Consider the following 454,753-nt stretch of genomic DNA (forward strand, 5'->3'; position numbering starts at 1 on the left):
TTGAACGATCGTTCAGGCCCTCGTATGCTCCCCCCATGGCATCAGTAACGACCGCCGATGTACGCCGTGTCGGCACCGGATACCACAAGGACCCAGGACGATCGATGTCACTGCGGGCGGAGGCGTACACCGACCCGAGGTGGCTCGACGTCGACGTCCAGGCGGTCTTCGCCCGCACCTGGCAGTGGGTCTGCCACGTGGAGCGGCTCTCGTCGCCCGGCAGCTACGTGTCGGCCACCGTGGCCGGCATGCCGATCGCGATCGTGCGCGATCGCGACGGAGCGCTGCGCGCGTTCTACAACGTCTGCAAGCACCGCGCCCACGAGCTGCTCACGGGCTCCGGCACCACGCGCGCCATCGTCTGCCCCTACCACGCCTGGACCTACGGCCTGGACGGGCGGCTCAAGGCGGCCCGTCGCGCCGACAGGATGGCGACCTTCGACAAGAACGAGATCTGTCTCGACCAGGTGCCGGTGGAGGAGTTCGGCGGCTTCGTCTACGTGAACCTGGATCCGTCCGCCGCTCCCCTGGCCGAGCAGGCCGCGGACCTGGCGGCCGACATCGCCAGATGGGCCCCCGACGTGGCCGGCCTGACCCATGCCAAGCGGTTGACCTACGACATCGCGTCCAACTGGAAGAACGTCATCGACAACTTCCTGGAGTGCTACCACTGTCACGTCGCGCACAAGGAGTTCGTCGACCTCGTCGACATGGACACCTACGAGGTGAAGACCCACGGCATCTGGTCGAGCCACTTCGCCGAGGCCGGCAAGCAGGAGAACGCCGCGTACGACGTCGCGGGCGCGTCGGTCACACAGCACGCGGTGTGGTGGCTGTGGCCCAACACCTGTCTGCTGCGCTACCCCGGCCGCGGCAACTTCATGGTCCTGCAAGCGATTCCGGCCGGTCCCGGCCGGACCCTGGAGACGTGGGACTTCTACTTCGAGACGGCCGAGCTCATGGACGCCGAGGTGGAGGCGGTGCGATACATCGACGAGGTGCTGCAGCAGCAGGACATCTCCATCGTGGAGAGCGTCCAGCGGGGCATGAACACTCCGGCCTTCGACCAGGGCCGCATCGTCTACGACCCGGCCGGCTCGGGCCTGTCCGAGCACGGTGTGCACCACTTCCACGGCCTCGTCCTCGACGCCTACCGGTCATGGGTGGAAGGCGCCGCCGACGGCTTTACGCTGTAGATTCGCAAGGGCGCCGGGCGTCCCCGCCACCTCCGCACATGGACAGCTCGTTCAGCCCCTCGGGAGGACCCGGGCGTTGAGGTCCTGCCAGACCTTGTCGACCTCGGCGTCCAGGTCGCCCAGGGAACCCTCGTTGCCGATCACGATGTCGGCGATCCTCAACCGCTCCTCGCGGGAGGCCTGGGCGGCGATCCGGGCGCGGGCGTCCGCCTCCCGCATGCCGCGAAGCCGCAGCAGACGCTCCAGCCGCACCTCGTCCGGCGTGTCCACGACGATGACCACGTCATACCGGGCGGCCAGGTTGTTCTCGGCCAGCAGCGGCACGTCGTAGACGACGACCGCGTCGTCCGGGGCCTCACGCTGGAGTTGCTCGCTGCGCTCGCCCACCTTCGGGTGGACGATCCCGTTGAGGACCTTCAGCTTCTCGGCGTCTGCGAACACGATCGCGCCGAGCCGTTCCCGGTCGAGCGTGCCGTCGGGGCGGAGCACGCCCTCTCCGAACGCCTCGACGATCTCCGCGAGCCCGGGGGTGCCCGGCTCCACGACCTCTCTGGCGATCTTGTCCGCGTCGACGACGACGGCGCCGCGGGCCGCGAGCCGGCGCGACACCTCGCTCTTGCCCGAACCTATTCCGCCCGTGAGCCCAACCTTCAGCACGTCCCGCAGCCTACCGGGCGGTTCACCGCGCCCGGCCGGCGGCGCCGATCAGCCGGCCGCGCCGCGAGCGCGGCGGAACCATCGGTCCACATGACGACACCCAGCACGGGGTGCCAGCTCGCCTGAACCACTCAGGACGTGCTCGCCTCGGGCTCGCGGCGCAGGTGGACCAGCATCAGATGGTCCTGCACCCTTTCCCGCTGGGTCTCCCGGTAGCCGAGGCGGCGGTAGAGCCGCAGGTTCCCCTCCGACAGGTGCCCCGTGAACAGGTCGAACGCCGCCGCCTCGGGCACGGCCTCGTGTATCGCGGCCAGCAGCGCGCTGCCGATCCCCCGCCCCTGCCGATCGGGCGCGACCACGAGACGGCCCACCAGGCAGGTCGAGCCGGACATCTGGCCGCGGACCGCGCCGACCAGCCGACCGCCGTCCGTCGCCTTCAGCACGACCGCTGTCTCGATCACCGTACGCACCTGGTCGAGCGACTCGACGAGCGGCGCGATGAACGGGTCGCCGTAGAGCTGCGCCTCGGTCACGTACGCGGCCCGCTGCAGGGTGAGGATCTCTCCCGCTTCCGCGGGCAGGGCCCTCGTGATCTCCACCACGGGGCCAGCCTATCGGCACCGCCGACGGAGAACGGCGATCGCGGGCGGCCCGCGCCCTCGACCACACTCACCGGAGAAAGGCGCTCGCCCGCGAAGGCCCCCGAGCGCGAGGAACCGCGACAGGGACACGAGGGACCGCGGAAAAGGGAAAGGCCCCGCCGGAGCGGGGCCTTTCGTGGTGCTGTGGAGGGCTCGGCTGAACCTCCGGTCCGGAGACCGGGTGTCAGCTCTGGCCGCCCGCCAGCTTCTCGCGCAGGGCGGCGAGGGCCTCGTCGGAGGCGAGAGCGCCACCGCCGCCGCCACCGCTGCTGCTGCTGGACTGCGAGGTGCTGGTCTCGCCGCTGTAGGTCGACGGAGCGGCCTCGCTGGCCGCCGCCTCCTCCTGACGAGCCTTCTCGATCTGCGAGCGGTGCGCGTCGAAGCGGGCCTGCGCCTCGGCGTACTGCCGCTCCCACTCCTCACGCTGCTTGTCGAAGCCCTCGAGCCACTCGCCGGTCTCGGCGTCGAAGCCCTCGGGGTAGATGTAGTTGCCCTGGTCGTCGTAGGTCGCCGCCATGCCGTACAGCGTGGGGTCGAACTCGACCTCGGCGCCGGCGCCCTCGTTGGCCTGCTTGAGGGACAGCGAGATGCGGCGGCGGTCCAGGTCGATGTCGATGATCTTCACGAAGATCTCGTCGCCGACCTGCACGACCTGCTCCGGGATCTCCACGTGGCGCTCGGCCAGCTCGGAGATGTGGACCAGACCCTCGATGCCCTCCTCGACCCGGACGAACGCACCGAACGGCACCAGCTTGGTGACGCGGCCGGGCACGACCTGGCCGATCTGGTGGGTCCGGGCGAACTGCTGCCACGGGTCCTCCTGCGTCGCCTTGAGCGACAGCGAGACCCGCTCGCGCTCCATGTCGACGTCGAGAACCTCGACCGTGACCTCCTGGCCCACCTCGACGACCTCAGACGGGTGGTCGATGTGCTTCCAGGACAGCTCGGACACGTGCACCAGGCCGTCGACGCCGCCGAGGTCCACGAACGCACCGAAGTTGACGATCGAGGACACGACGCCCTTGCGGACCTGACCCTTCTGAAGGGTGTTGAGGAACGTCTGGCGAACCTCGGACTGCGTCTGCTCCAGCCAGGCACGGCGGGACAGGACCACGTTGTTGCGGTTCTTGTCCAGCTCGATGATCTTGGCCTCGAGCTCGCGCCCGACGTACGGCTGCAGGTCGCGGACGCGGCGCATCTCGACCAGGGAGGCGGGAAGGAAGCCGCGCAGCCCGATGTCGAGGATCAGGCCGCCCTTGACGACCTCGATGACCGTGCCGGTGACGATGCCGTCCTCGTCCTTGATCTTCTCGATCGTGCCCCAGGCGCGCTCGTACTGGGCGCGCTTCTTGGACAGGATGAGGCGGCCTTCCTTGTCCTCCTTCTGGAGAACCAGGGCCTCGACGTGCTCGCCGACCTCGACGACTTCGGCCGGGTCGACATCGTGCTTGATCGAGAGCTCGCGCGACGGGATAACGCCCTCGGTCTTGTAGCCAATGTCGAGCAAGACCTCGTCTCGATCGACCTTGACGACGGTGCCTTCAACGATGTCTCCGTCGTTGAAGTACTTGATGGTCTCGTCGATCGCGGCGAGGAAGGCCTCCTCGGAACCGATGTCGTTGACCGCTACCTGCGGGGTGCTCGAGGTGGCCTCAGTGCTGCTCGTCATGTGTGGAATTGCTCCGAACCGGACAGATGTCGTTGTGACAGGAGCGCGGCGGGCCGTTTTCGTTCACTGGATGATGCTGCTTCCTGGTAGCCACCAGATGACCGAGCGCGAGCCCGCTCCGTCCGTGACGCGCGCGAGCCCACAGCGCAGCGATCAGCATATGAGACGGAGCGAGCTGGGTCAATCCGAGGCAACCAGACGAACCCCTAGTACGCGATCACCGACTTCGCGCGGGCGGGTGAGAGCGTTGCCCGGAGTTTGCGTGGCACCGACACCCGGGCCGGATCCCCATCCGACGTATAGCGCTCTCGTGGATGTTTGTCGAGCCAGTCGAGCCAGTAGGTCGTACACCAGCGCCGGCATTCGCCGGATTTTCCGTTGGACTGGATCCTCGGGATCGCGTAACGCGGGAAACTTTTCGCGTAGGGCGAAACCGTGGGCTGCGCCCCGGCCAGGAAGACGGCGTCGAAGTGGTAGCGGGTGCCGTCCCACGTGCCGTCGTGCGCCCTGCTCAGCTTCCTCGGCTGCGACCCGTACGGCAGCGCGAAGGTCGTCGAGGGCGGCGCGCCGGCCTTCTTCAGAAGCCGCTCCTGCCGGACGATCTGCTCGCTGACCCGCTTGTCGGAGAGCCGGCGGAGATCGGGATGGGAGTAGGTGTGGTTGGCCACCTCGAAGCCGTGGTCGACCAGCCACTTCACCGCCTGCTTCTGCCGCTCCCGGTCGCGCAGGCCGAAGGGGGCCCGGCTGACCCAGAAGGTGGCGGTGGGCCGGAAGCTCGGGTATTTCGCCGCGACCTCGTAGATGATGCCGACGGCCGTGTCGTTCTTCGGCCTGCCGCTCTGGTCCATCGCGAAGTGGCCGGGATGACCATCGTCGAAGGTCAGGACGACCGGATGCGCCCCCGGCGGGATGTCGATCTTCCCGGCGACCAGTTCGGCCGCGGTGATCGGCACGTAGCCGTCCTTGGCCAGGCGCTCCAGTTCCTTGCGCAGCTGGGCGGGGGTCCGGTCGATCGACGCCAGCCGCTTGGGCAGGATGCGGTGATACATGATCACGGGCACCAGGCCGGCCTCGTTCGCCTTGACCTTCCTGGCCGACGCGGCGGTCGCCTTCGGCGGGGCCGCGCTGCGCGTGGGCGACGGCGAGCGCGGCTGCGCCCGCACCGGTGACCGTTCCTCGCCCGTGGACCGGGGCAGCAGCACGAGCGCGACCAGACCGATCACGACAACGACGACGTTGGCGACTGCGGTCATTCGGGCAAGGTTGCGCACAGTTATTTGACCTTACTGCCCGACGTGTCCCGTATTCATATGTGTTGCAATTTTCCTGTGGACTCGAGCCTGCGTGCCTGCGGACGGCACGGGCACGTCACATACGCCCCGGACGAGGAGGCGCTGCGGAGCCGCCTGCGCGCCGAGACCGCGCTGGGCGAGGCATGGCGCTGCCTGCGCTGCGGCGACTTCACCGTGGGCCCGCCGCGCGGGGCCGGACCGGCCGGCGCCGCGCCCGTCGTGCTGCGGGGCCGGGCGCTGCGGGACGCCGCCGTACTACGGCTGATCGCCGTCTTCCGCTGGGCCAAGGTCGTGCTCCTGATCGCCGGAGCGTACGGCGTGTGGCGGTTCCGGGCCCACCACGACGCCGTACGGCGGGCGTTCGACCAAGACCTCCCGCTGGTCCAGCCGCTGGCCCACAAGCTCGGGTGGCACCTCGACCAGTCGGGTGCGGTGCACACGCTGCGGACCGCGCTGACCGCGCGGACGACGACCCTCACCTGGATCTTCCTCGCCCTGCTCGCCCTCGCGGCGCTGCTGCTGACCGAGGGGATCGGCCTGTGGCTGCTGAGGCGATGGGGCGAGTACTTCTCGGTGATCGTCACCTCGGTGTTCATCCCGGTGGAGATCTACGAGATCGCCGAGAAGGTGAGCCCGTTCCGGATCGTGATCCTTGTGATCAACATCGCGGCCGTGCTGTACATCGCGCTCAGCAAGCGCCTGTTCGGACTTCGCGGCGGCCGGGCGGCGTACGAGTCGGAGCGGCACGAGGCGAGCCTGCTGGAGGTCGAGCAGGCGGGCCTGACCATGGCCAGACGGGACCACGGGCCCACCCGCCCGACCGGCCACCCCTGACCCGCCGCCCGGCACGGTGTAGTGAGCCCGGTGCGACGAGCCCGGTGGGGTGCCCGATCTGATGAGCCCGGTGTGGTGCCCGGTGGATCCCGGAACGGGCCGTGGTCAGTGGCCGGCGTCCTCCCAGTTGGTCCCCACGCCCACGCTGACCTCCAGCGGCACGCTCAGGTCGTAGGCCCGGCACATCTGGGTGCGCACGACGTCGGTCAGCTCCTCCAGCTCGCCCGGCGCGACCTCGAACACCAGCTCGTCGTGGACCTGGAGCAGCATGCGGGAGCGCATGCCCTCGATCGCCTTCTGCACGTTCAGCATGGCGACCTTGATGATGTCGGCGGCCGAGCCCTGGATGGGCGCGTTGAGCGCCATCCGCTCGGCCATCTCCCGGCGCTGCCGGTTGTCGCTGGTCAGGTCGGGCAGGTAGCGGCGGCGGCCGAGGATGGTCTCGGTGTAGCCGTCCTTGCGGGCCAGGGCGACGATCGACTCCAGGTAGTCGCGGACGCCGCCGAACTCCTCGAAGTACTCCTCCTTGAGGGCCCTGGCCTCCGCGACGGGGATGTTGAGCTGCCCCGACAGGCCGAAGTCGGACAGGCCGTAGGCGAGGCCGTAGTTCATGGCCTTGATGCGGGCGCGCAGGTCGGCGTCCACCTGCTCGGCAGGCAGGTCGAAGACACGGGACGCGGTGGCCTGGTGGAAGTCGTGCCCCGACTCGAAGGCCGCGATCAGCGACTCGTCCCGGGACAGATGGGCCATGATCCGCAGCTCGATCTGGCTGTAGTCGGCCGTCAGCAGCGTGTCGTAGCCCTCCCCCACCACGAAGCCCTTGCGGATGCGCCGGCCCTCGACCGTGCGGATCGGGATGTTCTGCAGGTTGGGCTTCTCGCTCGACAGCCGCCCGGTGGCCGCCACGATTTGGTTGAACGTGGTGTGGATCCGCCCGTCGTCGGCGATCTCCTTGATCAGGCCCTCGACCGTGGTGCGCAGCTTGGTCTGGTCGCGGTGCCGCAGCAGGATCACCGGCAGCTCGTTGTCGGTCTGCTGGGCCAGCCAGGCGAGCGCGTCGGCGTCGGTCGTGTAGCCCGTCTTGATCTTCTTGGTCTTGGGCAGGCCGAGCTTGCCGAACAGGATCTCCTGCAACTGCTTGGGCGAGCCGAGGTTGAACTGCTCCCCCACCGCCTGGTGGGCGGCCTCGACCGCCTGCTTGACGGCCGCGCCGAACTCGGCCTCCAGCGCCGCCAGGTACTGCCGGTCGGCGGCGATGCCGTCCCGCTCCATCTCGGCCAGCACGCGCACCAGCGGAAGCTCGACGTCGGTCACCAGCCGCGTGCCGCCGCGCTTGGACAGGTGCTCTTCCAGCGCGTCGGCAAGGTCGCGCACGGCCTGGGCCCGCAGGGCCAGGTCCCGGGCCGCGCCCTCGTCGGCGTCCTCGAACAGGGAGGTCTGCCCGCCGGGCGTGGACTCCGCCCGCAGCTCGCGGTGGAGGTAGCGCAGGACCAGGTCGTCGAGCGGGAACGACCGCTGCCCCGGCATCGCGAGATACGCGGCGAGCGCCGTGTCGCAGGTGAGGCCGCGCAGGTCGTGCCCGTGCGCCCACAGCGCGAGCAGCGGCCCCTTGGCGTCGTGCACGGCCTTCGGCCGGTTCTCGTCGGCCAGCCAGGCGTGCAGCGCCGCCTCGTCCTCCTGGGTGAGGCGCGTGGGGTCGAGGTGGGCGGCGCCGCCCGGCGAGGCGATCGCGAGGCCCTCGAACCGCCCGGTGCCGCTGCCGTAGGCGCCCTGGAAGGCCAGCCCGGCGCGGCCCTCGGGGAGGGCGGCCAGCCAGCCGGCCACCTGGCCCGGCTCGAGCACGGTCACTTCCAGCTCGAAGCCCTCGCCCGCCTCCGGTTCCGTGGTGCCGAGGGTCTTGAACAGGCGCTCGCGCAACTCCCCGCGGATCTGCAGCGCGTCGAGGAGCTTGTTGACCTCCTCGCGGTCCCACAGGCCCATGGTCAGCGCGGACACCTCGGCGTCGACCGGGGCGTCGCGCTTCAGCTCGGTGAGCATCCGGTTGTGGATCACCTGGCCGAGGTGCTCGCGGAGCTTGTCGCCGACCTTGCCCTTCACCTCGTCGGCCCGCCGGACCAGCTCGTCCAGCGAGCCGTACTCGGAGATCCACTTGGTGGCGGTCTTCTCCCCCACGCTCGGGATGCTCGGCAGGTTGTCACTCGGGTCGCCGCGCAGGGCCGCGAAGTCCGGATACTGCGCCGGGGTGAGGCCGTACTTCTCCACCACGGCCTCGGGGGTGAAGCGGGTCATGTCGCTGATGCCGCGCCTGGTCATCAGCACCGTGACCCTGTCGTTGACGAGCTGGAGCGCGTCGCGGTCGCCGGTCACGATGAGCACGTTCATGTCCTCGCCGGACGCCTGCGTCGCCAGCGTCGCGATCAGGTCGTCCGCCTCGAAGCCGGCCACGGACATGCGGGGGATCCGCAACGCGTCGAGCAGCTCGAAGATGAGCTGCACCTGGCCGCGGAAGTCCTCGGGGGTCTCCGCCCTGTTGGCCTTGTAACCGTCGTACGCCTCGTGCCTGAAGGTCGGCTCACTCCGGTCGAAGCAGACCGCCACGTGGCTCGGCTGCTCGTCGCGCAGGATGTTGGCCAGCATCGAGGTGAAGCCGTACACCGCCTCGGTGTGCTGACCGTCGGTGGTCATGAGATTCGCGTCCTTCAACGCGTAGAACGCGCGATAAGCAAGAGAATGCCCGTCCAGGAGCAGCAGACACGGACGGGTGGGGGTCGCTTCACTCTTCGGCACACCCGCAGCCTAGTCTCCCTGTACGACAGAAAACCCGTGCTCTTGCCACAGGAGGCGTCCCCTTGACCTTGACGGATCCCGAGGAGTTGGCGGCGTGGATGAACGCGTCCGGGGAGGACCGTCTGCACCGGCGGATGGGCATCGAGATCCTTGAGGCGAGCGCCGAGCGGGTGGTCGGCCGCATGCCCGTCGCGGGCAACGTCCAGCCCTACGGCCTGCTGCACGGCGGCGCGTCCTGCGTGCTGGCCGAGACCCTCGGCTCGACCGGCGCCGCCCTGCACGCCGGCCCGGGCAGGATCGCCGTCGGCATCGAGATCAGCGCCACCCACCATCGCTCGGCCACCTCGGGGCACGTCACCGCCGTCGCCACCCGTGTGCACGGCGGGCGCACGCTCGCGACGTACGCCATCGAGATCACCGACGACGAGGGCCGGGCGGTCTGCACGGCCCGTCTGACCTGCATGCTCAGGGACGCTCGCTGAGGCCTCCCGGCTCGCGGGCCGCGCTCGCCGGCGAGCCGGCCGGGCAAGCACCACGAAACCCTCTTATGACGCATTGGGCCTGATAACGGACCGGCTTGCGACTCTCTTTGCACGGGAGTCGCTCCGGTCGCTACCGTTGTGGCTCCAGAGCCCGTGGGAGACCGAGTAGACAACGTGCGGAGCCGGGGAAGCTGTGTACGGTCCCAAAGGTCCTCCCACGGGCTCATGCTCTTTCACAGCACCGACCCCGCGGTTGACTCCTTACACGTCCTGACCTGCGAACCCTTTCTCACGTCAGTGACACACCATGGTCACCAATTGGTGACGAACGACCCCGAAACGGGCGTCTCAGGCTTATGCTCCGGCCACAACATCGCAGCAACCTGCCGATGTTGCGCGTCCGCAGTGGGGGGCACGACCCCGCCATGACCTGAATACAGAGGGAGCACCATTGCGCAGAGCCGTGATCGCGTTCACGGCCTTCCTGGGTGGACTCGTCTTTCTACTCTCCTCCCCCGCCTGGGCGGACGGGGAGGCGCTGAAGGGCACACTCCAAAACCAAGGCCAGCCGGTGAACGGCGTGAAGATCAGCGTGGCAGGCGAAGACGGCAACCCCGTCGGGGACGCCACCACGGGTGCGGACGGCAAGTGGGAGGTGCCGGTCCCCAAGGCGGGCAAGTACAAGGTCACGCTTGACCAGTCGACGCTCCCCAAGGACGTCGGGCTGAAGTTCCAGAACCGGGCCACCCTGGACGTGCAGGTCTACGAGGGCAGCGAACGCAACGTCCTGTTCGCTCTCGCGCCCGCCGGCAAGCAGGGCGAAGGCGCCGCGCAGACGTCGGACTCCTCCTCCTTCTGGGACCGCGTCGCCCAGCTCACCTTCGAGGGCTTCAACCTCGGGCTCATCATCGCCCTCGCGGCCATGGGCCTGTCGCTGGTGTTCGGCACCACCGGGCTCACCAACTTCGCCCACGGCGAGTTGCTCACATTCGGCGCCATGTGCGCCTACTTCTTCAATGTGGTCCTAGGACTCCCGCTCATCTGGGCCGCGGTGATCTCGGTCGTGATCGGCGGGGCCTTCGGGTACACCCAGGACCGGTTCTTCTGGGGCGTGCTGCGCAGACGAGGCAGCAGCCTGGTCGCCATGATGATCATCTCGATCGGTCTGGCCCTGTTCCTGCGCTACGTCTTCCTCTTCTTCTTCGGCGGCGAGGGCGCCCCGTTCGCGGACTACAACGCCCAGCCCGGCATCCAGGTCGGCCCGATCTCCGCCGCGCCGAAGAACTTCATCGCGATGGGCATCGAGCTCGCCGTGCTCATCGTCGTCGGGCTCGCACTGCTCAAGACCCGGGTCGGCAAGGCGGCCAGGGCCGTCGCCGACAACCCCGCCCTCGCCGCCTCCTCGGGCATCAACGTCGACGGGGTCATCCGGATCATCTGGACCGTCGGCGGCGCCGTCGCGTCGCTCGCGGGCGTCATGCTCGGCCTGTCGCAGAACGTCAGCTACCAGATGGGCTTCCAGATCCTGCTGCTCGTCTTCGCGGGCGTCACCCTCGGCGGCCTCGGCACCGCGTTCGGCGCCCTGGTCGGCTCCATCGTCGTGGGCCTGTTCATCCAGCTGTCCACCGTCGTGGTGCCGACCGAGCTGAAGACGGTCGGCGCGCTGCTGGTGCTCATCCTCGTCATGCTCTTCCGGCCGCAGGGCATTCTCGGCCGGCGCGAGCGCATCGGCTGATCGGAGACCACACGTGGACTGGAACACCATTTTCGTGACCACGGTCAAGGCCTCGATCGGCCTGGAGACCGTCGTCTACGCGCTCGCCGCGATCGGCATCAACATCCAGTTCGGCTACGCCGGGCTGCTCAACTTCGGCCAGGCGGCCTTCCTCGGCGTCGCCGCGTACGGCATGGCCGTCACCGTGGCCACCTTCCACCTGCCGTTCTGGCTCGGCATCCTGATCGGCCTGGCGGCCACGATCGTGCTGGCCTTCCTGCTCGGCATCCCCACCCTGCGACTGCGCGCCGACTATCTCGCCATCGTCACCATCGCGGCGGCCGAGATCGTCCGGCTCGTCTTCAGATCGGTCAAGTTCAGCAGCGTCTTCGGCGGCTCGGACGGCCGGCAGAACTTCTCCGGCGACTTCTTCGCGATGAACCCCTACTCCCCCGGCACCTACGGCATCGGCCCGATCAGCTTCAACGAGCGGGTGACGTGGGTGCTGACCGTCGGCTGGGTGCTCATCGCGATCACCTGCGGACTGGTCTACCTGCTCATGAAGAGCCCGTGGGGCCGCGTGCTCAAGGCCATCCGCGAGGACGAGGACGCGGTGCGCAGCCTCGGCAAGAACGTCTTCTCCTACAAGATGCAGGCGCTCGTGCTCGGCGGCGTGGTCGGCTGCCTCGGCGGCTTCCTGTTCGCGCTCGGCCAGGCGTCGGTGCAGCCCGACCTGTTCAGCACGGAGTTCACCTTCTACGCGTACACGATCGTGATCCTCGGCGGCGCGGCCCGCGTCTTCAGCCCCGTCGTCGGCGCCGCGCTCTTCTGGGTGCTGCTGGTCTTCGTGGGGAACACGCTCAGCGAGGCCGTGAGCGCCGGACTGCTCCCCTCGTTGTTCACCGTGAACAACATCGGCGCGGTCCGCTTCATGCTGGTCGGCCTCGGCCTGATGCTCCTGCTCATCTTCCGGCCTCAGGGCATCTTCGGCGACAAGAGGGAGATCGCGCTCGATGCACGCTGACACCACCCCGGCCAGGAAGGCGGCGGCACTGGCCGCCTTCGCGGGCCTCGACCGCGAGCCCGGCGTGGCCAAGCCCGACCCCATCCTCGTCGTCGACAAGGTCGTACGCCGGTTCGGCGGCCTCACCGCCGTCGACGTCGATCACGTGGAGGTCCAGCGCGGGTCGATCACCGCGCTCATCGGCCCGAACGGCGCCGGCAAGACCACGTTCTTCAACCAGCTCACCGGCTTCGACAGCGCCGACGAGGGGTCCTGGGCCTTCAACGGCAAGCAGCTCAAGGGCGTGCCCGCCCACCGGGTGGCCCGCGCCGGCATGGTCCGCACGTTCCAGCTCACCAAGGCCCTGTCGAAGCTCACGGTGATGGAGAACATGCGGCTCGGCGCGCAGAACCAGCGCGGCGAGAACTTCTTCCGCGCGCTGATCCCCGGCAGCTGGCGCCGCCAGGAGGACGAGATCACCGAACGCGCCGAGGAGCTCCTCGAGCGCTTCAAGCTCGACGCCAAGCGCGACGACTTCGCCGGCTCGCTGTCCGGCGGCCAGCGCAAGCTGCTGGAGATGGCGCGGGCCCTGATGGTCGGTCCCGAGCTGGTCATGCTCGACGAGCCCATGGCGGGCGTGAACCCGGCCCTGACCCAGTCGCTCCTCGGTCATGTGAAGGACCTGCGCGAGGAGGGCATGACCGTGCTCTTCGTGGAGCACGACATGGACATGGTCCGCGACATCAGCGACTGGGTGATCGTGATGGCCCAGGGCAACGTGATCGCGGAGGGGCCGCCGGACACCATCATGTCGGACCCGCGCGTGATCGACGCCTACCTGGGCGCCCACCACGACGCGCCCATGTCCGCCGAGGAGTTCGAGGAGCAGCTGCAGGAGGCCGAGGCCGAGCTGGAGTCCGAGATCGAGGAGAAGGCATGACCGCCCCCACGCCGGAAGACCACGCAGAGCCGGACCGCGCCTCCACACCGGACGCGGCCGCCGAACCGGGCCGCACCGGCACGCCGGACGACGTCGCCGCGACGGGCGGCGCCGGCGTGGCCGAGCCGGACGCGGCGGCCGACGAGGACGACGCCACGGCCGGCTCGCGGGCGGCCGTCGTCGACCGCTCCGACCACCTCGCCGGAGCCGAGAACGCGCTGCTGCGGGCCGACGAGCTGTACGCCGGCTACATCCCCGGCGTCAACATCCTCAACGGCGCCGATCTGTACGTGAAGAAGGGCGAGCTGATCGGCATCATCGGCCCGAACGGCGCCGGCAAGTCGACCCTGCTGAAGACCCTGTTCGGGCTCGTGCCGGTGCGCACCGGCTCGGTCACCCTGAACGGCGAGGACATCACCAACCTCAAGGCCCACTCGCTGGTGGCCCGCGGGGTCGGCTACGTCCCGCAGACGAACAACGTCTTCCCCAGCCTCACCATCGAGGAGAACCTGGAGATGGGCGCCTTCCAGGTGCCCGGCAAGTTCAAGGAGCGGTTCGAGTTCGTCTGCGAGATCTTCCCCGCCCTCCGGGAGCGCCGCAAGCAGCGCGCCGGCTCGCTGTCGGGCGGTGAGCGGCAGATGGTCGCCATGGGCCGGGCGCTCATGACCGAGCCGTCGGTCCTGCTCCTTGACGAGCCGTCCGCGGGCCTATCGCCCAAACTGCAGGACCTGGTCTTCATCCAGGCCCAGCAGATCAACAAGGCCGGCGTGACCGTGATCATGGTGGAGCAGAACGCGCGCCGCTGTCTGCAGATCTGCCACCGGGGCTACGTGCTCGACCAGGGCCGCAACGCCTACATGGCCAGCGGCAGCGATCTGATCAACGACCCGAAGGTCATCCAGCTCTACCTGGGCACGCTCGCCCGGGCCTGAGCCGCTCTCGCGAGGGCCCCGGCGGAGGATCCGCCGGGGCCCTCGTCGTACGTCTGTGACCTGATTTCCATCTGATCGGCAACCGCCGGGCTGACAATGAGCCGTATGACCCGAACCCCCCTCCGCACGGCACTGGTCGTCTCGGCGCTCGCGGTGGGCCTGTCCGCCTGCCAGTCGCCGTCCCCGCGGCCCTCAGCCTCGCCGCCCGCCGTGTCGTCCGGAACCACCGCGTCCGGAACCACCGCGTCCGGAACCACCGCGTCCGGAACCACCAGCGGTGCGGTCTACGTCACCGGCGCGAAGGCCGGAGACGACCCCTGCGCCCGCGTGGTGTCCGCCATCGGCTACCTGGGGCTGTCACTGCTGCCCGCCGGGCAGGAGGAGGCCCAGCACTGGGACGGGGACGTACGCGGCCGTTTCGGCTATCTGCGCGGCGCGCTGGCGATGTACGGCCCCCACCTGCCGGCCTCGGCCCCCGTCGCGACCGTCGACGGCCTCGCCGAGACCCTGTCCCGGGCCGACACGGCCGGCTCCCGGCGCACGGACCTGCTGCGCCGGTATCGCAAGGCGTCCGCCGCCGTCCTCAGCGCCTGCGGCCGTTCCTGACCCGCCCGGGGGACGTACGCGGCCGTTCCCGGCCCGGCGCGGTGAGTACGCCCGGGACGTCCCTCCACGGCGGCGGAAGGTCCCGGGGACGCGGAAGGGCCCGCTCCATGGGAGCGGGCCCTTCGTGCTCGCGATCAGCCGGCGATCTTGCCGGTGTTGAAGGCGACGTTCTTGTTGGTGTTGTCGGCGCCGTACTCGTAGATGCCGATCGTCGCCTCGGCCGGGTCACCGGCCTCGTTGAACTCGATCGGGCCCGAGGCGCCGTCGAAGTCGATGTCCTTGCCCGCCGTCAGCAGGTCGTTGCAGGACTTGAAGTCCTTGCACTTCTCCCCGCCCGTGGAGACCTCCGACAGATGGGCCGCGATGTCCTTGGGCGCGTCGCTCTTGGCCGCGATCGCCGCGAGCGCGGTCAGGATGGTCGCGTCGTACGACTCGGGACCGTAGTTGTAGTCCTTCAGGTTCGGGTCGATCGTCCCCAGCTTGGCCTTGAAGTCGTCGGAGACCTGGGCGCCCGGCTGGGTGCCCTTGGCGCCGTCGAGCGTGCCCTTGGGGAAGCCGTCCTTGCCCGTGCCGTAGTTGGACAGGTTGCCGTCGACGAAGTAGTACTTCACCTTCTTGGCGGTCAGGCCCTGCTTGACGAGCTCAGGAATGATCTTCTTGGTCTCGTCGAAGCCGATCAGCGCGACGGCCTTCGGGTTGGCTTCCTTGATCTTGGCGACGTCCGCCGAGTAGTCGGCCGCCTTCGGGTCGTAGATGACCTTCTCCACGACCTGGCCGCCGCCGCCCTCGACCGCCTTCTGCACGTTGTCCGCGAGGCCGGTGCCGTACGCGTCCTGGAGGGCCAGGATGCCGACCGTGTCGTTGCCGTCGGCGAGGATGAGGTCGCCCAGGACACGGCCCTGCAGCACGTCCGGCGGAGCCGTACGGAAGTACAGGCCCTTGTCGTTGTAGGTGGTGAACTGGTCGGAGGTGTTCGCCGGCGAGATCTGGACAACACCGGCGCCCGTGATCTTGTCGATCACCGACAGCGACACCGAGGACGAGGCGGCACCGATGACCACGTCGGCCTTCTGCTGCAGCAACTTGTCGACAGACTGGGACGCAATGTTGGTCGACGTGTCACCCGAGTCGGTGTCGATCTGAACCACCGGCTTGCCGAGGACGCCGCCGGCGTCATTGATCTCCTTCACCGCCAGCCCGACACCCGCGAACTCCGGCGGACCGAGGAAGGCGAGCGAACCGGTCTGCGGCAGCAACGTGCCGACGGTGAGAACGCCATCGCCCTGGGCGGTGGCGGCAGCGGGAGCAGAGGACTCGGCCGCCGGCGCCGAGGAAGCCGGCGCGGCACTGTCCTCACCACCGCCACAGGCCGTCAGCGCGAGGCTGGCGGCCGCGGCGACGGCCAGCGCCCGTCCGAGGGGGGCAATGCGGATCATGAAGCATCTCCTTCATCCAGGCCCGGGAATCGTCAGCGCTGCCGACTGGTCCCGATCGAATGGCTGAAAGGTACATAGGCCGGGCATGGCCCGACCAGGGATGCATCAGAACTGTCCGCACTTGGATGCGGAGTCGTAATAACTCCTCAACTTAGCGGGACGGCCCCTGACCAGGAGTCTTCTCCCCCGCGATCAGCAGGGGGGCGGTCAGGCGGGCGGCTGGGCCTCGCCGCCGTTCTCGTTCACCACGATCTGGGCCACCTGGCGCATGCTCATGCGCCGGTCCATGGACGCCTTCTGAATCCACCGGAAGGCCTGCGGCTCCGTCCACCCGTGCTGGGCCATGAGCAGGCCTTTCGCGCGCTCCACGAGCTTCCTGGTCTCCAGCCGCTCCGACAGCGTGGAGACCTCCTTCTCCAGCGCGGCGATCTCCTCGTGCCGGCTGACCGCCATCTCGATGGCCGGAACCAGGTCGCCCTTGGTGAACGGCTTGACCAGGTAGGCCATCGCGCCCGCGTCCCTGGCCCGCTCGACCAGGTCGCGTTGCGAGAACGCGGTGAGGATGAGGCACGGCGCGATGCGTTCGGAGACGATCCGCTCGGCCGCGGAGATCCCGTCGAGCACCGGCATCTTGACATCCAGGATCACCAGGTCGGGCCGGAGCTCCATGGCGAGTTTGACCGCCGTCTCACCATCGCCGGCCTCGCCGACCACGGCGTAACCGTCCTCCTCGAGCATCTCCTTCAGGTCGAGGCGAATCAACGCCTCGTCTTCCGCGATCACCACTCGCCGCTGCGTACTCACGCACAAGAGGTTACCGACGTCCGCTACATTAGGACCACGGCAGGGGACGCCCTAAGCGATCTCGAAGCAAGATCGATTGCTGTATGGTATCCATTGCCGAAACCGGACAAATCCGGAAATAGCCCCGATAGACCAATCGGCAGAGTCGATGGCCTCAAAATCCATTCAGTGTGGGTTCGAATCCCACTCGGGGCACTTGCGCCAAAAGTGGCCCCCTGAGAAGCCGTCAGGACGACGAGGGGGCGTGGTTACACGCCAGCGGCATACGGTGACATGCGGTGACGTACTGTGACCGCCGGGCCCCGCTGGGGCCACGGAAGTGAGGCCAGAGCAGCGGCTCGTCCGTCGATCTCCTCCACCGCGCTCGCAGGCCTCGCTCGACTCGACCGGCCCCGAACGCCAAGAGAGCCACAGCGGGCCAGACGATACATGTAACCGACATATCACCCTGAGTGTGCGCGAGATCAGGTGTCGGGGAGGAGACGGACGGCGTCGAGGGCGAGGGAGAGCTCGACGACGTCCAGGGGACGGGCCGGCGACCGGCCGGTGAGCTGCTCGATGCGGCGCACCCGGTTGAAGACGGTGTTGCGGTGGCAGTAGAGCTCCGCCGCCGCCCGGGCCGCGGACCCCTCGCAGCGCAGCCACGCCTCCAGCGTCGCGAGCAGCACACCGCCGTCGGGTGAGGCGATGACCGGGCCGAGAACGCCGTCCGCGAGGCGCCCGGCCAGCTCCGGCTGGCAGACCACCAGGGCCGCGGGCAGCCGCCGGTCGAGCCGCGCGATCTCCGGCGCGGTCCCCGAACAGGTGCGCATGGCCACCTCCGCCAGGCGGCGGGCCGTGCCGAGGCCGGCGAGGCTGTCCACCACCGGGCTGACGCCGGCGCTCGCGCAGACGACCGGGGTGAGCGCGGCGACCAGGTCGTCCAGCTCCCGGTCGCCGAGGTGCACCACCGCCATCTCCAGGTCCGGGCGCATGCGCCACAGGAAGCGCAGCCCGCCGATCTCGTCGGGGCGGTGCACGCGGTCGGGCTGCGCGGGCAGCCGCGTTGTGACGACCGCATAGCGACCGTGCTCCGGCAGGCCGAGGGCGTCGGCGGCCACCCCGGCCACGGCGGAGTCGGCGCGCCCCTCCAGGAGGGCGTCGAGCATGGCGTTGACGCGCTGGTTGGTCCGGCCGAGCAGCTCGTTCTCCCGGCGGCGGTAGGCGTCGGCCGCCGCCACGGCCTGGCGGTCGATGGCGTGCCACACGTGGGTGGCGCTGCGCAGCAGGGCGGGCAGCCGCTCCTGACCCTGGTCGCCGATGATGTCGATGACGCCGTTCCAGGTGACCTGCGCGGCCAGGCGGTAGCTGCGCATGAGCGAGTCCAGCGGGAGCCCGAACTCGGCCCGCCTGCGCCCGACCGTCTGGGCGTACGCGACGTCGCGCCGCTCGTGCCGCGGCTGCAGGATCGCGGTGATGCCGATGCGCAGCCCCTCGTGCGTGCTCTTCCAGTGGTCCTCGAAGGGGACCGTCATGCGGTAGGCCTCGTCGCTTTCCCTGCCGCGCCTCACCAGCTCGTCGGCGAGCTCGGGGAGCCGTTCCAGCAGGCCTGCGGCGGAGGTCCGCAGCAGTTCCCGGACTTCGCATTCCGTCCTGGACCTCATGTCCCGAATGTGCCAGCCGGCGGCGTCCGGAACAAGGTTCGGTTTTCGTTTCGTGATGCGGGATTGTGCTGGAGCACAGGGCACCGCCGGCGGGCATGGGCTGGGGTCCCGACTTGACTCCCGGCGCTGGACGCCCCTCGACCACGGTGGGTTGGGTGTGCCTTCATCGAAGTCACAGGAGGCGCGGATGTCTGGTGAGGCGGGTCCGGGGATCGGCGGCCCGGAGACGGTGGGGCCGGGGACCGCGGCTCCGGGGACCGTCGACCCGGGGATCGCGGCTCCCGGGACTGTGGATCAGAGGAGTGAGGGCCTCGACATCAGGGGCCTGGAGGTGCGGTACGGACCCGTGCGCGCCCTGCGGGGCGTCCACCTGGCCGTGCCCCGGGGCGCGGTGGCGGCGGTGCTCGGCGCGAACGGCGCGGGCAAGACGACGCTGCTGCGCGCCGTGTCGGGGACACTGCGGTTCCACCGGGGCGCGATCACGTCGGGAACGGTCGCCTTCGGCGGATCCCGCCTCGACGGAGTGCCGGCCGCGGCCGTCGTACGACGCGGCGTGGTCCAGGTGCCGGAGGGACGGCGGGTGTTCGCCCGGATGACGGTGGCCGAGAACCTCCGCGCCGGAGCGCTGAGCGTGCCGGGCAGGCGCGCCGCGGCGGCCCGTGAGCGGGTGCTGGAGCTCTTCCCGATGCTGGCCGAGCGGGCCCACCAGCGGGCGGGACTGCTGTCCGGCGGCGAGCAGCAGATGCTGGCGATCGGCCGGGCGCTCATGGCCGGGCCCTCGCTGCTGCTGCTCGACGAGCCCACGCTCGGGCTCGCGCCGCTGATGGCGGCCCGGATCGCCGACACCGTGCGCCAGATCAACGCCCAGGGGACGTCGGTGCTGCTCGTGGAGCAGAACGCCGCGATGGCGCTCGCGCTGGCCGAGCGGGCGTACGTGCTTGAGGTGGGCGAGGTGACGCTGTCGGGACCGGCGGCGGACCTCGCGGCCAGCGACGAGGTGCGCCGCCGTTACCTCGGCGTCGGCATGCCCGAAACAGACCGACCGGTCGGTACCGACCCCGGCCCAGCTCACGAGAGGCCCGAGAGGACCAGGTTGGCGAAATGGACGGCATGACCCTCCGCCGCGGCGAACCGCACGCACACCCGTCGAGGCGTCCGCGCGCGCCCAGGAGAAACCAACCGGTCGGTTCGGCCGGCGGCGACGGCCCGCCGGAACTCGTGGTCAGCGAGGTGACGGTCCGCTTCGCCGGGCTCACCGCGCTCGACGCGGTGAGCTTCACCGTGGCCCCCGGCAGCGTGCACGCGCTGATCGGCCCGAACGGCGCGGGCAAGTCCACCTGCTTCAACGTGCTGTCGGGCGTCTACCGCGCCACCTCCGGCAGCGTCCGCTTCGGCGGCGCCGAGCTGACCTCGCTGCGCCCGCACCGGGTGGCGGCGCTGGGCGTGGCGCGGACGTTCCAGAACATCGCCCTGTCGCCGCACCTGACGGTCCGCGACAACCTCATGCTCGGCCGGCACCGCCTGACCCGTGCCGGCTTCGTCTCGGCCGGCCTGCGGCTGCCCTCGGCCAGGCGCGAGGCCGTACGGCACGGCGCGCGCGTGGCGGAGATCGCCGAGTTCGCCGGCGTCGGCGACGCGCTGACCATCGCGGTGGGGCTGCTGCCGTACGGCGTGCAGAAGCGGGTGGAGCTGGCCCGGGCGCTGTGCATGGAGCCGCGGCTGCTCCTGCTGGACGAGCCGGTGGCGGGGATGAACGGCGGCGAGCGGCGGGAGATGGCCGGCCTCATCGGGTCGGTGCGCGAGAGCCTCGGCATCTCGATCCTGCTGGTCGAGCACGACATGGGCGTGGTCATGCGGATCGCCGACGCGGTGACCGTGCTCGACTTCGGCAGGCGGATCGCGGACGGGCCGCCCGAGGTGGTCCAGCGCGACCCCGAGGTGATCCGCGCCTATCTGGGCGACTACGGAGAGGGCGACTCCGGTGGGCCCTCCGCCGGGCGGGGGCAGGCGTGATGGCGGTCTTCCTGGAGTTGCTCGTCAACGGGATCTCGGTCGGGGCCGTGTACGCGCTGATCGCGCTCGGCTTCGTGGTGATCTTCAAGGCGACCGAGGTGGTCAACTTCACCCACGCGTCGCTGCTGCTGGCCGGCGGCTACGCGATCGCCCGGCTGCACCCGCTGATCGGGTTCTGGGCGGCGGTGGCGGCCGGGATCGCGGCGGCGGCGCTGGTCGGCGCGCTGGTGGAGTTCCTGATCCTGCGCCGGGCGCACGTCGGCTCGCGCGGCGTGCTGGCCATCGTCACGATCGGCGTGGACATCCTGCTCACCACCGAGCTCACCCGCCGGATCGGCACCGAGGTGCTCGCCCTCGGCGACCCCTGGGGCGACCGGGTGCTGCGTATCGGCCCGGTCACGGTCGCCGAGACCCGCGTCGTGGCCCTCGCGGTCGCCGCCGCGCTGATCGTGGCGTTCCTGCTCGCGTTCAAGTTCACCGGCTGGGGTGTGGCGATGCGCGCCACGGCCGAGGACGCGGAGACCGCCGCGCTGATGGGCGTGCGGCTCGGCCGGGTCTCGCTCAGCGCGTGGGCCGTCGCCGGGGCGCTGGCCGCGGTCGCGGCGATGTTCCTGTGCGTCTTCCCGACGCCGGGCCTGGACAGGGGGACGGCGGCGGCGGCGATGAAGGCGTTCCCCGCCGCCATCCTCGGCGGGCTCGACTCGACCACGGGCGCGCTGGCCGGCGGGCTGATCGTGGGCGTCACCGAGACGCTGATGAGCGGCTACCAGAGCGAGCTCGCCTTCCTGGGCCGCGGCATCGGCGACGCGGCGCCGTTCCTCGTGATGATCGTGATCCTGCTGCTGCGGCCCTCCGGGCTGTTCGGCACGAAGGAGCCGGCCCGTGTCTGAGCCCACGCCCACAGCCGTAGCGCGGACCCTGCGGGCCGCGCTGTACGTCGCGGTGCTCGCGGCGGCCGTCGCCGTGCCCTTCTACCTGGAGGGGTTCTGGCTGCAAGCGGGGCTGTTCGCGATGTCGGCGGCGATCGGCGCGATCGGGATCAACCTGCTGACCGGGGCGACCGGGCAGCTGTCCCTCGGGCATGCCTTCTTCCTCGCGGTCGGGGCGTACTCCTACGTCTTCCTGTCGTCCGACCTGGGGCTGCCGACGCCGCTCGCGGCCGTGGCGGCGGTGATCGTCGCGGGGGTGTCCGGCGGTCTGTTCAGCCCGATCGCGGGCCGCCTCAAGGGCGCCTACCTGGGCATCGCCACGCTCGCCCTGATCTTCGTCGGCCAGCACATCCTGTTCAACGCCGAACCGGTGACCGGCGGCTTCAACGGACGGCCGGTGCCGCCGATGGAGCTGTTCGGTCTCGTCTTCGCCGACACCCCTGAGCTGGTGGTGCTGAACGTGCCGTTCGGCTCGCTCGAACGGCTGTGGTTCCTCGGGATCGCGCTGCTCGCGGGCGCGGCGGCGTTCGCCAGGGGCGTGCTGCGCGGCCGTCCCGGCCTGGCGATGAACACGATCAGGGACCACGAGATCGCCGCGGGGGTCATGGGCGTCCCGGTGGCCCGATACCGCGCGGGCGTGTTCGTCCTGTCGTCCATGTACGGCGGGCTCGCCGGGGTGCTGGTCGCCCTGGTCTTCCAGCAGGTCGTGCCGGACTACTTCGGCATGCTGCTGTCGCTCGACTACCTCGCGATGATCACGATCGGCGGCCTGGGATCGGTCGCAGGCGCGGTCGTCGGCGCCGCGTTCGTCTCCCTGCTCCCCCAGCTGCTCACGCGCTACAGCGACGCCCTGCCGCTGGTGGCCGAGCCGGGGTCCGGCGGGGTCTCCCCCGCCGAGGCCGCGCGGATTCTCTACGGCGCCGCCGTCGTCGCGGTGGTGCTGTTCCTGCCCGGCGGTCTGGCCGGGCTCGCCATGCGGCTCGGCCGCGTTCGATCCAAGGAGCTCAGATGGGCAAAATCGGCACCCGTACCGGCGTCGCGGCGTTAGCCCTGCTGTCCCTGGCCGTTGCCTCATGCGCGAGCGGCAAGGCCACGGGCGGTGACGCAGGCGCCGGCGCGGCGGCCGGCGGCGACGGGGTCACGACCGGCCCCGGTGTCACCGCCACCACGATCACCGTGAGCGCGCTCACCGACCTGACCGGCCCCTACGCGTCGTTCGGCAAGAGCCAGACGCAGGCGCAGCAGCTCTACTTCGACCAGGTCAACGCCGGCGGCGGGGTCTGCGGCCGCACCTACGAGCTGGTCGTGCGCGACCACGGCTACGACACGCAGAAGGCGGTGGCCGCCTACACCGAGGTCGCGTCCAAGTCCGCGGCGATCGTGCAGTTCATCGGTTCCCCGATGATCACCGCGCTGAAGCAGCGCATCGACGGCGACAAGCTGCTCACGATCCCGATGGCGTGGGCGACCACGCTGCTCGGCAGCCGGGCCATCCAGGTGACCGGCACGACGTACGACGTGGACATGATCAACGCCGTTGAGTTCCTCACCAAGGAGAAGGGGATCAGGTCCGGCGACAAGATCGGGCACCTGTACTTCGAGGGCGACTACGGCGAGAGCTCGCTCGACGGCTCGAAGTACGCCGCGGGCAAGCTCGGCCTGCGGATCGTCGAGCAGAAGATCAAGGCGACCGACCAGGACATGAGCGCCCAGGTGGCGGCGTTCAAGGCGGCCGGGGTGAAGGCCGTGCTCGTCTCGGTGGGGCCGCGGCAGACGGCCTCGCTGGTCGGCGTGTCCCTGGCCAAGGGCATGGACGTGCCGTTCGTCGGCAGCAACTCGGCCTACGCTCCGCAGCTCCTCGCGACCCCGGCCGGGCCGGCGCTGCTGAAGGACTTCTACTACGTGTCCGCGGGGACGCCGGTCAGCGCGCGGAACCCGGGGATGCAGCGGCTGGTGGCCGACTACCAGGCGAAGTATCCCGGCGAGACGCTCGACAGCGGCATCCCGACCGGCTGGAGCGCGGCGATGATCGTGGACGAGGCGATGAAGAAGGCGTGCGCGGCCAAGGACCTCACCCGGGAGGGCGTCCTGAACGCGCACCGCTCGCAGTCGAGCTTCGGCGGCGACCTCGGCACTCCGATGGACTTCACGTTCTTCGACAAGCCCGCCTCCCGGTCGTCGTACGTGCTCAAGCCCGACAAGGCGGCGCTCGGCGGCGCTGTGGTCTTCAGGGAGGCGGCGGTCTCCGAGCTGGCGAAGGACTACCCGGTGCCGGTGGGCTGAGCGCGACGGCCGCCGTGTCCGCGCCGTGATCACTCGCTAGTATCCCCATGCCGAACAATCGTCTGGAGAATCGATGCGACGCACCATCTACGGCGAGGACCACGGGGCCTTCCGCGACCGCGCCCGGCGGTTCGTGACGCCGTTCGCGGTCGAGGAGGGCGTGCCCGGCTTCCACCGGGGGCGCGAGATGCGCGAGACCGCCGGCCGGGACCTCGGACGGTGAGCGGTCCCGCCAACGACCGGGCGGCGTATCCCCACTGGCGGGACGTGCCCACCCGGTGGAAGGACAACGACGTCTACGGGCACGTCAACAACGTCGTGCACTACTCGCTGATGGACACCGTGATCAACACCTGGCTGATCGAGGAGGCCGGGCTGGACGTCCACGAGGGCCGGGTGATCGGGCTGTGCGTGGAGTCGCGCTGCTCCTACCGGGCCTCGGTGTCCTTCCCGCAGGTGATCAGCGTGGGCCTGCGGATCGGACACCTCGGCCGCTCCAGCGTCCGCTACGAGCTCGCGCTGTTCGCCGGCGACACGCTGGTCGCCGAGGGCGACTTCACGCACGTCTTCGTGGACCGGCACACCCGCCGCCCCGTGGAGATCGGCCCGCCCCTGCGTCCCGCGATGGAACGCCTCCTCTCCCCACCCCCCGTGTAGCGGTTTCAGCGACCGTGGACGTTGACGGCCACGCCGCTCAGATGGCCCCCCTCGGCGATGTCCAGAAGCGCGGTCGCCACGTCCGCCCGGGTCAGGCCGCGCGGCTTGGCCAGCAGCTCGCGACGGATCACGACCGCCCCTACGGCGGGCCGGTCGGTGAGCCGGGTCAGCCGGACGATGGTCCAGTCCAGGTCGCTGGCGTTCACGGCCTGCTCCAGGTCGCGAGCGTCGGCGTAGGGGGTGGCCAGCAGGCGGCGCAGCAGCCAGATGAGCAGGAACGGCTTGCGGGCGACGATCGGATAGGGGGTGGTGACGATCAGCCGCTCGACCCCGGAATCGGTCATGGCCTGGATGATGGTGCGGGTGGCCTCGGCCGCGCGGTGCGGGTCGTCGCGGTCGCCGCCGTTGATGATGGAGATCACCGCGTCCGCGCCTTCCACGGCCGTGCGCATCTTGTCCAGGTCGCGGCCGTCGCCTTCGACGACGGCATGCGGCCGCGCCTCCAGGGCGGCGGCGTTGCGGGTGAAGGCGGTGACCCGGTGGTCGCGGCGCAGCGCCTCGGCCAGGACGTAGCGTCCGGTGCGGCCGGTGGAGCCGACGAGAGTGAGGTTCACGGCGTCACCGTCCGGGTGACCGACTCGACGCGCCGCGCCGGTCCGCCGGGCGCGGACCGCGCCACCCCGCACACGACGCTCATCGTGAGCATGCCCTCGGGTTCTGGGGTGTCCACCCCGCCGGGCTCCGGAGGTCCGGCGGCACGGTGACCAGGACGGCGACGGAACATGAGTGTTCTCCTTAGCGGCTGGAAGGCCGGTTGACGACGGCGATGGTGATGATCAGGATGAAAGCGGCCAGCGCGGTCAGGGTGCGCAGGTCGTGGAACAGCTCCCACCGCCGGAAGACCTCGGCGTAGCCGTCCGGGACCGGACCGGCGGCCCACTCGCGGAAACGCGCATGCAGCGGGACGTTGCCGAACACGGTGACGAGCAGCGAGGTCAGCGCCAGCGCACCGGCGCCGAGCGCCAGCCCGCGCGCCCGGCCGCGGCCGGCGATCGCCAGACCGAAGGTCGTGAGGATGGCCAGCGCCATCGCGCTCTGCATGACCGGCTCGTTGACCTTCATCATCGTGGTGTGGAAGGTCAGCCGCACATCCAGCGGAACGGCCCCGAACGTGGGGATCACGTTGGCCGCGCCGTACGCGAACGCGCCCGCGAGCAGGCCGGTGGCCAGCAACGCCGCCCCGTGGATATACCTGAATGGGGTTCCCATGAACGGCTATCGTCGTCCAGCCGGAGTTCGGCGGCGTCCCACCCACGGAGTCATCTGCCGCTACCCCACCGGGATCACCCCGCCCGCCCGGGGCTAGGACGCCGGGAGTAGTCCGCGACGGCGGGCGTCAGGCGAGGCTGTCGAGCCAGGCGCGGTGGAGGCGGGCGAACCGGCCGGCGCCGGCGACCAAGCGCTCCGGCGGGCCGTCCTCCACGATCCGGCCGTGCTCCATGACGAGCACCCGGTCGGCGATCTCCACGGTGGACAGGCGGTGAGCGATGATCAGTGCGGTCCGGTCGGCGAGGATCGTCCGCAGCGCCCGCTGCACGAGACGCTCGCTGGGCACGTCGAGGCTGGAGGTGGCCTCGTCCAGGATCAGCACGGCGGGGTCGGCGAGGAACGCCCGGGCGAACGCGACGAGCTGCCGCTGCCCCGCCGACATGCGGCCGCCGCGCTTGCCGACCTGGGTGTCGTACCCGTCGGGGAGCGCGGAGACGAACGTGTGGGCGCCGATGGCCTCGGCGGCCCGCTCGATCTCCGAATCCGGCGCGCCGGGCCGCCCGAACCGCACGTTGTCCGCGACCGTCCCGCTGAAAAGGTAGTTCTCCTGGGTGACCATCACCACGTGGCGGCGCAGGGTGTCCTCGTCCAGGTCGCGCAGGTCCACGCCGTCGAGGAGCACCCGCCCGGCGACCGGGTCGTGGAACCGGGCGATGAGCTTGGCCAGCGTCGTCTTGCCCGCGCCCGTGGTGCCGACGACGGCCACGGTCTGCCCGGCGGGGATCACCAGATCGAGCAGCGGCAGCACCGGCGGGCCGTCGGAATAGGCGAACCGGACGGCCTCGAAGCGCAGCGCCCCGGCGGCGCGCGGCAGCGGCGCCGGGCTGCGGGGCTCGGCCACCGAGGGCCGCTCCTCCAGCACGCCCGACAGCTTCTCCAGCGCCGCCCCCGCCGACTGCAGGGCGTTGTAGAACTGGCTGATCTCCTGCATCGGCTCGTAGAACTGGCGCAGGTAGAGCAGGAAGGCGGCGAGCACGCCGACCGTGACGGTGCCGCGCAGCGCGAGCAGGCCGCCGTACAGCAGGACGGCGGCGACGGTGACGTTGCCGATCAGCTTGATCCCGGGCATGAACACGGCGACCAGGCGCATGCCCCGCGTGTTGGCGGCGCGGTAGTCCGCGTTCAGCCGCTCGAAGATCTCCTGGTTGCGCGGCTCCCGCCGGAACGCCTGCACCGCGCGGACCCCGGTCATCGACTCCACGAAGTGGACGATGACCAGCGCGACCGCCTCCCGCGTACGGCGGTAGGTGACGCTCGACTGACGGCGGAACCACCGGGTGAACAGCAGCAGGACCGGCAGCGGCAGCAGCGCCACCAGGCCGAGGCGCACGTCGAGCACGAGCAGCATGACCGCGGTGCCGCAGAGCGTGAGCACGGCCGTGACCAGGCCGTCGAAACCGGAGTCGAGCAGCTCCGCGATGGCGTCCACGTCGGAGGTGAGCCGGGAGATGACCCGCCCGGAGGTGTACTTCTCGTGGAACGACAGCGACAGGCGCTGGAAGTGGCCGAAGACCCGGCGGCGCAGCTCCAGCAGGATGTCCTGGCCGATCCGGCCCGACATCTGCAGGAACGCCTGCCGGGTGAGCGCCTGGGTGAGCGTGGCGGCCACGACCGCGCCCACGATCGCGAGCAGCGTGCCCGCGCCCTGCCCGCGCAGCATGGGCGGAATGCCGTCGTCGATGCCCGTCTTCACCAGGTACGGCAGGGCCAGCCCGGCGGCGTTGGACACCACGATGACCGCCGTGAGCACACCGATCGCCCGGCGGTGCGGGCGCAGCAGGTCGCCGAGCAGGCGACGCGACCGGGTGCGCAGCAGCAGGGAGACGCGCTCGGAGATCTCGTCGCGGTTCTCGGCGCCGACGCCGCGCCACACTTCCGTGTTCCCCGCGTCGCCTCCCGCGTCGCCTCCCGCGTCGCTGCCGGTCCCTTGAGTCATCGCATCGAGCCTTCGGGGTCGAGGTCGGCGTCCTGGGCGAGCAGTTCGCGATACTCCGGCACGGCCGACAGCAGGTCGCCGTGGCGGCCCACGTGGGTGACGGTGCCGTCGCGCAGCAGCGCCACCCGGTCGGCGAGCAGCACGGTCGAGGCGCGGTGCGCCACGACGATGCCGGTCGCCTCGGCGAGCACCCGCCGCAGCGCCTCCTCGACCAGCGCCTCGGTCTCCACGTCGAGCGCCGACAGGGTGTCGTCGAGGACGAGCACCCGCGGCCTGCCGATGACCGCCCTGGCCAGCGCGAGCCGCTGCCGCTGACCGCCCGACAGCGACATCCCCTGCTCTCCGATGCGGGTGTCGAGCCCCCACGGCAGGTCGTAGGCGAAGGTCGCCTGCGCGATCTCCAGGGCCTGCCTGATCTCCCCCTCGGTGGCGTGTCCGTGGCCGAGCGTCACGTTCTCGCGGACGCTCATCGAAAACAGCGTCGGCTCCTCGAACGCCGTGGCGACCACCGAGCGCAGCGAGGTCAGCGACAGGTCCCGCACGTCGTGCCCGTCCACGGTGACGCGGCCCGAGGTGACGTCGAGCAGGCGGGGCACGAGCGCGGTGAGCGTCGTCTTGCCCGACCCCGTGGCCCCCACGAGGGCGAGGGTCTCCCCCGGCCGCACCTCCAGCCACACGTCGCGCAGCACCGGCCGGTCGGCGCCGGGGAAGCGGAACCCGACGCCTTCGAAGCGTACGTGGCCGCGCGGGCGCTCGATGGCGGCCGGGCCGCCGCTGATCGCGGGCACCGTGTCGAGCACCTCGACGACCCGGTCGGCCGAGGTCATGGCCTCCTGGCCCATGGCGAGGATGTAGCCGAGCGAGGCGACCGGCCAGACGAGCTGGAGGACCAGCGTGGTGAAGGCGACCAGGGTGCCGAGCGTCAGCGCGCCGGCGCCGACCGCGATCGCGCCGAGCAGCAGGACCAGGGCGAGGGTGACGTTCGGCACGACTTCGAGGAAGGTGAAGAACCGGGAGGACAGCCGCACCTTGGCCAGCGAGGTGCGGCGGATCTCGCGGGCGGCGGCGGCGAAGTTCGCGAAGACGTGCTCGCGCCGCCCGAACGCCTTGACCGTGCGGATTCCCACGGCCGACTCCTCGACCAGTGTGGCGAGGTCGCCCTGCTGGTCCTGCACCTGCCGGGAGATGACGATGTAGCGCCGTTCGAAGCGCAGCGCCAGCACCACGACCGGGACGGCGGAGACGGCGACGAGCAGGCCGAGCGGCCAGTACATCCGCAGGAGCACCACGGTGACCGCGGTGAGCTGCAGGATGTTCATGATCAGGAACAGGACGCCGAAGCCGAGGAACCGGCGGATCGACGACAGGTCGGTCGTCGCCCTGGACAGCAGCTGGCCGGACTGCCATCCGTCGTGGAAGCTCATCGGCAGCCGCTGGAGATGCCGGTAGAGGTCGTCGCGGATCGCGGTCTCGAGGCCGAGGACCGGCCCCGCCTGGGACCAGCGGCGGACGAACGTGAGGACCGCCTCGGCGACGCCGAGGCCGAGGGCCAGCAGCCCGAGGGGAACCAGCCCGCCGAGGTCACCGTGGGCCACCGGGCCGTCGATGATCTCCTTGCTCACCAGCGGGATCACCGTGGCCGCGGCGATCCCGAACAGCGCGGCGAGCCAGGACACCACCAGGCTGGACACGTACGGGCGCAGGTAGGACCGCAACCGCCACAGCGAGCGCCACGACGACCGGCGGACAGCGTCGTCACCCGCGTCGGGCCCGGGTGCCTGAGGGGAGTCCAGTGCCTGAGGGGAGTCCATCAATGGGCGCAGCGCTCCTCCGGCATCTGACAGGAAAGGTCGACTCGCTCCTGCCATGCTCCGTCGAAGGGCGCCGCGCCTTCAAGGGGTTTTCTCCCGCCGCCGGGTGCCCCAGGCCGTGTGGCCCGGGGGGAACCGGCCGCCGGGATCAGGTCGACGGGTGGGCGACCGCCGAGCCGATCGTGTGGACGCGCAGGGCGTTGGTGGAGCCGTGGTTGCCGGGCGGCGAGCCGGCGACGACGACGACCTTGTCACCCTTCTCGCAGATGCCGAGCGACAGCAGCGAGGCCTCCACCTGGCGCACCATGTCGTCGGTGTGATGCACGAACGGCACCTCGAACGTCTCCACGCCCCAGGTCAGCGCGAGCTGGCCGCGCACCTGCGGGTTGGAGGTGAACGCCAGCAGCGGGATCGACGAGCGGTAGCGGGCCAGGCGCCGGGCGGTCTCGCCGGACATCGTGAACGCCACCAGGGCCTTGGCCCCGACGATCGCGCCGACCTCGGCCGCGGCGCGGGCGATGGCGCCGCCGGTCGTCTCGGGCAGGCGATCCAGCGTGTGGGTGGCCTGCAGCGTGGTGCCCTCGGCGGCGACCGCGATGCGGGCCATCGTGGAGACCGACTCGATCGGGTAGGTGCCGACCGAGGTCTCGCCGGACAGCATCACCGCGTCCGCGCCGTCCATCACCGCGTAGGCGACGTCGGACGCCTCGGCGCGGGTGGGCCGGGGGGCGCTCATCATCGAGTCGAGCATCTGGGTGGCCACGATGACCGGGTGGGCCTTCTCCCGGCACAGCTCGATGATGCGGCGCTGGACGATCGGCACCTGCTCCAGCGGAAGCTCGACGCCGAGGTCGCCGCGGGCGACCATGACGCCGTCGAAGGCGTCCACGATCTCCTCGAGGCAGTCGACGGCCTGCGGCTTCTCGATCTTGGCGAGGATCGGGAGCCGGACGCCCTCCTCCTCCATGATCGTGTGGATGAGCGCGGCGTCGTCCGGCGACCGGACGAACGACAGGGCGATCATGTCGAAGCCGGTGCGCAGCGCCCAGCGCAGGTCCTCCTCGTCCTTGTCCGTGAGCGCCGGAGCGCTGACGGCGACGCCGGGGAGGTTGAGGCCCTTGTTGTCGGAGATCATGCCGCCGACGACGACACGGGTGACGACGCGCGGCCCCTCGACCGCGGTCACCTCGAGGTTCAGCCGGCCGTCGTCCACGAGGATCGTGTCGCCGGGCTTCACGTCGCCCGGCAGGCCCGGGTACGTCGTGGACACGAGGTCGCGGTCGCCGGGGACGTCCTCAGTCGTGATCGTGAAGACGTCGCCGAAGCCGAGCCGTACGGGGCCGGAGGCGAAACGCCCGACGCGGATCTTGGGGCCCTGGAGGTCGGCGAGGACGCCGACGGCGCAGCCCAGCTCGTCGGCAGCGGCTCTGACCCGGTCGAACACCTCCTTGTGCAACTCGTGGCTGCCATGCGAGAGGTTGAAGCGGGCGACATTCATGCCCGCCTGGATGAGCTCGCGTAGGCGCTCCGGTGAGGAGGTGGCGGGCCCGAGGGTACAGACGATCTTTGCTCGACGACTCACAGCACTACCCTAATTGGTACAGACCACTTGCAATGACGGCGCACACAGCTGTCGACAAATGTTCAGACACTTCACGCGATCACCCGCGTGCCCTAGCCTAGGCAGCCATGGGACGTACCCGGACCTGGGGGGTAATAACGGCGCTGTTCACCCTGGCCGCGTGCGGAGGCCAGGGTACCGAATCGGGCGCACCCCCTGCGGGCGTTTCGGTGTCGCTGAACCAGTGGCGCAGCGACGAGACGGCCCATGAGCTGGAGGTGTCCGTGCGCAACGACACCGGCACGCAGGTTCGTTTCCTGGACGTCCAGCTCGTGACCGGCTCGTTCGCGACGCTCCCGCCGACCCGCATGAACACCACCCTCGGCCGGACGCCGCGCACGGACCTGCGGATCCCGTACGGCGAGGCGCGCTGCGACCCGGCGACGATCCCGCCGGTCAAACCGGCCACGGTGGTGGCGCACATCCAGGTCGGCGACGGGACGCCGCGCAAGGTGGTGTTCCCGGTCCACCACCCCGATCCCACGCTGGACGGGCTGGTGAAGGCCGAGTGCGGGGCCTACATCCTGCGCCGGTCGGTGGACGTGACGTTCGGCGGCACCTGGACCCGCGTGGGCCGGACCCTCCAGGGGAACCTCGTCGTCACCAGGAAGGGCGGAGCGGAGCCGATCACCATCGACGACCTCGGCGCCACCACGCACTACACGATGCTCCCCCGCTCCCGGCACCCGCGCGGCGGCGAGCGCGGGCCGGTGGCCGTGCTCGCGGCGGACGCCACGCGGCTGGAGATCCCGGTGGAGGTCACCCCCATGCGCTGCGACTGGCACGCCTTCGCGGAGGCCAAGAAGGCCTACCTGTTCCCGATCTACGGCACCGTGGGCGGCGGCGAGAAGCGTTACCTCATCGCAACGCCCCCGGCTCCGGTGCAGCAGGCGTTCCTGTCGTACGCGCAGGACGTGTGCGGCGTCGGCGGATCCTGATCGCGAGACCGGCCCAGGAGACGAGCACGACGGCGATCACCGCACACCGCACGTGCCAGACGTACGCCTCCGGATAGACGACGCCCTCGATGTAGGTGTCGATGAAGCCGCCGGGCAGCAGGCCGCGCTCCCCCGCCCCGGCCCGCCCCCAGTTCTCCAGCGCGGTCAGCGGGCACTCCACGAGCCCGGCGAGCTGCACCAGCCCCCAGGCGCACAGCGCGAGGTGCGGCCAGATCAGCCGGGGCCGCCGCCAGGCGAGGAAGCCGCCCAGGGCGATGTAGGCGATGACGAGGAAATGCGCCGCCATGGTGGCCTGCCAGACGAGTCGGTAGATCATCGTTCTGCCCTCCTCCGCGAAGGAGGGTAGGCCGCCGCGGCCCGCCGGGCATCCGGCGGACTACTCAGGCGCGTACTCAGGTAGGGACGAGCCCCAAGGCCGCCCGGGCAGGCCCAGGGCAGCCCCAGGAAGCGGCCCAGGAGAGAAGCACAGGGCAAGGCCCGGGCGGACCCGGGAAGAGCGCCCCGGAAGGCTCAGGGCGCGGCGGTGGCGGCCCGGGCGGCGTCGACCAGGCCGTGGCCGAAGAAGCCGTTCTTGGCCGTGGGCCCCTCGCAGACCTGGCTCTCGCCCGTGCCGTACCGGTAGGTGCGGGGCGCCGGGCAGCCCTTCGGCGTCGCCGTCGCGTACAGCAGGCGCTCCACCTGCGCGGGGTCCATCTGGAGCCCGCCCTTGCCCGGCTTGCCGAACCGGCCGATGATCAGCGCCGCCACCCCGGTGACGTGCGGCGCGGCCATTGAGGTGCCCTCCATGTACTGGTAGTAGGCGCACGTGCCGTGGTGACAGTCGCGGATCACCGAGGACGTCTTCGGCTTGCCCGCGGCGTCGATGAGGCCCTTGGCGCGCATGACGTTCTCGGGAGCGGCGGCCAGGATCTCCCGGCTCGTGCCCTTGAGGTCGGTGCCCCCGTCGAACATGTCGCCACCCGGCGCGGCGATGTCGGTCTGCTCGACGCCGTAGTCGGAGTACGACGCCTTGCGCCCGCCGGGGCCGACGGAGGACACCGAGATGACGCCGTCCAGCTCGGCCGGGACGTTGAGGCAGGTGTTGTCGACGGACCGCTTCTTCTCCACGCCCTTCGGGAAGTCGGGGCTGGAGGAGTCGGTCTTCACCTTGCCGAGGTCGAGGCCCTCGTTCCCGATCGCGCTGACGAGCGTGACGCCGTGCGCGCGGGCGTACTTGACCGCGCGGCGCATGCCCTCCAGGATCGCCCGCTGCTCCAGCTGCTCCCTGTTCGTGTCGCTCGGGTTGCTCGCGCAGTTGAACGTCCAGGGGTCCACGTAGAAGCTCATGTTGACCACGACGACGCCGACGTCGGCGGCGTATTCCAGGGCGTCCATGGTGGGCTTGAGGAAGAAGAAGCCCGAGTCGGTGCCGGCGCGGAGGTTGACCAGCGACACGTCGGGGGCCACCCCGCTGACGCCGATGCCGTTGATCGGCGAGCCGATGGTGCTCGCGACGTGGGTGCCGTGGCCGTCGTCGTCCACGTCGGCCGGGTCCTTGCAGCCCTTGTGCTCGCAGGGCCCGTCGAGCGCCTTACCGTTGTCGTCGGTCGGCTGGTCCACGACGAAGTTGCGGCTGAGCGCCCGGTTGAAGTTGGGCGCGATGTCGGGATGCCTGCCGTCGACGCCCGTGTCGATGACGCCCACCAGCACCTTGTGGCTGCCCCGGGCCTTGGCGTACGACCCGGCCGGGGTGGCGCCGATCATCTTCATGTCCCACTGGCGGCCGGAGAGCGGGTCGCCGCCCTGTGCTGACCTGACATGCGTCGCGGCCGACCGGGCGTGCTCGGCGGCCCCGACGTGCTCGGCCGACCGGACGCCGGAGGGCGCGGGCACGTCGGCGATCTTGCCGATGGGACGGTCGAGTGTCACGCCGATCACGGAGGGGTCGGCGCCGATCCTCTCGGGGTCGGACGCCCGCACGATGAGGTAGCCGAGCTTGTCGTCCCGCCCTTGGACCGTTCCTCCGGCCGCCTCGGCCGCCCGCTGCGCGGCGGCCGAGCCGCCGTCCTTGTAGAAGACCAGGTAGTTCTGCGCGGGCTCGGGCGCGGCCGCCGCCCCCGGCGGTGCCGCGGCCCCCAGCCCGCCGAGCAGCGTGATGGACATGATGGCCCCGGCGAGCCGCCCCCGTGCGTACAACGATCCTCCTCGATGGCGGGCCCCTGGTGCCGGGGCCCTCGTCCGGGCTCAGCATCCTCCCGGCAGCCGTATGCGCTCGCAACCCGGCCACCGAAATGGCATATGCCCGCTTTATCCCCTTGAGAGTGCCTGGCACGACCCAATCCCGGCGGCCGTGGTCCGGTCCCCTGGGACCACGGCCGCCGACATCCCTCAGACGAGAGGCCGCGCCGTCGGCGGAATGGGAACGGGCAGGACGGTCCGCCCGCTCAGGTGGCGGTCCACGGCCGCCGCCGCCGACCGGCCCTCGGCGATCGCCCACACGATCAGCGACTGGCCGCGGCCCATGTCACCGGCCGCGAACACGCCCTCGACCGACGTCTCGTACGACGCGTTCCTGGCCACGTTGCCCCGGGCGTCGAAGAACGACTCCGGGTCGCCGGACAGCGCCGCGAGGTCGTTCAGCAGCGGGCCCTTCTCCGGGCCGAGGAAGCCCATGGCGAGCGTCACCAGCTCGGCCGGGATCTCCCGCTCGGTGCCGGGGATCGGCGCGAACCCCGCCGCCGGGCCCTGGACCTCGACCAGGCGAAGCGCCCGCACGTTGCCCTCGTCGTCGCCGGCGAACCCGGTGGTGGACACCGCGTACACCCGGTCGCCCGCCCCGGCCTCCAGCTCCTCGTGCGCGCTCTCCATCTTGAACAGCATCGGGTAGGTCGGCCACGGCTGGCTGCCCGGACGGTCCACCGGCGGCCTTGGCATGATCTCCAGCTGGGTGACCGACAGGGCGCCCTGGCGGATCGCCGTGCCGATGCAGTCGGCGCCGGTGTCGCCGCCGCCGATCACGACGACGTGCTTGCCCTCGGCCGAGATCGGCGACTCGGCGTAGTCACCCTCCTGGGCCTTGTTCGAGGGCGGGAGATACTCCATCGCCTGGTAGACGCCCTTGAGCTCGCGGCCGGGCACCGGCAGGTCACGCCAGGCCGTGGCGCCGCCCGCCAGCACGACGGCGTCGAACTCCTCGCGGAGCCGGTCCACGGTGACGTCGACGCCGACGTCGACGCCGGTGCGGAACTCGGTGCCCTCGGCCTCCATCTGGGCGAGGCGGCGGTCGACGTGCCGCTTCTCCATCTTGAACTCGGGAATGCCGTAGCGGAGCAGCCCGCCGATCCGGTCGGCCCGCTCGAACACGACGACGTCGTGCCCGGCGCGGGTGAGCTGCTGCGCGGCGGCGAGGCCGGCCGGGCCCGAGCCGACGACCGCGACCTTCCTGCCCGTCTTGGCGGCGGGCGGCTGCGGCGTGACCCAGCCCTCGGCGAAGGCGCGGTCCACGATCTCGACCTCGACCCGCTTGATCGCGACCGGGTCGGAGTTGATGCCGAGGACGCACGCCGACTCGCACGGCGCGGGGCACAGGCGGCCGGTGAACTCGGGGAAGTTGTTGGTCGCGTGCAGCCGCTCGATCGCCTCACGCCAGTCGTCGCGGTAGACGAGGTCGTTCCACTCGGGGATGAGGTTCCCGAGCGGGCAGCCGTTGTGGCAGAACGGGATGCCGCAGTCCATGCAGCGGGCCGCCTGCTTGGCGAGCGCGGGCCGGGGGAAGTCCTCGTAGACCTCGCGCCAGTCGCGGATGCGGACGTCGACCGGGCGGCGCGCCGGCAGCTCGCGCCCGTGTGTCAGGAACCCCTTCGGGTCAGCCAACGGTGTTACCCCCCTCTATCCCTGCAGGGAAACGGTCACGGAAACGGTCGCGGTGATTCGCATCGGCGTCACCCGTGGGCGGCGGACATGACCGCCTCGTCGATGTCGCGGCCTTCGGCCTCGGCGGCGGCCCGCGCCCGCAGGACCCGCTTGTAGTCGGACGGCATGACCTTCCCGAACCGGCCGAGCGCGGCGTCCCAGTCGGCGAGCAGCGCCTTGGCCACCGTGGATCCGGTCTCCGCGAAGTGCTTGTCGACGATCTCCCGCAGGAACTCGGCGTCGTCGTCGTCCAGCGCCTCCAGCTCGACCATCTCGCGGTTGACCCGCTCGGGCCGCAGGTCGAGCACGTACGCGACGCCGCCCGACATACCGGCCGCGAAGTTGCGGCCGGTCGGCCCAAGGACGACGACCCGGCCGCCGGTCATGTACTCGCAGCCGTGGTCGCCGACGCCTTCCACGACGGCGGTCGCGCCGGAGTTGCGCACGCAGAACCGCTCGCCCACGACACCGCGGACGAAGACCTCGCCGGACGTCGCGCCGTACAGGCCGACGTTGCCGGAGATGACCTGCGTCTCGGCCTCGAACGGCGCATCGGGGTGCGGGCGGACGATGACGCGGCCCCCCGACAGGCCCTTGCCGAGGTAGTCGTTGGCGTCGCCGGTCAGCCGCAGCGTGATGCCGCGCGGCACGAACGCGCCGAACGAGTTGCCCGCCGAGCCGGTGAACGACACGTCGATCGTGTTGTCCGGCAGGCCGGCCCCGCCGTACCGCTTGGTCACCTCGTGGCCGAGCATCGTGCCGACCGTGCGGTTGACGTTGCGGATGGGCAGCTCCAGCGTGACCGGGTCGCCGAAGTTCAGCGCGCCCTCGGCGAGCTGGATCAGCGTGTTGTCCAGCGCCTTGTCGAGCCCGTGGTCCTGGTCGACGACCTTGCGCCGCGGGGTGCCCTCGGGCAGCTCGGGCTGGTGCAGGATCGGCGACAGGTCGAGGCCGGAGGCCTTCCAGTGGTCGACCGCCCGGGTGGTGTCGAGCAGGTCGGCCCGCCCGATGACCTCGTCGAGCGAGCGGTAGCCGAGCTCGGCGAGGTACTCCCGCACCTCCTGGGCGATGAACTCGAAGAAGTTCACCACGAACTCGGGCTTGCCGCTGAACCGCTTGCGCAGCTCGGGGTTCTGGGTGGCCACGCCCACCGGGCAGGTGTCGAGGTGGCAGACCCGCATCATGACGCAGCCGGAGACGACCAGCGGAGCGGTGGCGAAGCCGTACTCCTCGGCGCCGAGCAGCGCCGCGATGACCACGTCGCGACCGGTCTTGAGCTGGCCGTCGGCCTGGACGACGATGCGGTCGCGCAGTCCGTTGAGCAGCAGCGTCTGCTGGGTCTCGGCCAGACCGAGCTCCCAGGGCGCGCCCGCGTGCTTGACCGAGGTCAGCGGGGAGGCGCCGGTGCCGCCGTCGTGGCCGGAGATCAGCACGACGTCGGCGTGGGCCTTGCTGACGCCCGCCGCCACGGTCCCGACCCCGACCTCGGCCACCAGCTTCACGTGGACGCGGGCGCGCGGGTTGGAGTTCTTCAGGTCGTGGATGAGCTGAGCCAGGTCCTCGATCGAGTAGATGTCGTGGTGCGGCGGCGGGGAGATGAGGCCGACGCCGGGCGTGGAGTGCCGGGTCCTGGCGATCCACGGGTACACCTTGTGGCCGGGAAGCTGGCCGCCCTCGCCGGGCTTGGCGCCCTGCGCCATCTTGATCTGCAGGTCGTCGGCGTTGACGAGGTATTCGCTGGTCACGCCGAAGCGGCCGGAGGCCACCTGCTTGATCGCGCTGCGCCGCTCGGGGTCGTACAGCCGCTCGGGGTCCTCGCCGCCCTCACCGGTGTTCGACTTGGCGCCGAGCCGGTTCATCGCGATGGCCAGCGTCTCGTGCGCCTCCATGGAGATGGAGCCGTACGACATGGCGCCGGTGGAGAACCGCTTGACGATCGACTCGACCGGCTCGACCTCGTCGATCGGCACGGGCGCGCCGGCGGGACGCAGCCGGAACAGGCCGCGCAGCGTCATGAGCTTCTCGGACTGCCCGTCCACCAGGGACGTGTACTCCTTGAAGATCTCGTAGCGCCGGGTGCGGGTGGAGTGCTGCAGCTTGAAGACGGTGGTCGGGTTGAACAGGTGCGGCTCGCCCTCGCGGCGCCACTGGTACTCGCCGCCGACCTCCAGCCGCCGGTGCGGGTTCTCCGCACGGGGGTAGGCCCGCGCGTGCCGCTCCAGCGCCTCCTCGGCCAGCACGTCGAAGCCGACGCCGCCGAGCCGGGAGGTGGTGCCGGCGAAGCACTGCTCGATGACCTCGGCGCCGAGGCCGAGGGCCTCGAAGATCTGCGCGCCGGTGTAGGAGGCGACCGTGGACACGCCCATCTTGGACATGACCTTCACCACGCCCTTGCCGTACGCCTTGATCAGGTTGCGCACGGCCTTGCGCGGGTCCAGTTCGAGGATGCCGAGTTCCCCGCACATGTCCTCGACCGTCTCCAGCGCGAGGTACGGGTTGATCGCGCTGGCGCCGTAGCCGATGAGCAGGGCCATGTGGTGGCACTCGCGGGCCTCGCCGGTCTCGATCACGAGGCCGACCCGGGTGCGGGACTTCTCCCGGATGAGGTGGTGGTGCACGGCGCCGGTGAGCAGCAGCGACGGGATCGGCGCCTTCTCGCGGGAGGACCCGCGGTCGGACAGCACGATGATCCGCGCGCCGTCCTCGATGGCCCGGGAGACCTCCAGGCGGATCTCCTCCAGCCGCCGCACCAGCGCCTCGCCGCCGCCGGCCGCGTCGAACAGGCCGGACACGACGTGCGGCTGGAAGCCGGGCAGCGCGCCCTCGTCGTTGATGTGGACGATCTTGGCGAGCTCGTCGTTGTCGATCACCGGGTAGGGCAGCACGAGCCGGCGGCACGAGGCCGGGCCGGGGTCGAGCAGGTTGCCCTCCGGGCCGATCGTCGACTGCAGCGAGGTGACGAGCTCCTCGCGGATGGCGTCCAGCGGCGGGTTGGTGACCTGCGCGAACAGCTGGCTGAAGTAGTCGAACAGCAGCCTCGGCTTCTCGCTCAGCACGGCCACCGGGGTGTCGGTGCCCATCGAGCCGATCGGCTCGGCGCCGTTCTTGGCCATCGGCGTGAGGATGACCCGCAGCTCCTCCTCGGTGTAGCCGAAGGTCTGCTGCCGCTTGACCAGCGCCTCGTGGGTGGGGTGCTCGTGCTCGCGCTCGGGCAGCTCCTCGAAGCGGACCAGGCCCGCGTGCAGCCACTCGCCGTACGGCTGGGAGGCGGCGAGCTCGGCCTTGATCTCGTCGTCCTCGATGATCCGGCCGCGCGCGGTGTCCACCAGGAACATGCGGCCCGGCTGCAGGCGGCCCTTGCGGACGATCTTCTCCTGCGGGATGTCGCACAGCACGCCCGCCTCGGAGGCGAGCACGACCAGGCCGTCGTCGGTGACCCAGAACCGGCCCGGGCGCAGGCCGTTGCGGTCGAGGACCGCGCCGACCAGCGTGCCGTCGGAGAAGGTGATGGACGCGGGGCCGTCCCACGCCTCCATGAGGGTGGAGTGGAACTCGTAGAAGGCCCGGCGGGCCGGGTCCATCTCGGTGTGGTTCTCCCACGCCTCCGGGATCATCATCAGCACGGCGTGCGGCAGCGACCGGCCGCCGAGGTGCAGCAGCTCCAGCGTCTCGTCGAACGAGGCGGTGTCGGAGCCGTCGGGGTCGCAGATCGGGAACAGTCGCCGCAGGTCGCCCGGGATCAGGCCGGTGGCGAGCATGGCCTCGCGGGCGCGCATCCAGTTGCGGTTGCCGCGCACGGTGTTGATCTCACCGTTGTGGGCGATGTACCGGTACGGGTGGGCCAGCGGCCAGGAGGGGAAGGTGTTGGTCGAGAAGCGCGAGTGGACCAGCGCGATGGCACTGACGTAGCGCTCGTCGGACAGGTCGGCGAAGAACGGCTCGACCTGCAGCGAGGTGAGCATGCCCTTGTAGACGATGGTCCGCGAGGACAGCGAGGAGAAGTAGACGTCCGCCTCGTGCTCGGCCCGCTTGCGGAAGGCGAACACGATGCGGTCGAGGTCGACGCCGCTCTCGCCGCCGGGCGAGGTCACGAACAGCTGCGCGAAGTGCGGCATGACCGCGCGCGCGGTGGCGCCGGGCAGTTCGCGGTCCACCGGCAGGCCGCGCCAGCCGAGGATGGTCACGCCCTCCTCGGCGGCGATCTGCTCGATGAGGCCGATCGTGGTCTGCCTGGCCTGCTCGTCCAGCGGCAGGAACGCGGTGCCCGCGGCGTACGCGCCCTCGGGCGGCAGCGGGCTGTGCCATCCCAAATCGGCCACGACCTCGCGGAAGAACGCGTCGGGGATCTGGGTGAGGATGCCCGCTCCGTCGCCGGTGTCCGGCTCGCTGCCGCTCGCACCCCGGTGATCGAGGTTGCGGAGCGCGGTCAGTGCCTTGGCGACGATGTCGTAGCTGCGGCGACCGGCGACATCGGCCACCATGGCTACGCCACAGGCGTCGTGCTCGAATCCGGGGTCGTAGAGTCCCTGGGGCTCGGGGAGACCTCCGGGAAGGCCAAGGCGGGCAGCAGGCATGTAGTCACTCCCGTCGTCAACGTCTGCGTGGAACAGAGGGACGACGCTGGCCCTGCTGCGGTTGTAGTGCTTAGAGATTACAACACGCTGCCGGAATAGTGCCCCCCAGGTCCGCTTCGCGAACCTTCACAGGTCAGCGCCGTGGATATGGTTTGCGCATGAGTGGTCATGAGGCGATCGACGAACTGCTGGCGGAGGCCGGCGTGGACGGCCTGCGCCTGCGCGGAGCGCTGGCGCTCCTGTCCGGCGGCCGCTGGTGGACCCTGGGCGACCTGGTCAGGGAGACCGCGACGTCGCGGCGGACGATCGAGTCGCTGCTGCGTGTGCTCCCCCTTGAGCACAGCGGCGACCGTGTCCGTATTCCCAGTGATCAGGTCAACCGCTACAACGTCAGTATTGTTACGGATATTTCCGGTCTTGGGAATCCGGTCGCCGGAATGGTCGCGGAGCACTCCGCGACGCTCGAACGCCTGGAGACGCTGATCGCCGGGGCCCCCCGGGGACGGCACGCGCTCGACCACGTCTCCGCGACCGCCGAGACCGTGCTGCGCCGCGCCCTCCTGCTGGGGCGGCGGTTCTGGCTGCCCGGCGCCCGCCTGCTGTGCGTCGGCGACCACGACCTGACCTCGCTCGCCGTGCGGATGATCCATCCCGAGGCCGAGGTCGCCGTGGCCGACGTCGACGACCGCATCCTCGAGTACATCGACGCCCAGGACCTGGGGGTGCGCACCCGCTGGACCGACCTGCGCCTCGGCCTGCCCCCGTCGCTGCGCGGCTGGGCCGACCTCGCGATCACCGACCCGCCGTACACGCCCGAGGGGATCGGGCTGTTCGCCGCCCGCGCCGCCGAGGGCCTGCGCGACCGCGACCGGGGACGGATCCTCGTGGCGTACGGCGCCTCGGAGCGCACCCCGATGCTCGCGCTGAAGGTACAAAAAGCCCTCTTCGACCTCAACTTGCTAAACGAGGCGATATTTCCGCACTTCAACCGGTATCACGGGGCGGAGGCGATCGGCAGCGCGGCGGACCTGTACGTCCTGCGGCCCACCACGAAGACGTGGCCGGCGATCGCCGCCCGGCTCGACCGCCTCGCCACGGCCATATACACCCAGGGCCCCCAGGCGGTCGAGTCAGCCCCGGCGGCGCCGCCGGACGAGGCGGCCGTGACCGCGTTCGGACCGGACCTGCTCGCCGGAGACTGGCCGCGCGGCCTGCTGCCGCAGGTGCCGCGCACCCGGCTCGCCACCCTGCTGGCCAAGCCGTACGCCGCCGACCCCGAAAGGGTGGCGATCGCCCTGCCGGCGGGGCTGGAGGCCGCGCTGCCCCGCCTGCTGCTCGCGACGCGCGCCCGGCATGTACGCGTGCTCACCGCGGGCCCGGTGGCGGACACGGTCGCCGACCTGCCCGAGCTCGCCGACCTGCTCGCCCCCGTCTATCGCCTGACCGCCGCGCCTCCGGAAGCGGGCCACGCCCTCGACGCCGTACGGCTCTCGCCCCCGGACGGCGGACCGGACCGGGTGGTGCGCAGGATCATGGACAGCGCCCACGGCAAGGTCGCCAACACCTGGCGCGAGGCGCTCACCGAGCCCGGGGCGACAGGATCGGCAGGGGCGGCAGGGCTCACCAAGCGGCAGGCCAGGGCCGCCGTCGAGGAGGCCGCGCCCTGGGCCCTCGACGCCACCCTGCTGGAGCTCCCCCTCCACCGCCTCGCCTGGATGAGGGCGCGAATCGACGCTCCCAGCCCGGCCTGACGACACCGGGCCGGGCGGATCGCGCCGAATGCGTCGCGCTGGTCCCACAGTGCCGACCTACCCGCGCCGGTCCTACCGCGCCAATCTGCCGCACCGCCCCCACAGCGCCCACCTGCCGCGCTGGTCCTACCGCGCGGGGCTGCCGTGTGGGGCTGCCGCGCCGGGCTATCGCGCGGCGGGGACGGACGGCTCCACGGACGTGCTCGCGCCGGGCGCGGACACGGCAGGAGAGGCGCCCGGCTCGGAGGGGGGCTCCTCGGTGGGCTGGGCGGTGTCGGCGGGGCCCGGCGGCTGCGCGGGGTCCGACGGCACCCCGGTCACCTTGACCACGCGGCGGAACAATGCCTTCTCGGCCTCCCGCGCGGCCAGGCCGAGCATGATGAAGTCGTCCTTCTCCCCCGGCTCCGCCCCGTCGGCACGGCCGATCCAGGTCACCCCGAGGTAGTGCCCCAGGACGTAGGCGTTCGCCTCGCTGTAGGCGCCGAACTTCGCCCGCGACGACTCCAGCGGCTGCACCCAGGCGCCCCGGTAGAGCGACTCCATCGACTTCGCCAGCGACTGGGCCGCCGTGGCGTCCGTGAGGTTGAACAGGGTGTACTGCGTGACGTACATCCCGTCGGCGGTGGCGTACAGGCCGCGGACGGCCTGACCGCATCCGGCCTCGGCCAGGGCCTCGCTGAGGTCGGCGCCCCACACGGCGCCCGCGCAGGCCTGGTCCAGACGGCTGGCCAGTCTGCGCAGCGTGACCTTCCCGGCCGTGAACGTCCGCGCGCCGAACACCTCCTGGACGGTCAGCGGCGCGGTGTCGGCCTTCCTGTCGGCGATCGGGGCCAGTTCCTTGAGGGACGGCCAGGACTGGAAGGACGCGGGCAGGCCCTCCCCCGGCACCTCGCCCGACCCCTGCGCCGACTGCGACTGCCCGCCCCCGATCGCGTTGACCACCAGCGTCAGCACCAGGGCGATCGCCAGCACTCCCCCAGCGGTGACCGACCACACGACCACACGCTGCTGCCGGTCGTCCAGCCCCAGATCGGCGAGGGCGGCCCCGGTCCGCCCCTCGGCCTGCGCGGACGAGCGGCGCTTACGCTTGGTCATAGACCGCCGGTTCCAATCAGCGAGCCCAGGCCCCAGGTCAGCGCCGCCGCCACGGCCCCCACCAGGAGCTGGCGCAGGCCGCTGAACCACCAACTGCGGGCCGTCACCCGGGAGACCACGGCGCCCGCGGCGAACAACGCCACCATCGACACCGCGGCGGAGATCCACAGCCCCCGCACGCCCAGCAGGTAGGGCAGGAGCGGGACCAGCGCGCCGAGGCTGAACGACAGAAACGACGACACGGCGGCCAGCACGGGCGAGGGCAGGTCGTCGGGGTCCACGCCCAGCTCGGCCCGCGTGTGGACCGCCAGGGCCTCATCCGGGTTCCGGGAGATCTGCCGGGCGACCTCTCTGGCGGTCTCCGGGTCCACACCCCGTTGCTCGTACATCCGGGCGAGCTCGGCCTCCTCGGCCTCGGGGTGCCGCTCCAGCTCCCGGCGCTCGACGGCGATCTCCGCCTGGGCGAGCTCGCGCTGGCTGGCGACCGACACGTACTCGCCGCCCGCCATGGAGAACGCTCCGGCGGCCAGGCCGGCGATGCCGGCGAGGGCGACGATCCTGGTCTCCGCGGTGCCGCCGGCGACACCCGCGATCAGCGCGAAGTTGGAGACCAGCCCGTCCATCGCGCCGAAGACCGCGGGGCGTAACCAGCCGCCGGTGACGTCCCGGTGCTCGTGGTGAATCTCGGCCCGCGCCCCCGTCGTGGCCCCCGTCATCGCTGGCCGGCCTCTGGTTCCACCGCCGCGCCGTCGCTCGCCGCGCCCGCTCTCGCGGTCGCCGCCGGTGTGCCGGAACCCGGCTCGCCGTCCGGTGGGGGCGGATCGCCGGCGCCGCCTGGCGTCTCCCGGTCCTCCCGCTCGTCGTCGCGCAGGAGTTCCGGCTCGTCGGCCTGGTCCCGCCCGTGGCCGGGGTCGGCCTGGTCCCCCCCATGGGCGAGGTCGCCGTTGTCCGCGCCGGTGTCGCCGGCCTGCACGCCCAGCGGCTCCTCGCCCTTGCGGTTGCGGGCCAGCCACAGGTACGCCAGGGCGCACAGGAAGATGACGACCGAGGTCCACTGGTTCAGCCGCAGGCCGAGAATGTGGTGGGCGGGGTCCACCCGCAGCCCCTCGATCCAGAACCGGCCGAGCGTGTAGCCCGCGACGTACAGCGCGAACACCCGGCCGTGCCGCAGGCTGAACCGGCGGGCGGCCAGGATCAGCACACCGGCGAGCGCGAGGTCCCACAGCGACTCGTACAGGAACGCCGGGTGGTAGGTGGTCGCGCCGGGGATGGTTCCCGGGCGGCCCGGCTCGATCTCCAGGCCCCACGGGAGGCTCGTGGGGCCGCCGAACAGCTCCTGGTTGAAGTAGTTCCCCCACCGGCCGATGGCCTGGGCCACGGCGACGCCGGGGGCGAGGGTGTCGGCGATGGCGGTGAAGGAGATGCCGCGCCGGCGGCAGGCGATCCAGACGCCGAGCGCGCCGAGGGCGATCGCGCCCCAGATGCCGAGGCCGCCCTCCCAGATGAACAACGCGTCGATCGGCCGCTTGGGCGCATCCGAGCCGAAGTAGATCTGCCAGTCGGTGATGACGTGATAAAGGCGTCCGCCGACAAGGCCGAACGGCACGGCCCAGACCGCGAGGTCGGTGATCGTCCCGGGGGCGCCGCCACGGGCGCGCCAGCGGCGTTCGCCGATCCAGACGGCGACGATGACGCCGAGCACGATGCACAACGCATACGCGCGGATCGGGATCGGTCCGAGATTCCAGACCCCCTGTGACGGGCTGGGAATCGAGGCGAGGAGGGGCATGTAACGTGACGTTACCGCAAGAGAGGGCGGGCCCGGAGCGAGGTGCGGGCAACCGTCCCGCGACCTGCGCCGACCACTCGCCGCACCGCGCTCAGGGCCCGGCGGCGGGTGCCCCGCGGAGGGCGGCCAGGCGCGCGGCGAGGTCCCCCAGGCCCGGATGTTCGCAGCGTCAGAGCTGCTCGCGCACGCCCGCCTCGCGCGCCGGCCCCTTCGTCCGGTCGCGCAGGTCGCCCCGGCCCGCCGTACGGGCCCGGCCGAGGCGGGCCACGGGGAGGAGCGCGCGCCCGTGCGCGTCCTCCAGCTCGAACGCCAGGGCGGCGTAGTAGGCGACGACCGCGAGCACCAGACCGGCGACGCCCGCCGTGGTCCTCCATTCCGCGGACGCGGTGAGCTCGTAGACGCCGGTGATCGCGAACCTGGCGGCGGACATCCCCATCACGGCGGCGGCCACCAGCTTGGGCAGGCCCGCGAGGGCCGGGACGAGCATCGCCTTGGGCAGGCCCGCGAGGGCCGGGACGAGCATCGCCGCGGCGGCCGTGAGCAGGACGACGCCCAGCGCCGCGCTGGTGGTTCCGGGAGCGGAGATGAGCGTGACGCCGCCGATCACCGCCCACGTGCCGGAAAGGACGCCCATCGCGGCCCCGGCCACCGAATCGCGGGGGCTCATCGCCCCGGCGGCACCGGCATCGGCCGCCGCCCGGTTACGAGCGGTTGTCCGGCTCTTGGGTGCGGCTGTCGAACTCGGTGTGGCCGTTCGGGCACTTAGGGATCGTGTCGCCCTCGCGGACGGGCACCTTCTCCCCGCAGACGGCGCAGTGGAAGACGCCGGTCTTGCGGGCCTTCTCACCGGTGTGGGCGGGCACGGCGCCTCCTCGCTCAGCTCATCGCGGCGGAACCGCTCGTGGCGGGCGCGGGCGGGACGCTGGTCGGACCGGCCCCTCCTTCACCCTGTGCGGAGCTCGTGACATCGCGCTCGATACCCCCGTCACAGGAGAACCACGCGGCCCTTGCCCGATTCTTGGCCGGCGCGGGACGGGCGCAGGCCGGGCGCGGGACGGCCCACCGGGGGGCCGTCCCGCGGGAGGTCACTTGCCGGCCTTCTCCACCGCGTCGCGCAGCGAGCTCGGCGCGAAGGCGACATTGGTGTCGAGTTCCTTGCCGTCGAGCTTGACGGTCGGCGTGCCGCTCAGCTTCTGCGCGCTCATGGTCTGCGCGGAGAACTGCTGGTGCGCGGCGACGTTGCGCTGCTGCCGTACGCAGTTGTCGAAGTCCTCGGCGGTGACGCCGGCCTGCTTGCCCCACTTGATCAGCTCGTCGGCGCTGAACCCGGACACGGTCTCGCTCGGCTGGTTCTTGTAGAGCGCGTCATGGAACGCCAGCCACTGCCGGCCGTCGGTGATGCAGCGGGCGGCGGAGGCCGCGCGCAGGGAGTTGCCCTTGGTCGGCTCCTCCGTGAAGATCGTGATCGGGTGATACACGACCTTGGCCTTGCCCTCGGCGGCCAGGTTCTTCAGCGTCGAGCCGCTGGTCTCCTCGAACTGCTTGCACGCGGGGCACTGGAAGTCCTCGAACACGTCGACCACGGGCTTGGTCACGCCGGAATTGGCCATCACGACCGTTCCGTCCTTCTCCACGGTGACGGGAGCGGCGTTCCCCGAGGCCTCCTCCGCGCTTCCCTGCCGCACCGACCACACCGTGAAGGCGACGGCGATCACAGCGATCACAGCGATGGTGACGATCATCGTGATGCGCTTGCGCTGCTCCTGCTTGCGCAAGGTCTCCCGCTGGGCCGCGATCCGGGCCCTGGCCGCCTCACTCGTCCGCTTGCTCACGAAGCTTCCCCCCTGGCTGTCTTCTCGGCGACGTTCCGCGGTCGTCCGCGGTCACGCACCGTCGTCCTCCCCGCCGTCCGAGTCGTCCTCGTCCGCCGTTTCCCGCTCCCCCGTGAAGCCCAGCGCGGAGTCCAGCGACAGGCGGCCCGCCGGTCTGACCGCTATCCACGCCGCGCAGACCAGCAGCCCGAGGTCGCGCATCAGCTCCCAGAAGTAATTGGGGTCCTGTCCCGCGGCGAGGGTGCCGTCACCGCCGAAGCAGCCGCAGTCGATGCGCAGTCCCCTGGCCCAGGCGGACGCGATGCCGATGACGAACGCCACCATCAGCACCCCGCCGACGATCGCCACCGCCCGCGTGAACAGGCCGACGAGCAGCAACAGGCCCGTGATGATCTCCAGGACGGGCAGGCCGTACCCCACCACCTGCGCGACGGAGTCCGGCAGGAGCTGGTAGGCCCGCACCGCCTGCACCGACAACGCGGGCGCTCCGATCTTGAGCGCCCCAGCGACGATCAGTACAGCGGCGAGCACGACCCGTGCGGCGGTCGTGACCCAGGAGAGCACGGGTTTCGCGGGCTGTAACCGTTCGGACACCGAGGCGCCGGATGCCAACTGAACCATGAGTCTCCTCGCCCGGTAGGCAACACCGACTGAACAGTACCGGGACTCAACCTCACCATGTGCTGGATAAGAGCATGGTAAGCCGCCTCATCTCGCCTGCTCACGGCGCATGTACGGGAAGGAAACCCCAGGGCGCCTCAGCGTCGGACACCCCGGGCTAGTTCGGACGCGAGCTCACGTACCGCCGCGAGACCGGACTTCTCGTCGGGAGCGTCGAGCAGGCGCCGGATGAAGGCGGACCCGACGATGACGCCGTCGGCGTACGCCGCGACCTCGGCGGCCTGAGCGCCGTTCCCGACGCCGAGCCCGACGCAGACGGGCAGCGACGTGTTCGCCTTGGTCCGCTTGACCAGACCCTCCGCCGCCGCGCCGACGGTCTCCCTGGCGCCGGTCACGCCCATCAGCGAGGCCGCGTAGACGAAGCCCGTGCAGCAGGCGGCGACCCGGGCGATCCGCTCGTCCGGCGAGCTGGGCGCGACGAGGAAGACCGTGTCGATGCCGGCCTCCTTGCTCGCGGCGAGCCAGGGCTCGGACTCCTCGGGCGTCAGGTCCGGCGTGATGGTCCCGACGCCGCCCGCCGAGGCGAGGTCGCGGGCGAATCGCTCGGCGCCGTAGCGGTCGATCGGGTTCCAGTACGTCATGACCAGCGTCGCGGCCCCCGACTTCGCCACGCCCTCGACGGTGCGCAGCACGTCGGCGATGCGGGTGCCGTTGATCAGCGACCGGTGCACGGCGTCCTGGATGGTCGGGCCGTCCATGAGCGGATCGGAGTACGGCAGGCCGATCTCGATCACGTCGCAGCCGGCCTCGACCATCGCGGTCGCCGCGGCGACCGCGCCGTCCTTGGTCGGGAACCCGGCCGGGAGGTAGCCGACCAGCGCGGCCCTGTCCTCGGCGCGGGCCTTGTCGAACACCGCGTGGAGTGTCGTCATCGGGATGCCCTATCGATGCTGATCAGAGGTTGAAGTACTTCATGGCGGTGCCCATGTCCTTGTCACCGCGGCCCGACAGATTCACCAGGATGACGGCGTCCGGGCCGAGCTCGCGGCCCAGCCGCAGCGCGCCCGCGAGCGCGTGCGAGGACTCGATGGCCGGGATGATGCCCTCGGTGCGGGCGAGCAGGGCGAAGGCCTGCATGGCCTCCTCGTCGGTCACGCCCTCGTAGGTGGCCCGGCCGGTGTCCTTCAGCCACGCGTGCTCCGGGCCCACGCCGGGGTAGTCGAGGCCGGCCGAGATCGAGTGCGACTCGATCGTCTGGCCCTCCTCGTCCTGCAGGACGTAGGTGCGCGAGCCGTGCAGCACGCCGACGCTGCCCTCGGTCAGGGTCAGCGCGTGCTCGCCGGATTCCAAGCCCCGGCCGCCGGCCTCGTAGCCGTACAGCCGGACGCCCTCGTCCTCGATGAAGGCGTGGAAGACGCCGATGGCGTTCGAGCCGCCGCCGACGGCGGCGCAGACCGCGTCCGGCAGCTTGCCGGTGAGCTCCAGCATCTGACGGCGGGCCTCGACGCCGATGATCCGGGCGAAGTCCCGCACGATCTCCGGGAACGGGTGCGGACCGGCGACGGTGCCGAACAGGTAGTGGGTGTGGTCGACGTTGGTGACCCAGTCGCGGAACGCCTCGTTGATGGCGTCCTTGAGGGTCTGGCTGCCGTTGGTGACCGGCACGACCGTCGCGCCGAGGAGCTTCATCCTGGCGACGTTGAGCGCCTGGCGCTCACAGTCGACCGCGCCCATGTAGATGACGCACTCCAGGCCCATGAGCGCCGCGGCGGTGGCGGTGGCGACGCCGTGCTGGCCCGCGCCGGTCTCCGCGATGACGCGCCGCTTGCCCAGCCGCTTGGTCAGCAGCGCCTGGCCGAGCACGTTGTTGATCTTGTGCGCGCCCGTGTGGGTCAGGTCCTCGCGCTTGAGCACGATCCGCGCGCCGCCCGCGTGCTCGGCGAAGCGCGGCACCTCGGTCAGCGTCGTGGGACGGCCTGCGTAGGTGCGCAACAGATGGTCGAACTCGCGCAGGAAGTCCAGGTCGGTCTTGGCCTTCTCGTACTCCGCGGCGACCTCGTCGAGGGCCGGGATGAGCGCCTCCGGCACGTATCTGCCGCCGAACCTGCCGAACTTGCCGTGGACGTCCGGGTCGTTTCCGTGGACCCCGTTGCCGGCCAGGTCGGCGGAGGTGAGGATGGTCCCCTCCGTCGCGGTCACGCGGCCTCCTTCCGCTGCGCTGTCGTTCACGAGTGCCTCTCGGAGCCGGTGTCCTGCCGGGAGGCCGGGTGGGCGCCCGCGGTCACGAGATCGTTGACCGCCGCCTTGGGGTCCCTGCCGGTGACCAGGCTCTCGCCCACCAGCACGGCGTCCGCCCCCGCCCGCGCGTACGCGAGCAGGTCGTGGGGGCCGCGCACTCCGGACTCGGCCACCTTGATGACGCCGTCCGGCACCTTGGGCGCGAGCGTGGCGAACACCTCGCGGTCCACCTCAAGCGTCTTGAGGTCGCGGGCGTTCACCCCGATGATCTTCGCTCCGGCGTCGACCGCGCGGACCAGTTCCTCCTCGGTGTGCACCTCGACGAGCGGGGCGAGCCCGATCGACTCGGCCCGCTCGATCAGCGAGACGAGCGCCTCCTGGTCGAGGGCGGCCACGATGAGCAGGGCGAGGTCCGCACCGTGCGCCCTGGCCTCCCACAGCTGGTAGGAGGTGACGATGAAATCCTTGCGCAGGACGGGGATGTCCACGACCGCGCGCACGGCCGCGAGGTCGGCGAGCGTCCCGCCGAACCTGCGCTGCTCCGTCAGCACGCTGATGACGTGGGCGCCGCCCTCCTCGTAGTCCGCCGCGAGGGCGGCGGGGTCGGCGATGGCGGCGAGCGCGCCCTTGGAGGGGCTCGACCGCTTCACCTCCGCGATGACCGACACCCGGTCGCCGCCGAGCGCGGCGTAGGCGTCCCGGGGCTCGGGTGCACGGGCGGCGAGCCGCTTGAGCTCCTCGATCGGCACGTTGCGCTGCCGCTCCTCGAGGTCCTCCCGCACGCCCAGGATGATGTCCTCAAGAACACTCACGCGTCCTCCTCGCCTTCGGCTCGGAGCTCGCGCGATTTACCTGTCCGCTCGCTCACGCGTAAGGGTCCCTCCGGTCGGCTGCTCTGCGTGTCCTGCCCTGCGATGGTATCGGCCCGTCTCGCGTCGATCCGCCACCGGGTCGATTCACGGTGCGAGGAATTGCCCGAGAGGCGTATTACGCACCACCGTGAAGACGGCCGCGACGACGAGGAGTCCCCACAGGTATGCGGGGCGCGCGATGTCCGGGCGCGTGGGCCGTCCCTGCCATGATCGTAACGCCCAGCGCGCCCACAACGTGATAACGACAGGAACGCAGAAGACAAAGAGCAGGTTCATCCGCGCCGCCCCGGCGAGGTCGGCGTGGGCGAGGTCGTGCACGGCGCGCAGCGCCCCGCACCCGGGGCAGTACAGGCCGCTCAGGTAATAGAGGGGGCAGACGGGGTAGTGACCCGGCTCGTGCGGGTCGACCACCGCCAGGAAGGTCACCGCCGCGGTCAGAGCGGCCGCGGCGCCGAACGGCGCGCGCAGCGACCACACCCGGTCCCACCCGCGCCGTCCGGTCACTTCCATGGAGGTCAGCCTAACGCGGGGCGCGCACGACCACCGTGCCGACGATCTTGTCGGCGAAGGTCTGCCGCTTGGCGTCCCAGAGCGGCCACAGGTAGCCGACGTAGCAGGGCAGGCCGTCCACGATGTGGCAGATGCCCCGGACGACGGCCATGCCGAAGCCGATGTACTCGCCGGTCTGCTCCTTGACCGTCTGGATGCCGACGACCTTCTTGCCCACCGTCTGGCCGGTCGTGCCCTCCTTGTGCTTCAGCCACAGGGCGAGGCCGATGCACACGACGAGCGCCACGAGGGAGAGCAACAGGCCGATGCCGAAGCCGGAGCCGACCTGGCCGGTCTCCTCGTCCACCGAGCTCGCGCTCAGGGCGCTGCCGATGATGCTCAGAATCCAGGTGGGGACGCCGACGATGAGGCCGTCGATCAGCGTGGCGCCGACGCGCAGGCCCCAGTGCGCGAACTCGGGAGCCGGGTATCCGCCGTACTGATTGCCGTACTGGCCGCCGTACTGATTGCCGTACTGGCCGCCGTACTGGTCACCGGCGTGCGGGGCCGGGTAGGAGCCCTGCGGCGGCGGATAACCGCCGCCCTGCGGGTAGCCCCCCTGGGGAGGCGGCGGGTAGCCGCCCTGAGGCGGGGGATATCCGCCCTGAGGTGGGGGGTAGCCACCCTGAGGCGGGGGGTAGCCGCCCTGAGGGCCGGGCTGGTTCTGGGGGTTACCACCCGGGTTGTAGCCCGGATCGTTGCCGTACGTCATGTGGTGCTCCTGCGTGAGTGGGGAAAAGGAGTCTCAGATCTTCTTCAGCGCGATGAGACCGGAGACGACCCCGAGGATCCGCGGAGCACCGTATGGGGACGGGCCGGGGACGCCGGGGAGGAGCGACGCGACGACCATGCCGTTTCCGCCGGCGCCGGTGGGTGACCGGTGCCGGTGCGGACCGGCCGGAGCGGGTGGCGATGGCCGCCGGAGGCCGGAGGCCGGTCACTCCGGCCGGACGGGTGGCCGTGGCCGCCCGTGCCGCCCGGCCGACTCCCGTGGCTCATTCGGTCTCCTGCGCGGTGATCAGATGTCGGCGCGAAGCCTATCGGCAGCAGGGCGGCCAGTCCGGGCCATAATCCGCTTTGTGGATGATTTGTAATCTGAGCCGGGAACGGTCCAACTCGCACGGGAGGACTCCCCCGCCGGCGCACCGTTACGCGGTGAGTCCTCTACGCGGTGTGTCCTCTACGCGGTGGGTCCTCTACGCGGTGGGGTCCTCGCCCTCGTCGATCGCGTCCCACATCGCCCTGTCGGCGTCCTTCACCCGGGTGGCGCCGCTCGTGCCCGCGCGCCCGGCCCCCCGCTCGTACCTGCTCGACATGCCGGGCCAGCGCACGCTCAGGGCCGCCGCCGCCACGCCCGCCCCGGCGAGGACGAGCCCGCCCACGGCGGCCAGCACCGGCCAGACCCAGGCGCGCGACTCCACCGAGATGTGACCGGAGGACGTCACCGCGGTCGTCATGTGCCGCGCGGCCACGGAGGCGATCGTCGCGCCCCGCGTGCCGTCCCACGCCCCGGCCGCCACCGCCGCGCCGAGGAGGGCGACCACCACGCTCGTCACCCGCCGCGCGACCGCCCTGGTCGCCAGCACGGCCAGCACCGCGGCGAGCGCGGCCAGCGCCGCGGGAGTGAGCCATGCGACCAGGTCGTTGCCGGTGAGGGAGCCGCCGCCCGCTCCCGCAGGACCTTCCGCCGTGCCGAGCGTGACCCACACGCGGCCCGCGGCCAGCAGCGCGAGGCCGCCTCCCACGGCGCAGGCCGCCAGCCAGGCGAGCAGCGTGCGCCGGGCCGTACGCGCCTGGTCGCGGGCGGGCGCCGGAGCGGTCACGGCGTGCCGATCACGTCGAGGACGTCGGCGTCGAAGCAGGTGCGGTCGCCGGTGTGGCAGGCCGCCCCCACCTGCTCGACCTTGAGCAGGATCGTGTCGCCGTCGCAGTCGAGCGCCACGTGCCTGACCCACTGCACGTGGCCGGAGGTGTCGCCCTTCACCCAGTACTCCCCGCGACTGCGGGACCAGTAGGTCGCCCGGCCGCTGGTGAGCGTGCGGTGCAGCGCCTCGTCGTCCATCCAGGCGAGCATGAGCACCTCGCCGGTGTCGTGCTGCTGGACGATCGCGGGCACCAGGCCGTCCGGCGTGCGCTTCAGCCGGTCGGCGATCTTGGGGTCGAGGGCCATGAGGCCAATTGTGCCGCAGGCCCCGGCCGCCACCGCCGCCGCTACCCCGTCTCCCCGCTGCGCACCCAGCCTCCCCGCCGCCGCTCCCCTGCCTCCCCCGCCGCCGTTATGGGGGCCCGCCCGGCCGGCGTGGTCACCAGCGACGGCGGCAGGTCGCCCACCCGGCGCACGGCGTGCTCCCGCCGGCGACGTCGCTGACGTCCAACGTCGGTGACATTCAACGTCAGTGACGTCCGACGTCAGTGACGTTCGATATCAGTGACGTTTAATGTCACCGACCGGAGGTTCAGCGGGCGGTGGTGGCGGTGGTCCAGGACGCGTAGAGGTCGGCGTACACGCCGGGCTGCTCGACCAGGACGGCGTGCGGGCCGCGCTGGACGATCCGGCCGTGCTCGAACACCACGACCTCGTCGGCCGCCTGGGCGGTGGACAGGCGGTGGGCGATCGAGATGGCCGTACGACCGCGGGTGACTCCGTCGAGGGCGCGGGCGAGGCGCACCTCGGTGGCGGGGTCGACGGCGGAGGTGGCCTCGTCGAGCAGCAGCAGGTCGGGGTCGGCGAGGTACGCGCGGGCGAGCGCGACGAGCTGCCGCTCCCCGGCCGACAGGGACTCGCCCCGCTGTCCGACCGGGGTGTCCAGCCCGGCGGGCAGGCCGTCGAGCCAGTCGGCCAGGCCGAGCTCGGTCAGCGCCCGGGTGATCTCCTCCCGGGTCGCCGCGGGCCGTCCGAAGCGGATGTTGTCCTCAAGCGTCGAGTCGAACAGGAACCCGTCCTGCGGCACCATGACGATCCGCTCCCTGAGCGAGGAGAAGCCGACCGTGCGCAGGTCGATCCCGTCCACGAGGATCCGGCCGGAGGTCGGGTCCATGAGCCGGGTGAGCAGCTTGGCGAAGGTCGTCTTGCCCGAGCCGGTCTCCCCCACCACCGCGACCCGGGTGCGCGGCGGGATCTCGGCCGACACGTCGTGGAGGACGGGCGGGCCGCCGGGGTAGGCGAAGCCCACGCCGTCGAAGCGGACCGAGATGGGGCCGCGCGGCAGCACGGCGCCGTTCTCCGGGTCGGCCACGTCGGCCGGGGTGTCGAGCACGCCCAGGATCCGCCGCCATCCGGCGATGGCGTTCTGCGCATCGTTCAGCACCTCGGTCGCGGTCTGCAGCGGGCTGATGAACAGCGTGATCAGGAACAGGAACGCGATGAGCCGCCCCGCCGTGATCGAGCCGGACACGCCCAGCCCGACCCCGGCCACGACCACCAGCGCGACCGTGATCGAGGCGATCAGCTCGGTGGCCGGGAACGTGAACCCGACGATCTTCTGCGCCCGGGTCTGCGCCGCGCGCATCCCGTCCACCGCCGTGTCGATCCGCTCGGCCGTGCGGTCCTCCGAGCCGTACGCCCGGATCACCGCGCTGCCGACGACCGACTCGCTGACGGCGGCGAGGACGTCACCGGCCCGCTCGCGCACCCGGGTGTACGCCTTGGCCACCAGCCGCTGGAACCGGGGCAGGGCCAGCACCAGCGGCAGGAAACAGGCCCACACGATCAGCGTGAGCTGCCAGGAGTAGACGGCCATGAGCACGGTCGCCACCACCAGCTGACCGGCGGACACGATGACCATGAGCCCGCCCCACTGCATGAACGTGCTGATCTGGTCGACGTCGCCGGTCACCCGGGAGACCAGGCCGCCGCGCCGCTCGGTGTTCTGCGTCAGCACCGACAGGTCGTGCACGTGGCGGAAGCCCTTGCCGCGCAGGGCCGCCAGGCCCGACTCGGTGGAGCGGTACAGCCGGACGTTCATCAGGTAGCCGCACAGCGCGGTCAGCACGACGGCGAGCGCGCACAGGGCCACGGCGTTCCGGATGAACGGCAGGTCGGGCTCGCCCGGGCCCAGGCCGCGGTCGATCACCTGTTGCACGGCGATCGGCACGACGACCTTGCCCAGTGTCGCCAGCACGGCCAGCACGAGCGTCCCGGCGAGCCCGCGGCGGAACTCCGGCGACAGCCGCAGGCCCTGCCTGAGCGTCTCCAGGGCGCCCCGGTCGGCCGACCGCAGGGACGAGGTCTCCCCTGCGGCCGTGTCGGTCACGGCGGTCACCGCGTCACACTCCTCGTCAAGGGCTTCGGGCCGTGCGTCATGCGACGACCTCCTCATCGGTGTCGAGCGCGGCCCGCTCGGCCTCCTCGCGCTCGTAGGCGGTGACGAGGTCGCGGTAGCCCGGGCAGCGGACCAGCAGCTCCTCGTGCGTGCCGTGGTCGGCGATCACGCCCTGCTCCAGGTAGACGACCTCGTCGGCCAGCGCGATCGTCGCCATCCGGTAGGCGACCACGATCACCGTGGCCTCGGCGGCGCCGTCGCGCAGGCCGTAAAGGATGCGCTTTTCGACCTGCGGGTCGACGCTGGATGTGGCGTCGTCGAGGATGAGCAGCCGGGGCTCGCGCACGACCGCGCGGGCCAGCGCGAGACGCTGGCGCTGGCCTCCCGACAGCGTGGCGCCGCGCTCGCCGATCTGGGTGTCCAGGCCGGACGGCAGCGCGCTGACGAAGCCGTCGGCCTGCGCGAGCCGCAGCGCGGCCCAGACCCGCTCGTCCGGGACCTGCCCGCCGAGCGCGATGTTGCCCCGCACGGTGTCGTCGAACAGGAACGTCTGCTGCGGGACGAGCGCCACCGCGGCGCTCACCTCGCCCTTGGCGACCTCGCGCAGGTCGACGCCGTCGACGCGCACGACGCCCTCGCCGGGGTCGATCAGGCGCGCGAGCAGCTGGGTGAGCGTCGACTTGCCCGCCCCGGTCGGCCCGACGAGCGCGATCGTGCGGCCCGGCGCGACGGCGAGGCCCACGTCCTTCAGCACCGGGCTTCCCGGCACGTACGCGTAGGAGACGCCCTCGGCCTCCACCCGGGCAGGCCCGGGGGCGTCCAGGCGGGCGGTGCCGTACTCCATGGAGCCGGTGGCGTCGAGGACGTCCCTGATCCGCGTCCAGCCGACGACGCTGCGCGGCAGCTCGGCCAGCACCCAGCCGAGCGCCCGCACGGGGAAGGCGAGAAGGGTGAACAGGTAGGCGACCTGGATCAGGTCGCCGGCGGCGACGCCGCCCGACTCCAGCCGCAGCGACCCGACGAGCAGCACGGCGAGCACGCCCAGTGTGGGCAGCGCCTCAAGCAGGGGGTCGAACAGCCCGCGGACGCGGCCGACGGCGACGTTCGCGTCCCGCAGCGCGTCGGCCTTCGCCTGGAACCGCGCGGTCTCCGCGTCCTCCCGGCCGAGGGTCTTGACGACGAGCGCGCCGTCGAAGCTCTCGTGCGCGACCTCGCTCACCTCGGCCCGCAGCTGCTGGGCCCGCATCGCGAGGGGTGAGAGCCTGCGCTGGTAGACCAGGTTGAGCACGGCCACGGCCGGAAAGATCAGGAAACCGACGACGGCGAGCACCGGGTCGACCAGCACGATCGCCACGGCGGCCGTCACGAGCATCACGACCACGCCCACCGCCATCGGCAGCGGGGCGAGCGGCCCCCAGGCCGCCTCGACGTCGGAGTTGGCGTTGGACAGCAGCTGCCCGGTCGGGTGGCGGTGGTGCCAGGCGAGGGGCAGCCGCAGATACTGCCGGGTGACGGCGCGGCGGGAATGGGCCTGCATGCGGTACTGGTGGATCCCGGCCATGATGCGCCGCCCCATGATCCCCGCGGCCTTGAGCACCGCCACGCCCACGATCAGCAGGGCCGCCACGGTCAGCGCGCCGGTGCTCGCCGCGCCGTCCGCGAACGCGGGCAGCACCGCGTTGTCGGTCGCCCAGCCGAGCGCCCAGGAGGCGGCGACGGTCATCCCGCCGTAAAGGGCGCTGGCGAGGACCGCGCCGGTGAAGATCCTCGGCTCGGTTCTGATCGACACGCCGATGACCTTGAGACCCTGGAGCATGACTGAGCTGCCGGGCCGCGCGGGGGACTCCTTCGTCGGCACGCGGTGCGTTCCTTCCGATCGGGGGACCAGCTGGGGCCGCTCCCTGCGAGCGCCCCGGAGGGGGACGTTACTCACTCGGGGACGCCACCGGATCGGTCACCGGACCGACGCCACCCAAGCCCTTGGTCCTAGTTACTCCCTATCATTCTGATCAACCTGTTTATTCCTCGGTGATGCGCGACCGCCGGTCCGGCCGGGATCACGGACGCATAGGCTGATCAGGTGACACACGCCCAGACGGAGCGCGCGGCGCTCTGCGACCTGCTCGACCGCCTCGGCCCCGGGGCGCCCACGCTGTGCGAGGGGTGGTCGACGGAGGATCTCGCCGCCCATCTCGTCCTGCGGGAGCGCAGGCTCGACGCCGCGCCCGGCATCGCGCTGCCTTTCCTGGCGGGCTACACCGCCTCCGTGCAGGACCGCATCACGCGGAGCCACCCCTATCCCGAGCTGGTCGGGCTCGTCCGTCACGGGCCCCCGCGCTGGACGCCGTACGGACTGGTCCCCCGCCTGGACCAGATCGTCAACACGATAGAGCTCTTCGTCCACCACGAGGACGTGCGCCGGGCGCAGGCCGGCTGGGAGCCCCGAGTCATCCCGCGGGACCTGCAGGAGGCGTTCTGGAACCGGCTGCGCGGCGGCGCCCGGCTCTTCCTGCGCAAGGCTCCGGTGGGGGTCGTGCTCCGCCGTCCGGACGGGGCCAAGGCCGCCGGGCGGATGGCGGAGCCCGCCGTGGTGGTCACCGGTGAACCGTCGGAGCTGCTGATGTTCGCGTTCGGACGACAGGAGCACGCCCGGGTGACGTACGACGGAGACGCCGCGGCGGTCGCCCGGCTCCAAGAGGCCCGATTGGGGCCATGAGAACGAAGTCGTGAGAGTTGTCCGGAATCCTCCACGTAAAGGCCGTGCAATGGGGCAGCATGAGACCGGAGCACGATGTGTAGGAGCGTTTGGGAGCCCGGATGAACCTCAAAAAGGTCCTGACCTACCTGGCCATCGCGTTCGTGATCTTTTATTTGTTCACGCAGCCCGCGAACGCCGCCGACGCGGTCAAGAACCTGTTCGGGGGCATCGGCACGGGAGCCGAACGCCTGTCCGCGTTCTTCACCTCGCTCGTTTCGGGCTGAGCCCGGCCCATTGCGGGCCGGACCTCGGCCGTTCCCGGCCGAGCCCTGCCCATCCGGGCTGAGCCCTGTTCATCCGAGCCGCATCCTGCCCATTCACGCCAGATCCTGCCCATTTCGGGCTGAACCCGCCGTATTCGGGCTTCGCCGCGTTCTTTCCGGCCTTGGCTTCCGGCCTCGGCCGCGCCCTTTCCGGCCGTGAACCGCGGCGTCCCGGCAGGCCCGCCCGGACTCGCCGGCGCGGCGCGAGAAGCCCGCCCATCCCGCCGTCTCACGATGAGGGCGGAACGGCCTCATGTCCTCTCGGCTAGTTATGATCAACACTGCCGCCGGGTACAAACAACCGGGATACCGATTGCAGGAGGCCCCCCGATGAAGGTGAAGAAGGTTCTTACGTACGCGGCCATCGCGTTCGTGGTCTTCTACCTCTACAGCCAGCCGCACGCGGCGGCAGGCGCCGTGCGAGGCGTTTTCGACACCGTCAACACCGGAGCCAGCCGACTGGCGACCTTCTTCACCTCGGTCCTGAGTTGAGGCCGCGGACCGCCCGGCCCCGCTCTCCCTCAGGCAACCCCGACCACGACGACCCCAGGCGGCGACCGACGACCGTCGGACCGCGCTGACAGTCAGAGCCACGGCTCTGCGCACAGGCCGGCAGGGCATCCGCCCTTGCTCCGCCGGCCTCTCCTTTCGCATCCCTACGCGACCGGCGACCGCCGCACCCCCCACGGCCGGCACCTCTGCCCCCGCATCCCGTTCCCACACCCGGGTGCCCCCGGGGCTCCGGTGGCGAGAGCGGGCGCGCGGCGACCCCGCTACCCGCGCTGCCGGTGCTCCGTGAGCTCGTACTCCACGAACGCCCCGATCATCGCCCGCCAGACGGCCTCGGCGACCTCCGGAGACAACCCCTCGCGCTCCGCGCGCTCCCGCGCCGCGGTCACGACCCGCTCCACCCGGTCCGGAGCCCGCACGGCCTGCTCATCCGTCTTGAAAGCGGCCGCGGCGCGCACGAGACGCTGGCGCTCGGCCAGCAGCGTCGTCAGGCGGGCGTCGAGCTCGTCGATCCGGCGGCGGACGTCGTCGAGCGAGGTGGGGCCGGACACATGTTCCTCCGCGTGGCGAGACGATGATCACCGGCCACTCTAGGGCTCGTGGGGGGAGATTCCGTACATCCGCTCCCCCGGGCCCTCGCGGCCCTGGCCCTCGCGGCCCTGGCCCTCGCGCCCCTGGCAGACGCTCGCGATAAAAGGCCCCACAACGGCCTATGCCGGTTTTCGCCCACTATCGCCCTATTTGGGGTGATTGGTATGGACGGTTGTGTGATGTCCGGCCGACCATTGAGGAGCGCGGACTCCGAGCGCCGCACTATCCATTGACGGACAGGAGACAGCTATGCGTGCCAAGCGTTTCCCGAGCCTGCTGGGCCTGGCGTTCCTCGCCGCCGTCGGCCTCGCGGCGGCCCAGCCGGCCCACGACGCCTCCGCGGCCACGACCTGCTGGGGCGACAACGGGTGTGGCCACGGCGGCTTCCAGGGACAGTGGCAGTACCAGTCGATGGCGTCCTCCTCGCTCGGCACCGGCCCGGACGCCTACCCCACGGCGATCGTCGACATCGACTGAGGACCCACCGGCCGGGGGCCGGATCCCGGCCCCCGGCGGGCGCTCAGCGGACCGGGTGACCGGCCGCGCGCAGCGTGTCCTTGACCTCGTGGATCTTGAGCTGGCCGAAGTGGAAGACCGAGGCGGCCAGCACGGCGTCCGCCCCGGCGTCCACCGCGGGCGGGAAGTCCTCCAGGCGCCCGGCGCCGCCGGAGGCGATCAGCGGAACGCTCACCGCCGCCCGTACGGCCCGCAGCATCTCCAGGTCGTATCCCGACTTGGTGCCGTCGCCGTCCATCGAGTTGAGCAGGATCTCCCCGACGCCGAGCTCCTGCCCGCGCCGGGCCCACTCCACCGCGTCGATGCCGGTCCCCCGGCGCCCGCCGTGAGTCGTCACCTCGAACCCGGAGGGCGTGGGCGGCCCGTCGACCACCCGGCGCGCGTCCACCGACAGCACGATGCACTGCGACCCGAACCGGCGCGAGGTCTCGGTCAGCAGTTCCGGCCGGGCGATGGCCGCGGTGTTGATGCCGACCTTGTCGGCGCCGGCGCGCAGCAGCCGGTCCACGTCGTCGGCCGACCGCACGCCTCCGCCGACCGTCAGCGGGATGAACACCTGCTCGGCCGTACGGCGCACCACGTCGAGCATGGTCTCGCGCTCGCCCGAGGAGGCGGTGATGTCGAGGAAGGTCAGCTCGTCGGCCCCCTCGGCGTCGTAACGCGCGGCCAGCTCGACGGGGTCGCCCGCGTCCCTGAGGTTCTCGAAGTTGACCCCCTTGACGACCCGGCCGGCGTCCACGTCAAGGCAGGGGATCACCCGCACCGCCACCGTCATCGCTCAGCCCTCGTCGTCGCCACGTTCCGCCGCCCGGTAGGCCTCGACCTCGACCTCGACCAGCATGCGCTCGTCGACCAGCCCGGTGATCTGCACGCTCGTGCAGGCGGGCCGCACGTCGCCGAAGATCTCACCGTGGGCTCTGCCGACCGCGTCGAAGTCGGCGGCGTTCACCACGTACAGGCGGGTCCGAACCACGTCGGCCCGGGTGATCCCGGCCTTCTCGACGGCGTCCAGCGCGATGGAGAAGGCGGTGAGCGTCTGCTGGTAGGCGTCGCCCACATGCTGGACCTCACCGCCCACGGTGGCGGTGCAGCCGGACACGAGCACGTGCGGCCCGGCTACGACCGCGCGGGCGTAGCCGTAACGGTCTTCCCAGGGGCCGCCGGAGGAGATCCGCCCTTCGGGCATCGGAGTGCTCATGCCACCGTCACCGCCGCGAGCGCCTCTTCCAGCGTGAACGCCTGGGCGTACAGCGCCTTGCCCACGATGGCGCCCTCGACGCCGTCCGGCACGAGCGTGGCGATCGCCCGCAGGTCGTCCAGTGAGGACACCCCGCCGCTGGCGACGACCGGGCGGTCGGTCCGCGCGCAGACCTCGCGCAGCAGGTCGAGATTGGGACCGCGAAGCGTGCCGTCCTTGGTGACGTCGGTGACGACGTAGCGCGGGCAGCCCTGCGACTCCAGCCGGTCGAGCACCTCCCACAGGTCGCCGCCCTCCTGGGTCCAGCCGCGGGCGGCCAGCGTCGTGCCGCGCACGTCGAGCCCCACCGCGATGCGATCTCCGTGCTCGGCGATCGCCTTGGCGCACCACTCCGGGTTCTCCAGCGCGGCGGTGCCGATGTTGACCCGGCGGCAGCCGGTGCTCAGCGCGGCCTCAAGCGAGGCGTCGTCGCGGATCCCACCGGACAGCTCCACGTTCACGTCGAGCGCGCCGACGACGGAGGCGAGCAGCTCGCGGTTGTTCCCCCGGCCGAACGCCGCGTCGAGGTCGACCAGGTGGACCCACTCCGCGCCCGCCTTCTGCCAGGCCAGGGCGGCGGCGAGCGGATCCCCGTACGAGGTCTCCGTCCCCGCCTCACCCTGCACGAGGCGGACGGCTTGGCCGTCGGCGACGTCGACGGCTGGGAGCAATACGAGCGACATTTGGTCATGACCTCCGGTCGAAAACGATGGTGACGAGCACCGGGAGAAGCAGGATCGAACCGAGGAACACGCCCAGGCGGGCCATCCACGAGTCGAGCAGAATCCAGGCGAGCGCCTGGACGAGGAACCACAGCACGACGGCGACGGCGTTCTCCGTGCGGCGGCGGCGGGCGAGATACCCCCGCTGCCGGGCCACCCGCACCGGCCTCGCCGGCCGCGGCAGCACCGCGGCCACGGCTCCGGTGACGGGCCCGACGAGCCGTGCGCGCATCTCGCGCCGCCTGGCGGCCCTCGCGTCGCGCTCGGCCCGGGCCGCCGCGAGGCGTTCGCGCTCGGCTTCGCGCTCCGCCCTCCGGCGGGCCCGTTCCTTGCTCATCGGGCCTCCCGCTCAGGTCCGGTCACGGCCTGGACGGCCGCAGGCGCCGCGGCCCCGATCGGGGGAACACCGTGTCCACGACCGGGAACACCGCGCCCTCGGAGAGGGACGCGTGCCCGTGGGTGGAAGCCGTCGCGTGCCGCAGGTTCCCAGTGTCGCACCGCTGCCTCGAGATTTCGCGTGCCGGACACGCTCACAACGTGCTCAGCCAGTTGGACAGCAGCACGGCCCCGGCGTCCCCGGACTTCTCGGGGTGGAACTGGGTGGCCATGAGAGGACCGTTCTCGACGGCGGCCACGAAGGGCGCGCCGTGCTCCGCCCAGGTCACCAGCGGCCGGCGGAAGCCGTCGCCGGCCTCCAGCCGCCAATCGCGCACGCCGTAGGAGTGGACGAAATAGAAGCGCGTCCCCTCCTCCAGGCCGCGGAACAGCACGCCGCCCTCGGGCGCGGTCACGGTGTTCCACCCCATGTGGGGCAGCACGGGCGCGTCGAGCCGCTCGACCACGCCGGGCCACTCGCCGCAGCCCTCGGTGTGGACGCCGTGCTCGACGCCCTTCTCGAACAGGATCTGCATGCCGACGCAGATCCCCAGCACCGGGCGCCCGCCGGCCAGGCGGCGGCCGACGATCTGGTCGCCGCGCACCGCCTTCAGCCCCTCCATGCACGCGGCGAACGCCCCGACGCCGGGGACGACGAGCCCGTCCGCGCCGAGGGCCGCGTCGAAGTCGGCGGTGACGGTGACGTCCGCCCCCACCCGGGCCAGCGCCCGCTCGGCCGAGCGGAGGTTGCCCGAGCCGTAGTCGAGCACGACCACGCGCTTGCTCATTGCCACCACATCACTCCCGCGGTGATCGCCGCGGCGGCCCCGACGCCGGCGAGCGCCGCCAGTAGCTTGAGGCCCTGCCGGATGCCCGAGATGACCCCGCCGATCAGGAAGAGGCCGATAAAGATCATCCCGCCGGACGCCAAAGTCATCAGAGCACTCCCTTGGTGCTGGGCACGCCGGTCGCCCGGGGGTCCCGCTCCGACGCCGCGCGCAGCGCCCGCGCGAGCGCCTTGAACTGCGCCTCCACGATGTGGTGGGCGTTGCGCCCGTACGGCACGTGCACGTGGAGGCAGACCGCCGCCTGCGCGACGAACGACTCCAGGATGTGCCGGGTCATGGTGGTGTCGTAGTCGGGCCCGATCATCGGGGCCATGCCCTCGGGCTCGGTGTGGACGAGGTACGGCCGGCCGGACAGGTCCACCGTGACCTGCGCGAGCGCCTCGTCCAGGGGGCAGGAGGCGCTGCCGAACCGCCGGATGCCCGACTTGTCGCCCAGGGCCTCGCGGAACGCCGCGCCGAGCGCGATCGAGGTGTCCTCGATCGTGTGGTGGGCGTCGATGTGCAGGTCCCCCTCGGTTTTCACGGTCAGGTCGAACAGGCCGTGCTTGCCGAGCTGGGCGAGCATGTGGTCGTAGAATCCGACGCCGGTGGACACCTCGACGATCCCGGTGCCGTCGAGGCCCACCTCGACCAGCACCGATGTCTCCTTCGTCGTGCGCTCGACGCGGCCGCGGCGCTCGTTGAGCTCGGTCATGCGAGGACCCCTTCCAGCGCGGCGCGGAACGCCGCCATCTCTTCCGGCGTGCCGATCGACACGCGCAGCCAGCCGGCGGGGCCGGTCTCCCGGATCAGCACCCCGCGATCGAGCAGTCCCTCCCACACGGACCGCCGGTCCGCGAACGTACCGAACAGCACGAAGTTGGCGTCGGAGTCGGCGGCTACCAGGCCATGCCCCCGCAGCCAGTCCACGGTGGCGTCCCGCTCGGCCCGCAGCGCGTCCACCGCGCCCAGCAGTTCCTCGCGGTGCGCCAGCGCCACCCGGGCCGCCGCCTGCGTCAGCGTGGACAGGTGGTAGGGCAGGCGGACCAGCAGCATGGCGTCGACCACCGCCGGGTCGGCGGCGAGGTAGCCGAGCCGGGTGCCGGCCATCGCGAACGCCTTGGACATGGTGCGCGTCACGATCAGCCGGGGGTTGCCGGGCAGCAGCGTCAGCGCCGACGACGTGCCCGCGCGGGCGAACTCGGCGTACGCCTCGTCCACCACGACCATGCCGGGCGCGGCGGCGAGGATCCGCTCGATGACCTCCAGCGGCAGGGCCGTGCCGGTCGGGTTGTTCGGCGAGGTCAGGAACACCACGTCGGGGCGGTGTTCCTCGATCGCGGCCACGGCCGCGCCGGGGTCGATCGCGAAGTCCTCCCCCCGCAGGCCCTCGATCCATCGGGTGTTCGTGCCGCCCGTGATGATCGGATGCATGGAGTACGACGGCTCGAACCCGATGGCCGAGCGGCCGGGGCCGCCGAACGCCTGGAGGATCTGCTGGATGATCTCGTTGGAGCCGTTGGCCGCCCACAGCTGGCGTGCCGTCAGCCCGTGGCCGAGGTAGTCGGCGAGATCCTTGCGCAGCTCGACGGCGTCCCTGTCGGGGTAGCGGTTCAGCGTCGCCGCGCCCTGCCGCACGGCGCGGGCGAGATCGTCGATCAGCGCGGCCGACGGGGGGTAGGGGTTCTCGTTGGTGTTGAGCTGCACCGGTACGTCGAGCTGCGGCGCGCCGTAGGGCTGTTTGCCGCGCAGGTCGTCGCGGATCGGCAGGTCGTCGAGCGTCGTCATGCGGGCACTTCCCAGTCGAAGCGGGCGCGGATCGCGGCGCCGTGGGCGGGCAGGTCCTCGGCGTCGGCGAGCGCGCACACGTGCGGTGCGGCCCCGGCCAGCGCCTCGCGGCTGTAGTCCACCACGTGGATGCCGCGCAGGAACGTCTGCACCGACAGTCCCGAGGAGTGGCAGGCGCAGCCGCCGGTCGGCAGCACGTGGTTGGAGCCCGCCATGTAGTCGCCGAGCGACACCGGCGCGTACGGCCCGACGAAGATCGCACCGGCGTTGCGCACCCGGGCGGCGACCGCGCGGGCGTCGGCCGTCTGGATCTCCAGGTGCTCGGCGGCGTAGGCGTCCACGACCTTCAGCCCGTCCTCGACGTCCGAGACGAGCACGATGCCCGACTGACGGCCGGCGAGCGCCTCGGTGATCCGCTCGCCGTGCCGGGTCGCGGCCACCTGGCCGGGCAGTTCCTTCTCCACCGCGTCGGCCAGCTCCACGCTCGTGGTGACCAGCACGGAGGCGGCGATGACGTCGTGCTCGGCCTGGCTGATCAGGTCGGCCGCGACGTGCACGGGGTCGGCGGTCTCGTCGGCGAGGACCGCGATCTCGGTGGGCCCGGCCTCGGAGTCGATGCCGATGCGGCCCTTGAGCAGGCGCTTGGCCGCGGCCACCCAGATGTTGCCGGGGCCGGTCACCATCGTGGCCGGGGGACACTCCTCGGTGCCGTAGGCGAACATCGCCACGGCCTGGGCGCCGCCCACGGCGTACACCTCGTCGACGCCGAGCAGCGCGCAGGCCGCGAGGATGGTGGGGTGCGGCAGGCCGCCGAACTCCTTCTGCGGAGGCGAGGAGACGGCCAGCGAGGGCACGCCCGCCTCCTGGGCGGGCACCACGTTCATGACCACGCTGGAGGGATAGACGGCCCGGCCGCCGGGGACGTACAGCCCCACGCGGTCGACCGGCACCCAGCGCTCGGTGACCGTGCCGCCCGGCACGACCTGCGTCGTGGTGTCGGTGCGCCGCTGGTCGCGGTGGACCAGCCGGGCGCGGCGGATCGACTCCTCCAGCGCCGCGCGCACTGCCGGGTCCAGCTCCTCCAGGGCGCGGGTGAGGGCCTGCGCGGGCACCCGGGCGGACTCCAGCTCGACGCCGTCGAATCTCGCGGTCAGCTCCCGTACGGCTGCCGCGCCACGATGGCGTACGTCCTCACAGATGGGCCGCACCTTCTCCAGGGCGGCCTCGACGTCGAGTTCGGCGCGGGGCAGCACGTCGCGCAGGTCGGCGGGAAGGGACCCGCGCAGGTCGATACGGGAAATCACCGTCCCAGTCTACGGACGGCCGGGGACGGATCAGCGGGTGTCCAGCATTCGGGACGGGCGTTTCACCGGTACGCACACCACTCCGGAGCTGGGGTTCTTCGCCGACGTCCGTTTTCCGGGCCGGTTCCTTGACAGGTTTCCGGGCATCGATCCACACTCTCGGGCAACATCAGTCACATTCGGTCAAGGCGGATCTCTTGCTTCCGGCACAGCGCCACCAGCGGATCATCGAGGCCCTCGGGCGGAAGGGGACCGTACGCACCGAGGACCTCGCCGCGCTGCTCGGCGTCTCCCACGAGACCGTCCGGCGCGACCTGGCGCTCCTGGAGCGCCGGGCGCTGCTCGTCCGCGTGCACGGCGGGGCGACCCCGGCGCCGTCCGGCACCGGCGAGGAGCGGTCCTACCTGGAGCGCTCGACCAGCCAGTCGGAGGCGAAGGCCGTGATCGGCGAGCTCGCGGCGCGGCTCCTGCGGCCGGGCCAGACCGTGATCGTCGACGCCGGCACCACCGCCGTCCACGTCGCCAGGGCCGTCCCCCCGTCCTTCCGGGGGGTGGTCGCCACCTGCTCGCTGCTGGTGGCGGCCGAGCTCGCGGGCCGTCCCGGCGTGGAGGTGCTGGTGGCGGGCGGGCGCGTCCGGCAGGGCGACCTCGCCGTCTCCAACGCCCAGACGCTGGGGTTCTTCCAGGACCTGCGCGCCGACGTGGCGTTCCTCGGCTCGGGCGGGGTGGACGCCGAAGCGGGGCTCACCGACTACTTCCTGGACGAGGTCGCGACCAAGCGCGTGATCCTCGCCGGCACCGCCCGGACGTACGTGCTCGCCGACAGCTCGAAGCACGGCAGGGTCGCCGCCCACCGGGTGTGCGCCCTGGACGGCCTGTCCGGCCTCATCACCGACGAGGAACCCCCTCCCGCGCTCGCGTCCGCGCTGGTCAGGGCGAGTGCCGAGGTGATCGGCCCGTAGGGCGGCCCGGCGGTCCGATCACCGTCTCACCGGGCCGAGGCCGCCGCCGCCGAACCCGGCACTCCCCCCACCGCCGCGGACGGCACTGCGCCCGCCACCGGCCCCGGCACTGCGCCCGCCGCCGCGGACGGCGCGGCGATCGGGGGCGCGACCAGCGGGAGCGTCCTGGCCAGCACCAGGGCGAATCCGAGCTGGAACGTCGCCTCGCCGTGGATGAGCAGCCCCTCGGCCTGGAGCACGTACACCGCGGCGAGGACGCCGCCGCCGAGCTGCAGCAGGAGGAACACGACGCCGGCCGCGTCACCGTGAGCCCACGCGACGAGCCGTCCGGCCAGCAGGAGCTGGAGCGCGAACAGGGCCGCGCCCAGCCCCCGATGCGCCCAGTCGACCATCCCGCCCAGGGTGTACGGCGTCAGGATGATCCCGGCCAGCAGCGCGACGAACGAGTCGGCCATCCACCGCAGATGGGCCGGGGACGGGGTGCGGGCCGCCGCGTCGCGCAGCGCCCGGTGGGTGAACAGCGCGGCCCCGGCCAGGCCCGCGGCGTACGGCAGCGCGGTCTGCCAGTGGGCCCCGTAGTAACTCATGCCGTGGTTGGCCCCCAGGCCCTCCGGCCGGAGAGTGAGACACACCCCCAGTCCGCCGAACAGGAATGCCTGTCCCTTCGCGACACCACCTGCGAGATCCCCGACCGTCCCCATCTGCCGCCCCTCCGCACTCGGCCCCTCCCCATCGACAAAGGCCGTCTAAAGATTGTCCCCTTTAGATCGTTTTGCCGTACGCCGGGTGGGCATGAGAGCCCGTTTGCCCGCAGCTGGGCGGGACAATGGCCGCATGGAGATCTGGATCAACCCGGCCTGCTCGAAGTGCCGGTCGGCCCTGTCGCTGCTCGACGCCGAGGGCGCGGGGTACACGGTCCGCCACTACCTGGAGGACCCGCCGGGCGCGGAGGAGCTCTCCGAGGTGCTGCGCCGCCTCGGGCTGGAGCCCTGGGACGTCGCCCGCCTCGGCGAGCCCGTCGCGGCCGAGCTGGGCATGGAGTCGTGGCCGCGTGACCGGCCGTCCCGTGAACGCTGGATCGAGGCCATGGCCGCCCACCCGATCCTGATCCAGCGGCCGATCATCACCGCGGACGACGGCACCGCCGTGGTGGCCCGCTCCCCCGAGGCCGTGCGCTCCGTCCTGCCCGCGGCGCCCCCCGGCGTGCGGCGAGAGTCACACTAGGCTTGCCGTCGTGAGCAAGACCAAGAGCAAGGGCGGCCAGGGCACTCCGGCGACGGTCGCCCTCACGCAGGCGAAGGCGGAGTTCACCCTGCACCCCTACGACCACGACCCGAACGCCCAGGCGTACGGTGAGGAGGCGGCGGACGCGCTCGGCCTGCCGTACGAGCGGATCTTCAAGACGCTGGTGGCGGAGACCGAGGCGGGGCTGGCGGTCGCGGTCGTGCCGGTGGCGGGCAAGCTCGACCTCAAGGCGTTCGCGGCGGCGCTGAAGGGCAAGCGGGCGGCGATGGCCGACGCGGCCAAGGTGGAGCGGGTCACCGGCTACGTGGTCGGCGGCATCAGCCCCATCGGGCAGCGCAAGCGGCTGCCGACCGTGGTGGACGAGTCCGCGCTCGGCTTCGAGACGATCTACTTCTCCGCCGGGCGGCGCGGCCTGCAGATCGAGACGGCGCCGGGCAACCTCATCCGGATCGTCCAGGCCGTGACCGCCCCCATCGCGAAGCTCTGAGCCTGTCTACTGTTGCCGTCGCCCGTACGGCCCACCGGCCACAAGACTGGCCGGGAACCGCACCGAACGGGGGAAACGTGAACGAGCTGGTCGACCTCACCGCGACGGAGATGGTCGCGCTGCTGCGGGCGGGCGAGGTGAGCGCGGTCGAACTGACCGAGGCGTGCCTGCGGCGCGTCGAGGAGACGAACCCGCGGGTCAACGCCGTCGTGACGCTGACCGCCGAGCGGGCGCTCGACCAGGCCGCACGCGCCGACGAGGACCTGCGGCGCGGCCTGGTGCGCGGCCCGCTGCACGGCATCCCGGTCGCGCACAAGGACCTCGCCGACACCGCGGGCGTGCGGACCACGTACGGCTCGCCGGCCTTCGCGGAGCACGTCCCCACCGAGGATGACCCGCTCGTGCGGCGCATCCGGGAGGCGGGCGGGATCGCGCTCGGCAAGACGAACACCCCGGAGTTCGGCACCGGCTCGCACACGGTCAACGAGGTGTTCGGGGCGACCCGCAACCCCTACGACCTGTCCAAGAGCGCGGGCGGCAGCAGCGGCGGCGCGGCGGCGGCGCTGGCGTGCCGGATGGTGCCGCTCGCCGACGGTTCCGACATGGGCGGGTCGCTGCGCAACCCGGCGTCGTTCTGCAACGTGGCGGGCCTGCGGCCGACCCCGGGACGGGTGCCGGCGAAGTCGGCGACGGCGGCCTGGTTCACGCTCAGCGTGCCGGGGCCGATGGCCCGCACGGCCGGCGACCTCGCGCTGTTCATGTCGGCCGTCGCCGGGTTCGACCCGGTCTCGCCCTTCTCGATCCGCGAGGACGGCTCGGCGTTCGCGGCGTCCCCCGACATGGACCTCGCCGGAGTCCGCGTCGCCTTCAGCCCCGACCTCGGCGGCCTTCCGGTCGACCCCCGCACGGCCACGACGACGGCGCGGGCGGCCGAGACGCTGGCCGCGCTGGGAGCCGAGGTCGAGCGGGTGGACCTGGACCTGTCCGACGCTGAAGAGGCGTTCCGCGTCTACCGGTCGTGGTACTACGCGCTCACCTTCGGCGACCTCCCCGAGGTGGGGCCCAACGTGGGCTGGAACGTGGCGCAGGGGCGGAAGGTCACCGGAGCCGATCTCGCCAGGGCCGAGCGGCTGCGCACCGGCCTGTTCCACCGCATGCGGGAGTTCTTCGGCCGCTACGACTTCCTGGTGGCGCCCGTCAGCCAGGTGCCGCCGTTCCCCGTCGAGCAGCCGTACGTCACGGAGGTGGCCGGGGTGGAGATGCCCGACTACCTGGCCTGGATGCGGTCGTGCTACTGGATCAGCGTGCTGCACGCGCCCGCGATGTCGGTGCCGTGCGGTTTCACGTCCGACGGTCTCCCGGTCGGCCTGCAGATCGTGGGCAGGCCGTGGGCCGACATGGACGTCCTGCGCCTCGGACACGCCTTCGAGCGGGCGACCGGCTTCTGGCGGACCGAGCCGGGCCTCGGCACGGCGTAGGCAGGGCTTAGACGGCCGAGTCCGGCGGCACGGTGTAGGCGGCAGGGCTTGCGGCAGGGCTTGCGGCGGGGCTTGCGGCAGGGCTCAGCGGCTTCTCTCGTTGTAGCTCACGGCGAACTCGACGACCCAGAACACCGCGGTGGCCACGAGCGGCCAGGCGAACAGCACGCCGTGCGCGGTCAGGTCCAGCGACGTCGTGGTGGTGTAGCCGCGCGGTCCCGCCGCCTGGACCCCGCCCTCGGCCGTGCCGCCGACCAGCATGGCGACGTATCCGGCGAGCAGCCCGCCGGCGGCGAGCCCCACGAGGACCTCGATCGCCCTGCCCCGCGACAGCACGTACCCCGCGATCCCGCAGACCAGGCCGAAAGCGGCGGTGACGACGGCGAACCAGCCGTCGGCCTCGATGAGCGACTGCGTCTCGGGATCGGCCAGGTGCGGCGTCCCGTCGACCAGCACGTACTGCGCGGTGGGGGCGAGCGCCGACCACACGTATCCGGCGACCACCCCGAGGACGGCGAGCACGAGGACGGTAAGGCCGGTCGTCGCCAGATTGCCCCTCAGATGCCGCACCGTCCCGATAGTACCCACGTGGTGATCGGTGCCGATCCCGTTACTCTTGCTGAAGCCGGGTTCAGGGGATGCACGGCGTCAGTGTGGGCCAAGGAGGCCGAGTGAGCGAAGAGGTATGGCAGATCGACCCGTCCGGCCCGTTGCGGGGGGACGTGGAGGTCCGTGGATCGAAGAACGCGGTCTCCAAGCACATGGTGGCGGCGATGCTCGGCACGGGTCCGAGCACGCTGCACAACGCCCCCGAGGTCGGCGAGGTGGGGCTCACCGCGGCCATGCTCGAAGCCCTCGGCATCCATGTGGAGATCACCCCGGGTGAGATCACCATCGAGCGGGGCAGCGAGATCCGGCCGCGGGTGCCGGAGGAGTACACCGGGCTCAACCGCATCCCGATCCTGATGCTCGGCCCGCTGCTGCACCTGGCGGGCGAGGCGTTCGTCCCCCTCGTCGGCGGCGACCCGATCGGCAGGCGGCCGGTCAACTTCCACGTCGAGGCGCTGCGGTCGATGGGCGCGGAGATCGAGGTGGGCGACAACGGCATCACGGCCAAGGCGGCCCGGCTGCGCGGCAGCCGCATCACGCTCCCCTATCCCAGCGTGGGCGCCACTGAGACGATCCTGATGACGGCGGTGCTGGCGGAGGGCAAGACCGTCATCAAGGGCGCGGCGATGGAGCCCGAGGTGGTGGAGCTGGCGCTGTTCCTCCAGCGCATGGGCGCCATGATCGAGCTGAGCCCCGACCGCCGCATCGTCATCGAGGGCGTCGAGCGGCTGCACGGCGCCTCCACCTGGCTGGCCGGCGACCGCATCGAGGCGTTCTCCTACCTCGTGGCGGGTCTGGTGACCGGCGGCGAGGTGCGCGTGCACGGCTGCCACCAGGACCGGCTCGTCACCGCCATCACCACGCTGGCGAGGATGGGCGCCCGGTTCGAGATAACCGACGAGTGGCTGTGCGCCTCCGCGCCGGACGGCCTGCGCGCCGCGGCGGTGCAGACCGACACCCACCCCGGCTTCATGACGGACTGGCAGACGCCGCTGATGGTGCTGTTCACTCGCGCCGAGGGCATGTCGGTGCTGCACGAGACGGTGTTCGAGAACCGGCTCGTGTACGTGCCCGCGCTGCAGAAGATGGGGTGTGAAATCGAGGTGTTCGCCCAGTGCCTGGGCGGACCCGCCTGCCGCTACCACGACACCAACGCCAAGCACTCGGCGGTCGTACGCGGAATCTCCAACCTGCGCGGGGCCGACGTCACGCTCCCCGACATCCGCGCCGGGTTCTCCGCGGTGCTCGCCGCCGCCGTGGCCGAGGGCACCTCGACCCTGCGGGGCGTCAACCACATCGAACGCGGCTACCACAGACCGTTCGAACAGTTCACCTCCCTCGGGTTGAAGATAAACAGACTCACGTAAAGCTTTGTGGCCCCTGGGTTTGGAGAAACGCCAGAGGTCGCACTGATATCCCGTGACCTCTCGTCTTGCCGGCCAGGCCGGTCTCGGGCGCGCCGTCCTCGCCCTGGGCATGTGCGGCGCGGCCGGGGGCGCCCTGGTCGCCGGGCTGGTGCTGCCCTTCGCGGGCGGGGCCGGTCTGGCGGCCAGGAGCGCCGCGTCCGTCCTCACCGACCTGCCCGTGCCCCTGCGCGAGGAGCCGCTGCCCGAGGTGACACGGCTGCTCGATCGCGACGGGCACCAGATCGCCCAGTTCTACTACCAGAACCGGCAGTCGGTGCCGCTGGGCGCGGTCGCCCCGGTCATGCGCCAGGCCATCGTGGCCATCGAGGACGCGCGGTTCTACGAGCACGGCGGCCTGGACCTCAAGGGCACGCTGCGCGCCTTCGTCACCAACACCCGGGCCGGCGGGATCCGGCAGGGCGGCTCGTCCATCAGCCAGCAGCTCGTCAAGAACATCATGCTGAGTCAGGCCGAGTCGGAGCAGGAGCGCGCGCAGGCCCTCGTCCGCTCGTTCCGCCGCAAACTGGACGAGCTGCGGTACGCGCTGGCGCTGGAACGTAAATACACCAAGGATCAGATCCTCGAGCGCTACCTCAACATCGCCTACTTCGGCGCGGGGGCGTTCGGCGTCCAGGCGGCGGCCAAACGGTTCTTCGGCGTCGACGCCGCCGACCTCACGCTCACGCAGGCCGCGACGCTCGCCGGCGCCGTGCGCACGCCGTACGACACCGACCCCACGCTGGGCGACGAGCACCGTGACCGGCTGCGGGCGCGGCGCGACCTGGTCCTGGGCCGGATGGCCGAGCTCGGGGTGATCGGCAAGGACGCGGCGCGCACCGCCGCGGCCGATCCGCTGGCGCTGCACCTGCGCCCCGAGCCCGGCGGCTGCGCGGGCAGCGCCCACCCCTTCTTCTGCGTGTACGTGGAGCGCGAGGTGCTCACCAACCCCGCGTTCGGATACACCAGGGCCGACCGCGAGCGGCGCCTCCAGCGGGGCGGGCTGACCATCTGGACGACCATCGACCCGGTCGCGCAGCGGGCCGCGGAGCGTGCCATCGCCTCGCGGGTCAGCCCCCGCGACAACCAGGTGGCGTCGGAGACGATGATCGAGCCGGGCACCGGGCGCATCCGCGCGATGGCCGTGAGCAAGCGCTATGGGCGCAACCCGCACGACCGCGACCTCGGGCCCGCCACCACCTACAACCTGGCCGCCGACATGGCGCACGGCGGCGGGCTCGGCCTGCAGGCGGGGTCCACGTTCAAGGTGTTCACCCTGGCCACCGCGCTGAAGCAGGGGATGCGGTTCGGCGACGGCTTCACGATCCCCGGCGCGTACGTCCCGTCGTACGGCTATCGCGACTGCTCGGGCAAGTCCGTCAACGATCCGAACACGGTCATCCACAACGCGGGCGGCGAGGGCGGCGGCGGGCCGTTGAGCCTGGAGATGGGCACCTGGCAGTCGGTGAACATCTTCTACATGCGACTGGAGCGCGAGGTCGGCCTGTGCGACGTCGTGCAGACGGCCAAGTCACTCGGCATCAGGCGGGCGGACGGCACGTCGCTCCACGAGGTGCCGACGTTCACGCTGGGCGCCAACGAGATGGACCCGACGACCGTGGCGGCGGCGTACGCGGCGTTCGCCGCCCGGGGGCGCTACTGCCGGCCGATGGCCGTCACCGCCGTCGTGGAGCGCGACGGCACCCGCACCGAGACACCGCCCGCCTGCGTGACCGCGCTCGAACCCGCGGTCGCCGACGCGGTGAGCCATGTGCTCACGGGAGTCTTCACCAAGGGCACGATGCGCGGCCAGTCCATCGGCCGGCCCGTCGCGGGCAAGACGGGCACGAACAACGGCTACACCTCGGCCTGGTTCGCCGGATACACGCCCGCCCTCGCCGCCGCCGTCAGCGTGGGCGACATCCGCGGCTCCTACCGCTATCCGCTCACCGGCGTCACCATCGGCGGCCGCTACTACGGAGCGGTGCAGGGCGCCTCGCTGCCCGGCCCCATCTGGGTGGACTCGATGCACGCGGCCCTGCGGGACACCCCGGCGTACGGCTTCGTCCCACCGGATATGGCCCGGTTCGGCGGCGGCTTCACGCCCGGCCTGAAGGAAGCGCTGGAGAAGCAGCGCGAGAAGGAGAAGAAGAAGCGGGAGGCCGAGCGCGAGAAGCACGACGACGACGGCGACGGCGCCTCGGCGTCCGACGAGGACGCGACGGACGGCGCGGCGAGCGGCGGCGAGCATGCGTCCAGCAGCACCGGGACCACCCCCCTGGCCAGGGGCGCCGGGGGCGCCGGGACCGCCCCCACCGCCCTCCGGGCCGCTCCCGCCGCGCCCGCCGCCCCGGCGAGCCGCTCCACCGTGGTTCGCTCCACCGTGGTCCGCCCCGCCCGCGACTCGCCGATCGCCGCCGCAGCCCGCTCGGCGGCCCGTGGCTCCTCGCCCCGTGCGCCACTCCGCAGAGGGCCCGGCGGCGTGCCGGCGACGACCGGCAGGACGGGCTGGGCGAGCCTCGCCCGCCACCGCGCCGCTCCTCCGGCGGCGCCGCCCGCCGTCCGACGCGCCGAAGCCCCACGCGCCGGAACCCGCCGTGACACGGCCCGTGACACGGCCCGATCCGGCACGGCGGAGCGCGGGACCCGGAAACACGCGATCGCCGACCACGCGACAGCCGACGCGACGGCAGAACGCCGCGCGGCGGTCCCGCACCGCACGCCCCGGGGCCGGCACAGCGCGGTGCGCCACGAGGGCACGAACCCGCCGGCGACCCACAGCGCGAACCGCAGCGCGCCCCACAACGCGAAGCACAGCGCTGTTCACGACGCGAACCGCAGCGCGCCCCACAACGCGAAGCAGAGCGCGAGCCACACGGCGAAGCCTCCGGCGCGAAGCTCGGCACCCCGCCGAGCCGGATCACCGGCTCGACGCCACCACCCCGCCCACCCCGTGCGGCGCCGCGCCTGAGCGAGTGGATGCCGCGGCCGCCGTGCGCGGTGCCGTGGCCGCCGTGCGCGGTGCCGCGGCCGCCATACGCAGTGCCGTGACCGCACGGCGCCGCAGGAGGATCGACGAGGCGTGCCGCCGGGCGGCCGGCCTCGTCACTTCGTCGACCGGGCGGCCGGTCAACCGGCCAGGCAGGCCGGGCCGAGGAGCCGCTTGAGGTCGCCCGTCAGGGCGGGCGACGGGCTCACGCGGAGCCGGTCGTCCAGCCGCATGACCGTCGTGCGCGGCCCGTTGTGCACCTGGAGGTGGCCTCCGTGGTCCCGGGGTAGGTGGTCAGCACCTCCTTGAACCGGCCGACGACGGGCGGCGTACAGCGGTTGATCGGCATGCTCACCACCAGCGGCCCGCCCTACTCGGCCGTGAGGTCCGGCGCGGCCACCTCCATCGCGATGATCTTCGCGACGTCCTCCCGCTTGTCGATCCTGCCCTTGACGAAGACGATCGCGTCCTCGGCGAGCACGGTCGCGCAGAGCTGGTAGGCCGACGGGAAGATCATGACCTCGATGGAGCCCTCCAGGTCCTCCAGCATGGTGAGGACCCAGGTGTCGCCCTTCTTGGTCACCTTCCGCTGCAGGCCCGACAGGATGCCGCCGACCGTCACGACCTGCCCGTCGGAGCGGCTGTCGTCCTGCAGCGCGGCGATCGAGCAGTCGGCGCCGGCCGACAGGATGTGCTCGACGCCGAACAGCGGGTGGTCGGAGACGTACAGGCCGAGCATCTCCCGCTCGAACTGCAGCAGCGTGGTCTTGTCCCACTCCCCCGGCGGGATCTGCACGTCGAAGGTCTGGTCCTCGCCGCCGTCGATCGCGCCGAACAGCGAGTCCTGGCCGATCGCCTCGTTCTTCTTGATGTCGGTGATCGCGTCGACGGCCTGCTCGTGCACCATCAGCAGGCCCTTGCGCACGTGCCCGCAGGAGTCGAACGCACCCGACTTGATCAGCGACTCGATGACGCGCTTGTTGCAGACGACCGCGGGGACCTTGCGCAGGAAGTCCTTGAAGTCGGTGAATCTGCCCTTCTCCCCGCGCGCCGCGATGATCCCGTCCACGACGTTCGCGCCGACGTTGCGGATGGCCGACAGGCCGAACCGGATGTCGGTGCCGCGCCGGGTGAAGTCGAAGTCGGAGTCGTTGACGTCCGGCGGGAGCACCTTGATGCCCATGCGGCGGCACTCGTTGAGGTAGAGCGCCGACTTGTCCTTGTCGTCCTTGACGCTGGTCAGCAGCGCCGCCATGTACTCGGCCGGGTAGTTGGCCTTGAGATAGGCGGTCCAGTAGGACACCAGGCCGTAGCCGGCGGTGTGCGCCTTGTTGAAGGCGTAGTCGGAGAACGGGAGAAGGATGTCCCACAGGGCCCTGATGGCCGCCGCGGAGAACCGGTTCTCCTTCATGCCCTTCTCGAAGAACTCGAACTGCTTGTCCAGCTCGGACTTCTTCTTCTTGCCCATCGCGCGGCGGAGCAGGTCGGCGCCGCCGAGCGTGTAGTTGGCCACCTTCTGCGCGATGGCCATGACCTGCTCCTGATAGACGATCAGGCCGTAGGTCGTGTTGAGGATCTCCGTGAGCGGCTCCTCCAGCTCGGGATGGATCGGGATGATCTCCTGCTGGCCGTTCTTGCGCAGCGCGTAGTTGGTGTGCGAGTTGGCGCCCATCGGGCCGGGCCGGTAGAGCGCGAGGGCCGCGGAGATGTCCTCGAAGTTGTCGGGCTTCATCAGCCGCAGCAGCGTGCGCATGCCGCCGCCGTCCAGCTGGAAGATGCCGAGCGTGTCGCCCTTGGCCAGCAGCTCGTACGTCCTGGTGTCGTCGAGCGGGAGCTCCGGCAGCTCGATCATGTTCCCGGTGTTGCCCTCGATCATCTTCAGGCAGTCGTCGATGATCGTGAGGTTGCGCAGGCCCAGGAAGTCCATCTTCAGCAGGCCCAGCGTCTCGCAGGTCGGGTAGTCGAACTGCGTGATGATCGCGCCGTCGGAGTCACGGCGCATGATCGGGATGTGGTCGGTCAGCGGCTCGGCCGACATGACGACGCCCGCGGCGTGCACGCCGGTCTGCCGGATCAGGCCCTCCAGCCCGCGCCCGAGGTCGATCGTCGCCCTGACGTCGGCGTCCTCGTCGTACAGCTTGCGCAGCTCACCCGCCTCCTTGTAGCGCGGGTGGCCGGAGTCGAAGATGCCCGACAGCGGGATGTCCTTGCCCATCACCGCCGGGGGGAAGGCCTTGGAGATGCGGTCGCCCAGCGCGTACGGGTAGCCGAGGACGCGGCCGGCGTCCTTCACGGCCGCCTTCGCCTTGATGGTGCCGAACGTGGCGATCATGGCGACCTTGTCGGCGCCCCACTTCTCGGTCACGTAGCGGATCACGTCGGCGCGCCGGCGCTCGTCGAAGTCGATGTCGATGTCGGGCATCGAGACGCGCTCGGGATTCAGGAATCGCTCGAAGATCAGGCCGTGCGGGATCGGGTCGAGGTCGGTGATGCCCAGCGAGTACGCGACCAGCGAGCCGGCGGCCGAACCACGGCCGGGACCGACCCGGATGCCGTTGTTCTTCGCCCACATGATGAAGTCGGCGACCACGAGGAAGTAGCTCGGGAAGCCCATCTGGAGGATGACGCCGATCTCGTTCTCGACCCAGGTGCGGTGCTCCTCGTCCACGCCGCCGGGAAAGCGGCGCCCCATGCCCTCCCAGACCTGCTGCCGGAAGTACTCCTCCTCCGTCTGTCCCTCGGGGATCGGGTAGGCCGGCATCAGGTTGCGGTAGGGGAAGAAGCCCTCGGGCTCGACCTTCTCGGCCACCAGCAGCGTGTTGCGGCACCCCTCCTGCCAGACGCCGGAGGAGTCGACCGCCCGCATCTCGTCGGCCGTCTTGACGTAGTAGCCGCTGCCGTCGAACCGGAACCGGTCGGGGTCGCTGAGCTGCTTGCCGGTCTGGATGCACAGGAGGGCGTCGTGGCCGGCCGCGTCCGACTCGTAGGTGTAGTGGGAGTCGTTGGTGACGACCGGCGGGATGTCCAGCTCGCGGCTGATCCGGACCAGGCCGTCGCGGACCCGCCGCTCGATGTCGAGCCCGTGGTCCATGATCTCCAGGAAGTAGTTGTCCTTCCCGAAGATCTCCTGGAACTTCGCGGCGGCCTTCAGCGCCTCGTCGTACTGGCCGAGCCGCAGGCGGGTCTGCACCTCGCCGGAGGGGCAGCCGGTGGTGGCCATCAGGCCCTCGGCGTGCTCGGCGAGGATGTCGGCGTCCATCCGGGCCCACTTGCGGACGAAGCCCTCGGTGTAGGCGCGCGAGCTGAGCTTCATCAGGTTCTGCAGGCCGGTCTTGTTCCGCGCCCAGATGGTCATGTGGGTGTAGTAGCCGCCGGTCGAGACGTCGTCGCTCTTCTGGTGCGGCTCGCCCCACAGCACCGGCTTCTTGTGCATGCGCGACTCGGGCGCGACATAGGCCTCGATGCCGAGGATGGGCTTCACCCCGGCGGCGGTCGCCTGCGTGTAGAAGTCGTAGGCGCCGTGCATGTTGCCGTGGTCGGTGATCGCGATCGCGGGCATCTCCAGCTCGCCCACGAGTTTGAACATCTGCTTCAGCCGCGCCGCTCCGTCGAGCATCGAGTACTCGGTGTGGACGTGCAGATGCACAAACGGATCACCCATGCGACCCCCATCGTCACCGGACCGCGGACCAGTGCCTACGCCGTGATCGCGAGCCGGTGGGACTCAGGTGAAACAAATTCTATCCCCGCTCCTCGCCGTCCCGCCGCTCCTCCGACAGGCGCAATCCGGCCTCGATCACAGCGTTCATGATCGGGGCGAGCAGCCCGGCGCCGAGGCTGGGAGCACGGCGGGCCATGGCCGCGACGAGGCGGCGCTCGCGGTCCATGTCCCGCCCCCGGAACCCGCCGACGGGCTTGAGCCGCTGGATCCGCCCGGCCAGCGCGGCACGGTGTTCGAGGAGCGTGGCGAGGGCCGCGTCCACGCGGTCGATCGCGCCCCGGGCCGCGTCGAGGGTCTCGGGATCGTCCGGCCGTACGAGCGCCGCCATGACGGTCGCCGCCTCGTGCGCCGCCGCGAGGGCTCGCTCGGGCGCGCCCGGGTCGATCAGCAGGCCGTCCGCCCCCGCCGCCACCGCCGCGTCCGCGAGCCCGCCGTCGCCGCCCAGTCCGGCCAGCACGGGGCGGCCGGCGCGCTCCCGGGCGGCGCGCATGAGCCCGAGGTCGGGCGCGGCGTCCTGCGGTTCGCCGCGGCCGCCGCTCTCGCAGAGCACGACCGCCTCGTTGCCCTCGGCCGCGCAGTCGTCCACCGCGGCCAGCCACTCCTCCAGCGTCACCGGCCGCCCATGCCGGGAGCTTCCCCGCTGGAGGACCACGGGAAGCCCGAGCCGGGCCGCGGCGCGGACGAGATCGGGGTCGGCCGCCCAGGCCGCCCCGACCACCACTCCGTCGGCGTGCCGGGCCACGGCGGACAGGTCGGCGACCGTGGCGGGCTCCACCAGCAGCGGGCCCGCCCACCGCGCTCTGGCCTCGGCGACCGCGCCGTCCGCGCACGAATCGCCCGCGCACGACCTGTCCGCGCCCGACTCGCCCGCGCACGACCCGTCCTTCGAGGAGTCTCCCGGCCTGTCCTGCACGGTCTCCGCTCCGTCGACGGGAAGGCCGCCGTCGCCGCGCAGGCGCAGCCAGCGGGCGTCCCGGCCCCCGATCACCACAACCGGGCGCCCGTCGCCGATCACGAGGTCGCCGATCCGTACGGCGTCGCGGTCGAGTTGGGCTGCCTTCGACATGTGGGCTCCTCCGTGCGCCGGCCCCGCGGAACCGGCCGTCTGCCATGGGGATTCGCTGAGATCAGACCTCCGAGAGAACGAAAAAGGCAGAGACGCTGGCGTCCCTGCCTCAAGCCGGTCCCGGATGGTCGCTAGCTCACGTCACGCGACCGGCCCTCCCGGAACCGGCCTCGTAAACGAGCTGTACCTACCCATAACAAGGACCTTAGCAGCGAGCGGCCACGACTCGAACCGATTTGTCTCGGATTTCGGGATCGTCAGTCATGTACGCGGTTGATCCCTTTGCCATCCGTGGGACGATTCATTGGTCCAGGAAGGGGTTCGAGTGTCGCGTGCGGAAGGCCGGCTCGTCGGAGGCCGGTACCAGTTGGTTGAGCCGATCGGCCGCGGAGGCATGGGCGTCGTCTGGCGCGCCCACGACCAGTTGCTGGACCGCGAGGTCGCGGTCAAGGAGGTCCGCTACGACAGCGCCATGGGCGACGAGCTCAGCGACCTCAATCGCCGGACCATGCGCGAGGCCAGGGCCGCGGGCCGCCTCACGCACCCGAACGTGGTGGTCGTCCACGATGTGATCGAAGAGGACGACCGCCCCTGGATCATCATGCAGTTGGTGACGTCCCGCTCGCTCGGGCAGGTGATCAGGGAGGACGGCCCGCTGCCCGCCCAGCGCACCGTCGAGATCGGCCTGCAGATCCTGGACGCGCTGCGCGCCGCCCATCGCCAGGGCGTGCTGCACCGCGACGTCAAGCCCGAGAACGTGCTGCTCACCGATGACAGCCGGGTGGTCCTGACCGACTTCGGCATCGCCAGGCTCGAAGCCGACTCCACCATGACCCGCACCGGCCTCGTCGGCACCCCCGCCTTCATCGCCCCCGAACGGCTCCGCGGCGAGGCCGCGCAGCGCGAATCGGACCTGTGGTCGCTCGGCGCCACGCTCTACACGGCGGCGGAGGGCAAGCCCCCGCACGACCGGGGCATGGCGATGGCCACCATGCACGCCGTGCTGAACGACGCCCCGGCCCCGCCGCGACGCGCGGGCGCGCTGGGCCCCGTGCTCCTGCGGATGCTCGCGAAGGAGCCCGCCGACCGGCCCGGCTACGACGAGCTGACCCGGCTGCTCAAGCGCGCCTCACGGGAGCTGTCCTCGCCAGCGCCGGCACCCGGCGCCGCGCCCGCCGAGCCAGCTTCGTCGCGCCCCGAGAGGCCGGAGGCCGCGAAGCCCAAAACGCCCGCCTCACGGGGCGCGGCGCCGTACCCGCCGGTGTCTCCCCCGCCCGGGTCTTCCCCGCCCGGATCCTCCGCCCGGCGGGACGATCGTCACGAGCAGGGCGACGAGGCGGCGGGGGCGGACCATGCGCCCGCCTCCGGCAGGGGAGCGGCGGCCGGGCGCGGTGCGACCGGGACCGCAAGCGAGGCAGCGGGCCCCGGCGAGATCACCTCGCCCCTCCCGGTCATACGCGACGACGGGCCGCCGGAGCAGGGGGACGGCCCGGCTCAGGAGAAGGCGGGGAAGGCGCCGGACGCTGTTCCTGGCGCTGTGCCGGAGACCATGCCGGAAGGCATGCCGGAAACCGGAGCGCAGGCCGCCCCGCCCGCCCGTACGAAGCCCTCGACCGGCGTCCCCGCCGAGGAGAGGCCCGGGAGGCAAGCCGGTCCGGAAGCGGACGCCGGCGACGGCACCGTCAAGGTCAGCCCCGCTATGGGCTCCGGCGCGACCTCCGGCGCGGAGGACCGCAAGGCGCCGGAGGGCTCGGCCGCCTCAGGCACGGCGAAGGGTCCCGGCACCTCCTCCGGCGAGCGCTCGCCCACGACGCCCCAGTCTTCGGCATCGCAGACTTCGGCATCACAGTCGTCGGCGCCCCAGTCGTCGGCATCGCCGTCCTCGGCGGCCTTCGGCGCGAGCGCGACAGCGAAGGGCGCCGCGGGAGGGGCCACCGGATCCAAGGGCACGACGGGGCCGGCCTCGTCCGCCTCCTCCGGGGCCACCGGCTCCGGCGCGGCGGGCGGGAGCGACAGCCGTACGGACCGGGCCGGCGAGCGTGCCGGAGCGGCCCGCGCCGGGACCTCGCGGCCCTTCTCGAACGGCGGGTCCACGCCGGGCGGGGGCGACGAGCGGCGCGCCGCCATGGAGGACCGGGCGCAGGACGGGTCGGGCGCGGCCGGGATCGCCGGAGCCGGCAGCCCGATGGCCGGGCTGCGGCAGGCGCCCGCCACGGTGCCCGCGCAGGGCGGGGCGGCCTGGCACCCGGTGTCCACCAGCCCGGTCCCGCAGCGGTCGTCGAACGGCATGCTGAAGGTCGCGCTGATCCTCATTCCCGCCCTGCTGATCATCGCGGGTGTGGCGGGCTACCTCGGCCTGATGGCAGGCGAGGGCGACCAGGGGGGCGACCCCGCCTCCGGGTCGGACGCGGCCCCCGCCGCGACGGGGAAGACCGCCGACAAGCCCTCCGACGCCGCGTCCTCCGCCGCACCGTCCTCCGCCGGGCCGTCCGCCTCGGACGAGGCGACGTCCCCGTCCCCCGAGCCGTCCCCGAGTGCCACGACCTCCGAGCCCGCCGGCGTTCCCGAGGGCTGGCACAAGTACAAGCACTCGAGCGGGTTCTCGCTCGCGCTGCCGAAGGGGTGGCACGTCGACGGCAGGGGCAACGGCGAAGTCCGCTTCCGCGGGGACTCGCACACCTATCTTGAGGTCCACCACACCACGAGCCCCGAGTCGGACGCGTTGAAGGTCTGGCGGCGCGATGTGCCCGGGATGAGCCGGAACTTCCCCGGCTACAAGCTGGTCGAGATCAGAGACGTCAAGGGGTACTGGAAGACCGCGGCCGACTGGGAGTTCACCTTCGGCGACAGCCGCTACCGGTCCCGCGTGATCGACCGCGGCTTCGTCACCGACAAGCACAACGGCTACGCGCTGCTGTACAAGACCCAGGACAAGGACTGGAAGAAGAAGAAGGAGCTCTTCGAGACCATCGCCGCCACCTTCAAACCGGCGAAGTAGTGACCGGCGGGCGTGTCACGCCGGTGACTGCGGGCACCCATACGCGGGTGCCCGCAGTCACGGCACGGCGGCGACGCGATGCGGGTCAGGGCTGGCCGACGTAGTCGACCAGGACGGTCGCCTGGCGGGCGGTCCAACTGTCGGCCACGGGCGTGAACGTCACCTTCCCTGAGCCGTAGCACGGCAGTGTCGCGGTGACCGGGATCTCGGCCTTGACCCCGTAGTAGCGCAGCACGAGCGCCCTCGCGACGGTCGACGGGTCGCCCAGGTCCACCGCGATCGGCCCGCCGCCGCTGCCGGTGTAGCCGATGCTCGCCGACGACGACGAGATCGCGACGGGCCGCACCTCCACCGTCTGCCCGGGGAACGGATGACCGGTCTGTCCCGGGAACACCGGCCCGTAGCACGCCATCTTGATGATCGTGTGGCCGGTCTGGCCGTTGACGAAACCGTAGAAGTACTGGTGGGGGCCGATGGGAGCGGGGTCGACGACCTCGGCCGAGGCGGGGAGCGCGGTGGCCGCCACGAGGACGGCGGCGGCCAGGGGGGCGAGGCGCGCTGCGGCGGTGCGGAACACGGAACCTCCGGCTGACGGGGGGGGCGGGGGCGGGGGCGACCCGGACGGTAGGCCGGTCCCTCCTGCCGGTCAACGTTCGCCCTCCCCCGCTCTGCTCGGTGCTCGGGAGACGCGGCGGAACGGGTGAAAGGTTCACCCCGTGAGCAGCGCCCCCGCGACCCGGCCCGCCCCTGCCCGCCGTGGCGGACGGGCTCAGCCGGTCTGGCGGGCCTGTTCCAGGTAGGCCACCAGGCCCGCCATCCGCTCGACCGGCCAGGGCAGGCTCCCTCCGATCTCCGCGCTGTTGTCCTGCCACATCCTGCGGGCCGCCGCCCTGGTCCGTTCGCCGTCCGCTCCGTCGGGGTGGAACCCGCCCGCCAGCGCGTCCCAGCGGCGTACCAGGTCCCGGGCGCGCTCGTCCTCCGCGGGCACGCCGCTCTCCACGAGCCGCAGGCCCTCCTCGACGAGCCCCGCCCACTCGTGCTTGGCCGCTTCGACGCCCTCGCCGCCCAGCGCGTTCCTGCGCTCGGCCAGCCGCTCGCGCTGCTCTTCGGTGAAATAGGTCTCGAACACCGACATCAACTCCAATGTGGTCATCAACCGGTCCGGATCGGGGCCGGACGAGTCGCCGGCCTGCCGGAGCAGCCCGCGGATCCGCCGGCGCAGCGTCCCGATGAGCTCGGCGTGCTCGTCGAGCCTGCGCAACTGCGCCGTCAGCAGCTCGCGCATCGACTCGGGGTCGTCCGCGGCGCCGTCGAGAACACCCGCGATCTCCTCCAGCGACAGGCCGAGCGCCCGAAGCGCGCGGACCCGGTACAACCGCCGCAGGTCACGCTCGGTGTATCGGCGGTGCCCGGCGGGCGTACGCTCGCTCGCGCTCAGCAGACCGATCTCGTCGTAGTGGTGCAGCGCGCGCACCGTCATCCCGGCCGCCCGCGCCAGTTCGCCGATCGACCATCGCCGTCCGGCGTCGTCTGCCCCGATCATGCCCGAAACGCTACGACCTCCCCCGGCGTGAGGTTCAAGCCCCCGCGAGGGCGGAAGCCCTCCTGACTACACTGCGGCTGCGACAATCCCCGGTCACGACCCCGCCGACGGCTGGTCACCGGCTCTCACCTCCGCACACACGAAGGGCACGCACCATGGCCGACCACGACACCGTCACACTCGACGACCCGGTCGGTGAGTCGCTCCGCGGTCACCACGCCCACCTGGCCCGCCGGCTCGGCCGGGCGGCCAACTACACGCCGGAGGTCGCGACCTTCTCCGCGGTGCCCGCCGACCCCGGCCCGGCCGAGTGGGCCGACCTCGCGCGCCTGCTCGGTCGCGGCGCGTTCGCCGATCTGTTCAGCTGCCCGGCCACCCCGCCCGCGGGCTGGGAGCCGGTCTTCGCTCTCGACGGCTTCCAGATGATCTGGCCCGCGGGCGCCCACCCGGGTCGCGCCGATGCCGAGTCCGGCTCACGGACGGTCGAGCTGGGCGTCGACGACGTGCCCGAGATGCTCGACCTCACCGCGCGGACCCGGCCGGGGCCGTTCTGGCCCCGTACGCATGAGCTCGGCACCTATCTGGGTGTCCGTGAGAACGGCGCGCTGGTCGCCATGGCGGGCGAACGGCTCCGCCCGCCCGGGTGGACCGAGATCAGCGCCGTCTGCGTCGCCCCGGAGGCCCGCGGCCGAGGTCATGCCTCGCGCCTGGTGCGCGCCCTGGTCACCCGGATCACGGCTCGGGACGAGCGCCCGTTCCTCCACGTGGCCGAGGCCAACGTCGACGCGCTCGCGCTCTACGAGCGGCTCGGCTTCGTGATCCGCACGCGCGTGACGTTCCGCGGGTTCCGTACGCCGTGACGGACCCGTCACGACAGGCCGCCGTCCGGAGTGTCACCACACGACGGCATCGCGGCGGGTGAAGCGCCACAGTCCGTCGCGCCCTGTCCACCGGCGCGTCGAGCGGCGGATAGACGCGGGCATGACCATGGTCATGGTTCCTGTGGGCGATTGCATCCGATCCGAAACGCTCTAGGGTCGGGACCATGGCGCGCTTCGACTGGCTTCGCGACGCCGACCGGCCGTTCCTGTTCAACCTCGTGTTCTGGACGGTGACGGCCCTGCTGGCCACCGGCCTCGCGCAGGCGGCCGTGATCGGCGCCGCCCCGCTGCAGTGCGCGCTCTTCGGCGCCAACCTGGTGCTGGTCGTGGCGCTCTGGCCGGCGCTGCCCTGGAGCCGGGCGCGGGGCCGCCTCTGGGTGGGGCCGCTGTTCCTGGTGGCGACGCTCATGATGGGGGTCACCGGTGCGGCCGTCTACCACATGCCCCTGATCCTCGTCGCGGTGGCCAACCTGGCCTTCCTCCATGGCATTCGCGTCGCGACGGCCGCCCTGTCCTGCGTCACCGTCATATGCGCCGTGATGCCGCCGCTCCTGGGCTCGACGATCGCCGACGGCATCGTCCAGGCCACCGCGATGGCGGTGTTCTCCGCGTTCGTCCTGGGCATGGCGGCCTCCACGCTGGAGGCGCGGCGCAGACGTGAGGAGGCCCAGGGCCTGCTGGAGCGGATCAGGGAGCTGGCCGTCGCCGAGGAGCGGGCCCGGATGGCGGCGGAGATGCACGACTCCGTCGGCCACCATCTGACCGTCATCAAGATGGGCCTGGAGAACGCCGAGCGGTTCCGCCGGCGCCGCCCCGACGCCGCCTGGTCGGAGGTCCGCCAGGCCAAGGAGCTCACCGTGGAGGCGCTGGCCGACGCGCGGCGCTGGGTGCGCGCGCTGCGGCCGCTCGCGCTGGACGGCCGCGTCGGCAGCGCCGCGCTCGAACGGCTCGCGGCGTCGTTCGACGGCACCGGCATCACCGTGAGCTTCGAGGTGCGGGGCGAGGAGCGGCATCTGAAGGCCGACACCGAGCTCGTCCTCTACCGGGTGCTGCAGGAGGGGCTCACCAACGCGCTGCGGCACGCGAAGGCCGAGCACGTGCACGGCACGCTCACGTTCGGCGACGACCAGGTGGCGCTCGTGGTCAGAGACGACGGAACGGGCAGGGACGACCGGGCCCGCGGCGGCTTCGGGCTGACGTCGCTGGCGGATCGGGCCAGGGCGCTCGGCGGCACGCTGGCCGGCGGCAACAGGCCGGGCGGCGGGTTCGAGTTGCGCGCCGAGCTGCCGCTGGGGGCGCGGGCATGACGCCGGTCAGGGTGGTGCTGGTGGACGACCAGGCGCTGCTGCGCCAGGGGCTGCGCAAGCTGCTGGAGGTCGAGGACGGCATCGAGGTCGTCGGCGAGGCGGCCGACGGCCACGAGGCGCTGCGGGTGATCGGCGAGTGCCGTCCGCATGTGGCGCTCGTGGACATGCGCATGCCGGGCATGAACGGCGTGGAGCTGATCGTCCGGCTGGCCGACGAGCATCCGGAGGTGGCGGTCGTCGTGCTCAGCACGTTCGACGAGGACGAGTTCATCTTCGGCGCGCTGTGCGGCGGCGCGACCGGCTACCTGCTGAAGGACTGCTCGCCGGAGGACCTGGTCGCGGCCGTGCACCGGGCGAACCGCGGGGAGACCGTGCTGGGCAGCCCCGTCGCGGCCCGCCTGGTCGCCGAGCTGCGGCACCTGCCGGTGAGCCCGGTCGCCTTCCGCGGGCAGGAGTCGCTGTCGGCCCGCGAGGTGGAGGTGGCGCGGATGGTCGCCGCCGGTGCCGCCAACAGGGAGATCGCGGCGCGCCTGTTCATCACCGAGGGCACGGTCAAGAACCACGTGTCCAGCGTGCTGCGCAAGCTGGGCCTGCGCGACCGCATCCAGCTCACGCTGCATCTGCGTCCCTGAACCGCGTCCCCGCCCGCGTCTTCCGGAAACCGGCGGCCCCCGCGAGCGGGAGCCGCCGGAACGGGTTTACCAGGAGGCCGGCTTGCCCTTCTGGAACAGCCACACGTCGAAGAACGCCTTGAGGTCCATGCCCGAGACCTTCTCCGCCGCCCGGATGAAGTCGGCGGTGCTCGCGTTGCCGTACCGGTGCGTCGTCGCCCAGTCCTTGATCAGCGTGAAGAAGGCGGCGTCGCCGATCTTGCCGCGCAGCGCGTGCAGCGTCATCGCGCCGCGGTTGTACGGCACGTTGCCGAACATGTCCTCGGGGCCGGGGTCGGCCGTGACGACCTGCCAGAACGACGAGGTCGCCGCCCGGCCGTAGTTGCTGGAGCTGTCGAACGTCTGCTGCGCGGTGGCGCCGCCGGTGTGCTCGGTCCACAGCCAGGTCGCGTACGTCGCGAAGCCCTCGTTCAGCCAGATGTCGGACCACTTGCCGACGCTCACGCTGTCGCCGTACCACTGGTGCGCGAGCTCGTGCGCCATCGTGCCGACGCTGGGCGCGCTGGAGAAGATCGGCTTGGTCTGGCTCTCCAGGGCGTAGCCGACGTCGGGCGCGCGGTCGATGATGGCGCCCGTCTGGTTGAAGGGGTACGGCCCGAAGATCGAGGAGAAGTAGTCGACGATGTCGGGGATCTTGGCGACGGCCGCGGCCGACTGGGTCACCAGGCGGGGGTCCACCGCCGTGTAGACGGGGATGCCGCCGGGCGTGGTCGTCTCGTCGACGACGAAGTTGCCCAGGGTCACCGTGGCGAGGTAGGTCGCCATCGGCTCGGCCGAGTCCCAGACGAACGTGGTCTTGCCGTTCGCGGTCGTCTTGGACGCCAGGCGGCCGTTGCCGACCACCGTGACGCCCTCGGGGACCGTCGCACGGAAGGTGAACGTCGCCTTGTCCGCGGGGCTGTCGTTGGCCGGCAGCCACGCCGGGGCGCCCTGCGGCTCGCCCGGCACGAAGGCGCCGTCGTCCGTCGGCACCCAGCCCTCGATCGAGCCGTCGGGGTCGGTGACGACCGGCGGCGTCCCGGCGTACGTCACCGTGACCGTGAAGGTCTCCCCGGTCTTGAGCTTCGGCCGCGGGGTGACGACGAGCTCCTGCCCGTCCCGCCGGTAGGAGGCCGGGTGCTTGCCCACCGTCAGCGACGTGATCTGCGGGCCGCGGAAGTCCAGGTCGAACTGGTCGAGGTCCTGGGTGGCGACCGCGGTGATCACCGTCGTGGCGTCCATGACCTTGGTGGCGGGGTCGTAGGTGAACGTGACGTCGTAGTGCCGCACGTCGTAGCCGCCGTTGCCCTGGTCGGGGAAGTACGGGTCGCCGAGCGAGGGGGCGCCCGCGGAGTAGCGCGGCGCACCGGGGTTTCCGGGAGCCGCGAGAGCCGTGGTCGCCTGGGTCGCGGTGAGCAGCGCGGCCGCGAGGGCGGCGCCGCCGAACCGCGCCGCCCGGCGCGAACGAGACGATGTCATGAGTGTCCTTTCAGGGACCGAGCGGCCGGGGGCCGGCCGCTCGGTCCGGTTTCCTGCGTGGGATCAGGCGACGACGGAGCGGAGCGGGATGCCCGCCGCTCCGAGGTCGCGGACCAGGTCGCGGACGAACGGGTGCTCGTCGGCGGGCAGTCCGTCGGGGTTCGGGATCGTGACGTAGGACGAGCCGTCCGCGGACGCGGTCAGCGCCGTGTCCGTGTAACGCTCGACCACCGCCTGGGTCCGCGCGAGGTCGGCGTCGGCCACCTGGATGACGATCGGCCGCCACTCCCCGCCGAGGTTCGGCGGCTCCTGCGCCGTCGCGGCGGCGCTGCGCAGCGCGTCCGGGGCCGCGGCGGTCCGCTGCTTGGCCTGCGGCTGCGGCGCGCCCGCCGGGTACAGCAGCGCGTTGGCGAGGAGGTGGATGCCGTTCTCGTTGTACGCCCGGAACAGCGGGTTGTAGGCGAACAGCACGGCGTGTCCCGCGCCGGTCGGCTCGTCGACGAGAGAGGTCGTGCCCTTGAGCGCCTCGGCGCCCACGGTGTAGCCGTTCGACCAGAACGTGTCATCCGAGGGGTAGGTGAGCACGTTCGCCCCGGTCTGGCTGGGGTTGAGGATCGGGTCGCCGTTGTTGAACTGGAAGTCCTCCGCCGGTCGGCCGAGCGACACCGGGCTGTCCTGGGCCACGTCCACCCGGAAGTGCGAGCCGATGACCTGGTAGCCGGTCGGCTTGGCCTTCTCGGTCGTGGAGGTGAGGCCGGCGGCCCTGGCGACCCGGGTGCCCTCGTTGCGCAGCCCGACGTACGTGCCGCCCGCGGCCACCCACTGCCTGAGGTTGGCCAGGCCCTGCGCGGTCAGCCCGCCGTTGGCGCTGCTGCCGTCCGGGACGAGCAGGACGGACCGCTCGGTGAAGGCCGGGGTGTTGTCGTTGACGTCGGCCGTGGTCACCGGCGTGAGCCCGAGGCCCCATCGGTCGCCGAGCACGTAGCGGGCCTCGCCGTAGGAGCCGGAGGTGGTGGAGACGCCGGTGCCGGCGAAAAGGCCGACGTCGGGCGTGCGCAGCGCGGCTCCGGAGGCCGGGGCAGCGCCGCCCTCGACCGTCACGCCCAGCGAGCGGGCGAGCTTGTCCAGCTCGCCGCGGTTCATCGCGGTGGCGGCCAGGCTGACGACCCCGGAACGCGCGTCACGCGTGAGCGGCACGCCCGCGCCGAGCAGCCGGAAGGTCAGCTCGGACGCGGCGGCCGAGTCCATCGGGTAGGAGTACGACCCGCCCCGGGGCGCGGCGGCGGCCACCCCGCCGTCGACGTCCTTGACGAGGTCGGCCTTCGGCGACAGCTTGTCACCGGTGGAGATGGTGTCGACGCCCGCGAGCAGCGGGTTGCTCCACGAGGAGACGTCGTAGAAGTAGGGGAACGGGACGTACGGGTCCTCGCCCATGACGGCCTGGATCCAGTGCTTCTGCGGCTGGTCCATCGGGATCCAGTAGGCCCCCTCGGGGACCGTCACGTCACTGGCCGTCCGGCCGCCGAAGACCCGCGCGGAGGGCACCTTCACCGGCTTTTTCACCCGGTAGACCTCGACGTCCATGCGGCGCAGCCGCTCGACCAGCCGGCGCACGTCGCCGAGCTGCCGGTCGGGCAGCAGGAAGTACGACCGGATCGCGATGTCGGGCACCGGGAAGCGGACGGTGTTCGCCGGCTGGACGACCTCGTTCGGCTCCAGGGCGCCGGCGGCCCCCTCGGCGAGCGCGGTCTGCCAAATCGAGTAGTAGCCGTTCAGGACCTCGCGCCTGTTGTCGGCGGCCCAGCCGGTCGTCGCCCACTGGGTGTTGAACTGCTGCTGCACCCGGTCCTCGACCGCCGACGAGCTGCCCTTCTCGAACGTCATGCCGGCGGCGCCGAAGCCCGCGGCCGGGACGCTGTCGCCGTAGCCCATGTAGAACAGGTCGTACGTCGCGTAGTTGAAGTAGCACTCGGTGGTGACCGCGTCGCCGCAGGCGCCGTTGTAGCCGAAGCCCGCCGCGTTCGCCGCACCGATCCGGTTGATCCAGTTCACCGGCTGGTCGGCGATCTCGTGGTGGATCGGGTCGGCGTTGGGCGGGAAGAAGTACTGCCGCCCGCCCATCTCGTGCGCGTCGACGAAGACCTGCGGCGGATACCGGCGCAGCATTTCGAGCTTGCCGTCGGTCTCCGGCTGGGTGCGGGCGAACCAGTCCCGGTTGAGGTCGAAGCCGTACTCGTTCGTCCTGCGGCTCGCGTCGCGGCCGTCCGGGTTCTGGGTCGGCATGATGACCGTGACCAGGTTGTCGTTGCGCTTCGCGACGTCGCAGGACAGGCCGCTCGCCAGCTCGTACAGGGTCTTGAGCGCGGCGTCGGCGCCGCTCTTCTCGCCACCGTGCACGTTGCCGGCGATCCAGACGACGGCGGGCGAGTCCTCGGCGATGCGCGCCGCCTTGTCGGCCCGCAGCGACCTCGGGTCACGCAGCGAGCGGATCTGGTCCGCGATCTTCTTGAGCTGACCGGGGACCATGTTGTGGGAGTCGGACACGATGGCGTACGGCAGGTCCTGGCCGGTCACGCTGTGCGCCACGGTGCCCGTGACCACGCGGTCCGAGGCCCCTCCCACGGCTTCGACGTACTTGCCGATCTCTTCGGTCGTGAGCACCCGGGGCTGTCCCTTGCCCAGCGGGAAGCCGAAGAACTGCTCAGGGGCCGGCACCGCGCCCAGGTGGGCGGCCGGGTCGGTGTCGCACCGTCCGGGTGCCTTGTGCGGGTCGACCGGGCCGGCCTGCGCGGGGGACGCGGGCGTCAGGGTGAGCGCCGCCGACACCAGTAGCGCGGCGCCGAGCGCCATGCCGTAGGGGGATCTTCCGCACAACGTGGTGCGTAACCGCATCTCGCCTCCAGGCGGGGGGACGGGGTGACGTCTCGGGGAGAGCACCCGTCCGGGAAACGACAAAGTCCCTACGGACAGTATTAGAAGTGAATAAATCGGACAAGCTGCGGCGAAACATAACCATACGTGAATGGAAACTGTGAGCAATGACGTTTCCGCAAGTGAATGCGGCAGCGGCCGACCGAATCACCCTTCCATAACGTCCGATAACAACTGCGCATCGAGTTCGCCCGCCACGGAGGCGGTCACCGTCCGCCGTCACGGCCTGCGAGTTTCACCGCCGGCGCACGGTGTCGTGAGATCGAAGACAGACGGCCGCGTACCGGCCTGTGGGACCATTCATGGGGTTTCGAGGAGGACAGGGTGGACGAGGAGCGTCGGGTCGCGGGCAGGTACCACCTGCTTGAACCGATCGGCCGCGGAGGCATGGGCGTGGTCTGGCGTGCCCACGACGACCTGCTCGACCGCACCGTGGCCGTGAAAGAGGTGCTCTACCACCCCACCTCCGAAGAGGACAGCGAGACGTTCACCCGGCGCACCATCCGCGAGGCCCGGGCGGCGGGCCGCATCGACCACCCGAACGTCGTCGTCGTCCACGACGTGATCGAGGAGGACGGCCGCCCCTGGATCGTGATGCAACTCGTGCAGTCGCGGTCGCTGGGCGAGGTGCTGCGCGACCAGGGCGCCCTCCCGCCCGGCCGGGTCGCCGCGATCGGGTTACAGGTGCTCGACGCGCTGTGCACCGCGCATGCCGCGGGAGTGCTGCACCGGGACGTCAAACCGGAGAACGTGCTGCTCAGTGGGGAGACCCGGGTGGTGCTGACCGACTTCGGCATCGCGACGATGCCGGAGGAGACCGGGCTGACCATGACCGGCGGCATCACCGGCACCCCCGCGTTCATACCGCCCGAGCGGCTGAACGGTGACCCCGCGACCCCCGAGTCCGACCTGTGGTCCCTCGGCGCGACGCTGTACGCGGCGGTCGAGGGCAGGACCCCCTTCGAGCGCAACTCCCCCGTGGCCACGATGGCGGCCATCCTGCACGACGACCCCGCCCCGCCCCGGCGGGCGGGCGCCCTGACGCCGGTGCTCGAAGGCCTGCTGCGCAAGGACCCGGCCCGGCGCATCGGCGCGGCCGAGGCCGCCGCCCTGCTCAACGCCGCCGTCGCGGCCACCCCGAATCCTCTGGCGAACCGGCCCGACCCCGGCCCCTGGAGCGGCTCCCCGTCCGGGCCGCCCCAGCCGGGGCAGCCCGGCCCCTGGAGCCAGAGCCCGGCCGGCGGCTCGCAGCCGTACGGCGGCTCACAGTCGTACGACGGCTCGCAGTCGTACGGCGGCTCGCACCAGGCCGGCGGCCCACAGCAGTCCGGCGGCCCGCAGCAGTCCGGCGGCTCCGCCTCCTGGCCGGGGGCCACCGGCCACCCGGGACCGACGGGCCCCGGCGGCACGGGCATGGCGGGCTACCCCACGAGTCCGAGTGGTCCGGCCCCCGCGGGCCACACAAGCCACCCAGCGGGCCCCATCGCCGGCCACACAAGCCACATGGGCCAGATGGGTCACCTGGGGCACATGGGGCACAGCGGCAACGCGGGCCCCGGCGGGCCCGCCGTCCCGCCGGGAGGCCACCCCGGCGCGTATCCCGCACCGGGTGCGCGCCCTCCGGGGCACGGCTCCGCTGCCAAGGTGACCCTGTTCGTCCTGTTACCGCTGCTGCTCGTGATCGTCGTCGCCGGCGGTTGGTACGGCTACAACTCGCTGGCCGGCGGCGGGACCCTCGCCGAGGACCCCGTACCCGCGAGAACCGATCCCACCTTGGGCTCCGATCACACGTCGGGGGACACCGAGCCGAGCGCCTCCGGCGAGCCGTCCGCGCTCCCATCCGAGCCGACGCAGCAGCCGACGGAGGATCCCACGGAGAAGCCGACGGAGGAGCCCTCGGAGGAGCCCTCGGAGGAGCCGTCGCCGCAGTCCCCCACGCCGACGGCGGCCACGGTGCCCAAGGGGTGGAAGACCCACCACGACCCGCTCGGCTTCGCGATCGCCCTGCCCTCCCGCTGGGTCCCGTTCCACAGGGAGGCCACCCGGGTGCGCTTCCACGACCCCGGCGGGCGGGACTACCTGCAGGTCGACTTCACCCCCTGGGAGACCACGGACCCGGTGGCCGCCCTGCGCACGGTCGAGGTGACCTCGACCAAGAAGGGCTACCTGCGCGGCTACGAGCGCATCGGACTGACGGCCAGGAAATACCTCGGTGTTCCCGCCGCGGACTGGGAGTTCACCCACACGACCGACGCCGGCAAGGTGCGGGTGCTCGACCGCGCCTTCAGGCTCGACGACGGCCGCTGCGTCGCTCTCTACTGGCAGGTCGCCGACTCCCGGTGGACCTCCGGTTTGTCGTATTTCAACGCCTTCGCGCGTACCTTCCAGCCTTGATAACAATTTGATGAAGATCCGCAGGTCGGGAAGGATTTCGCCCCAGAACAGTAACGATGTCGCATGCGTTCGCCCACGAGGGGTAGCGCGACAATCATGGCTGAAGCGCAGACCTCCGAACGTGTCGTGGCAGGACGCTATCGCCTGATCAAGCCGCTGGGACGGGGCGGCATGGGCACCGTGTGGCGCGCCGTCGACCAGGTGCTCGAACGAGAGGTCGCCGTCAAGGAGCTGCTCGCGTCGAACGAGCTCACCGGTCCGGAGCGGGAGGTCTTCACCATCAGGACCTTCCGCGAGGCCAGGGCCGCCGGGCGGTTGAGCCATCCGAGCGTGGCGGCGGTGTACGACGCCTTCGAGGAGAACGGCTACCCCTGGATCGTCCTCGAACTGATCCCGTCCCGGACGCTGGGATCGGTCATCCGCGAGGAGGGCCCCCTGCCGCCGCGGCGGGTGGCGGAGATCGGATCCCAGGTGCTGGCCGCGCTACGCGTCGCCCACGCGAACGGGGTGCTGCATCGGGACGTGAAACCCGACAACGTGCTGCTCGCCGACGACGGCCGGGTCGTGCTGACGGACTTCGGCATCGCCGCGATGGAGGACGACTCGCCGGTCACCCGCACCGGCATGCTGATCGGCACCCCGGCGTTCATCGCACCGGAGCGGGCGGCGGGACAGCAGGCGCAGCGGGCGTCGGACCTGTGGTCGCTCGGAGTGACGCTGTTCCTGGCCGTCGAGGGGCGCTCGCCGTTCCACCGCGGTCACGCGCTGGCGACACTGGCCGCGGTCATGTACGAGGAGGCCGGCCCCCTGCACAATGCCGGGCCGCTGGCACCGGTGATCGAGGGTCTGCTCATCAAGGACCCGGCCCGCAGGATGACCGCGGACTACGCGGCCCAGCACCTGCACGCCGTGGCCAGCGGGCAGGTGACCGATTCGGTCGTGCCGCGCCCGCGGCAGCCGCCCCGGCTCGCCCGGCTGATGCCCATCTTCGACACCGCGCCTTCGGAGCCCGTGTCCACGTCCGCGCCCGTGCCCATGCCCTTCGGCGAGGGCACCCCGACGCCGGTCCGGGTGCCCGCGCCCGTACCGGTGGGCGGACGCCGCAGGCCCTGGGCCCTGGCGGCGGGTTCCGGGGCGCTCGTCGCGTTCGTCGGGCTGGTGGCCGGCGCCGTCGCGTTCACCACCGCCAGGCTTCCGGCCGACCCGAGGGGGACCGCCGTGGTGAGCACGCCCACGGTGACGGTCTTCGCGACGAAGACCGCCGAACCCCGGGCCACCGAGCCCAGGACCGCCGAGGCCGGCAAGCGGACCGAGAGCCGCGACGTGAGCAGGACGGCCACCCAGCCGGTGACGAACACCGGGAGCGGCGCCGCGGGCGGGCACCGTATGGAGGAACGCGGCAGGCCGACGGACAGGTCCGCCGGAAGGTCACCCGGCAAGCCCGGCGGGGGAAAACCCAAGGGCAAGCCCACCGGGGCCGCATCCAAGGGGGCGGGCAAGCCCAAGGGGTCTCCCCCCGGAAAGCAGACAGGCAAGGGGAAGCCCTCCGCGCCCAAGCCCGGGGCCGGCGGCGGAAGCGCCGAGCCGCCCCAGGGCAAGGGTGGGGGCCAGGGAAAAGGCGAGGGCCAGGAGGCCACCACGGACGACCTCGGTGACATTCCCGACGGCTACACCCAGCCGGAGAACGACTGGGATGCCTGACCGCGCCATCACCGCCTGACCACGCCATCAGCACCTGGCCGCGCCACCACTGCCCGACCGCACTATCACTGCCTGACCACGCCGTCACGGCCTGACCGCGCCATCAGCAAGCACCGCAGGACCGCCGCAGGACGGACGCAGCACGGGCGCCGGATGGGATGAATGCCCGGAGCGCGCGTCAGCCCTCGTCCGCGAGGATCTCCAGCGCGTTGGCCAGGTCTGCGGGGTAGTCGCTGGTGAAGGTCATCCACTCCCCCGTCGCCGGGTGTTCGAACGACAGCGAGGCCGCGTGCAGCCACTGCCGGCCCACTCCGAGGCGGGCCGCGAGGGTGGGGTCGGCGCCGTACAGCAGATCGCCCACGCACGGGTGCCTGAGCGCGGCCATGTGGACCCGAATCTGGTGGGTCCTGCCGGTCTCCAGCTTGATGTCGAGCAGCGACGCCGCCCGGAACGCCTCGATCGTGTCGTAGTGCGTGACCGAGTCCTTGCCGCCTGCCACCACGGCGAAGCGCCCGTCACCCGCCGGATGCCGGTCGATCGGGGCGTCCACGGTGCCCCGCAGCGGGTCCATGTGCCCCTGCACGAGCGCGCGGTAGCGCTTGTCGACCGTGCGTTCCTTGAACGCCCGCTTGAGGTGCGAGTAGGCCCGCTCGCTCTTGGCGACGACCATGACGCCGGTGGTGTTGGCGTCGAGCCGGTGCACGATGCCCTGCCGCTCGGCCGCGCCGCTGGTGGACACCCGGTGCCCGCCGCCGAGCAGGCCGCCGATCACGGTGGGGCCGGTCCATCCGACGGTCGGGTGCGCCGCCACGCCGATCGGCTTGCTCACCACGACGACGTCGTCGTCCTCGTACAGGATCGCCATGCCCGGCACGGGCTCGGCCACGGGCATCGGCGCGGCGGGCGGCGGCGGAATCGTGACGTCCAGCCACGCCCCGGCGTGGACGCGGTCGGACTTCGCCGGGACCCCGCCGTCGACCAGCACGTCCCCGGAGGCGATCAGTTCGGCCGCGCGGGTGCGGGAGAAGCCGAAAAGCCGGGCCAGGGCGGCGTCGAGGCGCTCGCCCTCCAGGCCGTCCGGCACGGGCAGGCTGCGCTGGTCACCCATCGGCCCGCTCCCCCGCCCGTTCGCCGGCCTGCTTGCCCGACTCGCCCTCCGCGTGGTCGTGCGCGTGCTCCTGCGCACTGTCCTGCGTGTGGTCCTGCGCCTTGTCCTGCGTGTGGTCCTCGACGGACCCGTCCATCTGGCGGGTGCCGTCGATCTGGTAGCCGCGCCAGGCGAGGAACACGGCGAGCACGCCACCGCACACGATCCCCGAGTCGGCGACGTTGAACACCGGGAACCGGGTGACCGGGAACACCTGGATGAAGTCGACCACGTGCCCCTGGAACGGGGCCGGCCACCGGAAGATGCGGTCGGTCAGGTTGCCGACCGCCCCGCCCAGCAGCAGGCCCAGCGTGATCGCCCAGGGCAGGCTGCGCAGCTTCCGCGCCGTACGCACGATCGCGACGACGACGGCCAGCGCGATCACCGTGAACACGATCGTCATGCCGGTGCCGATGCTGAAGGCGGCCCCGGCGTTGCGGATCACCGTCAGCACCAGCGCGCCGGGCACGACGGTGACAGGCCCCTCGTGCTCCAGGAACTCCACGACGAGGAACTTCGCGACCTGGTCGAGCGCGTACACCACCGCGGCCACGGCGACGAGGAGAGCGATCCTCCGCGCCCGGTCGGGCCGCGCGGGTTCACCGCTCAGCGGCGCTCCTCCCGCTGCTTGCACGCTACGCACAGCGTCGCCCTCGGGAATGCCCGCAGGCGCTCCTTGCCGATCGGCTTGTGGCACGATTCGCACTCTCCGTAAGTCCCTGCCTCGACGCGGGCGATCGCCCGCTCGTTCTGCGCGAGCAGGTCGCGCGCATTCAGGGTAAGGGCGATCTCGCGCTCACGCTCATACGTCTTGGCTCCGGCGTCCGCCGGATCGTCCCCCGCGCCCTGGCTCACGTCTCCGGAGGCGAGCTGTTCCTCCGCCCGGGCGATGTCGGCGCGCAACTCCTCGATCTCGTGCCGCAGCCGCTCACGGACTTCGGCGAGCTCCTCTTCGGACCAGACGTCGTCACCGATGGCGGTTTTCGCCGTGCGCGTCGTCATTGCGGGCCTCCCCTTCGCCCAGAACCCTTCGGCCCCGTGGCACCCTTCGAGTGGTGCGATTCGAGCCCGTCCGGGCAGAATAAGTCGCCGATAACGGATCGGCAACGGACTCGCTGAGGCTTTTACCCCACCCGTAACCGGGTGGCGCCTTCGCGCAGCTCCTCCTCGTCGCCCTCTATTTCGATCGTTTTGTCGGTGGGTGGTACCACCCGGACCCACGCCCCGGGTCCCGGGGCGGCGGCCCACGCGGGGGCCGCCTCCGTCGCCGTTTCGCCGGCCACGGCGCCCACCCGCACACCCCCACAACAATCGCGGAGCCTGCGCGTGTTCCTCCCACGTATTCCCGCGACGAGCCGGGTCTCACCCGGGACGTCACCCGCATATCGGGAAGCCCTTCCGGCCGGGTTGCGTTATCGTCATAGTCTGCAAGGTGTTGATGGGGACGAGTACCTCCACATCCGCCCGCTCAGCGACCCGGGGACGGTGCGAGCCCGGGGCGGGCCGTGAAGGGAAGATCACCCCGGAGCCGCCGGAAGAAAGGCCGTCCCGGCCGAGTAGAACCGGCAGCGGAAAGCGAAACGAGAGGGCGTCCGGCACCGGCCGGGCGTCAAGAAGGGTGGTACCGCGGAGCCGTCCGGCGGCTTCGTCCCTTCACGCCATGTCAGCAGGCTGTCACAGCCACCGCGTGGAGGTCCCGCCCGACGATGTCTTCCCACTATTTCCGCTCACTTCCCGCGCAGGTCGACCTGCCGGCCCTCGAGCACGAGGTCCTCGAACGCTGGCGGGACGGGAAGGTCTTCGAGCGCTCGCTGCAGCAGAACGCCGACGGCCCCTCCTGGGTGTTCTTCGAGGGCCCGCCCACGGCGAACGGCATGCCCGGTGTGCACCATGTCGAGGCCCGCGTCTTCAAGGACATCTTCCCCCGCTACAAGTCCATGCGCGGCTACCACGTGCCCCGCAAGGCCGGCTGGGACTGCCACGGCCTGCCCGTCGAGGTCGCCGTCGAGCAGGAACTCGGCCTGTCCGGCAAGCCCGAGATCGAGTCGTACGGCATCGCCGAGTTCAACGCGCGCTGCCGCGAGTCGGTGCTGCGGAACGTCGACGCGTTCGAGGAGATGACCGAGCGGATGGGCTACTGGGTCGACATGTCCCAGGCCTACCGCACCATGGACCCCCAGTACGTCGAGGCCGTCTGGTGGTCGCTCAAGGTCGTCTGGGACAAGGACCTGCTGTTCCGCGACCACCGGATCACGCCGTACTGCCCCCGCTGCGGCACCGGCCTGTCGGACCATGAGCTCGGCCAGCCCGGCGGCTACGAGACCGTCTCCAGCCCGTCGGTGTACGTGCGGATGCCCGTCGTCTCCGGCCCGCTGGCCGAGATGGGCGCCTCGCTGCTGATCTGGACCACCACGCCCTGGACCCTGGTGTCCAACACCGCGGTCGCCGTGCACCCCGACGTGACGTACGTCGCGGCCCGGCGCGGCGACGAGGTGCTGGTGGTGGCCGAGCCGCTGCTGCGGCGGGTCCTCGGCGAGGACGCCGAGGTGCTGGCCACCTACCAGGGCTCCGAGCTGGAGCACACCGTCTACCGGCGCCCCTTCGACCTGGTGGACATCGAGGGCGCCCACTACGTCGTGCTCGGCACGTACGTCACGGTCGAGGACGGCACCGGCCTGGTCCACCAGGCCCCCGCCTTCGGCGCCGACGACATGACCGTCTGCAAGCGCTACGGCCTGCCGGTGGTGAACCCGATCGGCCCGGACGGGCGCTTCCTGCCGGACGTGCCGTTCGTGGGCGGTCTGTTCTTCAAGGACGCCGACGAGCCGCTGACGGAGAACCTGCGCGAGCGCGGGCTGCTGTTCCGTGGCGAGCACTTCGAGCACAGCTACCCGCACTGCTGGCGCTGCCACACCCCGCTGCTCTACTACGCGCTCCCGTCCTGGTACATCAGGACCACCGCGATCAAGGACCGGCTCCTCGCCGAGAACGAGCGCACCAACTGGTTCCCCGAGACGATCAAGCACGGCCGGTACGGCGAGTGGCTGCGGGGCAACGTCGACTGGGCGCTGTCGCGGTCCCGCTACTGGGGCACGCCGCTGCCGCTGTGGGTCTGCTCGGAGAACGAGGACCACGTCACCTGCGTCGGCTCGCTGAAGGAGCTGGGTGAGCTGGCGGGCCACGATCTGACCGGCCTCGACCCGCACCGCCCGTTCGTCGACGATGTCACCTTCCCCTGCCCCACGTGTCAGGCCGAGGCGCGCCGGGTGCCCGACGTGATCGACGTCTGGTACGACTCGGGCGCCATGCCGTTCGCCCAGTGGGGCGCGCCGCTGGTGAACAAGGACGTCTTCGAGAGCTCCTACCCCGGCCAGTTCATCTGCGAGGCGATCGACCAGACCCGCGGCTGGTTCTACTCGATGATGACCGTCGGCACGCTGGTGTTCGACCGGTCGTCGTACGAGAACGTGCTCTGCCTCGGCCTGATCCTCGCCGAGGACGGCCGCAAGATGAGCAAGCACCTGGGCAACGTGCTGCGCCCGATGCCGCTCATGGACCAGCACGGCGCCGACGCCCTGCGCTGGTACATGGCCACCTCCGGGTCCCCCTGGGCGCCCCGGCGGATCGGGCACACCGCGCTGGAGGAGATCGTCCGCAAGGTCCTGCTGACCTACTGGAACACCACGTCGTTCTTCGCGCTCTACGCCAACGCCGAGTCGTGGTCGCCGGCCCGGATGGCCGACGCCCCGGCGTACGCGGAGCGGCCGCTGATCGACCGGTGGGCGCTGGCGGAGCTGCACCGCACGGTGGCCGAGGTCACCGCGTCGTTGGAGGAGTTCGACACGACCCGGGCCGGGCGACGGCTCACCGAGTTCCTGGACGACCTGTCCAACTGGTACGTCCGCCGCTCGCGCCGCCGCTTCTGGTCCGGTGAGGCGTCGGCCTTCGCGACGCTGTACGAGTGCCTGGAGACCGTCACCCGGCTCATGGCCCCGCTCGTGCCGTTCGTCACCGACTACCTCTGGGACGTGCTGCGCGACCCGGACGCCCCGGCCTCGGTGCACCTGGCCACGTGGCCGGAGGTGAACGCGGCGCTGCTCGACCCCGAGCTGTCGGAGCGGATGGCGCTGGTGCGCCGGCTCGTGGAGCTGGGCAGGTCGGCGCGTGCCTCGTCGTCGGTCAAGACCCGCCAGCCGCTCGGCCGGGCCCTGGTCGGCGCCCCCGGCTGGGCCTCGCTCCCCGGCGAGCTGCGCGACCTGATCGCCGACGAGCTCAACGTCCAGCGGCTGGAGGACCTGTCCGGTTTCTCCGCCGACCTGGTGACGTTCACGGTCAAGCCCAACTTCCGCAGCCTCGGCAAGCGGTTCGGCTCGCAGACCAAGCTCGTCGCCGCGGCCGTGTCCGGCGCCGCCCCGGCGGAGCTGGCCCGCGCCCTGCGCTCGGGCGGGCCCGCGACCGTCGAGGCCGGAGAACTGGGCACGGTGGAGCTGGGCGCGGACGACGTGATCGTGACCGAGCAGCCGAAGTCGGGCTGGGCCGTGGAGACCGGCGCGGTGGACACCGGCACGGGCGAGACCGTGGCGCTGGACCTGGCGATCACCGACGAACTGCGCCGGGCCGGCCTGGTCCGCGACGTGATCCGGCTCGTCCAGGAGGCCCGCAAGTCCACCGGCCTGTCCATCACCGACCGCATCCACCTGTGGTGGTCGGCCGGCGGTGAGCTGGCAGCGGCGCTGCGCGAGGGCGGCGACGCCGTCGCCGACGAGGTGCTGGCGGTGAGCCTGGCCGAGGGCGTTCCTGACGAGGACCTGCCGGTCCACGAGGATGCCGACCTGGGCCTGTCCTTCCGCCTCCGCAAGGCCTGATCCCGCGACTGACGGGGCCGGTCACCGACCGGCCCCGTCAGCGTTCCACCGGCGTTCGTTCCACCGGCGTTCCATCAGCGTTCGGCGTTCGATCGGGGACGGCCACGGCCGCGCCGTGCCGCGCCGGGGTTGGCGTCCGGAACCGCCTCGGAGACGACAGCAGTGTCGCCCCGCACCGCACACCGCGCCGCACTGGCCGGCTACCCGGCCCTCACGCCGCAGAGCGCGTCAACGGTCGTTCTGGCAGACCGAGCAAGGGGTGAGGTTCGCCTCGTCGGCCTCGGCCCGTGTCATGGTCTCGATGCCCGAGTCGCCCATTCCGCTGATCAGGGGGCAACCGGCCTCGTGGTAGCGCCGGGTGCCGATCATGACCCGCACCGGCGCGTCCCCGTCCGCGGACGGCTGAGCCGCGCCGGCGGTGCGATCCTCACCGGTCTCGCTTCCCGACCCGCCGCGGTCCTCGCCTGTCCTGCCCGGATTGTCCGGGCTGCCGGAACCGGACGTGGCCGCCTTTGCGGCGCGGGTCGGCGCGGCGCCGTCACCCATGCCGGCGCCGTCCTCACGGGCGGAGCCGGTCTTCTCAGCGCTCTTCTTGGCGCTCTTCTCAGCACCGGTCTTCTCGGTGCCAGCCTTGCCAGTACCGACCGTGCCAGTACCGGCCTTGTCAGTGCCGTTCCCGGAGCCGGTCTTCTCCGCGACGCCCTTGTTCGCGGTGGTCTTGTTCGCGGTGCTCTCGGCGGCGGAGGCCGAGCCGGAGGTGGAGCCGGCCGAGGCCGCGGATCCGGCGCGCCCGGATCCGGGGGTCTCTGCCGGCTCCACCGGCTTTCCGGGCCCCGCACGCCGGGGCGTGGGGGCGTCCTCCGGGCGGGACGCCGCCTTCGCGTCCGCCGCGCCGGAGGCGCTCTGGTCGTCACCGGGCTGCTCGTCGTCCGCCCGGGAAGCGGTGGCCTTCGGCAGCGAGGCCGCACGCGAGCCGGGAGCCTGGTCCACGGCCGTGGATCCATCGGGCTCGCCGTCCCCCGGCGACGAAGTTTCCTTCCCTGCCTCCCCGGTCGCCTTGGACCGGGCGGGGTCCCACGGCAGGGGAACCCTGCCGGGCACGAACCAGTCGTGCTCCGCGGTGTCGGTCAGCGAGTCGTCCGTCTCGTCGTCCGCCTGGTCCGACGCCGATCCTGCCGCCGGCGGAGACCAGGCCGGTGCGGACCATGACGTGGCGGAAGGCCAGGACGGCGCGGAGGATCCGGACGACGATCCCGAAGACGCGGCGGAAGGCGAGGACGGCGGCGTGGAGGACGGCGAGGTGGAGGACGGCGAGGTGGAGGCGGACCGCGGCACCGCCGTCCCGGCGCCGGACTCCGGCGACGTGCCCCGGCCGAACCAGTTCACCGGCGTGTGCCCGTCGCCCTCGGTCCCGGCATCGGCCTCGGAAGCCGTGTCGCGCGCCGGACCGTCGTGCTCATCGACCTCGCCCGCGTCGGCGGTCTTCCCTGACGTCTTTCCGGACGCCTTCTCCGCCGTCTCACCGGGCTTTTCGCGCGCTACGTCGTCGGACGGCCTGCCGCCGGGGGGCGTGGGCGGGGCGGTCGTGGAAGGGCCCGACGCGGGCGGAGCGGCGGCCGGCGACGCACCGGCGGCGCCCCCCGCGGTGGCGTCCGACGCACCGGGATCTGGCGCACCGGAATCTGACGCACCGGGATCTGAGGCACCGGGAGCGGACGACTGGGGGCCGGACAGTTCGGAGACGGACGACTCGGGCAGGCGCGGCCCCGGGACGCCGGGCTGAGGGAACCGCGCGACGGGCGGCTCTCGATCAGCGGGCGTGGAACGGGACGGTTCCCGGCCGGTCGTGCCGGAGGTTCCGGCCGAAGGCGTGGTGGTCGTCGGAGCTTCCGCGCGCATGCTCTCGTCGCGGGCCGTGTCGTCGCGGGCTGCGTCACCGCGGTGAGGGGTCTTGTCCGGCTCCGCCGTACGGGCGGAGTTCTCGGGGAGACAGGTGGTGCACGGGGTGAAGCCCTCCTCGCGGGCCTCCTCGTGCGTGAGCTCCTCGGTTTCACGCCCGACGAGCTGGCGGCAGGTGGCCAGGTGGAAGCGCTTACGCCCGGGGATCACGAGAACGATCGCGTCGGGGGCGAGGCCGCGGCCGGAACCGGCCGGCGACCGCGTGATCGGTCCCGTCCGCTGGGGCGGGAAGGTCTGTGGGGGCAATGCCCCGTGATGCGTGACCGGCGGTGCCGCCACCATGGGCGTCGCCACCGGATGCGCCGGTGCCCCGACGAGGGCTCCGCCGTACGCCCCGCTCACGGCACCGACGTGCGCGAGCTGGGGCACGGACGAACCCTGGGGGGTGGGAGCGGTTCCTTCGGCGGCACGCCCACCGGCGGGGAACAGCTCATGGCGCCTCAGCAGTGCCCCGATCAGCAGACAGACCGCCGACAGCACGCTGACGACGATCGACCACATCACGAGAGGGGGCGTTCCCAGCACGACGCCCGCGATGAGCAGGACGATTGCAGCGAGGACCAGTGCGGCACTGATGAGGATCACGGGGGGTTCTCCGAGCTATCGGGTCCCTGTGAGGACCCGCCACTTCTTACCGGCGGTCGTTGTGGGGGCCGTCGGGTCCGGGGAAGGCGCCGGAGTGCTGCGAGGGCTCCTGACCGAACGGGTTGGGGGCGGCGCCCATCTGCTGGGGGCCGGGTGCGACGGCGTGGGCCATGGCCGGGGCGGCGCCCACGATCGGGAACCCTCCACTGCCCTCACCCGCGACGTTCAGCTCGGCGAGCTGGTTCTCCAGGTACAGCTTGAGACGGCTGCGGTACTCGCGCTCGAAGCTGCGCAGCTCTTCGACCTTGCGCTCCAGCTCGTCACGGGTCTGCACGAGGGTGCCCATGGCCTGGCGGTGCCGCTCCTGGGCGTCGCGCTCCAGCGTCTCCGCGCGCGCGCGAGCGTCGCCGATGATCTGCTCGGCCTGGCGGCGGGCCTTGCCGAGGATGTCGTCGGCCTCACGCCGGGCGCGGGTCACGGTCTCGTCCGCCTCGCGACGGGCGTCGGCGATCGCCTGGTCGGCCGTCTGCTGGGCGAGGGCGAGCACGCGGGCCGCGGTGTCCATGTTGTCCTCGGCGGGCGGCAGACCCATGCCGACGGGCACCGGCTCGGGGCGGGCCGGCTCCGGAGGTTTGATCGGCTCCGGCTGGGGGGCCATCATCTCGGGCTTAGGCTCTGCCACGGGAGCGGGCGCCATCTGCATGGAGCCGGGCATGCCCATGCCCCCGGGAACCTTGCCCCTGAGGCACTCGGCCAGCTTCGCGCGGAGTTCCTCGTTCTCCTGGATGAGGCGGTCCAGTTCGGCCTCGACCTCGTCGAGGAACGCGTCGACCTCCTCCTCGTCGTACCCCGGCCTCAGCCGGGTGGTACTGAACTGCTTGTTCCGCACATCAGCGGGCGTCAACGGCATTTGGGTCTCCTTGGCGCGCTTGGAGTCTGTCCGGTCGGACGGTACCCGATCAACGAAGCGCGTTCACGACTTGGATCAAGACCAAAACCACAATGAACAGCACTGTGAAGCTCAGGTCAAAGGCCACCGTACCCAACCTGAGGGGCGGAATGAAACGGCGGAGGAACTTGAGAGGCGGGTCGGTCACTGTGTAAACAACCTCCGCCAGCACCAGGACGACCCCGGTGGGCCGCCAGGCGCGGGCGAACGCCTGCACCGTATCTATGATCATTCTGCCGATCAGCAGAACCAGGAAGAGGGTCAGGGCGATGACCAAGATCTCACTAATGATCCCCACGGTCGAGCCCCGCCTCCCCTCGGTCCAGCCGCCCTCGGGCCGCACGGGCACCGCTCAGCCGGTCACTGTTCATGTATGGAACTCTAGCTCTGGTTGAAGAAGCCGCGTTCCGCGATTCTGGCCTTGTCCTCGGCGGTCACCTCAACGTTGGCGGGGGACAACAGGAACACCTTGTTGGTAACACGTTCGATGCTGCCGTGTAGGCCAAAGACGAGACCTGCCGCGAAATCGACAAGGCGCTTGGCGTCGCTGTCGACCATCTCTGTCAGATTCATGATGACGGGCGTGCCCTCGCGGAAGTGCTCGCCGATCGTCCGCGCCTCGTTGTACGTGCGGGGATGCAGGGTGGTGATACGCGCCAGATCGGTGGTGCGGCGCTCCAGCACGGTTGTGGGGGGACGCGGAGCGGGGACGGCGGCCTCGGTGTCGTCCTCGCGCTCAAGGGGCCCGGCATGCGTGCCCGAGGGGCCGGCGAAGCCGCGCCGCGGCGACTCGTACTCCTCGTCGCCGTACTCCTCGTCGGTGCCGTATTCTGCCGCATACCTGTCTTCGTAGCGGTCGTCCTCCACGAGACCGAGGTAGACCGCCATCTTGCGCATCGCGCCGGCCATCGCTCGTCGTCCTCCGCTTTACTGGTGCCTTCAAGGTCCCTTCGGAAGGCCAGGGCGGTAGCCGTACCCCCCTTGGAGCTCACCGCTGATCGACCTCTACCTGTGCGCGGACACCACGGTCCACTTGGGGGACATTACCTGACGAAGGGCTTTCTGCGGCCGAGCAACGCCGTACCGACTCGCAGGTGTGTCGCGCCGTTCGCCACAGCCTGGGGGATATCTCCGCTCATCCCGGCCGATATCACATCGGCCGCGGGGTGTTCCTCGCGGACCCGCTCGGCGACGGTCCGCAGGCGGGCGAACGCGGCCGCCGGATCCTCCCCCTGCGGGGCGACCGCCATGACCCCCCGCAGGCGCAGCCCCTCCGCCTTCGCGACGAGCCCCGCGAGCGCCGGCACCTCCTGCGGCGCGGCGCCGCCCCGCCCGGCCTCGCCCTCGCCCTCGCCCGGCGCGGCGTCGAGGGCGACCTGGATGAGGCAGTCCACCTCACGCCCCACGCGTACGGCCTCGCGGCTGAGCACGTCCACCAGACGGGGACGGTCCACCGAGTGGACCATGTGGGCGTAGGAGGCGACCGAGCGGACCTTGTTCGTCTGTAACTGGCCGATGAAGTGCCAGGTGAGGCCGAGACCGGCGCACTCGGCCGCCTTGGCCGCCGCCTCCTGGTCGCGGTTCTCGCCGACGTGCGACACGCCCAGCTCCGCGAGCAGCCGCACGTCGGAGGCCGGATAGGTCTTCGTCACCGCGATCAGAGTGATCTCCGACCGCGACCGGCCCGCGTCCCGGCAGGCGTCGCCGACGCGCCGCTCCACCTCGGCCAGCGCCGCGGCCAGCTCCTCGCGCCGGTCACCCACGGACCGTTCCCCCGGCCGTACGGATGCCCAGCGTCACTTGAGGAAGTCCGGCACGTCGAGCTCCTCTTCCTGCTCCTCGAACACCACCGGACGCCGGGGACCCGGCTGAACGGCCCTGGAGGTGATCGGGGTCGGCGGCTCGGGAGCCGGGCGCGGGATCGGCAGCGGCCCGGTGGCGCCCTGGTCGCGCCCGCCGTCCGCCGCCGTGTCACGCGGGAACGACGTGACCGCCTCGGCCTGCTGGGCCTCCGGCGCGGACGCGGCCTGCGACGTCGCCTGCTGGACCGGCTGACTCACGGGCTGGGCCGGCGGCGGCACGGGGTTGGCCGTGAACGCGTTCACCGGGAACTGGGTCGCCGGCGGAGTCGCGGGCTGCGCCACGCCGCTCGCCGGACGCACCGGCTGCGCGGGCTCCGGACGCGGCTCGGGCTTGGCCGGGGCGGGCGCGGGACGGGCCGCGGGCGCGGCCGGCGCCGGACGGGCCTGCTGGGGCCGCGACAGCGGCGCGGCCGCCGGCTTGACCGGCTCGGGCTCGTCGAACCCTGCCGCGATGACCGTCACCCGCACCTCGTCGCCGAGCGCGTCGTCGATGACCGTGCCGAAGATGATGTTGGCGTCGGGCGCGGCGGCGTTGCTGACGAGCTGGGCCGCCTCGTTGATCTCGAACAGGCCCAGGTCGGAGCCGCCCGCGATGGACAGCAGCACGCCGTGGGCGCCGTCGATGCTCGCCTCCAGCAGCGGGCTGGAGACCGCCATCTCGGCGGCGGCGACCGACCGGTCGTCGCCCCTGGCGTGGCCGATGCCCATGAGGGCCGAGCCCGCGCCGGACATGACGGACTTCACGTCGGCGAAGTCCAGGTTGATCAGACCGGGTGTGGTGATGAGGTCGGTGATGCCCTGCACACCGGACAGCAGCACCTGGTCGGCGGCCTTGAACGCGTCGAGCACGCTCACCTGGCGGTCGGAGATCGACAGCAGCCGGTCGTTCGGAATGACGATCAGCGTGTCGACCTCCTCGCGGAGGGTCTCGATGCCGGCCTCGGCCTGCATGGCCCGGCGCTTGCCCTCGAAGCTGAAGGGCCGGGTGACCACTCCTATCGTCAGCGCGCCGAGCGAGCGGGCGATGCCGGCCACGACCGGCGCGCCGCCGGTCCCGGTGCCGCCGCCCTCGCCCGCGGTCACGAAGACCATGTCGGCGCCCTTGATGACCTCTTCGATCTCCTCCCGGTGGTCCTCGGCGGCCCTGCGGCCCACCTCCGGGTTGGCGCCCGCGCCGAGGCCTCGGGTGAGCTCGCGCCCCACGTCGAGCTTGACGTCGGCGTCACTCATCAGCAGCGCCTGGGCGTCAGTGTTTATGGCGATGAACTCGACGCCCTTGAGTCCCTCCTCGATCATCCGGTTCACGGCGTTCACTCCGCCGCCGCCGATGCCGACGACCTTGATGACCGCGAGGTAGTTCTGCGGTGCTGCCACGACGAGGGGCCTTTCCGCTCGTTTGCGTTTCCTGCGGGCAGGGCCCGCCGTCTTCTGAACTCTCACCCTCAAGTTGAGATTTAGAGTTATGTCAACCTGAAGATTGATACGGACAGTAGGGTTGTGCGTCCCCCAGGGTCAACTAACCGCGCCGCAAGGCCGTCCGGCGTGTCGCGCACTGTCCTATTCGCATGCCGCCGTGCTGACAGGCGGTCCCGGATCACGCGCCCACGGTCCGTGAGAAATCTCACCTGACCGTCACCACCTGCGGCGAGCTGACATCGTAGCTGGTTCCCGGCTTGGCGAGGGCGGCGAGCAGGACTCGTCCCTTCTGCGCCGAGCGCCCCGCGTCTCCCCATACGACCGTACGGCCGTCGGTGAGTTTGAGCGTGATCGACCTGGGCGAGGGGACGCGCAGCTCCTGCAAGCGCTGCAGGACGGTGTCCGGCAGCGCCCGCAGCACGGTGAGCCCGGCCCTGGTGGCGGAGTCGTCCACAGCGGCCCGCTGCACGCGCAGCACCGGCAGCCGGGGCGGAGCCACGGTCACCTCCTGCAGGACGACGCCGTAGCGGTCGATCACCGCCGTCGTCACCCCCAGGGGCACGGCGGCGGCGGGGACGCGCTCGACCACGCTGATGCGCAGCGTTCCCGGCCAGCCGCGGTCGGCGGTGACCGACTCGACCGCGCGCATCGCCCGCAGCCGCCCTTCGACCCCGGCGAGGTCGACAGTGGCGAGCGGCGTGCCGGTGCGCACCCCCGCGGCCTGCCGCAACTGCTCGGCGGGGATCCGGTTGTTGCCGGTGATCTCGACCTCCCGCACGCCGAGGACGGGCGAGAAGAACACGACCCACGTGGCGACGCCCACCACCCCGCCGGTCAGCAGGGTGGCGAGGGCCGAACGGCGGACGGCGCGCCTCACCGGTTCCCCACGCTCCGGATCGCGGCCCGGACGACGGCCCGCGTCACCGGGCGGACAGCTCCGCGACGATCTTCGGGCCGAGCTCCGTCACGTCTCCCGCGCCCATGGTCAGCACGATGTCCCCGGGGCGGGCCCGGTCGGCGACGAGCGCCGGCACGGCCTGCCGGTCGGGCGCGTAGACGACCCGCTCGACGGGAAGCGGGATCTTCCCCGCGACCAGCGCGCCGGAGACCCCCGGCTCGGGGTCCTCGCGCGCGCCGTACACGTCCAGCACGACCACTTCGTCGGCGAGGCCGAGCGCCGCGCCGAACTCGTCGGCGAAGAACCGGGTGCGCGAGTAGAGATGCGGCTGGAAGACCGCGATGACCCGGCCGTCGCCGGTCACGACGTCACGGGCGGCACGCAGGTCGGCGGTCAGCTCGGTCGGGTGGTGGGCGTAGCTGTCGAAGACCGTCACGCCCGCGGCCTCGCCCTTGGACTCGAACCGCCGCTTGGCCCCGGTGAAGGCGGCCAGGCCTCCCTTGACGTCGTCGAAGCGGAGGCCGAGGTGGAGCGCCACCGCGATCACCGCGGTGGCGTTGAGCGCGTTGTGCCGGCCCGGCACGGCGAGGCGCACCTCGCCGTGTCCCGCTCCCCCGGGCACGGCGGGGCCGAGGTCCACGCCGAACTCCACGCCGAGGCCGCGCGGCACCACGTCGGTCGTGCGCAGGTCGGCGCCGGCGCTCTCGCCGTACGTGACGACGGTGAGGCCGCGCTCGCGCGCGATGGGCACGAGGGCGGCGGCGCCCGGGTCGTCGGCGCACACCACGAGCAGCGACCCGATCCGCTCGACGAACCGGGCGAAGCTGTCGTGGACGGCCTGGGGGTCGCCGTAGTTGTCGAGGTGGTCGGCCTCGACGTTGGTCACCACGGCGATGCGCGGCGCGAGCATGAGGAACGAGCCGTCGCTCTCGTCGGCCTCCGCGACGAACACCTCGCCCGCGCCGTCGTCGGCGCCGAGCCCGGTCGTCACGAGCTGCCCGCCGACGCAGTACGACGGGTCCTCGCCGCACTTCTGCAACGCCACGGTCAGCATCGAGGTGGTCGTGGTCTTGCCGTGCGTGCCGGCGACGGCGATGCCGTTGCGGCCGGTCATGACCGAGGCCAGCGCGGCGGCCCGCGGGATCACCCGCAGGTTCTGCCGCAACGCCTCCCCCAGCTCGGGGTTGGAGTCGCGGATGGCGGTGGACACCACGACCGTGTCCACGTCCTTGACGTGGGACGCGGCGTGGCCGACGTGGATGACGGCGCCCAGCTCGCGCAGCTCGGCCAGCAGTTCGGACGGCCGCGCGTCGCTGCCCGACACCGGCACGCCGCGCTTGAGCAGGATCCGGGCGATGCCGGACATCCCGGCGCCGCCGATGCCGATGAAGTGCACCCGCCCCAGGTCGGCCGCCGGGACGGGATCCACGAGCTTGACGAGACTCATCGGTGGGCGATCTCCAGCACCTTGCGGGCGAGCGTCATGTCGGCGTCCTTGCGGCCCATCCGCGATGCGGCCTCGGACATCGCGACCACGCGCTCGGGGTCGTTCAGGATCGGCAGCAGCGTCTGGACGATCCAGGCGGCCGACAGGTTCGCGTCGTCGACCATCAGGCCGCCCCCGGCCCGCACGATGGGCTCGGCGTTGAGGCGCTGCTCGCCGTTGCCGTGCGGCAGCGGCACGAACGCCGCGGGCAGCCCCACGGCGGTGAGCTCGGCGCAGGTCATGGCGCCCGCGCGGGACAGCACGAGGTCGGCGGCGGCGTAGGCGAGGTCCATCCGGTCGACGTACGGCAGGACGACGTACTGCGGGTCGCCCGGCGGAAGCTCCGCCTCGACGGTGTTCTTGGGCCCGATCACGTGCAGCACCTGGACGCCCGCCGCCCGCAGGTAGGGCGCGGCCTCCAGCGCCGCCTGGTTGATCGAGCGCGCGCCCTGGGAGCCGCCGAACACGAGCAGCGTCACCCGGTCGGACTCCAGCCCGAAGTACGACCGCGCCTTGTCTCCCATCGACAGGCGGTCCATCGTGCTGATCTCGCGGCGCAGCGGGATGCCGATGTACTCGGCGTTCTGGAGCACGGCGTCCGGGTGGCCGGTGAAGACGTGCTCGGTGAGGCGGGCGCCGAGCCGGTTGGCCAGGCCGGGCCGGGGGTTGGCCTCGTGGACCACGATCGGCACGCCGCGCCGCCGGGCGCCAAGGTAGCCGGGCGTGGCGACGTATCCGCCGAAGCCGACCAGGACGTCCGCGCCGACCTTGTCGAGGATGCCCGCGGCGCTGCCGATGGACCCGGCGAGGCGGCCGGGCACGGTGAGGAGCTGGGGACTGAGCGAGCGGGGCAGCGGCACGGCGGGCACGAGTTCGAGCTCGTAACCCCGGGCGGGCACCAGGCGGGTCTCCAGGCCGCGCTCGGTGCCGAGGCAGGTGATGCCGATCCTCGGGTCGAGCCGGCGAAGCGCGTCGGCCAGCGCGAGCGCCGGCTCGATATGGCCGGCCGTCCCGCCGCCGGCGAGGACCACCCTCATGTCACTCCCTGCTTTCGCGGATGTCTTCGCGGATGTTCTCGCGGACGTCTTCCCGGATGTTCTCGCGAATGTTCCCGCGTCCGCTCCCTGTCGTTCCTCTTCGTGCCGCCCGCGGCCGTGCCGACTGCTGACGGGCCGGCGTCCGCGAGGTCGCGGGCCGCCGCCCGGCGCGGCCGCTCAGGCCAAGCCAGCTTAGAGCCCGCGCGGCCGGTCCCGGGCCACGGGCGGCCAGCGCCTCGGGCGCTCCGGGCTCCTGTTTGGCGAACGACACCAGCATGCCGAGCGCGGCTAGCGTCGGGAGCAGCGCCGATCCGCCGTACGACACCAGGGGCAGCGGGATGCCGGTGACCGGGAAGACCCCGATGACCGCGCCGATGTTGACGACGGCCTGCCCGGCGATCCAGGCGGTGACCGCGGCGGCCGACAGCCGGATGAAGGGGTCCTTCGTCCGGATGGCGATCCGCAGCCCGGCGTACCCGAGCAGGCCGAACAGCGCGACCACCACGAGCGTCCCCATCAGCCCGAGCTCCTCGCCCAGAATGGAGAAGATGAAGTCGCTCTCCGCGTGTGGAACATAGTTCCACTTCTGCCGGCCCGCGCCGAGCCCGAGGCCGAACCAGCCGCCCGAACCGATGGCCATCAGTCCCTGAGCGGACTGGAACCCCTCCTTCTGCGCGGTCTCCCACACGTGCATGAAGCCGGTGAGGCGGCCGAGCCGGTACGGCTCGACGACGATCATAGTGGCGGTCGCGAGCACGAGCAGTGCGAGGATCCCGCCGAACAGCCGCACCGGCGCGCCGACCACCCACAGCAGCGCCAGGAAGATCATCATGAGCACCAGCGTCGTGCCGAGGTCGCGCCCGAGCATGACCAGGACGGCCAGCAGGGCCACGCCCGGCATCAGCGGGATCAGCAGCTGGCGCCACTCGATGCGGCCGACGCGCGCCCGCGTCGCGAGCAGGTCGGCACCCCACAGCACCAGGGCCAGCTTCGCCGGCTCCGACGGCTGGACCGAGAACGGGCCGACGACGATCCACCGCTGGGCGCCCAGCAGTTCCTGGCCGAGGAAGATGACCATCAGCAGGCCGAGGATCGACAGGCCCATCAGCGGATAGCCGGCCAGGCGGAAGAACCGCTGCGGCAACCGGGAGCAGACCCACATCAGCGGAAGCCCGATCGCGACCGACGTGACCTGCTTGAGGAACCAGTAGAACGGGTCGCCGGTCCGCTGCAGCGCCTCGATGCTCGACGCCGACAGCACCATCATCAGCCCGAGCGCCAGCAGCAGCGCGCTGCAGCCGAGCACCAGGTGATAGGAGGTCAGCGGGCGGCCGAGCAGCTCGCGCAGCGCGGCGAGCTGGGCGGCGGCCCAGCCGACGGGCTCGGGCCCCTGACGCTCCGCCTTCCGCGCGGTCGCGGCGCCGGCGGTCGCCGAGCCGGTCACGGGGCCGGTCACGGGGCCCGTCACCGGGCCGCCAGCCGCCGCACGGCTCGGGCGAAGGCCTCCCCACGCGCTCCGTAACTGGCGAACATGTCCAGCGACGCTCCGGCGGGGGCGAGCAGCACGGTGTCACCCGGGGTGGCGAGCCGGGCGGCTTCGGCGACGACACGGTCCATGACCCCAGTGTCTTGCCCCGGCACGTCCACCACGGGGACATTCGCGGCGTGTCGCGCCAATGCGCGGCGGATCACATCCCGATCGGTCCCCAGCAGCACCGCCCCGCGAAGCCGGGGCGCGGCCTGCCGTACGAGGTCGTCGATCTCGGCGCCCTTGAGCTGGCCGCCCGCGATCCACACGATCGACTCGTAGGCGGCGAGGGACGCGGCGGCCGCGTGCGGGTTGGTGGCCTTGGAGTCGTCCACGTAGTCGACCTCGCCGACCCGGGCCACGTGGGCGATCCGGTGCGGGTCGGGCGTGAACTCCCGCAGGCCGCGCCGCACGGCCTCGGGCGGCACGCCGTACGCGCGGGCCAAGGCGGCCGCGGCGAGCGCGTTGGCGACGTTGTGCGGCGCGAACGGCCGCACGTCGGCGAGGCAGGCCAGCTCCTCCGCCGAGGTCGCCGGGTCGGCCACGAAGGCCCGGTCGACCAGCAGGTCCTCCACGACTCCCAGCTGCCCGGGCCGGGGCACGGCGAGCGTGAAGCCCACCCGCGAGGCGTACGGCTCGGCCAGGCGGGACGAGGACGCGTCGTCGGCGTTGTAGACCACGGTCCCCGCTCCCGCGAAGATGCGCGCCTTGGCCGCGGCGTACTCCTCCATGGAGCCGTGCCAGTCGATGTGGTCGGGCGCCACGTTGAGCACGGCCGCCACGCGCGGGGCGAGGGTCGAGGACCAGTGGAGCTGGAAGCTCGACAGCTCCACGGCCAGCACGTCGTACGGCCCGTCGACGGCCTCCACGATGGGGACGCCGACGTTGCCCACGGCCACGGCCTTGTGCCCGGCGGCCGACAGCATGGACGTGAGCATGCGGACGGCGGTGGTCTTGCCGTTGGTGCCGGTCAGCGCCAGCCAGGGGGCGGCGGGCTCCTGCCGCAGCCGCCAGGCCAGCTCGACCTCCCCGATGACCTCGACGCCCGCGTCCGCGGCGGCGACGAGCAGCGGGTGGGTGGGCCGCCAGCCCGGCGAGGTGACCAGGAGCGAGGTCCCGGCGGGCAGGGCGGGCTCGCCGAAGCGCACCTCCACGCCCAGCTCGGCGAGCTCGGCGGCCGTCGCGCGCTGCCGCTCGCCGTCCGCGGACTCCAGCACGGTCACGCGCTCGCCGCGCGCCGCCAGGGCCCGCGCCGCGGCGGCGCCCGACACGCCGAGGCCGGCGACGACGACGTTCACTACTTCGGCATCCATTCGAGGTAGAACAGCCCGAGACCGGCGGCGACGCACAGGGCCGCGATCAGCCAGAAGCGCACCACGATCGTCGTCTCGGCCCAGCCCGACAGCTCGAAGTGGTGCTGCAGCGGCGCCATCCGGAAGACGCGTTTGCGGGTCAGCTTGAAGGACCCGACCTGGATGATCACCGACATCGTGATGATCGCGAACAGGCCGCCCAGGATGACGAGCAGGAGCTGGGTCCGGGTGGTGAAGGCCAGGCCGGCGATCACGCCGCCGAGGGCCAGCGAGCCGGTGTCACCCATGAAGATCTTGGCGGGCGGGGCGTTCCACCACAGGAAGCCCAGACAGGCGCCGAGGACCGCCGCCGCGACCACCGCCAGGTCGAGCGGATCTCGCACCCAGTAGCAGTTGGGGCCGAAGCCGACCGTCGTACAGCTGTTGCGCAGCTGCCAGTTGCCGATCAGCACGTACGCCGTGAGGACCATGCAGGTGGCGCCGGAGGCGAGGCCGTCGAGGCCGTCGGTCAGGTTCACCGCGTTCGAGAAGCCCACGATGAAGAACACGACCCAGATCATGAACCCGATCAGGCCGATCGACGGCCCGATGTCCCGCAGGAACGACACGCGCGTCTCCGCGGGGGTCACCGCGTAGGCGTTGGGGAAGCGCAGGACGAGCACCGCGAAGATCGCCCCGATGACGAGCTGCCCGCCCGCCTTGGCGCCGCTGCGCAGGCCCAGGCTCCGCTGCTTGTAGATCTTGATGAAGTCGTCGAGGAAGCCGACAGCGCCGAGGCCGGTCATCAGGAACAACACCAGCAGTCCCGATGCCGTCGGGGGGTCGCTGACGGCCGAGAAGACGGTCGCCCCGTGGGCCGCGAAGTAGCCGATCAGCGCCGCGATGACGATCACCGTGCCGCCCATCGTGGGAGTGCCCTTCTTGTCGTAGTGTCCCGACGGGCCCTCCTCCCGGATGTTCTGGCCGTAGCCCCTGCGGGCGAACAGCCGGATGGCCAGCGGCGTGCCGACCATGGAGAGAATCAGCGAGATCGCCCCCGCGATGAGGATGTTCCTCACCGGGCGTCACCTCCGAGGATCGCCTCGGCGACCCGCTCGAGCGCGGCCGCACGCGGCCCCTTCACCAGCACCACGTCGCCCGGCGCGAGCCGGTCCGACAACTCCCGCGCCGCCGCCGAGGCGTCCGGCACGTGGATCGCGCCTGGCGCGCCCCGCAGCACCGGCTCGGGGTCCTCCCCCACGACGACGACCGCCTCCAGGCCCGCGCCCGCGGCCAGCCGCCCGAGATCCTCGTTGAGCGCCGGGCCGTCCTCGCCGAGTTCGCGCAGCGCGGCGATCACGGCGAACCGCCGCCGCCCCTCTCCCATCACCGCCAGGCTGCCGAAGGCGGCCCGCATGGAGTCGGGGTTGGCGTTGTAGGCGTCGTTGATCACGGTCACGCCGTCGGCCCGCTCGGTGACCTCCATCCGCCAGCGGCTGCGCGGCTCGGCCGCCGACAGCTCCTCGGCGATGTCGCTCACCGGCAGCCCCAGCTCGTGCGCGGCCGCCGCGGCGGCCAGGGCGTTCTCCACCGTGTGCGCGCCGTACAGGCGCAGCCGGACCGGAGCGGCGCCGGACGGCGTGCGCAGCGTGAACGAGGCGCGGCCGGTCGCGTCGAGCGTTTCGTCCTCCGCCCGCACATGCGCCTCCGGCGAGCGCCCGAAGTAGGTCACCCGCGCGCTCGTACGGCCGGCCATCGCGCGCACCAGCGGGTCGTCGGCGTTGAGCACCGCGACTCCGCCGGCGGGCAGCGCCTCGACGAGCTCGCCCTTGGCCTGCGCGATCGCCTCCTTGCCGCCGAACTCCCCGAGGTGCGCGGTGCCGACGTTGAGCACCACGCCGATGCTGGGCGGGGCGATCCTCGCGAGGTAGGCGATGTGGCCGATGCTGCGCGCGCTCAGCTCCAGGACCAGGAACCGGGTGGCCTCGTCGGCCTTGAGCACGGTCAGCGGGTGGCCGATCTCGTTGTTGTACGAGCCGACGGGGGCGACCGTGGGGCCGAGCCGGGCGGCGAGACCGGCCAGCAGGTCCTTGGTCGTGGTCTTGCCGGCTGAGCCGGTCACCCCGACGACGGTCGTGCCGGGCAGCTCCGACAGCACGGCGGTGGCGAGCGAGGCCAGGGCCGCGAGCGGGTCGCCCACGATCACGGCCGGCGCGTCGACGGGCCGGGTGGCGAGCACGGCGGCGGCGCCGGCGTCGCGGGCCTGCCGGGCGAAGTCGTGCCCGTCGGCCCGTTCACCCTTGATCGCCACGAACAGCGAGCCCGGTCCGGCCGCCCGTGAGTCGATCACGACGGGCCCCCGGACCACGGCCGCGGGGTCCGCCGCTCCGTTCAGCGCTCCGGACGTGATCTCGGCGACCCGGGCCAGCGGCAACGGGATCATGGTGTCTTTCCTGCTCTCTTTCGCGTCGCTAACTCAGCCGCCGGGGCACGGCCCGGCATCGGCTCACGCATCGGCGTCTCGCGCCGCCCGCCGCGCCCGGCTCCGCTCGGCGACGGCGGCGGCGGCCACCTCACGGTCGTCGAAGGGAATGACCTCGGCCCCGACATACTGCCCCTGCTCGTGTCCCTTGCCGGCCACAACTACCACATCTCCGGGCACCGCACCGCCGACGGCCAGGCGGATGGCGTCCGCCCGGTCCGGCTCCACGACCACGTGGGCCCGTTCCTTGATGGGTACCCGCAGTGCGCCCTCCAGCATCGCGGCGAGGATCGCGAGCGGATCCTCCGTACGGGGATTGTCGCTGGTGAACACGGCCAGGTCGGCGAGACGGACGGCGGCCTCGCCCATCATCGGGCGCTTGCCGCGGTCGCGGTCGCCGCCGCAGCCCAGCACGATCACCAGGCGGCCTCCCGGCCCGTCGTCCAGCACGGCGCGCAGCGAGCGCAGGACCGACTCCACCGCGCCCGGCTTGTGCGCGTAGTCCACGATCACCTGGACGTCGTCCGCGCCCGGCACCCGCTCCATCCGGCCCGGCACGCCGCCGAACTCGCTCACGCCGGTCACCGCGGCCTGCAGCGGGACCCCGGCCTCCACCAGCGCCACCAGCGCGCCGAGCGTGTTGTCCACGTTGAACGGGCCGGGCAGGGCCACCGACACCTCGGCCTCGACCCCGCCGGGACCGACCAGGCGGAACGTGCTGCCGGCGGAGCCGAGGCGCACGTTCTCGGCGCGCCAGTCGGCCTCCGGCGCCCCCGCGGCGGAGAACGTCGTGATCGGGATCTTGGCCGTGGCGGCCAGCTCCCGTCCGTGGGCGTCGTCGATGTTCACCACGCCCACCCGGCTGAACTCGGGGGTGAACAGCCGGGCCTTGGCCGCGAAGTAGTCGTCCAGGTCGCGGTGGAAGTCCAGGTGGTCCTGCGAGAGGTTGGTGAAGATCGACACGTCGTAGAACAGGCCGTCCACGCGGCCGAGCGCCAGGGCGTGGCTGGAGACCTCCATCGCCGCCGCGCTCACGCCCCGCTCGCGCATCAGCGCGAACAGCCCCTGCAGGTCGGTCGCCTCCGGAGTGGTGAGCTCGGGGGTGAACCGCGCGTCGCCCGCGCGGATCTCCACGCCGCCGACCAGGCCGGTACGGCGGCCCGCCGCACGCAGGCCCGCCTCCAGCAGGAACGTCGAGGTGGACTTGCCGCTGGTGCCGGTGACGCCGATGAGCGTGATGCCGGCCGCCGGCCTGCCGTACACCCAGGCGGCGACCTGTCCGAGCACCGCCCTCGGGTCGGGCACGACGAGCACCGGCAGCCCGGTGGCGACGGCCTGGTCGCGGCCGTCGGCGTCGGTCAGGATCGCCGTCGCGCCCGACGCCAGGGCGTCGGCGGCGAACTCCGCGCCGTGCCGGGCCTTGCCGGGCGCGGCCACGTACAGGTCGCCGCGCCGCACCCGGCGCGAGTCGAGGGTGATGCCGGTGACGGTGCCGCGTACCGCCCGCGCTCCGGGGGACGGGACGGCCGACGAGGTGCCGAGCAGGGACGCCAGCGCGGACAGCGGGCGAGCCTGGACGGCCTCGGGACGCATGGACGACGGGGAACGCACGGCGAGAGCGTACCCCTCTCCGCCGCTCGCCCCGGCCACTCCTGCTCCGGTCACTCCGCCGTCACTCCGAGGGGCGAAGGACCATCGCGGGCGCCTTCGTGCCGGTCGGCGGGATCTTCCTGCTCTTCAACGCGAAAGTCATGACGTCCTTGAACACCGGGGCGGCGACGGAGCCGCCGTAGTGGTCCTTCTTCGGGTCCTGTATCACTGCCAGGGCCATCAACCGGGGCTGGTCCGCGGGGGTGAAGCCGACGAACGTGGCGGTGTACCCGCAGTATCCCGCGCACTTCTCGTCGTACCGCATGGCGGTGCCGGTCTTGCCCGCGACGCGGTAGCCCTCGATCGAGGCCTCCTCTCCCGTGCCCTCGTGGCCCACCACGGCCTCCAGCATCAGCGCGATCTTGTCGGCGGTGGTCTGGCTGATCACCCTCGTGGCCTTGGCCGCGGGGCTGGGGACGAACGCGCCGTGCTCGTCGGTGGTGCCCGCCACGATCGAGGGGGTCATCCGCACTCCGCCGTTGGCGATCGTCTGGTAGACGCTGGCCATCTGCAGCGCGGTGACCGAGATGCCCTGGCCGTAGGCGATCGTACAGCGCTGGCTGCCCGACCATGTCTGCCATTGCGGCAGCAGGCCCGCCTGCTCGCCGGGGATCCCCGACCCGATGCGCGCGCCGAATCCGAAGGACCGGAACATGTCGTAAAGCTGCTGACTGGAGATCTTGTCGGATACCATGATCGTGCCGACGTTGCTCGACTCGGCGAGGATCCCGGTGAACGTCAGCGGCTCGGGCTTGTGCGGGTGGGCGTCCTTGAGTTGCTGGTCGGCGCACTGGATGTGGTCGGGCACGCGGAGCACGGTGTCGGGGGTGACGACGCCCGCCTCCATCGCCGCCGCGGCCGTGATCACCTTGTTGGTGCTGCCCGGCTCGAACACCTCGGACGCCGCGCGGTTGGCGCGGTCGTCGGCCGGGGCCGACTGCCAGTCGTTGAGGTTGGCCTGGGGCGCGTTCGCCATGGCGTAGATCTGCCCGGTCCGCACGTCCATGACGATCACGCTGCCGCTGCGCGCTCCCGTCGCCCGGACCTGCCGGTCCAGCGCCTGCTCCGCGGCCCACTGGATGTCCCTGTCGAGGGTGAGGCGCACATTCCGCCCGGGCACCGGCGCCTCGCGCTGGCTGCGCGTCATCGGGATGCGCTGCCGGTTCGCGCCGAGCTCCACGCTCTGCTTGCCGTCCTTGCCCGCCAGGATGTCGTCGTAGGCGCTCTCCAGGCCCTCCAGGCCCCTGCCGTCGACGCCGACGAAGCCGAGCAGGCCGCCCGCGAGCGAACCCCCGGGATAGAGGCGGCGGTAGGTCTCCTTCATTCCCACACCCTTGAGCTCGAAGCCCATGATCCGCTTGGCCCGCGGCGGCTCGATGTCGCGGGCCAGCGGGATGTACCGCTGGGTGGTCTTGGCCAGCGCGGCGGCGATCTCCTCCTTGGGCTTGTTCAGCTCACGCGCCAGCGTGGTGGCGACCAGGTCGCGCTTGTCCGGATCGACGTCCTTGGGGTCGACGTATATCTCCCTGGCCTCGACCGTCACCGCGAGGTCGTGTCCCCCGGCGTCGGTGATCGAGCCGCGCCGCGCCGGCAGCGTCTCGGGCCGCACGCGCTGCTCGGCGGCCCTCGCCTGGAGGACCTTGGAGTCGAAGCCCTGGAGCTGGACCAGCCGGCCGGCGAACAGCGACAGCACGATCGCCATCACCACCAGCGCCGCCCTCAGCCGCCGGGCGGGGTTGCCCAGCCGGAGCACGGCGGGCGGGCGCGGCGGACCCGGAGGACGTGGCGGCGCCGCAGAACGCTGGGGTCCCTGCGGGCGCTGGGGTCCCTGCGGACGCTGGGGGCGCGGCGGGGCGCCACCGGGGCGGGGACGGCCCGCTCCGGCCCCGCCTGTCCCGCCGGGCGCTCCCGGCGCGGACGGCCGCGGAGCGCCGGTCCTGCCCGGGGCCCCCGCCTTCGCCGAAGCGCCGTCTCCGGACATCCCCGACGTTCCCGTGACACCGGGTCTGCCGGGAGCGCCGGACTTCCCTGGGGTGCCGGGCTTTCCGGGGGCACCGGACTTTCCAGGAGCACCGGGCTTCCCGGAGGCACTCGACTTCCCGGAGGTGCCGGGCTTTCCGGGAGCACCGGATTTCCCGGAGGCACCGGGCTTCCCCGAAGCGCCGGGACGCGGATCGCCGGCGGCCGCGGCGCGTGGGCGGCCGGGAGCACCGGACGCGGCTCCCCGAGCGCCGTGACCCGGCGCGCCGCCACGCGGACGGCCGGAGCTCTCCGGCGCACCCGCCCGCGGCTGCCCGGGTCCCGCGCCACGCGGACGCCCCTCACCCGGGGCCGGATGCTGCGCGCCGGCGCGGCGCGGGCCGCCGCCGGGCACGCCGGACTCGCCACTTCGCGGCGCGCGAGAGGGCGGGACGGATCCGCCTGGCGCGGCCCGGCGCCTCCCGGACGACTCGCCGGTGCGGCCGTTGCGGGAGTCGTCGCGCTCGCCCGCGGCGTCGCGCGCACCGTCCGCCCGGCCGCCGCCCTGCTTGCCTCCGCCTTCCGGGGATCCGCCTTCCGGGGATCCACCGGTCCTGCCCCGCCGTGCCGTGCCGCCTGTCATGCCGCCGGTCGGCCCGCCCGTCGCGTCGTCGCGTCCGGGGTCGGCAGGCCGGCCGGGACGGCCCGGCCTCGACGGCCCGTCCTGACGGGACGGCCGCCCCGGGGAGCCGGGGCTCCTCCTGTCACCGCCCGGGCCCTGGCCACCGCCTCGCCCGCTGGGACCCCCGCGGCCGGGACCCGGGTTCCGGCCGCTGTCTCTCACCGGTCCGTGCCCTCCTTCTGGGCCTGCTCCTGCGCCGCCTCACCGCCGCCGGCGTCGATGAACTGCGGCGCGGACTTGTCGCGCTCGAGGCCCTGCGCCGCGGCCTGATCGCCCAGCGGGCCCGGCTGCGTCCACTGGCGGAGCTGGTTCTCCTGCTCCGCGGCCTGCTCGTGCAGCTCGTCGATGCTCGACTGCAGGTCGCTCAGCCTGAACGAATCCTGAGAGAGGACCACGTTCAGCAGCAGGAGGGTCACCAGGCCACCGCACATGAGGCCCACGACGAGCAGCACGAAGGGCGCACGTGGCGGCCGCCGGAACGCCCGCCGCGCCATTGTGGCACGTGGGGTCGCCGCCGGCCGGGTTTCCGGGGCGCCGTGTCCGGCGCGCCGCGAAGGAGCGGGCGCGACCTCGGTGAGGCCCCTGGCCTCACGGGACGGCGCGGGACGGGCGACCGTGCGAGATCCGGCCGTGCGAGATCCGGCCGCGCGGGATCCGGCCGTGCCGGAAGTGGTCGTGCCGGAAGTCGCGGGGGCGGCCTCACGGCGGAGCCGGCCGTCCACGCCACCGGGCCGGGAAGCCTGGGCCGCCTCGCGGCGACGGCCCTCCGCGCCGCGGGGAGCCGGGACGGCCTCGCGCGTGCGGGCGTCGGCTGCCGTGGGCGCGCCGGGGCGGACGCGGCGCTTGTCCGGAGCGGCGACGGCCTCGCCCGCCGGCGCGGCGGTCCGGTCCGGCGTGCGGGGCGGCGCGGCCGTGCGCCCGGCCGCCCTCCTGCTCTCCTGCTCTGTCCTCATCCCTCGCGGATCCTCTCTGCCGCCCGCAAGCGGGCCGAGGCCGCCCGCGGGTTGCGGGCCACCTCTTCGTCGTCCGGGAGCTCCGCTCCCCTCGTCAGAAGGCGGAACCGGGGCTGGTGAGCCTCCAGGGGGATCGGCAGCCCGGGAGGGCCGGTGTCCCTGGTTCGCGCCACGAGGACCTGCTTGGTGAGCCGGTCCTCCAGGGAGTGGTAGGCGAGCACGACCACGCGCCCGCCCAGCGCCAGCGCGTCGAGCGCGGCGGGGAGCGCGAGCTCGAGCGCCGACAGCTCTCCGTTCACCTCGATGCGCAGCGCCTGGAACGTTCTCTTCGCCGGGTTGCCCCCGGTCCGCCTCGTGGCGGCGGGTATCGCCGCGCGTACCAGGTCGGCAAGCCGTTTCGTGCTGGTGATGGGGTCCTTGGCGCGCTCCTTGACGATGAGGTTCGCGACGCGCGACGCGAAGCGCTCCTCGCCGTAGACGCGCAGGATGCGGATGAGGTCCGCGGCCGAGTAGGTGTTCACCACACGCTCGGCGGTCAGCTCCTGCTCGCGGTCCATCCGCATGTCGAGGGGGGCGTCGTAGGAATAGGCGAAGCCGCGCTCGGCCTCGTCGAGCTGAGGGGAGGACACGCCGAGGTCGAACAGTGCGGCGTCCACGCGGGGCCGTCCGGCGTCACGGAGCACGTCGGCCAGTTCGTCGGAGACCGCGCGCACCAGGGTGATCCGGTCCGCGTACGGCGCGAGCCGGGCGGTGGAACGCTCGATGGCGGTGGGGTCGCGGTCAATGCCGATGAGATGGAGAGAGGGGTGGGCCGCCAGAAGCGCCTCGGCGTGCCCGCCGAGACCGAGGTTGGCGTCCACGGCCACCGGCTCCGGTCCGGACAACGCCGGAGCGAGCAACTCCAGCACGCGATCGAGCATGACCGGAACGTGACCACCCGGCTGACCGGGCTCGTACGACAACGCTTCCAACCCCCATTTACGCCGCATTACTCGCGGATTCGCGGCTGTGCCGCCGGTGACTACCCAACGGACCCCCACCCATGCCGGTTCCCGGGGAACCGACCCGTCCGGCCAGGTCCCCATCCGCGTCACCGGCCGTGGCGTCTGACACCGGGGAAGGTGCATCAGCTGTCACACGGGAGCGGGTGGAGACCTCGCCGAACGTCACCGACGGGTCAATTGATCAGAAAAGGACCGTTCTACAGAATCCCGGGCAGCACCTCCTCCGACAGATCGGAGAATGCCTGCTCCTGGGCCTCCAGGTAGGTGTCCCATGCCTGGGCGTCCCAGATCTCCAGCCGCATGTTGGCGCCGATCACGACGCAGTCACGTTCCAGCCCGGCGTACCGCCGCAGCGTCTGGGGAATCGTGATGCGCCCCTGCTTGTCCGGCACCTCGTCGGACGCGCTGGCGAAGAAGACACGGCTGTAGTCGCGGACCGCCTTCGCCGTCACGGGAGCGGTACGCAGGGCCTCGGTGATGCGCTGGAACTCCTCTACGGGGAAGACGTAGAGGCAGCGCTCCTGGCCTTTGGTGATCACCAGACCCTCCGCCAGCTCCTCGCGATACTTCGCCGGCAGGAACAGCCGTCCTTTGTCGTCGAGGCGCGGGTGGTGGGTGCCGAGGAACACCGGACCCACCTCCTGTGCCTTGCGGAGCGCTCAGCGCTATAGCCCCTGCCCTCCACTGCGCACCACCATACTCCACTTCTCCCCACCGTCAACTGATTCTGAGGGTGTCCGCATTCAAAATCGGCGGCGTTTTCGCAGGTGAAATGGGGTGGGTCGGAGTGGGGCGCCACGGGCCCCCCGGCCCGCGCACGGGCGTGTCGGCTCGCCGGAAACCCCGGCGCGTACGGCGTTCCCGGCGGCGGGCGGAGCCCGGTGGAGGAAAGCGGTGGGGGGAAGTGGAGTGCGCCGGGGGCGCCGCGGCTTCATGTGTCACGGGATTCGGACGAACGCGGCACGCGACCGTGAAGAGACACCACAACACTGTGGGCAGTTCACCCGGATTTCCGGACAAAGTCGCCCTAGAACCAGAGGGGACATAAGGTCAGTACGCAGAATGGAAAAGGAACGTTTAGCACCCCATTCTCGGGGACGCACCCTCATGGAGGCCTGGTGGCAGTAACTCCCGACGTCACCGATGCTTCAGCCCGGCTCGAGGATCTGATCGACACCGCCCACCGGATCCGCAACTCGATCGAATCAGTGATCGAGGGCAAGAGCGACGTCGTCCGCCTTACTCTCACCGTGCTCCTGGCGGAGGGCCACCTGCTGATCGAGGACGTGCCCGGCGTGGGCAAGACGATGCTCGCCAAGGCCCTGGCGCGCTCGCTCGACTGCCCGGTCAAGCGCGTCCAGTTCACCCCCGACCTGCTACCGAGCGACATCACCGGAGTCAGCGCGTACAACCAGCAGACGCGGGAGTTCGAGTTCAAGCCCGGACCGGTCTTCGCCAACATCGTCGTCGGAGACGAGATCAACCGCGCCTCCCCCAAGACGCAGTCCGCCCTCCTGGAGTGCATGGAGGAGCACCAGGTCACGGTCGACGGCGTGACCTACGTCCTGGAGTCGCCGTTCATGGTCATCGCGACGCAGAACCCGATCGAGATGGAGGGCACCTACCCCCTCCCCGAGGCGCAGCGCGACCGCTTCACCGCCAAGATCGCGATGGGGTATCCGGAGCCGGCCGCCGAGCTGGAGATGCTCGACGTGCACGGCGCCTCCCAGCCGCTGGACAAGATGGAGCCGGTCGCGACCACGGCCGAGGTGGCCGCGCTGATCCAGGCCGTCCGCGCCGTCTACGTCTCCCAGCCGGTCAAGCGCTACGCCGTCGACATGGTGGCCGCCACCCGGCACTCCCCCGATTTGCGGCTCGGCGCCTCCCCGCGGGCCACCCTTCATCTGGTGCGAGCCGCGCGGGCGCACGCCGCGCTGTCCGGCCGCGACTACGTGATCCCGGACGACCTGCAGGAACTGGCCGTCCCCGTGCTGGCGCACCGCCTGCTGCCGAGCCTGGAGGCGCAGGGTCAGCGCCGCCACCCGGAAGAGCTCGTCGGCGAGCTGGTGCGGCGCGTCCCCGTCCCCGACGCCAGTTAGCGGACGCGAGTGGATCCGGGCGCACGCCCGGCGATGTGACAGTGAGCAAGTGACGGAGGGCCCATGACCGGGCTGAAGGCTCTGACCCCGCGAGGACGCTCGTTCCTCGCTTCCGGCGTGGCGGCCCTGCTGTGCGCCCTCGTCCTCGGGGAGCACGACCTGCTGCGCGTGGCCGTGCTGATCATCGCGATGCCGTTGATCGCGTCGATGGTCGTGACGCGCACGCGATACCGTCTGGCCTCCACCCGGCGGCTCGGCCCGGCCCGGGTGCAGGCCGGCGAGGAGAGCACGGTCACCCTGCGGCTGGAGAACGTCACCCGGCTGCCCACCGGGCTGCTGCTGGTGGAGGACACCCTGCAGTACGCGCTGGGCACGCGGCCGAGGTTCGTCCTCGACCGGATGGAGTCGCGCGGCGTCCGGGAGATCGACTACAAGGTGAGCTCGGACCTGCGGGGACGCTTCCCGGTCGGGCCGCTCTCGGTGCGGATCGCCGACCCGTTCGGGCTGGTCGAGCTCACCCGCTCGTTCACCGTCACCGACACTCTGGTGGTCACCCCCGAGGTGGTGCCGCTGCCGCCGGTGCGCCTGTCGGGCGAGCACAGCGGCGGCGGCGACAGTCGTACGCGGTCGGTCGCGGCGGCGGGCGACGACGACGTGGCGCCCCGCGAGTATCGCCAGGGCGACGACCTGCGCCGGGTCCACTGGCGCTCGACCGCGCGGCGCGGCGAGCTGATGGTGCGGCGCGAGGAACAGGAGTTGCAGAGCCGGGGCGCGCTGCTGCTCGACACCCGCAGGCACGCCCACCGGGGTGAGGGGCCGCGCTCGTCGTTCGAGGTCGCGGTCTCGGCCGCCGCGTCCATCGGCGTGCACCTGTCCGCGGAGGGGCTCGCCCTGCGCCTGGTCACCGACCAGGGCGCGCGGCACGTGGTGGACAGCGGTCAGTCGTGGTCGCTGCTCGACACGCTCGCCGTCATCCGGCAGAGCACGGCGCGCTCGCTGGAGCACGGCGTCGCCGCGCTGCGCCAGGGCGGCGGGGACGGGCTGATCATCGCGGTCCTCGGGGCGCTCGACCTCGAGGAGGCCCAGGCGCTCGCCCAGCTCAGGCGTCCGGGCGTGACCGCGGTCGCGGTCCTGCTCGACCTCGCGTCCTGGGACCGGGCTTCCGGGGACCGCGCTTCCGGGGACCGCGCTTCCGGGAACGGGGCCTCCTGGGACGCCGTCGCGGACGACGGCGCGCGGGCCGCGCGCTCGGTCCTGACCGGCGCCGGGTGGCGGGTGCTCGGCCTGCCCGCCGGCGCCTCGCTCGCCGGCGTGTGGCCGGAGGCCGGAAACAAGAGGAGCGCGGCCTGAGCCGGCCGCTCCGGCGTGACGGAGGATGAAGCAATGAAACTGCCGGTTGCGGCGGGGCTGGCCACGGCGGCCGTCACGGTCACGCTCTACCCCCTCTTCGAGGGCGGCACCTGGTTCTGGTCCTGCTTGGGGGCGATCCTCGTCACCACCGCGGCCGGGGCGCTCGCCTCCCACCTGGGCGCCCGTCCGTGGGTGGCGCCCACCGTGACGCCGGTCGCGGTCCTGCTCTACCTGACGCTCGTCTTCACTCCCGACGAGGCGTGGCTGCGGATCGTCCCCACCAAGGACTCCCTCGCCCTGCTGGCCGAGCTGATCGGCTCCGGGTTCGACGACATCCAGCGCTATGCCGCCCCCGTGCCGGACGATCCCGGCATCACGCTGCTCACCACGGCGGGCGTGGCGCTGATCGCCCTGTTCGTGGACGTCTTCGCGGTGCGGCTGCGCCGGGCGGCGCTGGCCGGGCTGCCGCTGCTCGCCCTGTTCACCGTGCCCGCGGCGGTGCTCACGGAGCCGATCGGGTGGATCGCGTTCGTCGTCGCGGCCTTCGGCTACATCGGCCTGCTCGTGACCGACGGGCGGGAGCGCCTGAGCGGCTGGGGCCGAGCCGTCGTGGTGCGCCGTTCCTCCGGCTCCGCGCGCGGCGCCGCTCCCGACACCGAGCGGCTCGCCCTGTCCGGCAAGCGCATCGGCGTGACGGCGATCGCCCTGGCGGTCCTGGTGCCTGCGGTGCTGCCGGCGCTCTCCCCCGATCCGCTGTTCGGCTTCGGCGTCGGCAACGGCCTCGGAGGAGGCGGCGGCAACATCGGCATCCCCGACGCCATCGCCAAGCTCGGCGGCCAGCTCAGGCAGCAGCGCAACGCGACCGTGCTCACCTACACCAGCAGCGACGACGTGCCGCGCTATCTGCGGATCTACTCTCTCGACATCTTCGACGGGGCGAAGTGGACGCTGTCCCCGCTGCGGGGGCTCTCGGAGGACCGCGTGTCGGAGGGGCCGCTGCCGCCCGTCCCCGGGCTTCGTCCCGGGATAACGGTGAAGCGCGCCGAGATGCGGGTCACGATGAGCGACGACCTCGACAAGCTCAACTTCCTGCCGCTGCCGTACCCGGCCCGGCAGGTCGAGGCGGACGGCGACTGGCGCGCGGACCGGTCCTCGCTCATGGTCTTCTCCACCGAGGACGAGGCGTCCGGGCTGGATTATCGGGTGGTGACCGAAGAGCCCGAGCCCACCATGACCGAGTTGCGCACGGCGGTGACCCTCCCGGAAAGCGACCGCTATCTGCAGCTGCCCGACGGGCTCGACCCCCGGGTGGCCGACCTCGCGCGCCGGGTCACCGCCGACGCCGCCACGCCGTACGAGGCCGCGGTCGAGCTGCAGGAGTGGTTCACCCGGGGCGACCGGTTCACCTACGACGTGCGCGCGTCCGGATCGGGCGCGCAGGCGCTGTCCCGCTTCCTGCTGCGCGACCGCACCGGCTACTGCGAGCAGTTCGCCGGGGCGATGGCCGTGATGGCGCGTCTGCTCAACATCCCGGCGCGGGTGTCGATCGGTTACACGGGCGGCACCAAGATCGACAACGTGTGGACGGTGCGCACCCACGACGCCCACGCGTGGCCGGAGCTGTTCTTCGACGGGATCGGCTGGCTGCGGTTCGAGCCCACCCCCGCCGGGGCCGGCGGGCAGGGCACGGCCCGGGTGCCGCTGTACTCGCTGCCGGTCACGCCGACCGACGGTCCCACGACGGGCCCGTCCGACGGGCCGTCGGCGGACGAGAAGGACGACAGCGGCCAGAGCGCCGGGCCGGCCCGGCCGAACCCGCGCCAGCTCGACCGCGACCTCGACGGCACGGCCATCGCGGCCGACTCCGGCACGCCCACGGCCGTCAAGATCGGTATCGGCGTCGCCGCCGCGCTCGCGCTGCTGTTGCTGCCGGCCGCCGCGCGGCTCGTGGTGCGCCGCCGGCGCCTTCGCCGGATGACGCGGACGGCGGCCGGAGGTCACGCGGCCTGGGCCGAACTGCGTGACATGCTCACGGACCTGGGAATGGCCGGGGAGCCGAGCGAGACGCCGCGCGCGCTCGGCCGCCGGATCGGCGAGCGCTACACGCTCGGACCACAGGCCGCCGAGTCGCTCACCCGCGTCGTCACGTCCGAGGAGCGGCTCAGGTACGCTCCCACGCCTTCGGCGTCGGGGCCCGTCGCCGCGGACCTGAGCCGGATCAGGCGCGATCTGGCGTCGCGGGCCTCACGGTGGCGGCGCCTGGGGGCCGTGCTCGCCCCGATGTCCGTCCTGCTGCGGGTGCGGGCGGCCGGCGAGGGCGCTCTCGACGTGTTCGACCGGCTGGAGGGACTGCGCCTGCGGCGGCCGGGCGCGACGCGGGCGGCCGCCATGCCGGGACGCCCCGGCGGCGCGCGGGCCGGGGCCGGGGAGTCCGCGAGGGAGCGGACCCTCACCGGCTCCCGCCGCTGATCGGCCGGCTCCCGCCGCAGACGAATCGGTGGGCCCGCGACATGGGCCCACCGGCGTTGCCTCGGATGGGGGGCGGTGATTCAGATGGGGATCAGTGCTCGTCGTGGCGGCGGCGCCAGCGCTCTTCCATTCGCTCCATGAAGCTCTGACGCTGGGGGCGGCGGCCGCGCTCACGGGACGGCGGGGAGTCACCGAACCCGTTCATGCGCTTCCAGCTCGACAGGCCCCACAGGCAGGTGGCCAGCATGACCACGAAGCCGGCGGCACCGAGCCAGATCTGGGCCGCGACGACGCCGACCATCAGCAGGACCACGCCGAGTGCGAAGCCTATGGAGGCCTTCACCAGGCGGCGCTTGTAGTGGCTGCGCGGATCGCTGATCCGTACGGTGTTCGCCCACTTCGGGTCCTCGGCATAGAGGGCCTGCTCGATCTGGTCGAGCAAGCGCTGCTCGTGCTCAGATAGCGGCACGGCGCCTCCCAAGGACGGCCCCATTCAGGGGAAGACGGCAACGGACGACACGGGGTGTCCGAACCTCGCGGTCGGTTATCCCCAGAATACGAGGCCTCAGACGTAGGCGAAAGAAAACGTCCAACGCGGTCCAAACCGGAGGTGACGTCATGGACCTATTGGACCAAACGGACGACGAACAAGCGATGCCGGCTTCACCGCGTCCGGACCGAAGCGGCGGGCCGCCCGGTCCATGGCCTGTTCGGCCTCCCGCCAGCCGGTCTCCCGCTCCCCCAGCCCCAGCTGACGCGTCGCGGCGGCGGCCGGGATCAGGTTTTCCATGCGCACGCCGACCAGCCGCAACCGCACCCGCTCCAGCCCGGCGGCCTCGTAGAGCTCGCATGATGTGTCGAAAATCTCCTTCGCGACGTCGGTCGCCTCGCGCAGCGTACGCGACCGGGTGATGGTCGTGAAGTCGGATCGGCGGAGTTTGACGCTGACCGTGCGGCCGACGTGCCCGCCGGCCCGCAGGCGCGCGGCGACGCGCTCCGACAGCCGCAGCAGTTCACGTCTGATCGTTGCGGGGTCGTCGACGTCGTGCGGGAACGTCTCCTCGTTGCCGATGCTCTTGTCGGGCGCGTGCGGCACCACCCGGCGCTCGTCGCGCCCCCAGGCCAGGGCCGCCAGGTGCGCGCCGACGGCGCCGAACTCGCGCTGGAGGGTCGCCGCCGGCACCTGGGCCAGGTCACCCACGGTGCGGATGCCGAGCCGTACGAGGGCCTGCTCGGTGCGCTCTCCCACCCCCCACAGGGCGGCGACGGGCAGCGGGTGCAGGAACTCCACCACCCGGTCGGCCGGGACCACGAGCAGGCCGTCGGGCTTGCACTGGCGCGAGGCGAGCTTGGCCACGAACTTCGTGCTCGCCACCCCCACCGAGCAGGTGATGCCGTGCCGCTCGGCGACCTGGGCGCGGATCATCCGGGCGATGGCCGCCGGGCTGCCGAGCCTGCGGCGGGCCCCGCCGACGTCGAGGAACGCCTCGTCGGAGGCGATCGGCTCCACTTCGGGGGTGACCGCCTTGAAGATCTCCATGACGCCGCGGGACACCTCGGCGTACATGGCGTGGCGGGGCGGGATGACCGTGGCCTGCGGGCAGATGCGCCGGGCTCGGGTCATCGGCATCGCCGAATGGACCCCGAACCTGCGGGCCTCGTAGGTGGCGCTCAGCACGACCCCGCGCACGCCGGTGGCGCCGACGATGACCGGGGTGCCCCGCAGCTCCGGGCGGTCGAGCAGCTCGACGCTGGCGTAGAAGGCGTCCATGTCCACATGCAGGATGGGGCAGCCGCTGTCGTCGACCGGACCGTCCGGCGGTGGCGACGGATCCCGAGGCAGCAGCTGGTTCCGGGACATGAGGTCACCCTACCCGACCACCGTGCTACCCGAACGTTTTTTCTACTGGCGGTAGGCGATGACGTGGATCTGGGTGGCGACGTCGCGGAGCACGGGATGGGTCGCCGCCGCCCGCTCCAGCGCGACGAGGCCCTCGGGGTCGCTGTCGGCCAGCATGCCCGGGACGAGGTCGGCGAAGATCCGCACGCCGTGCACCTCGCCGACGGTGAACCCGGCGCCGGCCAGCAGCGCGCCCAGCGTCTCCCGGGAGAAGCGGCGCGGCGTGGGGTCGCGGTCGCCCCAGCGGCCCGCCGGGTCCGACAGCACCCGGCGCGCCTCGTCGAAGTTGCCGGCCAGCGAGCGGTGGACGGCCGCGGCGACCGAGTTGGCGGCCAGCACGCTCACCACGCCACCCTGCCGCAGGATGCCGCCGACCGCGCCGAGCGCGCCCGCCGGGTCCTCGACGTACTCCAGCACGCTGTGGCACAGCACCAGGTCGGCGCTGCCGGGATCCAGCAGGTCGCCGAGGTCGGCGGCGTCGCCCTGCAGGCCCTTCACGCCGACGCCCGTCTCGGCGGCGCGGCGCTCCAGCGCGGCCAGCGAATCAGGGGTCGGGTCGACCACGGTCACGGCGTGTCCGAGGGTGGCCAGCGGCACGGCGAAGCCGCCCGTGCCGCCGCCCGCGTCCACGATGTCGAGCGTGTCGCGCCCGGTGGCGGCCGTCCGCTCGGCCAGGAGCGCGCGCAGCGCCTCCCAGACGACGGCGCGGCGTGTGGCGTCACGCACTTGCGGCCTCCCTGTCGGCCTCTCGAACGAACTGTCGACCTCTCGGAACCGCCGGCCTCTCGGCACTGGCAAGGGCCGGCGTCGAGGACCGAGGGCCCTGGGGTCAGAGCGAAAGCGAGGGCTTGAGCTGCTTGAAGCGAGCCAGCAGCCCGTTGACGAACTGCGGCGACTCGTCGGTCGACAGCTCCGCCACCAGGTGCACCCACTCGCTGATGACCACGCCCTCCGGGACCTCCTCCGACCACAGCATCTCGTAGGTGCCGCCGCGCAGGGCGTTGCGGTCCACGGCAGGCATGCGCTCCAGAGTCCAGCCCTCGGCGTACGTCGAGATCAGCTCGTCGATGCGGTCCAGGTGCCGGACCACGCCCTCGATGAGGAAGGAGGTGTACTCGTTGACCGGCGGGTCCGCCCGCTCCACCCGCTCGGCGAGCACGTTGAGCGGGCTCAACTGCCGGGCCTCGGCCTCGAAGAGGACGTCCAGCGCGCGGCGGCGGGCCTTCCCCCGGGCCGACACGTCAGGCCCGACCGAGGTACTCGCCGGTGCGAGTGTCGACCTTGACCTTCTCACCGGTCGTGATGAAGAGCGGAACCTTGATCTCGGCGCCGGTCTCCAGGGTGGCGGGCTTGGTGCCGCCGGTGGAGCGGTCGCCCTGCAGGCCCGGGTCGGTGTGCGAGATCGTCAGCTCGGCGGCCGCCGGGAGGTCGACGTACAGCGGGTTGCCCTCGTTGAAGGCGATGGTCGCGGTCGTGTTCTCCAGCATGTAGTTGGCGGCGGTGCCCACCACCTCGCGCGGGATGTTGACCATGTCGTAGGTCTCGGTGTCCATGAAGACGAAGTCGTCGCCGTCGAGGTAGGAGTACTGCATGTCCCGCTTGTCGACGTTCGCCACTTCGACCTTCACGCCGGCGTTGAAGGTCTTGTCGACGACCTTGCCGGACATGATGTTCTTGAGCTTGGTGCGGACGAACGCACCGCCCTTACCCGGCTTGACGTGCTGGAACTCGACAACGGTCCACAGCTCCCCGCCGTCGAGCTTGAGCACGAGTCCGTTCTTCAGGTCGTTCGTCGTCGCCACGTAGAGTCTCCCGCGTGCGGCTGCCCTACAGGACGAGCAGCTCCTTGGTCGTCAGTGTGAGAAGCTCCGGCCCGTCACCACGCGTCACCAGCGTGTCCTCGATGCGCACACCGCCCCTGCCCGGAAGATAAACCCCCGGCTCGACGGTGATCGGAACTCGATCCTCTAGTCTACCGGTCTTGCCAGGGCCCAGGAACGGCAGCTCGTGGATCTCCAGGCCGACTCCATGGCCCAGCCCGTGGCCGAACCGCTCGGCGTGACCCGCCTCCGCGATCACGTCGCGCGCCGCGGCGTCCACCTCGTGCGCCGTCGCCCCCGCCCGTACGGCGTGGCGGCCGGCCCGCTGGGCCTGCCGTACGAGGTCGTAGAGGTCGCGCTGCCACGTCGCGGGCGGGCCCACCGCGACCGTGCGGGTCATGTCGGCGTGGTAGCCGTCGTAGCGGGCGCCGAAGTCCATGGTCACCAGGTCGCCCCGCTCGACCGGCCGGTCCGAGGGCGAGTGGTGCGGGATCGAGCCGTTGGGGCCGCTCGCCACGATGGAGTCGAAGGCCGGCTTGTCGGCACCGAGCTCGACCATGGCGGCCTCCAGCCACCGGGCGATCTCCCGCTCGGTGACGCCGGGGGCGACGCGCTCCACGACCAGGGAGAACGCCTTGTCGGTGATCGCGCAGGCGCGCCGCAGCGCCGCGATCTCCCCCTCGTCCTTCACGGCCCTGACGGCCTCCACGAGACCGCCGACGGGCACGAGGCCCGCATGCTCGGCGGCCAGCCGCTGGAACAGCCCCACCGGCATGTGGTCGGCCTCCACCGCGACCCGCGCCGCGCCCTGCCCCCGCTTGAGCAGGGCTCCCGCCACGTCGCGGTCCTCGATCACCTCGACGCCCGAGCACACCGCCCGAGCCGTCTCCAGGTAGCGCGAGTCGGTGGCGAGCGCGGCCTCGCCCGTCGCGGTGACGAGCACGGCGGCGTTGGAGCTCGCCAGGCCGGTCAGGTAGCGGACGTTGACCGGCCAGGTCACGAGGACGGCCGCCGCCTCGTGTTCGCGCAGCGCCTCGGCCAGCCGCGCGCGGCGGGATGTGTGCGTCACGCCCGGGACTCTACGCCCACGCGGCGCGGGGCCGGACGGTCCCCCGCGCCGCCGGACGGCTCAGGAGGCCAGGTCGCGGATCTTCTCGATGAGCTTGACGCGCTCCTCGTGGGTGCGGCCCATGGGGACGACGTTGAGCGTGGTGACGCCGGCCTCGCGCAGCGCGGCGAGCCGCTCCCTGACGTGCCCCTCCGAACCGACCAGGGACATGCGCTCCAGCAGCTCCATCGGCACCAGCGCCTCGGCCTCCTTCTTCCTGCCCTCCAGGTAGAGGTCCTGGATCCGCTCGGCCTCCTTCTCGTAGCCGTAGCGGCGGGCCAGGTCGTTGTAGAAGTTCTTCCCCTTGGCGCCCATGCCGCCGATGTAGAGGGCGGCCATGGAACGGCCCAGCTCCAGCATGTCGCCGGTGTCGTCGCCGATCGCCAGCATGGCCTGGGCGATCACGTCCAGCTCGCCGAGCGCGGGGTCGCGGCGCTCCCGCCCGGCGGCGAGCGAGGCGCCCCACACGTCGCCGGCCTTCTCGGGCACGAAGAAGATGGGCTCCCAGCCCTCGGCCAGCTCGGCGGCCAGCTGCACGTTCTTGGGCCCGATGGCCGCGATCACGATCGGGACGCGTTCGCGCACCGGGTGGTTGATCAGCTTGAGCGGCTTGCCGAGGCCGGTGCCGCCCTCCAGGGGCAGCGTGTAGTGCCTGCCCGCGTACTGCAGCCGCTCGCGCCGCCATACCTTGCGGCAGATCTCGATGACCTCGCGGGTGCGGCCGAGCGGCGCGGTGTACGGCACGCCGTGGAAGCCCTCGATGACCTGCGGGCCCGAGGAGCCGATGCCGAGCGTGAACCGCCCGTCGGAGACGTAGTCGAGGCCGGCGGCCGTCATGGCCAGCAGAGCCGGTGTGCGCGAGTAGATCGGCAGGATGCCCGAGGCGATCTGCAGCCGCTCGGTCCTCGCCGCGATGTATCCGAGCTGGCTGACGGCGTCGAAGCTGTACGCCTCGGCCACGAACACGATGTCGAGCCCGGCCTTCTCGTAGTCGGCCAGCTCGGCGACGGTCTCTTTGAAGCCCCCCGAGTAGTTGAGGGCCATCCCGATCCGCATCCGCTTCGTCCTTCCACGCGTGAACCCGCCAGTAACCGAATGATGTTCCGTATTCGGGTCCCAAGGCTAGTGCCGTGACCGACAAGATGTGCTCGGACGGATCGGTGTCCGGAGCGCCGCATCAGGCGAACCGGGCATGCCCGCCGTCAGGGTCTGCGTCCGACGCCTCCGAGCACCGGCAGGAAGCCGCCACGCAGCGGCAGCGCGTCGAGCTCGGGACGCCACTCGTTCAGCGGGACCGCTCCGGGGTCGACCATGTCGAACCCGTCGAAGAACCCGGCGATCCGCGCCGCCGGCCTGGCCTCGAAGGGCGCGTTGGCCCTGCCGTACACGCCGCCCGCCGCGGCCATCGCCTCCGGGACGGGGTCGGAGCAGGCGTGCGAGATGACGAGGTGACTCCCGGAAGGGAGCAGTTCGCGGTAGGCCGCGACGATCCCCTCCGGGTCCTCCTCGTCCGGCACGAAGTGGAGGCAGGCCACCATCAGCAGCGCGACGGGCCGCTCGAAGCTGAGACCGCTCTCCGACGCCGCGGCGAGGATCTCCTCGGGCCTGCGCAGGTCGCCCAGCAGAAAGCGCACACGCGGATCGCCTTCCAGCAGCGCCCGCGCGTGCGCCGCCACCACCGCGTCGTTGTCCACGTACGTCACGAGCGCGTCGGGGGCCTCCTTCATCGCGATCTCGTGGACGTTGCCCTGCGTCGGCAGCCCGGCGCCGAGGTCGAGGAACTGCCGGATGCCGCACTCGCCCGCCAGGTAGCGCACGGCCCGGCCGAGGAACGCGCGGTTCTCAAGCACGGCCTCCCGTACGTGCCCATCGGACAGCTCGATGATCCGCTCGGCCGCCGCCCGGTCGGCCGGGAAGTGGTTCTTGCCGCCCAGGTAGTAGTCGTACATGCGGGCGACGTTGGGTTGAGTGACGTCGAACCCGCCGGGCGCCTGCTTCGTCATGACACGCTCCGCTCGGCCGGACTGTTTTTCCGATCATTGTGACGGAGCTCACCAAGAGCGGCGAATCGGGCGAATTATCACTTATGGAGTCGGCGCAGGTCAGCGGGGGTGTCGATGTCCGCGGGGTCGCCCACGTCGTCGCAGGGCACGGCCGTGACCAGTTCGGGGTGCGCGCGCAGGAAGGGCCGCGCCCCCACGTCGCCCTCGGCGAGCGCGGCCACCTCCGCCAGGTGCTCGCGGGCGATGAGCACCGGATTGCGCGGCGTCCCGCCGTACGCCGCGACGGCGACGCGGGCGCCGGCCTCGAACGCCGCGATCAGCCGGCGCACCGCCTGGGGCCGCACCAGCGGCTGGTCGGCCAGCGCGATCACCAGCGCGGGGGCGGAAGGAGGAAGCGCGCGCAGCCCGGCCCGCAGCGACGACCCCATGCCGGCCGCCCAGCCGGGATTGCGCACGACGACCGCGCCGGCGACCGGCACGTCGGCCGCCCCGACCACGATCAGCACCGGCCGGCATCCGCCCTCGGCGAGCAGCCGCACCCCGCGGTCGGCCAGCCGCTCTCCCTCGAACTCCACCAGCGCCTTCGGCCCGCCGAACCGGCTGCCGCCACCGGCGGCCAGCAGCAGCCCGGCGACCGCCGCACCGCTCACCGCGACTCGCCGTGGATGCGGCCCGACGTCTCGGTGAGCGACCTGCCGCTGCCGCCCCAGCGCAGCTGGATCAGCTCGGCCGCGATCGACACGGCCGTCTCCTCCGGCGTGCGCGCCCCGAGGTCGAGCCCGATCGGCGACCTCAGCCGGGCCAGCTCGTCCTCGGTCAGGCCGGCCTCGCGCAGCCGCGCCAGCCGGTCCGCGTGCGTGCGCCGCGACCCCATCGCCCCGACGTACGCCGCGGGGGTGCGCAGGGCCGCCTCCAGCAGCGGCACGTCGAACTTCGGGTCGTGGGTGAGCACGCAGATCACGGTGCGCTCGTCGACCTCGGCGGTGGCCAGATAATCGTGCGGCCAGGCCACCACGACCTCGTCGGCCTCCGGGAACCGCTTAGCCGTGGCGAAGACCGGCCGCGCGTCGCACACCACCACGTGGTAGCCGAGGAAGCGGCCGATCCGCGCGACGGCCGCGGCGAAGTCGATCGCGCCGAAGACCAGCATGCGCGGCGGCGGCGCGAACGACCGCACGAACACCCCAAGGTCGTCCAGCCGCCGCTCGCCCTCGGGGCCGTAGCGCCGCACGCCGGTCAGGCCCTGCGCGAGCATGCCGCGCACGTCGTCGTCCACCGCGTCGTCGAGCCGGGCCGAGCCGAGCGAGCCCGCCGCCCGGTCCGGCCAGACCAGGCGGCGGGCCCCCACACGACCGGGGCCGGCGACGATCGTGGCCACCGCGACCGGCCGTCGCGCGGCCACGTCCGCGGCGAGCTCCCCCAGCTCCGGATAGTCCTCCTTCGAGACCGGCTCCACGAACACGTCGATGATCCCGCCGCAGGTCAGGCCGACCGCGAAGGCGTCGTCGCCGCTCACGCCGTACCGCTGCAGCACCGGCGTCCCGGTGGCGACGACCTGCGCGGCGAGCTCGTAGACCGCTCCCTCGACGCAGCCGCCCGACACGCTGCCGGCCACCTCGCCGTCGAGGACGGCCATGGCCGCCCCCGGCGGGCGCGGCGCGCTGCGGAAGGTGCCGACGACGGTGGCGAGGCCGAACCGCCGCCCCTGCCCCCACCAGCGCATCACCTGGTCCAGCACGTCACGCATCGGCCCCTCCCCTCCTCACAGCCCGCGCCGGCCGGTCGCCGGCCAGCAGCGCGGCCAGGTCCTCGTACGCGGCCAGGCTGTGCCCGGCGACGAAGTCCGTGACGTACGGCAGCGCCGCGCGGATGCCCGCGGTGAGCGGCCGGTACGCCGGGTCGCCCTTGTGCGGGTTGACCCACACGACGCGGTGGGCCACCCGGGACAGCCGGGCCATCTGCGCGCCCAGCAGGTCGGCCGGGCCCCGTTCCCACCCGTCGGAGGCGATCACGACGATCGCGCCCCGGGGGTCGGGCAGGCGCAGCAGCGCCCGCACCTCCTCCCCCAGCCGGGTGCCGCCGCTCCAGTCCGGGATCGCCGCCGAGCACTCGTCCATCGCGAGGCCGGGGTCGCGGTGGCGCAGCCCGGCCGTGATCCTGGTGAGCCGGGTCCCCACGCTGAACACCTCGGTCGCCCCCGGCTCCGCGCGCACCAGCGCGTGGGCGAAGCGCAGCAGCGTGTCGGCGTAGGCGGCCATCGAGCCGCTGACGTCCACGAGCAGGACGACCCGCCGCGGGCGCTGCCTGCGCACGCGCCGGCGCAGCCGGGCCGGTTCCCCGCCGTGCCGCAGGATCTCCCTGACCGTGCGGCGCGCGTCGGTCGCGCCGCCGTGACGCGACGGGCGGTGACGCCGCGACCTGCGCGGCTGCCGCGCGCCGCGCAGCAACGCGAGCAGGCGGTGCGCCTCCCGCCGCTCGGCCTCGCTCATCCGCGCCACGTCCCGGTGCCGCAGCACCTCGATCTCGCTCGCCGTGGCCGGGGGCGCGCCCGGCTCGCCCGTCGTCTCCCGCTCCCCACCGGCGCCGGGCGCCGCCACCGGACGGGTCACGGACACGGTCGTCACGCGCACACGGCGCGGCGCGGGGGAGCCGGCGGAGAAGTAGGCCGCGAAGCAGCGGTCGTAGCGCGGCAGGTCGTCGGGCCCGGCGCACAGGGTGAGACGCCCCGCCCAGTAGACGTTCCGCCCGTCGGCCGCGTCGAGGTGGCCGAGCGCCGCGAGGAAGCTCTGGGTGCGATGGTGGTCGGCCGCGACCCCCGCCGCCCGCAGCGTCCGGGCGAACCCGGTCAGCACCGCGACGGGCTCGGGACCGGGCGGCGCGAGCAGGCCCGGACGGCGTCCGCTCCCGTCCCGGTCAGCCACGGCCGCCGTCCGGCGTGAGCAGCCTCCGGGCCCGGACGGTCTCCTGGTCCTCCCGGTGCTTGAGCACCGCGCCCAGCGTGGCGGCGGCCAGGGCCGGATCGAGCTCCACCGCGCCGAGCGTGAGCAGTGCCTCGGCCCAGTCGAGGGTCTCCGCGATGCCCGGCGGCTTGACCAGGCCGGCCTCGCGCATCCGGCCCGCCGTCCGCGCCACGTCGGCCGCGAGCCGCTCCGCGCACGCGGGCAGGCGCCGCCGCAGGATCGCCACCTCCCGGTCGAACCCCGGGTGCTCCAGCCAGTGGTACAGGCAGCGCCGTTTGAGCGCGTCGTGCACCTCGCGGGTCCGGTTGGAGGTCAGGACGACGACCGGCGGAGTCGCCGCGCTGATCGTCCCGATCTCCGGCACCGTGATCGTGAAGTCGGACAGCACTTCAAGCAGGAACGCCTCGAACTCGTCGTCGGCCCGGTCGATCTCGTCCACGAGCAGCACGCCGGGCTGCGTCTCCAGGGCCCGCAGCAGCGGCCTGGCGATGAGGAACCGCCGGTCGTAGATCTCGCCCTCGAGCGCGGCGACGTCGGCCCTGCCGGCCGCCTCGGCCGCCTTGAGGTGCAGGAGCTGACGCGGGAAGTCCCAGTCGTACAGCGCCTGCGCCGCGTCGAGCCCCTCGTGGCACTGCAGCCTGATCAGCGGCGCGCCCAAAATCGCCGCCAGCGTCTTGGCCAGCTCGGTCTTGCCGACGCCCGCCTCGCCTTCCAGGAACAGCGGCCGGCCCATCTTCAGGGCGAGATAGGCTGCGGTCGTCACACCCTCGTCGGCCAGGTAGTCGTGGTGGTCGAGCAGCTCCGCCAGCCTCGCCGGCGCGTCGATGTCAGAGACCGTGGTCGTCCGCCGCAGCACACGGACAGGGTACGTGGCGACTGTTCCGCAAGGCTCTGGCCGAATCCACCAAAGCCGGGCGTGTCACAGGGGGCCGCGTCGCCACGATCGCACAGATCCGCCCGGGTTCTACTCCCCGTTCCCGCCCAGCACGGCGTCCAGCAGGCCGGGGAAGCGGTCGTCCAGGTCCTCCCTGCGCAGGCTCACGTACCGCTGCCGGCCCTGCGGGACGTTGCGGACGACACCGGCCTCGCGGAGGGTCCTCAGGTGGTGCGACAGCGTCGACTTCGGCACCTCTCCCCCGGTGGGCTGGCACGCCGCCACCTCCAGCGGGCCCTGCGCGAGCCGCCGTACGAGCGCCAGCCGCGAGGGGTCGCTGAGCGCGAACAGCACGTCGGTCAGCACCAGGGTCGCGGCGTCGGGGTGCGGTAGGTCCCGGGCTCCAGGCATAGTTCCATAATAGTTGAACGATCAGGCACCCCGCGCTGATCGCGGCCCTGTCCGTGGGCGGGCTCTTTAGGATTCGGCACCATGACCGACGATCGGAGCCTGCCCCGGCCCGGCTGCCTCACCGGCTCGCCGGCCGGCCTGGCCCTCGCCGCCGAGCTGGAGGCCCGCTGGGCGCAACCGCACCGGCGCTACCACACCACGGCCCATCTGCGGGCGGTCCTGGCCGCGATCGAGCCGCTCGCCGCCCAGGCCGCCGACGCCGACGCCGTACGGCTGGCCGCGTGGTTCCACGACGCCGTCTACGACGGACGGCCGGGAGGGGACGAGGAACGCAGCGCCCAGCTCGCGCAGTCCCGGCTGCCCGCCTGCGGCCTGCCCGCGGAGCGGGTGCGCGAGGTGGCCCGGCTCGTGCGGGTCACGGCGGGGCACTCCTACGAGCCCGGCGACATGAACGCGGCCGTCCTGTGCGACGCCGATCTGGCGATCCTCGCGGCGCCGCCCGGCGCCTACGAGGCGTACAGAAGGGCCGTGCGCGAGGAGTACCGGCACGTGCCGGACGCGGCTTTCAGGGCCGGACGGGCCGGGGTGCTGCGCGGGTTCCTCGGCAAGGCCCGCCTGTTCGGCACCCCCGTGGGCCGGGACCTGTGGGAGCGGCGGGCACGCGAGAACATCGCCGCCGAGCTCGCCGGCCTCTGAGACGCCGGGCGCCTTTACAACGTAGATTCCGACCGGGTCTTCCGCCGGCGCAGGCCCGCGTCCGTCAGCCGGCGCACCAGCTCCCGGCTGCCGACGGGCTCGGCGCCGAGGACCACGGCCCGGTCGTAGACCGTCTCCGGCACGTCGTAGTGGTCCCGGTCGAAGGCCCGTACGGGCACGCCGAGCAGGCGGGCGAACGCGTGCAGCTCCTCCAGCGAGGAGTCGCTGACCAGGTGGGACCACAGCAGGCCGCGAGGCCCCGGCCAGTTCGGCCGGTCGATCAGCACCGCCATGCACCCCTCCCCGTTCGACGCGAGCTTAGCCGGGGCCTGTCGGGCGGCCGGGAGGGACCTCACCTCCCGGCGACGCGTACCGGCGATCAGAGCCAGCCCGGCAGCGGGGGCCCGGCGACCACGCTGGGACGCCCCAGCAGGTAGGCCGTGACCTCCGCCAGCTCCCCGTGAACGCGACGCCCCTCCTCCTCAGGTCCGGGCATACGGCCGATTTCACGACCTTCGTTTCTCGCCCTGCCATCAGGCGAATGCGACCGGCGGAAACCGGGCCGGTCACACTCGAGCGCCGGACGGCCGAGGAGAGGCGGTGGGTCACGCAAGGGCCACCGCGTGAACCGGCTCCCCGTTCCGCGGCGATCTACGCCCGCATCCACTCCTTAGCATTTCCCCTTTATCCGCGTGCACTTGGGACAGCATTTGAACTTACGGTGGTTCGTGCATCGGTAGGTGCACCGGGGCGGCTTCGGCTTCACATAGGAATTGCCGGGATCCGCCTGTGTGACGGCCGCGCCACTGACGCTCGCCGGCGCCGACGCCGACGCCGCGGCCGGCCAGAGCGCGATTGCGCCGAGGAGCGCCGAGCCGGCGATCATGCTGAGTCGTCCACCTCGCATGGCCGTTCTCCCTGTCGATCAAGCCGCGGTGCGGCGAATTGTGTCACTTCTCGCTCATTGTCCGAATTTCTGGCGGGAGGCGTCCAGCCCAGCACCCGCCACGCGGATGATCCAGGGAAAATCCGATGCGATTCCCGATCCGGCGATTGGCATGGATCGATGAATGACGGACCGGGCCGGCTCCCGAATGGTCCCGCCTCCGGTTTCCGCTGACGCGGGATCTACGTCCGCACGAGGCGCCGGATCTCTACGGGCCGCATTTTCCGGCGAATTCACAGCGCCTTGCGTGCTTTCGCCATGCCAATCGTGCGGCGGCCCCAAAATGTCCCTCCGGGCACGGCATGGAAATCGCCCCGACCCGGCAAAAGCCCGCATAGACGCCACCCGGACGGCAACCGTCGTCCAGGACGCCCTCACGGAGGAGGGCCGGCACGGCCCCGCGACATCCGCGACCCCGTGAGCGTCGCGGCGATGGGCGCCGATCACCCACCCGCGACGGCCCTGATTCGCCACGCCACCCGGCGCGCGGGCCGGTGCGCGAGACGGTGCACGGGCCGGGTGCGCCGCCGCTCAACCGCAAGGTCCACACGATCCACTGGTTCACAGGGGGAAACGATGGCTGGACGAACTGTTCGATCCCTGACCGCGCTCGCGGCGGCAGCCGTGCTGACGATGGCGCTGCTCGTCGGCTGCGGCGGCACGACCACCGCCCCGGCCTCCGGGAACGCCGCCGCGGCCGGCCCGGCGGCGCACGTCACGCCGACCGCGGCCGACAGCGAGTACAGCTCGCCGTGCCCGACCGGCGGCAACGCCAAGAAATTCGCCAAGACCCGGTTCGCGCTGCACGCGGGTCTCGCGCTCGGCGCCTTCCACCGCTACGTCTACAAGCCGCTGCGCAGCGGCGGCTTCAAGGCCGGAGCCGACAAACGCAAGCGCACGATCGCCAAGGCAGTGATCGCCGGCGCCTTCGCCCTGCACCAGCTGAAGGTCGCCAGGGGCTTCGCCGCGGCCAATCCGACGTTGTGCAAGGCCGTCGAGGGCGTGAGCAACCAGTTCTCCACACTGACCGGCAAGCTGCGCAACGGCACCGTCACGGCGGCCGACGTCGACGCCGGCAAGAGTTCGATGGACGGCCTGCAGCGCGACGCCGCGAAGACCGGCTACAAGTTCGAGGAGCAGAACGTCTCCATCCCGGGCGTGAGCTGACCGCCGCGTAAGACGGCCGCGGGCCCGGCCGGCGTCCCGCGCACCGGCCGGGCCACCGGTCACCCCTGACCCGCCGCCCGGCGAGCCGGCCCCGTACGACGAGCCCGCCCCGTAAACCTATTGACTTGGTAGGAAATACAGGTAACCCTGGTGGCGAATCCTTCGTCATCGACTGCGAGGTGTGTCCATGTCCGTCGTCGAACTCCGTAGCGAGTTGAGAGGCGAGTTAGGAGGCGAGTTGGGAGGCGCGCTCCGGGCGGATCCCCGGCCGCGTCCCCGGCCGCAGCTCCGCTCCGCCGGGGCCCGCGGCCCGCGGAGGGGGTGGCACCGGTGGGTCAGCCCGCTCGCCGTCGTGCTGCTGTGGCAGCTCGCCAGCGCGCTCGGGCTGCTGCCCGCCCGGCTGCTCGCCGCCCCGTCGCAGATCGCCGTGACCGCGCTCGACCTGGTGCGCTCGGGAACGCTGCCCACGGCGATCGCGGTGTCCCTCGAACGGGTGCTCCTCGGCTTCGCCGCCGGAGCGGTCGCGGGCGTCGGCCTCGCGCTGGTCGCCGGGCTGAGCCGGCCCGGCGAGAACGCCGTCGACCCGCTCATGCAGATGCTCAGGGCACTGCCCTTCTTCGGGCTGATCCCGCTGTTCATCCTCTGGTTCGGCATCGGGGAGACGCCCAAGGTGCTGCTGGTGGCGCTCGCCGTCTCCTTCCCGCTCTATCTCAACACGTTCGCGGGCATCCGCGGCGTGGACGGCAAGCTCGCCGAGGTCGCCCGGACGCTCAGGCTCGGGCGGACCGCGCTCGTGCGGCACATCGTGCTGCCCGGCGCGCTCCCCCAGACGCTCGTCGGGCTGCGGCAGAGCCTCGGGGTGGCCTGGCTGGCGCTGATCGTGGCCGAGCAGGTCAACGCCGACGCCGGCCTCGGCTACATGATCAACGATGCGCGGGAGTTCCTGCGCACCGACGTGATCGTGGTCGGCCTGCTCGTCTACAGCGCGCTCGGCCTGCTCACCGACGCCCTGGTCCGGCTCCTGGAAAGGAGGGCGCTGGTATGGCGGCGCGAGTTCCTGTCCCGGTGAGCGTCCCCGTGGATGTCCCCGTGGATGTCCCGGTGGGCGCGCACGCCCCGGGCGCCGTACCGCCGGCGGAGGCCGCACTGGCCACCGTGCGCGGGCTCACCCGGCGCTTCGGCGACCGTACGGTGCTCGACGGCCTCGACCTGACGATCTCGCGCGGCGAGTTCGTCGCGCTCCTCGGCCGCAGCGGCTCGGGCAAGTCCACGCTGCTGCGCGCGCTCGCCGGCCTGGACGAGGAGGTCGAGGGCGGCCTGGAGGTGGACGGCTCGGTGGCCGTGGCCTTCCAGGAGCCCCGGCTGGTGCCGTGGAAGCGGGTGCGCGACAACCTCACGCTCGGCCTGGCCGCACCCGACCCGGCCGGCCGGGCGGACGCGGCGCTGGCCGAGGTGGGCCTGGCCGACCGGGCGCGGGCCTGGCCGCTGACGCTGTCCGGCGGCGAGGCGCAGCGGGCGAGCCTGGCCCGCGCGCTCGTCCGCGACCCGGGACTGCTGCTGCTCGACGAGCCGTTCAGCGCGCTCGACGCGCTGACCCGGATCACCGTGCACCGCCTGGTGCTCGACCTGTGGGCGGCGCACGGCCCGGCCGTGCTGCTGGTGACCCACGACGTGGACGAGGCGCTGCTGCTGGCCGACCGGATCCTGGTGCTCGACGGCGGACGCGTCGCACACGAGTGGACCGTCACCGCGCCGCGCCCCCGGCACCGCGACCACCCCGACCTGCTCACCCTGCGCGCGGCCCTGCTGTCCGCGCTGGGCGTCACCCCGGAAGGACCCGCATGACCAGGAGAGCGCTCGTCGCGCTGCTGATCGCCCTGGCGTCCGCCGCCACGGCCTGCGCCGGGACGGGACAGGGCGCGTCCGGGGGGAAGGACGGACAGGCCACGGACCGCGTCACTCTCCGGGTCGGCGACCAGAAGGCCGGGTCGCAGGCTTTACTCAAGGCCGCCGGGCTGCTCGACGGCACCTCCTACGCGATCACGTGGTCGCAGTTCACCTCCGGGCCGCCGCTGCTGGAGGCGGTCAACGCGGGCGCGGTCGACATCGGCGGCGTGGGCAACACCCCGCCCGTCTTCGCCGCCGCGTCCGGCTCGAAGATCAAGATCGTGGCGGCGTACCGGCAGAGCGCCAAGGGATCGGCGATCCTCGTCCCCGGCGGGTCCGCGATCACCTCGCCCGCCCAGCTCAAGGGTAAGAAGATCGCGGTCGCCAAGGGCAGCTCGGCCCACTACCACCTGCTGGCGGTCCTGAAGAAGGAGGGCCTGACCTTCAAGGACATCCAGCCGCAGTATCTCCAGCCCGCCGACGCCCTGGCGGCGTTCTCGTCCGGCACCGTCGACGCCTGGGCCATCTGGGACCCCTTCACCTCCCAGGCCGAGATCCAGCACAAGGCCCGGCTCTTGGTCGACGGCGCGGGCCTCGTCAACGGCCTGGGCTTCCAGGTCGCCGCTCCCGCCGCGCTCGACGACGCGGGCAGGCGAAGCGCGATCGGCGACTTCCTCACCCGGCTGGGAAAGGCGCGCAACTGGGCCGCCACCCACCTGGACGAGTGGGCGCAGGTGTGGGCGCAGGAGACCGGCCTGCCGATCGAGGTGGCGGACGCGGCCGTGGCCAACGCCGTCGCCACCCCCGTCGTGATCGACGAGTCGGTCGTCTCCTCGGAACAGGAGATCGCCGACGCGTTCACCGCCGAGGGCCTCGTGCCGGGCACCATCACGTTCTCCCAGTTCGTGGACGACCGCTTCAACGACGTCGTCAGGAAGGCGCAGCAATGAAATTCCACTGGTTCCTGCCCACCTCGGGCGACGGCAGAGCGATAACCGGCGGCGGGCACGGCCTGCGCCGCGCGCACGGGCAGTCTCCGGCCACCGCGTTCCGGCCGCCCACGATCGACTACCTCGCCCAGGTGGCCCGCGCGGCCGAGCAGGTGGGGTTCGAGGCCGTGCTCACCCCCACGGGCACCTACTGCGAGGACGCCTGGCTCGTCACCGCCGCGCTGACCCAGGTGACGACCCGGCTGAAGTTCCTGGTCGCGTTCCGTCCCGGGGTGCTGTCCCCCACGCTCGCGGCGCAGATGGCCGCCACCTACCAGCGGATCTCCGGCGGCCGGCTGCTGCTGAACGTGGTGACCGGCGGGGAGGCGGCCGAGCAGCGGCGGTTCGGCGACCACCTGGGCAAGGACGAGCGGTACGCGCGGACCGCCGAGTTCCTGTCGATCGTGCGCGGCGCGTGGGACGGGCCGTTCGACTTCACCGGCGCCTACTACGACGTCGAGGGGGCGACGGTCGCCGAGCGGCCCGACCCCGTGCCCGAGCTGTACTTCGGCGGCTCCTCGGCCGCCGCGGGCCCGGTCGCCGCCCGGCACGTGGACGTCTATCTCACCTGGGGCGAGCCGCCGTCCCAGGTCGCGGCCAAGCTCGACTGGATGCGGGAGCTGGCCGCCGCCGAGGGCCGCACGCTGCGCTTCGGCATCCGCCTGCACGTGATCACGAGGGACACCTCCAAGGAGGCGTGGGCGGAGGCCGGGCGGCTGCTCGACCAGATCTCCCCCGAGGACATCGCGTCGGCGCGGGCCGTCCTGGCCCGCAGCGAGTCGGTGGGGCAGCAGCGGATGCTCGCGCTCCACGAGGGCTTCCACGGGAGCCGCAACGGGAACCTCAACGGCGGCCGCAACGGCGGCAGAGTCAGGGACCTGGAGATCCACCCCGGGCTGTGGGCGGGGGTCGGCCTGGTGAGGGGCGGCGCGGGCACCGCGCTCGTCGGCAGCCACGCGGAGGTCGCCGACCTCGTCGAGGAGTACGCCTCACTCGGCGTGGAGGAGTTCGTCCTGTCCGGATACCCGCACCTGGAGGAGGCCTTCTGGTTCGGTGAGGGCGTGCTGCCCGAGCTGCGCCGGCGGGGCCTGCTCGGCGCCGGCGATCCGGTACGGCTGAGCGCCTGACGGCGCACCGGGGCGCCCACGCGCACCGCGTCGGTGCCGCGTCGGTGCCGCGTCGGTGCCGCGTCGGTGCCATCTCGGAGCCGCATCGGTGCCATCTCGGTGCCGTGCCGCCCTGGCCACCCGTGCCGCCCCGGCCGCCCCCGCCGCGTCACAGGCGGTCGGGGGCCTCGCCGTGCTCGCGGATGAGGGCGGTGAGCTGGGCCACCGCCCGTCGCGATCGTTCCCGCTCGGTGCTCTGGATACCCATCGCGCCCAGGCTGAGCCCGTTGGCGAGGTCCAGCTTGGGCCAGGGGTCGCCCTCCACCATGGTGACGTCCAGCACCTCGGCCCACTCGAAGCGGTGGACCCGCAGGGGGTTCACGACCGTGACCCCCTGCTCGTCCGCCCGCACCCGCAGGCGGCCGAGCAGGTGCAGCACGCACGCCACCGCCAGGCCGAAGGCGACCATGCCCAGCCGGTCGGGGAGCTTGAACTGCTCCGGCAGGCCGACGGCCAGCAGGACCGAGCCGATCACCATCACCGCCGCCATGCCGTACGCCATGATCGTCGTGACGCGGGGACGCCAGGTGACCGGCAGCGGAGGCGTGTTCTCAGGCATGACGGCCCCCGCGAGTGGACACGGCGCGGCGGCGTACGGCGTGCCCGGCCCGCGAGGCCGCGGGCGGATACTGCGAGATCACCAATCAAGTCTTCCCGGCTCGGCGCTGCGGATGCGAGGACTGCGTGTGCGTGGGCCGCGGATGCGAGGACCGTGGCTACCAGGGCCGTGGCTACCAGGACCTTGGCTACCAGGGCCGTGGCTACGTGGGCCGCGGATGCGAGGGCTGCGGCTAGGAGGATCGGGCGAGGCCGGCCGGCGAGGCGAGGCCGCGAAGGAGGAGGGCGGTCTCCAGGGCGGCGATCGTCGCCTCATACCCCTTGTCCTCCTTGCTGCCCGGCACGCCGGACCGCTCGACCGCTTGATCAAGGGTGTCACAGGTGAGCACCCCGTTGCCCACCGGGGTCGACTCGTCGAGCGCGACCCTGGTCAGACCGGCGGTCACCGAGTCGCAGACGTAGTCGAAGTGGGCCGTGTCCCCCCGGATCACCACGCCGAGCGCGACGACGGCGTCGTAGCGCCGGGCCAGAGCCTGCGCGACCACCGGGATCTCCAGCGACCCGGCCACTCGGGCCGTGACCACGGCCGCGCCGCTGTCCCGCGCGGCCCGCTCCGCCCTCACGAGCAACTGGTCGGTGATCTCCTCGTGCCACCGGGCGGCGACGATGCCGACGGTCAGCCCGCCCGCGTCCACCGCCGCCGCGTCCGGCCGTCCCTCACCGCTCATGCGTTCCTCCTCGTATGACCACCCGAAGTGCTGATGCGCCCGTTCATGAGGCCTCCTTGCCGAAGTGCTCGCCGTGGATGTCGCGGGGGACGCCGCCCGAGATCTCGTGGCCGAGCCGGTCGCGCTTGGCGGTGAGATACCTCTCGTTGTACGGGTTCATCGCCACCGGCATGGCCTCGCGGCCCAGGACCTTGATGCCGTACCCGTCCATGCCCCGCACCTTGGCCGGGTTGTTGGTCAGCAGCCGCACCGACTTCACGCCGAGGTCGGCGAGCATCTGCCCGGCGTTGGAGAACTCCCTGGCGTCCACCGGCAGCCCCAGCTCCAGGTTGGCGTCGACGGTGTCGCTGCCGTTGTCCTGCAGGCTGTAGGCGCGCAGCTTGGCCAGCAGGCCGATACCCCGCCCCTCATGGCCGCGCAGGTACACGATCACGCCGCGCCCCTTCTCGGCGATCATGCGCATCGCGGTGTCGAGCTGCACGCCGCAGTCGCAGCGCAGGGAGCCGAGCACGTCGCCGGTGAGGCATTCCGAGTGCGCCCGGACGAGCACGTTCTCGCCGTCGTCGATGTCGCCGTACACCAGCGCGACGTGCTCGCCGCCGTCGAGCGCGCTGGCGTAGCCGTATGCCCGCCAGACGCCGTAGCGGTTGGGGATGCGCGTCTCGGCGACCCGGGTGACCATCCGCTCGGACCTGCGGCGGTGCTCGATGAGCTGCTCGATCGACACGAGCGCGAGGTCGTGCTCGTCGGCGAACTCGCGCAGGCGGGGCAGCCGCGCCATCGTGCCGTCGTCGTTGACGATCTCGGCGAGCGCGCCGGCCGGGGTCAGCCCGGCGAGCCTGGCGAGGTCCACCGACGCCTCGGTGTGCCCCGGCCGGGCCAGCACGCCGCCCTCGCGGTAGCGCAGCGGGAAGATGTGGCCCGGCCGGACCAGCTCGTACGGCTCGGTGGCCGAGTCGCACAGCGTCCTGATCGTCTTGGCCCGGTCGGCGGCGGAGATGCCCGTCGTCACGCCGTCCCTGGCGTCCACGCTGATCGTGTACGCGGTGCGCAGGCGCTCGCGGTTGTCCTGCACCATCAGCGGCAGGCCGAGCCGGTCGAGCGTGGCCCCCTCCGTGCCCACGCAGATGACGCCGCTCGTGTAGCGGATCATGAAGGCGACCAGCTCGGGCGTGGCCTTCGACGCCGCGAAGATGAGGTCGCCCTCGTTCTCGCGGTTCTCGTTGTCCACCACCACGACGGGTCTGCCGTCCCTGATGTCGTTGACGGCCCGCTCGATCGGGTCCAGCCTGATGTCACTCACGCGGTCACCGCCCGCAACTCGCGCGACTGCCGCAGCCAGCCGCGGAACCCGATCAACACCATCACGAAGAACACTCCGTAGACCAGGCCGGAAACCACGAGCCCGGAGTTGAACGCCAGCGGAACCCCCACGAGGTCCACGGCGACCCAGATGATCCAGAAGTCGACCAGGGCTCTGCCCTGCGCCCAGGTGGCGACCGCGCTGCCGACGAAGATGTACGCGTCGGGCCACGGCGCCCAGGAGATCTTCCAGCCCCGGGAGTTGAGGAGGACGAACAGCAGCGCGACCGCGACCGTCCCGGCGATCATGACGCTGACGAGCGCCACGCGCTCCCGGACGCGCGCCGAGCGGATCGGCAGCTCCGCGCCGCCGCGCATGCCGCGCGTCCACCTCACCCAGCCGTAGATCGCCAGGATGCCGAACAGCGCCTGCTTGAGCGCGTTGCCGGTGATGTGCGCGCTGACGGACGCCACGAACAGCAGCGCCGACCCGAGTAACTGCACCGGCCAGGTCCAGATCGTCCTCCTGATCGCGAGCCAGACCGTGCCCAGCGCGCACACGTTGCCCACCAGGTCGGTCCAGAGCACGGGCTTGCCGAACGCGTAGAAGGCCGCCGCGTCGGTCCAGCTCATGCCACCTCCTCGCCTTCGGCTCGGAGTGGCATGCGCCAGACGCTGTGCCTGTTGATTCGCTCGCTACGCTCGCTCATGCCGAGGCTCCCCTGGCGGTCGCCGCGGTGAGCTTCTCGACGTACTTCGCGATCACGTCGACCTCGAGGTTGACCGGCTCGCCCGGCTGCTTGCGGCCGAGCGTGGTGAGTTCGAGGGTGGTGGGGATCAGGCTGACGGACAAGGAGTCGTCCGTCACGCCGGCCACGGTGAGGCTGACGCCGTCCACCGCGATCGAGCCCTTCTCCACGACGTACCGGGCGAGGTTCGCGGGCAGCGAGAACCGCACGACCTCCCAGTGCTCCCCGGGCTCGCGGGACAGCACCTGCCCGGTCCCGTCGACGTGGCCCTGCACGATGTGCCCTCCGAGCCGCTGGTCGGCCCGTACGGCGCGCTCCAGGTTGACCCGTGAGCCGGGGCGCAGGGCCCCGAGCGAGGACCGGTCGAGGGTCTCCTTCATCACGTCGGCGGTGAAGGAGTCCGCCTCGGCGCCGGCGACAGTGAGGCAGACGCCGTTGACGGCGATCGAGTCGCCGTGCCCGGCGTCGGCCGTGACGACCGCGCCGCGCACCGTGAGGCGCGCGGAGTCGCCCTGCGCCTCGAGTGCCACGACCTCGCCGAGCTCCTCGACGATTCCGGTGAACATTCAGCTCTCCTTAGGGGACTGCGGGCCGGAGGACTCCGAAGGCACAGGGGCGGGAGACCCGGGGGTGGAGGACACAGGGGGTGACGACACAGGGTGTGATGACGCAGCGTGTGGCGGCACAGGGTTTGACGACACGGGGTTTGACGACATCGGGGTTGACGGCACAGGGGACTTCGGACGCAGGACCAGCTTGAGGTCCGGCCCGACGGGGGTGACTTCGGCGAACTCCAGCCGGTGGATCTCGGTGATCGTCGAGACGCCCGCGGGGCCGAGCGCGGCCGCCCCCGCCCCCAGCAGCGCCGGGGCGAGGTAGCCGACGACCCGGTCGACCAGGCCCTCACGGAGGAAGGCGCCGGCGAGGGTGGGCCCGCCTTCGATCAGCACGCTCACGACCTGCCTGTCGTGCAGCTCGGCCAGGAGGGCGCGCAGGTCGATCCCGCCGGGGACGCGCGGGAGCCGTACGGCGTGGGGGGACAGGTGAGCGGGCACGGCCGCGTCCTCGGCCACGGCGACCAGCGTCGGCGCCTCGCCGTCCAGAACACGGGCGGCGGCCGGGGTGCGGGCGCCCGAATCCACGACCACACGCAGCACGGGCGCCGCGCGTGAGGGGGCGGGAGCGCCGGCGGTGAGCCCGGCGGTGAGCCCGGCGGTCAGCCGGACGGTCAGCCGGGGGTCGTCGGCCAGCACGGTGCCGATTCCCGCGACGACGGCGTCGCTCTCGGCCCGCAGGCGGTGCACGTCGGCCCTGGCCTCGGGCGAGGTGATCCACTGGCTCGTGCCGTCCTCGGCCGCCGAGCGGCCGTCGACGGTGGCGGCGAATTTCCAGGTCACATACGGCCTGCGGGCTCGCACGGAGGTCAGCCAGGCGGCGTTGACCTCCTCGGCCTCGGCGGCCAGCACGCCCTCGTCCACCACGACGCCGTGCCGCCGCAGGACCGCCGCGCCGCCCGCGGCCTTCGGGTTGGGATCGGAGACGGCGACGACGACCCGAGCCACGCCCGCCTCCAGGAGGGCGCCGGAGCAGGGGCCGGTCCTGCCGGTGTGGTTGCACGGCTCCAGCGTCACGTAGGCCGTGCCGCCCCTGGCTCGCTCGCCGGCCTCGCGCAGCGCCACGACCTCGGCGTGCGGGCCGCCGGCGTAGGCGTGGAAGCCCTCCCCCGCGACCTCGCCCGACGGGTCGAGGATCACACAGCCGACGACGGGATTGGGGCTGGTGCCGCCCAGGCCCCGGGCGGCGAGCGCGATCGCGCGCCGCATGTGAAGGATGTCCCCTGAGGTCACCCCGGTCTTCCTCTCGCCGTTGTCTACGGCGGGCCCCGGGGATCGTTCGGGATGCGGCCTCGCATCACCTGCACGGACGGCCTCGCTGCCGGCGCGGCCACACGGCCGTCCGGCGGCACCACGGCCACCCGCTCGCGCGCTTCCTCCCATCCGGACTTTCACCGTCGGTCCTGGAATCTCACCAGGTCCACCGGCCGATGGCTTCGGCCGGGTCGCGGACTGTCACCCCTGAAGACAGGGGTGTCACCGCCGGTTCGGAATTACACCGACCCCGGAGCACGCTGCTCTGCTACCCGTCAGTGTAGCCGCGCCCGACTCGTGGCCGTAGGGCGGGATTGTGGTGATCTGCGGCACACGGGTTTCCCGATCCGGTTTGGTCTCAGGCGTGTGCGGGTTGTGTCACAAAGCTGTGACACAAAAGCATTTGTGTAATAAGTAGTGTTCCCTGCCACGTATACCGAGGTCAATGCAGTCGCAGGACACAAGGTGATTTACTTTGCACAACGAAGCAAGCAAGTGGCGAACTGCCCGCCTCAAGTGATTGACCCCTGCAAAATTAGTTGCCAGGGTTCCCTATAGTCGGATCTCTTCCGATCGTTAATGGTCCATCCGGGAGCACCGCACCATGACGTTCCCCCCTTCGACCGCGACCGACGCCGCCGCGGAGTCCGCGGACACCGCGGCCACGGCCGGTTCCGGTCCCGCCGTCGTCGGCCGCTCGCCCGGCCAGCTCATGTGGCGCCGTTTCCGGCGCGACAAGACGGGCATGGCCTCGGCGATCATCGTGATCGCCTTCTTCCTGATCGCGCTGCTGGCTCCCGTGATCGCGGCGCTGTACGGCAAGGATCCGTACACGACCTACGGCCAGAACCAGCCGGGTCTGCTCAACGATTTCGGCTACCCGATCGCGCCCAACGGCGGCGTGAGCGGCGACTTCTGGTTCGGCCTTGAGCCGGGCCTGGGCCGCGACGTGTTCACGCAGCTCGTGTACGGCATCCGCACCTCGCTGAGCATCGCGATGATCGTGACCGTCGTGTCCACGATCGTCGGCATCACGATGGGCATCACCTCGGGCTACATCGGCGGCAAGACCGACTACGTGATCGGGCGGGTCATCGACACGTTGCTCGCCTTCCCCTCGCAGCTCTTCCTGATCGTCTTCCTCCCCGTGGTCGAGGCGGCGTTCGTGCTGCCCGAGGAGGAGACGCCGGTCTGGCTGCGATACGTGTCCATCTGCGTCGTCCTCACCGTCCTCGGCTGGGCCACGATCGCCCGCCTGCTGCGCTCCCAGGTGCTGTCGCTGCGGGCTCGTGAGTTCGTTGAGGCCGCCCGCGTCACCGGTGCGTCGCCGGCACGGGTGATCTTCAAGGAGCTGCTGCCCAATCTCTGGACGCCGATCATCATCCAGGCCACACTCGCGCTCCCGCTGTACGTCGGCGCGGAGGCGGGCCTGGGCTTCCTCGGCGTCGGCATGACCGAACCCACCCCCGACTGGGGCCGGATGTTCCAGGTGGGCGCGAACGTCTACCACTCCGACGTGACCTACCTCCTGTTCCCCGGCGTGTCGATGCTGATCTTCGTCGTCGCCTTCAACCTGCTCGGGGACTCCATCCGCGACGCCTTCGACCCCAAGACAAAGCGCTGACCACACGCGCTCTCCCCCATAGGAAGGACCACATGAGATCGCACAGCAGGCGGATCGCCTCGATGACGGCCGTGCTCGCGGCGGGCGCGCTGGCCCTGGCCGGCTGCGCCAAGGGCGGAGGGGGCGGAGCGCCCCAGAGCGCGGGGGGCGCCTCCCAGAAGCCGCTGGAGAACAAGGCCGTCAGCGCCATCTCGGTCGGGACCGCGGCCGACTCCACCGGCCCCGCCCCCGAGGTGGCCGGCGCCAAGCCCGGCGGCACGGCCTACATGATCGACCGTGACGACTTCAGCCACCTCGACCCGGGCCGGGTCTACCTGAACTACAACTCCTCGGTTTCGTCGCTGTTCACCCGGCAGCTCACGAACTACAAGGAGGACGACGCGGGCAACATCAAGCTCGTCGGCGACCTGGCCACCGACACCGGCACCACCACCGACGGCGGCAAGACGTGGAAGTTCACGCTCAAGGACGGCCTGAAGTGGCAGGACGGCACGCCGATCACCTCCGCTGACATCAAGTACAGCTTCGAGCGCCTGTTCGCCGACTTCATCACCGAGGGCCCGGACTACGCCGAGACCTGGCTGGTGCCGGACGCGAAGAAGCCGTTCCGCGACCAGTACAAGGGCCCCTACGACGGCAAGGAGCTCGACACGATCGAGACTCCGGACGACAAGACGGTGGTCTTCCACCTCAACGCGGAGCACCCGGACTTCAACTTCACCGTGGCCATGACCGGCTACGGCGCCGTGCCCAAGGCGCAGGACACGAAGCAGAAGTACGACAAGCAGCCGTTCTCCTCGGGTCCCTACAAGATCGTGAGCCACATCACGGACAAGTCGCTGGACCTGGAGCGCAACGAGAACTGGGACCCGAAGACCGACCCCATCCGGCACGCGTACCCGGACAAGTTCCACATGGAGTTCGGTCTCCAGTCCCAGCAGACCACCGAGCGCTTCATGGCCGACACCGGCAACGACAAGCAGGCGTTCACCTTCCACAACCCGGTCGCGCCCGAGCGCACCCAGGAGGTGCTGAACGACTCCGAGCTGATGAAGCGGTCGCTGCAGGGCCTGACGCCGTTCACGACCTTCTACAACATCAACACCAAGCGGATCACCGACGTCAACGTCCGCAAGGCCATCATCACGGCCTGGCCGTCCAAGCAGATCCAGCAGCTCCAGGGCGGCGAGATCTCCATCGGTAAGATCGCCACGACGGTGATGAGCCCGACGGTGCTCGGCTACGAGGCGTTCGACCTGTACAACAAGCTGGCCAAGCCCGAGGGCGACCCCGAGGCGGCCAAGGCGCTGCTCGCCAAGTCGGGCGACCCGAACCCGACCGTGGTCTACGCCTACAACCAGACGCCGGTCCAGGAGAAGGTCACCGTCGCCATCAAGGAGGCGCTCGGCAAGGCCGGCTTCAAGGTGGTGGGCAAGCCGCTGAACGCGGGCACCTACTATGACGCCATCGGCCCGGTGGACAACAAGTACGACATCTACTGGGGCGGCTGGGCGGCCGACTGGCCGACCGGCTCGACCGCGATCCAGCCGCAGTACGACGGCCGCCTGATCGCGGACAACGCGCCGAACTACACGCACCTCAACCTGCCCGAGATCAACGACGCCATCGACAAGGCCAACGCGATCGCCGACGCCACCGAGGCGGGCAAGGCGTGGGCCGCGATCGACCGGCAGATCATGGACCAGGCCGCGATCGTGCCCGAGTTCTACCAGACGTACTTCGGCCTGTACGGCTCCGGCCTCGGCGGGGTCAAGTTCGACCCCATCACGGGCGAGCAGTCGGCGCTCGGCATCTACGTCAAGTAGCAGCACCCCGGGTCCGCCGCCCCTCCGCGGGGCGGCGGACCCCGGGCCCGTCCCGCCCGCAGGAGCAAGTGCGAGACCATGACCAGCTATCTGGTACGCCGCGTCGCCGGCGCACTCGTGATCTTGATGATCATCAGCGCGATCACGTTCTACCTCTTCTACGCCGTGCCGCGCGACCCCGCCCGGGCGTTCTGCGGCAAGATCTGCCAGCCTGAGACGCTGACGCTGATCCGGCACAACCTGGGCATGGACGAGCCGCTGTTCGTGCAGTACTGGCACTGGCTCGTCGGCATCTTCGCCGGCCGGCAGTTCGTCCAGTTCGGCGACTGCCCGGCGCCCTGCCTCGGCTACTCCTTCGCCACCCAGGAGCCCGTCTTCAGCGCCATCGTCGACCGTTTCCCGGTGACGCTGTCGCTCACCCTGGGCGCATCGGTGGTCATCCTGGCGTTCGGCATCCTCACCGGCATGATCGCAGCCTGGAAGGTCGGGCAGCCGCTCGACAAGATCGCCAGCTCGTCGTCGGTCATCGGGGCCTCGCTCCAGATCTACTTCGTCGGACCGCTGCTGGCGTTCTACCTGGTGGACACCCTGCAGCTGATCCCGCGCCCGTCCTACGTGCCGATCACCGAGAACCCGCTGGGCTGGTTCACCCACCTGATGCTGCCGTGGGTGGTGTTGTCGATCATCTTCACCGCCAACTACACCCGCATGACCCGCTCGCAGATGGTCGAGCAGCTCGCCGAGGACTACGTCCGCACGGCGCGCGCCAAGGGCATGTCGAGCCGGTCGGTGTTCTTCCGCTTCGCCTGGCGCGGCGCGATGATCCCCATCCTCACGATCTTCGGTGTCGACCTCGCCACGCTCCTGGGCGGCGCGATCATCACCGAGCAGACGTTCAGCCTCCACGGCATCGGCGAGCTGGCCGTACGCGCCGTGCAGAACACCGACCTGCCGATGCTGCTCGGCGTGACCATCGTGGGCGCGGCGGCGATCGTCCTGCTGAACATCGCCGTGGACATGCTCTACGCGTTCATCGACCCGCGGGTCCGCCTGAGCTGAGCCACGCCCTACCAAGCCCAACGCCTAATCACGTCGAACCGGGAACTGGAGCAGCAAGTGACCACCGTGTCGTGGAGCGGCGAGCCGGGGACCTCGCGCGGCCCCGGGCCGTTCCTGTCCGTCCGCGACCTGAGCGTCGAGTTCAGCACCGAGGACGGCATCGTGCACGCCGTCGACGGCCTGTCCTTCGATCTGGAGAAGGGCACCACGCTCGGCATCGTCGGCGAGTCCGGATCGGGCAAGTCCGTGACCAACCTCGCCATCCTCGGCCTGCACGACCCCGCCCACACGAAGATCGGCGGGGAGATCTGGCTGGAGGACCAGGAGCTGATCTCGGCGAGCCGCGGCTCGATGGAGAAACTCCGCGGCAACCGCGTCGCCATGATCTTCCAGGACCCGCTCACCGCGCTGTCGCCGTTCCACACGATCGGCCGGCAGATCGGCGAGGTCTACCGCAAGCACAAGGGCGCGAGCAAGAAGGAGGCCCGCGACCGGGCCGTCGAGATGCTCCGGCGCGTGGGCATCCCCCAGCCGGAGACGCGGGTTGACCACTACCCGCACGAGTTCTCCGGCGGCATGCGGCAGCGCGCGATGATCGCGATGGCGCTGGTGTGCGACCCCGACCTGCTCATCGCCGACGAGCCGACGACCGCGCTCGACGTGACCGTGCAGGCGCAGATCCTCGACCTGCTCAAGGAGCTTCAGCAGCAGTTCGGCACCGCGATCATCCTGATCACCCACGACCTCGGCGTCGTGGCCGGCACCGCCGACAACGTCCTGGTCATGTACGCCGGGCGGGCGGCCGAGCGCGGCACCGTCCGCGAGGTGCTGCGCGAGCCGCGCCACCCCTACACCTGGGGCCTGCTGTCGTCGATGCCGCGCCTGAACTCGTCCGTGGACGTCCCGCTGATGCCGGTGCGCGGCACTCCCCCGAGTTTGCTGAACCCGCCGTCCGGCTGCCCGTTCCACCCGCGCTGCGACTACCCGAAGCTCGCCGGGCCGGAGCTGTGCTTCAACCAGCGGCCGTCGATCTCCCCGGAGACCGGGCACGGCGACGCCTGCTACCTGACCCTTGATCAGAAGAGGGAACTCCGCACCGCGAAGACCGAGGACCACGCATGAACGAGACGCTGCTGGAGCTCAAGGGGCTGGTCAAGCACTTCCCCGTGCGGGGCGGCACGCTGATCAAGCGTCAGGTCGGGGCCGTCCACGCGGTGGACGGCATCGACCTCGCGGTCGGCCCCGGCGAGACGGTCGGCCTGGTGGGCGAGTCGGGCTGCGGCAAGTCCACCACCGGGCGCCTGGCGGCCCGCCTGCTCGAACCCACCTCGGGTGAGATCCTCTATCGGGGGCGGGACATCAGCCACAGCTCGCGCAAGCAGCTCAAGCCGATCCGCCCCGAGATCCAGATGATCTTCCAGGACCCCTACAGCTCGCTCAACCCGCGCCAGACCGTGGGCACGATCATCCGCGGGCCGATGGAGGTCAACGACATCAACCCGTCCGGCGGGCGCAAGAAGCGGGCGCAGGAGCTGCTGGAGATCGTCGGTCTCAACCCCGAGCACTACAACCGCTTCCCGCACGAGTTCTCCGGCGGCCAGCGGCAGCGCATCGGGATCGCCCGGGCCCTGGCGCTCAACCCCACGCTCATCATCGCCGACGAGCCGGTGTCGGCGCTGGACGTCTCCATCCAGGCCCAGGTGGTCAACCTGCTGCAGGAACTGCAGCGTGACCTCGGCATCGCGTTCCTGTTCATCGCGCACGACCTCGCCGTCGTACGGCACTTCTCCCAGCGCGTCGCCGTCATGTACCTCGGCAAGATCGTCGAGGTCGGCGACCGCCAGTCGATCTACGAGCGGCCCCGGCATCCGTACACGCACGCCCTGCTGTCGGCCGTGCCCGAGCCGGACGTGTCGAGCGAGCCGCGCGAGCGCATCCGCCTGGCCGGCGACGTGCCCTCGCCGATCAACCCGCCGTCCGGGTGCCGCTTCCGCACGCGCTGCTGGAAGGCCCAGGACAAGTGCGCCACGGAGGTGCCGCCCCTGGTCAGGCTCAGCGGCAACCGCGAGGGCCACCTGACCGCCTGCCACTTCCCCGAGGCGCCCACCACGCAGGGCGAGGACGTGGTCCTCGACCCCGCCCTCGCCTAACCCCCCTCCCCTGCCCGCGTGATCTTGCACTTTGTCGCAGAAAGCCCTCCGACCTCGGCCTCCTTACGCCGCGATCTTGCAGTTTGTCGCAGGCTTCCTTTCTGACCTCGGCGAACACTCGGCGTGATCATGCAGAGTAGTCCGGCACGTCCGGCCTACCTTCGCTTTCACCGTCCGTGATCTTGCACTCAGCGGCACATTGCAAGATCACGGACGGCGCTTTCCCTGCTCGGGGGCATGAAGCAGTGGAACGCTGCAAGATCACAAAGCGTGGAGCGGCAGGTCAAGCCATGCGACTGTGACAAACTACAAGATCACCACCTGGGTGGGGTGGCTTGTTCGGCGAGGGTCCGGAGCTCCTGGACGGCGCGGGCGGGATCGTCGGCGCCGTAGACGGCGTTGCCGGCCACGAAGACGTCGGCCCCGGCCTCGGCGCAGCGCTCGATCGTCTCCGCGGAGACGCCGCCGTCGACCTGGAGCCACACCTCGCCGCCATGCTTGTCGATCAGCGCCCGGGCCCGCGCCAGCTTCGGCAGCACGATGTCGAGGAAGCGCTGCCCGCCGAAGCCCGGCTCGACGGTCATGACGAGCATCATGTCGATCTCGGGCAGCAGGTCCTCGTACCCCTCGACGGCGGTCGCCGGGTTCAGCGCCAGACCGGCCCGCGCCCCGGCGGCGCGGATCGCCCGCAGCGTGCGCACGGCGGCCTTGGCCGCCTCGGCGTGGATCGTGACACTGGCCGCACCCGCCTCCGCGTAGTCCGGCGCCCACCGGTCCGGATCCTTGATCATGAGGTGGCAGTCGACCGGCGTCGCGGTGGTCTTCAGCAGCGACTCGACGACCGGCAGGCCGAGCGTCAGGTTCGGCACGAAGTGGTAATCCATGACGTCGACGTGGAGCCAGTCGGCGACGTTCTCCACCCGTGCGGCCTCGTCGGCGAGGCGGGCGAAGTCTGCGGACAGGATGCTGGGCGAGATCTGAACGGCCATAGTGCCTGCAGTCTATTTCGCCCGGGCGTCCGTCCCGCCCCTCCCCGGCGGCCTCCAGTCCGAGGCCGCCGGCAAGGCGGCGACGCCGGCCGCCCGCGCCGCCTCCGCGCCGCCTTCGCGGCGGGGCTCATCGGCGCGGCGGCGCTCACCGCTCAGCGCTCACCACTCAGGGGAATCCCGTCGAGGCCCGGACCTCGGACCACTCGCTCACAGGCGGCGCAGCAGCGCCAGGAACATCGCGTCCGTGCCGTGCCGGTGCGGCCAGAACTGCGCGTACGGGCCGTCTCCGAGGCCGGACACCTCGGGCAGGAACGCGCGGGCGTCCAGCACCTCGACCCGGTCGCGCACGTCCTCCACCACGGCCCGGGTCTCGGCCAGGTGCGGCGAGCAGGTCACGTACGCCACGACCCCGCCCGGCCGGACGGCCTCCAGCGCCGAGTCGAGCAGCCGCCGCTGCAGCGCGGTCAGCTCGGGGATGCTCCGGGGGTCGCGCCGCCACCGGGCCTCCGGCCGCCTGCGCAGGGCGCCGAGCCCGGTGCAGGGGGCGTCGAGCATGACCCGGTCGAACGCGCCGGGCCGCCAGGCGGGCCGCGTGCCGTCGGCCGTGATCACCTTCGCCTCGCGGGTGGTGCCCCACACCAGCCGGGCGCGGTGATACTGCACGTCGGCGCCGAGCACCCGGGCGCCCCGCTGCGCCGCCACCGCGTCGAGGAGCCCGGCCTTCCCCCCGGGGCCGGCGCACATGTCCAGCCACGTGGAGTCCCGGTCGAGCGGCACGCGCGTCAGCGCGAGCGCGACGAGCTGGCTGGCCTCGTCCTGCACCGCGGCCCGCGCCTCCCCGACCGCGGGGATGGAGCCGGGGTCGCCCTCCGGCAGGTAGGCCGCGTACGGCGAGTAGGCGGCCCTCTCGGCCCCGGCCGCGACCAGCTCCTCCACCGTGGCCCGTCCCGGCCGCGCCACCAGCGCCACGCGGGGCCGCTCGTTGTCGGCCTCCAGCAACGCGGCCGCCTCGTCCACGTCCCCGCCCACGGCGTCGCGCAGGGCGGTGACGATCCAGCGCGGATGGCTGTAGGTGATCGCCAGGTTGCCGACCGGATCCTGCGCCCGCGGCGGGGCGACGATCTCCAGCCACTCCTCCAGCGTGCGGCCCGCGACCTTGCGCAGCACGGCGTTGGCGTAGCGGGACGGGCCCGCCCCGACGCGCAGCCGTACGAGGTCGATGGTGGCGCTGACCGCCGCGTGGGGCGGGATCCGCGTGCGCAGAAGCTGGTGGACGCCGAGACGCACCGCGTCGAGCAGCGGCGGGTCGACCTCTTCCGGCGGCCGGTCGCTGCACGCGGCGATGACCTCGTCGTAGGTCCCGAGGCCGCGCAGCGTGCCGTACGCCAGCTCGGTGGCGAGGGCCGCGTCGCGTCCCGTGAGGCGCCGCTGCCGCAGCAGGGCCGGCATGAGCAGGTTGGCGTAGGCGTCGCGCTCGTCGACGGCCCGCATCAGGTCATAGGCGGCGTTGCGCGCCTCGTCGCGGGGCGGGCGCCCGCGGCCCTGCCTCGGCTGGCCGGGCTTCGCCGCCGGCCCGCCGTGGCCCGTCCTGCCGCCGCGGCCCGGACGGACCTGCCCAGTGCCGCCACCGGTGCCTCCACCAGTGCCGTGACCGGTGCCTCCACCTGTGCTACCACCGGTGCCGCCGTCTTTGCCGCCGCTCTGGCCGCGCCGCCCGCCGCCGCCCTGACCTCTGCCCTGCTTCACGGTGTCACCCTCGACCCTGCCACCCTCGGCCCTGCCATCTTCGGCCCTTCGGCCCTCGTCCCTGTCACCCTCGGCGCTGCCCGGGGTCGGCGCTGCCCGGGGGCCGGGATGCCGGCGGGCAGGGCCCCTCAGACCAGGGTCTCACCGTCCGCGAACCGGACGCCGCGGCCCCATTCGGCCGCGCTCATCTGCCGCTTGCCCTGCGGCTGCACCTCGCCGAGCTCCACGGGGTGGGTGCCGGTCCCCACGAGGACGGCCTTCCGCGTGGCCGCGATCTGTCCCGGGGCGAGCGGGCCCGCGTCGGGCGCGAGCAGCACCGAGCCGATCTTGATTCGCTGGCCGCGGAACTCGGCCCACGCACCAGGAGCCGGAGCGCAGGCCCGCACCAGCCGGTCCACCCGCATCGCGGGCGTGGTCCAGGCGATCCTCGCGTCCTCGACCGTGATCTTCGGGGCCAGGCTGACGCCGTCCGCGGGCTGCGGACGGGCCTCCAGCGTGCCGTCCTCGACGCCGTCGAGCGTGGCCAGCAGCAGGCCCGCGCCCGCGTCCGCGAGCCGGGCCAGCAGCGCGCCGCTCGTGTCGTCCGGGCGGATCCGCTCGGTGAGCACGCCGAACACCGGCCCGGCGTCCAGCTCCTTCACGATGCGGAAGGTCGAGGCGCCGGTGACGTCGTCGCCGTGGAGCACGGCGTGCTGCACCGGCGCCGCGCCGCGCCAGGCGGGCAGCACGGAGAAGTGCAGGTTGATCCACCCCTGCGGGGGGATGTCGAGCGCCGCCTGCGGCAGCAGGGCGCCGTACGCGACCACGGGGCAGCAGTCGGGGCCGATCGCCCTCAGCCGGGCGAGGAACTCCGGGTCCGCGGCCTTCGCCGGTCTGAGCACCTCGATCCCCGACTCCTCGGCGAGCTGGGCCACCGGGCTGGGGTGCATCTTGCGTCCCCGGCCCGACTGCGCGTCCGGCCGGGTCACCACGGCCGCCACCTCGTGACGGGGCGAGTCCAGCAGGGCACGCAGCGACGGGAGCGCGGTGTCGGGCGTGCCGGCGAAGACCAGGCGCACTACAGGGCCCTTCCCTGCGTACTGTGCGGCGAGATCTTCACCACCGGCGACGACAGGCCGCTCCACTCGGCCTCGCGGATCGCCTTCATGGCGAGCTTGCGCTGCTTGGCGTCCAGCCGGTCGATGAACAGCACGCCGTCCAGGTGGTCGGTCTCGTGCTGGAAGCAGCGCGCCATGAGGTCGGTGCCCTCGATCGTCACCGGCTCGCCGTGCATGGTGAAGCCCTTGGCCACCGTGCTGATCGCGCGGGGCGTCGGGAAGGTCAGGCCGGGGAAGGACAGGCAGCCCTCCTCACCCTCCTCGTCCATCTCACCGCCGAGGTCGAGATCGGGATTGATGAGGTGCCCGAGCTGCTCGTCGACGTAGTAGGTGAACACACGAAGGCCGACGCCGATCTGCGGCGCCGCGAGGCCCGCGCCCGGCGCGTCCATCATCGTGTCGGTCAGGTCCTTGACGAGCTTGCGCAGTTCCTTGTCGAAGTCGACCACCGGCTCGGCCGCAGTGCGCAGCACCGGGTCGCCGAACAGGCGGATCGGCTGAATGGCCAACGGTTGGCTCCGTTCACGTCACGTACACGAGGAGGATCGCCCCAGTCTACGGGCGTGAACGCACCTTCATCGCCGTCTTCCTGGCGGTCTTCGCGATCACCGGCTCGGGATGGTGCCTGCCGAGCATCTCCAGCACCGCGAGGGCGTCGGGGTGGTCGGCCCGGCCCATCTCGGGCACCAGCGTGAGCAGGTCCTCTCCGAGGAGGTCGAAGTGGGCCACCGAGCCGACCGGGGCGCCGATGTAGAGCAGGGCGGCGAGGGTGTCCACCGCCACCCAGGCCCCGTCACCCTCGCCGAGGGCCGGCGCCTCCAGGTCCCGTACGCCCAGCCAGGCCGCGGCGTAGCGCCACATCATCGGCTCGTCCAGGGCCTCCCGCACGGCCTGCGCGGCCTCCGGGCCCAGTTCCTCCAGCACGGTCCCGGCGGTGCCGCGCTGGGCGGCGTTGCCCGACGCGGCGATCTTGATGAGTTCGCGCGCCGCGTCCTCCGGCACCCGGCGCTCCAGCCACAGCGTGGCGGCGCTGGCGGAGGCCCGGCCGGTCAGCATGGCGTCGATGAGGTCGGCGGCGCCCAGCTCCGCGAGCGCTGCCACCTCGCCGAGCGACGGCGCGTCGTGGCCCTCCCTCAGCAGGTCGCGGCGCACGGCCCACACGCCCGGCTGGGTGAGCCGGACGAGCTCCCCGGTCAGCTCGATCAGCCCGCAGTACTCCAGCAGCGCCATGGCCGCCGCCAGCTCGCCCGGCAGGGTCATCCGCAGCCGCCGCAGGTCCGCCGGCCGCGCCTCGCAGCCCACCTCGTGGGCCTGGAGGATGCCGCCGGCCAGGGCGGCGAGCGGCATGCCCTCGCGCACCGAATAGATCGTCGCGAGGATCTCGGTGAGGTGCTCGTCGACGACGGCCGAGCCGGTCAGGCCCTCCTCGGTCCGGTCGAGCACGTCCATGACCACGCCGTCCCAGAACTCCATGGGGTCGGGCACGCCGGGCCCGGGGCGGGCGCCCTGCCGGGTGACCTCCACGAGACGGCCGTTGACCGCGACCACCCACAGCAGGCGGAGCCTCGCCGGCTCCAGGCCCAGCTCGGCGACGGCCGCCTCGGCCTCGGCGGGGTGCGGCAGCCCCTGCTCGGTCACCTCGCACACATTCCGGGGCGAGGCGGCGCAGCGGGCCCCGACCCACTCGGCGACGCGGCGGGCGTCCCGCACGAGCGGGACCTCCCGCACCGCGTGGACGAGCTGCTCGTCCGGGGCGATGTCGACCGGCGGGAAGGTGAGCACGTCGCTGTCGGCCATTCCAGCAACTTACTGCACAGCAGTCACCTGATGCCCCGCGAACGAGCCTTGAACGCCGCTTTCCGGGCGGCTTTGGCGGCCGCCTGGTCCGGCAGCGTGCTGCCGAGCAGTTCGAGAACCTCGACCACGTCGGGGTGGTCCACCCGCCACATGTCCTCGATCAGATGGGCGGGCGGCCCCGAGGCCGCGATGTTCTCCGCGAAGCCGTCCGGGTCGGCCTCGGCGGCGGGCAGCGCGAGCGCGAGCATGTCGACGCTCACCCACAGGACCTCCTCAGGGGTGAGCGCGGGCGCGTCCAGGCCCCTCGAGGACAGCCAGTGGATGGCGTGCGGGCGCAGCTCGGCGTCGTCCAGGAAGGACCGCACGACCGGCGCCGCCTCGACGTCCAGCCGGTCCACGATGGTCACGGCGACCCCGCGCACCTCCGCCGGGGCGCCGGCCACGGCGGCGAGCAGCTCCGACGCCGCCTGCTCGGGAGTGCGCCGCGACAGCCACTCGGCGATGTCCCGCTCGGCCGCCTCGTCCGCCGTGCCGTCGCCGATCAGGAAGGCGATCAGCCCGCTCGCGTCGCCCTCGGCCGGGGCGGGCGCGAGCGGCGCGTCCAGGCCCATGCCGGCGTACAGCTCGCGCAGGCCCCACAGGGCGTGCGAGGTCAGGGCCAGGCCGTCCTCGGTGCGCTGGACCGTTCCCGCGTACGTAAGGGCGGTCAGCGCCTCGTCCAGCCTGCCGACCGGCCTCCCGGCGGCCACCTCGCGCAGGTAGTCGGCGAGCGCGTCCACCGGGACGGGCGACTGCAGCCGGTAGAGCAGGTCGTGGATCTGGGACATCCCCTCGTCCACCACCGCCTCCCCGGTGAGCCGCACGGACCTCTCGACGAGGAACTCCAGCGCCGACCGCCACAGGTCGAGCAGCTCGTCCTCACCGCGCGTGCCCAGCTCGCGGAAGTCCTCCGCGACCACGACGGCCGTGCCGTCGAGCCGGGCCAGGCCCAGATCGAGCGCGAGACGCCACGCCGGTTCGGGACACTCGACGCCCAGCTCGGCCGTGCACGCCCGCGCGTCCCTGACCCGCAGCGACCGGCGCGTCGTCACCGTGCGGCCGCCCTCCACCAGCCACGTCACCACCCGGTGGGCGTCGCGCAACAGCGGCACCTCGCGTACGGCCAGCGCCACCTCCTCGCGCGGCGCGAGCCGTACGGGCGGCAGGGGCGCGCAGCCGGGGCAGTCGCACTCGTCGCCGTCCGCCGTGTCCTGTGCCCCCGCGCCCCGGCCCGCGTCGAGCTCCAGGGAGTCGGGCCCGATGGCGCTGAACAGGCTCTTGGCCATGCCGAACTTGGACGTGTCCGCGAGCGCCTGCGGCATCTCCGGCTCGATGTGGTCGATGGTCTCCCGCATCCGGGCGGCCGTCTTGATGCCGATCTCGCCCGTGTCCAGCAGGAACTGGACCAGTGTCCGCGCCGCGGCGACCGTCTCCTGCGCGCTCTCCGGCGGCGCGATGACCTTGCGCGGATAGATTTCGAGCAAGAGCTCCTCGAAGGTGCCCGGCCGGAAATCGCCCAGTTCGTTCACCTCCAGGTAGTCGCTGGCGTAGTCGCACAGCAGACGTACCTCGTCGACGTCGACCTCGACGTTCCGCTCGCGCCCCCAGGCGCGCAGGCCGTCGACGGCCCGGTTCACCCATTCGATCGACACAGAGGCACGCTAACGGCTCGCTTTGTGCGAGGCGAATCGGTCAGATGAGGTCGAGCGGATCAATGTTCACACGTACCACGTCCGGCGCCTTGCGCGCGGAGCGCACACCGGAGGCGCCCTTGAGCGCACGGGCCAGCGCGGACCCGAGGTGGCGCGGCACCCGGACCATGGCCCGTTCCAGCCCGTCCTCGACCGGCACCGGCCCCAGCACCTGCGCCGCGGGAGGCAGCCCGGCGCTCGCCAGCGTCTCCCTGACCGCCGCACCCTGGCCCGTCAGCGTCGCCATCCGCACCGCCGGGGGGAAACCCAGCTCGGCCCGCTCGTCGAGCTCGCGCTCGGCGAAGGTGACAGGGTCCCAGCGCAGCAGAGCCTGCACGGCGGGCACCGCGGCGTCGGCCAGGACGACCAGTTCCCCCGCCGGCCGCAGCAGGGCGGCGGCGTTCATCCAGCGCCGCAGCGCCTCCTCGGCCGCGCGCAGATCGGGGCGGCCCAGCAGTGCCCATCCGTCGAGCAGCACGGCGGCCGCGTAGCCGCCGTCCGGCACCGGCTCGGCCCCCGGCGTCGCCACGACCAGCGCGGGTGCGCCGCTCACCGTCGCGAGCACGCCGTCGCGCCCGCTGGTGCGCACGGCCACGGAAGGAAAAGCCCGGCCCAGCTCCTCGGCGGTGCGCCGCGCGCCCACGACGACGGCCCGCACACCGGTCCCGCCGCAGGACGGGCAGCGCCAGTCGCCCGCGATCCGGCCGCACCAGCGGCAGTACGGCACGGCGTGCCCGCCGCGCAGCGCGAGCGGGCCGGAGCACACCGGTCCGGCGGCCCTGGGTTCCGCGGGCGCGGATCGCGCGAGCCCCGATCTCGTCACCACAGGTTCCGTGGACCCAGAGCCCGTCACCACGGGGTCGGTCAATGCAGGATCCGTCGACACGGGTTCCGCGAGCGCAGGATCGGCGGCACCGGGCGCCGGCACCGGGCGCACCGCCGGCAGGCCGGAGCAGCGGGCGGGGGCACGGCAGTGGCGGCACGCCAGCGCCGGCAGGTAGCCCCTGCGCGGCACCTGGACGAGCACAGGACCGTGCTCCAGCCCCTCCCGCAGCGCCCGCCAGGCGAGGCTGGGCAGGCGGGCCGCTCGGGCCGCATGGTCGCGGGCCAGCTCCGCGTCGCCGCCCGCCGGGCGCACCCGGGGCGCCCGCGCCCTGACCGCCGCCCGGTCGGGGACGAGCGGCACCGCCCAGCCCGTCTCGGCGAGGGCCGTGGCCTCGGCGGTGCGCGAGTAGCCGCCGACGAGCAGTCCCGCCCCGGCCTGGTACGCCCGCAGGCCGAGGACCTCGCGCGTGTGCGGGTAGGGCGCGTGGCGCTCGGCGTGCAGGTCGTCCCCGTCGTCCCAGACGACCGCCAGCCCGAGGCGGCGCACCGGCGCGTACGCCGCGGGGCGGTTGCCCACCACGATCCCGATCTCGCCGCGCAACGCCTTGAGCCAGCGCCGGTAGCGCTCCGCGGGGCCGAGGTCCGCCGTGATCGCGACGTGCGGCGTCTCCCCCAGGGCCGCGGTCACCAGCGCCACGTCCTTGCCGTCGGGCACCACCACGACGACGCCCCGCCCGCCGTCCAGCGTCGCCCGCGCGGCGGCCGCGATGGCGAGCGGCCACGACGGGCCCGCGGCGTCCGTGCCGGGCAGGGCCGTCCACACGGCGCGCGGCGCCCTGCCCTCGGCCAGCGCCTCCAGGAAGGAGGCACCCGCCGGGTAGGCCCTCCAGGCGTCGCCGTACGCCCGCGCCGCCCGCCGCCCCGCCGCCTCATGTGACGCGGCCTCCCCCGGCGTCGTCTCCCCGTGGATCGACGCAGCGTAGATCGACGCAGCGTAGATCGACTCGCCATGGATCGACTCGCCATGGATCGACTCGCCATGGATCGACGCGGCGGGCACCGCGTCTTCACGGGGCCCGTCCTGCTCTGTGGGCCCCGCATCCTGCCCTGTGGGCCCCGCATCCTGCTCCGTGGGTCCCGCGCCCTGCCCTGTCGGCACCGCGCCCTGCTCTGTGCGCCCCGCGCCCTCGATGGGACCTGACGGCGGGCCGCCGACGTCCGCCGTCTCGTCTAAGGGCTCAGCGGCAGGCGGGGAAACGTCACCGCCGGCGACGCCGGGGGACGCCGCCCGGCGCGCGGGAGTCCTCGCCTCGGCCTCGACCCGGGCGTGCCGCGGCGGAACGGCCAGCCGCAGGACGTCCGGCATGGTCCCGGCGTACCGGTCGGCCACGGCGCGGGCCAGCCGCGCGATGTCCGGGGTGAGGACGGGCTCCGGGGAGATCACTCGTTCCAGGAAGGACAGCCGGCCCTCGTGCTCGCTGTCGGAGAGCCGTTCGAGCAGGTAGCCGTCGGCGAGCTGCCCGGCGAAGCGGACGCGCACCCGGCAGCCCGGCACCGCCTCGGCGTCCATCGTGGTGGGAACGAGGTAGTCGAAGGGCCTGTCGAGGTGCGGCAGCGGCGTGTCCACGACGACCCTGGCGACGGGAAGGTCCGGCGCCGCCTCGCGCGCACCCTTCGCGGCGCCCGCCCGCGATGCGCTTCCGCGCGCCCGCTCTGCCGTCCCCCGTGCCCGCTCAGCACTTCCCCGCGTCCGCTCAGCACTCCCCCGCGTCCGCTCAGTGCCTCCGCGCATCCGCTGCGGGGCGGCCGGGGGCGCCGGAATGAGCGCCTCCTGAGGATGCGGGGCGCGGGTCGGCTCGGTCACGTCTCCGTCCTACCAGACCCGGCGAGCCGCAATCACACATACGCCCGCCGCCTGTGGACGTCCGGGTGTCCACCGGGCACGCGTGAGCGGCGCCCGCCGTCAGAGGCGGGCGCCGCCCGGTGCGACGATGCTCGCGGTGCCCGTCAGGCGCAGGTCACAGACCCGCGGCCTCGCGCAGAGCGTCGGCCCGGTCCGTGGACTCCCACGAGAAGCCCTCACGGCCGAAGTGGCCGTAGGCGGCGGTCTCGGAGTAGATCGGGCGCAGCAGGTCGAGGTCGCGGATGATCGCGGCAGGACGCAGGTCGAAGACCTGGAGCACCGCTTCCTGGATCACGCTGACCGGCGCCTTCTCGGTGCCGAACGTCTCGACGAACAGACCGACCGGCTGGGCCTTGCCGATGGCGTAGGCGACCTGGACCTCGCAGCGGTCGGCCAGGCCGGCCGCGACGACGTTCTTGGCGACCCAGCGCATGGCGTAGGCGGCCGAGCGGTCGACCTTGGACGGGTCCTTGCCGGAGAAGGCGCCACCGCCGTGGCGGGCCATGCCGCCGTACGTGTCGATGATGATCTTGCGGCCGGTCAGCCCGGCGTCGCCCATGGGCCCGCCGATCTCGAAGCGGCCGGTCGGGTTGACCAGCAGGCGGTAGCCCTCGGTCTCGATCTCCAGGTCGGCCAGGATCGGCTCGACCACGTGCTCGCGGATGTCGGGCGCCAGCATCTCCCGCAGGTCGATCTCCGGAGCGTGCTGCGTCGAGACGACCACGGTGTCGAGGCGGACAGGCCGGTCACCGTCGTACTCGATGGTGACCTGGGTCTTGCCGTCCGGGCGCAGGTACGGAACCGTGCCGTTCTTCCGCACCTCGGACAGGCGCCGGGCCATCCGGTGCGCGAGCTGGATCGGCAGCGGCATCAACTCGGGGGTCTCACGGCAGGCGTAGCCGAACATCAGGCCCTGGTCGCCCGCACCCTGGCGGTCGAAGTCGTCGGCGCCCTCGCCCGCGCGGTGCTCGTAGGCGTCGTCCACGCCCTGCGCGATGTCCGGCGACTGCGCGCCGATGGACACCGACACGCCACAGGAGGCTCCGTCGAAGCCCTTGTGGGAGGCGTCGTAACCGATCTCGAGGATCTTCTCGCGGATCAGGGCGGGGATGTCGACATAGGTCTCCGTCGTCACCTCGCCGGCGACGTGGACCTGACCAGTAGTGATCATTGTCTCGACGGCGACCCGGCTCCTCGGGTCGTCCTTGAGCATGGCGTCGAGAATCGCGTCACTGATCTGGTCGGCGATCTTGTCCGGGTGGCCCTCGGTGACCGACTCGGAGGTGAACAGGCGACGGGACAACTCAGGGCTCCTCATGCAGCGGCTGCTGACGTCCATGAGTGACCGGCGGCAGGGCCCAGCCCCACCGCGGCCACTCGATGCTCACGCGAGTCTAGCCTTAGGCGCCGCGGAGCGGCGAAGCCATCCGGCTTCCCGTCATCCGGCCGTCACCCCACGAGAGGGTTCTCCGCGCTCGCGGACGGCCCCTCAAAGGTCGGGTAACGGATCTCTGGGCAGGTCACCGGGCGAAAAGGCCTCGGCGTCCGCCGCCGCCACCACCGCGGCGTACTCGTCGTCGACCTCCAGGGTCATGCCGCCGATTTCGATCCGAGGTCCCGACCCGAACTCGACCGGCCCGAGGCGGGTGCGGCGGGGGTAGCGCGCCCACACCCCTGACGGCTCGTCCCTGCCGAAGATCTTCGTGGACAGCAGCGTGATCGACCGGTCCGTCACCACGACGAGGAAACCGATCATGGCGGGAGGTGGCAGGGCCACCGCGGGAAACACGTAGCGGATGTCCTCGCCGGGGCCGAGCATCGCCCGGCAGCGCACCCTGATCGTGGCGGACACCGGCATGGCGATCGCTCCCTCGACGCACGACCTGTGGGGGCGGGGCGGGCGCCCGCGCCGGCACCCCGCGAAGGTCAGGCGAGACGCTGCGCCACCAAGTCCCACACTACGTCGGCGAGATCCTCTTTGGGACCCCTCGAAATCTCCACGGATCCGCCCTCCGCCGTGAGGACGACGGCCGCGTTGTCCGGCGTGCCGAACGCCAGGTTCTCTCCGACCTGGTTCACCACGAGCAGGTCGCAGCCCTTGCGCTCCAGCTTGGCCCGCCCGTTGGCCAGGACGTCGTCGGTCTCCGCCGCGAATCCCACGATCACCCGCGGATGCGGCCCGTCCCCCGGCGCCTGCGTCGCGGCGCCCGGCCCGTCACCGGTCTCGCGCCCACCGGCCGCCGCCGCGCCCACTGCGGCGTCCCTCGCGGCGTCCCTCGCGGCGTACGCCTCCCGCCTGGCCCGGCGGACCTCCCCCAGCTCAGCCAAGATGTCCGGATTTTTCACCAGATGGATTGGGTCGGGCTCGGCGGACGATTTCTTGATCTTCGTGTCGCTCTGCCGTACGGGCCGGAAGTCCGCCACCGCGGCGGCCATCACGACCGCGTCGGCGTGCTCGGCCGCCGCGAGGACCGCCTCGCGCAACTGCCGCGCCGACTCCACCCGCACGACCTTCGCGCCCGCGGGATCGGGCAGCGTCACGTTCGCCGCCACGAGCGTGACCTCCGCGCCCCGGGCGACGGCCGTACGGGCGAGGGCGTAGCCCTGCAGCCCGGAAGAACGGTTGCCGATGAAGCGCACGGGGTCGATCGCCTCGCGGGTGCCGCCGGCGGACACGACGACGTGCCGTCCGGCCAGGTCCTCGCGCGGGCCCGCCAGCACACGGCGGCACACCTCGAAGATCTCGGCGGGGTCGGGCAGCCGCCCGGGACCGGTGTCGGCACCGGTGAGCCTGCCGACGGCGGGCTCGATCACGATCGCGCCGCGCTCGCGCAGCGTCGCCACGTTCGCCCGCGTGGCAGGGTGCTCCCACATCTCGGTGTGCATCGCGGGCGCGAACACCACCGGGCAGCGCGCCGTGAGCAGGGTGTTGGTGAGCAGGTCGTTGGCCATGCCGTGCGCGGCGCGGGCCAGCACGTCCGCCGTCGCCGGCGCGACGACCACCAGATCGGCGGACTGCCCGATCCGCACGTGCGGCACCTCGTGCACCGACTCCCACACCTCGGTGGTCACCGGATTGCCCGACAGGGCCGCCCAGGTCGGCTCGCCCACGAACCGCAGAGCGTCCCGGGTCGGCACGACGCGCACGTCGTGTCCCGACTCGGTGAACAGGCGGAGCAGCTCGCAGCTCTTGTAGACCGCGATGCCGGCGCTCACGCCCAGCACGACAGACGTCATCGGCGGAAGTGGTGTCAGCCTTCGATGGGCTCAGAGGTGAGCAGGCCCTCGGAGACCTCGCGCAGGGCGATGGACAGCGGCTTCTCCTGGGCGTGGGTCTCCACGAGAGGCCCCACGTACTCCAGCAGCCCCTCGCCGAGCTGAGAGTAGTAAGCGTTGATCTGGCGCGCCCGCTTCGCACCCATGATCACAAGGCTGTACTTGCTGTCGACGATGTCGAGAAGCGCGTCGATCGACGGGTTGGTGATGCCTTCCGCGTAGGCGGAGCTGCTTGCCACGTCAGTGATTCCCCTAGCTAGGTGAGTTTCCCAGCAAGGTTATCAGCCGGTGGCACACGTCCTTGACGGACGTGTTGACGATCGTGAGATCGAACTCCTTCTCCGCCGCCAGCTCGATCCGGCCCGCGTCCAGACGGCGGGCGATCACTTCGGGAGGCTCGGTGCCACGGCCGCGCAGCCGCCGCTCCAGCTCCTCCCAGCTCGGCGGGGCCAGGAACACCAGCAGGGCATCGGGCATCGTCGTACGCACCTGCCTGGCGCCCTGCAGGTCGATCTCCAGCAGAGTGGGGACGCCTGCCTCCAGCTTCTCCAGCACCGGCCGCCTGGGCGTGCCGTACCGGTTGCCGGCGAACTCGGCCCACTCCAGAAGCTCGCCGGAGGCGACGAGCTCGTCGAACTCGTCGTTGCCGGCGAAGAAGTACTCCACGCCGTGCCGCTCCCCCGGACGGGGCTTCCGGGTTGTCACCGAGACCGACAGCCACACCTCAGGGTGGGACCGCCGGAGCTCGGCGACGACCGTGGACTTCCCCACACCCGACGGACCGGACAGGACCGTCAGGCGCGGGCGAGGCATGGAGTCACCGCCACGCGTCCTGAATCCGCTGGTCGCGACTGCCTCGTGGGCCCGATCTCCAGCGGACCGGGACGTGTCGGTCACTCCGTACCCCCGTGAACTCGCTCGTACGTCGCCGAGATCAGCTCTCGGCGCCGCCGAACTCACGCTCCAGGGAGGCGCGCTGGTTGGCGCCGAGACCCCGCACACGGCGGGATTCGGCGATACCAAGGCGCTCCATGAGCTGCTTGGCGCGGACCTTGCCGACGCCAGGGAGCGACTCCAGCAGAGCCGAGACCTTCATCTTGCCGATGACGTCGTCGGTCTGCCCATCCTTCAGCACCTCAGCCAGAGAAACCGCGCCGTGCTTGAGCCGGTTCTTGACCTCGGCACGCTCCTTGCGTGCCTTGGCAGCCTTCTCAAGAGCTGCGGCGCGCTGCTCGGGGGTCAAGGGAGGAAGAGCCACGCCGGGTCACCTCGAATTTCTTGTCGATGTACTCGGACGGGAGGGGAAACTAGCTGGTCTTGGCCGTAACGGCAACGTCAAGGGCGGTTTCTCGGACTACAAAATTGATTTTACTACTTTTGGTATTGGAAAAGTCACTCTTCGTAGATCAAAACCGCCTCAGCAGGCGCGGAGCGGGATGACCCAAGGTGACGGCGCCAAGGCCGCCCGGCGCTCCCTCACAGGCTCACGCGGCGCAGTGCGGCGGCGATCCCGGCGGCCGCCGCACCCGGGTCGGGCGCCCCGGTGATGGGCCGTCCGATCACGAGGAGATCGGCCCCGTTGGCGATCGCGTCCTCCGGGGTGGCCACCCTCGCCTGGTCCTGGGTGTCGGCACCGACCGGCCGCACGCCCGGAGTGATCAATGTCACGTCCGGGCCGACCTCCGCGCGTACGGCGGCGACCTCCCTGGGCGAGCAGACGAGGGCCTGGGCGCCCGCGCCGACGGCTACGGCGGCCATACGGCGCGCGGCGTCCGCAGGGGGTCCCTGGACACCGATCTGCCGGAGATCGGCCTCAGAAAGCGACGTCAGGAGCGTCACGGCCGCGATCCGGGTGTTGGGGGCCCCCTCGACGGCCGCCCTGACCATCGCGGAGCCCCCCGCTGCGTGCACGGTGAGGTAGGTCGGCTTGAGCCGGGCGACCGCCCGGGCGGCTGCGCCGACGGTGTTCGGGATGTCGTGCAGCTTGAGGTCCAGGAAGACCTGCACGCCGCTGGCGCCGCGGACCGAGGCGATCACGTCGGGCCCGTACCGCAGGTAGAGCTCCAGTCCCACCTTCACCGTGGAAACGTGCGGGGTGACCAGGCCGGCCCAGCGGGCGGCGGTCTCCAGGTCGGGCGCGTCGAGGGCGACGGCGATGGGAGCGGGCGTGGTCAAAGCGAACTCTCCTCGAGATCTGATCGCGATCGTGTTTGCGCGCCCGCCGGGCGGTGGGCCAGGCCCACGGCGTCGGCGAGCCGGTCGAACCCGCGCTCCTGCAGGAGCTCCTCAAGCTCCCTCAGGACGCGCGGGCAGGCGTAGGGGTCGTGGAACAGCGCCGTGCCCACCGCGACGGCGCAGGCGCCCGCCAGGACGAGCTCAAGGGCGTCCCTGCCGGTCGAGACGCCGCCCATGCCGATGATCGGCACTCCCGGCAGCGCCGCGTGGACCTGCCACACGCAGCGCACCGCCAGGGGCCGTACGGCGGGGCCGGACAGGCCGCCGGTGCCCGCCGCGAGCGAGGGGCGCATCGTGTCCACGTCGATGCTCATCCCGACCGGGGTGTTGATCATCGCGAGGGCGTCGGCGCCGCCGTCCACGCACGCGCGTGCGACCGCGACGACGTCCGCGACGTCCGGGGACAGCTTGGCGATCACCGGCACCTCGTACGGCGTGGCCGCGCGCACCGAGGCCACGACCTCCGCCGCGGCGGCTCCGTCGCGGGCGAACACCCTGCCGCGGTCCTCGACGTTGGGGCACGACAGGTTGATCTCCACGGCGGTGATGCCGTCGGCGCCTGCCAGGCGCCGGGCCAGCGCGGTGAACTCGGTCACGGTGCCGCCGCCGATGGACACGACGGTGCGGGCCCCGCGCTCGGCCAGCCAGGGCAGCTCACGCTCCAGGAACGCCTCGACGCCCGGGCCCTGCAGGCCCACGGCGTTCAGCAGCCCGGAGGGGGTCTCGGCCATCCGCGGCGTCGGCCGCCCCGCGCGCGGGGCCATGGTGATCGACCGGGTGACGAACGCGCCCAGCCGGTGGACGTCGGAGAACTGCGCCAGCTCGCGGCCGGTCCCGCCGCAGCCCGAGGCGGTCAGCACCGGGTTGGGCAGCTCCACATGGGCCAGGTAGGTCCGCAGGTCGGCGGTCACGGCCGCCTCCCCCGCCCCGGCTCAGACATGCCGTCCGCCGGGCGCGCCGAGCGCGTCGAACGGGATCGTCCCGACGTCGTCGAACCGCACCCGCTCGCCCCGGAACACCGGCCCCTCGGTGCAGGCGCGGACCATGCGGGTCACGCCGTCGTCGCCGATGACCGGCACAACGCAGGTCATGCAGACGCCGATGCCGCAGGCCATGGACTCCTCCACCGCAACCTGCACGGGGACGCCGAGCTCGACGGCGATCGCCGTGACCCCGCGCAGCGTCTCCATCGGCCCGCACGCGTAGAGCGCGTCGGCCCGCGCGTCGGCGATCACGCCGGGCAGCACGTCGGTCACCTTGCCGCGCATGCCCAGCGAACCGTCCTCGGTCGTCAACGTGGTCGTCTCGCCCATCCGGCGGGCCCGCAGCGCCCCGAAGACCCGGTCGGCCGACGGCGCCCCCAGCACGAAGTCGATGCGGCAGCCCCGCTGCTGCAACGCGTCCGCCAGCGCGAACATCGGCGCCGCGCCGTGCTCGTCGCCGACCAGCACGCAGGTGCAGGGGTCGCGGGGCAGGGGGAAGGGACGGCCGAGCGGGCCGACCAGGTCGAGGGTGTCACGCGCCCGCAGGTCGGCGAGCCACGCCGTCCCGGGACCGCGCACGCCGAAGACGAGCTCCACCGTGCCACCGTAGTCCGGCTTCACGTCGTGGATCGTGAAGGCCCGCCGGGTGAGCAACGAGGAGTCGCGGCCCCCGACGGCGACCGTGACGAAGTGGCCGGGCCGGAACCGGTCGGCGATGCCCGGCGCGACGACGGTGAGCGCATGGTAGGCGTCCACCCGGCGCGTCGTCAGCACCGTGCCCGTGACCTGAACCGGACTGCCGGCCACTCCCTTCCTCCCTGATCGTCGCGCCGCTGACCCTACCGGCTACGGGCGCCTGAGCCGGTGAGGTCGTGCCGGGGGCGCGCGATGCGTACGGCCCTCCGCGCCCATGGCACCCTCCGCGTGTCTCGGGCTAGTCTCGCAGCCTCCTGGCGTGCTCCTGGAGCGATCGCACGTCGATGTCGCCCCTGACGATGTGCTGGATGCCCTGCACGGCGGCGGCCAGGCCCTGGACGGTCGTGACGCAGGCGATGCCGCGGTTGACGGCGGCGGTGCGGATCTCGTACCCGTCCAGGCGCGGCCCGGACTGGCCGGGGCTGCCGAACGGGGTGTTCACGATGAGGTCCACCTCCCCGTCGAGGATGCGCCGCACGATCGTCGGCTCGCCGTCGGGACCGGCGCCGTCGCTGTGCTTGCGCACGATCTTGGCACGGACGCCGTTGCGGCGCAGCACCTCGGCGGTGCCCTCCGTGGCCAGGATCTCGAAACCGAGGTCCGCCAGCGCCTTCACGGGGAAGATCATGGCCCGCTTGTCCTTGTTGGCGACCGAGACGAACGCCCGGCCCTTGGTCGGCAGCGCGCCGTAGGCCGCCGACTGCGACTTGGCGAAGGCCGTGCCGAAGAACTCGTCGATGCCCATGACCTCGCCGGTCGAGCGCATCTCCGGCCCGAGCACGATGTCCACGCCGCGGAACCGGTTGAACGGCAGCACCGCCTCCTTGACCGCGACCGGCGCGTCCATCGGCAGCGTGCCGCCGTCGTAGTCGGCGGGCAGCATGCCCTCGGCGCGCAGCTCCGCGATCGTCGCGCCCATCGTCAGCCGCGCCGCCGCCTTGGCCAGCGGCACCGCCGTCGCCTTGGACACGAACGGCACCGTACGGCTGGCCCTGGGGTTGGCCTCCAGGACGTACAGCACGTTGGAAGCCATCGCGTACTGGACGTTCAGCAGGCCGCGCACGCCCACGCCGCGGGCGATGGCCTCGGTGGCCGCGCGGATCCGCTTGATGTCGAAGCCGCCCAGCGTGATCGGCGGCAGCGCGCACGCCGAGTCGCCGGAGTGGATGCCGGCCTCCTCGATGTGCTCCATGACGCCGCCGAGGTAGAGCTCCTCGCCGTCGAACAGCGCATCCACGTCGATCTCGATGGCGTCGTCGAGGAACCGGTCGATCAGCACCGGGTGCTCGGAGGCCGCCTTCGCCATGTACTCCCCGAGGGTGTCCTCGTCGTACACGATCGCCATGCCGGCGCCGCCGAGCACGTACGACGGCCGCACGAGCACCGGGTAGCCGATCTCCTCGGCGACCGCCCGCGCCTCCTCCACGGTCGTCGCCGTGCCGTGCCGGGGCGCGGGCAGCCCGGCCTCGGCGAGGACCTGCCCGAACGCGCCCCGGTCCTCGGCGAGGTGGATCGACTCGGGCGAGGTGCCGACCACGGGCACACCCGCGTCCTTGAGCGCCTGGGCGAGCCCCAGCGGCGTCTGGCCGCCGAGCTGCACGATGACGCCGGCGACCGGCCCGGTCTCCTGCTCGGCGTGCACGACCTCGAGAACGTCCTCCAGCGTGAGCGGCTCGAAGTAGAGCCGGTCGGAGGTGTCGTAGTCGGTCGAGACGGTCTCGGGGTTGCAGTTGACCATCACGGTCTCGTAGCCGGCCTTGGCCAGCTCGAACGACGCGTGCACGCAGGCGTAGTCGAACTCGATGCCCTGGCCGATGCGGTTGGGCCCGCTGCCAAGGATGATCACCTTGGGCCGGTCCCCCACCGGCACCTCGTTCTCCTCGTCGTAGGTCGAGTAGAGGTACGGGGTGCGGGCGGCGAACTCGGCGGCGCAGGTGTCCACGGTGTTGTAGACGGGCCGGACGCCGTGCTCGTAACGCCTGGCCCGCACCTCGGGCTCCGGCACTCCCAGGATCTCGGCGATCTGCGCGTCGCTGAAGCCGTTCCGCTTGGCCAGCTCGAGGGTGGGCCGGTCGAGCGCGGTGATCGACCGGGCGACCTCGTCGATCGCGAAGAGCTGGTCGACGAACCACGGGTCCACCGACGTGGCCTCGTGGACCTGCTCGGGGGTCGCGCCCGCCCTGATGGCCTGCTGCATGGTGCGCAGCCGCCCGTCGTGCGGCCTGCGGCAGGCCTCCAGGAGCTCGTCCAGGTCGCCGGGCTCGCCCGTCCAGCTGAACGACGACCCCTTCTTCTCCAGCGACCGCAGCGCCTTCTGCAGCGCCTCGGGGAAGGAGCGGCCGATCGCCATCGCCTCGCCGACCGACTTCATGTGGGTGGTCAGCGTCTCGTCCGCCCCGGCGAACTTCTCGAACGCGAACCTCGGCACCTTGACCACGATGTAGTCGAGCGACGGCTCGAACGACGCCGGGGTCTCCTTGGTGATGTCGTTGGGGATCTCGTCGAGGGTGTAGCCGATCGCGAGCTTGGCGGCGATCTTGGCGATCGGGAAGCCGGTGGCCTTGGACGCCAGCGCCGACGACCGCGACACCCGCGGGTTCATCTCGATGACGATCATCCGGCCGGTCTCCGGGTCGACCGCGAACTGGATGTTGCAGCCGCCGGTGTCGACGCCGACCTCGCGGATGACCGCGATCGCGACGTCGCGCATGTTCTGGTACTCGCGGTCGGTCAGTGTCAGCGCGGGCGCCACGGTCACGCTGTCGCCGGTGTGAACGCCCATCGGGTCGATGTTCTCGATGGAGCACACGATGACCACGTTGTCGTTGCGGTCCCGCATGACCTCGAGCTCGTACTCCTTCCAGCCGAGGATCGACTCCTCCAGGAGCACCTCGGTGGTCGGGGACGCGTCGAGGCCGGCGCCGGCGATGCGGCGCAGCTCCTGCTCGTCGTGGGCGAAGCCGGAGCCGGCGCCGCCCATGGTGAAGCTCGGGCGGACGACGACCGGGTAGCCCAGCTCGCCGGCCCCGCGCAGGCACTCGTCCATGGTGTGGCAGATGACGCTGCGCGCCGACTCGGCGTTGAGGCCGTGCTCGGCGGCGACCTTGGCGACGATCTCCTTGAACCGCTCGCGGTTCTCCCCCGCCTGGATGGCGTCGATGTCGGCGCCGATCAGCTCGACGCCGTACTTGTCGAGCACGCCCGCCTCGTGCAGCGCCACGGCGGTGTTGAGCGCCGTCTGGCCGCCCAGCGTGGGCAGCAGCGCCTCGGGCCGCTCCTTGGCGATGATCTTCTCGACGATGTCCGGCGTGATCGGCTCGACGTAGGTGGCGTCGGCGAACTCCGGATCCGTCATGATCGTCGCGGGGTTGCTGTTGACCAGGACGACCCGGAATCCCTCGCTGCGCAGGACGCGGCAGGCCTGGGTGCCGGAGTAGTCGAACTCACACGCCTGTCCGATGACGATCGGGCCGGAGCCGATCACCATGACGGACCTGATGTCCGTACGCTTAGGCACCCTCGGCCCCCTTCTTGTCCGTGTTCCCGGTCGCGCTCCGTCGCGCCTGGGGCGCGCCAAATGACTGAGCCTCGCTCGCAGGGGAGACACGCCGCGCGCCGCTCCCTCGCTCCATCAGCTCGCAGAACTCGTCGAACAGGTACGCGGCGTCGTGCGGGCCCGCGGCCGCCTCGGGGTGGTACTGCACGCTGAACGCGGGGCGCTCCAGCAGGCGCAGCCCCTCCACGCAGTCGTCGTTGAGGTTGACATGGCTCACCTCGGCCGCGCCGTACGGGGTCTCGAAGGGCCCGTCGAGCGGCGCGCGCACGGCGAAGCCGTGGTTGTGCGCGGAGATCTCGACCTTGCCGGTCCTGCGGTCCTGTACCGGCTGGTTCACTCCGCGGTGGCCGTAGCGCAGCTTGTAGGTGCCGAGGCCGAGCGCCCGGCCGAGGATCTGGTTGCCGAAGCAGATGCCGAAGAACGGCACCCTCTCGTCCAGCACCTCGCGCAGCGACTCGACCGCGTATTCGGCCGCGGCGGGGTCGCCCGGGCCGTTGGAGAAGAAGACGCCGTCGGGATCGAGGGCGAGGATGTCGGCCGCCTTGACGGTCGCCGGCAGCACGTGCACCTCGCATCCCCGCTCGGACATCCGCTGCGGGGTCATGGCCTTGATGCCGAGGTCGACCGCGGCGACGGTGAAGCGCTTGCGCCCGGCCGCCGGCACGACGTACGGCTCGGCCGTGCTGACCTCGCGGGCCAGGTCGGCGCCCTCCATGCCGGGCGAGCGCCGCACCCGCTCGACCAGGTCGGCGATCTCGCCGCCCTCGCTGAAGACGCCCGCGCGCATCGCGCCGCGCTCGCGCAGATGGCGGGTGAGGGCGCGGGTGCCGGGCATCGCGATGCCGACCACGCCCTGGTCGCGCAGGTAGTCGTCGAGCGTCCTGCGGGAGCGCCAGTTCGACGGGATCCGGGACGGCTCGCGCACCACGTAGCCCGCGACCCAGACCCTGCGGGACTCGGGGTCCTCGTCGTTGACACCGGTGTTGCCGATGTGCGGGGCGGTCATCGCGACGATCTGGCGGTGGTAGGAGGGGTCGGTGAGCGTCTCCTGGTAGCCGGTCATGCCGGTGTTGAAGACCATCTCGCCGAACGTCTCGCCCACGGCGCCGTACGGCGTCCCCTCGAAGACGCGTCCGTCCTCAAGCACGAGCAGGGCTGTCATACGAGCTTCCCTTCGAGAACGGTGGGACGGCCGCGCAGGAACGTCGCGACGACGCGGCCGGGCAGGGTCAGCCCCTCATAGGGGGTGTTGCGGCTCTTCGACGCCATCGCGGCGGGGTCGACGGGCTGCCGGACCGACGGGTCGAACAGCGTGAGGTTGCCGGGGGCGCCGGGCTCGACGGGGCGGCCGTGCCCGGCCAGGCGGCCGATCGCGGCCGGCCGCGCGGACATGCGGTCGGCGACGCCGGCCCAGTCGAGCAGCCCGGTCTCGACCATGGCCTCCTGGACCACGGACAGGGCGGTCTCCAGGCCGATCATCCCCATGGCCGCCGCGGCCCACTCGGTCTCCTTGTCCTCGACCGGGTGGGGGGCGTGGTCGGTGGCCACGCAGTCGATCGTGCCGTCGGCCAGCGCCTCGCGCAGCGCCCGCACGTCCTCGGCGGTGCGCAGCGGCGGGTTCACCTTGTAGATCGGGTTGTACGGCCCGAGCGGCGACCTCTCCGCGCAGGAGTCGGTCAGCAGCAGGTGGTGCGGGGTGACCTCGGCGGTCACGTCCCAGCCCTTCGACTTGGCCCAGCGGATGATCTCGACGGAGCCCGCGGTGGAGACGTGGCAGACGTGCAGCCGGGAGCCGACGTGCGCGGCGAGCAGGCAGTCGCGCGCGATGATCGCCTCCTCGGCGACCGCCGGCCAGCCGATCAGGCCGAGCCTGGCCGACACCTCGCCCTCGTTGAGCTGGGCGCCCTCGGTCAGCCGGGGCTCCTGGGCGTGCTGGGCCACGACGCCGTCGAACGCCTTGACGTACTCCAGAGCCCGGCGCATCAGCACGGCGTCGGACACGCACTTGCCGTCGTCGGAGAAGACCCGCACGCGGGCCGCGGAGTCGGCCATCGCGCCGAGCTCGGCCAGCTGGCTGCCCCCGAGGCCGGAGGTCACGGCGCCCACGGGCTGCACGTCGCAGTGGCCGTATTCCTGGCCGAGCCGCCAGACCTGCTCGACCACGCCGGCGGTGTCGGCCACCGGGGAGGTGTTGGCCATGGCGTGGACGGCGGTGTACCCGCCCCGCGCCGCGGCCTGGGTGCCGGTCTCCACGGTCTCGGCGTCCTCCCGGCCGGGCTCGCGCAGGTGGGTGTGCAGGTCCACCAGGCCGGGCAGGGCGATCAGCCCGTCGGCGTCGACCGTCTGGTCGGCCCTGACGCCGGCGAGGTCGCCGATGTCCGCCACCACGCCGTCGCGCAGCAGGATGTCGCTCGGGGCGCCGCCCAGGATCCGGGCTCCCCTGATGAGGATGGTGGTCACAGTCCCCTCGTGAAGGTCGTAGGTGCTCATTCGGCGCCTCCGATCGCGGGCTCGGAACCGCCGAGCAGCAGGTAGAGGACGGCCATCCGGACCGTCACACCGTTGGCGACCTGCTCGACGATCGTCGAGCGCGGCGAGTCGGCGACCTCCGCGGAGATCTCCATGCCGCGGTTCATCGGGCCGGGGTGCATGACGATGGCGTCGTCGTGCAGGCGGGCGAAGCGGTCGCGGTCGAGGCCGTAGCGGCGGCTGTACTCCCGCGCCGAGGGGAAGTAGGCCGCGTTCATCCGTTCGAGCTGGACCCGCAGCATCATCACGACGTCCGACTTGGGCAGCACGGCGTCGAGGTCGTACGAGATCTGGCAGGGCCAGGTCTCGACCGTCACCGGCAGCAGGGTCGGCGGCGCGACCAGCGTCACCTCCGCGCCGAGCGTGTGCAGCAGCAGCACGTTGGACCGGGCGACCCGGCTGTGCAGCACGTCGCCCACGACGGCGATCTTCAGGCCCTCCAGCCGGCCCAGCCGGCGGCGGATGCTGAAGGCGTCGAGCAGCGCCTGGGTGGGGTGCTCGTGGGTGCCGTCCCCGGCGTTGACCACGCTGCCGCGCACCCAGGTGGCCAGGCGGTGCGGCGCGCCCGAGGCGCTGTGCCGGATCACCACGGCGTCGGCGCCCATGGCCTCCAGGGTGAGCGCGGTGTCCTTCAGCGACTCGCCCTTGGACACGCTCGACCCCTTGGCCGAGAAGTTGATCACGTCGGCCGACAGGCGCTTGGCCGCGGCCTCGAAGGAGATGCGGGTCCGGGTGGAGTCCTCGAAGAAGAGGTTCACCACAGTGCGGCCGCGCAGCGTCGGCAGCTTCTTGATGGACCGCTGCGAGACCCGCGCCAGCTCCTCGGCCGTGTCGAGGATGAGGAGCGCGTCGTCGCGGGTGAGGTCGCCGGTCGAGATCAGGTGACGCTTCATCGGTCGTCCTCCTTGATGAGCACGACCGCGTCGCGCCCGTCCGTCTCCTCCAGGAAGACCTTGACCTTCTCGCTCTTGGAGGTCGGCAGGTTCTTGCCGACGTAGTCGGCGCGGATCGGCAGCTCCCGGTGGCCGCGGTCGACGAGCGTGGCGAGCTGGACGGCCCTGGGCCTGCCCACGTCGTTCAGCGCGTCGAGCGCGGCGCGCACGGTGCGGCCGGAGTAGAGGACGTCGTCCACGAGGACGACGGTCCTGCCGTCCACGCCGTCCGGGGGCAGTTCGGTGCGGCCGAGCGGGCGCGCGGGCCGCAGGCGCAGATCGTCGCGGTACATCGTGACGTCGATGGCCCCGACGGGGACCTTGATCCCTTCGAACTGGGCGATGCGCCCGGCGATGCGGTGCGCGAGGGTGGCGCCGCGGGTGGGGATGCCGAGCAGGACGACGCTCTCCGCGCCCCTGGTGCGTTCGAGGATCTCGTGCGCGATCCGGGTGAGCGCCCGATGGATGTCGGGCCCCTCCAGAACGGCACGGGCCTGATTTCGGGCATCAGACATGAAAAAGTCACCGCCTTTCCCGCCTCACTGGACGGGTCTTAAAAGGGTGTCGGTTGTGCTTAGAGTATCAGGACCGTCTGCGAACCCCCCTCCCGCCAGGGGTGATGCCCGCGGAGGAGCCGTTCGCCCTCGGCGTGACGAGGACGTGCCGGGGGTCTTCGGGGACCTTCGGGAATCTTCCGGTGACGTTCCGGGACGTTCGGAGGGCGGGCCGGGGATCGGAAGCCACATCACGCCGGTGTCGGTGATTTCGGTGAGAGCACTGTTTGACGCTCTTTTTTCCAATCAGCTTGACCTTTGGGAGTGTCGGCTTTACCGTCACTGTCCGTAACCACAACACGCGACCTTCCTGGGTAAAACCCGACGCAGCGGTCACCGAAGGTGCCGGTCGCGGGCACCAGCCCCGGTGTTCGGAACGCTTGGGACAAGGACGCACAATCAAGTGAGAAGAGCCATAGAAAGCCGGGGGCCACACGATGCCGTCTGACTACGCCAAGTCGCTGGGCGCGCGCCTGCGCGCAATCCGGACCCAGCAGGGGCTGTCCCTGCACGGTGTGGAGGAGAAGTCCCGCGGACGGTGGAAGGCCGTCGTCGTGGGCTCCTACGAGCGCGGCGACCGCGCGGTGACCGTGCAGAAGCTCGCCGAGCTCGCGGATTTCTACGGAGTGCCGGTGTCGGAGCTTCTTCCGGGCGGAGCCGCTCCGAGCCCGCTTGCGCCCGCTCCCAAGCTGGTCATCGACCTGGAGCGGCTGTCACAGCTGCCGAAGGACAAGGCCGGCCCGCTTGCCCGTTACGCCGCCACCATTCAGAGCCAGCGGGGTGACTACAACGGCAAGGTGCTGTCCATCCGGCAGGAGGACCTGCGCTCGCTCGCGGTCATCTATGACAAGTCGCCGGTCGAGCTGACCGAGGAGTTCATCCACTGGGGCGTGCTCGACGCCGAGGCCCGCCGCGCCGTCGAGTCCTTCTGACCTTCCGCCCGGTTCGCGCGCGGCTCCCCGCGCCGACGTCCGTCCTGCCCGGCTCCCCTCGTGTCTGTCGCGCCTGACGGACCAGGCCCTGCGGCGCGTGGCCCGCGCTCGCGCCGGGCGGTGTCAGGCACCGCCTCGTCACCGGCGACGCTCCGGCAACGGAGAGCCGCCGGTGACGAGTGATTGCCGCCACGCGGGGATAGGCAGGACATGACGTTTCACGTGGGCTCCGAGGTGGGCAGGCTTCGCCAGGTCCTGGTCGACATACCCGAACTCGCGCTCAAGCGGCTCACCCCGGGCAACAAGGACGGCCTGCTGTTCGACGACGTGCTGTGGGTGCACCGCGCGCTGGAGGAGCACCGAGAGTGGTGCGAGGTGCTCGCCGGGCGCGGCGTCACGGTGCACCACCTCGGCGATCTCCTGCGGGAGGTCATCGAGATCCCCGACGCGCGCAAGCACATCCTCGACGGCAGCGTCGACGAGCACTGGTTCGGCCCCCTGGCCGCCGACGCGATCCGCAACACGTTCGACGCCCTCGACGCGGACGCGCTCGCGCCCCTGCTGACCGGCGGGATCACCAAACGCGAGATCATGGAGCTGGGCTGCGACCCCGGCTCCATCGCGTTCCACACCCTCGGCATGGACGACTTCGTCCTCCCGCCGCTGCCCAACCACCTGTTCGCCCGCGACACCTCCTGCTGGGTGTACGACGGAGTGTCGATCAACCCGATGCGGAAGAAGGCGCGCAGGCGGGAGACCGTCAACTACGAGACGGTCTACCGGTGGCACCCGCTGTTCGCCGCGGGCTACGACAACCCCGACGCCGGCGGGTTCAACGTCTGGTACGAGGGCGTGCGCATGGCCCCGGCCACCATCGAGGGCGGCGACGTCCTGGTGCTCGGCAACGGCGTCGTGCTCGTCGGGGTGAGCGAGCGCACCCAGCCGCAGGCCGTGGAGATGCTGGCGACCAACCTGTTCCGGACGGGGTCGGCGGCCCGCATCGTGGCGCTCGACCTGCCCAAGACCCGCGCGTTCATGCACCTCGACACCGTGATGACCAACGTCGACGTGGGCGTGTTCACCAAGTACGCCGGGCTCGGCATGCTCCCGTCGTACACGGTGGAGCCGGGCGACACCGACAAGGAGCTGAAGGTCACCGACCACCCGCCGGAGGACATGCACAAGGCGATCGCGCGGGCCCTCGGCCTCGACGACATCAAGGTCCTCACGCCGACGCAGGACGTGCACGCGGCCGAGCGCGAGCAGTGGGACGACGGCTGCAACGTGCTGGCGCTGGAACCCGGCGTGGTCGTGGCCTACGAGCGCAACACCACGACCAACAACCACCTGCGCAGGCACGGCATCGAGGTCATCACGATCCGGGGGAGCGAGCTCGGCCGCGGACGCGGCGGGCCGCGGTGCATGAGCTGCCCGCTGGAGCGCGACCCCGTCTGATCACCGTCGCCATCTGATCACCGTCCCCGGCCGATCACCGTTTACGGCCATGCTGAACGGGCGCACGGGGTCAGGGGCGGGGACGGAGGTCAGCCGGCCATGGGCAGAGTGGGACGGCCGGGCAGGCCGAGGATCGACTCGACCTCGCCGACGAACCTGTCCGCCTCCGCTATGATCTCCTCTGCGTCGTTCGGCGTGACGGACCGGACCATGCCGGCCTCGGCCGCCGCGCGCTTGGCCGCGCTCACCGCGAAGTAGGCCGCCCAGTCCGCGAGCTTGGGCTCGGCCTCCGGCAGCAGCTCCCAGGCGCTGCGCAGCCGCCGCCTGCGGCCGTCCATCGGCCGCGGACGGGCCGCGAGGATCCCGGCGGCCGCACGGAGGGCCGCCAGGTGGGCCGACACGTAGCGGTCCGCGGGAGTGGGCCCGACGGTGGCGTCCGCGAGGCATGCCCTGGCGTCCGCGAGGTGTGCCAGAACCGCCTGCGAGAGCCGGGGCCCGCTCTTGTGATCGTCGTCGTTCTGCTCGGTCATGCCCGCCTCCTTGAGTCGTGGCACTCCGGCGAAGTCGCCGGTGACTTCACAGTCGCAGATCGCACCGACAATTTCGCCGGCCGGGAGATCCCGTGAACCGCTCGAGATCGCCCGACGCATTCTCAGGCTCCCGTGGGCGGCCGGACGAGGAGCTTCCCCTCTCCCCGTCCGGCCCACGCCGCAGGCCGTGCCGCATCCGTCTCCGCCGACGACGAAGGCACGAGTCCAACGGGGTGGGCGCGAGCCGCGAGTCCCACGCCCACCCCATCGAACATAGATTCGACCCCGTCGCCTGTCAAGGCTGTCAACGAATACGTGTTCGAGGATCGCGTTCGAAACGCCGGCCGCGAACGGCGGAGGGGCCCCGCGCGACCATCTCGCGCGGGGCCCCTCCGGAGCCGGCGTCAGCGCCTGAAGGCGCCCCTGACGTGCACGGGAACGCCCTTGCCGAGCATGCCCGGCAGAAGCTCCGCCACGTTCATCGGCAGCCGCACGCAGCCGTGCGACGCCGGGTAGAGCGGCACCGACAGCGCGCCGTGGAGCGCGATGCCGCCGTTGAAGAAGATGGGGTTGTAGAGCTGCCCGAGGTAGGACCGGTGCCAGCCCTTGACCCGCCAGGTGGTCTTGTAGTCGCCGGTCGGCGTGCGGGCGCTGCCGGAGAACCGCTGCCGCTTGCCGTTCCAGGTGGCGTACTCGGTGTAGGGGATGCCGCTGCCGCTGGAGATGTGGCTGATCAACACCGGCACGCCGCCCCGGTACAGAACCATCACCTGCTTGGTCAGGTTCACCTCGACGCGGCTCGCCTTGCCCCTGGGCACCAGGACCTTGGGCGCGCGGGGGTTCTCCAGCGCCCTCCAGGTGCGGGCGGCGACCGTGCTGGTCGGCGTGATCCCCTGCACCTTCTGGAACGCCCAGAGAGCCGTCAGCGTGGCCCCGCCGTACCGGCCGTCGACGCTGCCGGGCACGTACCCGAGCTCCTTCAGCCGGGCCTGCAGCGCCTTCACGACCGAGCCCTTGGCGCCGAGCTTGAGCGTCTTGCCCGGGGCGGTGAACGGCGGATACCCCGTGGCGCGGGCGGGGACGGCGCTTCGCGCCGGGAGCGACGCGGACACCGGAAGCGACGGGAGCGCCGCGGACGTGGCGAGCACCGAGGACGTGGCGAGCGCCGCGGACGCCGGGAGCACGGTCCCCGTGGTGATGGTCCCCGTCGGCGCGGCGGCGCGCGCCTGCGCCGGGCCGCTCACGCCGGCAACCGCGAAGGCGGTCGCGAACGTCGCCGCCCCCGCCACGCCGAGCAGTCGCCGTCTACCCCTCATCATGACCAACCCCCTCATAAGCCCGCTTCTCGATCAAAGGACTCACCTTACGGTCCGATTGTGAGCCGCGTGATCGTAAGTGGCCATAATCGGCCGCGTATGTCCTGGCAATCCGTTTAGAGTGACCGGGTGGCAGAAAAGTTGCATCCGAACGTCGTCCGCGTTCAGGAGGCCCTGCGGGCCCACGCGGTGACGGGCGAGGTCGTCGTGCTCGACGAGGCCGCCCCGACGGCCGCCACGGCCGCGGCCCAGCTGGGCTGCGAGGTCGGCGCGATCGCCAACAGCTTGATCTTCGACGCGGACGGCGCGCCGTTGCTGGTGCTGACCAGCGGCGCCCACCGGGTGAACACCGATCTGATCGCGCGGCTCGTCGGCGCCGCGAAGGTGCGGCGGGCCACTCCGGAGTTCGTCCGCGAGCACACCGGGCAGCCCATCGGCGGTGTCGCCCCGGTCGGGCACCCCGCGCCCGTGCGCACGCTGGTGGACAGCTGGCTGAGCAAGCACGACGTGGTGTGGGCCGCCGCGGGGCACCCCCACACCGTCTTCCCCACGTCCTACGACGAACTGCTGCGCATCACCGGGGGCACGGCCACCGAGGTGGAGTGACGCTGCCGGACCAGCCCGGCGTCGTTTTGCTAGTGTGCGACGAGTGATCCAACTGCGACGGGTGGGGCCCGACGAGTTCAGGGCGGCACTGGACACCGTGCTGGAGATCTACGCGGTCGCCATGCGTCCGCCGTCGGACCAGCTCGCGGGCCGCATGGCGATCATGCGCAACCACGCCACCTATCCCGACTTCGACTGCGTGCTCGCCGAGGACACGCAGGCCTCCGGTGTCGCCGGCTTCGCGTACGGCTTCCACGGCGGCCAGGGGCAGTGGTGGCACGAGGTCGTACGCGGGGCGCTGCAGGACCGGGCCGGGCCGGTGGTGGCGAACGCCTGGTTCGGCGACGCCCTGGAGATCGCCGAGATCCACGTGCGCCCCGAGTATCAGGGCCGGGGAATCGGCCGGCGACTGATCCACACGCTGTGCGAGGGCCGCCCGGAGCGCACGGCCGTGCTGTCGACGCACGACGCCCCCACCGTGGCCCGGCACCTCTACCGGGACGTCGGGTTCGCCGACCTGATGACCCGGTTCGTCTTCCCGGGCGGTTACGAGGAGTACGTCATCGCCGGGGTGCGGCTGCCACTGCCGCTGCCCGAGGGCGCGGCCCTCGAAGGCTGATCGGGACCGGCCGGCTCAGCCGGCCACGGCGGCGGGCACGCCGTGCAGCGCCTGGAACACCTCGCGGGTCGCGCTCGACCGGTTGAAGGTGATGAAGTGGATGCCGGGAGCGCCCTCGTCGAGAAGCTTCCGGCACATCTCGATGGCGTGCTCGATCCCGAGGCGACGGACCGCGGCCGGGTCGTCGGCGACGGCCGCGAACCGCTCGGCCAACTCCGGCGGGAACGGCGCACCGGACAGCTGCTCCGACCGGGCGATCGTGCTCATCTGCGTCACGGGCATGATGCCGGGGATGATCGGGGTGTCGCACCCGCGGGCGGCCACGCGGTCACGCAGCCGCAGGTAGTCGTCCGCCTCGAAGAACATCTGGGTGATCGCGTAGTCCGCGCCGGCCCGGCACTTCTGCACGAAGTACTCGGTGTCCGACTCGATGGTCGCCGACCTGGGGTGCTTGTAGGGGAAGGCGGCCACTCCCACGCAGAAGTCCCCCGCCTGGCGGATCAGCCGCACCAGCTCCTCGGCGTAAAGGACGCCCTCCGGGTGCTTCACCCACTCGTCCAGCGGGTTGCCGCCGCGCGGATCGCCGCGTACGGCGAGGATGTTGCGCACGCCCGCGTCGGCGAACCTGCCGACGAGGTGGCGCAGCTCGCGGATCGAGTGGTCGACCGCGGTGAAGTGGGCGACGGGGGTGAGCGTCGTCTCGTGCGCCAGCCGCTCGACGATGTCCACCGTACGGTCCCGGGTCGAGCCGCCGGCGCCGTAGGTCACGGAGACGAACGTCGGCCGCAGCGCTTCCAGCTCGCGGATCGCCCGCCACAGCTGGCGCTCCCCCTCGTCGGTCTTCGGTGGGAGGAACTCGAACGAGAACGAGCGCTCGCCCGCGGCCAGCAGTTCGCGGACCGTCGGGACGCGATCAGGAAGCCGCGAGGGCAGACCGAGAGCCATACCGGCAAGGGTACAGCGATAGCGGTTTTCGCCGCCCTCGCGGTCTTGCTATGTGGACATTTGTCCCATGAGGGCGAGTTGGCCCACTTGGATGGGATCTGCTGCTGGGTGACCGGATCAACCCCGGTTAGTCTCTCAGTATGACCGCTTCCGCCGCCTCGCTCGATTCCATCCGTACGGAGGTGGACCGCGCGCTCCGGGACTTCCTCGACCGGCAGCGACCACACTTCAGTGACCCTCATCTGGCCGCCCTGCTGTCCGCCGCGGAGGACTTCATAGCGGGCGGCAAAAGGCTGCGCCCCGCCTTCTGCCACTGGGGCTGGCGGGCCGCCGGCGGAGGCGACGACCCGGGACTGCACTTCGCCGCCGCCTCGCTGGAACTCCTCCAGGCCAGCGCGCTCATCCACGACGACGTCATGGACGCGAGCGACGTGCGCCGGGGCATGCCGTCGGCACACCGCCGGTTCGAGCGGATGCACGCCGAGGCGGGCTGGCACGGCTCCGGACAGCAGTTCGGCGAGGGCACGGCCGTGCTGCTGGGCAACCTGCTCCTGGTGTGGTCCGGGGAGATGTGGCGCACCAGCGGCCTGGCGCCCGAGGCGATCGCCGCCGCCCAGCCGCTGCACGATTACATGCTCACCGAGCTGATGTGCGGGCAGTACCTCGACCTGCTCGAACAGGCGCAGGGCGAGAGCACGTTCGACAGTGCGCTGCGGGTGGCGCTGTACAAGAGCGGCAAATACTCGGTCGAGCAGCCGCTCAGGCTCGGGCTCGTCCTCGCCGCCCAGGCTTCGCACGCCTGGATCGACCGGCTCTGCGTGCAGTACGGCCAGCAGGTGGGCATCGCCTTCCAGCTCCGCGACGACATCCTCGGCGTGTTCGGCGACCCGGCGGAGACCGGCAAGCCCGCCGGGGACGACCTACGCGAGGGCAAGCGGACCGTGCTGATCGCGCGTGCGCTCGCCTCGGCCACCCCCGCCCAGACCGCGGTCGTACGCTCCCTGCTCGGCGACCCCGCGCTGGACGCCGAGGGGGTCGGGCAGCTCCGGACGGTGATCGAGGAGACCGGCGCGCTGGCCGCATGCGAAGGCATGATCAAGCGCTACCTCGACGACGCGCTGCACGCCCTCGACCAGGCGCCGATCGAGGAGGAGGCCCGCACGGCGTTGGCCGCCCTGGCCGTGGCCGCCACGTCCCGCCGCACCTGACGCGAGGCGCCGGCCGGACCGGCCGCGACATGAGTGGACGGCTCCGCGTCGACGCCACCGGGCCGCGTCGCGGGCGCCGGCCGTACGGGCCCGGAGGAGGCCGTTCCGATCAGAGCGGGACGGCCGACAGCCGGGCCTTGAGCGCTGCGGCGGCGGCGCCGGGGTCGTCGGCCTCGGTGACGGCCCGGACGACCACGGCGCGGCGCACGCCGTGCGCCATCACCTCGTCGAGGTTGTCCGGGCCGATGCCGCCGATGCCGAACCACGGCCGGTCGGCGCCCAGGCGCGCGGCGTGCTCCAGCAGCGCGGGGCCGGGCGCCGGACGGCCGGGCTTGGTGGGCGTGGGCCAGATCGGGCCGCAGCAGAAGTAGTCCACCCCCGGCTGCACGGCCGCGGCCGACGCCTCGGCCGCCGAGTGCGTGGACCTGCCGATCAGGACGTCGGGACCGAGGATCTCCCGGGCCACCGGGACCGGGAGATCGTCCTGGCCGAGGTGCAGGATGTCGGGCCGGGCGGCGTAGGCCACATCCGCCCGGTCGTTGACCGCGAGCAGCGCACCGTGCCTGTCGCAGGCCGCGCGGAAGACCTCCAGCAGGTCCAGCTCCTCGCGCGCCTCCAGGCCCTTCTCCCTGAGCTGGACGATGTCCACCCCGGCGGACAGGACCGCGTCGAGGAACTTCTCCAGGTCGCCGCGGCCCCTCCTGCCGTCAGTGCAGAGGTAGAGCCTGGCCTGCGCGAGCCGCTGTCGCCGGATGTCGTTCACCCGACCACAATGCCACGCGCCGGAGGGGTCAGAAGCCCAGGGCCTGGGCCCTGCGCTTGACCTCGGTGTGCCGGCCCCCCACGATCGCGTCGATCGGGGACCCCGGTAGCGAGTCGTCCGGGGTGAACAGCCACCGGATCGACTCCACCTCGTCGTACCCGGCGTCGGCCAGGACCGTGAGCGTGCCGGGCAGGCCCTTGAGCACCTCGCCGTCCGCGATGAACACCGCCGGTATCTGCGGCTCGCCGCCGCCCCGCCGGACGCCGACGAGCTTCTTGTCCTTGAGGAGTTGCTTGGCGCGGCCGATGCTGAGCACCAGCTTCTCGGCGGCCTCCGAGAGGGGGAGCCACTCCCCTACGAGCTGGTCGGTCTCCCGGTCGATCTTCGCAACAGTAAGCGTCACGGGTCCACCATTACCACACACGAGCTCCGGGGATACACCTCGATTAGGCCATAATGCAGTCGCGAAGCGCCACGGCCGGGTCCGCGACCCGCAGGGGATCGAGCCGCCGGCCACTTTCGACGATCTTGCGACCCTGCACCACGTCGCGCGGCCGGTCGACGGTGAGCACCGCGGCGAGCCGGTCGTCGGCCGTCAGCCAGCAGACCGACCACTTCGCGTCCCTGCGCGGGTCGCCGCGCAGCACCATGCGGTCGCCGGCGTCCCGATGACCGGCGAACTGCACCATGTGACCGAACTGCTCGGACCAGAAGTACGGCACGGGGTCGTAGACCGCCTCCTCGCCCAGCAGGGTGGCGGCGGCCGTGTCGGGGGCCTGAAGCGCGGTGTCCCAGTGTTCGACCCGCAGCCGGGCGTGGAACCTGCGCGACCACCAGTTCGCGCAGTCGCCCACCGCGACCACGTTGGGCAGCGACGTGCGCAGGTGCTCGTCGACTACCACCCCGTCGTCGAGCCGGACCGCCGACCCCTTCAGCCAGTCGACGGCCGGGCGCACGCCGATGCCGGTGACGACCACGTCGGCCGGCACCCGGGCGCCGGACATGAGCGTGAGACCGTCGGCGTCCACGGTGCCGACCATCGCGCCGAGGCGCAGCTCGACGCCCGCCCGCGCGTACCAGTCGGTGGTGTGGCTGCCCACGGCGGGCCCGAGCGCCACCGCGAGCGGGCTCTCCCCCGCCTCCACCACGGTCACCGCGCAGCCCGCCCTGGCCGCCGCGGTGGCGACCTCGGCACCGATCCAGCCGGCCCCGACGACGGCCACGCGGGCGCCGGGGACCAGCCGCTCGCGCAGCGTGAGCGCGTCCTCGATCGTGCGCAGCACGTGCTGGCGGCCCTCTCCGCGCAGGCGGATCGGCGTGGCGCCGGTGGCGATGACCAGGCCGTCGTACTCCAGCTCGCCCTCGGTCGTCTCCAGCACGCCGTCGCGCAGGCCCTTGGCCGCCGTGCCGAGGCACAGCCGCACGTCGAGGGCGTCGAGATCGGAGTCGACCACGGTGGAGTCGGTCTCTCCGAGCAGCACCGCCTTCGACAGCGGCGGCCGGTCATAGGGGCGATGGTGTTCCTCGCCGATGAGCGTGATGCGGCCGGTGAATCCACCGGCCCTCAACGCCTCGATGCTTCGCACGCCGGCCAGGCCGGCACCCACCACCACGACGTGATCCACAGTTTGACCATAGATTGTGAACGGGGGCCCTGGCCAACGGGCCCCTCATAACGAGTTGGGCAATTGACGCGCACTTATGCGGGGGCCCGCGTTGTGAAGGACGCCGGATCCTCACCGGCGTTCTACCGGACCACGCGCATCCAGATGTTCGTGGCGTGCGGCACGTGCGTGAGGCTGATCCGTTCGAGCCGGACGCGGTCGCCGCCGGGGCGGGAGAACAGCCGGACGCCGTCGCCGAGCATGACCGGCGCCACGCACACGAGGATCTCGTCGAGCAGGCCCGCGTCGAGGCACTGCGCGGCGACGTCGGCGCCGAGCACGTTGACGTACTTGTCCCCGGCGGCCGCCGCGGCCGCCTCGACGGCCGCGCCGAGGTCCGTCACGAAGGTCACGCCGGGCACCGGCGCGGCCGGGAGGTCGTGGGTGAGCACGAACTGCGGCCCGCTCCACACGCCGCCGAACGCGCCCTCCTGCGAGGTGCCGCGATTGGGATCGTCACCCCGGAAGGTGCGGTTGCCGACGAGCAGCGCGCCGATGTCGCCGACCAGCCCGTCCACGTCCGGGTTGGGGCCGAGATGTTCGGTCAGCCAGGACATGTCGCCGTCCGGCCCGGCGATGAAGCCGTCCAGGGACATGGTGGCCGAGTAGAGCAGCGTGGCCATGGCATACCTCCGTCGAGTCGATCCACGTCGCGCCATCATGCGCCTGCGGGCGGCTCCGCACCCGCCGATCCGGCGATCGGCCGTTATGGGCGGCGTACTACGCTTGTGGGAGTAAGACGCGCGGGAGCCCGGCGGACCGGGCTGAGAGGAGAGCGTGAGGCTCTCGACCGCCCCGACCTGATCCGGGTAATGCCGGCGAAGGGAGCGCTGTGTCCCGCACACCGCCGTCCGGAGTCCGGTCCGGCTACGACGTCGTGATCGTCGGCGGCGGGGTGGAGGGCCTGGCCGCGGCCTGGCGCACCGCCCGGCGGGGCCTGTCGGCGGCGGTGGTGGACCCCGCGCCCGGAGGCGGCGCCACTCACGCCTCCGCCGGGATGCTCGCGCCGGTCAGCGAGGTGACCTACACGGAAGAGCCGCTGCTGCGGCTCGGCCTCGCGTCGCTGGCGGCCTGGCCGGCGTTCCGGGCGGAGCTGGAGGACGAGACCGGCGACGACCTCGACTACCGGACCGAGGGCACACTTGAGGTCGCCCGCGGCGCGGACGACATGGCCGTCCTCGACGACCTCGCGGCCTTCGAGCGGACGCTCGGTCTGCGGGTCGAGCGGCTCACCGGGCGCGAGTGCCGCTCCTACGAGCCGATGCTCTCCCCCTCCGTACGCGGTGGGCTGCTGGCCCGCGACGACGCGTGGGTCAACCCCCGCAGGGTCGTGCGCGCCCTCCTCACGGCGTTCGAGAAGGCGGGGGGCACGCTGGTGACCGAGCGCGTCGCCGGGATCGACGCCCCAGGCCCCGGCACTCCGTGCGTACGGCTGGAGTCCGGCGGCGTCATCGCGGCCGGCCAGGTCGTCGTGGCGGCCGGGTCGTGGTCGGCGTCCCTGCTGCCCGGCCTGCCGGTGCGCCCGGTCAAGGGCGAGATCCTCCGGCTGCGCGGGCCCCGTGGCTTCCTCACCCGGTGCGTCAGGGGGCTGGTGCACGGCTCCCCCGCCTACCTGGTCCCCCGGGGCGACGGAGAGATCACCGTGGGCGCCACGACCCAGGAGATGGGGTTCGACCCGAGGGTCACCGCCGGAGGCGTGTACGAGCTGCTGCGCGACGCCCGCGAGCTGGTGCCCGGCATCACGGAGCTCGAACTGGCCGAGACGACGACCGGCTTCCGGCCCGGCACGCCCGACAACCTGCCGATCATCGGCCCGGCCGGGCCGCCCGGCGTGCTCGCGGCGACCGGGCACGGACGCAACGGGGTGCTGCTGTCCCCGATCACCGCCGACGCCGTCGCCGCGTTCCTCACCGGCGACGAGGTGCCCCCGGTCGCCCGGTTCTGCGATCCAGGGAGATTCAGTCAATGAAAGTCACGATCAACGGAGGCGCGGCCGAACTGCCGGACGGCGCCACGATCGGCGACGCCGTACGGACCCTCACGTCCCTCACATCCGGGGTCGCGGCGGCGCTTAACGGCGAAGTCGTGAGCCGGAGCGCCTGGGACACGACCCCGGTCGCCGACGGCGACGGCGTCGAGGTGCTCACGGCCGTGCAGGGAGGGTGAGCATGACCGACGACGTCTTCGTGCTGGGCGGGGAGAAGTTCACCTCGCGGCTCGTCATGGGCACCGGCGGCGCGCCGTCGCTCGAGGTGCTCGACCAGGCGCTGGAGGCGTCCGGCACCGAGCTGACGACCGTCGCGATGCGCAGGCTCGATCCTGAGTCCCGCGGCTCGGTGCTCGACGTGCTGCGCTCCCGCGGCATCAAGGTGCTGCCGAACACGGCGGGGTGCTTCACCGCCGGGGAGGCGGTGCTGACCGCCCGCCTGGCCCGCGAGGCGCTGGAGACCGACTGGGTCAAGCTGGAGGTCATCGCGGACGAGCGGACCCTGCTGCCCGACCCGATCGAGACCTTCGACGCCGCCGAACGGCTGGTCGCCGACGGTTTCACGGTGCTGCCGTACATCGGCGACGACCCGGCGCTGGCCCGCAGGCTCCAGGACGCCGGGTGCGCCGCCGTGATGCCGCTCGGCGCCCCCATCGGCTCCGGGCTGGGCATCCGCAACCCGCACAGCATCGAGCTGATCGTCGAGGCCGCCACGGTGCCGGTGATCCTCGACGCCGGCATCGGCACGGCCAGCGACGCCGCGCTGGCGATGGAACTGGGCTGCGACGCGGTGCTGCTGGCCAGCGCCGTGACCCGGGCGCACCGGCCCGGCCTGATGGCCGCGGCCATGCGGCAGGCGGTCACGGCGGGCCGGCTGGCCCGCCTCGCCGGGCGCATCCCCCGCCGCCGCTACGCCGAGGCGTCCTCCCCCGCCCGCACGTCCTGAACCCGCCACCGTCCTTCCCGCCCGTTCCGGGCCCTTCGCGGGCCGGGCGGGAAGGCGCGAAACCCGCGTCTGGTAAGGCCGGTTTTCCAAATCTGCACGGCTTTTCGGACGCCTCGGACCGCGCCCGAATAGGTCTCGGTTTGGGATTCGGGAACACGCCGGGCGGCAAATCACCCGTAAACTCTGGCGGGTGGACACGACGCTAACCGACCCGCTCGTGGGGCAGGTGCTCGACGGGCGCTACCGCGTCGAGTCCCGGATCGCCCGGGGTGGCATGGCCTCCGTCTACCTGGCTCTGGACGTCCGGCTCGACCGCACGGTCGCCGTCAAGGTGATGCACCGCTCACTCGCCGAGGACCCGCAGTTCGTGCGGCGGTTCATCGGCGAGGCCAAGTCGGTGGCCAGCCTCTCGCACCCCAACATCGTGCAGGTCTTCGACCAGGGCACCGACGGGGCGAATGTCTACCTGTCGATGGAGTACGTCCCCGGCAGGACGCTGCGCGACGTCCTGCGCAAGCGCGGTCACGTCCCGGCGCGCGAGGCCCTGGAGATGGTCATCCCGGTGCTCGCCGCCCTCGGCGCGGCCCACCAGGCCGGGCTCATCCACCGCGACGTCAAGCCCGAGAACGTGCTGCTCGCCGACGACGGCCGGGTGAAGGTCGTGGACTTCGGCCTGGCCCGCGCGATCGAGGCGACCAACCAGACCAAGACCGGCATGATGATCGGCACGATCGGCTACATGTCGCCCGAGCAGGTCACGACCGGCACGGCCGACGCCCGCAGCGACGTGTACGCCGCCGGGATCATGCTGTTCGAGCTGCTCACCGGGCGGCAGCCGTACGCGGGCGAGACGCCGATGTCGGTCGCCTACCGGCACGTGCACGAGACCGTCCCAGCGCCGTCGCTGTCGGTGGCCGACGTGCCGCCGTCGATCGACGCGCTCGTCGCCGCGGCCACCGACAAGGACCCCGCCGCGCGCCCGGCGGACGCGACCGCCATGCTCGTCGCGGCCGTCGAGATCCACCGCACGCTGCCCAGGACCGGGCACACCGGCGCGCACTCCGCCCTCCACGGAGCCCCGCACGGGGCCCCCCACGGAACCTACGACAGCGGTGCCCACAGCGGGGTGCGGACGGGCGCGCATCGGACCCTCCCGCCGCCCGGCGGGTCCTCCCCGTTCGGCACGGCGCAGCACGCGCGCCCGGAGCACGAGCCGCCGGCCGACCGGACGATGATCCAGCCGCGCTCGGAACTGCTGACCGGCCGCGCCGAGGCGGGGCGCCGTCGCCGGCGCGGGATCAGGCCCGTCTGGTTCATCGCCGCGCTGGCCCTCGTCATGCTGGCGGGCGTCGCCTTCACCGGCTGGTGGTTCTCCCAGGGCCGCTACACGAAGGTCCCCGACCTGGTGAACAAGCCCGTCACGGTCGCCAGGCAGGCCGCGCAGCAGGCCGGTTTCGAGGTCAGGATCGGTGAGGCGCGGTTCGACGACAAGGTGCCGAAGGACATCGTCCTGGACACCGATCCGGGACTGGGCGCCGAGGTGGTCAAGGGCTCGGTGCTCACCCTCATCCCGTCGGCCGGCCCGGAGACGGTCCCCGTGCCGAAGGTCGAGAACGTCAGCCTGGCGGACGCCCGGGCGAAGATCGCCGACGCTGGCCTGACCCCCGGACGGGTGAGCAAGAGCGCGAGCGACACCGTCCCCCGCGATCAGGTCATCCGAACCAACCCGCCGGTGGGCAAGCGCGTCAAGAAGGGCAGCACGGTCAACTTCGTGGTCAGCGCCGGACTGCTGATGCCGGACGTCACGCAGATGATGCGCGACCAGGCGGAGAAGTTCCTGCGGGAGAAGGGCTTCAACGTCCAGATCGACGAGACCACCGACGACACCCCGCCGGGCACCGTGATCGCGCAGGACCCTCCCGGGGGCGCCGAGGTGGTGGCCGGGGGGACCGTCCATCTGACCGCCTCGCGCGGACCGGACCAGGGCTTCCACTGGCCGTGGGAGGTCAATCCCGCCGACCCCGGCCAGAGCCCGCCCGCCGTCGTCAACGTGCCCAACGTGATGTTCAAGTCGGTGAAGGACGCGGTGAACGAGCTGAAGGCGGCCGGCTTCAACGTCAAGACCCGCAAGATGGTGGGCACCGACCGCGTGGTCGGCGAGAATCCGCTCGGCCAGCAGCCGCCGGGCGCCACCATCACGATCTGGCACTGACGCCCAGGACGGGCGTTCCCGCCACCGTACCGGTCGCGGAGTTGGGGGCGAGGGTGCCGAGGAGGCGGAGGCGGGCGAGGCCGCCGTCGGGGTGGATGTCGAGCCGGGCGTGGGTGATCCGGCGGTCGTCGTCGAGACGGAAGCGGTGGCGGGTGTCGGGCTGCAGGCGCGTCATGGGAAGCAGCGGGAACCAGGCGTCCTCGTCCTCCAGCGGCGCCCGGTCCGCGTCCACGCCCTTGAGCGACGCCCAGCCGGGGGCGTTGAACACCAGGTTGGTCGTGTCGAGCTCGGCGACGGCCACCCGGCCGGGACCGGCCAGGGCGACGACGAGCCAGTCGTTGCCGCCGTCGCGGCGGCGGGCGGTCTCCCAGCCCTCGGCCTGGTTGCGGGCCAGGCCGGGCGCGAGGACGTTGTTCGGCGAGGAGTAGAACTCGTCGGAGCACGCCGTCACCAGGCCGCCGTTCTCGAGCGCGGCGAGGTCGACGGTGAGGCCCTCCAGGAACGTCCGGTCGGGCACCACCCGCCCGTGGACCCGCAGCCGGGCGACGCCGCCGTCGGGGAAGATGTTCAGCCGCACGTGGGTGAAGCGGCGGGGGTCGGTCACGGCGAACTCGTGGACCGCGTCGCCCTTCAGCGGGCTCTTCGGCACGATCTCCACCCAGCCGTCCAGCTCGTCCGGCGCGGGATGGCCCTCGGCCGCGCACGCCTCGACCGACGCGTACGGCGGGTAGTTGCCGCGGAACCACGCGGTGTCCACGACCACGCCCCTGATGATCCCGGGCAGGCCGAGCCGCACGATCGCCCAGTCGTGGCCGGGCTCGCGCCGCCGCCGGGTCTCCCAGCCGTCGTAGACCTGGCCCTTGGCCCCGAAGGTGTGCGGCCGGAACTCGGCCGGTCCCGGCCGGATCAGGGCCTCCCGTTCGGCGAACGACTCGTCGTTGGCGGCCACGACCGACCCGCCGTACGTGCGCAAGGCGAGGTCGGGCAGGCGGGTGAAGCCGGTCATCGGGCTCCCCTCGTGAGCAGCCGGCCGCGCGGGGTGTCGAAGTCGACGGGTGTGCCGCGCAGCCAGGTGGTGCGCACCACGCCCGCCAGCCGCGCGCCGTGGTAGGGGGACACCGGGTTGCGGTGGTGCAGCGCCGCGACGTCCACCGTGAACTCGGCGTCGGGGTCGAAGGCGACGAGGTCGGCGTCGTCGCCCTCCCTGATCGCCCCCTTGCGGGGCAGGCCGGCCAGTCGGGCCGGTCCCTCGGCCATCCAGCGCGCCACGTCGGCCAGGCCGTGACCGCGGGCGCGGGCCGCGGTCCACACGGCGGGCAGGCCGACCTGGAGCGAGGAGATGCCGCCCCAGGCGGCGGCGAAGTCGGGCACCTTGAGGTCGGGCGTCGACGGGGAGTGGTCGGAGACGATCCCCATGAGCACGCCGTCGGCCAGCGCCTGCCACAGCGCGTCGCGGTTGGCGGCCTCCCGGATCGGCGGGCAGCACTTGTAGGCGGGCCCGGTGACCTGCTCGGCCGCCAGGGTCAAATAGTGCGGGCAGGTCTCGGCGCTGACGCGCACCCCGGCCGCCTGGGCCGCGCGCAGCGGTTCGACGCAGGCGGCGGCCGACACGTGCACGATGTGGGCCCGCGCGCCCGTCTCCGCCGCGAGGGCGATCACCTGCTCGACCGCCCGGCGCTCGGCCTCCTGCGGGCGGGACCTGAGGAAGTCGCCGTACGCGGGGCCGCCGGGGTCGGACAGCAGCCCGGGGTCCTCGGCGTGCGCGATCAGCAGGCCGTCGAAGGCGGCCACCTCCGCCAGTGCGGCCCGCAGCCCGTCGCGGTCGAGCGCGGGGAACTCGTCCACTCCGGACGGGGACAGGAAGCACTTGACGCCCATCACCCCGGCCTCGTGCAGGGGCCGCAGGTCGGCGAGGTTGCCGGGGATAGCGCCGCCCCAGAAGCCCGTGTCGACGTGGCACCGGCCCTCGGCGGCCTTCCGTTTGACCTCCAGCGCCGCCACGTCCACGGTCGGCGGCAGCGAGTTGAGCGGCATGTCCACGATCGTGGTCACGCCCCCGGCCGCCGCCGCCCTGGTCGCGGTCGCGAAGCCCTCCCAGTGGGTGCGGCCGGGCTCGTTGACGTGCACGTGGGAGTCGACCAGCCCGGGCAGCAGCGGCAGGTCGCCGAGGTCGGCGGACTCCTCGGCCGCCGGCGGCTCGTCGTAGGGCCGCAGGGCCGCGATCACGCCGCCGCGCACGGCGACCGCCAGGGGGCGCTCCCCCTGCGGGGTCACGGTCCGCCGGGACCTCACCACCAGGTCGTACTCCCCCCCTCCCCCCGTGATCTTGTAGTTTGTCGCAGACCATGCCGCCGACCTGCGGCGATCACCTCCGTGATCATGCACGAAACCCGCCTCTCCCCTCACGAGCTGGGCATTGTCCGTTCGTGATCTTGCACCAGATGCGCGGTGGCGATCCGCGCCGCGAGCCGCTCAAGCAGCGGCCCGGCCTCGGCCATGCACCGCCGCACGTCGGGCTCCACGTCGGTCAGCGCGTACGCCGCCTCGATGCCGGCCGCCCTCAGCTCGTCGTCGCCGACGGTGCGCCGCCCGCAGACGGCCACGACCGGCACGCCGTGCTTGGCCGCGGCGGCCGCGACGCCGACCGGGGTCTTGCCGCGCAGGGTCTGCTCGTCGATCGAGCCCTCGCCCGTGATCACCAACCGGGCGCCCTCCACGTGGCGGTCGAACCCCACCAGGTCAAGCAGATAGCCGATGCCGGGGCGGATCTCGGCGTCGAGGAACGTCAGCGCGCCGAAGCCCATCCCGCCGGCGGCGCCCGCCCCCGGCCGCCCGGCCACGCCCATGGCACGCACGACGCCGTCGTGCTCGGCGGCGCCGGTCAGGCCGTGGGTGTGCACGGCGACGGCCGCCAGCCGGGCCAGCCCGGCCTCCAGCACGGCCACGTCCTGCGGGCTCGCGCCCTTCTGCGGGGCGTACACCGCCGCCGCGCCGTACGGCCCGAGCAGCGGGTTGTCCACGTCGCTCGCCACGATCACCTCGAAGCCGCGCAGGCGGCCGGAGGCGTCGATCGTGTGCAGGTCGCGCAGCGCGGCGCCGCCCGGCGGCAGGTCGTTTCCGGCCCCGTCGAGCAGCCGCACGCCGAGGGCCTGGGCCATCCCCGCGCCGCCGTCGGTGCAGGCGCTGCCGCCGAGGCCGAGCACGATCCGCGTCGCGCCGTGCCGTACGGCGTGGGCGATCAGCTCGCCGGTGCCGCGGCTGGTGGCGGTCAGCGGCGCCGGGTCGCCCGGCAGCCGGCGCAGGCCCGACGCCTCGGCCAGCTCGATCACCGCGACCCGCGCGCCGGGCTCGTTCCGCACGGCGTAGCTCGCGGTGACCGGATCGCCGGCCGGCCCGGTCACCTCCGTCTCGACCCGGGAGAACCCGCTCGCCACGACCGCGTCCACGGTGCCGTCGCCCCCGTCGGCCACCGGCAACTCGACGACCGAGACGTTCCCCAACCCGGCGGCCACGTGCGCGGCCACCTCGGGCGAGGTGAGCGACCCCCGGAACTTGTCCGGTGCGATGACGACGTGTCCTGTCATGGTGTGGCTCACCTATGGCCCTTCGATCGTGTCCGGGAACGCCTCAGACATGATCCACGGTGGTCAGCCGCCGATGGGCGCCGACCCCGGCCCGCGCGGCCTCGTCTCCCGGTACGGTGCGCAGTTCGCCGTCGTCCACGACGGTCCGGCCGCCGACGAGCAGCCGGGCGAGCGGCGGGGTCGCGCCGTACGCGAACGCGACGACGGGATCGTCGATCGCGGCGTGGAAGCCGCCGAGCCGCCACAGCGCCACGTCGGCGAGCTTGCCGGGCTCCAGCGAGCCGATCTCGGCCTCCCGGCCGAGGCAGCGGGCGCCGCCGAGCGTGGCCATCTCCAGGGCCTGGCGGGCGGTCAGCGCCCGCGGGCCGTGACGGGCCCGCTGCATGAGCACGGCCATGCGGATCTCCCCGGCCAGCGGGGTCATCTCGCTGGACGCCGCGCCGTCGACGCCGAGCCCGACCGGCGCGCCCGCCGCCAGCAGGTCGGAGATCCGCGCGATGCCCGCGCCGAGGCGTCCGTTGGACGACGGGCAGTGCGCCGTACCCGTGCCGGTCTCGCCGAAGCGCCGCACGTCCTTGTCGGTCAGATGGACGCAGTGGGCCAGCCACACGTCGGGGCCCAGCCAGCCGAGCCGGTCGAGATACTCGACGGGCAGCACGCCGAACTGCTCCCTGCAGTGCTCGTCCTCGTCGGCCGTCTCCGCCACGTGCGTGTGCAGCCGTACGCCGTGGGAGCGGGCGAGCTCGGCCGAGCGGGTCATGAGCTCCCCGCTGACAGAGAACGGCGAGCAGGGGGCGACCGCCACGCGCAGCATCGACCCGAACGACGGATCATGATATTTGCGGATCGCGTCGTCGGTGGCCCGGAGGATCCCGTCGATGTCCTCCACGACCTCGTCCGGCGGCAGTCCTCCCTGCGAGGCCCCCCGGTCCATCGACCCCCGGCAGGGGTGGAAGCGCAGCCCGACCCGCCGCGCGGCCTCGATCTCCGCCGCGAAGAGGTCTCCCCTGCCCTTGGGGAAGACGTAGTGGTGGTCGGTGGAGGTCGTGCAGCCCGACAGGGCCAGCCAGGCCAGCCCCGCTGTCGCGGCGCCCGACACCACCTCGGCGTCCATCCGGGCCCACAGCCGGTAGCTGGCCACCAGCCACTCGAACAGCGTGCCGTCCGGGGTCACCCCCTGGGACGCCCACTGGTAGAGGTGGTGATGGGTGTTGACCAGGCCGGGAGTGGCCAAGCAGCCGGAGGCATCGACGCGTTCCGCCCCCTCCGGCACGACCGGCGCCGGGCCCGGGCCGACCGAGGTGATCAGGCCGTCCTCCACCACGACGTGGCCGGACGGGATCTCCTCTCCCACGACCGGGACGACGTAGGCGTTCTCGATGACCACTCCTCGTGGTGCGAGATCACGCAATGGAGACTCCCTGGTCAGGTGCGGCGAGCACAATTATCTGCATGATCACGGAGGGTTCCGGCGCAGGTGGCGGCGCGTGAGTGCGACAAACTACAAGATCACGGCGGGGGGTGGGGGTGGCGGCGGGAGGCGGCGAGGCGCACCGCGTCGAGGATCTTCTCGTATCCGGTGCAGCGGCACAGGTTGCCGGCCAGCGCCTCCCTGATGTCGGCGTCGGGCGGCACCCCGTCGGCGCCCGCGAGCAGCGCGTGGGCCTGGACGACGAGACCGGGCGTGCAGAAGCCGCACTGCACGGCCCCGGCGTCCGCGAACGCGCGCTGCACCTCGGTCAGCCCGCTGTCCGGCTCCCTGTCCGGCCCCCTGTTCAGGCCGCCGTCGCGTTCACCGTCGCGTTCACCGCCCGGCCCGTCGCGGAGTTCGCCGCCCGGCCCACCGGCGGCGCCCGCCAGGCCCTCGACCGTCACCACCTCGCGTCCCTCCGACTGACCGGCGGCGACCAGGCACGCGCAGACCGGGGCGCCGTCGAAATAGATCGTGCAGGAGCCGCATTCGCCCTGCTCGCAGGCGTTCTTGGCACCCGGCAGGCCGAGCCGCTCGCGCAGGACATACAGCAGGCTCTCGCCCTCCCACACGTCGTCGGCCGTCATCGGGCGGCCGTTCACCGTGAGGTTTACCCTCATGCGCTCCCCCTGCGGTCGCCGGCTCTGACGTCGTCCCATGCCCAGCCGAGCGCGCGGCACGCCATCACGGCCAGCGCGTGCGTGCGGTAGGCGGCGCGGCCCCGCACGTCGTCGATCGGCGCGGCGGAGGCGGCCACGAGTTCGCCGAAGCGGCGCGCCACGCCGGAGTCGAGCGGGCCGCGGCCGTCCCAGTCGAGTTCCCCTGCCGCGAAGTCCTCGGCCCTCGGGGCGTGGCGCGGGGTCGGCGCGGCCGAGCCGATGCCGGTGCCCACCCGCCGCGCGGACGGGTCCAGCGCGACCGCGAACGAGCACACCGCGATCACCATGGCGTTCCTGGTGCCGATCTTGGAGAAGTACTGCGGGCCGGTGGCGGCCGGGACGCGCACGGCGCGGATCAGCTCGTCGGGGGCGAGCGCGTTGCGCTTCACGCCGGTGTAGAACTCCCCGATCGGGATCAGCCGGGTGCCGCGCACCGACTCGGCCTCCACGACCGCGCCGCAGGCCAGCAGCGGCGGGTGGCTGTCGCCCGCGGGCGAGGCCGCGCCGAGGTTGCCCGCGACCGTGCCCCGGTTGCGGATCTGCGGCGACCCGACCGTGCGGGACGCCTGGGCCAGGCCGGGCAGATCGGCCCCGAGCTCGGCGATCAGCCGGGAGTAGGTCACGCCCGCGCCCACGCGGATCTCACCGCCCTCCCGCGACCAGTCCTGCAGGTCGCGGACCGGCGTGAGGTCGAGCAGTGCGGCCGGGCGGCCCTTGTCGAGGTTGATCTCCACCATGACGTCGGTGCCGCCCTGGATCGGTGTGGCCTCGGGCCGCTCGGCCTTCAGTGCCAGGGCCTCCGCCCAGGTCAGCGGTCGCAGGAAGTCCATCGGCTACTCCCAGGCCGGGCCGGCGGCGGGCGCGTCCTCACGCAGCACCGTGCCCTCGATCAGCCCGTACGGCCGGTCGGCGGCGAAGAAGACCTCACCGTCGTTGTCCAGCCCGAAGGGCGCGAGGTCCACCAGGAAGTGGTGCTTGTTCGGCAGCGACAGCCGCACCTCGCAGACCCCCGGGCACTCGGCCAGCACCCGCGTGCCCATGGCGTACAGGGTCTGCTGCAGGGACAGGCTGTAGGTGTCGGCGAAGGCGGCGAGCAGGGCGCCCCGCGCGTTCTCGTAGGTCTTGTCCCAGTCCTGGGGGGCCTCCGCGTGCCGCCACGCCGCGTTCACAGCGGTGGCGAGGACGCGGTCGCGGGTCTCCGGCAGCGTCGTGTACTCGTCCCTGGCGAAGCCCCAGAACTCGGAGTTGGTCGTGTTGAGCACGACGAGGTCGCGCAGCCCGGACACCACCCACGACCGCGTCCCGTCGTGGTGGGCCACGCAGGTGCGGACCTCCCGGCCCGAGCGGACGAACGAGTGCCCGAACGCGCCGTTGCGCTCCCAGGCGTGCTCGTCGACGGCGACCCTCGCGTGGTGGATCGCGGGCTGGGAGTCCGCGAAATGGCGCGCCAGCAGCAGCGCGAAGTCCTCGATCGCCCCGACGCCGTGCTTCTTGGCGAACGCGAAGACCGTGTTCTTCTGCGTGTCGGTGGGCAGGACGGCGGAATTGTCCCCGCTCAGGTGCACCTCGGCCATGTCGCCCGACAGCGACGTGCTGACCGTGAGGTCCTTGATCCGGTGGGCGTCGCCGTGCCGGGTCACCCGCACGACCCTCGTCTCGGCCTTGCCGTACCTGTTCGGCCCCAGAACGGCCACGTCAGCTCCCCCGGTAGGTCGAGTAGGCGAACGGGCTCAGCAGCAGCGGCACGTGGTGGTGCTCGCCGGCCTCCCGGATGACGAACACGACGCTCACCTCGGGGAAGAACGCCTCGTCCCCCAGGTAGGCGCCGGTGTCGAACACGAGCCGGTAGGTCCCCGGGCGCGGATCCTCGGCCGGGTTCCACTCCCGGCCCAGCGGCGTCCACTCCCGGATGCGACCGTCGCCGTCGGTGCGGCCCTCGGCGACCGGCACGAACCCGTGCGCGGCGCGCCGCGACAGCCGTACGAACAGGTCCTTGGCCGGGCGCCCGGCGGCGGTGTCGAGCACGTGCGTCGAGAGACTCACCGGCCCTCCCAGAGCTTGCCCAGCCGTACCGCGACGATCTTCGACAGTTCGTCCCTGACGACCTCGCGCTCGGTCTCCTCGTCGTTGCCGAGCCGGTCGCGCAGCAGCGCCAGCAGTTCGCCGGCCTCCCGGCCCGTCGCGCAGACCAGGTAGACGTGACCGAACCGGCTCTCGTAGGCGGCGTTGCCCTCGCGCAGCGCGCCGAGCGTCTCCCGGCCGGCGTCCGCGGTCCCGGACTGCTCGGACCGCGACCACGCGGCCTCGCGTCCCGCGCCGTCGGGCCGCTCGCCGATCCTCGGGTGCGCCGCCAGCGCCTCCAGCACGTCGTCCCAGGTCAGCGCCGCGACGGCCGTCTCGCTCGCGCGGCGGAGCCCGTCGAGATCGCGGAACGGCCCGCGCGCGGCGACCGCCTCCAGCCACCTGGCGGAGGCGCAGCAGGACCGCAGGTCCTCCGGGCCGAGTTCGCGCATGCCCGTCAGTCAACCGCCGGGCCCGGTGCGATTCCAGCGGCGCGAAGTCCGAACCGGGCGCCCCGCTCCGACGGTCTCTTTGTACGTTGTGACAAAGGGACTGTGACAAAGGGACTGTGGTGCAAGAGGCCGTGGGGGAAGAGGCCACACCGGGCCGCGGCAGAAGGCGCCGTGGCGAAGAGGTCCGTGGCGAAGAGGTCCGTGGCGAGGAGGTCCGTGGCGAAGAGGGCTGCGGCGGAGGGAGCCGCGGCAGAACGGGGCGGCACCAGCCTGCGCCAATGTCCTGTGCCAATACTCTGGGGGCATCATGACTCCTTCCACTCTCATCGGCGGGCACGTCTTCGTCGCCGGCGGCCTCGCCAAGGGCGGGCTGAAGTACGCGGCCGACATCGGCGCGGAGATGATCCAGGTCTTCGTCACCAACCCGCGGGGCTGGGCGCTCAGCGAGGGGAACCCCGCCGAGGACGCCAAGCTCCGCGAGTCGGGCGTGCCGGTCTTCCTGCACGCCGCCTATCTCGTGAACTTCGGGTCGCCGACGCCGGAGACCCTGGAGAACTCGATCGCGGTGGTCCGCCACACCCTGCGCAGGGGCGCCGAGACCGGCGCGCTCGGCGTGGTCGTCCACACCGGCTCGGCCGTGAGCCAGTCGCGCGAGGCCGCGATGCGCCAGATCCACGAGCACCTGCTGCCGGTGCTGGACGAGCTTCCCGACGACGGCCCCGACCTGCTGCTCGAACCGATGGCGGGCCAGGGCCAGATGCTCTGCGCGACCGTGCAGGACCTCGGTCCCTATCTGGAGGCCCTCGGCCACCACCCCAAGGTGGGCGTGTGCCTCGACACCTGCCATGCCTTCGCGGCGGGGCACGACCTGGCCGCGCCGGGCGGGGTGAAGGAGACTATGGACGCGCTGAACGACGTCGCTCCGGGCCGGCTCAAGCTGATCCACGCCAACGACTCGAAGGACCTCTGCGGCTCCAAGCGGGACCGGCACGAGAACATCGGGGCCGGGCACATCGGCGCCCAGGCGTTCGGCGAGCTGATGCGTCACCCCACGGCCGCCGGGGTGCCCCTCTGCATCGAGACGCCCGGCAAGGTGGAAAAGCACCGCGAGGACATCGAGCTGCTCAAGAAGCTGCGCGGCGCCTGACCGGCGCGTGCCCTGCGCGTGCCCTGCGCGTGCCCTGTGCGTGCCCTGCGCGTGCCCTGCGCGTGCCCTGCGCGTGCTCGGGGCGTGCTCGGGGCGTGCTCGGGGCGTGCGTGCCCGGGGCCGCCGGTCACCGCCCGCCGCGGCGGGTCTGCCGGCCGCGTTCAGGAGTGGCGGCCCTCGCGGGGAAAGCGAGGATGGGGCGTTCGCGGCGATCCGGCGCCCCCGTATGGCCGGATCGCCGCGCACCCCCCCGATACGCGTAGGCGGGGCCCTTCCCCCCCGAGTAGGGCCCCGCTTAGTAGCCACTCGGTGACAACCTGCTCACTTTGTGATTACCCCGCGTGTCTTGCGACGTGCGAAAGACTACGAGGTGTAGTCGGGCGGGTGGATGGCCGTTCGGACGAGTGGTCTCTAGTTAGCGCCATGCGGCCCGCTCCCGCACGACGAGCGGGCTCCAGGAGACGACGAGCGGTAGATCGGGGCGCGCGAAGCCGCCCCCGGCCCAGCCGTACGCCCCGGCGACGTATGCACGGCTCAGCCACCGAGGCGGCGGTAGCGGCGGGCCGACAGCGGCAGGAAGACGAGCGCGATCAGCAGCGGCCAGCCGATCGCCAGGGCGAGGGCGTGCTCGGCGGCCCAGGAATCGCCCTGCCATCCGGGGTTGCCGAACAGCATCCGGCACGAGGCGACCGTCGCCGACAGCGGGTTCCACTCCGCGATCGTCCCGAGCGGGCCCGGCAGGAGCGCCGGGGACACGAACGTGTTGGCCAGCATCGTGAGCGGCAGCAGCGGCAGCCAGGCCGCGCTCGCCGCCGCCGGGGTGAGCGCCAGCCCAAGGTAGATCCCCACCCAGATGAGCGCGAAGCGCAGCAGGAGGAGCAGGCCCACGGCGGCCAGGGCGTCGCGATCCCCCGGTGCCAGCTCCATCCGGCGACCAGGCCGCACGCGAGCGATGCGGCGGCGCACCTCGGCGGGCTGCCGCGCGACGTCGGCCCCGGCGACGACCGCGCGGCCGGAGGACGGCCGCGCCGGCGTGGTCAGCACGCGGACGGCGGTGGTCTTGCCCGCGCCGTTCGGACCGAGAAGCGCGCACACGCTCCCCCGGCGACCCGCAGGCGCGGTGACCCGTGCCTTCGAGAGCGGCATGGCCGTGTCCCCGGCTCGCCACTGAGGCGCCGTACGTGCGAAGCGAACGCGTGGAGGCTCAGGGGCGGAACTGGCGGACGAGCTGCTCGCGCACCTGCCGGGTGTGCCGCCTGCTCACCGGCAGCGTCTCGCCGCCCACCTGCAGGACCACCCGCCCGGCGTCGAAGCGCAGCTCGCTCACGTGCCGGGCGTTGACGAGGGTGCTGCGGTGGGCCCGGACGAACCCGGCGCCCGCCCAGCGGCGTTCCAGCGCCGCGAGGGACATCCGCACGAGGTAGATGGCGTCGCCCGTGTGCAGGCGTACGTAGTCGCCGTGGGCTTCGGCGTAGCACACGTCCTGCCGGGCCACGAACTTCGTGCGGCCCCCGAGCTCGACCGGGATCATCTCCAGGTCCTCCTCTGTGCCCGGAGGCGCGACGGCGGCCGAGAGCCGGCGTACGGCCTCCGCCAGGCGTTCCGGGCGTACGGGCTTGAGCAGGTAGTCGACGGCCTCCAGCTCGAACGCCTGGACGGCGCAGTCGTGGGCGCTGACGAAGACCAGGCGGGGAGGCGCGGGGAAACCGCCGATGAGCCGGGCCAGGTCGAGGCCGTCGAGGCCCGGCATGCGCACGTCCAGGAAGACGCCGTCGAGGCGCTCCCCGTCGGCGATCATCTGGACCATGTCGTGCAGCGCGGCGCCGCCGTCGGTCGCCGTGCTCACGTGCTCCACCCGGGCGTCCTGCCGGAGCAGGAAGGCGAGCTCGGACAGGGCGGGGACCTCGTCGTCCACCGCGAGCACACGCAGCATGGCGTCCACCGTGCCGGGTGCCCTGGCTTCCGCGCAAGGGGTAACCGAGCGGTAGGTAACATTCCCGATACTCTCCGCCATCATGCGGTCAGCGCCGAGGCAAGCTTCGGGCCAAGTCTGGGTAGACCTATTCGTCCATAGCCGCCTAAATGGCATTTGCTCCGCTACGACTACTTACGGTTGACAAGGAGACCAGGCCGACCGAGGAACTTTGATGAGCATCAGACCGGCCATGTTCCTTCCCTTCTCCCACTCCATCCAGGCGCGCGTGACGCTTACCGTGGCGGCGGTGTCCGTGCTCGTCGCCGCCGTGAGCGCGGCCGGCCTGTGCCTGCTGCTGCGGCACCGGATCGAGAGCGAGATCTTCAAGGAGACGCGTCACGTCGCCACCGAGTGGATGGGCCTGATGGAACGTGGAGAGGTTCCGCCGCCGACGCCGACCGCGCGGGTCCCGCTCGTCCAGCTCGTCGACTCGCGGGGCCGGGTGGTGACGGCCGGGCCCATGGCCGGCGATCGGCCGCTGAGCACGGTCAGGCCGACAGAGAAAGAGCGCTTCCGGGACGTGACCGAGTGCCCCGAGAACGATCAGTGCGTCATGCTCACCGCCAGCCGGGTCCCGTCGTTGCGGTCCTGGGAGCTCTGGCAGGGCGAGCCCCACTTCGTCTACGCCGGCACGGACCAGCCGCCCGCCCTGCGCGGGCAGCGGCTGGAGCTCCTCGCCGGCACCGGCGCGACGCTGCTGGCGGCCCTCTGGACATTGACGACCTGGCGGTCGACGGGCCGCGTCCTGCTCCCCATCAACGCGATCCGGCAGCGGATGTCGGAGATCACCGCCAACGACCTGTCCCTGCGGGTGCCGCAGCCGCCCGGCCGGGACGAGATCGCCCAGCTCGCCCGCGCCGCGAACCAGACGCTCAGCCGGCTGGAGTGCGCGGTCACACGGCAGCGGGAGTTCGCCGCCATCGTGTCCCACGAGCTCAAGTCCCCGCTCACCGGCCTGCGCACCAGGCTGGAGGAGGCGCTGCTCTACCCGGAGATCGACGCGCGGGAGGCGATCGCCAGGGCGCTGCCCGCCGCCGACCGCATGCAGCTGATCATGGACGAGCTGCTCGCCTTCGCCCGGCTCCGCAACACGCCGTGCTCGTCCGAGCCCGTCGACCTCGGGGAGCTCGTGCGCGCAGAGGCCGCGGCGCGCACCACGGACGTGCCGGTGCGCGCCAGGACCGAGCCGGACGTCCGGGTCCTCGGCAACCGCGTGCAACTGGCCAGCATCGTGACGAACCTGTTGGTGAACGCGCAGCGCCACGCCAACGGTCAGGTGGACGTGAGCGCCGAGCGCGCCGGGGCCCAGGCGCTGGTGGTCGTGCTGGACGACGGCGACGGCATCGACGAGGTGGACAGGGAGCGCATCTTCGAACCCTTCACCCGTCTGGAGGCGGGGCGGCGCCTCGATCCCACCGGCAGCGGCCTCGGCCTGGCCCTGTGCCGGGCGATCGCGGTGGCGCACCAGGGGAGCCTGTGCGTCGAGGACTCCCCGCGCGGTGCCCGGTTCGTCCTCCGGCTCCCGCTCCTGACCAACTGAGCGCCCGGCCCGGCCGTCTCCTGGGCGCGGTGATCCGGCTAATGAGCCGGGACGGCCCGGGGGCGGCTCTTGGGGATGCGCAGCCGGATGCGGGTCCCCTTGCCCGGCGCCGTCTCGACCATGAGCCCGTAGTCCGGGCCGTAGAGGTGGCGCATGCGCAGATCCACGTTGCTCAGCCCGATCCCGCTGCTCTCCTCGGCGAGCGCGGCCCGCAGATGCTCGGGGTCCATGCCGACGCCGTCGTCCTCGACCCAGATGTGCGCCTCCGGCCCGGCGTCCCTGATCACGACCCGGACCTCCCCCGGCATGCCGTGCTTGATGGCGTTCTCCACGAGGGGTTGCAGGCACAGGAAGGGCACGTCGACCCGCAGCACCTCGGGCGCGACCTGGACGGTGAAGCGCAGCCGGTCGCCGAACCTCGCCTGCTCCAGCAGCAGGTAGCGGTCGACGCAGCTCAGCTCGTCGGCGAGCGAGGTGAAGTCGGCCGCCCGGCGCAGCGCGTACCGGATGAAGTCGGCGAAGTCGAGCAGCAGCTCGCGGGCGCGCTCGGGATCGGTCCGGACGAACGAGGCGATCGTGGTGAGCGAGTTGTACACGAAGTGGGGCGAGATCTGTGCCCGAAGCGCCCGCGCCTCCGCCTCCAGGGTCCGCCTGCGGGAGGCGTCGAGCTCGGCGAGTTCGAGCTGGCCGGACATCCAACGGCCCACCTCGGCCGCCGTGCGCGTCAGGGCGGCGCCGATCTGCGCGTCGTACGCCGCGAGCGCGCCGACCGCCCGCCCCTCCACCGTCAGGGGGACGACCACCCCGTACCGGTCGCCGCCCGCGGCGCGGGCGCGGCGGGGCCTGCCGCACTCCATGGCCGCGCGCACCTCGGCGAGGACCACCTCGTCCGCCGGCACACCTGTGCCGTCCCTGGCCAGGACGCGGTCGCTCGTGGCGACCACCAGACCGGCGGTGCCGAGCAACGTCCGCAGGTGCCGGGCGGCGCGGCGGGCGGAGCCGCCGGTGAGCCCCGCGCGCAGCGAGCCCGCCGCCAGCCCGGCGACGCGCAGGGCGAGGAACGTCGACTCTCCCGGCGGTTCGCCGGGGGCCGGCCCGCGGCTGGCGAGGGCGCGACCCAGTGCGCCGCCGCAGACCCCGCAGAGCGCGCACAGCGTGACCCAGACGGCTGAAGACACGCCGGACACCGTAGCCGCTCGGCGGCCTCAGGGAGGGCCGTCGCCCGGGTCCTCCTGATATGAGTAGCGCTGCTCCTTCCAGGGATCGGCCACGTTGTGGTACCCGCGGTCCTCCCAGAAGCCGCGCCGGTCCTCGGTCAGGTACTCGACCGCACGCACCCACTTCACGCTCTTCCAGGCGTACAGGTGCGGCACCACGATCCGTACGGGATGGCCGCCCTCGGGCGACAGCGGGTTCTCGCCGAGATGCGTGGCGAACAGCGTGGCCGGGCGATCGAAGTCGGACATGCGCATGTTCGCGCTGTAGCCGTACTCGGCCCAGACCATGACGTGGCGCACGCCCGGCGCCGGGGGGACGCGGTCGAGCAGCACCGACGGGGACACGCCACCCCACTCGTTGCCCATGAGGGAGAACTTGGTGACGCAGTGGAAGTCCGCGACGACCGTCGTCCTGGGCAGCGCGGAGAACTCCTCCCACGAGAACTCGTGGACCCGGCCCGAGGCCGTCGCGCCGAACACCTGGAAACGCCATGTCCCAGGGCGGAACGCCGGGACCCGCCCGTAGTGGACGACAGGCCGTCCGCGTGGGACGTACTGGCCCGGGGGCAGGCGCGTCTCCTCCTCAGGATTCTCCGGCACGCAGGCCATCCTGCCATCCGCCGCGAGGACGACCGCACCGGCCCCCTGACGCGGAGTGCGGCATGATCAAGAAAGCATGCGCTATATTGCGTCACATGCGCACCGCTTGGTCGTTTTGGTATGGCGACGGACCCGTGAGGACCGATCGCCTCCATGCGCTGCGCTGACAGCCACGGCGAACGAAGGCCCCGGGTCCACAGGACCCGGGGCCTTCGTCGTTTCCGGACCCGCACCGTTCACAGCGACAGGAGTCACCATGGTCATCGTCATGACCCCCGAAGCCACCCAGGACGACATCGAGGCGATCACCGACCTCGTCGCCGCGGCCGGAGGGGAGGCGTTCGCGAGCCGCGGCGTGAACCGCACGATCGTCGGCCTCGTCGGCGACGTCGAGCAGTTCGCCACGCTGAACCTGCGCGCCATGCCGGGCGTCGCGGACGTCGTGCGGGTCTCCACGCCGTACAAGCTCGTGAGCAGGGAGAACCATCCGCAACGCTCCACGGTGACCGTGCGCGGCGTGCCGATCGGGCCGGACACCGTCACCCTCATCGCGGGCCCGTGCGCGGTCGAGACGCCGGAGCAGACGCTGGAGGCCGCGCTGATGGCCAAGGCGGCGGGCGCGACGCTGCTGCGCGGCGGCGCCTACAAGCCGCGCACCTCGCCGTACGCCTTCCAGGGACTGGGCGAGAAGGGCCTGCGGATCCTGGCCGACGTACGCGAGCAGACCGGGCTGCCGATCGTCACCGAGGTCGTGGACGCCCACGACGTGGCGCTCGTCGCGTCGTACGCCGACATGCTCCAGGTCGGCACCCGCAACGCGGGGAACTTCGCGCTGCTGCAGGCCGTGGGCGCGGCGGGAAAGCCGGTCATGCTGAAGCGGGGCATGACGGCGACCATCGAGGAGTGGCTGATGGCGGCCGAGTACGTCGCCCAGCGCGGCAACCTCGACATCGTGCTGTGCGAGCGGGGAATCCGCACCTACGAGCCCGCCACCCGCAACACCCTCGACATCTCGGCGGTCCCGGTCGTGCAGCGGCTGTCGCACCTGCCGGTGATCGTGGACCCGTCGCACTCCGGCGGCCGGCGCGACCTCGTGCTGCCGCTGTCGCGGGCCGCCGTCGCGGTCGGGGCCGACGGCCTGATCGTCGACGTCCACCCCCACCCCGAGCAGGCCCTGTGCGACGGCCCGCAGGCCCTGGTGAACGGGGACCTGGACGACCTCGCGACGGTCATGCGCGACTTCCCCCCGCTGCTGGGCCGGACGGCGGCCGTCACGCCCACCGGGGTCGCGGCGCCCGCCCTCGCCTGACCCGCGCGACTCGAAACCACCGGCCCCCGGGCGACACCCGGGGGCCGGCACCGGCTCAGACGTCGAGCTTGTACGGCTGGATGGAGTCGGCCAGCTGGGCGGCGAGATCCTCCGCGTCGAGGCGCCGCTCGATCTGCTGGAGGTCCTCGATCTTCGCTCGGGTCTCGGCCTGCCGGGGCGCGAGCAGCGTGCAGCAGTCCTCGTCCGGCAGCTCGGAGATCTCCAGCGTTCCGATCCGGCGGGCCTCGGCCATGATCTCGGTCTTGTCCAGGCCGATCAGCGGGCGCAGGATCGGCAGGTCCACGGCGTGGTCCTGGGCCGTGATGTTGGCCAGGGTCTGCGAGGAGACCTGGCCGAGGCTGTCACCGGTGACCAGCGCCTCGGCGTGGATGCGGTGGGCGACCTCCTCGGCCGTCTTGAGCATCAGCCGCCGCTGCGCGATCACCGCGAGCCGGTCTTGGCCGGAGTTCTTGATCGACTGCTGCGCCTTGCCGAACGGCACCACCCACAGCCGCGACTTGCCCTGGAACTTGTCCAGGTTGCGCACCAGCGCGTACGCCTTATAGATCGACTCCGACGTGGTGAACGGGATGCCGGAGAAGTGCAGGAAGTCGACCCGCAGGCCGCGGCGCATCATGCGGTAGGCGGCGACCGGGGAGTCGATGCCGCCGGACAGCAGCGCCAGCGCCCGGCCGCTGGAGCCGACCGGCAGGCCGCCCTGGCCCGGGCGGCCCTCGGTGAACAGGAACGCCTCATCCCTGTCCACCTCGATGTGCACGGTCAGTTCCGGCTTGCTCAGGTCGACGGGCAGCCCGTAGGTGTCGTTGATCGCCCCGCCGACGATGCGGTCCAGCTCGTTGGAGCGCAGCGGGAAGCGCTTGTCGCGACGCCGCGCCCGTACGGCGAAGCGCGCCTTGCGGGCCACCTCGTCGCTGTCCCTGATCAGCTCGATGGCGGCCTTGGTGATCGTGTCCAGGTCCTTCGGCACCCGCCACGCGAGGTGGACCAGCACGATCCCGGGCACGTCGGCGACGCGGGCCGCCACCGCCTCGGCCTCCTCCACCTCGGTTCCCGAGGGCAGGAACAGGGCGATCACCCCGTGCCGCTGGCGGATGTCGACCCGGTGATCCTTGAGAGCGTGCTTGATGTTCGCCCGCAGGCGCATCTCGAAGATCTCGCGGTTCCGGCCCTTGAGAACCACCTCGCCTAATTTGAGCAGCACCGAGGGCTCTCCGAGGGCGGTCATGGTCATATGTGGAAACCTCCGGACGGACATGGACGGCCGTCACGCCGGGGAAAGGGCGCGGCCAGGGGACATACGCCAAGGACAACGCGTCACAGCGATGCGGGCTTCCCCACTGTAATGCCGTCGCCGCGACAGAGACGATTACCGCCTAGTCGAGTTCGGCCAGGCCCTTGTCTATCGCGTAGCGGACCAGCTCGACCCGGTTGTGGAGCTGGAGCTTGCTCAGCGTGTTCTGCACGTGGTTCTGCACGGTGCGATGCGACAGCACCAGACGTTCGGCGATCTGCCGGTACGTCAGGCCCTTGGCGACCATGCGCAGCACCTCGGTCTCCCGGTCGGTCAGCCGGGGGCCGTCCTGCGCGGCGTCCGGGCCCGGGCCGGCAGGCCGGTGGGCCAGCCTGCGGTACTCCCCCAGCACCAGCCCGGCCAGGCCGGGGGTGAAGACGGCGTCGCCCTCGGCGGTGCGCCGGACCGCGTCGAGGAACTCCTCCCGGCTCGCCGATTTCACGAGATATCCGGAGGCGCCCGCCTTGACCGCCTCCAGCACGTCCGCCTCCTCGGCACTGGCCGACAGGACCAGCACGCGCGGCGGCGCAGCGGACGCGCCCAGCCCCCGGGCCACCTCCACGCCCGGCAGGTCCGGCAGCCGCAGGTCGAGCACGACCACGCCCGGCCGCACCGCCGCCGCGACGCGCAGCGCCTGACGGCCCTCTCCGGTGGCGGCGACGACGTCGTATCCGGCCTCGGTCAGATCCCGGGCGACCCCCTCCCGCCACATCGGGTGGTCGTCCACCACCATGACCCGCACCCGCGGGCGTTCACGGCCGTCTGCCGCCCCCGCGTCCTCGGCCCGCGCGTCCTCAGCCCGCGCATCCTCAGCCCGCGCATCCTCGGGCTCTGTGCCCGCGGCCCGGCGCGCGGCATCATCCGCGCGCAGCCGTCCGTCTCCGCTCACGACCGCCTCTCGCTTCCTTCGTCCGCCCGCACCGGGACCGACAGCTCGATCTCCGTTCCCGTCCGCGACGAGGTGATCGCCACCGTGCCGCCGAGGTCGGTCACGCGGCCCCGGATCGAGCGGGCCACGCCCATGCGCCCCTCGCGGGCCGCCTGCTCCAGCCGGCCCTCGGCGATGCCCGGCCCGTCGTCGCGCACGGTGACGACCACCGCGCCGCCGTCCTCCTCCGCGAGTATCCACGCGCGGGCGCCGTCGGGACAGTGCCGCACGACGTTGTCGAGGGCCGCGCCGACGGCCGCCGCCACCTCCCGCGCGCTCTCGGCAGGCAACGACAGCGGTGTCGCGGGCGCGGACACGGTCACCCGGGAGGTGCCGTACGGCCGGAGCAGGTCACGCAGATCGACCTCGGGCTCCGCAGGGCCGGTTCCCGTGAGGCCCGTTTCTGGACATCCAGCGCCGTCGAGGGGACGGCGAGGCCGCGACGGCGACCTGAGCCGGCCGCGAAGGCCCGGCGGTGGCGCAGGGTCCGGCGCCTCCGCCACCGGCGGGGCCTGCACCAGCGCCCGCAGCGCCGCCTCCTGCTCCCCCGCGAGTCTGCCCAGCTCGGCCGCCTCGCCGCCGATCTCCGCGCCCCTGCGCTGCACCAGGGCCAGCACCTGAAGCACCGAGTCGTGGATGCCCCGGGCCAGCCGCTCCCGCTCGCGGCCCGCCGCCTCGATCCGCGCGGCGCGCCGCATGCGCTCCTCCGCCTCCCGCGCGAGCCGGGCGACGTGCCCGACGACGACTCCGGCCATGAACATGAGAACGGCGCCGTTCACCGGGATCGAGGCGAGGTCGACCCCGTGGCCGCTGCGCAGCCACAGGTCGGCCGCCGACATGATCGCGGCGGCGACGGCGCCGGCCCGGCGTCCCCGCGCCACGCCGTACGCCAGGACGGGCCCGGCCACCCAGGTCGCCGTGATCGGCAGCGCACCGTCCAGGATGTCGCCGCTACTTTGCGCGTACGGCGTGGCCAGCAGGCATCCCGCCGTGACGACGAGATCGGCGGCCAGCAGCGGCCCACGCCGCGCGGCGGGAGGCGGGACGAGCATGACGACCGTCCAGACGGCCATCACCCCGACGACGGCCCAGGCCGCGGCGGGACGGGCGTAGCCGCCGGCCCTGAGCACGAGCAGCGCGGCGTACGCGAGCGACGCCACGCGGAAGACCCCGATCGCCCGCCAGAACGGTCCCTCGATGCCCATCGCGGCGCCCTCTCCTGATCGCGAGCCGGGAGGGCCGGGCCCTCCGCTCACATGATCGGGCAATCGTCACGCTTTCGCGCGTGCATCCGGCGCCCTTCGGGGCCACGCATGCGTACGGCTCCCGCGGGGCGACGCGGGAGCCGTACAGGATCGTGCCCGGGCCGCGGTGACGGGCCCGTGACCGATCAGCCGAAGAAGACCTCGGCCTCCTCGTAGCGGGAGGGCGGCACGGTCTTGAGCTCGGCGGTCGCGTCGGCGAGGCCGACGCGGACGATGTCGGTGCCGCGCAGCGCGACCATCTTGCCGAAGTCGCCCTCGTGCGCCGCGTCGATCGCGCCGAGACCGAAGCGGGTCGCGAGCACGCGGTCGTAGGCGGTCGGGGTGCCGCCGCGCTGGATGTGGCCGAGGACCGTGGTGCGGGCCTCCTTGCCGGTGCGCTTCTCGATCTCCTTGGCGAGGAGCTCGCCGATGCCGCCGAGACGCACGTGGCCGAACGCGTCCAGCTCGCCCGCCTGCAGCGCCATCTGGCCCTCAAGCGGGTGGGCGCCCTCGGCGACGACGATGATCGGCGCGTAGCGGGTCTCGAACCGCGACTCGACGTAGGCGCAGACCTTCTCGATGTCGAAGGGCTTTTCCGGGATCAGGATGACGTTGGCGCCGGCGGCCATGCCCGCGTGCAGCGCGATCCAGCCCGCGTGACGGCCCATGACCTCGCAGATCAGCGCGCGGTGGTGCGACTCCGCGGTGGTGTGCAGCCGGTCGATGGCCTCCATCGCGATGTTGACCGCGGTGTCGAAGCCGAAGGTGTAGTCGGTGGCGTTGAGGTCGTTGTCGATCGTCTTGGGCACGCCGACGACCTTCACGCCGCGGTCGAACAGCTGCTTGGCCACGCCCAGCGTGTCCTCACCGCCGATGGCGATGAGCGCGTCGACGCCCTGCGCCGCGAGGTTCTCCTTGATCCGCTCGACGCCGCCCTCGATCTTGATCGGGTTCGTGCGGGAGGAGCCGAGGATCGTGCCACCACGCGGCAGGATGCCACGGACGGCCTGGATGTCGAGCGGCATGGTGTCGCCCTCCAGAGGGCCACGCCAGCCGTCCCGGAACCCGACGAACTCGTGCCCGTACACGCCGACGCCCTTGCGGACGACGCCGCGGATCACCGCGTTCAGCCCGGGGCAGTCGCCGCCGCCGGTCAGGACTCCAATACGCATGACGGGTTCTTCCTCCATCTGGGATTACGCGCGGAATGGCGCGGCCGGCCCGACGCGGACCCCGGCGCTCCACCGCACCGATTCCGCCCGAGCCTATCTCAATGGTCTAGACCAAAAGGAGAGGCTACGCCACCCGGCCGACCAGACCAACTCAGTCTCGCACGGCGAGACCGCCCGCGTCGCGGGACAGGCGTCTTCCCAACGGCCCTCCGTGGTTCTATGTTTGACTCCGTCAATCATTTCCTTGAGTTAGGCAAAGGAAAATGGACATCGTTTCGGAAGTCCGGGCCTTCAACCGCTTCTACACGTCCGTCATCGGCGTGCTCGGAGCGGGAATGCACGACACCCCCTACTCCCTGACCGAGGCGCGGGTGTTGTTCGAACTCGGCACCACGGAGGCGGCGGACGCCGCCGGCGTCAGGGCCGTGCTCGGTCTCGACCCCGGCTACCTGAGCAGGATTCTCGCCAGGTTCGAGACCGACGGGCTCGTGTCCCGGGAGCGGTCGGCCGAGGACGCCCGCCGCCAGGTCGTACGGCTCACCCCCAAGGGCCGCGACACCTTCGCCGTGCTCGACCGGCGCTCGGCCGGCGAGATCGAGACCCTGCTGTCGAAGCTGACCGATCCCGAACGCCGCCGACTCGTCTCCGCGATGGGCGCCGTGCGGAGCCTGCTGCAGCCCGTCGAGCGGCACGAGCCGTACGTGATCAGGCCCCCGCGGGCGGGCGACCTCGGCTGGGTGGTGCACCGGCACGGGGTCGTCTACAGCGAGGAGTACGGCTGGGGCGCCGCGTTCGAGGCCCTGGTCGCACGGATCGTCGCCGACTACGTCGAGAACCACGACCCCAGCGGGGAGGCCTGCTGGATCGCCGAGGTGCGCGGCGAGCCGGTGGGGTGCATCTTCTGCGTGCGCAAGGACGACACGACGGCCCAGCTCCGCCTGCTGCTGGTCGAGTCGTCCGCGCGCGGCAGGGGCATCGGCGGGCGGCTGGTCGAGGAGTGCCTGCGCTTCGCCTCGACGGCCGGCTACCGGCGGATCATGCTCTGGACCCGCGACTCGCTCGCGAGTGCCCGCCGGATCTACCAGGCGGCGGGGTTCGAACTGATGGAGCAGCACCCGGGCGAGGAGGCGGGCGTCCCCGTCAACGATCAGATATGGGCCAGGGACCTGTGACCTCCCGGGTCCGTCCGGGCGGCCCTACCATGATCTCCGTGTTGGGATCGTGCGGCGGACGGTGAGAACGGGACGGGAGAGCGTGAAAGCGGTCGCCCTCGCGGTGTGCGCGGCGGTGTTTGTGGGAGGAAGCGCGGCGGGATGCGCGGTCGCGCGTGAGCTCGCGCCGCCCGCCGCTCCTACGGCCCGAGCCACGGCCCTATCCGAAGCCACGCACAGCGTGGTACGGGTCCGGGGTTACGCCTCCTCCTGCCGGAGACGACTGGAAGCGACGGGATTCGTCTACGCACCCGAGAGGGTCATGCTCAACGCGCATACCGTGGCAGGAGTGGACCGCGACCTGGAAGTCGTCCTCGGCGACGGGCAGCGGTTCACCGCACGGGTGGTGGCCTTCGACCCGGAGGTCGACGCCGCCGTCCTGCGGGTGCCCGGGCTGACCGCCCGGCCGCTGCGGCTCACAGAAGCCGCGATCACCGCCGCCGTGGTCGTCGGCTACAGCAAGGGCGCGACCGTCCCGGTCGCGCTGTCCGCCAGGGTGCGGGCGGACCAGCCCGCCGAGTCGTACGACATATACAACCGCATCCGAGTTTCGCGGCAGGTCCACCGCTTCCAGGGTGCGGCCATCACGCCCGGCATGTCGGGCGCTCCACTGATCGAGGACGGAGATCGGGTGGCGGGGATGGTCTTCGCCGTGAACATGGACAAGGCCGACGTCGGCTACGCGCTCACCACGGCGCAGCTCAGGGCGGTCGCCGCGGCCGGCAGGAGAGCCACCGCCACCGTGCCGCACGACCCCTGTGACTGACAGCCCTCGTACGCCGGCAGCTGCGGCCTGCCGGGTCGCCACCACACACCACACGACCCCTCCCCCACCCGGACGCCTCGCCAGAGCCCTCGCCGGAAAGCTGCACTGGGAGAATGCGGCGCGGCGCCGTCCTCGGACCGGCACAGGCCTCCCCTAACGGGCCATGCCCGGATCAGACCCGGACCAGATCGTGGAACGGCCCGCGAACCTCGACGGTCACGGCGGCCGGGACGGGCCGGGCATCCCGCGGTGGACGGCAGGAGAAGTAGAGCCTGTCGCCGGCCGGTGACATCGAGGAGCCCGCGACGGTCCAGCCGCCCGTGACGCGCAGGAACGGTACCGTCCGGTCCCCCGCGACGAGGGTGATCTCACCGTCCGCCCCGCCGCCCGGCCCACCGCACGCATCGCCAGCCGCATCGCCGCCCGCACCGCTGGCCGGCCCGCCGTCCGCACCGCCGGCCGGCCCGCCGTCCGCACCGCCGGCCGTCCGATGCAGCACCGTCAGGCGTTCGCGGGCGGCGTCGTACGCCCACACGCGGCCGTCGCCCTCGGTGACGAAGCAAACCAGGCCGCCGGAATAGCGACAGTCACCGCCGCCCGCGAACTTCCTGGCACCCTTCACCTGCTCACGCAGGGGAACATGGTCGCGAAGAGCCGGGATCGGCACCCGTTCCCAGGCCACGGACTCCTCGCCGGGGTCGCCGGCCATCACCTCAAGAACGCCCGTCGTGAGATCGCCCCAGTCGTCCGGACGGAACCGGTACAGGCATCCGTCCGCCTCCCCTTCGGTGAGGTAGACGACGCCCCGGTCGGGATCGCAGGCCACGCCGCCGTGCGCGAACAGCCCCATCGCGAGCCGGGGCATGGGGGCGCGCAGGCCGTACGGGTCGCATTCGAAGACCCGGCCGTACGGCGTCCGCTCGCCCGACACCCAGGTGTGCCACGGTGTCGCGACGCCGGCCCCGCAGCGGTCGGCGCCGGACAGGATGCGATATCCGCTGCGCAGGGCCCCGTCCGGGGCGAACCGCAGCGCCGTCACGCCGCCCAGCAGCGGCAGCGCGCAGTTGGACACGTATATCCAGCCGTCCCCGTCCGGAAAGCATCCGCCGCCGTCCGGCGCCGCGTGCCAGGCCACTCCCCCGGCCCGCTCTCCCGACCGCGCCACGATCCGGCCGGCGAAGCCGTACGGCAGGGCCCCCAGCACGTCCGCCGGGAACGGGCCGTCCGGATCCCCCTGCCCGTACGGCTCGCTCCCGCCGCTCGGCTCGCATCCGCCGTTAGGCCGTGCGAACGTCGAGCGCCACAACGCCCCCGGCAGCGCCGAGAGCGCCGCCGATCGGATGGAAATACCCTGCACCGCTGGCCGCCTCCTTGACCTGCCCCGGTCATGCCGGTCCGCCCACCGGCGGGCCGTTCGCTCGTTCCCGCGTCTCCCGCTGTCTGCCGTCCCGCGCTTTCGTGTCCCCCGGCGGTCCGCCGCACACATCGAGGCGACCAGTCGACCCGTCTCGTGTGAACGGCGGGACAAGCGCCGTGCCTCGCCGAGACGAACTCTTCGAAAACCATGGCGCCGCATGACGAAGGCGACATTGACAGTGTCATTGTGACAGTGTCATTGTGGAGGCATGAGCGACACCTGGACGATCGGCGAGCTGGCGGAGCGGGCGGCAGACCTGCTCAGCCAGGAGCGGCACGTCCACGGGCAGGAGCCCAAGGACGATCGCGACGACGGTCCTGAGCCGGGCAGCGTCAAGGGCCAGGAGCCATGCGTCAGCGGCCCGGAGTCGCGCGCCAACGGCCCCCGGCAACAGGCCAACGGCCCCGAGCTACGCGTCGACGGCCCTCAGCAGCGCGCCAATGGCAGGGTCCGCGAGTTGCCGAACGAACGTCTCATCCGCTGGTACACGACGATCGGGCTGCTCGACCCGCCGCTGGGCCGGCGCGGCCGGGTGGCCCTCTACGGCCGCCGCCACCTGCTCCAGCTCGTGGCCGTCAAGCGCCGTCAGGCGGAGGGCCTGTCCATCGCCGCCATCCAGGCGGAGCTGACGGGCGCGACCGACGCCATGCTCCAGCGCGTCGCCGGGCTCACCGGACTGCCACCCGCGCCGCCACCCGAGTCGCCACCCGAGTCGGCGGCGGAGCCGGCGCTCCGGCCGCTCGTCCCGCCTTCTCCGCACAGCCCGGCGGCCCCGGCCACGGCGAGCGACACACACCACCTTCCGGGCGCGCCGGACACCGTGGCACCTCCGGCGCCCGGTTGGCGCGACACGATGCCGGAAACCGGCACCGCATCCGCCATACCGGACGTGGCGCGGCCGGCGGCGCGCGACCGCTTCTGGGCACGCCCGGCCTCGACCGCCGCCACCGCGGACTCCGGCCACTTCGCGACCGCGAACAGCGACACCACGGACGGGGACATCGCGCGCAGGAAGACCGTGCCCGTGAACCCCGTGGCCGTGACCCCCGCGCCCTCGAACGCCGCGCCCTCGAACGCCGCGCCCTCGAACGCCGTGCCAGTGAACCCCGTGCCAGTGAACCCCGTGCCCTCGAACGCCGCACCCGTCAACGCCTCGCTCCCGGACGTCGTGCACGGGGTACGGCTCGCGCCCGGGGTGACGGTCCTGCTCGATCCGGCCTACCGGTTTCCGGACGGTCACGAGGTGGCCGCGCTGCGCCGGGCCGCGGCGCCGCTCCTCACAGCCCTCGCCACGCTCGGTCTGACCGGGCCGTTCGACGGCGCCCATGCCACTCACGACGCCGATGCCACTCACGACGTCCCGGCACTCGATCCACACGCTTCCGACACGCTGGAGAGATGACGCCATGACCGTTCCCATCACACCTCTGCGGCCGGAGGAATGCCGGCCCGTGCCGGACGCCGGGCTCGGAGCGCTGGAGACCGAGAAGGGGAACCTCCCGCTGGAGAGCGTGGACGTCTCCGCCCACGTCACCGGACTGGTGGCAGGCGTCGAGGTCGTCCAGACCTTCCGCAATGCCTTCGACGTGTCGCTGGAGGCGACGTACGTCTTCCCGCTGCCGCCGCGGGCCGCGGTCACCGCCTTCCGGATGGAGGCGGACGACCGGGTGGTCGACGGCGTGCTCAAGGAGCGCGGGCAGGCACGGGCCGACTACGACCGGGCCCTCGCCGAGGGCAGGCGCGCGGCGATCGCCGAGGAGGACCGGCCCGATGTGTTCACGATCAGGGTCGGCAACATCGTCCCCGGAGAGCGGGTGGTCATCCGCCTCACGCTGAGCCAGCCGCTTCCCTACGAGGACGGCGCGGCCGAGTTCCGCTTCCCGCTGGTCGTGGCGCCCCGCTACATTCCCGGCGCTCCGCTGCCCGGGCCTGCGGCCGGTGGCGGCGTGGCGCCCGACACCGACGCCGTGCCCGACGCCTCCCGGATCACGCCGCCCGTCCTGCTTCCCGGCTTCCCCTATCCCGTACGGCTGTCGCTCGCGACGACGATCGACCCCGCCGGGCTCGGTCTGCGGGAGATCCGTTCGAGCCTGCACGAGGTCGGCCGGGAGGGCGACACGATCAGGCTGCTGCCCGGCGAGCGGCTCGACCGTGACTTCATCCTGCGCCTGGCGTTCGACGCATCCTCGTCGCTCGCGCTCGTCCCGGACGACGCTGCGGACACCGGTTCGCCCGGAGCGGGCACGGCCGACGGAAGCGGCCCTGCGGAGGGCAGGGCGACGGACACGGCAGAGGGCGTGGCGAAGGACGCGACGGGCTCCGAAGGAACCTTCGTGCTGACCCTGCTGCCGCCGCAGGAGGACGCCACCCGGACCGCGTCCCGTGACGTCGTCCTGCTGCTCGACCGCTCCGGCAGCATGACGGGCTGGAAGATGGTGGCCGCACGCCGCGCCGCCGCCCGGATCGTCGACACGCTGACCCGGCATGACCGGTTCGCCGTGCTCTCGTTCGATTCGGTGGTGGAGCGGGCCTTCTCGGGTGGCCTGGTGGACGCGAGCGACCGCAACCGATACCGCGCCGTCGAGCACCTGTCCCGGCTCGACGCCCGAGGGGGCACGGAGATGCTCGCCCCCCTGCAGGAGGCGCTGCGGCTGCTCGACGGCCAGGACGCGCCCGCCCCGGGGGCGGCCACCGGCACGGACTCCGGCCGGTTCCGCGAGGACGACGACCGGCCCGGCGAATCCGGGCTGTCCCGCGAGCAGGCGCGGGATCGGGTGCTCGTCCTGGTGACCGACGGCCAGGTGGGCAACGAGGACGAGATCCTCGAACGCATCGGCGCCCGGCTGCACGGCATCCGGGTGCACACCGTGGGCATCGACAGGGCGGTGAACGCCGGGTTCCTCGGACGGCTGGCCCTGCTCGGCTCGGGCCGGTGCGAACTGGTCGAGTCGGAGGACCGGCTCGACGCGGCGATGGAGCATATTCACCGCCGCATCGGCTCGCCGCTGGTGACGGACGTCGCGCTCAAGGCCGAGGGCATGGACCTCGTGGCGGACACCGTCACGCATGCCGGTTCGCTCTACCCCGGCGTCCCTCTGGTCGTGAGCGGGCGTTACCGGGGACAACGCCCCGCCGGAGCCCTCACCGTGCAGGGCCGCACGGCCGACGGCCGGCCCTGGGAGGAGCGGATCGAGGGCCGTCCCGCCCACGGCCCGGCCGCCCGGGCCGTGTGGGCGCGGGCGCATCTGCGCGGTCTGGAGGACCGGTACGCCACGGGAGACCACTCCCTCGAACAGCGGATCGTCGACACCTCGCTGCGTTTCGGCGTGCTGTGCCGGTTCACCGCCTTCGTGGCCGTCGACACCCGCGTCACGAGCGAAGGCGGCCCGGCGCATCGGGTGATCCAGCCGGTCGAACCACCGAGCGGCTGGGAGATGCCGACCGCGATGCCGCTGATGGCGGCGGGCGCTCCGATGATGGCGAAGATGGCCACCTTCGCCACGACCGGACCGCCTCCCGGCTCGGCGGCGGACCGGCCCGTCGCAGCGGCCCCGCCGCCCGGCGCACCCCCCGCCCCGCCTTTCGCCGCCGCGCCCACACCGGCTCCCAGACGGGCCGCCCGCGGCTTCTCCATCGGCCGTTTCCTTCCCCATACCGGCGAGGGGACCGCACCGGTCACAGACTTTGACGGCATCCGGCCGCTGCTGGCCGAGGAGCTCACGAAGCTGGGTCAGGCGGAGTCGCTGCCCGAGCGGGAGCGGCGGCGCTATCTGGCGGATCTCGCCAGTCGCCTGCGCGTCGTCGACCAGATGGTGGGCGGCCACCCTGACCTCACCGTGCTCGCCGCCGACCTGGAGAGGGCCGAGTGGGCCGAGGTCTCACTCGACGAGCTCTGGCAGCGGACGACCGACCTGCTGACCACCCTCACCGGCGGCTCCGCATCCGCATCCGCGGGCTCCACGTCTACCGCATCCCCGGGCTCCACGTCTCCCGCGCCCCCGGGCTCCACGTCCCCGGGCTCCGCGTCCGGCGCGGAGAAAGGCCGGCGTCCCTTCTGGAAGCGGTCGTGAGCCGGCACGCAAGAGGTCGCCACCGTGGCAGGCGGCAGGGCAGGCAGCACGGCCGGGAGCACGGCCGGGAGCACGGCCTGGACACCGGCGGGCAGCACGGCCGGGACGCCGGCGGGGAAGCCGGGCCCGGCCGCACCGGTTCGGGTTTCGCCCTGGGCGAAGCCCCTCCCCTACGAGGGTTCGGGTAGGCGAATGACATCGGACGGCGGGGTGGGTGCGGGACGCCGCGGCTCCCTCACCCCTCCCGTGTCGGGCCGATCGTCGCGTCCACCTGCGGGGACGGGAGACCGGCGGCGCAGCAACCGATTGATGAGCCCTTTCAGCCCCATGTGCCGCCAACGCATGGGATCCCCGATCGGTTCCTCTCCCGGAGAGTGCTTCGGCCTCAGCCAGCGGAAGAGCCCGGGCCGGTCCGGCGATCGCGGCGTACAGAGCGGCGTGCAGGGCGGCGGGCAAAGCGCCGTGAAGGGTGGCGGGCAGAGCGCCGTGAAGGGTGGCGGGCAGAGCGCCGTGGAGGGTGGCGCCGGAGGCGCCCGGGCACTGGTCCCAGCCCTGGTCCTACCGCCGGCGACGCCGCCACGCCCGTACCCCGCATGAGCACGTAGTGTTGCCCGATATGAACGCAATCGTCCTCGATGGCGGCCTCGCCACGCACTTGGAGACACTCGGCTGCGACCTGAGCGACGACCTGTGGTCGGCACGGCTTCTCACCGACGATCCCGGCGTCATCCGTCAGGCGCACCTCGACTACTTCAGGGCCGGGGCCGACGTCGCCACCACGGCGAGCTACCAGGCGAGCGTCCCCGGGTTCGTACGGCACGGCCTCACCTCTGAGGGGGCCCGCGACCTCATCCGGCTGTCGGTGACGCTCGCCGTACAGGCGCGGGACGAGGCCGGGCACGGGCTCGTCGCCGCGAGCGTCGGACCGTACGGCGCCTACCTGGCCAACGGCGCGGAGTACACCGGCGACTACGACCTCGACGAGGACGGCCTGACCGAGTGGCATCGGGAGCGGTTCGAGATCCTCGCCGACGCAGGGGCCGACCTGCTGGCGTGCGAGACGATCCCCTCGCACGCCGAGGCGCGGGCGCTCGCGCGGCTCCTGCGCGAGACGCCGTCCGTTCGGGCGTGGGTCACCTTCTCCTGCCGGGACGGCGAGCACGTCAGCGACGGGACGCCGTTCGAGGAGTGCGCGGCGGTCTTCGCGGACCTCCCCCAGGTGGTCGCCGTGGGAGTCAACTGCACCGCGCCGCGGTTCATCCCCGAGCTGATCAAGCACGGCGCCTCGATCGTCTACCCGAACTCGGGCGAGACCTGGGACGCCGCGAACCGGCGCTGGCTGGGTCTCGCCGATCCCGTCGAGTTCGGCAGGGCGGCGGCCGGGTGGGCCGCGCACGGCGCCCGTTACGTCGGCGGCTGCTGCCGCACCACCCCGGCACACATCCGCGAGATCCGCTCCCACCTCGCCTGAGCCCGCTCTGTGCGAGACCACTCGCCATGCCGGCGGCGAACCGCCCACCCCGGGCCGTACGCCGCCGGCTAGACGCGGGGTCAGCCCACGGCGGCCGGGCCCTCGGTGCTCCGCGAGGCGAGCGGGATCTCCTTGAGGAAGAAGGCCACGACCAGCGCGAGGGCGACGAAGGGCAGGCTGGCGAGGAACACGTCGTCGATCGCGTTGGTGAACGCGACCAGCACGTGATTCTTGACCGGCGGCGGCAGCTGCTGGATCGCCTGCACGTTGTTGGCGTCCACGCGCCCCGGCGGCATCCTGCCGCCGAACTCGGCGGTCAGATGATGGGCGAGCCGGTTGGTGAGGACCGCACCCATGATCGCCGTACCGATGGCCGCGCCCATCATCCGGAAGAACGTCGCCGAGCTGGTCGCGACGCCCATGTCGCTGCGCTCCACCGCGTTCTGGATCGCCGTGACGATCGTCTGCATGGTGAACCCGAGCCCGGCGCCGAAGAGGAAGGCGTAGACCGCCACCTGCCAGTACGGCGTGTCCACCTTGATCGTGGACAGCAGCCACATGGCCACCAGGAGGACCGCCCCGCCCAGGATCGGGAAGATCTTGTATCGGCCGGTCCGGCTCATGATCTGGCCGGAGGTGATCGACGTGGAGAAGATGCCGAGGACCGCAGGCAGCAGCGCCAAGCCCGACACGGTCGGCGACATGCCCTGGACCGCCTGGAGATAGACCGGCAGGAAGATCATGCCGCCGAACATCGCCAGGCCCGCGAGGAAGCTGAAGCCGTTGCCCACGCTGAAGATCTTGTTGCGGAACAACCGCATCGGCAGGATCGGCTCGGCCGCCCGCAGTTCGACGAACACGAACAGGGCCGCGAGCGCCACGAATCCGGTCAGCAGGGCCAGCGAGCCGGGAGCGGTCCAGCCCATCTCGCCGCCCGCCCAGTCGAGGTACAGCAGGAAGCACGACACCCCGGCCACGATCAGCGCCGCACCCAGGTAGTCGATGCGGTGGCTGCGGCGGGTGAAGGGGATCCGCAGCGCCACCGAGGTCACGACGAGTGAGATCAGCCCGATCGGCAGGTTGATCCAGAAGATCCACCGCCAGCCGGGGCCGTCGGTGAAGAAGCCGCCCAGCAGCGGCCCGGCGACGCTGGAGGTGCCCCAGACGGCCCCGAAGTAGCCCTGGTACCGGCCGCGCTCGCGCGGCGGGATGACGTCACCGATGATGCTGAACGCCAGCGCCATCAGGCCGCCGCCGCCCAGGCCCTGGATCGCCCGGAACCCGATGAGCTGGCCGATGTTCTGGCTCAGCCCGGCCAGCACCGAGCCGAGCAGGAAGATGCCGATGGCGACCTGGAAGATCGTCCGCCTGCCGTACAGGTCGGAGATCTTGCCCCACAGCGGGGTCGCCGCGGTCGAGGTGAGCAGGTAGGCGGTGACCACCCACGACAGCTTGTCGAGGCCGCCGAGTTCGCTGACGATGCGCGGCAGGGCCGTGCCGACGATGCTCTGGTCGAGGGCGGCCAGCAGCATTCCGGCCGCCACACCGGAGAGCACGACCAGGATCTGGCGGTGCGGCAGATACCCGGTGTCGGCCTGCTGCTCCTCCCGGACGCTCATGCGGGGCATCCACGAGCGGGGTGCCGGACCACGGCCCCGCCGGACGCGGCGGACCTGCTCGCCGGAGTCGTGGACGGGCCGCCCGGTCCGTCGTCCGCTCCGTTCCTCGCCGCGCCGGGCTGGGCCCATGCGCGGTGCCTGCGTGCTGGCATGCTCCTACGCCTTCCGATCCGAACGTGTCTGAACGTCCCAATGTGCGCGGCGAACACCGCCACGTTACCCGTCCGGTCCGGAAGTATTAGGAATTCTCGCGAGCTGCCCCGGTCGTTTCCGTCTTGGCCGCCGCGGCGTACTTGTCGACGTACTCCTGACCCGACAGCTCCATCAGCGCGTACATGATCTCGTCGGTGACCGCGCGCAGCACGAGGCGGTCGTTTTCCATGCCGTAATAGCGGGAGAAGTCGAGCGGCTTGCCGTACCGGACGCCGGGGCGGATGCCGAACTTGGGGAGCGGCCGGCCGGGGGGCATCATCTCGAACGTGTTGACCATGGCCCATGGGATCACCGGCGCCCGGGACTCCAGCGCGAGCCGGGCCACGCCCGTCTTGCCCTTGTAGAGGCGGCCGTCGGGCGACCGGGTGCCCTCGGGGTAGATGCCGAGCACCTGGTTCTCCCTGAGGATGCGCAGGCCGGTGCGGAGCGCCGCCTCGCTCGCCTTGCCGCCGGAACGGTCGATCGGGACGGTGCCGACGCCGGAGAAGAAAGCGCGGCTCACCATTCCTTTGAGCCCGCGGCCGGTGAAATACTCGGCCTTGCCCAGAGAAATCACCTTGCGCGGCAGGAATCCGGCGCCGAAGAAGTGGTCGGCGAACGACAGGTGGTTGCCGGCCAGGATGACCGGGCCCTCCTTCGGCACGTTCTCCAGCCCCTCGGCCCAGGGGCGGAACACGAAGCGGAGGATCGGCCAGATGATGGCCTTCACCACCCAATAAAACACGCGGGCACCCCCTCGGCTCGGATGTGCAGTCATCTTCGCACGCCCTGCCCTCTCGCACTAACGCTGACCAACGTGCGAGTATCGGGCGGAACACGCCGCCGTTTCACGGAGGTCACCCATGCCAGTGCTGCCCGGCGCGGAGCCGTATCACCACGACGGCGGCGACATCGGCGTCCTGCTCTGTCACGGGTTCACCGGCTCGCCGCAGTCGCTGCGGCCGTGGGGTGAACACCTGGCCGGGGCGGGGATGACGGTGTCCCTGCCGCGCCTGCCCGGACACGGAACGACGTGGCAGGAGATGAGCCGCACGCGGTGGGAGGACTGGTACGCCGAGCTGGACAAGGCGTTCGCCGACCTGCGCGGGCGGTGCGCGGAGGCGTTCGTGATGGGCCTGTCCCTCGGCGCCTGCATGGCGCTGCGCCTGGCGGAGGTCCACGGTGACGCCGTCGCGGGCGTCGTGGTGGTCAACCCGTCCGTGATCAACGACGTGCCGCTGCTGCACCTGGCCCCGGCGCTCAAGTACGTCGTACGCTCGACCCCGGGGGTGGCGGGCGACATCAAGAAGGAGGGCGTGAGCGAGCTGGGCTATCCGCGCACACCCGTCCGGGCCGCGTCCACGCTGCCCCGGTTGTGGAGGCTCGTCCAGTCCGACATCGCGAAGGTGACCCAGCCGGTGCTGGTGTTCCACAGCAGGAACGACCACGTGGTAAAGCCGGGGAGCGTCGCGTTCCTGCGGGCGAGAATGGGAAACAATCTGGAGGTCAGAGAGCTGGCGGACAGCTATCACGTCGCCACCCTCGACAACGACGCGCCTGTGATCTTCGAAGGGAGTCTGGAGTTCATCCGCTCCCACGCCTCGGTACCCTTGACGAAGGACTTGTGAGCCGGGATCGACGTGACGCCGCAAAGTGACGAGGACGAGGTCTGGCGCCAGATCGTCGCCTCGTTCAATGAGACAGCCGAGGACGCCTCGGCCGAACAACCATGGCCTGACCGGGAGAACGTCACCGAGGAGCCCGACGCGGGCGAGGACGACGGCGCCACCGGCGACGCGGCTCCCGGCGACGGGATCCGGGACGACGACGGGACCGGCGACGGCACCGGCGAGGTGCGGGCTTCCGCCCCGTCCGACGACCACTACATCCCACCGGCCCCTCCGCCGCTTCCGCACGGCGACACCCTCAGCAGGCTCTCCTGGCTGGCGCTGTTCGGCGGCCCCGCCTACCTGCTCCTGGCCGCCCTGCTGCAGTGGCCAATGGACGGCTGGATCGTGTTCGCCGCGGTGGCGGCGTTCATCGCGGGGTTCGTGATCCTCGTCGTGCGCATGGGCGACGGTCCTCCTGCCGACTCCGGCTGGGACGACGGCGCGGTCGTCTGACCGCGGCGCCTGTTCCCCGCCGGTCCGGGCCACGACCACGGCCGGTCACGGCCCGCCGGTGTTCATTCGGCTTCGCCGGCCGCCTTCACGGTGCCGGCGTCGGCGGGAGGCGGGCCGAACCGCTCCACCAGGTCGGTGTAGCGGCCCTTGTCGTCCAGCGTGTGGCCGACGCCCATGGTGAGGTCGCCGACGTGCGCGACCGCCTGGAGCCGCACCGTTCGCTCCTCGTCCGGCGCCGTGCCCCGCAGCGTGGTCCAGTGCGATCCGTCGTACCGGAGAAGGAAGCCCTCGGCCTCATGCCGCGGGTCGTACCCGGAGATCCAGAACACGCCGTCGCCGTCCCCCGTGACACCGTAGAGCTCGGCGCGCCGCTCCGGCGGCGTCACTCGTTTCCAGTGCTTGCCGTCCCAGTCGAGGACCAGCGGGGCGATGCCGCCGCCGCTCTGGTAGACGCCGCCGACCGCGACCGCGCGCTTGCGGCCGTCCGCGTAGACGTCCCGCAGAAAGCCGCCCTTGATCGCCGGCAGGGCGGCCTGTTTCCACCCGCTGCCGGTCAGGCGCATGGCCAACGGCCCGGAACCGGAGTCGCCCACCGCCCAGCCGTCCGACCGGCCCGCGAGCGCCACGCCGTACAGCGCGCCCGCGGGGCCCTGGTCGGTCCTCCAGGTCGTGCCCTTGGAGGAGCCACTGCTGCTCAGCAGGAACGTCTTGCCGTCCCGGCTGCCGGCCGCGACCACCCTCCCGGACGAGGCGGCGACCCCGCCGAGCCAGTCCCCGGTGCGCAGTTGCGGCACGCCGACGCGGTCGAACCCGTCGCGCGAGCCCTTCGCCACGTACGGCAGGCCGTCGTGGCCATCGCCGACGGCCCAGATCTCGGCGGCGGAGGCGGCGGCGATCGACCGCAGATGGCCGGCGCCGGTGGCGTCACCCCGGATCGGCACCTCGCTCCAGGAGGAGCCGTTCCAGTGGGTGATGATCCCCTGGTTGCGCCAGAAGTCCCAGGCGTTCTGCTGGCCCACGGCCCAGATGTCCTTGACCGACAGGCCGGCCACGTCGGACAGCGAGCCGTCGGGCTGGAGCCGTCCCGTGGAGGAGCCCTCGTCCTGTGCGGCCTCGTCCCCCGATGGGCTGCGCTCCGCCTGGGCACGTGCGGTCCCAGCGTGCGCGACCGGTGTGGCGCGCGGGAGGAGCCCGGCCAGCAGGCCGGCGGACAGCACACACAACGGCACCGCACGCCGTATGAGGCGGCGGGTCATGAAACGATCGTACGGGGGCCCGGCCACTCCCCGTCACACAGGCCGCGAATCCGATTACCCGCCGACGCGGGTACGCGACCGTCTCCACGCGCCTCCGGACGTCTCCGGCCGAGCGGAATCCGCAGGGCTGTGGCCCAGCAGCGGCCCGGCCCCGCAGCCGCGTGTCAGGCCCGGGCGGACGGCGTGCGGGCGATCTCGGCGACGACCGGCCGGTGGTCGCTCGCGGCGGTCAGGTCCTCGGCCGGGACGGCCGCGCCGCCGTACGACACGACGGTCAGGCCCGGGCCCGCGAAGATCGCGTCGATCCGCACCCGGGGATCGCGGGCCGGGAACGTCGCACCGGCCCGGCTCTCGTCCTCGTCCGCCCCGATCCGCGGCGCGGGGCCTCGCACGGCGGTGAAGCAGTCCGTGTAGCGGCCCCCGAGAAGACGCCAGACCGGGGCGCCGGGGATCTCGTTGAGGTCCCCGGCGAGCACCGGCGCGGCCCCGAACTCCCCGGCCGCGCGCTCCAGGAGCGCGACGATCTGGGAGGCGTGTCTCAGGCGCGCCCCCGCCTGGAGGTCGAGGTGGGCCGAGCACACGGCGTACCTCTCGCGGTCCTTCTCCACCGTCTTCTCCACGACGGCGAGCGCGGTGGAGCGCCATTCGAGCCCGGGGAACCACCGCAGGCGGTGCCCCCGCCCGTGCAGGAGCCGTACGGCCGGGGCGGTGAGCACGGCGGTCCCGCCGACGCGGCCTCCGGCGGCCACGGACAGACCGGCCGCGCGGGCCAGCGCCCACCGTTCCCGCCGCCAGCCGGGCAGGCGGGGCGCCTCCTGCAGGCACAGCACGTCGGGCCGCAGGGCCCGGATCACCCGGACCAGCGCCTTCCTGTCGTCCTTCAGTCCCCGCACGTTGTAGGTGGCGACGCGCAGCACGCCGTCAGCGGAGCCGGGCGAGGTCGGCGGCTCCCACCAGCCCCGCCGACGGGCCCATCTCGGCCACCCTGATCTCGGCGAGGGGGCGGTGGCCCCGGCCGGTCAGCCGCGCGGCGAACTCCTCGCGCACCCGGTCGACGAACAGGTCCGCGGCGCCGGAGACGCCGCCGCCGATGATGAAGCACCCGGGGTCGAGGACCGCGGCCATGTCGGCCAGCCCCTGGGCGAGCCATCGGGCGAGCGACTCGAAGGCGGCCAGCGCCGCCCGGTCGCCCTGGCGCGCCGCCTCGGTCACGTGCTCGCCCTGGACGCCCTCGGCCGAGCCGCCGCCGAGCCGCAGCAGGTGCGCGGCGCCCTCAGGGTCGGCCTGCGCGTTGTTCCTGGCCTCCATCAGCAGCGCGCTGCCGCTGGCGTACCGCTCCCAGCAGCCCTCGTTGCCGCAGCCGCAGGCGCGGCCGCCCGGCACCGCCTGCATGTGCCCGAACTCGGCGCCCATCCCCCACCGTCCGCGGTAGAGCTCGCCGCCGAGCACGATGCCGCCGCCGATGCCCGTGCCCACGGTGACGCACAGGACGTGGCTCTCGCCCCGGCCCGCGCCGAAGCGGTACTCGCCCCAGGCCATGGCGTTGGCGTCGTTCTCGACCACGATCGGCAGGCCGACCAGCTCGCCCACCTTCTCGCGCAGCGGCTCCTCGCGCCAGGCGAGGTTGGGGGCGAAGCGGATGACCGATCGGGTCTCGTCGACGAAGCCCGCCGCGCCGATGCCGACGGCCTCGACGGAGTGCCGTGCCGCGAGCTCGGTCACCGCATCGGCGATCGTGAGCGCCATCTTCTCCGGGCTGCCTGCCGGGCTGTGCCGCAGGCCGCGCTCGATGATGGCGCCGTGCTCGTCGACGACACCATACGCGATCTTGGTACCGCCCACGTCCACACCGATGGTCAGCGCCATGCCGTCTTCCTTCCGCCCGATCCGCTTACGCCCGATCCGCGAGCGCCCGGGCCGTCACCCGCCCGAGCCATCACGCCGCGCCGATTGAAGCCGATCAAGACGGGTTGTGGCAATCCCGCCGTCACCCGCCCTCACCCGCCCTCACCCGCCTTCGACCGGCCCGTCAGCCCAGATCGATGTGCTCGACCTTCGGCTCGCCGGAGCGGCGCTCCCCGGCCGGTCGCGCCCCGCCGCTCGCCAGGGGGCGCTGCAGGGCGTCGACCGCCTCCCGGAACGCCGTGAACAGCTCTCCGCCCGCCGCGATCAGGTGGCCGGTGACGTCGCCCCCGGACTCGCGGCGCGCCGCGATGACCCGGCACACCGGGCAGGCCCGGCAGACGTACTCGTCGTGGTCCTCCGAGACGGCCTCGCTCCACACGTCGCCGCCCCGGTCGCTCGCGCCGGCGCCGCCGAAGGCGGATCCGAAGCCGCTCACGCCGCCCTTCACGAGCCCCTTGCCGAACTCGCGGCCCATCCGCCGCTGCACGGCGTCCAGCAGCTTCATCGCCTCCTCCGCGGCCGACCCGAGTGGGTCCCGGCTGCGCGGAGTGGTGTCGTTCGAATCCGTCATTTCGCCCCTCCTGCCTCGAACCGTACCCGGAGCCGGCCGTCCCGGAGCGCGGCCGAGGAGATCTCACGCCGGGCGAGGGCGGCGGGCAGGGTGATGACGCGCCGATAGGGCCCCGCGGTGACGATGATGTCGTCCCCCTTGCGGGCGAGGTCGAGGTCGTCCCGGTCCGCGAGCGGCAGGGACAGCGCCAGCTCGTCGGCCGTGAATTTCAGCGGCGGCTCGACGTCGGGGCGCGCGAGGGGATCCCGGTCCGCGTACATCCGCGCGGCGAGGCCCGAGAGCGCCGCGGTCCCGACCGGCTCCGCCGGGAGATAGGGGACGGTGAGAACGGGCAGCGGCGCGAACGACTCGTGCACCGTGGCGAGCTGCCTGGCCTGGGCCTCCACCCAGCCCAGCCGCCACTCGTCGGCGCCCTCCGCGGGGAAGACCCGGTTGGCGATCACCGCGTCGACGCGGTAGCCGTACAGGCTGAGCGAGGTAAGGGTGCGGCGGGCCTCGGCGACGACCACGGCCTCGGGGGTCAGCACGAGCCGCACGGACGCGTCGTCGCCGGTCAGCAGCGCGCGCACTTCCAGCAGGCCGCGGTGCAGCCGCTCCCCCGCCGAGACGACCTCGCCCTCGGGCACGCTCACCTTGGCGACGTGCCGGATGAACGGCGACAGCGCCCTGAGCATCCGCCTGCCGGCGGGGAGCAGACGGTTGACGTGCCAGTCGAGCGCCTCCGGCAGAGCGAGCAGGCGCAGCGTCTCCGCGGTCGGGGCGCAGTCGACGACGATCACGTCCCAGCGGCCGGTGCGGGCCTGTTCACGCAGTTCGAGCAGCGCCAGGATCTCCTCGGCGCCGGGCAGCACGGTGATCTCCTCGGCGGTGATCTCGTCGAGACCGAGCTCGGCCAGCACGTTGCCGGCGTAGTCGCGCAACTCACCCCAGTGCCGCTCCAGCGACTTCTGGCTGTCCACCTGCTGCAGGTGCAGGCCGGGCGCGACCTCGACCGGCTCAGCCGAGGGCGGCACGCCGAGCGCGTCGGCGAGCGAGTGCGCGGTGTCGGTGGAGACGATCAGCGTCTTGCCGCCCCGCTCGGCGGCGAGCGTGGCGGTCGCGGCGGCCGCCGTGGTCTTGCCGACCCCGCCCTTGCCGGTGAACAGGAGGATCCTCATCGGCTCTCGACGCGCCGCTTGAGCCCTTTCAGCGCGGTGTCGACGATGACCTTCTCGGCCTTGCGCTTGATCATGCCGATCATCGGGACCTTCAGGTCCACGGCGAGGTCGTAGGTGACCTCGGTGCCGCCGCCGTTGTCGGTCAGGCGGTAACTGCCGGTCAGGCCCGAGACCATCTTCCCGGCCTCGGCCATCCGCCAGCTCACGCCCGCGTCGTCGTCCCAGTCGTACCCGAGGACGTACTCGTCGCTGATCACGCCCGCGTCGAGGACGAAGCGGACCCGGGAGGCCCGGCCGTCCGCGCCCGTCTCCAGGACCTCGGCCTTCTTCACCTGGCCGGCCCACTCCGGATAGGCCGGGAAGTCCGCGACGACGGCCATGATTGTCGACCGGCCGGCGCCGATCGTGATGCTCGACGAAGTGCGATCAGCCATGCGCCAACCGTACTTCACCATTCCAGGGCGAAAGGCGTGCCACGGCCGCGGAAATGGCCGACGTTGACGCACTCCGTGCGCCCGACACGGGTGCGGCCGACCAGCGGCTGGTGGACGTGGCCGAACAACGCGAAGCGGGGCTGCGTCCTTCTGATCGCCTCCAGCGTGGCCTCGCTGCCCCGCTCGAACCTCCGGGCCACCACGTCGTACAGCAGATCGGGGATGGCGGGCGGGATGTGGCAGCACAACACGTCCACCTCGCCGACCGCCTCGACCTTGCGCGCGTACTCCTCGTCGTCGATCTCGTACGGCGTGCGGTAGCGGGTGCGCAGGCCTCCGCCGACGAACCCGAAGGTCAGCCCGCCGATCTCGATCACCTCGCCGTCCAGGACCCGCTGCCCGGGCCGCAGGTGGTCGGCCCACAGGCGCGGCATGTCCACGTTGCCGTAAGTGAGGTAGGCCGGCGTCGGCATGGCGGAGAAGATCTGCTCGTACTGGCGGCGGACCGCCGCCTCCATGAGGTCGCGGGGGTCGCCGTCGAGGGAGGCCCACAGGCCGGCCGACAGCTGCCGCGCCTCCTCGAAGCGGCCCGCCGCGCGCAGTTCCACGTACTCGCTCGCCTTGTCGGCGCCGAACAGGCCGGGGAAGATGCCCTGCGAATGGTCGGCGTAGTCGATGAACAGGAGCAGGTCGCCGAGGCAGATCAGGGCGTCGGCCCCGTCGCCCGCACGGGCGAGCGCGTCGGCCCGGCCATGGACGTCGCTGACGACGTGGATGCGCATGGGGGACATGGTAACGGCCGCTTTACCTAGCATCCGCTTGGGTAACGGAAAGGTGTCGGGCCCGCCGCGCGGGGGGACACTGATAGCGTCGATTCGTCCCCGGATAACGCCTGGGTGACGGACCTACCCATGCGTAACATCCCACGGTAGCGTCCGGTGGGACACAAAGAGTCATGCCCGCAACGCGGTCCCCGCCCTGCGCTTCGGGGGTCGCGCGGCCGTGCCCCAAGGAGTGGCCCGTGCGCGAGTTCAGCGTTCCCGTGCTGGTGGACGTGCCCCCGTCCGCGAACTGCACCGACGTGGTGTTCCAGCGCGGCGTGGACGAGCCGGACGCCGTCGTCATCCGCCGCAAGGAGGGCGAGGACCCGGCCGCGCCCTGGACGCCGGTCACCGCCGCGCAGTTCAGGGACCGGGTGGCGGCCGTCGCCAAGGGACTGATCGCCGCCGGGATCGAGCCCGGCGACCGGGTCGGCCTGATGTCGCGCACCCGCTACGAGTGGACGGTCGCCGACTACGCCATCTGGGCGGCCGGCGCGGTCGGGGTGCCGATCTACGAGACCTCCTCCGCCGACCAGGTGAAGTGGATCCTGACCGACAGCGGCGCCAAGGCCGCGTTCGTGGAGACGGCCGCGCACGAGGAGACCGTCCGCGAGGCCGTGCCCGGGCTGCCGCTGCTGTGGCGCATCGACGGCGGCGGGGTCGCCGAGCTGGAGCGCCTCGGCGCGGAGGTGACCAACGACACGCTCGCCGAGCGCCGGACGAGCCGGGGCGGGCTCGACCTCGCCACGATCATCTACACCTCCGGCACCACCGGCATGCCGAAGGGCTGCCGCCTGACCCACGACAACCTGCTGTTCACCGCGCGCAACGTCTCTCGCGGGCCGCTTGAGGCGCTCTTCGACGTGGAGGGCAGGGCCGCGCTGCTCTTCCTCCCCCTGGCACACAGCTTCGCCCGGCTCATCCAGATCGTCCTGATCGAGACCGGCACGGTGCTCGCGCACAGCCCGAACATGAAGAACGTGGCCCCCGACCTGCGGGAGTTCAAGCCCACGTTCCTGCTGGGCGTGCCGCGCGTGTTCGAGAAGGTCTACAACGCCGCCGAGCAGAAGGCCGACGCGGAGGGCAAGGGCAAGATCTTCCACGCCGCCGTGCGGACCGCGATCGAGTGGAGCAGGGCCGAGAGCTCCGGCGGGGCCGGCCTCGGCGCGCGGCTCAAGCACGCGGCCTTCGACAAGCTCGTGTACGGCAAGCTGCGGGCGGCCACGGGGGGCGCGCTGACCGCGGCGGTCTCCGGCGGCTCGGCCCTCGGCGAGCGGCTCGGCCACTTCTTCCGCGGCGTGGGGATCGAGGTGTTCGAGGGCTGGGGGCTGACCGAGACCAGCGCGCCCTCGACCGTCAACATCCCGGGCGCCAACAAGATCGGCACGGTCGGCAAGCCGTTCCCGGGCGTGAGCATCCGCATCGCCGACGACGGCGAGATCCTGGTGAAGGGCCGCCACGTCTTCGACGGCTACTGGAACAACGAGCGCGCCACCAAGGAGGCGATCGACCCGGAGGGCTGGTTCCACACCGGGGACGTCGGCCGCCTCGACGAACACGGCTACCTGAGCATCACCGGCCGCAAGAAGGAGATCCTCGTCACCGCCGGCGGCAAGAACGTCGCGCCCGCGCCGCTGGAGGACGCCATCCGGGCGCACCGCCTGATCAGTCAGGTCATGGTCGTCGGCGACGGCAAGCCGTTCATCGGGGCGATCGTCACTCTCGACCACGAGGCGATGGAGCAGTGGAAGCAGGCCAACGGCCGCTCCGGCGCCTCCATGGCCGAGCTCTGCTCCGACCCGGGCGTCGTCGCGGAGGTGCAGCAGGCGGTGGACGACGCCAACCGGATGGTCTCCAAGGCCGAGCAGATCAAGAAGTTCGGCATCCTCGACATCGAGCTGAGCGAGGAGACCGGACACGTCACGCCGAAGCAGTCGATCAAGCGGCACGTCGTGGCCCGCGACTTCGCCAAGCAGATCGACGAGCTGTACGGCGACTGACCGAGCGGGTGCGCCGAAACATGTCGATGGTCAATGAAAAGTTTCGACCGATTCGGCGCACCGCCCGCGCGGAGCGCGACAACGGCCGCGCGGCCTGAGACGCAGCGTGAATCGGGCAGCTGGATCGGATCTATCGGTGCGGGTCTTCTAAGCCCTTGGCTGAAGACGACCTGCGGCGATGCCCGATGAAACGCGAGGACCGCCGAAAATATCGTTGTTGCCCCGCAATGTTGCGCTTCGCTTGGTTATGCTCCAGACGCATCCATGATCGAGACTGGAGAAGAGCGGGCGATGGGCGACAGGGTCGGCAACTGGAACTGGACGCACCGCGATCCCGACTACCTCCCGCCGGAGATCGACACGACCAAGCCCAGCATCGCGCGGGTGTACGACGCGTTCCTGGGCGGCAAGGACAACTTCGCCGTGGACCGCGCGGTCGCCACGGAGGGCATGCGGCACTTCCCCGACCGCGGCGAGGGCGCCCGTAACAACCGGGCCATGCTGTTCCGCGGCGTGAAGTACATGGCCGAGCAGGGCATCGACCAGTTCCTCGACATCGGCTCGGGCCTGCCCACGATGGACAACACCCACTCGGTCGCGCAGCGGATCAACCCCGCCGCGAAGGTCGTCTACGTGGACAACGACCCCATCGTGCTGGCCCACGCGCGGGCGATCCTGCAGACCGACGAGCGTACCCGCGTGATCACCGCGGACCTGCGCGAGCCCGAGGTGATCCTCCACCACCCCGAGGTCGACGGTTTCCTCGACTTCTCCCGTCCCATCGGCCTGCTGCTGGTGGCCGTGGTCCACCACCTCGCCGACGCGGAGGACCCGAACGGCCTCGTGGACACCTACAAGGCGCGCCTGGCCCCGGGCAGCTACATGCAGCTCACCCACTTCTGCTCCTGCGCGCCGGAGATGCGCGAACTGGAGGCGGTGCTGCTGCAGATGCTCGGCACCGGCCGGGCCCGGGACATGCCCGAGATCGTGCGGTTCTTCGATGGCCTCGACCTGGTCGAACCCGGGGTGGTGCACGTGCCCGAGTGGCGTCCCGAGGAACCCGTGAGCCACCCCCTCGACCTCGGCGGCGTCTGCGTCGCCGGCGGGATCGGCCGCAAGGCCTGACCGACCGGCCCGCGCTCCTCCTGACCCGCTCGCGCGCGGCGCTGTGTCGTATATGCGCGGACAGCTGGCTCTTCGCACCCAATCAGGGCATGGGGCGGCACCTGTCCATCCATTGGGCCCTTCGTTAGGTGTCGCTCCTGTGGTCCCGTTGCGCCACGTGTTGGGATTTATGCGTGCCCCCCACCACTTGCACCAGCGGGGTCGCACCCTTCGCCCGCTTAAGGCCTGCGGCTCCCTGTGGTTTCCCACGCGAGGAGTCCCATGTTCCGGCACAACCGCCGCCTGCAGTTCGAGGCCAAGCCAGAAAAGCCCGACCCGGTGTACGCGCGCAAACTCCAGGAGCTCATCGGCGGCGCCTTCGGTGAGATGACGGTCACCATGCAGTACCTGTTCCAGGGCTGGAACTGCCGCATGCCCGGCAAGTACAAAGACCTGATCATGGACATCGCCACCGAGGAGATCGGGCACGTCGAGATGCTCGCCACGATGGTCGCCCGCCTCCTCGAAGGAGCGCCCTCCACCGCGGTCACGAAGATGGCCACCGCCGACCCAGTGGTCGGCGCGGTCCTGGGCGGGATGGACCCGCAGCAGGCCATCGTGGCCGGCGGGGGCCCCCTGCCCGCCGACAGCAACGGATACCCCTGGAACGGCCGCTACATCGTCGCGAGCGGCAACCTGCTGGCGGACTTCCACGCGAACGTCGCGGCAGAGGCGCACGGCAGGCTGCAGACCGCCCGGCTCTACCACATGACGGACGACCGGGGCGTGAAGGACATGCTGAAGTTCAACCTCGCCCGCGACACCCTGCACCAGAACCTGTGGCTCAAGGCCATCGAGGAACTCCGGACGGACGGCCTGGAGGACGTCGTCGTGCCCGACGCGCTGTTCGACGAGGAGCACGCCGAGCACGCCGAGACGATCTGGGACCTGTCCGACGGCGCGGAGGCCCAGGCGGGCGGCTGGGCGAGCGGGCCGCAGCCCGACGGCCGCCACCAGTTCGCCTATCTCCTCAACCCGGAGCCGCTCGGGGACCTCGCGATGGCACCGCCGCCCGACCCGAAGCTCTACGACACCTACGACGGCAGCATGGGCGAGCCCAAGAGCCCGGCCCTCGGCACCGAGGTGGGCCCCATGGGCAAGCTCAAGGACAAGCTCACCTGACCGAGCCCCGTCGAGCCGGCACGCACAGGCGGAGGCCGGTCGGACACCGGCCTCCGCCCTTTCCAGCGCGCCACGCTCGGCCCCGCGCCACGCTCGGCCCCGCGCCACGCTCGGCCCCGCGCCACGCTCGGCCCACGGCGTCTGCGCCGTTCCGCAGGCGCCGCACCGCACCGCGGGGCTGCCGCCTGCGGCCGCCGGAGAACGCACCCGGGCCGGCGTGGGGCAGCCGCCGTGCCGCACGCCATATTTCCCGCCTGTGAGGCTTTCGTGTTTCCTGTGAGGCTTTTGTGCTCGACTCCCGCCGTCCCCTGAACGGGCCCGCGCCCGCCGCACCCGCCGAGGGGCGGGCGGCACCGGGCCGCCTGGCGCGGCTGGCCGGCCTGTGCGGTCCCGCCTTCGTCGTCTCCGTGGCGTACATCGATCCGGGCAACTTCGCGACCAACATGGCGGGCGGCGCCCAGTACGGGACGATGCTGCTGTGGGTGATCGCCCTCGCGAACGTGCTGGCCATGTTCGTGCAGGCGCTTTCGGCCAAGCTCGGCATCGCCACCGGCCGCAACCTGCCCGAGCTGTGCCGCGACCACCTGCCGCGCCGGGTGAGCCTGCCGCTGTGGGTGCAGGCCGAGCTGGTCGCCGCCGCCACCGACCTGGCCGAGTTCATCGGCGGGGCGATCGCCCTGAACCTGCTGTTCGGCGTGCCGCTGCTGCCGGCCGCGGCCGTCACGGCCGTCGTCTCCTCGCTGCTGCTCATGCTCGCGCCGCGCGGACGCCGCCGGTTCGAGGCGACCGTCGCCGCGATGCTCGGGGTGGTCCTGGCCGGGTTCGCCTACCAGGTGCTGCTGTCGGGATCCCTCGCGGGCGTGGCCGGCGGCTTCGTGCCCCGCCTGGCCGGGACCGACAGCCTGCTGCTGGCCACCGGGATCATCGGGGCGACCGTCATGCCCCACGTCGTCTACCTGCACTCGGCCCTCACCCAGCACCAGGGCGCGGACGGCGGTCGCCGGGAGGCCGTGCGGGCCAGCAGGACGGACATCGCGGTCGCCCTCGGCACCGCCGGGCTGGTGAACATGGCGATGCTGACCGTGGCCGCCGCCACGTTCGGCGGCGGCGATCCCGGCAGCCTGCAGGCCATCCACGCGGGTCTCGGGCGGGTCCTCGGCCCCGGGGCGGCCGTCGCGTTCGCGCTCGCCCTGCTCGCCTCGGGCCTGGCCTCCTCCAGCGTGGGGACCTACGCCGGGCAGGTGATCATGGCGGGGTTCCTGCGCCGCCGCGTGCCGCTCCTGGCGCGGCGGCTGGTCACGATCATCCCGGCCATGGCGGTCCTGGCCGCCGAGGTGGATCCCACGCGGGCGCTCGTGCTGAGCCAGGTCGCGCTGTCCTTCGGCATCCCGTTCGCCCTGGTCCCGCTCGTGGCGTTCACCGGCAGCAGGAAGCTGATGGGCGATCTCGTCAACCGCCGCCTCACCACCGTCGCCGGCGTCGTCGTCGCCGGCGTGATCTGCGCGCTGAACGGCTTCCTCCTCGTGGAGGTGTTCACCGGCTGAGCCGCCGACGCCTTCCCCTGGTGCTCGGCCTCGTCGACTGGTGCCCGGCCTCGCCGGTCACCTCCGCCGTGGTCGCGTCGAGATCGCGAAGTGGCACGGGAGTGTCAGGCGGGAGACGAGGTCAGAGCAGTGCGGCGAACCGGGCCGCGACGAGGTCCCAGCGCCACTCCTCCTCGATCCAGGCCCGGCCCCGCTGCCCCATCTCGCGGGCGCGGGCCGGGTCGGCCAGCAGGTCGCCCAGGGCGCCGGCCACCGCCGTGTGCGACGTGCCGTCGACCACCAGGCCCGTCTCTCCGTGCCGTACGGCGTCGGGGGCGCCGCCGGAGGAGCCCGCGACCACCGGCAGTCCGGTGGCCGACGCCTCCAGGTAGACGATGCCGAGACCCTCGACGTCGAGCCCCCCGAGCCTGCTGCGGCACGGCATGGCGAACACGTCACCCGCGTCGTAGTAGGCCGGGAGGGACGCCCAGGGGACGGACCCGGTGACGACCACCGAGCCGCGCAGCCCGGCCCGGGCGGCCGTCCGCTCCAGCGTCCGCCGCGAGGGGCCACCGCCGACCAGGAGCAGGACCGCGCCGGGAACCCGCCGCAGGACGAGCGGCCAGGCCCGCAGCAGCACGTCCTGGCCCTTGCGCGGCACCAGCCGGGAGACGCACACGACCACCGGCCGATCGTCCAGGCCCAGGGACGCGCGGACCCGGTCCCCGCCCGCCCCCGGGCGGAAGACGGCGGTGTCCACGCCGGGCGCGAGCCGTACGAGCCTGGAGGCGGAGACGACCCGCGCGATCCGGCGACGGGTGTAGTCGCCGAGGTAGGTCACGACGTCGGCCCCCGCGCCGATGCGGCGCAGCAGGGCGCGCGCGCCCGGCAGGCGGGCCCAGGACGCCTCGTGCCCGTGGGTGAGCATGACGATCCGGCCCGCACCCGCGGCGCGCAGGACGGGAGCGAGCAGCCCCAGCGGCGCCGCCGCCCCGAAGACGACGGTGGCGCCGTCCTCGACCAGCGCCGCCGCCCTCTTCGCCACCGAGCGCGTCGGCAGCATCAGCGAGGAGGGATGACGGACCACCTCGTACGGCTGGCGCGCGTCGAACTCCTCGCACCCCTTCCAGCGCGGGGCGTACACGACCACGGAGCCGGGCGGCCTGCGCGAGGCGAGGCCGTGCACGAACGCCTGGATGCCGCCCGGTCTGGGCGGGAAGTCGTTCGTGACGATCAGCGTCCGCTTCGTCATCCTCACCCCCGCTGCCGGCATGGTCGCGCGGTCCGCCCGCGCCGCCCGAGAACGCATTGTCGCAGCCGTGGTCGTGCCCGCACCTCACGGAATCAGGCGCCCTCACGGAGGTCAGGGCCGGGCGAGCCGCTCGCGGGCGTACGACCGCCATTCGCGGGTCAGGCCGTCGGCGGTCAGCCCGAGAACCTCCCGCAGCGCCGGGCCGATCCCCTCGCGCAGCGTGGCGCGGTAGAGGGCGACCAGCCTCCGCTCACCGAACCGGGCCGCGATGTAGCGGCAGGCGAGCCACGCCTCCTCGTACGCCTGCGCGGGTCTGGCGGCGAAGTCGGCGGGCCCTGGCAGGGCGTTCAGCGCCGCCCTCCCGGCGGTCCCGTCGGCGGCCCCGTCCGCGGTCCCGTCGGCGGCCTCGTCGGTGGCCCCGTCGGCGGCGACGTCGGCGGCGAGTTCGGCGGCGATCGTGCGGACCGGCAGTCCGCTGTCCAGATAGCCCACGTAGTCGGCGAAGCCTTCCTTGAGCCACATCGGCACCGTCGGGGGGCCGGCGGTCGCGACGTGCGTCAGCTCATGGGTCACGACGACCATGCGGCCGGTCGCGGACAGGCGGGCGAACGCCGCCGGCTGCACGATCACGCGGCCGCCGGTGGCGACGGCCGCCAGATCGTCCACCTTCGCCGGCGCGGCCAGCACGGCGGCCTGCTCCTCGGTGCGCGGCACGAGGACCACCGCGCCGCCGTACCCGCCCCAGACCCTCGTGACCGTGCGGCCCGCGCGATCGGCCAGCGCCGCGATCTCGGCGACCAACCGCCGGGGCGACCCCACGACGACGGCGCGCTCGCCGCGGGCGACGGAGGCGCCGATCCACATGCCCGGTCGCTCCCGCACGGCGGCCCGGGCGTCCAGCCGCGGGGCGAGCAGCGGGTCGGGCGGGGCCGCGGCGGCGGACCCGGCGAGCAGCGCGGCCAGCGCGGCGGCCACGGCCGCGATCCGGCGGCGGGGAAGGACCCCGCGGGGCGGAACTTCGGGCCGGCGCCGACCGGCCGCGGCGCGCACGCTCGGCACGCCCACAGGCACGGGCACGGGCACGCCCACAGGCATGGGCACGGGCACAGGCACGGGCACAGGCACAGGCACAGGCACAGGCACGGGCACGGGCACGCCGCTCGTGGCAGTCACGCCGTGCATGCTAACCGGCACGTGCCACGGCCCCGTCCACCTCGGCGAGGTGGACGGGGCCGCGAGGACGGCGCCGGTCGAGGGGGCTGGTGACCGGTGCCCGTCAGACGCCCGGACGGACGGCACCCACGAAGGTGCTCCTCCGATAGGCGTCCAGCTTGTCGATCCGCACCCGGGTGCCGGTGTGCGGAGCGTGGATCATCTTGCCGTGCCCGACGTACATGCCGACGTGGCCGCCGCCGCTGGTGAAGATCAGGTCACCGGGCTCGAAGTGACCCCAGGACACCTTCTTCCTGACCGCGCCGCGAATGGACCACGTCGTGCGCGGCAGCCGTACGCCAGCCCTGCGCCAGGCGTACTGGACCAGGCCCGAGCAGTCGAACGCGCCCGGTCCCGTCGCTCCGTAGCGGTAGGGGTCGCCGATCTGCTTTTCCGCGACCTTCACCGCGCGCAGGCCCTTGGCCCGCTGGAGCGAGGCCCTGCTGATCTTCCGCTTGGCGGTGGTCTTCTTGGTCTGCCGCTTCTTCGCGGCGGCCTTGCGGGCGGCGGCGTCCGCGCTCTTCTCGGTGCCCGTCTTCGTAGCCGTCTTCTTGGCTGGGGCCGTCTTGACGACTGTGACCGTCACCGTGTCGGCCGCCGCCGGATGTACTCCGGCGGCCCCTACGGATGCCGTCAAAGCAGCACCACCAAGGGCAATTCGGGCAAGACGGGACAGACTAGCGGGGGTGGTAGACAGGATCTCTCCTCGGGTCTTCCGCTCACGCCTACCGGGTTAGCTGACGGGTTCGGGCGGGGAAGTCGCCCTACGGCGCGCGATGCGCCGATTCACCCCGGACCTTCGCGTGAAGGTCGATGGTTCCCCGGCTCCGTGCCTCCTGACTGCACGGACTCGGCAGGCCACCGGCGCCGGAGGATCCCGCGAAGGGGAGGGTGATGAAGGGCGCCGATGACGGTGGATGACTGCGCGACCCGGCCGGCCGGACCGGGTGCGCCGCGGCGAGGCGTGCTCGCCGCGGCCCAGAAGCTACCCAGGACCCGCCGCATTCGGCAAAGTCCTCCCGCCGGATAAAGATCAGATAACGAAGGCCGCCGAGAAGAAAGCGCAGCGTACCCCGCACAGCAAACCGCTAATTGTGACTCTGCTCACAATCTCCACAACACCGGCTAAATCGGGTCACAGAAGCCCCAAAAGGCACAGAGATCACAGAGCCGGTCGAGCCCCTCAGGGGCGCACGGCTCCGATCGCGTGATACTCGGCGAGTGAGACAATCTTCACAACATCGCCGGTCTGCGGAGCGTGGACGACCTTGCCGTCGCCGGCGTAGATGCCGACGTGCCCGTACCCGGCGTGCCAGAGCAGGTCGCCCGGCTGGAGCTCGTCCAGCGAGACCCTGCGGCTCGCGCCCCAGGCCCACTGTTCGTAGCTGGTCCGGGGCAGCGTCACGCCCGCCGCCGCCCACGCGGCCTGCACGAGCCCCGAGCAGTCCCAGGAGGCCGGTCCGGTGCCCCCGTAACGGTAGGGCTTGCCGACCTGCTTGTAGGCGAACTGGAGGGCCGACAGCGCGTTGCCGGACGCCGGCCCGGTGTAGACGACGCCGGCGCTGTTGGGGTTGCCGGGGTTGAACGTCCCGAGCGAGCGCAGGAGCTTCATCTGCTCCCGGACGAGCTTGTCGACCTTCTCCTTCTCGCCGGCGAGCTCGCCCCTGACGTCGGTGGCCTCCTTGTAGACCACCTTGCTCTGGTCGCGGCGGTCCTTGAGGTCCTTGATGGCGCCCTCGTACTCCCTGAGCCGCCCGGCCCGCTCGGCCGACATGTGGTTGAGCGTGGCGAGGCCGCTGAGCATGGCGTCGGGGTTGGAGCTGTAGAAGACACCGCCCCACGAGCCCATATCGCCGACCTGGTAGCTGCTGACGGCCATCGAGACCAACCCGGAGCGCAGCGCCTCGACCCGGGTGTTCTGCTTCTTGTAGTCGTCGTTGATCGCGAGGTACTTCTGCCGCGACTTCTTCCACTTCTCGTTGGCCGCGTTGTAGCGGTCGACGAGCTTGTCGGCCTGCTCGTTGAGCTTGCTCAGCTTCGCCTTGGCCTGCGCGACCGTGGGCTTCGGATCCGCCTGCGCGCCCGTCACCGGCGTAAGCAGGATCACGGCGGCCAGACCGGCGGCCACCGGCACACGCCCTCGCACTGAGCCCCCTTGAGGATGAACCTCTTAGATCGACGAAACCTGCGGCGCGACTCTATCTAGGCGATCTTGAAGCTTCAACCTATTCGCAGGTATTCGCGACAGTCATCACTCCTCGTGACGGCGCGGGTCCGGAGCGCGCGTACGGCGTTTCAGCCCCGGCCGAGGCGGCGCAGCAACAGGAGCGAGGGCACCGGCCGGGCGCCCATGCGGCGCACCGACTCGGCCACCTCCCGGTCGGAGGAGGCCACGGCGATGGCCCGCCCCGGCGGCTCCGCCCGCACCAGCGTGCGGATGAGGTCGTCGGCGATCTCCCCCGGCGCGCTGAACATCACCCGCACCCCGCGCGGCGCGGACACCTGGACGGGCCCGTTCAGCTCGGCGCCGTCGAACACGCACGTCACCTCCGCCCGCGTCTGCACGGCGAGCCCGCCGAGCCCGGTCAGCAACCGGGCCCGCTGGTCGGCGAGGGTCAGCGACGGGTAACCGGTCTTGGTCACGTTGTAGCCGTCGACGATCAGATGCAGATGAGGGATGGCCAGGAGCTGATCGAGGAGCTGGGGATCGTCGTTGGCCAGTGCCCGCGCGGGCACGGCCGTCACTCCAGGCTCGCCCGGCACCACCGCGTTCACGTAGTCGGCCGGCCTGCTGATCGTCGTGGGCAGGCCGAGCTCCTTGCGCAGCCCGGCGGCGGTGTCCTGAAGCGCGTCCAGCAGCACCCGCACCCGGGCGTCCTCGACGCTGCGGCCCTCACGCGCGGCCCTGCGGCTGGCCTCCAGCTGGCGCTCGACGTCCGCCAGGCGCTCCCTGAGCCGCCGCAGCTCGGTCTCGGCCGCGCCGTTGGCGCTCGCGGCCCTGGCCCGCGCCTCGGCCGTCCCCGCCTCCACCTCGGCCGCCCTGGCCTCGGCGGCCCTGACCCGCTCGCGGGCGTCGTGCAGCTTGCGCCGCAGGTCGGAATTCTCCACCCGGGCCGCCTTGAGCTGCTCGCGCACCCGGTCGATCTCCTCCTTGGCGGAGGCGCGCTGCGCCGCGAGCTGCTCGCGCAGCCGCGTCTCCGCCTGCTCCCGCTGGGCGCCCGCGGCCGCGGCCTGCTCCAGGTCGGTCCGCGCCTGCTCGACCAGGTCCGGCCACCCGGGCGGGCGGGTCAGGTACGCCGCCGCCGCGACCAGCACCGGCTCGGCCGCGGGAGGCACCGTGCCCTCGGCCAGGCTCGCCACCAGCTCGGGCCAGGCGGTCTCCACCGCCTCGGCCACCCGCTCGCGGAACTCCTTGTCGTTCTCCAGCTGGGTCGCGATCGGCGCGCTCCCCAGGCGGGCGCGCTTACGCGGGTCGAACCTGGCGATGTTGCGCAACGGCGGCGGCACGGCCGCGGCGGGCATCGAGCCCAGCACCTGCGCCGCGACCTCCACCACGTGTAAGCGGATCTGCTCGGGCAACGGACGAGACAGGCCTTCTCCGGCTGAACTCATCTCGTCGCTCCTCGGTCGTGTCCTAGAGATCTTCTGCCTACTGCGGTCGCCCCCGGCGGCGCCTCGCGGTGCTGTCGCCCCCGGGTGCGAGAAGGTCCCGATGCCCGCCGCCCGCGAGGCCCGGCCTCGCGGCGCGCTCACCAGACCGCCCTCACACGGCAAGATCTGCGAGACACTCCCCTGTCCATGTCTTCTTTTAAGGGTACGACCGTCGCACCGTGTCCATGTCGGGTTCATGATCTGTCACCGGGCCTCGCACCGGCGGGGCCGGGCGAGGCGCCCGCGACACCCCCTCCGCCCACCTGACCGTCGCTTTGCCTCCACCGGGGGCGGGGGCGGTAATTGTCGGTCGGGACTTCTATGGTCATGGGCGTGGATGCGGTACAGGGCACGCTGGACGAGCTCGGCACTCCCCTCCGGGAGGTGACGTTCGTCGTCTTCGACCTGGAGACCACCGGCGGGTCCGCCGCGGAGCACGCCATCACGGAGATCGGCGCGGTGAAGGTGCGCGGCGGCGAGGTGATCGGCGAGTTCGCCACGCTGGTCGACCCCGGGGGCCCGATCCCGCCGTTCATCTCCGTGCTGACCGGCATCACCGACGCGATGGTCGTGGCCGCGCCGAAGTTCTCCGAGGTGCTGCCGAGTTTTCTGGAGTTCGTCGCCGGGGCGGCGCTCGTGGCGCACAACGCGCCGTTCGACATGTCGTTCCTGAAGGCGGCGTGCCAGGTCAACGGCTACCCGCCCCCGGCCAACCCGGTGGTGGACACGGCCGACCTCGCGCGCCGCGTGCTGACCCGCGACGAGACCCCCAACTGCAAGCTGGCCACCCTCGCGCGGGTCTTCCGAAGTTCCACCGAGCCCTGCCACCGGGCGCTCGCCGACGCGAAGGCCACGGTCGACGTGCTGCACGGCCTCATCGCGCGGGTCGGGTCGCTCGGCGTGCACACGCTGGAAGACCTGCGCGGCTTCGTTCGCGCCCCCACCCCGGAGCAGCAGCGCAAACGCCACCTCGCCGAGGGGGTGCCCGGCGCGCCCGGCGTCTACGTCTTCGAGGACGACAGGGGCGAGGCGCTCTACATCGGGAAGAGCTCCAACCTGCGCAACCGCGTGCGCAGCTACTTCACCGCGAGCGAGACCCGCTCGCGCATCCGCGAGATGGTCGGCATCGCCGAGCGGGTCAGGACGATCGTCTGCGCCACCGCGCTGGAGGCGGAGATCCGCGAACTGCGGATGATCGGGGTGACCAAGCCGCGCTACAACAGACGGTCCCGCTTCCCCGAGCGGGTGGTCTGGCTCAAGCTGACCGACGAGGCGTTCCCCCGGCTCAGCGTGGTGCGCGAGGTGAAGGACGACGGCGCGGCCTACCTCGGCCCGTTCGGCAGCAGCCGCACCGCCGACGACGCGCGGACCGCCATGCACGAGGCGCTGCCGCTGCGTCAGTGCACCGAGCGGCTGTCGGCCCGGGTGCGGCGCCCGGCCTGCGCGCTCGCCGAGATCGGCCGGTGCGGCGCGCCCTGCGAGGGCCGCGAGAGCGAGGAGAGCTACGCCGGCCACGTCCGCCGTGCCCGGCACGCGATGGAGCTCGACGCCGAAGCGGTCTTCTCCGCGATGGAGGCGCGCATGAGCCGTCTGTCGGCCGAGCAGCGATACGAGGAGGCGGCCGTCGACCGGGACCGGCTCGCGGCCTACGTCAGGACCGCCGCGCGCATGCAGCGCCTGCGCTCGCTGACCGGCATTCCGCAGATGGTCGCGGCCAGCCCGGCCTTCGACGGGGGCTGGGACATCCACGTCATCCGGCACGGCAGGCTCGCCGCGGCCGGCGTGATGCCCCGGGGCGCCCACCCCACGCCGTACGTGGACGCGCTGGTCGCCACGGCGGAGACGGTCCTGCCCGGTCCCGGCCCCACCCCGGCCGCCAGCGCCGAGGAGACCGAGTGCGTGCTGCGCTGGCTCGACTCCCCCGGCGTGCGCCTCGTTCAGGTCGACGGCACCTGGAGCCTCCCCGCGTACGGCGCGGGGCGGCTGATCGAGCGCATCGAGCGCGCCTACCGGCACCAGCGGAGTGACCGCCGTGAGGGACGGCCTCTGCGGTGACGCGGCGGGGGTGGCACTAAGGTCGGGGGCGACAGACCCCGAGCCGCGAGACAGCAGGAGAGACGCGAATGGTCACCGCGATCGTCCACATCAAGGCGGACGTCGACAAGATCCCCGAGGTCGCCGAGGCCATCGCCGAGATCGAGGGCGTCAGCGAGGTGTACTCGATCACCGGCGAGTTCGACCTGCTGGCCATGGTCAGGGTCGGCCGCTACGACGAGGTGGCCGAGGTCGTGCCCGGCCGCGTCAACAAGGTGCCGGGCGTGCGTCACACCGAGACACACATCGCCTTCCGCACCTACTCACGCCACGACCTGGAGGCGGCCTTCTCCATCGGCCTCGCCGACGCGGACTGACCCCGCCCGGCCGCCCGCACCGCCCGGCCGCCCGCACCGAGAGCCGGGCGGAGCGCGGTCAGGCAGGGCACCACAGCCCAGGCCGAGCGCGACGGACCAGGCAGAGCGGAGCGGGCAAGACAGAGCGGAGCGGGCAAGACAGGGCGCGGGGATCAGGCCGGACGCAGCAGCCGGACGCGGACCTCGAACCCGCCGGGAAGCGGACGCGCGGCGACCGAGCCGCCGAACAGCGCCGTGCGCTCCCAGGTGCCGACGAGCCGGTCGCGGGGGATCCCGTCGTCGTGAACGACGACCTCGACAACGGCGGGCAGCCACCGCAGCGTGACCGTCGCCGTGCGGGCCGTGCCGTACCACAGGGCGTTGCCCAGCACCTGCTCCACGATGCGGTATGCCGTCAGCTCCAGCGTGGGGCCACTCCCCCGCTCACCGGCCTCGCCGAGCTCGGCGAACGAGACGGCGAGCCCGCTCGCGCGGAAGTCGTCGATCATCCCGGGCAGGTCGCCCAGGCCCGGCTGGGCGCCGCGGCGCCGCCCGTCCGAGCACAGCAGAACCATCATGCGGCGCAGGTCGGACAGGACCCGGCGGCCCGACTCCTCCGCCTCGCGGAAGGTCCGCCGGGCCCGTTCCGGGTCCTTGTCCATGATCACCCGGCCTGCTCCCACACCCAGCGTCATCACGCTCAGGTCGTGGGCCACCAGGTCGTGCAGTTCCGAGGCGATCCGCAGGCGCTCCCAGACGGCGTCGTCCTCCGCGTCGGGGGGAACGGGGCGCCCGGGCCATGCGCCGTCCCCGCCCTCCGCCCGGACCTGCCGGTCGCTCCTGCCGCGGTCCCGTCCCGGGAAGGCCGAGCCGGGGCGAGAACCGGCCGAGGACGCACCGCGGACGCCGGCGGCGAGTACGGCCATCCCGCCGCGGGCCAACGCGGCCCATCGGCGGACGACGCGAAGGGCGAACAGACGCATCATGGCGGGAACGGTACGGCTCAGGCCGAACCATTCACGTCCCCATCAAGGCGGACGCCTGATCCGTCCAGCGGTGGAGGCGATCCGGATCAGGAGCCCGATCAGGCCTTACCGCCGAGCGTGCGGCTGATCTCGATCCAGCGCTCCAGGGTCTGCGCGGCTCTGCCCGAGTCGACCGCCTCGGCCGCGCGGTCGTACGCCACGCGCAGGTCGCCCGCCAGGTCGTCGCCGGGACCGTCGTAGGCGACCAGGCCGGCCGCCGCGTTCAGCAGCACCGCGTCGCGCACCGGCCCCGTCGCGCCGCGCAGCAGGTCGCGCACCGCCGCCGCGTTGAACTCGACGTCGCCGCCTCGCAGATCGTCCGGCTGGGAGCGGGGAATGCCGAGGTCGGCCGGGTCGAGCGTCGTCTGGGTCGCGGTGCCGTCCCGGACGACGAAGACCGTCGACGGGGCCGCGGTGGACAGTTCGTCCAGGCCGTCGTCGCCGCGGAAGACCAGCGCCGACACGCCGCGCTCGGCGAACACCCCGGCCATGACCGGCAGCATGCGCGCATCGAACACGCCGATGGCCTGGGCGGCCGGGCGCGCCGGGTTGGCCAGCGGCCCGAGGAAGTTGAACACCGTCGGCACGCCGATCTCCTTGCGCGGCGGGCCGGTGAAGCGCAGCGCGGGGTGGTAGACGGGCGCGAAGCAGAAGGCGATACCCGCCTCAACCGCGACCCTGGCGGTGGTCTCCGGCGACAGGTCGAGGGCGACGCCCAGGTGCTCGAGCACGTCGGCCGCGCCGCACAGCGAGGAGGCGGCCCGGTTGCCGTGCTTGACGACCCGGGCTCCGGCCGCCGCCGCGACGATCGCGGCCATCGTCGAGACGTTGACGGTGTGCGCCCGGTCGCCGCCGGTGCCGACGATGTCGACCACCGGCCCCTCGACCGTGAGCGGGGTGGCGCGCTCGAACATGGTGCGGACGAGGCCCGTCACCTCGGCGACGGTCTCGCCCTTGGCCCGCAGGGCGACGGCGAAGGCGGCGATCTGCGCCGGGGTGGCCGACCCCGACATGATCTCCCCCATCACCCAGGCCGTCTCGTCGGCCGTCAGGTTCACACCCGCGAGCAGGGCGTTCAGCGTGGAGGGCCAGGTGGTGCGCGTGTCCATGGTGGGCTCCGCGGGATTCGATGTGGGGTCGGGTCGGCGGTTCGGTGTCGCTGGGCGGCGTCGGCGGTTCGGTACGGGTTGGGCGGCGTCGGCGTGCCCGGGGTGAGGCGACGGCCCGATGACCCCGGGCCGGTGTGAGTCGCGAGTCAGTGAGTCGGGTGAGTCCGGTGAGTCAGATGAGTCAAATGAGTCCGGTGAGTCGGTGACGCGGGTGCCCCCGCCTCGGCCACGTGGGCCGGTGCGGTGACACGTGGGCCCCGGACCGGAGGCGACGGCGCCCGGCGTCGGTGCGCGCCCGGTGCCGCTCCGCACGGCTCCAGGACGCAAGGTTCCAGGAGCCGAGTTGCCAGGACCCGAGGTGCCGGAACCCGAGGTGCCAGGACCCAAGATTCCCGGGCCCCGAGGTTGCAGGCCTCAAGGTCCAGGCCCAGGTTCGGGCTTCCAGGTTCGGGCTTCCAGGTTCGGGGCCCGGCGCTGACGCGCCCGGCTTGATGCGTCCAGGTCAGTGCGCCCGGATCGGTGCGCCCAGCTCAGTGCGCCCGGATCGGTGTGCCCAGCTCAGTGCGCCCGGGTGAGGCTGAGGCGGCGCCGCATGAGATCAGCCACGGCCTCGGCGAAGACGACGGGGTCGATGGGCTGTGCGACGACGGCGTCGGCGCGGGACCAGTTGGCCAGCCACCGGTCGTCCCTGCGGGCGATGAGCAGCAGAATCGGCGGGCAGTTGTGCACCTCGTCCTTGGCCTGCCGGCTCACCCCCATGCCGCCGGCCGGCTGCGCCTCGCCGTCGAGGACGGCCACGTCGATGTCGCCGGAGTCGAGGTGCTTGATCACGGCCGGCTGGGTCGCGCACTCGACGATCTCGACGAGGGGCACGTCAGCGGCGGGGCGCCGCCCGATGGCCAGGCGCACCTTCTCGCGGGTGCCTGCGTCGTCGCTGTAGACGAGAACCCTCATTTCACGCTCACTGTCGAATCGCGGGGTATGGTCATCGTGATGCTACCGGCGCGGCTGCAGGACTCGCAGCCCCGGGGCGATTGGCATGACATGCCCGTTTCGTAGGCGCGTATGAACCCTAGCGGGGGGTCGTGGGGCGACCCGACCTGGGGAGCCGCAATAATGCTGGGCGTGGCGACAGCATCCGCAATTACTACGACGACGAGACCGCACGGGTCCAGCCGGCCGAACCTGGTTCAGGTCGGGACCATCGTGTGGTTGTCCTCTGAGCTCATGTTCTTCGCGGCGCTGTTCGCGATGTACTTCACCATCCGGTCGGTCAGCCTTGGGCAGGGCACGCACTGGCCCGAGGCGGACCTCAACGTCCCGTTCGCGACCTTCAACACGACCGTCCTGGTCCTCTCGAGCGTCACATGCCAGCTGGGCGTGTGGGCTGTCGAGAAAGGCCAGGTCAAGAAGCTGCGATTTTGGTATCTCGTAAGCTTCTTGATGGGTGCGTTCTTCGTGGGCGGGCAGCTCTGGGAGTACGGGCACCTGGCGGAGGAGGGTCACGTCCTGTCCCACTCCCCGTACGACTCGGTGTTCTACCTGACCACGGGCTTCCATGGCTTGCACGTGACGGGTGGTCTGATCGCGTTCCTGTTCATCCTGGGACGTACGTACGCCGCGAAGCGCTTGACGTATGAGCAGCAGACCAGCGCGATCGTCGTGTCCTACTACTGGCACTTCGTCGACGTGGTCTGGATCGGCCTTTTCGCGACCATCTACATCATCAAATGATCGGAACGGGGATTTCGGTGAACTCCATCACCGCCCGACGGCGCCATCCCCTCGCGCGAGTCGCCGTCCTGGCACTCGCGCTGGGCCTGCTCGGCGGCGGCTACGCGCTCGCGGCGCCGAACGGCAGCACCGCGGACGCCGCGATCGCGTCCGGCAAGGCCGACGACGTGGCGCAGGGCAAGAGCCTCTTCGTGGCGCACTGCGCGAGCTGCCACGGGTTGAACGCCGAGGGCACCAAGAAGGCTCCGACGCTCATCGGCGTCGGAGCCGCCGCCGTGAACTTCCAGGTGAGCAGCGGCCGTATGCCCGCCGCCGACGCCGGCCCCCAGGCTCCGCGCAAGCCGCGCGCCGAGTGGGCGACCGACCAGGCCGTCGACCAGCTCGCGGCGTACGTCCAGTCGCTGGGCGGCGGCCCGACGGTGCCCGGCGCCGAGCAGGTCGACCCGGCCAAGGGCGACCCGGCCAAGGGCGGCGAGCTCTTCCGCGCCAACTGCATCCAGTGCCACAACTTCGTGGGCGCAGGCGGCGCGCTGACCTACGGCAAGTACGCGCCGCCGCTGAACCCGGCGACGCCGACGCAGATCTACGAGGCGATGGCCACCGGCCCGCAGGCGATGCCGGTGTTCAACGACTCGACCATCACGCCCGAGCAGAAGCGTGACATGATCGCGTACATCACCCACGTGCGGTCGCAGGTCGACCCGGGCGGTTCGGGACTGGGCCGTATCGGCCCCGTCACCGAGGGCCTTGTAGCGTGGGTCGTGGGTCTCAGCCTCCTGGTCCTGGCCTCCATCTGGATCACAGCGAAGAAGCGGCGTGCGGCATGACAGAGCAGAACGAGTACCCCGAGAGCAGCCGCGTGCCGACGCGCGTCCTCGGCACGCCGCCCGCAGACGCGCCGATCGTCGACAGCGACCCGATCCACGCGCCCGAGGGTGTTCCCGGCGTGATCCCGCAGGACCCCGTCAAGGCCCGCAAGGCCGAGCGCCTCGTCGCACTGCTGTTCCTGATCACCTTCCTGGCCGGGGCCGGCTTCATCGCCTCGTACGTGATCTTCCAGGTCGGTACGATCGACAGGACGGCGACGTCGAACTACACGCTCGGCGGCACCCTGGCCCTGGCCCTGCTCGCGCTGGCCGCGGGCCTCACGGTCTGGGTTCGGCAGATCATGCCGAAGTACAACCTCGTCCAGGAGCGCCACGAGATGCGCTCCGACGACGAAGCGCGTGAGTACGTCGGGGAGACCTTCCTCCAGGGCGCCGACGAGAGCGGGTTCGTCAAGCACCGGCTGCTGCGCCGCACGCTGCTGCTGGCCGCCGCTCCGCTGGGCCTGGCCCCGCTGGTGCTGCTGAAGGACCTCGGCCCGCTCCCCGGGACCGCGCTCAGGCACACCGTCTGGGGCGAGCCCACCAAGGACGGCAAGCCGCGGCGCCTCATGGTCGAGGGCAGCGACCAGCCGATCCGCGCGGCGGACTTCAACTCGCCGGGCGGCATCCTCTCCGTGGTCCCCGAGGGCTACGAGGAGGACCTGAACGCGCTGGCCAAGGCGACGCTGATCCTGCTCAAGTTCCGTCCGGAGGAGCTCAAGTCCGGCACGAACCTGAACTGGACGCACGACGGCATCGTCGCCTACTCCAAGATCTGCACCCACGTGGGCTGCCCGGCGGCTCTCTACGAGCAGACGACGCACCACATCCTCTGCCCGTGCCACCAGTCGACCTTCGACGCGTCGGACGGGGCCAGGGTCGTCTTCGGCCCCGCCGCCCGGCCGCTGCCGCAGCTCCCCATCGGAATCGACGAGGAGGGCTACCTCGTCGCGAAGTCCGACTTCAAGGTCCCCGTCGGTCCCAGCTTCTGGGAGCGTGGCGACGCTGAAGCGGAAGCTAGGGAGAACGCATCATGAACGCTCCCCCGAAAGCCATTTCCGGCGTATCGACCTTCGTCGACGACCGCATCGGCGCGGGGAACTTCCTCAAGCGCAACCTGAGGAAGATCTTCCCCGACCACTGGTCGTTCCTCCTGGGGGAGATCGCGCTCTACTCGTTCATCATCCTGCTGCTGACCGGTACGTTCCTGACGTTCTGGTTCAAGCCGAGCATGGGCGAGGTCACGTACACGGGCAACTACGCCCCGCTGTACGGCGTGAGGATGTCAGAGGCCTACGCCTCGGCGCTGCACATCAGCTTCGACGTCCGCGGCGGTCTGCTGATGCGGCAGATCCACCACTGGGCGGCGCTGCTGTTCGTGGGCGGCATGACGGTGCACATGCTCCGGGTCTTCTTCACCGGCGCGTACCGCAAGCCGCGCGAGCTCAACTGGATCATCGGCATCCTCCTGCTCTCGCTGGCGCTCCTTGAGGGCCTCACCGGATACTCCCTCCCCGACGACCTGCTCTCCGGCGCGGGTCTGCGGATCACCCAGGGCGTCGCCCAGTCGATCCCGATCGTGGGCACCTACGTCTCGTTCTTCCTGTTCGGCGGCGAGTATCCGGGCCACGACGTCATCTCGCGGTTCTACTCGATCCACATCCTGCTGCTCCCGGGCATCCTGCTCGCGCTCGTCTCGGCCCACATGATCCTCATGTGGGTGCAGAAGCACACGCAGATGCCGGGCAAGAACAGGACCGACAAGAACGTGGTGGGCGCTCCGTTCTACCCGGCCTTCATGATCAAGGCGGGCGCGTTCTTCCTGTTCACGTTCGGCGTCATCGCGCTGCTCGGCACCTTCGCCCAGATCAACCCGATCTGGCTGTTCGGGCCGTACACACCGGCGGACATCTCGGCCGGCTCCCAGCCCGACTGGTACATGGGCTTCCTGGAGGGCGCGCTCCGCCTCATGCCGTCGTGGGAGATCAACTTCCTCGACCACACGGTGACGTTCAGCGTGCTGATCCCGGCGCTGGTGCCGCTGGGCCTCGTCATGACGGGCCTGGCGCTGTACCCGTTCCTGGAGCAGTGGATCACGGGCGACCGCCGCGAGCACCACATCGCCGACCGGCCGCGCAACAACCCGCACCGCACGGCCATCGGCATCTCGGGCATGACGTTCTACGGCATCCTGTGGCTGCTGGGCGCCAACGACGAGATCTCGGCGAACTTCCACGTCGACCTGTACACCACGACCTGGTTCGGACGATTCGCCATCTTCATCGGCCCGGCCATCGCGTACTGGATCACCTACCGGATGTGCATCGGCCTCCAGCGCAAGGACGCCGAGGTGCTGTCCCACGGCGTGGAGTCCGGCGTCATCAAGCGGATGCCGAACGGCCAGTACATCGAGGTCCACACGCCGCCGGCGGAGGACATCGCCGCGCACATCCGCGGCAAGCAGGAGATCCCGGTTCTCGAAAGCGCCGAGGACGGCGAGGGCATCCCGCCCAAGGGCGCCCGCAGCGCGATCGGCCGGCTCCGCGCCAAGATGAGTGAGGCGTACGGAACCGACCGGGTCCCGCTGACCGACGGCCACCACGAGGAGGCCCACGAAGAGGAGCACGCGGGCGTCGGCGCCGGCGACCGCAAGGAGCTCCACTGACGGGCACCTGACCGACCGGCACGAAGCGGCCCGGCAGGGGGAACCACTCCCCCGGCCGGGCCGCTGTGTTTCCCGCTTCGCTCATCGGGGCGCTCTGCCGCTCAGACGGCCGGTGACACGAGGCCCGTCTCGTAGGCGATGATGACGAGCCGCACGCGGTCGCGGGCGCCGAGCTTGGCGAGCAGCCGCGTCACGTACGTCTTGACGGTGGCGGCGCTGATGAACAGCTCGGCGGCGATCTCCGCGTTGGACAGGCCGCGCCCGACGAGGGTCAGCACCTCGGCCTCCCGCTCGGTGAGCCCTGTGGCGCGCGGAGGCCGCGGGCCGGGCGCGGGACGGCCCGCGAACTCCTCGATCAGCCGGCGGGTCACGCGCGGGGCGATCAGGGCCTCACCGGCGGCGACCACCCGGATGGCGGCGAGGATGTCGTCCAAGGCCATGTCCTTGACGAGGAACCCGGACGCCCCGGCGCGCAGCGCGCCGTAGACGTACTCGTCGTCGTCGAAGGTCGTCAGGACGAGGACCTGGGCGCCACAGCCCGCGGTGATCAGCCGGGTGGCCTCGATGCCGTCCATGCCGGGCATGCGGATGTCCATCACCACGACGTCGGGCTCGACGTCCTCCGCCATCCGCACCGCCTCCGCGCCGGTGCCCGCCTCCCCGGCCAGGTCGAGGCCGGGCGCGTCGGCGATCACCATCCGCAGGGCGGCGCGGACCAGCGGCTGGTCGTCGGCGAGCAGCACCCGGACGGTCATCGCACTCCCGTGGGCACGGGCAGCCGGGCCTCAACCCGGAAGCCTCCCCCGGGACGCGGCCCGGCGGCGAAGGTTCCGTGCAGGACGCCGACCCGCTCGCGCATCCCGATCAGGCCGTAACCTCCTTCGGCGTCACCGCCGCGCCCGTCGTCGAGAACCTCGATGCGCACCTCGTCGTCCCGGTAGCCGATCGACACCCGGCACGATGTCGTGCCGGCGTGACGCACCACGTTGGTGACGGCCTCCTGGACGATGCGGTAGGCCGACACGTCGATCTCCGGCGGCAGTGGACGAGGCTCCCCCGACCGGCGCACGTCGACCCGTACGCCCGCCTGCGTTATCGTGGCGGCCAGCCGGTCAAGGTCGGCGAGCCCGAGCCCCGACTCCCGATGCCCAGGCTCCGGATGTCCCGGCTGTGGATGCCCCGGTTCCATGGGCGCCGGCTCCGTGGGCGCCGGCTCCAGCGGCACGGGCGGCGCCATACGGCCCTGCTCGGGGCCGCGCAGCCCGCCGAGCATCCGGCGCAGCCCGGAAAGCGTCTGCCGACCGGCCGTCTCGATCTCCCCGAGCGCGTCACGTGCCCGATCCGGCTGGGTGTCGATGACCCGCCGGGCCGCGCCGGCCTGGAGCGCGATGACGCCGATGCTGTGGGCGACCATGTCGTGCAGCTCACGGGCGATTCTGAGCCGCTCGTCGGTGACCGCCTGGGTCGCCGCGCGGACGCGCAGTTCCTCGGCGTGCTCGCGAGACTCACGCACCGAGTTGCCGAGGAGCCAGGCGATGACGGTCGTCAGGGCCACGGCCGTCTCGGACGACGTCGTGATCGGCCACCCGCATATCAGCCGCACCGCCAGGTAGCCGCCCAGCACGGCGAGGGCCAGGAGAACGGCGACGACACCGGTCGCGCGCGGCCGTCCGGCGGCGATGAAGAACACCGCGACCTCGGCCGCGAGGAACTGAGGCAGCGGGATCTCCGCCACGCCCAAGGGCATCGTCCCGAGAGCGGACGCGGCGAGCAGCAGGACCAGAGCCCACAGCGGGCGGCGGCGCAGCAGGGCACCTCCGGCCAGCGCCAGCGCGGTGGCCACCGCCATGTCGACCTGGCCGTCCCAGCGGAAGAACTGCGCCGCCGGCCGGGCGGCGGGGTACCACTCGCCGGGAAGTTGCAGCCGCAGCAGGAACGTGAACGCCATGCCGCCACACCAGGCGAGGACCACCCAGGCCCCGGGCGGCAGCCGCTTCAGAAGCGGACTCGGAGGTGCGACCTGCATGATCAGAGCGTAACCGGGCGTCCCTTTTGCAGGCATCCGACCAGGGGTCTACATCCCCGGTCTGACCGGTGCCGCGGTGAATGTCCCTGGTGGTCCGATGCGGCGCGGACGCGCCGCACGGCACCGTGGACCGGGTGATCGACACCCCACAGCCGACGGGCGTCCACGACCGTCCACCGGCGCCGCTCCCCCTCCCCCGCGGCGGCACGGGCGCACGCAGCGGCCCGCTCGCACCCGCTCACCCCAGCCCCGCCGGGAGCCGCCTACGCCGGAGCCTGCTCTCCGCACTCGTCGCCGCCGCGCTCGCCGTCCCGGTGACCGGCGCGGCACGTCCCGAGGCGGTCGCCGCGCCCGTCCCGCCTCCCCTCGCCCCGCTGCGCGCCCTGACCGCCGTGAGCCTGGCCGAGCGGTACGCCGCGAGCCGCAGCGCGATTGAGGCGGCGATGCGGACCGCTACGGCCGCGGGTCACCGATGGCGGGCCGCGATGCTGCGCGCGATGGCCGGCCCCGACCGGCACTTCCTGTCCTTCGACGGCCGTGACGGCGGCCGGGCCGCCGAGGTGTTCGGCGAGCTGGCGACCGCCGACCGGATCGCGGTGGTCGTCCCCGGCTCCGGCACCAGCCTCGACACGTACGGGCTCCTGCGGGGCGGCTCGATGCGGCTGCGGCGGGCGATCGGCGGCCGGGGGGCCGTCGTCGCCTGGCTCGGATACCGGACCCCGAGCACCGTGAGCCTCCAGGCGCTGACACCCGGCCGCGCGGACGAGGCCGTCCCCGCACTACGCGCCTTCGTCCGCGACCTGGCCCGGCTCAAGCCCGCCGCCCGCATCAGCCTGCTGTGTCACTCGTACGGCGGCGTGCTGTGCGGCCGGGCCGCGCCCGGGCTGAACGTCGCGGACATCGTCCTGTACGGCAGTCCGGGCGCGGGCGTGGACGACGTGGCGGCGATGCGCACCCCTGCGGCCGTGTGGGCCGCACGCGGCGCCGAGGACTGGATCGCCGATCTGCCGCACGTGGCGGTGCGCCTGCCCCTCGCCACGGTCGGGCTCGGGGAGGATCCCATGGATCCCCGGTTCGGCGCCCGGATCTTCGCCGCGGGCGACGGCGGGCACAGCGACTATCTGAAAGACGGATCGCCCGCGCTGGCGAACATCGCCCGGATCGTGTCGGGGCATACTGCGGCCGAGGTGAGCCATGCTTCGTGACCTCGTCCCGCGTCTCAAGGAGGCGGCAGCGGCCCGGCGCGAGCGCCTCTCGGAAACACCGCGCGAGCGCGCCGCGGAGACACCGCGCAACCGCGTCCCGGAGACACCGCGCGACCGTGCCGTCGACGCGCTGCGTGCCCTCGCCATCGTGGGTGTGGTGCTCGGCCACTGGCTGGTGACCGCCCCGGTCGCCGACAGCGGCGTCCTCCGCGTGACCAGCCCGTTGAAGTACATGCCGCAGCTCGCGCCCGTCTCCTGGCTGTTCCAGACCATGGCCGTGTTCTTCTTCGTGGGCGGCCGGGTGGCCGCCGGGAGCCGCGGCCGCGCGCGGGACCGGGGCGTGGGCCACGGACGGTGGGCCGCCGCCCGGATGGCCCGCCTGTTCCGGCCCGTCGTGCCCGTGCTGGGGGTGTGGAGCGCGGCGGCGGTCGCGATGCTCGCCTGGGGCGCCGATCCCGGGACCGTGTATGCGCTGGTCAAACTGGTGTGGTCGCCGATGTGGTTCCTGCTGGTCTTCGCGGCGCTGACGGCGGCGACCCCGCTCGCCGTCCGGCTGCACCCGGTGTGGCCGATCGCCGCCGTCGCGGTGGCCGACCTCGTCAGGTTCGGCCTGAGCGGGCCGTCCTGGATCGGCTGGGTCAACGTGGGGACCGGCTGGCTGGTGCCGTACTGCCTGGGGGCCCTGTGGGCGCGCGGGCGGCTGGACGGCCGGGTGACCGGATGGGCGCTGCTGCTCGGCGGGGCCGCCGCCACCGCCGGTCTCGTCCTGTGGGCCGGCTATCCGGCGTCGATGGTCGGGGTGCCGGGCGCGCCGGTCTCCAACCAGTCCCCGCCCACGCTTGCGGCCGTAGCGTTCGGGCTGGCCCAGTGCGGGGCCGCCCTGGTGCTGTCCGGGCCGTTGCGGCGGGTGCTGCGCCGTCCCGCCGCCTGGGCGCTCGTGGCGGCCGCCAACCTCTGCGCGATGACGATCTTCCTGTGGCACCAGACCGCCATGATCGCGGTCACGGCGGCGGCCCTGCGGCTCGCGGGCGGGGCACTGCCCGGCCTGCACACCGTCCCCGGCGATCCCGGCTGGGTGGCCGCCCGGCTGGCGTGGCTGCCGGCGTTCGTGGCGGCCCTGGCCGTGTGCGTGGCGGCCTTCCGCCGCCACGAGACGCGCCGCCCGGCCGGTGGCGGAAAGCCGCTCAGAGGGCCTCGGCGGGAGCGGCACGCAGGCGGCTCCGCTTGAGCCAGGCCGGCCAGGAGTCCTGCCAGTAGCTCCAGCCGTTGGTCGCCTCCAGCCTGCGCGGCGTTCCGGTCACGACGATCGGGTCGCCGATCAGTGTGTTGTTCTTGAACCACTTGGCGTTCTCCGGGCTGACGTTCACGCAGCCGTGGCTGACGTTGGAGTTGCCCTGGTCGCCGACGGACCACGGAGCGCCGTGGACGTACTCGCCGGTGTTGGAGATGCGGACGCTGTTGTACACGGTCGTCTCGTAGTAGCCGGACTGCCCCGGCGAGGCGTCCGGAGACGTCATGACCGTGACGTCCTCCCTGGACATCGCCACGTGGATCCCGCTGGTGGTGTGGTGGCGGAGCACGCCGCCCATGCCCGCGCTGATCGGCATGTTCTTGATCTGCTTGCCGTCCCGCTCGATCTTCATGTAGTGGGTCTGGGTGTTGGCGACGCTGATCTGCGAACGGCCGATCTCGAAGTCCCGCACGTAGTCCTGCTTGCCGTACATGCCCTCGCCGCCCCTGATGCCGGCCATGAGTGCGGTGACGCGGACCTTGGTGTGCGTCGGCCAGTACTTCTCCGGCCGGAAGACCACGTTCTTGTCGTCGAGCCAGTGCCAGGCGCCGTCGATGGGCTTGGACGCCCGCACGATCAGGTTGCGCTCGACGGACACGCGGTCGCCGATCGGCTTGTCGAAGGTGATGATGATCGGCATGCCGACGCCGACCGTCAGGCCGGTGTCCTGCTTGTTGGGCAGCAAGGTGGAGATGCCGAAGGTCTTGGCGGCCTGTTTCGTGGCGAAGCGTACGGTCCTGGTGGCCGAGCCGCCGGAGCCCGCGGCCGTCGCCTCGACGCTGTAGGCCGTCCCGGGAGCCATGGGACGCTCGCTGCGCCACTGAGTGCGGTCGGGGCTGAAGACGCCCGCCACGGACCGTCCGGCGGCCTGTACGGCCACATGGGTGAGTTTGCCGTTCGCCGCGCCGATCAGGATCGGAAGCTCGGGCGGCAGGTCGGCGGCCCCGTCGAGCGGGCTGATGCTGATCGCCGTCCCCGCGCCTCGATCCTCGTCCCGCCCACCCGAGGTGGAACACCCGGCAACCATCACGAGAAGGGCCAGCGCCCCCGCCCCAGCAGCACGCACGTCCGTCCCCCTAGCGTCGCTTTCAGGGGTTATTCCCGGGTGACGTCCCGTTCGGGCAGTCCAGGGACCGCGTGCCGGCAAAGAACGCGAACGGCCGGTCGGCGAGATCGCCGACCGGCCGCCCAGCGGGGTTCACGCGCTCAGTGCGAGAAGTTGCCCCGGTAGTACTGGAACACGAATCCGATCATGCTCATGACCGTGCAGAACACGCCGATGAAGAACAGCCACCAGCCGATCGCGAAGCCGAAGAACGTCAGCGCGGCCGACAGGCACACGAACAGCGGCCACCAGCTGTGCGGGCTGTAGAAGCCGATCTCGCCCGCGCCGTCGCTGATCTCGGCCTCCTTGTTGTCCTCCGGCTGGTCGCCGATGCGACGCGCGGTGAACAGCAGGTAATAGCCGATCATGAGGGCCAGGCCGACGGAGATCGCCATGGCGGTGGTGCCGGTCGGCTCCTTGGACCAGAACCAATAGACCACGTCCGCGGCGGCGAAGAAGACGCCGCAGAGCAGGAACATCCATCCCTGGATCTTCATCGGGACTCCTCCACCAGCTCCGGCTTGGCGGTGATGTGCGGGTACTTGAGATCGAACGCCGGGCGCTCGGACCGGATCCGCGGCAGCGACACGAAGTTGTGCCGCGGCGGCGGGCAGGAGGTCGCCCACTCGAGCGAGCCGCCGAAGCCCCACGGGTCGTCCACGGTGACCTTGGGCGCCTTACGCCACGTCACCCAGACGTTGTAGAAGAACGGCAGGGTGGACAGGCCCAGCAGGAGCGCGCCGGCCGAGGAGATCATGTTCAGGTCGGTGAAGCCGTCGGCCGCCGAGTAGTCGGCGTACCGGCGGGGGAACCCGATGACGCCCAGCCAGTGCTGCACCAGGAAGGTCAGGTGGAACCCGAAGAACAGCAGCCAGAAGTGGAGCCTGCCGATCTTGTCGTTCAGCATCTTGCCGGTGAACTTGGGCCACCAGAAGTAGAAGCCGGCGAACATCGCGAACACCACGGTGCCGAAGACCACGTAGTGGAAGTGGGCCACGACGAAGTAGGTGTCGCTGATGTGGAAGTCCAGCGGGGGCGAGGCGAGGATGATGCCGGTCAGACCGCCGAACAGGAAGGTCACCAGGAAGCCGACCGCGAACAGCATCGGCGTCTCGAACGAGAGGTGACCTCGCCACATGGTGCCGATCCAGTTGAAGAACTTCACACCGGTCGGCACGGCGATCAGGAACGTCATGAACGAGAAGAACGGCAGCAGCACCTGTCCGGTGACGAACATGTGGTGCGCCCAGACGGTGACCGACAGGCCGGCGATGGCGATGGTCGCGCCGACCAGTCCGACGTACCCGAAGATCGGCTTGCGGCTGAAGACCGGCAGGACCTCGGTGATGATGCCGAAGAACGGCAGCGCGATGATGTAGACCTCGGGGTGGCCGAAGAACCAGAACAGGTGCTGCCACAGCATCGGCCCGCCGGTGGGCGAGTCGAAGATGTGGGCGCCCAGCTTGCGGTCGGCCTCCAGGGCGAGCAGCGCGGCGGCCAGCACCGGGAACGCCAGCAGCACCAGGATGCTGGTCAGCAGGATGTTCCAGGTGAAGATCGGCATCCGGAACATCGTCATGCCGGGGGCCCGCATGGTGAGGATCGTGGTGATGAAGTTCACCGCGCCGAGGATCGTGCCGAGACCGGACAGTGCCAGGCCCATGACCCACAGGTCGCTGCCGAGGCCCGGCGAGGTCACCGCGTTGGACAGCGGCGCGTACGCGGTCCAGCCGAACGACGCGGACCCGTTCGGGGTGAAGAAGCCGGAGACGGCGATCGTGCTGCCGAACAGGTAGAGCCAGTAGCTCACCATGTTCAGCCGCGGGAACGCCACGTCAGGGGCGCCGATCTGCAGCGGCATCAGCTCGTTGGCGAAGCCGGCGAACAGCGGCGTCGCGAACATGAGCAGCATGATCGTGCCGTGCATGGTGAACAGCTGGTTGAACTGCTCGTTCGACACGACCTGCAGCCCCGGCTGCGCGAGCTCGGCCCGCATCACCAGCGCCATGAGGCCGCCGATGAGGAAGAACACGAACGACGTGATCAGGTAGAGATGCCCGATCACCTTGTGGTCGGTCGAGGACAGCCACTTGGCGATGACCGTGCCCTTGGTGTACGGCCGGGCGACGACGCCCGCCGGTTCCTGGATGGCGGTCACTGCGCACTCCCCGCCTGGCTCTTGATGTACTGGTCGAATTCGGCCTGCGGCACGAGCTTCACGGAGAACAGCATCTTGCTGTGGTCGGTGCCGCAGAGCTCGGCGCATCGGCCGACGAAGACACCCGTCTTGTCGAGCGTCGTGATCTCAAACTGGTTGCGTACGTTGCCCGGGAAGACGTCCTGCTTGAACAGGAAGGCCGGCACCCAGAACGAGTGGATGACGTCGGGCGAGTGCAGGTCGAAATGCACCTGGGTGTTGACCGGCAGCACGAGCTGCGGACCCTGCGGGTTCTCCGCGCTCTGCTTGCTGAGGTCGACCGGCACGCCGGCGACGACAGCCTTCTGGCCCTGGTATTCGGTCGTGAAGCGCCAGCTCCACTGGTAGCCCTCGACGGCGACCTTGACCGGGGCGGCCTTGGTGACCCGCGTGATCTCGGTCTCGTCACGGGCCGTGAAGTAGAAGAAGACCGCGACCATGATGACCGGGACCACCGTGTAGAGGATCTCGATCGGCAGGTTGTAGCGCACCTGCGGAGGCAGCTGATCGGGGCTGTTCTTCTTCTTCCGGTGGAAGATGCACGCCCACAGGATCAGTCCCCAGACGACCACGCCGGTGGCGAGAGCCGCGATCCAGCTCCCGTTCCAGAGCGTCTGGACGATGTCGGACTGCTTGGTGACACCTTCCGGCATGCCCCCACGGGACCACTGATCGATCGCCTGGTTGCTACACGCCGTCCCGGACGCCACCAGCAGCGCCAGGGCGGCGGCTCCGGGCAACCGGCGGCGTGCCCACGGTCGCCGTGTCGTACGGCGGGTCGGACTCACGGATCGCCTACCCCACAGATGAAGCCCAGGAGTTCCTCTCCTGGGTGGTTTTTCCAATTGACCCTTGGGTGAGACCGGCACCAGCCTTGTGACCGGTCTGCCCATTACTTTGTTGAGTTCACGCTGGGGGACACATTAGCGCGGACCGGCGCCGCCCCTCTGAGCAGCCCCCGTTAATGTCCTAACTGTGGCCTACCTCGACGCGGCGTCGACCGAACCTCTCCATCCCGCGGCCCGTGACGCCTTGCTGGCGGCGATCGACGCCGGCTGGGCCGATCCCGCCCGCCTGTACGGCACGGCGCGCCGCGCCCAGATGTTACTGGAGCGCGCGCGGGCAGAGGTAGCCGAACTGATCGGCGCCCGGCCCGACGAGGTGTCGTTCACCTCGTCGGGGACGCAGGCCGTCCACCTGGGAGTGCTCGGCACGCTGGCCGGCCGCCGCCGGGCCGGGACGCGCCTGGTGACGGGCGCCGTCGAGCACTCCAGCGTCCTGCACGCGGGCGAGGTCCACGAGCACGCCGGCGGCGAGATGGAGATCGTGGGCGTGAGCCGTACCGGCCGGGTGGACGCGGGCGCGTTCGCCGAGTCCGTCGCGCGCCCCGGCACGGCCCTGGCGTGCCTGCAGACGGCCAACCACGAGGTGGGGACCCTTCAGCCGGTCGAGGAGGCGGCGCGCGCCTGCCGGGAGGCGGGCGTGCCGCTGCTGGTCGACGCCGCCCAGTCGGCGGGCCGCCTGCCGATCCCCGAGGGCTGGTCGGTCCTCACCGCGAGCGCGCACAAGTGGGGCGGCCCGGCCGGGGTGGGCGTGCTGGCGGTGCGCAAGGGCGTGCGCTGGCGCTCGCCGCTGCCCGAGGACGAGCGGGAGCGGCGGCGCGTGCCGGGGTTCGAGAACGTGCCCGCGATCGTGGCCGCCGCCGCGGCCCTGCGCGCCCGCTCCGAGGAGGCGCAGGCCGAGGGAAGGCGGCTGTCCGCCCTGGTCGACCGGATCCGCGCCGAGGTGCCCCGCCTGGTGCCCGACGTGGAGGTCGTCGGCGACCCGGTCCTGCGGCTGCCGCACCTCGTGACGTTCTCCTGCCTGTACGTCGAGGGCGAGGCGCTGCTGACCGAGCTCGACAAGGCCGGTTTCGCCGTCTCGTCCGGCAGCTCCTGCACGGCGAGTACGCTTCGTCCATCGCATGTTCTGGAGGCAATGGGCGTGCTTACGCACGGAAATGTGCGGGTATCGCTGCCCCGGGGCGCGTCCGAGGACGACATCGATCGTTTTCTCGCGGTGCTCCCGGACATCGTGCGGCGGATCCGGTCGAGCCTGGGGGTGCACTGATGTGGCGCAGACGGACGGGCGGCGCCCGGCGGTCTCCCGAGGCGGCTCAGGCCGAGCTCGCCGAGCCGGTCCAGCCGGTGGAGCCGCCCGCGCTGACGATCGACGCGCTGGGCCGCAAGTGCCCGATCCCGATCATCATGCTGGCCGAGCGGATCAACCAGGTGGCGACGGGCGGCGTGGTCGCCGTGCTGGCCGACGACCCCGCCGCGTTCACCGACGTCCCGGCCTGGTGCCGGTTGAAGTCACACGAGCACGTGGCGAGCTACGAGCTGCCGCAGGGCGGCTGGTCCATCCACGTGCGCCGCAACTACTGAGCCGCTACTGAGCCGCGCCTGACGGCTCGGCGTTCTCAGGCGTAGTGGCAGCGGGCGTGCGCGCCCACCTCGTCGGCCGCCGCGGAGCCGTACGCCCCGGCGAAGCGCTCCAGGAAGACGCGCTGGCCCAGCTCGTACTCCTGGCAGCCGACCCGCTCGAGCACGTGGGTGGCGGTGAGGTTGCCGATCTGGGCGCAGCGCTCCAGCGGCAGCCCCCAGGACAGGCCCGCGAGGAACCCGGCGCGGAAGGCGTCGCCGACACCGGTCGGGTCGGCCTTGCCCAGCTCCGGAGCCGGCGAGATGTGCAGCGACGGCTCGCCCTTGCGGTCGATCCTGGCGCCCTTGGGGCCGAGGGTGGTCACCCGGACACCGACCCGGTCGAGGATCTCCTCGCCGGACCAGCCCGTCTTCTGCTCGATCAGCCCGAGCTCGTAGTCGTTGCTGAACAGGTAGGCCGCGCCCTCCACGAGCTGGCGGATCTCCTCGCCCGGCATGCGGGCGAGCTGCTGCGACGGGTCGGCGGCGAACGGGATGCCCCGCCGGCGCGCCTCGTCGGTGTGCCGCAGCATCGCCGCAGGGTCGTTGGGGCTGATCAGCACGAGGTCGAGCCCGCCGAGCCGCTCGGCGATCGGGCCCAGCTCGATCTCCCTCGCCTCGGCCATCGCGCCGGTGTAGAACGAGGCGATCTGGTTGTGGTCGTCGTCCGTGGTGCACAGGAAGCGCGCCGTGTGGTGCAGCTCGGAGACGTGCACCGAGGCGCAGTCGACGCCGTGGCGCTCCAGCCAGGAGCGGTAGTCGGCGAAGTCCGCGCCGACCGCGCCGACGAGGACCGGGGTGAGCCCGAGGCAGCCCATGCCGAACGCGATGTTGGCCGCGCATCCGCCGCGGCGGATCTGCAGATCGTCGACGAGGAACGACAACGACACCCGGTCGAGCTGCTCGGCGATGAGCTGGTCGCCGAAGCGGCCGGGGAACGTCATCAGATGGTCGGTGGCGATGGAGCCGGTGACGGCGATGCGCACGGGGTCATTCTCCTCGTTGTCAGCATCAGAGAGAAAGGGCCGGGATGTTGATCCCGCCGAACCTACTGAGCGTACCGTCTCGGGCATGACGACGCCCCGCACGGAACGTTCCGTACGGGGCGTTCGACCCACGCTCCACAGGGCACGAGCCCGGCACCGCCGGGCGCGTGCCCGTCGTCAGCCGGACGACGTCAGTTGAACGAGTCGCCGCACGCGCACGACCCCGTCGCGTTGGGGTTGTCGATGGTGAAGCCCTGCTTCTCGATGGTGTCCACGAAGTCGACCGTGGCCCCGACGAGGTACGGCGCGCTCATCCGGTCGGTGACGACGTGCACGCCGCCGAAGGTGGAGACCACGTCGCCGTCCATCGAGCGGTCGTCGAAGAAGAGTTGGTAACGCAGGCCGGAACAGCCACCCGGCTGGACGGCCACCCGGAGCTGCAGCCCCTCCTCGCCCTGCTGCTCGAGCAGGCTCTTGACCTTGCCGGCGGCCGCGTCAGTCAGGATCAGGCCCTGCTGCGTGGTCTCGCTGCTCTCAACCGTCATGTACTGACTCCCGCGTCTGCGCCAACCGCCCTTCGGGGCGGTCGATTGGTTCCGACGTCCTATCTAGACGCTACCAACACCCGTGAAGCCTTACACATTCCACCTGGCTCACGGGCAACCCGTGCGACGAACCAGGCGGTGTGATGTGTAATGATTAGTCGTCAGTTAGACGATAAGTCCCCTAGGGGGTGTGGTCGTGACGATCACCGAGACCGGTCTTCCGCTCTTCATCCTCGGCCAGGGCACCGATCCGCACAGCGAACGCGGCGTCGACTGCCCGGGCGAGCTGCCTCCCGCGTCCGATCCGACCCTCGTGGAGCGCGCCCGCGCGGCCAAGGAGCGGCTTGGCGACCGGTTGTTCGTGCTCGGTCACCACTACCAGCGTGACGAGGTCATCCAGTTCGCCGACGTGACCGGCGACTCGTTCAAGCTCGCCCGCGAGGCCGCCGCCCGGCCCGAGGCCGAGTACATCGTGTTCTGCGGTGTCCACTTCATGGCCGAGTCGGCCGACATCCTGACCGGTGACACGCAGAAGGTGGTGCTCCCCGATCTGGCCGCCGGCTGCTCGATGGCCGACATGGCGACCTTCACCCAGGTCGAGGACTGCTGGGACGCCCTGGAGGACGCCGGCATCGCCGACCAGGTGGTGCCGATCACGTACATGAACTCCAGCGCGGACATCAAGGCGTTCTGCGGACGGCACGGCGGCGCCGTGTGCACCTCCTCCAACGCCAAGCGCGCCCTCGACTGGGCCTTCGAGCAGGGCGAGAAGGTGCTGTTCCTGCCCGACCAGCACCTGGGCCGCAACACGGCCGTGCTGGAGATGGGGCTGTCGCTGGACGACTGCGTGGTCTACAACCCGCACCGCCCGAACGGCGGCCTCACCCGGGAGCAGCTGGAGAACGCGAAGATGATCCTGTGGAAGGGCCACTGCTCGGTCCACGGGCGTTTCTCCGCCGAGTGCGTGGACGAGGTGCGGGCCCGCATCCCCGGGGTGAACGTGCTCGTGCACCCGGAGTGCCGCCACGAGGTCGTGACGAAGGCCGACTTCGTCGGCTCCACCGAATACATCATCCGCAAGCTGGAGGAGGCCCCGGCCGGGTCCTCCTGGGCCGTCGGGACCGAGCTGAACCTGGTGCGCCGCCTGGCCGGCCAGTTCCCTGACAAGACCATCACGTTCCTCGACCGGACCGTGTGCTACTGCTCCACCATGAACCGCATCGACCTGCCGCATCTGGTCTGGGCCCTGGAGTCGCTGGCCGACGGCGAGGTCGTCAACCAGATCACCGTCGACGCGGACACCACCCACTGGGCCAAGGTCGCCCTCGACCGCATGCTTGCCCTGCCGTAGTCGCGGCCGTACGACGCGGGCGCCCCCGGGATCTCCCGGGGGCGCCCGCGTCTTCCCGCCCTGTCCTCGGCACCCGGCTCCGGATCCGCGCCGCAGAACCACGCGTCAGAACCACGCCTCGCATCCGCGCCGCAGAACCACGACTCGGAACCGCGCCTCAGATCCGCGCCTCAGATCCGCGCCTCAGATCCGCATCCGAACCGCGCCTCAGATCTTGGCGCGCTCGCGCCACCAGTCCAGCAGCGCCGCGTCGCCCTCGGCCGCGCCGGGCTCGCGCCGTCCCCACAGCGTCAGCATCAGCTCGCCGGTCGTCTCCGCGCGCACGGTGACATCCGCCGTCACGGCCTGGGCGTCGGACCGCTCGTACGTGAACCCCTCGGGCGTGAGCCGCACGAGCCACGCCCCACCCGTCTCCGTCCACCAGGAGATCGTCTCCCCGCCGCCCCTCAGCTCGGCGATCTGGGGCCGCCAGCGGGTATGCGGGAGCAGGTCGAAGAACTCCGCCACCCCGTCGGCGGCGACGTCCTCGTCCACCTGCGGGGCGATGCCCAGGGCGATCTCGGCGTCGGCGCGGTGGACGACGGTCTCGTGGAGCTGGCGGCGGGACCAGAACCGAGCGCTGCGGTCCCCCGTCCAGTTCCACACCTCGTCGTCCGGGTCGCGGCCCTTCAGCGCCTCGGCGAGCTGTACGGCTCCCGCCTCCAGCCAGTCCGCGTGGCCGGCGAAGTCCTCGGGGAAGCCGAGGTCCATCGCGGCGCGGTCGTATCGGCGGCGGGCGCCATCCCGCACCATCGCGGCGGCCCACCGGTGGATGGCGCCGGTGTGCTCGACCAGCTCCCTGAGGTCCCATCCCGGGCAGGTCGGCACGGGCGTGGCGCCGTCCCGTCCCCGTACGGCCTCGGCCATCCGGCCGATCTGCTCGCTCGCGGCCTCGGTGCGCCGCAGGTGGGTCCACTCGGTCATGAGGACTCCCGAAGGGTCACAGGCCGGGGGCGCTCCAGACGGGAAACCAGCTCGCCAGCTCGGGCTCGATCGTGAGCTCGTGGTCCAGCACGCTCCGCACCTGTAGTTCCAGTGCGTTGTCGCGGCGCGATTCGCCGGCGGGGGCGAAGGGGTAGAACGTGCCGCGCTTGTAGAGATACACGATCGCCAGCGTCCTGTGCGAGGGGTCGGCGAAGGTGACGAGCGAGCACAGCAGCGACGGGCCGAACCCGGCCGACTCCAGGGAAGAGTTGGCGGCGTGCAGGTCGGTCACGAGCCCGGCCACGTCGGGGTTGCGCACCTGCAGCCAGGTGTAGCCGTAGGAGTCCCGGGAGACCTCGACCCGGCCCATCAGCGCCTCGATGTCCTGTTCGAGCCGGGCGAACGCGCCGCCCTCCGCGGCGCGGAAGCACACCGAGCCGGTGCCCGCCGGGGCGAATCCGGTGGCGGCCTGCAGCGTGACGGCGGCCGACGGCAGGCCGAACAGCGCGTCCAGATCGGGCCTGGCGGGCTTGGAGCGGCCGAGCAGGGCGTCGAACCAGCCCATCAGTGCCTCCTCATCAGCGGCCCAGGGCCGCGGAGATCCTGGCGAGCTGGTCCAGCCTGCGCTCCAGCGACGGGTGGGTCGACAGCAGCGAGGCGATGCTCTGTCCCGACAGGGCGGGCGCGAAGAAGAAGGCGTTGAACGGCTGCGCCTCGCGCAGGTCCCTGGTCGGGATCCTGCCGATGTCTCCGCTGATCTTGACCAGGGCGCTGGCCAGAGCGCTCGGCTGCTGCGTCAGCAGCGCGCCGGCGCGGTCGGCGGCCAGTTCGCGGTAGCGCGACAGCGCCCGCGTCAGCAGGAAGCTGACGGCGTAGACCAGCCCGGAGACCGCGAAGATGATCAGGCCGACCGGGGGCCCGTTGTCGTTCCTCCGGCCGCCCAGACCGGTGTAGAGCGCGAAGCGCGTCATCAGACCGGCCACGACCCCCAGGAACGAGGCGATCGTCATCACCGCCACGTCCCGGTGGGCCACATGGGACATCTCGTGGGCCAGCACCCCTTCGAGCTCCCGGGCGTCGAGCCTGCGCAGGATGCCGGTGGTCACGCAGACCACCGAGTGCTTCTGGTTGCGTCCGGTGGCGAACGCGTTCGGAAGGTCCGAGTCGGCGATCGCCACCCGCGGCTTCGGCATCCCCGCCATCGCGCTCAGCCGGTCGATGATTCCATGCAGCTCGGGGGCCTCCTGCGGGGAGACCTCCCGCCCGTGCATCGCGAACAGCGCGATCTTGTCGGACAGGAAGTACTGCGCCAGCAGGAAACCCCCGGCGATCACGAGCACGGTGACCGCACGCACGCCCATCGCGATGAGGAGGGCCACGAACGCGACGTAGAGCAGCCCGAGCAGGAACATCGTCACGGTCATCCGGACGGTGAGTCCGCGATCAGGGGCGAAGCGCGTGGATGCCATCAGCCAGGGATGAGCCCGGTGTCGCCGAGCATCTCCCGCACTTCCTCGATGGAGGCGTCGGCCGGAGGCAGGATCAGCTCGGACGGCTCGAGCGAGTCGTCCGGCAGGGCCTTGCCGACGTGACGCACCTTGTCGAGGAGCGCGTGCAGCTTGGTGCGGAACTCGATCTCGTCGTCCGACTCGATCGCGGCCTCCAGCTCGCTGTCGAGCTCGTTGAGGACGTCGATGTCGGCGGCGCCGATCTCGACCTGTCCCTCACCCATGATTCTGACGATCACAGTCCCTCCCCGGGCTGGCGCAGCTGCTGGGTGTGCTGCTGGCTGGACGGGGCGGCCTGGCCCTGCTGCTGACCGGGCTCGATCGCGCTCCTGGGCGCCGGGCCCTGGCCGAGCTCGGCCTTCATCTTGGCGAGCTCCAGCTCGACGTCCGAGCCGCCGCCCATGCGGTCGAGCTCCGCCTGGATGTCGTCACGCTGCCCGGTGAAGTCGTCCAGCGCGCCGCTGGCCAGCAGCTCGTCGATCGCGCCCGCGCGCGCCTGCATCTGCGCGGTCTTGTCCTCGGCCCGCTGGATCGCCAGGCCGACGTCGCCCATCTCCTCGGAGATGCCGGAGAACGCCTCGTTGATCCGCGTCTGGGCCTCGGCCGCCGTGTAGGTGGCCTTGATGGTCTCCTTCTTCGTGCGGAAGGAGTCGACCTTGGCCTGGAGCCGCTGGCTGGCGAGGGTGAGCTTCTCCTCCTCACCCTGCAGGTTGCCGTACTGGATGCGCAGGTCGGCGATCTGGGTGTTGAGACCGTTGCGGCGGGTCAGCGCCTCACGGGCCAGATCCTCGCGCCCGGCCGACAGGGCCTGCCTGCTCTGGTTCTCCAGCTTCGTGGCCTGCCCCTCGAGCTGGTTGATCTGCAGCTCCACCCGCTTGCGGCTGGTGGCCACGTCGGCCACGCCCCGGCGGACCTTCTGCAGCAGCTCAAGCTGGCGCTGGTAGGAATAGTCCAGCGTCTCCCGCGGATCCTCCATCTTGTCCAGGGCCTTGTTGGCCTTGGACTTGAAGATCATGGAAAGTCTCTTCATCACGCTCATGCGCGTCGGCCGTCCCCTTCTCAGGTTGTGCGTGGGTGATCCCAGCCGTCTCAAACCCCTTGTCAGGCGGCGCAGCCGCCTGGGTTCACCCTACGCATAACGCGCGAGGGCGTCACTAAGTTGCACTCCCGGTAGGCTGGGCGACGTGTTCCGACGTCGCAGCCAGACCTCCGCGGAGGACTCCCCCGTCCCTGTAGAGGATCCTAAGCCCCACGGCACCCCGGGGAAGGGTCGTCCTACCCCGAAGCGGAGCGAGGCGCAGGGCCGCCGCCGCTCCCCGGTGACCGCTCCGGCCAACCGCAAGGAGGCCTACCGCCTGTCGCGCGAGCGCGACAAGACGCTACGCAGCAAGCAGCGCGAGGCCCTGCTGCGGGGCGACGAACGGGCGCTGCCGGCACGCGACCGCGGCCCGGTGCGCAAGTTCGCCCGCGAGTGGGTGGACTCGCGGCGGCTGCCGGGGCAGTACTTCCTGCCCGTCGTGTTCGTCATCATGCTGCTGTCGATGGTGCCGTTCCCGATCCCGGTCCGCTCGGCCGTCCTGCTGGTCTACACCATGTCGCTGCCGGTCGTGATGGTGCTCGTGCTGGCGAGCTCCTTCTACGTGGCGGGGAAGGTGAAGAAGGAGGCGGCGGAGAAGTTCCCGGGCGAGGACCTCAAGGGCGTGGGCTTCTACGCGGCGATGCGCTCGTCCCAGATGCGCCGCCTGCGCTTCCCCAAGCCGGCCGTCCTGCCCGGCGGCCTCCCCGTCGCCCTCAAGAACACGGCCGGCGCGAAGAAGTGACCCGCACGGCCGCCTGACCCGGGCCGTCTTAGCCGGTCTGCCTGACCTGGGCCGCCTCACCTGGGCTGCCTGGGCCGGGCCTGGCCTGGGCTGCCTCACTTCCACTCCAGGACGCCCTCGCGTACCACGGGGACCCACCCGCCCACCGGGCCGCCCTTGGCGAGGGCGTCCGCGGTGCTCTTGAGCAGCGCGTAGTACGACGACCACTCGTCCTCGGCGTACGGCATCTCCCAGTCGGCCGAGCCCACGCCGCCGGTGGCGGAGTTCGTCACGAGATAGTCGCCGAAGTCGGAGTCGTAGGCGAAGGGGATGCCTCCGCCCAGCCCGCAGGCCTCGGGCCAGGAGGAGACCAGCCCGCGCGCGCCCAAGATCTCGTAACTCGACGAGAACCGGAACGCCGCCGGGCCGCGGGCGCCGTCGTGCCGCAGCAGCGAGGCCCTGAGCGAGTCGGGGATGCGCCTCCCCAGCCGGGCCTCGGCCTTCGCCAGCAGCACATGACCGGCCGGGCCGTTCAGCGAGGCGTACGTCCTCGGCGCGTGCGCCTTCAGCCATCTCTCCATCCGCCGCCACTGCCGGTTGACCGCGGCCGTCACGCGCCGGGAGACCGGCCGTGCGGCCGGGGCCGTAGAGCCCGTCTTCCTGAGCGCGCACGCCGGGTCGCGGGACGGCAGCGGCGGCTGGGCCGCGGGCACACCGGTGACCGGATCCGCCGACGGGACCGCGGTGGCGGGTTCGGCGTACGCGCCCGCGTACGCGGCCCGGCCGGAGGCCGTCCCGGCCTGCGGGCGGAACACGGCGTTCTCCAGCAACTGCGACGCGAGCACGAGCAGGCCGAGCGCGGCGAGCGCGGCCGTCCAGCGGCGCGCCTTCCTCCCGCGCGGCCGCTCGATCCGGGGGAGGCCGTCGAGGAGACGGGCGATCGGCGCGCCGCCCTCCGGCCGGTCATACCTCTCGAGGTCCTCGCTCGTGGGCCATCCGAGCAGGGGCTCGGGGCCGCGCCCGGCCAGGTCTCCGGCATCCCCCGGCGGAGCGGGGTGCCGCGAAGCCGGCGGGGCAGGGTGCGGAGCGGCACGGCGCCGGCGTGCGGCGACGAGCAGTCCGGCGGCCGCACCGGCGACCAGCGCGACGACCAGAGCCACTCGTACACGGCGAGAAGCGATCAAGCGGCGCACGCCGGGCACCTTATCGCGAACCACCCGGCGGAGTGACGCGATGTCATGACCTAAGGTCGGACCATGGAATACCGTCATCTTGGCCGCAGTGGCCTCATGGTCAGCGAGATCAGCTACGGCAACTGGATCACCCATGGGTCGCAGGTGGAGGAGGACGCCGCCGTCGAGTGCGTCCGAGCGGCTCTCGACGAGGGCGTCACGACCTTCGACACCGCCGACGTCTACGCCGGGACCAGGGCCGAGGACGTCCTCGGCCGGGCGCTGAAGGGCGTGCGCCGCGAGTCGCTGGAGATCTTCACCAAGGTCTACTGGCCGACCGGGGAGGGCAAGAACGACCGCGGGCTGTCCCGCAAGCACATCACTGAGTCGATCAACGGGTCGCTCCGGCGGCTGCAGACCGACTACGTCGACCTCTACCAGGCGCACCGCTACGACGCGGAGACGCCGCTGGAGGAGACCCTGCGGGCCTTCGACGACCTCGTACGGCAGGGCAAGGTGCTGTACGTCGGCGTCAGCGAGTGGTCGGCCGACCAGATCGCCAGGGCCCTGAAGATCGCCGACGAGATGGGCTTCGACCGGCTGGTGTCCAATCAGCCGCAGTACTCGATGCTCTGGCGGGTCATCGAGGCCGAGGTCGTGCCGTTGTGCGAGAAGGAGGGCCTGGGCCAGATCGTCTGGTCGCCGATCGCGCAGGGTGTGCTCACCGGCAAGTACCTGCCCGGCCAGCCGCCGCCGGCCGGATCCCGCGCCACCGACCCGTCCGGTTCGGGCTTCATCGGCCGGCTGATGGACGACGAACTGCTGCGCCGGGTGCAGGACCTCAAGCCGATCGCGGCCGACCTCGGGCTCTCGATGGCCCAGCTCGCCGTGGCGTGGGTGCTGCAGAACCCGAACGTGTCGTCGGCCATCATCGGGGCCACCAAGCCCGAGCAGGTGCGCGACAACGTCAAGGCCGCGGGCGTGAAGCTCGACGCCGAGGTGCTCAAGAAGATCGACGACGTGCTCGGCGAGGTCGTCGAGCGTGACCCGGCCAAGACCGTCAGCCCGCCCACGCGTCCCTGACACCGTCGCCGGTCCTGCCGGACCGGTGTCGTCACGGGGGTCGGCACCGCGCTCGTCGCGGTCCCGGCCCCCGCCCGGCTCATTCGGCGCGCAGGGACATCCCCGAGTATTCGACCCGCTCGTCCTCCATGAGCGTGACCTGCTCGACACCGGCCTCGAGCAGCTCGCGCCAGCTCTCCCCCAGCCACGACTCCGCGTCCGACTGGCTGGAGAAGATCTCCCGGGGCAGCGGCCGGTCCGTGACCTCGCCGCCGTTCGCGTCCTCGTAACGCCACCGCCAAATCATCCGCACCCGCTCCTTCGGTTCCTCGCGGCCCCCGCGCGGGACTTCACGCCGGGGCCGGTGCGGCACAACGACCGTGCAGCCGGACCCTATCCTCTCTTCCCGGCGTCCACTCCCCCGCCGACGCGGGGCGCCCGGCGACACGGACGCGGAAAGGCAGCGGCATGGAGATCCGCCTGGAGGGAACCGGCGGCCCGGAGGGCTGGCCCGTCCCCGGCTGTCCCTGCGCGTCCTGCGGCCGGCTCGCCCCCGGCCACCGGCGTCCGGCCTCGATCGTGCTCGACGGCCGCGTACGGCTCACGGACGCCCGCCCGCCCGCCGGGTACGTGATCCACCGGACGGCCGACGGGTGCGAGGTCACCGGGCCCGGCGGCGATCGCCTGCTGTACGCCGTAGGACCCGCCACCGGCTCTCCCGCGCGGGACGCGGACGCGCCCTTCGACGTGGTGCTCATGGACCTGCCCGACCGGCCGGAGCGGCTGGGCGACCTGCGCCGCCGCGGACGGGTCACGCCCGCGACACCGATCATCGCGGTGCACCTCGGCCACCGGATCCCGGCGGAGAGCGAGCTGGCCCGCCGCCTCGGATTCTGGGGCGCGACGGCCGTCCCCGACGGGACCGTCGTGGACACGGCGAGCGTGCGGGCGGCGAGCGTGGAGGCGGCGCCGTGGGTGCGGCCACGCCGGACGCTGCTGCTGGGCGGGTCGCGGTCCGGCAAGTCCGAGGAGGCCGAGCTCCGCCTGGCCGCCGAACCCGAGGTGACCTATGTCGCCACCGGGCCCTCGGGCGGTGACGACCCGGCCTGGCTCGCCCGTGTGCGCGCCCACCGTGAACGGCGCCCGGCGCACTGGCGGACCGTGGAGACGACCGACCTCGCGTCCGTCCTGTCCGGCGGTCCGGGGACGTCGCTCATCGACGGGATCGGCACCTGGCTCGCCGCCGTGTTCGACGAGTGCGCCGCCTGGCCGGACGGCACGCCCGCGGCCGGCCATCGCGCCGCCCTCGACCGGGTGGCGGAGCGGTGCGACGCGCTGACAGCCGCCTGGCGCGGAACCCGCGCCCGGGTGGTGGCGGTGACCGACGAGGTGGGCCTCGGGGTGATCCCGGCCACGCCCGCCGGACGGCTGTTCCGCGACGCGCTCGGCCGCCTCAACCAGGCACTCGCCCGCGAGTCCGAGGACGTCGCCCTGGTGGTCTCCGGGCGGGTCGTCCCGTTGCCCCTGTGAGAACTACGATCTGCCCTCGTGCCCCACGAACCCTCCCCCGTGAGCGAGCGAAGCGAGCAGACCGGCAAGCACAGGGTGATCCGCTCATGCGACCGTGAGCCGCCAGGCAAGGAGCCGGCATGAGCGGCCCCGGCGCGGCCTGGCGGCTCGCGGTCGGGACCCTCACCGTCTTCCCCGTACGGCCGGTGGAGGTCGACCGCGCCGTGGCGGGACGCGCCATGTCGCTGGCGCCGTTCGTCGGCCTGCTCCTCGGCCTGGCCGCCGCCGTGGTGCTCGCGGTCGCCGGCGCGGTGTCGGGCTCGCCGCTGCTCGGCGCCGTCCTCGCGGTGGCGGCGCTGGCCTGGCTGACCCGGGCCCTGCATCTGGACGGCCTCGCGGACCTGGCCGACGGGTTCGGCAGCGGCAGGCCGGCCGACGGCGCGCTGGAGGTGATGAAGCGCTCCGACATCGGCCCGTTCGGGGTCGTCACCATCGTGATCGCCCTGCTCGTGCAGGTGGCCGCGCTGTCGCGGGACGGCACGGCCGCCTGGGCCGCGCTGGTGACGGCGGCGGCGACCGGCAGGCTGGCCGTCACGTGGGCGTGCCGCGGGGGCGTGCCCGCCGCCCGGCCCACCGGCCTCGGCGCGCTCGTCGCCGGCACCGTACGGCGGGGTGCCGCGATCGGGGCCACCCTCGCGACCGCCGCCGTGGTCGCCGTGCTCGCTCTCGCGGAGGCCGCCGGTCCGTCGCTGCTGGACTACTGCCGGCCGTCCGGTCTGTCGAACCCCTTCGACCGCCCTCATCCCGCGCTGGTCACCTACTCCGAGGTGACCGGGTACATCTCCGGCCCGGACGTGCGGCCCGGCGGGGTGCTGCACCACCTGGCGGCCGATCCGTACCTGATCACGGTGGCCGGGCTGCTGCTGGCGATGGCCGCCGGGCTGGGGGCCGCCGCGCTGCTGCGCCGCCGGGCCGTACGGCGGCTGGGCGGCGTCACGGGCGACGTGCTCGGCGCCCTGGTGGAGACGGCCACGACGGTGACGCTGCTGACCGCCGTCCTGCTGATGTGACCCTCGCGAACAGGCGGCTCAGCGCGGCGTGGTGACGGGACGCAGCCGGTAGGCGACGAGGACGGCGGCCGCGAGCAGCACCCAGCCGACGACCCCGGTGATCCCGGCGAGCGCCGCGTTCGGCGGGGCGGCCGTGTCGCCGAGGAGCAGCGCCAGGCCCGCCACGGCGTTCAGCGAGCCGTGTGCGATGACCGCGGGCCACACGCTGCGGGACCGCAGCCGCATCCAGCCGAGCAGCGCCCCGAAGATGACGCAGAAGCCGACGAACAACACCGCCGCCCAGGCGCCGAGCTCCGGGTAGTTGTAGCCCTTCAACGTGAGCGGCGCGTGCCACAGACCCCAGATCACGCCGGACAGCACCATCGCCGGCCACACCCGGGCGGGCCGCCGCTCCCCCGGGCCGGGCACTCCCGCCGGCTCCGGCGAGACGCCCGGCATCGGCGAGACCGCCGGCACGGGGGCGACCGCCGGCATGGGGGCGACCGCCGGGTCTCCGAGCAGGCGCGGCAGGAGCCAGCCCCGCCAGCCCCACTCCTCTCCGAACGCGGGGATCGCGTTGATGAACGGGGCGATCAGCACGGCCTGCACGACCTGCACGACGTACAGGACCCGCGGGTCCAGCGGCACCTTGTCGGCTGCCGCGCCCAGCTGCGCGCGGAACAGGCTCAGCCCGGCGAAGTCGAGGCTCACGACGCCGACGGCGGCGCTCACCAGGAGAGCGATGGCCACGAGAAGCGGCACGCCGAGCAGCGCCGCCACCAGGAGCGGGGCCGTCGTGCCCCGGTCCGGTCCGAGCGTGAGCCCGGTCGCCCGCGCCCATTCCCGCAGCGGCGTGCCGCGCCGCCGGGTGAGCCACACGGCCAGTACGCCCAGGGACGGCGTGAACATGATCGGGATGCCGAGAAGCTGGAAGGCGGACGGGCTGACCGGTCCCGTCCACAGGGGCAGCGCGATCAGCCACGAGGCCCCGAACGCGACGAGGAGGAACAGGCAGACATCGGCGTTGCGCCGGATCACGGTCATCACCTTTCGACGGAGGGGTGCTGCCGGGCGATGAGGGCGTTGAGCAGGGCGGCGCCCGCGGCGGCGTCGTCCACCGTGATCCCCAGCTCACCGCCGGAGGTGTACCTGACGACCAGGCACTCGCCGCCGCGGATCATGATCGTGGCCCGTCCGGGGAGCCCTCGGTATCCCCAGCCGCCCACCTGCGCCGGATACCGCTCCTCCACCCACGCCCGCTCCACACGGTCGAGACGCACCCTGCGCAAGGGCCACCGCAGCGGGCCGACCGACACCGTCAGCGATTCGGGGACGACCCGCACCGAGACCGATGACAGCACCGCGCCGACCACGCCTGTCAGGGCCAGAGGCACCACGGCGCCCCACCCGTCGCGGATCAGGCCGGACCGGGCCGCGGCCGCGACGACCACCGCGGCGGCGAGCGCCACGAGCGTGAGCCAGGACGCCCACGGCGCGGTGGCGGTGGAGACCCACACCGGCCGCTTTCCCGGACTGAGGTCGATCACCGGTTCCGCCGGCGGCGGCGCCGGGGAGGCGTCCGGGCCGCGGCGGCCGGCGAGCCAGCCCAGCGCCCCGAGCGCGATCGGCGCGACGACGACCACCGCGACCTGCCAGGTCATGCCCGCCGCGCGGGTCCAGTCGCCGCGGTCGAGGTTGGCGGCGACCGTGAACGCCTGCGTGGTGATCAGGAGCCCGCCCGCCCAGGCCAGCCCGGCGCAGTAGAAGGCGCGCGGCGCCCGGCGGACCAACGTGCGAGCGCGCGCCGCGACGCCGATGCCGATCCCCGCGACGACGACCCACAGCACGACCGGAAAGAGCGCGAAGGCGGCGAATGACATCGAGCCGTCGGGCCGCCCGGACGGCCCCCAATGAGTGGCCAGCGGGTCCGGCAGGCGGTCGGCGAGCACGAGCGGCACCGCCACGAGCACGGCGGCGACCAGGACGGCCCAGGCCGCGGCGGCCGGCAGGAATCGGGCGCGGAAGCCGGTTGCGGAGGTGTCGCGCGGGTCGGTCATGCCATTTCCTCACTGAGGTCCGTGATGAGAGCGACGACGTCGCCGGCGGTGAGGCCATACCTGGCGGCCTCGTCGAGCAGATCGCGCGCACGCGTCCTGAGCGCCGCGCGGCCGTCCGGCCGCCGCAGCACCGACACGCCGCGCCCGCGGCGGAACTCCAGCAGGCCCTCGTCCCGCAGGTCGCGCAGCGAGCGCAGCACCGTGTTCGCGTTGACGCCCAGCGCGTGGGCCAGGTCGCGGGCCGGCGGCAGCCGATCGCCGGGGGCGATGTCCCCGGCCTCGATCGCGCGCCTGATGGCGACGGCCACCTGTTCGTGCAGGGGCCGCGGATCGTTGAGATCGAGCGTGAGCAACATGATGCTACCGACATTAGCACCATATGTCCGGAAGGGTGCGATGGTGCTAGTTCCATTGGCATCATCGAGGCCATCGATAGGTAGGATGAACCCTCGTTTATGCGTAGCCGAGTAAGCCCAGCTAGCATCGGCTCACGTGACCACAGTGCGCATCAACGCATCTGACGCGGTCTCCATCGAGACCAGTGCTCTCATAATCGGCGTCCACACGACCCCGGAGGGTCCACGCCCGGCTCCCGGAGGTGAAGGCCTCGACCAGGCCCTGGACGGACGACTAGCCGAGATCCTCACCACCATGGGGTTCACCGGCAAGACCCAGGAGATCGTCAAGATCCCGACCTTCGGGGCGCTGCCCGCGCCCGTCGCCGTCGCCGTGGGCCTCGGCGACGCCCCGCAGGCAGCACCGCAGGCCGCCCCGCAGGACGGCGCCGGGGATGGCTACGACCTGGAAACCCTGCGCCGCGCGGCCGGAGCCGCCGTCCGCTCCCTCGCCGGCACGGCGTCCGCCACGCTCGCCCTGCCCGCCCGTACGGCCGCCGAAGCGGAGGCCGTGGCGCTGGGCGGCCTGCTGGGCGCCTACGACTTCACGCGCTACCGCACCGGCGGTGACCGCAGGCAGCCGGTCGGCGAGCTGACCGTCCTGTCCGCCGCGGCCGGGGCCGAGGAGGCCGTCGCGCACGCGGCGACGCTCGCCGACTCCGTGACCCTCGTCCGCGACCTGGTGAACACGCCGCCGTCGGACCTCTGGCCCGCGCGTTTCGCCGAGATCGCCCAGGAGACCGGCCTTGAGGCCGGCCTGTCGGTCGAGGTGCTGGACGAGGTCAGGCTCAAGGAGGACGGCTACGGCGGCATCGTCGGCGTCGGCCAGGGCTCGGTCAACCCTCCGCGCCTGGTCCGCGTCGCCTACAGCCACCCGGAGGCCACCCGGAAGGTCGCGTTCGTCGGCAAGGGCATCACTTTCGACTCCGGCGGCCTGTCGCTCAAGCCCTCCGCCTCCATGGACTGGATGAAGTCGGACATGGGCGGAGCGGGAGCCGTGTTCGGCGCGCTCCTCGCGATCGCCCGGCTGGGCCTGCGCGTCAACGCGGTCGGCTACCTCTGCCTCGCCGAGAACATGCCCTCGGGCAGCGCCCAGCGTCCCTCCGACGTCCTGCACACCTACAGCGGCAAGACCGTCGAGGTGCTCGACACCGACGCCGAGGGCCGCCTGGTGCTGATCGACGGCATCGCCCGCGCCGCCGAGGACGAGCCCGACGTGATCATCGACGTCGCCACCCTGACCGGCGCCCAGATCGTGGCGCTCGGGTGGCGTACGGCCGGCGTGATGGCCAACGACGACGCCCTGCGCGAGGAGATCGTCCGCATCGCCGGCGAGCAGGGCGAGGGCGCCTGGGGCATGCCGCTGCCCGCCGAGCTGCGCAAGGGGCTCGACTCCGCGGTCGCCGACATCGCCAACCTTCAGCCCGAGCGGTGGGGCAGCATGCTCGCCGCGGGCATCTTCCTGCGGGAGTTCGTCCCCGCGGGCGTCCGCTGGGCGCACGTGGACATGGCCGGGCCGGCGTTCAACAAGGGCGAGCCGCACGGCTACACGCCCAAGGGCGGCACCGGCGCGCTGACCCGCACGCTCGTCGCCGTGGCCGAGCGCTACACGGGGAACGGGACGTCCGCGCAGGCTGTTTAGACAGAAAGAGCCTTCGCGGGCTGTTCGAAGAGGGAAGACGGCTCCGCCGCGGCCTGCCGTGCGGGCCCGGGCCGGGGCCACGATCTTCCGGGACAAGTGAAAAGATGCTGCCGGATCCACCCGGCGGTGTGAATACGACCAAGGAGCATTCCAGTGGCTGATGGCAGCGGCCCCTACGACATCGTCGTCCTAGGTGGCGGTAGCGGTGGTTACGCCTGTGCCCTGCGGGCGGCCGAGTTCGGCATGAACGTCGTCCTCATCGAGAAGGACAAGGTCGGGGGCACCTGCCTGCACCGCGGCTGCATCCCCACCAAGGCGCTGCTGCACGCGGCCGAGCTCGCCGACCAGGCCCGCGAGGGTGAGTCGTTCGGCGTCCGCACCCGGCTGGAGGGCATCGACGTCCCCGGCGTCCACGCGTACAAGGACAAGGTGATCGCGGGCCTCTACAAGGGCCTGGCCGGGCTCGTCAAGAGCAAGAAGATCACCGTGGTCGAGGGCGAGGGCCGCCTGGCCGGCCCCGGCCGCGTCGTGGTCGGCGACCAGGTCTACGAGGGCCGCAACGTCGTGCTGGCGACCGGCTCGGTGCCGAAGTCGCTGCCCGGCCTCGACATCGACGGCGAGAAGGTGATCAGCAGCGACCACGCGCTGGTCCTCGACCGGATCCCGTCCTCGGTCGTCATCCTGGGCGGCGGCGTCATCGGCGTCGAGTTCGCCAGCGTGTGGCGCTCCTTCGGCGCCGAGGTCACGATCGTCGAGGCGCTGCCGCACCTGCTGCCGCTGGAGGACGAGTCCAGCTCCAAGCTGCTGGAGCGCGCCTTCCGCCGCCGTGGCATCAAGTACGAGCTGGGCACCCGGTTCGAGAGCGTCAAGACCACCGACACCGGGGTCGTCGTCTCCCTGGAGAACGGCAAGACCCTCGACGCCGAGATCATGCTCGTCGCCGTCGGCCGCGGCCCCGTCTCGGCCGGCCTCGGTTACGAGGAGAACGGCGTCGCGATGGAGCGCGGCTACGTGCTGGTCAACGAGTTCTGCCAGACCAGCGTGCCGGGTGTGTACGCCGTGGGCGACCTGATCCCCACGCTGCAGCTCGCCCACGTCGGCTTCGCCGAGGGCATCCTGGTCGCCGAGCACATCGCCGGGCTGAACCCGGTGCCGATCGACTACGACGGCGTGCCGCGCATCACCTACTCCGAGCCCGAGGTCGCGTCGGTGGGCATCGCCACGTCGGTCGCCCGCGAGCGCGGTCACGACGTCGTCGAGCAGAACTACAACCTCGCCGGCAACGGCCGGAGCAAGATCCTGCAGACCCAGGGCGAGGTCAAGGTCGTCGCCGAGCGCGACGGCCGGGTGCTCGGTGTCCACATGGTCGGCAGCCGGGTGGGCGAGCTGATCGCGGAGGCTCAGCTGATCTTCAACTGGGAGGCCACGGCCACCGACGTCGCCCAGCTCATCCACCCGCACCCGACCCAGTCCGAGGCCCTCGGCGAGGCCATGCTGGCCCTGGCCGGCAAGCCGCTGCACGTCCACAACTGAAGCCCTCCTAGCGAACGCGAGAGAAGACACACCATGCCGGTCTCCGTAACCATGCCCCAGCTCGGCGAGAGCGTTACCGAGGGCACCGTCACCCGCTGGCTGAAGAAGGAAGGCGACCGCGTCGAGGCCGACGAGCCGCTCCTCGAGGTGTCGACCGACAAGGTCGACACCGAGATCCCTTCGCCGTCCGCCGGCTACCTGACCAAGATCATCGTCGCTGAGGACGAGACGGTCGAGGTCGGCGCCGAGCTCGCCCTGATCGACTCCGAGGCGGGCGCCGCCCCGGCCGCCGCCGAGCCCGCGGCTCCGGCTCCCGCTCCGCAGCCCGAGCCGGAGCCCGCTCCGGCCCCTGCGCAGGCCGCGGCCCCCGAGCCCGCCCCCGCCGCGCCGATCTCGTCGATCCCGCAGCCGGCGCCCCCGGCGCCCGCCCCGGCCCCGGCTCCGGCCCCGCAGGCTCCGGCCCCGCAGGCTCCGGCCCCGCAGGCTCCGGCCCCGCAGGCTCCGGCCCCGCAGGCTCCGGCGCAGCAGGCTCCGGCCGCGCAGCCGAGCGAGCCGACCCCGCTGCCCTCGTCCGGCGAGAGCCCGTACGTCACGCCGCTGGTCCGCAAGCTCGCCGCCGAGCACAACGTCGACCTCGACGCGCTGACCGGCACCGGCGTCGGCGGCCGGATCCGCAAGCAGGACGTGATCGAGGCCGCCCGCGTCCAGCGTGAGCAGGCCGCCGCCGCTGCCGCCGCTCCCGCGGCCCCGCAGGCGGCGCCCGCCCCGGCCCAGGCTCCCGCCGCCGCGCCCGCCGCGTCGGAGGTGCGGGTGGACACCACGCTGCGCGGCCGTACGGAGAAGATGTCGCGCCTGCGGCAGACCATCGCCAAGCGCATGGTGGAGTCGCTGCAGGTCTCGGCCCAGCTCACCACCGTGGTCGAGGTCGACGTCACCCGCATCGCCCGCCTGCGCGACCGGGCCAAGGGCGAGTTCCTGCGGCGCGAGGGCGTGAAGCTGTCGTTCATGCCGTTCTTCGCGCTGGCCGCGGTGGAGGCGCTCAAGCAGCACCCGAAGCTGAACGCCACGATCAACAGCGAGACCAACGAGGTCACCTACTTCGACGTCGAGCACCTCGGTTTCGCGACCGACACCGAGCGCGGCCTGCTCGTCCCGGTGATCAAGAACGCGGGCGACCTCAACATCGCCGGGCTCGCCCGTAAGATCGCCGACCTCGCCGAGCGCACCCGCACCAACAAGGTGAGCCCGGACGAGATCACCGGCGGCACGTTCACGCTGACCAACACCGGCAGCCGGGGCGCGCTGTTCGACACGCCGATCCTCAACCAGCCGCAGGTCGGCATGCTGGGCACCGGCGCGGTCGTCAAGCGCCCGGTCGTCGTGGACACCCCGGAGGGCGAGGTCATCGCGGTCCGCTCGATGGTGTACCTCGCGCTCAGCTACGACCACCGCCTGGTCGACGGCGCCGACGCGGCCCGCTTCCTCACGACGGTCAAGCACCGTCTCGAGGAGGGCCGCTTCGAGGCCCAGCTCGGCCTGGCGTAGCCGTAGGCCGGGGCCGGCGCGAGCCGTACGCCCCGGACGCCTCTGGGGGCCGTCCCGCGTTTCGCGGGGCGGCCCCCTTCGTTTCCGGGTAGTGATCGGTGCGTGGAGACGATGACGACAGTGGTGACGGGCTCCTCGGGACTGCTCGGGACGGCTCTGGTGCGCGTGCTGCGCGCCGACGGGCACGAGGTGCGCCGCCTCGTACGCCGCGCGCCCGCCGGGCCGGACGAGCACTTCTGGGACCCTGCGGGCGGCACGCTCGACCCCGGTGCGCTGGAGGGCGCCGACGCCGTCGTCCACCTGGCCGGCGCCGGGATCGGCGACCGCCGGTGGTCCGAGGCGTACAAGCGGGAGCTGGTGGAAAGCCGGGTCAGCGGCACGCGCACCCTCGCCCAGGCGCTGGCCCGCGCCGACGGCGGACCGCGGGTGCTGCTGTCCTCCTCCGCGATCGGCTTCTACGGCGACACGGGGGATCGCGCGGTGGACGAGTCCGCGCCGGCGGGCACGGGGTTCCTGGCCGATCTGGTGGGCGCCTGGGAGGCCGCCACCGCGCCCGCCGCCGAGGCGGGCGTGCGGGTGACGCCGATGCGCACGGGTGTCGTGCTCAGCGGCCGGGGCGGCGCGCTCGCCCGGATGCTGCCGATCTTCAAGATGGGCGCGGGCGCCGTGCTCGGCAACGGCAGGCAGTACGTCTCATGGATCTCGCTGCCCGACTGGGTGGACGCGGTCCGCTTCCTGCTCGCGCGCGACCTGGCCGGGCCGGTGAACCTGACGGCTCCCGAGCCGGTGACCAACGCCGAGTACACCGCCGCTCTCGCGAAGGCGCTGCGGCGCCCGACGATGCCGCTGCCGGCCCCGCGCCTCGCGCTGCGTCTGGCGCTCGGGGAGTTCGCGGAGGAGGCCCTGCTCGCCGGCCAGCGGGTGCTCCCCCGGCGGCTGCTCGACGCGGGTCATCGGTTCGCCCATCCCACCGTCGGCGAGGCGCTGGCCGCCGTACTCTAAAGAGTCATTCGATCCGGGAACGGGAGTGGTGGGCATGAGCCGCATCGGGCAGTCGCACATCGTCGCCATCGGAGGCGGGTCATTCCGGCAGACGGAGCGATACGGGTTCATCGAGCCGACCGCCCTGCTGCGTTACGTCCTCGACCTGACCGGCCAGGACCGGCCCAAGCTCGGCCTGCTCGCCACGGCGACCGGCGACGACTCCGAGTGGCTGCTCAAGATGTACGGCGCGTTCGCCAGCTGGGACGTCGAGGTGAGCCACCTGACGGTCTTCCCGATGCCGAACGTCGAGGACCCCCGCGAGTGGATCCTGGAGCAGGACGCCATCTACGTGAGCGGCGGCAGCGTCGCCAACCTCGCCGCGCTGTGGCGGCTGCACGGCCTGGACGAGGCGTTCGCCGAGGCCTGGCGAGCGGGGATCGTGCTGTCCGGGCAGAGCGCGGGCGCGCTGTGCTGGCACGTCGGCGGCAACACCGACTCGTTCGGGCCGAGGCTGCGTCCCTGGGCCGAGGGCCTGGGCCTGCTCCCCTACTCCTGCGGCGTCCACTACAACTCCGACCCCCAGCGGCGGGCGCTGCTGCACGAGTCGGTCGCGTCGGGCGAGCTGCCCGAGGGCTACGCCGCCGACGAGGGCGTGGCGCTGCACTACGTGGGCACGGAGTTCATCCAGGCCGTGACCACCGACCCCGAGGGGTACGCCTACCGGATCGAGCGGGACGGGTCCGCGGTCAAGGAGCTGCGTGTCGAGCCCCGGCTGCTGACCTCTACGCTGTGAACGTGAAGGACGATGGGAACGTGAAGGGCGTGGCCATCGTCCGCCTGGGCGTCGACGTCCCGTACGAGCAGGCGTGGACCCTGCAGCGGCGGCTGCACGCCCGGCGGGCGGCCGACGAGATCTCCGACCTGTGCCTCATCCTGGAGCACGCCCCCGTCTACACGGCGGGCAAGCGGACGCTGCCGCACGAGCGGCCGGTCGACGGCACGCCGGTCATCGACGTGGACCGGGGCGGGAAGATCACCTGGCACGGCCCGGGGCAGCTCGTCTGCTATCCCATCATTCGCATCGGCGACGTGGTCTCCTACGTCCGCGTGCTGGAAGAGGTCCTGATCCAGGTCTGCGCCGACTTCGGGGTGACGGCCCGGCGGGTCGAGGGCCGTGGCGGGATCTGGGTGCCCGGTGACCCCGCGCACGGGCTGCCGGACCGCAGGATCGGCATGATCGGCATCCGGGTCTCCGGCGGGGTCACCATGCACGGCTTCGCGCTCAACTGCGTCAACGACCTGAGCTGGTACACCCGCATCGCCGGTGACGACGCCGGGGTCACGTCGCTGGCGGCCGAGACCGGCCGGCGGATCACGGTCGACGAGGTCATCCCGTTCGCCGGCAAGCGCCTCGCCGAGGCGCTCGGCGAGGAGCCGTACGACCTGTACGAGGAGGATCTCGCCTGACGGCTACGCGCCGCGGCCCTTCCTGCGGATCCTGATCTGGCGCATGTCGGTCACCGCGACCCGCAGGATCTCGTACGGGTGCCCGTGCGCGTCCAGGGCGGCCATCGCTCCGAGCGCGGCCTCGTCCTCGCCGTCGTCCGGCCCCGCGGGCACCTGGCAGCGGAAGGTGAAGGCGGACACGCTCGCGTCGTGGGTGAACGTGCCGCCCTCGGTGTAGGCGGCGCCGCCCGCCGCCGTCACGGCGGCCCGGCCGGCCTCGTCGAGGTCCTTGAACTTTCCTCTGATCGTCACTCTGAACACGGTCGTCCCTCTCGTACGGCGTAGGTGCGGACGCGCTCGCCCAGAAGGCTCTCGGCGACGTCGAGCAGCTCCAGCACGGCCGCGGCGATGGCGTCCGGGCTCTCCCCCGCCGTCGTACGCCGCCCGATCTCCGCGTACACCAGCGAGTGGAGGCAGCCGATGTGCCAGGCGACCACGCGCGGCAGCGGATCGCCGGCGTCCGCGCCGGTCTCCTCGGCCAGCGCGACCGCCAGCGCGTCGGTCATCTGACGGCCGAGGTCCTCCAGCCGGGCGGTCAGCGTGGGGGCGGCCCGCATCATCTCCAGCACGCGCCCGAATCCCGCGCTCAGCCCGACCGCGCGTTCGCGACCGCGTACCTCCCGGCGCAGGCGCTCCAGCACCGCGACGGCCGCCGACTGACCCGGCGGCCGCTCCCCCACGATGTCGGCCAGCCTCCGGGGCGACGCCTCCTCGGGCGGGAGCACCAGGTCCTCCTTGGCCTGGAAGTAGTTGTAGACGGTGTTCACCGAGACCTCGGCGGCCTGCGCGACCTCGGCCATCGTTACGTCGTCGAAGCCGCGCTCCACGAACAGCCGAACCGCCACCTCGGCGATGCGCCGCCGGGTCTGCCGCTTCTTGCGCTCTCGCAGCCCCTCAGCCATTTCTGCACTCTACTGCAAAATTACAATCGATTTCACTTTTGCGTGGCCCCGGCCGAGCCGGACTGCCTCGGACTCGGATCGGCGCCGAGCTGTTGCGCCACCTCGCGCGACGGTCCGGGAGCCGTCCCGGATCACCTGAAAGCAGGTAATAAGCTGGGCTCATGAACGAGCGTTCCGACAGGCACGCAGGCCCGCGTACGGCGCCGGGCCGCGTGCTCCCGCTCGGACCCCGGGCCCGCGGACCGCTACCGCGGAGTGCTGCGAAGGAAGTCGCATGACCGTCGCTCCTGAAGGCCGAAAGCTCCTCCGCCTGGAGGTGCGCAACAGCCAGACCCCCATCGAGAAGAAGCCGCCGTGGATCAAGACGCGGCTGCACAACGGCCCCAACTTCAACGAGATCAAGTCGTTGGTGAAGGGCGCGGGGCTGCACACCGTGTGCCAGGAAGCGGGCTGTCCCAACATCTCCGAATGCTGGGAGGACCGCGAGGCCACCTTCCTCATCGGCGGCGACCAGTGCACCCGGCGCTGCGACTTCTGCCAGATCGACACCGGCAAGCCGGCGGAGTACGACAGGGACGAACCGCGCCGCGTCGCCGAGTCGGTGCAGCAGATGGGCCTGCGCTACGCCACGGTGACCGGCGTCGCCCGTGACGACCTGCCCGACGGCGGCTCCTGGCTGTACGCGGAGACCGCCCGGCGGATCCACGAGATGGTTCCCGGCTGCGGCGTCGAGCTGCTGGTGCCGGACTTCAACGGCGACCGCGGTCAGCTCGAGGAGGTCTTCTCCAGCAGGCCCGAGGTCCTCGCGCACAACATCGAGACCGTGCCCCGGATCTTCAAGCGGATCCGGCCCGCGTTCCGCTACGAGCGCTCGCTGGCGGTCATCACCATGGCCCGCGAGGCGGGGCTGGTCACCAAGTCGAACCTCATCCTCGGCATGGGCGAGGAGCGCGAGGAGATCGTCCAGGCGCTGCGCGACCTCCACGAGGCCGGATGCGACCTGGTGACCATCACGCAGTATCTGCGTCCCACCCCGCGCCACCACCCGGTGGACCGCTGGGTCAAGCCCGAGGAGTTCGTGGAGCTCCAGCGGGAGGCCGAGGAGATCGGCTTCGCCGGCGTCATGTCCGGGCCGCTGGTGCGCTCGTCCTACCGGGCCGGCCGCCTGTACCAGCAGGCGATCGCCGCCCGCGTGGGCGAGTCTCGTTTTCATTAAGTCAGCTCGGCGTTTGTATCCTTCACACCATGGCGAAAGACGCAGCGGCTCCGGGTCGCCTCAAGCAACTCCGGATGGTCGCACAGATCATTCAGCAGGCGAACCCCAAGGGTATGCCGATCGTCTACGCGTCGGCTCTGGGCACGCTCATCGTGTTCGTCGTCATCGGCGTGATCTTCGGCTGGACGTGGATCGTGTTCGGCGTCTTCGCCGCCGTGCTGGTGGGGATGGTCGTCTTCAGCCGCCTGGCGCAGAAGGCGCAGTACTCGATGCTCCACGGCCAGGCGGGGGCGACGTACGCGATCCTGCAGAGCCTGCGCGGCACCTGGCACGTCGAGGAGAAGCCGGTCGCGGTCAACCGCGACCAGGACCTCGTCTTCCGGGTCGTCGGATTCCCGGGGGTCATCCTGGTCTCCGAGGGCCCGCCGAACCGGGTGCAGCGCATGCTCCTCGCGGAGAAGAAGCGCGTGCAGCGCGTCGCGGTCGACGTGCCCGTGTACGACGTCCAGTGCGGTGACGCGGAGGGCCAGATCCCACTGGCCAAGCTCCAGCGGCACATGATGAAGCTGCCCCGCAACCTGAAGAAGGGCGCCGTGTCCGAGGTCAACAACCGGATGCGCGCCCTCACCCCGGCCATCCCGATGCCGAAGGGCCCCATCCCCAAGGGCGCCCGGATGCCGCGCGGCCCGAAGATGCGCTGACCGCGTTGGACCTCGTGGGAAGGCGGCCGGTCTCCCGGTCGCAGACCTCCCGGGCCAACCGGGGCTGGTGGGACGGCGCGGCCGACGAGTATCAGGCCGAGCACGGCGGCTTTCTGCGCGACGACGGCTTCGTGTGGTGCCCCGAGGGGCTCGACGAGGCCGATGCCCGGCTGCTGGGCGACGTGGCCGGGCGCCGGATCCTGGAGATCGGGTGCGGCGCCGGCCAGTGCGGCCGCTGGCTGCTGGGGCGGGGCGCGGCGGTCGCCGCCGTCGACCTGTCCTACCGGCAGTTGCAGCACTCCCGGCGGATCGACATGTCCGCCGGGGCGGCCCTGCCCGTCGTGCAGGCCGACGCCGAGACGCTGCCGTTCGCTGACCGGTCGTTCGACCTCGCGTGCTCGGCCTACGGCGCGCTGCCGTTCGTGGCCGACGCCGGGGCGGTGCTGGCCGAGGTGCGGCGGGTGCTGCGGCCGGGCGGCCGGTTCGTGTTCTCCGTCAGCCACCCCGTCCGGTGGGCCTTCCCCGACGATCCGGGCCCGCGCGGCCTGACAGCCGACCGCCCCTACTTCGACCGGTCGCCGTACGTGGAGTTCGGCGAGGGCGGCGAGCCGTCGTACGTTGAGCACCACCGGACGATGGGCGACTGGGTGGGCCTGATCGCCGCCTCCGGCCTCGTGCTGACCGGCCTGACCGAGCCGGAGTGGCCGCAGGGCCACGACCGCACGTGGGGCGGCTGGAGTCCGCTGCGCGGACGGCTGCTGCCCGGCACGGCTATCTTCCAGTGCGCCAGGGCGGCGTCGTAGGTCCCGGCGGCGACGTCAGAGGAAGTAACCCAGCCGGACATAACGCCCAGGCCATCGCAATGACCCTGACCAGGGTTCGACGCGGTGTCAGACGCGGTGTCAGAGGTTGACCACGACCGTGCGGCTCGCACGGTCGTGCAGGCCGCGCCGGTCGCGGTCCCAGATGAGCGCGGGCACGGCGAGGCACAGCAGCAGCGTGCGCACCAGCACAGAGGAGAAGGGCGGCCGCCTGCCGTCGAGCGCGGCCACGCGGATGCCGAACAGGCGCATCCCCAGCGTCATGCCGATCGTGCCGACCAGCAGGACGTACTCCGCGGCGAAGACCCCGAGGCCGACCGCGCCGATGTCGTTGCCCTGCACGCGCAGCAGACCGCCGGCGATGGCCCAGGTGCACAGCAGCCAGTCGACGACGACGGCGCCGACCCTGCGTCCCCACCCGGCGACCGCCCCGGGACCCTGCTCGGGCAGGCCGAGGCGCTCCCCCGGATAGCCCAGGTCCATCCCGGCGGCCCGCGGGCCCCCGATCCAGGTCTGCGTCCAACGCGGCTGCCGGTCACTCATGGTTTCCCAGCGTATCGGGGAGGGACACCGGTCTGGCGTCCGGCCGCGAAGCCGTACATCATGGGCGGGCTTATCGCGTTAGATCCCGGTATCGTGAATCGTTTCCTATCTGAGCGCTTTGGAGGGAACCGTGCGACCGGCGGACCCCGATGACATCGACGCGCGCTTCGAGGCGCTGGTCGCACAGTTCGACAAGGACGAGATCCGCCGGATGACCGCGGCGGCCGGGTCGGTCGCGCCACCGCCGGGTCGGCGGCGCCGCCCGGCCGTGCTGGTGATGATCGCGGGCCTGGTCGTGCTCGTGGGGGTCGTCGTCCTGCGGCCCGGCGTCCTGGAGAGGCTCGGCTTCGTCCGCCCGGCAGCCGGCGGCGAGGACCTGGTGATCTCCGGCGCCGTGGTCGCCCGGCCCGGGCCCGTGCTGACGCCGATCCCCGACGGCGAGGAGGGCCTGTTCGACCACGGCCCCGTCCCGGCGCCGGCCGCCGGCCCGTTCGCCGGCACTCCCGCCGTCGACTACGCCGACGGGGAGCAGGGGCTGGCCATGCCCGCGGCCCGCGCGCTCGGCGGGCTCACGGAGAAGGAGGTCGGCCAGGCCCTGCAGCGCGTACGGCGACTGCTGTCGGCGGCGCACCTCGACCCGGCCACCGTGCGGGGCGAGCGCCCGGAGGCGTTCGCCCGCCTGTTGCATCCCCGGCAGCGTGAAACGTTCCTGCGCCATCTGGACGACAGCGGCCCCTCGGGCACCCGGTCGTGGCTGTTCAGCCTCGCCCCGGACGCGGCCGAGCCGGTCGGGGACGTCGTGAAGGTCTCCGGCGAGACGACGGTCTCGGAAAGGGCCGGTGGAGGCGTCACGATCGGGACGGACTATCTGTTCGTCCACCCGGTCAGCCGCACCGGCGCGCCCCTGATCGTGACGAGGGTCGTCGAGCACCACAGGAGCGAGTTCTCCGCCTATCGGGAGGGCGGGAAGCTTGTGGTCTGGCTGGAAATGGACAGATCAGCCCTCTTTGGCGCGAATTGCGGTGCGGATAACGAATTCGTCCACCCACGATTTCCTGGTGACCCACAGGGAGCGAGGCCCTCCGGCGAGCCCGTCGATCCCTACGACCGCGCCTCCGGTGTTTCCGGCAAGCCGCGCTGCCCGGCCGCGTTGGGCACCTGACCTGCGAGAAGGCCGTAGGATGGAGCTCGTGAGCGGCGGTCCGACGTTGTGGCCGCGACCGCCCGGGTAGCGCTTTCCCTTAACACGCGCGAAACAATCGAGACATGGGGCGGAAACGGCATCGGCCTATTTTCGGGTTGCTAGCCCATGCCCCTGGGAGGTTCGAGAGTGTTCAACTCCGCCGATGACGTCCTCAAGTTCATCCGGGACGAGGGTGTGCAGTTCGTTGACGTCAGGTTCACGGACCTGCCGGGGACGACGCACCACTTCACCTTCCCGTCCGAGAACTTCGGCGCCAACGTCTTCACCGACGGCCTCATGTTCGACGGCTCGTCGATCCGCGGGTTCCAGGCCATCCACGAGTCGGACATGCTTCTGCTGCCCGACCCGTCCACGGCCGTGCTCGACCCGTTCCGTCAGCACAAGACGCTGAACATCAACTTCTTCGTGCACGACCCGCTGACCGGCGAGGCCTACAGCCGCGACCCGCGCAACGTCGCGCGCAAGGCCGAGGAGTACCTCAAGGGCACCGGCATCGCGGACACCGTGTTCTTCGGCCCCGAGGCCGAGTTCTACATCTTCGACGACGTCCGCTTCGAGACGAGGCAGAACGCCGGCTACTACTACATCGACTCCGTCGAAGGCGCCTGGAACACCGGCAAGGCCTCCGAGGGCGGCAACCTGGGTTACAAGCCCCGCTACAAGGGCGGCTACTTCCCGGTCCCGCCGATGGACCACTTCACCGACCTGCGCTCGCAGATGGTGCGCAACCTCATCGAGGCCGGCATCGAGACCGAGATGCAGCACCACGAGGTGGGCACGGCCGGCCAGGCGGAGATCGACTTCAGGTTCGGCACGCTGCTCGAGACGGCCGACAAGCTGATGCTGTACAAGTACATCATCAAGAGCACGGCCATCCAGGCGGGCCGTACGGTCACGTTCATGCCCAAGCCGATCTTCGGTGACAACGGCTCCGGCATGCACTGCCACCAGTCCCTCTGGAAGGACGGCGAGCCGCTGTTCTACGACGAGGTCGGCTACGCCGGTCTGTCGGACATGGCGCGCTACTACATCGGCGGCCTGCTCAAGCACGCCCCGTCGCTGCTGGCCTTCACCAACCCGACGGTGAACTCCTACCACCGCCTGGTGCCCGGCTATGAGGCCCCGGTCAACCTGGTCTACTCGCAGCGCAACCGCTCGGCCTGCGTTCGCATCCCGATCACCGGATCGAACCCGAAGGCCAAGCGCATCGAGTTCCGCGTGCCGGACCCGTCCTGCAACCCGTACTTCGCCTTCGCCGCCATGCTCATGGCCGGCATCGACGGCATCCGCAACAAGATCGAGCCGCCGGAGCCGGTCGACAAGGACCTGTACGAGCTGCCGCCGGAGGAGGCCCGCAACATCCCGCAGGTGCCGGGCTCGCTGGAGAAGGTGCTCGACGCGCTCGAGGCCGACCACGACTACCTGCTGGAGGGCGGCGTGTTCACGCCGGACCTCATCGAGACCTGGATCTCCTACAAGCGCGAGAACGAGGTCGACCCGATCCGTCTGCGCCCGCATCCGCACGAGTTCGAGCTGTACTACGACGTGTGATCGGTGACCGCGCGGTGACATGCTCGTTCATCGCGCGGTGATCCGGCTGGTTCTGCCTCGGTTCCGTCCGAGCGGCGAGCACCACATCGAGGGCGGCGTTCGGCGCCCGAAGAGGTCAGGAGCGACGCGAGGCAGTGCCGCGAGTCGTGGAGCAGGAAGCCCGTGGCAAGGTCCCGCGCCTTGCCACGGGCTTTCCGCATCGCCCGCCCGAGGCGGCCCTCCCCCGGGCCGCGCGTTCAGGATCACCCGGACGACCGCTGAGGGCTCAGCACCTTCGATTCACGTCGAAGGGCGGCAGCTCCACCAGGTCCAGAATGGCCGCCGGTGGGAAGTCCGGCCATGAGCCCGGCGGGTCCTGGTTCAGATTGCGCAGGTGCGTGTCGATGAAACGCTGCGTGTCGCGGAGGACCCTGACCGCGGTGGCGGCATCGATGGCACCGTCCTGCAGCGCGTCGGCGAACTCGTCGAGATCCAGCACTTCGTAGCGCCGACTGAGCGGGGGCACGAGGATGTCCACGTAGAGGTCGTGGACAACGAGCTGCTTCGGGCCCGCTTCCTCCAGGTCGATGAGGTCGACGTACCAACCGCCTTCAAGTGCGTCGACGAAGGTGACCGGCTTTCTGATCTGTACCCCTTCGTCGGCGATGACGAAGCAGCGATCGGTCGTGGGCCGCCCGGGAACCCGCCACGGGGGAAGGATCTCGACGTCGTAGGCCACGATGTTGTCGCCGGTCCGGACACTGGAGCACCACTGCCCCGTGCGATGGCGGACACGCACCTCTTCAATGGTCACGAATCGCAGTATGACCGCGGCGGGATTGCAGCGCGCTCAAGGATCATGGCCGGGGAGCTGGGAACGGCTGCTACGGGGGTTAATGTCCCTTTGTGACAACTACGGACGACATCCGGCGCTGGGCCACGGGACTGCCCGAGGTCGAAGAGGTCAGTCACTTCCGGTTCCACGTTCCCGTGTTCAAGGTCCGGGGCCGGACTTTCCTCGGCATGGGCGCGGACGAGACGACGGCCGTGTTCTGCGTCGCCGAGCAGCAGGCCGTCGATGCGGCGCAGGCCGACCCATCCGCCTGCGAGGCCGTACGCCGCCCGGACGCGCGGAAGAGCTTCCTCGGGCTGCAGGTCAAGCTCGGCAGCGTCCCGGCGGAGCGCGTCAGGAGTCTCGTGGAAGAGGCATGGCGTCAGCAGGCGCCCAAGCGCCTGGTGGCCGAGCATGACCGGCACAGACCGGCCTGAGATCGCACGAAGACGGGCGAGGCGCAGGAAGGCCGGCCGAGAGTCAGCCCGGGAGCGCGGCCCGGATCAGCGCCGCGTCCTGGTCGAGAAGGTCACGCGAGCGCTTCTTCCCGTCCGCGGCGACCACGACGCCGTCTCCCGGATAACGCGGCAGCACGTGCAGGTGAAGGTGGAAGACATCCTGGCCGGCGGCCTCCCCGTCGGCCAATGACAGGCGCACCCCGTCACAGCGCAGCCCCGACGCCCGCAACGCCGCCGACACGCGCCGCGCCGCCCGCCAGATCGCCGTACCGACCGCGTCGTCGGCGTCGGCCAACCCGGCCATGTGCACACGTGGGATCACCAGTACGTGGCCGACGGTGGCCGGCTTGTGATCCAGGATCGCCACCACGCTGTCGTCGGCATGGACCACGCTGGCCGCCTTTCGCCCTGCGATGATCTCGCAGAAAACGCACGCCCTCATCAGATCATCATGGCGTCCACGCCGTGTCCGGCGCGCCCGGATTTCTCGCGGCCGCCGATTCGGACGACCGGCTCAGCGGGCGCTTTCCGAGGGTCCGCATGAACCGCTCCGGGTCGAGTTCGCTGTTGATCGTCATGCATGAGCGGAGAGCGTAGACACCACCACCGACAAGATCGATCGCGGAGAGATGACCGGTTGATGTGCGGCACTCACGATGAAGACGGATCGAGGACCGAGACGCCGGGCGGCCGGCAGCCGATGTACCGCCGGGCTTGTAAGAACCCGACTTGGGCAGGGGGATGATGGATCTCTCCGCCCTGGAGGGCCTGTGCCTGACCGCGGTCACCGCGGCCCTGTTCATCCACGAGTCCGACGCTCCCGAACTCCTGCACGTATGGCTTCATCTGGAGACGACGACCGTCGTGGTACGTGACACCACCGACTGGGCACTGCACATCGTGCCGGACGAGCCGGGAGACGGCTACACGATGGAGGAACTCGGCAGCCGTGTGGACATCGTGCCCGCACCCGCCGAGGTGCCCTTCGTCCGGCATGTCGGCGAGCGGCTCGTCCAGGTGAGCAGGGGATTCGACCCCCGAGGATCCCGCCCAGTGGGTGGAGGCGGAGTTCGTCTTCGAGACAGGACGCGTGATCGCGAGAGCCTTCGGGGGCGACCTGCGCCTATCTCACGCCTTCTGGTGACGACGGTCACTTCCCCAGGGCGGGGGTACGGCGCAGCAGGAGGGTGAGGGCGCTGGTGGCGGTGAGCAGGAGCACGGCGAGGGCGACCACGCCTGGCCATCCGGCGTCCGTCCAGGCGCGCCCCGCGAGGCTGCCGAAGACGGAGGACCCGAGGTAGTAGGTGAACAGGTAGAGCGAGGCGGCCTGGCCCGTGGACACCCCGCCTGCGTGCGCCCGGGCGGGGACCCAGCCGCTGGCCACCCCGTGGACGGCGAAGAAGCCCGCGGTGAGGAGAGCGAGCCCGATCACCACGACCGGCAGCGAGGACGACAGCGTCACCAGCGCGCCGGCGACGGCCAGTAGGCAGCCCAGCGGCGTCACGGTCCGGCGCCCGTAGCCGTCCGCCAGCCGGCCGGACACCGCGGAGCTGACCGAGCCGATGGGATAGACGAGGAACATCAGGCCGGCGGCTCCGACGCCGAGGTGGAACGGCGCGCCCGAGAGCCGGAAGCCCAGGGTGTTGAACACCGCGGCCAGAGTTCCCATCGAGCAGCCGCCGATGCCGTACAACGCGAGCAGTCCACGGTCCGACACCGCGCGCAGGCTCCCGCGGAGCAGGGCGCGCATGCTCGCGGGGGCCGCGGTGAAGCGCCGGGAGGCCGGGAGCAGCACGCGTACGGTCAGGGCGCACAGCAGGCCGAGTGCGGCGGCCGCGGCGAGAGCCCAGCGCCAGCCGCCGGCCTGGGCGACCGCGCCGGTCAGGAGGCGACCGGCCATCCCGCCCAGCGCCGTGCCGCCGACGTACAGACCGGCGACGCGGGCGTGCGTGGACGGGTGCAGTTCCTCGCGCAGGTAGGCGGTGGCCACTGCGGGGAGACCGGCCAGTGTGATGCCCTGGAGCGTCCGCAGCACCACGAGCGCCGGCCAGCCGGGCGCCAGCGCGCACGCGGCCGCGACGACGGCGGACGCCGTCAACGACAGATGGATCAGCCGGGTGCGCCCGACGACGTCGGACAGGGGGCCGGCCACCAACAGCGCGACGCCGAGCCCGAGCGTGGTGAGCGACACGCTCAGCGTGCTCTCCGCGGTCGACACCCCGAACTGCGCCGCGAGCTCGGGCAGGATCGCCTGGGTGCTGTACAGCAGCGCGAAGGTCGCCACCCCGGCGGCGAACAGCGCGACGACGACCCGCCGGTATCCGGCGGTGCCCGGCAGGTGTCCTTCCACGGCGGAGGTCGCGAGAACAGCGGTCACCCGAATGACTGTGCACTTGCTGCCGTCATGCGTCCAATGCGATGAGAAGCGGCTTTCAATACGTGACACGTATGATGGCGGGCATGCTGCTCCGGGACCTGTCCTGGCTGGTCGCCCTCGCCGAGCACCGGCACGTGACCGACACCGCCGCCATCCTGCGCACCAGCCAGCCGACGCTCTCGCGCGCCCTCGCCCGGGTGGAGGCCGAACTCGGCACCCGGGTGTTCGAGCGGGCGCCGGACGGGGTCCACCTGACGCCCAACGGGAGACTCGTGGTGGCGGCCGCGCGCGACCTCACGGCGCGCTACGAGCAGTTGCTGACCGACCTCCGGAGCCTGCTCGACCCGGACACGGGGGTGGTGCGCCTGGCCTTCCTCGACTCCATCGCCACCTCCCTCGTCCCGCGGCTGCTGCGCGCCTTCCACGAGCACGCTCCCCGGATGCGCATCCTGCTGCGCCAGGAACCGGCGCACGAGATCGTCCAGGATCTGCGCAGCGGGGCCGCCGACCTCGCGATCACCTCCCCACGCCCACCCGGAGACTTCGGCTGGCACCCGCTCCAGGAGGAGCGGCTGGTGCTCGTCGTCCCGCCGAGCCACCGGCTGCGCCACCGGGAGGAGGTGGCCCTCCAGGAGCTGGCGGACGAGGAGCTCGTCACCACGCCGGTCGGCTTCGGCTACCGGGCCCTGGTCGACACGCTGCTGCGCGACGCCGGGGTGTCCCCCGCCGTCTCCTTCGAGAGCCAGGACCTCGCGACCATCGAGGGCCTGGTCGCGGCCGGGCTCGGCGTGGCCGTCGTCCCGGAGCCCTTCGCCGGGCAGTCCGGCACCGTCGGCGTCAGGATCGCGGCGGAGGCCGCCCGCCGCACCATCGGCCTCACCTGGCGTACCGACCACGATCCGGCCGGCCCCGCCACCCGCTTCCGCGACTTCGTCATGACGCCCGATCTACGATGACCCGATGCGCCAGGCCGACCCGGACCCGTACTGGAACACCAACGTCGCCCGGCACCCGGGCGTCCTCCGCGCCGTCCCCGCAGGGTGCGGTGACGCACTGGACGTCGGCTGCGGAGACGGGCTGCTCGCCCGGAAGCTGACCGGCCGGTCCAAACGCGTCACCGGCGTCGACAGATCGCCGGAGATGATCGGCCGTGCCCGCGAGCTGTCCGCCGGCCGGCCGGAGCTCACCTTCGTCGAGGGCGACTTCCTCACCGCCGTCCTGCCCGCCGGGGAGTACGACTTCGTCTGCTCGGTGTCCGCGATCCACCACATGGACTTCGACGCCGCCCTCACCCGGATGCGCGCACTGCTGCGCCCCGGCGGCACGCTGGTGGTGGTCGGCCTCGCTCGCGAGGCGTCCCCCGCGGAGTGGGCGGCGATGATCGCCGCCGCCCCGGTCGTGCGGATCACGAAGGTGCTGCGCCGCGCGCGGGAGCCCGAGGGGATGCCGGTGGCCGCACCGCGGATGAGCTACGGGCAGGTGCGGGCCGCGGCAGGCCGCCTGCTGCCGGGCGTGCGCTACCGCCGGCACGTGCTCCGCCGATACTCCCTGACCTGGACGAAGCCCGGCCGATAGCGCTCGCTGGTCAACGCTCCAAGGCCCGGCGGTAGCGGACCTCGGTCAGCGGGAAGCCGTCCGACTCGTCCCGCTGTACGGCGCCGTCGGGGCGCCAGCCCCCGCGCTCGTAGAACCGGCGGGCGCGGGCGTTCCCGTCGACGACCCAGAGGACGGCCTGCTCGTACCCGGCGGCGGCGAGGCGGTCCAGCGCGGCGGCCATGAGGCGCCCGCCGACCCCGACGCCCCATGCCTCGGGCATCAGATAGATCGCCGAGATCTCCGCGACCTCGGCCGGGTCGACGTCGTCGTCCCGGCCGGGACCGAGCGAGGCGAACCCGGCGACGGAGCCGTCCTCCTCCGCCACGAGGACCTCCGTACCCGGCGGGGAGGACTGCCCCAGCAGCCGCTCCCAGACGGGCAGGCGCATGGCCGGGGTGAGCCCGTCGAGATGGGCTTGGGGCATGAGCCCCGGATAGGCGGCCTGCCACGACCGGACGTGGACGGCGGCGACCGCCTCCGCGTCCGCCGGTTCGGCGCGTCTGATGACCATGCACGCTCCCTGTCTGCTTTCGGCTCCGGGCGTCCCGGCATAACACTGCCACGCGCGGGCCAAGCGGATCGATGTTCACAAAACGACTTCCTGTGGACTTTGGGTGGCCTACCCTCGTCGTCCGTGAAACTCGCCAAGATCGCGCTTGCCGGCACACTGGCGCTGGGGCTCGTCCCGGCCGCTCCCGGCACGGCCGCGGCCCGTCCGATCAAGAGCAGGACGCTCACCGACAACCGCCTGTACGGCGCGGGGGCGTTGCCGGTCACCGGCTGCCGGGAAAGGCCGGTGAAGAAGGCGGACGCGAGGTCCGCCAAGGGCTATCTGAACGAGGTGCTCAACTGCCTCACCCGCTCCTGGGGCGCCGAACTGCACCGGGCGGGTCTGAAGCAGTCCCGGGTGAAGCTCACGTACGCCACCGAAGTGCCGGCGAAGTACTGCGGCGCCAAGTGGCGCAAGGACGATTGGGACGGCTACTACTGCGACGCGTCGCACACCATCCTGATCGTGCTCTCGAAGGACCTTTTGGAGGATCCGGGGGATCTCTACCTGTTCAATCTGCTGGCGACGCAGTACGCCGAGCACGTGCAGAACGTCACGGGCATCTACCGGGCGGGCATGCACCTCGGCTACCGCAACAAGGCCGAGCTCGCCGAGCAGCTACGGCGATACAACCTGCAGGGCTACTGCTTCGCCGGGGCCTCCCTGCGAAGCGTCTGGAAGTCCTTCCGGCGTGACCGCGAAGACTGGGACGATCTGCTCTACTTCCTGCGCGGCTGGGCGGGCAAGTACGGCGGGAACAGGAAGTCGGTCACCTACTGGGCCAACGAGGGATTCAGGTCCGGCGACCCGGGGGCCTGCAACACGTGGGCCGCCCCGTCCTCGAAGGTGGCCTGACGTCGCCGCCGGCCGACGGACCGGGTGGCCCCGGCAACCCGGCGGCCGTCGCACGGTCACCCTTTGGTGAGGCGCCGGCAGCCGCCCACGGCAGCCGCGCGGCCTGACATTCCGGGGTGCTACTCGGTCGTACTGGTGAGAAGTCAAGATTTCCCACCGGGTGGAAGGAACGAGAAGCGATGCCGACGCGACGCGAGGAAGACGAAGCCACGATCAGGGAGCAGCTCGGCAGGATCGTCGAAGGGATCCGGGCCAAGGATCTCGAAGGCCTGAGGAGGGTCTACGCGACGGACGTCGTGTCCTTCGACGTCGAGCCGCCCCTGCAGCATGTGGGGATCGACGCGAAACTGAAGAACTGGGAGAACGCGTTCGCGTTCTTCCAGGATGTGAGCTACGAGGTCCGCGACCTGACACTCACCGTGGGCGACACGGTGGCGTTCGGCCACTGCTTCGGCCGGCTCAGCGGCACGCTGAGGAACGGGACCGCGACGAGCGGCATATGGGTCCGGGGCACTTTCTGTTTCAGGAAGACCGGCGGCGAGTGGCTGATCGCGCACGACCAGGCCTCTGTTCCGCTCGACATGTCCAGCGGAACAGGAGTGACCGACCTCGAACCCTGACGGGTCGCCGACGTCCGGGACGCCTCGGGCGCCGCCGGTCAGGAGGGGGTGGAGCCGGAGGTCCGGGCGCGCAGGCCGCTCAGGCGGCGCAGGATGTCCCACCAGAACGGCGCGCCGAACAGCAGGGCGATCAGCGTGATGAGGAACCCCGGCCAGTGGCCCGGCGACGTGAGGCGCTGCCACCAGTCCCCGCCGTGCCAGGCCCACGCCGGGCCCTCGGCCGCGTCCATCGTGACGCTCACCGGGGCGTGCGTGAAGATCTTCACGAACGCCGGGGTGCTCAGCACGTCGGTGACGCACACGTACGGGTCCTGGCCCGGCTCGCACTGCTCACGCAGCGGTTCCAGCGCCTGGGGGCCCGACTGCCCGAAGGCGGTCACCGCGCCGCGGTAGGCGTTGTCGCGCAGCAGGGTCTTGCCGTACTCCAGGGAGTCCATGCCGAACACCAGCGTCACGATGAGGCCGAGCCCGACGAGGACCCAGCGGACGTAGCGGCGGTAGAGCAGGCTGAGCCGCTCCATCTCGCCGTCGAACCAGTCCTCGACGCCGCGGCCGAACGCCTCCAGGTCGTGGCTCGCCCTGTCCCACACGGCCTTGAGGGGCTGGGAGAAGGGGCTCTTCAGCGCGTCGAGGTCCCGCATGAGAGCCTCCACGCCGCCGTGCTCGATGGCGATCTCCATCACGGCGACGGCGAAGCGCGCGGGCGGGATGTCGGCGATGCTCGTCCTTCCGCGCTTGGCGTGGTCGATCTCCTGCAGCCGTTCGTGGAGCAGTTCGGCCATCGACTTGCCCTGGTCCGGCGGCAGCACGCCGCCCGCCGCGCCGACCGCCGCCGGTTCCACCGTGAGGACGGCGATCTCCTCGGGATCGGCCTGTCCGGCGAGATGCGCGGGGTCGGCCGACGCGCCCGCCGGGGCCTCGGCCGAGGCCGTCGCCTGGCCGGCCGTCGCCTGCTCGGCTGCCACAGAACCGGCGGCCACTGGATCGGCTGCCCCAGAACCGGCGGCCACTGGATCGGCTGCCACCGACTCGGCGGCTACCGAGTCCGCGGCCACCGAGTCGGCGGCGGCGGCGAGCGGCGGGCTCTGCGCGGGCGGCGGCTGACGGCTGAACGCGGGCCGCGGGTCCCGGCCGAACGGCAGCCGCGCGAACACCCCCAGAACGCTCGCGGGCAGGCGTGACCGGCCCTCCTCCGGCGACGCCGCCTGTGTCAGCGGCGTCCGCGCCTTGCGGCCGAGCCTCTTGAGCGCGTCCAGGATCCGGTCGAGCCGGGAGGTCCCGTCCGCCGTCTCCGCGCCGTCGAGGGTGTCGCGCAGGTACGCCCACAGGAACTTGCTGCGGATTCCGAGCAGCTTGACGATGCCCTCGTTGATGCCGCTGACGAGAAGCGACAGCAGCAGGAAGGCGAGGATCAGCCCGATGGCCAGGTCTGCGTAATACGAGATCAAAGAGATCACCCGTACCGTTGATACAGCGTCGCCTCTGCGAGGGCAACGCTTTAGGCGACCCCGAATTTCGATCAGTCGACCGGACGTGGGGGGCGAATGGATAAGATCAGGAAAACCACGTCCTTTGGAGCACGTAATGGCCGACGAGACACCCGCTGCCCCGAAGCTCAACACCTTGGTGCCGCACCCCGCCCGGGTGTACGACTACTGGCTGGGCGGCAAGGACAACTTCGAGGCCGACCGCAGGGTCGCCGAAGCGGTCAAGATCGCCTCCCCCGGGGTCGTCCAGGGGGCCCGGGACAACCGGGCGTTCCTGGGCCGGGCCGTACAGTTCCTCGCGGAGCAGGGGATCACCCAGTTCCTCGACATCGGCACCGGCATTCCGACCCAGAGCAACACCCACGAGGTCGCCCAGGCCGTGAATCCGGCGGCCAGGGTCGTCTACGTCGACAACGACCCGATCGTGATGGTCCACGCCCGCGCGCTGCTGCGCGGCACGCCGGAGGGCAGGACCGCCTACATCGAGGCCGATCTGCGCGACCCGGACTCCATCCTCACGCATCCGGACACGCTGGCGACGCTCGACTTCACCCAGCCGATCGGCGTGGTGATCGTGGGCACGCTCATGTTCGTCAAGGACGAGGACGACCCGTTCGGCATCGTCAAGCGCTACACCGACGCGGTCGTGCCCGGCAGTTACCTCGCCGTCACCCACGTCACCGGCGACTTCGCCCGCGAGAGCCTGGAGGCCTTCGCCGAGGCGTACAACACCGGGCCCGTACCGCTCACCTTGCGCACCGGAGCGGAGATCAGCCGCTTCTTCGACGGCTTCGAGCTCGTGGAGCCGGGCCTAGTGGCGGTCGGCGAGTGGCGCTCGGACCCGGACGAGGCCCTCCTCCTGGGCGACCGCGTCCACGGCGGGTACGGGGCCGTGGGCAGGAAGCTCTGACCGTCCGCCCCCCACGACCCCCTCAGCAGCACGACCCCTCCGCACGGCCCGCCCCACACCGGCCCTTCACCGGCCCCGTACGGGGCCACCCGGCCCAGGGCCCTGGTCAGTCCTCGTAGAAGACGCGCTCCACCACGGTCCTGGCCCGCCGGGTGGCGCGCCGGTAGTCCTCGACGAAGTCCTCGGTGCCCTCGGGCGGATAACCGAGCGCCCGCGCGAGCAGCACCCGCTCCTTGACGGGAGTGGGGATGCTGTCGGCCGCCCGGCCGCGCACCAGCATGAGGGCGTCGCGGATGCGCGAGGCGAACAGCCACGCCTGTGCGAGCACCTCCTCGTCGGCCGGGTCGAGCAGGCCCTCCCCCGCCGCGGCGCGCAGCGCGTCCAGAGTGCGCGTCGTACGCAGCACGGGCACGGCTCCCGCGTGCCGCAACTGGATGAGCTGGGCCACCCACTCCACGTCGCTCAGCCCGCCCCTGCCGAGCTTGGTGTGCAGCGCCGGGTCGGCCCCGCGCGGCAGCCGCTCGGCCTCCATGCGCGCCTTGAGCTTGCGGATCTCGCGTACGGCGTCGGCGGAGATGCCCTCGGCCGGATAGCGCAGCGGCTCCACGAGCGCGACGAACTCGCGGCCGAGTTCGGCGTCGCCGGCGCAGAACCGGGCCCGCAGCAGTGCCTGGGCCTCCCAGTGCGAGGCCCAGCGGTCGTAGTAGGCCCGATAGGAGGCGATGGTGCGCACGAGCGGCCCCTGCCGCCCCTCCGGCCGCAGTCCCGCGTCGATCTGCAGCGGCGGGTCGGGGGCGGGAAGCGCGAGCAGCCTCCGCGTCTCCTCGGCCACCGCGTGGGCGGCGACGGCCGCGTCCCGCTCGACCGCTCCAGGCAGTGGCGCGTGCACGAACATGACATCGGCGTCGCTGGCGTAGGAGCTCTCCAGGCCACCCAGGCGGCCCATGGCGATCACGGCCATCCGCGTCGGGAACGGAGCCCGCCGCTCCAGGGTGACCTTGTTGATCGCCGTGTCCAGCGCCGCCTGGATCGTGACGTCGTTCAGCGACGAAAGTGCCTGGCCGACCTCCTCGATGTCGATCAGTCCGGACAGGTCGGCGCAGGCCGTACGGAACAGTTCCCTGCGGCGCAGCGCCCGGACGGCGGCGACGGCGGTCTCGGCGTCCTCCGCGTAGCGGCCCACCGCGGCGGCGGCCTCGGCGGCGAGCGTCGCGGCGGGCCGTACGGCCAGCTCGGCGGGCGAGCCCAGCATCGCGACGGCCTCGGGGGCGTGCAGCAGCAGCCCGGTGACGTACTTGCTGGTGCCGAGCAGGCGGGCAAGGCGGTCGGCCGCGGCGGTCTCGTCGCGCAGCAGGCGCAGGTACCACGGCGTGGTGCCGAGCTTGTCGCTCACCTGACGGAAGCCGAGCAGGCCGGCGTCGGGGTCGGGGGCGTCGGCGAACCAGCCGAGCATGACCGGCAGCAGCGTCCGCTGGATGGCCGCCCGGCGGGAGACACCGCTGGTCAGCGCGGCGATGTGACGCAGCGCGCCCTCGGGGTCGGCGTAGCCGAGCGCCTCCAGCCGCGCGGTGGCGGCGGCCGTGGACAAACGGGCCTCGGTCTCCGGCAGCCGGGCGACGGCCTGCAGCAGCGGGCGGTAGAACAGCTTCTCGTGGAGCCGCCGCACCTCCAGCGCGTGCCGCTTCCAGGTGGTGGTGAACTCCCCCACCGGGTCGGTCGTCATACCCAGCCCCCGGCCGAGCCGCCGCAGGTCGGCGGTGTCCGACGGCACCATGTGGGTGCGGCGCAGCCGGTGGAGCTGGAGCATGTGCTCGACCTGGCGCAGGAAGGTGTAGGCCTCGGCGAGCGCCTTGGCGTCGTCGCGCCCGACGTAGCCGCCCCTGGACAGGGCGGCGAGGGCCGACAGCGTGGCCCTGCGGCGCAGCAGCGGGTCGGAGCGGCCGTGCACGAGCTGGAGGAGCTGGACGGCGAACTCGATGTCCCGCAGCCCGCCCGGCCCGAGCTTGATCTGCCGGTCGGCCTCGCCCGCGGGCACGTGCGCCTCCACCCGGCGGCGCATGGCCTGCACGTCCTCCACGAAGTTGGGCCGGGCGGCGGCCTGCCAGACCAGCTCGTTGACCGCTGCGACGTACTCCTGGCCGAGCTCCAGGTCGCCCGCGACCGGGCGCGCCTTGAGCAGCGCCTGGAACTCCCACGTCTTGGCCCACCTGCGGAAGTAGGCCAGGTGGCTTTCCATGCTGCGCACGAGCGGGCCCATCTTGCCCTCCGGGCGCAGGTTGGCGTCCACCTCCCACAGCGCGCCCTCGGGGGTGCTCGCCGAGCAGGCCCGCATCATGCCCTGCGCGAGGCGCGTGGCGGTCTGCAGCGCCTTGGTCTCGTCCACGCCTTCCTTGGGCTCGGCCACGAAGACGACGTCGACGTCGGAGATGTAGTTCAGCTCGCGGGCCCCGCACTTGCCCATGCCGATGACGGCCAGCCGCACGTCGCCCGCGTCGGCCACCTCGGCCCTGGCGATGGCGAGGGCGGCCTCCAGCGCGGCCGAGGCGAGGTCGGCCAGCGCGGCGGCGCCCTCGGCGAGGGTGCACTCGCCGGTCACGTCGCGCGTGGCCAGGTGCAGCAGGCGGTTGCGGTAGGCGACGCGCAGCGCCTCCATCGCCGGTCCTGACGTGCCCGGCCCGGCGGCGACCCCCTCCGTCGCCGGCTCGGCCACGGGCTCGGCCGCGTCGGGGTCCGCCCCGACCGCGACCAGCATCTCCTCACGCAGGTCGCCCAGCGTGGGCCACCGCGGCGACCGTATCGACGGCAGGCACTCCGGGTGCCGTACGACGTGCTCGCCGAGCGCGGCGCTGAGCCCGAACACTCCGAGCACCCTGCGGCGCAGGTCCGGGTCGTCGCGGAACGCTCCGAGCACGCTCGCGTCCCGCTCCACCAGGCGGCTCAGCGTGGTGAGCGCCAGATCCGGGTCGGCGGCCCTGACGATGTCGTCGAGCAGTGCGAAGTCGCCGACCGCCTCGGGGCCGAGCTCGTCGAGCAGCCGTTCGGCCCGCGCACCGTCGGCGAATCCGAGCGCCGCCAGGCGCCCTGCCGTCGTCTGTATCCGAGGCGCGGCGTTCACCGTTCCTTCCTCCACTCCGACGTCGATCACGTCGGCCCCCCCGAGACGAACCTTCCCAGTAACCGTACACATGGGTCGGAAGCCTCCTCACAGAGATCGGCCCCCTGCCGCGGAGCCGACCTTGGATGTCACCGCCCGGCACCTGCCGGGCTCAGCGCACACGCTAACCCTCCGCGATGTGCGCGTCCTTAGCGGTTTCTCTGCGTAATCGGCCCATCACTGGTTTTCTCCGCGCGCCCCTCCACCCATGCCGGCCCGCGCAGGCCCGCGCCGGCTCCTGCCGGCGCCGGGCGAGCGGGGCCGCGAACGCCTCGGCCCCGCTCGGGCGGCGGTTCCCCGCCGCCGGGCCAGGAGAACATAACGGGACAGTCGAGACCCGAGAGGGCCGTACCGTACAGTCCGCACCATGAACATCGATGAGGTCGCCGTCCCCGGCGGACGGCTGCGGATCGCGCGGTTCGGCGGCGGTCCGCGCCTGATCATCGCGGCGCACGGCATCACCGCCTCCCTCATGGCGTGGCGGGCGGTGGCCGAGGCGCTGCCGCCCGGCTGGTCACTGATCGCCGCGGACCTGCGCGGGCGCAGCCACAGCGCCGACCTGCCCGGCCCGTACGGCCTGGACCGGCACGCCGAGGACCTGGAACGGGTCGCCGAGCACGTGGGCGCGGACGGCACCAGCGTGCTCACCGGGCACTCGATGGGCGCCTACGTCGCGGCGCTCCACGGCGCGCACCGGCGCTATGCCCGGGTGGTGCTCGTGGACGGCGGCCTGCCACTGCCGCTGCCGCCCGGCGCCGACCCCGACGAGGTGCTGGAGGCGACGCTCGGCCCGGCCGTCGCCCGGCTCTCCCGGACCTATCCGAGCGTGGACGCCTATCTCGACTTCTTCCGCGCTCATCCCGCGCTCGCCGACGACTGGTCGCCGCTCATCGAGGAGTACGTCCGCTACGACGCCACCGGGCCGGCCGGCGCCGTCCGCTCACGCGCCCGCGAGGACGCCGTACGGCAGGACGGCCGCTGGCTGCTCACCGAGCACGAGGCGATCGGGGCGGCGCTGAAGGCCGTCGAACCGGCGCCGCTCCTGCTCCGCGCGCCGCGAGGGCTGCTGAACCAGGACGTCGGAATGCTCCCGGACGACCTCACCGCGCGGTGGGCGGCGGAACTGCCCAGCCTGCGCGACGAGGTCGTGCCGGACTGCAACCACTACACGATTCTGTTCGCTCCCCGCTGCGCCGCGGTCGTGGCCGCCCGCCTCACCGGATAACCCCGGCAGGGCGGGTCACCCGCGGGGCAGGATCCAGGTCGCCTTGGCCGCGGCGACGAGCGCGCCGTCCACCTCGTAGACCGCGCTCGTGCCGAACAGCTTGCGGCCGTCGCGGCCTTCTGCTCGGGCCACGACCGAGTATCGGCCCATCGGATAGACCCGGCGGAACACCTGCCCGGTCAGCCGCCCGAGCAGCGGGGGCTGGATGGGCCGCCGGTCCGGGAAGCTGCGGTAGTGCGCCCATCCGGTGGCACAGTCCAGCGCCGCCCAGATGATCGAGTCGGGGACCACGCCGTGCTCGTCGGTCACGTTGAACGGCACCCGCCAGCCGGCGGCCACGAGCTCGGCGCCGTCCACCGTGTTGTCCACCGGATTGTCCACCGGGCCGGGGAAGATGCGCAGTCCGTCGCCCGGCTCGCGCAGCCCGCAGGCGAAGCAGCCCGCGATCGCGTGGCCGTGCCTGCCGGGGAAACCGGCCTCCGCGCGGGCCGCGTCGGTGAACCGCACGAACGGCGGCGGCGTCAGCGTCTCGGCGACGGGAATCGCCTCGACGAGGTGGTCGTCGCCCTGGCTGAGGACGACGGCGTTGCCGACGTGCTCGACCGGCAGCTCGCTCTCCAGCGGGACCGGTCTGCGAAGGGTGACCTCCACCGGCGAGTCGTGACCGCCCCCCGTCAGCGTTCCCGCGAGGGTCCCCGCGATCCAGCCGCCGTTGGCGGTGCCCTCGGGCCCCCGGAAACGCTTCGGTACCGTCAGAACGGTCTGCAGCCCCGCAGCCGCCGTCATATAGCCCACGCCCTCCCTGAGTCACGTCTTGATACGGCTCACCCGCAAAAGTCGTAACAAGTGAACCGATTTTACTGTTCCGGCGTACGGATCAGATAAACAGACGGGAGTGTCAGAAGAATTTGCAGGCTGTTAAGCCGCGGTGACGGAGCGGGCGTCGGTCAGAGCACGGGCAGGTAGCGGCCGAGCTCGTACTCGGTCACCTGGCGGCGGTAGTCCTGCCACTCCGCGCGCTTGTTGCGCAGGAAGTAGTCGAAGACGTGCTCGCCCAGCGTCTCGGCGACCAGCTCGCTGTGCTCCATCGCCGCGATCGCCTCGTCCAGCGACTGGGGCAGCGGCTGGATGCCGAGCGCCCGCCGCTCCGAGCTGGTCAGCGCCCACACGTCGTCCTCGGCTCCCGGCGGCATCTCGTACCCCTCCTCGATGCCCTTCAGCCCGGCGGCCAGGATGACGGCGAAGGCGAGGTAGGGGTTGCAGGAGGAGTCGACCGACCGGAACTCGATGCGGGTCGAGCCGCCCTTGTGCGGCTTGTACATGGGCACGCGCACGAGCGCGGAGCGGTTGTTGTGCCCCCAGGAGATGTACGCGGGGGCCTCGCCGCCGGCCCCGGCGATCGCCTCGGCGCCGCCCCAGAGCCGCTTGTAGGAGTTGACCCACTGGTTGCAGACGGCGGTGATCTCCGCCGCGTGCCGGAGCAGGCCGCCGATGAACGATCGGCCGATCTTGGAGAGCTGGTAGTCGGCGCCGGGCTCGTAGAAGGCGTTGCGGTCGCCCTCGAACAGCGACATGTGCGTGTGCATGCCGGACCCGGGATAGTCCGTGAACGGCTTGGGCATGAACGAGGCCCACACGCCCTGCTCCAGCGCCACCTCCTTCATGACCAGCCGGAACGTCATGATGTTGTCGGCCGTGGTCAGCGCGTCGGCGTAGCGGAGGTCGATCTCCTGCTGGCCCGGCGCGCCCTCGTGGTGGCTGAACTCCACCGAGATGCCCATCGACTCCAGCATCATGATCGCGTTGCGGCGGAAGTCGTGGCCCGCGCTGTGCGGAGTGTGGTCGAAGTAGCCGCCCTCGTCGATGGGCTGGGGCCTGTCGCCCTTCTCCGGCCGGTTGCGCAGCAGGAAGAACTCCACCTCGGGGTGGGTGTAGAACGTGAAGCCCATGTCGGCCGCCTTGGCCAGCGTCCGCTTGAGCACGAAGCGCGGGTCGGCGTGCGACGGCGAGCCGTCCGGCATCAGGATGTCGCAGAACATGCGGGCAGCGCCCGGCGACTCGCTGCGCCACGGCAGGATCTGGAACGTCGACGGGTCGGGCTTGGCCAGCATGTCCGACTCGTAGACCCGCGAGAAGCCCTCGATCGCCGAGCCGTCGAAGCCGATGCCCTCGGCGAAGGCGCCCTCAAGCTCGGCGGGCGCGATCGCCACCGACTTCAGGAACCCGAGCACGTCGGTGAACCACAGCCGGATGAACCGGATGTCTCGCTCTTCGAGCGTGCGGAGGACGAATTCCTGCTGGCGGTCCAAGGCGTACCTCACGGAGTTACAGGTCTGGTCGCGTACCAGTCTGCCTCCTGAGTGTTTCACAGGGGTTACAAGGGAGTGTGAGCCGGCTGTCCTGGAGATCACCACGGACCCGGGACCGCGACGGCGCCCGGAGAAACGGGTGGAGACACGCGCGGGTCACGGGCGGACAGACGGGCGGGCAGACGGGCGGAGACCACCCGGCCCGGCCTGATCAGCTGACGGCGGCGAGCGACTCGCCGACGGGTGTCCGCCGGTAGAGCACCTCGCGGCCGAGCCGCCGCCGCGCCACCAGGCCCGCGTCGGACAGCACGGCGAGGTGCTGGCTGACCGCGCCCGGCGTGAGGCCGAGCCGCCGGGCGAGCGCGGTGGTCGATCCGGGCTCGGCCAGAGCGGTGAGCACCTGCGCCCGGGTGCGGCCGATGAGGGCGGCCAGCGCCTCGGGCGTGCAGGGCGCGCCGTCCGACCACAGCGTCCCCACGCCCCGCGCCGGGTAGCACAGCATCGGCCGGTACGGCTCGTACATCACCCAGACGTCCGGCCAGGAGAAGGCGCTCGGCACGAGGACGAGGCCGTCCCCGCCGAGGTCGCCGTCATAGTCGCAGCTCTTGGCCGCGACGAGCCGGTCGCCGTACCAGGCGACCCCCGGGTGCAGGTCGGCGAACAGCTCGCGCACTCCCCCGGCCGCCAGCGTGCGGGCCCGCCACATGACGTCGGCCTCCAGCAGCGCGCGGATCCCCGGCCAGAACTCCTCGAACGCGACCGCCCAGTACGCCCGCAGCTGGTCGGCCACCCTCCGCACGCCCTCCGCCGGGTCGTCGGCGAACCGCCGCAGCGCCGCGGTGTCGGGCGTCTGCACCCACACGATCTCCTCGTACGCCGTGGCGGGCGGCGTGGCCCGCACCCGCTCCAGCTCGGCGGCGAAGTCCGGCAGCGGGGTGCCGGGCGGCGGGGTGAGGAAGTCGGGGATGTAGCCGTTCACCGGGACCAGCGCGAACAGATCCCGCAGATCCGCCTCGCGCAGGCGCGGCCGTACGGCCCGCAGCCACGGCAGGTGCAGCGAGTGGCGGCCCGGGGCGCGCAGCACCCGGAGGCTGGCCACCAGCTCCCACATGGGGGAGAACGCGAAGCGCAGCCGCGCGACGTCGTCCGGCGTGAACCGCCACTCCACCGCCACGGCCGCCCCCCATGTTTCAGCCAGGGCTAAAAGATTGGCACGGGGCGTCCTCGTTGTCCAAGGCTGGACGCCGTGACCACTGTGATCAGCAGGACCGGCTTCATCCAGTCGAAGGTCGGCGGCCTGCCCCGTCCGTTCTGGGTGCTGTTCGGCGGATCGTTCGTCAACCGGCTCGGCACGATGGTGGAGCCGTTCATCGGTATCTATCTCACGCAGGCACGCGGCGTCTCCCTCGCCACCACCGGACTGGTCATGACGATGTTCGGCGTGGGATCGCTGCTGTCGCAGCCGGTCGCCGGATGGCTGGCCGACCGCCTCGGGCGCCGGGTCACGCTCACCGGCGGCATGGTCGCCACGGCCGTCACCATGATCGCGCTCGGCTACACGACCAGCGTGGCGGGGCTCGTCGTGGGCATGCTCGTGCTGGGCATCGTGGTGGACGCCTACCGGCCGGCGTCGCAAGCGATCGTCGCCGACCTGGTGCCTCCGGAGGACCGCCCCCGGGCGTTCGGGCTGCTGTTCTGGGCCATCAACCTCGGCTTCTCCGTCGCGATGGTGGCCGGCGGCTGGCTCGCCCGCTCGGGCTTCACCGTGCTGTTCTGGGTGGACGCCGTCACCTGCCTGGTCTTCGGCCTCCTCGTGTGGCGGGCGATCCCGGAGACCCGCCCGGCCCGCGAGGACGCGCAGCCCGGCCGCTTCGCCGACGTGCTGCGCGACCGCCTCATGCTGGCCTTCGTGCTGGGCAACCTGGCCTACTCGCTGGTCTACCTGCAGGCGTACACCACGCTGCCGCTCGCCATGACCGGCCAGGGGCTGCCCACGAGCGCGTACGGCATCGCGATGGCGGTCAACGGCCTGCTGATCGTGGTCGTCCAGCCGCTCACGAACGCGTGGCTGGCCAGGTTCGACCCGTCCAGGGTGCTCGCGTCCGGGTTCGCGCTCGTGGGGCTCGGGTTCGCGCTGACCTCGCTGGTCTCGTCCGCGGCCGGGCACGCCGCGACCGTGGCCGTCTGGACGCTCGGCGAGGTGCTCACCGCCGGGATCCCGGGGGCGATCGTCGCCGCGCTCGCACCGCCCCACCTGCGGGGACGCTACTCGGGCCTGTACGGCCTGTCCTGGTCGGCCGGATCCCTGCTCGCACCCCTGGTGGGCACCCGGCTGCTGGCCGCCGCCCCCGGGCTGATGTGGCCCCTGCTCGGCGGCCTCGGCCTGCTCGCGGCCGCGGGCCAGCTCCTCATCGGCCGCGCCGTCCGCCGCCGCTCCGCACTGGCGACGTAGGTCCGCGTTCCCCCGCCAGGGGAGAGCGGGACGTGATCCACTTCAGGATCCCTCTACGGCAGGGTGGGCGAGCCGGCGCTGCTCGCCGGGAACGCGGCGGTTCGCGCCCGCCCCGCCTCGTGATCCAACCGAAAGGCGCTCGGCACGTCCGGGAAGGACACTGCCTCTACGCTTACCGTGCGATGGTGACTTTTCGTGCTCTTGGGCCGTTCGGGGCGATTTCCAACGGGGAGACGCTCGACCTGGGCGGCCAGCGGCAACAGGCCGTGCTCGCCCGGTTGCTCGTGGCCGGAGGGCGCGCCGTACCGGTGAGCGTGCTGATCGACGAGCTGTGGCCCGGCGAGCCGCCGGCCCAGGCGTTGTCCACGATCCAGGGGTACGTCTCCCGGCTGCGCCGGGCGCTCGAACCGGACCGCGCGCCGCGCGAGGAGGCCGGCGTCCTGGTGTCGGCGCCGCCCGGCTACGCCCTGCGGGCGGCCGTCGAGGACGTGGACTCCTGGCACTTCGAGCACCTGGTCAAGAGCGACCACGAGGGCCCGGCCGTGGCGCTGGAGCGGATGGAGACGGCCCTCGCCCTGTGGCGCGGGCCCGCACTCGCCGGCTTCCAGGAGCTGGCCTGGGCGCAGACCGAGGCCACACGGCTGGACGGGCTTCGCCTGCTCGCCGTGGAGCACCGCGCGGACGCCGCGCTGCGGCTGGGCCGTACCGGTCCGGTGATCCCCGACCTGGAGGCGCACGCGTCGGCGCACCCGCTGCGGGAGGAGGCCTGGCGGCTGCTGGCGCTCGCGCTCTACCGCGCCGGGCGGCAGGGTGACGCGCTCGGCGCGCTGCGCCGGGCCCGCGAGACGCTGCGCGACGAACTCGGGCTCGACCTCGGCCCCGCCCTGCAGCGGCTGGAGCAGGACATCCTCGTGCAGTCCGAGCATCTGGACGTCCCCGATCCCGCCGCCCCCGATCGTGCCGCCGGCGGGCCGTCCGGGCCGGGAGGGGCGGTCCTGCGCGTGCTGATCGCCGACGACCAGGCACTGGTGCGCACCGGTCTCAAGGTCATCCTCGACAGCGAGCCGGGGCTCGAACTCGTCGGCGAGGCGGAGAACGGCGAGCAGGCGATCGCGCTCGTCCAGTCGGCGCGGCCCGACGTGGTGCTCATGGACATCCAGATGCCGCGACTGGACGGCCTGGCGGCGGCCCGGCGGATCCTCGCCGGGGAGGCGCCACCGAGGGTGATCATGATGACCACCTTCGGCACCGACGAGAACCTCTACGCCGCGCTGCGGGCCGGAGTGAGCGGCTTCGTGCTGAAGACCTCCGCACCCGAGCAGCTCATCGCGGCGATCCGCGCGGCCGTCGCGGGCGACGCGCTGCTCGACCCCGCGGTCACCACACACCTGATCGCGGCCTTCGCCGGGCGGCGCGACCCGGCGGCGCCGGAAGGCCTGTCCGACTCCGACATCGACCTGATCAAGCTCGTCGCCCGGGGTTGCACCAACCGGCAGATCGCGATGACGCTCGCCGTGCCGGAGCAGGAGGTCGCCGACGAGGTCACGGCGCTGCTGCGCGGCCTCGGCCTGGTCGACCGCGCCCAGCTCGTGGTCCTGGCGTACGAAAGAGGGCTGGTCAGCCCCGGGTCGCCCGACACCCGACCCTTATCGTCGCTTTGACGACAACGAATCGGACACTTTAGGGTGGGACCGTGGCTCAACTGCGTATCGCTCTCGCCCAGACCAATCCGGTCGTCGGTGACATCGCCGGCAACGCCGACATGCTCGTCGAGTGGACCCGCAGGGCCGCCGAGCGCGGCGCGCACCTCGTGGTGTTCCCCGAGATGTTCCTGACCGGCTACCCCGCCGAAGACCTGGTGCTCCGGTCGTCGTTCGCGGAGGCGTCGGTCACGGCGCTGTCGAAGGCGGCCACGCGGCTCGCCGACGAGGGCCTCGGCGACCTCCCCGTCGTGGTGGGCTACCTCGACCGGGCCGACCTCGCCCCGCGCGTGGGACAGCCCAAGGGCGCCCCGCTCGACGCGGTCGCGCTGCTCCACGAGGGCCAGGTGGTGACGAAATCGGCCAAGCACCACCTGCCGAACTACGGGGTGTTCGACGAATACCGCTACTTCGTGCGCGGCGACCGCCTGCCGATCTTCCGCCTGCACGGCGTGGACGTCGCCGTGGCCGTGTGCGAGGACCTGTGGCAGGACGGCGGTCCCGTCTCGGTGGTCGCCGAGGCCGGCGCCGGCCTGCTCGTCGTCCCCAACGGCTCGCCGTACGAGACGAACAAGGACGACGTGCGGCTGGAGCTGTGCGCGCGGCGGGCCCGCGAGGCGGGCTGCGCGCTCGCGTACGTGAACATGGTCGGCGGGCAGGACGAGCTGGTCTTCGACGGCGACTCGCTCATCGTGGACGCCTCCGGGGAACTGGTCGCCCGCGCGCCGCAGTTCGAGGAGGACCTGTTCGTCACCGACCTGGAGCTTCCGGAGGGCACGGGCGAGCTCGGCGAGTTTCGTCACGACGCGCACGACGGCACGGTCATCACGGTCGAGCGGGTGCTGCTGTCGGCCGCGCCGGTCGAGCCGTACGAGCCGGAGGCGCCGGTCGTCGCCGAGCGGCTGGACGACCTGGCCGAGATCTACCACGCGCTCGTGCTCGGCGTGCGCGACTACGTGCGCAAGAACGGCTTCCGCTCGGTCATCCTCGGCCTGTCCGGCGGCATCGACTCCGCCCTCGTCGCCACGATCGCCGCCGACGCCGTCGGGCCCGAGCGGGTCCACGTGGTGCTGATGCCCTCGCGTTACTCCTCGGACCACTCGATCACAGACGCGGAGGATCTGGTGCGCCGCCAGGGGGTCAACTCGCAGATGGTGCCGATCGCCGACATCGTCGCGGGGTTCGAGAAGGAGATCGAGCTGCACGGCCTGGCGGCCGAGAACCTGCAGGCCCGCGTGCGCGGCATGCTGCTGATGAGCCTGTCGAACGAGCACGGCCACCTGGTGCTGACCACCGGCAACAAGAGCGAGCTGGCCACCGGCTACTCCACCCTGTACGGCGACTCGGCGGGCGGGTTCGCCCCGATCAAGGACGTGCTCAAGAGCGTGGTCTGGAAGCTCGCGGAGTGGCGCAACGCCCAGCCGGGACAGCCCCCGATCCCGGAGAACTCGATCACCAAGGAGCCGAGCGCGGAGTTGCGGCCCGACCAGCGCGACACCGACTCGCTCCCGCCGTACGAGGTGCTCGACCGGCTGCTGCGCGACTACGTGGAGGGGGACATGGGCCGCGACGAGCTGGTCGCGGCCGGTCACGATCCCGAGCTGGTCACGAAGATCATCCGCCTGGTGGACCTGGCTGAGTACAAGCGCCGTCAGTACCCGCCGGGCCCGAAGATCACGCCCAAGAACTTCGGCCGCGACCGCCGCCTGCCCATCACCACCCGGTGGCGCGAGCGCCTCTAGGCCCGCACGTCGCGCGTGCGGACCAGCAGCCAGGCGCCGAGCAACGCCGCGGCGGCCCAGGCGGCCGCCACGCCGAGGCCCTCCCACGGGCCGAGCGGAAGGTCGTCCAGGTGCGTGGTCGTCTGGACCGCGAGCCCGGCGTTCGCCGGCGTGGCCTGCCAGAGCAGCCGCCGCCAGCCCGGGTCGGCGACCATGCGCGGGATGAGCGGCAGCACGTACAGCACGCCGCACACCACGCCGGCCGCGGTGGCGGAGTCCCGCACGGCGGTGGCGGCGCCGAGGCTGAACAGGGCGATCAGCGCGAGGTAGAGCACCGTGCCGGCCGCCGCGCCCAGCGTCGGGCCGTCCGCCAGGGACGGCGGCGGGTGGCCGCCGGCGGCCGTGAACCCGTTGCCCGGCAGGATGAGCCGCGCCGCCAGCACGGACGCGAGCACCGCGACCGTCCCGGCGGCCAGCGTCAGGCCGGTGAGGACGGCGGCCTTCGCGGCCAGAACCCGGCCCCGGCGCGGCATCGCCGCGAACGTCGTCGCGATCATGCCGGTGCCGTACTCGCCGGTGACCGCGAACACGGCCAGGACGGCCACGGCCGCCTGGCCCGCCTGGATCCCGGCGAGGCCGAGCCGGGGGACGTCCTGGTCGCAGCCCCCCGCCGTACAGGAGACGGTCGCGGCCACGGCGGCGCTCGCGGCGGCGCTGAGCACGACGACGGCCGACAGTAGCCACGCCGTGCCCGGTGCGGTGCGCGCCTTGGTCCACTCCGCGCGAAGCTCGCGTCTCACGCGTCCCCCTTGCGGGTGCGTACGGCGGCCAGTACGGCGGCGAGCGCGGCATAGCCGCAGAGCACGGCGAGCCCGGCGAGGGGCGGCAGCGGATAGTAGCCGCCCTGGGGGCTGTAGTAGCCGAGCACCTGGGCGTACTCCGGAACGCTCTGCTGCACCGCGAACCCGGCCGCCGGGGTGAGCCGCAGCAGCCACCGCGCCACGCTCAGGGGCAGAACGGATGCGGTCGCGAGAATGTGCGGCACCACGACCAGCCCGGCCACCACGGTGACCGCTACCGCGCCGCGGCGCACCAGTGCGCCGCAGGCGAGGGCGAGGACCGCGACGGCGGCCGTCAGTGCCGCGACACCGGCCACGACCCGCAGCTCGGTGAACGTGCTCACCGGGAGGACGGCGTTGCCGTTCGCCCGCAGGACGCGTGCGCCGAGGGGAACGGTGAGGGCGGCGGCGGTCAGGCCGGCGGCGAAGGCCACCGCGCCGACGACCACTGCCTTGGCCGCGAAGGCCCGGCCCCGCCGTGGTGCCGCCAGCGCAGTGGTGCGGAACAGGCCCCGCCGGTGTTCCGCGCTGACGAACAGCACCGCCACGACGATCACCGCGACCAGCCCGGCGACCAGGCCGGTGAGCGTGCTCTCGACCCGCACGCCGTCTACGCTCGGCGCGACGTCGCCTACCCCGGTGATCGCGAACGCTCCGCCGGACTCGGTGAACCGGCCCGGGTGGTGGGGCGTCCTGCCGTCGGCCTCGTACGCCACGCCGACGTCGTCATGGCTCCACGTGCCGCCCGCCCGGCCCTCCACCCGGACCTGGTCGAGGACGGCGGTCGCCTCGGTGAACCGGACCTGGACGGAGGCGCCGCCCAGATCCCCTCTGCTCACCGTCAGGTCGCCCGGGGATGCCACGAACATGCCGGCCTCCACCGTGGCCGGCAGATGGGCCGGACGGGCCGTGCCGACCACGGTCCACCGCCTGCCGTCCACCGACTCGTAGCCGGTCAAGGTGCCGCCCGACCGGGTCAGCCGCAGCCAGCGCGGCGACCCCGGCGAGACGCCGCCTGACCCGCCCGCGACGTCCTCGGTGAAGTCGTGCTGCATCCGCACCCCGTGCCGGGCGGTGACCATCACCGCGGCGTACGACGCGCCCTCCCGGACGCCGTCCTTGACCATGATCCCGGCCTTCGCCCACGGCACGACTCCGGCCACGACGTTGCGCACCCCCAGGGTGGCGTCGGGAAGCCGGATCTGCCCGGTCATGGAGTCCACCCGCACGGTGATCGAGCCGTCGCCGTCCAACCGGCGGTGGACAAAGAAGAAGCGGTCGCTCACGGCCTCACCGCCCGGCCCGGTCGTGAGCGTGCAGGCGGTCTCGACGCCGCCCAAGCCGCAGGAGGCGTGGCTGCCCGCCGCGGACAGCAGCCCCAACGCCACGACGAGCACCACGGCGAGGGTCATACCGGCCACCCAGCCGCGTACGGTCCTGAACTTGGTCCATTCAGCACGGACCAGGTGCGGAAAGCCGTCGCGCCCGCCCGTCGTGGGGTCTGTCATGACCGTCGAGGGGTCCGTCATGAGGTCGCCGTCCCGTCTCGCGGGGTCGTGGCGCGGAACTCGACCGCGTCCCTGGTCAGCTCCATGTACGCCTCCTCCAGCGACGCCCGGTGCGCGGCCACCTCCGAGAACGGCACGTCGTTCGCACCGAGCAGGGCGACGATCCGCCCGGCCTCCAGCCCCGAGACGGTGAGCGTGTCGCGGTCCTGGACGGCCACCGTGGCGCCGGCACGGGCCAGGGCCTCCATCGCCTCCGTACGCGCGGTCGTGCGCAGCGTGACCCGCCCGTCGGAGGCGGCGGCGATCAGGTCGGCGACGCTCGTGTCCTCTACAACCCGCCCCCGGCCCGCCACCACGAGGTGGTCGGCCATGTCCTGCATCTCGCTCATCAGGTGGCTGGACACCAGCACCGCGCGTCCCTCGGCGGCCAGTGACCGCAGCAGGCCGCGGATCCACATGACGCCCTCCGGGTCGAGGCCGTTGACCGGCTCGTCCAGCAGGAGGACGGGCGGATCCCCGAGCAGCGCGGCGGCGATGCCGAGACGCTGCCGCATGCCGAGCGAGAACCCGCCCGCCCTGCGCCGCGCCACGGCCCCCAGCCCGACCTGCTCGATCACCTCGTCGACCCGTCGCGCGCCCAGCCCCTGGGAGTGGGCCAGCCACAGCAGGTGGTTGCGCGCCGTACGGGACGGCTGCAACGCGGCGGCGTCCAGCAGGGCGCCGACCTGGCACAGAGGAGCCCGCAGGCTCCGGTACGGCCGGCCGCCGATCAGCGCGGAGCCCTCGTCGGCCGCGTCGAGGCCGAGGATCACCCGCATCGTGGTGGACTTGCCCGCGCCGTTGGGCCCGACGAAACCGGTGACCCGGCCCGGGAGCACGGTGAAGGACATCCCGTCCAGCGCCACGGTGCGGCCGTAGCGCTTGCGCAGTCCGATTACTTCGATGGCCGCTCGCATGCCCGGCAGGTTAGGCGGCGGCGGGAACGCGCGGCGTCACGGTGGGGAGCGATCTTCGCCCTCCCCGACGTGAGGGACCTTCCATCCCTCCTGTGAGGGATGTCCGGAAAGGGAATGCCTGGGACAATCTCCTCCCGTGGAGCGCGCGGACGACCGGAGAGACAGACAGGGGTGGACGCTTCGCGCGCGGACACCTGCCTTCCGGGCCTCGTACGCGCCCGTCGCGCTGGGAGTGCTCGCCGCCCTGCTCGCGCTGGCCGAAGCGGTCGCGCACGCCCGCGGCGCGACCGCGCCGCCCTTGTTCGGGCACGGCGTGAGCACACCGGTGGGCATGGCATCGAGCGCTCCGGGCACCCCAATGGGCGGCATGGGCACGGGTACCGGCATGAGCACGGGCACAGGCACGGGCACCGCGCTCACGCCGCTCACCGGCCCAGGGGGCGATCACGCCGGAGCCTCGCTGCGTCTGGTCGCGTTCGGCCTGCTCGCCCTGGCCACCACGGTGCCGGTCGTGTTCCTGCGGACCCAGCCCGCCACCGCCGCCGTGGCCGTCGGCGTCGCGGGCCTGCTGTCGTTCACGGCCTTCCGGACGCTCACCATCGCAGGCGCGGCCATCGTGGTGGTCTGCCTCTACCGGCTCGGTCTCACCGGAGCGCGGTGGCTCGGCCCCTTACTCGCCGTGCCGTACGTCGTGGCGGCGCTGCTCGGCCTGCCCGGCTGGACCCCACCCCGAGGGGTGGAGATGCTCGTTCCCGCTGACGGCGAGACGCGCGTCCTCGTCCTGCTGCTTGCGTGCATCGCCCCGGCGGCGGCCCTGGCCGGAGTCGCCCGGCGGGCCAGAGGTGAGGCCGCGGACAACCTGGCCGCCCGGCAGGTCATCGCCGGCACCCTGCTGGAGCACACCGCGCGCGGCGAGCGGGCGCGCATCGCCCGGGAACTGCACGACGTGGTCGCCCACCACATCTCCATGGTCGCCGTACAGGCGGAGACGGCCCGTGTCGCCGTGCCGGGCATGCCGTCCGCCGGGGCTGAGCGGCTGCGGGCGATCGGCGACACCGCCCGTGCGGCGCTGACCGAGATGCGGCGCCTGCTCGGCGTGCTCCGCGAGGACGACAGGGAACGGACTGCGGATCTGCGCCCGCAGCCCGGCCTGCGGCCGGCCGAGCTGAACGCGCTGCTCGACGGGGCGCGCGATGCCGCGGGAACAGCCGTGCGCCTCGTTCTCAGCGGTTCCCCGGCCGTGCTCGATCCCGGCGTCGAGCTCGCCGCCTACCGCATCATCCAGGAGGCGCTCACCAACGCCCGGCGGCACGCGCCGGGCGCCGCCGTCGACGTGGAGCTGCACTACACCCGCGACGCTCTGCGGCTTCGCGTACGGGACAACGGCCCCGGCGTTCCGCCCTCCTCGGGCACGACGACCGGCACCTGCGGGTCCGACGGCATGGGCATTCCGGGCGGCGCCGTCGTGCCCGGCGGAGCCGGCCCATCCAGAGACGCGCGCGTGCACGACGGCATGACCGATCGCGCGTTCACCGATCATGAATCGGCCGAACACGGATTACCCGGCCACGGATTACCCGGCCACGGATTGGCCGGGATGCGGGAACGGGCCGCCGCCGTCGGCGGCGAACTCCGCGTCGGCTCCGCGGCCGGCGGCGGATTCATCGTGGAGGCGCGCCTCCCCCGCCTCCCTGGTGCCGAGGGTTCCCCGGCTTGCGGCGCCCCTGGCAGTCCTGCGCACCCTGACAGTCCTGCGCACCCTGACAGTCCTGCGTACCCTGATGGTCCTGCCTGCCATGCCGCCCCTGTCGCACCCGCCTCCCCTGAGGGAGGGCACCCGTGACCGGCGTGACGCCGATCCGCGTCGTGGTGGCCGACGACCATCTGGTCGTCCGCACCGGCTTCGCCGAACTGCTGGGCAGCCAGCAGGACTTCGTCGTCGTCGCGACCGCGTCAGACGGGGCGCAGGCGGTCCGGACATGCCGAGAGCTGCGCCCCGACGTCGTCGTCATGGACATCCGCATGCCGGTCATGGACGGCATCGAGGCCACCCGACGGCTTACCGGTTCCGGAACACGGGTCCTCATCCTGACGACCTTCGACCTGGACGAGTACGTCTACGACGCGCTGCGCGCCGGAGCCGGCGGCTTCCTACTCAAGGACGTCACCGCCGAGCGTCTCTTCGACGCGGTCCGCGTCGTGGCGGCGGGCGACGCGCTGCTGGCCCCCTCGATCACCCGCCGCCTCATCGCCGAGTTCGCCCGACTCCGGCCGACGCCCGAGCCCGCCGTCCCGGCCGCGCTCACCCCGCGTGAGACGCAGGTGCTACGGCTGGTGGCCGAGGGGCTGTCCAACGCCGAGATAGCCACCCGGTTGACCGTCACCGAGGAGACGGTCAAGACGCACGTGAGCCGGGTGCTGGGCAAGCTCGGCCTGCGCGACCGGACCCAGGCCGTCGTCATGGCGTACGAGACCGGACTGGTCGTTCCCCGCTCCACCGCCGCTCCGGGTCATGAGGGTCGCGGCACGCCGGGGCCAGGCTTCGCGGACCGCCCCTGACCTGCGACACCGGCCCACTGATGCGCTCGACGCGGGTCTGGAACAGGCAGGCCCGGAACGAGAAAGCCGTGACCGGTGCCGGCAGGCGTCCGGCACCGGTCACGGGGATATCGGAGAGGTCATGGGAGACGGCGTGGTCGGCGAACGGCCGCCCGCCCTCGCGTCCATTCCCGCCAGTGGTACCCGGCTCTCCCGAGGATGCTCGGCGCTCCGCGCCGTTCCGCGCGCAGCGCACGACGGCGACGGCGGCGACCAGCGCGGGGGCGTCGCCCGCGCGCGGCCTCGCCGCGGTCCGTACGGCTGTCGGCCGCACGGACCGGGTCACGGCCCGGAAGTGGAGGGCCGCATCGCGGCTCGGAGGTGGGGAGCCGGGTCACAGCTCGGGGGCGGAGGGACAGGTCACGGCTCGGAGGTGAAGGGACGGGTCACGGCTCGGAGGGGCGGGGGCGGAAGCCCTTGAGCGCCTCGTCGACGATCCGCTCGGGAAGGTCGGCCTGGGAGTCGCCGGCGTGGGACCACTTCGTGAGCCAGATCATCGCCCCGCTGAGGAGCGCCAGCGCCATGTCGATGTCGAGGTCCGCGCGCAGTTCCCCGGTCTCCATGCCGCGCCGCAGAACCGCCGACACCACCGCCCTGCGCGGCTCCACGGCCAGCTCGCGGAACCGCTCCGCCAGCCGGGGATGCCGCTCCGAGTCGCTCATGGCGATGTTCATGATGCAGCGGGTGCGGTGATGGCGGGACTCCTCCTGGATCACTCGGAGGTAGGTCACCAGGTCGTCTCGCACGGTCGCGCCCTGCGGCAGCGGGATCGGCGGCTTGAGCGTCGCCAGCGCGTCCACCACCAGGTCTTCCTTGTTGGACCACCTGCGGTAGATCGTGGTCTTCCCGACACCGGCGCGGCTGGCGATCGACTCGATGGACAGCTCCGACACGCCGATGCCCTCGCCGAGCAGTTCGAGAGTGGCCTCGATGATCGACCGTTCCGCCTTCTCGCTGCGCGGGCGGCCCGCCGGGCGGGCCACCCCCTCAGCCGTCTGCTGCGTCTTCATGACGAGTTCACACTACCGCCGCTTCCTTGTCGGTTTCAGCCTTGGTGATCGCGGCGTCCGGCGAAGCCTTGCCCGGCATCCAGCGGGCCACCACGAGAGTGCCGACGAGGGCGACGAAGGCCGATCCGAGGGCCGCCAGGTGGATGCCCGAGACGAACGCGGCGTTCGCGGCGTCGAGCAGGCTCGCGCCCTGCGCGCCCAGGTTGCCGGCGACGCCGGCCGCGCCCGAGATGGACTCGGTCACGACGTGGCGGAGCTGCTCCGGCAGTGCGGCGACCTTGCCCTCCATGTCGCTGCGGTAGCTGGCGGACAGGATCGCGCCCAGGATGGCGATGCCCAGCGTGCCGCCGACCTGCCGGACGACGTTGCTCATCGAGGAGCCCACGCCGGCCTTCTCACGCGGCAGCGCGTTCATGATGGCCGTGGTCGCCGGGGGCATGATGTTGGCCATCGCGGCGCCCTGGACGAAGCCGAGAGCCAGCAGGATCCAGATCGGGGTGTCCACCTGCACGAAGGCGTAGCACGCCAGGGCCAGCGTGATGACCAGCATGGCCACCGTGCCGACGGCGCGGGCGCCGTACTTCTGCACCATGCGCGCGCTCTGCGGCGCGAAGATCAGCTGAGCGGCCGCGAACGGCAGCACGAGCGCCCCCGACTGCAGCGGCGAGTAGTTCCGGACGATCTGCCAGTAGAAGGCCAGGAAGAACATCACGCCCATGGCCGCGAAGAACACCAGGCCGACGGTGGCGATCGCGGTGGAGAAGCCGGCGTTGCGGAAGTTGCGCACGTCGAACGCGGGGTGGGCGATCCGGCTTTCGTACCAGACGAACGCGGCGAGGATCGCGAGGCCCAGCAGCGTCGGCACGAGGACCGAGGCGTCGGCGACGGTGCCGAGGTCGCTGATCCGGACGATGCCGTAGACGAGGCTGATCAGGCCGAGGATGGACAGCAGCACGCCGACCGGGTCGAGACCGGACTTGTTCGGGTCCTTGGAGTCGGGCACGATCCCGGCGATCAGCGCGAGGCCGATGATCACGATGGGCACGTTGACGAGGAAGACCGAGCCCCACCAGAAGTGCTCCAGCAGCAGGCCCCCCGTGATCGGGCCGATCGCCACGGCGATGCCGACGCCGCCGGCCCAGATGCCGATCGCCTTGCCCCGCTCGTGGATCGGGAAGACGTTCGAGATGATCGCCAGCGTGGCCGGCATGATGGCGGCGCCGCCGAGGCCCATCAGGGCCCTCGCCGCGATGAGCTGCATCGGGTCCTGTGCGTACGCGCTGGCCAGGGAGGCCAGGCCGAACAGGACCATGCCGACCATGAGCATCCGCTTACGCCCGTAGCGGTCGCCCAGCACCCCGAAGGTGAACAGCAGGCCGGCGAACACCAGGGTGTAGGAGTTCATCGCCCATTCGAGCTCGCTCTGGGTCGCGCCCAAACCGTGGACGGGATCGGCGATCGTCTTGATCGCCACGTTGAGGATGGTGTTGTCGAGGACGACGGCCAGCAGGCTGAACACCATCACGCCGAGGACCTGCCATCGGCGTGGGTGGCCTGTGTGAGCTTCCACGGATTTCCCCCATGATTTCGATACGACTGAGTTTCGCAACGCAAGCGTAGCGTTGGTCATTTCGATACGCAACGGCACCGTTTCATAATCATCTTCGGTGCCGCCGTATGTGCTGGTCAGTGGGCAATATGACGCTCGGCCGAAGCGCGGGGCCCGCGCTCTGCTCGTCCCGATTCCCGCGCCTTCCGGCGGCGTACGGGGGCATCGCGGCGCCTCGCACGGCCACCCGGAGCGGGCGGCGGACACCCCCTCGCACGACGGCCCCCGGGGGACAGTCGCGCGCCCCTTGTACATCCACGCGGGGGCCGGTTCTATTCCCGCTCCGGGACGGGATTCAATCCCGTGTGACCCGGTTTCAGTCCGCGGCGGTTGCGGACAGGGCCGCCGTGCTCGATCCGGCCGGGGTGAGGACGGCCCCCGGAGCATCCGGCCTGACCAGGGCGACGAGCAGAGCCAGCGCGACGCCGACCGCTCCGGACACGGCGAAGGCCCAGGCGGGGCCGTGGGCGTCCAGGAGCCCGCCGGCGAGGGGCCCGGCCAGAGCCCCTCCGATCGTCAGCGACGTGCCGTGCAGGCCCATCGCCTCACCCCGCGCCGCCGCCGGGACGCGCCGGTTGACGGCGTCCACGGTGGACGACAGCGCCGGGGCGCACAGCAGCCCGGCCGGCACCAGCGCCAGGCACAGCCAGCCCCAGCCCCCGCCGACCAGGCCCACGGGCGCGGTCAGCACCGCCAGGCCGCCCGCGAGCGCCACGGGCGGCAGCCCCCGCGGGAGCGCCCCGTACACGAAGCCGCCGACGAGCGAGAACGCGCACCACAGCGCGAGGACCAGCCCGGTCCAGAGGGTCGCGCCGTCGGCCTTGAGCATCGCCACGACGCTCAACTCGGTCGTGGTGAGCACGAAGGTGAGCCCGGACACCAGGAAGAGCAGGGCCAGCAGGCCCGGCCGCAGCCACTGCCGCCGGGGAACGGCCCCCTCGTGCCCCGCGTCCTCCTCGGCCGACCGTGTGGGCGGGTTGAGCAGGTACAGCGCCACTCCCGAGCCGGCCAGACCGGCGGCCACGCCGTACATCGTCGCGGTGCTGCCGAACGCCGTCACGCTCGCGACGGCGAGGGCCGGGCCGACCATGTACGACAACTCCACGCCCATCGAGTCGAGGGCGAAGCCGGTCTGGTGGTTCTCCGCCGGCACCATCGCGGCCACGCACTGCCGGATGGTCCCGAACACCGGCTGGCTGAACAGCCCGCCGATCAGTGCGCCCGGCAGCAGCACGGCGTACGGCATCGCCGGCGCCGCGCACCACAGGCACAGTTGCACGATGGTCGTCACGGCCATCACCGGCCGCAGCCCGCGCCGGTCGACGAGCCGGCCGACGAGAGGCGAGCCGATCGCGGCGCCCGCCATGGAGGCGGTGCCGACCAGGCCTGCCTGGAAGAAGCCCAGCTTCTGGTCGTTCACCACGTGCAGGGTCAGCGTCATGCCGGTGCCGGTGAGGGGAATTCTCGCGATCATGCCGACCAGCAGCAACGCCCGCACGCCCGGCAGGGCGAGCACCCGCCGGTAACGATCAAAAGCCATTGTGGTTCCTTACCTCCGCACGGCATTGTGCCGGGTGCCTCCGACATTCGCGCGCCCGGGTCGCCTCGTTCGTCCCTTTAGTCCCACTGGTCGAAGCCCAGGATTACGGCGCCCGTATGGGGGTGTTCCAGCCCATGTCCGCATGCGATGATCTGACTGTCCGGGGACGCCACAGGGGCGCCACGAGGCCAGGAGGTAGCCATGTCCTCTGTTTCCGTTGTGTCCACGCCCGCCCTCTACGGCGGGGCCGCGGGACGCAGGGTCACCGTCCGCGACATCGCGGCGGCCAAGGAGCGCCACGAGAAGTGGCCGATGGTGACGGCGTACGACGCGATGACCGCGAGAGTGTTCGACGAGGCGGGCATCCCGGTGATGCTCGTGGGCGACTCGGCCGCCATGGTCGTCTACGGCTACGACTCGACGCTGCCCGTCACGGTCGACGACCTCATCCCGCTCACCGCCGCGGTCGTACGCGGCTCGTCGCGGGCGATGGTCGTGGCCGACCTGCCGTTCGGTTCCTACCAGGCCTCACCGCAGCAGGCCCTGGAGACCGCCGCCCGCTTCATGAAGGAGGCCGGCGCGCACGCCGTCAAGCTGGAGGGCGGCCACCGGGTCCTCCCGCAGGTGGAGATGCTCGTGTCGGCCGGCATCCCGGTCATGGCCCACCTCGGGCTGACCCCCCAGTCGGTCAACGCGTTCGGCGGCTATCGGGTGCAGGGCCGCGGCCAGGCGGGTGACGAGCTCATGGCCGACGCCAAGGCGCTGGAGCACGCGGGCGCCTTCGCCGTCGTGCTGGAGTGCGTCCCCGCCGACCTCGCCCAGCGGGTCACCACGTCGCTGAGCATCCCCACGATCGGCATCGGAGCAGGTCCGCACACCGACGCGCAGGTGCTCGTCTGGCAGGACCTGATGGGCCTGACCCCGCAGCCCGCGAAGTTCGTGAAGAAGTACTTCGACCTGGCCGGGGAGATGGACCGGGCGATCCGCGCGTACGCCGACGAGGTCGTCTCCGGCGTCTTCCCCAGGCCCGAGCACAGCTACCGCTGACGCCCGGCGGGCGGCCGCGGCGTCACGCGGCGGCCGCCCCTGACCGGCGTCCCCTACGGGGGTGCCTCAGATCGCGTCGAGCGCCTGGGCGAAGTCGGCCCACAGGTCCTCGGCGTGCTCGATGCCCACGGCCACCCGGACCGTCCCCTCGCCGATGCCCGCCGCGGCCAGGCCCTCGGCGCTCACCGAACGGTGCGACGTGGTGGCCGGGTGGAGGATCAGCGTCTCCACGCCGCCGAGCGAGGGCGCGAGCAGCGCGAGCCGCACGTTGCGCATGAACGCCTCGCCGGCGGGACGCCCTGCGGCGAGGTCGAAGGAGAACACGCCGCCGAAGTCGGGCAGGAGCTTCGCCGCGAGCTCGTGCGACGGGTGGGACGGCAGGCCCGGCCAGTGGACCGCGGCCACGGCCGGATGGCCGGCGAGCCGCGTCGCGAGCACGCGGGCGTTGGCGCAGTGGCGCTCCATCCGCAGCGGCAGCGTCTGCATCCCCCGCAGGGTCAGCCACGCGGCGAACGGGTCGGCCGTCGCGCCGAGCTCCACCGAATAGGACCACACCCTGCGATACACGTCATCGGAGGCGAACACGGCGATCCCGCCGACGACGTCGGTGTGCCCGGACAGGTACTTGGTGACGGAGTGCACCACGATGTCCGCGCCGTGCTCGATGGGACGGCACAGGATCGGCGAGGCGAAGGTGTTGTCGACCACGGTGAGGATCCCGGCCTCGCGCGCCGCCGCGCACATCCCCGGCAGGTCGGCGACCTGCGTCATCGGGTTGGCGATGGTCTCCAGATACAGCAGCTTCGTCGTGGGCCGCACGGCGGCGCGTACGGCCGCGGGGTCGTCCTCCGGCACGCGGGTGACCTCGACGCCGAAACGTTCCGCCAGGTCGGCCAGCGTCTGCGCGGTGGCGCCGTAGAGCGCCGACTGGGCGATCACGTGGTCGCCCGACTTCAGCAGGCCGAGCAGCACGGCGTTGATCGCGCCCATGCCGGAGCCGGTGGCGACGGCGGCCACGCCGCCCTCCAGGCCGGCGACCGCCTCCTCCAGCGCGCGCACGGTGGGGTTGGAGAGCCGGCCATAGACGTACGCCCCGTCGGGCCGCCCCATGCCGTCGGCGAAGACCGCCGGGTCGTCGAAGACGAATCCCGACGTCTGATAGATCGGCATGGAGATCGGCGTGCTGGTCTCCGGCGTGGGCCGGGGCAGGTGGACGACGCGCGTTTCCGGATGCAGGGAGCTCATGCCGTCCAGAATGAACCAAAAAGGCCGCTCTTGTCAGATTGGCGCCTCGCGACCGGTTACGCAGCGACCGGTTACGCGCCGACCGGTTACGCGCCGAGCGGTTACGCGCCGAGCGGAGAACGGTCCCGGCCCCGCCGTCGATGGCGAGGATGAGGGAGTGGATGTCAGCTTCCTGCTCGTGCACAGCCCCTCCGTCGGCCCCTCGACCTGGACCCCGGTCGCCGAGATCCTGCGGGCGCGCGGGCACACCGCCGTGATTCCCCCGCTGACCGACGTGACGACCGGTCCGCCGCCCTACTGGCCGAGGGTGGTGAGCGAGGTGGTGGCGAGCGCGCCGCGCGGGCCGCTGGCCGTCGTGGCGCACAGCAACGCCGGGCTGTTCGTGCCGCTGATCGCGCAGGCCCTCGCCGGGCAGGTCGCCGCGTGCCTGTTCGTCGACGCCGCCCTGCCGCCGCGCAGGGGCGCGTGCCAGGCGGCGGAGCCGGAGCACCTCGCCTTCCTGCGCGGGCTCGCCGACGACGCGGGCGTCCTGCCCCGCTGGACCGACTGGTGGCCCGAGGACGACGTCGCCGCCCTCCTGCCCGACCCGGTGGTCCGCCAGGTGGTCGTGGCCGAGCAGGCGCGGCTGCCCCTCGCGTACTACCTGGAGGAAATCCCGGTGCCCGCCCGATGGGACCACCTCAGGAGCGGCTATCTGTGGTTCGCGGACGCGTACGCCACCCTCGCCCACGAGGCCGGGGAGCGCGGCTGGCCGGTCGCCCGCGTCCCCGGCGAGCACCTGCACCAGCTCGTCGCCCCCGAGGCGGTGGCCGACTGGCTGCTCGCGAGCGCCGCGTAGCCGCGCCCGCGAGCGGGTGCCCGCAGTAGGCGCGGTCAGCGGGCGCAGTCGGTGCACTCAGTGGGCGCGCTCAGCGGGCGTCGAGCGCGCGAGCGAGCCGGACGACGACGAGGCGGTTGGGCACGCCGCTGTCCACCAGCCTGCCGTCGGGGCCGAAGTCACCGAGGCCGAAATCGTTGTCGTTGGCCAGCGCGATCGTGTGCGGGTCGAGCACCGCCAGCCCCTCGATCTTGCCGGGCAGCGACGGCACCAGCGCGTTCGGCTCCAGCACGAGCGACTTGGCGGGCAGCCTGAGGCCGGACGCGCCGGTCAGCTCCTCCAGTGACGGGCTGGTCTTCGGGTCGTCGTACGGCCCGCCGAGCAGGTTCGTCGCCTTCTTCAGGTCGATGGAGTACACCCGCGCGACGTTGTCGGTGCGCTCGTCCACGAGCAGGCGATCCCGGCCGGCGTACGCGAGGCCGGAGATCTTCATCTCGCTCTGGTCGCCGTTCACCTTCGGGTCGAAGGTCGTGACGTCCTCGAACTGGTACGGATACTCCCCCGTCACCTTCCGGCTGCGCAGGTCGAAGGTAAGGATGCGCCCGAACCGCGACTTCTTCGCGGCCTGTTTGCCGGGGTTGGCCAGCGGGCTCTGCACGGCCAGGTACAGCGTGCGCTGGTCGGACGAGATCGCGAGGCCCTCGAACCCGCGGTTCTGCTGACGGCTCGCCAGGATCGCGGGCAGCGTCTCCTTCACCGGGTAGTCCGCGCCCGTCAGCCCGAGCCCCGCGGGGACGTGCCGCTCCAGCACCCGGCCGTCCGGTGACACCCGCACCAACGACGGGCCGTACTCGTCGACCAGCCAGAAGTCGCCGTCGCGGGTGCGCACGAGATCCTCGACGTCCAGCCCGCTCGGGTTGTACGGCAGAATCGTGCGGCCGTCCCAGGTGTAGGGCGTCTCGTCGTGCCCTGCCTGGTTCGACAGACCGGTCACGGACCGGCCGGAGGCGCCGACGATCGGAATGTACTGCTTGATCTTCGCCGTGCCGCGCGTGAGGGCGACCCGGACGATCGCCGGGGCGAACTCGGGCACCGGGAAGGTCCGGCGCTTCTCCCCGTCCACGGTCGGCTGGCCGTTCGGGCCGCGGTCGGTGACGAGCCAGAACTCCCCTGCCGGGCCGGCCGGGAACAGGCCGCTGCCGACGCCGCCGAGCCGCACGCCGCGGTCGTCCGCGATGGTCGGCTGCACCTGCTTCAGCGCGGGGGCGGGGAGCGTGACGTCGGCGACGACGACGGGGCCCTTGGCCGGGCCGGCGGCGGCCGTACCGGTGGTGGTGAGGGTGAGCGCGGCGGCGATCGCCAAACCGGCGGAGACGTGACGTAGCACTGGATACCTTTCAGACAGCGACGACAGCGCCCGAAGGTAGTGAACGACCACGTCTCCGACGTGACGATCAGATGAAGCGCGGGTGGCTAGACGTCGGTCACCCGGATACCGGCGTGGGCCTTGTATCGGCGGTTGACCGAGATCAGGTTCGCCGTGAACGCCTCGACCTGGTGGGCGTTGCGCAGCCGGCCCGCATAGACGCCGCGTGCGCCGGGGATGCGGCCGGCGAGCGCGCGTACGACGTCGGTGGCCTCGCGGTCGTCGCCGAGCACGAGCACGTCGAGGTCGATCTCGGCCACCGACGGGTCGAGCAGCAGCACCGCCGACACGTGGTGGAAGGCCGCGACCACCCGGCTGCCGGTCAGCACCGCCGCCGCCTGTTGCGCCGCGCTGCCCTCCTCCACCGGCAGCGCGTACGCCCCCTGCTTGTCGAAGCCGAGCGGGTTGACGCAGTCCACCACGATCTTGCCGGCGAGCGGCTCGCGCAGGGACTCCAGCAGGGCCTTGTGCCCCTCCCAGGGCACCGCGACGATCACGACGTCCGCCTCACCCGCCACCTCGGCGTTCGCGGCCCCGCGTACGCCCATCTCACGCGCCGCCTCCTGGGCGCGCTCGGCGCTGCGCGAGCCGATCAGCACGGTGTGCCCGGCCAGCGAGAACCGGCGGGCCAGTCCCTTGCCCTGGTCTCCGGTCCCGCCCAGGATGCCGATGGTCAGCGCGGAGACGTCGGGCAGGTCTACGGAGGTGTGCTCAGCCATGCGTCAGATCATGCCAGCAGGCCGCCGCCATGAGCCCTCGGGGGCGTCCCCGCCACGATGTCCGCCGATCGGGTGTCACACGTCCCATCGGCGGTATCCGAGCACGCCGGCGGCGATCAGGACGGCAGTCCAGGCCACGAGCAGCAGGGCACCCTGCGCCGGCGTCACCGCGCCTGCGTCGCCGGCCGACGGAAACCGCGCCGACGGAAACCACATGGCGAATCCGGCGCTGTCCGGGAGGTACTTCGCCGCAGGGACATGGTCGCGCAGGAGCGGTCCGGCGACGAAGAGATACCCCAGCAGGACGACGACCGCCGCAAGAGTCCGGCGCACGAGCGCACCGACGGCGGCGCCGATCAACGTCGTGAGCGCGAGATACGCGGTCACACCGCTCAGTGCCCCCGCGACGTGACCTGAGGTCACCGGCGCGGCGGTGCCGCCGAGCACACCGGCCGTGAGCACGACTCCGGACACAGCCGTGCTCGCCGCCGCGGGAAACACGACGATCGCCAACGCGAGGTGCTTGGCGGTGAGCTGAAGGGCGCGGCGGGGCATCGCGGTCAGTGTGGTGCGGATCTGCCCGCCGGTGTACTCGGAGCAGGCGGCCAGGACGCCGAGGATGACGAAACCGGCCTGCGCGTAGCCGATCGACGCCAGTCCGATGTCGACGGCGCTCTTGGTGCCGGTGGAACCCTGAAGGCCGGCGGTCGCGAACGCGGTCGCGAGGATCAGATTCACCACCAGAGTGCCTCCGAGCGTCAGCCAGGTCGCCGGTAGAGACACGAGTTTCGACAGCTCCGCCGCGAGCGCCTGCGCTCCTTCCCGGCCACGGGTGCGAGTCGCCGGGGGGACCCTCATGCGTCCCTCCGCGTGAACGAGATCGCGGCGACCACGAGCAGCACCGCCACCCAGGCGGTCATCACCAGTCCTCCCGTGAGCGGGCTGATCTCGGCGGTGCTGCCGGGGAGCTTCCGGATGAACATACGGACTCCGGCCATGTCGGGCAGATAGTTCGCCAGCGGTGTGATCTTGGTCAGCAGGTAGGTGACGGAGACGACCGACGTGTTCGCGATGAGCACCGCGAGCGGAACGACCCCGTGGCGGGTGAGCACGGTGATCCCGGAGGCGAGGAGCGCGGTGCACACCCAGTAGCAGACGACACCGGCCAGCCGCGGAACGTCGTCCGCTCCCATTGCCGGGGTGTGCTCACCGAGCACCACGTGGATGACGCCCATGGTGGTCCCCGACGCGATGATCGCGAGTACCGCGCCGGTGATCGCCACCGCGGCGACCTTCGCGAGCAGGAACCGGAGCCGGGAGGGAACGGCGGTCAGGCTGGTGGTGAGCTGACGCCCGCCTCCGGACTCCGCGCTCTCGGTGAAGTGCTCGCTGCTGATGGCGACGACCCCGAGGATGATCGCGCCGACCACGCCGAATGCCAGTTCCTGATATCCGGTGTCGGCCCCCGCGACGGTCGCGGCGCCGCGGGCGATCGCGCCGCGGGTCGACGACGCGGTGATCACGGCGACGACGCCCGGCACGAGCACCCCGGCCGCCGCCGCGATCCACACCGCCGGCAACGAGGCGAGCTTCGAGGCCTCCGCGGCGAGCGCCCTCATGGGGCACCCGTGGTGAGGGCGAAGAACGCGTCCTCAAGGGTGCGGTGGGGGCCGGTGACCTCGTCGAGGGTGCCGTCCGCCACGACCGTGCCCTCGTTGACGACCACGACGTCGTCCACTGTGGCCGCGAGCTCCCCCATCAGGTGGCTGGACAGCAGCACGGTCCGGCCGGACGCGGCGCGTTCGCGCAGGAGGCTCCTGATCCACCGGATGCCGTCCGGGTCGAGCCCGTTCACCGGCTCGTCCAGGACCAGAATCTCCGGGTCGCCGAGCAGCGCCGCCGCCAGCCCGAGGCGACGCCCCATGCCCAGGGAGTAGCCGCCGACCCGCTTCGACGCGGCGTTCGTCAGGCCCACGATCTCGAGCACCTCGTCGACGCGCGCACGCGGCAGTCCCGCGGAGCGGGCCACCCACCGCAGGTGCGCCCGGCCCGTCCGCGCCCGATGCGCGCCGGAGCCGTCCAGCACGGCCCCGACCGTGGCGAGCGGATTGCGAAGCTTCACGAACGGGACGGAACCGATGAGCGCCGTGCCGGAGGTGGCCCGATCCAGGCCCAGCAGAACGCGCAGTGTGGAGCTTTTGCCCGCGCCGTTCGGGCCGAGGAGCCCGGTCACCCTCCCGGGGCGGGCCTGGAAGCTGATGCCGCTCAGAATCGTTCTGGAACCCCGCCGCTTGACGAGGTCGTCGATCGTAATCACCTCCACATCTGAACGCGGAGCATCACCTCCGGTCATCGGACCGGCGACCGGACTCGGATTCGCGGCTCGGACCCAGATCTCTCGGACCCTGGTCCGATGCGCCGTCCGGGGCGCGTCCGTAGATTTGGAGCATGGGGGCCGATCAAGCACTTCCGAGTCGCGGGCGGCGAGTCTGGCCACCGGCCATCGCCGTTCACGTCGTCCTGTTACTCGTCCTTCTCTCGGTCAACCGCGGAGGGCGGGCCGCGGTCGTTCTCCCCGTCGTCATCGCCGCGCTGGCGTTGGCGGTCACCGTGTGGGCGGCGTTCCACGCGCGCCGGCAGCGCATCGCGTACGAAGCGCGGATCGCCGCGTGGGCCGGTGAGCGCGCGGCACAGGCGGAACGGCTCCGAATCGCGCGTGAGCTGCACGACATCGTCTCCCACGGCCTTGGCCTGATCACTGTCCGCGCGAGCGCGGCACGCTATCCCGGCACCGGGGACGACCCCTCTGCGGCGCTGTCGGACATCGAGCGCATCGGACGGCAGACCACGACGGAGCTACGCCGCATGCTCAACGTGCTGCGTGACTCGACTGGCACGACCGCACCTCTGCGGCCCGCGGAATCCCTTCACGACCTGCCGGCCATCATCGAGGACGCCGAGAGGGCGGGCCCGGCCGTCACCCTCAAGCTCGGCGAGATCGACGACATCAGCTCCGGGGCACAGCTCGCGGTCTGTTCCATCGTGCGCGAAGCCCTCACGAACACCGCTCGGCACGCCGGACCGACCAGCGCGAACGTGTACGTCCGCCGCGACGGCGACTGGATCGTCACGAGCGTCTGGGACGAAGGCCCGGTGGACGGATGGACCCCGCACCCGGGAGCCGGGCACGGCATCGAGGGGCTGAGGGAACGCGTCACCGCGATCGGCGGGACCTTCGACGCCGAACACGCCGACAACGGCTTTCGCGTCACCGCCCGTATTCCCGAGGCCGGAATGTCATGAACGACGGCGGAACCTCGATTCGCGTCGTCATCGCCGACGACCAGCCCCTGCTGCGCCACAGCCTCGCCGCCGTCATCAACGCCAATCACGACATGACGGTCGTCGGCGAGGCGGGCACCGGCGATGAGGTCGTCGGGCTCAGCGCCGAACTGCGTCCCGACGTCGTGCTCATGGACATCCGGATGCCGGGCACCGATGGAATCGCGGCCACCCGCCGCGTCACGACCGGCGCAGGAACCGGATCCGTGAAGGTCATCGTGCTCACGATGTTCGAGCTCGACGAGTACGTCCGCGCCGCCCTCCACGCCGGCGCCAGCGGCTTCCTCCTCAAGGATTCCCACCCCGACGCCCTCCTTGACGCGATCCGCCGGACTCATCGGGGCGAATCGCCGTTCGCCCCGAAGGTCCTCACCCGCATGATCGAGGCCTACATCGCGCAGCCGGCGCGCGCGCAGCCGGCGCGCGCGCAGCCGGCGCGCCTGGACGCTCTCACCGCGCGGGAGACCGAGGTCCTCACCCTGGTCGGCCACGGGCTCTCCAACGATGAGATCGCGGCGCGGCTCACCATCTCGATCAAAACCGTCAAGACCCACATCGGCAACCTGCTGAGCAAGCTCCAGGCACGAGATCGCGCGCACCTCGTCATCGCGGCCTACGAGGGCGACCTCGTCCACTCGGCTCGCTGAAGCGCGCGGGCGATCGGCTTCATCCCACCCGCCCGGCGTTCCGCGCCCGAGGAGCGCGCCGGCCGTGGTTTCCGGGGCGCTCAGCAGTTCGGAATCGCGGGGAGGCCGGCGACGCGGGTGGCCAGCCACGCGACCGCCGGCGGGCCGCCCTCGACCGCGCCGAGCACGTGGCTGCCGGTCGGCAGGCCGGTCCACAGGACGTTCGCGCCCTGAGCGCAGTATTCCTCGCGCAGGGTTGTGCCCACCTCGTACGGGATGATCTCGTCGCCCGTCGCGTGGTAGAGGAACAGCGGCACCCGCGGCGCGGACGCGCCGAGGCGGTTCTCGGCGAGACGGGCCCGCCAGTCCGGCAGATTCAGCACGTCGGCGGTGGTGAACTCTGCCAGCCGCCGCCCGCCTAATTTCGCCCGCAGGTCGCCCACGCAGTCGTCGCGGGCGTCGCCGAACAGCGTCGCGCCTTCGGGGGTCAGGTAGCCGTCCAGGTGCAATTCGGGATAGGCGGCGTCCAGCCCGATGCCGGCGGCCGCGGCGAGCCCGAAGTCGCCGGTGCCGTCCAGGTGGTCGGCCACGGCCCGCAGGTCGGCCGGCACCCCGCCCGCCGCGACGCCCTTGAGCCGCAGCTCGGGCGCGTACGACGGCTGGAGCTGGGCGGCCCAGGCCGCCGACGACCCGCCCTGCGAGTAGCCCATGACCACGACGGGGGCGGCGGCGGACAGGTTCGCGCCCGGCACCCGCGCCGCCGCCCTGATGGAGTCGAGCACGGCGCGCCCCTGGGACAGGCCCGCCATGTAGGTGTGGTCGCCCGGCGTGCCGAGCCCCTCGTAGTCGGTCACCGCGACGGCCCAGCCCTTGACCAGCATCAGGCTCATGATGGCCAGCTCGGCCTCGGTGCCTCCCGCCATGGCCGCCGACGGGGCGCACTGGTCGCCCATGCCGTGCGTGCCGACCGCGTACCCCGCTATGGGCCGCTTGCCGAGGGGATACGGAGTGCCGGGCACGAGCAGGGTGCCCGAGACGACGTTCGGCCGCCCGGTGGCGGATGTGGATCGGTAGCGGAGGTGCCAGGCCTTCACCGGCACCTTCAGCAGCTTGCCGGGCACGAGGTAGACCGTCGTACGGCTCGCTTCGACGACGGCGCCGGCGGAGGTCGCGCGTGCGGTGCCGGTGAGCGCGGGCAGCAGCAGGAGAGCCCCGATCATGGACAGGGTGGCACGAACGCGAAGGTTCATGAAGCCGCCTTCCGGCTGTTGGATCACGTTCCGTACTCGGCACCGCCGACCGATCGTCACGTGTTGGTAACGGCGTGTCAAGGACCGATTGGCGGGACTTCATGCGCTCGTGTCAGGCACCATGACGTTCATGGACGCCGCATCGGTGAACCTCTTGCGCGAGGTGCTCGCCTCCACGGGATGGCTCGAACGCACCCGGGAGCTCGGCCTGGCGCTGCGGACCACCCGGTCGCCCGGGGGGCTCCTCGTCGTCGGCACCCCCGAGGACGAGCCGTGGCACGTCACCGCCCACCTCGCCGACGAGGCCCAGGTGACGGGGCTCGCCCAGCTCTCCCCCACTCTGGTCCGCTGGGCGCCGCCGCCCGGCGCGCCCGCCCATCTGCGGGTAGGGATGGAGCGCCTGCGCGGCACCGGCAGGGGCGAGACGGTGTTCGTGGTCGCCGAGCAGCGGGCACCCGTGCCCCTGCTGGAGCGGGTGGACGACGCCCGCCGCAGCGGCGCCACGATCCTCGCCGTCGACGGCGGCGACCCCGAGCTGGAGTCGCTGGCCCACGACGCGATCGCCGTGCCGGCCGAGGGGGCCGTCCTGAGCTTCGACGCGGCGCAGCACCTGGTGAGCAGCGCGGCCGGGGAGGTGCGGCAGCTCGGCCTGCGGGAACGCCTCGCCCGCCTGGCCGAACGGATCACCGGCCCCCACGTGAGCGACTGAGTGAACGGCGCCCGGCGTCGGTATCGATGCAGGAGACCTTATCTTCGCATCAAGAATGCTTCACTTGCTCTTCACTCTCCAGGGGCAGGATCATCGCACCATGACCATTTGTGCGGACGGCGAGCCGTCCTGATGTCCACCTTCATCACGATCATCGGCACCGCGGGCGCGGTCGTCCTCCTGCTGGCGTACGCGATGGTGTCGTCCGGCAGGATGTCCGCGGACGGGCTGACCTACCAACTGCTCAACTTCGGCGGGGCGGCCACCTTGATGATCAACAGCGCGTACCACTCGGCCTGGCCCTCGGCGATCCTCAACCTGGTCTGGAGCGGCATCGGCGTGTGGACGCTCAGCCGGTTCGTCGCCCGCCGCGCCACGGCCCGGCGGCACGCGGCCGAGCCCGCCCCGGCCCCCGCCCCGGCCCATGGACAGTGAGACAGGGCACGCTGAGATCCGGGGCAGGTGAGGCAGGGAGAACCGGGCCCGGGGAGAGACTCCTGAGGGCCGGGCCCGGGAAGAGGGTCAGGGGATCAGTCGTCCCATTCCTTGTCCTGCTCCTTCCAGCGCTCGTTGCGCTCGGCCGCCGTCTGCAGAGCGTGGGCGGCCGCGTCGCGGGTGTCGTAGGGGCCGAGCCGGTCCTTGTTCGGGCAGCCCTTCTCGGGCTCGACGCTCATGTGCTTCAGGCAGAACCACCATTGATCGCTCACGTCCTCAATCGTGCCCCCTTCACACGCAACTAGACTTGCCCGCATGACCACGCTGCTCCGCCCCGGGCGGATCTCGCCCATCCGTAAGGTTCCCGCCAACATCCCCCGGCCCGAGTACGTGGGGAAGGCCGAGCCCAAGAAGGGCGACAGCGACATCCAGACTCCCGAGACCATCGAGAAGATGCGGATCGCGGGCCGGATCGCCGCGCAGGCGCTGGAGGAGGTCGGCAGGCACGCCGTCCCCGGCGTGACCACCGACGAACTCGACCGCATCGGGCACGAGTTCCTCTGCGACCACGGCGCCTACCCCTCGACGCTCGGCTACCGCGGCTACCCGAAGTCGCTGTGCACCTCGATCAACGAGGTGATCTGCCACGGCATCCCGGACGACACCGTGCTGCGCGACGGTGACATCGTCAACGTGGACATCACGGCCTACATCGGCGGCGTGCACGGTGACACCGACGCCACCTACCTGGTCGGAGAGGTCGACGAGGAGTCCCGCCTGCTGGTCGAGCGGACCCGCGAGGCGATGATGCGGGCGATCAAGGCCGTCGCGCCCGGCCGCCAGCTCAACATCGTCGGCCGGGTGATCGAGGCGTACGCCAAGCGTTTCGGCTACGGCGTCGTCCGCGACTTCACCGGGCACGGCATCGCGACCTCGTTCCACTCCGGGCTCATCGTCCCCCACTACGACGACCCCTCGCTGTCGGTGACCCTGGTGCCGGGGATGACCTTCACGATCGAGCCGATGCTCACGCTCGGCACGATCGACTACGAGATCTGGCCCGACAAGTGGACCGCGGTGACCAAGGACCGCAAGCGGACCGCGCAGTTCGAGCACACGATCGTCGTGACCGAGACGGGTCACGAGATTCTCACCCTGCCGTAGCAGCTTCAGGAGCCGGCGGACCGCCGAGGCGAGGCGGCGATCACCGACGGCACGGACCGCCAGGACAGGGCGGTCTACTCGGCGGCCCTGTCCCGCTTGTTCAACTTCGCCAGGTAGTCGTTGTAGGAGTCCAGCTCCGCGTCCCCGGTGCCACCGGATCTGGCGGCCGCGGCGTCGGCCCGGCGGTCGGCCCGGCGCGCGACGCGCTCGTCGTCGCGCCACCACTGGAAGCCGAGCGCGAGCAGCACGATCAGTGTGGGGATCTCGCCGAAGGCCCAGGCGATTCCGCCGCCGGTCTGCTGGTCGATCAGCGCGGAGGCGCCCCAGGTGCGCCCGAGTTGGTCGTAGTAACCGGACGCGAGCACCGTGCCCATGCTCATCAGGGCGATCCCGAAGAACGCGTGGAACGGCATGGTCACCATGAGCAGCAGCAGCCGCCCGTAGTAGGGCAGCTTGTACGGCGCCGGGTCCACGCCGATGATCACCCAGAAGAACAGGGAGCCGCTCAGCAGGAAGTGCACGGTCATCGCGATGTGACCGAGGTGCTCCTCCATCGCCGCGGCGAACAGCGGGGTGAAGTACAGGGCGAAGGTCGACACCACGAAGATCGAGGTCGCGATGGCGGGGTGGCTGACGAACTTCATCACCCTGCTGTGCAGGATCACCGTGAGCCACTCGCGCGGGCCCCGGTCGCCCCGGCGGGTGGCGGGCTTGACCGCGCGCAGCGCCAGCGTGACCGGAGCGCCCAGCACCAGGAAGATCGGGACCAGCATCGACAGGACCATGTGCTCGGTCATGTGCACGCTGAACAACACGGGCGAGTAACGGGCGATGCCGCTCTGCGTGCTGAGCACGAGGATGACGACGCCGAGGTACCAGCTGACCGTGCGGCCGACAGGCCACCGGTCGCCCCGGCGGGCCAGCCGCACAACGCCCGCGCCGTACAGACCGGCCATGACGACGGCGAGCACGGCGAAGAACAGGTCGAACCACCACAGTGTGAGCAGGTTCGCGAGCGTCAGCGGCGGCGGGACCAGATAGCCGAGCAGCTCGAAGGCCCGGTCGACCGGCGTGTCGACGGGCGGCGGGGCGGTCCGGGACAGCGCCACGGCCAGGCCGATCGTCGCCCCCATGATCAGGACCTCGCCGAGGGCGAGGCGGAGGAAGGCGTGCGGCTCCCCCGCCGACAGCCTCGGCAGCGTACGGCCGCGGTGGCGCCAGCCGACGAACCCGAGCACGGTGAACGCGACGATCTTGGCCAGCAGGAGCAGGCCGTAGTTCGAGGTGAACAGCTCGCCGATCGAGGTGAGGCGCGAGGCGGCGGCGGCGAGCCCGGAGACGCCGACCCCGGCGAAGCACCACAGCGCCATCCGGGAGAAGCGCGCGGCGGCGACGTCCAGGAGCGGCTGCCCGCGCAGCGCGTGCACGCAGACCACCCCGAGGCCACCCACCCACAGCGCGAGGAAGAGCAGGTGCATGGCGACCGAGGTGGTGGCCAGCCCGTGGTTGGGCGAGGAGGAGGAGTGCCCGGTGAGTGCGGGCGGCAGCAGCGTCACGAGCGCGAAGACCAGCAGGCCCCCGGCGGCGCCCGCTGTGATCGCGCCCCGGGCGAACAGCGCGATGGCGACGGCGAACAGCACGACCAGGGTCAGCGCGATGCCCTGCGGCACCTGGCTGGCGTAGCTGGTGAGCTCGTTGCCGGCGAGGATCTGCCCCACCGGCGCGCCGAGGGTCTCCGACAGGCTGAAGACCAGCGCCACCGCCGCGGCGACCGCCCAGGCGAGCGCGGACCATGACGCGCCCTTCACGTAACTCTGCGCCTGCTTGCCGAGCAGGCCCTTGTCATTCGGCAGGAACCCCGCGGCCGCCGCGAGCAGGCCGACGGTCAGGACGCCGGAGATGTCCATCGCGAGCTTCGACAGCGGCAGCATCCACCGGGTCAGGGTGCCCTCGTCGGGCAGGCCGGGGATGATCCGCGGCGTCGCGGCGCCGCCGAGCACCATCGCGATGACGAGTGCGCCGACGGCCGCGCAGAGCGCCGCGGCGGTCAGACGCACCGCCCTGTTCACGGCTTCTTCCGCAGGCTCAGGAACATCCCGATGCCGATGCCGGCGATCCCGAAGATCACCGCCCAGATCCACCCGGGGACGCCCCCCTGCCCGCCGTCATCGGCCTGCGCCGCGGGCGCCGTCACGGGCGCGGCGGCCGCCGGCGCGGATGCCGCCGGCGGGCCGCCGGGAGCCGCCGCCGAGGTCGCCGCCCCCACGGACTGGTCGCCGACGACGGTGAACGGGATCTCCCCCTCGAGCGGGTGCCCGTCGGGAGAGACCACCCGCCAGGCGATCGTGTAGCGACCCGGAGGAACCGGCTCGGTCACCGCCTCGGTGACCTTGGGCCCGTCGACGACCGGCTCGCCTTTCTCGTAGCTTTTGCCGTCCTCACCGCGGACGACCACGACCGGGAACTGGACGGAGTCCGCGAATTCGAGCGTGACCTTTTGCAAGGCCTTGACCTGCGCGTTCTTCTGCGGGTCGCTACTCTTGAGCGAGGTGTGCGCCTCGGCGGGCAGGGCCGGCGCGACACATAGCAGGAGAGCCGCCACGAGCGCGGCGAAGGCGGCGAGGAAGGGTGTCTTCATGGCACCTCCCAGGCTACCGAGGCGGGGGCCCGGTCCATACCTCGCACCGGAGTACTGGGGATATCCCGAAGCGACCACCTGATCACGGCCGTAGCCGGCTCCCCATGCCTGCCGGACGACGGCGCCCGGCTCGGCAGGCCGGTGAACGGGGCCGGCCGCTCCGTTCGCGGCCCGCGTTCGGCCTCGTGGTCCATTCGTTCACGAGCTCTTGTAGTCCACGCGCTCATCACATGAGACACAAGCCGGGCCGGGGGCGAGCAGCCTCCGGCCCGGCAGAACCTGTCTCCGTCAGCGCCGATGCCCGCTTGCGCGGTCAGAGCTCGGCGCAGGCGAGGGCGCGCTGATAGGCGGCCACGCTCTGCGACTCGTCGCCGATGCGCCGGCGCATCTCCGCGATCGTCATCCAGTCCTCGGCGGCCCTGCGGGTGGCCGGCACGGTCTCCAGCCACCGGCTCACCGTGTCCAGCTCGGCCGCAGCCTCCTCGTCCTGGTGGAGCAGGAAGTGCGCCTGGCTGAGCAGGAGGGTGGCCTGCGTCTCCAGCCACCCGGAGGTGCCGCGCACGAGCTCGGCGGCCGTCTGCGAGTACTCCACGGCCTGCTCGGGGTGCTGAAGGACGATCTCCACCCATGCGAGGATGAGGGCTACCTCCGCCCTGTCGAAGGTGCTGGTGGCCGCTGCCTCCATATCCCGCTGCGCCCTGAGCAGGAGGTCACGCGCCTTCTCCGACTCCTCGGGGTGAAGCCTGAGCAGCATGCTCGCGTGCGCCAGCCGGACGCGCGCCAGGTTGCGCGGCTCGCCGGTCTCGGACTGGAGCGCCAGCGCGCGCTCCATCAGACCGATGGCCTCCTCGCCGCGTCCCGTGTGCTCGGCCGCGAAGGCGGCGTTCCAGCACGAGGCGACGGCGGCCCGAGGAGTGCCCAGGGCGTCGGAGGCCGTTAGCAGTTCGGCAGCGAAGTGCCCGGCCCGCAGCATGTCGCCCCGCGCCAGATAGACGCTCAGCAGCGTGGAGCCGAGCTCGACCAGCGCGTCGTTCCATCCCGACCGAGCCAGTCTCTCAAGCGCCTGCTCACCGACCCGCACGGCGGCGGAATAGTCACCCCGCTCCCGATGGCACCGGCACAATGCCAGGGCCACCGCGATCTTGCGCTCCTGCGTCATCGTCTCCGCCTCCGACTCGCTGAGCTGCTCGTGCACGGAGATGGCCTCGACGAGCTCGCCACACGCCTCGGAGGACAATGCGTAGCCGTATCGCGCCTCCACCCGCAGCGAGGCGAGTCCCTGGAGGTTGCCGTCGGCGAGCAGTTCGGCGTAGCGGCGGCGGGCCTCGCCGACCTCGCCGTTCTCCAACGCCATCTTGGCGAAGCTGAGGCCGACCTCGAGGTCCTCCATCTGCTCCGCTGTGACGCCGTTGACAAGGTAGGTGAGCGAGCAGTCGAGCTTCTGCGCGAGAAGTTCGAGCACGGCGGGGGTGGGGGTGCGCTTGCCACTTTCGATCAGTGATACATAACTGTCTGAAAGTTCGGGGTGTGCCAACTGCGCTTGCGAGAGCCCACGCTGACGGCGAATCGTCTTGATGCGCTGTCCGACCAGATCTTGCGCCGCCATTGGCAACTCCTGCACTATTGTAGGCCCGGCAGTCTGAGCTGATGGGAGATCCACCGTGCGCCGCCTCGCTCTGCCCGTTCTTACCGTTGTCATTTTGGCCGTACTGGCCGTTGGCGGCAATGGTACGCCAGCAAGTGCCGCCGCGTCTCCTGCGCCGGCGGATGCCGCGTCTCTTGCGCGGGCGGATATGCTTGCGCTGGGGTTTTGCTGCTGATCGGAGCCGACCGGCAGCCCGCGCCGGGGCGCCGGAGACAGCGATCCAGGTGCCGCTCACCATCCCGCCCCCCGGCGGACGCCGGCGCTCCTCTTTGAAACCCAACGACTATCGCACCGTTGGCATTATTGAATCGAAATTTTCCCACCGGCCCGAATTCGATTGCCCAATTGAAGGGTCGCACCCTACAGGCCGCCGGAAAGAATATCTTTCGCCGTCCAGCCGGAGGAATTTTCGATCGTCACATAAACGGAATCCGGTAGACTTCGTCACCATCCGGGCTCCCCTCAGTTATTGCAGTACAGCAATTCCTGTCGCATCCCGCAGCTCACGCTCCCGGCGGACGCTCCTCATCTTCACGAGAGGGCTCCGCCCACCGACACATCGACCAGCGGACACCATCCGCGCCCACACAGGCACAAAGGTCGCAAATCATCGCTCTGGCAGACTCGGCGACGGACCGCCCATACCCCTTCGGGCGCGCGGGGGGAGCGACGGCTCCGCCGGCGCAACCGCTTCCCGCCCCTACATCGGGACCCCAGCTGTTCCCTCATCTAGACAAAATCTAGATACGTGATGGCATATTGAAGCTTCTGCCGATCCAGGCCCAATGATGTGCCCATAGCCGGCGTCACGGGGATGACTTCGTATTGAAGTAGCTGTACAAGAACGCCGAGGGACGCACCGGCGGCCCGGTCACGAGGCTCCGCGCACCAGCCTCCCAATAGGGCCGGGCGATGCACTCAACGCGTCTACGCCGTCACCGCATGGAGTCCAAAGACGTATGGATAATGCGAATGAGTGTGAAACTTCTCAGGGCTTACCGTCCCGTCTGCGGTTACTTGGTCCGCCTGCGGCCTGGCGCGGCGGACGGCCCGTCGAACTGGGACCGCCGCTGCAGCGGGCGGCCCTGTGCGTACTGGTCGGGCATGAGGGACGCGTGGTCCCGAAGGACGTTCTGATCAGTGGTCTTTGGGGGGATCGCCCCCCGAACACGGCCGAGCAGAGCGTCTACACCTACATCGCCGGCCTCCGGCGGGTGCTGGAGCCCCACCCCGGCAGGCGCGGTCCATACGCCGTCCTGGTGAACCGGTCGCGCGGCTACGCCTTGGAACACGGGCCCATGCAGGTGGACGTGGAGGACTTCGAACGCCATCTGGCCGAGGCGCGCCGGCTGCTGCATGGCGCGGGCGACCGCCGTGGCGGCCTGCGCGCGCTGGACGCCGCCCTGTCGTGCTGGTCGGGGCCCGCCCTGTGCGGCATCCCCGGCCCCTTCGCGGACGCGGAACGGGCCCGGCTGGAGGAGTTGCGCCTGTCGGCGCGGGAGGACCACGCCGACGCACTGCTCGACCTCGGGCTGCACCAGGAGGCGGCGGCGGCGCTGACCGAGCTGGCCGCGGAGGCTCCCCTGCGGGAGCGCACTCGCGACCTGCTCATGCTCGCGCTGTACCGCTGTGGCAGGCAGGCCGACGCTCTCCAGGCATACATGGACGTCAACCGCCTGCTGGCGGAGCGGCTCGGCGTGGATCCCGGCACGACCCTGCGTGAGCGGTACGAACTGATCCTGCGCGCCGATCCCTCGCTCACGCGGGCGCGGGACGACGCGAGTGGCGCCGAGTCCCCGGCACGGCCTCCCCGCCAGCTGCCGCGGGCGGCGAGCGGTCTGGTGGGCCGGGCCGAGGAACGGGTCCGTCTGCGGTCCCTGCTCTCCCCTTGGGACGGCGGACCTCCGCAGGCGGTGGTCGCGATCACCGGGGCCCCCGGGTCGGGCAAGTCCGCGCTGGCCGTACAGGCCGCCCACGCCTCCTCCCACGCGTTCCCGGACGGACAGCTGTACGTCAACCTCCAGGGGGCGACGCCGGGGGTCGAGCGCCTGAAGCCGATCGACGTGCTCAGCCGGCTCCTGCGCGCCCTGGGGCTGCCGGGCGGGGCCGTGCCGTCCGAGGAGGACGAGGCCGCCGCGGTGCTGCGCGACCGGCTGGAGGGACGCAGGACCCTCATCCTGCTCGACGACGCGGCGGGGCCCGGGCAGGTGCGCGCCCTGCTGGGTCTGCCGTCCGGCAACGCCGTGCTGATCACGAGCCGCGAGTCGCACGCGGAGACCGACGACTGCGTCCAGCTCGTGCTCAGGAGGCTGCTGCCGTCGGAGGCGGTCACCGTGCTGGCGAAGCTCGTGGGAGCGGAACGGATCGCGGCGGACCCGGCCGCCGCGGACCGCCTGGCGCACCTGTGCGACCTGCTGCCGCTGGCCCTGCGCCTGGCCGCCGCCCGGCTCGCCGAACGTCCGGACTGGACGGTGCGGGATCTGGGCACGAGGCTGGAAGACCGGCGGCGTACGCTGCACGAGCTGGAGGCGGGCCGAAGGGCCGTCCGCTCCAGTCTGGAACTGAGCTACGAGGGTCTGGCCCATGGCGGCGAACTCGACCGGCTGGCCGCGCGGACGATGTGTCGCCTCGGCGCCCTGCACGTGGCGAGTTTGACCCCAGAGCTGGTGTCCGCCCTCCTCGGCGAACCGGTCGACGCCGCCGAGCGCGCCCTCGACCGCCTCGCACGCGCACACCTGCTGGAAATCTCGGGACCGGGCCGCTACCGCCTCCACGACCTCGTGCGGCTGTTCACGATCGAGCTCGCGGACGCCCGTCTCACGCCGGAGGCGCGCAAGGACGCGCTCATGGGCGCGCTCGGTTTCTACGGGGCGACCGCACGCCACGCCAGCACGGTGCTCGACCCCCACCGCGTGCAGCTTCCCTGGCCCGCCGTGCCACAGCCTCCGCTCGCGCTCGCGACAGGGGACGAGGCCAGGAACTGGCTGGAGGAGGAGCTGCCGGACGTGGTCGCCACCGCCACGCAGGCGATGCAGAGCGACAACGACGACGTCGCACGACTGGGGGCCTACGTCGGGTTCGCCCTCACCTGGCAACTGACGAGGGGCGCGCACCGCCGCGAGCAGCGCGACCTCAACAGCCAGGCCCTGGCCGTGGGCGAGCGGACCGGCGACCAGGAGATCCTGTCCCTGGCCCACGGCCAGCTCGCCAATGCGCTGTTGAACCTCGGCAGGGCGGCCGAGGCCCTGCTGCACCAGCAGGCCGAGCTCGAGCTCAGACGCGGTCTGCGCGACCGGTTCGGCGAGATGCGCGCCCTGGGCAACCTGGGCGTCGCCCTTCTCAAGCTCGAGCGGTACGCGGAGGCCCGTGAGCAGACGGAGGTCCAGCGGGCGATCGCCAGGGAGATCGGCTCCGAGGTTGGCGAGCGTCATTCGCTGCTGACCGGGGCGATCGCCTGTCGGAAGCTGGGCGACCTGACGGCGGCCATGAGCCTGGTCGAGGAGGGACTCGCACTCGCGCAGGCCGCAGGCGACCGTTACCACGAGGCGGGCGGCCTCTCGTTGCTCTCCGAGCTGTGCCTGGACCGCGGCGATCCGCAGACGGCGAAGTCCTACCTCGAGCGCGGCCTGCGCCAAGCCCGGGAGATCGGCTACCGGGTCAACGAGTGCGAGTCGCTCGCCATGCTCGCCAGGGTGCACCGCCTTCTGAACGAGCCGGCACAGGCCCTGGCCTACGCCCGGGAGGCGCTGGCGGCGCGTCAACGGTCCGTAGACGAGAAACTCTCCCAGTTGGCGGAAGACGAGCTGCGCGTCATCGAGACGGCCTTCCCCGAACTGAGCCCGGCCCGAGGGGTGCCGCCCCGCGCGGCACTCACCGGTTGATCGTCGGCGCGGGGGAGGGACAGGACGTCCATGGGGACGGCACAGGGTGAATTCGGCGGGAGTGGGCTCCGGCTCCGGGTCCTCGGACCGGTGACCGCGTGGCTGACGGACCGGCAGGTGAACCCGGGGCCGCCGCTACAGCGGGCCGCCCTCTGGGTGCTCGCCGCGCAGGCGGGCCACCTCGTCACGAAGGACAGGCTCATCGACGCCCTGTGGGGTGCCGCCGCCCCGAAGACCGCCGAGCAGAGCCTCTACACCTACGTGGCCGGGCTGAGGCGGCTGCTCGAACCGGAGCGCGGCAGGCGCGGGCCGTTCACGTTGCTCACCCAGTCCGCGAACGGCTACAGCCTGGCGCGGGACGCGTGCCGGACCGACGCCGAGGACTTCGAGCAGCGCCTCGCCGAGGCCCGCCGTTTCCAGGCCAAGCAGGACCTCCCCGCCTGGCTGCGCGAGCTGGAGGCCGGGCTGGGGCTGTGGGCGGGCCCCGCGCTCGGCGGCCTTCCGGGCCCCTTCTGCGAGGCCGAACGGGCCCGGCTCGAAAGTATGCGCCTGACGGCGCGGGAGGACCACGCCGACGCGTTGCTGCGACTGGGCCGGCACCAGGAGTCACTCGACGCGCTCACCGCGCTGACCGCGGAGGCCCCGCTGCGGGAACGCCCCCGGGAACTGCTGATGCTCGCGCTGTACCGCTGCGGACGGCAGGCGGAGGCACTGGAGGTCTTCCACGACACGAGGCGTCTGCTCGCCGAACACCTCGGCGTCGATCCCGGCGAACCCCTGCGGCGGGCGTACGAGCTCATCCTGCACGCGGATCCCTCGCTCGGGGCGTCGCCGTCTCCCACGCCTGTGGCCGCTCCCGAGGAGGTCGTCCGGCCGCGTCAGCTCCCGCGCGATCCGCAGGTCTTCGTGGGGCGAACGGACACGGTGGTGCGACTGCGCGCGCTGCTCGCACCCTGGGACGGGGGCGAGCCGCAGGCGGTGGTGGCCGTCACCGGCACGGCGGGAGCGGGAAAGTCGACCCTCGCCGTACGCGCCGCCCACACGGTGAGCGACCACTATCCGGACGGCCAGCTGTACCTGAACATGCTTGGGGCGACGCCGGGAGTCGGACGGCTGAATTCACTCGACCTGCTCGGGAGACTGCTGCGGGGCCTCGGGGTGCGCCCGGAGGCGGTCCCGTCCGATCCGGACGAGGCCGCGGCGATGCTCAGGGACCGCCTGGCGGGCCGCCACACGCTGATCGTGCTCGACGACGCGTCCGGCCCGGATCAGGTCCGCCCTCTGCTGGGCCTGCCGTCCGGGAACGGCCTACTCGTCACGAGCCGGGAGTCGTTCGCGGCGGCCGACGACTGCGTCCAGCTCGTCCTCGGCAGGATGCAGCGGTCGGAGTCGGTCGCCATGCTCGCGAAGCTGGTCGGCGCCGAGCGGGTCGCCGCCGACCCGGCCGCCGCCGCCGAACTGGCGGACCTGTGCGGCAGGCTGCCCCTCGCCCTGCGCCTCGCGGCGGCACGCCTCACGGAGAACCGGCACATGCCCCTGTCGGAGCTGAACTCCCGGCTGCGCGACGAACGGCGGGCGCTGCACGAGCTGGAGTCGGGCGATCTCGCGGTGCGCGCCAGCCTCCAGCTCAGTCATGATGTGCTGGCGGGGAGCGGACACGAGCTCGACCGGGCGGCGGCCGCTGCCCTGTGCCATCTGGGCGTCCTGCGGACGCCGGACGCCACGGCCGACGTCGTGGCGGCCCTCCTCGACGTGCGGCTGGACGCGGCGGAGCGCGCCGTGGCCCGCCTGGTGCGGGCGAATCTGGCCGAACCTGGCGAGCGGGGGCGGTTCCGCCTCCATGACCTGGTCCGGCTCTTCGCGATGGAACTGGCCGAGCGGCGCCTGAGCGAGCACGAACGCGACGACGCACTCGACCGCGTCCTCGGGCTGTACGGCACGACCGTGCGCCTGGCGATGAAACTGATTGATCCTCATCGGGTGCTTCCCCCGTACGAGTTCGCCGAGCGAGAGCCGTTCACCCTGACCGACGGCGCACAGGCGTCCGCGTGGCTGGAGCGGGAACGCCCCAACGCCCTCGCCGCGGCGGCCCAGGCCATGGCGTCGTGCAACCCCTCCCTCGCGTCCTCCGGCGCCCACCTCGGTTTCTCCTTTCACTGGTCCCTGGAATTCACCGGTCACCACCGCGACGCCGTCATCCTGCACCGTCAGGCGATCGAGGTGGGCGATCGGCTCGGGGAGCCGGAGATCTTCGCCCTCGCGAACGGTTACCTCGCGCTCGGCCTGGCCCATACGGGGCGCTACGAGGAGGCGCTCGTTCACCAGCGCGCCGAGGTGGCGCTGCGGCGCGCGTCCGGCGCCACCTTCTCCAGGATGAGGGCCCTGGGGAACCTCGCCAATATGCTCAACGCGCTGAAGCGGTATGACGAGGCGCTGTCGTCGGCGCGGGAGCAATTGCGCATCGCGCGGAAGATCGGCGCGGCGGTGGGCGAACGCCACGCCCTCTTGGGCGTCGGCGCGGCCCAACTCGGCCTGGGGAACGTGGCGGCCGCCATGGCGGCGTACACCGAGTTGAACGCGCTCGCGACAGAGGCCGGGGACACGCTGCATCTGTCGGACGCGCTCATAGGCATGGCCGATGTTCACCTGAGGCAGGACGACCCCCGGTCCGGGGCGATGCTCTACGAGGAGGCCCTCGTCCTCATGAGGGAGAACCGCTCCTCCCGAGCCATGGAACCGAGATGCCTTGGCAGATTGGGCCAGGCCGAACGCCTCATGGGCAGGTTCGACAGGGCCGGCGCCTACCTGCTGGAGACCCTCGCCGTGGCGGAGAAGTACGGCGCGGCATTCTGGGTGGGCTTCGCCCGGGAGGAGCTGGCCCTGCTCGACGGCGGGCGCGCCGCCCCGGACGGCTGAGCGGCGCGGGCGGCTCACCGGCACGGCCGGCTGACCAGCGCGGATGACTACCCGGCGCGGAGGGCAAGGAAGAGGTCGACGCGGTCGGCCATGGATGACAGGTCCTTGCCGGTGAGCTCCTCGACCCGCCTGATCCGGTAGCGCACCGTGTTGACGTGCACGTGCAGCCGCTCGGCGCAGGCGTTCCACGATCCCGTGCAGTCGAGGAACGCGCCGAGCGTGCGCACCAGCTCGGCGCCGTGCCGCCGGTCGTAGTCGAACAGCGGCCCGAGCAGCCGCCCGGCGAACGAGGACCGCACGTCGCCGGGCACGGTTGCCAGCAGCAGCGCGTGCGTGTAGATCTCGTCGCTGGTGACCACTCCCCCACCGCGCGCCTCGGCCATTCGCCGGGCGTGGCCCGCCTCCTCCACGCCGCCCCGGATGGCCTGCGGCCCGGTCAGCGCGCCGCTCAGCCCGGCCGACACCGTGGTCGAGGGCAGCCCGCCGGCCAGCACCGCCGTACGGGCGCGCAGCAGCGCCGCGAGCGAGTCGCGGTCGCCCCAGAGGGTGTCGTCGCGCAGCGGGACGAGCGCCACCGACGCGTCGGCGCCCGCGGCGGCCACCACCCCGCGGTCCAGCAGCTCCTCCATCACCTGACCGCCCAGCAGGGCGGGATCGGGGCCCTCCGTCGCCCCGCGCCTGCCGGCCGTGGCGGTGACCACCGCGTACGGCTCGGCCGGGTCGATGCCGCAGGTCCGCAGCCGGGCCGACAGCTCCGCGAGGTCGCCGCCCGCGCAGGCCAGGGCGATGAGCTGCTCGGCCAGCCGGCGCTCCACCCGGCGGCCCTCCTCCGCCCGGGTCCGCTCCATCGCGACGCACGCCGCCAGCTCGTAGCCGATCTCCGCGTCGACCTCGCCCCGGCAGACCAGGGCCCAGCCGGCGGCCCGGTGCGAGCGGTCCACGGCGAACAGCGTGAACGGCCCCCCGCGGTCGACGACGACCGGCAGGCGGACGGCGGCGAGATAGTCGTGGGCCAGCCGTACGGCCTGCTCCTCGGGTAGCGCGCCCGCGACGACCGCGCCGCAGGCCGACACGGCCGCGGCCGTGACCCCGAGCTCGGCCTGGACCAGGGTGAACAGCTCGCCGAGCCCTGCCCCTTCGGCCACCGCCGCGACGATCCTGCGGTGCCGCCCGAGCGCGCCGCGCAGGTCGCCCGCCTGGGCGGCGGCGACCCGCCTGCCGACGAGTTCGGTGACCGCTCCGAACGACACCTCGACGGGCACTTCGAGGAGCGGCAGCCCGCGCGCCCGGCACGCCTCCACCAGGTCGTCGGGAACCGTGCCCAGCCGCGCGTCGCCCGCGCCGAGCGCGGCCACGCCCGCCTCGGAAAGGGCGTTCACGAACCGGGCGGAGTCGGCGGGCGACTGGCGCCACATCAGGCCGGTCAGCACCAGTTCGCCGCCCGACAGGTATCGCCGGGGATCGGGCAGGTCGGTGATGAGCACGCCCTTGATCTCGCGGTCCAGCCTCTCGTCGCCCGCGAGCAGGGTGAGCCGCAGTTCCGGCGCGGCGAGCAGATCATGCAACAGCACGAAAGACAGCGTATTTGGAGATATCTACAAGCATCGACTACGCCCGTCCCCCGGTTTCATCGCCGCGCCGATAGGCCTCGCCGCCGCCCGGTTGCTGTACTACGACGATGGAGCAGCGGATTACGACCGAGGAGACGGCGGGCGAGCGGACGAGGACCGGGACGCGTTCGGGCCTCGGTGAGAGCGCGCCGCGCCCCGACGGCACGCTGAAGGTGACCGGGGAGTTCGCGTACTCCTCGGACCTGTGGCTTGAGGGCATGCTCTGGGGCGCCACGCTGCGCAGCCCGCACCCGTCCGCGTGGATCCGCTCCGTCGACGTCGGCCCGGCGCTCGCGATGCCCGGCGTGTTCGCGGTGCTGACCCACGAGGACGTGCCCGGCGAGAAGTTCCACGGGCTTGAGCTCCGCGACCAGCCGGTGCTCGCCGTCGACCAGGTCCGCTACCAGGGCGAGCCCGTCGCGATCGTGGCCGCCGACCATCCGGAGACCGCGCGCCGCGCCGCCGCCGCGATCGTCGTGCGCTACGAGGAGCGCGAGGCGGTGACCGACCCCCGCCGGGCCGTCTTCGACCCCTCCTGCCCCGCCGTCCATCCGCGGGGGAACCTCGTACGGCACCAGCCGGTGAGGGTGGGCCGGACCTTCGAGGCCGAGGTGGTCGTCACCGGCGACTACGAGGTCGGGATGCAGGACCAGGCGTTCCTGGGGCCGGAGTCGGGCCTGGCCGTGCCCGCCGAGGACGGCGGGGTGGACCTGTTCGTCGCGACCCAGTGGCTGCACGTCGACCAGGACCAGGTGGCGCCCTGCCTGGGCCTGCCGAAGGAGAAGGTGCGACTGACGCTCGCCGGGGTCGGCGGCGCGTTCGGCGCCAGGGAGGACCTGTCGATGCAGGTCCACGCCTCGATGCTGGCGCTGCGGACGGGCCGCCCGGTGAAGATGGTGTACGGCCGCGAGGAGTCGTTCTTCGGCCACGTCCACCGGCATCCGGCGCGGATGCGCTACGAGCACGGCGCCACGGCCGACGGGCGGCTCGTCTACGTCAAGGCGGAGATCCTGCTCGACGGCGGGGCCTACTGCTCGTCCACCCCCGCCGTGGTCGGCAACGCCGCATCGCTCGGCGTCGGTCCGTACGAGGTGGGCAACGTCTGGATCGACGCGTACGGCGTCTACACCAACAACCCGCCCTGCGGGGCGATGCGCGGGTTCGGGGCGGTCCAGGCGTGCTACGCGCACGAGTCGCAGATGGACCGGCTCGCGGCGGCCTGCGGGCTGTCGCCGGTCGAGATCCGCGTCCGCAACGCGGTGTCGCAGGGGTCGCGCCTGGCTACCGGGCAGGTGATCGACAGCCCGGCGCCGCTCGCGGACATGCTGGCGGAGCTGGCCGCGATGCCGCTGCCGCCGGCGCCGGCGGACGAGCCCGACCTGCGCCTACTGCCGGGCGGCGTCGCGCAGACCACCCACGGCGAGGGCGTGCGGCGCGGCGTGGGCTACGGCGTCGGCATCAAGAACATCTGCTTCTCCGAGGGCTTCGACGACTACTCGACGGCCCGGGTGCGGGTCGAGCTGGCCGGGGACGAGCCGCAGGTGCTCGTGCACACCGCCGCCGCCGAGGTGGGCCAGGGGCTCGTCACCGTCCAGGCCCAGATCGCGCGTACGGAGCTCGGGATCGCCAGGGTCACGGTCGCCCCGGCCGACACCGCGGTCGGCTCGGCCGGGTCCTCCTCAGCCTCCCGCCAGTCGTACGTCACCGGCGGGGCGGTCAAGACGGCGTGCGAGGCGGTGCGGGCGCGCCTCGACGCGCTGCGGGCGGCGCATCCGGAGCTGTCGCTGGAGGAGGTGCTGGAGCGGTTCGGGCCGGTCGAGGAGACGCGGGAGTATCGCCACCGGCCCACGTTCCCGATGGACCCCGTCACCGGTCAGGGCGACTCCCACACGCAGCTCGCGCTGTGCGTGCACCGGGCCGTGGTCGACGTCGACGTCGAGCTCGGCCTGGTCAAGGTCGTCGAGCTGGCCGCCGTGCAGGACGTCGGCAAGATCCTCAACCCGTCGGCCCTGGAGGGGCAGATCCACGGCGGCTCCGCGCAGGGCCTGGGCCTGGCGCTGATGGAGGAGATCCAGGTCAGGGACGGCCGGGTGCGCAACCCCTCGTTCACCGACTATCTGATCCCCACCATCCTCGACATGCCGCCGATGCGGCTGTCGGTGCTGGAGAACCCCGACCCCCACGCGCCGTACGGCCTGCGGGGCGCGGGCGAGCCGCCCACGCTGTCGTCGACTCCGGCGGTGGCCGCGGCGGTCAGGGCCGCGACCGGGCTGGATCTGCCCCGTGTCCCGATCCGGCCCGAGGACATCGCGCTGTCGCCCGTCGCCGGCTGAGCCCCCGCCGGATCAGTCGGCGATGTAGCCGATGGACGTCACCTCGTAGCCGCGGCTCTTCGAGCCCCGCACATGCATGAACATGCCGCCGCCCTCGTAGGAGTAGGCGCAGCCGTGGCCCTTGGGCTCGGAGTTGCAGCCCTGGAAGAAGTACTTCACGCCCTTCGGGTCGAACTTCGTCCGGAACAGCGTCTTGACCGCCATGCTCGTGGCGATCTCCAGGCCCTTGTTGCGGTCGCCCTTGCGCCAGGCGTCGAACAGGTGTCCGGCGGCGGCGGACGGCTTCACGAGGTGGCGCGATTCGTACACCTTGGTGACCTTCCCGCCCGACACGATCATCAGGATCCCGTCGAGCCCGCCGGGCACGCGCACGCTGGTGTGGACGAACCGGCAGGCGTTGCCCGAGCAGCCCGCGAACTTGTCCGGCGCCCGGAAGGGATAGGAGAAGAGCGTGGAGACCGCGCTCGCGGTGGCGACTCGGGAGGCCGCGTGGCGGTCCGCGCGCAGCCAAGCGCGCAACAGCTTCTTCGCGACGGCCGCCGGTGCGGCCGTGCCGTGCGCGGACGCCCGCGCAGGGGCCTGCATCGGAGCCCGCACAGGGGCGTGCACAGGGGCCTGCACAGGGGCCTGCACAGGGGACTGCGCTGTGTGGGCGAGCGCCGGGCCGGCGGCAAGCAGGGAGGCGGGGACCAGGAACGCGGCGGTCGCGGCCATGGCGGCCGTGCCTCGCAACCATCGTGCTGACACGTGCCGCACACTACGGGGATCTGCTTGCACCCGGATTGACCCCGGCTTGCACCTAGTGCCGCCGTCCTCGCGACGGCCCGCACGGGCCCGTCACGGGGCCCATCACCGGGCCGTCACCAGGCCGTCACCGATGTCAGCCCGAGGCGAGGGACCGCTGGGCGGCCAGGCCGCGCCCGGCGGCGGCCAGGCATCCGGCCAGCAGCGTCACACCGGACAGCACTCCGCTGACCAGGGGCACCCACGCCACGGCCGAGGTGGCGGTCATGACGAGCCCGGCGACCCCGAGCACGGTGAGGACCGCGCCGGGCACCATGATCGTCCTGTCCCTCCAGATCGGTCCGAGGGCGACGAAATGGACGCCGACGACGACAGCGATCCAGGCGACGTTGCTCTCCTCGGGGCGGTCCAGGGCGCGCAGCACCGCGATGCCGCCGAAGAGCGCGACCGCTTCGATCACGACGACCACCGCGAAGCCGACGCCGAACATCTTTCCGGCCTTACCGCCTTCCCCGATGCCGGGTTCGGCACCGGTGGACCTGGCGCGTCCGGCGGAGAGGAACCATGTGGCCACGACGCCGACCAGGGCGACGGCCGCAGCGATCCGGAGGACGAGGGCGAGCGCATGGCCGAGGGGCGGTTGCGAGTTCACGAACACGAAAGCAACCCCAAAGACCCCACCTATCAACAAACCAGTCATACGCCGCATGGCGGTGACTTTACCGGATCTTCATCATCGGCCGGGCGCGCCCCGGCCGCCAGCCGGTCGGCTCAGGTCCGGGAGGGGCCGTTCGGGAGGGGCGCTTGAGAGGGATGGTTCGAGAGGGGCCGTTCTGGAGGCCGTTCTGGAGGCCGTTCTGGAGGCCGTTCTGGAGGCCGTTCGGGGGGCCGTTCGGGTCGCGATGAGCGCTCACTGGAAGCCCTCAGGGGTGGACTGCGTGCCTCCCGGCTGTCCCGCGCCGCCCGGTTGCGTCCCGCCACCCTGCTGGGTCCCGCCCTGCTGGGTGCCGCCCGTCTGTGACCCGCCCGGCTGGCCGCCCTCGTACACCGTTCCGCCCGGCTGCGTTCCACCGGGCTGCGTGCCATTGGTCTGCGTGCCATTGGTCTGGGTCCCGCCCGGCTGCGTTCCATCGGGCTGGGTGCCGCCGGGCTGCGTGCCGCCGGGCTGGCCGGCGTCGGTGGCGGCGGGCGAGGCGCCCGGGTTCTGCTGGCCCGCCGGCGCGGATCCGGTCAGCAGCGCCATGATCGCATCGGCCTGGGCCTTGTCGAAGCCCGCGACGCCGAGGCTGTCCTGGGTGATCTCCTGGGCCACCCGCGGCGCGGCCACCACCTTCTCCCCCACCACGATCGCGAGCTGCTGTTTGACCGTCTCCCGGGTGAGCGCGGCGATCTGCTCCTGGCTGGAGGGAGACAGCACGAGCCTGATCGAGTAGGTGCCGTCGTTGTCCGGCACCTCCTCGATCTTCTGCACGGTCGTAACCGTGACACCGGGGTCGAGCTGGTAGCAGGAGGTGCCCTTGTCGTCCGGGATCGCGTCCGTTCCGCTGCAGGGCGCCGCCCCCACTCCGGTGACCGGGGCGAAGTGCACCGGCGTCAGCAGGGTGCGTACGGGCGTCTGCGCGAGCGGCGGAGCGTCCGGGTTGCGGGTCATCATCACGGCGACGGCGCCGAGGACGCCTGACATGACGACCACCAGCACGAGGGCTGCGACGAGGGCGATCGTCGTCCCCCTGGTCGCCCTCGGCTCCGTGGGGCCGGCGGGGGCGGGCGGCCCGTCACCCGGCCCTGCGGCCCCCTCTGGGGGCGCGCCGTCCGGTGCGTCCGGCGTCCCAGGCACGGCAGGCTCCACCGGCTCATCGAGCGGGGCGGGGATGTCGGCGACACCAGGCACGCCGACGAGTTCGCCGGGAACCCCAAGCGGGTCACCCGGCATGCCGGGCGCGCCGAGGGGGTCGCCCAGTCCGACGGGCACGCCGAGGGGGTCGTCCAGTCCACCGGGCACACCGAGAGGCTCACCCGGCACACGGTGCACACCGGGCACGCCGGGCACGCCGGGCACGCCGGGCACACCGAGGGGGTCGTCCGGTCCGCCGAATCCGTCCGGCATGCCGAAGGGGTCCCCATGTCCCGGAGGCCCGCCGGGCTCACCCGGCACACCGGCCGGGCCACCGAGCGGGCCACCGACCGGGCCGATGAGCGTGTCACCGAGCGGATCTCCAAGCCCGTCCGGCGGCTCACCGCGCACACCGCGCGCACCGAGCGGGTCGCCGGACCCGCTCACAGGCACGCCGTACGTGTCACCGCCGCCGGCGGCGGGCAGGACAGCCGTCTCTCCCGTCGCGCCGGACGCGCCGCCGAACCAGCCACCCCACTCGCCGGACGTCTCACCGGACACCTCGCCGGGCACGCCGTCGCGATCCTCAGGGCCGACCGGCTTCGGCACGGGCGCCGTCTCGGCACCCGATGTCAGGCCGCCGGGCCGTGGGCCCGACTCCTCGTCTCCCGGCATGGGCGCGTTGTGCATTCCCACCTCGATCCCTTACACCGCTCGCAGAGCCTACCGAGGTCTGCCAACCACGGGTAACCGGCCAACCATGGAACGTTCAACACCCCCTTTTCTTGACAATTTGTCATGAATATCCGCCAAATGGTTGCCCGTTGCCCGATGCCCACACGGACGTCGGGAGCAGACAGTGAAGACATGAAGGTGGGAGTTCCCCGAGAGATCAAGACGCACGAGTACCGGGTCGCGCTCACACCCGCGGGGGTCAACGAGTTCGCGAGCAAGGGGCATCGGGTCCTCGTCGAGAAGGGCGCGGGACTGGGATCCGCGATCCCGGACGAGGACTTCGCCGCGGCCGGGGCCGTCATCATCGGCACGTCGGACGAGGTGTGGGCCGAGGGCGACCTGATCCTGAAGGTCAAGGAACCGGTGCCGGAGGAGTACCACCGCATGCGCAAGGGCCAGGTGCTGTTCACCTACCTCCATCTGGCCGCCTCGGAGTCCTGCACCCGGGCCATGCTGGAGTCGGGCGTGACCGGCATCGCGTACGAGACCGTGCAGAAACCCGACCGCACGCTGCCGCTGCTCGCGCCCATGTCCGAGGTCGCCGGACGGCTGGCGCCGCAGGTGGGCGCCTACCATCTCATGCGCCAGGGCGGCGGGCGCGGCGTGCTGATGAGCGGCGTCCCCGGCACCTACCCGGCCAAGGTGGCGGTGATCGGCGCGGGGGTGTCGGGCATGAACGCCGCCGCGGTCGCCGTGGGCCTGCGGGCCCAGGTGCTGCTGCTCGACCGCGACGTCGACCGGTTACGCCACGCCGACCTCGTGTTCCGGGGAGGGTGCCAGACGGTGGCGTCCAACGCGTACGAGGTCGAGCGGGCGGTGGTGGACGCGGACCTGGTGATCGGCGCGGTGCTCGTGCCGGGAGCCAAGGCGCCGACCCTGGTGAGCAACGATCTCGTCGCCCGGATGAAGCCGGGGTCGGTGCTGGTGGACATCTCCATCGACCAGGGCGGCTGTTTCGAGGACTCGCGGCCGACCACGCACGCCGACCCGGTCTACCGGGTGCACGACTCGGTGTTCTACTGCGTGGCCAACATGCCGGGGGCGGTGCCGCACACCTCGACGTACGCCCTGACCAACGTCACGCTGCCGTACGCGCTGGCGATCGCCGGCCTGGGCTGGCGCGAGGCGCTGATCGCCGACCCCGCGCTCGCCCTCGGTCTGAGCACCCACCAGGGCCACCTCACGAGCCGCCCGGTGGCCGAGGCCCACGGGCTGGAGACCGTGCCCGTGGACCGCGTGCTGATTCCCTGACCCCGGCCGGGTGGATCAGGATTCCCCGAGCCCGGCCGGGACGTCCGGATCAGGATTCCCTGACCCGGCCCGGGACGTCCGGATCAGGAGGACGGGGCCGTGCTGGGCATCGGCTCCTGCGTCGTGTCCCCCTGCGGCGGCGGGAGCGGCTGCTCGTCGGTGGTGCCGATCCCGCCCGAGCAGGAGGCGCCGTACTCGGGGGTGGTGGTCGGGTTCTGCTTGTACTTCTTGATGAACTCCGGCAGTCGGGGGTCCTCCGCCGAGTCCAGCGCGATCTGGTGGTTCCAGGAGCTGGCGACGATCTTGGACGGCAGGTTCGGGTAAGGGCTCAGCAGCATGTAGTCGGCGGAGGCGAGCGTCTTGAGCTTGTCCACCTCGGCCTTCGGCAGGTCGGGCCGGTAGGTGATCCACACCGCACCGTGCTCCAACGAGTGGACGCCGTGCTCGTTGTGGATGGGCTTGTCGTAGATGCCGCAGTTCTGCCAGTAGAAGTTGTGCTGGCCGCCGACCGGCGGAGTCTCCTTGTAGGACACCTTCGTCCAGGAGTGGTCGGAGCCCTTGTAATTGAAGGTCTTGGCGGCGCTGAGCGACTTGGCCGAGCGGTCGTTGACCACGTAGACGGCGACGAGGGCGACCAGGACGACGATCACGAGGCCGCCTATCCCCCACATGAGAAGCGCGGCGCGCCGCTCCTTGCGCTTCTGATCGGCGCGCATGCGGGCGAGGTGCTCACGCCTCGCCTGCGCCTTCTCCTTGGTCATCGCTCCTCCAACCACTGATCACTGACACCCCCGCTGCGTATGGAGAATAGTGGCTAAAGGTATTGCTTCGGGCAGAGCGACGGCGGTGGCGAGTAGCCTGTGGGCGGTGAGCACTGACATCGACGCGGTAGGGGACGACACAGTCGAAACCGCTCCCCCGGCCGGACGCCGCCTCCCCGTCCTCGGGCTGGTCGTCGTCCTCCTCGCGGCGGCGGCGCTCGTGCTGTTCTTCACCAGGCAGGCAACGCCCGGGGACACCTCCCCCGAGGCCGGTTTCGCCAGGGACATGGGGGTCCACCACGCGCAGGCGGTGGAGATGTCCTTCGTCCTCAGGGACAAGACCTCCGACGAGCAGCTGCGCAGCCTGGCGTACGACATCATCACGACGCAGAGCACCCAGCGTGGAATTTTCATGGGCTGGCTGCAGCAGTGGGGGCTCGACCAGAGCTCCGACCGCCCGGCGATGGCCTGGATGTCCGGTCACGGGCACGGCGGCGGATCCGCGACCGGCCTGCTGCCCGACGGCAGGATGCCGGGCATGGCCTCCGAGGAGGAGATGAACCGGCTCCGCCAGGCCACGGGCAAGGACGCCGAGATCCTCTTCCTCCAGCTCATGATCCGCCACCACCAGGGCGGCGTGGACATGGCCCAGGGCCTGCTCAAGCTGTCGGACCGCGACGAGGTGCGCGCCCTGGCCCAGCACATCGTGGACGGCCAGAACGCCGAGATCCGCGTGATGAAAGACCTGCTGGCCATGCGGGGAGCCCAGCCGCTCCCCGCGCCCTGACCCTCTCCATCCGGTCCGCCGCCGGCCGCGGCGGACGATGGCCGGGCTTCAGTCCCGCGCGGCGTGGATCGCGGTGAAGGCCAGCAGGGGGCCAGCGGTCCGCGCCGGGTCCTCGAGCATGGGCGAGTGCCCGAGGCCGGGCAGCATCTCGACCTTCGCGCCCGGAACCTTCAGGTAGTCGGCGGCGGATGAGGATCGCCATCTGCGGTCGTCCTCGCCGAAGATCACCAGGAGCGGCTTGCCGAGGGTCGTCAGCCGCTCCGGGAGCGCCCGCTGCTCCAGGTAGTCGCGGGTGGCCCGCATCGTCTCGGTGAACGTGTGGAAGGTCATCATGCGCACCTCGTCCAGAAGCTCCTGGGGGATCCGGTAGCCCGCGCGGCTGAAACCGCTGCTCGCGAGCCGGCGGATCTGCTCGTCGGTCGGCGGCCACTGCGACGGTGCGACCGCCGCGGACTCCGACGCGATGAAGGCGTCCATGCGGGGTCCGGTGTTGATGAGCGCGAGCGCGATCACCAGGTCGGGCCGTTGCTCGGCGAGAGCGGTGGCGACCGTGCCGCCGCTGGAATGGCCGGCCACGACCACCTGCTCGACGCCGAGCCGGTCCAGCGCCACGCCGACCCGGCGTCCCTGGTCCGGGGGCGCGTAGCTCGGACCGGCCGGTTTGGCGGACCGGCCGTGCCCGAGCAGGTCGATCCGGATGACGTGATGCGACCCGGTCAGCAGCGGAACCAGGCAGTCCCACGAGCGCGCCGAGGAGGCGGACCCGTGGATCAGCAGGAGTGGCGGGGCGTCGCGGGGGCCGTCCTGGCACACGTGGATGTCGCCGTCGTCCAGGGACAGCGTCGAGCTCTCGGTGGTCTCGGCTTCCGTGAGCCGCTTTCCGTCGGAAACAGTCATGCGCCCACTGTCGCCGCCGGTGCGCGCCGGCGTCTTGGACGAATGTTCCCCCCGCTTGTTCCCCCCGCGTGTTCCCCTCGCTGCTCGCATAGCCTGGCGGCTGTGTCGACATTCGTGCACGGTGCGGCGGTGTGGGACGTCGCCTCTCCGCGGCGGCCCAGCCGGGTGGCCGGTGTCACCATGGCCGGGTTCCGCGTCGGCGACCTGAACGCGCTCCGGATGGTCCCGCACCCGGCCGTGACGCTGCTGCTGGAGTTCGGCGCCGGTTCGCCCGTCGTGGACCACGCCGGGCGACGGCAGCGCGGAAGTCTCGTCGCCGGGCCCGGACTCGGGTCCGGAGGCGCGGCCTGGGCACGGGGGGAGAACGTCGAGTGCGTGCAGGTGCGCCTGTCCCCGGTCGTCGCACGCGCGGTCCTGGGCATCTCCCCCGCCGACATCGACGGCGCCGTGGTGGCCCTCGACGACCTGTGGGGCCGGGAGGCGTCACAGGTCCGCGAGCGGCTGGCGGGCGTCTCCTCCTGGGAGGATCGCTTCGCGTTGACCGGCGCGCTGCTCGCCCGCCGGCATGAGGTGGGGCCTCCGGTGGACCCGGAGGTGGCCTGGGCCTGGCGCCGGATCGTCGCGGGACGCGGCCTGGTCCGGGTCGACCGGCTGGCCGCCGAGCTCGGATGGAGCCGTAAGCGCCTGTGGTCCCGATTCCACTCGCAGATCGGCCTGCCGCCCAAGCGCGCCGCGAAGCTGATCCGCTTCGATCACGCCGCCCACCGGCTGGTCGCGGGTGGCAGCGCGGCCCGGGTCGCGGCGGAGGCCGGCTACGCCGACCAGTCCCACCTGCATCGAGAGGTCGTGGAGTTCGCCGGAGTGACCCCGGCGAACGTGGCGGGCGAGCCGTTCCTGGCGGTCGACGACATCGCGTGGCCCGGCCGGTAGGCGCCCGCCACGCCGGATCCCTCGCCGGTCGGCGGTGCAGGTCCCTGATCCCGGGGCAGACGCGGCCGCGAAGACGTCCTCGGCCGGAGCCGGCCCCCGTCGATCGACCGCGTCACCGACCTGCCCGGGGACTACGGCTAAGGGCGCGTAGTGAGGCGCGTAGGTGGAGGCCGGCGAGGTAGCTTTCCGGGGTCTTGTCGTACCGCGTGGCGATGCCGCGCCAGGCACTGATATCGGCGAGCATCGCGACCTCCTCGCGGCGAAGCCCCGGGACGCGCCGGTTGACGCCACCGGGGATGCCGGCCTGCTGCGGCGTGACCAGGTCGCGGCGGGCGTGCAGGTACTCGCCCAGCCGGTTCGCCTCGTCTTGAGGCATACCTACCACGGTAACCGCGGCCGACGGTCGCAGAGGGAGTCCTGGCACACCCCCGGATCAGCAGGGCCTTTCCAGTTCCAAAGCATGTGGGCGAGCCTGGTTGTGGAAGAGCAGGTAGTCGTTGGACGACTACCGATTGTTACAGGGAGGTTCTGGTGAAGCTCACCAATCGCACAGTGCTCATTGTCGGTGGCACCTCTGGCATCGGGCTCGAACTCGCGCACCGGTTCGCGAAGAACGGCAACACGGTCGTCGCCGGCGGGCGCAAGCCCGAGCCACTGGACGGCCTCCAGTCCGTTCAGATCGATGTCACCGACCCCGCCTCGGTCCTGCGGGCCCGCGACGAAGTGCTCGCCGCGCACCCCGACCTCGACGTCGTCGTCACGATGTCCGGAGCCCTGCTCACCGAAGACCTGCGCGACCCCGCGCACATCACCGACGCCGAGAACATGGTCGCCACGAACCTGCTCGGTACCATCCGGGTGATCGACGCCTTCACGCCGCACCTGATCGGCCGCGGCGCCGGAACGATCATCACGGTGAGCTCGGGAATCGCGTTCCTGCCCTTCCCGCTCATGGCCACCTACGGCGCCACGAAGGCTGCGGTCCACTCCTACACCGAGTCGCTGCGGGCGCACCTGGTCGGGACCGGCGAGCGACCCCGGCGATGGCGAAGCTCAACCCGGCGGCCGTGCCGGTCGACGATTACCTCGACGAGGTGATGGAGCTGCTGGCTGTGGAGCCTACGACCCGCGAGATCATTGCCGAGGCCGCGCTGCCGCTGCGCTGGGCCGAGCGGGACGGCACCTATGCCGAGCTCCTGGAGCGCCGCTCCGCGCCGCTGAACAACCTGCCCGGCCGCTGATCAGCCCGGTTCCCGGCACGGCTGCCGATTCCGCTGTCCTGGGGCACAGACCTGCCGCGCGGCGGGACTCCTCCCACGTCTTCCGCCGGCCCTGCATCCCCGCCTGTACCCTCGCCGTTCCCTCGTGGCACGGTCGCCGTACGGCTCCATCATGCGGTGCCGTGCCGCGCTCCTCCTATCAGCGGCGCCGGACGGTTTCCATCCCACCGGGCTTGCCATGGATCCTCGCCTACCGGCCTTGACCGCTTCGGCTAAGCTGCCCGGTCCTGGTCGTCATGGGTACCCTCGATCCCGACTGGGGGGACCCGAAGGCCGAGGGCGAGGCCGTCGTGGCCGCGCTGCCCAAGGGCGTCGGCCGGCTCGAGATGCTCCCGGGGGCGGGCCACTACCCGCAGGTCCAGTTCCCGTCGGAAGTGGTCGGCCTGGTGCGCTCGTTCCTGGAGACGGCCCGTGCCTAGGGCCGGACTCGACCGGGCCACGGTCATTGCGGCCGCGTCGCTCATCAACGGCATGCGGGCCGAGGCCGCCATCGGCGGGCCCGACCCGGCGCCGCTCCATGCCGGGGAGGGACCATGACCCAGGCCGCCGACTCCCCGAACCGCACCAACGCCGCCTCCGGGCTACGGTTCCTGACCGAACTGATCGGCTGGACGGCCACCCCGTGGGCGCTGCACCGGGTCGACTGGGCGGTCGCGACCACCGCGCTGGTCCTGCTGATCGGGCTTCCGGCCGTCGTCGGAACACCCGGCGACCGCCCCTTCGACCCGCCGGTGGCGATCCCCGGCGCAGCGATGCTCCTGCTTGTGCTCCTCGAAGTGGCCGCCGCAGCGGTGGCGCCGTGGTTCGCGTGGCCCACGTGGGCGGCGGTCGTCGCAACCGCGCTGGCTGCGACGTCGGTCGTGCTCGAACAGCCGCGCTGGCGTTGGCTGTCGCGCCACTAGATCATGAGTCGATACGCACCCCTAGGCGCGCAGCTCCTCGGCCAGCGCCGCGGCGAACGCGTCCACTTCGGCCTCGGTGGTGTCGAAGGCGCACATCCACCGCACCTCGACCATGCCCCCGCCGACCTGCTCGTTCCAGTTGTAGAACCGGAACCGCTTGCGCAGCCGGTCGGCCACGTCGGCCGGCAGGACCGCGAAGACCGCGTTGGCCTCGACCGGGCGCGGCACGCTCACGCCGGGCAGGTCCCGTACGGCGTCGGCGAGCCGCCGCGCCATCGCGTTGGCCTGGCGGGCGTTGCGCAGCCACAGGTCACCGCCGAGCAGGGCCTCGAACTGCACCGACACGAAGCGCATCTTCGAGGCGAGCTGCATGCTCGTCTTGCGCAGGTACGGCAGGCCGCGCGAGGCCTCCGGGTTCAGCACGACGACGGCCTCGCCCAGCATCAGACCGATCTTGGTCCCGCCGAAGGACAGCACGTCGACCCCCGCGTCCGTGGTCAGGGCGCGCAGCGGCACGTCCAGGGCGGCGGCGGCATTGGTGATCCGCGACCCGTCGAGGTGGACGAACATTCCCAGCTCGTGGGCGTGGTCGCAGATCGCCTTGATCTCGGCCGGGGTGTAGAGCGTGCCCAGCTCGGTCGCGTTGGAGATCGACACGGCCCGGGGCTGCGCCCGGTGCACGTCGCCGAGCCCCCACGCGTACCGGTCGATCAGGCCGGGCGTGAGCTTGCCGTCGGGGGTCGGCACGGTCAGCAGCTTCAGCCCGCCGGTGACCTCGGGCGCGCCGCCCTCATCGGTGTTGATGTGCGCGGTCTCTGGGCAGACCACGGCCTCCCAGTGGGCGCACATCGAGCGCAGCGACACGACGTTGGCCGCCGTGCCGTTGAACACGGGGAACACCTCGGCCTGCTCGCCGAAGTGCCTGCGGAAGACGCCCCGGACCGCCTCGGTGTAGACGTCGTCGCCGTAGGAGGTCTGGTGTCCCCCGTTGGCGAGGGCGATCGCCTCCAGGACCTCGGGGTGCACCCCCGCGTAGTTGTCGCTGGCGAACGTCCGGTTCGCCGGGTCGTGCCGGCGTACGGCATCGGTTGTCACGAGATGTCTCCCCATCGCGGTTTCGGGCCCGCGGCGGGCCCGTACAGGCCGGGCCGCGGGTCCGGGTCAGCAGCGTAGTTGACTTCCTCCCCACGGCTGAAGCCGGGGGATTCCCGTGGCTGAGGCGCGTTCACGCTGCCTCCGCCTCGGGTGGTTGGCGCTTCACCGACCGCCCAACGGCGAGGTCTCCACGCCCTGTCACCGCAAGTCCTGCGGCGAGAATGTTCTTCGCGGCGTTCACGTCAGCATTGCCGGTGTAGGTGCAGGAGGTGCAGACGAAGACCGCTTGGCTCTCACGGGACTTCGCATCCACCCGCCCGCACGCCGAACAACGCTGCGAGGTGTACGCGGCAGGCACCCGCACGATACGGGAGCCGTTGTAACGGGCCTTGTGTTCAAGGGTAGTCAATAGGCCGCCCCAGCCCTTGGCGAGGATTGCCCGGTTCAGGCCGGCCTTCTGGCGGACCCGGGAGCCGGGAGCCTCCCTCGTGCCCTTAGCACTGGCTGTCATGTTCGTGACCTTCAGGTCCTCCACGATGACCAGCTCATGGCTACGGGTCAGCCGGTCCGCCGTCCACGCCACGAAGTCCGTACGCCGGTTCCGGATACGGGCGTTCAACATGCCGATCTTCGCCTTGGTGGCGGCGCGCCGATTCGAACCCTTGCGCCGGCGCGCGAGCTGCTGCTGAAGCCGCTTCAACCGTGCCGCTTCGCCTGGCGTGATGAACCGCCGGTCGCGCATCCACCCGTCCGAGGTGGCCACAGCCACCTTCACGCCACGGTCCACGCCGACAGGCGGACCGCCGTTCGGCGTGGACTCCACCAGGCCGTCCTCGACGCAGAACGAGATGTACCAGCGTCCGCCGTCCTTCAGCACGGTCGCATTGCGGAGCTCCCCGCCCAGCGGCCTGGTCCAGCGGAAGCGAACCCAGCCCAGCTTGGGCAGTCGCACGCGGCCCCAGCGACGCGAGATACGCTCCACCGTCAGGTGCTTGGGGTCGGGGAAGCGGAACCTCGGCGCGGACTTCCTTTTGGATCGCCAGTGGACCTTGAACGTGCCGTGCGTCTTGCACGCCTTCTCAAGGTCGCGGAGCGTCTGCTGGAGCGTGTGGGACGGGGCTTCGGCCAGCCACGGGAAGTCTTTCTTGGCTTCGGCCATCTGCCGGGCCTGCTCGACGTAGCCGATGAACACCCCGCGCTGCCGATAGGTGCGCCGTTGCTCCAACGCGGTGTTCCACACCACGCGACAAGCGTCGCCTATCAGCTCGGCGAACTCCTCCTGCTCGGGAGTGAACGCCAGCAGGTAGCGGCGACCGGTCAGCATTCAGCGGCCTTTCTGCTGCTCGACGTAGCGCTTGACCACGGCGAGTGGCGCGCCGCCGACGGTGGCCACGAAGTAGGAGTTCGTCCACAGCGTCGGAAGCTGCGACTTCAGATGCGGGAACTCCTCGCGCAGAACTCGAGACGACCGGCCCTTGATTGCCTTGACCAGCCGGTGGACGCCGTATTGGGGATCGACTTCGACCAGCAGATGGACGTGGTCGGGCATGACCTCCATCTCCACCAGCCATGCCCCTTTCTCGTCCACGACCTCGCCGATGAGGTCCTTCAAGCGTTCTTCGATCCGGCCGCCGAGCACGCGCCGCCGGCACTTCGGGCACCACACGATGTGGAACGCACACTGGAAGACGACGTTGCTGTTGCACCACAGGGTTGCAGCCACACAGACACCAGACAGCTTGGAGCTACCTAACGTCTGAAGATTCGGAGGGATGGGCTAACCCCACGACTGAAGCCGGGGGTCCGCGCCCAAGAACTTCGATCAGGGTGTGAGGTCGATCCTGCGGCCGTTGACCGCAGCCGGCTCCTCATCCCACAGGCCCGCGATCGCCGCCGCCAGATCCTTCACGTCGGTGAAGGTCCGATACGGCTTGTCCGGATTCGCGGCCCTCATCTCATCGTGCACCAACGCGTTGACCACCAGGACCACCGCGGCGGCGGAGGTGTCCTTCAGCGCGTCGGCCAGCGACAGCGTCCACGCCTCGGCGGCGGCCTTCGCGGCGGCGTACGCCGCGCCGCCCTGCGTCGGCTTCTGCGCGGCCCGGGCCGACACGATCACGAAACGGCCGTTCCCGCTCGCCCGCAGCAGCGGCTCGAACTCCAGCGACACGTTCTGCAGGGTCCTGATCAGCAGATCGTGCAGCAGGTCCCAGTCGTCGAGCGAGGTGCCGGCGAAGGTCTTCGACCCGCGCCAGCCGCCGACCAGGTGGACGACGCCGTCCACCCGGCCGTGCTCGGCCCGCACCCGCTCGGCGAGGCCGCGTACGGCGTCCCGGTCGAGCAGGTCGACGGCCAGACAGCCCTCGGCGCCGGACCTGTCCACCCCGATGACCGTGTCCCCGAGCTCGGCGAACCTCCCGGTGACGGCGCGGCCGGCCGGGCCGCCCGCCCCCAAGACCACGATCACCCTGCTCATCGCACGCCCTCCAGATCCGCGCTCACGCCCGGATGCCCCGGGTCGACTCCACCACCTCGGTGAGCTTACGGCGCAGGGCCTCATAGAACATGCTCAGGGGGAACTCGTCGGGCAGCACGGCGTCGACCATGGCCTTCTGCTCGGTGGGCAGCGCCTGGGCGCCCTGCTTCCACGCGGACGCCGGGTCGGGCTCGACGTAGGTCGCGACCAGCTCGTGCGCGGCGAGCCAGTGCGCGCGCTTGGACCGGTCGATGCCGTCGCGATAGAGCTTGTCCACCTCGCCGCGCAGGTCGGCGACGCCGTCGGCGACCCGCGACCAGTCGATCGTGAGCCGGTTGTCGGTCCATCGCACGATGCCCTGCCGGTGCAGGTAGGCGAACAGCAGCTGGCCGCCGAGCCCGTCGTAGTTGCGCACCCGCTCGCCGGTGATCGGGAAGCGGAACAGCCGGTCGAACAGGATGGCGTACTGCACGTACCGCGCGTGCGGCACGCCCGCGGCCTCCAGCTTCACGGCCTCGCCGTACGCCGTGAGGTCGCAGCGCAGCTCCTCCAGGCTGTAGAGCCAGTACGGCATGCGCTGCTTGATCATGAACGGGTCGAACGGCAGGTCGCCGTGGCTGTGCGTGCGGTCGTGGACGAGGTCCCACAGCACGAACGTGTCCTGGGCGAGGTCCTGGGACGCCAGCAGCCGGGCGGCGTCCGGCGGCAGCTCCAGCTTCAGCGTGGCCGCGGCGGCCTCGCTGACCCGGCGGAACCGGGCCGCCTCGCGGTCGCAGAAGATGCCGCCCCAGGTGAAGCGCGGTGGGGCCTGGCGCACGACCACGGTCTCGGGGAACAGCACGGCCGAGTTGGTGTCGTAGCCGGAGGTGAAGTCGACGAACGCGATCGGCACGAACATCGGGTTGTCGTAGCCGCCCCGCTCCAGCTCGGCCAGCCAGTCGGGCCACACGACCCGGATCCAGACCGCCTCGACGTTGCGGTTCGGGTTGCCGTTCTGGGTGTACATCGGGAAGACGACCAGGTGCTCCAGGCCGTCGATCCGCTGGGCGTCGGGGTGGAAGACGTTCAGCGAGTCGAGGAAGTCGGGCTTGCCGAGACCGGCCGCCACCCACGCGCGGAAGTCCTTCATCACCGCGTCGAGATACTCGGCGTCGTGCGGGAAGTGCGGCGCGAGCCGTCCGACGCCGTCGACGATCTCGCTGATGCACGCCACGGCCTCGTCGTGGTCTCCGCTGATCGAGCCGTCCTTGGCCTGGAGCGGGCGCAGCCGCTCCACGGCGGCCTTCAGCCAGGCGAACTCCTCCACCGCCTCGGGGCGGGACACGCGGCCGGCGCCGGACGCCTCGGGCACGCGGGCGGCCCAGGTCGTCAGGTTGCCCCACAGCTTCTCGTGGTCGTAGTCGCGGATCGAGTCGTCGCCGAACAGGTCGGAGTCGGCCAGGACGACCACCCGGCCGCCGCCGTGCCGTACGGCTGCGGCGAGCGGGGCGTTCGCGGGGTCGGCGGACCCGGAGGTCGTGAACAGCACGCTCGCCCCGGCGGGCACGCCGAGCGTGCCCGCACGGTAGAAGCAGGCCCGCCCGACCCCTGCCAGCAGGTCCTGGGCCGGCAGTCCCAGTCCCTGGACCGGCAGGCCCTGGACCTGCTGGCCCTGGGTCGTGCCGCCCCGCTCGGTCACGGCCTGTGCGGAGGGGACGCCGAGGATCCAGGTGGCCACCCTGTTGTGGCAGTTGCCGGGGTCCTGCACGGTCGTGTGCTCGACCGTCACCCCGAACCGGGCGAGCAGCTCGCCCAGGTTGCTGCCGTACTTCTCCTGCTCGTGCTCGGCCAGCACGATGAGGCCGCCGCCTCCCGCGACGTACGCCTCGACCGCGTCGATCTCCTCGGCGGAGAAGACGGGGCTGCCGACTCCCGTGGTGCGCTCCCAGCGCTCGGCCGAGGGATGCGCGACCACGAGGACGTCACACCCGTCCAGCACGTCCCGCGTGATCGGGCCCTCGGTGTGCGCGCGCACCGCGTGGCCGAGCCTGCGCAGCGCCCCGGCGGCCTCCGCGTAGCTGTTGTCGTCGGGGTGGGCGGGGTTCATGGCCTCGGCGACCTCCCGCCGGATCGTCCATGCCTCGCTGTGTGCCTCGTCGAACAGGACCGCCGGGAACGCCTTCATGAAAAATCTCCCGTAGTGTGAGCCGTCTTCCGAAAAATATACACATACGTAGCCTTATGGCGATAAGTCGCTCTAGCGGATGAGGAGCAATCATCCGGACGGCGGACGAGTCCCCGAGGGTCGCCCACCTACCGTCACCGGCCGTAGGGAGAAAGACCCGAAGGGAAAGATCGATCATGAAACTGTCCGACTCGGTGGCCTTCCGGCGCACCGTCACCGGCGTCCTGCTGTTCGTCGCGCCGCTGCTGCAGTTCGTCGCGCTGCTCGTCGACCCCGGCACCTGGGGCGACGACCGCGAGATCCTCAGCTACGGCGACAACCCGGCCCTGGCCCAGCTGGAGTCGGCGCTCTACCACTGGAGCTGGGTGCTCGTCCCGATCGCGGCCGTCGGCCTGCTGCACCTGGTGCGCAGGAGGTCCGTCGCCTTCGGGCACATCGCCGGAGGCATGACGATCATCGGCTACATCAGCGTCTCGGCGCTGCTCCTCATGGACCCCGTGGAGTGGTGGTTCGGGCAGCACTACCCGGTCGAGCAGGGCCAGAAGATGTTCGACGAGGTGTTCAACCTGCCCGGCGTCATCTTCGGGTTCACGCTGCCGTGGATCTACCTCGGCATGGTCGGCCTGCCGCTGCTCGTGCTGGCCGTCTCGCGCACCGGCTTCGTCCACTGGTGGGTGCCGGCCGTCGTCGCGGTGGGCTACCTGGGCGCGATCCCGGTGCCCTACAGCCCGCTGACGATCCCGTTCTGGGGCGCCCCCGTCATCGCCATGGGCTACCTCGGCCTCAAGGTGCTGCGCATGTCGAACGCCGAATGGGCGTCGTACTACCCGAGCGCCGACCCCGGCGTCACCACGCCCGACTCGTACGCGAACACGACCGCCTGAGCGCGGTCGCGCAGGTTCAGCTTCATGAGCACGCGGGCGACGTGGGTCTTGACCGTGGCCTCGCCGACGAAGAGCTCCCTGGCGATCTCGGCGTTGGTGAGGCCCCGGGCGAGCATCCGCAGCACCTCCAGCTCGCGCGGGGTGAGCTCGGCGAGCTGCGGCGGCCGGACCGGCTCGTGCCGGCCCGCGAAGGAGGCGATCACCCGCGTGGTGACGGCGGGATCGAGCAGGCCGTCACCCGCGGCGACGACTCTGATGGCCTCCACGAGCTGCTCGGGCGGCGACACCTTCAGCAGGAAGCCGCTGGTCCCCGCGCGCAGCGCGGCGTACAGGTTCTCGTCGGTGTCGAACGTCGTCAGCATGACGACCTTGGGCGGCCGTGGCGCGTCGAGCAGCCGCCTGGCCGCGGTGAGTCCGTCCATCCGCGGCATCGCGATGTCCATGAGCACGACGTCGGGCTGCACCCGGCGGGCCAGGGCGACCGCCTCGGCGCCGTCGGCGGCCTCGCCCACGACCTCCATTCCCGGTTCGCTCTCGACCACCATGCGCAGGCCGGCCCGGATCATCGCCTGGTCGTCGGCGAGGACGATGCGGATGGTCAATTCGTCGCCTCGCTCATCGGCACCCCCTGGGAGATCGGCAGCGTCGCGCGCACGCGGTAGCCACCCCGCGGCAACGGCCCGGCGTCGAGGGAGCCGCCGAACAGCTCGGCCCGCTCGCGCATGCCGATGAGCCCGTTGCCGGTGGACAGCGCCGGTCCGGCGCCCCCGCCATTATCGGTGATCTCCAGCTCCAGCCGGTCGGGGTGGTAGGCGACCCGGATGCGCGCGTCGGCGTCCCCGGCGTACTTGACCGCGTTGGTGAGGGCCTCCTGCACGATCCGGTAGGCCGACAGGTCGAGACCGGGCGCGAGCCGTAGCCGCTCGCCCTCCGTCTCCAGCGTCACGCGAAGCCCCGACGATCCGACCGTCGAGATGAGGTTGGGCACCATGTCGAGCCCCGGCTGGGGTAGCGCCTCGTCCTGCGGCATCCGCAGCGCGCCCAGCATGATCCGCAGCTCCTCGACCGCCTCCCGGCCCGCCTGCTCGATGCCGCTGAGCATCTCGGCCTCCGGGGAGGGGCCGTCCGCCTGCGCCACGCCCATCCGGCGGCGCAGCACCCCGGCCTGCATGACCATCATGCTGACGCTGTGGGCCACCACGTCGTGCAGCTCCCTGGCGATCCGGTTGCGCTCGGCGGCGACGGCCTCGGCGGCCCGGCGTTCCCGCTCCACCTCCAGCCGCGCCGCCCGCTCGCTCATCCGGTGCGCGCGCAGAAGGTAACCGCGCAGGGCCAGGCCCGTGGCGTACGCCGAGCCGAACATCACGGTGAGGTAGACGACCTCCTGGAACGGCAGGAACCGGTGGTCGACGGCCCCCGAGTCGAAGACGAGGATGCCCACCAGGGCCCAGGTCCCGCCCGGTTTGAACGGCAGATGCGCGCCGATCGTGTGAAAGACGATGAGCAGCGCGGCGAGCTGCCAGACCGGGCACGACTCGTTGCCCTGCCGGTGCCAGGCGTACTGCGCGAGGATCATCAGGATGAAGACCGCCACCGGGGCCCTGCGGCGATACCAGACCAGGACGCCGGTGACCAGCGCCTGCCCGACCCACCACAGCTCGGGATTTTGGGCCGCGCCGTAATCCTTGGCGTCCGTGAACGCCTCAAGGGTGCCCAGCGCGATGATCGCGAGGCCGATCAGGAGGTCGACGCGGGGGACGGAGCGGAGGGGGGACGAGCGCATGCGCGCAGAGTAATCCCTGCCCGAGGCGGCGCGCATCAGGCAACAGACGTCCGCAATCGACCTGCAAGCCAACGTCAAGTGACCGCGCGATCATCGCCCTGTATCAAGTGGGTGTCGGTCACGATGCTCACCTTGTCGAGCACTGTCCGCGCTGAGACGCTTTAAGCGTTCCGAACAGGCCTAGGAGAAGCAGATGCCCCGCCTGCACTCTGTCATCGCGGGGCTGGGCGCGCTCTCGGCGCTCGCGGCGCCCATGCTCCACCCGCACCCCAGCGGTTCCACCGACCGGGTCACCCCCGGCGCGGTACGTGTGGAGTCCTCCTCGCACGTCCGCATCACGCTGCTCGACGACCGCGGCGTGATCAAGCAGATGGCCCGGGACTACGACGTCGACCTGGCGAAGGGCAGCGGCTTCACGGTGACGCCCGACGGCGTCGTCGTCACCGCGACCCAGATCGTGCAGGCCACCGACGACCCCCGGGTGTACGCCGCCAACCGGGTGTTCGCCGAATACTTCAAGGTGAAGATCCCGGCCGACTTCAAGCGGCACTCGCTGGGCGACGCCGACCTCGACCGGCGGCTCCAGTCGTGCTACCCGCCGCAGCAGACCGACTCGACCTGCATCGCCGACGTCACGACGAACGTCAGCGTCTTCCCCTACCTCGACCCGCCGCCGCCCGGAGGGCTGCCCGCGCAGATCCTGACCTCCGGGGCGTCCCCCGCGTCCCCGGCCGTGCTGAAGGTCACCAAGGGCGGCGAGAAGCAGTCGCTGCCCACGGTGCCGCTGGGCACGACGATCGGCGGCGCGGTCGAGTCGCTCGACGTCATGTCGCTCCCGGGCAGGCCCTCGGCGAAGACCCCGCCCAAGCTCGACACCGCGCATCTCAACCCGCCGGGCAGCCGGACCGTCAAGGAGCGCGACAAGGTCCTCAAGCTGCTGGACGCCGGCGCGCCCGGCGCGGCCCTCATCGACGACGGCAGGAGCGAGGTGGTCGGGTTCGTCTCCGGGGGCGGCGGCGAGCCGGAGACCATCACCCCCGCCGACGACATCCGCAGCGCGCTGGTCGCCGCCGGCGTCACCCCCCGCCGCGGCCCGGTCGACGTCGTGTACGAGAACGCGCTCGCCTCCTACCACAACAAGCTCTACACCGGCGCGATACCGGCGCTGCAGCAGGTGCTCAACCTGCGGCCCGACCACGCGGTCGCGGCCGATCATCTGCGGGTCGCCCAGTCCAAGGCGGGCACGGGGGAGGACGCGGGCGCCGGACCGACGGCGCGCCCGGCCGCGGTCGAGCAGCCGAAGTCGTCGGTGCCGCCGTACGTGTGGGCGGCCGGCGGCGTCGTGGTCCTCGCGCTGCTGGTCGTGGGCGTCGTGCTGCTGCGCCGCAGGGGCACGAAACGACCCGCCGCCGGCGGCCAGACGGACCCGGGGATCGACGGGCACGGCCTCGCCGCGCAGGGGGGCCTCGCCGGTGAGGCCGGGTCCTACCCGCCCAAGGAGAACTCCTGGCCGCCGTACGCTGTCACGAGGGTGTTCGGGGCCGAGGCCGCCCGGTCTCCCGAGGTCGTGGGGCCGGCTCCGGCGGCTCCCGTGGCCGCGGACGCGTCCCTGCCCGGCGGGCAGGCGCGCCCCGCGGACCCGTCGCCGCCGCGCGGGCACGCGCATCCGGCCGACCCCTCGCCGCCGGCCGGGCAGTCGTACCCGCCGAACCCGTCGCCGCCGCGCGGGCAGGCGCAACTAAAGTTCTGCACGCAGTGCGGCATGCGGCTGGGCCAGGGGCATCGCTTCTGCGGCTTCTGCGGGAACCCGACCGATTCGTGATCAAAAGAACGCTCAAGGGGGAGACCGGATGACCGAGGGGCCCGTGATGCCGCCGCTGGTGGGGCGGCGGCTCGGCGACTACACGGTCGAGGCGGTCGTCGGGCGGGGCGGCATGGCGACGGTCTACCGGGCGCGCGACCAGCGGCTCGGGCGGGCCGTGGCGCTGAAGGTGCTCGCGCCGCAGCTCGCGCACGACGATCGCTTCCGCGACCGGTTCGTCCGCGAGTCCCGGATGGTGGCCAGCATCGACCACCCCAACATCATCCCGGTGTACGAGGCCGGCGAACGCGACGACCTGCTGTTCATCGCCATGCGCTACGTCGAGGGCAACGACATGCGCAAGCTCGTGCAGTCGGAGGGCCCGCTGCCGGTCGGGCGGGCCAACCCGCTGTTCGCACAGATCGCCTCGGCGCTGGACGCCGCGCACGCCCACGGCCTGGTGCACCGCGACGTGAAACCGGCCAACATCCTGGTCACGCGATCCGACCACGTCTACCTGACCGACTTCGGGCTCACCAAGAGCTCCTCGGCCGAGGCCGGGCTGACCAGCCACGGTCACTTCATGGGCACCCCGCGCTACGTCGCCCCCGAGCAGATCCGGGGCCTGCCGGTCGACGGCCGGAGCGACCTGTACGCCTTCGCCTGCGTCGTGTACGAGGCGCTCGCCGGGCAGCCGCCGTTCCAGCGGGACACCGAACTCGCGCTCCTCTACGCGCACGTGTCCCACGACCCGCCGCCGCTCACGCCGTACCGGCCCGACCTGCCGCACGCGGTGAACGCCGTGATCACGCGGGCGCTGGCCAAGTCGCCGGGCGAGCGGTTCGAGACGTGCCAGGCGTTCGTGTCCGCGCTGCGCGACGCGATCAGCGGGGGCGCGGGCGACCCGGCGTCGGCCTCCCCGTCGTATCCCCCGGTTCCTCCGGGCTCCCCGTCGTATCCTCCGGTTCCCCCGGGCTCCTCGTCGTATCCTCCGGATCCCGCGCGCTCCCCGGTCTCACCGGTCTCCCCCGTCTCCCCGGGGCCTGCCGGCTCCCGTCCGCAGGGGTCCTACCCGCCGGTCACGCCCTCCTCGTTCCCTCCCGGCACCAGGCCGCCCGTCTCTCATCCCTCCGGCTCGGTGCCCGCGGAGTCCCGCCCGCCCGTGAGCCACCCGTTCGCCGGCCCACCGCAGGACCCAACGCAGGGGGCGGTGCAGGGGGCGGTGCAGGGCTACGGGTCGTACCCGCCCGGGTCGCCGCACTCGCAGGCGACGGTCGCCTCGCCTGCCTCGCGCGGCCAACGGCGGGGGCTGCCGCTCGGGCCGCTGATCGGCGGCCTGGCGGTCCTGGTGTCGATCGCCGTCGCCGCCGCGCTGCTGCTCACCAGGGGCGGGGACGCCGCCGCGACGTGGCTCACCTACCCGGGCAGCACCGCGGCGCCGTTCACCATGTCCTACCCCTCGGCCTGGGGCGAGGCCAAGACGAACGCCGACCAGTGGATGATCGCCTCTCCGTCCCTGGAGGAGTTCAACGCGCTGTTCGCGGTGCCGGGCAACACCGACTGGTCGAAGGTGAACCCCATCATCTCGGCCCATCCGGACCAGGCCACGGGCGTTTTCGCCCAGGTCAGCAACACGCTGAGCACCGCGGACTCGCCTATGGAGCTCCAGGAGAGCCTGGGCCCCGCGCTCCCCGGCGTGACCACCTACTACGGCGTGCCGACGCCGACGACCGTCGGAGCCAGGCCGGCGTTCCGGATCGAGGGCGTGCTCAGCGACCCCCAGCAGGCCGGGCGGCTCGACTTCATCGCCTACCTGGTCCGGCAGGGCGACACGGGCACGACCGTGCTGATCACGTTCTTCTGCCCGGCCGGCAGGTTCGACCGGTCGAACATCGACCACATGGTGAACACGATCACGTTCACGTCCTAGGGAGTGTCTGACAAGTGCTGCCCGTCGCGAGCGTGGATCCAGGTGGATGCATCGCAAGGCCGAGGAGGAGCCCATAGCGGAGCTATGGGCGACGACGAGAACGCAGCGAGGCGCCGCCTGGGCCGCGCGCAGCAGGGCCATGATTTGTCAGACACGACTTAGCCGGTGGGGTGCCCCACCCGGGATCGCCGGGCCGCTCCCGGGCCTTCGACCGGGTGTGCCTCCGCCGGTCGGTCAGGCCGCGGAGCGCTCGGCGGCCGGGCGGCGGCGCCGGATCACGTGTGAGACGGCCGGTGGGGTGTAGGACACGTCGTTCGGGCCGGCGTCGGTTCCGGGCGGAGCGATCTCGTCGATCCGGTCGAGGATCTCGTCGTCCAGAGTGACGCCGGCGCCGGCCAGCAGGTCGTCGAGCTGTCCCATGGTGCGCGGCCCGATGATCGCCGAGGTGACACCCGGGTGAGCGATCGCGAACGCCATCGCGAGGTGGGTCATCGGCAGGCCGGCCTTCTCGGCGAGCGGGATGAGCTGTTCGACGACGTCGAGTTTGCGCTGGTCGGTGAAGTGCTGCGGCATTCCGCCGGACCGGTGGGTGTCCGTGTGCTGCCCCTTGCGGAAGCGGCCGGTGAGCAGGCCCTGGCCCAGTGGGCTCCAGACCAGGGTGCCCATCCCGTAGCGCTGACAGACCGGCAGCACCTCTCGTTCGATGCTCCGGTTCAGGATCGAGTACGGCGGCTGCTCGGTCCGGAAGCGCTCCAACCCGCGCCGCTCGGCGGCCCACTGCGCCTCGACGATCTCCGAGGCGGGGAAGGTCGACGCACCGATCGCCCGCACTTTGCCGCTGCGGACCAGGTCGGACAGGGCCGACAGAGTCTCCTCCACGTCGACTGCCGGGTCGGGGCGGTGGATCTGGTAGAGGTCGAGGTGGTCGGTCTGCAGGCGGCGCAGCGAGTTCTCGACGGCGGTCATGATCCAGCGCCGTGAGTTGCCCCGGTGGTTCGGATCGTCGCCCATCGGATAGTGCACCTTGCTGGCCAGCACGACGTCGTCGCGGCGGCCCTTGAGCGCCTTCCCGACGATCACCTCGGATTCACCGGCGGAGTACACGTCGGCGGTGTCGACGAAGTTGATCCCCGCGTCCAGGGCCCTGTGGATGATCCGGATCGAGTCGTCGTGGTCGGGGTTGCCCATGGCCCCGAACATCATGGTGCCCAGGCAGTACGGGCTGACCGCGATTCCGGTCCGGCCCAGCGTGCGGTATTTCATGAGTCCCCCTTGGAAGCGTTCGCGATCGGCATGGTGACGCGTCGCGAGCGGGTCGGCCTGCACCCCGCGCTTGAGGGCAGGTTCCGCTACATCCATGCAAGCAACGAGGCGAGCGCCGGGCCTTCACGATCCTCCTCCGTGGTTGCACAATCCTCTTCGCTCAGGTGGGAGTCACGGCAGCGCGACCACTGCGGGGCCGGCTCCGCCCCGCAGGCGCACCGCGTCGACGCTGGGCGGAGCACCGAACTGGCGCCGGTACTCCCGGCTGAACTGGGACGGGTTGTCGTACCCGACGTGCCGGCCCACGCCGGTGACGTCGTTCGGACTGTTCGCCAGCAGCAGCCTCGCCGCCTGCAGCCGCATCTGCTTCTGGAACTGGATCGGACTCATCGTCGTCACCATCTGGAAGTTCCGGTGGAAAGCGGAGACGCTCATCCCCGAAAGCCGTGCCAGCTCCTCGACCCGGAACGGCTGGGTGTAGTTCTCCCGGATCCACCGCACGGCACGTTCGATGTGGCTCAGGCTGCTGTCCGCGAGGCCGAGCTGACGGACGGCGTCACCCTGTTCCCCGGTCATCAACCGCCAGAGGATCTCCCGCTTGACCAGCGGGACGAGCGCCTTCCGGTCCCCTGGCCGGTCGAGCAGGCGCAGCAGCCGTACGACCGCGTCGAGCAACTCGTCCGGGGCGTCGCTGACCGCGATGCCCGCCGGTGCGGCGCCGGTGGACCGCGGCTGCTCCCCCGGCCCGGTCCGCAGCAGCAACTCGGCGATGACGGCGGGTTCCAGGGTCATCCCGAAACCGAGCGAGGGGCTGGCGGTGTCGACGAAATGCCCCGTCACCGGGAGGTCGACCGAAGCGACGAGATACTGGCCGGCGCCGTACTCGTAGACGCGGTCTCCCAGCGCCAGACGCTTGCCGCCCTGGGCGATGACCGCCAGCACCGTGCCTGACATCGAGGACACCGGCGGAACGGCATGGTCGGCCTTGCAGACCCGGACGCCGTCGATGGCCGTGGTCAAGCCGGGACGCGCATGCCGTTCCAGCAGGGTACGAAGCTCGTCCAGAGACATGCCACCATTGCAGCACCCCGCCCGACCCATCCCGCCGGCCGATCGAACGGCACATCCAGCCCGGCGGCCCGCTCCTGATCCGAAGTGATCCAGAGCTAGAGATCGCGGAAGCGGGCTGTGGTGCCGGCCCGCCGGGTGCGCCAGTCCCCCGCGCCGTCGAGGACGGCCCGGTGCACCGCGCGGGCGATCCGCGCGCCCCAGACGGAGCGCGGGCCGCCGAACGCCTCCGCCGGGCCGTCCTCCCGTACGGCGACGCAGACGGCGTCGGACGCGGTCCCGGTGCAGGGGAATCCCGCCTCCAGCAGCGCCTGCGTCTTCGCCTCGGTGACCGTCATGACGGCGTTGACCAGCGCCGGGTCGGAGACCGCGACCGGCACGGCCACCAGGATGTTGATCGTCCCCGGGCGCGGCACGCGCCCGCCGGTCTCGCACACCCCGGCGTGCTCCCGCCCGGACTCCGGGGCGGCCGGCAGGCCGGGGTCGGGCACACCCTGGGGCGCGGCCGCCCAGGTCGGCACGCCCAGGCCCACCGTCGCGACGGCCTCCGCTCCCCCGTCGGCTGCCACGGCGTACCGCTCCACCAGCGCCGCCGTCATCATGCCCACACCGGGACCGCCGGGACCGAGCGCCTCCATGTGCTCGACCGGGTCCATGCGCGAGTAACCGGCGGCCACCTGCGCGTTCAGCACCCACTCGCGGGGGCCGATGCCGCCGCCGAGCATGGCCGAGGAGATCATCCGCCAGCCGGGCCCGAACCGCCACAGCAGCGCGCCCAGCCGCAGGCCGTCCTCCGTTCGGTAGGTCAGGGACGGCCGCGGGACGCCCGTCATGCCTTCTCCGTCGCCGCGGAGACCGGCGGGCGGACCAGGTGGACGACCGGGCGCCCCTCGGGGCCCGGCTCCACCCGCACGCGGGCGCCGAAGTGCTCGGTCAGCAGCGGCTCGGCCAGCACCCGCGCGGGCGGCCCGGCCGCGACCGCGCGCCCCGCGGCGAGCAGCACGAGCGCGTCGGCGTACTGCGCGGCGAGGCTGAGGTCGTGCAGCGTCGTCACGACGGTGAGATCGTCGGCCAGGCGCAGCCGGTCGACGAGTTCGAGCACCTGCTGCTGGTGGCCCAGATCGAGCGCCGTGGTCGGCTCGTCGAGCAGCAGCACCGGCGCCTGCTGCACCAGCGCCCTGGCGAGCACGACGCGCTGCCGCTCGCCGCCGGACAGGTGCCCGAGCGGCCGGGACGCGAAGCCGTCCAGGTCGAGCCGTTCCAGCACCGACCGCGTCACCTCACGGTCCCGCGCGCTCTCACTGCCGAGATAGGCGATGTACGGCGTGCGGCCGAGCAGCGCGTAGTCGTAGACCGTCATGTCCGGCGGCAGCGCCGGGCTCTGCGGGGCGTAGGCGATCAGCCGGGCCCGCCGGCGCGGGCGCAGGTCGTCGACGGCCGTCCCCTCGACGAGCACCTCGCCCTCCCTCGGCACCAGCCCGGCGACGGCCCGCAGCAGCGTGGACTTGCCCGCGCCGTTCGGCCCGATGACCGCCAGCCACTGGCCCGGCGCGGCCGACAGAGTGACGTCCGTGAGCACCGGCCGCCCGCCCAGCGTGACGCCGACGCCACGCGCCTCGACGGCCGGTACGGCGCGCCCGCTCACGTCTCCACCCGCCGGGTCACGCGCAGGACGGTGACGAAGAACGGCGCACCGACGAACGCCGTGACCACCCCGATCGGCAGTTCGGCCGGCGCGAGCACCGTACGCGCGATCGTGTCGGCCAGCACGAGGAACGCCGCGCCGCCCAGGAACGACAGCGGCAGCACGATCCGATAGGACCAGCCGGCGAGCCGCCGGACCACGTGCGGCACCACGATCCCGACGAACGCGATCAGCCCGCTCACCGCCACCGCCGAGGCGGTGGCGAGCGAGGCGGCCAGCAGCACGACGAAGCGCACGCGCGCCGCGCGCAGGCCGAGGCTGACCGCCTCCTCGTCGCCCACCGACAGCACGTCGAGCAGTCTGCCGTGCAGCAGCATGACGACGGTCGACACCACGGCGTACGGCGCGATCATGCGGAGCTGGTCCCAGCCGCCGCCGACGTCGCCGAGGATCCAGGAGTAGATCCGCTGCAGTTCGTCCACCTTGAGCTGCTGCACGAAGGTCTGGACGGCGGTGAGGAACGAGGTGACCGCGACCCCGGCGAGCACGAGCGTCGCGGTGCCGCCGCCCCGGCCCGCCGTGTGGCCAAGCGCGTACGCGAGGAACACCCCGCCGACGCTCCCGGCGAAGGCGGCGATCGGCACCGCGCCCACCCCGGCGTCTCCGCCTATGAAGACCACGACGAGCGTCACCGTGAGGCCGGCCCCGGCCGCCGCCCCGAGCAGGTAGGGATCGGCCAGCGGATTGCGGAACACGCCCTGGTAACCGGCCCCGGCCGTGGCCAGCAGCCCGCCCACGACGGCGGCGAGCAGCACCCGCGGCACCCGGAGCTGGAACAGCAGCCCCTCCTCGACCGGTGCGAGCCCCGAGTGCACGGACACCAGCGGCAGCCGGTCGAGCAGCGCCAGCGCGATGGCGCGGGGCGAGATGCCGGCCGCGCCCGCCATCAGGCCGAGGGCGAGACTGGCCGCCAGTACGACGGACGCGACCAACAGCGCCCGGCCGCGCGGCCGGGCCGGCGTCATCACGCCACCACCGGCCTCACCGCGTCACCGCTCACCGCATCACCGCTCACCGCACCACCGCTCACCGAACCACCAGGGGCGTCCGCGTCACCACCGGCTCAGCTCGCCGCCTTCTGCACGGCGTCGCTGACGGCCTGGGCGAGGTCGGCGACCCGCGGCCCCCAGCGGGAGGCGACGTCGTCGTCCAGCTCCACCACGCGGTCCTTCTTCAGGGCGGACAGGCCGGACCAGCCCGGCCGCTTGGCCAGCGCGGCGGCGTTCTGGCCGCAGCACTTGGTGTCGCCGAGGAAGATCAGGTCGGGGTCGGCCTTGGCGATGAACTCCGCCGACAGCTTGGGATAGCCGCCCGCCGCGTCGGGCGCCTCGTCGGCGATGTTCTTCAGCCCGAAGAGGCTGTAGACCTGCCCGATGAACGTGCTCGACGTCGCCGCGTAGGGCGTGACGTCCAGCTCGTGGTAGTACGTCAGCTCCTTGCCCTTGGGCGCCGCCGCCGCGAGGGCGTCGATCTTCTGCTTGACGCCGTTCGCCACCTCGTCGGCCTTGGCCGCGTTGCCGGTGGCCGCGCCGAGGTCCCTGATCTGGTCGTAGGTGTCGTCCAGCTTGGCGGCGGAGGGTTCGAGCAGCACCGGCACGCCGACCTTGGCGAGCCCGGCGACCACGCCCTCCAGGTCGTTGGCGAGCACCACGAGATCGGGCTTGGCGGCGACGATCGCCTCGACGTTGGGCTTGAACCCCGACAGCGACGTCTTGGGCGCCTCGGGCGGGTAGTCCGACTGGTCGTCCACCGCCGCCACCTGCGCGCCCGCGCCGATCGCGAAAAGGATCTCGGTGGCCGTCGGGGACAGCGACACGATGTGCTCGGGCCTCTTGGCGATAGTCACCGCGCCGTTGCCCGCCTGGATCGTGGCGGGGAAGGCACCCTGACCGGCGCTGTCCGAGGCGGCGGGGGCGGGGGGCGCGGACGTGGCGGCGCCGTCGGTCTGGCCGCAGCCGGCCAGAGCGAGCACGCCCAGCACCACACCCGCGACGGCCGTGCGTACGGGCCTCACGAGGGTCCTCCATCAGGGGGAATGCCGGGAATCGAGGGACCCGCTGGAAGCGACGGATCACCCTTTTCCACGAGGGTCGATTGCGTCGGCGCACAGCGCAGGCGACCTGGCTCGTCCTCGGAGAACGGGGAACCACAGTTGCGGGACAGCGCCGGATTCTCACCGGACTTCGCTGCGCGGCGCGCGTCGGACGCAACGGTACCAATCCCTCACGCCGCGTCCACCCCCGCCCCGTCCTGCACCGCTCAGCACGCCGGGGGGATCAGCCCGGCGCCTCCCCTGGCCCTCCCAGGTCGAGCGCGACCGCGCGGACCGCGTCCACGACGGGCGGGCAGACCCGCGATGGGTTGATCATGCCGCCGGCCTGCGCGTACGCGGGAGTGGTAGGGCATACCCCACCCCGGCGGTAGGGGGTCGCCCATGGCCGGATGTAGGGACCGCGTCGCTGTGCCGGAGGGGGCCGCGGCGGGACGCTTGAGGTGCTCGGCGGGACCGGAACCGCGAGACCGCGAAGCCTCACAGAGCCCGAGCCCGAGCCCGAAGAGCCGAACCCCAGGCTCCGAGCCCCACAGACCCAAAGCCACCAGGATCGAGCCCCACAGGCCCGCGCACCGGGGAACCCCACCCCGGCCCCGCCACCCGCGTGACTCACCCTCGTGGCGGCACGACACAGCGAAGGCGGCCCCCGTGTCCCTGACCATGCTTCCCCCCGCCCCCGAACGGGCCCCGGCCGCGCCACGGGACCGCTTCATCGACGTCCTGCGCGTCTTCGGGATGGTCCTGGTGGTCGTCCAGCACTGGACGATGCCGGTCCTGTCGTACGCCCAGGGACGGCTGACCACGGGCAACGCCCTGGCGGCGATGCCGTACGTCACCTGGATCTCGCAGGTCATGCCGCTGGTCTTCTTCGCCGGGGGCGCGGCCAACGCGATCAGCTTCAGGTCCGCCGCCCGCCGCGGCGGGACATCCCGGGAGTGGACGGCGCGGCGGGTGCGCCGCCTGGCCTGGCCGGTGGTGCCGCTGGCGGTCGTGTGGCTGCCGCTCCCCCACCTCCTGGTGGCTCTCGGAGTGCCCGCGCAACCGGTGGACGTGGCCGCGCGGACGGTCGGCCAGCTGCTGTGGTTCCTGGCGGTCTACCTGCTGGCCGTGGTGGCCACGCCGCACCTGCTGCGGGTGCGGACGAGCGTGGCCCTGCCGGTGCTGGCGGGCGGCGCGGTGCTGATGGACGTGGTCCGGTTCTCCGGCCTGGAGGCCGCCGGCTACCTTAACGTCGCGTTCGTCTGGCTGGCGGTCCATCAGGTCGGGTTCCGGTACGCCGAGGGCGGCCTGAAGCGGCTGACGGGGCGGCGGGCCGCGGGGCTCGCGGTCGCCGGGTTCGCGATGGTGGCGGCCCTGGTGGCGACCGGGCCCTACCCCGCCAGCATGATCGGGATGCCCGGGATGATCTCCAACATGGCCCCGCCGAGCGCCTGCCTGCTCGCGCTGTTCGCCGGTCAGCTCGGCCTGGCGATGCTGCTGCGCCCCGCCCTGAACGCGCTGGCCGCCCGGCCGAGGGCCGAGGCGGTGCTCACCGCGCTCGCGCCGCGCATGATGACCGTCTACCTGTGGCACATGACCGCGCTCGTCGCGGTCGCCGGTGCGGCGACCATCGGGTTCGGGCTGGCGACCCCGCGCGCCGGCTCGGCGGCCTGGTGGAGCTCCGTCCCGCTGTGGCTGGCCGCCCTGGCGCCGGTCCTGGTCGGGCTCACCGCGATGCTCGGCCGATTCGAGAACCCCGCGGGCGCCGCCGCACACCGGCTCGTGCCGGTGGCCGTCCCGCTCGTCGGCGGCGCGCTGCTCACCCTCACGATCACCGGCTTCGCGCCCGGACCTGCGCCGGTGATCGCGTCCCTCGCCCTGGTCGCGGGCCTGGCCCTGGTCAGCCGGCCCGCAGTTGCCGCTCCACGTCGTCGATGATCTCCTGCATGCGCAGGCCGTGGCGGGCGTCGAGCGGATGCCCGCCGCCGTCGCGTACGGTGCCCGCGAACTGGCGGACCACCTCGGGGAAGACGTCGCCGAGTTCGGAGCCGAGCAGCGAGGCGCTGCCGAGCCGTCCGTACACGTCGATCCGGCTGGGCGGGGTCTGGCCCTCGGCGGCCATGCTCAGCGACGCCTCGCTGACCGCGCCGCCCTCGTGCTCCAGCAGCAGGCCGACCCAGCGGAGCGGGTCGCCGTGTGCCTTGACTGCGACCACCCGGCCGAGCGCGGCGTCGAGCAGGTCGATCGTGTGCGGGCCCACGTCGAGCACCGCCCCGCGCTCCAGCCGCCAGGGGGTGGCGAAGGGGCCGCTGCGCAGGCTTCCGGAGACGTTGGCGGCGTGCCCTCCGAAGGGCTCGATCCGCCGGACCCGGTCGAGGAAGCCGGCCGTCGCCGCCGAGTAGCGGAACGTGAAGAGCATCTGGGAGGCGACGCCCGCCTCCTCGATCGCCCCGGCCAGGCGCCGGGCGCCGTCGAGGTCCGCCGCGAGCGGCTTCTCCAGCAGCAGCGCCCTGCCCGCCCGGGCCGCGAGCACGCCCAGCTCGGCCTGCACGGCGGGCGGAACGCAGAAGGCGACCGCCTCCGACGCGGCGAACAGGTCCTCCAGCCGTTCGAAGGAGGGCGCGCCGTGGGCGCCCGCCAGCGCTCGCGCCGCGTCGGGCCTGCGCGCCCACACCCCGGACAGCGTCGTGTGCGGCCCGGCCGCGAGGGCGGGCGCGTGCACCATCTCCGCCCACGGTCCCGCGCCGACGAGTCCCACCCGCACCGGCTCCATGGCGCCCCCTTCCCGCCGGGGACCCTACTGCAGGCCGCGGGCGGGCGGTCAAGGGGGGCCTTCGCGCGTGAACTCGACACCGGCGGGCAAGATGGACCCTCTATGAACGTCATCCTGCTGAGACACGGCGAGACCGAGTGGAGCAGGGCCGGGCGGCACACGGGCCGCACCGACCTGCCGCTGACACCGCACGGCGAGGAGGAGGCGCGTGCCCTGTCCCGCCTGGTGGCGGGCCGGTCGTTCGCACTGGTCCTCGTCAGTCCCGCGCAGCGGGCCCGGCGCACCGCCGAACTGGCCGGCGCCGGGCCGTACGAGGTGGACCCGAACCTGTGGGAGTGGGACTACGGCGGCTACGAGGGCATCTCCACCCCCGGCATCCGCGAATCACGCCCCGGCTGGTACGTCTGGCGCGACGGCGTCATCCCGGGAGACGAGGCGCACCCGGGTGAGACCGTCGAGCACGTCGGGGAGCGGGCGGACAAGGTCCTCGCCCGGATCCGCTCGGCGGACGGCGACGTGCTGGTCGTCGCGCACGCGCACATCCTGCGCGTGCTGGCGGCCCGCTGGCTGTCGCTGCCCGCCGACCACGGCAGGCACCTGCGCCTCGACACCGGGACGTACTCCGTCCTCGGCCACGAGCACGACGAGCCCGTCCTGCTCCGCTGGAACGCGCCGGCCTGAAACGTGCCGGCTTGACACGTGCCACATGTCACACCTGGGCGACCGGCTGGGGTTGCGGGCCTCGGCCGGTCAGCCACTCCAGGACCTTGTGGTGGCCGCGCCGGGCGTCCTCGAAGTGCCCCCACTGCCAGTACCTGGGCTGCTCCCGCACCCCGGTGACCCACGTCCGGTACGCCACCGACCTGGGCCGCCCGCTCGCCGGGTCGGCCGGTGCCGCCACTCCGTAGGTGCGGATCACCACGCGGCCTCCGGGTGCGAACAGCACGTCGTCGGCCACCGGGTAAAGAGTCATCTGGTCCAGCACGGGGTCCCCCTTGTGAGCTTTCCTGGGACCAACTGTGCCGGATGCGTGTTACGCCTCCCGCGTCGCGCTGTTACGCCCATGAGAAGCGGGCGGACAGGGGGCTGCCCCAGAACCGGTCAGACCATATCGATCACACCAGGAGGCCGTCGAACTCGCCGTCCTTCACCCCGAGCACCAGAGCCCGTATCTCGTCGCGGGTGTAGATGAGCGCCGGCCCGTCGGGATAGCGGGAGTTCCGGACGGCCACGCCGCCGTCGGGAAGCTCGGCCAGCTCCACGCAGTTGCCGGTCGAGTTGCTGTGGGCACTTTTCCGCCAGGTGACCCCGGCGATGTCGGTTGCGGGCATCCCGTTATATGTCTGCATTATGTCTCTCTGAGAAGTTCGCCGAGGATCTCGGCAGTGCCGCCGGGCGTGGTGCTCTCCACGCACAGCTGCTCCATGGCCGTGAGGTAGGGATCGATGTCCTCACGTTTGTCCAGGTAGAGCGCACCCCAGAGCTGCTCGACGTAGACCACGTCCGAAAGGTCGGACTCCGGGAAGCGGAGAATGGTGAACGCGCCTCCCTCGGCCGCGTGCATCCCGTAGCGGAGGGGCATCACCTGAAGGGTGATGTTGGGCAGCGTGGACACCTCCAGCAGGTGCTGGAGCTGTTCCCGCATCGTCGGACTCCCTCCGATGGGCCGCTTGAGCGCCGCCTCGTCGATGACGGCCCACAGCCGGGGGCCGTCCTTGCGCGTGAGCCGCTCCTGCCGCTGCATCCGCAGATGGACGCGCTGTTCGAGCTCGGCCTCCGATGCGTCCGGATAACCGAGCATGATCACCGAGCGGGCGTACGCCGCCGTCTGCAGCAGGCCGGGCACGAACTGCACCTCGTAGGTGCGGATCACGCTGGCGGCCTCCTCCAGGCCGACGTAGGTGACGAACCAGTTCGGCAGCACCTCGCCGAACTTGTGCCACCACCCGGGCGTGTTCGCCTCGCGGACCATCTCCAGAAGGCCACGCCGCTCGGCGTCGTCGTGGACGCCGTACAGCGTGAGGAGGTCTTCGACATCACGTGTCTTGAACCCGACCCGGCCGAGCTCCATCCTGCTGATCTTCGACTCCGAGGCACGGATGTGGAATCCGGCGACCTCACGGGTCAGGCCCCGCTGCTCACGCAGCCGGCGAAGGCTCGCGCCGAGCATGATGCGTCGAACGGTGGAACCGGATCCGGGCGGATCTATGGACACGTGCTATTCCTCCGCTTTGTGGACTGGTTCACAGTCTGTCAAAGATCGCCCCCTTCGTCCCAGTGGTGTCGGGGGTAACCGTAGCGCTTGCACAACGCGCTTGCACGTGCATTCGCCCTTGCACATGCACGGGAGTGTCCCTCATCATGATCTCGTGCAGTCCACGAACCTGACTCGTGGCCAGAACCAGTGGTCGACGCTCGACTGGTGGCCGCCTATCGGCTGGTGGCCGGAGCCCGCCCGCGATCTCCTCGAACCCGGGATGGCCACCGCCAGCGCCACCTTCGCCCTGCCGCCCCGCGCGGAATCGGTCCACTCGGCGCGCAGCTTCGCCGCCGGGACCCTGGCGGGGTGGCAGCTGGCGGACCTGCTCGACGGGATGGAACTGGTCGTCTCGGAACTGGTCACCAACGCCCTGCGGCACGGCATGAGGCTCACCGGCAACCGCGCGCGGGAGGCCATGCGGCTGTCGCTGATCCGGAGGGGGGCCAACGTGACCTGCGCGATCACCGATCCGGGATCGTCCGCGCCGGTGCTGCGGGAGCCGACGCCGTTCGAGCCGGGCGGCCTCGGGCTGCACATCGTGGAGTCGCTGAGCGTGTGCTGGGGATGGTGCCCGCTCGTCCCGCAGGGCAAGGCGGTGTGGGCCGTACTGGCGGCCTGAGCACCGGCCTGCGGCCGGACGGCGGGGCCACGCGCTTCGCCGTCGGCTTCGGCCGCCCCGCGCGGGCAGTGACCTCTCTCCGGCCGGGGGCGCCGGAAAACCTAACCCGATCGCCAGATCTACCTAACGCCGGTATGGTCCGTCGGCCGAAGAGCGCTCCCGTGCAGCCCGGAATGCATGGGAGCGCCCTCCGGCCGACGGCCCGGATTCCCCGGAACACACCCCGAATGCAGGCGCGGCAGGCGATGATGTGCTGAGATCGGGCCGTATCGGCCGATCGGCATGCCCTCTTCTCACCGGCCGGCGGAGAGATATCGTGATTCCGGACTTCGTGACCGCCCCCTCCTCGCCGGCGCACGGACCCGGCCGAGACCGTGATCTGCACTACGGTGGCTTCCTGGGACTCCCGAGAGATCAACTATGGACGATCACCTAATCGGCTGGCTGACCGGCCTCGACGAAGACAGGCTCGCCCGCGTGCTGGCCAACCGGCCCGACGCGATCGCCGCACCGTGGCCCCGGCGCCTGGACGCCCTCGCCCAGCGTCTGACCGACACCTTCGCCGTCATGGAGGTCATGCGCGGCCTCCCTCTCCCCCCTCTCGAACTCCTGCAGGCGTGCCTGGTCATCGGCGGCCGTCCCACGGAGGACGAACTGGCCCGTTTCCTCGGGGTGAGCGCCTCCACGGTGATCCCCTGGCTCGACCGCCTGTACGACCACGCCGTCGCCTGGCCCGGGCGTGACGGCAGGATCAGCGTGGCCGAGGCCGTCGCCCGCTGGTGGACCGCGCCCTGCGGCCTGGGCGAGCCTCTCAGCGCGTACCTCGACTCGTGGAAGCTCAGCACCGACGCGCTGCGCCGCATGTGCCGCGTGCTCGACCTGTCTCCCCACGGCGGCAGGCGCCAGGTGATCGCCAGGATCACCGCGCTGCTCGGCGACTGCGAGCGCCTGGGGTCGCTGCTCGACGACGCCCCCGACGGCACGCTCGGCATGCTCGACGACTTCGCGTGGGACGGCCCGGTCCGCAGCGTGAACGGCAACCGGTTCATCACGCCGGGCACGCCGGAGAAGTGGGCCCTCGACCATGGCCTGCTCTTCCGCACCCAGTGGGACCTGGCCGAGATGCCCCGTGAGGTCGCGCTGGCGCTGCGCGGCCCCGACTACCGCGGTCCGTTCACGCCGTACCCGCCCGATCTGGCCACGGCCGAGGCGGACGCCGACGCCGTCGAGCACGCGATGTGCCTGGCCGCGCCGCACGTGCTCGACCGGGCCACCGCGCTGCTGGAGAACGCCGACAAGACGCCGCTGCCGCTGCTGAAGAACGGCGGGGTCGGCGTGCGGGAGATCAAGCGCCTGGCCAGGGAGACCGGCTGCGCCGAGGACGAGACCCGGCTGCTGCTGGAGGTCTGCGCGGTCGCCCGGTTGATCGCGATCAGCGAGGAGGCGGGCGGGCTGACGCCGGCCGGCCGGTACGACGCGTGGCGGCTGGAGGAGGCGCCCATGCGGCTGCGCGTCCTGCTGGCCGCGTGGTGGCGGATGGAGCGCTCGTCGCTGCGCCTGGTGGAAGGCCGCCACCCGGCCGCGCTCGGCGACGACCCGGCCGGCGAGACGATCGCCAGGATCCGGTGGGCCCTGTTCGCGGCGCTCGCCGAGATCCCCGAGGGCAGGGCCTTCGCGACGCTGCCGGAGCTCGTGCAGCGGGTGCACTGGCGCGCCCCGCTGCTCGACCGGGAACTGCTGGACGGCTGCGCGGCGGCCGTGCTTGAGGAGGCCCGCCTGCTCGGGCTCGTGGCCTGCGACGCGCTCACCGATCTCGGCCGGGCGCTCGCCCCGCTCGCGGCTGCGGCCGGGGACGAGAGCCGCGAGTGCGCGCCCGAGGTCGAGCACGACCCCGCGCTGGCGAAGGCCACCACGCACGCCATGGCGAGCGCGCGGCGCACGGCCCTGTTCGGCGCCGACCTCACCGCCGTGGTGACCGGCCCGCCGTCGGTCGAGCTCGCGGCGCTGCTCGACCGCGCCGCCGACCGTGAGTCGCAGGGCTCGGCGTCGGTGTGGCGGTTCGGCCCCGCGAGCGTACGGCGGGCCCTGGACGGCGGGGAAACGGCCGACACGCTCATCGCCGACCTGTCGGAGGCCGGGACGCTCCCCCAGCCGTTGACCTACCTGATCAGGGACGTGGCGCGGCGGCACGGCGAGGTCACGGTGTCGTCGGTCGGCTGCATCGTCCAGGGGTCCGACCCCACGCTGCTCGCCGAGATCGCCGCGCACCGGAAGCTGGCCAAGCTGGGCCTGCGGCTGCTGGCGCCGACCGTGCTCGCCGGCGCGGCGCCCGCCGCGGTCACGCTGGCCGCCCTCAGGGAGGCGGGCTACGCCCCCGTGCCGGTGGACGACACCGGCGAGATCACCATCCGGCGCGAGCCGCCGGGCGGGCGGCTGATCCTCCTGCCCGGCGGGCGGGTCGCCGAGCTCGAACATCCCGGCCCCCCGCTGGAGCCCCCGCCGGACCCGCGCGAGCACGCCAGGCGGCTGCTGGTCAGCGGCGGCCCGGTGGCGGCCGCGGCCCAGCCCCGCCAGACATGGGCCGTCATCGGGCGCATGGCGACCCGGCTCCCGGCGGCGCAGCAGTCGCTGCTGGGCTTCGTCGTGGACCGCGAGGTCCGCGCCATGATCACGCTGGCCGACGGGGTCACCGCCACGGTGAGCCACGGCGAACTGCGCAGCGGCGTGCTCGACGCGTGGTGCGAGGAGGCCGGCGACTACCTGGAGTTCCCGCTCAACGAGATCTCCTCGGTCACCGCCGACTGCTGACAGCCGTCACAGAAATCTCAGCGGACGCCGCAGCGGCGCAGGACGAGCAGGGCCAGGGCGCGGGTGACGTCGCGGAGCTCCCGCAGGTCGACCTGCTCGCGCGGGGCGTGCGCGAAGCGGACGTCGCCCGGCCCGTAGTGCAGGGTCGGCACGCCCGCGCCCGCGTACAGGCGCAGGTCGCTCCCGTACGGCGCGGCGGTGCGGCCGGGCCGCGCCCCGGTCACGTCGGCCACCGCCCGGGCCGCCTCCTCCGCCAGCGGGTGCCCCTCGGGCAGCCGGCCGCTGGCGAACTGCCCGCCCGGCCAGGTGACGCGCACGGGATTGTCCCGCAGCCAGGGGTCGTCCAGATCGGCGAGCGCCGTCTCCAGAGCGGCGCGGGCGTCGGCCGGGTCCTCGTCGAGCCGGACGCCCAGCCGTCCCTCGGCCACGAGCAGGTCGGGCACGGTGCTCGCCCAGTCGCCCGCGCGCACGGTGCCGATCTCGATCGGGTACGGCAGCGGGTTGTCCGCGAACAGGGGGCCGGGATCGGCGTTGCGCGCGCGTTCGAGCCGCCTGACGGCCTGGAGCACCGGCACGAACGCCTCGACGGCGTTGACCCCCTCGTAGCGGGTGGCGCCGTGCGCGGCCCGGCCGGCGACCTCGAGGCGGAAGGTCAGCGCGCCGGCGTTGGCGGTGATCAGCTTCCCGCTCGTCGGCTCGGTGATCACGGCCGCCTCCCCGGTGTGGCCCCTGGCCAGGGTGGCGAACGCGCCGAGCCCGCCGTCCTCCTCGCTGACGACGCAGTGGACCGCGAGGGGACGCGCGAGCCGTACGCCGGTCGCGCGCAGCGCCTGCACCACGGCGAGGTTGGCGGCCAGACCGGCCTTCATGTCGCAGGCGCCCCGCCCGTGCAGGGTGGTCGCGCCGAGGCGGGCGCCGAACGGGTCCTGCCCCTCCCACTTGCCCGGGTCGCCGATCGGCACGACGTCGGCGTGTCCCTGGAGGATGAGCGCGGGCGTGCCCTCGCCCTCGGTGACGCCGACGACGCCGTATCCCTCGGCGCGCTCCGCCTCCATGCCGGGGAACCCCTCGCGGGAACGGAGATCGTCGAGGTCGAGCTTCCACATGTCGACGTCGAGGCCCCATTCGGTCAGCATGCGGCCGCACCGGTCCTGCAGATCCGACTCGGCGTCGGTGCCGGTGATGCTCGGCACCCTGACCAGATCGGCCAGCAGGCGCACGGTCTCCGCCTCGTCGAGGGCGTCCAGGACTCTCGCTTCCACATCCATGCCGGAGACTGTACGGCCTGCCCCGACCGGCGTGGAGCCCCCGAATGCACGTGCAGACCGTCGTACGGTGGATCTTTCAGGAGGGAGTCCGGGGATGGCGAGACTGACAGCCGGCTGGGCGGGCCGCCCGGGAGTCTGGCGCGGCCTGCTCGCGTGGCCGGCGGTCGCGCCGTTCGCGCTGTGGGCGCTGCTGCGGCTGGTGCCCGGCGACGTCGGCTTCCGGTGGGTGCAACTGGTGGCGTTCACGCCGTACGTCGCCCTCGCGTCGGTCGTCGCGCCGCTGGTCGCGCTGCTCGTGCGGCGCCCGGCGGCGCTGGTCGCGGGCCTCGCGGTCACCGCGACGCTGGCGGCCTGCGTGCTGCCCCGCGCGCTGTCGGACCCGTCCTCGCGGGCCTCGACCGGCGCGGGCGCGGGCGGCGCCGCCGCCCTGGGCACATCGAAGACGCAGACTCCGGCCCTGCGGGTCCTGTCGGCCAACCTGCTCTACGGCTCCGTGCCGCCCGCCGTGCTGGTGGACCTCGTGCGGCGGCTGCGTCCCGACGTCCTGACGCTGCAGGAGCTGACCCCGCAGGCCTCGGCGGGCCTGCGTGCGGCGGGGCTGACCGCGCTCCTGCCGTACGCGGACGACCGGTCCCGGGAGGGCTCGGACGGCTCCGGGCTCTTCACGCGGTTCCCCCTGCGGCCGGAGGGGTTCACGGCCGTCAACGGCCGCCGGCAGGCGGCGGGCGTCATCGATGTTCCCGGCGCGGGGCCTGTAGCCGTCGTGTCCGTGCACCCGTGCGCGCCGCGCTACGCCTACCGGTTCAAATGCTGGTCGAAGTCGCTCGCCTCGCTGCCCGACCCGGGCGAGCGCGTGCAGATCCTGTCCGGGGACTTCAACGCCACGCTCGACCACGCCCGGGTCCGGCGCCTGCTCGACGCGGGTTACCGGGACTCGGCCGACGCGACCGGCAACGGCCTGGCGGGCACCTGGCCCTACCGGAGGTCGTCGGACTTCAACGGCCTGCCGGTGCCACCCGTCACCCTCGACCACATCCTGGTGGACCCGCGCGTCACAATCCGGGCGTTCAGCGTCCACCGGCTGCCGATGACCGACCACCGGGCGATCTTCGCCGAACTGAGCCTGCCCTCCACCGCGCCTTCCGGCTGATCCCGGTGTGCCCCGGGACGTCGGCGCCGCGTCAACGCCGCGTCAGCGCCGCGTCAACGCCAGCAGGCTCAGCCCGAACATCAGGACGCCCAGGGGGAGATGGACCGACGGCACGTGCGCGATGCCGAGCACGACCTGGACGGAGGCGAGGACGAGGAAGCCGGACGCGTGCCAGACGGGCCGGGGCGAGCCGCCGCCCGGCTTCCACGCCAGCACCGCGGCGAGCACGTACAGCAGCGACGCGCCGTACATCACGCGGGCTCCGGCACTGTGCAGCGTCTGTCCGTAGGACGAGGTCAGCAGCAGTCCGGCGGAGACCGCCTGAACGAAGATGGTCAGAGTCTGCAGGGCGATCGCGATCCGCAGAAACGAGAAGCCGCGCTGTGCCGTCGCCTGGGTGGCCATGCCGTGTTCCCCTGTTCCGCCCCCGGGGGCAGTCGATCGATAAGGTCTCACCAGCCCGACGACGCGGGCCCGCGAAAGGTAAGGCGAGGAGGCGCCGGGAGCATGGGGACGGCGGGGACGAGCACCGATGAGACAGCCGGTGAGCGGCGCCGGCTGATCAATGTCGCCTACCGGTTGCTCGGTTCGCTGGCCGACGCCGAGGACGCCGTGCAGGAGGCCTACGCGCGCTGGTACGCCCTGCCGCGAAGCCGGCAGGAGGAGATCGTCTCTCCTGGCGCCTGGCTGACGACGGTGACCGGCCGCATCTGCCTGGACGTGCTCGGCTCGGCGCGGGCCCGGCGTGAGCGCTATGTCGGCGCGTGGCTGCCCGAGCCGCTGCCCGGGTCGCTGCCGGGGTCGCGGTCGGGGTCGCTGGCCGAGTCGCTGTCGGGGTCGCTGTCCGGGCGCGCCGGGCGGGACCACGGCCCTGGCACCGACCCCGCCGACCAGATGGTCCTGGACGAGTCGGTGGCCATGGCCTTCCTCGTCGTCCTGGAGTCGATGACGCCCGCCGAGCGGGTGGCGTTCGTCCTGCACGACGTCTTCCGTTACCCCTTCGCCGAGATCGCCGGAGTCCTCGGCCGGACCCCTGCGGCCTGCAAGCAGCTGGCGGCCTCCGCCCGGCGGCGGGTGGGCGGCACGCGCGCTTCCATGCCGGCGGCGGGCCAGGCCGACATGGTGCGGGACACGGTGCGGCGGATCAGAAAGGCATGGGAGACGATGGACATCGCGGCCCTCGTCGACCTCCTCGACCCGGCCGCCGTGATGACCGCCGACGGCGGCGGCGTGGCCGGCACGGTCCTGCGCCCGATCGAAGGCGGCACGCGCATCGCCCGGTACATGCTCGCCATCGCCCGCACGGCTCCGGGGCTCGAACTCCTGGAGCGCCCGGTCAACGGTGCGCCGGGCCTGGTGGCCGAGCATGCCGGCGGTGTCGTGACCGTGGCCTCGTTCGAGGTCGCCGACGGCCGCGTCACCCGGATCTGGGTGGTCCGCAATCCGGAGAAGCTGCGGCTGTGGACGCGGGACGGCTGAGCACGGCTTCCCGGCGGCACGGCCCTCGGCTCATCCATCCGCCAGTCCGGTTCGCAGTGATCGTGGCCGTTTCATCCCAGGTCACGCCGAGGTGTGTTCGCCGAGTGACCGCTGGGATTCCGCCCGAGGCTGTCGGCGGTCTGTCACGCTGTGTGACGTGCTGTTGGCGTACGTGGATGAGAGCTACACCCGCGACCGCTACTCCATGGTCGCGCTGCTGGTCCCGGACGACCAGTCGCTCTCCCTGACGCGCGTTAGACAAGGCCGCGGCCGGCGCCGCGCAGGCGTACGGGGTTGTCCTGCCGCGGAGTTGCACGGCACGGACCTGTCGCACGGCAACCGTGGCTGGGAGCCGATCGTGAAGACGCGGCGGGTGATGATCGGGGTCTACCATGCGGCGTTCCTGGCCATCGCCGACTACGAGGCGGCTACGGGCCCGATCCCGAGGAGGCCCGCGGGGGACGATGCCGCGTGAGGGCGAGCACCGCGTGGGCGGATGAGTCGTTCCAGGAGGACGACACGACCGGCTTCTACATCATCGCTGCCGTGATCATCCCTGCTTCCGCACAGGAGTCGGCCCGTGCGCAGATGCTGCGGGCGCAGGCCCGGCACGCCCCGGCCAAGCTGCACTGGGTCGCCCGCGATGACAAGGAGCGGTTGGAGCTGGCCTACACGGTGGCCGAGATCGAGGGGTTGCATGTCGTTGCGGTCGGGTCCCCGGTCCACCAGCGTAGACAAGAGCGCGCCCGCGCCTACTGCCTTCACCAGCTGGTGCTCGAGCTGCACGGGTTCGGAGTCGAGCAGCTGTTCATGGAGGCTCGCCAGCCAACGCTCAACACCAGGGACATCACCACCGTGCAGCACGCCCGATACACCCTGCCCAAGGGCACTCACTTCCGTATCGATCATCTGCCCGGCGCGGGCGAGGCCCTGCTGTGGGTCGCCGACATCATGGCCGGCGCCGTCCGCGCCGAGAAGCTGGGCGACCCTCGCTACCGGGAGATTCTCGGCGACAGAGTGATCGACTTCCCCGTGAGGGTGCTCTGATCCGAACCCTGAAACGCGCCAGGCCAGGCTCCCGGTCATGCCCCAGGTCACCTGGCCCCACGGCTTCCAGGAACCCGCGGTTCCCGGCGTCACCGACAGACTACCTCGCGTGACCATCTCACCGGAAGCGCAGCAACTCAGCCGGACCCTCAGCCGCTACAAATCAAGCGAGCCCTGGATGACTTCGATCTTTCGGCGAACACTACGGTTGACGCTGGTCGCCGACGCCGCACGAGTCTTGAACATCACGCCTCGGGAGTTCCCCGCCCACCGGACGCTCCCCTCGCCCGGATGCGGGCATGGGAGCGCCAGCCCGGCCTTCCTGTATCTGTGCTGACCAGCGTCGTCAGATTGTGAAGATCTCAAGGTTGGCGGGAGTCGCCGCGATCGCCGGGCGCGGCCAGCCGCTGCCACCAGTGAACTCCTCCGGGTGCGGGCCAGGTGTCTTCCGCCACCCGCCTCTCCCACCGATGCACGTAGTCCCGGAACCCGGTCTCCGTCCGCGGCATGTCCAGCCATTCCTGGGCCGCGAGTCTGAACTCACGCACGGCCAGGGCATCGGTGCCGGCGCCGTAGTCGACGGGCCAGCCGTCGAGGACGTCGTCGATTTCCATCCAGGCGCGGTAGAGCCCGCCTACCCCCCACAGGTGCTCGAAGTACGGCCGCTCCGTACAGTTCCACGCTGCTTCGAGGACGAAGCCGCGTATCTGCTCCACATCCCCACGGACGAGGACGCCCTGCATTAACGGATCAATCTTCGCGGCGAACCCAGCGAGCAACTTCAGATCCACAGGCTCGAGATCGCTCATGACTCCAGCATCGCAACAGGTGCTGAGCTGCTTGCGGTCGGCGCGGCCAGGCCTTGGTGATCGATGGGCTCACCGGCTATGAGCTGCGATTTCAGGATGGAAGAGGCTTGCGGATGTGCCACGTCTCTCCCTGGCACATGGGCCGTCCGTAGGTGTAGCGCTTTCCGGTCTCCGTCGTCGCCGTGAACCGGTCGTCGGGCAGGGGAGTGACCCGGCAGCGGTTTGGCGGCGGAATCTTCTCGATGGATCCGCCGGGAGGAAGGCTGGCGTACAGGTCGCCCCTGTTCCAGGTGACCACGACGTTCTCGCCAGTTTCGTTGACGATGTTGAAGATCTCGTCCCGGTAAGGCTGGCACGCGGCCAGGGCGAGGGTCACCAGGACCACCACCCCGGCCAGCGGCCAAATGCACATGCGGCTCGCGCGTGATGCCACTTGTCCTCGTCTCCGCCGACTATGTATGTCCGGGGTCCTTGCACCGCGCCGAGTTCCGTAGAGCCTCTGATGCGGCTCGGGCTCCGCCGCGCACGCACCGTTGCTCCCACACTCGTTGCACGACCGCGCCCGGTCGTAGGACTCCCACCGCCCGATCTGCGGTCCGCGGCCCGGACCCGGCGGCGCCCGGCGCCCACCGGGGCGAGGCGGAGCGGGCCGCGCTGGCCCTGGCCGGCCGTGCACCGCCTCGACGCCGCCCGGCTCTACCGCAAGGCCCTGGAGTCGGCCGAGGCCGGCGCCGTCCTGCACGCGGCCGCCGAGGAAGGCGTACCGCTGCGGGCCGTCGCCGAGGTCATCGGCCGCCGCCTCGGCGTGCCGGTGGTCTCCCTCGGCGAGGAGGAGGCGGCCGCCCACTTCGGGTGGATCCTGCGGTTCGCCCGCAACGACAACCCGACGTCGAGCACCGCGACCCGGGAGCGCTACGACTGGCACCCCCGGGAGCCCGGCCTGCTGGCCGACCTCGACCAGGATCACTCTTCGCCTGACCCACCGGGGACCGGCTCCCCGGCCGGGCCGGACCGCGCGCCGGGTCAGCCGATCTTCGTGTCGGATTCCCGCCGGCATCGGCCACCCGCGTGGCCGATGCCGGACGCATACAGAGACGCATACAGAAAGGGATGCACCTCTACCGCGAGCACTGCGTACGGGCCGTGCAGTCGAGGGACGCGCGGTTCGACGGCCGGCTCTACCCGGCCGTCCTGACCACCCGCATCTACTGCCGGCCCAGCTCACCAGGGCATGGTTCGTCAGACACCACCTGAATCCAGCGACACGCGGCTGAAGCGGGTCTCGAAGCCCTTGCCGGTCGGGGCGGCGCACATGACCCCCGCGAGGGCCGGCGCCTGCGGCGGGAAGTAGGCCAGGCGCAGCAGGTGCTCCGGCTCCGCGCCGTTCACGCCGTACCGGACCGTCACGGCGTCGCCGGCCCGTTCGAGGTCGAACGTCGCGGAGACGAGGCCGCCGGGCGCGGGCGTGACGGACCAGTCGGAGAAGCCGCGGGTGACGACGACGCTGAGCTGGTGGCCGCCGTCGACGAACTCGACCCCGGCCTTGATCCAGTTCTCCTCGTCGATCCGCAGCACGGCCCCGGCCTGGTCGTACTGCTCGGCGTAGTCGGCGTCGAACGTCACGGTCAGGCGCGCGTCCCCGGTGACCTGCCGGCCGAACATGTGGGCGGTGTCGTACGAGTAGCCGTAGTGGGTCTTCTGCCACAGATCGCTCTGCGCGCCGGCGACGGCCCGCAGGCCGTCCCCGGTTTGCGACCACTCCGCGGGCTCGTTGATCCACCTGAAGTCGTCGAACGCCATTGCGGCCCCTTGCCGTCGCCTTTACCGATCTTGCCATGAGAGCCCTTGGCGCCCTACTGCGTCAAGGACGATCTACCTGGTATTTAGATCGATTTGTCCACTTTACTTACTCTTTCCCTATACTCGTGCCTCACATCACCTTTTGCCCCCGTAAATCCCGTATATCGCAAAACCGTCGTATCCCTTCCCCAGGGAACGCGCGACCCGCTTCCAGGAGCCGTCCCTCCCTCCCCTCCGAGGGCCGCTCCGCCACACCCGGGCGCGCGTGCGGAGCCCGCCGGCCAGCCGGGCCTCCCCGCCGACGCGAGGCCCTTCCCCGAGGGCCACCCCCCAGCGACCGAGACGAAAGGAACCTCATGCGCAAGCGAGCCCGTCAGGCGGTCACCATGGCGATGGCCGGAACCACACTCGTCGCCGGTGCGGCCACCGCCGCGCACGCCTCGGTGATCCCTCAGGCTCCCTCTTCCACGCCGCTCACCCGGACGGCGCCCGCCGCCTCCCCCGCTGTCTCCCCCGGCACCACCCGCCCGATCCCCACAGACCTGGCCGGGCTGGGCGCGGCCTTCAACGCGGCCCTCCGCACGGCGTACGCCAAGATGAAGAAGGACGCCTCCCTGCCCTCCGGCGTCTCCACCGCCACGTCCTTCTGGGACGGCGAGACCGCGTCCGGCAAGCCGATGCGGTACCGGACCGTCGCCAGCCCCTACTGGCCCCTCGGCACCAAGGTGCGGATCACCTACAAGGGGAAGAGCGCGATCGGCGTCGTCGAGGACTTCGGCCCGGCCGAGTGGGCCGTGGCCCAGCACGACATCCCGGCGATCGTCGACCTGTCCGAGAAGATGATGGCCGACCTGACGGGCGTCGCCTCCAACACCGTCCACGTACGGTTCCAGGTGCTGAAGTGGGGCAAGGGCGGCGTCTACCGCCACTCGGGAACGGGCTACCACCTGGCCATGGGCCGCCGGTGAGCCCCCGCCGCCGGTGAACCTCCGATGACGGTGCCCGAGGCCGCTGCGCGTACACTTCCAGCGTGGCTGACCCGAAGTTCGAGATCCAGATGCTCCACGACCGCGTGATGGTCAAGGTTGAGCGGGAGCTTGAGGAACGGCGCAGCAGCGCGGGCATCGTCATCCCGGCCACGGTCAAGATGGCCAACCGCCTCGTCTGGGGCGAGGTGAGCGGCGCCGGCTCGAACGTCAGGTCGGTCAAGAGCGGCGACAAGGTCCTGTTCAACCCCGACGACCAGTACGAGGTCGAGGTCCAGGGCCAGCTCTATCTGGTGCTGCGCGAGCGTGACCTGCACGCCGTGGCGACGCAGCAGACCGACCACGGCACCGGCCTCTACCTCTGACCTCCCGACCTCGCGCCAAGGTGGACCATGACCCTCCAGGATGATCTCGTCGAGCTCCGCCGCGCGCTGCACCGGGAGCCGGAGATCGGCCTCGACCTGCCCCGCACTCAGGAGAAGGTGCTCGCGGCGCTCGACGGCCTGCCCCTGGAGACGACCACCGGCGAGCGCCTGTCGTCGGTGACCGCCGTCCTGCGCGGCGGCCGCCCCGGCCCCGCTGATCACCGCCCCGCCGTGCTGCTGCGCGCCGACATGGACGCGCTGCCGGTGCACGAGAAGACCGGCGTGCCCTACCGGTCGCGTTTCGACGGCCGCATGCACGCCTGCGGTCACGACCTGCACACGGCCATGCTGGTGGGAGCCGCCCGCCTGCTCAGCGAGCGCCGCGCCGACCTCGCCGGCGACGTGGTGCTGATGTTCCAGCCCGGCGAGGAGGGCCAGGAGGGCGCCCGGCTGATGATCGAGGAGGGTGTGCTCGACGCGGCCGGGGCGAGGCCCGTCGCGGCGTACGGCATGCACGTCTTCTCCACGACGATCCCGCGCGGCCTGTTCCTGACCAAGGGCGGGCCCGTGCTGGCCGCGGCCGACACGCTGACGGTGACCGTGCGCGGCCGGGGCGGCCACGGCTCCTCCCCGCACCGCGCCCTCGACCCGATCCCCGCGGCCTGCGAGATCGTGACGGCCCTGCAGACCCACGTCACCCGCGGCTACGACGTGTTCGACCCGGTCGTGGTGACCGTCGGCAGCTTCCACGCCGGCACCACCGACAACGTGATCCCGGAGGAGGCCGTCTTTGAGGCCACCGTGCGCACGTTCTCGACAGGCGCGCGCGACCGCGTCAGGGAGGGCCTGGTCCGGCTCGCCCGAGGCATCGGCGAGGCACACGGACTCACCGTCGACTGCGCGTTCGGCATCGGCTATCCGGTGACGGTGAACGACGACGCCGAGGCGGAGTTCGCCGCCCGGACAGTGCGGGAGACCCTCGGCGAGGACCGCTACTTCCCGCTGCCCACCCCGGCGACCGGCTCGGAGGACTTCTCTTACGTGCTGGAGCAGGTGCCGGGGGCGTTCCTCGTGGTCGGCGCCTGCCCGCCCGGCAGGGATCTCGCCACGGCCCCGGCCAACCACTCGGCGGAGGCGGAGTTCGACGACGCCATCCTGTCCGACGGGGCGAGGCTGCTCGGCGAGCTGGCGGTCCGCAGGCTGGCCCGCGCCTGACGGTCAGCTCAGGAGCTCGCCGGCCTCCTGGATCAGGTCGACGCCGAGGGTCAGCCGGACCGACACCCAGACGATGGCCGCGGCGCAGAGCAGGGTGAGCGCGCCCGCGACGATGCGGACGAACCAGTTCTGCCGCTTCAGCCAGTCGGTCGCCGCCCTGACCCTCGCCTTGGCGAACTCCAGCAGCCGGGACGCCCAGGAGAACTCCGTGGCCAGGACGGCGAGTCCGGCGAAGACCACCAGCCAGCCGGGCCCCGGAAAGGGCACCATGATCAGCCCGGCGACCACGAGCGCGGTGCCGATCACCCCGATGACGATCCGCAGCGTCAACCGGCCCGCCGGAGTCGCCCGGATCCGGTCCAGCCAGCCCGGTGTATGGCCGGCGTCCCGTTTCCCACCCGTACGACTGTCCTCAGCCGTCGCCACACGGCTCACCCCCATTCGCTGCCCACGATAGCCAGCCCGCGAACGCGCCGATCGGCGGGCTCACGCGTCCCCGAGGCAGGCGACCGTCTGCTCGGCGATCTCCAGTTCCTCGTTGGTGGGCACCACCAGCACCGTCACCTCGGCGCCCTCCGGGGAGACCACCCTGGCCTCCGCCGACTCGGCGGCGTTGCGCTCGGGATCGATCTCGATGCCGAGCCTGGTGAGCCCGTTCACCGCGAGCGCGCGGACACGGGAGCTGTTCTCCCCCACCCCGCCGGTGAAGACGAGGGCGTCAACGCGGCCGAGCGCGGCGTAGTAGGCGCCGATATAGGCCCGCACGCGGTAGCCGTAGACGTCGAGCGCGAGCCGGGCGTCCTCATCCCCCGCGTCGGCCAGCCGCCACACCTCGCGCATGTCGTTGGCCCCGCACATGCCGAGCAGGCCGCTCTCCTTGTTCAGCGCGGCGTCGACGCCCGCCAGGTCCATGCTGGCGACCCGGCCGAGGTAGGCGCCCAGAGCAGGGTCGACGTCCCCGGAACGGGTGCCCATCACCAGCCCCGCCAGCGGAGTGATGCCCATCGAGGTGTCCACGCTGCGCCCGCCCCGCACCGCCGTCGCGCTCGCGCCGTTGCCGAGATGCAGCACGATCGAGTTCACCTCGTCGTACGGCCGGCCGAGCAGCGCGGCCGCCCGGCGGGAGACGTACGCCGTGGACGTGCCGTGGAAGCCGTAGCGGCGCACGCCGAGCTTGCGCGTCCACTCGCGGGGGACGGCGTAGGTGTGCGCGTGGGGCGGGATCGTGCCGTGGAAGGCGGTGTCGAAGACGGCGACGTGCGGCAGGCCGGGGAAGGCCCGCCGGGCGACCCGGATGCCCTCCAGGTTGGCCGGGTTGTGCAACGGCGCCAGCGGCGCCATCTCCTCGATGGCCCGCTCGACCTCGTCGTCGATCAGCACCGGTGTGACGAACCGGCTGCCGCCGTGGACGACCCGGTGGCCCACGGCGGTCACGCCGTCGAGCGGCGGCCCGTGCTCGGCGAAGGCCGCGAGCACCGCCTTCAGCCCCTCCTCGTGGTCGGCCACCCGGCGCTCGGTCCGCACGCCGTCGTGGGTGACCACGCTCTCGTCCTCGCCGATGCGCTCGATCAGCCCGCCGGCCACGGCCCGGCGCGTCCCCATGTCGATGAGGCGGTACTTGATGGACGACGACCCCGTGTTCAGGACGAGGACCTGCCCGCTCACCGTGTCTCCTCCCGCGCCTGCGCGCTCACTGTGCTTTCCATCGCGCCTGCGCTCACCGTGTCTCCCACCGCGCCTGCGCGCTCACCGTGTCTCCCACCGCGCCTGCGCTCACTGAGCCTCCTCGTGCGCCTGCGCCTGGATGGCGGTGATCGCGACGGTGTTGACGATGTCGCCCACGGTCGCGCCGCGGGACAGGTCGTTGACCGGTTTGCGCAGGCCCTGCAGGACCGGCCCGATCGCGACCGCGCCGGCGCTGCGCTGCACGGCCTTGTAGAGGTTGTTGCCCGTGTTGAGGTCGGGCACCACGAACACCGTCGCCCGCCCGGCCACCGCGCTGCCGGGCATCTTGGTGCGCGCCACGCTCGGCTCGGCCGCGGCGTCGTACTGGATCGGGCCCTCGACCGGCAGATCCGGCCGCAGCTCGCGGACCCGCGCGGTGGCCTCACGCACCTTCTCCACCTCAGGCCCCGCGCCGGACTCGCCGGTCGAGTACGACAGCATGGCCACGCGCGGCTCGACCCCGAACCTGGCGGCCGTGGCGGCCGACGAGATCGCGATGTCGGCGAGCTGGGCGGCCGTGGGGTCGGGGACGACGGCGCAGTCGCCGTACACGAGGACGCGGTCGGCCAGGCACATGAAGAAGACGCTGGACACCACGCCGACGCCCGGCGAGGTCTTGATGATCTCGAACGAGGGCCTGATCGTGTGGGCCGTGGTGTGGGCGGCGCCGGAGACCATGCCGTCGGCCAGCCCGAGGTGGACCATCATCGTGCCGAAGTAGGAGACGTCGGTGACGATGTCGCGGGCCTGCCCGGCCGTCACACCCTTGTGCGCGCGCAGCCGGGCGTACTCCTCGGCGAACAGCTCGCGCAGCTCCGGATCGAACGGGCTGACCACGCGGGCGCCCTCGACGGCCAGGCCCATCGTGGCCGCCGCCAGCCGGATCTCCCGCTCGTCGCCCAGCAGGGTCAGCTCGGCCACGCCCCGGCGCAGCAGGCTGTCGGCGGCGCGCAGGATCCGCGGCTCGGCGCCCTCCGGCAGCACGATGTGCCTGCGGTCGGTGCGGGCACGGTCCAGCAGGTCGTACTCGAACATGAGCGGGGTGATCGCGGCGGCCTTGGTGACCTGCAGATTGCGCAGCAGCGCCCCGGCGTCGACGTGCTCGGCGAAGACCCCGAGCGCCGTGTCGATCTTGCCCTTGGCGTCCGGGCTGAACCGGCCCTCTGCCCTCGACAAGCTGGTCGCGGTCTCGAACGTGCCGCCGTCGGTCGTGATGATCGGCAGCCGGATGTCCATGCCCTTCAGCAGGCGGACGACCGCGTCGGGCAGTTCGAGCCCGCCGTTGAGGATGATCGCCGACAGGGCGGGGAACGTGGGGGCCTTGTGCGCCGACAGCAGTCCCGGCACCAGCGCGGCGGCCCGGTCGGCGGGGACGACGACCGCCAGGCCCTCGGTGAGGCGCTCCAGGATGTTCGGCAGCGACATCGCGCCGATCATCAGCCCGCCCGTCTCCCGGCCGAGCTGGTCGGCGTCGCCCATGAACAGCTCGCCGTCGCAGGCGGCCATCAGGTCGCTCACCGTGGGCGCGGACAGCCGCCGCACCTCCGGCAGGACGTAGGCGGGGACGCGGGCGGCGACCTCGTCCACCAGGCCGGGGGCGACCCGCGTGACGACCGTGGCCAGCTCGGTCGCGTGCCGCTCGGCCAGTTCCTTGCGCGACATCTCGACCGCCGCGGCGATCTCCTCCGGGGTGCGGTCGAGCCCGGTCACCACGTTCATCACCGGCGTGCCCAGGTTGGCGGCGAGCTCGGCGTTGAACACGAACTCGGTGGGCGCGCCCACGTCGGTGTAGTCGGTGCCGATCACCACGACCGCGTCGCACCGCCCGGCGAGTGCCCGGTAGCGGGCCAGGATCTCCCCGGCCGCGCGCTCCTCGTCGGCGTGCACCTCCTCGTAGGTGGCCCCCGTGCACATGGCGTAGGGCAGGCCGATCCCGAAGCGGCTGCGCGCCGTGTTGATCAGATTGTCCTCACGGCCGGACCGGACGACCGGCCGGAACACACCCACCGCGCCCACCTGGCGGGTCAGCAGCTCGATCATGCCCAGGGCGATCGTGCCCTTGTTGCTCCTCGCGTCGCCGGCCGCGACGTAAACCCCGATCGCCATCGCGCAGTCACCCCTGTCCAGGCGCGGCCCGACGGCCCGCCCCAGAAAGGCTACGCGAAGGGCCCTTCGGGCATACCAGTCGGCCGTCACATCCGTAGGGCCTTTCCTCACTGGTCGTTCGGTCTCACAGCGCGTAAGTGCCCTCGTGCCGCCTGCTCAGGCCGGGAGGCGGGCGAGGATGCCCTCCAGACCGCTGCGCGCCGTGTCCGGGTCGCCGGTGTCGAGGCCGTGCGTGACCTCGTGCCATGGGCTGAGCCGGTGCCACAGCAGTGCCCGTTCTGCGAGCTGCGGGGCGGCGCCGTACTCCGCCGCCACGGCCCGGGCGAAGGTCGGCGGGGCGCCGTGGAGCGCCCATGCCAGGTCGAGCGCCGGATCACCGACGTGCGCGTCGCTGAAGTCGATGACGCCACTCACCGCACCGTCCCGCATCAGCACATGCTCCGGCCCGAGGTCGCCATGCACCAGAGCGTGGGCGGGCAACGCCGCCACGGCGTCCAGCAACGTCGAAGCGACGGCTCGCCGGTCGTCCGGCAGGAGCGGTATGACGCGGGTGCCGAAGTCCTTCACCGTCGCCGCCCGCTCTCTCAGCACTTCCCGCGGCGACGGCACACCGCGCCGTACGGCTTCCGCGGGATCTACCGTGTGCAGGGCCCGCAGGAACGCGCCCAGCGTCCGACCGCCCGCGGCTTCGAAAATCCCGAGCGACTCACCGGCGACCATCTTGTGCCGTACGACCAAGGGCTCCTGCCGCAGGACATGAGGGATCGGGACGGGGAGCGGCAGCCGCTGCGCGAGCCACGGCATCAGGCGGGTCTCCATGACCAGCCGCGCAGCCACCTCCGGGCGCCTGGGACGGCGCTCCACCCACCGCCCCCGGACCAACCGCGCCTGGCTGTCCCATCCCGCCCCGCCCCACTCATCCGACAGTCCCGTCACCGCTCCAATAGATCACCTGTGCGCCGTCCCAGCCCAACCCTTTTCCGTCCCTGGCTTCGAAGCCGGGCGCGGACAGGTCGAACGAATGCTTCCCGGATGATTCACAAGGCTCGAAGCCATTGATCGAGGGCTGCGAAGTCTTCGTCGGTGAGCCCCCTGTATGACTCCACGCGGTGAAGGAGAGCCCGACCGCCATGGCGCGCGGAGACCCAGTCCCTGTCGGCGTCGGTGATCTCGTCGTCTACCCAGGCGAACGGGCGTCCGCCCGCCCAGCTCACCAGAGTCCGGGTCTTCCAGCAGAGCCCGAACCACTGGTCCTCACGTGTGTGGTGGTCGCCCAGACGAGTTCGCAGCGCAGCGCTGCCCGCCATGATCGGTCTGCTGTCTCACTTCGTCACACGCGAGACCGTCGAGCTCGGCTGCTCGCCGGAGGTCCTTGGGGCGGCCCATGGCCCGCCGCATCCGGATGAGGTCCTCGCGGGACACGTAGTGGACTTCCAGGCCGCCCGGGCCGTGTGCCGTGACCGCCCTGTCGAGGATCTCCCGGAGCCGCAGGTCGCCCCAGGGGAGCGCGGGGGTGCAGCAGTCGCCGCTCGCTCCGGGCGCGGTGAACTGCACTTTGGCACGGAGCAGAGCATCCGGATGAGTCGCCATGGGGGTGCCCGTTTCGTCGAAGAGCCGGGCGTCGACGGACAAGAAGGCGGCCGCCAGGGCCGGAGCGTGGACCGGTTCGCCGTCCCAGAGCAGATCCAGATCGCCGGTCAGCTCGGCGGATCCGTGCATGATGCCGGCGACCTGCCCGATCACCACGGCCCGGACGCCATGGCGGTGGAGGGCTTCGAGCAGGGGAAACGGGTCGAATCCGAGGGCGCCGTCCGTGCCGATCGTGCCGACGTCGTCGTCGGCGTCCTCATGGCCCAGGCCGGTGCCCGCCCGGTTGAGGGCGAGTTCACGCGTGCGCCGGGCGGCGGCGCGCAGTCGTTCCAGCGGATCGTCGGTCATCGGATTCATGCAACACCGGCCGCCCTCGGAGTGCACGCGAATTTCCGACGAGCACGGTCAGGTCGCTCGCGGACGGTTCGATAATTGCGTCAGGTCATGCGAACGTCACACACGGTGATGCGCGGAGCCGTCTTCCCAGATATGCTTCCAGATGCCGCCCCCTGCGAGGGGGAGAGGAAGTGAGCCCGGGCTTACCGCCGGAATTGACGGGAACCCGGGCTTCGCGTTCTCGGGATCATTCCCGGTTATGCGCGATCATTCGCAGATCACGCGCTCGGTCATGCGCTCGCCGCGCAGCAGACGCCACATTCAGTCATCCCCCGCCTCCGCTCTGGCAACTATTCCCGCGACCACATCGGGCAGCCAGAGGAGTTCCTCGGCGAGAGGATCGCCCCACTGAACATGCATGTCGTGCGGCAGCGCTTGCCGAGCGCGAAGGGCGTTGACCAAGTCAAGGTCCTCTTTGTCGCCTGCGGCGTTCCTACGTTCCATGACCACGTGCCGTATGTCATTGGACGCCAACTGCCACAGCAGCCGCTCCAGGCACTTACGCCGAGCTCGCCTTTGCTTCGCAGGCAGGAGCCCGGCGCCGATCACGATGTTCAAGGTCGGCGACAGGGCTGCGACGGCACGAGCGATCACCAGGCGCCGCTTCCGGTCTTCGTCTCGCCAGTGCAGCCGCGGCTGCTTGGTCAGCAGGAGGCCACGCAGGACCGCACGGTATTCAGCGGCACGATCGACAGGGACGGCGACAGCGGCCAGCACGTAAAGACCCTCTTCGAGACGCATGGACTCGTCCACATACGCACATGACTCCCTGTACATGGGCCGTTACTTCAGGTTGACATCCTGATGCCCGCGTCATGAATCGGAGGACGGGACGGGATCCCGGAGAAGACCCAGGCCGTTCTCATCGAGACAGGCAAGAGGCCGTCCGGATGCGCCGCCGGGGCGGCGCATCCGTACGGCCGTTGTGGTGTTATCTCACGAGGCGGTGCAGGTCACCGGCGACGGGACGGCGTTGGTCCCGTTCCAGCTCGCCTGGAACCCGAACGTGGTGGACGCCCCGGAGCCGACCGAGCCGTTGTAGCTCACGTTCGTGACCGTGACGTTCGCCCCGGACTGGCTGACCGTGCCGTTCCAGAACTGGCTGACCGTCTGGCCGTTGGCGAAGGCCCACTTGACGTTCCAGCCGCTGATCGAGGCGCTGCCGGTGTTCTTCACCGTGACCTCGCCCTGGAAGCCGCCCGGCCACTGGTTGACCACGGTGTACGTCGCCGAGCACCCCTTGCCGCCCGACGGGCTCGCCGAGGGTGACGGGCTCGGGGACGGGCTGGGCGAGCGCGACGGGCTGGCCGACGGACTGGGCGACGGGCTCCGGGACGGCGACGGCGACTTCGACGGGGACGCCGAGGGCGAAGCGGACGGCGACGGCGACGGGGACGCCGAGGGCGAAGCGGACGGCGACGGCGACGGGGAGGACCCGCCGTCGCGGTCGCCGTAGATGATGCCCCGGCCGTTGGTGCCGAGGTAGACCCGGCCGTAGATCCGCGGGTCGCCGGTCAGGGCCTCGCCCATGTTGCCGTACTGGTGCTGGTCGTCGTTGATGCGCACCCAGCTCGCGCCGGTGTCGTCGGACCGGAACAGGCCCTGCACGCCGTCCACGGTGCCGGCCAGGTAGAGGGCCTGGTACGTCTTGCCGGGCGCCGCCTTGCCGAAGCCGATGTTGATCGAGCTGCCGACGTTCGACAGCTTGGTGAACGAGGCCCCCGAGTTGGTGGAGTGCCACAGGCCGCCCTCGCCGGCCAGCCAGACGTCGCCCTCCTTGCCCGGCAGCGCCTTGAAGTGCACGCCGGTCGTGGGCAGCCCGGTCGCCGCCGTGGCGCCGAAGCTCGCACCGCCGTTGGTGCTCACGTAGAACTTGCCGCCGGAGAAGGCGTAGAACTTCTGCGCGTTCACCCGGTCGGACTCGACGATCGCGTTGGCCGGAACACCGGTGGAGGCGCTCCAGCTGTTGCCGAAGCCGACGGAGTAGACGACCTGGATGCCGGGGTCGGCGGGCGACCAGACGAAGCGGCTGCCGTCGGCCGCCGCGGCGACCGTGCCGCCGTTGTTGATCCCGCCCGGCTCGGTGCCCTGGAACCAGTTGGCCCCGCCGTCGGTGGAGAAGGCCACGTGGCTGTCGTTCGGCCGGTCGGAGTCGGTGAAGTTACCGGCCCGCACCATCACGCTCGGGTTGGTCTCGGCGTAGTCGAGCGAGGTCGTGGAGGTGAAGACGGGCTGGGTGAACATCATGGACGGCACGGCGTCGAGGTTGGTGTGCCGGAAGCCGCCGATGTCGCCCAGGGCGCTGACCAGCGGGGCGCCGCTCGGCGGGCTGATCAGGTCGAGGACGGCGGTCTCCTCCAGGCCCTTCACCATCGGCTTGATCGTGAACTGGCCGCCCGAGTCCCACTTCGTGAGGTCGGTGGTGCCGTAGATCGTCGCGCCGGTGCCGTACATCATCCGGTCGGAGTTGAACGGGTCGATCTCCACCGACTCGTTCATCCAGCCGAGCTTGGGAGTGACCTCGGGCGGCTGGGGGTTCGTGCCGAAGGTCAGCCACGGAGCGGCGGAGATGTCCATCTTGTAGCGGAAGCTGCGGTCCGGGTACGACGTCCAGTCCCAGATGCGGGTCCAGGTCGCGCCGCTGTCGGTGCTCCTGAAGAAGATCGCGTCGGGCCACCAGGAGACCTGGGTGGCGACCATGATCGTGCCGGGGTGCTGGCGGTCGACGGTCAGGCCGCTGTAGCCGAAGTAGTCGTCGCCGCTGCTGGACGGGATCGGGCTGATCTGGGTCCAGGCGCCGGTGGCGGTGGCGTAGCGCCACACGTCGCCCTTGGCGCCGTCGTACGGGCCGCCGGTGTCGCTGGTGGCGATGTAGAGGTAGCCGTTGGCCGTGTCGATCACGCCCTTGTGGGCGATGTAGCCGGTGGGCTGCCCGGACACCCGCTCCCAGGAGGTGCCGCCGTTGGTCGTGCGGTAGACGGTGTTGGCCTTGTCGGCCACGCCCACGTAGACGGTCTGGGTGGCGTTGCCCGAGGTGCCGGTCCGCTTGTCGAAGGTCACCCAGACGACGCCCTGGTTGTCACCGTTGTACGCGTCCCCGGGGCTGGCGACGTAGTTGCCGGCGTTGGGGAAGTTGGTCACCTTCGACCAGGTGGCGCCGGAGTCGGTGCTCCGCCACAGGCCGTTGCCGCTGGGCGCGCCGAAGTAGAGGATGCTGTTCTTGTTCGGGTCCACCGCGAGGCGCTCGCCCATGCCGCGGCCGGGCATGTTGCCGCCCAGCTTGAACGGCAGGGGGCTCACCTGCCAGGTGTCGCCCTTGTTCGACGAGCGCAGGATGGCGCCGTTGTTGGGGTCCCAGCTGTTGGTGTACATGCCGACGGCGGCGTACACCTTGTTGGCGTCCACCGGGTCGGGGGCGATGCCGACGACGCCGTTGTAGCCCCAGTTGGACTGCCCGACCCAGTCGAGCAGCGGCGTCCAGGCCTGGGACGACTGGTTCCAGCGGTACGCGCCGCCGATGTCGGTGCGCGCGTAGATCAGGTCCTTCTGGGCGGGACTGAAGACGATCCCGGGGACGAAGCCGCCTCCGAGGATCTGCACGTTCTTGAACGTGTAGGAGTCGGCGGCGACGGCCGACACCGGGGACATTCTGATCACGGCCGTGACCAGCGCCACGGCGGCGACCACGAGCAGGGCTGCGAATCTTCGCATGGACGGTTTCCCTCCGAGCACGGACAACCGGCCATGCACGACCAGGCGGGGACCCTGACCGTCCTTCTCCCACGTGCATGGAAATCTGAAGGGAAGGTTCACACATCGGCGGAAGCGCCGTCAATAGTTTGGCGTCCAGACTAATTGGAACCGGTTTCACTAATGGCCCGAGCACACGCTCCCGTGGAACATAATTCTGGTTATGACTACTGCTCTCGTGCTCGGCGGCGGAGGAGTCGCCGGCATCGCCTGGGAGGCGGGGATCGTCACCGGCCTGCGCCGCCTCGGCGTCGACCTGGGGACGGCGGACCGGATCATCGGCACCTCGGCCGGCTCGGTCGTCGGAACACTCGTGGCCACCGGCGCCGACCTGGAGGAGGCGATCGCCCACCAGGCCGTGGTGGACACCGGCCCGCCTCCGGCCGTCGACCACATGGACGAGGTGATGCAGGCGTTCGCCATCATGTTCGACCCGACCCTCGACCGGCGGGAGGCCCGGCGCAGGGTCGGCCAGATGGCCCTGGCGGCCAGGGTCGACCACTACGCCGATCGGCTCGCGGCGGTCGGCGAGCGGCTGCCGGTGAAGGAGTGGCCCGAGCGCGAGCTGCTGATCACCAGCGTGGACGCGGCCACCGGCGAGTTCGTCGTATGGGACCGTTCCTCCGGCGCGCCGCTGGTGCTCGCCGTCGCGTCGAGTTGCGCCGTGCCGATGGTCTTCCCGCCCGTGGAGATCAACGGCCGCAGGTACGTGGACGGCGGCGTCCGCTCCGCGACCAACGCCGACCTCGCGGAGGGCGCCCGCGCGCTCGTGGTGCTCGAACCGCTCGGCACCCTGACCCCCCGGGCCGTGCTCGACGCCGAGATGGCGAAGGCGGGCGCGCCCACGTCGTACGTCGTCCACCCCGACACCGCGTCGGTCGCGGTGTTCGGCCAGAACGTCCTCGACCCGGCCCTGTGGGGACCGGCCTTCGCGGCCGGGATCGACCAGGCCGCCGCCCTCGCCGAGCCGATCGCCGCCGTCTGGTCCTGACCCCCGGGCCTGCCCGCCGCCCCGCCCGTACGACGGGCGGCGTCACACGGCTGGCGTCACACGGCTGGCGTCACACGGCTGGCGTCACACCGGCGGCCGGCGCGGGAACGCTCCCGCGCCGGCCGCCCGGCGCCGGGACCGGTATCTCACCGGGCCCTTTCCTACCGGGTCTCGGCGACCGCCTTGCTGACCGCGTTGGGGCCGTCGTACTGCCGGTCGGGGATGCGATCGAGCGCGTCGATGACGTCGTCGTCCGCCCCCTGGTCACGGGCCGTGCGGATCAGGTCCGACTTGCCGGCCGGATAGTCCACGCCCTTCAGGTGCTTCTGCATCTGGATCGGGTTCGGTGCGTCGGCCATGACATGCCCCCCTTCGTCGGTGTTCGTCCTGTTCTCCCTCGCGTACCCCCTCTCTCCCGCACCACACGGGAACGGCGCGGCGCGGGGCCGGTCAGGCGTTGGCGGTCTGCTGCGTGACGATGTGGACGGCGAGCCCGGCCAGCACCGTGCCCATCAGATAACGCTGCACCCTCAGCCAGGCCGGGCGCTTGTTGAGGAAGGCGGCGACGGTGCCGGCGGTGATGACGATGGCGCCGTTGACGGTCAGGGCGATGACGATCTGGGTGAGCCCGAGCAGCAGGCTCTGCTCGGCGACATGACCGCGCGCGGGGTCGACGAACTGCGGCAGCAGGGACACATAGAGGATCGCGAGCTTGGGATTGAGCAGGCAGGTGAGCAGCCCCATGGTGAACAGCTTGCGTGGCGGATCGGGCGGCAGCGGACGGGGCGTGAAGGCCGACTCGCCCCCCGGCTTGAGCGCGTTCCAGGCGAGCCAGAGGAGATAGGCCGCACCCGCCAGCTTGATCGCCAGGTAGAGCGGCGGCACGACGGTGAAGACCGCGATGAGTCCCGCGGTGACCGCGGTGAGGTAGACCAGGAAGCCGGCCCCGATGCCCGCCAGGGAGTACAGCCCGGCCCTGCGGCCCTGGAGGATCGACCGTGAGACCAGATAGATCATGTTGGGGCCCGGCGAGAGGACGAGACCGAGGGCGATGGCCGCGATCCCGAGGACCGCGCTCAAGCTGATCATTGATTGGCCTTTCCCTGTCCGATTCGGTGCGACGGTTTTCTTGGCCCGCGAATAGCGTGGCCGCCCGGCCGTTTCGAGCGTACGTCTTTCCGCCGGGAAATCCCCACGAGGGCGGGCACCCGCCCTCGCCGGTTCGGGCACACCCGATAATGGCGATCCTGGACGACCCTTGTCGCACATCTCGATTGGTGAGACGAATTTCCATCGTGATCGCCTACCGAAACCGGAACATCACCCTCCGCCAAGAACATCGATCCTCTCCCGCCGAGACCGTCAAACTCCCTCTTGACTCACGGTGAACCAACGGTAAACATTGCCTCCGGAGAGAGGGGATCTCCTTTCGGCGGGATCGGGGAATTTTAGGGGGCAACTCGTGCTCGAAATACGAGTCCTGTCATGGGAACCGCACGCGGCGGCGCGGCCGTGGCGAGCCGCGTCGATTCCGGGAAACCGTTCACGGCCGGGCACGGGCGCGGCGAACGACATCGGACCGCGGCGTGAACAGGCCGCAGGCTCGGGAACGCGGGGCGAACCGGCCATGCGCCCGGAAACGCCGGTCGTCCTGTGACCGCGCCGAAACAGGCGGCGAGCGGGACCTCGCCGACGGACAGTGACGCGGCTCCGGCGATTCTGTACTACATCCGCGACCCGGCCAACATCTGCACCGTCATCGGGCTGTCCCTCGCCGTCGTCGCGCTCTACCTGCTGCTTCACGAGCGGATTCACTGGGCGACGGTGGCGCTGCTGGCCGCGGTCGCCTGCGACCTCCTCGACGGTCAGATCGCCCGCAGGACGCCGGGGCGCACGCCCGACCACGGGCGGATCGGGGTGCAACTCGACTCACTCGTCGACATCGTGACCTCGGCCGTCGTTCCCGGGATGCTGCTGCTGGTCATGGGCGGCCGTCAGGCGGTGTTCCTGCCCGGGGCGATCCTGATCGCCGTCGCGGGCGTGCTCAGGCTCAGCTACTTCAACGTCCACAGCGCGGGCGGCGACCACTTCCGGGGACTGCCCGTCTATTACAACCCCCTCGCCGTGGCCGGCGCCGTGCTTCTGGCGCGATGGCTGGGCGTATACACGGTGTACGCCACCATTATCGCGCTCGTCGTATTGAACCTCTCCTCACTGCGCGTGCCGAAGCAGCGGGGAATCGGGCTGTGGTGCCTGTTCGCGGCCACGTTCGCACTCATGGCCGCACTGATCGCGACCAATTGACGTATTCGTGCCCGCCCCTGAGCGGGGCACGTTTTCAGCATGCCGGAAACGGCACCGTCGGGGAGGATGTGAATGACCGCGCTCGCACTCGGACGACGTCAGTATCTGGATTTGGAGAAACTCGCACTGGGCGCATTTTCACCGGTGACAGGATTCATGGACCGGCGCGAGTGGAAAAGTGTCGTGGAGACCATGCGGCTGCCGGACGGTGAGCTGTTTCCGCTCCCGATCGCTCTGGACGTGGACTCCGCCCTGGCACGGCAGGTGGAGGGGACGGCGCGGGTGACGCTGACCTACCGGGGCGCGCGTGTGGCCGAGGTGGCCGTGAGCGACGTCTTCCGGCGGGATCTGCGGGCCGACGCCCGTGAGATCTTCGGAACGGATCGCCCGGACCATGCCGGGGTGAAAGCCTTCCTCGGCCTGCCGGGCTTCTTCATCGGCGGCCGGGTCGTCGACTTCGAGCGCGCCCCGGCCGAGGACGGCCTCGCGGAGCTGACGCCCGCCGAGAGCCGGCGCGTGTTCGCCGAGAACGGATGGGAGACGGTCGCCGGGTTCCAGACCCGCAACCCGCCCCACCGTGCGCACGAATATCTGCAACGCGTCGCCCTTGAGCACGTGGACGGGCTCCTCGTCCAGCCGCTCGTGGGACGCAAGAAGCCTGGTGATTTCGCGCCCGACGCGGTGCTGCGGGGTTATCGGGCCCTGCTCGACCACGTCTATCCGAAGGACCGCGTCCTGCTGTCGCCCATCACGGTCTCCATGTGGTACGCCGGTCCCCGGGAGGCGGTCTTCCACGCCGTCATCCGGCGCAACTACGGCTGCACGCACTTCATCGTCGGCCGCGACCACGCCGGCGTGGGCGACTGGTACGGCAAGTACGCCGCCCACGAGCTGACCAGGCGGTTCGACGGCGAGCTGGGCATCCGGATCATGCGGCTGCACGGCCCGTATCACTGCGAGATCTGCGACGGGATCGTGACGGAACGGACATGCCGCCACGGCGGCACGGCCGCGACGACGGAGATCAGCGGGACCTGGATGAGGCGGATGCTGCAGTCCGAGACCATGCCCCCCACCCACGTCATGCGGCGGGAAGTGGTGGCCGCCGTGCGCGGCGCCGGGCAGTTGTTCATCGAGGAGGAGAGCGCATGAGCCATACCCGCGTCATCGCCACCATCGGGCCGGCGACGAGGTCCGCGGAAACGCTCGCGCGCCTGGCCCGAGCCGGGATGAACCTGGTGCGGCTCAACGCCTCGCACAACACCCTGGACTGGCACCGGGACACGATCGCACTGGTCCGTCGGGTGCTCCCCGCGACACCGATCCTCCTCGACGTGCCCGGGCGGAAGATCCGCACCGCGAACCTCGCGTCGGAGCCCGTGTTCGGCGTCGGAGACACGATCATCCTCACCACGCAGACCGGTGACGACGGCGGCCGGAAGGTGCCGATCAGCTCACGCCGGCTGCACCTGGACGTGTCCGCGGGCGACACGCTGCTGGCCGACGACGGCAAGTTGCGGTTCACCGTCGTCGATGTCAGGGGCCCCGACCTGCACTGCCGGGCCGAGGTGGCGGGCCGGCTGCGCAGCAGGAAGGGCATCAACGCCCCCGGCGTGGACCTCGGCGGCGAACTCGTCGGCGAACGCGACCGTGAGATGCTCGCCTTCGCCCGCGAGACCGGCGTCGACCTGGTGGGGATCAGCTTCGTCGAGTCGGCCGGGCATGTCGGGCTGGTCAGGCAGGAGCTGTCCGGCGGCCACGCCGGCATCGTCGCCAAGATCGAGACTCCCCGGGCCGTACGCAACCTGGAGGAGATCATCGACAGCGCTGACGCGATCATGATCGATCGCGGCGACCTGTCGATCGAGACGGACGTCAAGCAGATCGGGTTGCTGCAGAAGGAGATCCTGGCCCGGTCGGCGGAGTTCGACAAGCCCGTCATCGTCGCGACCGAGATGCTGGACAGCATGATCGAAAGGCCGTATCCGACGAAGGCCGAGATCCTCGACATCACCAACGCCGTCCTCGCCGGCGCGGCCGGTGTCATGCTCTCCGGTGAGACCGCGGTGGGAGCCCATCCGGTCGAGTCGGTCAGGACGATGAAACAGGTCGCCTCGGCCGCGGAGGAGTACCTGCGGAAGGCCGAGGCCTCCGGCGACGCCGGACCGGCGCCCGCGCACGTCCTGACCGTCCGGCTGGCGGGCGGCTCCGCCGCCGATCCCGCCGGGCGGCAGCGGTGACGCCGCACGGGTGATCGGCACGGGTGATCGGCACGGGTGATCGGCACGGGTGATCGCACGACCCGATCCGCCGCTGGTCCGGCGTCGGCTGACGCCACTCCGTCCTCCCCTCTTTCCGGCACGGCTCCTCGGTACGGCTATTCATCGGACACGAAAGAGGCCTCCGACCGTGACACTGAAGACCGCTGACGTCATGCACGTCCTGCTGGCTCTGACGATCCTCGTCCTCGCGGCGCACGCCGGCGCCGAGCTCTTCAGACGCCTACGCCAGCCGCCCGTGATCGGCGAGATAGCGGGCGGCCTTCTCCTGGGGCCGACCGTGCTCGGCTATCTCCTCCCCGGGGCCGGGCAGTGGGTGTTCCCGGCGGAGGGGCCGACCACGTCCGTGATGGGCGCGTTCTACCATCTCGGGCTGTTCCTCCTCGTCTACCTCATCGGCTTCGAGCTGGGCGGCACCAGGGCCGGGGCGGAGCGGCGGACCGTCGTCTGGATCACGGTGGCCGGGCTGGCGGTGCCGTTCGCCTCGGGACTGCTCATCGCCCGGTCGGCGGACATGACCGCGCTCGCCGGCCCACTGGGCTCCCCCGCCACGCTGAGCCTGGTCTTCGGGACGGCCATCGCGGTGACGAGCATCCCGGTCATCTCCCGGATCATGCTCGACATCGGCATCATGCGGACGCGTTTCGCGCGGGTCGTGCTCTCCGTGGCCGTTCTCGAGGACGTCGTGCTGTACGTCATCCTCTCCCTGATCCTGGCGATGGCGCAGATCAGGGCGAGCGAGGCGTACGGGCTGTGGGCGCTGACCGGAGTCGACTCGGCGGCGCTCACGATCGCGTACTACATCCTGGCCTCGCTCGTCTTCCTGGGATTTCTCCTGTGGCTGGGCCCGCGGATCCTGGACCGCCTTTCCGCCAGCCGGCTGAACATCATCGAGACGCGCAGCCCGGTGGCGTTCCTCATCGCCGTCATCTTCCTGCTCTGCGTGCTGTGCGTGGGGCTGGGTATCGACCCCGTCTTCGGGGCGCTGATGGTCGGATTCAGCGTCGGGCGGCTCCCGACGGAGCGCGCGGCGGCGGCGCACAAGACCATCAAGGGCATCTCGCTGGCCTTCTTCGTGCCGGTGTACTTCGCGATCGTCGGTCTCAAGCTGGATCTGATCCACAACTTCCCCCTGGCGTTCTTCGCCTGGTTCTTCGCCGTCGCCTGTGTGGTCAAGTGGGGCAGCGTGTGGGTCGGCGCCCGGCTGGCCGGGGAGGACCGCAGCTCGGCCACGAACCTCGCGACGGCGATGAACGCGAGGGGCGGCCCCGGCATCGTGCTCGCGTCGACCACGTTCAGCGCGGGCGTGATCAACGAGGCGTTCTTCACCGCGCTGGTCATCTTGTCGATCATCACCTCGCAGCTCGCCGGGGTGTGGCTGACGGCGATGGTCTCCCGCGGGCACTTCCGGTCGGTCCCCGACGTCGCCCGGGACCACGGCGCGAAGGTGACGGCGGGCGCCGAGTGACGCCGATCGCCGAACCTGACCTGCGCTTACCTGCACTTTTGTCACGATTGGGTATACGGGGGCCGCCTTTGTGAGACGGGGAGACGCGCGGGTAGCTGGCATTGCGTGCCTGATGCCCAATTGCTGGCCGCACAGGATCTGCGGCTCGACGTCAACGTTCTGGACTACGCGATCCTCGCTCTGTACTTCCTCGTGGTCCTGGGAATCGGCTTCGCCGCGAAACGGGCCGTACGGACGAGTCTGGACTTCTTCCTCTCGGGCCGCGCGCTTCCCGCATGGATCACCGGCCTGGCCTTCATGTCCGCCAACCTGGGCGCGACCGAGGTCCTCGGTATGGCGGCGAACGGCGCGCAGTACGGCGCGATGACCCTGCACTACTACTGGATCGGCGCGGTCCCCGCCATGGTGTTCCTCGGCGTCGTGATGATGCCGTTCTACTACCGGTCCAAGGTGCACAGCGTCCCGGAGTTCATGCGCCGCCGCTTCAACGGGGCGACCCAGCTGCTCAACGCCGGGACCTTCGCCGTCGCGCAGATCCTCATCGCCGGGATCAACCTGTACGCGCTGGCGCTCATCATGGACGCCATGCTCGGCTGGCCGCTGTGGCTGTCCGTCCTCGTGTCGGCCGCGATCGTGCTGGCGTACATCACGCTCGGCGGCCTGTCCTCGGCGATCTACAACGAGGTCATGCAGTTCTTCGTGATCGTCGCCGGGCTCGTGCCTGTGGTGATCATCGGGCTGACCCGAGTCGGCGGCTTCTCCGGCCTCGGTGAGAAGGTCAAGCAGAGCGTGCTCGGCGAGGGCGGGCTGCACACCTGGGCGCACACCGCCGGCACCGACAACCCGCTCAACGCCAACTGGATCGGCTTGGTCTTCGGCCTCGGCTTCGTGCTGTCCTTCGGCTACTGGACCACGAACTTCGCCGAGGTGCAGCGCGCGCTGTCGGCGCGCAACACCACCGCCGCCCGGCTGACCCCGATCGTCGCGGCCTACCCGAAGCTCGTGATCCCGGTCGTCACCGTCATCCCCGGTCTCATCGCGGTCGTGCTGTTCGGCAACCTCGGCAAGGACGGCGGGCCGACGTACAACGAGGCGATCCCGCTGCTCATGAACGAGTTCCTGCCCAACGGCGTGCTCGGCGTCGCGGTGACCGGCCTGCTCGCGTCGTTCATGGCCGGCATGGCCGCCAACATCAGCGGGTTCAACACGGTCTTCACCCAGGACATCTGGAAGGCGCACATCAACGGCGACCACCCCGACGAGTGGTACGTGCGGCTCGGCCGCATCGCCACCGTCGTCGGCGTCCTCGCCGGAATAGGCACGGCGTTCATCGCCGCCGGGTTCGGCAACATCATGAACTACCTGCAGTCGCTGTTCTCGTTCTTCAACGCCCCGCTGTTCGCGACGTTCATCATCGGCCTGTTCTGGCGCCGGATGACCGCCTGGGCGGGTTTCTGGGGCCTGCTGAGCGGCACCGTGTGCGCCTTCGCCTCGTACATCCTCTACAAGGCGGGCGTGGTCGACTTCGGCACCGAGCTGAACGCGAGCTTCTGGGGCGCCGGCATCGCCTTCGTGGTCGACGCGATCGTCTCCGTCGTGGTCACGCTCGCCACCACCCCCAAGCCGGACAGCGAGCTGCGCGGGCTCGTCTACGGCCTGAGCGACGCGTCCGTCTCCGACGACGCGCTGGCAGGCGACGCCGCCTGGTATCGCTCCCCCCTTGTCCTCGGCGCGGGCGCGGTTGTCCTCGCCGCCGCGTTCTACCTGCCCTTCCTGTAGGAGGTTTGCATGGCCGCCCCGCAACGGCTCTTCGACATCCGCCGCGTGATCGGTGGTCTGTTCCTGGCGTACGGACTGATCCTCACGGTCACCGGGCTGTTCGACGGCGCCCAGGAGATCCAGAAGGCGGAGGGCATCCGCATCAACCTGTGGGCGGGCATCGCGATGCTCGTCGTCGGCGGGGCGTTCCTGCTCTGGGAGCGCCTGCGCCCGTCCGACGCCCCCTCCCCCTCCGACGAACAGGAGTGAACCGGCGCGTCAGTGTGATCGCGTGCCCTGCCCGCGGGCGGCCCCGGGGGCGGGCGCCCCGGGAGGGGTGCCCTTCGTGACCACGGCGGGCGGAACCAGCACCGCCGGGATCGAAACCGTCGTCCCGTTGGACACGATGGCCGTGCCGTACACGGTCCGGCCGCCCGCGACCGCGACCGCCAGCCTGGCGGCGGCCGACGCCTCGGCCGCGACATCGGTGCGGACCGTGGCGGTCTGCGTGCCGGCCCTGACCCGCCCCAGCGCCGCGGGCCGCCCGCCATGCCCGATCAGCGGCACCCCGGCCATCCCGGCCCTCGCCAACTCGGCCGCGACGGCCTCCGCCACCGCGTCGCTCGCGCAGCACACGCCCCCCACCTTCGTGGCCCCGCCGAGCGCGGCGACGGCCGCCGCCACCTCGCGGGCCGCCTCGTCGGGCCGCGTCAGGTCCCGTTCCCAGCCGATCGTCACGCGGCCGTCGAGCACGGCGTGCAGGCCCCGCTTCACCGTCGCTGCGTACGGATCCGTGGCGGGGCCGTTCAAGAGCAGCACCGGCCCCGCGACCTTCATGGCACCGAGCAGGGCCAGTGCCTGCTCCCGCCCGACGCGCGCCGGGTCCGTCGCCACGTAGGCGTCCACCGGCCCGTTCGCCAGCCGGTCGTACGCGACGACCTTGGCCCCGGACAGTTTGGCCCTGGCCACCCAAGGGGCGGCGGCCCCGGGATCCACCGCACCCAGCACCAGCACCCGCACGCCGTCGGCCAGCATCCGGCCGATCTGCCGCCCCTGCCTGGCCTGATCGCCCGCGGCGTCGGCGTACTGGACGTGGCAGCGCGGGCAGAGGGACGTCAGGGCCCGCGTGAACAGAGGCCGGTCGGGTCCCTCGCCGGGGAGCAGCAGGCCGACGGTGAAGCCCTCCCGCGCGTCGCCGACCGCTCCGAGTTCCGCTCCCGGCTGCCGCCCACCCTGCCCGCAGGATGGAAGGGACATCAGGAGAAGCACGCAGACGCCCGTCAGTCGTCTCCCCACAGGGCACCCCCGATTCGTTGCGTAGCCACGTTTCGCAGAGCCGTCTTGTGGAGCGAGTCTCCTCAACAGTCACATACCCGGACATAAGCCCCACAACTCTTCTCGGGGCAGCCACGCCCCAGTGCGTGACGATCACGACAGGGCGATTGGGCCGGGATTACGCCCAGGGCCGAAGGTCGCCGCTCACCTCCGCGCACAGATCCCCTCGCCCGCTAAGTTGTGAGAGACTCCACCATTGCGGGGCGGTAGCTCAGCCGGTCAGAGCATCGGACTCATAATCCGTGGGTCGTGGGTTCAAGTCCCACCCGCCCTACCACGTTTGATCAGGGAAACCCTGCCTGAGCTGCGGTTCCTCCATGGATCATGATTACCGGGCATGCACCCGCAGGCCACCGAGAGCCGCCGCTTGTCGCCAGTCACGGGATATACGCCGGATGGCGCAGACCACGAACGGGTGTCGTCGGGCAGTTCGATGGTCAGTGTGGTGTCGCTGACGTCCACGGTGACGATCGCGCGGGCGTGGATGCGGCCCAGGGCGACCTTCTGCTTGGCCACCATGATGACGCCGCTGTTGCCGGCTACCCACTGCACGGTGATCGGCTGGACCGACGGGCGGGGTGGCGGCCCGAGGGATCAGGTTCAGCGTGCGGTGACGCGGAAGGACTCCCGCATCTCGGGCGACCACAGGGCCCAGGCGAGGGTCGCGAGAAGGAGGCCGTGAACGACCTGTTCGGCGCGGAACCAGACCGGGATGACACCGGGGAGGGCGACGTTGACCGCGACCAGGGCGCAGGCGACGAGGGAGATGATCCGGAGCCGGTCATAGGTGCCCTTCGACCCCGCGAGGACGCGCTTGGTCAGGATCAGACAGATCACCGACCCCGCGAGGATGCCGCCGGCCTTGGTCCACACGTTGTTCGCCGGTTCCTGACCGAAGGCCGCGACGGCCATCGTGAGCAGGAACATGCCGACGCCGAGGCCCGCGATGGCGTAGGCGAGCCGCTTGATCAATGCGTTCTTTGTCATGGCCATGACACTAGTTTAATTGCATGCGGCATGCAATCACCTTAGAGTGAACTCGTGCACGACCACGAGAAACCCGACGAACAGGACGTTCAACGCATGGTTGACGCCCTCCTCCTGATCAGCGACGGCATCGAACGCACCCGCAGGCGACGACCCAATGCAGGCCTGCTGCGCATGCTGCAACTCATCGCCACCACACAGCCCGTCCGCACCTCCGACCTGGCCAAAGAACTCGGTGTCCACCAGTCATCGGCCACCCGCCAGGTCCAAGCCCTCACCGAAGAGGGCAAGGTTCAGGTCCTCACCGACCCGGACGACCGCCGGGCGAACACCATCACCATCACCGAGAAGGGCCGCGCCGAACTCGCGACCCTGGAACGCATGGGCCTGCAACGCTGGATGCTGTTCACCGATGGCTGGGCCGCCGCCGAAGTCCAGACCCTCGAACGACTCCTCACCAAACTCCGCGCCTCGATCGCGGCCGCGAACCGCAAGACGTAACCGTGACACACGAAGATCGGCCGACAACGGCACCTGTCGAACATGTCCTGGGACTGATGTGTCAAGCACGTCCCGGGACAGGACAACGCTGAATTCGTCCGTCTGCGAAATGGCATGGCAGAAGTGACGGGCGGCGCTCCGCGCCGCCTCGCGGCCCCGCGCCCGCTCGCCGGTCGGCCCGAGCAGCCGACACCAGAAACCGTGGAACCTCATCCATTGCTTCACCCGTCATGATTCGGATCATGACCCGTCCCGAAGCCCGACTCCGACAGCTCCAACCCACCGACGTCGAAGCCGTCCACTCCTGGGCCAGCCTCCCCGAGGTCTGCCGGTACCAGGCATGGGGACCCAACTCCCTCGCGCAAACGCGCGCCTTCGTGGCGGAAGCCGCAGCCGCATGGCATGAAGAACCACAGACACGCTTCCCCTACGCAGCTCTCCTGGACAACGAGGTCATAGGAATGGGCGAGTTCCACATCCGCAGCCTCACGCACGCCCAAGGAGAGATCCAGTACGTCACCCACCCCCGTCTCTGGGGCCAGGGCCTGGGCACCGCCATCGGTCGGCAACTGCTGCACATCGGTTTCCACCAACACGGAATGCACCGCATCTACGCCACCTGCGACCCCCGAAACGCCGCCTCCGCAGCCGTCCTGAACAAACTCGGGATGACGCATGAAGGCCACCTCCGCCACACCATGGAGCTGCGTGACGGCTGGCGAGACTCCGCGATATTCAGCATCCTTGCCACCGAATGGAGGACCAACACAAGCAACTGACACCCAACGCCTCCGGCGTGGGCGCTCCGGCTCCAGGATGATCAGCCGCGCAGGCGTCAGGCCGGGCGCCATAGTTGCAGGCGGTAGAGCTGGACCTGGTAAATGTCGCGCCGGAAGTCCGGCTCCTCGGTGTTGGTCATGACTCTGGTCAGCACGCGAACCGACCAGGAAACGCCAGTCTCCCCAAGGTCGAACGGCTCGAATTCTTCCGGCTCATGCTCGGAGATGTACTACAGGGGGCCTGCCACTCAAGCAGCTTGATCCAGAAGAGATCGCTCCGGGTCACTCTACTGAAGATCGATTGTGCGTCTCACCTCACGGCAAGCGCATACCGCAGTATGATTTCCCTGTGGCCGACACGACGCGCATCACGGTGACACTGCCGACTGATCAGGTCGCCGAACTCAAGAAGCTGACCGACAACGTCTCGGGTTATGTCGCCGAGGCGGTGGCACGCCAGCTGCGGCACCAACTCCTGGCCGCCGACCTGCTGCGGCACCAGGAGGAGCATGGCGAGTTCACCGATGAGGAGCTGGCCGAGGCCCGCGCCAGCATCTTCGGGACGGCGGGTTCCGGCGGCTCGGCGAGTGCGGCGTGATCGAGCATGTCGAAACCGTCGTCCTCGACTCCCAGGGGCTCTCCGCCTGGATCGCGCAGGACCGCAAGATCCTCGCCATGTTCCACGTGTTTCATTCCATGGGTGCCGATTTCGTCATCGGCGCCAACACCATTGTGGAGGTCAGCCACACGCGAGTGGACATGCCACGGCTGCAGTGGGTGCTGTCCCGTGTGAAGGTCGAACCGTTGACCGAGAGCGCAGCGAAGAGGTCCGCTGAACTACTCAAGGCCACAGGCCTGCACGGCCACAAGCACGCGGTCGACGCGACGGTCGCCGAGACGGCGTTGCGCCAACCGGGCCCGGTGGCCATGCTGACCTCCGATGTGGACGACATGATCCGCTTGTGCGGCAACCGCGTCCGGCTCATCGGTATCTGAACGCGTGACAGAGCAACCCGACGTGGAAACCGGCACGCCGACAGGGTCTACGGAGCCTCGTCCTTCTTCCACGGGCTGACGCCGAGTTTCTCGGTGGTGCCGAGATCGAGCTCCGGCGTCACCATCACGGGACGAGCACCGGCCTTGGCGTTCACCCTGACGTACGGCACGTTCACGGAAGCGCCGACGCCGGCAGTGACGGTGTTGCGCCACATCAGGCCGGCGGACGCGGTCTGGCCCGGCTTCAGCGTCACCGGCTGGGGCGGGTCGTCGAAGCCGGTCACGGTGGAGATGTCGCCACCCCCGTGCAGGATCTCGACACCGGTGACGGGCTGTCTGCCCTCGTCGAGGAGCTGGAGTTGCGGGTAGCCGTTGGTGTGGTAGGCGCGGGTTGAGCAGTTCTCCAGATGGAGCCCCACGACGCGGAGCCCCATGGCGGCGTCGCCGTTGCCCAGCGTGACGCGGATGCCGGAAGGCGGGCAGGAGCCCGCCGGGGCGGGCGCCTCGTCCGCCGGGACGCGCCTGACCTTGGCGATTCGCGCACCCACTGTGGGGGGCACCTTCGGGGGAAGCTCGTCCACGGCGACTGTGCGCCTCACCGTCTGACCGGGCTCGACCGCTGGAACCGTCTGTTCCGCACCTGCCAGCACCTGTCCGGAACGGGACACGAACGTGAAGGTGACGGTGTACGTGAAGGGTTCGGTTTCGTGGTTGGTGACCTGAAACTCGGCGGAGAACGGGGAGAGGCCGCAGTTGCGGGCCCGTCCGCCCAGGCCGGTTATCTCCACGCCGTCCTTCTCCAGGCCCCCGGAGCCGCCAGGAAGGACCGAAGTGCCGGAGGTGGGCGGCGTACCGGTGGACGGGGCGCCGCATTCGGGGTCCCCGCGCCGCTCGGCCGAGTCGGGTCCCTGGGTCCGCCGCGATCCGTCGCTCCATGCGGCGATCCCCTCCGATCCACAGGCCGGGAGGAGCAGGACGCCGGCGAGCACGGCGGAAAGGCCGAGCGAAGTGGTACGCATCCGGCCGTGACGCATGAGAAGAACCTTAGGGCAGACAGGCCGCCGAGGCCCCCTCTGGGCGTGACCGTATGAGGCCGGCGGTGCGTGGTCGATGGATCAGCTACAGGCGCCGGTCAGCGACGGGCAGGGTCCGGATCGCGCACCATGAACACGTCCACCTCGTCCTCGGTCTCGACCGTGAACCTGTGCCGCTCGTATAGCCGCCGGGCCGGACTGCCCTGCAGGACGTTCAGCCGGATCAGGGCGCCTTCTCGGTCGCACCGTTCCAGCAGCCTGCCCAGCACGGCGGAGCCCACGCCCCTGCCCTGCAGCTCCGGGGCCAGGTAGAAGTGCTCCAGCCAGTAGGCGCCCTCGGCCGGTCGCAGCGCCACGCAGCCGGCCAAGATACCGCTCACCTCGATCGTCCAGGTGTGCGCCGGCGCGAATCCGTCGCGCAGCCGCTGGCGTACGCGCTGCTCGTCGTACCGGCCGAGCCGCTCGAGATCCGCTCGAAGCACCACGGCCCGCAGCTCGGCCACCGCCTCGACGTCCGCCGTCGAAGCAGGCCGGAGTCTCCAGTCCACCATGATCACGATCGTATCGACCGGGGCTTACGTCACGTTTCCGGCGTGGCCTGTGCGAGCAGCCCGTCGACGAGAGCCCGCAGCCCCTGGGAGTAGGTGTCCTGTGCGGACAGCGTTCGCCACTGATCGCCGACGGCGACCAGGCGTGGCATCCGCGACTCGTCGAGGCCGCTGAAGAGGGGTTCGCGGTCTGCGGGTCGCGCGGCGTCCGCCGGTTGCTGAGCGGAGTGCGCGCGGACGAGGATCTCGCCGACCGTGTAGTACCAGATGTGGCGGAAGACGTGCACGGCCTGTTCGGGTGTGCATCCGTGGTCGATGGCTCCGGCCACGATGGATTCGACCATCCACACCGATTCGCCGAGCCGGCCGACGAACCCGTCGGCCGTGAGGACCTCCGCGGCCCACGGCCAGGCCGCGAGGGCGTCGTGGATCAGGGTGGCGGTCGCGATGATGCGCTCTCGCGGCTCGCCGGGCAGGTCGGGTCGCGGGATCTGGTCCGCGTATTCGGTGATCAGCAGAAGCTGCAAGTCCTCTTTGTCGCGCACATGGTGATACAGGGTCATCGTCCCGATACCGAGCTCCGCGGCCAGCCGACGAATGCTCAGCTTGTCCCAGCCGTCCCGGCCGATGAGCCGACGAGCCGCATCCAGGATCTGCGCCCGGGAGGTCACCGGTGGACGGCCGGTGCGGCCGGGCGCAGCATCGCGTGGAGACACCGTCCCATCATTCCGCCCGGCCACTCCCTTCCGCCAACCGGGGCTTCGGCTGTCGACACCCGGCCGCTACCGCTGTACTTTCAGTACGCGTACGAGAAATGTCCCCCGAGGACCGGCCAGAGGATGGAGGAACGGTGACAGACGCGAGATCAGCAAGCGGACACCCGGTCGCTCACATGGCCGCCCGGCCAGCGCTCACCCTTGCCGCGGTGGCTGTCGTGCAGTTCATGGTGTCGGTGGACCTGTCGGTCGTGAACCTCGGACTCCCGCGGATCGCCGCCGGCCTCGGCTTCAGCGCAGTGGGCCTGACCTGGGTGATCCACGCCTACGCCCTCACCTTCGGCGGGCTGCTCCTGCTGGGCGGCAAGGTCGCCGACCGCTACGGTCACAAACGGGTCCTGCTGCTCGGGCTCGCCGTCTTCGGCCTCGCCTCGCTCGCCGGCGGCTTCGCGCAGGAGCCCGGCCATCTCGTGGCCGGCCGCGCCCTGCAGGGCATCGGGGCCGCCGCGCTGTCTCCGGCCGCGCTGGCGCTGCTGGCCGTCACCTTCCCCTCCGGCAAGGCCCGGGTCCGGGCCTACGGCATATGGAGCGCGGTGAACGCCGCCGGCGGCGCCCTCGGCGTCCTGATCGGGGGTGTGCTCACCCAGTACGCGGGCTGGCGCTGGGTGATGTTCGTCAGTGTCCCGATGGCCGCCATCGCGCTGGTCCTGGCCTGGCGGGGCGTCGCCGCCGCTCCGACCACGGCTTCCGGTGGCCGCCCGGACATGCTGGGCGCCGTCCTGGCCACGGCGGGGATGTCCCTGCTCGTGTTCGGCGTCGTCCGCACCGACCAGTACGCGTGGACCTCGCCGGTCACCCTGGCGACCCTGGCTATCGCCGTCGCGTTGCTGACCGCGTTCGTCTACGTCGAGCGGACCACCACCTGCGATCCGCTGATCCGGCTCGGCCTGCTGACGAACCGCTCGGTCGCCGGCGCCAACTCCTACAACCTCCTCCTCGGCGCCGCCATGGCGTCATCCTTCTACTTCGCCTCCCTCTACCTCCAGCAAGTGCTCGACGCCAGTCCGACCATGGCCGGGATCCAGCTGCTGCCCTTCGCGTTCGGTGTGATCGCCGGCGCCGCGGTCGCCATCAAACTCGGCTACCGTCTCCCGCTCCGCACCATGCTGATCATCGGCGGATCGGTGACCGCGGCCGGGTTCGCCTGGTTAGGCCTGATCAGTGCCGACGGCTCTTTCCTCACCGACGTCCTGGGCCCGTCGCTCGTCGCCAGCGTCGGATTCGGGCTCTGCCTCGGACCGGTCGTCTCGGCCGCCACCGCGGGCGTCGCGCCGGGCGAGACCGGCGCCGCCTCCGGCCTGCTCTCCAGCTCACGCCAGATCGGCGCATCGCTCGGACTGGCCGCTCTCGGCACCGCCGCCCACGCGCGCACCGGCCGGAGCACCACGATCGAGGGCCTCACCGAGGGCTACGCGTTCGGCATGACGCTCGGCGCGGCGCTCCTGATCGGTGCCGTCCTCATCGCCTTCGCCGTCCTTCCGCGTACGAGCGCAGCGACGCCGGCGGAGCACGGCAGCCCCGAATTGGTCCCCGAACCGGAGTAGCCGGCCGTGCCGCGCCATCTCGCGGCTGCCGCACCACGGCCCAGACATGGTTCTGGTCGACCAGACGGGCGGCAGCAGTGTGCGCCCCACTTCGGCCATCGGCGGCAGCGGTGTCAGAGGCGTGAGAGGCAAGGGAGCGCCCATGACCGCAGGATCATGACGGCTGCGAGCCGGTGCGCGGCAACGGAGCGCGCGCCGGTCCCGGCTTCCTCGACGGCGGTCACGGCAACCTCCAGAGCCCGCGCGGTTTCGGTCAGCGGCTCACCGTAATAACTCGGAAGGGGCCGGAGACGGGAATCCGGCCGAGTACGTGCGATCACAACCAATGCGCCTCAAGGATACGGAAGGAATCCAGCCGCCCGCGCAAAGGAATTGTCGGCACAGAGAAACGGACCGACAGCATCTTCGATTGCATTTGTTTTCTGTTGCGAAAAGCGGTTGTTTGCGCATTGCTGGGTGACGGGGCCTTTCGTTACCTCTAGCGTGAGAATCAGGGTCTGGATCCACGGTTCGATGGATCGATTTGCGCTTCGTGTGTCCGGGTGTTCCCGGCGACAGTCACGGAGCCGACGGAGTGATACTCATGCTCAAAGAAGCACTGGCTGCTGGCGCGATCACGGCGTCGGCCCTCATCGTCCCGATGACGATGCAGACGCAACCGGTCAATGCGGCCGGCACCACCGCACAGGTCATGCAGAACCCGACACAGCCCTGCCCCGGAGGCAGATGCCGTGGCCGTGAGCGCCAGCGGCCGTACGGCCAATACGGTCGCGAACGCGGCCGTGAGCGGGGCCGATTCGAGGAGCGCGGACGCGAGCGCGGACGGTTCGAGGAACGCGGCCGTGAGCGCGGGCGCATGGAAGATCGCGGACGGTTCGAGGAACGCGGCCGTGAGCGCGGGCGCATGGAAGATCGCGGGCGCTTCGAGGAACGCGGACGCGAGCGCGGGCGCATGGAAGATCGCGGACGGTTCGAGGAGCGCGGACGCGAGCGCGGGCGCATGGAAGATCGCGGGCGCTTCGAAGAGCGCGGACGCGACCGGAGCCGGTTCGAGGAACGCGGACCGCGGTAGCGGCATCAGCAGCAGGGAGAGCGAGGCAGCTGCAAGGACGGGATAACCGCACATCGAACCTGCTGGACCCTCCTGCCCCGCGAGGCGGCCGCCTCGTGGGGCTCTCCCTTTGCAGCAGACGGCGGCACGGCCCGCTCCCCCGCATTTCAAGCCCGTCGCCGCGAAAACGAATTGTCACGCCCCGCGATTAGCGCGATTCAGGCCGGCGAGAGCGTCGGCCTTATTACGACGTGGTTCGGCCGGACGGGATGCGGTAAACAGACACGTGCGAACGCGACTCGGCGGTGAACTCGGTTCCGATCCAGTCCGCATGCCTGGCCTCCAGTTCGAACCCGGACATTTGAGCCATGAGATCGAGCTCGGCCGGCCAGATGTATCGGTGGGGGCTGCGGAACAGCTCGGCCTGTCCGCTCTCGTTGAACCTGAAATGGTGCGACACGAGGTGTTGCCGCAGGAAATCGTAGGTGTCCAGGCCGATGTGGCCGGGCTCGCAATGCCACACCACCGCCTCCTGGCCCGGTGGGAGCTTGCGGAGCTCGGGCACCCAGAGCTCGATCACGAAGCGGCCGCCGGGCGTCAGGTGCCGCGCCGCGTTGCGGAAGCACGCGACCTGCTCGGCCTGGGTGAGCAGATTGGAGATCGTGTTGTAGACGAGGTAGACGAGTGAATACTCCCCCGGAGCCACGGCGGTCGCCATGTCGCCGACGACGACCGGGATCTTCGTTTCGTCCATCTTCGTGCGTAGCTGGTCGATCATCGGACGCGACAGCTCGATGCCGGTGACGGGCACGCCACGCTCGGCGAGCGGAACGGCCACACGGCCGGTTCCGATGGCGAACTCGAGCGCCCGCCCGTCGCCCGCGAGATCGGCGAGGCGATCGACGGCCGGGCCGAGGACCTCGGGCGCGAACATCCCGGCGCCCGGTGTGTCGTAGTGCCGGGCGACGTCGGTGTTCCAGATCTCCTCCTGCCGCATGTTCCCCACGATCACCATCGACGTACGGCACTGTCCAGCGATTTTCCCCCCGGAAAGTTCAAGGAGATCAAATCTGCCGGTCGCGGCCCGCGAGGTATCCGGCGGCGATCTGCGGCACCATGAGGCACACCGCGAAGGCCAGCGGCCCCCGCCAGCCGCCGGTGTGCTGGTAGAGCGCCCCGACCAGGATGGGACCGGGGACCGACAGCACGTAGCCGACGCTCTGCGCGAAGGCGGACAGCCGGATCACCGTCGCGCCGTCCCGGCCGCGCATGGCGATCATCGTGAGCGCCAGCGGGAAGGAGCAGTTGGCCACGCCGAGGAGCACCGCCCACAGCCAGGGAGCGGCGGCGGGAGCCGCCCACAGCCCTGCGTACCCGGCGAGCCCGAACGCTCCGAGCAGGGCCGCGATGCCGCTCTGGCTCCGCAGCCGTCCGGCGACGGCGGCCAGCACGAAGGACAGTGGCACTCCGAGCACCGAGGTGACGGCGAACAGCAGGCCGGCGGTCTCGGCGGACAACCCGGCGTCCCGGAAGACCTGGGGCAGCCAACCCATGATGACGTACGCGGAGCTGGACTGCAGGCCGAAGAAGACCGCGAGCGCCCAGGCCATGGGACTGCGGGCGACCCGCACGTGCGCTCCGGCCCCCGCGGCGGCGTCCCCGCCCGCCGCCCGCCCGGCCTGATGCCCGGCCTGCTGCTCGGCCTGCTGCTCGGTCAGCCCCTCGGTCAGCCGCCGGCCGTCGCGGGCGAGGGCGACCCAGGGCGGCACCGCGACGGCGGCGAGGACGGCCCAGGCGCCGAGACCGGCACGCCAGTCACCGCCGAACGCGCCCGCGAGCGGGACGGTGACGGCGGCGGCGGCCGAGGCGCCGAGGTTGAGAGCCATGGAGTAGAGGCCGGTCATCATGCCGACCCTGTCCGGGAAGCGTTGCTTGACCACGACCGGCAACAGCACGTTGGCGACCGCGATCCCGGCCAGTGCGAGGCCGCTCAGCGTGAGGAAGACCGGGGTGCCGCCGGCGAGCGGACGCAGCGCGAGCCCCAGCGCGACCGCCGCCATCCCGGCGAGGACGACGCCCTCCGGTCCGTGACGGCGGGCCAGCCGGGGTGCGGTCGAGCCGACCAGCGCGAAGCACACCGCCGGTACGGACGCGAGCAGCCCGGCGACGGCGGCGCTCATCCCGAGGGCGGCGCGGGCCTCTTCGAGCACGGGTCCGATACTGGTGACGAGGGGCCTGAGGTTGAGCGCGGCCAGCACCAGTGCGGCGACCGCCAGGCGGCGCGTCCACGTGGCGGACCGGGCGCGGCCCTGCCGCTGACTCACCGGGCTCCGCCGCGCTACCTCGGCCTTCGGCGCGGCCTCGTACTGAACCGCCACCTCGTGCTGGGCCGCCGCTCTGTCCAGACCCTCTTTGGCCAGACCCTCTTTGGCCTGAACCGCCTCGTCCTGAACCTCTTTGTCCCGAAGCGCCTCGTCCCGAACCGCCACCTCGTCCCGAACCACCGGCTCATGCCGAACCACCCCGTCATGCGGAACCAGAGGGTTACCAACCGCCCGGTCATTCACGCGTTGCCATCCCGGAACCCACCTCGTCGGCCTTAAACGGTCGGTTCATCCTAAAATCAGGCGCTTATTCCGAAATCCACCGGGTCACCCAGAGCGGCAACCCTGCCGGCTCGCGATCCCGTCCGTCACATTGTTCCGGTTGGGGGCTTGACACCCCTTTTGTGACGGAAAAAACTCGGAACGCTCCCGCTCCACAGCACTCCCCCAACAGCGGCCGGTGAGCGCTCGGCCGCGAAGGAGACAGGCATGAGGCGATTGTTCGCCGTTTTCGCGCTGGTCGCAGGCTTTCTGCTGGCGCCCGCGCGGGCTGACGCCGCCGTGGCGGACGTGGCCCCGTCCGCCACCGCCTCCGCCTCCTACACCTCTCCCTGGGAGAGCGTGGCCGCGGTCAACGACGGCGTCGAACCGACTCGGTCCGATGAAACGCGGAACCGCCGATGGGGCACCTGGCCCGAAGCCGGCGAACAGTGGGCCCAGCTGACCTGGCCGTCCGCCCAGACGATCTCCTCGGTGCAGGTCTACTTCTTCGACGACGGAGGCGGCGTCCGGCTGCCGGCCTCGTGGAAGCTCCAGAGCTGGGACGGCGACGCGTACGCGGACATCGCCGCCTCCTACCCCACCGCGGCCGACACCTACAACACCGTCACGTTCCCCGCCGTCACCACCACCCGGCTGCGCGTCGTCCTGCAAAGCGGCCAGGCGTCGGTCGGGCTGCTGGAGATCAGGGCGCTCGCCGACGCCGCGGGCCGGCCGAGCGGCTGGACCCCGCCCGCCGACCTGGTCGCGCCGCTCGACGAGGTCTGGCGACACGTCGAGTCCACGAACCCCGACCTGTACGGCTATCGCAACTACGGCTGGGACCAGATCATGGCCAACGGCGGCAGCGTCAACTACTGCGTCCGCTGGGACTCCAGCGCCCCGGTCTCCGCGGAGCTGCGCGACAAGATCCAGGCCGCGCTGGCCAGGTCGTTCAAGAAGTGGATGGACGTGATGGCGGGCCACAACGGCTGGCCGTACGCGGACGTGCCGGTGAAGGTGGTCGGCTGGGCCGTACGCGACCGCGCCACGCTGCAGTGGAACGACGACTCGGTGGACGTCTACGTCGGTGACATGCGCGAGAACGCGCCGCAGTGCGCCGAGCCGTGCGGGCGCCTGTTCGACCAGTCGGGCGCCTACTCGGGCTGCCCGGGCGGCGCCGCCCACCACTACGACATGTCACTGTGGCTCACCGAGGGCATGGTCGGCGGCATGGGAGGCGCCTGGGGGCAGCGCGTCGGCAGCGAGTATCTGGTGGACAACCTCGGCAGCGACGACATCCACATCCTCCTCCACGAGATCGGGCACGGTTTCGGCCTGGTCGACTTCTACGACTGGACCCCGGCCGGGCAGTGCTGCTTCCTCATGAAGGCGGGCTCCGCCACGTCGATCACGGAGTTCGACGCATGGATGTTGCGCGACGTCTGGAGGCACCTGAAGAGCCGCTACGGCTACTGACGCCCTTCCGGGGCGCGTGCCGGCACAACGCGCGGGCAACCGGCAGCCAGGTGGCGGCGGACGGGGCGGACGGCGGTAGCCGCCGCCGGGCGTGCGCGTCGCATTGCGACAGATTTCTACATTTGTCGAAAAACGCCGCGATCAAGACAGAACGGTCGTACGAAGACATTCGGCACGTGCGTCCCTAGCATCGCCCCTGGGCCGAATCCTCCGGCCCGCATCCCTCCGATGTCCCCCCCATGTCCCCCCATGCCCCCCGATCGTTCTTGGAAGGTTTGCCGATGTCCTCATCGCGCCGGGTGACGCCTGGTCCCGTCCCGTCAGCCGCGTCACGCCGTACGGGAGCCGCACGACGGGGCGCGGCGGCGCTGGGTCTCGCCGTCGCCACGACCGTCACGGGTCTCACCGTGAACTCGGCCCCCGCGGGCGCCGCCGTACCCGTCGGGCCGGTGATCCAGGACGGCATGGCCCAGCCGGTGTTCTCGTCCAACAGGAACGACTGGATCCGCGAGGAGGTGTGGGTCGAGACCCCGGTCGACAGCGACGGCGACGGACGGAACGACCGGGTGCACGCCGAGGTCACCCGCCTGCGGGAGACCGAGACGGACGGCCTCAAGTCGCCCGTCGTGTACGAGGTCAGCCCCTACTACGCCGGCGGCAACGACGTCGCCAACCACGATGTGGACCACGAGCTCAACCAGGCGGTCCGCCCGGGCAAGGGCTGGCTGAACCGCGGCGGCAAGCTGCTCGACCCCGCCGCCGACGAGCGCCTGTCCGCGGCGGCGGCGGACGGCTCCGGGGCCGGCGGCGCCGACGCTTCCCTCGCGGCGAGCGGCCCGCAGCCGGTCATCAGCACCAGCCAGGAGTCCAACTGGCTGCCCCGCGGTTTCGCGGTGGTCCACGCCGAGTCGCTGGGCAGCGGCCAGTCCGACGGCTGCCCGACCACCGGCGGGCGCAACGAGACCATCGGCGCCAAGTCCGTCGTCGACTGGCTGAACGGCCGCGCGAAGGCGTACGACGCCTCCGGGCGGGAGGTCGGTGCGACGTGGTCGACCGGCAAGGTCGGCATGATCGGCACCTCCTACAACGGCACCCTGCCCAACGCGGTCGCGAGCACCGGCGTCGAAGGGCTGGAGGCCATCGTGCCGATCTCGGCGATCTCCAGCTGGTATGACTACTACCGCGCGAACGGCGCCGTCGTGGCCGCCGGCGGCTACCAGGGCGAGGACACCGACGTGCTCGCGGAGTACGTCTACACGCGCGCGGACAGGCAAATCTGCCGGAGCGTCATCGAGGAGCTCGCGAAGGCGCAGGACCGCGTCACCGGCGACTACAACGCCTTCTGGGACGAGCGCAACTACATGAACGACGTGGGCAAGGTCCACGCCGCGGTGCTGGTCGCGCACGGCCTCAACGACTGGAACGTCAAGACCAAGCAGGCCGCGCAGTGGTACGAGGCGCTCAAGGCGCGCGGGGTGCCGCACAAGATCTACCTGCACCAGGGCGGCCACGGCGGCTCCCCCAGCGTCGACGTCCTCAACCGCTGGTTCACCCGCTATCTGTGGGATTACCAGAACGGCGTGGAGAACGACCCCCGCGCCCTGGTGCAGCGTGAGGACAAGACGCTGGTGCAGTACGCCGAGTGGCCCGACCCGGCCGCCGCGAACACCGAGCTCAACCTGGCCCCCGGCGCCGGCGGCGCGGCCGGCGTCCTCACTCCCGACCGGACCCGGAAGGGCAAGCCGGTGACCGAGACGATCGTCGACGACGCCACCCAGCGGGCGCAGACCCTCGCCGACGCCGCCACCTCGCCCAACCGCCTGGCGTACAAGTCGGAGGCGCTGACCGCGGCGGCCAGGCTCAGCGGCACCCCGCGGGTGTCGCTGCGGATGTCCTTCGACCAGCCTGCGGCGAACGTCACGGCGCTGCTCGTCGACTACGACCAGAGCGGCAAGGCGAAGATCATTACCCGGGGCTGGACGGACCCGCAGAACCGCAAGTCGATCTCCCAGACCGAGCCGGTCAAGCCGGGCACGCCCTACCGCCTCGACTTCGACCTTCAGCCGCACGACTACATCTTCCCGGCGGGGCACCGGATCGGGGTCGTGCTGCTGTCGAGCGACTACGAGTACACCATCCGGCCCGCCCCCGGCGCGCGGCTGCACCTCGACACGACGAAGAGCACGGTGACGCTGCCGATCGTGGGCGGCGCCGGCGCGCTCACCCCGGAGAGCTGACCGTCGTTCCTCGCCGCACCCCGTCCCCGTCGGCCTGATCGGCCGGCGGGGACGGCGCGTCTGACCGCAGGGACGGCGCGCGTGTGACCGCGGGCACGGCGTGCGTGTGACTACAGCAGAGCCTCGCGGTGCCGCCAGGCGAGGTCCAGCACGGCCGCGCCCGCCGCCTGCATCGGCTCGTCGCGGACGTACCGCCGCACCGTCTCCGCGTCGAACGGGACACTGCCGACGACCCGTCCCTCGCTGTTGGACGCGGCGACCTCGCCGAAGACGGCGTCGAACGTCTCCGCCTCCAGCACGGTCACCGTGAGGACGTCGGTGGCGAAGGTCAGCGGATCGACCCCCACGCCCAGCACGAGGGAGCGGGCCCGCCCGTCCTCGCGGGCGTCGGTCAGCAGCCGGTAGAACGGCCAGCTCTCGTAGTCGAAGCCGTCGCCGTACTCCTCTCCCCGTCCGAGGAACTCTTCGGCGTACTCGCGGACCATGCACGTCCACAGGTCGAGGCCGGTCCTCTCCGCGCCCGCGGACTCGTGCGCGGGCTGGAACACCCCGACCGGCATGACCTGGAACAGCCCGCCGCCGTGCGCCACCCGGGCCGAGTCGCGCCAGTGCACGACGAACGACGTCTCCCCCGTACGGGGGTCGTGGCGCAGCGTGAGTAGCGTGCGCGGGTGAAGGTCAGCTCCGGCCAGGCGACCTCCAGCAGCCGGTAGCAGGTGCGGTCCTCGAAGAGCCGGGGGCCGGCGAGCGCCCCCAGCGCGTCCGGGTAGGCGACGGCGCCCTCCGGGAGCAGGGCCGCCGCCTCCGGTTCGCGGCCCGTGACGGCGGGGGCGGGAGCGTCCTCCACCCAGCCGAGCCGCACCTCGCGCAGGTCGAGCGGCGTGGCCGGGATCCAGCCGTCCCGGGTGAGCAGACGGGTCGATCCGGCCCTGGGCGTCCCGGGATAGAGCCGATCCGCCGCCACGGCCAGCTCGTGCCGACGCCCGTCCAGGCGCCGCCGCACCTCGGTCCATTCCGGTCCTGAGGGACGCCCACGCGGATACGAATGCCCTGTCACGGGCTCAGCACCCTACTCACAGGCGCGGTTCCCCACCCCGCGCCCGGACCGAGCGCCCTCGCATCGTGACCCTGTCACCTCTTTCGACTACGCAGCGTCATAGACAGTGACGGAAAGTATTCAGAGAGGAGCTCGCGATGCACACGCGACGACAGGGGGTGAGCCCGTGACGTCCCTGCTTCACTTGGACTCCAGCGCCAGCGACTGCGGTGACTCGGTCACCAGGCAGTTGACGGCGCTCTACGCGGACACGTGGCGACGTCTCCACGGGAGCGCCGGGTACCGCCACCGCGACCTCGCCGCCGAGCCGGTCCCGCTGGTCTCCCCCGCCTTCGTCTCCCTCGGTATCCGGGTGGAGAGGCACGGGGCGGTTCCGCTGCCAAAGGTGGCGGAGATGGCCGACAGCCCCGCCGAGGAGCGCGAGTGGGCGCTGACCCTTCCGCTGATCGCGGAGATGCGCGCCGCGGAGACCGTGCTGGTCGGCGTCCCCATGTACAACTTCTCCGTGCCCGCGTCCCTCAAGGCGTGGATCGACCGGGTGACCTTCCCCGGGGCGTTCCTCGACCCCGGCACGGGGGACCGCCTACTGCGGGGAACGAGCGTGGTGGTGATCTCCGCTCGCGGGGGCTGCTACGCACCGGGCACGCCACGGGAGGACTTCGACTTCCAGACGCCCTACCTGAGGGCGTACTTCACCGAGTTGGGCGTGGCGCCGGAGAACCTGCGCTTCGTCCACGCCGAGATGACCCGGGCGTCGGACGTGCCCGCCCTTGCCCACTTCAAGCCTCTGGCGGCGAACTCGCTGGCCGCGGCGCGGACCGCTGTGTCCGAGCTGGCCCGCCGGCCGGCGGGCAGCGGGACGGCGGCCCGCATGCGGTGAGGTCCCCGCACTGCCGGGCCGGGTCCGGCTGCCGCCCGAACCGGCCGCCCGAACCGGCCGCTCGGCCCGGCCCGTGACAGCCACGGATGAGAGGTGGTGTCCGCCCGTCGGCGGACACCACCCGCAGGGCCGATGTCACCTTTCCACGGCGCGATTCGTCTTAAGGACGAGGAGCAGGGACACGAACGAACAGGAGACCGTTCCGCACCGCCGGCGTCCGGCATTCGAAGCCGCGCCGGGCCCCGCCGAGCCGCATCGGGCCGCATCGCGAGGGCAGTCAGTCGGCATTCTGTAAATACGTTGTCAGAATGCCTGGCCCTTGTGCGCGATTATCGAAATCGATCGGGCGACGTCCGCGAATTCATATCGTCGTGACGCCGGAAGATCCCACGGTTTCCGCAATTCACCGGCGAGGTTTCCCTCGGTCGCGGCGATCCGCTGCCGGCTCGGCATACGGTCCGCAGGTCACTTCCGCCGGGAGTGACCGCCCCGGCGACGAGAGCGGCTACAGCCGGGGCGGTCCGTCTGCTCAGGCGAGTGACTGCCGCTGCTCCACGGTCATCCGGTAACGGTGAGTGATCGTCGCGAGTTCGGTGGCCTTGTCGTGTTCGGCACGACCGGCGATGGCGCGCTCGGCGCCGTCCATGTTCCGGTTGGCGAGGATGATGGCCGTCGTGGCGGGGCGCCTGGCGGCTTCGTACCGCTCCAGGGCGGCGGCCACGTCCTCGCCTCGCGTGAGTTCGGCAGCGAGCGTGACGCCGTCGATGACTGCCTGCGAGGCACCGTTGGCGCCGATCGGGTACATCAGGTGAGCGGCGTCCCCGAGCAGCGTGACCCTGCCCTCACCCCAATGCGGAAGGGGGTCGCGATCGGCCATCGGGTAACGCAGGATGCGTTCGCTGCGAGCGACCAGGACGGCGGGGTTCAGCCAGCCGAAGTTCCACTCGGCCAGGTGCGGCAGCACCTCTTCGATCAGTCCGGGGCGGTTCCATCCCGCGCCGTCGGACAGGCTCTTCGAGGGAGCGGCGACCATGCAGACCCAGTTCACCAACGCCTTGCCGCGCTCCGCGTGACGCCTGGAGATCGGATAGGCGATCAGCCGGGTGGCCTGCTCGTCGTTGACCAGGATCATCGTGCGCCCGTCGAGGAACTCGTCCAGCTCGGACAGGCCCCGCCACATGTCGACTCCCGCCGGGGACAGCGGGCCGTGGCCGGGGTGGAGCTGAGACCTGACCGACGAGTGCATCCCGTCGGCGCCGACCAGCGCGGCGGCCTCGAACTCGACCGCTCCGCCCGCCTCGTCGTACGCGAGGACGCGGACGCCCGAGGCCGTCTGCCGGAAGCGGTCGACGCGGAGCCCGGTCCGCACCGCGTCGGGGCCGAGCCGGTCCCGGACGGCCGCGAGCAGGAGCATCTGCAGCTCACCGCGGTGAATGGAGTATTGGGGGTGCTCGTGACCCGCGGCGACGCCCCGGGGCTCGGTCCACAGAGTGGCCCCCCTGTGGTCGAGGTAGCGGTGCTCGCGGGTGCGGATGCCGGTGGCCGCCAGCGCCTCGCCGAGCCCGAGCCCGGTCAGCGCGCCGATCGCGGCCGGCTGGATGTTGATTCCCACTCCGAGCGGCCGAAGCTCGGCCGCGGCCTCCAGCACGACCGCGTCGATTCCCCTGGCGTGCAGGGCGAGCGCGGTGGCCAGCCCTCCTATCCCCGCACCTGCGATCACGATGTCGGCGGTGTTGGCGGTCGTCATGGCGTCGCGCTCCCTGGGCCGGGGATGGCTACTCTTCGTGACTTCAGTCGGTGCCGCAGCGGTGTGGTAGGGGCCGGGCCCCGGATACGAGCCCGCTTACGGAGTGCGGGCGAGGCCCCGTCCCGCCGATGCCGAGAGGCGGGGCGGAGCGTGCCGTACCGGGGCCCGGGCCGGCTTCTGGATCCCGACGCGGAAGTTCCTGGTCAGGCGTGGTGGACGGAGACGACCTTGTAGGCCTGCGGCACCGCCTTGGCGATCTCCGCCGCCCTCTTCGCGAAGACCTGCGCCTCGGGGTCGCCCGCGGTCGCCTTGATGTCGTCCGGGCTGCGCCACTGGGCGAGGTTCACGACCCGGGTGCCGTCCACGCTGGCGAGAACGTTCACCGAGATGAAGCCGGGCCGGTGCCGCATGACCTTCTCGGCGCCCTCATCGAGAATGGCGATTAGTTCCTGCTGCTGCGAGGGGTCGACGTCGAAGACGTTGATGAATGTTGCGACCTGATCGCCGACCCGAATCACTGTCTCACTCATGACTTCATCGTATCCGACAAAGAACCAATAGAGTCAAGCCCGTTTGTTAATCCAATCGGGATTCCGAACACGAGAGTCTCTCCGAATATCTCGTACGCAGAGCAGGAAATACCGCTTATCGCAAGCGGGCATGCGAGGTCCGGACGCTGCCGCTCGCCGCCCCGAGGGAGCGAGCCCGGTGCGAGCCGGTGCGACGCCAGCGCGAGGCCGGTGCGAGGCCATGCGAGCCCGGTGCGAGGCCATGCGAGCCCGGTGGGTGGGTCCGGCGTCGCGATGCCGCGCCGGCGTTCGCGCCGGACCCACCCGGAACCCGCCGGGGTCCTGTCACGGACCCCGGCGGGCGTACCCCTGCCGGCCTCAGGCCGCCGTCAGCGAGGGGCTGGCGTGCAGGTCGAATCCCTTGTAGCCCGCCTCAGCCACCTCGTCGAGCTTGAGCCGGTACGACGCGAGCCCCGCGAAGTAGAACATGACCCTGTTCTTCTTGCCGGGAATGTTGGCGCCGAAGATCCACGACTTGACCTTGGGGAAGAGCGTGTAGTCCGCGAGTTGCCTGCAGGTCTCGGTCCACTCGTCCTCGGCGTTCCCGGTGGCCTCGATCACGGTCGTGCCGTTCTCCTCCGCGGTGCGGATCAGGTCGCCGATCCATTCGACCTGTGTCTCGATGCCGGGCGGGAGGTTGCTGAAGGCGCTGTTCGGGCCGAGGACCATGAACAGGTTGGGGAAGCCGTGGGTGGCGACGCCGAGATAGCTGGTGGGCCCGTCCTCCCAGTGCTCCCGGATCGTCACGCCGCTCCGGCCGCGGATGTCCATTCGCTTGTAGCTGCCGTCCACGGCGTCGAAGCCCGTGGCGAAGACCAGGACGTCGAGCTCGTGCTCCACTCCGTCCTCGGTGACCACTCCCGTGGGAGTGATCTCCTTGATCGGGTTCTCCTTGATGCTGACCAGCTCGACGTTGTCGCGGTTGAAGATCTCGTAGTAGTCGGGGTTGCAGATGGGGCGCTTGGCGTAGAGGTCGCTCGGCGTCAGCTTGCGCGCCGTCTCCGGATCCTTCACGATCTCGCGGATCTTCGACCGGATGAACTCCGCGGCGGCCTCGTTGGCCGCCGGATCGGTCGCGATGTCGGAGAACGTGCCGAACATGAAGCGGAAGCCGTTCCCCTTGTCCCAGTACTCCTGGAACACGCGCCGGCGCTCCTCCTCGGAGACGCTCATCGCGGGGACGTCGCTCTCCTCGAATCCACAGGCGACGCGGGAGCCGCGCACCTGCTCCCAGATGCGGTCGTAACCGGCGCGCACCTCCGCGACGTACTCCTCGGTGACCGGGCCGTGGCCGGACGGGACGCAATACTGCGCCGAGCGCTGGAACACCGTCAGATGCTCGGCCACCTTGGCGGCGGCGCAGGCGAACTGGGTGCCGGTGGATCCCGTGCCGACGACGCCGACGCGCTTGCCTTCGATCGTCAGGTCGTCGGGCCAGGCACCGGTGTGGACGATCCTGCCCTGGAAGCGGTCGCGGCCCTCGATCTCGGGGATGTTCGCCGTCGACAGCGGCCCGAGCGCGGTGACGACGTACCGTGCGGTGAAGCTCTCACCTGTGTCGGTGCCGACGGTCCAGACCCCCCGGGACTCGTCGAACACCGCACTGACGATGCCGGTGTTCAGCTGGATGTCCCTGCCCAGGTCGTGCTTGGCGACGACCGCCTCGAGATAGGCGAGGAGCTCCCGCTGGGGGGTGTAGTTGGTGGTCCAGTTCCACTCCTGGAGCATCTGCTTGTCGAAGGAGTACCGGTAGACGAAGCCCTCGACGTCCGACATGGCGCCGGGGTAGCGGTTCCAGTACCAGGTGCCGCCCACGCCACCGGCCCTGTCGAAGGCCCGTGTCCGTAAGCCGAGCTCGTTGCGGAGCTTGTGGAGCATGTAGATTCCGGCGAAGCCGGTGCCGACGACGATCGCGTCGAAGTCGGTGTTTGTCGTGTCGGTCAAGGTTGCACTCCTTCGTGTTTCCTGTCCCTGCGGGGAGGGGGTCACGGCTGCAGCCGTGAGATGTGCCAACCGGAGGGAGTCCGGTCGTAACGCAGCCGCCGGTGCAGCCGGTCGGCGTCGGCCGACCAGAACTCGACGGCGGCAGGCTCCAGGCGGTATCCGGCGAAGCGCGCCGGGCGCGGCAAGGGGATTCCGTAGGACGACAGCCGCTCCGCCTCCGCCTTCAGCCGGGCGACGTCCTCCAGGGGTTCGCTCTGCCGGGAGACCGCCGACATCGCGTGCAGCGGCACCGGCCGGGCGTTCCACAGCCGTTCCGCCTCGGGCTCGGGCAGCATGACCACCGGGCCGGAGAAGCTCAGTTGCCGGGCGGTCTCGCGCCAGTAGAGCAGGCCGGAGGCCCAGCCGGTCTCGGCGATCTCCCGGCCCTTCCTGCTGGTGCTGTGGCTGGTGAAGGCCAGGCCCCGGTCGCCGACGTCGATGACGGCGACCATGCGGGTGGAGGCCCGGCCGCCGCGGTCGGCGGTCGCGAGCGCGAGGGCCAGCGGTTCGCGCACCCCGGCCTCCACCGCCCCGGAGATCCATCGCCGCACCAGGTCCATCGGCTCGGCGGGCGGCATGTCGTACTCGGGGAACGCCGGGTCGATGGCGCCGGTCAGACTCTCGAACCTGCTGCTCACTGTCGCCTCCGGAGCTGTGAGGGGGGGCGGGCGATCCGCGAGGCGCGGATCGCCCCGATCGCTTGGGCGGGCGCCGCATGCGTGGGAAGGGGGTGCGGCGACGTCCGGGCCGGCCGGTCCGCGCCGTTCAGGCGTAGATCACGCCGCGGGCGACGGTCACGGCCGAGCCGCCGACCCGTACGGATGTGATGTGCTCCGCGGCGCCGTCGGCGCGGGCCCGCATGAGCGAGGGCCGGCCCATCTCGACGCCCTGTTGGATGTCGATCCACTGCCCGAACCCGATGCGCCCGTGCCGGGCGAGGTGGACCGCCAGCGGGCCCGCCGCCGATCCTGTGGCCGCGTCCTCGGCCACTCCGTACGCGGGCGAGAACATCCGGCTGCGCCAGGTCGAGCCGGAACCGGCGAAGCAGTTGGTCGCCATGTCGGGGAAGGCGGCCAGCGCACGCTGGTCCGGGTCGACCCGGGACAGCGCCGCCAGGCTCTCCAGCCCGACGAAGACGTGCCGCGGACCGTTGTGGTAGATCACGACGGGCAGCGCCGAGGAGGTCAGGCCGAGCGCCGCGAGCAGCTCCTCGGCACGGTCGAACTCCGCCCAGGTCGGGACGGGCTGCTCCATCTCGGCGGCGACGACCCTCCCGTTCACGCGCTCCAGGTCGAAGGCGATGACTCCCATCGCCGTCTCCAGCCTGAGCCGGTCGTTTCTGCGCCCCTCGCCCAGCGCGACGGCGGTGCCCAGGAGCGGATGCCCGGCGAACGGGAGCTCGTTCACCGGCGTGAAGATGCGGATGCGGACGTCGCCTCCCTGCCGGGGCGGGAGAACGAAGGTGACCTCCGACAGGTTCATCTCCCTGGCGATGCGCTGCATGCGCTCGTCGGAGAGGTCCTCGGCCTCGAAGAAGACGGCGACCGGATTGCCCTGCAGCGGCGTGTCGGTGAACGCGTCGACGACCACGTACGGACGCGCCCCCTCCAGCACGGACTGTTCAGCCATCGTCACGGCAGCAGTCCTTTCATCAAGGAGCCCAGGATGCGCGGGCCGTTCTCGGTGAGCACCGACTCGGCGTGGAACTGGATGGAGGAGAAGTGCGGGCCGCGCAACGCGTGCACCTCGCCTGTCACCGGATCGCGGCAGACCTCCACCGTGCCGAAACCGTCGATCTCGGCCCGGTCCGCTACCGCCCGGGCGGCGAAGGTGTTGTAGAACCCGACGCGCTCCCGCGCGCCGAACAGGCTGATCTCCTTCTGCACCCCCTGGTTGGGCACGTCACGGCGGTGCAGGGGGAACCCGAGCCGTGCGGACAGAATCTGATGGCTGAGGCATACGGCCAGGAAGGGGCGCCGCGCGGAGAGGAGGGCGTCCGCCGCGGCGCCCAGGTAAGCGATCTTGGGGTGGGCGCCGTCGCCGGGGTCGCCGGGGCCGGGCCCCAGCACGACGAGGTCGTACCCGTCCAGCGAGGGAGCGTCGTCGTGGCGGCGCACGGTCACCGACATGCCCAGGCTGCGCATCTGGTGGTCCAGCATCGACGTGAAGGTGTCCTCGGCGTCGACGATGAGCGTCCGCACCCCGATCAGGCGGGGGTGGGCGGCGGTGCCGGCGGTGGCTCTGCCCAGCCAGAAGCCGGCGATGTTCGCGTTGCGCCGCTCCAGTGCCTCGCGAACCTCCGGGCGGGTCCTGAGCCGGCCGCTGTCGCCGGTGTCGAGCGCCGCGAGCAGGCCGGCGGCCTTCGCCCGGGTCTCGGCCACCTCCGACATCGGGTCGGAGTGGCGTACGAGGGTGGCGCCGACGCCCATGCGCGCCCGGCCCGCGCGATCGATGTCGGCGGTCCGGATGAGGATGGAGGAGTCGAGGGTCTGCCGGCCGTCCTCGTCACTCCCGATGAGGGCGACGACCCCGCTGTAGTACCCCCGGCCGTGCGGCTCGTGCCGGTCGATGACCCGGCAGGCGTTCTCCACCGGGCTGCCGGTGACGGTCGGCGCGAACATCGTCTCGCGCAGGATGTCTCGCACGTCCCAGCCGGTGTCGCCCTCGATGAAGTACTCGGTGTGCGCGAGCCGCGCCATCTCCTTGAGCCGGGGACCGGTCACGCGGACGCCGGGCTCGCAGATCCTGGCCATCATCTTGAGTTCCTCGTCCAGGACCATGTAGAGCTCGTCGGACTCCTTGCGGTCGGCGAGGAAATCCATCACCCCGTGCAGGGACGGGCCGGACGCCGGGTACCGGTACGTGCCGCTGATCGGGTTCATGGTGGCGACGCCGTTCCGCAGTGTCACATGCCGCTCCGGGGTGGCGCCCACGAACGTCCGCCCGCCGGTGTGGACCACGAAGGTCCAGTACGCGCCGGACTCGACCTCCAGCAGGCGCCGGAAAAAGGCCAGGGCGGAGCGCGGCGTGTAGTTCCCGATGTCGGCGACGAAGGACCTCTTGATGACGAAGTTCGCCCCCTCCCCCTCGCCTATCGCCTCCTTGACGACTCTGCAGACGATCTCGGCGTACTCGTCGTCGCTCACGTCGAAGTGCCCGCCCGAGACCGCGAAGGGCAGGTCGGGGATCCGGTCCAGCGCCTCGGCGACCGGAACCGTGCCCTGTCGCGTCACCGTCATCGCGAGGAGCGGGGCGCCGTCGTCGGCGCAGGCGAAGCCCCGCTCGCGGACCTGCCGATAGGGGACGACGACGAGCGCGTGGTGCCGGCCGCCCGCCACCGGCTCCCGTTGGCCGGGCAGCGGGATGTCCGCGAGCTCGCGAAGGGGCGCGACCTCACCTGTCAACACGTCCAGCAGGCCCGGCCCGTTCGCCTCGGGCCGGTGCAGCAGCGCGAAGGCCGGCGCCCGGAGCTCCAGCACGGCGTCGAGCAGGTCGCCCCCACCGGTGTCCGGTCCGCTCACGAGAACACCTCCTTGGCCGTCAGGACGACCGCGCAGCGTTCGGCCGCGTACTCGACCGCCATGCGGTGGTAGTCGGCGGTGAAGTCGGCGACGGCGTCGGCGACCAGGAAGGTCTCCAGATCGTTGGTGAAGGCCTCGACGGCCGTCATCAACACCCCGACGTGCGCGTACACGCCGCAGACGACGAGCTGGTCGCGGCCGCTGCGCCGCATGCGCTCCAGCAGGTCGGAGCGGAAGAAGGCGCTGTAACGCAGCTTGGTGAACAACCAGTCCCCCGGTGCGGGAGCGAGTTCGTCGACGACGAGCCGGTCCTCGGGGGCACGGCGCATGCCCGGTCCCCAGAAGTCCTTGAGGAGCCCGCGTTGCTCTTCGCTCATGTCACCGGGTTGAGCCGTGTAGCCGACGGGAACGCCGAGCGCCGCGCTCCGGTCACGCAGCAGCGCGATGTTCCGGATGAGTTCGTGCCTGGTCGAGCCGGGGAACGGCCTGACGAAGTAGCGCTGCATGTCGTGGATCAGGAGCACGGCACGAGCGGGGTCAGGCGTCCAACCGGCGGGGTTGGGAGGCAGGTCGCCCGCGGCCGGAAGGAGGTAGGGCTTGATTGCGGGTATGCCGGACATAGAAGTCCTTTCTGGTTGCCGGCGCGTCAGCCGCCCCACGCCGAGATGACCGAGACCGCCTGCCAGAGGGTCAGCCGGGGGTCGCAGAAGCTCGTGTACCGGTCGCCGACCTGGCCGAAGCCGCTCTCGTCGGCGACGCATTCGGTGACGTCGTCGGGGGTGATCTCCAGATGGAGGCCGCCGGGGACCCCGTCCGCGCTCTCGACCGCGGTCACGAACTCGCGGACCTCGCGTTGCAGCGTCGGCACGAGGCGGGTCTTGTGCCCCGACGGAGTGACCAGCGTGTTGCCGTGCATGGGATCGCAGAGCCAGACGACGGGGTGGCCGGCGGACCTGACGGCCTCGACGAGCGGCGGCAGGGCGTAGGCGACCTGGTCGGCGCCCATCCGGGAGATCAGGGTGAGCCTGCCGGGCTCGCGTTCGGGGTCGAGCCGCTCGCACAGGGCGAGCAGCTCGTCCTTGCTCGTCTTCGGGCCCACCTTGCAGGCGACCGGGTTGGCGACCTCGGACAGCAGGGCGATGTGCGCGCCGTCCACCTGCCGCGTCCGCTCGCCGATCCAGGGCCAGTGCGTGGAGCCGAGGATCAGCCTCCCCGACGCGTCCCTGCGGAGCATGGGAACCTCGTAGTCGAGGAGCAGCGCCTCGTGGCTGGTCCACACGGGCGGGTCTATCGGGGACCGGACGGACGATCCGCGCCAGCCGAGGTGTTCCATGATGTCGCTGGCCGCCATGTATCCGGTGAGTATCCGCAGCGGATCGGGCTGCCTGCTGTCCGCCGTCGGCTCCGGGCCGTTGACCAGGTGCCCGCGGAACGCCGGGAGGGTGAGGTCGCCGACCTGCTCGGTGGGGCTGGAGCGCGGCTTGGAGAACTGGCCGCCGATGCGGCCGGCCCTCAGCACGGGCTTGTGTGTGATCATCTTGAGCGCGCCGGCCAGCACGTCCAGCGCCGCGGACTTGCGGCTCACGTGCTCCGGCGTGCATTCCTCCGGGTTCTCCGCGCAGTCCCCGGCCTGTACGACCAGGGAGTTTCCTGCGGCTACCTCCGCCAGGAGGGCACGCAGGGTGCGCACGTCCGCGGGCCTGACGAGCGAGGGCCGGGAGGCGAGCACTTCCTTGACGCGCTGGACCTGCGAAACGTCGCTCCACTCCGGCTGCTGCAGCGCAGCGCTCAGCCGGATGGCGGGCATCACGTCATCCACGGTTCTCCATGGGGTCGAGGCGCTCTCGGCGCCGTCGTCGTCGTCGCCCGGCCGGTGAGGCTGGGGTCGCCTGGCCGGTGAGGCTGGGGTCGCCTGGCCGGTGAGGCTGGGGTTGCCTGGCGACCGCCGCCGACCAGGCGGCAGTCGCGGCCGGGACCTAGGTGGGGATCCCCTCACGCCTGATCTCGGGCACGGGGATGTTCAGCGCGCGCAGTTGCTCGAAGGGGTTCATGAACTCGCGCTGCAGCTTGATCTTCCCGTCCTCCAACTGGAAGGAGTGCAGGAAGTGGTTCCTGTAGTGGCCCTCGGGGTAGCCCGGGAAGCGGATCGCGCCTTCGCCGTCGCACTCCACCCAGAAGAAGTTCGGGTCGTCGGTCTCGAAGATCTGGATGTTGGTCCAGACCCAGTCGGGGAAGCACTTCAGCGACCAGACGGCGTGCTCACCGAGACGGTCGCGCCCGCGGATCGCGATCGGCTGCCCGGTGTCGTTGGTCCACAGGCCGCCGACGCCGTCCTCGGTGAACAGCAGGTGCCGCCGCAGCCGTTCCTCGCCTCTGGTGTTCATGTACCGCTCGACCGTCGCCCGGTTGGTCCTCCGAAGTTCGGTCTCCTCGTCGCTTCCCGGAAAGTGAGTCGTCTCTGACACGATGAACCCTCCAACGAATCCCGATTAATGGCGATATTTCACCCTGAGTCTTCGTACTCCAGAAGCGCCTCCGTTCCTTTCCGGCCGCCTTGGGGAAACCCGTTTCCGGTCACCCCGGGAAACCGTCCGGAACCATGCTCGCCAGTCGTTTCCATTCCTCTGATCGCTTGAGCACGACGGCGCGGATGAGCGGCAGGCAATGGGCCGGAATCGCCTCGGCGATCTCCTTCCACTGAGCCGGCCCCACCTCCGTCGCCAGGAGTATCCGCAGCAGCAGCCGCCCGGACTCGGTCGCCCGCAGAGACGGATCGCGCGCGAGCTTGCGCAGCACGGACGCCGTTTCCACGGCCTCCCCCGCCGCGTGTCCCGGTGGCCTGGTCTCGCCCCTGCTCCGGCTCCCGTCGCGCGGACGGCGGGTCTGCCCCGCACGCCGGACGGCCCCGGTCCGGGGCGCGGCCCCGTCCCGAGCCGACGTCGCCGTGCTCCGCGGCCCGGCACCGCTCCCCTCCCTGGCGCGCAGGCGATCCGGGATCGGATCCTGACCGCGGTCGAGCCGCTCGCGCACGTCCCGGACGGTCCCCACCGAGAGCCCGGTTTTCCTCGACAGCTCACGGAGGGAGATCTCCGAGTTGGCCGCCAGCAGGGCCGCGGCACTGCGACGCCCTTCGACGCTGCTGAGCGGCCTGGCCCTGCCGTCCCTGCCCACCCGGCTGTGCTGGAGCTCCCCCGGTCCGCCGAGCCGCCGGCGCACACCGGCGACCGTCTTGGCGCTCAGCCCCGTGCTCTCGGCCACCCCCCTGTCCGACCACTGCGGATGGGAGGTGATGATCCGCCGGGCCGCCTCCTTCCGCTCGTCGAGCGTCAGCGGCAACCCGTGGCCGACGTTGAGCCGGACCGACAGGACGAACGCGTCGGCCTCGCTTCCGTCGAAGAACCGGACCGCGATCTCGCTCCTGCCCCTCAGCACGGCCGCGCGCAACCGGTGCACACCGTCGATGACACGCATCGTCGGCCGGTGCACGAGGAGCGGATCGAAGGGGCGATCCGTCTCCGCGAGCAGCCGGACATGCGCCGGGTCCTCACGTCGCTTCCGCGGCGAGAGCGAGGACGTCAGGTCGCGGACGGGCACGATCTCCCACGCCAGATGCCGGAGGTCCGCCACATCGGGGAGGCGAGTTCCGAGTTCGCGATCAGCGTCGGCTGCGGTGTGAAGTGACACTGCGGG

The 454,753-nt window shown here is 71.8% G+C and carries 420 protein-coding genes, 2 tRNA genes, 1 pseudogene and 4 riboswitches; of the genes and pseudogenes, 162 read left to right on the forward strand and 261 right to left on the reverse strand.

Annotated features, from left to right (window positions below):
• Nucleotides 1-104: 104 nt before the first annotated feature.
• On the forward strand, nt 105-1,196 hold the full coding sequence (locus ACGFIB_RS01060; RefSeq protein ID WP_393367679.1) for an aromatic ring-hydroxylating oxygenase subunit alpha: 1,092 nt from the start codon (nt 105-107) through the stop codon (nt 1,194-1,196).
• Nucleotides 1,197-1,247: 51 nt separating this feature from the next.
• On the opposite strand, the gene coaE is transcribed toward ACGFIB_RS01060, so the two are convergent.
• From coaE to ACGFIB_RS01080, 4 genes are all read right to left on the reverse strand, one after another.
• Nucleotides 1,248-1,853, reverse strand: coding sequence for a dephospho-CoA kinase (gene coaE / locus ACGFIB_RS01065; protein WP_142568765.1), 606 nt, complete (start codon nt 1,851-1,853; stop codon nt 1,248-1,250).
• Between the two features lie 131 nt (nt 1,854-1,984).
• Nucleotides 1,985-2,455, reverse strand: a complete 471-nt coding sequence (locus ACGFIB_RS01070; RefSeq protein ID WP_357285308.1) for a GNAT family N-acetyltransferase — start codon at nt 2,453-2,455, stop codon at nt 1,985-1,987.
• A gap of 223 nt (nt 2,456-2,678) precedes the next feature.
• A complete protein-coding gene (gene rpsA, locus ACGFIB_RS01075; RefSeq protein ID WP_142568761.1) occupies nt 2,679-4,163 on the reverse strand; it encodes a 30S ribosomal protein S1 in 1,485 nt (494 codons plus the stop codon).
• 206 nt (nt 4,164-4,369) lie between these two features.
• Complete coding sequence (locus tag ACGFIB_RS01080) at nt 4,370-5,416, reverse strand: polysaccharide deacetylase family protein (protein WP_393367682.1); 1,047 nt, start codon at nt 5,414-5,416, stop codon at nt 4,370-4,372.
• A gap of 75 nt (nt 5,417-5,491) precedes the next feature.
• Between ACGFIB_RS01080 and ACGFIB_RS01085 the strand changes: the two genes are divergently transcribed.
• Complete coding sequence (locus ACGFIB_RS01085) at nt 5,492-6,289, forward strand: DUF2127 domain-containing protein (protein ID WP_393367684.1); 798 nt, start codon at nt 5,492-5,494, stop codon at nt 6,287-6,289.
• 105 nt (nt 6,290-6,394) lie between these two features.
• Here the strand turns inward: ACGFIB_RS01085 and polA are convergent, their stop codons facing one another.
• Nucleotides 6,395-9,076, reverse strand: a complete 2,682-nt coding sequence (gene polA, locus ACGFIB_RS01090) for a DNA polymerase I (RefSeq protein ID WP_142568755.1) — start codon at nt 9,074-9,076, stop codon at nt 6,395-6,397.
• Nucleotides 9,077-9,138: 62 nt separating this feature from the next.
• On the opposite strand from polA, the gene ACGFIB_RS01095 reads away from it, so the two are divergent.
• From ACGFIB_RS01095 to ACGFIB_RS01120, 6 genes are all read left to right on the forward strand, one after another.
• Nucleotides 9,139-9,558, forward strand: coding sequence for a PaaI family thioesterase (locus tag ACGFIB_RS01095; protein WP_357258060.1), 420 nt, complete (start codon nt 9,139-9,141; stop codon nt 9,556-9,558).
• A 451-nt stretch (nt 9,559-10,009) separates the two neighbouring features.
• Nucleotides 10,010-11,293: a branched-chain amino acid ABC transporter permease gene (locus tag ACGFIB_RS01100; RefSeq protein ID WP_357240308.1), complete on the forward strand. Its 1,284-nt coding sequence runs from the start codon at nt 10,010-10,012 to the stop codon at nt 11,291-11,293.
• A gap of 13 nt (nt 11,294-11,306) precedes the next feature.
• Complete coding sequence (locus ACGFIB_RS01105) at nt 11,307-12,296, forward strand: branched-chain amino acid ABC transporter permease (protein ID WP_142568751.1); 990 nt, start codon at nt 11,307-11,309, stop codon at nt 12,294-12,296.
• On the forward strand, nt 12,286-13,215 hold the full coding sequence (locus ACGFIB_RS01110) for an ABC transporter ATP-binding protein (RefSeq protein WP_142568748.1): 930 nt from the start codon (nt 12,286-12,288) through the stop codon (nt 13,213-13,215). Before ACGFIB_RS01105 ends, ACGFIB_RS01110 begins: the two co-directional genes overlap by 11 nt.
• On the forward strand, nt 13,212-14,147 hold the full coding sequence (locus ACGFIB_RS01115) for an ABC transporter ATP-binding protein (protein WP_393367688.1): 936 nt from the start codon (nt 13,212-13,214) through the stop codon (nt 14,145-14,147). Before ACGFIB_RS01110 ends, ACGFIB_RS01115 begins: the two co-directional genes overlap by 4 nt.
• 105 nt (nt 14,148-14,252) lie before the next feature.
• Nucleotides 14,253-14,753 carry a hypothetical protein gene (locus ACGFIB_RS01120; RefSeq protein WP_393367690.1) on the forward strand — a complete coding sequence of 167 codons (501 nt, stop codon included), beginning with the start codon at nt 14,253-14,255 and terminating at the stop codon, nt 14,751-14,753.
• Nucleotides 14,754-14,887: 134 nt separating this feature from the next.
• Here the strand turns inward: ACGFIB_RS01120 and ACGFIB_RS01125 are convergent, their stop codons facing one another.
• Complete coding sequence (locus tag ACGFIB_RS01125) at nt 14,888-16,189, reverse strand: ABC transporter substrate-binding protein (RefSeq protein WP_357022183.1); 1,302 nt, start codon at nt 16,187-16,189, stop codon at nt 14,888-14,890.
• Between the two features lie 207 nt (nt 16,190-16,396).
• Entirely contained in the window at nt 16,397-16,975 is a 579-nt protein-coding gene (locus tag ACGFIB_RS01130) for an ANTAR domain-containing response regulator (protein WP_142568973.1), read from the reverse strand.
• Nucleotides 16,976-17,114: 139 nt separating this feature from the next.
• Between ACGFIB_RS01130 and ACGFIB_RS01135 the strand changes: the two genes are divergently transcribed.
• Nucleotides 17,115-17,188: transfer RNA gene (locus tag ACGFIB_RS01135), tRNA-Leu, on the forward strand.
• A gap of 269 nt (nt 17,189-17,457) precedes the next feature.
• Here the strand turns inward: ACGFIB_RS01135 and ACGFIB_RS01140 are convergent.
• Nucleotides 17,458-18,636, reverse strand: a complete 1,179-nt coding sequence (locus ACGFIB_RS01140; protein ID WP_357240299.1) for a PucR family transcriptional regulator — start codon at nt 18,634-18,636, stop codon at nt 17,458-17,460.
• Between the two features lie 187 nt (nt 18,637-18,823).
• Between ACGFIB_RS01140 and ACGFIB_RS01145 the strand changes: the two genes are divergently transcribed.
• The 7 genes from ACGFIB_RS01145 (at nt 18,824) to ACGFIB_RS01175 (ending at nt 24,518) form a co-directional block, all read left to right on the forward strand.
• Entirely contained in the window at nt 18,824-19,750 is a 927-nt protein-coding gene (locus ACGFIB_RS01145) for an ABC transporter ATP-binding protein (RefSeq protein ID WP_393367693.1), read from the forward strand.
• Nucleotides 19,738-20,649, forward strand: coding sequence for an ABC transporter ATP-binding protein (locus ACGFIB_RS01150; RefSeq protein ID WP_393367695.1), 912 nt, complete (start codon nt 19,738-19,740; stop codon nt 20,647-20,649). The genes ACGFIB_RS01145 and ACGFIB_RS01150 overlap by 13 nt, the downstream gene beginning before the upstream one ends.
• The gene (locus ACGFIB_RS01155; RefSeq protein WP_357240290.1) at nt 20,649-21,539 is read left to right on the forward strand and encodes a branched-chain amino acid ABC transporter permease; all 891 of its coding nucleotides are present in this window, start codon (nt 20,649-20,651) and stop codon (nt 21,537-21,539) included. The genes ACGFIB_RS01150 and ACGFIB_RS01155 overlap by 1 nt, the downstream gene beginning before the upstream one ends.
• Nucleotides 21,532-22,626, forward strand: coding sequence for a branched-chain amino acid ABC transporter permease (locus tag ACGFIB_RS01160; protein WP_393367698.1), 1,095 nt, complete (start codon nt 21,532-21,534; stop codon nt 22,624-22,626). The genes ACGFIB_RS01155 and ACGFIB_RS01160 overlap by 8 nt, the downstream gene beginning before the upstream one ends.
• On the forward strand, nt 22,587-23,861 hold the full coding sequence (locus ACGFIB_RS01165; protein ID WP_393367700.1) for an ABC transporter substrate-binding protein: 1,275 nt from the start codon (nt 22,587-22,589) through the stop codon (nt 23,859-23,861). The genes ACGFIB_RS01160 and ACGFIB_RS01165 overlap by 40 nt, the downstream gene beginning before the upstream one ends.
• Nucleotides 23,862-23,934: 73 nt before the next feature.
• Nucleotides 23,935-24,084 (forward strand): hypothetical protein, encoded by a 150-nt coding sequence (locus tag ACGFIB_RS01170; protein ID WP_357240281.1) that lies wholly within the window; start codon nt 23,935-23,937, stop codon nt 24,082-24,084.
• A complete protein-coding gene (locus ACGFIB_RS01175; RefSeq protein WP_357258049.1) occupies nt 24,081-24,518 on the forward strand; it encodes an acyl-CoA thioesterase in 438 nt (145 codons plus the stop codon). Before ACGFIB_RS01170 ends, ACGFIB_RS01175 begins: the two co-directional genes overlap by 4 nt.
• 5 nt (nt 24,519-24,523) lie before the next feature.
• Here the strand turns inward: ACGFIB_RS01175 and ACGFIB_RS01180 are convergent, their stop codons facing one another.
• The 6 genes from ACGFIB_RS01180 to pyk (ACGFIB_RS01205) all read right to left on the reverse strand — a co-directional run bounded on the left by ACGFIB_RS01180 (nt 24,524) and on the right by pyk (ACGFIB_RS01205) (nt 31,176).
• Nucleotides 24,524-25,132: an NAD(P)-dependent oxidoreductase gene (locus ACGFIB_RS01180; RefSeq protein ID WP_167748140.1), complete on the reverse strand. Its 609-nt coding sequence runs from the start codon at nt 25,130-25,132 to the stop codon at nt 24,524-24,526.
• Nucleotides 25,129-25,302 carry a hypothetical protein gene (locus tag ACGFIB_RS01185; RefSeq protein WP_393367703.1) on the reverse strand — a complete coding sequence of 58 codons (174 nt, stop codon included), beginning with the start codon at nt 25,300-25,302 and terminating at the stop codon, nt 25,129-25,131. The genes ACGFIB_RS01180 and ACGFIB_RS01185 overlap by 4 nt, the downstream gene beginning before the upstream one ends.
• Nucleotides 25,303-25,313: 11 nt before the next feature.
• Nucleotides 25,314-25,787 carry an anthrone oxygenase family protein gene (locus ACGFIB_RS01190; protein WP_142568726.1) on the reverse strand — a complete coding sequence of 158 codons (474 nt, stop codon included), beginning with the start codon at nt 25,785-25,787 and terminating at the stop codon, nt 25,314-25,316.
• Between the two features lie 127 nt (nt 25,788-25,914).
• Complete coding sequence (locus ACGFIB_RS01195; RefSeq protein WP_393367706.1) at nt 25,915-27,783, reverse strand: ABC transporter ATP-binding protein; 1,869 nt, start codon at nt 27,781-27,783, stop codon at nt 25,915-25,917.
• Complete coding sequence (locus ACGFIB_RS01200; RefSeq protein ID WP_142568722.1) at nt 27,780-29,594, reverse strand: ABC transporter ATP-binding protein; 1,815 nt, start codon at nt 29,592-29,594, stop codon at nt 27,780-27,782. The genes ACGFIB_RS01195 and ACGFIB_RS01200 overlap by 4 nt, the downstream gene beginning before the upstream one ends.
• 148 nt (nt 29,595-29,742) lie before the next feature.
• A complete protein-coding gene (gene pyk, locus ACGFIB_RS01205; RefSeq protein ID WP_357240270.1) occupies nt 29,743-31,176 on the reverse strand; it encodes a pyruvate kinase in 1,434 nt (477 codons plus the stop codon).
• 107 nt (nt 31,177-31,283) lie between these two features.
• On the opposite strand from pyk (ACGFIB_RS01205), the gene ACGFIB_RS01210 reads away from it, so the two are divergent.
• Entirely contained in the window at nt 31,284-32,153 is an 870-nt protein-coding gene (locus ACGFIB_RS01210) for a hypothetical protein (RefSeq protein ID WP_393367709.1), read from the forward strand.
• Here the strand turns inward: ACGFIB_RS01210 and ACGFIB_RS01215 are convergent.
• The 4 genes from ACGFIB_RS01215 to gltB form a co-directional block, all read right to left on the reverse strand.
• On the reverse strand, nt 32,074-32,490 hold the full coding sequence (locus ACGFIB_RS01215) for a DUF2784 domain-containing protein (protein WP_393367711.1): 417 nt from the start codon (nt 32,488-32,490) through the stop codon (nt 32,074-32,076). The two genes, ACGFIB_RS01210 and ACGFIB_RS01215, sit on opposite strands and share 80 nt — an antisense overlap.
• A 194-nt stretch (nt 32,491-32,684) precedes the next feature.
• The gene (locus tag ACGFIB_RS01220; protein ID WP_393367713.1) at nt 32,685-34,349 is read right to left on the reverse strand and encodes a S8 family peptidase; all 1,665 of its coding nucleotides are present in this window, start codon (nt 34,347-34,349) and stop codon (nt 32,685-32,687) included.
• Between the two features lie 192 nt (nt 34,350-34,541).
• Nucleotides 34,542-36,026, reverse strand: coding sequence for a glutamate synthase subunit beta (locus ACGFIB_RS01225; RefSeq protein WP_142568714.1), 1,485 nt, complete (start codon nt 36,024-36,026; stop codon nt 34,542-34,544).
• Nucleotides 36,027-36,094: 68 nt separating this feature from the next.
• The gene (gltB, locus tag ACGFIB_RS01230) at nt 36,095-40,639 is read right to left on the reverse strand and encodes a glutamate synthase large subunit (protein WP_357240258.1); all 4,545 of its coding nucleotides are present in this window, start codon (nt 40,637-40,639) and stop codon (nt 36,095-36,097) included.
• Nucleotides 40,640-40,797: 158 nt separating this feature from the next.
• Between gltB and ACGFIB_RS01235 the strand changes: the two genes are divergently transcribed.
• Nucleotides 40,798-42,390 (forward strand): bis-aminopropyl spermidine synthase family protein, encoded by a 1,593-nt coding sequence (locus ACGFIB_RS01235; protein WP_393367716.1) that lies wholly within the window; start codon nt 40,798-40,800, stop codon nt 42,388-42,390.
• A gap of 165 nt (nt 42,391-42,555) precedes the next feature.
• Here ACGFIB_RS01235 and ACGFIB_RS01240 read toward each other — a convergent pair whose 3' ends face one another.
• The 17 genes from ACGFIB_RS01240 to ACGFIB_RS01320 all read right to left on the reverse strand — a co-directional run bounded on the left by ACGFIB_RS01240 (nt 42,556) and on the right by ACGFIB_RS01320 (nt 57,464).
• Complete coding sequence (locus ACGFIB_RS01240; RefSeq protein ID WP_393367718.1) at nt 42,556-43,485, reverse strand: hypothetical protein; 930 nt, start codon at nt 43,483-43,485, stop codon at nt 42,556-42,558.
• A complete protein-coding gene (locus tag ACGFIB_RS01245; protein ID WP_357022130.1) occupies nt 43,482-44,201 on the reverse strand; it encodes a VIT1/CCC1 transporter family protein in 720 nt (239 codons plus the stop codon). Before ACGFIB_RS01245 ends, ACGFIB_RS01240 begins: the two co-directional genes overlap by 4 nt.
• Nucleotides 44,198-45,274: a prolipoprotein diacylglyceryl transferase gene (gene lgt, locus ACGFIB_RS01250; protein WP_357240249.1), complete on the reverse strand. Its 1,077-nt coding sequence runs from the start codon at nt 45,272-45,274 to the stop codon at nt 44,198-44,200. Before lgt ends, ACGFIB_RS01245 begins: the two co-directional genes overlap by 4 nt.
• Before the next feature lie 169 nt (nt 45,275-45,443).
• A complete protein-coding gene (locus tag ACGFIB_RS01255; protein ID WP_393367721.1) occupies nt 45,444-45,941 on the reverse strand; it encodes a hypothetical protein in 498 nt (165 codons plus the stop codon).
• A 34-nt stretch (nt 45,942-45,975) separates the two neighbouring features.
• Nucleotides 45,976-46,137, reverse strand: a complete 162-nt coding sequence (locus ACGFIB_RS01260) for a zinc ribbon-containing protein (protein ID WP_142568702.1) — start codon at nt 46,135-46,137, stop codon at nt 45,976-45,978.
• A 222-nt stretch (nt 46,138-46,359) separates the two neighbouring features.
• A complete protein-coding gene (locus tag ACGFIB_RS01265; RefSeq protein WP_229689646.1) occupies nt 46,360-47,106 on the reverse strand; it encodes a DsbA family protein in 747 nt (248 codons plus the stop codon).
• 51 nt (nt 47,107-47,157) lie between these two features.
• Entirely contained in the window at nt 47,158-47,727 is a 570-nt protein-coding gene (locus ACGFIB_RS01270) for a DoxX family protein (RefSeq protein WP_357240241.1), read from the reverse strand.
• A 137-nt stretch (nt 47,728-47,864) separates the two neighbouring features.
• The gene (gene trpA, locus ACGFIB_RS01275) at nt 47,865-48,659 is read right to left on the reverse strand and encodes a tryptophan synthase subunit alpha (RefSeq protein ID WP_357258032.1); all 795 of its coding nucleotides are present in this window, start codon (nt 48,657-48,659) and stop codon (nt 47,865-47,867) included.
• A gap of 22 nt (nt 48,660-48,681) precedes the next feature.
• Nucleotides 48,682-49,887, reverse strand: a complete 1,206-nt coding sequence (gene trpB / locus ACGFIB_RS01280; RefSeq protein ID WP_223867119.1) for a tryptophan synthase subunit beta — start codon at nt 49,885-49,887, stop codon at nt 48,682-48,684.
• Nucleotides 49,888-49,952: 65 nt separating this feature from the next.
• The gene (trpC, locus tag ACGFIB_RS01285; protein ID WP_142568694.1) at nt 49,953-50,777 is read right to left on the reverse strand and encodes an indole-3-glycerol phosphate synthase TrpC; all 825 of its coding nucleotides are present in this window, start codon (nt 50,775-50,777) and stop codon (nt 49,953-49,955) included.
• Between the two features lie 144 nt (nt 50,778-50,921).
• Entirely contained in the window at nt 50,922-51,347 is a 426-nt protein-coding gene (locus tag ACGFIB_RS01290) for a DUF2752 domain-containing protein (protein ID WP_191050610.1), read from the reverse strand.
• Nucleotides 51,348-51,357: 10 nt separating this feature from the next.
• A complete protein-coding gene (locus tag ACGFIB_RS01295; RefSeq protein WP_393367724.1) occupies nt 51,358-52,098 on the reverse strand; it encodes an RDD family protein in 741 nt (246 codons plus the stop codon).
• A gap of 484 nt (nt 52,099-52,582) precedes the next feature.
• The gene (locus ACGFIB_RS01300; protein WP_393367726.1) at nt 52,583-53,209 is read right to left on the reverse strand and encodes a Trp biosynthesis-associated membrane protein; all 627 of its coding nucleotides are present in this window, start codon (nt 53,207-53,209) and stop codon (nt 52,583-52,585) included.
• Entirely contained in the window at nt 53,206-53,556 is a 351-nt protein-coding gene (gene hisI, locus ACGFIB_RS01305) for a phosphoribosyl-AMP cyclohydrolase (RefSeq protein WP_393367728.1), read from the reverse strand. The genes ACGFIB_RS01300 and hisI overlap by 4 nt, the downstream gene beginning before the upstream one ends.
• Before the next feature lie 41 nt (nt 53,557-53,597).
• Nucleotides 53,598-53,726 (reverse strand): hypothetical protein, encoded by a 129-nt coding sequence (locus ACGFIB_RS01310; protein WP_393367730.1) that lies wholly within the window; start codon nt 53,724-53,726, stop codon nt 53,598-53,600.
• Nucleotides 53,727-53,842: 116 nt separating this feature from the next.
• Nucleotides 53,843-55,648 (reverse strand): ABC transporter ATP-binding protein, encoded by a 1,806-nt coding sequence (locus ACGFIB_RS01315; RefSeq protein ID WP_357258024.1) that lies wholly within the window; start codon nt 55,646-55,648, stop codon nt 53,843-53,845.
• Between the two features lie 37 nt (nt 55,649-55,685).
• Entirely contained in the window at nt 55,686-57,464 is a 1,779-nt protein-coding gene (locus ACGFIB_RS01320; RefSeq protein WP_393368432.1) for an ABC transporter ATP-binding protein, read from the reverse strand.
• 264 nt (nt 57,465-57,728) lie between these two features.
• Between ACGFIB_RS01320 and ACGFIB_RS01325 the strand changes: the two genes are divergently transcribed.
• The 3 genes from ACGFIB_RS01325 to ACGFIB_RS01335 all read left to right on the forward strand — a co-directional run bounded on the left by ACGFIB_RS01325 (nt 57,729) and on the right by ACGFIB_RS01335 (nt 59,161).
• On the forward strand, nt 57,729-58,364 hold the full coding sequence (locus tag ACGFIB_RS01325) for a TIGR03085 family metal-binding protein (protein WP_393367732.1): 636 nt from the start codon (nt 57,729-57,731) through the stop codon (nt 58,362-58,364).
• A 101-nt stretch (nt 58,365-58,465) separates the two neighbouring features.
• A complete protein-coding gene (locus tag ACGFIB_RS01330; protein ID WP_167748137.1) occupies nt 58,466-58,630 on the forward strand; it encodes a hypothetical protein in 165 nt (54 codons plus the stop codon).
• A 369-nt stretch (nt 58,631-58,999) separates the two neighbouring features.
• Nucleotides 59,000-59,161, forward strand: a complete 162-nt coding sequence (locus ACGFIB_RS01335) for a hypothetical protein (protein ID WP_167748136.1) — start codon at nt 59,000-59,002, stop codon at nt 59,159-59,161.
• A gap of 281 nt (nt 59,162-59,442) precedes the next feature.
• Here the strand turns inward: ACGFIB_RS01335 and ACGFIB_RS01340 are convergent, their stop codons facing one another.
• The gene (locus ACGFIB_RS01340; RefSeq protein WP_079319720.1) at nt 59,443-59,730 is read right to left on the reverse strand and encodes a chorismate mutase; all 288 of its coding nucleotides are present in this window, start codon (nt 59,728-59,730) and stop codon (nt 59,443-59,445) included.
• A 289-nt stretch (nt 59,731-60,019) separates the two neighbouring features.
• On the opposite strand from ACGFIB_RS01340, the gene ACGFIB_RS01345 reads away from it, so the two are divergent.
• Complete coding sequence (locus ACGFIB_RS01345) at nt 60,020-60,247, forward strand: hypothetical protein (RefSeq protein WP_142568680.1); 228 nt, start codon at nt 60,020-60,022, stop codon at nt 60,245-60,247.
• 43 nt (nt 60,248-60,290) lie between these two features.
• On the opposite strand, the gene hisF is transcribed toward ACGFIB_RS01345, so the two are convergent.
• The 9 genes from hisF to hisD form a co-directional block, all read right to left on the reverse strand.
• Nucleotides 60,291-61,061: an imidazole glycerol phosphate synthase subunit HisF gene (gene hisF / locus ACGFIB_RS01350; protein ID WP_142568679.1), complete on the reverse strand. Its 771-nt coding sequence runs from the start codon at nt 61,059-61,061 to the stop codon at nt 60,291-60,293.
• A 3-nt stretch (nt 61,062-61,064) separates the two neighbouring features.
• The gene (locus ACGFIB_RS01355; protein ID WP_208762101.1) at nt 61,065-61,484 is read right to left on the reverse strand and encodes a RidA family protein; all 420 of its coding nucleotides are present in this window, start codon (nt 61,482-61,484) and stop codon (nt 61,065-61,067) included.
• The gene (gene priA / locus ACGFIB_RS01360; RefSeq protein ID WP_142568677.1) at nt 61,481-62,206 is read right to left on the reverse strand and encodes a bifunctional 1-(5-phosphoribosyl)-5-((5-phosphoribosylamino)methylideneamino)imidazole-4-carboxamide isomerase/phosphoribosylanthranilate isomerase PriA; all 726 of its coding nucleotides are present in this window, start codon (nt 62,204-62,206) and stop codon (nt 61,481-61,483) included. Before priA ends, ACGFIB_RS01355 begins: the two co-directional genes overlap by 4 nt.
• 4 nt (nt 62,207-62,210) lie before the next feature.
• A complete protein-coding gene (locus ACGFIB_RS01365) occupies nt 62,211-62,582 on the reverse strand; it encodes a hypothetical protein (RefSeq protein ID WP_142568675.1) in 372 nt (123 codons plus the stop codon).
• Nucleotides 62,583-62,775: 193 nt separating this feature from the next.
• Nucleotides 62,776-63,408: an imidazole glycerol phosphate synthase subunit HisH gene (gene hisH / locus ACGFIB_RS01370; protein ID WP_142568673.1), complete on the reverse strand. Its 633-nt coding sequence runs from the start codon at nt 63,406-63,408 to the stop codon at nt 62,776-62,778.
• Nucleotides 63,405-63,557 carry a hypothetical protein gene (locus tag ACGFIB_RS01375; RefSeq protein WP_167748135.1) on the reverse strand — a complete coding sequence of 51 codons (153 nt, stop codon included), beginning with the start codon at nt 63,555-63,557 and terminating at the stop codon, nt 63,405-63,407. The genes hisH and ACGFIB_RS01375 overlap by 4 nt, the downstream gene beginning before the upstream one ends.
• Nucleotides 63,557-64,162, reverse strand: a complete 606-nt coding sequence (gene hisB / locus ACGFIB_RS01380; protein ID WP_142568671.1) for an imidazoleglycerol-phosphate dehydratase HisB — start codon at nt 64,160-64,162, stop codon at nt 63,557-63,559. The genes ACGFIB_RS01375 and hisB overlap by 1 nt, the downstream gene beginning before the upstream one ends.
• Nucleotides 64,159-65,235: a histidinol-phosphate transaminase gene (locus ACGFIB_RS01385; RefSeq protein WP_357240224.1), complete on the reverse strand. Its 1,077-nt coding sequence runs from the start codon at nt 65,233-65,235 to the stop codon at nt 64,159-64,161. Before ACGFIB_RS01385 ends, hisB begins: the two co-directional genes overlap by 4 nt.
• Nucleotides 65,232-66,539, reverse strand: coding sequence for a histidinol dehydrogenase (gene hisD / locus ACGFIB_RS01390; protein WP_142568666.1), 1,308 nt, complete (start codon nt 66,537-66,539; stop codon nt 65,232-65,234). The genes ACGFIB_RS01385 and hisD overlap by 4 nt, the downstream gene beginning before the upstream one ends.
• Nucleotides 66,540-66,736: 197 nt before the next feature.
• On the opposite strand from hisD, the gene ACGFIB_RS01395 reads away from it, so the two are divergent.
• Nucleotides 66,737-67,501: a DeoR/GlpR family DNA-binding transcription regulator gene (locus ACGFIB_RS01395; RefSeq protein WP_142568664.1), complete on the forward strand. Its 765-nt coding sequence runs from the start codon at nt 66,737-66,739 to the stop codon at nt 67,499-67,501.
• Nucleotides 67,502-67,527: 26 nt separating this feature from the next.
• Here ACGFIB_RS01395 and ACGFIB_RS01400 read toward each other — a convergent pair whose 3' ends face one another.
• On the reverse strand, nt 67,528-68,202 hold the full coding sequence (locus ACGFIB_RS01400; RefSeq protein ID WP_357240218.1) for a hypothetical protein: 675 nt from the start codon (nt 68,200-68,202) through the stop codon (nt 67,528-67,530).
• A 133-nt stretch (nt 68,203-68,335) separates the two neighbouring features.
• Between ACGFIB_RS01400 and ACGFIB_RS01405 the strand changes: the two genes are divergently transcribed.
• The 3 genes from ACGFIB_RS01405 to ACGFIB_RS01415 all read left to right on the forward strand — a co-directional run bounded on the left by ACGFIB_RS01405 (nt 68,336) and on the right by ACGFIB_RS01415 (nt 70,711).
• Nucleotides 68,336-68,725 (forward strand): arsenate reductase family protein, encoded by a 390-nt coding sequence (locus ACGFIB_RS01405; protein ID WP_393367737.1) that lies wholly within the window; start codon nt 68,336-68,338, stop codon nt 68,723-68,725.
• Between the two features lie 10 nt (nt 68,726-68,735).
• Nucleotides 68,736-69,233: a Cys-tRNA(Pro) deacylase gene (gene ybaK, locus ACGFIB_RS01410; RefSeq protein ID WP_189104959.1), complete on the forward strand. Its 498-nt coding sequence runs from the start codon at nt 68,736-68,738 to the stop codon at nt 69,231-69,233.
• A gap of 77 nt (nt 69,234-69,310) precedes the next feature.
• Nucleotides 69,311-70,711, forward strand: coding sequence for an amidase (locus ACGFIB_RS01415; protein WP_393367739.1), 1,401 nt, complete (start codon nt 69,311-69,313; stop codon nt 70,709-70,711).
• Nucleotides 70,712-70,795: 84 nt separating this feature from the next.
• Here the strand turns inward: ACGFIB_RS01415 and ACGFIB_RS01420 are convergent, their stop codons facing one another.
• Nucleotides 70,796-71,281 (reverse strand): hypothetical protein, encoded by a 486-nt coding sequence (locus ACGFIB_RS01420; protein ID WP_142568659.1) that lies wholly within the window; start codon nt 71,279-71,281, stop codon nt 70,796-70,798.
• Between the two features lie 101 nt (nt 71,282-71,382).
• Here ACGFIB_RS01420 and murA point away from each other — a divergent pair, with 101 nt between their 5' ends.
• Nucleotides 71,383-72,687 carry a UDP-N-acetylglucosamine 1-carboxyvinyltransferase gene (murA, locus tag ACGFIB_RS01425; protein ID WP_139574388.1) on the forward strand — a complete coding sequence of 435 codons (1,305 nt, stop codon included), beginning with the start codon at nt 71,383-71,385 and terminating at the stop codon, nt 72,685-72,687.
• A gap of 52 nt (nt 72,688-72,739) precedes the next feature.
• Entirely contained in the window at nt 72,740-75,694 is a 2,955-nt protein-coding gene (locus ACGFIB_RS01430) for a transglycosylase domain-containing protein (protein WP_393367742.1), read from the forward strand.
• Nucleotides 75,695-75,852: 158 nt separating this feature from the next.
• On the opposite strand, the pseudogene dnaE reads toward ACGFIB_RS01430, so the two are convergent.
• A pseudogene (dnaE, locus tag ACGFIB_RS01435) lies at nt 75,853-79,373 on the reverse strand (DNA polymerase III subunit alpha).
• A 79-nt stretch (nt 79,374-79,452) separates the two neighbouring features.
• Nucleotides 79,453-80,499, reverse strand: a complete 1,047-nt coding sequence (locus ACGFIB_RS01440; protein WP_393367744.1) for a chorismate mutase — start codon at nt 80,497-80,499, stop codon at nt 79,453-79,455.
• Between the two features lie 325 nt (nt 80,500-80,824).
• Here ACGFIB_RS01440 and ACGFIB_RS01445 point away from each other — a divergent pair, with 325 nt between their 5' ends.
• The gene (locus ACGFIB_RS01445) at nt 80,825-83,497 is read left to right on the forward strand and encodes a serine/threonine-protein kinase (protein ID WP_393367746.1); all 2,673 of its coding nucleotides are present in this window, start codon (nt 80,825-80,827) and stop codon (nt 83,495-83,497) included.
• Nucleotides 83,498-83,582: 85 nt separating this feature from the next.
• Here the strand turns inward: ACGFIB_RS01445 and ACGFIB_RS01450 are convergent, their stop codons facing one another.
• Nucleotides 83,583-84,074, reverse strand: coding sequence for a hypothetical protein (locus ACGFIB_RS01450; RefSeq protein WP_393367748.1), 492 nt, complete (start codon nt 84,072-84,074; stop codon nt 83,583-83,585).
• 192 nt (nt 84,075-84,266) lie between these two features.
• Nucleotides 84,267-85,040 carry a MerR family transcriptional regulator gene (locus tag ACGFIB_RS01455; protein ID WP_393367750.1) on the reverse strand — a complete coding sequence of 258 codons (774 nt, stop codon included), beginning with the start codon at nt 85,038-85,040 and terminating at the stop codon, nt 84,267-84,269.
• A gap of 155 nt (nt 85,041-85,195) precedes the next feature.
• Between ACGFIB_RS01455 and ACGFIB_RS01460 the strand changes: the two genes are divergently transcribed.
• From ACGFIB_RS01460 to ACGFIB_RS01470, 3 genes are all read left to right on the forward strand, one after another.
• Nucleotides 85,196-85,900, forward strand: a complete 705-nt coding sequence (locus ACGFIB_RS01460) for a GNAT family N-acetyltransferase (protein ID WP_393367752.1) — start codon at nt 85,196-85,198, stop codon at nt 85,898-85,900.
• A 185-nt stretch (nt 85,901-86,085) separates the two neighbouring features.
• Complete coding sequence (locus ACGFIB_RS01465; protein WP_393367754.1) at nt 86,086-87,228, forward strand: sensor histidine kinase; 1,143 nt, start codon at nt 86,086-86,088, stop codon at nt 87,226-87,228.
• Nucleotides 87,225-87,860, forward strand: a complete 636-nt coding sequence (locus tag ACGFIB_RS01470) for a response regulator (RefSeq protein ID WP_393367757.1) — start codon at nt 87,225-87,227, stop codon at nt 87,858-87,860. Before ACGFIB_RS01465 ends, ACGFIB_RS01470 begins: the two co-directional genes overlap by 4 nt.
• 66 nt (nt 87,861-87,926) lie before the next feature.
• Here the strand turns inward: ACGFIB_RS01470 and ACGFIB_RS01475 are convergent, their stop codons facing one another.
• Nucleotides 87,927-89,357 (reverse strand): M1 family metallopeptidase, encoded by a 1,431-nt coding sequence (locus ACGFIB_RS01475; RefSeq protein ID WP_357258000.1) that lies wholly within the window; start codon nt 89,355-89,357, stop codon nt 87,927-87,929.
• Between the two features lie 63 nt (nt 89,358-89,420).
• Nucleotides 89,421-92,249 (reverse strand): M14 family zinc carboxypeptidase, encoded by a 2,829-nt coding sequence (locus ACGFIB_RS01480; RefSeq protein ID WP_393367759.1) that lies wholly within the window; start codon nt 92,247-92,249, stop codon nt 89,421-89,423.
• Between the two features lie 363 nt (nt 92,250-92,612).
• On the opposite strand from ACGFIB_RS01480, the gene ACGFIB_RS01485 reads away from it, so the two are divergent.
• Together ACGFIB_RS01485 and ACGFIB_RS01490 are read left to right on the forward strand one after the other, a co-directional pair.
• The gene (locus ACGFIB_RS01485; protein ID WP_393367761.1) at nt 92,613-94,682 is read left to right on the forward strand and encodes a serine/threonine-protein kinase; all 2,070 of its coding nucleotides are present in this window, start codon (nt 92,613-92,615) and stop codon (nt 94,680-94,682) included.
• A 96-nt stretch (nt 94,683-94,778) separates the two neighbouring features.
• Nucleotides 94,779-96,383 carry a serine/threonine-protein kinase gene (locus tag ACGFIB_RS01490; RefSeq protein WP_357240176.1) on the forward strand — a complete coding sequence of 535 codons (1,605 nt, stop codon included), beginning with the start codon at nt 94,779-94,781 and terminating at the stop codon, nt 96,381-96,383.
• A 178-nt stretch (nt 96,384-96,561) separates the two neighbouring features.
• On the opposite strand, the gene ACGFIB_RS01495 is transcribed toward ACGFIB_RS01490, so the two are convergent.
• From ACGFIB_RS01495 to ACGFIB_RS01505, 3 genes are read right to left on the reverse strand one after another with little or no spacing between them, the layout of a single operon-like run.
• Entirely contained in the window at nt 96,562-97,491 is a 930-nt protein-coding gene (locus tag ACGFIB_RS01495) for an RluA family pseudouridine synthase (protein ID WP_142568636.1), read from the reverse strand.
• Complete coding sequence (lspA, locus tag ACGFIB_RS01500) at nt 97,484-98,164, reverse strand: signal peptidase II (protein WP_393367764.1); 681 nt, start codon at nt 98,162-98,164, stop codon at nt 97,484-97,486. Before lspA ends, ACGFIB_RS01495 begins: the two co-directional genes overlap by 8 nt.
• Nucleotides 98,137-98,532: a TraR/DksA family transcriptional regulator gene (locus tag ACGFIB_RS01505; RefSeq protein WP_357286398.1), complete on the reverse strand. Its 396-nt coding sequence runs from the start codon at nt 98,530-98,532 to the stop codon at nt 98,137-98,139. The genes lspA and ACGFIB_RS01505 overlap by 28 nt, the downstream gene beginning before the upstream one ends.
• Nucleotides 98,533-99,236: 704 nt before the next feature.
• Here ACGFIB_RS01505 and ileS point away from each other — a divergent pair.
• Nucleotides 99,237-102,395 carry an isoleucine--tRNA ligase gene (ileS, locus tag ACGFIB_RS01510; protein WP_393367766.1) on the forward strand — a complete coding sequence of 1,053 codons (3,159 nt, stop codon included), beginning with the start codon at nt 99,237-99,239 and terminating at the stop codon, nt 102,393-102,395.
• A 228-nt stretch (nt 102,396-102,623) separates the two neighbouring features.
• On the opposite strand, the gene ACGFIB_RS01515 is transcribed toward ileS, so the two are convergent.
• The 18 genes from ACGFIB_RS01515 to mraZ form a co-directional block, all read right to left on the reverse strand.
• The gene (locus ACGFIB_RS01515; protein WP_393367768.1) at nt 102,624-104,939 is read right to left on the reverse strand and encodes a hypothetical protein; all 2,316 of its coding nucleotides are present in this window, start codon (nt 104,937-104,939) and stop codon (nt 102,624-102,626) included.
• A gap of 46 nt (nt 104,940-104,985) precedes the next feature.
• Nucleotides 104,986-105,849 carry a DivIVA domain-containing protein gene (locus tag ACGFIB_RS01520; protein ID WP_142568625.1) on the reverse strand — a complete coding sequence of 288 codons (864 nt, stop codon included), beginning with the start codon at nt 105,847-105,849 and terminating at the stop codon, nt 104,986-104,988.
• Between the two features lie 49 nt (nt 105,850-105,898).
• Nucleotides 105,899-106,165 (reverse strand): YggT family protein, encoded by a 267-nt coding sequence (locus ACGFIB_RS01525; RefSeq protein ID WP_205829672.1) that lies wholly within the window; start codon nt 106,163-106,165, stop codon nt 105,899-105,901.
• Between the two features lie 104 nt (nt 106,166-106,269).
• Complete coding sequence (locus ACGFIB_RS01530; RefSeq protein ID WP_142568623.1) at nt 106,270-106,797, reverse strand: cell division protein SepF; 528 nt, start codon at nt 106,795-106,797, stop codon at nt 106,270-106,272.
• A 134-nt stretch (nt 106,798-106,931) separates the two neighbouring features.
• Nucleotides 106,932-107,651: a YggS family pyridoxal phosphate-dependent enzyme gene (locus ACGFIB_RS01535; RefSeq protein WP_393367771.1), complete on the reverse strand. Its 720-nt coding sequence runs from the start codon at nt 107,649-107,651 to the stop codon at nt 106,932-106,934.
• A 33-nt stretch (nt 107,652-107,684) separates the two neighbouring features.
• A complete protein-coding gene (ftsZ, locus tag ACGFIB_RS01540; protein ID WP_393367773.1) occupies nt 107,685-109,124 on the reverse strand; it encodes a cell division protein FtsZ in 1,440 nt (479 codons plus the stop codon).
• A 247-nt stretch (nt 109,125-109,371) separates the two neighbouring features.
• Complete coding sequence (locus ACGFIB_RS01545; protein WP_142568617.1) at nt 109,372-110,043, reverse strand: cell division protein FtsQ/DivIB; 672 nt, start codon at nt 110,041-110,043, stop codon at nt 109,372-109,374.
• Nucleotides 110,044-110,086: 43 nt separating this feature from the next.
• A complete protein-coding gene (gene murC, locus ACGFIB_RS01550) occupies nt 110,087-111,511 on the reverse strand; it encodes a UDP-N-acetylmuramate--L-alanine ligase (protein ID WP_357257986.1) in 1,425 nt (474 codons plus the stop codon).
• Nucleotides 111,508-112,587 carry an undecaprenyldiphospho-muramoylpentapeptide beta-N-acetylglucosaminyltransferase gene (gene murG / locus ACGFIB_RS01555; RefSeq protein WP_142568613.1) on the reverse strand — a complete coding sequence of 360 codons (1,080 nt, stop codon included), beginning with the start codon at nt 112,585-112,587 and terminating at the stop codon, nt 111,508-111,510. Before murG ends, murC begins: the two co-directional genes overlap by 4 nt.
• A gap of 1 nt (nt 112,588) precedes the next feature.
• On the reverse strand, nt 112,589-114,043 hold the full coding sequence (gene ftsW / locus ACGFIB_RS01560; RefSeq protein ID WP_393367777.1) for a putative lipid II flippase FtsW: 1,455 nt from the start codon (nt 114,041-114,043) through the stop codon (nt 112,589-112,591).
• Between the two features lie 8 nt (nt 114,044-114,051).
• On the reverse strand, nt 114,052-115,428 hold the full coding sequence (murD, locus tag ACGFIB_RS01565; RefSeq protein ID WP_357240150.1) for a UDP-N-acetylmuramoyl-L-alanine--D-glutamate ligase: 1,377 nt from the start codon (nt 115,426-115,428) through the stop codon (nt 114,052-114,054).
• Nucleotides 115,413-116,486, reverse strand: a complete 1,074-nt coding sequence (gene mraY, locus ACGFIB_RS01570) for a phospho-N-acetylmuramoyl-pentapeptide-transferase (RefSeq protein WP_142568607.1) — start codon at nt 116,484-116,486, stop codon at nt 115,413-115,415. Before mraY ends, murD begins: the two co-directional genes overlap by 16 nt.
• Entirely contained in the window at nt 116,483-117,850 is a 1,368-nt protein-coding gene (locus ACGFIB_RS01575) for a UDP-N-acetylmuramoyl-tripeptide--D-alanyl-D-alanine ligase (RefSeq protein ID WP_393367780.1), read from the reverse strand. The genes mraY and ACGFIB_RS01575 overlap by 4 nt, the downstream gene beginning before the upstream one ends.
• A 63-nt stretch (nt 117,851-117,913) precedes the next feature.
• Nucleotides 117,914-119,482, reverse strand: a complete 1,569-nt coding sequence (locus ACGFIB_RS01580) for a UDP-N-acetylmuramoyl-L-alanyl-D-glutamate--2,6-diaminopimelate ligase (RefSeq protein WP_142568954.1) — start codon at nt 119,480-119,482, stop codon at nt 117,914-117,916.
• A gap of 79 nt (nt 119,483-119,561) precedes the next feature.
• Complete coding sequence (locus ACGFIB_RS01585) at nt 119,562-121,292, reverse strand: peptidoglycan D,D-transpeptidase FtsI family protein (RefSeq protein WP_229689642.1); 1,731 nt, start codon at nt 121,290-121,292, stop codon at nt 119,562-119,564.
• Nucleotides 121,293-122,338: 1,046 nt separating this feature from the next.
• Complete coding sequence (locus ACGFIB_RS01590; RefSeq protein WP_393367782.1) at nt 122,339-123,133, reverse strand: hypothetical protein; 795 nt, start codon at nt 123,131-123,133, stop codon at nt 122,339-122,341.
• Entirely contained in the window at nt 123,130-124,122 is a 993-nt protein-coding gene (gene rsmH, locus ACGFIB_RS01595) for a 16S rRNA (cytosine(1402)-N(4))-methyltransferase RsmH (protein ID WP_191050562.1), read from the reverse strand. Before rsmH ends, ACGFIB_RS01590 begins: the two co-directional genes overlap by 4 nt.
• 212 nt (nt 124,123-124,334) lie before the next feature.
• Nucleotides 124,335-124,766, reverse strand: coding sequence for a division/cell wall cluster transcriptional repressor MraZ (mraZ, locus tag ACGFIB_RS01600; protein ID WP_393367784.1), 432 nt, complete (start codon nt 124,764-124,766; stop codon nt 124,335-124,337).
• Between the two features lie 489 nt (nt 124,767-125,255).
• On the opposite strand from mraZ, the gene ACGFIB_RS01605 reads away from it, so the two are divergent.
• The 3 genes from ACGFIB_RS01605 to ACGFIB_RS01615 all read left to right on the forward strand — a co-directional run bounded on the left by ACGFIB_RS01605 (nt 125,256) and on the right by ACGFIB_RS01615 (nt 130,055).
• The gene (locus ACGFIB_RS01605; RefSeq protein ID WP_393367786.1) at nt 125,256-126,236 is read left to right on the forward strand and encodes an AAA family ATPase; all 981 of its coding nucleotides are present in this window, start codon (nt 125,256-125,258) and stop codon (nt 126,234-126,236) included.
• A 63-nt stretch (nt 126,237-126,299) separates the two neighbouring features.
• Nucleotides 126,300-127,586: a DUF58 domain-containing protein gene (locus ACGFIB_RS01610; protein WP_393367788.1), complete on the forward strand. Its 1,287-nt coding sequence runs from the start codon at nt 126,300-126,302 to the stop codon at nt 127,584-127,586.
• Nucleotides 127,587-127,619: 33 nt separating this feature from the next.
• Nucleotides 127,620-130,055, forward strand: coding sequence for a DUF3488 and DUF4129 domain-containing transglutaminase family protein (locus ACGFIB_RS01615; protein ID WP_393367790.1), 2,436 nt, complete (start codon nt 127,620-127,622; stop codon nt 130,053-130,055).
• A 91-nt stretch (nt 130,056-130,146) separates the two neighbouring features.
• On the opposite strand, the gene ACGFIB_RS01620 is transcribed toward ACGFIB_RS01615, so the two are convergent.
• The 13 genes from ACGFIB_RS01620 to ACGFIB_RS01680 all read right to left on the reverse strand — a co-directional run bounded on the left by ACGFIB_RS01620 (nt 130,147) and on the right by ACGFIB_RS01680 (nt 141,131).
• Nucleotides 130,147-130,524 carry a DUF3040 domain-containing protein gene (locus ACGFIB_RS01620; RefSeq protein WP_142568593.1) on the reverse strand — a complete coding sequence of 126 codons (378 nt, stop codon included), beginning with the start codon at nt 130,522-130,524 and terminating at the stop codon, nt 130,147-130,149.
• 147 nt (nt 130,525-130,671) lie between these two features.
• Nucleotides 130,672-131,916, reverse strand: coding sequence for a DNA polymerase IV (locus tag ACGFIB_RS01625; protein ID WP_142568591.1), 1,245 nt, complete (start codon nt 131,914-131,916; stop codon nt 130,672-130,674).
• A gap of 42 nt (nt 131,917-131,958) precedes the next feature.
• Nucleotides 131,959-132,681, reverse strand: coding sequence for a methyltransferase domain-containing protein (locus ACGFIB_RS01630; protein ID WP_142568589.1), 723 nt, complete (start codon nt 132,679-132,681; stop codon nt 131,959-131,961).
• 103 nt (nt 132,682-132,784) lie between these two features.
• Nucleotides 132,785-133,195, reverse strand: a complete 411-nt coding sequence (nusB, locus tag ACGFIB_RS01635; RefSeq protein WP_142568587.1) for a transcription antitermination factor NusB — start codon at nt 133,193-133,195, stop codon at nt 132,785-132,787.
• 1 nt (nt 133,196) lies between these two features.
• A complete protein-coding gene (efp, locus tag ACGFIB_RS01640; protein ID WP_142568585.1) occupies nt 133,197-133,757 on the reverse strand; it encodes an elongation factor P in 561 nt (186 codons plus the stop codon).
• Between the two features lie 25 nt (nt 133,758-133,782).
• Nucleotides 133,783-134,844, reverse strand: coding sequence for an aminopeptidase P family protein (locus tag ACGFIB_RS01645; protein WP_393367793.1), 1,062 nt, complete (start codon nt 134,842-134,844; stop codon nt 133,783-133,785).
• Between the two features lie 60 nt (nt 134,845-134,904).
• Nucleotides 134,905-135,939: an LLM class F420-dependent oxidoreductase gene (locus ACGFIB_RS01650; protein ID WP_393367795.1), complete on the reverse strand. Its 1,035-nt coding sequence runs from the start codon at nt 135,937-135,939 to the stop codon at nt 134,905-134,907.
• Nucleotides 135,940-136,085: 146 nt separating this feature from the next.
• The gene (locus ACGFIB_RS01655) at nt 136,086-136,886 is read right to left on the reverse strand and encodes an SAM-dependent methyltransferase (protein WP_393367797.1); all 801 of its coding nucleotides are present in this window, start codon (nt 136,884-136,886) and stop codon (nt 136,086-136,088) included.
• 77 nt (nt 136,887-136,963) lie between these two features.
• The gene (locus tag ACGFIB_RS01660; RefSeq protein ID WP_393367799.1) at nt 136,964-137,536 is read right to left on the reverse strand and encodes a nucleotidyltransferase family protein; all 573 of its coding nucleotides are present in this window, start codon (nt 137,534-137,536) and stop codon (nt 136,964-136,966) included.
• Nucleotides 137,533-138,633, reverse strand: a complete 1,101-nt coding sequence (locus ACGFIB_RS01665) for an XdhC family protein (protein ID WP_393367801.1) — start codon at nt 138,631-138,633, stop codon at nt 137,533-137,535. Before ACGFIB_RS01665 ends, ACGFIB_RS01660 begins: the two co-directional genes overlap by 4 nt.
• Nucleotides 138,626-139,807 carry a vWA domain-containing protein gene (locus ACGFIB_RS01670; RefSeq protein ID WP_393367803.1) on the reverse strand — a complete coding sequence of 394 codons (1,182 nt, stop codon included), beginning with the start codon at nt 139,805-139,807 and terminating at the stop codon, nt 138,626-138,628. The genes ACGFIB_RS01665 and ACGFIB_RS01670 overlap by 8 nt, the downstream gene beginning before the upstream one ends.
• Nucleotides 139,800-140,702 (reverse strand): AAA family ATPase, encoded by a 903-nt coding sequence (locus ACGFIB_RS01675; protein WP_142568572.1) that lies wholly within the window; start codon nt 140,700-140,702, stop codon nt 139,800-139,802. Before ACGFIB_RS01675 ends, ACGFIB_RS01670 begins: the two co-directional genes overlap by 8 nt.
• Before the next feature lie 108 nt (nt 140,703-140,810).
• The gene (locus ACGFIB_RS01680) at nt 140,811-141,131 is read right to left on the reverse strand and encodes an ArsR/SmtB family transcription factor (RefSeq protein ID WP_357257966.1); all 321 of its coding nucleotides are present in this window, start codon (nt 141,129-141,131) and stop codon (nt 140,811-140,813) included.
• 81 nt (nt 141,132-141,212) lie between these two features.
• On the opposite strand from ACGFIB_RS01680, the gene ACGFIB_RS01685 reads away from it, so the two are divergent.
• A complete protein-coding gene (locus ACGFIB_RS01685) occupies nt 141,213-141,827 on the forward strand; it encodes an HD domain-containing protein (protein ID WP_393367806.1) in 615 nt (204 codons plus the stop codon).
• Between the two features lie 14 nt (nt 141,828-141,841).
• Here the strand turns inward: ACGFIB_RS01685 and ACGFIB_RS01690 are convergent, their stop codons facing one another.
• A complete protein-coding gene (locus ACGFIB_RS01690; RefSeq protein ID WP_142568567.1) occupies nt 141,842-142,120 on the reverse strand; it encodes a DUF4031 domain-containing protein in 279 nt (92 codons plus the stop codon).
• A gap of 498 nt (nt 142,121-142,618) precedes the next feature.
• Here ACGFIB_RS01690 and ACGFIB_RS01695 point away from each other — a divergent pair, with 498 nt between their 5' ends.
• The 6 genes from ACGFIB_RS01695 (at nt 142,619) to ACGFIB_RS01720 (ending at nt 147,943) form a co-directional block, all read left to right on the forward strand.
• Nucleotides 142,619-142,897, forward strand: coding sequence for a hypothetical protein (locus tag ACGFIB_RS01695; RefSeq protein ID WP_393367808.1), 279 nt, complete (start codon nt 142,619-142,621; stop codon nt 142,895-142,897).
• Nucleotides 142,898-143,349: 452 nt separating this feature from the next.
• Complete coding sequence (locus ACGFIB_RS01700) at nt 143,350-143,940, forward strand: hypothetical protein (RefSeq protein WP_393367810.1); 591 nt, start codon at nt 143,350-143,352, stop codon at nt 143,938-143,940.
• Nucleotides 143,941-144,178: 238 nt separating this feature from the next.
• Nucleotides 144,179-145,009 (forward strand): ABC transporter permease, encoded by an 831-nt coding sequence (locus ACGFIB_RS01705; RefSeq protein WP_357240103.1) that lies wholly within the window; start codon nt 144,179-144,181, stop codon nt 145,007-145,009.
• A gap of 20 nt (nt 145,010-145,029) precedes the next feature.
• A complete protein-coding gene (locus tag ACGFIB_RS01710; protein WP_393367813.1) occupies nt 145,030-145,785 on the forward strand; it encodes an ABC transporter ATP-binding protein in 756 nt (251 codons plus the stop codon).
• Nucleotides 145,782-146,777, forward strand: a complete 996-nt coding sequence (locus ACGFIB_RS01715) for an ABC transporter substrate-binding protein (RefSeq protein WP_393367815.1) — start codon at nt 145,782-145,784, stop codon at nt 146,775-146,777. The genes ACGFIB_RS01710 and ACGFIB_RS01715 overlap by 4 nt, the downstream gene beginning before the upstream one ends.
• Nucleotides 146,774-147,943: an LLM class flavin-dependent oxidoreductase gene (locus tag ACGFIB_RS01720; RefSeq protein ID WP_393367817.1), complete on the forward strand. Its 1,170-nt coding sequence runs from the start codon at nt 146,774-146,776 to the stop codon at nt 147,941-147,943. Before ACGFIB_RS01715 ends, ACGFIB_RS01720 begins: the two co-directional genes overlap by 4 nt.
• Before the next feature lie 148 nt (nt 147,944-148,091).
• On the opposite strand, the gene ACGFIB_RS01725 is transcribed toward ACGFIB_RS01720, so the two are convergent.
• From ACGFIB_RS01725 to ribD, 6 genes are all read right to left on the reverse strand, one after another.
• Entirely contained in the window at nt 148,092-148,541 is a 450-nt protein-coding gene (locus ACGFIB_RS01725; protein ID WP_393367819.1) for a PH domain-containing protein, read from the reverse strand.
• A gap of 232 nt (nt 148,542-148,773) precedes the next feature.
• Nucleotides 148,774-149,268, reverse strand: a complete 495-nt coding sequence (gene ribH, locus ACGFIB_RS01730; protein WP_393367821.1) for a 6,7-dimethyl-8-ribityllumazine synthase — start codon at nt 149,266-149,268, stop codon at nt 148,774-148,776.
• A 43-nt stretch (nt 149,269-149,311) separates the two neighbouring features.
• Nucleotides 149,312-150,571 carry a bifunctional 3,4-dihydroxy-2-butanone-4-phosphate synthase/GTP cyclohydrolase II gene (locus tag ACGFIB_RS01735; protein ID WP_357240091.1) on the reverse strand — a complete coding sequence of 420 codons (1,260 nt, stop codon included), beginning with the start codon at nt 150,569-150,571 and terminating at the stop codon, nt 149,312-149,314.
• Nucleotides 150,568-151,203 carry a nicotinamide mononucleotide transporter family protein gene (locus ACGFIB_RS01740; RefSeq protein ID WP_393327443.1) on the reverse strand — a complete coding sequence of 212 codons (636 nt, stop codon included), beginning with the start codon at nt 151,201-151,203 and terminating at the stop codon, nt 150,568-150,570. The genes ACGFIB_RS01735 and ACGFIB_RS01740 overlap by 4 nt, the downstream gene beginning before the upstream one ends.
• A 73-nt stretch (nt 151,204-151,276) precedes the next feature.
• A complete protein-coding gene (locus tag ACGFIB_RS01745) occupies nt 151,277-151,885 on the reverse strand; it encodes a riboflavin synthase (protein WP_142568543.1) in 609 nt (202 codons plus the stop codon).
• Nucleotides 151,886-153,166, reverse strand: coding sequence for a bifunctional diaminohydroxyphosphoribosylaminopyrimidine deaminase/5-amino-6-(5-phosphoribosylamino)uracil reductase RibD (gene ribD, locus ACGFIB_RS01750; protein ID WP_393367824.1), 1,281 nt, complete (start codon nt 153,164-153,166; stop codon nt 151,886-151,888).
• Nucleotides 153,167-153,298: 132 nt separating this feature from the next.
• A riboswitch (FMN riboswitch) is annotated at nt 153,299-153,450 on the reverse strand.
• Nucleotides 153,451-153,791: 341 nt separating this feature from the next.
• On the opposite strand from ribD, the gene ACGFIB_RS01755 reads away from it, so the two are divergent.
• From ACGFIB_RS01755 to ACGFIB_RS01775, 5 genes are all read left to right on the forward strand, one after another.
• A complete protein-coding gene (locus tag ACGFIB_RS01755) occupies nt 153,792-154,811 on the forward strand; it encodes an ABC transporter permease (protein WP_142568541.1) in 1,020 nt (339 codons plus the stop codon).
• Between the two features lie 32 nt (nt 154,812-154,843).
• On the forward strand, nt 154,844-156,637 hold the full coding sequence (locus tag ACGFIB_RS01760) for an ABC transporter substrate-binding protein (protein WP_142568539.1): 1,794 nt from the start codon (nt 154,844-154,846) through the stop codon (nt 156,635-156,637).
• 78 nt (nt 156,638-156,715) lie between these two features.
• Nucleotides 156,716-157,696, forward strand: coding sequence for an ABC transporter permease (locus ACGFIB_RS01765; protein ID WP_142568537.1), 981 nt, complete (start codon nt 156,716-156,718; stop codon nt 157,694-157,696).
• 57 nt (nt 157,697-157,753) lie between these two features.
• The gene (locus ACGFIB_RS01770; RefSeq protein ID WP_357286520.1) at nt 157,754-158,818 is read left to right on the forward strand and encodes an ABC transporter ATP-binding protein; all 1,065 of its coding nucleotides are present in this window, start codon (nt 157,754-157,756) and stop codon (nt 158,816-158,818) included.
• Entirely contained in the window at nt 158,815-159,846 is a 1,032-nt protein-coding gene (locus tag ACGFIB_RS01775) for an ABC transporter ATP-binding protein (protein ID WP_191050532.1), read from the forward strand. Before ACGFIB_RS01770 ends, ACGFIB_RS01775 begins: the two co-directional genes overlap by 4 nt.
• Before the next feature lie 314 nt (nt 159,847-160,160).
• On the opposite strand, the gene rpe is transcribed toward ACGFIB_RS01775, so the two are convergent.
• The 21 genes from rpe to pyrR form a co-directional block, all read right to left on the reverse strand.
• The gene (gene rpe / locus ACGFIB_RS01780; protein WP_357240074.1) at nt 160,161-160,835 is read right to left on the reverse strand and encodes a ribulose-phosphate 3-epimerase; all 675 of its coding nucleotides are present in this window, start codon (nt 160,833-160,835) and stop codon (nt 160,161-160,163) included.
• Between the two features lie 207 nt (nt 160,836-161,042).
• Nucleotides 161,043-162,581, reverse strand: a complete 1,539-nt coding sequence (locus tag ACGFIB_RS01785; protein ID WP_393367828.1) for an RsmB/NOP family class I SAM-dependent RNA methyltransferase — start codon at nt 162,579-162,581, stop codon at nt 161,043-161,045.
• A 128-nt stretch (nt 162,582-162,709) separates the two neighbouring features.
• Nucleotides 162,710-163,639 (reverse strand): methionyl-tRNA formyltransferase, encoded by a 930-nt coding sequence (gene fmt / locus ACGFIB_RS01790; RefSeq protein WP_142568527.1) that lies wholly within the window; start codon nt 163,637-163,639, stop codon nt 162,710-162,712.
• Nucleotides 163,639-164,187 carry a peptide deformylase gene (gene def, locus ACGFIB_RS01795; RefSeq protein ID WP_357240066.1) on the reverse strand — a complete coding sequence of 183 codons (549 nt, stop codon included), beginning with the start codon at nt 164,185-164,187 and terminating at the stop codon, nt 163,639-163,641. The genes fmt and def overlap by 1 nt, the downstream gene beginning before the upstream one ends.
• Nucleotides 164,188-164,233: 46 nt before the next feature.
• A complete protein-coding gene (locus ACGFIB_RS01800) occupies nt 164,234-165,475 on the reverse strand; it encodes a hypothetical protein (RefSeq protein ID WP_142568524.1) in 1,242 nt (413 codons plus the stop codon).
• 23 nt (nt 165,476-165,498) lie between these two features.
• Complete coding sequence (locus ACGFIB_RS01805; RefSeq protein WP_142568522.1) at nt 165,499-167,166, reverse strand: hypothetical protein; 1,668 nt, start codon at nt 167,164-167,166, stop codon at nt 165,499-165,501.
• A 40-nt stretch (nt 167,167-167,206) separates the two neighbouring features.
• Nucleotides 167,207-169,894: a primosomal protein N' gene (locus tag ACGFIB_RS01810; protein ID WP_393367832.1), complete on the reverse strand. Its 2,688-nt coding sequence runs from the start codon at nt 169,892-169,894 to the stop codon at nt 167,207-167,209.
• 154 nt (nt 169,895-170,048) lie between these two features.
• The gene (gene metK, locus ACGFIB_RS01815) at nt 170,049-171,236 is read right to left on the reverse strand and encodes a methionine adenosyltransferase (protein ID WP_357240062.1); all 1,188 of its coding nucleotides are present in this window, start codon (nt 171,234-171,236) and stop codon (nt 170,049-170,051) included.
• Nucleotides 171,237-171,422: 186 nt separating this feature from the next.
• Nucleotides 171,423-171,791, reverse strand: a complete 369-nt coding sequence (locus tag ACGFIB_RS01820; protein WP_142568518.1) for a hypothetical protein — start codon at nt 171,789-171,791, stop codon at nt 171,423-171,425.
• A 68-nt stretch (nt 171,792-171,859) separates the two neighbouring features.
• A complete protein-coding gene (gene coaBC / locus ACGFIB_RS01825) occupies nt 171,860-173,170 on the reverse strand; it encodes a bifunctional phosphopantothenoylcysteine decarboxylase/phosphopantothenate--cysteine ligase CoaBC (RefSeq protein WP_393367835.1) in 1,311 nt (436 codons plus the stop codon).
• 14 nt (nt 173,171-173,184) lie between these two features.
• Nucleotides 173,185-173,448 carry a DNA-directed RNA polymerase subunit omega gene (rpoZ, locus tag ACGFIB_RS01830; protein WP_030508986.1) on the reverse strand — a complete coding sequence of 88 codons (264 nt, stop codon included), beginning with the start codon at nt 173,446-173,448 and terminating at the stop codon, nt 173,185-173,187.
• A 13-nt stretch (nt 173,449-173,461) separates the two neighbouring features.
• Nucleotides 173,462-174,022 (reverse strand): guanylate kinase, encoded by a 561-nt coding sequence (gene gmk, locus ACGFIB_RS01835; protein ID WP_142568514.1) that lies wholly within the window; start codon nt 174,020-174,022, stop codon nt 173,462-173,464.
• A 121-nt stretch (nt 174,023-174,143) separates the two neighbouring features.
• A complete protein-coding gene (mihF, locus tag ACGFIB_RS01840) occupies nt 174,144-174,467 on the reverse strand; it encodes an integration host factor, actinobacterial type (protein WP_030450375.1) in 324 nt (107 codons plus the stop codon).
• Between the two features lie 218 nt (nt 174,468-174,685).
• Nucleotides 174,686-175,384: an orotidine-5'-phosphate decarboxylase gene (gene pyrF / locus ACGFIB_RS01845; protein WP_142568513.1), complete on the reverse strand. Its 699-nt coding sequence runs from the start codon at nt 175,382-175,384 to the stop codon at nt 174,686-174,688.
• Nucleotides 175,381-176,355, reverse strand: a complete 975-nt coding sequence (locus ACGFIB_RS01850; protein ID WP_142568511.1) for a dihydroorotate dehydrogenase — start codon at nt 176,353-176,355, stop codon at nt 175,381-175,383. Before ACGFIB_RS01850 ends, pyrF begins: the two co-directional genes overlap by 4 nt.
• A gap of 21 nt (nt 176,356-176,376) precedes the next feature.
• Nucleotides 176,377-177,234 carry a dihydroorotate dehydrogenase electron transfer subunit gene (locus ACGFIB_RS01855; protein WP_142568509.1) on the reverse strand — a complete coding sequence of 286 codons (858 nt, stop codon included), beginning with the start codon at nt 177,232-177,234 and terminating at the stop codon, nt 176,377-176,379.
• Between the two features lie 127 nt (nt 177,235-177,361).
• Entirely contained in the window at nt 177,362-180,640 is a 3,279-nt protein-coding gene (gene carB / locus ACGFIB_RS01860; protein WP_393367838.1) for a carbamoyl-phosphate synthase large subunit, read from the reverse strand.
• On the reverse strand, nt 180,633-181,841 hold the full coding sequence (gene carA, locus ACGFIB_RS01865; RefSeq protein ID WP_357257941.1) for a glutamine-hydrolyzing carbamoyl-phosphate synthase small subunit: 1,209 nt from the start codon (nt 181,839-181,841) through the stop codon (nt 180,633-180,635). The genes carB and carA overlap by 8 nt, the downstream gene beginning before the upstream one ends.
• Entirely contained in the window at nt 181,838-183,169 is a 1,332-nt protein-coding gene (locus ACGFIB_RS01870) for a dihydroorotase (RefSeq protein ID WP_223852711.1), read from the reverse strand. The genes carA and ACGFIB_RS01870 overlap by 4 nt, the downstream gene beginning before the upstream one ends.
• Nucleotides 183,166-184,101, reverse strand: a complete 936-nt coding sequence (locus ACGFIB_RS01875; RefSeq protein ID WP_142568504.1) for an aspartate carbamoyltransferase catalytic subunit — start codon at nt 184,099-184,101, stop codon at nt 183,166-183,168. The genes ACGFIB_RS01870 and ACGFIB_RS01875 overlap by 4 nt, the downstream gene beginning before the upstream one ends.
• The gene (pyrR, locus tag ACGFIB_RS01880) at nt 184,098-184,655 is read right to left on the reverse strand and encodes a bifunctional pyr operon transcriptional regulator/uracil phosphoribosyltransferase PyrR (RefSeq protein ID WP_139574481.1); all 558 of its coding nucleotides are present in this window, start codon (nt 184,653-184,655) and stop codon (nt 184,098-184,100) included. Before pyrR ends, ACGFIB_RS01875 begins: the two co-directional genes overlap by 4 nt.
• Before the next feature lie 476 nt (nt 184,656-185,131).
• Between pyrR and bldD the strand changes: the two genes are divergently transcribed.
• The gene (gene bldD, locus ACGFIB_RS01885) at nt 185,132-185,626 is read left to right on the forward strand and encodes a transcriptional regulator BldD (RefSeq protein ID WP_030508976.1); all 495 of its coding nucleotides are present in this window, start codon (nt 185,132-185,134) and stop codon (nt 185,624-185,626) included.
• Between the two features lie 210 nt (nt 185,627-185,836).
• Nucleotides 185,837-187,081 carry an arginine deiminase gene (locus ACGFIB_RS01890; RefSeq protein ID WP_357240043.1) on the forward strand — a complete coding sequence of 415 codons (1,245 nt, stop codon included), beginning with the start codon at nt 185,837-185,839 and terminating at the stop codon, nt 187,079-187,081.
• An 89-nt stretch (nt 187,082-187,170) separates the two neighbouring features.
• Here ACGFIB_RS01890 and ACGFIB_RS01895 read toward each other — a convergent pair whose 3' ends face one another.
• Both ACGFIB_RS01895 and ACGFIB_RS01900 read right to left on the reverse strand, forming a co-directional pair.
• Nucleotides 187,171-187,611, reverse strand: a complete 441-nt coding sequence (locus ACGFIB_RS01895; protein ID WP_142568500.1) for an SAV_6107 family HEPN domain-containing protein — start codon at nt 187,609-187,611, stop codon at nt 187,171-187,173.
• A 404-nt stretch (nt 187,612-188,015) separates the two neighbouring features.
• Nucleotides 188,016-188,930: a L,D-transpeptidase family protein gene (locus tag ACGFIB_RS01900; protein WP_393367842.1), complete on the reverse strand. Its 915-nt coding sequence runs from the start codon at nt 188,928-188,930 to the stop codon at nt 188,016-188,018.
• A gap of 126 nt (nt 188,931-189,056) precedes the next feature.
• On the opposite strand from ACGFIB_RS01900, the gene ACGFIB_RS01905 reads away from it, so the two are divergent.
• Both ACGFIB_RS01905 and ACGFIB_RS01910 read left to right on the forward strand, forming a co-directional pair.
• Complete coding sequence (locus tag ACGFIB_RS01905; protein WP_393367844.1) at nt 189,057-189,533, forward strand: YbaK/EbsC family protein; 477 nt, start codon at nt 189,057-189,059, stop codon at nt 189,531-189,533.
• Between the two features lie 43 nt (nt 189,534-189,576).
• Nucleotides 189,577-190,152 (forward strand): GNAT family N-acetyltransferase, encoded by a 576-nt coding sequence (locus ACGFIB_RS01910; protein ID WP_142568497.1) that lies wholly within the window; start codon nt 189,577-189,579, stop codon nt 190,150-190,152.
• 15 nt (nt 190,153-190,167) lie between these two features.
• Here ACGFIB_RS01910 and metF read toward each other — a convergent pair whose 3' ends face one another.
• Nucleotides 190,168-191,097 carry a methylenetetrahydrofolate reductase [NAD(P)H] gene (gene metF, locus ACGFIB_RS01915; protein WP_142568496.1) on the reverse strand — a complete coding sequence of 310 codons (930 nt, stop codon included), beginning with the start codon at nt 191,095-191,097 and terminating at the stop codon, nt 190,168-190,170.
• A gap of 140 nt (nt 191,098-191,237) precedes the next feature.
• On the opposite strand from metF, the gene ACGFIB_RS01920 reads away from it, so the two are divergent.
• Entirely contained in the window at nt 191,238-192,305 is a 1,068-nt protein-coding gene (locus ACGFIB_RS01920; protein ID WP_357240035.1) for a polyprenyl synthetase family protein, read from the forward strand.
• 109 nt (nt 192,306-192,414) lie between these two features.
• On the opposite strand, the gene thiE is transcribed toward ACGFIB_RS01920, so the two are convergent.
• The 4 genes from thiE to ACGFIB_RS01940 form a co-directional block, all read right to left on the reverse strand.
• The gene (gene thiE / locus ACGFIB_RS01925) at nt 192,415-193,059 is read right to left on the reverse strand and encodes a thiamine phosphate synthase (protein WP_142568939.1); all 645 of its coding nucleotides are present in this window, start codon (nt 193,057-193,059) and stop codon (nt 192,415-192,417) included.
• Nucleotides 193,060-193,096: 37 nt separating this feature from the next.
• On the reverse strand, nt 193,097-193,471 hold the full coding sequence (locus tag ACGFIB_RS01930; protein ID WP_142568492.1) for an Rv2175c family DNA-binding protein: 375 nt from the start codon (nt 193,469-193,471) through the stop codon (nt 193,097-193,099).
• A gap of 43 nt (nt 193,472-193,514) precedes the next feature.
• Nucleotides 193,515-194,693, reverse strand: a complete 1,179-nt coding sequence (locus ACGFIB_RS01935; RefSeq protein WP_393367847.1) for an NAD(P)/FAD-dependent oxidoreductase — start codon at nt 194,691-194,693, stop codon at nt 193,515-193,517.
• 122 nt (nt 194,694-194,815) lie between these two features.
• The gene (locus ACGFIB_RS01940) at nt 194,816-195,355 is read right to left on the reverse strand and encodes a dihydrofolate reductase family protein (RefSeq protein ID WP_393367849.1); all 540 of its coding nucleotides are present in this window, start codon (nt 195,353-195,355) and stop codon (nt 194,816-194,818) included.
• 110 nt (nt 195,356-195,465) lie between these two features.
• Nucleotides 195,466-195,576: riboswitch (TPP riboswitch) on the forward strand.
• Between ACGFIB_RS01940 and thiO the strand changes: the two genes are divergently transcribed.
• The 4 genes from thiO to pknB all read left to right on the forward strand — a co-directional run bounded on the left by thiO (nt 195,565) and on the right by pknB (nt 199,877).
• Nucleotides 195,565-196,701 (forward strand): glycine oxidase ThiO, encoded by a 1,137-nt coding sequence (gene thiO / locus ACGFIB_RS01945; RefSeq protein WP_393367851.1) that lies wholly within the window; start codon nt 195,565-195,567, stop codon nt 196,699-196,701. Its footprint overlaps the riboswitch before it by 12 nt.
• Nucleotides 196,698-196,898 carry a sulfur carrier protein ThiS gene (gene thiS / locus ACGFIB_RS01950; RefSeq protein WP_142568487.1) on the forward strand — a complete coding sequence of 67 codons (201 nt, stop codon included), beginning with the start codon at nt 196,698-196,700 and terminating at the stop codon, nt 196,896-196,898. The genes thiO and thiS overlap by 4 nt, the downstream gene beginning before the upstream one ends.
• 2 nt (nt 196,899-196,900) lie before the next feature.
• Nucleotides 196,901-197,665: a thiazole synthase gene (locus ACGFIB_RS01955; RefSeq protein WP_142568486.1), complete on the forward strand. Its 765-nt coding sequence runs from the start codon at nt 196,901-196,903 to the stop codon at nt 197,663-197,665.
• Between the two features lie 190 nt (nt 197,666-197,855).
• Nucleotides 197,856-199,877 (forward strand): Stk1 family PASTA domain-containing Ser/Thr kinase, encoded by a 2,022-nt coding sequence (gene pknB / locus ACGFIB_RS01960; RefSeq protein ID WP_357257930.1) that lies wholly within the window; start codon nt 197,856-197,858, stop codon nt 199,875-199,877.
• On the opposite strand, the gene alc is transcribed toward pknB, so the two are convergent.
• The 9 genes from alc to uraD form a co-directional block, all read right to left on the reverse strand.
• Complete coding sequence (alc, locus tag ACGFIB_RS01965; RefSeq protein ID WP_393367854.1) at nt 199,861-200,883, reverse strand: allantoicase; 1,023 nt, start codon at nt 200,881-200,883, stop codon at nt 199,861-199,863. The two genes, pknB and alc, sit on opposite strands and share 17 nt — an antisense overlap.
• Complete coding sequence (allB, locus tag ACGFIB_RS01970; protein ID WP_357286562.1) at nt 200,880-202,172, reverse strand: allantoinase AllB; 1,293 nt, start codon at nt 202,170-202,172, stop codon at nt 200,880-200,882. The genes alc and allB overlap by 4 nt, the downstream gene beginning before the upstream one ends.
• Nucleotides 202,173-202,279: 107 nt before the next feature.
• Entirely contained in the window at nt 202,280-203,461 is a 1,182-nt protein-coding gene (locus tag ACGFIB_RS01975; protein WP_393367856.1) for a glycerate kinase, read from the reverse strand.
• 43 nt (nt 203,462-203,504) lie between these two features.
• Nucleotides 203,505-204,872, reverse strand: coding sequence for an 8-oxoguanine deaminase (locus ACGFIB_RS01980; protein ID WP_393367858.1), 1,368 nt, complete (start codon nt 204,870-204,872; stop codon nt 203,505-203,507).
• Between the two features lie 98 nt (nt 204,873-204,970).
• Nucleotides 204,971-205,552, reverse strand: coding sequence for a (2Fe-2S)-binding protein (locus ACGFIB_RS01985; protein ID WP_393367860.1), 582 nt, complete (start codon nt 205,550-205,552; stop codon nt 204,971-204,973).
• A complete protein-coding gene (locus ACGFIB_RS01990; protein WP_393367862.1) occupies nt 205,549-206,421 on the reverse strand; it encodes an FAD binding domain-containing protein in 873 nt (290 codons plus the stop codon). Before ACGFIB_RS01990 ends, ACGFIB_RS01985 begins: the two co-directional genes overlap by 4 nt.
• A gap of 3 nt (nt 206,422-206,424) precedes the next feature.
• A complete protein-coding gene (pucL, locus tag ACGFIB_RS01995; RefSeq protein ID WP_393367864.1) occupies nt 206,425-207,285 on the reverse strand; it encodes a factor-independent urate hydroxylase in 861 nt (286 codons plus the stop codon).
• A 1-nt stretch (nt 207,286) separates the two neighbouring features.
• Nucleotides 207,287-207,634, reverse strand: a complete 348-nt coding sequence (uraH, locus tag ACGFIB_RS02000) for a hydroxyisourate hydrolase (protein WP_357019637.1) — start codon at nt 207,632-207,634, stop codon at nt 207,287-207,289.
• The gene (gene uraD / locus ACGFIB_RS02005; RefSeq protein WP_142568478.1) at nt 207,631-208,104 is read right to left on the reverse strand and encodes a 2-oxo-4-hydroxy-4-carboxy-5-ureidoimidazoline decarboxylase; all 474 of its coding nucleotides are present in this window, start codon (nt 208,102-208,104) and stop codon (nt 207,631-207,633) included. The genes uraH and uraD overlap by 4 nt, the downstream gene beginning before the upstream one ends.
• A 307-nt stretch (nt 208,105-208,411) precedes the next feature.
• On the opposite strand from uraD, the gene ACGFIB_RS02010 reads away from it, so the two are divergent.
• A complete protein-coding gene (locus tag ACGFIB_RS02010) occupies nt 208,412-209,251 on the forward strand; it encodes a deoxyribonuclease IV (protein WP_142568477.1) in 840 nt (279 codons plus the stop codon).
• A gap of 534 nt (nt 209,252-209,785) precedes the next feature.
• Here ACGFIB_RS02010 and ACGFIB_RS02015 read toward each other — a convergent pair.
• Nucleotides 209,786-210,397 (reverse strand): ATP-binding cassette domain-containing protein, encoded by a 612-nt coding sequence (locus ACGFIB_RS02015; protein WP_357257917.1) that lies wholly within the window; start codon nt 210,395-210,397, stop codon nt 209,786-209,788.
• Between the two features lie 58 nt (nt 210,398-210,455).
• On the reverse strand, nt 210,456-211,184 hold the full coding sequence (locus ACGFIB_RS02020; protein ID WP_142568476.1) for a LytR/AlgR family response regulator transcription factor: 729 nt from the start codon (nt 211,182-211,184) through the stop codon (nt 210,456-210,458).
• A 214-nt stretch (nt 211,185-211,398) separates the two neighbouring features.
• On the opposite strand from ACGFIB_RS02020, the gene ACGFIB_RS02025 reads away from it, so the two are divergent.
• Nucleotides 211,399-212,766 carry a sensor histidine kinase gene (locus ACGFIB_RS02025; protein ID WP_393367867.1) on the forward strand — a complete coding sequence of 456 codons (1,368 nt, stop codon included), beginning with the start codon at nt 211,399-211,401 and terminating at the stop codon, nt 212,764-212,766.
• Nucleotides 212,767-212,804: 38 nt separating this feature from the next.
• Here the strand turns inward: ACGFIB_RS02025 and ACGFIB_RS02030 are convergent, their stop codons facing one another.
• A complete protein-coding gene (locus ACGFIB_RS02030; protein ID WP_357239991.1) occupies nt 212,805-213,944 on the reverse strand; it encodes a sensor histidine kinase in 1,140 nt (379 codons plus the stop codon).
• A 27-nt stretch (nt 213,945-213,971) separates the two neighbouring features.
• The gene (locus ACGFIB_RS02035; RefSeq protein WP_142568473.1) at nt 213,972-214,592 is read right to left on the reverse strand and encodes a molybdopterin-dependent oxidoreductase; all 621 of its coding nucleotides are present in this window, start codon (nt 214,590-214,592) and stop codon (nt 213,972-213,974) included.
• Nucleotides 214,593-214,839: 247 nt separating this feature from the next.
• On the opposite strand from ACGFIB_RS02035, the gene aroF reads away from it, so the two are divergent.
• Nucleotides 214,840-215,892 carry a 3-deoxy-7-phosphoheptulonate synthase gene (aroF, locus tag ACGFIB_RS02040; RefSeq protein WP_142568472.1) on the forward strand — a complete coding sequence of 351 codons (1,053 nt, stop codon included), beginning with the start codon at nt 214,840-214,842 and terminating at the stop codon, nt 215,890-215,892.
• Between the two features lie 55 nt (nt 215,893-215,947).
• Here aroF and thiI read toward each other — a convergent pair whose 3' ends face one another.
• The 4 genes from thiI to ACGFIB_RS02060 all read right to left on the reverse strand — a co-directional run bounded on the left by thiI (nt 215,948) and on the right by ACGFIB_RS02060 (nt 220,548).
• Nucleotides 215,948-217,144, reverse strand: a complete 1,197-nt coding sequence (thiI, locus tag ACGFIB_RS02045) for a tRNA uracil 4-sulfurtransferase ThiI (protein WP_142568471.1) — start codon at nt 217,142-217,144, stop codon at nt 215,948-215,950.
• 142 nt (nt 217,145-217,286) lie between these two features.
• Entirely contained in the window at nt 217,287-217,937 is a 651-nt protein-coding gene (locus ACGFIB_RS02050) for a response regulator (RefSeq protein ID WP_393368435.1), read from the reverse strand.
• A gap of 152 nt (nt 217,938-218,089) precedes the next feature.
• Nucleotides 218,090-219,337 carry a MacS family sensor histidine kinase gene (gene macS, locus ACGFIB_RS02055; protein ID WP_393367870.1) on the reverse strand — a complete coding sequence of 416 codons (1,248 nt, stop codon included), beginning with the start codon at nt 219,335-219,337 and terminating at the stop codon, nt 218,090-218,092.
• 185 nt (nt 219,338-219,522) lie between these two features.
• Nucleotides 219,523-220,548, reverse strand: a complete 1,026-nt coding sequence (locus tag ACGFIB_RS02060) for a 6-phosphofructokinase (protein WP_357239984.1) — start codon at nt 220,546-220,548, stop codon at nt 219,523-219,525.
• A 263-nt stretch (nt 220,549-220,811) separates the two neighbouring features.
• On the opposite strand from ACGFIB_RS02060, the gene ACGFIB_RS02065 reads away from it, so the two are divergent.
• On the forward strand, nt 220,812-221,720 hold the full coding sequence (locus ACGFIB_RS02065) for a bifunctional helix-turn-helix transcriptional regulator/GNAT family N-acetyltransferase (RefSeq protein ID WP_393367873.1): 909 nt from the start codon (nt 220,812-220,814) through the stop codon (nt 221,718-221,720).
• A 220-nt stretch (nt 221,721-221,940) separates the two neighbouring features.
• On the forward strand, nt 221,941-222,525 hold the full coding sequence (locus tag ACGFIB_RS02070; RefSeq protein WP_393368437.1) for a trypsin-like peptidase domain-containing protein: 585 nt from the start codon (nt 221,941-221,943) through the stop codon (nt 222,523-222,525).
• A 172-nt stretch (nt 222,526-222,697) separates the two neighbouring features.
• Here the strand turns inward: ACGFIB_RS02070 and ACGFIB_RS02075 are convergent, their stop codons facing one another.
• The gene (locus tag ACGFIB_RS02075) at nt 222,698-223,882 is read right to left on the reverse strand and encodes an alkaline phosphatase PhoX (RefSeq protein WP_393367875.1); all 1,185 of its coding nucleotides are present in this window, start codon (nt 223,880-223,882) and stop codon (nt 222,698-222,700) included.
• A gap of 268 nt (nt 223,883-224,150) precedes the next feature.
• Here ACGFIB_RS02075 and ACGFIB_RS02080 point away from each other — a divergent pair, with 268 nt between their 5' ends.
• The 3 genes from ACGFIB_RS02080 to mmuM all read left to right on the forward strand — a co-directional run bounded on the left by ACGFIB_RS02080 (nt 224,151) and on the right by mmuM (nt 229,483).
• A complete protein-coding gene (locus ACGFIB_RS02080; RefSeq protein WP_393367877.1) occupies nt 224,151-225,344 on the forward strand; it encodes a MerR family transcriptional regulator in 1,194 nt (397 codons plus the stop codon).
• 4 nt (nt 225,345-225,348) lie between these two features.
• The gene (locus ACGFIB_RS02085) at nt 225,349-228,012 is read left to right on the forward strand and encodes a VIT domain-containing protein (protein ID WP_393367879.1); all 2,664 of its coding nucleotides are present in this window, start codon (nt 225,349-225,351) and stop codon (nt 228,010-228,012) included.
• Between the two features lie 616 nt (nt 228,013-228,628).
• Nucleotides 228,629-229,483 (forward strand): homocysteine S-methyltransferase, encoded by an 855-nt coding sequence (gene mmuM, locus ACGFIB_RS02090; protein WP_142568465.1) that lies wholly within the window; start codon nt 228,629-228,631, stop codon nt 229,481-229,483.
• An 80-nt stretch (nt 229,484-229,563) separates the two neighbouring features.
• On the opposite strand, the gene ACGFIB_RS02095 is transcribed toward mmuM, so the two are convergent.
• Nucleotides 229,564-231,102, reverse strand: a complete 1,539-nt coding sequence (locus tag ACGFIB_RS02095) for an MDR family MFS transporter (RefSeq protein WP_357239962.1) — start codon at nt 231,100-231,102, stop codon at nt 229,564-229,566.
• Nucleotides 231,103-231,340: 238 nt separating this feature from the next.
• Nucleotides 231,341-232,039: a lysophospholipid acyltransferase family protein gene (locus ACGFIB_RS02100; protein WP_142568463.1), complete on the reverse strand. Its 699-nt coding sequence runs from the start codon at nt 232,037-232,039 to the stop codon at nt 231,341-231,343.
• Nucleotides 232,040-232,157: 118 nt separating this feature from the next.
• Here ACGFIB_RS02100 and ACGFIB_RS02105 point away from each other — a divergent pair, with 118 nt between their 5' ends.
• Nucleotides 232,158-232,922 (forward strand): alpha/beta hydrolase, encoded by a 765-nt coding sequence (locus tag ACGFIB_RS02105; protein ID WP_357157493.1) that lies wholly within the window; start codon nt 232,158-232,160, stop codon nt 232,920-232,922.
• Nucleotides 232,923-232,934: 12 nt separating this feature from the next.
• Entirely contained in the window at nt 232,935-233,417 is a 483-nt protein-coding gene (locus ACGFIB_RS02110; protein WP_393367883.1) for a hypothetical protein, read from the forward strand.
• Between the two features lie 62 nt (nt 233,418-233,479).
• On the opposite strand, the gene ACGFIB_RS02115 is transcribed toward ACGFIB_RS02110, so the two are convergent.
• The 7 genes from ACGFIB_RS02115 to ACGFIB_RS02145 form a co-directional block, all read right to left on the reverse strand.
• Nucleotides 233,480-234,673 (reverse strand): hypothetical protein, encoded by a 1,194-nt coding sequence (locus ACGFIB_RS02115; RefSeq protein WP_393367885.1) that lies wholly within the window; start codon nt 234,671-234,673, stop codon nt 233,480-233,482.
• A 164-nt stretch (nt 234,674-234,837) separates the two neighbouring features.
• Nucleotides 234,838-235,590, reverse strand: a complete 753-nt coding sequence (locus ACGFIB_RS02120) for an endonuclease/exonuclease/phosphatase family protein (RefSeq protein WP_357257902.1) — start codon at nt 235,588-235,590, stop codon at nt 234,838-234,840.
• Between the two features lie 4 nt (nt 235,591-235,594).
• Entirely contained in the window at nt 235,595-236,539 is a 945-nt protein-coding gene (locus tag ACGFIB_RS02125) for an ROK family glucokinase (RefSeq protein ID WP_142568459.1), read from the reverse strand.
• A 163-nt stretch (nt 236,540-236,702) separates the two neighbouring features.
• Nucleotides 236,703-237,149 (reverse strand): hypothetical protein, encoded by a 447-nt coding sequence (locus ACGFIB_RS02130; RefSeq protein ID WP_393367888.1) that lies wholly within the window; start codon nt 237,147-237,149, stop codon nt 236,703-236,705.
• Nucleotides 237,146-238,306, reverse strand: coding sequence for an ArsA family ATPase (locus ACGFIB_RS02135; protein ID WP_357239943.1), 1,161 nt, complete (start codon nt 238,304-238,306; stop codon nt 237,146-237,148). Before ACGFIB_RS02135 ends, ACGFIB_RS02130 begins: the two co-directional genes overlap by 4 nt.
• Nucleotides 238,303-238,740, reverse strand: coding sequence for an SRPBCC family protein (locus ACGFIB_RS02140; protein WP_142568456.1), 438 nt, complete (start codon nt 238,738-238,740; stop codon nt 238,303-238,305). The genes ACGFIB_RS02135 and ACGFIB_RS02140 overlap by 4 nt, the downstream gene beginning before the upstream one ends.
• A 14-nt stretch (nt 238,741-238,754) precedes the next feature.
• Entirely contained in the window at nt 238,755-239,522 is a 768-nt protein-coding gene (locus ACGFIB_RS02145; protein WP_393367891.1) for a metallophosphoesterase family protein, read from the reverse strand.
• A 239-nt stretch (nt 239,523-239,761) separates the two neighbouring features.
• Between ACGFIB_RS02145 and ACGFIB_RS02150 the strand changes: the two genes are divergently transcribed.
• The 4 genes from ACGFIB_RS02150 to ACGFIB_RS02165 all read left to right on the forward strand — a co-directional run bounded on the left by ACGFIB_RS02150 (nt 239,762) and on the right by ACGFIB_RS02165 (nt 245,391).
• Nucleotides 239,762-241,561 carry an AMP-dependent synthetase/ligase gene (locus tag ACGFIB_RS02150; protein WP_393367893.1) on the forward strand — a complete coding sequence of 600 codons (1,800 nt, stop codon included), beginning with the start codon at nt 239,762-239,764 and terminating at the stop codon, nt 241,559-241,561.
• Nucleotides 241,562-241,825: 264 nt separating this feature from the next.
• Complete coding sequence (locus ACGFIB_RS02155; RefSeq protein WP_357239937.1) at nt 241,826-242,686, forward strand: SAM-dependent methyltransferase; 861 nt, start codon at nt 241,826-241,828, stop codon at nt 242,684-242,686.
• A gap of 261 nt (nt 242,687-242,947) precedes the next feature.
• Nucleotides 242,948-243,847 carry a manganese catalase gene (locus ACGFIB_RS02160; RefSeq protein ID WP_142568453.1) on the forward strand — a complete coding sequence of 300 codons (900 nt, stop codon included), beginning with the start codon at nt 242,948-242,950 and terminating at the stop codon, nt 243,845-243,847.
• A gap of 287 nt (nt 243,848-244,134) precedes the next feature.
• Nucleotides 244,135-245,391, forward strand: coding sequence for an Nramp family divalent metal transporter (locus ACGFIB_RS02165; RefSeq protein WP_393367896.1), 1,257 nt, complete (start codon nt 244,135-244,137; stop codon nt 245,389-245,391).
• A gap of 121 nt (nt 245,392-245,512) precedes the next feature.
• On the opposite strand, the gene ACGFIB_RS02170 is transcribed toward ACGFIB_RS02165, so the two are convergent.
• From ACGFIB_RS02170 to ACGFIB_RS02190, 5 genes are all read right to left on the reverse strand, one after another.
• Nucleotides 245,513-246,622 (reverse strand): glycosyltransferase family 4 protein, encoded by a 1,110-nt coding sequence (locus ACGFIB_RS02170; protein WP_357239930.1) that lies wholly within the window; start codon nt 246,620-246,622, stop codon nt 245,513-245,515.
• 111 nt (nt 246,623-246,733) lie between these two features.
• On the reverse strand, nt 246,734-247,699 hold the full coding sequence (locus tag ACGFIB_RS02175; RefSeq protein WP_393367898.1) for a hypothetical protein: 966 nt from the start codon (nt 247,697-247,699) through the stop codon (nt 246,734-246,736).
• 199 nt (nt 247,700-247,898) lie between these two features.
• A complete protein-coding gene (locus tag ACGFIB_RS02180) occupies nt 247,899-248,471 on the reverse strand; it encodes a C40 family peptidase (protein WP_223852718.1) in 573 nt (190 codons plus the stop codon).
• Nucleotides 248,472-248,545: 74 nt separating this feature from the next.
• Nucleotides 248,546-248,700: riboswitch (cyclic di-AMP (ydaO/yuaA leader) on the reverse strand.
• Nucleotides 248,701-249,017: 317 nt separating this feature from the next.
• Nucleotides 249,018-249,980, reverse strand: coding sequence for a C40 family peptidase (locus ACGFIB_RS02185; protein WP_142568450.1), 963 nt, complete (start codon nt 249,978-249,980; stop codon nt 249,018-249,020).
• Between the two features lie 149 nt (nt 249,981-250,129).
• Nucleotides 250,130-251,446 carry an NYN domain-containing protein gene (locus tag ACGFIB_RS02190; protein WP_142568449.1) on the reverse strand — a complete coding sequence of 439 codons (1,317 nt, stop codon included), beginning with the start codon at nt 251,444-251,446 and terminating at the stop codon, nt 250,130-250,132.
• Nucleotides 251,447-251,812: 366 nt separating this feature from the next.
• Here ACGFIB_RS02190 and ACGFIB_RS02195 point away from each other — a divergent pair, with 366 nt between their 5' ends.
• Both ACGFIB_RS02195 and ACGFIB_RS02200 read left to right on the forward strand, forming a co-directional pair.
• Nucleotides 251,813-253,540, forward strand: coding sequence for a DEDD exonuclease domain-containing protein (locus tag ACGFIB_RS02195; protein WP_393367901.1), 1,728 nt, complete (start codon nt 251,813-251,815; stop codon nt 253,538-253,540).
• A gap of 68 nt (nt 253,541-253,608) precedes the next feature.
• Nucleotides 253,609-253,896, forward strand: coding sequence for an Lrp/AsnC family transcriptional regulator (locus tag ACGFIB_RS02200; RefSeq protein WP_142568447.1), 288 nt, complete (start codon nt 253,609-253,611; stop codon nt 253,894-253,896).
• 152 nt (nt 253,897-254,048) lie between these two features.
• Here the strand turns inward: ACGFIB_RS02200 and ACGFIB_RS02205 are convergent, their stop codons facing one another.
• From ACGFIB_RS02205 to ACGFIB_RS02215, 3 genes are all read right to left on the reverse strand, one after another.
• Entirely contained in the window at nt 254,049-254,861 is an 813-nt protein-coding gene (locus tag ACGFIB_RS02205; protein WP_393367903.1) for a sensor histidine kinase, read from the reverse strand.
• Between the two features lie 98 nt (nt 254,862-254,959).
• Nucleotides 254,960-256,009: an anthranilate phosphoribosyltransferase gene (gene trpD, locus ACGFIB_RS02210; RefSeq protein ID WP_357257887.1), complete on the reverse strand. Its 1,050-nt coding sequence runs from the start codon at nt 256,007-256,009 to the stop codon at nt 254,960-254,962.
• Nucleotides 256,010-256,567: 558 nt separating this feature from the next.
• Nucleotides 256,568-256,963: a hypothetical protein gene (locus tag ACGFIB_RS02215; RefSeq protein WP_142568444.1), complete on the reverse strand. Its 396-nt coding sequence runs from the start codon at nt 256,961-256,963 to the stop codon at nt 256,568-256,570.
• A 162-nt stretch (nt 256,964-257,125) separates the two neighbouring features.
• Between ACGFIB_RS02215 and ctaE the strand changes: the two genes are divergently transcribed.
• The 4 genes from ctaE to qcrB are packed head-to-tail and all read left to right on the forward strand — an operon-like array spanning nt 257,126 to nt 261,274.
• Nucleotides 257,126-257,743 (forward strand): aa3-type cytochrome oxidase subunit III, encoded by a 618-nt coding sequence (gene ctaE / locus ACGFIB_RS02220; protein ID WP_142568443.1) that lies wholly within the window; start codon nt 257,126-257,128, stop codon nt 257,741-257,743.
• Nucleotides 257,744-257,760: 17 nt separating this feature from the next.
• Nucleotides 257,761-258,570, forward strand: coding sequence for a cytochrome bc1 complex diheme cytochrome c subunit (gene qcrC, locus ACGFIB_RS02225; RefSeq protein ID WP_142568442.1), 810 nt, complete (start codon nt 257,761-257,763; stop codon nt 258,568-258,570).
• Nucleotides 258,567-259,646, forward strand: coding sequence for a cytochrome bc1 complex Rieske iron-sulfur subunit (qcrA, locus tag ACGFIB_RS02230; protein WP_357239911.1), 1,080 nt, complete (start codon nt 258,567-258,569; stop codon nt 259,644-259,646). Before qcrC ends, qcrA begins: the two co-directional genes overlap by 4 nt.
• Nucleotides 259,643-261,274 carry a cytochrome bc1 complex cytochrome b subunit gene (qcrB, locus tag ACGFIB_RS02235; protein ID WP_357239908.1) on the forward strand — a complete coding sequence of 544 codons (1,632 nt, stop codon included), beginning with the start codon at nt 259,643-259,645 and terminating at the stop codon, nt 261,272-261,274. The genes qcrA and qcrB overlap by 4 nt, the downstream gene beginning before the upstream one ends.
• A gap of 101 nt (nt 261,275-261,375) precedes the next feature.
• On the opposite strand, the gene ACGFIB_RS02240 is transcribed toward qcrB, so the two are convergent.
• Together ACGFIB_RS02240 and ACGFIB_RS02245 are read right to left on the reverse strand one after the other, a co-directional pair.
• Nucleotides 261,376-262,029 carry a response regulator transcription factor gene (locus tag ACGFIB_RS02240; RefSeq protein WP_357239905.1) on the reverse strand — a complete coding sequence of 218 codons (654 nt, stop codon included), beginning with the start codon at nt 262,027-262,029 and terminating at the stop codon, nt 261,376-261,378.
• Nucleotides 262,026-263,300 (reverse strand): sensor histidine kinase, encoded by a 1,275-nt coding sequence (locus tag ACGFIB_RS02245; RefSeq protein WP_393367907.1) that lies wholly within the window; start codon nt 263,298-263,300, stop codon nt 262,026-262,028. Before ACGFIB_RS02245 ends, ACGFIB_RS02240 begins: the two co-directional genes overlap by 4 nt.
• An 80-nt stretch (nt 263,301-263,380) precedes the next feature.
• Between ACGFIB_RS02245 and ACGFIB_RS02250 the strand changes: the two genes are divergently transcribed.
• Nucleotides 263,381-264,505: an alpha/beta hydrolase gene (locus ACGFIB_RS02250; protein WP_393367909.1), complete on the forward strand. Its 1,125-nt coding sequence runs from the start codon at nt 263,381-263,383 to the stop codon at nt 264,503-264,505.
• A complete protein-coding gene (locus ACGFIB_RS02255) occupies nt 264,495-265,733 on the forward strand; it encodes an acyltransferase family protein (protein ID WP_393367911.1) in 1,239 nt (412 codons plus the stop codon). Before ACGFIB_RS02250 ends, ACGFIB_RS02255 begins: the two co-directional genes overlap by 11 nt.
• Here ACGFIB_RS02255 and ACGFIB_RS02260 read toward each other — a convergent pair.
• The 4 genes from ACGFIB_RS02260 to ctaC form a co-directional block, all read right to left on the reverse strand.
• Nucleotides 265,690-266,862 (reverse strand): L,D-transpeptidase, encoded by a 1,173-nt coding sequence (locus ACGFIB_RS02260; protein WP_142568436.1) that lies wholly within the window; start codon nt 266,860-266,862, stop codon nt 265,690-265,692. The two genes, ACGFIB_RS02255 and ACGFIB_RS02260, sit on opposite strands and share 44 nt — an antisense overlap.
• A gap of 140 nt (nt 266,863-267,002) precedes the next feature.
• Nucleotides 267,003-267,398, reverse strand: coding sequence for a cytochrome c oxidase subunit 4 (locus ACGFIB_RS02265; protein WP_142568435.1), 396 nt, complete (start codon nt 267,396-267,398; stop codon nt 267,003-267,005).
• Nucleotides 267,395-269,059, reverse strand: coding sequence for an aa3-type cytochrome oxidase subunit I (ctaD, locus tag ACGFIB_RS02270; protein ID WP_229689635.1), 1,665 nt, complete (start codon nt 269,057-269,059; stop codon nt 267,395-267,397). Before ctaD ends, ACGFIB_RS02265 begins: the two co-directional genes overlap by 4 nt.
• Nucleotides 269,056-269,886: an aa3-type cytochrome oxidase subunit II gene (gene ctaC, locus ACGFIB_RS02275; protein WP_435822317.1), complete on the reverse strand. Its 831-nt coding sequence runs from the start codon at nt 269,884-269,886 to the stop codon at nt 269,056-269,058. The genes ctaD and ctaC overlap by 4 nt, the downstream gene beginning before the upstream one ends.
• A gap of 187 nt (nt 269,887-270,073) precedes the next feature.
• Between ctaC and ACGFIB_RS02280 the strand changes: the two genes are divergently transcribed.
• Both ACGFIB_RS02280 and ACGFIB_RS02285 read left to right on the forward strand, forming a co-directional pair.
• Complete coding sequence (locus ACGFIB_RS02280) at nt 270,074-271,207, forward strand: cysteine desulfurase family protein (protein WP_357257878.1); 1,134 nt, start codon at nt 270,074-270,076, stop codon at nt 271,205-271,207.
• Nucleotides 271,207-271,521: a sulfurtransferase TusA family protein gene (locus ACGFIB_RS02285; protein ID WP_142568431.1), complete on the forward strand. Its 315-nt coding sequence runs from the start codon at nt 271,207-271,209 to the stop codon at nt 271,519-271,521. Before ACGFIB_RS02280 ends, ACGFIB_RS02285 begins: the two co-directional genes overlap by 1 nt.
• Before the next feature lie 35 nt (nt 271,522-271,556).
• Here the strand turns inward: ACGFIB_RS02285 and ACGFIB_RS02290 are convergent, their stop codons facing one another.
• Together ACGFIB_RS02290 and erpA are read right to left on the reverse strand one after the other, a co-directional pair.
• Nucleotides 271,557-272,543, reverse strand: coding sequence for a carbohydrate kinase family protein (locus tag ACGFIB_RS02290; protein ID WP_191050457.1), 987 nt, complete (start codon nt 272,541-272,543; stop codon nt 271,557-271,559).
• A gap of 191 nt (nt 272,544-272,734) precedes the next feature.
• Entirely contained in the window at nt 272,735-273,088 is a 354-nt protein-coding gene (gene erpA, locus ACGFIB_RS02295) for an iron-sulfur cluster insertion protein ErpA (RefSeq protein ID WP_142568429.1), read from the reverse strand.
• Nucleotides 273,089-273,284: 196 nt separating this feature from the next.
• Here erpA and nadA point away from each other — a divergent pair, with 196 nt between their 5' ends.
• Nucleotides 273,285-274,439, forward strand: coding sequence for a quinolinate synthase NadA (gene nadA / locus ACGFIB_RS02300; RefSeq protein ID WP_357257875.1), 1,155 nt, complete (start codon nt 273,285-273,287; stop codon nt 274,437-274,439).
• Nucleotides 274,440-274,646: 207 nt separating this feature from the next.
• Here the strand turns inward: nadA and ACGFIB_RS02305 are convergent, their stop codons facing one another.
• The 5 genes from ACGFIB_RS02305 to ACGFIB_RS02325 are packed head-to-tail and all read right to left on the reverse strand — an operon-like array spanning nt 274,647 to nt 277,949.
• Nucleotides 274,647-275,402, reverse strand: coding sequence for a maleylpyruvate isomerase family mycothiol-dependent enzyme (locus ACGFIB_RS02305; protein WP_357257874.1), 756 nt, complete (start codon nt 275,400-275,402; stop codon nt 274,647-274,649).
• A 16-nt stretch (nt 275,403-275,418) separates the two neighbouring features.
• Nucleotides 275,419-275,967 carry a PspA-associated protein PspAB gene (gene pspAB, locus ACGFIB_RS02310; protein ID WP_357257872.1) on the reverse strand — a complete coding sequence of 183 codons (549 nt, stop codon included), beginning with the start codon at nt 275,965-275,967 and terminating at the stop codon, nt 275,419-275,421.
• Between the two features lie 13 nt (nt 275,968-275,980).
• Entirely contained in the window at nt 275,981-276,871 is an 891-nt protein-coding gene (htpX, locus tag ACGFIB_RS02315; RefSeq protein ID WP_142568425.1) for a zinc metalloprotease HtpX, read from the reverse strand.
• The gene (gene pspAA / locus ACGFIB_RS02320) at nt 276,871-277,149 is read right to left on the reverse strand and encodes a PspA-associated protein PspAA (RefSeq protein WP_142568424.1); all 279 of its coding nucleotides are present in this window, start codon (nt 277,147-277,149) and stop codon (nt 276,871-276,873) included. Before pspAA ends, htpX begins: the two co-directional genes overlap by 1 nt.
• Nucleotides 277,146-277,949 carry a PspA/IM30 family protein gene (locus ACGFIB_RS02325; protein WP_142568423.1) on the reverse strand — a complete coding sequence of 268 codons (804 nt, stop codon included), beginning with the start codon at nt 277,947-277,949 and terminating at the stop codon, nt 277,146-277,148. Before ACGFIB_RS02325 ends, pspAA begins: the two co-directional genes overlap by 4 nt.
• A 145-nt stretch (nt 277,950-278,094) precedes the next feature.
• Between ACGFIB_RS02325 and ACGFIB_RS02330 the strand changes: the two genes are divergently transcribed.
• Complete coding sequence (locus ACGFIB_RS02330) at nt 278,095-278,730, forward strand: DUF3043 domain-containing protein (RefSeq protein WP_142568422.1); 636 nt, start codon at nt 278,095-278,097, stop codon at nt 278,728-278,730.
• A 95-nt stretch (nt 278,731-278,825) separates the two neighbouring features.
• Here ACGFIB_RS02330 and ACGFIB_RS02335 read toward each other — a convergent pair whose 3' ends face one another.
• Nucleotides 278,826-279,869: an SMI1/KNR4 family protein gene (locus ACGFIB_RS02335; RefSeq protein WP_357257870.1), complete on the reverse strand. Its 1,044-nt coding sequence runs from the start codon at nt 279,867-279,869 to the stop codon at nt 278,826-278,828.
• 96 nt (nt 279,870-279,965) lie between these two features.
• On the opposite strand from ACGFIB_RS02335, the gene ACGFIB_RS02340 reads away from it, so the two are divergent.
• Nucleotides 279,966-280,964: an aldo/keto reductase family protein gene (locus ACGFIB_RS02340; protein WP_357239870.1), complete on the forward strand. Its 999-nt coding sequence runs from the start codon at nt 279,966-279,968 to the stop codon at nt 280,962-280,964.
• Nucleotides 280,965-281,043: 79 nt separating this feature from the next.
• Here the strand turns inward: ACGFIB_RS02340 and ACGFIB_RS02345 are convergent, their stop codons facing one another.
• Nucleotides 281,044-281,250 carry a hypothetical protein gene (locus tag ACGFIB_RS02345; RefSeq protein WP_079313380.1) on the reverse strand — a complete coding sequence of 69 codons (207 nt, stop codon included), beginning with the start codon at nt 281,248-281,250 and terminating at the stop codon, nt 281,044-281,046.
• Between the two features lie 161 nt (nt 281,251-281,411).
• On the opposite strand from ACGFIB_RS02345, the gene ACGFIB_RS02350 reads away from it, so the two are divergent.
• The gene (locus ACGFIB_RS02350; protein WP_357257868.1) at nt 281,412-282,473 is read left to right on the forward strand and encodes a bifunctional adenosylcobinamide kinase/adenosylcobinamide-phosphate guanylyltransferase; all 1,062 of its coding nucleotides are present in this window, start codon (nt 281,412-281,414) and stop codon (nt 282,471-282,473) included.
• A 119-nt stretch (nt 282,474-282,592) separates the two neighbouring features.
• Nucleotides 282,593-283,522, forward strand: a complete 930-nt coding sequence (locus ACGFIB_RS02355; protein WP_357239861.1) for an adenosylcobinamide-GDP ribazoletransferase — start codon at nt 282,593-282,595, stop codon at nt 283,520-283,522.
• An 18-nt stretch (nt 283,523-283,540) separates the two neighbouring features.
• On the opposite strand, the gene ACGFIB_RS02360 is transcribed toward ACGFIB_RS02355, so the two are convergent.
• Genes ACGFIB_RS02360 through ACGFIB_RS02370 form a run of 3 tightly spaced genes read right to left on the reverse strand, consistent with a single transcriptional unit; the run spans nt 283,541 to nt 285,914 of the window.
• Nucleotides 283,541-284,539, reverse strand: coding sequence for a CPBP family intramembrane glutamic endopeptidase (locus ACGFIB_RS02360; protein WP_393367918.1), 999 nt, complete (start codon nt 284,537-284,539; stop codon nt 283,541-283,543).
• 5 nt (nt 284,540-284,544) lie between these two features.
• Nucleotides 284,545-285,558 (reverse strand): DUF1648 domain-containing protein, encoded by a 1,014-nt coding sequence (locus ACGFIB_RS02365; RefSeq protein WP_357257862.1) that lies wholly within the window; start codon nt 285,556-285,558, stop codon nt 284,545-284,547.
• Nucleotides 285,555-285,914, reverse strand: a complete 360-nt coding sequence (locus ACGFIB_RS02370) for a GntR family transcriptional regulator (protein WP_142568415.1) — start codon at nt 285,912-285,914, stop codon at nt 285,555-285,557. The genes ACGFIB_RS02365 and ACGFIB_RS02370 overlap by 4 nt, the downstream gene beginning before the upstream one ends.
• Nucleotides 285,915-286,050: 136 nt before the next feature.
• Here ACGFIB_RS02370 and ACGFIB_RS02375 point away from each other — a divergent pair, with 136 nt between their 5' ends.
• The 6 genes from ACGFIB_RS02375 to lipB all read left to right on the forward strand — a co-directional run bounded on the left by ACGFIB_RS02375 (nt 286,051) and on the right by lipB (nt 293,124).
• Entirely contained in the window at nt 286,051-287,595 is a 1,545-nt protein-coding gene (locus ACGFIB_RS02375; protein ID WP_357257861.1) for a leucyl aminopeptidase, read from the forward strand.
• Nucleotides 287,596-287,748: 153 nt separating this feature from the next.
• On the forward strand, nt 287,749-289,128 hold the full coding sequence (gene lpdA / locus ACGFIB_RS02380; RefSeq protein WP_357257859.1) for a dihydrolipoyl dehydrogenase: 1,380 nt from the start codon (nt 287,749-287,751) through the stop codon (nt 289,126-289,128).
• Nucleotides 289,129-289,161: 33 nt separating this feature from the next.
• Nucleotides 289,162-290,673: a 2-oxoglutarate dehydrogenase, E2 component, dihydrolipoamide succinyltransferase gene (gene sucB / locus ACGFIB_RS02385; RefSeq protein ID WP_393367922.1), complete on the forward strand. Its 1,512-nt coding sequence runs from the start codon at nt 289,162-289,164 to the stop codon at nt 290,671-290,673.
• A 111-nt stretch (nt 290,674-290,784) separates the two neighbouring features.
• Entirely contained in the window at nt 290,785-291,675 is an 891-nt protein-coding gene (locus ACGFIB_RS02390; RefSeq protein ID WP_357257855.1) for a TIGR01777 family oxidoreductase, read from the forward strand.
• A gap of 34 nt (nt 291,676-291,709) precedes the next feature.
• Nucleotides 291,710-292,450, forward strand: coding sequence for a Type 1 glutamine amidotransferase-like domain-containing protein (locus tag ACGFIB_RS02395; RefSeq protein WP_142568410.1), 741 nt, complete (start codon nt 291,710-291,712; stop codon nt 292,448-292,450).
• 2 nt (nt 292,451-292,452) lie between these two features.
• Nucleotides 292,453-293,124, forward strand: a complete 672-nt coding sequence (lipB, locus tag ACGFIB_RS02400; protein WP_229689632.1) for a lipoyl(octanoyl) transferase LipB — start codon at nt 292,453-292,455, stop codon at nt 293,122-293,124.
• 3 nt (nt 293,125-293,127) lie between these two features.
• Here lipB and ACGFIB_RS02405 read toward each other — a convergent pair whose 3' ends face one another.
• Together ACGFIB_RS02405 and ACGFIB_RS02410 are read right to left on the reverse strand one after the other, a co-directional pair.
• Entirely contained in the window at nt 293,128-293,415 is a 288-nt protein-coding gene (locus tag ACGFIB_RS02405; RefSeq protein WP_357257853.1) for a DUF6204 family protein, read from the reverse strand.
• A complete protein-coding gene (locus ACGFIB_RS02410) occupies nt 293,412-294,065 on the reverse strand; it encodes a TetR/AcrR family transcriptional regulator (RefSeq protein WP_142568408.1) in 654 nt (217 codons plus the stop codon). Before ACGFIB_RS02410 ends, ACGFIB_RS02405 begins: the two co-directional genes overlap by 4 nt.
• A 274-nt stretch (nt 294,066-294,339) precedes the next feature.
• Here ACGFIB_RS02410 and lipA point away from each other — a divergent pair, with 274 nt between their 5' ends.
• Genes lipA through ACGFIB_RS02425 form a run of 3 tightly spaced genes read left to right on the forward strand, consistent with a single transcriptional unit; the run spans nt 294,340 to nt 296,785 of the window.
• On the forward strand, nt 294,340-295,281 hold the full coding sequence (gene lipA, locus ACGFIB_RS02415; RefSeq protein ID WP_357257851.1) for a lipoyl synthase: 942 nt from the start codon (nt 294,340-294,342) through the stop codon (nt 295,279-295,281).
• A 29-nt stretch (nt 295,282-295,310) separates the two neighbouring features.
• Nucleotides 295,311-295,982 carry a DUF4191 domain-containing protein gene (locus ACGFIB_RS02420; RefSeq protein ID WP_142568406.1) on the forward strand — a complete coding sequence of 224 codons (672 nt, stop codon included), beginning with the start codon at nt 295,311-295,313 and terminating at the stop codon, nt 295,980-295,982.
• A 5-nt stretch (nt 295,983-295,987) separates the two neighbouring features.
• On the forward strand, nt 295,988-296,785 hold the full coding sequence (locus ACGFIB_RS02425; protein ID WP_393367926.1) for a class I SAM-dependent methyltransferase: 798 nt from the start codon (nt 295,988-295,990) through the stop codon (nt 296,783-296,785).
• A 99-nt stretch (nt 296,786-296,884) separates the two neighbouring features.
• On the opposite strand, the gene ACGFIB_RS02430 is transcribed toward ACGFIB_RS02425, so the two are convergent.
• Nucleotides 296,885-297,346 (reverse strand): RDD family protein, encoded by a 462-nt coding sequence (locus tag ACGFIB_RS02430; protein ID WP_393367928.1) that lies wholly within the window; start codon nt 297,344-297,346, stop codon nt 296,885-296,887.
• Between the two features lie 130 nt (nt 297,347-297,476).
• On the opposite strand from ACGFIB_RS02430, the gene ACGFIB_RS02435 reads away from it, so the two are divergent.
• Nucleotides 297,477-298,508, forward strand: coding sequence for a hypothetical protein (locus ACGFIB_RS02435; protein ID WP_357257847.1), 1,032 nt, complete (start codon nt 297,477-297,479; stop codon nt 298,506-298,508).
• Between the two features lie 168 nt (nt 298,509-298,676).
• Nucleotides 298,677-300,101 carry a type I glutamate--ammonia ligase gene (gene glnA / locus ACGFIB_RS02440; RefSeq protein WP_142568402.1) on the forward strand — a complete coding sequence of 475 codons (1,425 nt, stop codon included), beginning with the start codon at nt 298,677-298,679 and terminating at the stop codon, nt 300,099-300,101.
• Between the two features lie 265 nt (nt 300,102-300,366).
• Here the strand turns inward: glnA (ACGFIB_RS02440) and ACGFIB_RS02445 are convergent, their stop codons facing one another.
• Nucleotides 300,367-300,894, reverse strand: a complete 528-nt coding sequence (locus ACGFIB_RS02445) for a DUF402 domain-containing protein (protein ID WP_393367930.1) — start codon at nt 300,892-300,894, stop codon at nt 300,367-300,369.
• A 92-nt stretch (nt 300,895-300,986) separates the two neighbouring features.
• Here ACGFIB_RS02445 and ACGFIB_RS02450 point away from each other — a divergent pair, with 92 nt between their 5' ends.
• Nucleotides 300,987-301,349 carry an MmcQ/YjbR family DNA-binding protein gene (locus ACGFIB_RS02450; RefSeq protein WP_357239823.1) on the forward strand — a complete coding sequence of 121 codons (363 nt, stop codon included), beginning with the start codon at nt 300,987-300,989 and terminating at the stop codon, nt 301,347-301,349.
• A 43-nt stretch (nt 301,350-301,392) separates the two neighbouring features.
• Here ACGFIB_RS02450 and ACGFIB_RS02455 read toward each other — a convergent pair whose 3' ends face one another.
• Nucleotides 301,393-301,812: an HIT family protein gene (locus ACGFIB_RS02455; protein ID WP_357239820.1), complete on the reverse strand. Its 420-nt coding sequence runs from the start codon at nt 301,810-301,812 to the stop codon at nt 301,393-301,395.
• A gap of 299 nt (nt 301,813-302,111) precedes the next feature.
• Here ACGFIB_RS02455 and ACGFIB_RS02460 point away from each other — a divergent pair, with 299 nt between their 5' ends.
• Nucleotides 302,112-302,561 (forward strand): hypothetical protein, encoded by a 450-nt coding sequence (locus tag ACGFIB_RS02460; protein WP_393367933.1) that lies wholly within the window; start codon nt 302,112-302,114, stop codon nt 302,559-302,561.
• Here ACGFIB_RS02460 and ACGFIB_RS02465 read toward each other — a convergent pair.
• Nucleotides 302,521-303,747, reverse strand: coding sequence for an MFS transporter (locus ACGFIB_RS02465; RefSeq protein WP_393367935.1), 1,227 nt, complete (start codon nt 303,745-303,747; stop codon nt 302,521-302,523). The genes ACGFIB_RS02460 and ACGFIB_RS02465 overlap by 41 nt on opposite strands.
• A gap of 83 nt (nt 303,748-303,830) precedes the next feature.
• On the opposite strand from ACGFIB_RS02465, the gene ACGFIB_RS02470 reads away from it, so the two are divergent.
• Nucleotides 303,831-304,703: a LysR family transcriptional regulator gene (locus ACGFIB_RS02470; RefSeq protein ID WP_357239811.1), complete on the forward strand. Its 873-nt coding sequence runs from the start codon at nt 303,831-303,833 to the stop codon at nt 304,701-304,703.
• Nucleotides 304,704-304,707: 4 nt separating this feature from the next.
• Nucleotides 304,708-305,322: a class I SAM-dependent methyltransferase gene (locus ACGFIB_RS02475; RefSeq protein ID WP_393367937.1), complete on the forward strand. Its 615-nt coding sequence runs from the start codon at nt 304,708-304,710 to the stop codon at nt 305,320-305,322.
• Nucleotides 305,323-305,332: 10 nt separating this feature from the next.
• On the opposite strand, the gene ACGFIB_RS02480 is transcribed toward ACGFIB_RS02475, so the two are convergent.
• Nucleotides 305,333-305,854 (reverse strand): GNAT family N-acetyltransferase, encoded by a 522-nt coding sequence (locus ACGFIB_RS02480; RefSeq protein ID WP_393367939.1) that lies wholly within the window; start codon nt 305,852-305,854, stop codon nt 305,333-305,335.
• A 123-nt stretch (nt 305,855-305,977) separates the two neighbouring features.
• Here ACGFIB_RS02480 and ACGFIB_RS02485 point away from each other — a divergent pair, with 123 nt between their 5' ends.
• Both ACGFIB_RS02485 and ACGFIB_RS02490 read left to right on the forward strand, forming a co-directional pair.
• On the forward strand, nt 305,978-306,748 hold the full coding sequence (locus ACGFIB_RS02485) for a hypothetical protein (RefSeq protein WP_393367941.1): 771 nt from the start codon (nt 305,978-305,980) through the stop codon (nt 306,746-306,748).
• 179 nt (nt 306,749-306,927) lie between these two features.
• Entirely contained in the window at nt 306,928-307,368 is a 441-nt protein-coding gene (locus ACGFIB_RS02490; protein ID WP_357239799.1) for a YybH family protein, read from the forward strand.
• A gap of 38 nt (nt 307,369-307,406) precedes the next feature.
• Here ACGFIB_RS02490 and ACGFIB_RS02495 read toward each other — a convergent pair whose 3' ends face one another.
• Nucleotides 307,407-308,825 (reverse strand): hypothetical protein, encoded by a 1,419-nt coding sequence (locus tag ACGFIB_RS02495; RefSeq protein ID WP_357257838.1) that lies wholly within the window; start codon nt 308,823-308,825, stop codon nt 307,407-307,409.
• 127 nt (nt 308,826-308,952) lie between these two features.
• Here ACGFIB_RS02495 and ACGFIB_RS02500 point away from each other — a divergent pair, with 127 nt between their 5' ends.
• On the forward strand, nt 308,953-309,765 hold the full coding sequence (locus ACGFIB_RS02500) for an SAM-dependent methyltransferase (protein WP_208762094.1): 813 nt from the start codon (nt 308,953-308,955) through the stop codon (nt 309,763-309,765).
• Nucleotides 309,766-309,871: 106 nt separating this feature from the next.
• Here ACGFIB_RS02500 and ACGFIB_RS02505 read toward each other — a convergent pair whose 3' ends face one another.
• Nucleotides 309,872-312,880 carry a bifunctional [glutamine synthetase] adenylyltransferase/[glutamine synthetase]-adenylyl-L-tyrosine phosphorylase gene (locus tag ACGFIB_RS02505; RefSeq protein ID WP_357257836.1) on the reverse strand — a complete coding sequence of 1,003 codons (3,009 nt, stop codon included), beginning with the start codon at nt 312,878-312,880 and terminating at the stop codon, nt 309,872-309,874.
• A 406-nt stretch (nt 312,881-313,286) separates the two neighbouring features.
• Between ACGFIB_RS02505 and ACGFIB_RS02510 the strand changes: the two genes are divergently transcribed.
• Complete coding sequence (locus ACGFIB_RS02510) at nt 313,287-314,144, forward strand: alpha/beta hydrolase (protein WP_393367944.1); 858 nt, start codon at nt 313,287-313,289, stop codon at nt 314,142-314,144.
• 15 nt (nt 314,145-314,159) lie between these two features.
• On the opposite strand, the gene ACGFIB_RS02515 is transcribed toward ACGFIB_RS02510, so the two are convergent.
• The 3 genes from ACGFIB_RS02515 to ACGFIB_RS02525 form a co-directional block, all read right to left on the reverse strand.
• Complete coding sequence (locus tag ACGFIB_RS02515) at nt 314,160-314,930, reverse strand: hypothetical protein (RefSeq protein WP_393367946.1); 771 nt, start codon at nt 314,928-314,930, stop codon at nt 314,160-314,162.
• 161 nt (nt 314,931-315,091) lie between these two features.
• Nucleotides 315,092-316,453, reverse strand: a complete 1,362-nt coding sequence (gene glnA / locus ACGFIB_RS02520) for a type I glutamate--ammonia ligase (RefSeq protein ID WP_357240436.1) — start codon at nt 316,451-316,453, stop codon at nt 315,092-315,094.
• Nucleotides 316,454-316,664: 211 nt separating this feature from the next.
• Nucleotides 316,665-317,627: an ArsR/SmtB family transcription factor gene (locus ACGFIB_RS02525; RefSeq protein ID WP_357257832.1), complete on the reverse strand. Its 963-nt coding sequence runs from the start codon at nt 317,625-317,627 to the stop codon at nt 316,665-316,667.
• A gap of 72 nt (nt 317,628-317,699) precedes the next feature.
• Here ACGFIB_RS02525 and ACGFIB_RS02530 point away from each other — a divergent pair, with 72 nt between their 5' ends.
• The 3 genes from ACGFIB_RS02530 to ACGFIB_RS02540 all read left to right on the forward strand — a co-directional run bounded on the left by ACGFIB_RS02530 (nt 317,700) and on the right by ACGFIB_RS02540 (nt 322,347).
• Nucleotides 317,700-318,905: an MDR family MFS transporter gene (locus tag ACGFIB_RS02530; RefSeq protein WP_208762093.1), complete on the forward strand. Its 1,206-nt coding sequence runs from the start codon at nt 317,700-317,702 to the stop codon at nt 318,903-318,905.
• A 182-nt stretch (nt 318,906-319,087) separates the two neighbouring features.
• A complete protein-coding gene (locus ACGFIB_RS02535; RefSeq protein ID WP_393367949.1) occupies nt 319,088-320,566 on the forward strand; it encodes a BTAD domain-containing putative transcriptional regulator in 1,479 nt (492 codons plus the stop codon).
• 32 nt (nt 320,567-320,598) lie between these two features.
• The gene (locus tag ACGFIB_RS02540; RefSeq protein WP_393367951.1) at nt 320,599-322,347 is read left to right on the forward strand and encodes an NAD+ synthase; all 1,749 of its coding nucleotides are present in this window, start codon (nt 320,599-320,601) and stop codon (nt 322,345-322,347) included.
• Here the strand turns inward: ACGFIB_RS02540 and ACGFIB_RS02545 are convergent.
• From ACGFIB_RS02545 to ACGFIB_RS02555, 3 genes are read right to left on the reverse strand one after another with little or no spacing between them, the layout of a single operon-like run.
• Nucleotides 322,344-323,126 (reverse strand): ABC transporter permease subunit, encoded by a 783-nt coding sequence (locus ACGFIB_RS02545; protein WP_142568385.1) that lies wholly within the window; start codon nt 323,124-323,126, stop codon nt 322,344-322,346. The two genes, ACGFIB_RS02540 and ACGFIB_RS02545, sit on opposite strands and share 4 nt — an antisense overlap.
• On the reverse strand, nt 323,123-324,673 hold the full coding sequence (locus ACGFIB_RS02550; protein WP_393367954.1) for a DUF1349 domain-containing protein: 1,551 nt from the start codon (nt 324,671-324,673) through the stop codon (nt 323,123-323,125). Before ACGFIB_RS02550 ends, ACGFIB_RS02545 begins: the two co-directional genes overlap by 4 nt.
• A gap of 17 nt (nt 324,674-324,690) precedes the next feature.
• Nucleotides 324,691-325,629, reverse strand: coding sequence for an ATP-binding cassette domain-containing protein (locus tag ACGFIB_RS02555; RefSeq protein WP_393367956.1), 939 nt, complete (start codon nt 325,627-325,629; stop codon nt 324,691-324,693).
• Nucleotides 325,630-325,765: 136 nt separating this feature from the next.
• Between ACGFIB_RS02555 and ACGFIB_RS02560 the strand changes: the two genes are divergently transcribed.
• Nucleotides 325,766-327,472: a sensor histidine kinase gene (locus ACGFIB_RS02560; RefSeq protein WP_393367958.1), complete on the forward strand. Its 1,707-nt coding sequence runs from the start codon at nt 325,766-325,768 to the stop codon at nt 327,470-327,472.
• A gap of 5 nt (nt 327,473-327,477) precedes the next feature.
• Nucleotides 327,478-328,188 (forward strand): response regulator, encoded by a 711-nt coding sequence (locus ACGFIB_RS02565; RefSeq protein ID WP_393368439.1) that lies wholly within the window; start codon nt 327,478-327,480, stop codon nt 328,186-328,188.
• A gap of 425 nt (nt 328,189-328,613) precedes the next feature.
• Here the strand turns inward: ACGFIB_RS02565 and ACGFIB_RS02570 are convergent, their stop codons facing one another.
• From ACGFIB_RS02570 to ACGFIB_RS02580, 3 genes are all read right to left on the reverse strand, one after another.
• A complete protein-coding gene (locus tag ACGFIB_RS02570; RefSeq protein WP_357239764.1) occupies nt 328,614-329,237 on the reverse strand; it encodes a TetR/AcrR family transcriptional regulator in 624 nt (207 codons plus the stop codon).
• A 7-nt stretch (nt 329,238-329,244) separates the two neighbouring features.
• On the reverse strand, nt 329,245-330,807 hold the full coding sequence (locus tag ACGFIB_RS02575) for an MFS transporter (protein WP_142568378.1): 1,563 nt from the start codon (nt 330,805-330,807) through the stop codon (nt 329,245-329,247).
• A gap of 355 nt (nt 330,808-331,162) precedes the next feature.
• A complete protein-coding gene (locus tag ACGFIB_RS02580; protein ID WP_357239760.1) occupies nt 331,163-332,386 on the reverse strand; it encodes an MFS transporter in 1,224 nt (407 codons plus the stop codon).
• A 201-nt stretch (nt 332,387-332,587) separates the two neighbouring features.
• On the opposite strand from ACGFIB_RS02580, the gene panB reads away from it, so the two are divergent.
• Nucleotides 332,588-333,433, forward strand: coding sequence for a 3-methyl-2-oxobutanoate hydroxymethyltransferase (gene panB / locus ACGFIB_RS02585; protein WP_142568376.1), 846 nt, complete (start codon nt 332,588-332,590; stop codon nt 333,431-333,433).
• Nucleotides 333,434-333,499: 66 nt separating this feature from the next.
• Here the strand turns inward: panB and ACGFIB_RS02590 are convergent, their stop codons facing one another.
• Nucleotides 333,500-334,678 (reverse strand): trans-sulfuration enzyme family protein, encoded by a 1,179-nt coding sequence (locus tag ACGFIB_RS02590; RefSeq protein WP_357239757.1) that lies wholly within the window; start codon nt 334,676-334,678, stop codon nt 333,500-333,502.
• Nucleotides 334,679-334,835: 157 nt separating this feature from the next.
• On the opposite strand from ACGFIB_RS02590, the gene ACGFIB_RS02595 reads away from it, so the two are divergent.
• Nucleotides 334,836-335,516, forward strand: a complete 681-nt coding sequence (locus ACGFIB_RS02595; RefSeq protein WP_357257818.1) for an alpha/beta hydrolase — start codon at nt 334,836-334,838, stop codon at nt 335,514-335,516.
• Nucleotides 335,517-335,586: 70 nt separating this feature from the next.
• Here the strand turns inward: ACGFIB_RS02595 and ACGFIB_RS02600 are convergent, their stop codons facing one another.
• The 5 genes from ACGFIB_RS02600 to ACGFIB_RS02620 form a co-directional block, all read right to left on the reverse strand.
• Nucleotides 335,587-336,882 (reverse strand): esterase-like activity of phytase family protein, encoded by a 1,296-nt coding sequence (locus tag ACGFIB_RS02600; protein ID WP_357257816.1) that lies wholly within the window; start codon nt 336,880-336,882, stop codon nt 335,587-335,589.
• An 86-nt stretch (nt 336,883-336,968) separates the two neighbouring features.
• Nucleotides 336,969-337,640, reverse strand: a complete 672-nt coding sequence (gene npdG, locus ACGFIB_RS02605) for an NADPH-dependent F420 reductase (protein ID WP_393367963.1) — start codon at nt 337,638-337,640, stop codon at nt 336,969-336,971.
• A gap of 75 nt (nt 337,641-337,715) precedes the next feature.
• Complete coding sequence (locus ACGFIB_RS02610; RefSeq protein ID WP_393367965.1) at nt 337,716-338,498, reverse strand: hypothetical protein; 783 nt, start codon at nt 338,496-338,498, stop codon at nt 337,716-337,718.
• Entirely contained in the window at nt 338,495-339,259 is a 765-nt protein-coding gene (locus tag ACGFIB_RS02615; RefSeq protein ID WP_393367967.1) for an ABC transporter permease, read from the reverse strand. The genes ACGFIB_RS02610 and ACGFIB_RS02615 overlap by 4 nt, the downstream gene beginning before the upstream one ends.
• Complete coding sequence (locus ACGFIB_RS02620; RefSeq protein ID WP_393367969.1) at nt 339,256-339,957, reverse strand: ABC transporter ATP-binding protein; 702 nt, start codon at nt 339,955-339,957, stop codon at nt 339,256-339,258. Before ACGFIB_RS02620 ends, ACGFIB_RS02615 begins: the two co-directional genes overlap by 4 nt.
• A gap of 131 nt (nt 339,958-340,088) precedes the next feature.
• On the opposite strand from ACGFIB_RS02620, the gene ACGFIB_RS02625 reads away from it, so the two are divergent.
• Together ACGFIB_RS02625 and ACGFIB_RS02630 are read left to right on the forward strand one after the other, a co-directional pair.
• Nucleotides 340,089-340,943, forward strand: coding sequence for a sensor histidine kinase (locus tag ACGFIB_RS02625; protein ID WP_142568369.1), 855 nt, complete (start codon nt 340,089-340,091; stop codon nt 340,941-340,943).
• Nucleotides 340,940-341,629 (forward strand): response regulator transcription factor, encoded by a 690-nt coding sequence (locus tag ACGFIB_RS02630; protein WP_393367972.1) that lies wholly within the window; start codon nt 340,940-340,942, stop codon nt 341,627-341,629. The genes ACGFIB_RS02625 and ACGFIB_RS02630 overlap by 4 nt, the downstream gene beginning before the upstream one ends.
• Nucleotides 341,630-341,709: 80 nt before the next feature.
• Here the strand turns inward: ACGFIB_RS02630 and ACGFIB_RS02635 are convergent, their stop codons facing one another.
• Complete coding sequence (locus ACGFIB_RS02635) at nt 341,710-342,858, reverse strand: lipase family protein (protein WP_393367974.1); 1,149 nt, start codon at nt 342,856-342,858, stop codon at nt 341,710-341,712.
• 130 nt (nt 342,859-342,988) lie between these two features.
• On the opposite strand from ACGFIB_RS02635, the gene ACGFIB_RS02640 reads away from it, so the two are divergent.
• Nucleotides 342,989-343,567, forward strand: a complete 579-nt coding sequence (locus ACGFIB_RS02640; protein WP_393367976.1) for a hypothetical protein — start codon at nt 342,989-342,991, stop codon at nt 343,565-343,567.
• A gap of 132 nt (nt 343,568-343,699) precedes the next feature.
• Complete coding sequence (locus ACGFIB_RS02645) at nt 343,700-344,002, forward strand: CBU_0592 family membrane protein (protein ID WP_357257800.1); 303 nt, start codon at nt 343,700-343,702, stop codon at nt 344,000-344,002.
• Between the two features lie 95 nt (nt 344,003-344,097).
• Here ACGFIB_RS02645 and ACGFIB_RS02650 read toward each other — a convergent pair whose 3' ends face one another.
• On the reverse strand, nt 344,098-344,274 hold the full coding sequence (locus ACGFIB_RS02650; RefSeq protein ID WP_317984773.1) for a hypothetical protein: 177 nt from the start codon (nt 344,272-344,274) through the stop codon (nt 344,098-344,100).
• A 43-nt stretch (nt 344,275-344,317) separates the two neighbouring features.
• Here ACGFIB_RS02650 and map point away from each other — a divergent pair, with 43 nt between their 5' ends.
• Nucleotides 344,318-345,166: a type I methionyl aminopeptidase gene (map, locus tag ACGFIB_RS02655; RefSeq protein WP_393367978.1), complete on the forward strand. Its 849-nt coding sequence runs from the start codon at nt 344,318-344,320 to the stop codon at nt 345,164-345,166.
• 74 nt (nt 345,167-345,240) lie between these two features.
• On the opposite strand, the gene ACGFIB_RS02660 is transcribed toward map, so the two are convergent.
• From ACGFIB_RS02660 to ACGFIB_RS02670, 3 genes are all read right to left on the reverse strand, one after another.
• A complete protein-coding gene (locus ACGFIB_RS02660; protein WP_393367980.1) occupies nt 345,241-347,235 on the reverse strand; it encodes a cytochrome c oxidase assembly protein in 1,995 nt (664 codons plus the stop codon).
• Nucleotides 347,232-347,804 (reverse strand): copper resistance CopC family protein, encoded by a 573-nt coding sequence (locus tag ACGFIB_RS02665; protein ID WP_393367982.1) that lies wholly within the window; start codon nt 347,802-347,804, stop codon nt 347,232-347,234. The genes ACGFIB_RS02660 and ACGFIB_RS02665 overlap by 4 nt, the downstream gene beginning before the upstream one ends.
• Nucleotides 347,805-348,117: 313 nt before the next feature.
• A complete protein-coding gene (locus tag ACGFIB_RS02670) occupies nt 348,118-349,410 on the reverse strand; it encodes a helix-turn-helix domain-containing protein (protein WP_357257794.1) in 1,293 nt (430 codons plus the stop codon).
• A 998-nt stretch (nt 349,411-350,408) separates the two neighbouring features.
• Here ACGFIB_RS02670 and ACGFIB_RS02675 point away from each other — a divergent pair.
• Together ACGFIB_RS02675 and ACGFIB_RS02680 are read left to right on the forward strand one after the other, a co-directional pair.
• On the forward strand, nt 350,409-353,330 hold the full coding sequence (locus ACGFIB_RS02675) for an AfsR/SARP family transcriptional regulator (RefSeq protein ID WP_393367984.1): 2,922 nt from the start codon (nt 350,409-350,411) through the stop codon (nt 353,328-353,330).
• A gap of 90 nt (nt 353,331-353,420) precedes the next feature.
• Nucleotides 353,421-356,246, forward strand: a complete 2,826-nt coding sequence (locus ACGFIB_RS02680; protein ID WP_393367986.1) for an AfsR/SARP family transcriptional regulator — start codon at nt 353,421-353,423, stop codon at nt 356,244-356,246.
• 47 nt (nt 356,247-356,293) lie between these two features.
• Here the strand turns inward: ACGFIB_RS02680 and ACGFIB_RS02685 are convergent, their stop codons facing one another.
• Nucleotides 356,294-357,817: a PucR family transcriptional regulator gene (locus tag ACGFIB_RS02685; protein WP_393367988.1), complete on the reverse strand. Its 1,524-nt coding sequence runs from the start codon at nt 357,815-357,817 to the stop codon at nt 356,294-356,296.
• 107 nt (nt 357,818-357,924) lie between these two features.
• On the opposite strand from ACGFIB_RS02685, the gene ACGFIB_RS02690 reads away from it, so the two are divergent.
• Nucleotides 357,925-360,189 carry a molybdopterin cofactor-binding domain-containing protein gene (locus tag ACGFIB_RS02690; protein WP_393367990.1) on the forward strand — a complete coding sequence of 755 codons (2,265 nt, stop codon included), beginning with the start codon at nt 357,925-357,927 and terminating at the stop codon, nt 360,187-360,189.
• A 12-nt stretch (nt 360,190-360,201) separates the two neighbouring features.
• Here ACGFIB_RS02690 and ACGFIB_RS02695 read toward each other — a convergent pair whose 3' ends face one another.
• From ACGFIB_RS02695 to ACGFIB_RS02705, 3 genes are all read right to left on the reverse strand, one after another.
• On the reverse strand, nt 360,202-360,936 hold the full coding sequence (locus ACGFIB_RS02695; RefSeq protein ID WP_393367992.1) for a hypothetical protein: 735 nt from the start codon (nt 360,934-360,936) through the stop codon (nt 360,202-360,204).
• Nucleotides 360,937-361,069: 133 nt separating this feature from the next.
• Entirely contained in the window at nt 361,070-361,585 is a 516-nt protein-coding gene (locus ACGFIB_RS02700; RefSeq protein ID WP_357239700.1) for a hypothetical protein, read from the reverse strand.
• Nucleotides 361,586-361,843: 258 nt separating this feature from the next.
• Nucleotides 361,844-363,457, reverse strand: a complete 1,614-nt coding sequence (locus ACGFIB_RS02705) for a SecDF P1 head subdomain-containing protein (protein WP_393368441.1) — start codon at nt 363,455-363,457, stop codon at nt 361,844-361,846.
• 177 nt (nt 363,458-363,634) lie between these two features.
• On the opposite strand from ACGFIB_RS02705, the gene ald reads away from it, so the two are divergent.
• Nucleotides 363,635-364,753, forward strand: coding sequence for an alanine dehydrogenase (ald, locus tag ACGFIB_RS02710; protein WP_393367994.1), 1,119 nt, complete (start codon nt 363,635-363,637; stop codon nt 364,751-364,753).
• A gap of 83 nt (nt 364,754-364,836) precedes the next feature.
• On the opposite strand, the gene ACGFIB_RS02715 is transcribed toward ald, so the two are convergent.
• A complete protein-coding gene (locus ACGFIB_RS02715; protein WP_142568355.1) occupies nt 364,837-365,514 on the reverse strand; it encodes a DUF3105 domain-containing protein in 678 nt (225 codons plus the stop codon).
• A gap of 106 nt (nt 365,515-365,620) precedes the next feature.
• On the opposite strand from ACGFIB_RS02715, the gene ACGFIB_RS02720 reads away from it, so the two are divergent.
• Complete coding sequence (locus ACGFIB_RS02720; protein WP_229689625.1) at nt 365,621-366,301, forward strand: DUF305 domain-containing protein; 681 nt, start codon at nt 365,621-365,623, stop codon at nt 366,299-366,301.
• Nucleotides 366,302-366,349: 48 nt separating this feature from the next.
• Here the strand turns inward: ACGFIB_RS02720 and ACGFIB_RS02725 are convergent, their stop codons facing one another.
• A complete protein-coding gene (locus ACGFIB_RS02725) occupies nt 366,350-367,198 on the reverse strand; it encodes an alpha/beta fold hydrolase (protein ID WP_393367997.1) in 849 nt (282 codons plus the stop codon).
• A 102-nt stretch (nt 367,199-367,300) separates the two neighbouring features.
• Here ACGFIB_RS02725 and ACGFIB_RS02730 point away from each other — a divergent pair, with 102 nt between their 5' ends.
• Entirely contained in the window at nt 367,301-368,128 is an 828-nt protein-coding gene (locus ACGFIB_RS02730) for a helix-turn-helix domain-containing protein (RefSeq protein WP_393367999.1), read from the forward strand.
• Nucleotides 368,129-368,240: 112 nt separating this feature from the next.
• Here ACGFIB_RS02730 and ACGFIB_RS02735 read toward each other — a convergent pair whose 3' ends face one another.
• Nucleotides 368,241-368,504, reverse strand: coding sequence for a hypothetical protein (locus ACGFIB_RS02735; protein ID WP_393368457.1), 264 nt, complete (start codon nt 368,502-368,504; stop codon nt 368,241-368,243).
• Nucleotides 368,505-368,659: 155 nt separating this feature from the next.
• Here ACGFIB_RS02735 and ACGFIB_RS02740 point away from each other — a divergent pair, with 155 nt between their 5' ends.
• The 5 genes from ACGFIB_RS02740 (at nt 368,660) to ACGFIB_RS02760 (ending at nt 370,310) form a co-directional block, all read left to right on the forward strand.
• Nucleotides 368,660-369,226 carry an SDR family NAD(P)-dependent oxidoreductase gene (locus ACGFIB_RS02740; protein WP_393368001.1) on the forward strand — a complete coding sequence of 189 codons (567 nt, stop codon included), beginning with the start codon at nt 368,660-368,662 and terminating at the stop codon, nt 369,224-369,226.
• Nucleotides 369,172-369,369, forward strand: coding sequence for a hypothetical protein (locus ACGFIB_RS02745; RefSeq protein WP_393368002.1), 198 nt, complete (start codon nt 369,172-369,174; stop codon nt 369,367-369,369). Before ACGFIB_RS02740 ends, ACGFIB_RS02745 begins: the two co-directional genes overlap by 55 nt.
• A 275-nt stretch (nt 369,370-369,644) precedes the next feature.
• Nucleotides 369,645-369,827: an alpha/beta fold hydrolase gene (locus ACGFIB_RS02750; RefSeq protein ID WP_393368003.1), complete on the forward strand. Its 183-nt coding sequence runs from the start codon at nt 369,645-369,647 to the stop codon at nt 369,825-369,827.
• Nucleotides 369,820-369,945 carry a hypothetical protein gene (locus tag ACGFIB_RS02755; RefSeq protein ID WP_393368005.1) on the forward strand — a complete coding sequence of 42 codons (126 nt, stop codon included), beginning with the start codon at nt 369,820-369,822 and terminating at the stop codon, nt 369,943-369,945. Before ACGFIB_RS02750 ends, ACGFIB_RS02755 begins: the two co-directional genes overlap by 8 nt.
• Nucleotides 369,942-370,310, forward strand: coding sequence for a hypothetical protein (locus ACGFIB_RS02760; RefSeq protein WP_393368007.1), 369 nt, complete (start codon nt 369,942-369,944; stop codon nt 370,308-370,310). The genes ACGFIB_RS02755 and ACGFIB_RS02760 overlap by 4 nt, the downstream gene beginning before the upstream one ends.
• Before the next feature lie 21 nt (nt 370,311-370,331).
• On the opposite strand, the gene ACGFIB_RS02765 is transcribed toward ACGFIB_RS02760, so the two are convergent.
• From ACGFIB_RS02765 to ACGFIB_RS02785, 5 genes are all read right to left on the reverse strand, one after another.
• Nucleotides 370,332-371,420 carry a threonine aldolase family protein gene (locus ACGFIB_RS02765; protein WP_393368009.1) on the reverse strand — a complete coding sequence of 363 codons (1,089 nt, stop codon included), beginning with the start codon at nt 371,418-371,420 and terminating at the stop codon, nt 370,332-370,334.
• Nucleotides 371,421-371,535: 115 nt separating this feature from the next.
• On the reverse strand, nt 371,536-372,729 hold the full coding sequence (locus ACGFIB_RS02770; protein WP_393368011.1) for an RNA-guided endonuclease InsQ/TnpB family protein: 1,194 nt from the start codon (nt 372,727-372,729) through the stop codon (nt 371,536-371,538).
• On the reverse strand, nt 372,730-373,128 hold the full coding sequence (tnpA, locus tag ACGFIB_RS02775) for an IS200/IS605 family transposase (protein ID WP_393368013.1): 399 nt from the start codon (nt 373,126-373,128) through the stop codon (nt 372,730-372,732).
• 99 nt (nt 373,129-373,227) lie between these two features.
• Nucleotides 373,228-373,881: an SDR family NAD(P)-dependent oxidoreductase gene (locus ACGFIB_RS02780; RefSeq protein WP_393368015.1), complete on the reverse strand. Its 654-nt coding sequence runs from the start codon at nt 373,879-373,881 to the stop codon at nt 373,228-373,230.
• A gap of 22 nt (nt 373,882-373,903) precedes the next feature.
• Complete coding sequence (locus ACGFIB_RS02785; protein WP_393368017.1) at nt 373,904-376,045, reverse strand: DUF6421 family protein; 2,142 nt, start codon at nt 376,043-376,045, stop codon at nt 373,904-373,906.
• 176 nt (nt 376,046-376,221) lie between these two features.
• Here ACGFIB_RS02785 and ACGFIB_RS02790 point away from each other — a divergent pair, with 176 nt between their 5' ends.
• Nucleotides 376,222-376,929 (forward strand): hypothetical protein, encoded by a 708-nt coding sequence (locus ACGFIB_RS02790; protein ID WP_357239662.1) that lies wholly within the window; start codon nt 376,222-376,224, stop codon nt 376,927-376,929.
• Here the strand turns inward: ACGFIB_RS02790 and ACGFIB_RS02795 are convergent.
• Together ACGFIB_RS02795 and ACGFIB_RS02800 are read right to left on the reverse strand one after the other, a co-directional pair.
• On the reverse strand, nt 376,869-377,531 hold the full coding sequence (locus ACGFIB_RS02795; protein WP_142568348.1) for a response regulator: 663 nt from the start codon (nt 377,529-377,531) through the stop codon (nt 376,869-376,871). The two genes, ACGFIB_RS02790 and ACGFIB_RS02795, sit on opposite strands and share 61 nt — an antisense overlap.
• On the reverse strand, nt 377,528-378,712 hold the full coding sequence (locus ACGFIB_RS02800) for a sensor histidine kinase (RefSeq protein ID WP_393368020.1): 1,185 nt from the start codon (nt 378,710-378,712) through the stop codon (nt 377,528-377,530). Before ACGFIB_RS02800 ends, ACGFIB_RS02795 begins: the two co-directional genes overlap by 4 nt.
• A 193-nt stretch (nt 378,713-378,905) precedes the next feature.
• Here ACGFIB_RS02800 and ACGFIB_RS02805 point away from each other — a divergent pair, with 193 nt between their 5' ends.
• Entirely contained in the window at nt 378,906-380,534 is a 1,629-nt protein-coding gene (locus ACGFIB_RS02805) for a hypothetical protein (RefSeq protein WP_357239657.1), read from the forward strand.
• A 28-nt stretch (nt 380,535-380,562) separates the two neighbouring features.
• Nucleotides 380,563-382,443 (forward strand): serine/threonine-protein kinase, encoded by a 1,881-nt coding sequence (locus tag ACGFIB_RS02810; protein ID WP_393368023.1) that lies wholly within the window; start codon nt 380,563-380,565, stop codon nt 382,441-382,443.
• Nucleotides 382,444-382,677: 234 nt separating this feature from the next.
• Here the strand turns inward: ACGFIB_RS02810 and ACGFIB_RS02815 are convergent, their stop codons facing one another.
• From ACGFIB_RS02815 to ACGFIB_RS02840, 6 genes are all read right to left on the reverse strand, one after another.
• Nucleotides 382,678-383,706 carry an aldo/keto reductase gene (locus tag ACGFIB_RS02815; RefSeq protein ID WP_357257762.1) on the reverse strand — a complete coding sequence of 343 codons (1,029 nt, stop codon included), beginning with the start codon at nt 383,704-383,706 and terminating at the stop codon, nt 382,678-382,680.
• 171 nt (nt 383,707-383,877) lie between these two features.
• Nucleotides 383,878-384,777, reverse strand: coding sequence for an AraC family transcriptional regulator (locus ACGFIB_RS02820; RefSeq protein ID WP_393368025.1), 900 nt, complete (start codon nt 384,775-384,777; stop codon nt 383,878-383,880).
• A 95-nt stretch (nt 384,778-384,872) separates the two neighbouring features.
• A complete protein-coding gene (locus ACGFIB_RS02825; RefSeq protein ID WP_393368027.1) occupies nt 384,873-385,607 on the reverse strand; it encodes an adenosylcobinamide amidohydrolase in 735 nt (244 codons plus the stop codon).
• Complete coding sequence (locus ACGFIB_RS02830) at nt 385,604-386,419, reverse strand: ABC transporter ATP-binding protein (RefSeq protein WP_393368029.1); 816 nt, start codon at nt 386,417-386,419, stop codon at nt 385,604-385,606. The genes ACGFIB_RS02825 and ACGFIB_RS02830 overlap by 4 nt, the downstream gene beginning before the upstream one ends.
• Nucleotides 386,416-387,444, reverse strand: coding sequence for a FecCD family ABC transporter permease (locus tag ACGFIB_RS02835; RefSeq protein WP_357019208.1), 1,029 nt, complete (start codon nt 387,442-387,444; stop codon nt 386,416-386,418). Before ACGFIB_RS02835 ends, ACGFIB_RS02830 begins: the two co-directional genes overlap by 4 nt.
• 98 nt (nt 387,445-387,542) lie before the next feature.
• A complete protein-coding gene (locus ACGFIB_RS02840; protein ID WP_357257754.1) occupies nt 387,543-388,493 on the reverse strand; it encodes an ABC transporter substrate-binding protein in 951 nt (316 codons plus the stop codon).
• Between the two features lie 79 nt (nt 388,494-388,572).
• A riboswitch (cobalamin riboswitch) is annotated at nt 388,573-388,709 on the reverse strand.
• A gap of 471 nt (nt 388,710-389,180) precedes the next feature.
• Here ACGFIB_RS02840 and ACGFIB_RS02845 point away from each other — a divergent pair.
• Entirely contained in the window at nt 389,181-390,449 is a 1,269-nt protein-coding gene (locus tag ACGFIB_RS02845; protein ID WP_393368032.1) for an acyltransferase family protein, read from the forward strand.
• Here ACGFIB_RS02845 and ACGFIB_RS02850 read toward each other — a convergent pair.
• Complete coding sequence (locus ACGFIB_RS02850) at nt 390,412-391,284, reverse strand: Gfo/Idh/MocA family protein (RefSeq protein WP_393368034.1); 873 nt, start codon at nt 391,282-391,284, stop codon at nt 390,412-390,414. The genes ACGFIB_RS02845 and ACGFIB_RS02850 overlap by 38 nt on opposite strands.
• Nucleotides 391,285-391,386: 102 nt before the next feature.
• Here ACGFIB_RS02850 and ACGFIB_RS02855 point away from each other — a divergent pair, with 102 nt between their 5' ends.
• Nucleotides 391,387-391,965, forward strand: coding sequence for a histidine phosphatase family protein (locus ACGFIB_RS02855; protein ID WP_357246861.1), 579 nt, complete (start codon nt 391,387-391,389; stop codon nt 391,963-391,965).
• Between the two features lie 28 nt (nt 391,966-391,993).
• Here ACGFIB_RS02855 and ACGFIB_RS02860 read toward each other — a convergent pair whose 3' ends face one another.
• From ACGFIB_RS02860 to ACGFIB_RS02870, 3 genes are all read right to left on the reverse strand, one after another.
• Nucleotides 391,994-392,269, reverse strand: a complete 276-nt coding sequence (locus tag ACGFIB_RS02860) for a hypothetical protein (RefSeq protein WP_142568337.1) — start codon at nt 392,267-392,269, stop codon at nt 391,994-391,996.
• 130 nt (nt 392,270-392,399) lie between these two features.
• Nucleotides 392,400-392,633, reverse strand: coding sequence for a DUF397 domain-containing protein (locus tag ACGFIB_RS02865; protein ID WP_079314287.1), 234 nt, complete (start codon nt 392,631-392,633; stop codon nt 392,400-392,402).
• Entirely contained in the window at nt 392,633-393,454 is an 822-nt protein-coding gene (locus tag ACGFIB_RS02870; RefSeq protein WP_142568336.1) for a helix-turn-helix domain-containing protein, read from the reverse strand. Before ACGFIB_RS02870 ends, ACGFIB_RS02865 begins: the two co-directional genes overlap by 1 nt.
• Before the next feature lie 199 nt (nt 393,455-393,653).
• Here ACGFIB_RS02870 and ACGFIB_RS02875 point away from each other — a divergent pair, with 199 nt between their 5' ends.
• Nucleotides 393,654-394,163: an ATP-binding protein gene (locus ACGFIB_RS02875; RefSeq protein WP_229689623.1), complete on the forward strand. Its 510-nt coding sequence runs from the start codon at nt 393,654-393,656 to the stop codon at nt 394,161-394,163.
• A 420-nt stretch (nt 394,164-394,583) separates the two neighbouring features.
• The gene (locus ACGFIB_RS02880) at nt 394,584-396,971 is read left to right on the forward strand and encodes a helicase-associated domain-containing protein (protein ID WP_393368037.1); all 2,388 of its coding nucleotides are present in this window, start codon (nt 394,584-394,586) and stop codon (nt 396,969-396,971) included.
• Nucleotides 396,972-396,988: 17 nt separating this feature from the next.
• Here ACGFIB_RS02880 and ACGFIB_RS02885 read toward each other — a convergent pair whose 3' ends face one another.
• Nucleotides 396,989-398,239 (reverse strand): ArgE/DapE family deacylase, encoded by a 1,251-nt coding sequence (locus ACGFIB_RS02885; RefSeq protein ID WP_142568333.1) that lies wholly within the window; start codon nt 398,237-398,239, stop codon nt 396,989-396,991.
• Between the two features lie 94 nt (nt 398,240-398,333).
• On the opposite strand from ACGFIB_RS02885, the gene ACGFIB_RS02890 reads away from it, so the two are divergent.
• Nucleotides 398,334-399,389 carry an endonuclease/exonuclease/phosphatase family protein gene (locus ACGFIB_RS02890; protein WP_393368039.1) on the forward strand — a complete coding sequence of 352 codons (1,056 nt, stop codon included), beginning with the start codon at nt 398,334-398,336 and terminating at the stop codon, nt 399,387-399,389.
• A gap of 42 nt (nt 399,390-399,431) precedes the next feature.
• Here ACGFIB_RS02890 and ACGFIB_RS02895 read toward each other — a convergent pair whose 3' ends face one another.
• Nucleotides 399,432-399,794: a hypothetical protein gene (locus tag ACGFIB_RS02895; protein WP_393368041.1), complete on the reverse strand. Its 363-nt coding sequence runs from the start codon at nt 399,792-399,794 to the stop codon at nt 399,432-399,434.
• 102 nt (nt 399,795-399,896) lie between these two features.
• On the opposite strand from ACGFIB_RS02895, the gene sigJ reads away from it, so the two are divergent.
• The 3 genes from sigJ (at nt 399,897) to ACGFIB_RS02910 (ending at nt 401,915) form a co-directional block, all read left to right on the forward strand.
• Nucleotides 399,897-400,868 carry an RNA polymerase sigma factor SigJ gene (sigJ, locus tag ACGFIB_RS02900; protein ID WP_393368043.1) on the forward strand — a complete coding sequence of 324 codons (972 nt, stop codon included), beginning with the start codon at nt 399,897-399,899 and terminating at the stop codon, nt 400,866-400,868.
• Nucleotides 400,869-401,025: 157 nt separating this feature from the next.
• Entirely contained in the window at nt 401,026-401,343 is a 318-nt protein-coding gene (locus ACGFIB_RS02905; RefSeq protein ID WP_393368045.1) for a hypothetical protein, read from the forward strand.
• Nucleotides 401,340-401,915, forward strand: a complete 576-nt coding sequence (locus ACGFIB_RS02910; protein WP_393368047.1) for a hypothetical protein — start codon at nt 401,340-401,342, stop codon at nt 401,913-401,915. Before ACGFIB_RS02905 ends, ACGFIB_RS02910 begins: the two co-directional genes overlap by 4 nt.
• A 362-nt stretch (nt 401,916-402,277) precedes the next feature.
• Here the strand turns inward: ACGFIB_RS02910 and ACGFIB_RS02915 are convergent, their stop codons facing one another.
• Together ACGFIB_RS02915 and ACGFIB_RS02920 are read right to left on the reverse strand one after the other, a co-directional pair.
• Nucleotides 402,278-402,724: a hypothetical protein gene (locus ACGFIB_RS02915; protein WP_393368049.1), complete on the reverse strand. Its 447-nt coding sequence runs from the start codon at nt 402,722-402,724 to the stop codon at nt 402,278-402,280.
• Nucleotides 402,725-402,815: 91 nt separating this feature from the next.
• Nucleotides 402,816-403,100, reverse strand: a complete 285-nt coding sequence (locus ACGFIB_RS02920) for a hypothetical protein (protein ID WP_393368051.1) — start codon at nt 403,098-403,100, stop codon at nt 402,816-402,818.
• Nucleotides 403,101-403,394: 294 nt separating this feature from the next.
• Between ACGFIB_RS02920 and ACGFIB_RS02925 the strand changes: the two genes are divergently transcribed.
• Nucleotides 403,395-403,919, forward strand: coding sequence for a Rossmann-fold NAD(P)-binding domain-containing protein (locus ACGFIB_RS02925; protein WP_393368459.1), 525 nt, complete (start codon nt 403,395-403,397; stop codon nt 403,917-403,919).
• Nucleotides 403,868-403,978, forward strand: a complete 111-nt coding sequence (locus ACGFIB_RS02930; RefSeq protein WP_393368443.1) for an Ada metal-binding domain-containing protein — start codon at nt 403,868-403,870, stop codon at nt 403,976-403,978. The genes ACGFIB_RS02925 and ACGFIB_RS02930 overlap by 52 nt, the downstream gene beginning before the upstream one ends.
• Here ACGFIB_RS02930 and ACGFIB_RS02935 read toward each other — a convergent pair.
• Nucleotides 403,964-404,524, reverse strand: a complete 561-nt coding sequence (locus ACGFIB_RS02935) for a DUF1349 domain-containing protein (protein ID WP_142568323.1) — start codon at nt 404,522-404,524, stop codon at nt 403,964-403,966. The genes ACGFIB_RS02930 and ACGFIB_RS02935 overlap by 15 nt on opposite strands.
• Before the next feature lie 356 nt (nt 404,525-404,880).
• Here ACGFIB_RS02935 and ACGFIB_RS02940 point away from each other — a divergent pair, with 356 nt between their 5' ends.
• The 3 genes from ACGFIB_RS02940 (at nt 404,881) to ACGFIB_RS02950 (ending at nt 407,090) form a co-directional block, all read left to right on the forward strand.
• The gene (locus ACGFIB_RS02940; RefSeq protein WP_393368054.1) at nt 404,881-405,492 is read left to right on the forward strand and encodes a hypothetical protein; all 612 of its coding nucleotides are present in this window, start codon (nt 404,881-404,883) and stop codon (nt 405,490-405,492) included.
• A gap of 62 nt (nt 405,493-405,554) precedes the next feature.
• The gene (locus ACGFIB_RS02945; RefSeq protein WP_142568321.1) at nt 405,555-405,875 is read left to right on the forward strand and encodes a GroES family chaperonin; all 321 of its coding nucleotides are present in this window, start codon (nt 405,555-405,557) and stop codon (nt 405,873-405,875) included.
• A gap of 27 nt (nt 405,876-405,902) precedes the next feature.
• Complete coding sequence (locus ACGFIB_RS02950; protein ID WP_357257740.1) at nt 405,903-407,090, forward strand: M20 metallopeptidase family protein; 1,188 nt, start codon at nt 405,903-405,905, stop codon at nt 407,088-407,090.
• A gap of 3 nt (nt 407,091-407,093) precedes the next feature.
• Here the strand turns inward: ACGFIB_RS02950 and ACGFIB_RS02955 are convergent, their stop codons facing one another.
• From ACGFIB_RS02955 to ACGFIB_RS02985, 7 genes are all read right to left on the reverse strand, one after another.
• Entirely contained in the window at nt 407,094-407,516 is a 423-nt protein-coding gene (locus tag ACGFIB_RS02955) for a TIGR02611 family protein (protein ID WP_229689622.1), read from the reverse strand.
• 60 nt (nt 407,517-407,576) lie between these two features.
• Entirely contained in the window at nt 407,577-408,755 is a 1,179-nt protein-coding gene (locus ACGFIB_RS02960; RefSeq protein WP_393368057.1) for an acetate/propionate family kinase, read from the reverse strand.
• Nucleotides 408,756-408,863: 108 nt separating this feature from the next.
• Complete coding sequence (gene pta / locus ACGFIB_RS02965; RefSeq protein WP_393368059.1) at nt 408,864-410,921, reverse strand: phosphate acetyltransferase; 2,058 nt, start codon at nt 410,919-410,921, stop codon at nt 408,864-408,866.
• Between the two features lie 156 nt (nt 410,922-411,077).
• On the reverse strand, nt 411,078-411,857 hold the full coding sequence (locus ACGFIB_RS02970) for a phosphotransferase (RefSeq protein ID WP_393368061.1): 780 nt from the start codon (nt 411,855-411,857) through the stop codon (nt 411,078-411,080).
• A 318-nt stretch (nt 411,858-412,175) separates the two neighbouring features.
• Nucleotides 412,176-412,859 carry a hypothetical protein gene (locus ACGFIB_RS02975; RefSeq protein ID WP_393368063.1) on the reverse strand — a complete coding sequence of 228 codons (684 nt, stop codon included), beginning with the start codon at nt 412,857-412,859 and terminating at the stop codon, nt 412,176-412,178.
• A 309-nt stretch (nt 412,860-413,168) separates the two neighbouring features.
• On the reverse strand, nt 413,169-413,660 hold the full coding sequence (locus ACGFIB_RS02980) for a hypothetical protein (RefSeq protein ID WP_393368065.1): 492 nt from the start codon (nt 413,658-413,660) through the stop codon (nt 413,169-413,171).
• Nucleotides 413,661-413,843: 183 nt separating this feature from the next.
• Nucleotides 413,844-416,618, reverse strand: coding sequence for a cellulose binding domain-containing protein (locus ACGFIB_RS02985; RefSeq protein WP_393368067.1), 2,775 nt, complete (start codon nt 416,616-416,618; stop codon nt 413,844-413,846).
• 202 nt (nt 416,619-416,820) lie between these two features.
• Here ACGFIB_RS02985 and ACGFIB_RS02990 point away from each other — a divergent pair, with 202 nt between their 5' ends.
• Nucleotides 416,821-417,648, forward strand: coding sequence for a patatin-like phospholipase family protein (locus ACGFIB_RS02990; protein ID WP_393368069.1), 828 nt, complete (start codon nt 416,821-416,823; stop codon nt 417,646-417,648).
• 161 nt (nt 417,649-417,809) lie between these two features.
• On the opposite strand, the gene ACGFIB_RS02995 is transcribed toward ACGFIB_RS02990, so the two are convergent.
• Both ACGFIB_RS02995 and ACGFIB_RS03000 read right to left on the reverse strand, forming a co-directional pair.
• Nucleotides 417,810-418,007 carry a DUF2795 domain-containing protein gene (locus ACGFIB_RS02995; RefSeq protein ID WP_191052051.1) on the reverse strand — a complete coding sequence of 66 codons (198 nt, stop codon included), beginning with the start codon at nt 418,005-418,007 and terminating at the stop codon, nt 417,810-417,812.
• A gap of 91 nt (nt 418,008-418,098) precedes the next feature.
• Nucleotides 418,099-418,737: a LysE family translocator gene (locus ACGFIB_RS03000; protein WP_357246804.1), complete on the reverse strand. Its 639-nt coding sequence runs from the start codon at nt 418,735-418,737 to the stop codon at nt 418,099-418,101.
• 564 nt (nt 418,738-419,301) lie between these two features.
• On the opposite strand from ACGFIB_RS03000, the gene ACGFIB_RS03005 reads away from it, so the two are divergent.
• The 6 genes from ACGFIB_RS03005 (at nt 419,302) to ACGFIB_RS03030 (ending at nt 425,727) form a co-directional block, all read left to right on the forward strand.
• Nucleotides 419,302-419,952: a CDP-alcohol phosphatidyltransferase family protein gene (locus tag ACGFIB_RS03005; protein ID WP_142568311.1), complete on the forward strand. Its 651-nt coding sequence runs from the start codon at nt 419,302-419,304 to the stop codon at nt 419,950-419,952.
• A gap of 72 nt (nt 419,953-420,024) precedes the next feature.
• Nucleotides 420,025-421,104 (forward strand): sulfate adenylyltransferase, encoded by a 1,080-nt coding sequence (gene sat / locus ACGFIB_RS03010; protein ID WP_357157111.1) that lies wholly within the window; start codon nt 420,025-420,027, stop codon nt 421,102-421,104.
• Complete coding sequence (gene pyk / locus ACGFIB_RS03015) at nt 421,101-422,192, forward strand: pyruvate kinase (protein ID WP_393368072.1); 1,092 nt, start codon at nt 421,101-421,103, stop codon at nt 422,190-422,192. The genes sat and pyk (ACGFIB_RS03015) overlap by 4 nt, the downstream gene beginning before the upstream one ends.
• Before the next feature lie 169 nt (nt 422,193-422,361).
• A complete protein-coding gene (locus tag ACGFIB_RS03020) occupies nt 422,362-423,699 on the forward strand; it encodes a cation:proton antiporter (RefSeq protein WP_393368074.1) in 1,338 nt (445 codons plus the stop codon).
• A gap of 105 nt (nt 423,700-423,804) precedes the next feature.
• The gene (locus ACGFIB_RS03025) at nt 423,805-425,478 is read left to right on the forward strand and encodes a sodium:solute symporter family protein (protein ID WP_229689621.1); all 1,674 of its coding nucleotides are present in this window, start codon (nt 423,805-423,807) and stop codon (nt 425,476-425,478) included.
• A 9-nt stretch (nt 425,479-425,487) separates the two neighbouring features.
• Nucleotides 425,488-425,727 (forward strand): hypothetical protein, encoded by a 240-nt coding sequence (locus ACGFIB_RS03030; RefSeq protein WP_142568307.1) that lies wholly within the window; start codon nt 425,488-425,490, stop codon nt 425,725-425,727.
• Nucleotides 425,728-425,736: 9 nt separating this feature from the next.
• On the opposite strand, the gene ACGFIB_RS03035 is transcribed toward ACGFIB_RS03030, so the two are convergent.
• Nucleotides 425,737-426,714 (reverse strand): substrate-binding domain-containing protein, encoded by a 978-nt coding sequence (locus tag ACGFIB_RS03035; protein WP_393368077.1) that lies wholly within the window; start codon nt 426,712-426,714, stop codon nt 425,737-425,739.
• Between the two features lie 278 nt (nt 426,715-426,992).
• Between ACGFIB_RS03035 and ACGFIB_RS03040 the strand changes: the two genes are divergently transcribed.
• Nucleotides 426,993-427,069: transfer RNA gene (locus ACGFIB_RS03040), tRNA-Ile, on the forward strand.
• Between the two features lie 323 nt (nt 427,070-427,392).
• On the opposite strand, the gene ACGFIB_RS03045 is transcribed toward ACGFIB_RS03040, so the two are convergent.
• Nucleotides 427,393-427,779: a hypothetical protein gene (locus ACGFIB_RS03045; RefSeq protein WP_357246788.1), complete on the reverse strand. Its 387-nt coding sequence runs from the start codon at nt 427,777-427,779 to the stop codon at nt 427,393-427,395.
• A gap of 54 nt (nt 427,780-427,833) precedes the next feature.
• Between ACGFIB_RS03045 and ACGFIB_RS03050 the strand changes: the two genes are divergently transcribed.
• The 4 genes from ACGFIB_RS03050 (at nt 427,834) to ACGFIB_RS03065 (ending at nt 430,055) form a co-directional block, all read left to right on the forward strand.
• Nucleotides 427,834-428,280 (forward strand): MarR family winged helix-turn-helix transcriptional regulator, encoded by a 447-nt coding sequence (locus ACGFIB_RS03050; protein WP_357246785.1) that lies wholly within the window; start codon nt 427,834-427,836, stop codon nt 428,278-428,280.
• 242 nt (nt 428,281-428,522) lie between these two features.
• Nucleotides 428,523-429,059 carry a GNAT family N-acetyltransferase gene (locus tag ACGFIB_RS03055; protein WP_357246782.1) on the forward strand — a complete coding sequence of 179 codons (537 nt, stop codon included), beginning with the start codon at nt 428,523-428,525 and terminating at the stop codon, nt 429,057-429,059.
• Between the two features lie 349 nt (nt 429,060-429,408).
• Nucleotides 429,409-429,657 (forward strand): type II toxin-antitoxin system CcdA family antitoxin, encoded by a 249-nt coding sequence (locus tag ACGFIB_RS03060; RefSeq protein WP_357019096.1) that lies wholly within the window; start codon nt 429,409-429,411, stop codon nt 429,655-429,657.
• Nucleotides 429,654-430,055, forward strand: coding sequence for a DNA-binding protein (locus ACGFIB_RS03065; protein WP_357246776.1), 402 nt, complete (start codon nt 429,654-429,656; stop codon nt 430,053-430,055). The genes ACGFIB_RS03060 and ACGFIB_RS03065 overlap by 4 nt, the downstream gene beginning before the upstream one ends.
• A gap of 47 nt (nt 430,056-430,102) precedes the next feature.
• Here the strand turns inward: ACGFIB_RS03065 and ACGFIB_RS03070 are convergent, their stop codons facing one another.
• The 3 genes from ACGFIB_RS03070 to ACGFIB_RS03080 all read right to left on the reverse strand — a co-directional run bounded on the left by ACGFIB_RS03070 (nt 430,103) and on the right by ACGFIB_RS03080 (nt 432,353).
• Complete coding sequence (locus ACGFIB_RS03070; RefSeq protein WP_393368080.1) at nt 430,103-431,089, reverse strand: DUF4232 domain-containing protein; 987 nt, start codon at nt 431,087-431,089, stop codon at nt 430,103-430,105.
• A gap of 98 nt (nt 431,090-431,187) precedes the next feature.
• A complete protein-coding gene (locus ACGFIB_RS03075; RefSeq protein WP_393368084.1) occupies nt 431,188-431,640 on the reverse strand; it encodes a GNAT family N-acetyltransferase in 453 nt (150 codons plus the stop codon).
• A 29-nt stretch (nt 431,641-431,669) separates the two neighbouring features.
• Nucleotides 431,670-432,353 carry a TetR/AcrR family transcriptional regulator gene (locus ACGFIB_RS03080; RefSeq protein ID WP_357246768.1) on the reverse strand — a complete coding sequence of 228 codons (684 nt, stop codon included), beginning with the start codon at nt 432,351-432,353 and terminating at the stop codon, nt 431,670-431,672.
• Between the two features lie 209 nt (nt 432,354-432,562).
• Here ACGFIB_RS03080 and ACGFIB_RS03085 point away from each other — a divergent pair, with 209 nt between their 5' ends.
• The gene (locus ACGFIB_RS03085; protein ID WP_393368087.1) at nt 432,563-433,957 is read left to right on the forward strand and encodes an MFS transporter; all 1,395 of its coding nucleotides are present in this window, start codon (nt 432,563-432,565) and stop codon (nt 433,955-433,957) included.
• Between the two features lie 490 nt (nt 433,958-434,447).
• On the opposite strand, the gene ACGFIB_RS03090 is transcribed toward ACGFIB_RS03085, so the two are convergent.
• The 3 genes from ACGFIB_RS03090 to ACGFIB_RS03100 form a co-directional block, all read right to left on the reverse strand.
• Complete coding sequence (locus ACGFIB_RS03090; protein WP_393368089.1) at nt 434,448-435,083, reverse strand: hypothetical protein; 636 nt, start codon at nt 435,081-435,083, stop codon at nt 434,448-434,450.
• A 169-nt stretch (nt 435,084-435,252) separates the two neighbouring features.
• Nucleotides 435,253-436,023 carry a class I SAM-dependent methyltransferase gene (locus ACGFIB_RS03095; RefSeq protein ID WP_393368091.1) on the reverse strand — a complete coding sequence of 257 codons (771 nt, stop codon included), beginning with the start codon at nt 436,021-436,023 and terminating at the stop codon, nt 435,253-435,255.
• Between the two features lie 49 nt (nt 436,024-436,072).
• Nucleotides 436,073-437,512, reverse strand: a complete 1,440-nt coding sequence (locus tag ACGFIB_RS03100; RefSeq protein ID WP_393368093.1) for a CynX/NimT family MFS transporter — start codon at nt 437,510-437,512, stop codon at nt 436,073-436,075.
• Nucleotides 437,513-437,821: 309 nt separating this feature from the next.
• On the opposite strand from ACGFIB_RS03100, the gene ACGFIB_RS03105 reads away from it, so the two are divergent.
• Nucleotides 437,822-439,069: a discoidin domain-containing protein gene (locus ACGFIB_RS03105; RefSeq protein ID WP_357246750.1), complete on the forward strand. Its 1,248-nt coding sequence runs from the start codon at nt 437,822-437,824 to the stop codon at nt 439,067-439,069.
• A 281-nt stretch (nt 439,070-439,350) separates the two neighbouring features.
• The gene (locus tag ACGFIB_RS03110; protein ID WP_393368095.1) at nt 439,351-441,306 is read left to right on the forward strand and encodes a Xaa-Pro dipeptidyl-peptidase; all 1,956 of its coding nucleotides are present in this window, start codon (nt 439,351-439,353) and stop codon (nt 441,304-441,306) included.
• A 110-nt stretch (nt 441,307-441,416) separates the two neighbouring features.
• Here the strand turns inward: ACGFIB_RS03110 and ACGFIB_RS03115 are convergent, their stop codons facing one another.
• A complete protein-coding gene (locus tag ACGFIB_RS03115; protein WP_393368097.1) occupies nt 441,417-441,920 on the reverse strand; it encodes a hypothetical protein in 504 nt (167 codons plus the stop codon).
• Nucleotides 441,921-442,529: 609 nt separating this feature from the next.
• On the opposite strand from ACGFIB_RS03115, the gene ACGFIB_RS03120 reads away from it, so the two are divergent.
• The gene (locus tag ACGFIB_RS03120; protein ID WP_393368099.1) at nt 442,530-443,243 is read left to right on the forward strand and encodes an FMN-dependent NADH-azoreductase; all 714 of its coding nucleotides are present in this window, start codon (nt 442,530-442,532) and stop codon (nt 443,241-443,243) included.
• A 529-nt stretch (nt 443,244-443,772) separates the two neighbouring features.
• Here the strand turns inward: ACGFIB_RS03120 and ACGFIB_RS03125 are convergent.
• The 10 genes from ACGFIB_RS03125 to ACGFIB_RS03170 all read right to left on the reverse strand — a co-directional run bounded on the left by ACGFIB_RS03125 (nt 443,773) and on the right by ACGFIB_RS03170 (nt 454,690).
• Nucleotides 443,773-444,990 carry a flavin-dependent oxidoreductase gene (locus ACGFIB_RS03125; protein ID WP_393368100.1) on the reverse strand — a complete coding sequence of 406 codons (1,218 nt, stop codon included), beginning with the start codon at nt 444,988-444,990 and terminating at the stop codon, nt 443,773-443,775.
• Between the two features lie 203 nt (nt 444,991-445,193).
• On the reverse strand, nt 445,194-445,520 hold the full coding sequence (locus ACGFIB_RS03130; protein WP_142568286.1) for an antibiotic biosynthesis monooxygenase family protein: 327 nt from the start codon (nt 445,518-445,520) through the stop codon (nt 445,194-445,196).
• A 357-nt stretch (nt 445,521-445,877) separates the two neighbouring features.
• Nucleotides 445,878-447,503: a flavin-containing monooxygenase gene (locus ACGFIB_RS03135; protein ID WP_142568285.1), complete on the reverse strand. Its 1,626-nt coding sequence runs from the start codon at nt 447,501-447,503 to the stop codon at nt 445,878-445,880.
• A 41-nt stretch (nt 447,504-447,544) separates the two neighbouring features.
• On the reverse strand, nt 447,545-448,180 hold the full coding sequence (phzG, locus tag ACGFIB_RS03140) for a phenazine biosynthesis FMN-dependent oxidase PhzG (protein ID WP_357257690.1): 636 nt from the start codon (nt 448,178-448,180) through the stop codon (nt 447,545-447,547).
• A 127-nt stretch (nt 448,181-448,307) separates the two neighbouring features.
• Complete coding sequence (locus tag ACGFIB_RS03145) at nt 448,308-449,171, reverse strand: PhzF family phenazine biosynthesis protein (RefSeq protein WP_142568891.1); 864 nt, start codon at nt 449,169-449,171, stop codon at nt 448,308-448,310.
• 2 nt (nt 449,172-449,173) lie between these two features.
• The gene (locus ACGFIB_RS03150) at nt 449,174-451,063 is read right to left on the reverse strand and encodes an anthranilate synthase family protein (protein ID WP_357246732.1); all 1,890 of its coding nucleotides are present in this window, start codon (nt 451,061-451,063) and stop codon (nt 449,174-449,176) included.
• Entirely contained in the window at nt 451,060-451,683 is a 624-nt protein-coding gene (locus tag ACGFIB_RS03155; RefSeq protein ID WP_142568282.1) for an isochorismatase family protein, read from the reverse strand. The genes ACGFIB_RS03150 and ACGFIB_RS03155 overlap by 4 nt, the downstream gene beginning before the upstream one ends.
• A gap of 26 nt (nt 451,684-451,709) precedes the next feature.
• On the reverse strand, nt 451,710-452,882 hold the full coding sequence (locus ACGFIB_RS03160; protein WP_357246729.1) for a 3-deoxy-7-phosphoheptulonate synthase: 1,173 nt from the start codon (nt 452,880-452,882) through the stop codon (nt 451,710-451,712).
• Between the two features lie 157 nt (nt 452,883-453,039).
• Nucleotides 453,040-453,528 carry a PhzA/PhzB family protein gene (locus tag ACGFIB_RS03165; RefSeq protein WP_142568280.1) on the reverse strand — a complete coding sequence of 163 codons (489 nt, stop codon included), beginning with the start codon at nt 453,526-453,528 and terminating at the stop codon, nt 453,040-453,042.
• A 109-nt stretch (nt 453,529-453,637) separates the two neighbouring features.
• Nucleotides 453,638-454,690 (reverse strand): ParB/RepB/Spo0J family partition protein, encoded by a 1,053-nt coding sequence (locus ACGFIB_RS03170; RefSeq protein WP_357246724.1) that lies wholly within the window; start codon nt 454,688-454,690, stop codon nt 453,638-453,640.
• Nucleotides 454,691-454,753 lie beyond the last annotated feature (63 nt).

It is taken from the genome of Microbispora bryophytorum (assembly GCF_043197435.1).
GTDB classification, from domain to species: Bacteria; Actinomycetota; Actinomycetes; order Streptosporangiales; family Streptosporangiaceae; genus Microbispora; species Microbispora bryophytorum.

Coding starts and splice junctions, on each gene's coding strand:
- ACGFIB_RS01060 (WP_393367679.1), top strand. CDS start 105: ATGTCACTGCGGGCGGAGGCGTACACCGACCCGAGGTGGCTCGACGTC.
- rpsA (WP_142568761.1), bottom strand. CDS start 4,163: ATGACGAGCAGCACTGAGGCCACCTCGAGCACCCCGCAGGTAGCGGTC.
- ACGFIB_RS01080 (WP_393367682.1), bottom strand. CDS start 5,416: ATGACCGCAGTCGCCAACGTCGTCGTTGTCGTGATCGGTCTGGTCGCG.
- ACGFIB_RS01110 (WP_142568748.1), top strand. CDS start 12,286: ATGCACGCTGACACCACCCCGGCCAGGAAGGCGGCGGCACTGGCCGCC.
- ACGFIB_RS01115 (WP_393367688.1), top strand. CDS start 13,212: ATGACCGCCCCCACGCCGGAAGACCACGCAGAGCCGGACCGCGCCTCC.
- ACGFIB_RS01120 (WP_393367690.1), top strand. CDS start 14,253: ATGACCCGAACCCCCCTCCGCACGGCACTGGTCGTCTCGGCGCTCGCG.
- ACGFIB_RS01125 (WP_357022183.1), bottom strand. CDS start 16,189: ATGATCCGCATTGCCCCCCTCGGACGGGCGCTGGCCGTCGCCGCGGCC.
- ACGFIB_RS01140 (WP_357240299.1), bottom strand. CDS start 18,636: ATGAGGTCCAGGACGGAATGCGAAGTCCGGGAACTGCTGCGGACCTCC.
- ACGFIB_RS01145 (WP_393367693.1), top strand. CDS start 18,824: ATGTCTGGTGAGGCGGGTCCGGGGATCGGCGGCCCGGAGACGGTGGGG.
- ACGFIB_RS01150 (WP_393367695.1), top strand. CDS start 19,738: ATGGACGGCATGACCCTCCGCCGCGGCGAACCGCACGCACACCCGTCG.
- ACGFIB_RS01155 (WP_357240290.1), top strand. CDS start 20,649: ATGGCGGTCTTCCTGGAGTTGCTCGTCAACGGGATCTCGGTCGGGGCC.
- ACGFIB_RS01165 (WP_393367700.1), top strand. CDS start 22,587: ATGGGCAAAATCGGCACCCGTACCGGCGTCGCGGCGTTAGCCCTGCTG.
- ACGFIB_RS01170 (WP_357240281.1), top strand. CDS start 23,935: ATGCGACGCACCATCTACGGCGAGGACCACGGGGCCTTCCGCGACCGC.
- ACGFIB_RS01185 (WP_393367703.1), bottom strand. CDS start 25,302: ATGTTCCGTCGCCGTCCTGGTCACCGTGCCGCCGGACCTCCGGAGCCC.
- ACGFIB_RS01190 (WP_142568726.1), bottom strand. CDS start 25,787: ATGGGAACCCCATTCAGGTATATCCACGGGGCGGCGTTGCTGGCCACC.
- ACGFIB_RS01195 (WP_393367706.1), bottom strand. CDS start 27,783: ATGACTCAAGGGACCGGCAGCGACGCGGGAGGCGACGCGGGAGGCGAC.
- ACGFIB_RS01200 (WP_142568722.1), bottom strand. CDS start 29,594: ATGGACTCCCCTCAGGCACTGGACTCCCCTCAGGCACCCGGGCCCGAC.
- ACGFIB_RS01210 (WP_393367709.1), top strand. CDS start 31,284: ATGGGACGTACCCGGACCTGGGGGGTAATAACGGCGCTGTTCACCCTG.
- ACGFIB_RS01215 (WP_393367711.1), bottom strand. CDS start 32,490: ATGATCTACCGACTCGTCTGGCAGGCCACCATGGCGGCGCATTTCCTC.
- gltB (WP_357240258.1), bottom strand. CDS start 40,639: ATGCCTGCTGCCCGCCTTGGCCTTCCCGGAGGTCTCCCCGAGCCCCAG.
- ACGFIB_RS01235 (WP_393367716.1), top strand. CDS start 40,798: ATGAGTGGTCATGAGGCGATCGACGAACTGCTGGCGGAGGCCGGCGTG.
- ACGFIB_RS01240 (WP_393367718.1), bottom strand. CDS start 43,485: ATGACCAAGCGTAAGCGCCGCTCGTCCGCGCAGGCCGAGGGGCGGACC.
- ACGFIB_RS01245 (WP_357022130.1), bottom strand. CDS start 44,201: ATGACGGGGGCCACGACGGGGGCGCGGGCCGAGATTCACCACGAGCAC.
- lgt (WP_357240249.1), bottom strand. CDS start 45,274: ATGCCCCTCCTCGCCTCGATTCCCAGCCCGTCACAGGGGGTCTGGAAT.
- ACGFIB_RS01255 (WP_393367721.1), bottom strand. CDS start 45,941: ATGAGCCCCCGCGATTCGGTGGCCGGGGCCGCGATGGGCGTCCTTTCC.
- ACGFIB_RS01270 (WP_357240241.1), bottom strand. CDS start 47,727: ATGGTTCAGTTGGCATCCGGCGCCTCGGTGTCCGAACGGTTACAGCCC.
- trpA (WP_357258032.1), bottom strand. CDS start 48,659: ATGACGACACTCCACGCGGTGTTCGACAAGGCCCGCGCCGAGGACAGG.
- ACGFIB_RS01290 (WP_191050610.1), bottom strand. CDS start 51,347: ATGGAAGTGACCGGACGGCGCGGGTGGGACCGGGTGTGGTCGCTGCGC.
- ACGFIB_RS01295 (WP_393367724.1), bottom strand. CDS start 52,098: ATGACGTACGGCAACGATCCGGGCTACAACCCGGGTGGTAACCCCCAG.
- hisI (WP_393367728.1), bottom strand. CDS start 53,556: ATGGCCCTCGACCCCAAGATCGCCGACCGGCTGAAGCGCACGCCGGAC.
- ACGFIB_RS01320 (WP_393368432.1), bottom strand. CDS start 57,464: ATGCTCCAGGGTCTCAAGGTCATCGGCGTGTCGATCAGAACCGAGCCG.
- ACGFIB_RS01330 (WP_167748137.1), top strand. CDS start 58,466: ATGAACCTCAAAAAGGTCCTGACCTACCTGGCCATCGCGTTCGTGATC.
- ACGFIB_RS01335 (WP_167748136.1), top strand. CDS start 59,000: ATGAAGGTGAAGAAGGTTCTTACGTACGCGGCCATCGCGTTCGTGGTC.
- ACGFIB_RS01345 (WP_142568680.1), top strand. CDS start 60,020: ATGCGTGCCAAGCGTTTCCCGAGCCTGCTGGGCCTGGCGTTCCTCGCC.
- hisF (WP_142568679.1), bottom strand. CDS start 61,061: ATGACGGTGGCGGTGCGGGTGATCCCCTGCCTTGACGTGGACGCCGGC.
- ACGFIB_RS01355 (WP_208762101.1), bottom strand. CDS start 61,484: ATGAGCACTCCGATGCCCGAAGGGCGGATCTCCTCCGGCGGCCCCTGG.
- priA (WP_142568677.1), bottom strand. CDS start 62,206: ATGTCGCTCGTATTGCTCCCAGCCGTCGACGTCGCCGACGGCCAAGCC.
- ACGFIB_RS01365 (WP_142568675.1), bottom strand. CDS start 62,582: ATGAGCAAGGAACGGGCCCGCCGGAGGGCGGAGCGCGAAGCCGAGCGC.
- hisH (WP_142568673.1), bottom strand. CDS start 63,408: ATGAGCAAGCGCGTGGTCGTGCTCGACTACGGCTCGGGCAACCTCCGC.
- ACGFIB_RS01375 (WP_167748135.1), bottom strand. CDS start 63,557: ATGACTTTGGCGTCCGGCGGGATGATCTTTATCGGCCTCTTCCTGATC.
- hisB (WP_142568671.1), bottom strand. CDS start 64,162: ATGACCGAGCTCAACGAGCGCCGCGGCCGCGTCGAGCGCACGACGAAG.
- ACGFIB_RS01385 (WP_357240224.1), bottom strand. CDS start 65,235: ATGACGACGCTCGACGACCTGCCGATCCGCGACGACCTGCGCGGCAAA.
- ACGFIB_RS01400 (WP_357240218.1), bottom strand. CDS start 68,202: ATGGGGACGGTCGGGGATCTCGCAGGTGGTGTCGCGAAGGGACAGGCA.
- ACGFIB_RS01405 (WP_393367737.1), top strand. CDS start 68,336: ATGGAGATCTGGATCAACCCGGCCTGCTCGAAGTGCCGGTCGGCCCTG.
- ACGFIB_RS01440 (WP_393367744.1), bottom strand. CDS start 80,499: ATGTCGAAGGCAGCCCAACTCGACCGCGACGCCGTACGGATCGGCGAC.
- ACGFIB_RS01455 (WP_393367750.1), bottom strand. CDS start 85,040: ATGATCGGGGCAGACGACGCCGGACGGCGATGGTCGATCGGCGAACTG.
- ACGFIB_RS01460 (WP_393367752.1), top strand. CDS start 85,196: ATGGCCGACCACGACACCGTCACACTCGACGACCCGGTCGGTGAGTCG.
- ACGFIB_RS01465 (WP_393367754.1), top strand. CDS start 86,086: ATGGCGCGCTTCGACTGGCTTCGCGACGCCGACCGGCCGTTCCTGTTC.
- ACGFIB_RS01470 (WP_393367757.1), top strand. CDS start 87,225: ATGACGCCGGTCAGGGTGGTGCTGGTGGACGACCAGGCGCTGCTGCGC.
- ACGFIB_RS01475 (WP_357258000.1), bottom strand. CDS start 89,357: ATGACATCGTCTCGTTCGCGCCGGGCGGCGCGGTTCGGCGGCGCCGCC.
- ACGFIB_RS01480 (WP_393367759.1), bottom strand. CDS start 92,249: ATGCGGTTACGCACCACGTTGTGCGGAAGATCCCCCTACGGCATGGCG.
- ACGFIB_RS01490 (WP_357240176.1), top strand. CDS start 94,779: ATGGCTGAAGCGCAGACCTCCGAACGTGTCGTGGCAGGACGCTATCGC.
- ACGFIB_RS01495 (WP_142568636.1), bottom strand. CDS start 97,491: ATGGGTGACCAGCGCAGCCTGCCCGTGCCGGACGGCCTGGAGGGCGAG.
- ACGFIB_RS01505 (WP_357286398.1), bottom strand. CDS start 98,532: ATGACGACGCGCACGGCGAAAACCGCCATCGGTGACGACGTCTGGTCC.
- ileS (WP_393367766.1), top strand. CDS start 99,237: ATGTCTTCCCACTATTTCCGCTCACTTCCCGCGCAGGTCGACCTGCCG.
- ACGFIB_RS01520 (WP_142568625.1), bottom strand. CDS start 105,849: ATGCCGTTGACGCCCGCTGATGTGCGGAACAAGCAGTTCAGTACCACC.
- ACGFIB_RS01530 (WP_142568623.1), bottom strand. CDS start 106,797: ATGGCCGGCGCGATGCGCAAGATGGCGGTCTACCTCGGTCTCGTGGAG.
- murC (WP_357257986.1), bottom strand. CDS start 111,511: ATGAGTCTCGTCAAGCTCGTGGATCCCGTCCCGGCGGCCGACCTGGGG.
- murG (WP_142568613.1), bottom strand. CDS start 112,587: ATGAGGGTGGTCCTCGCCGGCGGCGGGACGGCCGGCCATATCGAGCCG.
- murD (WP_357240150.1), bottom strand. CDS start 115,428: ATGGATGCCGAAGTAGTGAACGTCGTCGTCGCCGGCCTCGGCGTGTCG.
- ACGFIB_RS01575 (WP_393367780.1), bottom strand. CDS start 117,850: ATGATCCCGTTGCCGCTGGCCCGGGTCGCCGAGATCACGTCCGGAGCG.
- ACGFIB_RS01580 (WP_142568954.1), bottom strand. CDS start 119,482: ATGCGTCCCGAGGCCGTCCAGGCTCGCCCGCTGTCCGCGCTGGCGTCC.
- ACGFIB_RS01590 (WP_393367782.1), bottom strand. CDS start 123,133: ATGAGGACAGAGCAGGAGAGCAGGAGGGCGGCCGGGCGCACGGCCGCG.
- rsmH (WP_191050562.1), bottom strand. CDS start 124,122: ATGCGGCGTAAATGGGGGTTGGAAGCGTTGTCGTACGAGCCCGGTCAG.
- ACGFIB_RS01610 (WP_393367788.1), top strand. CDS start 126,300: ATGACCGGGCTGAAGGCTCTGACCCCGCGAGGACGCTCGTTCCTCGCT.
- ACGFIB_RS01615 (WP_393367790.1), top strand. CDS start 127,620: ATGAAACTGCCGGTTGCGGCGGGGCTGGCCACGGCGGCCGTCACGGTC.
- ACGFIB_RS01625 (WP_142568591.1), bottom strand. CDS start 131,916: ATGTCCCGGAACCAGCTGCTGCCTCGGGATCCGTCGCCACCGCCGGAC.
- ACGFIB_RS01650 (WP_393367795.1), bottom strand. CDS start 135,939: ATGCGGATCGGGATGGCCCTCAACTACTCGGGGGGCTTCAAAGAGACC.
- ACGFIB_RS01655 (WP_393367797.1), bottom strand. CDS start 136,886: ATGACGAAGCAGGCGCCCGGCGGGTTCGACGTCACTCAACCCAACGTC.
- ACGFIB_RS01665 (WP_393367801.1), bottom strand. CDS start 138,633: ATGCGTGACGTGCTGGACCAGGTGATGCGCTGGTGGGGGCAGGGGCGG.
- ACGFIB_RS01680 (WP_357257966.1), bottom strand. CDS start 141,131: ATGCCTGGAGCCCGGGACCTACCGCACCCCGACGCCGCGACCCTGGTG.
- ACGFIB_RS01685 (WP_393367806.1), top strand. CDS start 141,213: ATGACCGACGATCGGAGCCTGCCCCGGCCCGGCTGCCTCACCGGCTCG.
- ACGFIB_RS01690 (WP_142568567.1), bottom strand. CDS start 142,120: ATGGCGGTGCTGATCGACCGGCCGAACTGGCCGGGGCCTCGCGGCCTG.
- ACGFIB_RS01700 (WP_393367810.1), top strand. CDS start 143,350: ATGGCTGGACGAACTGTTCGATCCCTGACCGCGCTCGCGGCGGCAGCC.
- ACGFIB_RS01715 (WP_393367815.1), top strand. CDS start 145,782: ATGACCAGGAGAGCGCTCGTCGCGCTGCTGATCGCCCTGGCGTCCGCC.
- ACGFIB_RS01720 (WP_393367817.1), top strand. CDS start 146,774: ATGAAATTCCACTGGTTCCTGCCCACCTCGGGCGACGGCAGAGCGATA.
- ACGFIB_RS01725 (WP_393367819.1), bottom strand. CDS start 148,541: ATGCCTGAGAACACGCCTCCGCTGCCGGTCACCTGGCGTCCCCGCGTC.
- ribH (WP_393367821.1), bottom strand. CDS start 149,268: ATGAGCGGTGAGGGACGGCCGGACGCGGCGGCGGTGGACGCGGGCGGG.
- ACGFIB_RS01740 (WP_393327443.1), bottom strand. CDS start 151,203: ATGAGCTGGACCGACGCGGCGGCCTTCTACGCGTTCGGCAAGCCCGTG.
- ACGFIB_RS01745 (WP_142568543.1), bottom strand. CDS start 151,885: ATGTTCACCGGAATCGTCGAGGAGCTCGGCGAGGTCGTGGCACTCGAG.
- ACGFIB_RS01755 (WP_142568541.1), top strand. CDS start 153,792: ATGACGTTCCCCCCTTCGACCGCGACCGACGCCGCCGCGGAGTCCGCG.
- ACGFIB_RS01760 (WP_142568539.1), top strand. CDS start 154,844: ATGAGATCGCACAGCAGGCGGATCGCCTCGATGACGGCCGTGCTCGCG.
- ACGFIB_RS01765 (WP_142568537.1), top strand. CDS start 156,716: ATGACCAGCTATCTGGTACGCCGCGTCGCCGGCGCACTCGTGATCTTG.
- ACGFIB_RS01775 (WP_191050532.1), top strand. CDS start 158,815: ATGAACGAGACGCTGCTGGAGCTCAAGGGGCTGGTCAAGCACTTCCCC.
- rpe (WP_357240074.1), bottom strand. CDS start 160,835: ATGGCCGTTCAGATCTCGCCCAGCATCCTGTCCGCAGACTTCGCCCGC.
- ACGFIB_RS01800 (WP_142568524.1), bottom strand. CDS start 165,475: ATGGCCGACAGCGACGTGCTCACCTTCCCGCCGGTCGACATCGCCCCG.
- ACGFIB_RS01820 (WP_142568518.1), bottom strand. CDS start 171,791: ATGCCGGTGTCCGCCACGATCAGGGTGCGCTGCCGGGCGATGCTCGGC.
- coaBC (WP_393367835.1), bottom strand. CDS start 173,170: ATGACGTCTGTCGTGCTGGGCGTGAGCGCCGGCATCGCGGTCTACAAG.
- gmk (WP_142568514.1), bottom strand. CDS start 174,022: ATGCCTCGCCCGCGCCTGACGGTCCTGTCCGGTCCGTCGGGTGTGGGG.
- carA (WP_357257941.1), bottom strand. CDS start 181,841: ATGACAGCCCTGCTCGTGCTTGAGGACGGACGCGTCTTCGAGGGGACG.
- ACGFIB_RS01870 (WP_223852711.1), bottom strand. CDS start 183,169: ATGAGCACCTACGACCTTCACGAGGGGACTGTGACCACCATCCTCATC.
- ACGFIB_RS01875 (WP_142568504.1), bottom strand. CDS start 184,101: ATGAAGCGTCACCTGATCTCGACCGGCGACCTCACCCGCGACGACGCG.
- pyrR (WP_139574481.1), bottom strand. CDS start 184,655: ATGTCTGATGCCCGAAATCAGGCCCGTGCCGTTCTGGAGGGGCCCGAC.
- bldD (WP_030508976.1), top strand. CDS start 185,132: ATGCCGTCTGACTACGCCAAGTCGCTGGGCGCGCGCCTGCGCGCAATC.
- ACGFIB_RS01890 (WP_357240043.1), top strand. CDS start 185,837: ATGACGTTTCACGTGGGCTCCGAGGTGGGCAGGCTTCGCCAGGTCCTG.
- ACGFIB_RS01895 (WP_142568500.1), bottom strand. CDS start 187,611: ATGACCGAGCAGAACGACGACGATCACAAGAGCGGGCCCCGGCTCTCG.
- ACGFIB_RS01900 (WP_393367842.1), bottom strand. CDS start 188,930: ATGATGAGGGGTAGACGGCGACTGCTCGGCGTGGCGGGGGCGGCGACG.
- metF (WP_142568496.1), bottom strand. CDS start 191,097: ATGGCTCTCGGTCTGCCCTCGCGGCTTCCTGATCGCGTCCCGACGGTC.
- ACGFIB_RS01920 (WP_357240035.1), top strand. CDS start 191,238: ATGACCGCTTCCGCCGCCTCGCTCGATTCCATCCGTACGGAGGTGGAC.
- ACGFIB_RS01940 (WP_393367849.1), bottom strand. CDS start 195,355: ATGGCCACGCTGCTCTACTCGGCCACCATGTCCCTGGACGGCTTCATC.
- thiS (WP_142568487.1), top strand. CDS start 196,698: ATGAAAGTCACGATCAACGGAGGCGCGGCCGAACTGCCGGACGGCGCC.
- ACGFIB_RS01955 (WP_142568486.1), top strand. CDS start 196,901: ATGACCGACGACGTCTTCGTGCTGGGCGGGGAGAAGTTCACCTCGCGG.
- alc (WP_393367854.1), bottom strand. CDS start 200,883: ATGACCGGCTTCACCCGCCTGCCCGACCTCGCCTTGCGCACGTACGGC.
- ACGFIB_RS01975 (WP_393367856.1), bottom strand. CDS start 203,461: ATGACAGGACACGTCGTCATCGCACCGGACAAGTTCCGGGGGTCGCTC.
- ACGFIB_RS01985 (WP_393367860.1), bottom strand. CDS start 205,552: ATGAGGGTAAACCTCACGGTGAACGGCCGCCCGATGACGGCCGACGAC.
- ACGFIB_RS01990 (WP_393367862.1), bottom strand. CDS start 206,421: ATGGACTTCCTGCGACCGCTGACCTGGGCGGAGGCCCTGGCACTGAAG.
- uraD (WP_142568478.1), bottom strand. CDS start 208,104: ATGCGCGAACTCGGCCCGGAGGACCTGCGGTCCTGCTGCGCCTCCGCC.
- ACGFIB_RS02010 (WP_142568477.1), top strand. CDS start 208,412: ATGACTCCTTCCACTCTCATCGGCGGGCACGTCTTCGTCGCCGGCGGC.
- ACGFIB_RS02015 (WP_357257917.1), bottom strand. CDS start 210,397: ATGCCGCTCTCGAAGGCACGGGTCACCGCGCCTGCGGGTCGCCGGGGG.
- ACGFIB_RS02020 (WP_142568476.1), bottom strand. CDS start 211,184: ATGCTGCGTGTGCTCGCGGTGGACGACGAGGTCCCCGCCCTGTCCGAG.
- ACGFIB_RS02025 (WP_393367867.1), top strand. CDS start 211,399: ATGAGCATCAGACCGGCCATGTTCCTTCCCTTCTCCCACTCCATCCAG.
- ACGFIB_RS02035 (WP_142568473.1), bottom strand. CDS start 214,592: ATGGCCTGCGTGCCGGAGAATCCTGAGGAGGAGACGCGCCTGCCCCCG.
- aroF (WP_142568472.1), top strand. CDS start 214,840: ATGGTCATCGTCATGACCCCCGAAGCCACCCAGGACGACATCGAGGCG.
- thiI (WP_142568471.1), bottom strand. CDS start 217,144: ATGACCATGACCGCCCTCGGAGAGCCCTCGGTGCTGCTCAAATTAGGC.
- ACGFIB_RS02050 (WP_393368435.1), bottom strand. CDS start 217,937: ATGGTGGTGGACGACCACCCGATGTGGCGGGAGGGGGTCGCCCGGGAT.
- macS (WP_393367870.1), bottom strand. CDS start 219,337: ATGGGCATCGAGGGACCGTTCTGGCGGGCGATCGGGGTCTTCCGCGTG.
- ACGFIB_RS02060 (WP_357239984.1), bottom strand. CDS start 220,548: ATGCGTATTGGAGTCCTGACCGGCGGCGGCGACTGCCCCGGGCTGAAC.
- ACGFIB_RS02065 (WP_393367873.1), top strand. CDS start 220,812: ATGGACATCGTTTCGGAAGTCCGGGCCTTCAACCGCTTCTACACGTCC.
- ACGFIB_RS02080 (WP_393367877.1), top strand. CDS start 224,151: ATGAGCGACACCTGGACGATCGGCGAGCTGGCGGAGCGGGCGGCAGAC.
- ACGFIB_RS02085 (WP_393367879.1), top strand. CDS start 225,349: ATGACCGTTCCCATCACACCTCTGCGGCCGGAGGAATGCCGGCCCGTG.
- mmuM (WP_142568465.1), top strand. CDS start 228,629: ATGAACGCAATCGTCCTCGATGGCGGCCTCGCCACGCACTTGGAGACA.
- ACGFIB_RS02095 (WP_357239962.1), bottom strand. CDS start 231,102: ATGAGCGTCCGGGAGGAGCAGCAGGCCGACACCGGGTATCTGCCGCAC.
- ACGFIB_RS02105 (WP_357157493.1), top strand. CDS start 232,158: ATGCCAGTGCTGCCCGGCGCGGAGCCGTATCACCACGACGGCGGCGAC.
- ACGFIB_RS02115 (WP_393367885.1), bottom strand. CDS start 234,673: ATGACCCGCCGCCTCATACGGCGTGCGGTGCCGTTGTGTGTGCTGTCC.
- ACGFIB_RS02125 (WP_142568459.1), bottom strand. CDS start 236,539: ATGGCGCTGACCATCGGTGTGGACGTGGGCGGTACCAAGATCGCGTAT.
- ACGFIB_RS02130 (WP_393367888.1), bottom strand. CDS start 237,149: ATGACGGATTCGAACGACACCACTCCGCGCAGCCGGGACCCACTCGGG.
- ACGFIB_RS02135 (WP_357239943.1), bottom strand. CDS start 238,306: ATGAGGATCCTCCTGTTCACCGGCAAGGGCGGGGTCGGCAAGACCACG.
- ACGFIB_RS02140 (WP_142568456.1), bottom strand. CDS start 238,740: ATGGCTGATCGCACTTCGTCGAGCATCACGATCGGCGCCGGCCGGTCG.
- ACGFIB_RS02145 (WP_393367891.1), bottom strand. CDS start 239,522: ATGCGCATCCACGTCGTCAGCGACGTCCATGGCCGGGCCGACGCGCTC.
- ACGFIB_RS02155 (WP_357239937.1), top strand. CDS start 241,826: ATGATCGAGACTGGAGAAGAGCGGGCGATGGGCGACAGGGTCGGCAAC.
- ACGFIB_RS02160 (WP_142568453.1), top strand. CDS start 242,948: ATGTTCCGGCACAACCGCCGCCTGCAGTTCGAGGCCAAGCCAGAAAAG.
- ACGFIB_RS02170 (WP_357239930.1), bottom strand. CDS start 246,622: ATGACGAAGCGGACGCTGATCGTCACGAACGACTTCCCGCCCAGACCG.
- ACGFIB_RS02190 (WP_142568449.1), bottom strand. CDS start 251,446: ATGAGTTCAGCCGGAGAAGGCCTGTCTCGTCCGTTGCCCGAGCAGATC.
- ACGFIB_RS02195 (WP_393367901.1), top strand. CDS start 251,813: ATGGGCGTGGATGCGGTACAGGGCACGCTGGACGAGCTCGGCACTCCC.
- ACGFIB_RS02200 (WP_142568447.1), top strand. CDS start 253,609: ATGGTCACCGCGATCGTCCACATCAAGGCGGACGTCGACAAGATCCCC.
- ACGFIB_RS02205 (WP_393367903.1), bottom strand. CDS start 254,861: ATGATGCGTCTGTTCGCCCTTCGCGTCGTCCGCCGATGGGCCGCGTTG.
- trpD (WP_357257887.1), bottom strand. CDS start 256,009: ATGGACACGCGCACCACCTGGCCCTCCACGCTGAACGCCCTGCTCGCG.
- ACGFIB_RS02215 (WP_142568444.1), bottom strand. CDS start 256,963: ATGAGGGTTCTCGTCTACAGCGACGACGCAGGCACCCGCGAGAAGGTG.
- ctaE (WP_142568443.1), top strand. CDS start 257,126: ATGCTGGGCGTGGCGACAGCATCCGCAATTACTACGACGACGAGACCG.
- qcrA (WP_357239911.1), top strand. CDS start 258,567: ATGACAGAGCAGAACGAGTACCCCGAGAGCAGCCGCGTGCCGACGCGC.
- qcrB (WP_357239908.1), top strand. CDS start 259,643: ATGAACGCTCCCCCGAAAGCCATTTCCGGCGTATCGACCTTCGTCGAC.
- ACGFIB_RS02240 (WP_357239905.1), bottom strand. CDS start 262,029: ATGACCGTCCGGGTGCTGCTCGCCGACGACCAGCCGCTGGTCCGCGCC.
- ACGFIB_RS02245 (WP_393367907.1), bottom strand. CDS start 263,300: ATGCAGGTCGCACCTCCGAGTCCGCTTCTGAAGCGGCTGCCGCCCGGG.
- ACGFIB_RS02250 (WP_393367909.1), top strand. CDS start 263,381: ATGTCCCTGGTGGTCCGATGCGGCGCGGACGCGCCGCACGGCACCGTG.
- ACGFIB_RS02255 (WP_393367911.1), top strand. CDS start 264,495: ATGCTTCGTGACCTCGTCCCGCGTCTCAAGGAGGCGGCAGCGGCCCGG.
- ACGFIB_RS02265 (WP_142568435.1), bottom strand. CDS start 267,398: ATGAAGATCCAGGGATGGATGTTCCTGCTCTGCGGCGTCTTCTTCGCC.
- ACGFIB_RS02285 (WP_142568431.1), top strand. CDS start 271,207: ATGTGGCGCAGACGGACGGGCGGCGCCCGGCGGTCTCCCGAGGCGGCT.
- erpA (WP_142568429.1), bottom strand. CDS start 273,088: ATGACGGTTGAGAGCAGCGAGACCACGCAGCAGGGCCTGATCCTGACT.
- ACGFIB_RS02305 (WP_357257874.1), bottom strand. CDS start 275,402: ATGACCGAGTGGACCCACCTGCGGCGCACCGAGGCCGCGAGCGAGCAG.
- pspAB (WP_357257872.1), bottom strand. CDS start 275,967: ATGGGCTGGTTCGACGCCCTGCTCGGCCGCTCCAAGCCCGCCAGGCCC.
- htpX (WP_142568425.1), bottom strand. CDS start 276,871: ATGGCATCCACGCGCTTCGCCCCTGATCGCGGACTCACCGTCCGGATG.
- ACGFIB_RS02325 (WP_142568423.1), bottom strand. CDS start 277,949: ATGAGCGTGATGAAGAGACTTTCCATGATCTTCAAGTCCAAGGCCAAC.
- ACGFIB_RS02340 (WP_357239870.1), top strand. CDS start 279,966: ATGGAATACCGTCATCTTGGCCGCAGTGGCCTCATGGTCAGCGAGATC.
- ACGFIB_RS02345 (WP_079313380.1), bottom strand. CDS start 281,250: ATGATTTGGCGGTGGCGTTACGAGGACGCGAACGGCGGCGAGGTCACG.
- ACGFIB_RS02350 (WP_357257868.1), top strand. CDS start 281,412: ATGGAGATCCGCCTGGAGGGAACCGGCGGCCCGGAGGGCTGGCCCGTC.
- ACGFIB_RS02355 (WP_357239861.1), top strand. CDS start 282,593: ATGAGCGGCCCCGGCGCGGCCTGGCGGCTCGCGGTCGGGACCCTCACC.
- ACGFIB_RS02365 (WP_357257862.1), bottom strand. CDS start 285,558: ATGACCGACCCGCGCGACACCTCCGCAACCGGCTTCCGCGCCCGATTC.
- ACGFIB_RS02370 (WP_142568415.1), bottom strand. CDS start 285,914: ATGTTGCTCACGCTCGATCTCAACGATCCGCGGCCCCTGCACGAACAG.
- sucB (WP_393367922.1), top strand. CDS start 289,162: ATGCCGGTCTCCGTAACCATGCCCCAGCTCGGCGAGAGCGTTACCGAG.
- ACGFIB_RS02390 (WP_357257855.1), top strand. CDS start 290,785: ATGACGACAGTGGTGACGGGCTCCTCGGGACTGCTCGGGACGGCTCTG.
- ACGFIB_RS02395 (WP_142568410.1), top strand. CDS start 291,710: ATGAGCCGCATCGGGCAGTCGCACATCGTCGCCATCGGAGGCGGGTCA.
- ACGFIB_RS02410 (WP_142568408.1), bottom strand. CDS start 294,065: ATGGCTGAGGGGCTGCGAGAGCGCAAGAAGCGGCAGACCCGGCGGCGC.
- lipA (WP_357257851.1), top strand. CDS start 294,340: ATGACCGTCGCTCCTGAAGGCCGAAAGCTCCTCCGCCTGGAGGTGCGC.
- ACGFIB_RS02420 (WP_142568406.1), top strand. CDS start 295,311: ATGGCGAAAGACGCAGCGGCTCCGGGTCGCCTCAAGCAACTCCGGATG.
- ACGFIB_RS02430 (WP_393367928.1), bottom strand. CDS start 297,346: ATGAGTGACCGGCAGCCGCGTTGGACGCAGACCTGGATCGGGGGCCCG.
- ACGFIB_RS02455 (WP_357239820.1), bottom strand. CDS start 301,812: ATGAGGGCGTGCGTTTTCTGCGAGATCATCGCAGGGCGAAAGGCGGCC.
- ACGFIB_RS02460 (WP_393367933.1), top strand. CDS start 302,112: ATGATGGATCTCTCCGCCCTGGAGGGCCTGTGCCTGACCGCGGTCACC.
- ACGFIB_RS02470 (WP_357239811.1), top strand. CDS start 303,831: ATGCTGCTCCGGGACCTGTCCTGGCTGGTCGCCCTCGCCGAGCACCGG.
- ACGFIB_RS02475 (WP_393367937.1), top strand. CDS start 304,708: ATGCGCCAGGCCGACCCGGACCCGTACTGGAACACCAACGTCGCCCGG.
- ACGFIB_RS02480 (WP_393367939.1), bottom strand. CDS start 305,854: ATGGTCATCAGACGCGCCGAACCGGCGGACGCGGAGGCGGTCGCCGCC.
- ACGFIB_RS02490 (WP_357239799.1), top strand. CDS start 306,928: ATGCCGACGCGACGCGAGGAAGACGAAGCCACGATCAGGGAGCAGCTC.
- ACGFIB_RS02500 (WP_208762094.1), top strand. CDS start 308,953: ATGGCCGACGAGACACCCGCTGCCCCGAAGCTCAACACCTTGGTGCCG.
- ACGFIB_RS02510 (WP_393367944.1), top strand. CDS start 313,287: ATGAACATCGATGAGGTCGCCGTCCCCGGCGGACGGCTGCGGATCGCG.
- ACGFIB_RS02515 (WP_393367946.1), bottom strand. CDS start 314,930: ATGACGGCGGCTGCGGGGCTGCAGACCGTTCTGACGGTACCGAAGCGT.
- ACGFIB_RS02535 (WP_393367949.1), top strand. CDS start 319,088: ATGGTGACTTTTCGTGCTCTTGGGCCGTTCGGGGCGATTTCCAACGGG.
- ACGFIB_RS02550 (WP_393367954.1), bottom strand. CDS start 324,673: ATGACAGACCCCACGACGGGCGGGCGCGACGGCTTTCCGCACCTGGTC.
- ACGFIB_RS02555 (WP_393367956.1), bottom strand. CDS start 325,629: ATGCGAGCGGCCATCGAAGTAATCGGACTGCGCAAGCGCTACGGCCGC.
- ACGFIB_RS02570 (WP_357239764.1), bottom strand. CDS start 329,237: ATGAAGACGCAGCAGACGGCTGAGGGGGTGGCCCGCCCGGCGGGCCGC.
- ACGFIB_RS02580 (WP_357239760.1), bottom strand. CDS start 332,386: ATGGCTTTTGATCGTTACCGGCGGGTGCTCGCCCTGCCGGGCGTGCGG.
- panB (WP_142568376.1), top strand. CDS start 332,588: ATGTCCTCTGTTTCCGTTGTGTCCACGCCCGCCCTCTACGGCGGGGCC.
- ACGFIB_RS02590 (WP_357239757.1), bottom strand. CDS start 334,678: ATGAGCTCCCTGCATCCGGAAACGCGCGTCGTCCACCTGCCCCGGCCC.
- npdG (WP_393367963.1), bottom strand. CDS start 337,640: ATGGCTGAGCACACCTCCGTAGACCTGCCCGACGTCTCCGCGCTGACC.
- ACGFIB_RS02610 (WP_393367965.1), bottom strand. CDS start 338,498: ATGAGGGTCCCCCCGGCGACTCGCACCCGTGGCCGGGAAGGAGCGCAG.
- ACGFIB_RS02615 (WP_393367967.1), bottom strand. CDS start 339,259: ATGAGGGCGCTCGCCGCGGAGGCCTCGAAGCTCGCCTCGTTGCCGGCG.
- ACGFIB_RS02625 (WP_142568369.1), top strand. CDS start 340,089: ATGGGGGCCGATCAAGCACTTCCGAGTCGCGGGCGGCGAGTCTGGCCA.
- ACGFIB_RS02630 (WP_393367972.1), top strand. CDS start 340,940: ATGAACGACGGCGGAACCTCGATTCGCGTCGTCATCGCCGACGACCAG.
- ACGFIB_RS02635 (WP_393367974.1), bottom strand. CDS start 342,858: ATGAACCTTCGCGTTCGTGCCACCCTGTCCATGATCGGGGCTCTCCTG.
- ACGFIB_RS02640 (WP_393367976.1), top strand. CDS start 342,989: ATGGACGCCGCATCGGTGAACCTCTTGCGCGAGGTGCTCGCCTCCACG.
- ACGFIB_RS02645 (WP_357257800.1), top strand. CDS start 343,700: ATGTCCACCTTCATCACGATCATCGGCACCGCGGGCGCGGTCGTCCTC.
- map (WP_393367978.1), top strand. CDS start 344,318: ATGACCACGCTGCTCCGCCCCGGGCGGATCTCGCCCATCCGTAAGGTT.
- ACGFIB_RS02665 (WP_393367982.1), bottom strand. CDS start 347,804: ATGAAGACACCCTTCCTCGCCGCCTTCGCCGCGCTCGTGGCGGCTCTC.
- ACGFIB_RS02670 (WP_357257794.1), bottom strand. CDS start 349,410: ATGGCGGCGCAAGATCTGGTCGGACAGCGCATCAAGACGATTCGCCGT.
- ACGFIB_RS02675 (WP_393367984.1), top strand. CDS start 350,409: ATGGATAATGCGAATGAGTGTGAAACTTCTCAGGGCTTACCGTCCCGT.
- ACGFIB_RS02690 (WP_393367990.1), top strand. CDS start 357,925: ATGGAGCAGCGGATTACGACCGAGGAGACGGCGGGCGAGCGGACGAGG.
- ACGFIB_RS02705 (WP_393368441.1), bottom strand. CDS start 363,457: ATGCACAACGCGCCCATGCCGGGAGACGAGGAGTCGGGCCCACGGCCC.
- ald (WP_393367994.1), top strand. CDS start 363,635: ATGAAGGTGGGAGTTCCCCGAGAGATCAAGACGCACGAGTACCGGGTC.
- ACGFIB_RS02715 (WP_142568355.1), bottom strand. CDS start 365,514: ATGACCAAGGAGAAGGCGCAGGCGAGGCGTGAGCACCTCGCCCGCATG.
- ACGFIB_RS02725 (WP_393367997.1), bottom strand. CDS start 367,198: ATGACTGTTTCCGACGGAAAGCGGCTCACGGAAGCCGAGACCACCGAG.
- ACGFIB_RS02735 (WP_393368457.1), bottom strand. CDS start 368,504: ATGCCTCAAGACGAGGCGAACCGGCTGGGCGAGTACCTGCACGCCCGC.
- ACGFIB_RS02745 (WP_393368002.1), top strand. CDS start 369,172: ATGGCGAAGCTCAACCCGGCGGCCGTGCCGGTCGACGATTACCTCGAC.
- ACGFIB_RS02750 (WP_393368003.1), top strand. CDS start 369,645: ATGGGTACCCTCGATCCCGACTGGGGGGACCCGAAGGCCGAGGGCGAG.
- ACGFIB_RS02760 (WP_393368007.1), top strand. CDS start 369,942: ATGACCCAGGCCGCCGACTCCCCGAACCGCACCAACGCCGCCTCCGGG.
- ACGFIB_RS02765 (WP_393368009.1), bottom strand. CDS start 371,420: ATGGGGAGACATCTCGTGACAACCGATGCCGTACGCCGGCACGACCCG.
- ACGFIB_RS02770 (WP_393368011.1), bottom strand. CDS start 372,729: ATGCTGACCGGTCGCCGCTACCTGCTGGCGTTCACTCCCGAGCAGGAG.
- ACGFIB_RS02780 (WP_393368015.1), bottom strand. CDS start 373,881: ATGAGCAGGGTGATCGTGGTCTTGGGGGCGGGCGGCCCGGCCGGCCGC.
- ACGFIB_RS02785 (WP_393368017.1), bottom strand. CDS start 376,045: ATGAAGGCGTTCCCGGCGGTCCTGTTCGACGAGGCACACAGCGAGGCA.
- ACGFIB_RS02790 (WP_357239662.1), top strand. CDS start 376,222: ATGAAACTGTCCGACTCGGTGGCCTTCCGGCGCACCGTCACCGGCGTC.
- ACGFIB_RS02800 (WP_393368020.1), bottom strand. CDS start 378,712: ATGCGCTCGTCCCCCCTCCGCTCCGTCCCCCGCGTCGACCTCCTGATC.
- ACGFIB_RS02805 (WP_357239657.1), top strand. CDS start 378,906: ATGCCCCGCCTGCACTCTGTCATCGCGGGGCTGGGCGCGCTCTCGGCG.
- ACGFIB_RS02810 (WP_393368023.1), top strand. CDS start 380,563: ATGACCGAGGGGCCCGTGATGCCGCCGCTGGTGGGGCGGCGGCTCGGC.
- ACGFIB_RS02815 (WP_357257762.1), bottom strand. CDS start 383,706: ATGAAATACCGCACGCTGGGCCGGACCGGAATCGCGGTCAGCCCGTAC.
- ACGFIB_RS02820 (WP_393368025.1), bottom strand. CDS start 384,777: ATGTCTCTGGACGAGCTTCGTACCCTGCTGGAACGGCATGCGCGTCCC.
- ACGFIB_RS02825 (WP_393368027.1), bottom strand. CDS start 385,607: ATGACGGGCGTCCCGCGGCCGTCCCTGACCTACCGAACGGAGGACGGC.
- ACGFIB_RS02835 (WP_357019208.1), bottom strand. CDS start 387,444: ATGACGCCGGCCCGGCCGCGCGGCCGGGCGCTGTTGGTCGCGTCCGTC.
- ACGFIB_RS02850 (WP_393368034.1), bottom strand. CDS start 391,284: ATGGAGCCGGTGCGGGTGGGACTCGTCGGCGCGGGACCGTGGGCGGAG.
- ACGFIB_RS02855 (WP_357246861.1), top strand. CDS start 391,387: ATGAACGTCATCCTGCTGAGACACGGCGAGACCGAGTGGAGCAGGGCC.
- ACGFIB_RS02865 (WP_079314287.1), bottom strand. CDS start 392,633: ATGCAGACATATAACGGGATGCCCGCAACCGACATCGCCGGGGTCACC.
- ACGFIB_RS02870 (WP_142568336.1), bottom strand. CDS start 393,454: ATGCTCGGCGCGAGCCTTCGCCGGCTGCGTGAGCAGCGGGGCCTGACC.
- ACGFIB_RS02880 (WP_393368037.1), top strand. CDS start 394,584: ATGGACGATCACCTAATCGGCTGGCTGACCGGCCTCGACGAAGACAGG.
- ACGFIB_RS02885 (WP_142568333.1), bottom strand. CDS start 398,239: ATGGATGTGGAAGCGAGAGTCCTGGACGCCCTCGACGAGGCGGAGACC.
- ACGFIB_RS02890 (WP_393368039.1), top strand. CDS start 398,334: ATGGCGAGACTGACAGCCGGCTGGGCGGGCCGCCCGGGAGTCTGGCGC.
- ACGFIB_RS02895 (WP_393368041.1), bottom strand. CDS start 399,794: ATGGCCACCCAGGCGACGGCACAGCGCGGCTTCTCGTTTCTGCGGATC.
- sigJ (WP_393368043.1), top strand. CDS start 399,897: ATGGGGACGGCGGGGACGAGCACCGATGAGACAGCCGGTGAGCGGCGC.
- ACGFIB_RS02915 (WP_393368049.1), bottom strand. CDS start 402,724: ATGAGCGATCTCGAGCCTGTGGATCTGAAGTTGCTCGCTGGGTTCGCC.
- ACGFIB_RS02935 (WP_142568323.1), bottom strand. CDS start 404,524: ATGGCGTTCGACGACTTCAGGTGGATCAACGAGCCCGCGGAGTGGTCG.
- ACGFIB_RS02940 (WP_393368054.1), top strand. CDS start 404,881: ATGCGCAAGCGAGCCCGTCAGGCGGTCACCATGGCGATGGCCGGAACC.
- ACGFIB_RS02950 (WP_357257740.1), top strand. CDS start 405,903: ATGACCCTCCAGGATGATCTCGTCGAGCTCCGCCGCGCGCTGCACCGG.
- pta (WP_393368059.1), bottom strand. CDS start 410,921: ATGGCGATCGGGGTTTACGTCGCGGCCGGCGACGCGAGGAGCAACAAG.
- ACGFIB_RS02975 (WP_393368063.1), bottom strand. CDS start 412,859: ATGACCGACGATCCGCTGGAACGACTGCGCGCCGCCGCCCGGCGCACG.
- ACGFIB_RS02985 (WP_393368067.1), bottom strand. CDS start 416,618: ATGCGAAGATTCGCAGCCCTGCTCGTGGTCGCCGCCGTGGCGCTGGTC.
- ACGFIB_RS02990 (WP_393368069.1), top strand. CDS start 416,821: ATGACTACTGCTCTCGTGCTCGGCGGCGGAGGAGTCGCCGGCATCGCC.
- ACGFIB_RS02995 (WP_191052051.1), bottom strand. CDS start 418,007: ATGGCCGACGCACCGAACCCGATCCAGATGCAGAAGCACCTGAAGGGC.
- ACGFIB_RS03000 (WP_357246804.1), bottom strand. CDS start 418,737: ATGATCAGCTTGAGCGCGGTCCTCGGGATCGCGGCCATCGCCCTCGGT.
- sat (WP_357157111.1), top strand. CDS start 420,025: ATGACCGCGCTCGCACTCGGACGACGTCAGTATCTGGATTTGGAGAAA.
- pyk (WP_393368072.1), top strand. CDS start 421,101: ATGAGCCATACCCGCGTCATCGCCACCATCGGGCCGGCGACGAGGTCC.
- ACGFIB_RS03030 (WP_142568307.1), top strand. CDS start 425,488: ATGGCCGCCCCGCAACGGCTCTTCGACATCCGCCGCGTGATCGGTGGT.
- ACGFIB_RS03035 (WP_393368077.1), bottom strand. CDS start 426,714: ATGTCCCTTCCATCCTGCGGGCAGGGTGGGCGGCAGCCGGGAGCGGAA.
- ACGFIB_RS03045 (WP_357246788.1), bottom strand. CDS start 427,779: ATGACAAAGAACGCATTGATCAAGCGGCTCGCCTACGCCATCGCGGGC.
- ACGFIB_RS03055 (WP_357246782.1), top strand. CDS start 428,523: ATGACCCGTCCCGAAGCCCGACTCCGACAGCTCCAACCCACCGACGTC.
- ACGFIB_RS03070 (WP_393368080.1), bottom strand. CDS start 431,089: ATGCGTCACGGCCGGATGCGTACCACTTCGCTCGGCCTTTCCGCCGTG.
- ACGFIB_RS03075 (WP_393368084.1), bottom strand. CDS start 431,640: ATGGTGGACTGGAGACTCCGGCCTGCTTCGACGGCGGACGTCGAGGCG.
- ACGFIB_RS03090 (WP_393368089.1), bottom strand. CDS start 435,083: ATGTGCGGTTATCCCGTCCTTGCAGCTGCCTCGCTCTCCCTGCTGCTG.
- ACGFIB_RS03095 (WP_393368091.1), bottom strand. CDS start 436,023: ATGGTGATCGTGGGGAACATGCGGCAGGAGGAGATCTGGAACACCGAC.
- ACGFIB_RS03105 (WP_357246750.1), top strand. CDS start 437,822: ATGAGGCGATTGTTCGCCGTTTTCGCGCTGGTCGCAGGCTTTCTGCTG.
- ACGFIB_RS03110 (WP_393368095.1), top strand. CDS start 439,351: ATGTCCTCATCGCGCCGGGTGACGCCTGGTCCCGTCCCGTCAGCCGCG.
- ACGFIB_RS03125 (WP_393368100.1), bottom strand. CDS start 444,990: ATGACGACCGCCAACACCGCCGACATCGTGATCGCAGGTGCGGGGATA.
- ACGFIB_RS03130 (WP_142568286.1), bottom strand. CDS start 445,520: ATGAGTGAGACAGTGATTCGGGTCGGCGATCAGGTCGCAACATTCATC.
- ACGFIB_RS03145 (WP_142568891.1), bottom strand. CDS start 449,171: ATGGCTGAACAGTCCGTGCTGGAGGGGGCGCGTCCGTACGTGGTCGTC.
- ACGFIB_RS03155 (WP_142568282.1), bottom strand. CDS start 451,683: ATGTCCGGCATACCCGCAATCAAGCCCTACCTCCTTCCGGCCGCGGGC.